The sequence below is a fragment of the Micromonospora sp. NPDC000121 genome, assembly GCF_042899165.1.
Taxonomy (GTDB): Bacteria; Actinomycetota; Actinomycetes; order Mycobacteriales; family Micromonosporaceae; genus Micromonospora.
The window spans coordinates 1-360,721 of sequence record NZ_JBIAZP010000007.1 but is presented as its reverse complement, the minus strand read 5'-3'; the positions used below and the strand labels follow the sequence as shown (position 1 = coordinate 360,721).

General features: G+C 73.1%; 313 protein-coding genes, 8 pseudogenes and 1 riboswitch. Of the genes and pseudogenes, 167 read left to right on the top strand and 154 right to left on the bottom strand.

Going from position 1 to position 360,721, the window contains the following annotated elements:
- Nucleotides 1–154: 154 nt before the first annotated feature.
- The 7 genes from ACFY23_RS21900 to dnaE form a co-directional block, all read right to left on the bottom strand.
- A complete protein-coding gene (locus ACFY23_RS21900) occupies nt 155–1,171 on the bottom strand; it encodes a branched-chain amino acid ABC transporter permease (protein ID WP_350685479.1) in 1,017 nt (338 codons plus the stop codon).
- Nucleotides 1,168–2,049: a branched-chain amino acid ABC transporter permease gene (locus ACFY23_RS21895; RefSeq protein ID WP_350685481.1), complete on the bottom strand. Its 882-nt coding sequence runs from the start codon at nt 2,047–2,049 to the stop codon at nt 1,168–1,170. The genes ACFY23_RS21900 and ACFY23_RS21895 overlap by 4 nt, the downstream gene beginning before the upstream one ends.
- A gap of 7 nt (nt 2,050–2,056) precedes the next feature.
- Nucleotides 2,057–3,316, bottom strand: a complete 1,260-nt coding sequence (locus ACFY23_RS21890; protein WP_350685483.1) for an ABC transporter substrate-binding protein — start codon at nt 3,314–3,316, stop codon at nt 2,057–2,059.
- A 39-nt stretch (nt 3,317–3,355) separates the two neighbouring features.
- On the bottom strand, nt 3,356–4,048 hold the full coding sequence (locus ACFY23_RS21885; protein ID WP_350685484.1) for an ABC transporter ATP-binding protein: 693 nt from the start codon (nt 4,046–4,048) through the stop codon (nt 3,356–3,358).
- Nucleotides 4,035–4,796: an ABC transporter ATP-binding protein gene (locus ACFY23_RS21880; protein WP_350685486.1), complete on the bottom strand. Its 762-nt coding sequence runs from the start codon at nt 4,794–4,796 to the stop codon at nt 4,035–4,037. Before ACFY23_RS21880 ends, ACFY23_RS21885 begins: the two co-directional genes overlap by 14 nt.
- Nucleotides 4,797–5,131: 335 nt before the next feature.
- Nucleotides 5,132–6,172 (bottom strand): aminotransferase class V-fold PLP-dependent enzyme, encoded by a 1,041-nt coding sequence (locus ACFY23_RS21875; protein ID WP_350685487.1) that lies wholly within the window; start codon nt 6,170–6,172, stop codon nt 5,132–5,134.
- A 182-nt stretch (nt 6,173–6,354) separates the two neighbouring features.
- Nucleotides 6,355–9,885 (bottom strand): DNA polymerase III subunit alpha, encoded by a 3,531-nt coding sequence (gene dnaE / locus ACFY23_RS21870; protein ID WP_350819751.1) that lies wholly within the window; start codon nt 9,883–9,885, stop codon nt 6,355–6,357.
- Nucleotides 9,886–10,121: 236 nt separating this feature from the next.
- On the opposite strand from dnaE, the gene ACFY23_RS21865 reads away from it, so the two are divergent.
- The 3 genes from ACFY23_RS21865 to ACFY23_RS21855 all read left to right on the top strand — a co-directional run bounded on the left by ACFY23_RS21865 (nt 10,122) and on the right by ACFY23_RS21855 (nt 12,363).
- Nucleotides 10,122–10,685 (top strand): RNA polymerase sigma factor, encoded by a 564-nt coding sequence (locus ACFY23_RS21865; protein WP_350685490.1) that lies wholly within the window; start codon nt 10,122–10,124, stop codon nt 10,683–10,685.
- A gap of 170 nt (nt 10,686–10,855) precedes the next feature.
- Nucleotides 10,856–11,380, top strand: a complete 525-nt coding sequence (locus tag ACFY23_RS21860) for a hypothetical protein (RefSeq protein ID WP_350819750.1) — start codon at nt 10,856–10,858, stop codon at nt 11,378–11,380.
- Nucleotides 11,381–11,469: 89 nt separating this feature from the next.
- Nucleotides 11,470–12,363 carry an NmrA/HSCARG family protein gene (locus ACFY23_RS21855; RefSeq protein ID WP_350685493.1) on the top strand — a complete coding sequence of 298 codons (894 nt, stop codon included), beginning with the start codon at nt 11,470–11,472 and terminating at the stop codon, nt 12,361–12,363.
- Here the strand turns inward: ACFY23_RS21855 and ACFY23_RS21850 are convergent.
- Nucleotides 12,360–13,820 carry a serine/threonine-protein kinase gene (locus ACFY23_RS21850; protein WP_350819749.1) on the bottom strand — a complete coding sequence of 487 codons (1,461 nt, stop codon included), beginning with the start codon at nt 13,818–13,820 and terminating at the stop codon, nt 12,360–12,362. The two genes, ACFY23_RS21855 and ACFY23_RS21850, sit on opposite strands and share 4 nt — an antisense overlap.
- Before the next feature lie 206 nt (nt 13,821–14,026).
- On the opposite strand from ACFY23_RS21850, the gene ACFY23_RS21845 reads away from it, so the two are divergent.
- From ACFY23_RS21845 to ACFY23_RS21815, 7 genes are all read left to right on the top strand, one after another.
- Nucleotides 14,027–14,671: a hypothetical protein gene (locus ACFY23_RS21845; RefSeq protein WP_350686589.1), complete on the top strand. Its 645-nt coding sequence runs from the start codon at nt 14,027–14,029 to the stop codon at nt 14,669–14,671.
- A 131-nt stretch (nt 14,672–14,802) separates the two neighbouring features.
- The gene (locus ACFY23_RS21840; protein ID WP_350686587.1) at nt 14,803–15,144 is read left to right on the top strand and encodes a PadR family transcriptional regulator; all 342 of its coding nucleotides are present in this window, start codon (nt 14,803–14,805) and stop codon (nt 15,142–15,144) included.
- Nucleotides 15,141–16,091 (top strand): permease prefix domain 1-containing protein, encoded by a 951-nt coding sequence (locus ACFY23_RS21835; protein WP_350686586.1) that lies wholly within the window; start codon nt 15,141–15,143, stop codon nt 16,089–16,091. The genes ACFY23_RS21840 and ACFY23_RS21835 overlap by 4 nt, the downstream gene beginning before the upstream one ends.
- Nucleotides 16,092–16,318: 227 nt before the next feature.
- Nucleotides 16,319–17,605, top strand: a complete 1,287-nt coding sequence (locus tag ACFY23_RS21830; protein WP_350686584.1) for a sensor histidine kinase — start codon at nt 16,319–16,321, stop codon at nt 17,603–17,605.
- A 71-nt stretch (nt 17,606–17,676) separates the two neighbouring features.
- Nucleotides 17,677–18,378 (top strand): response regulator transcription factor, encoded by a 702-nt coding sequence (locus ACFY23_RS21825; protein WP_350686591.1) that lies wholly within the window; start codon nt 17,677–17,679, stop codon nt 18,376–18,378.
- 82 nt (nt 18,379–18,460) lie between these two features.
- Nucleotides 18,461–19,354, top strand: a complete 894-nt coding sequence (locus tag ACFY23_RS21820) for an ATP-binding cassette domain-containing protein (protein ID WP_350686582.1) — start codon at nt 18,461–18,463, stop codon at nt 19,352–19,354.
- Nucleotides 19,351–20,412 carry an ABC transporter permease gene (locus tag ACFY23_RS21815; RefSeq protein WP_350686580.1) on the top strand — a complete coding sequence of 354 codons (1,062 nt, stop codon included), beginning with the start codon at nt 19,351–19,353 and terminating at the stop codon, nt 20,410–20,412. Before ACFY23_RS21820 ends, ACFY23_RS21815 begins: the two co-directional genes overlap by 4 nt.
- A 200-nt stretch (nt 20,413–20,612) precedes the next feature.
- On the opposite strand, the gene ACFY23_RS21810 is transcribed toward ACFY23_RS21815, so the two are convergent.
- Complete coding sequence (locus ACFY23_RS21810) at nt 20,613–21,416, bottom strand: SGNH/GDSL hydrolase family protein (protein WP_350682019.1); 804 nt, start codon at nt 21,414–21,416, stop codon at nt 20,613–20,615.
- A 348-nt stretch (nt 21,417–21,764) separates the two neighbouring features.
- On the opposite strand from ACFY23_RS21810, the gene ACFY23_RS21805 reads away from it, so the two are divergent.
- Both ACFY23_RS21805 and ACFY23_RS21800 read left to right on the top strand, forming a co-directional pair.
- Nucleotides 21,765–22,556 (top strand): shikimate dehydrogenase, encoded by a 792-nt coding sequence (locus ACFY23_RS21805; protein ID WP_350682021.1) that lies wholly within the window; start codon nt 21,765–21,767, stop codon nt 22,554–22,556.
- Between the two features lie 131 nt (nt 22,557–22,687).
- The gene (locus tag ACFY23_RS21800; protein ID WP_350682023.1) at nt 22,688–24,124 is read left to right on the top strand and encodes a nitroreductase family protein; all 1,437 of its coding nucleotides are present in this window, start codon (nt 22,688–22,690) and stop codon (nt 24,122–24,124) included.
- 26 nt (nt 24,125–24,150) lie between these two features.
- Here ACFY23_RS21800 and ACFY23_RS21795 read toward each other — a convergent pair whose 3' ends face one another.
- From ACFY23_RS21795 to ACFY23_RS21775, 5 genes are all read right to left on the bottom strand, one after another.
- Entirely contained in the window at nt 24,151–24,813 is a 663-nt protein-coding gene (locus ACFY23_RS21795) for a DUF402 domain-containing protein (RefSeq protein ID WP_350682025.1), read from the bottom strand.
- A 25-nt stretch (nt 24,814–24,838) separates the two neighbouring features.
- Nucleotides 24,839–26,089, bottom strand: coding sequence for a hypothetical protein (locus ACFY23_RS21790; RefSeq protein WP_350682027.1), 1,251 nt, complete (start codon nt 26,087–26,089; stop codon nt 24,839–24,841).
- Between the two features lie 246 nt (nt 26,090–26,335).
- Entirely contained in the window at nt 26,336–27,085 is a 750-nt protein-coding gene (locus tag ACFY23_RS21785) for a YebC/PmpR family DNA-binding transcriptional regulator (RefSeq protein WP_350682029.1), read from the bottom strand.
- A 232-nt stretch (nt 27,086–27,317) separates the two neighbouring features.
- Nucleotides 27,318–27,479 carry a hypothetical protein gene (locus ACFY23_RS21780; protein ID WP_350682031.1) on the bottom strand — a complete coding sequence of 54 codons (162 nt, stop codon included), beginning with the start codon at nt 27,477–27,479 and terminating at the stop codon, nt 27,318–27,320.
- Entirely contained in the window at nt 27,476–28,138 is a 663-nt protein-coding gene (locus ACFY23_RS21775; protein ID WP_350682033.1) for an NAD(P)H-dependent oxidoreductase, read from the bottom strand. The genes ACFY23_RS21780 and ACFY23_RS21775 overlap by 4 nt, the downstream gene beginning before the upstream one ends.
- A 104-nt stretch (nt 28,139–28,242) precedes the next feature.
- On the opposite strand from ACFY23_RS21775, the gene ACFY23_RS21770 reads away from it, so the two are divergent.
- Nucleotides 28,243–29,094, top strand: a complete 852-nt coding sequence (locus ACFY23_RS21770; RefSeq protein WP_350682076.1) for a helix-turn-helix transcriptional regulator — start codon at nt 28,243–28,245, stop codon at nt 29,092–29,094.
- Nucleotides 29,095–29,134: 40 nt separating this feature from the next.
- Here ACFY23_RS21770 and pdxT read toward each other — a convergent pair whose 3' ends face one another.
- From pdxT to pgsA, 6 genes are all read right to left on the bottom strand, one after another.
- Nucleotides 29,135–29,743: a pyridoxal 5'-phosphate synthase glutaminase subunit PdxT gene (gene pdxT, locus ACFY23_RS21765; protein WP_350682035.1), complete on the bottom strand. Its 609-nt coding sequence runs from the start codon at nt 29,741–29,743 to the stop codon at nt 29,135–29,137.
- Nucleotides 29,744–29,819: 76 nt separating this feature from the next.
- The gene (pdxS, locus tag ACFY23_RS21760; protein ID WP_350682037.1) at nt 29,820–30,737 is read right to left on the bottom strand and encodes a pyridoxal 5'-phosphate synthase lyase subunit PdxS; all 918 of its coding nucleotides are present in this window, start codon (nt 30,735–30,737) and stop codon (nt 29,820–29,822) included.
- A gap of 190 nt (nt 30,738–30,927) precedes the next feature.
- A complete protein-coding gene (locus ACFY23_RS21755) occupies nt 30,928–31,431 on the bottom strand; it encodes a hypothetical protein (RefSeq protein WP_350682078.1) in 504 nt (167 codons plus the stop codon).
- Nucleotides 31,432–31,433: 2 nt separating this feature from the next.
- Nucleotides 31,434–32,594: a glycosyltransferase family 4 protein gene (locus tag ACFY23_RS21750; RefSeq protein WP_350682039.1), complete on the bottom strand. Its 1,161-nt coding sequence runs from the start codon at nt 32,592–32,594 to the stop codon at nt 31,434–31,436.
- A 15-nt stretch (nt 32,595–32,609) separates the two neighbouring features.
- Nucleotides 32,610–33,542, bottom strand: coding sequence for a phosphatidylinositol mannoside acyltransferase (locus ACFY23_RS21745; protein ID WP_350682041.1), 933 nt, complete (start codon nt 33,540–33,542; stop codon nt 32,610–32,612).
- Nucleotides 33,543–33,585: 43 nt separating this feature from the next.
- A complete protein-coding gene (gene pgsA / locus ACFY23_RS21740) occupies nt 33,586–34,218 on the bottom strand; it encodes a phosphatidylinositol phosphate synthase (protein ID WP_350682043.1) in 633 nt (210 codons plus the stop codon).
- A 253-nt stretch (nt 34,219–34,471) separates the two neighbouring features.
- Here pgsA and ACFY23_RS21735 point away from each other — a divergent pair, with 253 nt between their 5' ends.
- Nucleotides 34,472–36,634, top strand: a complete 2,163-nt coding sequence (locus ACFY23_RS21735) for an elongation factor G-like protein EF-G2 (protein WP_350682045.1) — start codon at nt 34,472–34,474, stop codon at nt 36,632–36,634.
- Nucleotides 36,635–36,783: 149 nt separating this feature from the next.
- Here the strand turns inward: ACFY23_RS21735 and ACFY23_RS21730 are convergent.
- Both ACFY23_RS21730 and ACFY23_RS21725 read right to left on the bottom strand, forming a co-directional pair.
- Nucleotides 36,784–37,843, bottom strand: a pseudogene (locus ACFY23_RS21730) (aldo/keto reductase).
- 163 nt (nt 37,844–38,006) lie between these two features.
- Nucleotides 38,007–38,516 (bottom strand): HIT domain-containing protein, encoded by a 510-nt coding sequence (locus tag ACFY23_RS21725; RefSeq protein WP_350682080.1) that lies wholly within the window; start codon nt 38,514–38,516, stop codon nt 38,007–38,009.
- Nucleotides 38,517–38,674: 158 nt separating this feature from the next.
- Here ACFY23_RS21725 and ACFY23_RS21720 point away from each other — a divergent pair, with 158 nt between their 5' ends.
- On the top strand, nt 38,675–39,421 hold the full coding sequence (locus ACFY23_RS21720) for a D-Ala-D-Ala carboxypeptidase family metallohydrolase (protein ID WP_350682047.1): 747 nt from the start codon (nt 38,675–38,677) through the stop codon (nt 39,419–39,421).
- Between the two features lie 79 nt (nt 39,422–39,500).
- Here the strand turns inward: ACFY23_RS21720 and thrS are convergent, their stop codons facing one another.
- Nucleotides 39,501–41,501, bottom strand: a complete 2,001-nt coding sequence (thrS, locus tag ACFY23_RS21715; RefSeq protein WP_350682049.1) for a threonine--tRNA ligase — start codon at nt 41,499–41,501, stop codon at nt 39,501–39,503.
- Nucleotides 41,502–41,736: 235 nt separating this feature from the next.
- The gene (locus tag ACFY23_RS21710; protein WP_350682051.1) at nt 41,737–42,657 is read right to left on the bottom strand and encodes an ADP-ribosylglycohydrolase family protein; all 921 of its coding nucleotides are present in this window, start codon (nt 42,655–42,657) and stop codon (nt 41,737–41,739) included.
- A 73-nt stretch (nt 42,658–42,730) separates the two neighbouring features.
- Between ACFY23_RS21710 and ACFY23_RS21705 the strand changes: the two genes are divergently transcribed.
- Together ACFY23_RS21705 and ACFY23_RS21700 are read left to right on the top strand one after the other, a co-directional pair.
- Nucleotides 42,731–43,420, top strand: a complete 690-nt coding sequence (locus ACFY23_RS21705) for a response regulator transcription factor (RefSeq protein ID WP_350682053.1) — start codon at nt 42,731–42,733, stop codon at nt 43,418–43,420.
- A gap of 29 nt (nt 43,421–43,449) precedes the next feature.
- Nucleotides 43,450–44,820 carry a HAMP domain-containing sensor histidine kinase gene (locus tag ACFY23_RS21700; RefSeq protein ID WP_350682055.1) on the top strand — a complete coding sequence of 457 codons (1,371 nt, stop codon included), beginning with the start codon at nt 43,450–43,452 and terminating at the stop codon, nt 44,818–44,820.
- Between the two features lie 223 nt (nt 44,821–45,043).
- Here ACFY23_RS21700 and ACFY23_RS21695 read toward each other — a convergent pair whose 3' ends face one another.
- Nucleotides 45,044–46,069: an adenosine deaminase gene (locus ACFY23_RS21695; RefSeq protein WP_350682057.1), complete on the bottom strand. Its 1,026-nt coding sequence runs from the start codon at nt 46,067–46,069 to the stop codon at nt 45,044–45,046.
- A complete protein-coding gene (locus ACFY23_RS21690) occupies nt 46,066–46,860 on the bottom strand; it encodes a trans-aconitate 2-methyltransferase (RefSeq protein ID WP_350682059.1) in 795 nt (264 codons plus the stop codon). The genes ACFY23_RS21695 and ACFY23_RS21690 overlap by 4 nt, the downstream gene beginning before the upstream one ends.
- A gap of 189 nt (nt 46,861–47,049) precedes the next feature.
- Here ACFY23_RS21690 and ACFY23_RS21685 point away from each other — a divergent pair, with 189 nt between their 5' ends.
- Nucleotides 47,050–47,244: a hypothetical protein gene (locus ACFY23_RS21685; protein ID WP_350682061.1), complete on the top strand. Its 195-nt coding sequence runs from the start codon at nt 47,050–47,052 to the stop codon at nt 47,242–47,244.
- A 170-nt stretch (nt 47,245–47,414) separates the two neighbouring features.
- Here the strand turns inward: ACFY23_RS21685 and ACFY23_RS21680 are convergent, their stop codons facing one another.
- From ACFY23_RS21680 to ACFY23_RS21650, 7 genes are all read right to left on the bottom strand, one after another.
- Nucleotides 47,415–47,618 (bottom strand): cold-shock protein, encoded by a 204-nt coding sequence (locus ACFY23_RS21680; RefSeq protein WP_007075740.1) that lies wholly within the window; start codon nt 47,616–47,618, stop codon nt 47,415–47,417.
- A gap of 286 nt (nt 47,619–47,904) precedes the next feature.
- On the bottom strand, nt 47,905–48,165 hold the full coding sequence (locus ACFY23_RS21675; RefSeq protein ID WP_387038775.1) for a DUF4235 domain-containing protein: 261 nt from the start codon (nt 48,163–48,165) through the stop codon (nt 47,905–47,907).
- 8 nt (nt 48,166–48,173) lie between these two features.
- On the bottom strand, nt 48,174–48,524 hold the full coding sequence (locus ACFY23_RS21670; protein WP_350682065.1) for a DUF3618 domain-containing protein: 351 nt from the start codon (nt 48,522–48,524) through the stop codon (nt 48,174–48,176).
- On the bottom strand, nt 48,521–48,955 hold the full coding sequence (locus ACFY23_RS21665) for a phage holin family protein (protein ID WP_350682067.1): 435 nt from the start codon (nt 48,953–48,955) through the stop codon (nt 48,521–48,523). Before ACFY23_RS21665 ends, ACFY23_RS21670 begins: the two co-directional genes overlap by 4 nt.
- A 333-nt stretch (nt 48,956–49,288) precedes the next feature.
- Nucleotides 49,289–50,482, bottom strand: coding sequence for a mechanosensitive ion channel family protein (locus ACFY23_RS21660; RefSeq protein WP_350682069.1), 1,194 nt, complete (start codon nt 50,480–50,482; stop codon nt 49,289–49,291).
- An 83-nt stretch (nt 50,483–50,565) separates the two neighbouring features.
- The gene (locus ACFY23_RS21655; RefSeq protein ID WP_350682071.1) at nt 50,566–51,387 is read right to left on the bottom strand and encodes a DUF1206 domain-containing protein; all 822 of its coding nucleotides are present in this window, start codon (nt 51,385–51,387) and stop codon (nt 50,566–50,568) included.
- 60 nt (nt 51,388–51,447) lie between these two features.
- Nucleotides 51,448–51,810: a hypothetical protein gene (locus ACFY23_RS21650; RefSeq protein WP_350682072.1), complete on the bottom strand. Its 363-nt coding sequence runs from the start codon at nt 51,808–51,810 to the stop codon at nt 51,448–51,450.
- Between the two features lie 97 nt (nt 51,811–51,907).
- Here ACFY23_RS21650 and ACFY23_RS21645 point away from each other — a divergent pair, with 97 nt between their 5' ends.
- Both ACFY23_RS21645 and ACFY23_RS21640 read left to right on the top strand, forming a co-directional pair.
- Nucleotides 51,908–53,134 (top strand): cysteine desulfurase-like protein, encoded by a 1,227-nt coding sequence (locus tag ACFY23_RS21645; protein ID WP_350682073.1) that lies wholly within the window; start codon nt 51,908–51,910, stop codon nt 53,132–53,134.
- On the top strand, nt 53,131–53,418 hold the full coding sequence (locus ACFY23_RS21640) for a GNAT family N-acetyltransferase (protein WP_350682074.1): 288 nt from the start codon (nt 53,131–53,133) through the stop codon (nt 53,416–53,418). The genes ACFY23_RS21645 and ACFY23_RS21640 overlap by 4 nt, the downstream gene beginning before the upstream one ends.
- A gap of 46 nt (nt 53,419–53,464) precedes the next feature.
- Here ACFY23_RS21640 and ACFY23_RS21635 read toward each other — a convergent pair whose 3' ends face one another.
- Nucleotides 53,465–54,955 carry a glycoside hydrolase family 3 N-terminal domain-containing protein gene (locus ACFY23_RS21635; RefSeq protein ID WP_350819234.1) on the bottom strand — a complete coding sequence of 497 codons (1,491 nt, stop codon included), beginning with the start codon at nt 54,953–54,955 and terminating at the stop codon, nt 53,465–53,467.
- A 259-nt stretch (nt 54,956–55,214) separates the two neighbouring features.
- Between ACFY23_RS21635 and ACFY23_RS21630 the strand changes: the two genes are divergently transcribed.
- The 6 genes from ACFY23_RS21630 (at nt 55,215) to ACFY23_RS21605 (ending at nt 61,152) form a co-directional block, all read left to right on the top strand.
- Entirely contained in the window at nt 55,215–55,337 is a 123-nt protein-coding gene (locus ACFY23_RS21630; RefSeq protein ID WP_350686202.1) for a hypothetical protein, read from the top strand.
- Nucleotides 55,338–55,428: 91 nt separating this feature from the next.
- Entirely contained in the window at nt 55,429–56,379 is a 951-nt protein-coding gene (locus ACFY23_RS21625; RefSeq protein WP_350686203.1) for a TIGR03557 family F420-dependent LLM class oxidoreductase, read from the top strand.
- Between the two features lie 218 nt (nt 56,380–56,597).
- Nucleotides 56,598–58,229 (top strand): RecQ family ATP-dependent DNA helicase, encoded by a 1,632-nt coding sequence (locus ACFY23_RS21620; RefSeq protein WP_350686205.1) that lies wholly within the window; start codon nt 56,598–56,600, stop codon nt 58,227–58,229.
- Nucleotides 58,230–58,296: 67 nt separating this feature from the next.
- Nucleotides 58,297–58,800: a hypothetical protein gene (locus tag ACFY23_RS21615; RefSeq protein WP_350686206.1), complete on the top strand. Its 504-nt coding sequence runs from the start codon at nt 58,297–58,299 to the stop codon at nt 58,798–58,800.
- A gap of 259 nt (nt 58,801–59,059) precedes the next feature.
- Nucleotides 59,060–60,067 (top strand): helix-turn-helix domain-containing protein, encoded by a 1,008-nt coding sequence (locus ACFY23_RS21610; RefSeq protein ID WP_350686207.1) that lies wholly within the window; start codon nt 59,060–59,062, stop codon nt 60,065–60,067.
- Nucleotides 60,068–60,117: 50 nt separating this feature from the next.
- Nucleotides 60,118–61,152, top strand: a complete 1,035-nt coding sequence (locus tag ACFY23_RS21605) for a helix-turn-helix domain-containing protein (protein ID WP_350686209.1) — start codon at nt 60,118–60,120, stop codon at nt 61,150–61,152.
- A gap of 177 nt (nt 61,153–61,329) precedes the next feature.
- On the opposite strand, the gene ACFY23_RS21600 is transcribed toward ACFY23_RS21605, so the two are convergent.
- The 8 genes from ACFY23_RS21600 to ACFY23_RS21565 are packed head-to-tail and all read right to left on the bottom strand — an operon-like array spanning nt 61,330 to nt 70,152.
- Nucleotides 61,330–62,313: a DNA topoisomerase IB gene (locus ACFY23_RS21600; RefSeq protein WP_350686211.1), complete on the bottom strand. Its 984-nt coding sequence runs from the start codon at nt 62,311–62,313 to the stop codon at nt 61,330–61,332.
- Nucleotides 62,297–63,250, bottom strand: coding sequence for a glycosyltransferase family 9 protein (locus ACFY23_RS21595; RefSeq protein ID WP_350686213.1), 954 nt, complete (start codon nt 63,248–63,250; stop codon nt 62,297–62,299). Before ACFY23_RS21595 ends, ACFY23_RS21600 begins: the two co-directional genes overlap by 17 nt.
- Nucleotides 63,247–63,948: an SDR family oxidoreductase gene (locus ACFY23_RS21590; RefSeq protein WP_350819232.1), complete on the bottom strand. Its 702-nt coding sequence runs from the start codon at nt 63,946–63,948 to the stop codon at nt 63,247–63,249. The genes ACFY23_RS21595 and ACFY23_RS21590 overlap by 4 nt, the downstream gene beginning before the upstream one ends.
- Entirely contained in the window at nt 63,945–65,465 is a 1,521-nt protein-coding gene (locus tag ACFY23_RS21585; protein ID WP_350819231.1) for a PfkB family carbohydrate kinase, read from the bottom strand. Before ACFY23_RS21585 ends, ACFY23_RS21590 begins: the two co-directional genes overlap by 4 nt.
- Nucleotides 65,466–65,478: 13 nt before the next feature.
- Nucleotides 65,479–66,135, bottom strand: a complete 657-nt coding sequence (locus ACFY23_RS21580) for an SIS domain-containing protein (protein ID WP_350682917.1) — start codon at nt 66,133–66,135, stop codon at nt 65,479–65,481.
- Nucleotides 66,135–67,352, bottom strand: a complete 1,218-nt coding sequence (locus ACFY23_RS21575) for a glycosyltransferase (RefSeq protein WP_350682919.1) — start codon at nt 67,350–67,352, stop codon at nt 66,135–66,137. Before ACFY23_RS21575 ends, ACFY23_RS21580 begins: the two co-directional genes overlap by 1 nt.
- Nucleotides 67,337–68,314 (bottom strand): glycosyltransferase, encoded by a 978-nt coding sequence (locus ACFY23_RS21570; protein ID WP_350682920.1) that lies wholly within the window; start codon nt 68,312–68,314, stop codon nt 67,337–67,339. The genes ACFY23_RS21575 and ACFY23_RS21570 overlap by 16 nt, the downstream gene beginning before the upstream one ends.
- On the bottom strand, nt 68,311–70,152 hold the full coding sequence (locus ACFY23_RS21565; RefSeq protein WP_350819230.1) for an HAD-IIIA family hydrolase: 1,842 nt from the start codon (nt 70,150–70,152) through the stop codon (nt 68,311–68,313). Before ACFY23_RS21565 ends, ACFY23_RS21570 begins: the two co-directional genes overlap by 4 nt.
- A gap of 143 nt (nt 70,153–70,295) precedes the next feature.
- Here ACFY23_RS21565 and ACFY23_RS21560 point away from each other — a divergent pair, with 143 nt between their 5' ends.
- The 3 genes from ACFY23_RS21560 (at nt 70,296) to ACFY23_RS21550 (ending at nt 72,656) form a co-directional block, all read left to right on the top strand.
- The gene (locus ACFY23_RS21560) at nt 70,296–70,724 is read left to right on the top strand and encodes an SRPBCC family protein (protein WP_350682923.1); all 429 of its coding nucleotides are present in this window, start codon (nt 70,296–70,298) and stop codon (nt 70,722–70,724) included.
- Nucleotides 70,721–71,722: an SDR family oxidoreductase gene (locus ACFY23_RS21555; RefSeq protein WP_350682925.1), complete on the top strand. Its 1,002-nt coding sequence runs from the start codon at nt 70,721–70,723 to the stop codon at nt 71,720–71,722. Before ACFY23_RS21560 ends, ACFY23_RS21555 begins: the two co-directional genes overlap by 4 nt.
- A 166-nt stretch (nt 71,723–71,888) precedes the next feature.
- A complete protein-coding gene (locus tag ACFY23_RS21550) occupies nt 71,889–72,656 on the top strand; it encodes a polyprenol monophosphomannose synthase (protein WP_350682927.1) in 768 nt (255 codons plus the stop codon).
- 492 nt (nt 72,657–73,148) lie between these two features.
- On the opposite strand, the gene ACFY23_RS21545 is transcribed toward ACFY23_RS21550, so the two are convergent.
- A complete protein-coding gene (locus ACFY23_RS21545) occupies nt 73,149–74,753 on the bottom strand; it encodes an NAD(P)/FAD-dependent oxidoreductase (protein WP_350819228.1) in 1,605 nt (534 codons plus the stop codon).
- Between the two features lie 72 nt (nt 74,754–74,825).
- Here ACFY23_RS21545 and ACFY23_RS21540 point away from each other — a divergent pair, with 72 nt between their 5' ends.
- The gene (locus ACFY23_RS21540; RefSeq protein WP_350682931.1) at nt 74,826–76,259 is read left to right on the top strand and encodes an aldehyde dehydrogenase family protein; all 1,434 of its coding nucleotides are present in this window, start codon (nt 74,826–74,828) and stop codon (nt 76,257–76,259) included.
- A gap of 64 nt (nt 76,260–76,323) precedes the next feature.
- Here ACFY23_RS21540 and ACFY23_RS21535 read toward each other — a convergent pair whose 3' ends face one another.
- On the bottom strand, nt 76,324–76,725 hold the full coding sequence (locus ACFY23_RS21535; RefSeq protein WP_350682933.1) for a ChaB family protein: 402 nt from the start codon (nt 76,723–76,725) through the stop codon (nt 76,324–76,326).
- A 163-nt stretch (nt 76,726–76,888) separates the two neighbouring features.
- On the opposite strand from ACFY23_RS21535, the gene ACFY23_RS21530 reads away from it, so the two are divergent.
- From ACFY23_RS21530 to ACFY23_RS21515, 4 genes are all read left to right on the top strand, one after another.
- Entirely contained in the window at nt 76,889–77,869 is a 981-nt protein-coding gene (locus ACFY23_RS21530) for a YihY/virulence factor BrkB family protein (RefSeq protein WP_350682935.1), read from the top strand.
- Nucleotides 77,870–77,957: 88 nt separating this feature from the next.
- Nucleotides 77,958–78,374, top strand: coding sequence for a DUF2795 domain-containing protein (locus ACFY23_RS21525; RefSeq protein ID WP_350682937.1), 417 nt, complete (start codon nt 77,958–77,960; stop codon nt 78,372–78,374).
- Nucleotides 78,375–78,426: 52 nt separating this feature from the next.
- On the top strand, nt 78,427–78,888 hold the full coding sequence (locus tag ACFY23_RS21520) for an SRPBCC family protein (RefSeq protein WP_350682938.1): 462 nt from the start codon (nt 78,427–78,429) through the stop codon (nt 78,886–78,888).
- A gap of 93 nt (nt 78,889–78,981) precedes the next feature.
- Nucleotides 78,982–79,242, top strand: coding sequence for a hypothetical protein (locus ACFY23_RS21515; RefSeq protein WP_350682940.1), 261 nt, complete (start codon nt 78,982–78,984; stop codon nt 79,240–79,242).
- Between the two features lie 43 nt (nt 79,243–79,285).
- Here ACFY23_RS21515 and ACFY23_RS21510 read toward each other — a convergent pair whose 3' ends face one another.
- Nucleotides 79,286–80,518, bottom strand: a complete 1,233-nt coding sequence (locus ACFY23_RS21510; RefSeq protein ID WP_350819227.1) for an MFS transporter — start codon at nt 80,516–80,518, stop codon at nt 79,286–79,288.
- Between the two features lie 154 nt (nt 80,519–80,672).
- On the opposite strand from ACFY23_RS21510, the gene ACFY23_RS21505 reads away from it, so the two are divergent.
- Entirely contained in the window at nt 80,673–80,885 is a 213-nt protein-coding gene (locus ACFY23_RS21505; protein WP_350682944.1) for a hypothetical protein, read from the top strand.
- Between the two features lie 68 nt (nt 80,886–80,953).
- Here the strand turns inward: ACFY23_RS21505 and ACFY23_RS21500 are convergent, their stop codons facing one another.
- Nucleotides 80,954–81,403, bottom strand: a complete 450-nt coding sequence (locus ACFY23_RS21500; protein ID WP_350682946.1) for a hypothetical protein — start codon at nt 81,401–81,403, stop codon at nt 80,954–80,956.
- A 162-nt stretch (nt 81,404–81,565) separates the two neighbouring features.
- On the opposite strand from ACFY23_RS21500, the gene ACFY23_RS21495 reads away from it, so the two are divergent.
- A complete protein-coding gene (locus tag ACFY23_RS21495) occupies nt 81,566–81,943 on the top strand; it encodes a DUF6401 family natural product biosynthesis protein (protein ID WP_350682948.1) in 378 nt (125 codons plus the stop codon).
- Between the two features lie 84 nt (nt 81,944–82,027).
- Here the strand turns inward: ACFY23_RS21495 and ACFY23_RS21490 are convergent, their stop codons facing one another.
- Nucleotides 82,028–82,897, bottom strand: a complete 870-nt coding sequence (locus ACFY23_RS21490; protein WP_350682950.1) for a hypothetical protein — start codon at nt 82,895–82,897, stop codon at nt 82,028–82,030.
- Between the two features lie 189 nt (nt 82,898–83,086).
- Between ACFY23_RS21490 and ACFY23_RS21485 the strand changes: the two genes are divergently transcribed.
- The 3 genes from ACFY23_RS21485 to ACFY23_RS21475 all read left to right on the top strand — a co-directional run bounded on the left by ACFY23_RS21485 (nt 83,087) and on the right by ACFY23_RS21475 (nt 87,341).
- Nucleotides 83,087–85,213, top strand: coding sequence for a SpoIIE family protein phosphatase (locus ACFY23_RS21485; protein WP_350682952.1), 2,127 nt, complete (start codon nt 83,087–83,089; stop codon nt 85,211–85,213).
- 42 nt (nt 85,214–85,255) lie between these two features.
- Nucleotides 85,256–85,930 (top strand): HAD family hydrolase, encoded by a 675-nt coding sequence (locus tag ACFY23_RS21480; RefSeq protein ID WP_350682954.1) that lies wholly within the window; start codon nt 85,256–85,258, stop codon nt 85,928–85,930.
- 121 nt (nt 85,931–86,051) lie between these two features.
- Nucleotides 86,052–87,341, top strand: coding sequence for a cation:proton antiporter (locus ACFY23_RS21475; RefSeq protein ID WP_350682956.1), 1,290 nt, complete (start codon nt 86,052–86,054; stop codon nt 87,339–87,341).
- A gap of 35 nt (nt 87,342–87,376) precedes the next feature.
- On the opposite strand, the gene ACFY23_RS21470 is transcribed toward ACFY23_RS21475, so the two are convergent.
- Nucleotides 87,377–88,312, bottom strand: a complete 936-nt coding sequence (locus ACFY23_RS21470) for an FAD-dependent oxidoreductase (RefSeq protein WP_350682976.1) — start codon at nt 88,310–88,312, stop codon at nt 87,377–87,379.
- Between the two features lie 221 nt (nt 88,313–88,533).
- Between ACFY23_RS21470 and ACFY23_RS21465 the strand changes: the two genes are divergently transcribed.
- Nucleotides 88,534–88,749, top strand: coding sequence for a DUF3072 domain-containing protein (locus ACFY23_RS21465; protein WP_350682958.1), 216 nt, complete (start codon nt 88,534–88,536; stop codon nt 88,747–88,749).
- Here ACFY23_RS21465 and ACFY23_RS21460 read toward each other — a convergent pair.
- Complete coding sequence (locus ACFY23_RS21460; RefSeq protein ID WP_350682960.1) at nt 88,743–89,258, bottom strand: YfcE family phosphodiesterase; 516 nt, start codon at nt 89,256–89,258, stop codon at nt 88,743–88,745. The genes ACFY23_RS21465 and ACFY23_RS21460 overlap by 7 nt on opposite strands.
- A 60-nt stretch (nt 89,259–89,318) precedes the next feature.
- Here ACFY23_RS21460 and ACFY23_RS21455 point away from each other — a divergent pair, with 60 nt between their 5' ends.
- From ACFY23_RS21455 to ACFY23_RS21440, 4 genes are all read left to right on the top strand, one after another.
- A complete protein-coding gene (locus ACFY23_RS21455; protein WP_350682962.1) occupies nt 89,319–90,128 on the top strand; it encodes a helix-turn-helix transcriptional regulator in 810 nt (269 codons plus the stop codon).
- 275 nt (nt 90,129–90,403) lie between these two features.
- The gene (locus ACFY23_RS21450; RefSeq protein WP_387038722.1) at nt 90,404–90,871 is read left to right on the top strand and encodes a general stress protein; all 468 of its coding nucleotides are present in this window, start codon (nt 90,404–90,406) and stop codon (nt 90,869–90,871) included.
- A gap of 211 nt (nt 90,872–91,082) precedes the next feature.
- Nucleotides 91,083–91,565: a MarR family transcriptional regulator gene (locus ACFY23_RS21445; RefSeq protein ID WP_350682966.1), complete on the top strand. Its 483-nt coding sequence runs from the start codon at nt 91,083–91,085 to the stop codon at nt 91,563–91,565.
- 11 nt (nt 91,566–91,576) lie between these two features.
- On the top strand, nt 91,577–92,563 hold the full coding sequence (locus tag ACFY23_RS21440; protein WP_350682968.1) for a pirin family protein: 987 nt from the start codon (nt 91,577–91,579) through the stop codon (nt 92,561–92,563).
- Between the two features lie 88 nt (nt 92,564–92,651).
- Here the strand turns inward: ACFY23_RS21440 and ACFY23_RS21435 are convergent, their stop codons facing one another.
- Nucleotides 92,652–92,780, bottom strand: a complete 129-nt coding sequence (locus ACFY23_RS21435) for a hypothetical protein (RefSeq protein ID WP_350682970.1) — start codon at nt 92,778–92,780, stop codon at nt 92,652–92,654.
- Nucleotides 92,781–92,970: 190 nt separating this feature from the next.
- Here ACFY23_RS21435 and ACFY23_RS21430 point away from each other — a divergent pair, with 190 nt between their 5' ends.
- Nucleotides 92,971–94,512: a phospholipase D family protein gene (locus ACFY23_RS21430; RefSeq protein WP_387038717.1), complete on the top strand. Its 1,542-nt coding sequence runs from the start codon at nt 92,971–92,973 to the stop codon at nt 94,510–94,512.
- A gap of 5 nt (nt 94,513–94,517) precedes the next feature.
- Here the strand turns inward: ACFY23_RS21430 and ACFY23_RS21425 are convergent, their stop codons facing one another.
- Nucleotides 94,518–95,261: a hypothetical protein gene (locus ACFY23_RS21425; protein ID WP_350682858.1), complete on the bottom strand. Its 744-nt coding sequence runs from the start codon at nt 95,259–95,261 to the stop codon at nt 94,518–94,520.
- Nucleotides 95,262–95,632: 371 nt separating this feature from the next.
- On the opposite strand from ACFY23_RS21425, the gene ACFY23_RS21420 reads away from it, so the two are divergent.
- Nucleotides 95,633–96,460: a SigB/SigF/SigG family RNA polymerase sigma factor gene (locus ACFY23_RS21420; protein ID WP_350682860.1), complete on the top strand. Its 828-nt coding sequence runs from the start codon at nt 95,633–95,635 to the stop codon at nt 96,458–96,460.
- A gap of 74 nt (nt 96,461–96,534) precedes the next feature.
- Nucleotides 96,535–99,156: an ATP-dependent helicase C-terminal domain-containing protein gene (locus tag ACFY23_RS21415; protein ID WP_350682911.1), complete on the top strand. Its 2,622-nt coding sequence runs from the start codon at nt 96,535–96,537 to the stop codon at nt 99,154–99,156.
- 8 nt (nt 99,157–99,164) lie between these two features.
- Here the strand turns inward: ACFY23_RS21415 and ACFY23_RS21410 are convergent, their stop codons facing one another.
- The gene (locus ACFY23_RS21410; protein WP_350682862.1) at nt 99,165–99,890 is read right to left on the bottom strand and encodes a protein phosphatase 2C domain-containing protein; all 726 of its coding nucleotides are present in this window, start codon (nt 99,888–99,890) and stop codon (nt 99,165–99,167) included.
- A gap of 214 nt (nt 99,891–100,104) precedes the next feature.
- Between ACFY23_RS21410 and ACFY23_RS21405 the strand changes: the two genes are divergently transcribed.
- Entirely contained in the window at nt 100,105–101,103 is a 999-nt protein-coding gene (locus ACFY23_RS21405) for a hypothetical protein (RefSeq protein WP_350682864.1), read from the top strand.
- A gap of 13 nt (nt 101,104–101,116) precedes the next feature.
- Complete coding sequence (locus ACFY23_RS21400; protein WP_350682866.1) at nt 101,117–101,650, top strand: GNAT family N-acetyltransferase; 534 nt, start codon at nt 101,117–101,119, stop codon at nt 101,648–101,650.
- 30 nt (nt 101,651–101,680) lie between these two features.
- On the opposite strand, the gene ACFY23_RS21395 is transcribed toward ACFY23_RS21400, so the two are convergent.
- From ACFY23_RS21395 to ACFY23_RS21375, 5 genes are all read right to left on the bottom strand, one after another.
- Nucleotides 101,681–101,938 carry a UBP-type zinc finger domain-containing protein gene (locus ACFY23_RS21395; RefSeq protein ID WP_350682868.1) on the bottom strand — a complete coding sequence of 86 codons (258 nt, stop codon included), beginning with the start codon at nt 101,936–101,938 and terminating at the stop codon, nt 101,681–101,683.
- Nucleotides 101,935–103,509 carry a Na+/H+ antiporter gene (locus ACFY23_RS21390; RefSeq protein ID WP_350682870.1) on the bottom strand — a complete coding sequence of 525 codons (1,575 nt, stop codon included), beginning with the start codon at nt 103,507–103,509 and terminating at the stop codon, nt 101,935–101,937. Before ACFY23_RS21390 ends, ACFY23_RS21395 begins: the two co-directional genes overlap by 4 nt.
- Before the next feature lie 28 nt (nt 103,510–103,537).
- On the bottom strand, nt 103,538–104,503 hold the full coding sequence (locus tag ACFY23_RS21385; RefSeq protein WP_350682872.1) for a TIGR03885 family FMN-dependent LLM class oxidoreductase: 966 nt from the start codon (nt 104,501–104,503) through the stop codon (nt 103,538–103,540).
- Between the two features lie 66 nt (nt 104,504–104,569).
- Nucleotides 104,570–105,982, bottom strand: coding sequence for an NADP-dependent succinic semialdehyde dehydrogenase (locus tag ACFY23_RS21380; RefSeq protein ID WP_350682874.1), 1,413 nt, complete (start codon nt 105,980–105,982; stop codon nt 104,570–104,572).
- 12 nt (nt 105,983–105,994) lie between these two features.
- Nucleotides 105,995–106,258: a DUF6343 family protein gene (locus tag ACFY23_RS21375; RefSeq protein ID WP_350682876.1), complete on the bottom strand. Its 264-nt coding sequence runs from the start codon at nt 106,256–106,258 to the stop codon at nt 105,995–105,997.
- A gap of 304 nt (nt 106,259–106,562) precedes the next feature.
- On the opposite strand from ACFY23_RS21375, the gene ACFY23_RS21370 reads away from it, so the two are divergent.
- Both ACFY23_RS21370 and ACFY23_RS21365 read left to right on the top strand, forming a co-directional pair.
- Nucleotides 106,563–107,174 (top strand): antibiotic biosynthesis monooxygenase, encoded by a 612-nt coding sequence (locus ACFY23_RS21370; RefSeq protein ID WP_350682878.1) that lies wholly within the window; start codon nt 106,563–106,565, stop codon nt 107,172–107,174.
- 189 nt (nt 107,175–107,363) lie between these two features.
- Complete coding sequence (locus ACFY23_RS21365; protein WP_350819225.1) at nt 107,364–108,215, top strand: GDSL-type esterase/lipase family protein; 852 nt, start codon at nt 107,364–107,366, stop codon at nt 108,213–108,215.
- Between the two features lie 160 nt (nt 108,216–108,375).
- On the opposite strand, the gene ACFY23_RS21360 is transcribed toward ACFY23_RS21365, so the two are convergent.
- The 3 genes from ACFY23_RS21360 to ACFY23_RS21350 form a co-directional block, all read right to left on the bottom strand.
- Complete coding sequence (locus ACFY23_RS21360) at nt 108,376–109,143, bottom strand: EcsC family protein (RefSeq protein WP_350682882.1); 768 nt, start codon at nt 109,141–109,143, stop codon at nt 108,376–108,378.
- 31 nt (nt 109,144–109,174) lie between these two features.
- Nucleotides 109,175–109,318, bottom strand: coding sequence for a hypothetical protein (locus tag ACFY23_RS21355; protein WP_350682884.1), 144 nt, complete (start codon nt 109,316–109,318; stop codon nt 109,175–109,177).
- A 105-nt stretch (nt 109,319–109,423) separates the two neighbouring features.
- A complete protein-coding gene (locus tag ACFY23_RS21350) occupies nt 109,424–110,266 on the bottom strand; it encodes a peptidase M23 (protein WP_350682886.1) in 843 nt (280 codons plus the stop codon).
- 419 nt (nt 110,267–110,685) lie between these two features.
- Between ACFY23_RS21350 and ACFY23_RS21345 the strand changes: the two genes are divergently transcribed.
- The 3 genes from ACFY23_RS21345 (at nt 110,686) to ACFY23_RS21335 (ending at nt 112,816) form a co-directional block, all read left to right on the top strand.
- Nucleotides 110,686–111,606 (top strand): PAC2 family protein, encoded by a 921-nt coding sequence (locus ACFY23_RS21345; RefSeq protein ID WP_350682888.1) that lies wholly within the window; start codon nt 110,686–110,688, stop codon nt 111,604–111,606.
- Nucleotides 111,607–111,675: 69 nt separating this feature from the next.
- Nucleotides 111,676–112,473: an exodeoxyribonuclease III gene (locus ACFY23_RS21340; protein WP_350682890.1), complete on the top strand. Its 798-nt coding sequence runs from the start codon at nt 111,676–111,678 to the stop codon at nt 112,471–112,473.
- 28 nt (nt 112,474–112,501) lie between these two features.
- Nucleotides 112,502–112,816 (top strand): antibiotic biosynthesis monooxygenase, encoded by a 315-nt coding sequence (locus ACFY23_RS21335; protein ID WP_350682892.1) that lies wholly within the window; start codon nt 112,502–112,504, stop codon nt 112,814–112,816.
- 125 nt (nt 112,817–112,941) lie between these two features.
- On the opposite strand, the gene ACFY23_RS21330 is transcribed toward ACFY23_RS21335, so the two are convergent.
- The gene (locus ACFY23_RS21330) at nt 112,942–113,616 is read right to left on the bottom strand and encodes a class F sortase (protein WP_350682894.1); all 675 of its coding nucleotides are present in this window, start codon (nt 113,614–113,616) and stop codon (nt 112,942–112,944) included.
- A gap of 8 nt (nt 113,617–113,624) precedes the next feature.
- The gene (locus tag ACFY23_RS21325) at nt 113,625–114,239 is read right to left on the bottom strand and encodes a hypothetical protein (RefSeq protein ID WP_387038702.1); all 615 of its coding nucleotides are present in this window, start codon (nt 114,237–114,239) and stop codon (nt 113,625–113,627) included.
- Nucleotides 114,240–114,458: 219 nt separating this feature from the next.
- Between ACFY23_RS21325 and trmB the strand changes: the two genes are divergently transcribed.
- Nucleotides 114,459–115,088, top strand: coding sequence for a tRNA (guanosine(46)-N7)-methyltransferase TrmB (gene trmB / locus ACFY23_RS21320; RefSeq protein ID WP_350682915.1), 630 nt, complete (start codon nt 114,459–114,461; stop codon nt 115,086–115,088).
- Nucleotides 115,089–115,187: 99 nt separating this feature from the next.
- The gene (locus tag ACFY23_RS21315) at nt 115,188–117,692 is read left to right on the top strand and encodes a DUF3516 domain-containing protein (RefSeq protein WP_350682896.1); all 2,505 of its coding nucleotides are present in this window, start codon (nt 115,188–115,190) and stop codon (nt 117,690–117,692) included.
- Between the two features lie 86 nt (nt 117,693–117,778).
- Here the strand turns inward: ACFY23_RS21315 and ACFY23_RS21310 are convergent, their stop codons facing one another.
- Nucleotides 117,779–118,606, bottom strand: a complete 828-nt coding sequence (locus ACFY23_RS21310) for a class I SAM-dependent methyltransferase (protein WP_350819224.1) — start codon at nt 118,604–118,606, stop codon at nt 117,779–117,781.
- Nucleotides 118,607–118,677: 71 nt separating this feature from the next.
- On the opposite strand from ACFY23_RS21310, the gene ACFY23_RS21305 reads away from it, so the two are divergent.
- From ACFY23_RS21305 to ACFY23_RS21295, 3 genes are all read left to right on the top strand, one after another.
- Complete coding sequence (locus tag ACFY23_RS21305; RefSeq protein ID WP_350682899.1) at nt 118,678–119,292, top strand: TetR/AcrR family transcriptional regulator; 615 nt, start codon at nt 118,678–118,680, stop codon at nt 119,290–119,292.
- 117 nt (nt 119,293–119,409) lie between these two features.
- A complete protein-coding gene (locus ACFY23_RS21300) occupies nt 119,410–120,054 on the top strand; it encodes a hypothetical protein (protein WP_350682901.1) in 645 nt (214 codons plus the stop codon).
- Between the two features lie 401 nt (nt 120,055–120,455).
- On the top strand, nt 120,456–120,902 hold the full coding sequence (locus ACFY23_RS21295) for a DoxX family protein (RefSeq protein ID WP_350682903.1): 447 nt from the start codon (nt 120,456–120,458) through the stop codon (nt 120,900–120,902).
- A 300-nt stretch (nt 120,903–121,202) separates the two neighbouring features.
- Here ACFY23_RS21295 and ACFY23_RS21290 read toward each other — a convergent pair whose 3' ends face one another.
- The 4 genes from ACFY23_RS21290 to ACFY23_RS21275 form a co-directional block, all read right to left on the bottom strand.
- Nucleotides 121,203–122,147 (bottom strand): iron-siderophore ABC transporter substrate-binding protein, encoded by a 945-nt coding sequence (locus ACFY23_RS21290; protein ID WP_350682905.1) that lies wholly within the window; start codon nt 122,145–122,147, stop codon nt 121,203–121,205.
- Nucleotides 122,147–123,058 carry an ABC transporter ATP-binding protein gene (locus tag ACFY23_RS21285; RefSeq protein WP_350682907.1) on the bottom strand — a complete coding sequence of 304 codons (912 nt, stop codon included), beginning with the start codon at nt 123,056–123,058 and terminating at the stop codon, nt 122,147–122,149. The genes ACFY23_RS21290 and ACFY23_RS21285 overlap by 1 nt, the downstream gene beginning before the upstream one ends.
- 25 nt (nt 123,059–123,083) lie before the next feature.
- The gene (locus tag ACFY23_RS21280; protein ID WP_350819223.1) at nt 123,084–124,187 is read right to left on the bottom strand and encodes an iron ABC transporter permease; all 1,104 of its coding nucleotides are present in this window, start codon (nt 124,185–124,187) and stop codon (nt 123,084–123,086) included.
- Nucleotides 124,188–124,254: 67 nt separating this feature from the next.
- Complete coding sequence (locus ACFY23_RS21275; protein ID WP_350819222.1) at nt 124,255–125,301, bottom strand: iron ABC transporter permease; 1,047 nt, start codon at nt 125,299–125,301, stop codon at nt 124,255–124,257.
- Nucleotides 125,302–125,426: 125 nt separating this feature from the next.
- Between ACFY23_RS21275 and ACFY23_RS21270 the strand changes: the two genes are divergently transcribed.
- Nucleotides 125,427–125,786: a YciI family protein gene (locus ACFY23_RS21270; protein ID WP_350677960.1), complete on the top strand. Its 360-nt coding sequence runs from the start codon at nt 125,427–125,429 to the stop codon at nt 125,784–125,786.
- A 22-nt stretch (nt 125,787–125,808) separates the two neighbouring features.
- On the opposite strand, the gene ACFY23_RS21265 is transcribed toward ACFY23_RS21270, so the two are convergent.
- On the bottom strand, nt 125,809–126,249 hold the full coding sequence (locus tag ACFY23_RS21265) for a cytidine deaminase (RefSeq protein WP_350677958.1): 441 nt from the start codon (nt 126,247–126,249) through the stop codon (nt 125,809–125,811).
- A 126-nt stretch (nt 126,250–126,375) separates the two neighbouring features.
- On the opposite strand from ACFY23_RS21265, the gene hrpA reads away from it, so the two are divergent.
- Nucleotides 126,376–130,416 carry an ATP-dependent RNA helicase HrpA gene (gene hrpA, locus ACFY23_RS21260; RefSeq protein ID WP_350677956.1) on the top strand — a complete coding sequence of 1,347 codons (4,041 nt, stop codon included), beginning with the start codon at nt 126,376–126,378 and terminating at the stop codon, nt 130,414–130,416.
- Nucleotides 130,417–130,479: 63 nt separating this feature from the next.
- Here the strand turns inward: hrpA and ACFY23_RS21255 are convergent, their stop codons facing one another.
- The gene (locus tag ACFY23_RS21255; protein ID WP_350677954.1) at nt 130,480–131,802 is read right to left on the bottom strand and encodes an FAD-dependent monooxygenase; all 1,323 of its coding nucleotides are present in this window, start codon (nt 131,800–131,802) and stop codon (nt 130,480–130,482) included.
- A gap of 62 nt (nt 131,803–131,864) precedes the next feature.
- On the bottom strand, nt 131,865–132,794 hold the full coding sequence (locus ACFY23_RS21250) for a LysR family transcriptional regulator (protein ID WP_350677951.1): 930 nt from the start codon (nt 132,792–132,794) through the stop codon (nt 131,865–131,867).
- Nucleotides 132,795–132,871: 77 nt separating this feature from the next.
- On the opposite strand from ACFY23_RS21250, the gene ACFY23_RS21245 reads away from it, so the two are divergent.
- From ACFY23_RS21245 to ACFY23_RS21215, 7 genes are all read left to right on the top strand, one after another.
- The gene (locus ACFY23_RS21245; protein ID WP_350677949.1) at nt 132,872–133,561 is read left to right on the top strand and encodes a succinate dehydrogenase cytochrome b subunit; all 690 of its coding nucleotides are present in this window, start codon (nt 132,872–132,874) and stop codon (nt 133,559–133,561) included.
- A gap of 1 nt (nt 133,562) precedes the next feature.
- Nucleotides 133,563–135,500, top strand: a complete 1,938-nt coding sequence (locus tag ACFY23_RS21240; RefSeq protein WP_350677946.1) for a fumarate reductase/succinate dehydrogenase flavoprotein subunit — start codon at nt 133,563–133,565, stop codon at nt 135,498–135,500.
- Complete coding sequence (locus tag ACFY23_RS21235; protein WP_350677944.1) at nt 135,497–136,261, top strand: succinate dehydrogenase/fumarate reductase iron-sulfur subunit; 765 nt, start codon at nt 135,497–135,499, stop codon at nt 136,259–136,261. Before ACFY23_RS21240 ends, ACFY23_RS21235 begins: the two co-directional genes overlap by 4 nt.
- A 435-nt stretch (nt 136,262–136,696) precedes the next feature.
- Nucleotides 136,697–137,881, top strand: a complete 1,185-nt coding sequence (locus ACFY23_RS21230) for a zinc-dependent alcohol dehydrogenase (RefSeq protein WP_350677941.1) — start codon at nt 136,697–136,699, stop codon at nt 137,879–137,881.
- Nucleotides 137,878–138,228, top strand: coding sequence for a hypothetical protein (locus tag ACFY23_RS21225; RefSeq protein ID WP_350677938.1), 351 nt, complete (start codon nt 137,878–137,880; stop codon nt 138,226–138,228). Before ACFY23_RS21230 ends, ACFY23_RS21225 begins: the two co-directional genes overlap by 4 nt.
- Before the next feature lie 86 nt (nt 138,229–138,314).
- A complete protein-coding gene (locus ACFY23_RS21220) occupies nt 138,315–139,328 on the top strand; it encodes a serine hydrolase (protein ID WP_350677936.1) in 1,014 nt (337 codons plus the stop codon).
- A gap of 106 nt (nt 139,329–139,434) precedes the next feature.
- Entirely contained in the window at nt 139,435–140,580 is a 1,146-nt protein-coding gene (locus tag ACFY23_RS21215) for an MBL fold metallo-hydrolase (protein WP_350677934.1), read from the top strand.
- Between the two features lie 73 nt (nt 140,581–140,653).
- On the opposite strand, the gene ACFY23_RS21210 is transcribed toward ACFY23_RS21215, so the two are convergent.
- Complete coding sequence (locus tag ACFY23_RS21210; RefSeq protein ID WP_350677931.1) at nt 140,654–142,165, bottom strand: dGTP triphosphohydrolase; 1,512 nt, start codon at nt 142,163–142,165, stop codon at nt 140,654–140,656.
- Between the two features lie 147 nt (nt 142,166–142,312).
- Between ACFY23_RS21210 and ACFY23_RS21205 the strand changes: the two genes are divergently transcribed.
- Nucleotides 142,313–144,775: a Tex family protein gene (locus tag ACFY23_RS21205; protein ID WP_350677928.1), complete on the top strand. Its 2,463-nt coding sequence runs from the start codon at nt 142,313–142,315 to the stop codon at nt 144,773–144,775.
- A 685-nt stretch (nt 144,776–145,460) separates the two neighbouring features.
- Nucleotides 145,461–145,895, top strand: coding sequence for a hypothetical protein (locus tag ACFY23_RS21200; protein ID WP_350819221.1), 435 nt, complete (start codon nt 145,461–145,463; stop codon nt 145,893–145,895).
- A gap of 6 nt (nt 145,896–145,901) precedes the next feature.
- Here the strand turns inward: ACFY23_RS21200 and ACFY23_RS21195 are convergent, their stop codons facing one another.
- The gene (locus ACFY23_RS21195; protein WP_350677923.1) at nt 145,902–146,861 is read right to left on the bottom strand and encodes a DUF389 domain-containing protein; all 960 of its coding nucleotides are present in this window, start codon (nt 146,859–146,861) and stop codon (nt 145,902–145,904) included.
- Between the two features lie 228 nt (nt 146,862–147,089).
- Between ACFY23_RS21195 and ACFY23_RS21190 the strand changes: the two genes are divergently transcribed.
- From ACFY23_RS21190 to ACFY23_RS21175, 4 genes are all read left to right on the top strand, one after another.
- Nucleotides 147,090–147,788, top strand: coding sequence for a sugar transferase (locus ACFY23_RS21190; RefSeq protein WP_350819219.1), 699 nt, complete (start codon nt 147,090–147,092; stop codon nt 147,786–147,788).
- Nucleotides 147,785–148,933 (top strand): aminotransferase class I/II-fold pyridoxal phosphate-dependent enzyme, encoded by a 1,149-nt coding sequence (locus ACFY23_RS21185; RefSeq protein ID WP_350677919.1) that lies wholly within the window; start codon nt 147,785–147,787, stop codon nt 148,931–148,933. Before ACFY23_RS21190 ends, ACFY23_RS21185 begins: the two co-directional genes overlap by 4 nt.
- On the top strand, nt 148,930–149,574 hold the full coding sequence (locus ACFY23_RS21180) for an acetyltransferase (protein WP_350677917.1): 645 nt from the start codon (nt 148,930–148,932) through the stop codon (nt 149,572–149,574). Before ACFY23_RS21185 ends, ACFY23_RS21180 begins: the two co-directional genes overlap by 4 nt.
- A 145-nt stretch (nt 149,575–149,719) precedes the next feature.
- Nucleotides 149,720–151,591, top strand: a complete 1,872-nt coding sequence (locus tag ACFY23_RS21175; RefSeq protein ID WP_350677915.1) for a polysaccharide biosynthesis protein — start codon at nt 149,720–149,722, stop codon at nt 151,589–151,591.
- 120 nt (nt 151,592–151,711) lie between these two features.
- On the opposite strand, the gene wecB is transcribed toward ACFY23_RS21175, so the two are convergent.
- Genes wecB through ACFY23_RS21155 form a run of 4 tightly spaced genes read right to left on the bottom strand, consistent with a single transcriptional unit; the run spans nt 151,712 to nt 156,229 of the window.
- Complete coding sequence (gene wecB, locus ACFY23_RS21170; protein ID WP_350677912.1) at nt 151,712–152,836, bottom strand: non-hydrolyzing UDP-N-acetylglucosamine 2-epimerase; 1,125 nt, start codon at nt 152,834–152,836, stop codon at nt 151,712–151,714.
- On the bottom strand, nt 152,833–154,071 hold the full coding sequence (locus tag ACFY23_RS21165; RefSeq protein ID WP_350677909.1) for a glycosyltransferase family 4 protein: 1,239 nt from the start codon (nt 154,069–154,071) through the stop codon (nt 152,833–152,835). Before ACFY23_RS21165 ends, wecB begins: the two co-directional genes overlap by 4 nt.
- Complete coding sequence (locus ACFY23_RS21160; protein WP_350677907.1) at nt 154,068–155,195, bottom strand: NAD-dependent epimerase/dehydratase family protein; 1,128 nt, start codon at nt 155,193–155,195, stop codon at nt 154,068–154,070. The genes ACFY23_RS21165 and ACFY23_RS21160 overlap by 4 nt, the downstream gene beginning before the upstream one ends.
- Complete coding sequence (locus ACFY23_RS21155) at nt 155,189–156,229, bottom strand: polysaccharide biosynthesis protein (RefSeq protein WP_350677906.1); 1,041 nt, start codon at nt 156,227–156,229, stop codon at nt 155,189–155,191. Before ACFY23_RS21155 ends, ACFY23_RS21160 begins: the two co-directional genes overlap by 7 nt.
- A gap of 174 nt (nt 156,230–156,403) precedes the next feature.
- Between ACFY23_RS21155 and ACFY23_RS21150 the strand changes: the two genes are divergently transcribed.
- Nucleotides 156,404–157,915 carry a hypothetical protein gene (locus tag ACFY23_RS21150; RefSeq protein WP_350819218.1) on the top strand — a complete coding sequence of 504 codons (1,512 nt, stop codon included), beginning with the start codon at nt 156,404–156,406 and terminating at the stop codon, nt 157,913–157,915.
- 177 nt (nt 157,916–158,092) lie between these two features.
- Complete coding sequence (locus tag ACFY23_RS21145) at nt 158,093–159,385, top strand: O-antigen ligase family protein (protein ID WP_350819217.1); 1,293 nt, start codon at nt 158,093–158,095, stop codon at nt 159,383–159,385.
- Here the strand turns inward: ACFY23_RS21145 and ACFY23_RS21140 are convergent.
- The 5 genes from ACFY23_RS21140 to ACFY23_RS21120 form a co-directional block, all read right to left on the bottom strand.
- Nucleotides 159,334–160,482, bottom strand: a complete 1,149-nt coding sequence (locus ACFY23_RS21140) for a glycosyltransferase family 4 protein (protein ID WP_350677898.1) — start codon at nt 160,480–160,482, stop codon at nt 159,334–159,336. The genes ACFY23_RS21145 and ACFY23_RS21140 overlap by 52 nt on opposite strands.
- Entirely contained in the window at nt 160,479–161,798 is a 1,320-nt protein-coding gene (locus ACFY23_RS21135; RefSeq protein ID WP_350677896.1) for a glycosyltransferase, read from the bottom strand. The genes ACFY23_RS21140 and ACFY23_RS21135 overlap by 4 nt, the downstream gene beginning before the upstream one ends.
- Nucleotides 161,798–163,090, bottom strand: coding sequence for an oligosaccharide flippase family protein (locus ACFY23_RS21130; RefSeq protein ID WP_350677895.1), 1,293 nt, complete (start codon nt 163,088–163,090; stop codon nt 161,798–161,800). The genes ACFY23_RS21135 and ACFY23_RS21130 overlap by 1 nt, the downstream gene beginning before the upstream one ends.
- Nucleotides 163,091–163,259: 169 nt before the next feature.
- Nucleotides 163,260–164,378: an acyltransferase gene (locus ACFY23_RS21125; RefSeq protein WP_350677892.1), complete on the bottom strand. Its 1,119-nt coding sequence runs from the start codon at nt 164,376–164,378 to the stop codon at nt 163,260–163,262.
- A 572-nt stretch (nt 164,379–164,950) separates the two neighbouring features.
- Nucleotides 164,951–165,895, bottom strand: a complete 945-nt coding sequence (locus ACFY23_RS21120) for an NAD-dependent epimerase/dehydratase family protein (protein ID WP_350677890.1) — start codon at nt 165,893–165,895, stop codon at nt 164,951–164,953.
- Nucleotides 165,896–166,221: 326 nt separating this feature from the next.
- Here ACFY23_RS21120 and ACFY23_RS21115 point away from each other — a divergent pair, with 326 nt between their 5' ends.
- The 3 genes from ACFY23_RS21115 (at nt 166,222) to ACFY23_RS21105 (ending at nt 169,558) form a co-directional block, all read left to right on the top strand.
- Nucleotides 166,222–167,244 (top strand): hypothetical protein, encoded by a 1,023-nt coding sequence (locus ACFY23_RS21115; protein WP_350677888.1) that lies wholly within the window; start codon nt 166,222–166,224, stop codon nt 167,242–167,244.
- 13 nt (nt 167,245–167,257) lie between these two features.
- Nucleotides 167,258–168,532, top strand: coding sequence for a glycosyltransferase (locus tag ACFY23_RS21110; protein ID WP_350677886.1), 1,275 nt, complete (start codon nt 167,258–167,260; stop codon nt 168,530–168,532).
- 96 nt (nt 168,533–168,628) lie between these two features.
- On the top strand, nt 168,629–169,558 hold the full coding sequence (locus tag ACFY23_RS21105; RefSeq protein WP_350677883.1) for an NAD(+)/NADH kinase: 930 nt from the start codon (nt 168,629–168,631) through the stop codon (nt 169,556–169,558).
- A 403-nt stretch (nt 169,559–169,961) separates the two neighbouring features.
- On the opposite strand, the gene pgm is transcribed toward ACFY23_RS21105, so the two are convergent.
- Both pgm and glgC read right to left on the bottom strand, forming a co-directional pair.
- Nucleotides 169,962–171,608 carry a phosphoglucomutase (alpha-D-glucose-1,6-bisphosphate-dependent) gene (gene pgm / locus ACFY23_RS21100; RefSeq protein ID WP_350677880.1) on the bottom strand — a complete coding sequence of 549 codons (1,647 nt, stop codon included), beginning with the start codon at nt 171,606–171,608 and terminating at the stop codon, nt 169,962–169,964.
- Entirely contained in the window at nt 171,605–172,837 is a 1,233-nt protein-coding gene (gene glgC / locus ACFY23_RS21095) for a glucose-1-phosphate adenylyltransferase (RefSeq protein ID WP_350677877.1), read from the bottom strand. The genes pgm and glgC overlap by 4 nt, the downstream gene beginning before the upstream one ends.
- 71 nt (nt 172,838–172,908) lie before the next feature.
- Between glgC and glgA the strand changes: the two genes are divergently transcribed.
- From glgA to glgB, 3 genes are read left to right on the top strand one after another with little or no spacing between them, the layout of a single operon-like run.
- Entirely contained in the window at nt 172,909–174,117 is a 1,209-nt protein-coding gene (gene glgA, locus ACFY23_RS21090) for a glycogen synthase (protein ID WP_350677874.1), read from the top strand.
- A gap of 38 nt (nt 174,118–174,155) precedes the next feature.
- The gene (locus ACFY23_RS21085) at nt 174,156–176,252 is read left to right on the top strand and encodes an alpha-1,4-glucan--maltose-1-phosphate maltosyltransferase (protein WP_350677872.1); all 2,097 of its coding nucleotides are present in this window, start codon (nt 174,156–174,158) and stop codon (nt 176,250–176,252) included.
- Nucleotides 176,240–178,342: a 1,4-alpha-glucan branching protein GlgB gene (gene glgB / locus ACFY23_RS21080; protein WP_350677870.1), complete on the top strand. Its 2,103-nt coding sequence runs from the start codon at nt 176,240–176,242 to the stop codon at nt 178,340–178,342. Before ACFY23_RS21085 ends, glgB begins: the two co-directional genes overlap by 13 nt.
- An 85-nt stretch (nt 178,343–178,427) precedes the next feature.
- Here the strand turns inward: glgB and ACFY23_RS21075 are convergent, their stop codons facing one another.
- Nucleotides 178,428–179,468 (bottom strand): phosphatase domain-containing protein, encoded by a 1,041-nt coding sequence (locus tag ACFY23_RS21075; RefSeq protein ID WP_350677867.1) that lies wholly within the window; start codon nt 179,466–179,468, stop codon nt 178,428–178,430.
- A gap of 135 nt (nt 179,469–179,603) precedes the next feature.
- On the opposite strand from ACFY23_RS21075, the gene ACFY23_RS21070 reads away from it, so the two are divergent.
- The 4 genes from ACFY23_RS21070 to ACFY23_RS21055 all read left to right on the top strand — a co-directional run bounded on the left by ACFY23_RS21070 (nt 179,604) and on the right by ACFY23_RS21055 (nt 183,934).
- Complete coding sequence (locus ACFY23_RS21070) at nt 179,604–181,223, top strand: hypothetical protein (RefSeq protein WP_350677865.1); 1,620 nt, start codon at nt 179,604–179,606, stop codon at nt 181,221–181,223.
- A gap of 61 nt (nt 181,224–181,284) precedes the next feature.
- Nucleotides 181,285–182,079, top strand: a complete 795-nt coding sequence (gene yaaA / locus ACFY23_RS21065; protein WP_350677862.1) for a peroxide stress protein YaaA — start codon at nt 181,285–181,287, stop codon at nt 182,077–182,079.
- A gap of 101 nt (nt 182,080–182,180) precedes the next feature.
- Nucleotides 182,181–182,855 (top strand): hypothetical protein, encoded by a 675-nt coding sequence (locus ACFY23_RS21060; RefSeq protein WP_350677860.1) that lies wholly within the window; start codon nt 182,181–182,183, stop codon nt 182,853–182,855.
- A 104-nt stretch (nt 182,856–182,959) separates the two neighbouring features.
- Nucleotides 182,960–183,934, top strand: coding sequence for a TAXI family TRAP transporter solute-binding subunit (locus ACFY23_RS21055; protein ID WP_350677858.1), 975 nt, complete (start codon nt 182,960–182,962; stop codon nt 183,932–183,934).
- Nucleotides 183,935–184,035: 101 nt separating this feature from the next.
- On the opposite strand, the gene ACFY23_RS21050 is transcribed toward ACFY23_RS21055, so the two are convergent.
- Nucleotides 184,036–185,529: a HAMP domain-containing sensor histidine kinase gene (locus ACFY23_RS21050; protein WP_350677856.1), complete on the bottom strand. Its 1,494-nt coding sequence runs from the start codon at nt 185,527–185,529 to the stop codon at nt 184,036–184,038.
- Between the two features lie 9 nt (nt 185,530–185,538).
- A complete protein-coding gene (locus tag ACFY23_RS21045) occupies nt 185,539–186,195 on the bottom strand; it encodes a response regulator transcription factor (RefSeq protein ID WP_350677853.1) in 657 nt (218 codons plus the stop codon).
- A 231-nt stretch (nt 186,196–186,426) separates the two neighbouring features.
- Here ACFY23_RS21045 and ACFY23_RS21040 point away from each other — a divergent pair, with 231 nt between their 5' ends.
- Together ACFY23_RS21040 and ACFY23_RS21035 are read left to right on the top strand one after the other, a co-directional pair.
- Entirely contained in the window at nt 186,427–186,765 is a 339-nt protein-coding gene (locus ACFY23_RS21040) for a DUF952 domain-containing protein (RefSeq protein ID WP_350677851.1), read from the top strand.
- A 165-nt stretch (nt 186,766–186,930) separates the two neighbouring features.
- Nucleotides 186,931–187,476, top strand: a complete 546-nt coding sequence (locus tag ACFY23_RS21035) for an acyltransferase (RefSeq protein ID WP_350677848.1) — start codon at nt 186,931–186,933, stop codon at nt 187,474–187,476.
- Nucleotides 187,477–187,533: 57 nt separating this feature from the next.
- On the opposite strand, the gene ACFY23_RS21030 is transcribed toward ACFY23_RS21035, so the two are convergent.
- The 4 genes from ACFY23_RS21030 to ACFY23_RS21015 form a co-directional block, all read right to left on the bottom strand.
- Complete coding sequence (locus tag ACFY23_RS21030) at nt 187,534–189,291, bottom strand: CDP-glycerol glycerophosphotransferase family protein (RefSeq protein WP_350677845.1); 1,758 nt, start codon at nt 189,289–189,291, stop codon at nt 187,534–187,536.
- A gap of 265 nt (nt 189,292–189,556) precedes the next feature.
- Nucleotides 189,557–191,599 (bottom strand): DUF6077 domain-containing protein, encoded by a 2,043-nt coding sequence (locus ACFY23_RS21025; RefSeq protein ID WP_350677843.1) that lies wholly within the window; start codon nt 191,597–191,599, stop codon nt 189,557–189,559.
- Between the two features lie 195 nt (nt 191,600–191,794).
- Nucleotides 191,795–192,760 carry a Gfo/Idh/MocA family oxidoreductase gene (locus ACFY23_RS21020; RefSeq protein ID WP_350677840.1) on the bottom strand — a complete coding sequence of 322 codons (966 nt, stop codon included), beginning with the start codon at nt 192,758–192,760 and terminating at the stop codon, nt 191,795–191,797.
- The gene (locus ACFY23_RS21015; RefSeq protein ID WP_350677838.1) at nt 192,757–193,857 is read right to left on the bottom strand and encodes a DegT/DnrJ/EryC1/StrS family aminotransferase; all 1,101 of its coding nucleotides are present in this window, start codon (nt 193,855–193,857) and stop codon (nt 192,757–192,759) included. Before ACFY23_RS21015 ends, ACFY23_RS21020 begins: the two co-directional genes overlap by 4 nt.
- A gap of 216 nt (nt 193,858–194,073) precedes the next feature.
- Here ACFY23_RS21015 and ACFY23_RS21010 point away from each other — a divergent pair, with 216 nt between their 5' ends.
- Nucleotides 194,074–195,198 carry a lysylphosphatidylglycerol synthase domain-containing protein gene (locus ACFY23_RS21010; protein WP_350677835.1) on the top strand — a complete coding sequence of 375 codons (1,125 nt, stop codon included), beginning with the start codon at nt 194,074–194,076 and terminating at the stop codon, nt 195,196–195,198.
- Nucleotides 195,199–195,295: 97 nt separating this feature from the next.
- On the opposite strand, the gene ACFY23_RS21005 is transcribed toward ACFY23_RS21010, so the two are convergent.
- Genes ACFY23_RS21005 through ACFY23_RS20990 form a run of 4 tightly spaced genes read right to left on the bottom strand, consistent with a single transcriptional unit; the run spans nt 195,296 to nt 199,056 of the window.
- A complete protein-coding gene (locus ACFY23_RS21005; protein WP_350677833.1) occupies nt 195,296–196,483 on the bottom strand; it encodes a glycosyltransferase family 4 protein in 1,188 nt (395 codons plus the stop codon).
- Nucleotides 196,484–196,496: 13 nt separating this feature from the next.
- Entirely contained in the window at nt 196,497–196,964 is a 468-nt protein-coding gene (locus ACFY23_RS21000) for an acyltransferase (protein ID WP_387038175.1), read from the bottom strand.
- On the bottom strand, nt 196,961–197,893 hold the full coding sequence (locus ACFY23_RS20995; RefSeq protein ID WP_350677830.1) for an NAD-dependent epimerase/dehydratase family protein: 933 nt from the start codon (nt 197,891–197,893) through the stop codon (nt 196,961–196,963). Before ACFY23_RS20995 ends, ACFY23_RS21000 begins: the two co-directional genes overlap by 4 nt.
- A gap of 23 nt (nt 197,894–197,916) precedes the next feature.
- Complete coding sequence (locus ACFY23_RS20990) at nt 197,917–199,056, bottom strand: DegT/DnrJ/EryC1/StrS family aminotransferase (RefSeq protein ID WP_350677827.1); 1,140 nt, start codon at nt 199,054–199,056, stop codon at nt 197,917–197,919.
- Nucleotides 199,057–199,173: 117 nt separating this feature from the next.
- On the opposite strand from ACFY23_RS20990, the gene lhgO reads away from it, so the two are divergent.
- On the top strand, nt 199,174–200,370 hold the full coding sequence (gene lhgO / locus ACFY23_RS20985; protein ID WP_350677824.1) for an L-2-hydroxyglutarate oxidase: 1,197 nt from the start codon (nt 199,174–199,176) through the stop codon (nt 200,368–200,370).
- Nucleotides 200,371–200,386: 16 nt separating this feature from the next.
- Here lhgO and ACFY23_RS20980 read toward each other — a convergent pair whose 3' ends face one another.
- The gene (locus ACFY23_RS20980) at nt 200,387–200,995 is read right to left on the bottom strand and encodes a TetR/AcrR family transcriptional regulator (RefSeq protein WP_387038258.1); all 609 of its coding nucleotides are present in this window, start codon (nt 200,993–200,995) and stop codon (nt 200,387–200,389) included.
- A gap of 205 nt (nt 200,996–201,200) precedes the next feature.
- Here ACFY23_RS20980 and ACFY23_RS20975 point away from each other — a divergent pair, with 205 nt between their 5' ends.
- The 4 genes from ACFY23_RS20975 (at nt 201,201) to ACFY23_RS20960 (ending at nt 206,311) form a co-directional block, all read left to right on the top strand.
- Nucleotides 201,201–202,097, top strand: a complete 897-nt coding sequence (locus ACFY23_RS20975; protein WP_350677820.1) for an ABC transporter permease — start codon at nt 201,201–201,203, stop codon at nt 202,095–202,097.
- Nucleotides 202,090–202,908 carry an ABC transporter ATP-binding protein gene (locus ACFY23_RS20970; protein ID WP_350677817.1) on the top strand — a complete coding sequence of 273 codons (819 nt, stop codon included), beginning with the start codon at nt 202,090–202,092 and terminating at the stop codon, nt 202,906–202,908. The genes ACFY23_RS20975 and ACFY23_RS20970 overlap by 8 nt, the downstream gene beginning before the upstream one ends.
- A 139-nt stretch (nt 202,909–203,047) precedes the next feature.
- Nucleotides 203,048–204,550, top strand: coding sequence for a bifunctional cytidylyltransferase/SDR family oxidoreductase (locus tag ACFY23_RS20965; protein WP_350677815.1), 1,503 nt, complete (start codon nt 203,048–203,050; stop codon nt 204,548–204,550).
- A 36-nt stretch (nt 204,551–204,586) separates the two neighbouring features.
- Nucleotides 204,587–206,311: a CDP-glycerol glycerophosphotransferase family protein gene (locus ACFY23_RS20960; protein ID WP_350677813.1), complete on the top strand. Its 1,725-nt coding sequence runs from the start codon at nt 204,587–204,589 to the stop codon at nt 206,309–206,311.
- Nucleotides 206,312–206,333: 22 nt separating this feature from the next.
- On the opposite strand, the gene ACFY23_RS20955 is transcribed toward ACFY23_RS20960, so the two are convergent.
- From ACFY23_RS20955 to ACFY23_RS20935, 5 genes are all read right to left on the bottom strand, one after another.
- Nucleotides 206,334–207,077, bottom strand: a complete 744-nt coding sequence (locus ACFY23_RS20955) for an alpha/beta fold hydrolase (RefSeq protein WP_350677810.1) — start codon at nt 207,075–207,077, stop codon at nt 206,334–206,336.
- Nucleotides 207,078–207,183: 106 nt separating this feature from the next.
- Nucleotides 207,184–208,029 carry a C39 family peptidase gene (locus ACFY23_RS20950; RefSeq protein ID WP_350677808.1) on the bottom strand — a complete coding sequence of 282 codons (846 nt, stop codon included), beginning with the start codon at nt 208,027–208,029 and terminating at the stop codon, nt 207,184–207,186.
- Nucleotides 208,030–208,249: 220 nt separating this feature from the next.
- Nucleotides 208,250–208,391: riboswitch (cyclic di-AMP (ydaO/yuaA leader) on the bottom strand.
- A gap of 286 nt (nt 208,392–208,677) precedes the next feature.
- A complete protein-coding gene (locus ACFY23_RS20945; protein WP_350819213.1) occupies nt 208,678–209,436 on the bottom strand; it encodes a hypothetical protein in 759 nt (252 codons plus the stop codon).
- Between the two features lie 210 nt (nt 209,437–209,646).
- The gene (locus tag ACFY23_RS20940; protein ID WP_350685069.1) at nt 209,647–210,147 is read right to left on the bottom strand and encodes a hypothetical protein; all 501 of its coding nucleotides are present in this window, start codon (nt 210,145–210,147) and stop codon (nt 209,647–209,649) included.
- A gap of 188 nt (nt 210,148–210,335) precedes the next feature.
- Entirely contained in the window at nt 210,336–211,652 is a 1,317-nt protein-coding gene (locus ACFY23_RS20935) for an acyltransferase family protein (protein WP_350685070.1), read from the bottom strand.
- A gap of 215 nt (nt 211,653–211,867) precedes the next feature.
- Between ACFY23_RS20935 and ACFY23_RS20930 the strand changes: the two genes are divergently transcribed.
- From ACFY23_RS20930 to pseI, 4 genes are all read left to right on the top strand, one after another.
- On the top strand, nt 211,868–213,193 hold the full coding sequence (locus ACFY23_RS20930; RefSeq protein ID WP_350685071.1) for a polysaccharide pyruvyl transferase family protein: 1,326 nt from the start codon (nt 211,868–211,870) through the stop codon (nt 213,191–213,193).
- 89 nt (nt 213,194–213,282) lie between these two features.
- On the top strand, nt 213,283–214,494 hold the full coding sequence (locus ACFY23_RS20925; protein ID WP_350685072.1) for a glycosyltransferase: 1,212 nt from the start codon (nt 213,283–213,285) through the stop codon (nt 214,492–214,494).
- A 26-nt stretch (nt 214,495–214,520) separates the two neighbouring features.
- Nucleotides 214,521–215,024: a GNAT family N-acetyltransferase gene (locus ACFY23_RS20920; RefSeq protein ID WP_350685082.1), complete on the top strand. Its 504-nt coding sequence runs from the start codon at nt 214,521–214,523 to the stop codon at nt 215,022–215,024.
- Nucleotides 215,021–216,073 (top strand): pseudaminic acid synthase, encoded by a 1,053-nt coding sequence (gene pseI, locus ACFY23_RS20915; RefSeq protein WP_350685073.1) that lies wholly within the window; start codon nt 215,021–215,023, stop codon nt 216,071–216,073. The genes ACFY23_RS20920 and pseI overlap by 4 nt, the downstream gene beginning before the upstream one ends.
- Before the next feature lie 103 nt (nt 216,074–216,176).
- On the opposite strand, the gene ACFY23_RS20910 is transcribed toward pseI, so the two are convergent.
- The 5 genes from ACFY23_RS20910 to ACFY23_RS20890 are packed head-to-tail and all read right to left on the bottom strand — an operon-like array spanning nt 216,177 to nt 220,872.
- On the bottom strand, nt 216,177–217,400 hold the full coding sequence (locus ACFY23_RS20910; RefSeq protein WP_350685074.1) for an acyl-CoA reductase: 1,224 nt from the start codon (nt 217,398–217,400) through the stop codon (nt 216,177–216,179).
- Nucleotides 217,397–218,449: an acyl-protein synthetase gene (locus ACFY23_RS20905; protein ID WP_350685075.1), complete on the bottom strand. Its 1,053-nt coding sequence runs from the start codon at nt 218,447–218,449 to the stop codon at nt 217,397–217,399. Before ACFY23_RS20905 ends, ACFY23_RS20910 begins: the two co-directional genes overlap by 4 nt.
- Complete coding sequence (locus ACFY23_RS20900; protein WP_350819236.1) at nt 218,443–219,852, bottom strand: AMP-binding protein; 1,410 nt, start codon at nt 219,850–219,852, stop codon at nt 218,443–218,445. Before ACFY23_RS20900 ends, ACFY23_RS20905 begins: the two co-directional genes overlap by 7 nt.
- Before the next feature lie 5 nt (nt 219,853–219,857).
- Nucleotides 219,858–220,649, bottom strand: a complete 792-nt coding sequence (locus tag ACFY23_RS20895; RefSeq protein ID WP_350685076.1) for an SDR family NAD(P)-dependent oxidoreductase — start codon at nt 220,647–220,649, stop codon at nt 219,858–219,860.
- Nucleotides 220,630–220,872 carry a phosphopantetheine-binding protein gene (locus ACFY23_RS20890; RefSeq protein WP_350685077.1) on the bottom strand — a complete coding sequence of 81 codons (243 nt, stop codon included), beginning with the start codon at nt 220,870–220,872 and terminating at the stop codon, nt 220,630–220,632. Before ACFY23_RS20890 ends, ACFY23_RS20895 begins: the two co-directional genes overlap by 20 nt.
- Nucleotides 220,873–221,117: 245 nt before the next feature.
- Here ACFY23_RS20890 and pseB point away from each other — a divergent pair, with 245 nt between their 5' ends.
- From pseB to ACFY23_RS20860, 6 genes are all read left to right on the top strand, one after another.
- Nucleotides 221,118–222,101: a UDP-N-acetylglucosamine 4,6-dehydratase (inverting) gene (pseB, locus tag ACFY23_RS20885; RefSeq protein WP_350685078.1), complete on the top strand. Its 984-nt coding sequence runs from the start codon at nt 221,118–221,120 to the stop codon at nt 222,099–222,101.
- Complete coding sequence (locus ACFY23_RS20880; protein WP_350685079.1) at nt 222,098–223,255, top strand: aminotransferase class I/II-fold pyridoxal phosphate-dependent enzyme; 1,158 nt, start codon at nt 222,098–222,100, stop codon at nt 223,253–223,255. The genes pseB and ACFY23_RS20880 overlap by 4 nt, the downstream gene beginning before the upstream one ends.
- Before the next feature lie 9 nt (nt 223,256–223,264).
- Nucleotides 223,265–224,107 (top strand): hypothetical protein, encoded by an 843-nt coding sequence (locus ACFY23_RS20875; protein WP_350685080.1) that lies wholly within the window; start codon nt 223,265–223,267, stop codon nt 224,105–224,107.
- Nucleotides 224,097–225,959 carry a class I SAM-dependent methyltransferase gene (locus ACFY23_RS20870; RefSeq protein WP_350819212.1) on the top strand — a complete coding sequence of 621 codons (1,863 nt, stop codon included), beginning with the start codon at nt 224,097–224,099 and terminating at the stop codon, nt 225,957–225,959. Before ACFY23_RS20875 ends, ACFY23_RS20870 begins: the two co-directional genes overlap by 11 nt.
- 92 nt (nt 225,960–226,051) lie before the next feature.
- Nucleotides 226,052–226,774 carry a glycosyltransferase family protein gene (locus ACFY23_RS20865; RefSeq protein WP_350686116.1) on the top strand — a complete coding sequence of 241 codons (723 nt, stop codon included), beginning with the start codon at nt 226,052–226,054 and terminating at the stop codon, nt 226,772–226,774.
- Nucleotides 226,771–227,823, top strand: coding sequence for a spore coat protein (locus ACFY23_RS20860; RefSeq protein WP_350686118.1), 1,053 nt, complete (start codon nt 226,771–226,773; stop codon nt 227,821–227,823). Before ACFY23_RS20865 ends, ACFY23_RS20860 begins: the two co-directional genes overlap by 4 nt.
- A 30-nt stretch (nt 227,824–227,853) precedes the next feature.
- On the opposite strand, the gene ACFY23_RS20855 is transcribed toward ACFY23_RS20860, so the two are convergent.
- The 3 genes from ACFY23_RS20855 to ACFY23_RS20845 all read right to left on the bottom strand — a co-directional run bounded on the left by ACFY23_RS20855 (nt 227,854) and on the right by ACFY23_RS20845 (nt 229,790).
- On the bottom strand, nt 227,854–228,027 hold the full coding sequence (locus tag ACFY23_RS20855; protein ID WP_350686106.1) for a hypothetical protein: 174 nt from the start codon (nt 228,025–228,027) through the stop codon (nt 227,854–227,856).
- Nucleotides 228,024–228,242, bottom strand: coding sequence for a hypothetical protein (locus ACFY23_RS20850; RefSeq protein WP_350686108.1), 219 nt, complete (start codon nt 228,240–228,242; stop codon nt 228,024–228,026). The genes ACFY23_RS20855 and ACFY23_RS20850 overlap by 4 nt, the downstream gene beginning before the upstream one ends.
- Before the next feature lie 396 nt (nt 228,243–228,638).
- On the bottom strand, nt 228,639–229,790 hold the full coding sequence (locus ACFY23_RS20845) for a helix-turn-helix transcriptional regulator (protein ID WP_350686110.1): 1,152 nt from the start codon (nt 229,788–229,790) through the stop codon (nt 228,639–228,641).
- Between the two features lie 332 nt (nt 229,791–230,122).
- Here ACFY23_RS20845 and ACFY23_RS20840 point away from each other — a divergent pair.
- A pseudogene (locus ACFY23_RS20840) lies at nt 230,123–230,923 on the top strand (IS5 family transposase).
- 268 nt (nt 230,924–231,191) lie between these two features.
- On the opposite strand, the gene sigJ reads toward ACFY23_RS20840, so the two are convergent.
- Nucleotides 231,192–232,190, bottom strand: coding sequence for an RNA polymerase sigma factor SigJ (sigJ, locus tag ACFY23_RS20835; RefSeq protein ID WP_350686111.1), 999 nt, complete (start codon nt 232,188–232,190; stop codon nt 231,192–231,194).
- 98 nt (nt 232,191–232,288) lie between these two features.
- On the opposite strand from sigJ, the gene ACFY23_RS20830 reads away from it, so the two are divergent.
- The gene (locus ACFY23_RS20830; RefSeq protein ID WP_350686113.1) at nt 232,289–233,389 is read left to right on the top strand and encodes an LUD domain-containing protein; all 1,101 of its coding nucleotides are present in this window, start codon (nt 232,289–232,291) and stop codon (nt 233,387–233,389) included.
- Nucleotides 233,390–233,417: 28 nt separating this feature from the next.
- Here the strand turns inward: ACFY23_RS20830 and ACFY23_RS20825 are convergent.
- Both ACFY23_RS20825 and ACFY23_RS20820 read right to left on the bottom strand, forming a co-directional pair.
- Nucleotides 233,418–233,549: pseudogene (locus ACFY23_RS20825) on the bottom strand (IS5/IS1182 family transposase); the annotation flags it as partial.
- 96 nt (nt 233,550–233,645) lie between these two features.
- Nucleotides 233,646–234,563, bottom strand: a complete 918-nt coding sequence (locus tag ACFY23_RS20820) for a hypothetical protein (RefSeq protein ID WP_350819211.1) — start codon at nt 234,561–234,563, stop codon at nt 233,646–233,648.
- 168 nt (nt 234,564–234,731) lie between these two features.
- Here ACFY23_RS20820 and ACFY23_RS20815 point away from each other — a divergent pair, with 168 nt between their 5' ends.
- The 4 genes from ACFY23_RS20815 to ACFY23_RS20800 all read left to right on the top strand — a co-directional run bounded on the left by ACFY23_RS20815 (nt 234,732) and on the right by ACFY23_RS20800 (nt 240,070).
- Nucleotides 234,732–235,367 carry an alpha-ketoglutarate-dependent dioxygenase AlkB gene (locus ACFY23_RS20815; protein WP_350683552.1) on the top strand — a complete coding sequence of 212 codons (636 nt, stop codon included), beginning with the start codon at nt 234,732–234,734 and terminating at the stop codon, nt 235,365–235,367.
- A gap of 309 nt (nt 235,368–235,676) precedes the next feature.
- Nucleotides 235,677–237,287, top strand: coding sequence for a glycosyltransferase family 39 protein (locus ACFY23_RS20810; protein WP_350819210.1), 1,611 nt, complete (start codon nt 235,677–235,679; stop codon nt 237,285–237,287).
- Nucleotides 237,229–238,452: a glycosyltransferase family 2 protein gene (locus ACFY23_RS20805; RefSeq protein WP_350683548.1), complete on the top strand. Its 1,224-nt coding sequence runs from the start codon at nt 237,229–237,231 to the stop codon at nt 238,450–238,452. The genes ACFY23_RS20810 and ACFY23_RS20805 overlap by 59 nt, the downstream gene beginning before the upstream one ends.
- Before the next feature lie 271 nt (nt 238,453–238,723).
- Nucleotides 238,724–240,070 (top strand): solute carrier family 23 protein, encoded by a 1,347-nt coding sequence (locus tag ACFY23_RS20800; RefSeq protein WP_350683546.1) that lies wholly within the window; start codon nt 238,724–238,726, stop codon nt 240,068–240,070.
- Between the two features lie 152 nt (nt 240,071–240,222).
- Here the strand turns inward: ACFY23_RS20800 and ACFY23_RS20795 are convergent, their stop codons facing one another.
- Together ACFY23_RS20795 and ACFY23_RS20790 are read right to left on the bottom strand one after the other, a co-directional pair.
- A complete protein-coding gene (locus ACFY23_RS20795) occupies nt 240,223–242,712 on the bottom strand; it encodes a DNA topoisomerase IV subunit A (protein WP_350683544.1) in 2,490 nt (829 codons plus the stop codon).
- Nucleotides 242,713–242,750: 38 nt separating this feature from the next.
- On the bottom strand, nt 242,751–245,240 hold the full coding sequence (locus tag ACFY23_RS20790; RefSeq protein WP_350819209.1) for a DNA topoisomerase IV subunit B: 2,490 nt from the start codon (nt 245,238–245,240) through the stop codon (nt 242,751–242,753).
- A gap of 77 nt (nt 245,241–245,317) precedes the next feature.
- Here ACFY23_RS20790 and ACFY23_RS20785 point away from each other — a divergent pair, with 77 nt between their 5' ends.
- On the top strand, nt 245,318–246,577 hold the full coding sequence (locus ACFY23_RS20785; protein ID WP_350683540.1) for a hypothetical protein: 1,260 nt from the start codon (nt 245,318–245,320) through the stop codon (nt 246,575–246,577).
- A gap of 67 nt (nt 246,578–246,644) precedes the next feature.
- Here ACFY23_RS20785 and ACFY23_RS20780 read toward each other — a convergent pair whose 3' ends face one another.
- The gene (locus ACFY23_RS20780; RefSeq protein ID WP_350683538.1) at nt 246,645–247,094 is read right to left on the bottom strand and encodes an Rrf2 family transcriptional regulator; all 450 of its coding nucleotides are present in this window, start codon (nt 247,092–247,094) and stop codon (nt 246,645–246,647) included.
- 148 nt (nt 247,095–247,242) lie between these two features.
- On the opposite strand from ACFY23_RS20780, the pseudogene ACFY23_RS20775 reads away from it, so the two are divergent.
- Both ACFY23_RS20775 and ACFY23_RS20770 read left to right on the top strand, forming a co-directional pair.
- Nucleotides 247,243–248,475: pseudogene (locus tag ACFY23_RS20775) on the top strand (globin domain-containing protein); the annotation flags it as partial.
- A gap of 220 nt (nt 248,476–248,695) precedes the next feature.
- On the top strand, nt 248,696–249,907 hold the full coding sequence (locus ACFY23_RS20770; RefSeq protein ID WP_350683536.1) for a glycosyltransferase: 1,212 nt from the start codon (nt 248,696–248,698) through the stop codon (nt 249,905–249,907).
- A 78-nt stretch (nt 249,908–249,985) separates the two neighbouring features.
- Here the strand turns inward: ACFY23_RS20770 and ACFY23_RS20765 are convergent, their stop codons facing one another.
- The 3 genes from ACFY23_RS20765 to ACFY23_RS20755 all read right to left on the bottom strand — a co-directional run bounded on the left by ACFY23_RS20765 (nt 249,986) and on the right by ACFY23_RS20755 (nt 252,312).
- On the bottom strand, nt 249,986–250,915 hold the full coding sequence (locus ACFY23_RS20765; protein ID WP_350683534.1) for an NAD(P)-dependent oxidoreductase: 930 nt from the start codon (nt 250,913–250,915) through the stop codon (nt 249,986–249,988).
- On the bottom strand, nt 250,912–251,313 hold the full coding sequence (locus ACFY23_RS20760; protein ID WP_350683532.1) for a hypothetical protein: 402 nt from the start codon (nt 251,311–251,313) through the stop codon (nt 250,912–250,914). Before ACFY23_RS20760 ends, ACFY23_RS20765 begins: the two co-directional genes overlap by 4 nt.
- A 372-nt stretch (nt 251,314–251,685) precedes the next feature.
- Complete coding sequence (locus tag ACFY23_RS20755; RefSeq protein ID WP_350683528.1) at nt 251,686–252,312, bottom strand: TetR family transcriptional regulator; 627 nt, start codon at nt 252,310–252,312, stop codon at nt 251,686–251,688.
- A gap of 149 nt (nt 252,313–252,461) precedes the next feature.
- Between ACFY23_RS20755 and ACFY23_RS20750 the strand changes: the two genes are divergently transcribed.
- Nucleotides 252,462–254,576: an MMPL family transporter gene (locus ACFY23_RS20750; protein WP_350683526.1), complete on the top strand. Its 2,115-nt coding sequence runs from the start codon at nt 252,462–252,464 to the stop codon at nt 254,574–254,576.
- A gap of 287 nt (nt 254,577–254,863) precedes the next feature.
- Here ACFY23_RS20750 and ACFY23_RS20745 read toward each other — a convergent pair whose 3' ends face one another.
- Entirely contained in the window at nt 254,864–255,034 is a 171-nt protein-coding gene (locus ACFY23_RS20745) for a hypothetical protein (protein WP_350683524.1), read from the bottom strand.
- Between the two features lie 256 nt (nt 255,035–255,290).
- On the opposite strand from ACFY23_RS20745, the gene ACFY23_RS20740 reads away from it, so the two are divergent.
- Together ACFY23_RS20740 and ACFY23_RS20735 are read left to right on the top strand one after the other, a co-directional pair.
- A complete protein-coding gene (locus ACFY23_RS20740; RefSeq protein WP_350683522.1) occupies nt 255,291–255,914 on the top strand; it encodes a hypothetical protein in 624 nt (207 codons plus the stop codon).
- 179 nt (nt 255,915–256,093) lie between these two features.
- The gene (locus tag ACFY23_RS20735) at nt 256,094–256,459 is read left to right on the top strand and encodes a hypothetical protein (RefSeq protein WP_350683520.1); all 366 of its coding nucleotides are present in this window, start codon (nt 256,094–256,096) and stop codon (nt 256,457–256,459) included.
- Nucleotides 256,460–256,548: 89 nt separating this feature from the next.
- Here the strand turns inward: ACFY23_RS20735 and ACFY23_RS20730 are convergent, their stop codons facing one another.
- Both ACFY23_RS20730 and ACFY23_RS20725 read right to left on the bottom strand, forming a co-directional pair.
- Nucleotides 256,549–257,079 (bottom strand): DinB family protein, encoded by a 531-nt coding sequence (locus ACFY23_RS20730; protein WP_350683518.1) that lies wholly within the window; start codon nt 257,077–257,079, stop codon nt 256,549–256,551.
- An 81-nt stretch (nt 257,080–257,160) separates the two neighbouring features.
- Complete coding sequence (locus ACFY23_RS20725; protein ID WP_350683517.1) at nt 257,161–258,081, bottom strand: DUF72 domain-containing protein; 921 nt, start codon at nt 258,079–258,081, stop codon at nt 257,161–257,163.
- Nucleotides 258,082–258,213: 132 nt separating this feature from the next.
- Between ACFY23_RS20725 and ACFY23_RS20720 the strand changes: the two genes are divergently transcribed.
- The 5 genes from ACFY23_RS20720 to ACFY23_RS20700 all read left to right on the top strand — a co-directional run bounded on the left by ACFY23_RS20720 (nt 258,214) and on the right by ACFY23_RS20700 (nt 262,361).
- The gene (locus tag ACFY23_RS20720; protein WP_350683515.1) at nt 258,214–258,717 is read left to right on the top strand and encodes a DinB family protein; all 504 of its coding nucleotides are present in this window, start codon (nt 258,214–258,216) and stop codon (nt 258,715–258,717) included.
- 120 nt (nt 258,718–258,837) lie between these two features.
- Complete coding sequence (locus tag ACFY23_RS20715) at nt 258,838–259,647, top strand: hypothetical protein (protein ID WP_350683514.1); 810 nt, start codon at nt 258,838–258,840, stop codon at nt 259,645–259,647.
- A gap of 193 nt (nt 259,648–259,840) precedes the next feature.
- Nucleotides 259,841–260,599 (top strand): Pr6Pr family membrane protein, encoded by a 759-nt coding sequence (locus ACFY23_RS20710; RefSeq protein ID WP_350819207.1) that lies wholly within the window; start codon nt 259,841–259,843, stop codon nt 260,597–260,599.
- A 177-nt stretch (nt 260,600–260,776) separates the two neighbouring features.
- Nucleotides 260,777–261,823: an NAD(P)-dependent alcohol dehydrogenase gene (locus ACFY23_RS20705; RefSeq protein WP_350687420.1), complete on the top strand. Its 1,047-nt coding sequence runs from the start codon at nt 260,777–260,779 to the stop codon at nt 261,821–261,823.
- A gap of 22 nt (nt 261,824–261,845) precedes the next feature.
- Nucleotides 261,846–262,361: a 2'-5' RNA ligase family protein gene (locus ACFY23_RS20700; RefSeq protein WP_350687422.1), complete on the top strand. Its 516-nt coding sequence runs from the start codon at nt 261,846–261,848 to the stop codon at nt 262,359–262,361.
- A 106-nt stretch (nt 262,362–262,467) separates the two neighbouring features.
- Here ACFY23_RS20700 and ACFY23_RS20695 read toward each other — a convergent pair whose 3' ends face one another.
- A complete protein-coding gene (locus ACFY23_RS20695; RefSeq protein WP_350819206.1) occupies nt 262,468–263,409 on the bottom strand; it encodes a DMT family transporter in 942 nt (313 codons plus the stop codon).
- 101 nt (nt 263,410–263,510) lie between these two features.
- Here ACFY23_RS20695 and ACFY23_RS20690 point away from each other — a divergent pair, with 101 nt between their 5' ends.
- On the top strand, nt 263,511–264,407 hold the full coding sequence (locus tag ACFY23_RS20690; RefSeq protein WP_350819204.1) for a LysR substrate-binding domain-containing protein: 897 nt from the start codon (nt 263,511–263,513) through the stop codon (nt 264,405–264,407).
- Nucleotides 264,408–264,483: 76 nt separating this feature from the next.
- Here ACFY23_RS20690 and ACFY23_RS20685 read toward each other — a convergent pair whose 3' ends face one another.
- From ACFY23_RS20685 to ACFY23_RS20665, 5 genes are all read right to left on the bottom strand, one after another.
- Nucleotides 264,484–265,404, bottom strand: coding sequence for a carbohydrate ABC transporter permease (locus ACFY23_RS20685; RefSeq protein WP_350681412.1), 921 nt, complete (start codon nt 265,402–265,404; stop codon nt 264,484–264,486).
- A 55-nt stretch (nt 265,405–265,459) separates the two neighbouring features.
- Nucleotides 265,460–266,410 (bottom strand): sugar ABC transporter permease, encoded by a 951-nt coding sequence (locus tag ACFY23_RS20680; RefSeq protein ID WP_350681414.1) that lies wholly within the window; start codon nt 266,408–266,410, stop codon nt 265,460–265,462.
- A gap of 9 nt (nt 266,411–266,419) precedes the next feature.
- On the bottom strand, nt 266,420–267,772 hold the full coding sequence (locus ACFY23_RS20675) for an extracellular solute-binding protein (protein WP_350681416.1): 1,353 nt from the start codon (nt 267,770–267,772) through the stop codon (nt 266,420–266,422).
- Between the two features lie 174 nt (nt 267,773–267,946).
- On the bottom strand, nt 267,947–269,029 hold the full coding sequence (locus ACFY23_RS20670) for a PIN domain-containing protein (protein ID WP_350681418.1): 1,083 nt from the start codon (nt 269,027–269,029) through the stop codon (nt 267,947–267,949).
- A 282-nt stretch (nt 269,030–269,311) separates the two neighbouring features.
- Nucleotides 269,312–269,653 carry an MmcQ/YjbR family DNA-binding protein gene (locus ACFY23_RS20665; RefSeq protein ID WP_350681420.1) on the bottom strand — a complete coding sequence of 114 codons (342 nt, stop codon included), beginning with the start codon at nt 269,651–269,653 and terminating at the stop codon, nt 269,312–269,314.
- Between the two features lie 115 nt (nt 269,654–269,768).
- Here ACFY23_RS20665 and ACFY23_RS20660 point away from each other — a divergent pair, with 115 nt between their 5' ends.
- Entirely contained in the window at nt 269,769–270,965 is a 1,197-nt protein-coding gene (locus tag ACFY23_RS20660; RefSeq protein ID WP_350681422.1) for an endonuclease, read from the top strand.
- A gap of 29 nt (nt 270,966–270,994) precedes the next feature.
- Here ACFY23_RS20660 and ACFY23_RS20655 read toward each other — a convergent pair whose 3' ends face one another.
- The 6 genes from ACFY23_RS20655 to ACFY23_RS20630 form a co-directional block, all read right to left on the bottom strand.
- A complete protein-coding gene (locus ACFY23_RS20655; RefSeq protein WP_350681424.1) occupies nt 270,995–271,960 on the bottom strand; it encodes an ion transporter in 966 nt (321 codons plus the stop codon).
- Between the two features lie 153 nt (nt 271,961–272,113).
- Nucleotides 272,114–272,746 carry a hypothetical protein gene (locus ACFY23_RS20650; protein ID WP_350681426.1) on the bottom strand — a complete coding sequence of 211 codons (633 nt, stop codon included), beginning with the start codon at nt 272,744–272,746 and terminating at the stop codon, nt 272,114–272,116.
- A 109-nt stretch (nt 272,747–272,855) separates the two neighbouring features.
- Nucleotides 272,856–273,341, bottom strand: coding sequence for a molybdenum cofactor biosysynthesis protein (locus ACFY23_RS20645; protein ID WP_350681428.1), 486 nt, complete (start codon nt 273,339–273,341; stop codon nt 272,856–272,858).
- A 68-nt stretch (nt 273,342–273,409) separates the two neighbouring features.
- On the bottom strand, nt 273,410–273,877 hold the full coding sequence (locus tag ACFY23_RS20640; RefSeq protein ID WP_350681430.1) for a MerR family DNA-binding transcriptional regulator: 468 nt from the start codon (nt 273,875–273,877) through the stop codon (nt 273,410–273,412).
- A gap of 77 nt (nt 273,878–273,954) precedes the next feature.
- A complete protein-coding gene (locus ACFY23_RS20635) occupies nt 273,955–274,443 on the bottom strand; it encodes a macro domain-containing protein (protein WP_350681432.1) in 489 nt (162 codons plus the stop codon).
- A gap of 50 nt (nt 274,444–274,493) precedes the next feature.
- Complete coding sequence (locus ACFY23_RS20630; protein WP_350681479.1) at nt 274,494–275,186, bottom strand: M23 family metallopeptidase; 693 nt, start codon at nt 275,184–275,186, stop codon at nt 274,494–274,496.
- Nucleotides 275,187–275,512: 326 nt separating this feature from the next.
- Between ACFY23_RS20630 and ACFY23_RS20625 the strand changes: the two genes are divergently transcribed.
- The 3 genes from ACFY23_RS20625 to ACFY23_RS20615 all read left to right on the top strand — a co-directional run bounded on the left by ACFY23_RS20625 (nt 275,513) and on the right by ACFY23_RS20615 (nt 277,685).
- Nucleotides 275,513–276,172 carry an HNH endonuclease family protein gene (locus ACFY23_RS20625; RefSeq protein WP_350681434.1) on the top strand — a complete coding sequence of 220 codons (660 nt, stop codon included), beginning with the start codon at nt 275,513–275,515 and terminating at the stop codon, nt 276,170–276,172.
- A 215-nt stretch (nt 276,173–276,387) separates the two neighbouring features.
- Nucleotides 276,388–276,723, top strand: a complete 336-nt coding sequence (locus ACFY23_RS20620; protein ID WP_350681436.1) for a YnfA family protein — start codon at nt 276,388–276,390, stop codon at nt 276,721–276,723.
- Nucleotides 276,724–277,007: 284 nt separating this feature from the next.
- The gene (locus ACFY23_RS20615) at nt 277,008–277,685 is read left to right on the top strand and encodes a hypothetical protein (RefSeq protein ID WP_350819202.1); all 678 of its coding nucleotides are present in this window, start codon (nt 277,008–277,010) and stop codon (nt 277,683–277,685) included.
- Nucleotides 277,686–277,832: 147 nt separating this feature from the next.
- Here the strand turns inward: ACFY23_RS20615 and ACFY23_RS20610 are convergent, their stop codons facing one another.
- Together ACFY23_RS20610 and ACFY23_RS20605 are read right to left on the bottom strand one after the other, a co-directional pair.
- Nucleotides 277,833–278,582: a hypothetical protein gene (locus ACFY23_RS20610; protein WP_350681440.1), complete on the bottom strand. Its 750-nt coding sequence runs from the start codon at nt 278,580–278,582 to the stop codon at nt 277,833–277,835.
- A 154-nt stretch (nt 278,583–278,736) separates the two neighbouring features.
- On the bottom strand, nt 278,737–279,798 hold the full coding sequence (locus ACFY23_RS20605) for a saccharopine dehydrogenase NADP-binding domain-containing protein (RefSeq protein ID WP_350681442.1): 1,062 nt from the start codon (nt 279,796–279,798) through the stop codon (nt 278,737–278,739).
- 104 nt (nt 279,799–279,902) lie between these two features.
- Between ACFY23_RS20605 and ACFY23_RS20600 the strand changes: the two genes are divergently transcribed.
- Nucleotides 279,903–280,856, top strand: a complete 954-nt coding sequence (locus ACFY23_RS20600) for a helix-turn-helix domain-containing protein (RefSeq protein WP_350681444.1) — start codon at nt 279,903–279,905, stop codon at nt 280,854–280,856.
- Nucleotides 280,857–281,019: 163 nt separating this feature from the next.
- Here ACFY23_RS20600 and trxA read toward each other — a convergent pair whose 3' ends face one another.
- Nucleotides 281,020–281,346, bottom strand: a complete 327-nt coding sequence (gene trxA, locus ACFY23_RS20595; RefSeq protein ID WP_350681445.1) for a thioredoxin — start codon at nt 281,344–281,346, stop codon at nt 281,020–281,022.
- Between the two features lie 23 nt (nt 281,347–281,369).
- Nucleotides 281,370–282,353 carry a thioredoxin-disulfide reductase gene (gene trxB, locus ACFY23_RS20590; protein WP_350819200.1) on the bottom strand — a complete coding sequence of 328 codons (984 nt, stop codon included), beginning with the start codon at nt 282,351–282,353 and terminating at the stop codon, nt 281,370–281,372.
- Nucleotides 282,354–282,553: 200 nt separating this feature from the next.
- Here trxB and ACFY23_RS20585 point away from each other — a divergent pair, with 200 nt between their 5' ends.
- Genes ACFY23_RS20585 through ACFY23_RS20575 form a run of 3 tightly spaced genes read left to right on the top strand, consistent with a single transcriptional unit; the run spans nt 282,554 to nt 284,783 of the window.
- A complete protein-coding gene (locus tag ACFY23_RS20585; protein WP_387051260.1) occupies nt 282,554–283,240 on the top strand; it encodes a DsbA family protein in 687 nt (228 codons plus the stop codon).
- Nucleotides 283,237–284,088, top strand: a complete 852-nt coding sequence (locus tag ACFY23_RS20580; RefSeq protein WP_350681449.1) for a cytochrome c biogenesis CcdA family protein — start codon at nt 283,237–283,239, stop codon at nt 284,086–284,088. The genes ACFY23_RS20585 and ACFY23_RS20580 overlap by 4 nt, the downstream gene beginning before the upstream one ends.
- A 47-nt stretch (nt 284,089–284,135) precedes the next feature.
- Nucleotides 284,136–284,783 (top strand): GntR family transcriptional regulator, encoded by a 648-nt coding sequence (locus ACFY23_RS20575; protein ID WP_350681451.1) that lies wholly within the window; start codon nt 284,136–284,138, stop codon nt 284,781–284,783.
- A 185-nt stretch (nt 284,784–284,968) separates the two neighbouring features.
- On the opposite strand, the pseudogene ACFY23_RS20570 reads toward ACFY23_RS20575, so the two are convergent.
- Both ACFY23_RS20570 and ACFY23_RS20565 read right to left on the bottom strand, forming a co-directional pair.
- Nucleotides 284,969–285,210: pseudogene (locus tag ACFY23_RS20570) on the bottom strand (SDR family oxidoreductase); the annotation flags it as partial.
- A gap of 5 nt (nt 285,211–285,215) precedes the next feature.
- Nucleotides 285,216–285,500 (bottom strand): hypothetical protein, encoded by a 285-nt coding sequence (locus ACFY23_RS20565; RefSeq protein ID WP_350681483.1) that lies wholly within the window; start codon nt 285,498–285,500, stop codon nt 285,216–285,218.
- A gap of 411 nt (nt 285,501–285,911) precedes the next feature.
- Between ACFY23_RS20565 and ACFY23_RS20560 the strand changes: the two genes are divergently transcribed.
- From ACFY23_RS20560 to ACFY23_RS20530, 7 genes and pseudogenes are all read left to right on the top strand, one after another.
- Entirely contained in the window at nt 285,912–286,907 is a 996-nt protein-coding gene (locus tag ACFY23_RS20560; RefSeq protein WP_387051258.1) for an alcohol dehydrogenase catalytic domain-containing protein, read from the top strand.
- A 148-nt stretch (nt 286,908–287,055) separates the two neighbouring features.
- Nucleotides 287,056–288,159, top strand: a complete 1,104-nt coding sequence (locus ACFY23_RS20555) for an FAD-dependent oxidoreductase (protein WP_350681455.1) — start codon at nt 287,056–287,058, stop codon at nt 288,157–288,159.
- Between the two features lie 13 nt (nt 288,160–288,172).
- Nucleotides 288,173–288,706: a DinB family protein gene (locus tag ACFY23_RS20550; protein ID WP_350681457.1), complete on the top strand. Its 534-nt coding sequence runs from the start codon at nt 288,173–288,175 to the stop codon at nt 288,704–288,706.
- A 138-nt stretch (nt 288,707–288,844) separates the two neighbouring features.
- The gene (locus ACFY23_RS20545) at nt 288,845–289,135 is read left to right on the top strand and encodes a sulfurtransferase TusA family protein (RefSeq protein ID WP_350681459.1); all 291 of its coding nucleotides are present in this window, start codon (nt 288,845–288,847) and stop codon (nt 289,133–289,135) included.
- A gap of 398 nt (nt 289,136–289,533) precedes the next feature.
- Nucleotides 289,534–290,466, top strand: coding sequence for an ABC transporter ATP-binding protein (locus tag ACFY23_RS20540; protein WP_350681461.1), 933 nt, complete (start codon nt 289,534–289,536; stop codon nt 290,464–290,466).
- Entirely contained in the window at nt 290,463–291,293 is an 831-nt protein-coding gene (locus tag ACFY23_RS20535) for an ABC transporter permease (RefSeq protein WP_350681463.1), read from the top strand. Before ACFY23_RS20540 ends, ACFY23_RS20535 begins: the two co-directional genes overlap by 4 nt.
- A 157-nt stretch (nt 291,294–291,450) precedes the next feature.
- Nucleotides 291,451–291,564, top strand: a pseudogene (locus ACFY23_RS20530) (IS630 family transposase); the annotation flags it as partial.
- 25 nt (nt 291,565–291,589) lie between these two features.
- Here the strand turns inward: ACFY23_RS20530 and ACFY23_RS20525 are convergent.
- The 3 genes from ACFY23_RS20525 to ACFY23_RS20515 all read right to left on the bottom strand — a co-directional run bounded on the left by ACFY23_RS20525 (nt 291,590) and on the right by ACFY23_RS20515 (nt 295,537).
- Nucleotides 291,590–292,282 carry a hypothetical protein gene (locus ACFY23_RS20525; RefSeq protein ID WP_350681465.1) on the bottom strand — a complete coding sequence of 231 codons (693 nt, stop codon included), beginning with the start codon at nt 292,280–292,282 and terminating at the stop codon, nt 291,590–291,592.
- Nucleotides 292,279–293,703, bottom strand: coding sequence for a type VII secretion protein EccE (eccE, locus tag ACFY23_RS20520; protein WP_350819199.1), 1,425 nt, complete (start codon nt 293,701–293,703; stop codon nt 292,279–292,281). The genes ACFY23_RS20525 and eccE overlap by 4 nt, the downstream gene beginning before the upstream one ends.
- Nucleotides 293,704–293,857: 154 nt before the next feature.
- Complete coding sequence (locus tag ACFY23_RS20515; protein WP_350681469.1) at nt 293,858–295,537, bottom strand: right-handed parallel beta-helix repeat-containing protein; 1,680 nt, start codon at nt 295,535–295,537, stop codon at nt 293,858–293,860.
- A 307-nt stretch (nt 295,538–295,844) separates the two neighbouring features.
- Between ACFY23_RS20515 and ACFY23_RS20510 the strand changes: the two genes are divergently transcribed.
- Genes ACFY23_RS20510 through ACFY23_RS20500 form a run of 3 tightly spaced genes read left to right on the top strand, consistent with a single transcriptional unit; the run spans nt 295,845 to nt 297,951 of the window.
- Nucleotides 295,845–296,213, top strand: a complete 369-nt coding sequence (locus ACFY23_RS20510; protein WP_350681481.1) for a YwqJ-related putative deaminase — start codon at nt 295,845–295,847, stop codon at nt 296,211–296,213.
- Nucleotides 296,210–296,695, top strand: a complete 486-nt coding sequence (locus ACFY23_RS20505) for an SUKH-3 domain-containing protein (protein ID WP_350681471.1) — start codon at nt 296,210–296,212, stop codon at nt 296,693–296,695. Before ACFY23_RS20510 ends, ACFY23_RS20505 begins: the two co-directional genes overlap by 4 nt.
- A complete protein-coding gene (locus ACFY23_RS20500; RefSeq protein WP_350681473.1) occupies nt 296,689–297,951 on the top strand; it encodes an SseB family protein in 1,263 nt (420 codons plus the stop codon). The genes ACFY23_RS20505 and ACFY23_RS20500 overlap by 7 nt, the downstream gene beginning before the upstream one ends.
- A 69-nt stretch (nt 297,952–298,020) precedes the next feature.
- Here ACFY23_RS20500 and ACFY23_RS20495 read toward each other — a convergent pair whose 3' ends face one another.
- The 5 genes from ACFY23_RS20495 to eccCa form a co-directional block, all read right to left on the bottom strand.
- A complete protein-coding gene (locus tag ACFY23_RS20495; protein WP_350681475.1) occupies nt 298,021–298,536 on the bottom strand; it encodes a hypothetical protein in 516 nt (171 codons plus the stop codon).
- 15 nt (nt 298,537–298,551) lie between these two features.
- Nucleotides 298,552–299,904 carry a type VII secretion-associated serine protease mycosin gene (gene mycP, locus ACFY23_RS20490; RefSeq protein WP_350681477.1) on the bottom strand — a complete coding sequence of 451 codons (1,353 nt, stop codon included), beginning with the start codon at nt 299,902–299,904 and terminating at the stop codon, nt 298,552–298,554.
- Between the two features lie 101 nt (nt 299,905–300,005).
- The gene (locus ACFY23_RS20485; RefSeq protein WP_350819197.1) at nt 300,006–301,817 is read right to left on the bottom strand and encodes a hypothetical protein; all 1,812 of its coding nucleotides are present in this window, start codon (nt 301,815–301,817) and stop codon (nt 300,006–300,008) included.
- A 34-nt stretch (nt 301,818–301,851) separates the two neighbouring features.
- Nucleotides 301,852–302,469: a hypothetical protein gene (locus ACFY23_RS20480; protein ID WP_350684253.1), complete on the bottom strand. Its 618-nt coding sequence runs from the start codon at nt 302,467–302,469 to the stop codon at nt 301,852–301,854.
- Nucleotides 302,470–302,577: 108 nt separating this feature from the next.
- Nucleotides 302,578–306,531: a type VII secretion protein EccCa gene (eccCa, locus tag ACFY23_RS20475; protein WP_350684252.1), complete on the bottom strand. Its 3,954-nt coding sequence runs from the start codon at nt 306,529–306,531 to the stop codon at nt 302,578–302,580.
- A 141-nt stretch (nt 306,532–306,672) separates the two neighbouring features.
- Between eccCa and eccD the strand changes: the two genes are divergently transcribed.
- Entirely contained in the window at nt 306,673–308,061 is a 1,389-nt protein-coding gene (eccD, locus tag ACFY23_RS20470) for a type VII secretion integral membrane protein EccD (protein ID WP_387038237.1), read from the top strand.
- Nucleotides 308,062–308,109: 48 nt separating this feature from the next.
- On the opposite strand, the gene ACFY23_RS20465 is transcribed toward eccD, so the two are convergent.
- Entirely contained in the window at nt 308,110–308,856 is a 747-nt protein-coding gene (locus tag ACFY23_RS20465; protein ID WP_350684251.1) for an SUKH-3 domain-containing protein, read from the bottom strand.
- Between the two features lie 140 nt (nt 308,857–308,996).
- Here ACFY23_RS20465 and eccB point away from each other — a divergent pair, with 140 nt between their 5' ends.
- The 3 genes from eccB to ACFY23_RS20450 all read left to right on the top strand — a co-directional run bounded on the left by eccB (nt 308,997) and on the right by ACFY23_RS20450 (nt 311,212).
- Nucleotides 308,997–310,412 carry a type VII secretion protein EccB gene (gene eccB / locus ACFY23_RS20460; RefSeq protein WP_350684250.1) on the top strand — a complete coding sequence of 472 codons (1,416 nt, stop codon included), beginning with the start codon at nt 308,997–308,999 and terminating at the stop codon, nt 310,410–310,412.
- 165 nt (nt 310,413–310,577) lie between these two features.
- The gene (locus ACFY23_RS20455; protein ID WP_350684249.1) at nt 310,578–310,907 is read left to right on the top strand and encodes a WXG100 family type VII secretion target; all 330 of its coding nucleotides are present in this window, start codon (nt 310,578–310,580) and stop codon (nt 310,905–310,907) included.
- Nucleotides 310,908–310,924: 17 nt separating this feature from the next.
- Nucleotides 310,925–311,212, top strand: a complete 288-nt coding sequence (locus ACFY23_RS20450) for a WXG100 family type VII secretion target (protein ID WP_350684248.1) — start codon at nt 310,925–310,927, stop codon at nt 311,210–311,212.
- A 157-nt stretch (nt 311,213–311,369) separates the two neighbouring features.
- Here ACFY23_RS20450 and mycP (ACFY23_RS20445) read toward each other — a convergent pair whose 3' ends face one another.
- Nucleotides 311,370–312,665 carry a type VII secretion-associated serine protease mycosin gene (mycP, locus tag ACFY23_RS20445; protein ID WP_350684247.1) on the bottom strand — a complete coding sequence of 432 codons (1,296 nt, stop codon included), beginning with the start codon at nt 312,663–312,665 and terminating at the stop codon, nt 311,370–311,372.
- Nucleotides 312,666–312,818: 153 nt separating this feature from the next.
- Here mycP (ACFY23_RS20445) and ACFY23_RS20440 point away from each other — a divergent pair, with 153 nt between their 5' ends.
- The 5 genes and pseudogenes from ACFY23_RS20440 (at nt 312,819) to ACFY23_RS20420 (ending at nt 331,492) form a co-directional block, all read left to right on the top strand.
- Entirely contained in the window at nt 312,819–313,211 is a 393-nt protein-coding gene (locus ACFY23_RS20440; protein ID WP_350684254.1) for a YbaB/EbfC family nucleoid-associated protein, read from the top strand.
- Nucleotides 313,208–313,552: a hypothetical protein gene (locus tag ACFY23_RS20435; protein ID WP_350684246.1), complete on the top strand. Its 345-nt coding sequence runs from the start codon at nt 313,208–313,210 to the stop codon at nt 313,550–313,552. The genes ACFY23_RS20440 and ACFY23_RS20435 overlap by 4 nt, the downstream gene beginning before the upstream one ends.
- A 45-nt stretch (nt 313,553–313,597) precedes the next feature.
- Nucleotides 313,598–329,296: a toxin glutamine deamidase domain-containing protein gene (locus ACFY23_RS20430; RefSeq protein WP_350819195.1), complete on the top strand. Its 15,699-nt coding sequence runs from the start codon at nt 313,598–313,600 to the stop codon at nt 329,294–329,296.
- A 53-nt stretch (nt 329,297–329,349) separates the two neighbouring features.
- A pseudogene (locus ACFY23_RS20425) lies at nt 329,350–330,842 on the top strand (DUF6406 domain-containing protein).
- Nucleotides 330,843–330,865: 23 nt separating this feature from the next.
- Nucleotides 330,866–331,492, top strand: coding sequence for a hypothetical protein (locus ACFY23_RS20420; RefSeq protein ID WP_350685212.1), 627 nt, complete (start codon nt 330,866–330,868; stop codon nt 331,490–331,492).
- A 161-nt stretch (nt 331,493–331,653) separates the two neighbouring features.
- On the opposite strand, the gene ACFY23_RS20415 is transcribed toward ACFY23_RS20420, so the two are convergent.
- A complete protein-coding gene (locus ACFY23_RS20415) occupies nt 331,654–332,190 on the bottom strand; it encodes a hypothetical protein (RefSeq protein WP_350685213.1) in 537 nt (178 codons plus the stop codon).
- A 496-nt stretch (nt 332,191–332,686) separates the two neighbouring features.
- A complete protein-coding gene (locus ACFY23_RS20410) occupies nt 332,687–332,905 on the bottom strand; it encodes a hypothetical protein (protein WP_350685214.1) in 219 nt (72 codons plus the stop codon).
- Between the two features lie 581 nt (nt 332,906–333,486).
- Between ACFY23_RS20410 and ACFY23_RS20405 the strand changes: the two genes are divergently transcribed.
- The 14 genes and pseudogenes from ACFY23_RS20405 (at nt 333,487) to ACFY23_RS20340 (ending at nt 345,408) form a co-directional block, all read left to right on the top strand.
- Entirely contained in the window at nt 333,487–334,614 is a 1,128-nt protein-coding gene (locus tag ACFY23_RS20405) for a helix-turn-helix transcriptional regulator (protein ID WP_350685216.1), read from the top strand.
- Nucleotides 334,611–335,189 carry an HD domain-containing protein gene (locus tag ACFY23_RS20400; RefSeq protein ID WP_350685217.1) on the top strand — a complete coding sequence of 193 codons (579 nt, stop codon included), beginning with the start codon at nt 334,611–334,613 and terminating at the stop codon, nt 335,187–335,189. The genes ACFY23_RS20405 and ACFY23_RS20400 overlap by 4 nt, the downstream gene beginning before the upstream one ends.
- 446 nt (nt 335,190–335,635) lie before the next feature.
- The gene (locus ACFY23_RS20395; protein WP_350685221.1) at nt 335,636–337,099 is read left to right on the top strand and encodes a PIN-like domain-containing protein; all 1,464 of its coding nucleotides are present in this window, start codon (nt 335,636–335,638) and stop codon (nt 337,097–337,099) included.
- 606 nt (nt 337,100–337,705) lie between these two features.
- The gene (locus ACFY23_RS20390) at nt 337,706–338,074 is read left to right on the top strand and encodes a hypothetical protein (RefSeq protein WP_350685218.1); all 369 of its coding nucleotides are present in this window, start codon (nt 337,706–337,708) and stop codon (nt 338,072–338,074) included.
- Nucleotides 338,071–338,433: a type VII secretion target gene (locus ACFY23_RS20385; protein ID WP_350685219.1), complete on the top strand. Its 363-nt coding sequence runs from the start codon at nt 338,071–338,073 to the stop codon at nt 338,431–338,433. The genes ACFY23_RS20390 and ACFY23_RS20385 overlap by 4 nt, the downstream gene beginning before the upstream one ends.
- A complete protein-coding gene (locus ACFY23_RS20380; RefSeq protein WP_350685220.1) occupies nt 338,430–338,648 on the top strand; it encodes a hypothetical protein in 219 nt (72 codons plus the stop codon). Before ACFY23_RS20385 ends, ACFY23_RS20380 begins: the two co-directional genes overlap by 4 nt.
- A 106-nt stretch (nt 338,649–338,754) precedes the next feature.
- Nucleotides 338,755–339,537 carry a transposase family protein gene (locus ACFY23_RS20375; RefSeq protein ID WP_350687536.1) on the top strand — a complete coding sequence of 261 codons (783 nt, stop codon included), beginning with the start codon at nt 338,755–338,757 and terminating at the stop codon, nt 339,535–339,537.
- Between the two features lie 105 nt (nt 339,538–339,642).
- Nucleotides 339,643–340,116 carry a hypothetical protein gene (locus tag ACFY23_RS20370; protein ID WP_350687537.1) on the top strand — a complete coding sequence of 158 codons (474 nt, stop codon included), beginning with the start codon at nt 339,643–339,645 and terminating at the stop codon, nt 340,114–340,116.
- Nucleotides 340,117–340,250: 134 nt separating this feature from the next.
- A pseudogene (locus ACFY23_RS20365) lies at nt 340,251–341,031 on the top strand (transposase family protein).
- Nucleotides 341,032–341,085: 54 nt separating this feature from the next.
- Complete coding sequence (locus ACFY23_RS20360) at nt 341,086–341,898, top strand: hypothetical protein (protein ID WP_350684477.1); 813 nt, start codon at nt 341,086–341,088, stop codon at nt 341,896–341,898.
- A gap of 177 nt (nt 341,899–342,075) precedes the next feature.
- Nucleotides 342,076–342,564: a S1 RNA-binding domain-containing protein gene (locus tag ACFY23_RS20355; RefSeq protein ID WP_350819193.1), complete on the top strand. Its 489-nt coding sequence runs from the start codon at nt 342,076–342,078 to the stop codon at nt 342,562–342,564.
- A gap of 266 nt (nt 342,565–342,830) precedes the next feature.
- Nucleotides 342,831–343,181, top strand: a complete 351-nt coding sequence (locus tag ACFY23_RS20350) for a helix-turn-helix transcriptional regulator (protein ID WP_350684475.1) — start codon at nt 342,831–342,833, stop codon at nt 343,179–343,181.
- Nucleotides 343,182–343,237: 56 nt separating this feature from the next.
- Nucleotides 343,238–344,248, top strand: a complete 1,011-nt coding sequence (locus tag ACFY23_RS20345) for a hypothetical protein (protein ID WP_350684474.1) — start codon at nt 343,238–343,240, stop codon at nt 344,246–344,248.
- A gap of 977 nt (nt 344,249–345,225) precedes the next feature.
- Nucleotides 345,226–345,408 carry a hypothetical protein gene (locus ACFY23_RS20340; RefSeq protein ID WP_350684473.1) on the top strand — a complete coding sequence of 61 codons (183 nt, stop codon included), beginning with the start codon at nt 345,226–345,228 and terminating at the stop codon, nt 345,406–345,408.
- A gap of 205 nt (nt 345,409–345,613) precedes the next feature.
- Here ACFY23_RS20340 and ACFY23_RS20335 read toward each other — a convergent pair whose 3' ends face one another.
- The 4 genes from ACFY23_RS20335 to ACFY23_RS20320 form a co-directional block, all read right to left on the bottom strand.
- Nucleotides 345,614–348,718: a DEAD/DEAH box helicase gene (locus tag ACFY23_RS20335; RefSeq protein WP_350684472.1), complete on the bottom strand. Its 3,105-nt coding sequence runs from the start codon at nt 348,716–348,718 to the stop codon at nt 345,614–345,616.
- Nucleotides 348,715–350,469: a phospholipase D family protein gene (locus tag ACFY23_RS20330; RefSeq protein WP_350684471.1), complete on the bottom strand. Its 1,755-nt coding sequence runs from the start codon at nt 350,467–350,469 to the stop codon at nt 348,715–348,717. The genes ACFY23_RS20335 and ACFY23_RS20330 overlap by 4 nt, the downstream gene beginning before the upstream one ends.
- Nucleotides 350,453–351,640 (bottom strand): DUF6361 family protein, encoded by a 1,188-nt coding sequence (locus tag ACFY23_RS20325; protein ID WP_350684470.1) that lies wholly within the window; start codon nt 351,638–351,640, stop codon nt 350,453–350,455. The genes ACFY23_RS20330 and ACFY23_RS20325 overlap by 17 nt, the downstream gene beginning before the upstream one ends.
- 297 nt (nt 351,641–351,937) lie before the next feature.
- Complete coding sequence (locus tag ACFY23_RS20320) at nt 351,938–352,870, bottom strand: PIN domain-containing protein (protein WP_350684469.1); 933 nt, start codon at nt 352,868–352,870, stop codon at nt 351,938–351,940.
- A 588-nt stretch (nt 352,871–353,458) separates the two neighbouring features.
- Here ACFY23_RS20320 and ACFY23_RS20315 point away from each other — a divergent pair.
- From ACFY23_RS20315 to ACFY23_RS20300, 4 genes are all read left to right on the top strand, one after another.
- Nucleotides 353,459–358,330 carry a hypothetical protein gene (locus tag ACFY23_RS20315; protein ID WP_350684468.1) on the top strand — a complete coding sequence of 1,624 codons (4,872 nt, stop codon included), beginning with the start codon at nt 353,459–353,461 and terminating at the stop codon, nt 358,328–358,330.
- 161 nt (nt 358,331–358,491) lie between these two features.
- Nucleotides 358,492–359,556 carry an AAA family ATPase gene (locus ACFY23_RS20310; protein WP_350684467.1) on the top strand — a complete coding sequence of 355 codons (1,065 nt, stop codon included), beginning with the start codon at nt 358,492–358,494 and terminating at the stop codon, nt 359,554–359,556.
- A 60-nt stretch (nt 359,557–359,616) separates the two neighbouring features.
- On the top strand, nt 359,617–360,312 hold the full coding sequence (locus ACFY23_RS20305; protein ID WP_350684466.1) for a TOPRIM nucleotidyl transferase/hydrolase domain-containing protein: 696 nt from the start codon (nt 359,617–359,619) through the stop codon (nt 360,310–360,312).
- Complete coding sequence (locus tag ACFY23_RS20300; RefSeq protein WP_350684465.1) at nt 360,309–360,644, top strand: UvrD-helicase domain-containing protein; 336 nt, start codon at nt 360,309–360,311, stop codon at nt 360,642–360,644. Before ACFY23_RS20305 ends, ACFY23_RS20300 begins: the two co-directional genes overlap by 4 nt.
- The last annotated feature ends 77 nt before the right edge of the window (nt 360,645–360,721 follow it).

Sequence of the window (360,721 nt, the reverse complement as noted above, 5' to 3'; positions counted from 1 at the left end):
CAGACTTTCCACCACAAGGGGGATCGCTGGCCGGCACCCGACACGGGCGCCGGCCAGCGGCACATCGTGAACACCGACGACGGCCGGCACCCCGCGCGGGTGCCGGCCGTCGGCGTACCCGCCACGAATCCTGGACGGCTGCCGCTCCTGCGGGCTACCGGCGGCGGGACGCCAGCCAGCGCGTCGCCAGGGCGGCGGCGCTGCCCCAGATGCCGCGCCGGAACAGCAGCACGACGAGGACGAAGATGCCGCCGGTCACCAGGCCGATCGTCTCGAACCCGGAGAACGACAGCCAGTCCTCCAGGCGGACGACGATGCCCGCGCCGAGCACCCCGCCCCAGAGCGTGCCGATCCCGCCGAGCACCACCACGATGACGGCCTTGCCGGAGGTGGTCCAGTGCAGCACCTCCAGGGAGACGAAGCGGTGCCCGACGGCGAACAGCCCGCCACCGAGCCCGGCGATGAAGCCCGACAGCACGAACGCGGTCAGCTTGTAGCGGTGCACGGGGTAGCCGAGCGCGCGGGCCCGTGCCGGGTTGTCGCGGATGCCGACCAACACCCGGCCGAAGGGCGAGTGCACGATCCGCCAGGCGCCGGCCAGGCCGAGCAGCACGATCGGCAGGATCGCGTAGTAGAAGTAGTAGTCGTCGGTGAGGTCCAGCCCGAACAACTCGCGGGGCACGCCCTGCAGGCCGTTCTCACCCTGGGTCACCGAGCGCCACTCGTTGGCGATGTAGTAGACCATCTGCGCGAAGGCCAACGTAACCATGGCGAAGTAGATGCCGGTCCGCTTGACCGCCAGGTAGCCGATCGGCACCGCGAGCACGGCCGCGGCGAGCGCCCCGGCCAGCACGGCCACCGGGAACGGCAGGCCGGCGTGGATGGCCACCAACCCGGTGACGTACGCGGAGGCGCCCCAGAAGGCCGCGTGCCCGAAGGACATCAGCCCGGTGAAGCCGAGCAGCAGGTCCACGGCGACGGCAAACAGCGCCCAGCAGAGGATGTCCACCGCCACCGCCGGATAGAGCCCGTTGGGCAGCCAGAACGCCACCAGCAGCCCGACGGCGAGCAGCGCGTACCGGACCCAGCCGGGCGCCCGGGTCACGGCGACCAGCCCGGACTTCGGCGCCGGACGGCGGGCGTCGGTCGTGGTGTCGACGGTGCTCGTCATGCCGGTGCCTCCTCACGGCCGAACAGCCCGGCCGGGCGCCAGAGCAGCACGACGGCCATCACGATGAAGACGATCGTCTGCGACACGATCGGGAAGTCGGACAGGTACGCCTCACCCCACGCCTGGACCAGGCCGATGCCGAAGCCGGCGGCGACGGACCCGAAGATCGAGCCCAGACCGCCGATCACCACGACCGCGAAGACCACGATGACCAGGTCGGCGCCCATCAGCGGGTTCACCGCCCGCATCGGCGCGGCGAGCACGCCGGCCAGCCCGGCCAGCCCGATGCCGAAGCCGAAGACCGGGGTGACCCAGCGCCCGACGTTGATGCCGAACGCACGGGTCAACTCGGGCCGCTCGGTCGACGCCCGGACCACCATGCCGATCCGGGTGCGCGTCAGGACCCACCAGACGCCGACGCAGACGGCGACCGCGAAGCCGAGGATGAAGACCCGGTAGGTGGGGAAGTCGAAGAGCCCGAAGTCGACCGACCCGCTCAGCGCGGACGGGGTCTCGTACGGGCTGGACTGCACGCCGTAGCGGAGCTTCACCAGGTCCTGCAGGATCAGCGTCAACCCGAAGGTGAGCAGGAAGTTGTAGAGCGGGTCGAGCCGGGTGAGCCGGTGGATGAACGCCCGCTCCAGCGCCATGCCGACCAGGGCGAGGCCCACCGGTATGATCACCAGCGCCGCCCAGAACGGCACGCCCGCCTCGCTGAGCAGCACGTACGCGCCGAAGGCGCCGAGCATGTAGAACGCCCCGTGGGCGAAGTTGACCACTCGCAGCATGCCGAAGATGACCGCGAGCCCGAGGGCGAGCAGGGCGTAGAACGCCCCGCTCACCAACCCGTTGAACGTGTTCTGCAGGAAGCCGGTCATCGGCTCGTCACATCTTGCACGCCGACGACGGCGCGGCGAACGCCTCGGCGGCGGGGATGGTCTCGAGCACCTTGACGTAGTCCCACGGCTCGGTGACCTCGGACTGCGGCTTCACCTGGGCGAGGTACGCGTCGTGGATCACCCGGTGGTCCTCGGCGCGGAACTTGCCGTTGCGCAGGAAGACGTCGTTGACCTCCTTGCCCTCCAGTCCCTTGACGATCGCGTCGGCGTCGTCGGTGCCGGCGGCCTGGGCGGCCTCCAGGTACTGCATCGCGGCGGAGTAGTTGGCCGCGTGCGCGAAGGACGGCCGGGTACCGGTCTCCTTCTGGAACCGGTCGGCGAACTCGCGGTTCTGCTGGTCGAAGTTCCAGTACCAGGCGTCGGTGTAGGTGGTGCCGGCGAGCGCGGCCGGGGTGAGCGAGTGGATGTCGGTGATGAACATCAGGCCGACCGCCAGCCCGACGCCCTTGTCCCGCAGCTTGAACTCGTTGTACTGCTTGACCACGTTGACCAGCTCCGCGCCGGCCTGCATGGTCCCGAGCACCTGCGGCTTCGGGTTGAGCGTCGGCGCCTTCAGCAGGAAGGTGGAGAAGTCGCCGCTGGTGTTCGGGAACGGCGCCCCGTCCTTGCCGACGACCTGCCCGCCGGCGGCGGTGATGGCGGCGGAGAAGCTCTTCTCCATGTCCTGCCCGAAGGCGTAGTTCGGGTAGAGGATGTACCAGTTCTTGCCGACCTGCTGGGTGGTGACCTTGCCCGTGCCGTTGGCCAGCATGTACGTGTCGTACGCGTAGTGGAACGTGTACTTGTTGCAGCTCTTGCCGGTCAGGTCGGTGGTCGCCGCGCCGATGTTGAAGTAGAGCTTCTTCTTCGCCTTCGCCACGTCGGCCACCCGCAGCGCCGCCGACGAGGTGGGCACGTCGAGGATCAGGTCGACGCCCTGGCGGTCGTACATCTCCTGGGCCTTGCTGTTGGCGACGTCCGGCTTGTTCTGGTGGTCGGCGGTGACCACGGTGATGTCCTTCGTCACCGCCTGGTCGCCGTGCTTGGCCTTGAAGTCGGCGATCGCCAACTCCACGGCCTTGATCGAGTTCTTGCCGGACAGCTCGGAGTACGCACCCGACTGGTCGTTGAGCACGCCCAGCACGATCTTGCCCCCGGTCAGCTTCTGGTCCCCGCCCGACTGGGGACCGCCGCCGCCGCAGCCGGCGACCAGCACCATCGCCGCCGCCGACGCGGCGGCCACACCCACCGTCCTACGCATGCCCATCCCTCCACCCCGCGCGGCGCGCGGGTCGTCGAATCGAAATCAGATGCCGAGGTACGACAGCAGCTCGCGTTCCCGCGACTGCACCTCGGAGTTGTCCATCGCCTCCGCGATGCGTCCCTCGGCCAGCAGGTAGTGCCGGTCGGCGACGCCGGTGGCGAAGTGCAGGTTCTGCTCGACCAGCAGCACGGTCACCCCGTGCCGCTTGGCCTCGCGCAGGAGGTCGCCGACCTGCTGCACGAGCAGCGGCGAGAGCCCCTCGGTCGGTTCGTCGCAGAGCAGCAGCCGGGCGCCCATCCGCAGCACGCGGGCGAGGGCGAGCATCTGCTGCTCGCCGCCGGAGAGCATGGTGGCGGCCGAGTCCCGTCGCTGGTAGAGGGCGGGGAACGCCTCGTACACCCGCTCCAGCGGCCACGGGTCGGGGCCGACCGCCGGTGGCAGGGTGAGGTTCTCCGTGACGCTCAGCGTGGCGTAGCTGCCCCGGTCGTCGGGGACCCAACCGAGCCCCAGCCGCGCCCGCCGGTACGCGGGCAGCTTCCCGACGTCCCGACCGTCCAGCTCCACGGTGCCCCGCTGGCCGGTGTGCAGGCCCATCACGCAGCGCAGCAGGGTGGACTTGCCGGCCCCGTTGCGCCCGACGAGCGTGACCACCTCGCCGGCGGAGACGTCCAGGCTGACCTCCCGCAGCACCTGCGCCTCGCCGTACCAGGCGGACAGGTTCTCAATGCGCAGCATCAGCGGCTCCCAGGTATGCGGTGATCACGCGCTCGTCGGCGCGGACCTGCTCGTACGGGCCCTCGACCAGGACCTTGCCGGCCTGCAGGACGGTGACGGTGTCGGCGAGCCGCCCGACCACGCTCATGTTGTGCTCGACCATCACCACGGTCCGGCCCTGCCGGACGCGCGCGATCAGGTCGACGGTGCGATCGACGTCCTCCAGGCCCATGCCCGCGGTCGGCTCGTCGAGCAGCAGCACCTTCGGGTCCAGCGCGAGGGCGATGGCCAGCTCGAGTGCCCGCTTGCGCCCGTACGCCAACGCCTCGGCGGGGGCCTCGGACAGCTCGGCCAACCCGACCATGTCGAGCAGCTCGCCGGCCCGGTCGGTGTAGCGGCGCATCAGCTTGGCCGAGCGCCAGAACCGCCAGCCCAGCCCGCTCGGGCTCTGCAACGCCAGCTCGACGTGCTCCCGCGCGGACAGCTGCGGGAAGAGGCTGGTGATCTGGAACGACCGGGCCACGCCGAGCCGGGCGACCTGCTCGGGCGGCAGCCCGGTGACGTCGCGTCCGGCCAGCTCTATCCGGCCGCCGCTGGGCTGCAGGAACCCGGTCAGCAGGTTGAAGAGGGTGGTCTTCCCGGCGCCGTTCGGGCCGACGAGCGCGTGCACGCTGTCCGCCGCGATGTCGAGGTCGACGCCGTCGACCGCCCGGAAGCCCCGGAAGTCGCGGGTCAGCCCGCGAGCCGACAGGAGCGCTTGCCCGGCCATCGCCTACTCCTCCGTAGGTGTCGCGACGGTCGGGTCGGTGACCACGGTCACATGGCCGTCGCGTGCTGGAAACCTACGGCGGGTCGCGCGAGTCGAGCCATGTCGATGACCCACACATTCAAGGGCGTCGACCCGGCTCCGCACACCACCTGAGAACCACGCGACGCGCGATCCGCGCCATCGAGGTTGGTCAGTGGGATGCTCGGTCGGGTCCCGGCATGTGGCGACACCACGGCCGCCGCCCGGTGCCGGGCGACGGCCGGGTCACGGCGCGGGGCGGCAGCCGGGTCCGGGCGCGGGGCGGCCTACGCGGGCGGCACGGGTGGCGCGCACGCCTAGCGGCCGGTCAGGGCGTCCAGCGCGAGGTCCACGTCCTCCTCGGTGGAGTAGACGTGGAAGGAGGCCCTGACCCGGCCGGCGCGCACCGCCGCCCGGACGCCGGCCCGCTCCAGCCGCTCCCGCGCCCCGGGCACCTCCACGGTGACGATGGCGCTGTCCCCCGGCGGGCGACCCAGCCCGGCGAGGAACCGGTTGGCCAGCGCGACGTCGTGCGCGTGCACGGCGGGCACGCCGATCTCCAGGAGCAGTTCCAGGGCGGGGGCGGTGCCGACCCAGCTGAACCAGGCGGGCGAGACGTCGAACCGGCGGGCGTCGTCGGCGAGCCGCAGCGGCGGGCCGTAGTAGGAGGCGTGGGGGTCCTGGCCCGCGTACCAGCCGGCCGCGTCGGGGCGCAGCCGCTCCCGCAGCGCCGGGGCCAGGTAGGCCAGCGCCGAACCGCGCGGGGCCATCAGCCACTTGTACGCCCCGGCCACGACCACGTCCGCGAGGCCCGCGTCGAACGGCAGCCAGCCGCACGCCTGGGTGGCGTCCACCGCCACGAGCGCGCCGTGCGCCCGGGCCGCCGCGACCACCTCGTCGTACGGGGCCACCGCGCCGTCGGCGGACTGCACCAGGCTGAACGCGACCAGGTCGGTGCCGGTGTCGACCGCGTCCACCAGCCCGGCCAGCGGCACGGTGCGCACCTCGACGCCCCGCTCGGCCTGCACCAGCCAGGGGAAGAGGTTGGACGTGAACTCGACCTCGGGCACCACCACGGTCGCGCCGGCGGGCAGCGCGGCGGCGACCGGGGCCAGCAGCTGCGAGACGGTGGCCCCGATCGCGACGTCGGCGACCGGCACCCCGACCAGCCGGGCGAAGGCGACCCGCGACCGGTGCGTCGACTCGCCCCAGCCCTCCCACGACGTACGCCCGACCCGCCAGTCCGCCAGCGCCTCCTGCACCGCGTCCCACACCGGCTCGGGCGGCAGCCCGTAGCTGGCGGTGTTCAGCCAACCGGGCTGCGGCTGCCACAGCTTCTGCGCCTGCGCGATCTCCACCCCGCCGACGCTAGCCGCCCGCGCCCGCCCGCGGGACGGCCAATCCCGCGCGCGCGGCCTCGGCTCCCGCGCGGCCTCGGCGACGGCTCCGGACCGACCAGGTGCCACCTCGGTCGTGCCCTCGCCGGCAGAGCCCGGCATCGCCCCTGGATCAGCCCCGGCCGCCGGGCGACCGGCCCGGGTCAGCTCACGTTGGCGGGGCCGAGGACGCTCTTCAGGTCGCCCATCAGCGCGGTGGTGGCCGCCACCCGGAACGGGCCGAGCCGCAGCGTGGTGACCTTGCTGCCGTTGAGCAGCTTGACGTGCACCTCGGTGTCGCCCGGGTGCAGCACCAGGGTCTCCTTGAGCCGCTCCACCAGCGGGGGCGTGCACCGGGTCACCGGGATGGTCAGGGTGATCGGCTTGCTCGCCGGGTTGCTGCTGATGTCCGGCATGGACATGTCCATCGCCATGATGCGCGGGGTGTCGTCACGCCGGTCCACCCGCCCCTTGACCACCACGATGGCGTCCTCGGCGATGTACTGCCCGATCACCTCGTAGGTGTTGGGGAAGAAGAGCGTCTCCACGCCACCGGCCAGGTCCTCCAGGGTGGCCGAGGCCCAGGCCCGGCCCTGCTTGGTGACCCGGCGCTGCACCCCGGAGAGGATGCCGGCGAGGGTCACCACCGCCCCGTCCGGGACGGTGCCCTCCTCCGACAGCGCGGCGATCGTGCAGTCGGCCGCCGCGCCGAGGACGTGCTCCAGGCCGAAGAGCGGGTGGTCGGAGACATAGAGGCCGAGCATCTCGCGTTCGAAGGCGAGCTTGTCGCGCTTGTCCCACTCCCCCTCGCCGATCACCGGCATCACGGTGGTGCTGCTGGTGTCCGCGTCGCCGAAGCCGGCGCCGAAGAGGTCGTACTGGCCGACGGCCTCCTTGCGCTTGACGTCGGCGTACGCGTCGATGGCCTCCGCGTGCACCGCGAGCAGCGCCTTGCGGGAGTGCTTGAGCGAGTCGAACGCCCCGGCCTTGATCAGCGATTCGATGGTCTTCTTGTTGCAGACCACCGCGTCGACCTTCGAGAGGAAGTCGTAGAAGTCGGTGTAGTCACCCTTCTCCTCCCGGCAGCGCATGATCGCGGCGACCACGTTCGCCCCGACGTTGCGTACCGCGCCGAGACCGAAGCGGATCTCCTTGCCGACCGGGGTGAACGGCCCGGCGGAGGTGTTCACGTCCGGGGGCAGCACCTGGATGCGCATCCGGCGGCACTCCGAGAGGTAGAGCGCCATCTTGTCCTTGTCGTCGCCGACGGAGGTGAGCAGCGCCGCCATGTACTCGGCCGGGTAGTGCGCCTTCAGGTACGCGGTCCAGTACGACACCAGACCGTACGCCGCCGAGTGCGCCTTGTTGAAGGCGTAGCCGGCGAACGGGACCAGCACGTCCCAGACCTTCTGGATCGCCTCGTCCGAGTAGCCCCGTTCCCGGCAACCGTCCCGGAACGGGATGAACTCCTTGTCGAGGATCTCCTTCTTCTTCTTGCCCATCGCCCGCCGCAGCAGGTCGGCCTGGCCGAGGGTGTAGCCGGCGAGGATCTGCGCGGCGCGCTGCACCTGCTCCTGATACACGATCAGGCCGTAGGTGGGCGCGAGGATCTCCCGTAGCGGCTCCTCCAGCTCCGGATGGATCGGGGTGATCTCCTGGAGGCCGTTCTTGCGCAGCGCGTAGTTGGTGTGCGAGTCCACGCCCATCGGGCCGGGGCGGTACAGGGCGAGGACGGCGGAGATGTCCTCGAAGTTGTCCGGCTTCATCATCCGCAGCAGGGAGCGCATCGGCCCGCCGTCGAGCTGGAACACGCCCAGGGTGTCGCCCCGGGCCAGCAGCTCGTACGCGGCCTTGTCGTCCAGCGGCAACCCGAGCAGATCCAGCTCCTTGCCGTGGTTGAGCTGGATGTTCTTCACCGCGTCGTCGATGATGGTCAGGTTGCGCAGGCCGAGGAAGTCCATCTTCAACAGCCCGAGCGACTCGCACGTCGGGTAGTCGAACTGGGTGATGATGACCCCGTCGGAGTCCCGGCGCATCAGCGGGATGTGGTCGATGATCGGCTCGGCGGACATGATGACGCCGGCGGCGTGCACGCCGGTCTGCCGGATCAGCCCCTCGATGCCCCGGGCGGTGTCGATGACCTTCTTGACGTCCGGCTCGGCCTCGTACATGCCCCGGATCTCGCCGGCCTCGGCGTACCGGGGGTGCTTGGGGTCGAAGATGCCCTCGAGGGGGATGTCCTTGCCCATCACCGCCGGGGGCATCGCCTTGGTGATCCGGTCGCCGACCGCGTACGGGTAGCCGAGCACCCGGGCCGAGTCCTTGATCGCGGCCTTCGCCTTGATGGTGCCGAAGGTGGCGATCTGGGCGACCTTGTCCTCGCCCCACTTGTCGGTGACGTACTTGATGACCTCGCCGCGCCGACGCTCGTCGAAGTCGATGTCGACATCCGGCATCGAGACGCGCTCGGGGTTGAGGAAGCGCTCGAAGATCAGGCCGTGCGGGATCGGGTCGAGGTCGGTGATGCCCAGCGCGTACGCGACGAGGGAGCCGGCGGCCGATCCGCGGCCGGGGCCCACGGCGATGCCCTGGCTCTTGGCCCACTGGATGAAGTCGGCGACCACGAGGAAGTACGACGGGAAGCCCATCTGGATGATGACGCCCAGCTCGTACTCGGCCTGCGTGACGTGGCCCTCGGGGATGCCGCCGGGGTAGCGCCGGGCCAGCCCGGCGAAGGTCTCCTTGCGGAACCAGGACTCCTCGGTCTCCCCCTCCGGGACCGGGAAGCGCGGCATCAGGTTGTGGAACTCGAACATCCCGGCGGGGTCGACCTTCTCGGCCACCAGCAGGGTGTTGCGGCAGCCCTCCAACCAGAGGTCGGAGCTGTCGACGGCGCGCATCTCGTCGGCGGACTTGATGTAGTAGCCGCTGCCGTCGAACCGGAACCGGTTCGGATCGGCGACGTTCGCCGCCGTCTGCACGCAGAGCAGCACGTCGTGCGCCTCGGCCTGGGCCTCGTGGGTGTAGTGCGAGTCGTTGGTCACCACCGGCGGGATGTCCAGCTTGCGGGAGATGTCGTGCAGCTCCTGGCGGACCCGGCGTTCGATGCTGATGCCGTGGTCCATGACCTCCAGGAAGTAGTTCTCCTTGCCGAAGATCTCCTGGTACCTCGCGGCGGCCTTGAGCGCCTCGTCGTACTGGCCCAGGCGCAGCCGGGTCTGCACCTCCCCGGAGGGGCAGCCGGTGGTCGCCATCAACCCCTCGGCGTTCTCGGCGAGCAGCTCCGCGTCCATCCGCGGCCACTTGACGAAGAACCCCTCCGTGTACGACCGGCTGGTCAGCTTGAAGAGGTTGTGCAAACCGGTCTTGTTCCGCGCCCAGATGGTCATGTGCGTGTAGCCGCCACTGCCGGAGACGTCGTCGCTCTTCTGCTCCGGCCGGCCCCACCGCACCCGCTGCTTGTGGAAGCGTGACTCCGGCGCCACGTACGCCTCGATGCCGAGGATCGGCTTGACCCCGGCCGCCATCGCCTGCTTGTAGAAGTCGTTCGCGCCGTGCATGTTGCCGTGGTCGGTCATCGCCACCGCCGGCATGCCCTGCCGCTTGACCTCGGCGAAGAGGTCCTTCAGCCGGGCCGCCCCGTCGAGCATCGAGTACTCCGTGTGCACGTGCAGATGCGCGAACGAATCGCCCATGCGTGGCGCCCCCCGGGTCGGATCATGGGATGGTCGAGGTCGGTCGGCCTACCCTATCGCCGCCGGAAGAGGCCGTTCCAGACGCCGCGCTGGGCGGAGCGGGCGGGGGTGTTGTGGATCTCCCCGGCCGCCGCCCGGGGACGCCCCGACAGTCGGCTGCCGGACTCGGCGGCGGCGCCGGGGCGGCGGCGGCCGTAGCCTGGGCGGACGGTATCCGGCGAGCATTGGACGACCTGATGCCCCTCGCGGACGGTGTCGAGGACCTGGCCGTGTCGGCGTCGCGCGGCGATCCGGCAGCGCTCGACGCGCTGCTGACCGCGGTGCGTCCGGAGGTGCTGCGGCTGTGCGCCCGCCTGCTGCCCCACCGGGAGGACGCCGAGGAGGCGTGCCAGGACGCGCTGCTCGCGCTGGCCCGGGGCATCACGCGGTTCGAGGGCCGGTCGTCGTTCCACACCTGGCTCTACCGGCTGACGGCCAACCGGGCCCGCTCCACGTACCGGGCGCTGCGCCGGCGCTGGCTGGTGGAGGCCGGCGGCGTCCCGCTGCCCGAGCTGCCGGACCCGCGACGGACCAGCGTGGTCGCCGGCACCCGGCTGGACCTGCTCGACGCGCTCGACGCGGTGCGCCCCGAGCTGGCCGAGGCGGTGACCCTGCGGGACGTGCTCGGGCTGGGCTACCGGGAGATCGCCGACCTGCTCGACGTGCCGGAGGGGACCGTCAAGTCGCGGATCCACGAGGCCCGCCGGCAGCTCCGGCACCGGCTGTCCGGGGAGCCCGCCGGCGGCGAGGGGCGACGGTGACGACGGCGGCCCACCGCGGGGGCGGGACGACGGTGACGACGGCGGCCCACCGCGGGGGCGGGACGACGGTGACGACGGCGGCCCACCGCGGGGGCGGGACGGACGCGTCGCGCCGGTCCGGCGGCTTCCGGTTCCCCAGGTCGCGTCTCGCCACGGTCGCGGTGGTCGCCGTGACCGTGGCCCTCTCCGTCGCGGCGTGCGGCCGTGGGGGCGCGCCGGTCTCGCCGTTGCCCGTGCAGCCGCCGGCCGTGGCGACGAGCCAGTCCGCCGGCCTGGCGTCGGCCTCCCCGGCGTCCGCCTCCCCGCCCGCGCCGAGCACCCCCGGCCCGTCCGCCGTCGTCCCGCCGGCCCGACGGCCCCCGCCGGCCCCGCCACCGACGACCGCCGCCGGGCGTACGCCGACCGCGACGCCGTCGCCGAGCGGGCTGCCCGGCGCCTGCCTCGGGGCCGTGCGCTACGACCTGGTGCTGGCGGAGACCGAGCTGGCGCTGCTCACGTCGCTCTGCTTCGCCACCGGTGGGGTGCTGCGGATCATCGGCATCGGCCCCGGCGAGGTGACCGTGGACCGGGAGGACCTCGTCTCCCGCAGCTACGAGGCGGGGGTCGTGGACATCCGGTTCGTCCGCCCCGGCACCGTGGCCGTGCTGATCCCGCAGGGCGGCACGACGCACACGGTCACAGTGGTGGTGCGGTAGCACCGGCGCGAGGGGCGGCCGGGCGTGCGCCCGTCGACGGCCGGCCCCTCGACGTCGGCTGACCAGCCCTTTCCCTAGGCTGGACCGTCATGACAGAGCGGAAGACGATTCTCGTGACCGGTGCGACCGGCAACCAGGGCGGCGCCACGGCACGCCGGCTGCTCCGGGACGGCTGGCAGGTGCGGGCGCTCGTACGCGATCGGACCAAGCCGGCGGCGCGCCTCCTGCACGAGCAGGGTGCCACCCTGGTCGAGGGTGACATGGACGATGCCGACTCGCTCCGCGAGGCGATGCGCGGTGCGCACGGTGTCTTCAGCGTCCAGGCCCTGGCGCAGACGCCGGAAGCCCTCGCGGCCGAGGTCCGGCAGGGAAAGACCGTCGCCGACGTGGCCGGGAACACCGGCGTCGCGCACCTGGTCTACAGCTCGGTGGGCGGTGCGGACCGCCGGACGGGCATCGACCACTTCGAGACCAAGGCCGAGATCGAGCGGCACATCCAGGCGTTGAACCTGCCCGCGACCATCCTGCGCCCGGCGTTCTTCATGAACAACCTGCTCCACTACGCCGACGCCCAGGGAGAACGGGTCCTGAGGCTGCAGGTCGTTCCCGACCGACCGCTCCAGATGATCGCGTCGGACGACGTCGGCCGCATCGCCGCGCACGCCTTCGCGCACCCCGCCGAGCACCTCGGCACGCAGCTCGAGATCGCCGGTGACGAACTCACCTTCACCCGGGTCGCCGAGATCTTCGAGGCGCTCACCGGCACCCCCACCCGCCTGGAGCCGCAACCCGTCGAGCAGCGCATGTACGCGTGGTTCGCCGAGAGCGGATACCAGGCCGACATCGCCGGCCTGCGGAACCGGTTCCCCGGGCTGCTGACGTTCGAGGAGTTCCTGCGGGACCGCCTCGGCCCGGCGGCGTCCGCACCGCACGGCGACCGGGCCGGGAAGCCTGCGGAACGGGGCGGGCCCCAGGGCGGCTAACCCACCGCCACCCCGGCGAGCAGCGTGTCGACGAAGTCGGCCCGGCTGCCGGTTGGGGGCGTGATCTGCACGTAGACCAGCCCGGCGCGGTCGGGCGCGAGCCCGGCGGCCTCGACGACCTCGGGTCGGCCCTGGTCGCAGGTGAACCGGGCCACCACCCAGTCGACCCCCGCCTGCCGGGTACGGCGTACCGGGGCGGCGGCACACGCCGCGTGGGGACGCTCGGCGACGAAACCCGCCGGGGTCGTACGCGCGGCGATGCTGGCCGACAGTCCGACGAAGGCGCCCGGCACGGTCGGGTCGACCGCCCACCGGTGCGGGTCGGGCGACATCACCAGGGCCGGTTCGAGCCGGCCGTCGGGGCCGTACTGGCCGGCCCAGCCGGTGCCGGTGGCCCGCCATCCGGGCGGCAGCTGGACCGTCACCGGCCCGCTCGTCCAGGTCCCGGCGTTCCGTCCGGCGGTCGCGGCGTCGCCCGCCGTGGCCCCGACCGCGACCAGCGCCACGACGCCCAGACCCACGGCCCCGAACCGCCGTCGGCCCGGCCGCCGGTTCCCCACCCGCGTCGGTCCGCCCGCGAAGGACCTTGGGGACGGACCGGCGGCGGACCGGCCAGCCGGGTCGGCGGCGGACCGGCCAGCCGGGGAATCCGGCCGGGTGGGCGCGGTGGCGGCGCGCCGCAGGGCGGCACGGAAGGCGGTGGCGTCCGGGTACCGGTCCTCGGGTCGGGGCGCGGTGGCCCGGCGGAGCACGGCCGTCACCTGCGGCGACACGCCCTCCCGCAGCCGGATCGCCCCACCCGCGTGCGGCTGGCCGCCGGCCACGCGCTCCGCGTCCGCGCCGAGGAGCCGCACACCGAGCCGGCCCAGCCCGTACACGTCGGCGCGGGCGTCGACGACGGCGAGGGGGTCGTTCTGCTCCGGCGCCATGTAGCCGGGGGTGCCGGCCCGGGCGGTGAGACCGGAGGCGGCGGCGAGCTCCTTGGCCAGCCCGAGATCGGCGACCAGCACCCGTTCGCCGTCCGGGCCCGACCGGAACAGGACGTTGCCCGGGGCGAGGTCTCGGTGCACCACGCCGTGGCGGTGCAGGACGGCGACGCCGGCGGCGATCTCGGCCAGCAGATCCAGGGCGGCCGGCGCGGGCACGGGACCGGCGGCCAGCCGGTCGCGGAGGCTGCCGCCGTCGGCCCAGGCCAGGACCGCGTACGGCCGGCCGTCGGCCAGCTCACCGACCGCGTGGACCCGGACCAGCCGCTCGTCGTCGAGCCGCCGCAGCAGGCGGGCCTCGTCGAGGAACCGCTCCCGCACCCGCAGGTCGTGGTGCCAGTTCTCGGCCAGCACCTTGATCGCGACCCGGGAGTCGAGCACCGGGTCGTGACCCAGCCAGACCGTGGCGAACGACCCCACGCCGAGCAGCCGCTCGATCCGGTAGGGCCCGATCCGCGCCGGACTGGTCACCCGCACCACCTTCGCCACCGGCCCGCCGGTCGCTGCTTCGACTCGACAGTAGACGGCGTGCCGGGCCGGCGGCAGCCCTCGGATCCGCGTAACGGCGGAGCGCCGGCCGGACGAGGAGCCCGCGGGTCGGGAACCCGACGAACCGAACCGGCCGGCGGGGTGACCAACAGGGCAAGGACATCCGCACTCCGGAGGAGGAGATCCCCGTGCACCGTCTCTCGTACACCGTCGTCACCGCCCTGCTGGTCACGGCCGGGCTCGTGCCGATCACCGTGGCGGCCCCGGCCGCCGCCGCGCCCCGGCCGGACACCGCCGCCGGACCGCCGACCGACCGCTTCGGCGGTGACCCCGGCGCGGCTTCCGGCGGCGCCGCCCGGCCCGACGCCCGCCCGGCCGCCGACCGGGACGAGGTCCGGGTCATCAGCGTCCGGGGCGCGGGCCCGTTCCGGATCGGGGCCAGCCTGGCGCGCCTGTCGGCGGCCGGCCTCGTCGACTGGGTGGCGCCCGGCTGCGCCGGCGTGGTCCGCGCCGGCGTCACGGGGGCCTGGGCCGGGAAGATCCTGCTGGCCTTCCGGAACGGGCGGCTGGTGGAGGTGGGCACAGCCACCGCGCCGCCCCGCACGCCGGCCGGCGCGGGGGTGGGCATGTCCTTCGCGGAGCTGGAGGAGACCTACGGCCGGCGGGGCTCGCTGATCCGCAACGACGCGGGTGACGCGTCGGCGTACCTGGTGCGTGTCGGATCCCGCGTGGAGCTGTTCACCGGCCACCCGATCCGGCCCGGCGTCGGCTACCTCCAGGTCGGACCGGCGGCCTTCGTCGAGCGCGCGTTCCGGGAGGGCTCCCCCTGCTGAACGGCCGGCACCAACGGCGGCGGGCCCCGAGGGTCCCGCCGCCGTCCATTTGGCTCGGAACACAGTGATGGCGTCGCGCACGATGATGTAGGACTGGACGATAGTGTGTGCCACACAGTATGGTGTGACACATGGTGAGCGATGAGATCCTGCGGACGCACCTCCAGGAGTTGCGTCGGGGCACCGTCGTGGTGGCGAGCCTCGTCGCCCTGCGGCGCCCCGACTACGGCTACGCGCTCCTGCAACGCCTCTCCGACCACGGCTTCCCGGTCGACGCCAACACGCTCTATCCGCTGCTGCGGCGGCTGGAGGAGCAGGGGCTGCTGACCAGCGAGTGGAACACCGAGGAGCGCCGGCCGCGCAAGTTCTACCGGACCAGCGAGGAGGGCGAGTCGGTGCTGGGCCGGCTCCTCGCCGACCTCGCCGCAGTGCAGACCTCCCTGACCGGGCTGATCGAAGGAGCCGACCGATGACTTCCCTGACCGACCGCTACCTCGCCGCGACCCTGCCCTCGGTGCCGGTCGCGCGCCGCGAGGAGATCGCCACCGAGCTGCGGGCCTCGATCGAGGACATGGTCGAGGGCCGCACGACCGGCGGGCAGGACCCCGCCGCCGCCGAACGGGAGGTGCTCACCGAGCTGGGCGACCCGGCGCGGCTCGCCGCCCGCTACTCCGACCGCCGGTTGCAGCTCATCGGGCCGGCCTACTACCTGGCCTGGGAGCGGCTGCTGAAGCTGCTGCTCAGCTTCGTGCCGGCGACGGCCGGCGTGGTCGTCGGCCTGCTCGCGGCCACCGACGGCGTGAACGCCGGCGGAGCCGTCGGAGAGGGCATCGCCACCGCCCTCACGGTGGCCATCCAGATCGCCTTCTGGGTCACCCTGGTCTTCGCGGTGCTGGAGCGCACCAGGGTCCCCCTGCACCTGCCCGAGTGGAACGTCGACCAACTCCCGGAGGGCCCGGTCGACCGGCAGATCACTCTGACCGACACCGCCGTCTCCATCGGCTTCCTGGCGCTGTTCATCGCCTACCTGCCGATGCAGCACTTCCGCTCGTTCGTCCCCGCCGACGGAGACGGCAACCTGCCGGTCCTCGACCCGGCGCTGTGGAGCTTCTGGCTGCCGTTCCTGATCGCCGTACTGGTCGCCACGGTGGGCCTGGAGATCGCCAAGTACCGGGCCGGCCGCTGGACCTGGCCGCTGGTCGCGGCGAACGCGACGCTCGACCTGGCCTTCGCGGTGCCGGTGGTCTGGCTGATGTCGACCGACCGGCTGCTCAACCCCGACCTCGTGGCCCGCTTCGGGTGGCTCGGCGAGGGCGAGAACCTGGACACCGTCGCCACCATCGTGGTCGCCGGCACGGTGCTGATCGTGCTGTGGGACGTCGTCGAGAGCGTGGTCAAGGCGCTGCGCAACGGCCGCTGACCGACCGCGCCACGCGGCCCGGCACGCCCCGACGTGCCGGGCCGTCAGCCGTGACGAGCGGGCCGGAGGGAGTCGGTGGTGGCCGCGGCGGCCGGCTGGCCGGCTGCTCGACCGGACTGACCGCCGCCACCGGGCCCGCGGGCAACGCACGTCGCCGGGGCCGGGCCGGCTCACCCCCGGCCGGGTGCCCGACCGGCGCCGACCGGCGGGATGAGATCCTCACCAGGGTGAACAGCGTGGCGGACGACGACTGGCGGCGGCCGGGGCCCACCCCGGAACAGCGGCGGCTCGACGTCTACATCGGGCTGGCGACGGTCGTCCTGGCGCTGGTCAGCCTCACCCTGGCCCGCAGCACCGGGGCGTTCCTGCTCGGGCCGCCACCGTCCGGCCCGGAGCAGGTCTTCTGGACCGTCGCGGTGACGCTGCCGGTGATCTGGCGGCGCCGGTTCCCCGCCGCCACCCTGCTCGTCGTCTCGGCCGCGTTCATCGCCGCGCAGGCGCGCTCCGCGCCGGAGATGCAGCTCGCCTCGTGGGCCCTGTTCGCGGCCATCTACTCGCTCGGGGCGTGGGGACCGGACCGCCGGCTGGCCCGCCGGCTGCGCATCGGCGTGATCGTCACCATGTTCGCCTGGCTGGGCGTCTACTACGCGGTCACCATCGGCAAGGTTCCCGCGAACGCGTTCGACCAGGCGGTCGGGCCGGTTCCTCCGGTGCTCGCCGTGATGGTCGGCGGAGTGCTGGTCAACGGCATCTTCTTCGGGTTCGCGTACTTCTTCGGGGAGACCGCGTGGCTGGCCGCCCGCCGGCAGCACGAGGTGCAGGCACGGGCCGAGGAGCTGCGCCGCTCGCAGGCCGAGATCCGTGAGCACGCGGTGGTGGGCGAGCGGGTCCGCATCGCCCGGGAGCTGCACGACGTGGTCGCCCACCACGTGTCGGTGATGGGCGTGCAGGCGTCCGCCGCCCGGCGGGTCCTCGACAAGGACCCGGCGAAGGCCCGGACGGCGCTGGGCGCGATCGAGGAGACGGCCCGCACGGCGGTGGACGAGCTGCGCCGGATGCTGGGCGTGCTCCGCGCCCGCGACGAGGGCCCGGACCGCGCGGCCCAGCCGGGGCCCGCCGCGGTCGACCAGGTCACGGCCGTGGTCGACCGGGCCCGCGAGGCCGGCCTGCGGGCCACCCTCGGGGTGTACGGGGACGCGGTGCCGTTGCCGGAGTCGGTCTCCCAGGCCGTGTACCGGGTCGTCCAGGAGGCCGTGACGAACGCGCTCAAGCACGCCGCCGGGGCGACCGCACTCGACGTGCGGATCCGCTACCTGGCGCACGAGGTGGAGGTGGACGTGACCGACGACGGACGGGCCACCCGCCCGGCCAACGCCGACGGGCTGGGCCTGGTCGGGATGCGCGAGCGGGTCGCCACCCACGGCGGGGCGCTGGAGGTCGGCCCGCGGGCCGGCGGCGGCTGGCGGGTGCGGGCCCGGTTCCCGCTGCCCGTCGCGGCGGGGTGTCCGGCGTGAGCGTCGCCCGAGCGGTGTCCGGCGTGAGCGCCGCCGACCACGAGGTGCCCGGCCCGGGCGCCGACCGCGACGTGCCCGACGCCGACCGGCCGGTGCGGGTGCTGCTCGCCGACGACCAGCACCTGGTCCGCACCGGCTTCCGGGTCATCCTCGAGGTGGAGGACGACATCGAGGTCGTCGGGGAGGCCGCCGACGGGGAGCGCGCCGTCGGCATGGCCCGGGCGCTACGCCCGGACGTGGTGCTGATGGACGTGGAGATGCCCGGGGTGGACGGGCTGGAGGCCACCCGGCGGATCACGGCCGAGCAGGACGAGCCGGGCGGGCCGGCCGTGCTGATCCTCACCACCTTCGACCGGGACGACTACCTGTTCGCCGCGCTGCGCGCCGGGGCCAGCGGCTTCCTGCTCAAGAACGGCACCCCGGAGGCGCTGGTCGAGGCGATCCGGGTGCTCGCCCGGGGCGACGGCCTGCTCGCCCCGGAACTCACCCGGCGGGTGATCGCCACCTTCGCCCGCCCCGGCGATCCCGCCGGACCGGGCGGCGTACGGACGCCTCCCGAGGCGGCACTGCGCGACCTGACGCCCCGCGAGCGGGAGGTCCTGGTCCTGGTCGCCGGGGGCGCCAGTAACGCCGAGATCGCCGCGGAGCTGCACCTGGGCGAGGCCACGGTGAAGACGCACGTCAGCCGGGTGCTGGCCAAGCTCGGCCTGCGCGACCGGGTGCAGGCGGTGGTCTTCGCGTACGAGCACGGGGTGGTGCGACCCGGCGGCTGACCGGCCTCCGTCGCGCGGGGGACCCGTCCGCTCAGCCTCCGGGGGGACGGCGGCGGGCAGTCGACGATCTAGCGTGACCGCCGTGACCAGTGTGCTCCGTCTCGACGGCGTCGACCGCAGCTTCGGCGACCGTCGGGCGCTCCAGGACGTGTCCTTCGACGTGGCGGCCGGCCGGATGACCGGCTTCGTCGGCGGCAACGGCGCCGGCAAGACCACCGCCATGCGGATCATCCTCGGGGTGCTCGCCCCGGACGCCGGGGAGGTGAGCTGGCAGGGCGCCCCGGTCACCCGCGAGGTCCGCCGGCGCTTCGGGTACATGCCGGAGGAACGGGGCCTCTACCCGAAGATGAGCGTCCGGGAACAGGTGACCTACCTGGGCCGGCTGCACGGCATGACGGCCGCCGCGGCACGGCGCGGCACGGACGACCTGCTCGAGCGGGTCGGGCTCGCCGAGCGCGGCGACGACCTGCTGGAGACGCTGTCGCTGGGCAACCAGCAGCGCGCGCAGATCGCCGCCGCGCTGGTGCACGACCCGGAGGTGCTGGTGCTCGACGAGCCGTTCTCCGGCCTCGACCCGCTGGCCGTGGACACGGTCGTGGAGGTCCTGCGGGAGCGGGGCGCCGCGGGCGTGCCGGTGCTCTTCTCCAGCCACCAGTTGGACGTCGTGGAGCGGCTCTGCGACGACCTGGTGATCATCGCGGGCGGCGTGATCCGTGCCGCCGGTAGCCGGGAGCAGTTGCGCGCGACGTACACGGTGCCGCGGTTCGAGCTGGTGGTGGAGACCGACGCCGGCTGGCTGCGGGACCAGCCCGGGGTGGCCCTGGTCGACCTGGACGGCGCCCGCGCCGTCTTCGACCTCGCGCCCGGCGCGGACGAGCAGCCGGTGCTGCGCGCGGCGCTGGCCCGCGGCCCGGTGCGCGCGTTCCGCCCGGTCAGCCCGTCCCTCACCGAGATCTTCCGAGAGGTCGCCCAGTGAACACCACGCAGGCCACCCGGCTGGTCGCCGCCCGGGAGATCCGGGTCAAGCTGCGTGACCGCACCTTCCTGATCAGCACCTTGTTCTTCCTGCTGATCGCCGCCGCCGCGACCATCCTGCCGCCGCTGCTCTCCGGCGGCCCGTCGAGCGTGGCGGTGACCGAGGCGGCGGCCGGCCCGCTGCGCGAGGCGGGGCTGGAGGTGCGGGCGGTGACCGACGACCGCGCCGCCGAGCAGGCCGTCCGCGACGGTGACGTGGACGCCGCCGTGGTCTCCGGGCCGGCGGTGCTGGCCATGGACGAGGCTCCCGACGACGTGGTCGCGGCGCTGAGCACGCAACCCCCGGTGCGGTTGCTGGACCCCGACGCGGTGGACCCGGTGGTGGCCTTCCTGGTGCCGTTCGCCTTCGCGTTCGTCTTCTTCGTCACCTCGCAGACCTTCGGCGTGCAGATCGCGCAGAGCATCATCGAGGAGAAGCAGACCCGGATCGTGGAGATCCTGGTGGCCGCGGTGCCGGTCCGGGCGTTGCTGGCCGGCAAGATGATCGCCGGTACCCTGCTGGCCCTCGGGCAGATCGCCCTCGTCGCCCTGGTCGCCGTGGTGGGTGTGCGGTTCGGTGACGGCGGCGGGCTGCTCTCGCTGCTGGCCCCGGCGATCGGCTGGTTCGTGCCGTTCTTCCTGCTCGGCTTCGTGCTGGTGGCGGCGATGTGGGCGGCGGCCGGGGCGCTGGTCAACCGCCAGGAGGACATCGCCGGCGTGTCGATGCCGGTGCAGCTCGCGGTCATGCTGCCGTTCTTCGCGGTGATCTTCCTGAACGACAACGCGACCGCCATGCGGGTGCTGTCCTACCTGCCGTTCTCCGCGCCGACGGCGATGCCGTTGCGGCTGTTCACCGGGGACGCGGCCGGCTGGGAGCCGCTGCTGTCGCTGGCCCTGCTGCTGGTCGCGGCCGCCGCGCTCGTCGCTGCCGGGGCCCGGGTGTACGAGGGTTCGCTGCTGCGCACCAACGGCCGCACCTCGGTCCGCACGGCGTGGCGGTCCCGCGAGACGGTGGGCTGAGCGGTGTCGCGGGGCGCCGGCCGGGCGTACCACGTCCGGGGCTGACGCGGCGGAGCGGCCCGGCACGCCCACCGCGTGCCGGGCCGCCGCGGCCGTCGGTCCGCGCCCCGAAGGGGTCGGGCGGGGCCACCGGGGGCCGGGACGGACGCGCGCCACCGCCGGTGGCCGACGGGGTCAGCCGGCGGTGGCGCGCGGACGGGTCAGTCGGCGGCGTTGCGGAAGACCGGGTAGTAGCCGCCGGACTGGCCGGCCGCGGTCGGGTGGTAGGAGACGCCGAGGTTGAGGTAGTTGAGGGCGTGCAGCCACTTCTCGCCGTAGCTGCACAGCTGGTGCCCGACGAAGGCCGAACGCACGTCGGCGAAGGTGAAGCCGGCCGCGGTGGCCGCGCTGCGGGTGATGTCGTCCACCAGGTTGATGCCCTCGTTGATCTTGGCGCGCGAGGTGGCGCTCAGCCCGACGCAGACGGTGCCGAGCTGGTAGAAGACCGGGTACCCGACGACCACGACCCGGGCGTTCGGGGACCGGGTCTTGATGCCGTTGTAGACGTTGCGCAGCAGGCCGGGGAGCTGGGCGCGGGCCTTGTCCTCGGCAGCCTGCACGGCGGCGACGCACTCGGTGGTGCCCTTGAGCACGCAGGTGGTCATGATGTTGGAGAAGCCGACGTCGTTGCCGCCGACCGTGATGCTGACCAGGCTGGTGGTGGAGCTGAGCGCGGAGAGCTGGGTGTTGATCACGCTGGTCGTGGTGGCGCCGGAGCAGGCGACCGAGCGGTACGAGGCGGGCCTGACGTTGGCGGCGTACAGCGCGGGGTAGGCGTTGGTGCTGCGCTGGCAGGAGCCGCTCTCGCTGGTGTAGCTGCCGGCGCCCACGCCCGAGGCGTAGGAGTCGCCGAGGGCGACGTAGCGGTCGGTGGCGGCGGCCTGGGCGGGGACGCCCAGGGAGAGGCTGGCGCCGAGAGCCGTGGCGAGGCTCAGGGCGAAGGTCAGGAAGCGGGTTCTCCGCACGTCGCACTCCGGGGGTAGAGGGATCGGGTGCGAGATTGATATCACTAAATATTTCCCGGCGAAAGATCCTTGCGGCGATCTTAGGGGTGCCGACAACGGTTTCCGGGTCCGGCACCCCGTACCGCCGCGTCCGCCCACCCCGCGCCTCCGGGGTCGCACGCCCCCGGCGCACCCACCGTCCCCTACGGAACCGGCGGCGGCCGACGGGCGGGAGCGGCCGGCGCGGCGGACGGCGCGAACCCGGAGGGGCCCCGCGTCCGGGCCCGCGATAGCGTCGGCGCGGCGCGGCACCCGCGACCGGCGGGACGGGCGGCCCCTGGGCGCCGGCCATCGACACGGAGGCGCAGCATGGCGGAGATCGGCGGCACCACCCGGCTGTACGCGCTGCTCGGCGACCCGATCGCGCAGGTGCGCGCCCCCGGGCTGCTCAACCCGGTGCTGGCCCGCCGCGGCACCGACGCGGTGCTCGTCCCGGTCCACGTCGCACCGGCCGACCTCACCGCGGTCCTACGCGGCCTGCAACGGACGGGCAACCTGCACGGGATGCTGGTCACCGTGCCGCACAAGGCCGCCGCCCTGGCCCTCGCGGACCGGGCCAGCGACCGCGCCCGCCTGGCCGGCAGCGCCAACGCCCTGCGGCGCGAACCCGACGGCACCTGGACCGCGGACACTTTCGACGGCGACGGATTCGTCCGCGGGCTGGCCTCGGCCGGGCACCACCCCCGGGGCCGCCGGGTGTGCGTGGTGGGCGCCGGCGGGGCGGGCAGCGCCATCGCCGTCGCGCTGCTCGACGCCGGCGTGGCGGAGCTACGGCTGGCCGACACCGACCCGGGCCGGCTGGAGACGCTGCGGCGACGGCTGTCCGCCGCGCACCCGGACCGGGTCACCGCGGCGGCGCGACCGCGACTGGCCGACGCCGACCTCGCGGTCAACGCGACCCCCCTCGGGCTGCGCCCCGACGACCCGCTGCCGTTCCCGGTCGCCGAACTGCCGGCGGACGCCGTGGTCGCCGACATCATCATGACCCCGGCGGAGACGGCCCTGCTGGCGCAGGCCCGCGCGCGCGGCCTGCGGGCGCACCCCGGCGAGCCGATGCTCGCCCACCAGCTCGACTCCTACCTCGCGTTCTTCGGGCTGTGACGGGCAAGGTGGCTTCCTCGGCCATCGTCGTGGTGTCGGCGCCGACCGGCCGGGGCCCCTGCCGCCGCACGGTGAGGTGACCGCCGGCCGGTCGCGGCGCGGCGGTGCCGCGTACTGGCAGGATGGCCCCTGTGGACCTCGACTCCGGCGCCGGGTTGCTGCACCGGCTGACGTCGTACGCGCCGAACCGCGCCTGGGACGTGTCCGTGGACGACCCGCGGGTCCGCCAGGACCTCGTACCGAACGACCCCGCGACCCTGCCGCCACAGCTCAAGGGCTATCCGGACGGCCTGCCCGTCGTCGCCCTGCCGCCCGACCTGCCCGACCCGGGGATCGCCGCGACGGCGGTGCTCGCGGGCGTTGCGGGCGCGGCGCGGCCCCTCGACGCGGCGCAGCTCGGCCGGGTGCTCTTCCTCGGCGCCGGCGTCGTCCGCACCGCCGAGCGTCACGGGCGGCGGTTCCTCTACCGCGCCGCCGGTTCCGCCGGCGCACGGTTCCCGCTGGAGGTCTACGCGAGCACCCGCGGCGTCGCGGGCGTCCCCGACGGCGTGCACTGGTACGACCCGGCACGGCACGCGCTCGTCCAGGTCGCCCCCGCCGCCACCGGAGCGGCCACGACGCTCGTCGTCACGGGCGTGCCGTGGCGGACGGGGTGGCGGTACGCCGAGCGCGGATGGCGGCACCTCTACTGGGACGCCGGGACGCTGCTGTCCCAACTGTCGGCGGCGGCCGCGAGCGCCGGCCTCGCGCCGCGGCTGCGGACGCTGTTCCCGGACGCCACGGTGCGCCGGCTCGTCGGCGCGGACGGGGTGCACGAATATCCACTCGCCCTGCTGTCCCTCGGCGACGGCGAGCCCGCGATCGACCCCGCCGCGACGGCGGTGCCGGGCGAGCTGCCGCCGGTCGAGCTGCCGCTGTGCACGGCGGCGCAGCGCGCGGGCGAGCGGAACGCGCTCGGCGAGCCCTGGCCGGAGGCGCCGCCGCTGCCGGAGTACCCGCCGTCCGACCCGCTCGACGAGGTGGTGCTCCGGCGCGGGTCGCAGCGCCGCATGGACCGGTCCCGGACGCTGCCGCGCGCCCTGCTGGAGTGGCCCCTGGCCGCCGCGCTGCGCGGCGTGCCGGTCCCGCACTGGGTGGCCGTGCACGGGGTCGACGACGTGCCGCCCGGCCTCTACCGGTGGCCCGACCTGGCGACGCCGCTGCGGGCCGCGGACCTGCGCGCCGAGGTGCTGCGGGTCTGCCTGGACCAGTCGCTCGCCGGCGACGCGGCGTACGTCGTCGTCGGGGCCACCCCGCTGTCGGCGCTCGACGACCGCGGCTACCGCGACGCCCAGCTCGCCGCCGGGCTCGTCGAGGGCCGGCTGCACCTCGCGGCGTACGCCCTGGGCGCCGGCGCCTCCGGGATGACCTTCCTCGACTCGGAGGTCCCGGGCCTGCTCGGCGAGCCGGACGACCTCGCGGCGCTGCTGTTCACGTGCGTGGGCGTCCCGGAGTACGCGTCGCGCGCCGGCGGCGGGCCGGGCAGTCCGGTGGAGGTCCGGCCGGTCATGCCCCGCAGCGGCTCGTGACGGCGCAACCGGGGGCGGGCCGGTGGTCAGCGGGCCGGGGGGAGGCTCTCCCAGCCGGCCGGCAGGGCCGGCACCGGCCAGGCCGGGTCCGGCCGCCACGACGCCCACGCCTCGTCCCACCACCGTTCCCCGGCGTCGAGCAGGGCGGCGATCCGGTCGCCCTCGGCGCGGATCGCGTCGGCCATCCCCGGATAGCGCCCCTCCGCCAGGCGCTGGGCGAACATCTCCACGTCCTTCCAGACGTAGCGGTCGGCGTCGGCCGGCCACCAGAGATCCAGCTCGTGGTCGAGGGTGTCCACCCCGATCGGGGTACGCCGGAACGGCTCCTGGAGGTTGAAGTACCACCCCGCGAAGGCGCGCTCCGGGCCGGTCCAGAAGACGTCCACGGAGTGCGCCTCGCCCGGACGGTGCAGCATCAGCTTGCCGTGGCCGCTCCACGCCCGGTGCCCGGCGACCTGCCACGGGTGCCGCCCGCACGGGAACCGCCCGGCCTCGGGGAAGCCGAACTCCGCACCCGTGGGCAGGTAGAGCACGAGCAGGTCGGGCGAGTCCTCGACACAGACGGTCGGGCAGGCGAACCACACCTCGCCGTGCAGGACCTCGCGCCGGACGACCACGTCGCCCGGAGTGAAGCGGTGCGCCTCCCCGATCCGCCTACCGTCTCGCTCCACCCGACCCGGACGATCCACTCCCCCAACGTAGCGGGTGCAGGGGTCAGCGGGGTCGGGTGACCACCGCACGGGCTGCGGGCCGGCGCCCGGCGACCGTGGATCCGGCCACGGCGAAGGGGTTCGGCGTCGCTCCCGTCCAGTGCTGGAGGACCGCCGTGCCGGTCTGCCGCCGCACACCGTCCACCATGGTCGTCCCGCTGCTGACCACGTAGAACCGGCCGTCGCCGAGCGCCTCCAGACCGAAGCTGCCCGGCCCCTCCCAGCCGCGGATCCCGGTGGCCGGATCAGTCAGCCCGGCCGGGGCCAGCGGGACGATCCGCCCGGTCGCGCCGTCCGGCTGGCCGGTGAGCGCACCGGTCTGCGGCGCGACGGTGCCGTCGATCGCGTAGAGCGTCCAGTTCGGGAACTCCGGCTTGCTGCCCCGGTAGACCGCCATCAGCCACCGGCGGGTGTGCCGGTCGTACTCCAGGTTCTGCACGCCGAAGGTGGTGTTCCCGGTCCGGACGAAGACCTTGGTGTACGGCTGCCCGGGTCCGCTCCGGTGCGGCGCGCTCTGGCTGAGTGGGCGGGCGAAGAGGCTCCACCGCCGCACGTCGTAGGCGAGCAGCACCTGGTGGTCGTTGTCGGTACGCGTGGTGTTCGGGTAGATGCCGTAGGCGACCATCAGCACGTTCCGCCCGCCGGAGGTGCCCAGCGCCGGTCCGAACGAGACCCCGTCGATGCCGCTGGCGCCGTACCGGTGGTCGGCGGTCTGCGCGGTGTCGCCGTCGAAGACGCCGTCGCCGTCCAGGTCCGCCGTGAAGTCGTCGACGACCTCCTTCAGGTAGACGGTGGTCATCACCCCGTCCGTCTCGGCGTTCATTCCGATCCGGGTGATCCGGGAGACGTCGAAGATGGCGATGTAGAAGGCCCGCTGCGCCTTGTACTCCAGCGAGCCGTAGACGCGGCCGTCCTCCGGGTTGACGTCCAGGTCGCCGAGGTGGCCGGTCAGGCCGGTCACCGTGCCGACGACCCGACCGCCGAGATCCGTCTTGACCAGGAGGTTCGTGAAGGACCAGTAGACGTGACCGCGGCTCCAGTCGACCGCCACCCCCTGCACGTGGCCCGAGGGCCACGCACCGCCGTACACCGTCGCCGGCATGTTCGGGGGCGCCACCGCCGGGCGCGACGTCCCGACGGCCACGCCCCGGCCCGGAGTCGGCATCGGGCCCGCTGTCGCACCGGGCGGGGCGACGGCGCCGGCCAGGACGGGAATCGCCAGGGCGGCAGCCGCGGCGGCGAGGGTCCTTCGCATGTGTCTCCGTTGCTCAAGAAGATCGAACAGCGGAAGATCCTATGCGAGCTCTGGGAACGCGGGTGTCCGGATGATCCTCCGGAGATTCACGCCCGTCCGGGTCGTTACCGCCCCGGCGGACGGGGCAAGGGCACAACGATCACGACGGAGACGGGATTGATCCTGCCCACCGCACGGTCTCAGCCGTGCCCCCCGGACCTCGCCGGGTTGCTCCACGGCGAGGCCCGGCGGCGGGCGAACGGGGCGTCAGCCGACGGCCGCCATGATCTCGTCGCTGACGTCGAAGTTCGCGTAGACGTTCTGCACGTCGTCGCAGTCCTCCAGGACGTCGATCAGCTTGAAGATCTTGCGCGCGCCATCCTCGTCGAGGGGGACGTTGACGCTCGGGATCAGCGACGACTCGGCCGACTCGTACTCGATGCCGGCGTCCTGGAGCGCGGTGCGTACCGCGATCAGGTCGGTCGGCTCGGAGACCACCTCGAACGCCTCGCCCAGGTCGTTGACCTCCTCGGCGCCGGCGTCGAGGACGGCCATCATCACGTCGTCCTCGGTCGTCCCGGCCTTGGGGACGATCACCACGCCCTTGCGGGAGAACATGTACGACACCGAGCCCGCGTCGGCGAACGAACCGCCGTTGCGGGTCAGCGCGGTGCGCACCTCGGTCGCCGCGCGGTTGCGGTTGTCGGTCAGGCACTCGATGAGCAGCGCCACCCCGTTCGGGCCGTAGCCCTCGTACATGATGGTCTGGTAGTCGGCGCCGCCGGCCTCCAGGCCCGAGCCGCGCTTGACGGCGCGGTCGATGTTGTCGTTCGGGACCGAGTTCTTCTTCGCCTTCTGGATGGCGTCGTAGAGCGTGGGGTTACCGGCGGGATCGCCACCGCCGGTCCGCGCGGCGACCTCGACGTTCTTGATGAGCTTGGCGAACATCTTGCCGCGCTTGGCGTCGATGACCGCCTTCTTGTGCTTGGTCGTCGCCCACTTTGAGTGGCCGGACATCTGTTACCTCCGTTGCTACCCGCCGTCTGCATCGACCGCACCGCACACGCCCCGCTCCCGCCGGCGCACGCGGTGGTGCCGGTCAGCCCTGGTGGAAGCCGTGACGGGCAGATGGCCCTGCCGAATCTCGGCAATCCTACCGACGCCCGGGCCACGACTGTCACGCACGGCGCGTCGCCGGCCCGCCCCGCCCGCCCGGACCGGGACAGACGGAACGAGGGCGCCGGCGCGGTCAGGCCCCGAAGCCGTACGACCCCAGCACGGTGAACCCCGACGTGGACCGCTGTTCGCACCGGTCCTCCAAGCCGGGCCGGTAGCGCTGGAACGACTCCAGCCCCGGCAGCGGCCCCGGCAGCTCGGGTGCCACGGTGATCAGGATCGTCTCCATGTTCATGCCACCCGCTCTGAGCTGCCGCCCGCCGCCACCATGTCGCCGTCGGAGCGCGGCTCGCGCGCCCGGGTGACGATCTCCGTCAGCATCGCCGACAGTGCCTCCGCCCGCTCGGCGGCCGGCGCGATCCGTCCCGGCGCCGTCGGGTCGCCCGGATCCGCCCCGGCAAAGTCGAAGTCGGTGAAAACGGTCAGGGCGACCACGGTGGGCACGACCACCGCCCGCACCTCGGTCAAAATCTGCCGCAGGTGCGCGCCGGCCCGGGTGCCGCCCTGCACGCCGTAGCTGAGCACCCCGGCCGGCTTGCCGTTCCACTCGGCGAACAGGTAGTCGACGGCGTTCTTCAGCGCGGCCGGAACGGAGTGGTTGTACTCCGGCGTCACGAACACGAACGCGTCGCAGGCCCCGACCGCGGCGGACCAGCGACGGGTGTGCGGGTTCCGGTAGTCGCCGAACATCGCCGGCACCGGCTCGTCGAGCAGCGGCAGGGTCCGCTCCGCCAGGTCCAGCACCTCGACGACGGCGGCGCCCGAGCGCACCGCGTCGTGACCCGCCGCCACCTCCCCGGCCCATCCGGCGACCGCCGCGCCGCGCCGGCCGGGACGGGTGCTTCCCACGATCAGGCCGATCCGGACCGGCCCTGCTGTCTGTGCGTTTCCCATGCCGACGAGCCTGCGGCCGATCCGGCCGCGTGGGGAGGCCGCCGCGAGGGTGGCCCCGACGGGGCCACCCATCGTCCACAGGCCGCTGTCAGACTGGCCCGGTGATGGACGGAGAGTTGGGCGCGTTCCTGCGCAGCCGCCGGGAGGCCGTGCAGCCGGCCCAGGTCGGCCTCGCCACCGGCGCCCGGCGGCGCACGCCCGGGCTCCGCCGGGCCGAACTGGCGACGCTCGCCCAGGTCAGCGTCGAGTACCTGACCCGCCTGGAACAGGGCCGTGACACCCGCCCGTCGCCGGAGATCCTCGCCGCGCTGGCCGACGCCCTGCTGCTCGGCGACGCCGATCGCGAGCATCTGCGGCAGCTCGCGGCGGTCAACCACGGTCGCAGTCTGTGCCCCGGCGAGCGGCCGGCGGTGTCCCGCACGGTCCGCCCTACCGTCCGCGCGGTGCTCGACGCGCTGCGGGACTCCCCCGCGTACGTGCTCAACCGGCTCGGCGATGTGCTGGCCTGGAACGATCCCTTCGACCGGCTGGCCCGCCCCCTGGGCCTGCTCGACGGCCACCGCCCCAACCTGGTGTGGTTCGTGCTGACCGACGAGCGCGCCCGCGACCACTTCCCCGACTGGGCGCAGCTGGCCGACCAGCAGGTCGCCGAGCTGCACCGGCTGCGCCAGGGCGACCGGGCCACCGACGACTTCGCCGAACGGCTCGCCCGCACGGTCGGCGCGCCCTTCACGCAGCGGTGGCAGCGGCGGCCGGTGGCGGCGCCCGTCACCGGCGTGCGGGGGCTGCGGCACCCGGAGGTGGGGCTGCTGCGGCTGACCTACGAGACGCTGGAGTTCGCCGACAGCGACCACCAGCGCCTCGTCGTCCACCTGCCCGCCGACGCGGCGACGGCGGCCGGGTTGGACCGGCTGCAGGGCCGGCTGCCCGGGCACCTGCGGTCGGTGGCCGGCTGAGGAGACGGGCTCCTCCGGTCGGCGGAACCCGTCGCCCCGCTCAGCGGGCCGCCCGCACCAGCTCCACGAAGTACGCGTGCACGCGCGCGTCGCCGGTCAGCTCGGGGTGGAACGAGGTGGCCAGCAGGTTGCCCTGCCGGACCGCCACGATCCGCCCGGCGGCCGGACCCTCGGTCACCGTGCCGAGCACCTCCACGCCGTCGCCGACCCGTTCGACCCACGGCGCCCGGATGAACACCGCGTGGAACGGCCCACCCTCGACGCCGGTGATCCCCACCGGCGCCTCGAACGAGTCGACCTGCCGGCCGAACGCGTTGCGCCGCACGGTCATTTCGATGCCGGCGAAGCCGCGCTGGTCTGGCCGGCCGTCGAGGACCTCGGTGGCCAGCATGATCATGCCGGCGCACGAGCCGTAGACCGGCATCCCGCCGGCGATCCGCTTGTCGATCGGCTCGCGCATCTCGAAGATGTCGGCGAGCTTGCTGATCGTGGTGGACTCGCCGCCGGGGATCACGAGGCCGTCGACCGCGTCCAGCTCCTGCGGACGGCGGACCGGCCGGGCGTCCGCGCCCGCCGCGGCGAGGGCGGCGACGTGCTCGCGTACGTCGCCCTGGAGCGCGAGCACACCGATCACGGGTGCGTCGCCCATCTGCCGCTCCTCTCCTCGTTAGGAAGGGCCCCTTCCGCTACCTCAGGCGTCAGGAAGGTGCCCTTCCTTACACCACTCACCAGCCGCGCTCGGCCAGGCGGTGCGGCTGCGGGATGTCGTCGACGTTGATGCCGACCATCGCCTCGCCCAGGCCCCGGGAGACCTTGGCCAGCACGTCCGGGTCGTCGTGGAAGGTGGTGGCCTTGACGATCGCGGCGGCCCGCTGCGCCGGGTTGCCGGACTTGAAGATGCCGGAGCCGACGAACACGCCCTCGGCGCCGAGCTGCATCATCATCGCGGCGTCGGCCGGGGTGGCGATGCCACCGGCGGTGAACAGCACCACGGGCAGCTTGCCGCTCTCGGCGACCTCCTTGACCAGCTCGTACGGCGCCTGGAGTTCCTTGGCGGCCACGTACAGCTCGTCCTCCGGCAGCGAGCCCAGCCGGCGGATCTCCTGGCGGATCTTCCGCATGTGGGTGGTGGCGTTGCTGACGTCACCGGTGCCGGCCTCGCCCTTGGAGCGGATCATGGCCGCGCCCTCGGTGATCCGGCGCAGGGCCTCGCCGAGGTTGGTCGCCCCGCAGACGAAGGGGACGGTGAAGGCCCACTTGTCGATGTGGTTGGCGTAGTCGGCCGGGGTCAGCACCTCGGACTCGTCGACGTAGTCGACGCCGAGCGACTGGAGGATCTGTGCCTCCACGAAGTGGCCGATCCGGGCCTTCGCCATCACCGGGATGGAGACGGCGTTGATGATGCCGTCGATCATGTCCGGGTCGCTCATCCGGGAGACGCCGCCCTGGGCGCGGATGTCGGCGGGCACCCGCTCGAGCGCCATCACGGCGACCGCGCCGGCGTCCTCGGCGATCTTGGCCTGCTCGGCGTTGACCACGTCCATGATCACGCCGCCCTTGAGCATCTCGGCCATGCCGCGCTTGACGCGGGCGGTGCCGGTGACCGGGCTGGCGCTGGCGTTCTGGGCAGTCGTTTCGGGCACGGGTTATCGCTCCTCGACCTGCTCGGGGTGGGGGGTGGCTGCGAAAATGCTACGGCCGGCCCAACGCCCGTCCGACAGCCAATCAGACCCACGGTGGCCTGCACTGTGGCCGTCGTCACCGCCCCGCCGCCGCCCCTCGCCGGGGCGCCCGGCGTCCCGTCCGGGGCGTTCTGACGGGTTCGGTGCCCGGTCAGCCGGCGGGGACGTCGGCCGGGACGCTGAGGGTGGGGTCGTCGATGTCGAAGTAGCGCGGCCAGGGCCGGCGGCGCCCCATCCGCAACAGCCGCACCAGCGGGCGCCCGCGCGCCGCGCGGGCGTCGCGGACCAGGTCGGTGTGCACCTGACGGGCCAGGGCGAGCCGTCGGCTGGCGGCGATCACCGCCTCGCATTCCGGATCGGTCGGGTCCAGTTCCACGGCGCGCAACTGGCGGGTGAGGTCGTTCTCGGCGGCCTCCCGCTCGTCCGGCTGCGCGTCCAGCGCGATCCGCGCCGCCGCGTACAGCTCGACGCCGTAACGCCGCTCGGCCAGGACCGCGGCGGCCGCCGCGCGGCGCAGCAGGTGGGCGTCCAGGGCGCGGGCGGCCAGCTCGGCCCGGCCGTGCAGCCGGTCGACCCGGCCGGCGGTCCAGACCAGGTACGCGGCGACCAGCCCGACGGCCAGGGCCGCGACCACCCCCCACCACACGCCCGACATCGTCAGTCCAGCCCCACCCATTCGGTGTCCATGACCCGCCCGTCGGTGGCCTCGATCGCCGCCGCGTACACCTCCAGGACGCGGCGGGCGACCACCGGCCAGTCGAAGGTGGCCACCACCTGGTCGCCGCAGGCGGTCAGCGCGGCCCGGCCGTCGGGATCGTCGAGCAGGTCGGCCAGGGCGGTACGCAGCGCGGCCCCGTCCCCCGTCGGAAAGAGCCGGCCGGCCCGGCCGCCGTCGAGCACGCGGCGAAACGCGTCGAGGTCGCTGGCCACGACGGTGGTGCCCGCCGCGAGCGCCTCCGTGAGGATCATGCCGAAGGACTCCCCGCCGGTGTTCGGCGCCACGTAGAGGTGCACGCTGCGCAGCATCCGCGCCTTGTCCTCCTCGGAGACCAGCCCGAGGAAGGTCACCTGGTCGCGCAGCTCGACCGGAAAACGCCCGAACAGGTCGTCCGGGTCACCGGGGCCGGCCACCAGCAGCCGCAGCCCGGGACGCTGCCGGGCCAGCTCGACGAAGGCGTCGCGCAGGATGGGGAAGCCCTTGCGGGCCTCGGTGAACCGGCCGAGGAAGCCGATCGCGCCGCCCCGCCCCGGCGGGCACTCCCCCGGCCAGCCGGGCAGCGGCTGCGCGTGGTTGAACTTCGCGACGGCCACCCCGTTGGGGATCTCCACCGCGCCGCCGTCCATGTGCTCGACCTGCACCTTGCGCGCCAGCGCGCTGACCGCGATCCGGGCGGTGATCCGCTCCAGCACGATCTGGAGCACCCCCTGCGCGGCGGCGAGCGCCCGCGACCGGGTCATCGCCGTGTGGAAGGTGGCCACCACCGGCCCGCGGGCGGAGAGCACGGCCAGCAGCGACAGGCTCAGCGTCAGCGGCTCGTGCACGTGCAGCACGTCGAAGTCGCCCCGGGTGATCCAGCGCCGCACCCGCGCCGTGGAGACCGGGCCGAACGCGATCCGCGCCACCGAGCCGTTGTACGGCAGCGGCACGGCCCGCCCCGCCGGCACCACGTACGGCGGCAGCGGGGAGTCCTCGTCGGCCGGGGCGAGCACGCTCACCTCGTGCCCGAGGCCGATCAGCGCCTCGGCCAGGTCCATGACGTGGTTCTGCACTCCGCCGGGCACGTCGAAGGAGTACGGGCACACGATGCCGATGCGCACGCCTCAACGCCTCCCTTACGCCTGTCCGGCGGCCGGGGAGGGCAGGGTCGCGCCGCCACCCGTGCCGTGCTGGTCCAGCCACATCCGCTGCAACATGTGCCAGTCTTGCGGATGCCGGGCGATGCCCGCCGCCAGACCGTCGGCGATCCGCTGGGTCAGCGACCGGACCCGCCGGTCGAGCGGGCCCTCCTCGGGGCCGGGCAGCGGCAGCGGGCCCTCGATCGACGCGCACGCCGCGTCCGCCTCGTACCACATCGAGGCGACGTAGAGGGGCGCCCCGGTGCGCAGGGCGAGCAGGGCCGGGCCCGGCGGCATGCGGGTGCGGGCGCCGAAGAAGTCGACCTCCACCCCCCGCGCGGAGAGGTCCCGGTCGGCCAGCAGGGGCACCACCGCGCCGGTCCGGACCCGGTCGACCAGCACGTCGAACGCCGGCCGGTCGCCGCCGTGGGTGGGCAGGATCTCCATGCCCAGGCTCCGCCGGAAGGCGAGGAACCGCTGGTAGACGCCCTCGGGCTTGAGCCGCTCGGCGACCGTGGTGATCGGCCAGCCGGTCGCCGCGACCCAGGCGCCGGCGGCGTCCCAGTTGCCGGCGTGCGGCAGCGCCACCACCGCGCCCCGGCCGGCCGCCACGTCGGCCGCGAGCATCTCCTCGCCGTCGAGCCGGAAGCCGGCCAGGATCTCCGCCCGGCTGAGTGAGGGCAGCCGGAACGCCTCCATCCAGTAGCGGGCGTACGAGCGCAGGCCGCGGCGGACCAGCTCGTCGAGGTCGGCCTCGGGCAGGTCGGGGCCGACCACCCGGCGCAGGTTCGCGCGCAGTCGGTCCGTACCCCCGCCGCCGCGGCGGTGGGCGCGGTCGGCGCCCGCCCGGAACGCCGCGGCCACGACGGGCCGGGGCAGCACGCGGATCACGCGCCACCCGGCGACGTAGCCGAGCTCGGTGAGATTCACCGGCGCCGGCCCCCCGGCCGCGGCCGGCCGGCGCTGCCCGCGCTCACCCCTGTCCGCCCTGGGTGGGCACCTGCTGGGCCTGGCGGTAGACGTGAGCCATCCGCTGGCCGACGGTGAAGATCGACACCGCGGCGAGCAGCCAGAGCGCGATCTCCAGCGCGGGCCGCACGTTGAGGCCGGTGAGCAGCCCGCCGACGCCGACGATGAGCAGCCGCTCGGTGCGCTCGGCGATGCCCACGTTGCAGGTCATGCCGAGCCCCTCGGCCCGGGCCTTGACGTAGGAGACGAGGCCGCCCGCGGCCAGGCAGAGCAGCGCGGCGGCGACCCCGGAGTAGTTGTGCTCGGTGGCCAGCCAGTACGCCACCGCGCCGAAGACGGCGCTGTCGGCGATCCGGTCCATGCTCGAATCGAGGAACGCCCCGAATCTGGTGGAGCCGCCGCTCATCCGGGCCATCGTCCCGTCGAGCAGGTCGGTGAGCGCGAAAACGGTCACGATCAGGGCCCCGGCGACCAGATGACCGCGGGCACCGAAGCCGAGCGCACCGACGAGCACCCCGAGGGTGCCCGCCACGGTGACCGCGTTGGGGGTTACGCCCGCTCGGAGCAGGCCGCGTGCGACCGGCTCGACGACGCGGGTCATCCCCGCGCGGGCCGTCACTTGGAAGATCTTCGCCATGGCGGTCCCACGATAACGGTCCCGCCGCCACCGGCGGTACGGCCGGTCCGGCGACCCGCGCAGGGTGGAGGCTTGTGCCGGCCCGGCAACGGGTGTGAGATCGAGTCGGGAAGGTGAGCCAGCTCACCCACCCGCCCGTTGATTACCCGCAACCCTGCAGAGCACCGGAGGATATCGCCGCGGAACCCGCTCGGGCCGCTTCCCCGTCGCGCGCGGCGGTCGCCACCAACCACGGCTGAGGGAGGTGCGCCCCATGGCGCAGAAAAGTCAGGAGAAGGGGGCCGCCGGCGGCGCGCCGGTGGTGACCGAGCCGGGCCGGATCCGCAACGTCGTGCTCGTCGGGCACTCCGGAGCGGGCAAGACGACCCTGGTCGAGGCGCTGCTCGCGGCGACCGGCACGATCGGCCGGGCCGGCACCGTCGCCGACGGCAACACCGTCTGCGACCACGACCCGGCGGCCGTACGCCAGCAGCGCTCGGTGAGCCTGGCCTGCGCGCCGCTGCTGCACGACGGGATCAAGGTCAACCTGCTCGACACCCCCGGCTACGCCGACTTCGTGGGCGAGCTGCGCGCCGGGCTGCGGGCCGCCGACGCGGCGCTGTTCGTGGTCTCCGCCGTCGACGGGATGGACGCCGCCACCGCCGCCCTGTGGGAGGAGTGCGCGGCGGTCGACATGCCCCGGGCCGTCGCCGTCTCCCGGCTCGACCACCCGCGCGCCGATTTCGACGAGGCGGTGGCGCTCTGCCAGCGGGTCTTCGGCGACAACGTGCTCCCGCTCTACCTGCCGATGCTCGGCGACGACGGGGTCTCCACCGTCGGCCTGCTCGGCCTGATCACCCGCCGGGTCTTCGACTACACCGCCGGCCTGCCGGCCGACGTGCGCGAGCCGGACCCGGAGCACCTGCCGGCCATCGTCGAGTCCCGCAACGAGCTGATCGAGGGGATCATCGCCGAGAGCGAGGACGAGTCGCTGATGGACCGCTACCTCTCCGGCGAGGAGATCGGCACCGAGGTGCTGATCGAGGACCTGGAGAAGGCGGTCGCGCGGGGCCACTTCTACCCGGTCGTGCCGGTCTGCGCGGAGACCGGCGTCGGGTTGGACGCGCTGCTGGAGGTGCTCACCGCCGGTTTCCCGTCGCCGCTGGAGCACGAGTTGCCGGCGGTCGCCGGCGTCGACGGCTCGCCCCGCCCGCCGCTGGTCTGCGACCCGGACGGCCCGCTGGTCGCCGAGGTGGTCAAGACGACCGTCGACCGGCACGTCGGCCGGGTCTCCCTGGTCCGGGTCTTCTCCGGCACGCTGCGCCCGGAGCAGACCGTGCACGTCTCCGGGCACGGGATGGCCGAGCGCGGCCACCCCGACCACGACGCCGACGAGCGGGTCGGGCACATCTACACCCCGCTGGGCGCAAGCCTGCGCGAGGTCGGCTCGTGCGTGGCCGGCGACATCTGCGCGATCACCAAGTCGGGCAGCGCGGAGACCGGCGACACCATCTCCGCCAAGGACGACCCGCTGCTGATCGCCCCCTGGGAGATGCCCGAGCCGCTGCTGCCGGTCGCCGTCGTGGCCCACAGCCGCGCCGACGAGGACGCCCTCGCGCGCAACCTGGCCCGCCTGGTCGCCGGCGATCCGACCATGCGGCTGGAGCGCAACCCGGAGACCCACCAGTTGGTGCTCTGGTGCATGGGCGAGGCGCACGCCGACGTGGTGCTGGAGCGGCTGCGCGCGGGTGGGGTGGAGCTGGACACCGAGCCGGTCCGGGTCGCGCTGCGCGAGACGCTGACCGTCCCGGCCAAGGGGCACGGCCGGCACGTCAAGCAGTCCGGCGGCCACGGCCAGTACGCCGTCTGCGACATCGAGGTCGAGCCGCTGCCGCGCGGGGCCGGCTTCGAGTTCGTCGACCGGGTGGTCGGCGGCGCGGTGCCGCACAACTACATCCCCTCCGTCGAGAAGGGCGTACGCGCCCAGATGGAGCGGGGCCTGGTCGCCGGCCACCCCGTGGTGGACCTGCGGGTGACCCTCTTCGACGGCAAGGCGCACAGCGTGGACTCCTCCGACGCGGCCTTCCAGACCGCCGGCGCGCTGGCGCTGCGGGACGCCGCGGAGAAGGGCCAGCCGGCGCTGCTGGAGCCGGTGGACGAGGTGGTGATCCGGGTGCCCGACTCCTCCGTCGGCGCGGTGATGGGCGACCTGTCCGGGCGGCGCGGCCGGGTGCTCGGCACCGAGCCGGACGAGGACGCCGAGGGGCGCACCCTGGTCCGCGCCGAGGTGCCCGCCACGGAACTGCTCCGCTACGCGGTCGAGCTGCGCTCGATGACCTCGGGCACCGGCACCTTCCGCCGCCACTTCGTCCGCTACGACCCCATGCCCGCCCACCTGGCCGACCAGGTCCGCAAGGAACACGGCACCCACCCCTGACCGGGCTCCTCGCGGAGTCGATCACGCAGCCCTGCCCGCCCGGATCGTCGTAGGAACGGACCGCCCACCGCGCCCGACGGAACGGGCGGTCCTGGGCACGACGCCCGCCACGACTGCCGATCGGCCGTGTCCCCGGCGGGCGGGGCGCGTCAGGGGCGGGCGGTGGGGAGCATGGGGCTCGGGTGGTGGGGGCGGTCGGCCTCGCGGAGCGCGGCCGAGCGGAGCGCCGCCAACTGGCGTTCCACCTCGGCGAACTGGTCGGCCGGCAGCGGCCCCCGGTGCAGGGCGGCGGCGTTCTCCTCGACCTGCGCGACGGTGCGGCAGCCGGGGATCGGGACGGTGCGACCGCTGCGCGCCCAGATCCAGCCCAGCGCGCCCTGGGCAGGGGTGCGGCCGTCGGCGGTCAGCGCCGCCCGCACGGCGGCGGCCCGCCGCAGCCACTCCGGGGCCGGCCGGCCGCCCCGGAACCACTCCAGCCAGCCGGGCGCAACCCCCCGCACGTCGTCGCGGGGCAGCGTGGAGCCGGTCGTGTACTTGCCGGAGAGCAGACCCATCCCCAGGGGCCCCCGGTTGACGCTGGCCAGGTCGTACTTGTCGCAGACGGCGAGCAGCTCGGGGGCGTCCCGGAGCACCGAGAGGGTGTGCTGCACGGCGGTGGCGTGCCGGGCCCCCTGGCCGAAGGCGGCCGCCCGGTCGGGGCGGTCGGTGCTCCAGCCGTACGCGCGGACCAGCCCGTCGGCGACCAGGTCCTCCAGGGTGCCGACGAGCGCCTCGGCCCGGGGCACCGGCAGGTCGGCGAGGTGCAGCTGGTAGAGGTCGATCCGGTCGGTGCCGAGCCGGCGCAGCGACCCCTTCACCGCCCGCCGCAGGTACGCCGGGGAGGCTGTCCGCGCCGGTGGCCTGGCGGGTCGCCTCGTCGAAGGTGTGGCCCCACTTGGTGGCGATCACGGCCTCGTCGCGCCGGCCGGCGAGCGCCCGGCCCAGGACCCGCTCCGAGTGCCCCGCCCCGTAGGTGTCGGCGGTGTCGAAGAGGGTGACGCCGAGGTCGAGCGCGCGGCGTACCGCCCGGACGGACTCCTCGTCGTCGACGGCGCCCCAGCCCAGCGGCTGGGTGCCCTCGGCCCAGGGCCCGCCGATCGCCCAGCACCCCATGCCGAGCGCGCTGACCTCGATGCCGCTGCGGCCCAACGTCCGTGTCGTGACTGCCATCGACGCATCGTGCCACCTCCGGCGCCCGCCCCGGGGCGAAGTCCCCACCGCCGCGCGGGATCCCGGCCCCGGCGGCCTACCGGCCCCGCCCGGCCAGCCGGGCACGAGCGGGCCGCCGTCAGCCTGGTCCGGCGCGAGCGGGCCGCCGTCAGCCCGGCCGGGGTCAGGAGGGCCAGGCGCGGGCGAGCAACTCCCGGGTGTCCCCGAGCAACTGCGGCAGCACCTTGGTGCGCCCGATCACCGGCATGAAGTTGGCGTCTCCACCCCAGCGCGGCACGACGTGCTGGTGCAGGTGCGCGGCGATCCCGGCACCGGCCACCCCGCCCTGGTTCATCCCGAGGTTGAACCCGTGGGCGTTGCTGACCTTGCGGATCACCCGCATCGCGGTCTGGGTGAACGACGCCAGCTCGGCGGTCTCCGGCCCGTCGAGGTCGGTGTAGTCGGCGACGTGCCGGTAGGGGCAGACCAGCAGGTGACCCGGGTTGTACGGGTAGAGGTTGAGCACCACGTAGACGTGCGCGCCCCGCGCGACGACGAGGCTCTCCTCCGCCGGCAGGCCGGGGGCGAGACAGAACGGGCAGCCCTTCGGCTTCTCGTAGCCCTCCGGGCGGTCCTCGCCGGAGATGTAGGTCATCCGGTGCGGCGTCCAGAGCCGCTCCAGGCCGTCGGCCATGCCGCTGTCCGTGTGCCGTTCCACCCCTGTCACACGCCGATCCTACGGACCGACCCGACGACCGGCGAGGCCCGGCGTGGGGAACCGGCGCTGGAAGTTGTTGACGAATCGATGCCCACCATTGAAACTCCCATTCATCGATTTACTTCCATAGACCGATGGAGGTCTCCGTGATCCGACGGTTCGGCAAACTCCTCGCGGCGCTCGTGCTGACCGCCGCCACCACCGTGGTCGGCGTCACCTTCACCGCCGGCGCGGCCCACGCCGACGGCTGCTACACGTGGGGACGCACGCTGTCCCAGGGGATGTCCGGCGAGGACGTCCGGCAACTCCAGATCCGGGTCTCGGGCTACCCCGGCTACGGCGCCGTGCTCGCCCTCGACGGGGTGTACGGCCCGGGCACCCGGTCCGCCGTGATCCGCTTCCAGCAGGCGTACGGGCTGGGCGCCGACGGCGTCGCCGGGCCGCAGACCTTCAACCAGATCTACGCGCTCCAGGACGACGACTGCACCCCGGTCAGCTTCAGCTACGCGGAATGGAACAGGTGCAACAGCGACTGGTCCGGCGGCGCGGTGCCGGCCAGCACCGCCCGCTTCAACGCCCGCGTGTCGATGTGGAAGCTCCAGGCCATGCGGCGCGCACTCGGCAGCGTGCCGCTCTACATCAGCAGCGGGTTCCGCAGCTACGCCTGCAACAGCGCGGTCGGCGGCGCCGCCGGCAGCCGGCACCTCTACGGCGACGGGGTCGACCTGGTCGGCTCACCCTCGCTGTGCCGGCTCGCCCAGCAGGCCCGCTACCACGGCTTCAGCAACATCCTCGGCCCCGGCTACCCGGGGCACAACGACCACACCCACCTGGGCAACACGCCGAGCCGGTCCTGGTCCGCCCCGACCTGCGGGATCTGACGCCCGACGGCCCGTCGACGAAGGCCCCCCGCCGGTGGCGGGGGGCCTTCCGCGCGTCGTGATCCCGGTACGGGGTGGATCAGGCGGCCGAGGGGCCGACGTTGGTCCGCGAGGTGACCACGTCGAGCACGTGGGCCACCGCGTCGGCGATCGGCACCCCGTTGCGCTGCGAGCCGTCCCGGTAGCGGAACGAGACCGTGCCGGCCGCCACGTCGTCGTCGCCGGCGATCACCATGAACGGGATCTTCTGCTGCTGGGCGGTGCGGATCTTCTTCTGCATCCGGTCGTCGCCCGCGTCCACCTGGGCGCGGATGCCCTCGGCGCGCAACGCCGCGACGAAGCCGTGCAGGTAGTCGGTGTGGTCCTCACGGATCGGGATGCCCACCACCTGCACCGGGGCCAGCCAGGCCGGGAACGCGCCCGCGTAGTGCTCGGTGAGCACGCCGAAGAAGCGCTCGATCGAGCCGAACAGCGCCCGGTGGATCATCACCGGCCGCTGCCGGGTGCCGTCGGCGGCCTGGAACTCCAGCCCGAACCGCTCCGGCAGGTTGAAGTCGACCTGGATGGTGGACATCTGCCAGGTCCGGCCGATCGCGTCCTTCGCCTGCACCGAGATCTTCGGCCCGTAGAAGGCCGCGCCGCCCGGGTCCGGCACCAGGTCCAGGCCGGACTCCTCGGCGGCCGAGCGCAGCGCCTCGGTGGCCCGCTCCCAGTTCTCGTCGGTGCCGACGGACTTCTCCGGGTTGCGGGTGGACAGCTCCAGGTAGAAGTCGTCCAGGCCGTAGTCGCGCAGCAGGTCGAGCACGAACGACAGCAGCGACTTCAGCTCGCCGGCCATCTGCTCCTGCGTGCAGTAGATGTGCGCGTCGTCCTGGGTCATGCCGCGCACCCGGGTCAGGCCGTGCACCACACCGGACTTCTCGAACCGGTAGACCGAGCCGAACTCGAACAGCCGCAGCGGCAGCTCGCGGTAGGACCGCCCCCGGGACCGGAAGATCAGGTTGTGGAACGGGCAGTTCATCGGCTTGAGGTAGTAGTTCGCGCCCTCCATCTCCATGGGCGGGTACATGCCGTCGGCGTACCACTGCAGGTGCCCGGAGGTCTCGAACAGCTGCGCCTTGGTGATGTGCGGGGTGTTGACGAACTCGTACCCGGCCTCCTCGTGCCGGCGGCGCGAGTAGTTCTCCAGCTCGCGGCGGATGATGCCGCCCTTGGGGTGGAAGACCGCCAGGCCGGAGCCGATCTCGTCGGGGAAGCTGAACAGGTCCAGGTCCGCGCCGAGCTTGCGGTGGTCGCGCCGGGCGGCCTCCTCCAGCAGCTTCAGGTACGCCTTCAGCTCGTCCCGGGTCGGCCAGGCGGTGCCGTACACCCGCTGGAGCTGCGGGTTCTTCTCCGACCCCCGCCAGTACGCGGCGGCCGAACGCATCAGCTTGAACGCGCCGATCAGCCGGGTGTTCGGCAGGTGCGGGCCGCGGCACAGGTCAGACCAGCAGACCTTGTCCTCGGTCGCGGCGAGGTTGTCGTAGATGGTCAGCTCGCCGCCGCCCACCTCCATCACCTCGGAGGTGTCCAGGCCCTCACCCTTGACGTCGATGAGCTCCAGCTTGAACGGCTCGGCGGCCAGCTCGGCCTTCGCCTCGTCCAGGCTGCCGAAGCGGCGACGACGGAACCGCTGGCCCGACTTGATGATCTCCTGCATCCGCTTCTCGAGCTTGCCGAGGTCGTCCGGCTGGAACGGCTTGTCGACGGCGAAGTCGTAGTAGAAGCCGTTCTCGATGGGCGGGCCGATGCCGAGCTTGGCCTCGGGGAAGACGTCCTGCACGGCCTGGGCGAGCACGTGCGCGGTGGAGTGCCGCAGCACGTTGAGTCCGTCCGGGGAGTCGAGGCTGACCGGCTCGACCTCGGTGTCGACCTGCGGCGTCCAGTCCAGGTCGCGCAGCTGGCCCTGCGGGTCGCGGACCACGACGACCGCCTTCGGGCCGGCCGCGGGCAGCCCGGCCGCGGCCACCGCGTCGGCCGCCGTGGTCCCGGCGGCGACGACGACGGGGTCGGCCACGGCGGGGGTACGGGGTGCGGACACGGTCACTCCTCCAGCAGACGGTACGGATGACGCCGAGCGTTCGGCTCCTGCGATGCTATCGGTCGCCCCCGCCGGCACGGTCGGCGACGCCACCGCCCCCGCGACCCGTGGGACGTCGGCCCCGGCAACCGCCCGGCCGGCGGGCCTCCCCGCCGACGGACACCGGGGCATCGGGGGCGACGGGGGCAATGGCGGTGGGGGCGTCGGCGCCGAGGGATCGGGTGGGGGTCGAGGGTCAGGCGGACCAGTCGGGCAGCGGCTCGCGGGCGGCCAGCCAGTCGGTGGGCACCCCGCCGGGGGTGCCCACCCCGGTGTGCGCGGCCACCACCGAACCGACGATGGCGGCGGTGGTGTCCACGTCCCCGCCCGCCTCGACGCAGGCGCGGATCGCCGCCGGGTAGTCGTCCAGGTGCACGGCCGCCACCCAGCAGGTGAAGGCGACGGTGTCCTGGGCGGTGACCCGGGAGCCGTTGCCGAGCACGTCGACGGCCTCGCGCAGCGGCCGGTCGAGCAGGTCGGCCGCCCGGCGTACGCCCCGGTGCACCTCGGTGGCCGGGTCCAGCGCGGCGGCCACCCCGGCGAGCAGCCGGCGCGGGGGCGGCCGGTGGCCGTCCAGCCGGGCGCGGGCGGCCAGCGAGGCGGCCACCGCCACCGCGACGGCCCCGGCGATGCCCTCCGGGTGTGCGTGGGTCACCTCGGCCGACGCCCGGGCCTGCGCCACCGCCCGGGCGGTCGAGTCGGCGAACCAGGCGCCCAGCGGGCCGACCCGCATCGCCGCGCCGTTGCCGCACGAGCCCTGCCCGTCGAAGGCGGAGGCGGCCGCCACCGGCCACGGCGTGCCGGTGCGGATCAGCCGCAGGATCGTCACGGCGCCCGGCCCGTACCCCCGGTAGGGCTCGCATCGCTCGGCGAAGGCGACGGCGAGGGCGTCTCGGTCGATGGCACCCTCCGCGGCGAGGGCGGCGACGACCGAGCAGGCCATCTCGGTGTCGTCGGTCCATTCCCACGGCGGCGGGGGAAGCTTGCCGGCGGCCAGGTGGGCCGGGTGCCGGCCGGGGACGAAGAACTGCGAGCCGAGCGCGTCGCCGACCGACAGGCCGGCGAGCGAGTCCCGGGCGAGCGCGAGGCGGGTGTCGGCAAAGAGCGTGAAGGACATCGTTGTGCCAGCTTGCCCGGTTCGCGGATGCGCCGCAACGCGATCAACTTGCCACGCCGAGTACCGTCTTGGCGTGGCCACCGTCCTCCTGGTCGAAGACGATCACGTCGTACGCGGCGCGATGCTGCGGTCCCTCGCCGACCGGGGGCACGCCGTGCACGCCGTGGGCACCGCGCTGGACGCGCTGCGCCGCGTGGCGGCCGAGACCCCCGACCTGGTGGTGCTCGACCTCGGCCTGCCCGACCTCGACGGCTCGGACGCGCTGCGGATGCTGCGCGGCATCACCGATGTGCCGATCATCATCGCCACCGCGCGCGACGACGAGCAGTCGGTGGTCCGGCTGCTGCGCGCCGGGGCCGACGACTACATGGTCAAGCCGTTCACCGGCGCGCACCTCGACGCCCGGATCACCACCGTGCTGCGCCGGGCCGGGCGGGCCAGCCGGACGGCGCAGCCGGCCGTGCACAGCGTCGGCGGGCTGCGGGTGGACGTCGGGGAGCGCAGCGCCCACCTCGACGGCGAGCCCCTGGCGCTGACCCGCAAGGAATTCGACCTGCTGGCGTATCTCGCCGCACGTCCGGGCCGGGTAGTGTCCCGCCGGGAGCTTCTGGAGGAGGTATGGCGGCAGCCGTCGGTCGGAGAGGACCAGACCATCGACGTTCATCTGTACTGGCTGCGCCGCAAAATGGGCGAGTCCGCGGCGAAGCCGCGCTACCTGCGCACCGTGCGGGGGGTCGGCTTCCGGCTGGTGGCGCCAGACTGAGAGTCTCGCTGGCCCTCCTCACGGCCGGCATGTGCGCCCTGGTCGCGCTCGCCTTCCTCGTCCCGCTCGCCACCGTCCTCGGCGACCGGGCCCGCGAGGAGGCGATCGCGGACGCCGCCCGCCGCAGCGCGCTGGTGACCGGGGCGCTCGCGGTCAGCACCGATCCCGCCGTGGTGGGGCGCGCCGTGGCGGCCAGCGGCGGCGACCCGGCCACCCGGCCCGTCGTACACGGCCTGGGCGCGGACGAGTCCGCGGGCCGGGCCGGCGGCGCGGACCTGGAGCGGGCGCGGGCCGAGCGGCGCTCCGTGCTCGTCGACGTCGACGGCGGCGTGCTGCGGCTCGACCCGGTGGTGCTCGGCGACCGCACCGCCGTGGTGGAGGTCTTCGTGCCGGAGTCGGCGCTGGACGAGGGCGCCGGCAGCCGCTGGCTGCTCCTGCTCGGGGTGGCCGCCGCCCTGGTGGGCGCGGCGGTGCTGGTGGTCGACCGGGTCGCCGCCCGCGCGGTCGACTCGGCCCGGGGGCTGGTCAGGGCGGCGCTCGCGGTCGGCGACGGCGACCTGGCCGTACGCGTCGAGCCCAGCGGCCCGCGCGAGCTGGCCGAGGCCGGGTACGCCTTCAACCGGATGGCCGACCGGCTGGTCGCGGCGCGCACCGACGAGCGGGAGCTGGTCGCCGACCTGTCGCACCGGCTGCGCACCCCGCTGACCGTGCTGCGGCTGGACGCCGAGGCGCTGGAGTCCGACGACACCAGCGTGGGCTCGTTCAGCGCGGCGGAGCTGGACCGGCGGCGCGGCATCCGACGGATCCGGCAGGCGATCGTCACCCTCGAGGGCGAGATCGACGTGCTGATCAAGACCACCCGCAAGGCGGTGGCGCACGAGGCGGGGCCGGCGATGTGCGACGTCAGCGAGGTGGTCCGGGACCGGATGGTGTTCTGGGCCGCGCTGGCCGGCGACCAGAACCGCCCGCACCGGGTGACCGGCGCCCAACTGCGCATCCCGGCGCCGGTGCCGCGGGCCGAGCTGGCCGCCGCGCTCGACGCGGTGATCGGCAACGTCTTCCGCTACACCCCGCAGGGCACCGCGTTCGAGGTGGCGGTCTCCCGCCGCGACGGCTACGTGGCCATCCGGATCGACGACGCCGGGCCGGGGATCGCCAACCCCGACCGGGCGCTGCGCCGGGGCGCCAGCGACCAGGGCTCCACCGGGCTGGGGCTGGACATCGCGAAGCGGGTGGCGTTGCAGGCCAACGGCTCGGTGAGCATCGACCGGGCCCGGCTCGGCGGGGCGAGCGTGGTCATGCTGCTCGCCGACCCCGAGGCGACGCCCCGGCAGGTCAGCCGGTTCGGGCTGGTCGGTCGAGCTGTGGGCCGGCGCAAGTCTTCCTTAGATCCGGATTAACCACGGCGGCCGACCCGTCGCGGGCTGGCAGGATTTCTTCCGAACCCATCAGTTCCACCGGTCACTGCCCCGTGCACCCACCGGCCGGTGGAGCCGTGCGCGCGGCGGGAGCGACGGTCCCCCCACACCTGCTCCCGCCGCGCGCCACACTTCCTCCCGCCACGTCGCGCGCCGGCGCACGACGCTCTCCCGCCAGGCCGCGCGCCGGCTCCTCCCGTCCCGCTCAGCGGGTGGCTACCGCCACGTAGGCGTCGATCTCGGCGCCGATGCGCTGCTTGCCCGCCGGGTCCAGGAACGAGGCGGTCACCGCGTTGCGGGCCAGCGCGGCCAGCCCCTCCGGCCCCGCGTCGAGCAGCCGGGCCGCGACGGCGTACTCGTCGTTGAGGGTGGTGCCGAACATCGGCGGGTCGTCGGAGTTGATGGTGACCAGCAGGCCGGCGTCGACCAGCTGCCGCAACGGGTGCTCGTCGATGGTGGCGACCGCCCGGGTCCGCACGTTGGAGGTCGGGCAGACCTCCAGGCCGATCCGGTGCTCGGCGAGGTGGGCCAGCAGTTGCGGGTCCTGCGCGGCGGAGATGCCGTGCCCGATCCGCTCCGCGCCCAGGTCGCGCAGCGCGTCCCAGACCGTCTGCGGGCCGGTGGTCTCGCCGGCGTGCGGCACCGAGCGCAGGCCGGCCGCCCGAGCCTGGTCGAAGTACGGCTTGAACTGCGGCCGGGGCACGCCGATCTCCGGGCCGCCCAGGCCGAAGCTGATCAGCCCGTCCGGACGCTCCTCCAGCGAGATCCGCAGGGTCTCCTCGGCCGCCGGCAGGCCGGCCTCGCCGGGGATGTCGAAGCACCAGCGCAGCTGGATGCCGAAGTCCGCCTCGGCCCGCTTGCGGGCGTCCTCGATCGCCTCGCAGAACGCCGGGGCGGGGATCCCCCGGCGCACGTGCGAGTAGGGCGTGACGGTCAGCTCGGCGTAGCGGACCTGCTGGCGGGCCAGCTCGCGGGCCACCTCGTGGGTGAGGATCCAGACGTCCTCCTGGTCGCGGATGAGGTCCACGACGCTCAGGTAGACCTCGATGAAGTGCGCGAAGTCGCGGAAGGCGAAGTAATCGGCGAGCGCGGCCGGGTCCGCGGGCACGGGGCTGCGGCCCTCGTGGCGGGCGGCCAGCTCGGCGACGATCCGGGGTGAGGCGGAGCCGACGTGGTGCACGTGCAGCTCCACCTTGGGCAGCCCGGCGATGAAGGTTTGCAGGTCGGTCACGGGTTCTCCTCTGCACCGGCGCCGGTGCGGGCGACGAAGAAGACACGTCGGAACGGGAAGTACACCTGACCGTGCCGCACCGGGTACGCCTGCGCGAGGCGTACGCCGAGTTCGGCCCGGAAGTCGGCCCAGCCGGCGGCGTCCAGGGCCGCGCGGACCGGCCGGAGCGCGGTCCCCTCCATCCAGGTCAGTACGGGGTGGTCCGCGTCGGCGCGGGTCGGCAGCAGGTGCACGTAGGTAGTCTCCCAGGCGTCCACGGCGCAGCCGGCACCGGTCAGCAGCCCGGCGTAGCCGGCGGCGTCGTCGACCGGGGCCTCGCGCAGCAGCGGAGCGAGGTCGGCGCGCCAGACCGGGCGACCGGCGACCTCGCGTAGCGCCCGGTGCGAGGGCGCGTCGAAGTTGCCCGGCACCTGCACCGCCAGCCAGGCCCCGGCGGGCAGCTCACGCGCCCAGCGGGCGAGCAGCTCCCGGTGACCGGGCACCCACTGCAGCACCGCGTTGCTGACCACGACGTCCACATCGGATTCCGGCCGCCAGTCCCGGACGTCGCCCACCGCGAAGGTGACCGGGGACGCGGTGGCGTGTGCCCGCGCGATCATCTCCGCGGAGGAGTCGAGGCCGACGACGCGGCTGCCCGGCCAGCGTCCGGCGAGGGTCACGGTCAGGTTGCCGGGCCCGCAGCCGAGGTCGACCACCGCGCGCGGCCGCGCGGCCGGGACCCTTGCGAGCAGGTCGTGGAAGGGCCGGGAACGCTCGTCGCCGTAGCGCAGGTATGTCGCCGGGTCCCACATCGCGGCCCCCCAAACCGTACGTCCGTCTTGTTAAGAGTACGGCCCGTGGCGCGGCCCCACAAGCGGGATCACTAGGCTCGGTGGCATGGAGCAACGGACCTTCCCCCCGGTCGGGGCGGCACGTCGGGGTGGTCGGGTCGGGCGCCTGGCGGCTCGGCGCCGACCGGGGTCCGACGGAGGGGGATCGCGATGAAGGGCTGGCTGCCACTCACCCTCGGCCTGCTCGCCGTGGTCGGCGGGGCGGTCTGGACGGTGCAGGGCCTCGGCTACGTCGAGGGCAGCGTGATGACCGACCAGCGGATCTGGGCGATCCTCGGGCCGCTCGTCGTCCTGATCGGACTCGCCCTGCTCTGGTCCGGGCTGCGCGCCCGCCAACGCCGCTGAGCGGCCCCCCGCTCCCGGCCCCGGCCCCGGCCCCGGCCCCGGCCCCGGCCCCGGCGAGCCGACCACCCCCGGATACGCGGAAAGCCCCGCATCCCGGGCGGGATACGGGGCTTCACTGGTGATCCGGGCGTCGGATCATCCCCTGGTCGGCGACTGCCGACCGGCGGTGCTCAGATGGGGCGGACCTGCTCGGCCTGCGGACCCTTCTGACCCTGGGCGATCTCGAACTCCACCCGCTGGTTCTCCTCCAGCGTGCGGTAGCCGCTGGTCTGGATGGCCGAGAAGTGGACGAACACGTCAGCACCCCCGCCGTCGACGGTGATGAAGCCGAAGCCCTTGTCAGCGTTGAACCACTTCACGGTTCCCTGCGCCATGTGTATCTCCTTCTAAAACTGGCGGCCGAGCACGCCGTGCGGCCGATTGGCCGTTTTCGAGCAGCGGTGCCTGAGGCGGCCCCCATTGAAGGAGACTTCTCTCAACCCACGCCATCTCTCAACAGCGTGGAACAGCAAACCACGTACGCAAAAACTCTGCACAGCCTACCCGACGAAATTCTCCGACATGTGACCTGACGGATGCCGAAGATCCGCTGGGTGGGCGCTTACCGCCGTGCGAAAGGCCCCCTCACCGCCACGGAGAGGGGGCCTTCGCGAAAGCCGGTCAGTCCGGCCAGTGCCCGGTCAGCCGGCGTACGCCCACCGCGCCGCCCCGGTCGACGGCGGCCCGGACGACCGCGAAGATGGCGCCCTGCAACGCCGCCGCCGCCAGGATCTCGCCCCAACCGCGGTCCTCGTCGGTGGCGCTGGGCGCCTCGCCGTCGCCCGCCGTCACCTTCCAGACCTGCCGGAAGATCACGCCCGCGACCGTACCGGCGGCGATGCCCATCAGCACGCCGACCGGCTTGTACGCGGCCCTTCCGATGTTCCTGCTCACCTGCGCCTCCCCCGGACGATCACCAGCACGATCGCGGCGGCCACCGCGCCGGCCGCGAGGGCCACGAACGGCGTCGGGTTGCGCCGGACGACCGCGCCCTTCTCCTGCGCCTGCCCGCGCGCGAGCTGGGCCCCCTGCGCCGCCTGCCCGCGCACCCGGGCCACGGTGTGCGCGGCCTGCTCCCGCATCCGCGCCTTCGCCTGGTCGGCGGAGGACCTCAGACGCGCCTTGACGTCGGCCTTGGCCGCCAGCGCCTCCATGGTCTCGCCCAGCTCGACCCGGGTCCGCCGGATCTCCTCCCGGAGCGCCTCGGTGTCGCCGGTGCCCCGGCCGTTGCCCGTCGTCATGCCCGTCCCCTGTCCTTCACCGCGGCGGCGACCGTGTCCACGTCTGCCCGGACGCTGCGCACCGTGGCCGCCGGCACCGGCGGGACCGCCTGGCTGACCTGCTTCTTGCCCACCAGGGCGAGGATGCCGGCCACCACGAAGAGCGCCACCGCGACGATCAGGGCCGCCGCCCAGGCCGGCAGCACCAGATCGAGCAGCAGGATCACGGTGGCGACCAGGGCGCCCAGGCCGTAGAGCGCCAGCGCTCCGCCGCCGCCGAAGAGGCCGATGCCGATGCCGGCATGCTTGCCCTTCTGGGCCAGCTCCGCGCGGGCCAGGGCCAGCTCGTCGCGGACCAGGCGGGAGACCTGCTCCGTGGCCCGCTGCACCAGCTCGGCGGTGGACGGCTCGCTCCCGTCGCGGGATGTGCGGGCGTTCGCCACGTCAGCCATGCTGTCCTCCTTTCATCATCACCGCGCTGTATGCCCGGAGTCGCCGCCCGTCAATCCTTCGCGCGGCGGCCGGTGAGCCCGGGCCGCCGCGTCCCCCGTGCCGGTGACGGCGCGCGGGAGGAGGTGCAGAAGCGTCGCGCAGCAGGTCCCCACGAAACGCCCGGTCAAACTTCCCGAGCCAGCGCACTCCGCCCGGTCACCCCACGAGGCACAACCCCACCCACACCTCCAACCGTCCCCAGCCCCCACAGGTCACGACCCTCCCGCACACGGCGGAGCCCCCGGCGCGCGGGCGGCCGGGGGCTCCGGGGAACGGACGGGAGACGCGGCGGGTCAGCGGCGGGCTTCGGCGGGCTCGTCGGGGCCGACGAACGCCTCGCTGCGGGCGTCGCCGTCGTCGCTGCCGCCGAAGACCCGGGCGTCGTCGGGCACCTCGCCGTCGGCGGGGCGCACCGGCTGCCGGGGTCGTACCCACTGCCACGACAGGTTGCTCTCCGCGTCGCCGATCTCGGTACGCATCCGGGGCATCGCGATCGGCCGCTGGTCCCGGATCCAGGCGACCAGGTGCTCGCGAACCAGGCAGCGCAGGTCCCACAGGCTGCCGGCGTCGGCCGCGCTGACCAGGGCGCGAACCTTGATCATGCCGCCGGTCGCGTCGGTCACCTGGAGTACGCAGACCCGGCCGTCCCACAGCTCGCTGCTCTCCACCAGGCGGCGCAGCTCCTCCCGCATGGCCTGCACCGGGACCGCCCAGTCGACGTCGAACTCGGCGGTGCCCAGCACGGCCGCCTCCGTGCGGGTCCAGTTCTGGAACGGCTTGGTGGTGAAGTACGAGGTGGGCAGGATCAGCCGGCGGTCGTCCCAGATCTGCACCACCACGTAGCTGAGGGTCAGCTCCTCGATCCGGCCCCACTCCCCCTCGACCACCACCACGTCGTCGAGGCGTACCGCGTCACTGAAGGCGAGCTGGAGGCCGGCGAAGACGTTGCCGAGCAGGCTCTGCGCGGCGAGCGCGGCGACCACACCGACGACACCGGCGCTGGTCAGGACGCCGGCGCCGATGCCGCGTACGGCCGGGAAGGTCATCAGCATCACGCCGACCGCCAGCACGACGATCACCGCGATGGTCAGCCGGCGCAGCATCACCACCTGGGTCCGCACCCGCCGCGCGTGCCGGTTGTCCGGCACGTCCACCCGGAACCGGGCGAGCGCCGTGTCCTCCGCCACCACGAGCAGCGAGGCGACCAGCCAGGCGACGCTGGCGATCACGCCGAGCACCAGCGCGTGCAGCAGCACCCGCCGCCACTGCTCGCCGACGGCGTAGCCGGTGCTGAAGCGGACGGCGAACTGGACGGCGAGGACGGTGGCGGCGACCTGGATCGACCGGTGCGCGTGCTCGGTGAGCTCGGTCAGCAGCAGCGAGCGCCGGCCGAGCCGCCGGACCACGCGATGCACGACCTCGACGACGAACAGGGCGATCGCCGCCGCGGCGAGCGCGGCGACGATCGTCCCGAGGTAGCTCTGCACAGGTTCTCTCCTCCTCCGGACCGGGCGGCCTGCTTTCGGGGCAAAGGCCCAATAGTGCCCGGCGGACCCCGAATCGGCCAGGCTCAGACCTTGCGGTACCGGGACTGGAGGAAGCAGAACAGGCCGAAGGCGGCGATGCCGAGCGCCACGACGGTGAGCAGCACCTGGCCGTACGACTGGTCACGCAGCGTGCGCAGCGCCGCGTCCAGGCCCCGGGCCTTCTCCGGGTCGTAGTTGACGGCGGCCAGGATGATCAGCAGTCCGGCGATGCCGTACGCGACGCCCTTGGCGACGTAGCCGGCGATGCCGAGCCGGCGGGCGATCTGGCGGGTCCGGGGGCTCATCTCGAAGCTCTTCAGGTGCTTCTCGAAGCGCTTGACCAGCCCGTAGATCACCAGGCCGACGCCGATCGCGGCGAGTACGAGGCCGGCCAGGCCGATCAGCCAGCGACCGCCGGAGGACTCCATCGCCCGGCCGGTCAGCGCCTCCTGCTGGTCGGCGCTGTTCGAGCCGGCGTCCTTGAAGACCTTGAAGGCCGTCCAGGCGAAGTAGAGGTAGACGAGAGTCCGCCCGAGGGAGGCCAGCCGCTCCCAGACCCGCTCCTTGCCCCGCTCGGCGCGGTGCCCGACCGCCGCCTCCAGCGCCTGCCAGATCGCCATGGCGAACAGGCCGACCGCGATGGTGACGACGAGGAACTTGCCCAGCGGCTGGGCGGCGATGGTGCGCAGCGCACCGGACTGGTCGCCGTCGGCGGCGGGCTTCCCGAACGCGATCTGAAGCGCCAGCCAGGCGAACAGGAGGTGCACGATGCCGTAGCCGATGAAACCGGCCCGGGCCAACAGTTCGAGCCACCGGCTGTTCGCCGTGCGGGAGGCGGTGGCTTCGGCGTTACGGGTGAGTGACATGGCGCCACAATCTCCGAATGCGAAGATCCCCAAACGTCGGCCACCGCCGCCCCGGGCAGGTCAGTTGCCGGCGGTCGCCACCCGGATCTTGACCTCCTGGTCGGTGACGCTGTCCAGCGTCACCGAGAAGCCACCGACGTCGGCGGCCTGCTGGCCGGTGGTCAGCGTCAGCTGCTCGCCGGCGACCTCGACGGTCACCTGGTCGCCCTGCGCGCCGACCAGCTTGGCCTCCACCCCGAGGATGGTGGCGCTGGCGTCGACGCCACGGTCGAAGGTGACCGTGCAGGCGTTCAGGCCGCAGTCGGTGGAGGCGCCCTCGGAGCTGCAACCGGCCAGCAGGGCGACGCCGAGCGCCAGGCCGGCCAGCAGGCCGGCGGCCCGGCGGGTGGGGGTCAGCGGGAAGTCAACGCGTCGGTTCGTCACGCCGCAAGGGTACGAGACGGCCGCGACCCGGGCACTGTGATGATCATCCGCCCAGGTGGGCGGTGCCGGTGGCGGCCGACGCGGCTAGGGTCCGGGCATGCCGTTCGACATCGCCCTCACCCGCGCCGCCTACCCCGCCCTGGCCGAGGGCTTCGTCCACCTCGACGGTGCCGGGGGCACCCAGACCGCCGCGCCCGTGGTCGACGCGGTCGCCGACGCGATGCGCGCGGCGGTGGGCAACCGCAGCGCCGCGTTCCCGCCGGGCCGGCGGTCGCTGGAGATGGTGGCCGCCGCCCGCGCGGGGGTGGCCGACCTGCTCGGCGCGGAACCCGACGGGGTGGTGCTGGGCCCGAGCGCGACGGCGCTGACGTACACCCTGGCCAGGACCCTGGGCGCGGGCTGGCGGCCGGGCGACGAGGTGGTGGTCTCCCGGCTCGACCACGACGCGAACGTCCGCCCCTGGGTGCAGGCCGCCGAGGCGGCCGGCGCGACGGTGCGCTGGGCCGAGTTCGACCGGGACACCGGGGAGCTGCCGGCCGGGCAGTACGCCGACCTGGTCGGCGAGCGGACGCGGCTGGTCGCGGTGACCGCCGGCAGCAACGCGATCGGCACCGTCCCCGACGTGGCGGCGATCGCGAAGACCGCGCACGCGGCCGGCGCGCTGGTCTGCGTCGACGGGGTGCACTCCGTGCCGCACGGCCCCACCGACCTCGCCGCGCTGGGCGCCGACTTCCTGGTCACCAGCGCCTACAAGTGGTCGGGGCCGCACCTGGCCGCGATGGTGGCCGCGCCGGTCGTCTGGGAGCGGCTGCGCCCGGCGAAGCTGCGCCCCTCCTCCGACGCCGTGCCGGACCGCTTCGAGTACGGCACGCCGAGCTTCCCGCTGCTGGCCGGGGTCGCCGCCGCGGTGGACCACCTGGCCGGGCTGGACCCGGCGGCCACCGGCAGCCGCCGGGAGCGGCTGCGGGCGGGGCTGACCGCCGCGCAGGCGTACGAGGAGTCGCTGCTGGACCGGCTGCTCGGCGGGCTGGCGGGGCTGCCCGGCGTCCGGGTGCTCGGCTCCCCCGCCCGGCGCTGCCCGACGGTGTCGTTCCGGCTGGCCGGGCTCTCCCCGCAGCGCACCCAGGAGGAGCTGGGCGCGGCCGGGTTCTGCCTCTCCGCGGGCGACTACTACGCCTACGAGTACTTCCAGGCGATGGGGCTGCGGGACAGCGGCGGGGCGGTGCGCGCCAGCATCTACCACTACAACACGGCCGACGAGGTGGACCGGTTGCTCGCCGAACTGGACCGGCTCGCCGGTGGCGGGGGCAGAATGGCCGGGTGAGCACCCTGGTCGAGGACAACCCCGCCAAGCACCGGTTCGAGATCCTGGTCGACGACGCGCTGGCCGGGTTCACCGCGTACGTGCCGCGCAACGGGGTGCTGGTCTTCACCCACACCGAGGTGGACCCGAGGTTCCAGAACATGGGCGTCGGCGCGGCGTTGGTGCGGGACACCCTCGACCAGCTCCGCGAGCGGGGTGCGAGGGTGGTGCCGCGCTGCCCGTTCATGGCCGCCTTCATCGACCGCCACCCCGAGTACGCCGACCTGGTCGTCCCCGAGGCGTAGCGGGGCGACGCGGGGCGGGCGGCGACGGGCCGGCGGGGCGGGCGGGTCAGCGGCCGGTCAGCAGCTCGGCGGCGGCGTGGGCGGCGGCCCGGGTCGCGCCGTGGGTGGCGACGTGGACGGCACCGGTGACCGCCTCGGGCACGCCCAGCTCGACCACGACCGCGTCCGGGCGGGCGGCCAGCGCGCGGCCCACCGCCGCCCGCACCCAGTCGTGCCTGTGCAGGTCGCGCACCACCAGCACCACGCGCCGGCCGGCCGCGCCGGCGGTCGGGTCGGCGGGCACGTCGGCCTCGGCGTACCGGGCGGTGGTGGTGCCGGCGAGCAGGTCGGCCAGCGGGGCGGCCAGGCCCCACGGCGTCTCCGGGCCGATCGCGATGTTGCGCGGCGGCTCGAACTCCACCACGTGCGCGGGGCCGGCCAGCGGGAGCGCGCCGACGCCGGCGGGCGCGGTGGTGACCCGCAGCGCCCGGCGGGCGGCGGCCAGCCCGACGGCGGAGCCCTCGGCGGAGGGACGGGGCCGGGGCGGCCGGTCGGCGCGCGCGGCCACCGTCCAGGCGGCGAGCTGGCCGACCCGCTTGGCCGCCTCGGCGAGGCGTTCCTCCGGCAGGTCGCCGGCGACGACGGCGGCCACGACCGCGTCCCGCAGCAGCCGCGCCGACTCCTCGTCGGCCCGTTCGCCGCCGATGCAGATCGCGTCGGCCCCGGCCGCGAGGGCGCGCACCGTCGCGCTGGCGAAGCCGTACCGGTCGGCGACGGCCCGCATCTCCATCGCGTCGGTGACCACGACGCCGGAGAAGCCCAGCTCGTCGCGGAGCAGCCCGCCCAGGATCCGGCCGCTGAGGGTGGCCGGCAGCTCCGGGTCCAGCGCCGGCACCAGCAGGTGGCCGGTCATCACCGCCTGCACGCCGGCGGCCACGGCGGCCCGGAACGGGGCCAGCTCGACGGCGTCGAGGCGGGCCCGGTCGGCCGCGATCCGGGGCAGGTCGTGGTGGGAGTCGACCCGCGTGTCCCCGTGCCCGGGGAAGTGCTTGGCGCAGGCGGCGACCCCGCCGGTCTGGAGGCCGCGCACCCAGGCGGCGGTGTGCCGGGCGACCAGCGCCGGCTCGGCCCCGAAGGAGCGGACGCCGATCACGGGATTGGCCGGGTTGGAGTTGACGTCGGCGTCCGGCGCGTAGTTCAGGGTGATCCCGAGCGCGGCGAGGTCGGCGCCGAGGTCCTGGGCGACCTGCTCGGTCAGCGCCGGGTCGTCCACCGCGCCGAGGGCGAGGTTGCCGGGCCGGGAGCTGCCCCGGGCGGACTCGATCCGGGTCACGTCGCCGGCCTCCTCGTCGATGGCGACGACGACGTCGGGGCGCTCGGCGCGCAGGGTGGCGGTGAGCGCGGCCACCTGCTCCGGGTCGACCACGTTGCGGGCGAAGAGCACCACCGAGCCGAGCCCCTCGCCGAGCCAGCGGCAGACCCAGGGCGGCGGGGTGGTGCCGACGAAGCCGGGCTGCAGGACGGCGGCGGCCAGGGCCGCCAGGCTTGCGGCGCTCACGCCACCACCTCGGCCCGCCCGGCGGCGCCCCGCGCCACCACCGGCCGGTGTCCCGCCGTCCGGCCGGCGCACCCGCTCACGCCGGCCCGCCCGCGTGGTGGCTGATGGTTCGCTCGCTCATGCGGTCGTCGTACCCCCGTCTTCTCCGCGCCCCGGCGGCCCGCCACCTGCGGCGGTGCTGCCATGGTCACATCGCCCGAAGGAATAGTCAATAAACCTTACAGTTGCCGTCGGGCGCGGAGCTGGGGACAGTTCGGGGATGGATCCCCTGCTGCTGGCCGACGCGACGAGCCCGGCCGACGTCCCCGGCGTACGCCTGCTCGGCCTGGTGGTCGGCGGCCTGCTGCTACTCGCCGCGATCCGCGCGATGTTCCGGCGCTGATCCCCACCCGCGCCGCCCGGCCGGTTCCGACGGCGGCCACCGGGGTACGGCCTGCCTCGTTGGACCCGGTATGACACGGCGAGGGGGAAGCATGAGGATCGGCTACTTTCTGTCCACCGAGGAGTACGCGCCGGCGGAACTGCTCGAACAGGCGCGCGCCGCGGAGCGGGCCGGCTTCGAGGCGCTCTGGATCTCCGACCACTACCACCCGTGGACGGACGCGCAGGGGCAGAGCCCCTTCGTCTGGTCGGTGATCGGCGCGCTCAGCCAGGTCTGCCGACTCCCGGTCACCACCGCCGTCACCTGCCCCACGGTGCGCGTCCACCCGGCGATCGTCGCCCAGGCGGCGGCCACCAGCGCGGTCATGCACTCCGGCCGGTTCGTGCTCGGGGTCGGCAGCGGCGAGGCGCTCAACGAGCACATCCTCGGCGACGTCTGGCCGCAGACGGACGTCCGGCTGGAGATGCTGGAGGAGGCCGTCGCGGTGATCCGCGAACTCTGGCGGGGCGGCTTCGTCAACCACCACGGCCGGCACTACACCGTCGAGCACGCCCGGATCTACACGCTGCCGGACACTCCTCCGCCGATCTACGTCTCGGGCTTCGGCCCGAAGGCCGTCGACCTGGCGGCCCGGATCGGTGACGGCTTCGTCAACACGTCCCCCGACGCCGAACTGGTCCGGCGCTTCCGCGAGGGCGGTGGCGGCGACAAGCCGTGCCAGGCCGGCTTCAAGGCGGCGCACGCGCAGACCGAGGAGGAGGGGATGCGGATCGCGTACGAGCGCTGGCCGAACGCCGGGGTGCCGGGCGAGCTGTCCCAGGTGCTGCCCTCGCCGCGGCACTTCGAGCAGGCGGCGGAGCTGGTCCGGCCGGAGATGATGAAGGACGCGTTCGTCTGCGGGCGGGACGCCGACGCGCACCTGGCCAAGATCGAGGAGTACGCCAAGGCCGGCTTCGACGAGGTCTACGTCGCCAACACCGGCCCGAACTGGCAGGGCATGCTCGACCTCTACCAGCGCGAGGTGTTCCCGCGCCTGCGCTGAGCGGTGTTCCCCGCCCGCGCGTTCAGGAGGCCCGGCCCCCGACTCAGTCGGGGGCCGGGGCGATGCCGTGCAGCAGGGTGACGACCAGGTCGTCGACGGTCCGCGCGGGCAGCTCGGTCGAGGCCGGGCGCCTTCCTGGTGGTCCGCGAGGGGCCGGATCGCCCGCCGCACGGGGCGGCGGTTTCGCCGCTGATCACGGCGGGTACCTCCGGCCCTCGATGAAACTGTCCACGCACTCGACGACCCTGCGCCGCGCGGCCAAGAGCCTCTTCGGTTGGACGGCGCTGCGGCCCCACCAACTGGCCGCCATGCGGGCGGTGATGAAGCGCCGCGACGCCCTGGTGGTGCTGCCCACCGGCGCCGGCAAGTCGGCGATCTATCAGATCCCGGCCAGCCTGATCCCCGGCCCGACCGTGGTGATCTCCCCGCTGCTCGCCCTCCAGCAGGACCAGATCGCGGCCCTCAACGAGCGGCAGCGGCCCGAGCTGCGCGCGGTGCGGATCAGCTCGAACGAGTCGGCCGCCCAGCAGGCCGAGGCGATCGCCGAGGTCCGCGACGGGCGGGCCGAGTTCCTCTTCATCACCCCGGAGCAGCTCGCCAACCCCGACCGGACGGCCGAGGTGAAGTCGCTGAAGCCGGCGCTGGTGGCGATCGACGAGGCGCACTGCATCTCCGCGTGGGGGCACGACTTCCGCCCGGACTACCTGGCGCTCGGCCATCTCATCGAGGGCATCGGCCGGCCGCCGGTGGTGGCGCTGACGGCGACCGCCTCCCCGCCCGTACGCGACGACATCGTCGCCCGGCTCCGGCTGCGCGAGCCCGAGGTGGTGGTCTCCGGGCTGGACCGGCCGAACCTGTTCCTCGAGGTCGCCCACTGCCCTACGGAGGACTACCGGTGGCGGCGGCTGGTCGCCCTGCTGCGCGACGACACCCGGCCCGGCATCATCTACGTGCCCACCCGGCGCTCGGCCGAGGAGCTGGCGGCCCGCCTCACCGACGCCGGGTTCCCGGCGCAGTACTACCACGGCGGCATGCCGGCCGGCGCCCGCGCCGAGCTGCACGAGGCCTTCCTCGCCGACCAGGTGCCGATCATGGTGGCCACCTCGGCGTTCGGGATGGGCATCGACAAGCCCAACATCGCCTGGGTGGTCCACATGGCGCTGCCCGACTCGCCGGACAGCTACTTCCAGGAGATCGGGCGGGCCGGCCGGGACGGCGCCCCGGCCCGGGTGCTGCTGCTCTGGCAGGCCGAGGACGTCGGGTTGCAACGGTTCTTCAGCGGCGGGCTGCCGGACGAGACGGAGCTTCGCGACCTGTCCGCGCTGCTGCGCAAGCGGGCGCGCACCAAGAAGGAGCTGCGCGAGGTCACCGGCCTGGGCCCGCGCAAGCTCGGCCAGTACCTCGCCCTGCTGGAGCAGGTCGGCGCGGCCGAGCCGCGGGCGAAGCAGCGCGTCGGCGCGCCCCGTTACTCGCCCACGCCCGTGGACGCCGCCGCGGCAGCCCTGGCCGAGGCGGAGCGGCAGCAGAGCGTGACCCGGTCGCGCACCGACATGATGCGGGCCTTCGCCGAGACCACCGACTGCCGGGGGCAGGCGCTGCTGGCCTACTTCGGCGAGCAGATGACCAAGGTCTGCGGGCACTGCGACAACTGCCACGCCGGCACCAGCACCGCCGACGACGGCGCGGTCGGACCCTTCCCGGTGCACAGCCAGGTCCGGCACCCGGAGTGGGGCCCCGGCCTGGTGCTGAGCTACGAGGAGGATCGGATGACGGTTCTCTTCGACGAGGTGGGGTACAAGACGCTGTCCGTCAGCGTGGTGTCCGAACAGGGCCTGCTGACCCTCGACTAGCCTGAGCCGGGCACCGCTGGCGGGGCCCGTGGACGACGAGCGATTCAGTGCGGGAAGGGGCATTGCCGTGATCGAGCAGCCGGCGTACACCGGGTTCGGTTTCTCGGACGAGGAATGGGGGCTGCTGGTCGGCCTGCCGCAGTCGGTGCTGACCGCGGCGAGCGCCGCCGAGTCCGACGGCACCAAGCGCACCATGGCGGAGAACGCGGCCGGGCTGGAGACCATCTCCGCCGGCCGGGAGTCGGCCAGCCCGCTGGTCGCCGCCGTCGCCGGGGAGGTCGTCTCCCGGGTGGGCGACCCCGAGGCCGGCGAGGAACTGCCGGTCATCGCGCCGTCCGACCCGCGGGCCTATCTGGAGGACGTGCTGGGCCGGGCCAAGGAGGCGGCGGCGCTGCTGGCCGCCAAGGTGGACGAGGGCGAGGCCGGGGCGTACAAGCACTGGCTCGTGGACATCGCCGAGCAGGTGGTGGGCGCGGCGTCCAGCGGCGGCATCCTCGGCCTCGGTGGGGACGTGGTCAGCGACTCGGAGCGGCGCTTCCGCGACCGGCTCGCCCAGGTGCTCAACGACTGACCCGTTCGACGACGGCGGCCCGGACGAGGTCCGGCGCCGCCGTCGCGCGTTTCGCGTGGACCGGCGTCGCGCGTGCCGGCGTGGCGGGGGCGCCGGACCAGCCGCGCGGGACGGGCGCGCGGCGGGCCGGCGCGGGACGGGCTGACGGCATCGAGGGCTGGTCCGGAGCCGCGCGACGGCGTACCGAACGGGGAACCCTCCCTGGTGGCCGGCCGGTCCCTCGTCGACAATGGCCCGGAACAGCCGAGGAAGGCAAGACATGACGACGCTTCGGGTCGAGGCGATGGACACCACGTGGGTGCCCCCGGCCGACCGGTTTCCGCTGTGGCTCGACATGGCCGCCCGGGTCGCCGCCCCCATCGCCTGCACCAGCGACCACGCCGACGACTTCCAGGGGCGCGCCCGGATGGTCAGCCTGGGCGGCATCGAGCTGACCCGGCTCCGCTACCAGTCGCTCATCGGTCGCCGGACGGCGAGGATGATCCGCCAGGAGGACCCGGAGGTCTACCAGCTCGCCCTGACGCTGGCCGGAGACAGCGCGATCAACGCCCGGCGCCGCGAGTCCACCATCCCCGTCGGCGACCTCACGCTCATCGACTGGAGCCGGCCACACACCCTCACGCACGCCGGCGAGCAGGAGGGAAACCTCCCGGCCGCCGCGGTGACCGCGGTCATCCCCCGGACGTTGCTCCCGCTCGACACCGACCGGGTCGACCGCCTCGCCGGGGAGCTGATCTCCGGAACGGAGGGCCCGGGCGCCCTGCTGGCGCAGCACCTGCACCACATCTCCCGGCACCCGGAGCAGTTCCACGCCACCCAGGGGCCGAGGCTCGCGGAGATCGTGCTCAGCCTGATCTCGATGACGCTCGCCACCCGTCTCGACACGGAGCACCAACTCCCCGGCGAGGTCCGCCGGCAGGCGCTGGTCAGCCGGGTCCGGGACTTCGTCGAGCGGCACCTGGCCGACACGACGCTCGGCCCGCAGACGATCGCCGACGCCCACCACGTCTCCGTCCGCACGCTGCACCGGCTCTTCGCGGCCGAGGAGGAGACGGTGACCGGGCTGATCCGGCAGCGGCGGCTCGACCGGTGCCGACACGACCTCGGCAACCCCCTGCTGCGGCACCAGCCGGCGCACCGGATCGCGCGGCGCTGGGGCTTCACCGACCGGGCCCACTTCAGTCGGGCCTTCCGCGCCGCGTACGGGACGGGCCCGCAGGCGTACCGCGAACTGCACGCCCTGCCCTCGCAGGACCCTGGGGCCTGATCGGGCACCGTGGACAATGGCCGGGCGGGGAGCGACGGACGGGAGCGGGGATGCTGCGGCGGACCACCATCGACACGGAACAGGTTCCGGCGGCCGACCGCTTCGGGATGTGGCTGGACATGGTGGCCCGCACCGCGACGCCGCTGCGGATCCGGACGGAGCACGCGCACGACTTCGCCGCCCGAGCCGAGATCATCGAGCTCGGCCCGATCCAGGTGGTCAACTACCGGTACCCGTCGCTGGACTGCGTCCGGACGCCGAAGCTGGTGCGACAGTCGGATCCGGAGGTCTACATGCTGGCGCTGACCGTCAACGGCGACGGCGTGGTCAGCCAGGCCGGCCGGAGCAGCCTGCTGGGGCCCGACGAGTTCACCTTCTACCACGCCTCGCGCCCGCACGGCGTCCGGCACCTCGGCGACGACCGAGGTCAGGAGGCGGCCCGATCCGTGGTGGCGCTCATCCCGCACGACGCGCTGCCGCTGCCGCCGAATCGGCTGGCGCCCCTGCTCGGCGGCCGGATGTCGGGCACCGAGGGGATCGGCGCGCTGCTGGCGCAGTTCCTCGTCCAGGTCGCCACCCATCCCGAGCAGTACCATGCCGCCGACGCCGCCCGGCTCGGCACCGTCGCGCTGGACCTGGCGTCCACCATGCTCGGTCGGCACCTGGTGGCCGAGGACGCCGTACCCACCGAGGTGCGCCGGCGCGCGCTGGTCACCCAGGTCCAGGGCTACATCCAGCGGCACCTGGGCGACGCGACGCTGAGCCCCCAGGTGGTGGCGGACGCCCACCACATCTCGCTGCGCAGCCTGCACCGGCTCTTCGAGGCCGAGGAGTCGACGGTCGCGTCGTACATCCGCGACCTGCGCCTGGCGCGGTGCCGGCACGACCTGGCCGACCCGGGCCTGCGCAACCACCCGATCCAGGCGATCGCGGCACGGTGGGGGTTTCCCGACAAGGCGCACTTCAGCCGCGTCTTCCGAGCGACGCATGGCATGACGCCGCAATCCTGGCGCGCCACTCAGGCGGACCCGGCACGGAAAGTCAACTCGACGGCGTCCACGGTCAACCCGGTCGGGGCAGACTGACATCCGAGGCGGCCGATCCCACCGCGCCGGTGGCGACTGCGGGATCGGGCGCCAACGGGGGCCGTGGCGAGGCGCCCGCCGCCCGAGGAGGCGGCGGGCGGCCGCCCGGTGACCATCCGGACGAGTCCTGGACCCCGGCTCCGTCGCAACTCCCCCCAGGACCGACGGCGGGGCCGGTCAGGCCTCCGCCAGCAGTTCCAGGACGATCTGCTCGGCTTTCTCCCGGGGCGTCCGTTCGTCGACCGGGGCCACCACGCCGTCGTGGTAGAGGTCGACCACGCGCGGGTCGACGTAGGACGTGCGTGCCACGGTCGGGGTGTTGCCGAGCAGTTCCGCGACGTTCCGCATCACCCCCGCGACCGCCCGCTTCCGGGCGGTGGCCGAGCGCTGCGACCCGGCCGTCGCCAGCGCGCTGGCGGCCAGCACGGTGGCGTGCCAGGTCCGGAAGTCCTTCGCGGTCATCTCCCCGCCGCTGGCGTCGCGCAGGTACTCGTTGACCTCGTCGCTGCGCACGTCGCGCCAGTCCCGGCCGTCCCAGTAGCCGAACAGCCGGTCGGCCGCCCGCCGCCGGCGCCGCAGGTTGGTCAGCACCCGGCACAGCTCCGGATCCTCGATCCGGCGCACCTGCTCGATGCCGCCCTTGGCGGGGAACTCGAACACCACGCAGCCGCCCCGGGACCGGGCGTGCTCCGGGCGCAGCGTCGACACCCCGAAGGTCGGGTCGTCGCCAGCCGCGTACTGGTCGCTGCCCACCCGGAACATGCCCATGTCCAGCAACCGGGTGACCGTCGCCAGCACCCGGTAACGGTTGAGCCCCCGGCCGGACAGGTCCTGCGCGACCCGTTCGCGCAGCACCGGCAGCCGGCGGGCCACCTCCAGCACGTGGTCGAACTTCGCCTCGTCGCGCTTCTGCCGCCACGTCGGGTGGTAGAGGTACTGCTTGCGTCCCGCCGCGTCCACGCCGGTGGCCTGGATGTGCCCGTTCGCGTACGGGCAGATCCACACGTCCCGCCAGGCCGGCGGGATCACCAGCTCGCGCAGCCGGCCCAGCGCGTCGGGGTCGCGGACCGGCTCGCCGGACGGGTCGAGGAAGAGCCACCCCTTGCCGCGCCGGCGCCGCCGGTACCCCGGCCTGCCCGGATCGCTACGCCGCAACCGCACCGGAGACCCGCACCGCCTGTTCCGCCTCGTCCACGGCGGCCACCACCTCGTCGACACCCACGGCCGCCAACGTCGGATGCGTTCCTACCCCGTCCCACCTCGGCCAATCCCGCTCCCCGGCCCACAGCACCCGGTGCCGGGGGCGGTCCGGCGGCGGCCCCCACCGCGCCGGCGGGACCGGGCCGAAGAGCACCACGGAGGCGGTGCCGTAGCCGGTGGCCAGGTGCGCCACGCCGGTGTCCCCGCAGACCACCAGCCGGGCGTACGCGACCAGGGCCGCCAGCCCGGCCAGGCCCGTCCGGCCGGCCAACACCGCCGTGCCGGGCAACCCCGCGTCGTACGCGACCCGCTCGGCGAGCGCCCGCTCGTCGGCGCTGCCGGTCAGCACCACCCGGTGCCCCCGGCGGGTCAGCTCCCGGGCGAGCGCGGCGAACCGCTCCGCCGGCCAGCGCTTGGCCATGACCTTGGTGCCGGGGTGCAGCACGGTGGCCCCGGTCGGGGCGCCCCCCGCCGGCGGCCGGCGCAGCCCGAGGTCGGCCGGGTCCGCCGCCGTCCCGTACCAGCGCAGCAGCCGGCACCAGCGGTGCACCTCGTGCTCGTCGTCGTCCCAGTCGGGGCCGTCGTGGTGGCCGGCGGCGGCGTTGGCGAAGGCCAGCAGCCGGCCGGGTCGGGCGTCGGCGAGCATGCGGTGGGACTCGGGGCCGCGGCCGTGCAGGTTGACGGCGATGTGGGGCCCGCGCACGGCGGGGTCGAGGCGGCCGAGGCCGTCGGTCGGCACCAGCCGGTCGACACCGCCGACGAGGTCGACCAGCGGGGCCAGCCAGGCGGGCGCGGCGAGGGCGAGTTCCCGGTCGGGGTGGGCGGCGCGCAGGGCGCGCAGGGCGGGCGTGGCGGTGGCGAGGTCGCCGACGCCGAGGGCGCGCAGGGCGAGGATCACGGGTAGGAGGTTTCCTGTTCGGCGCAGACGATCATCTCGCGGACGGCGCAACCGGGGGGCTGGGTGAGGGCGAACATGACGGCGGCGGCGGTGTCGGCGGGGTCGTTGAGGTTGGCGTCGGGGCCGGGCCGGTACTGGGGGTCGCGGTCGTCGAAGAAGGCGGTGCGCATGCCGCCGGGAATGAGCAGGGTGACGTTGACGGTGCCGGCGAGTTCGGCGGCGAGGGCGCGGGTGAAGCCGACGACGCCGAACTTGGCGGCGCAGTAGGCGGTGGCGTCGCTGACCGCCTTGACCCCCAACGTCGAGGCGACCGTGACGATGCTGCCCCGGGAGCTCTCCAGGAACGGCAGGGCGGCCCGGACGACGGCCGCCGTGGCGAGCAGGTCCACGGTCACGACGCGGTCCCAGGTCTCGCCGGGGACGTCCGCCAGCCGGCCGGGCACGTCCACCCCCGCCGCGGTGACCACCGCGTCCAGCCCGCCGGACCGCTCGGCGAGCTGCCGGGTGGCGGCCTCGGCGGCCCGGGTGTCGGCCAGGTCGCACTCCACCCACGGCACCCCGTCCGCCGGCGCGTGCCGGTCCAGCACCACCGGCCGGCCGCCGGCCCGGGCCACGGCCGCGACCACGGCGGCGCCCAGGCCGCTGGACCCGCCGGTGACCAGCACCGTCTGCCCGGCCCCGGGCGGCGCGCCGCTCACCGGGTGCCCTCCGCCGCGCTCGGCCGCTGCGCCGACGCGGGGCCGGGAGGTGGACAGGTCGGCGGCACGGTGTCGGTGAGTGGCGGCGCGTCGGCCGGACCGGCGGAGGTCCCGGCCGAGCGGGCGGCGGCGATCAGCCCGGTGGTGGAGCGGCCGTCCAGGTACGGCACCACCACGGTGTGCCCGCCCCAGCGGCGCAGGACGTCCACCTCCGGCAGGGCGGGCTCGCCGCCGTCGCCGGCGTAGTCGCCGCCCTTGACCCAGACGTCCGGCCGCAGCCAGGACAGCGCCGCGTGCGGGGTCGACTCGTCGAAGATCATCACCGCGTCGACGCAGCTCAGCGCCGCGAGCAACCGGGCCCGGTCGCCCTGCGGGATCACCGGCCGGTCGGGGCCCTTCAGCCCGGCCACGCTCGCGTCCGAGTTGAGGCAGACGACCAGGCAGTCGCCGAGCTGCCGGGCGGCCTGCAACGTCGCCACGTGCCCGGCGTGCAACAGGTCGAAACAGCCGCCGGTGGCGACCACCGTGCCGCCGGCCGCGCGTACCGCCGACACCACGGCGGCGGCCGCGGCCACGCCGACCCGTTCCCCGCCGGGGCTGGACACCGCCGGCGGCAGCGGACGCGCCGGCGGCAGCGCCGTCGCCACTCCCCCGGCGGCCACGTACGCCGACGCCTCCGTGACCGCCTCCTGCACCGCCTCGGTGACCAGCGCGCCCCGCGCGAGGGCGAGGCTGGCGGTGGCGGCGAACCGGTCGCCGGCGCCGCAGGTGTCCCCCTCGGCGGTGGTCGGGGCGGAGACCACCAGCGGGGTCGAGCCGGCGTGGCAGAGCAGCGCGCCGTCCCCGCCCAGGGTCACCGCGACCGCGCCGGCCCGCCAGCTCTGCCGCAACCCCTGCGCGCCCCGGGAGGCGGTCGCCAGCCGGGTCGCGCCGGGCGGGGACTTGACCAGTTCCCGCACCTCGGACTCGTTCGGGGTGGCCAGGTGCACCCCCGGCACCGCCGCCGGTCCCCGCGGGTGGGGGTCCCAGACCACCGGCGCCCGGGTCGCGGCAAGGGCCGCCCGCAGCGCGGGCTGCCGGGCCACCCCCCGGCCGTAGTCGCTGACCAGTACGGCGGAGGCCCGGGCGATCACCCGCAGCACCGCCTCGGAGGGCTCACCCGGGGTGCCGGCGGCGCCGCCCCGGTCGTGGCGCAGCAGCACCCGGCCCCGGGCGCGCAGCCGGATCTTCTCCGGGGTGCCGCCGCGCAGGCCGAGGGCGTACACCTGCACCCCGGCGGCGTCGAGCAGCGAGCTCAGCCGGGCCCCGCCGGCGTCGTCCGCCAACGCGGTCACGAGCACCACCTCCGCGCCCTGCGCGGCGGCGAAGACGGCTGCCAGGCCAGCGCCGCCGGGCCGGTCGACGTGGGCGGTCTCGTCCAGCACCGGCACCGGCGAGTCCGGACAGAGCCGGTTCACCACCCCCTCGACGTCGCGGTCCAGCAGGGTGTCGCCGACCACCACCACGGGTCCCGTCACGCTTCCCTCCTCATCACGCGTCGACCTGCTGACCTGCCCCACCGTCGAGCACCACCTCGACCCCGGTCCGCACGGGCGCCCCCGGCCCGGCGGGCGCCGCCGGCAGCGCCCGCTCCACGTACTCGCAGAGCAGGTGGCTGGTGACGAGGTGGAGTTCCTGGACGACCTGGCTGTCGGGTGAGGGAACGGCGAGGGTGTCGTGGCAGAGGTCGGCGAGGGGATTGGGGACGGGCCCGGTGAGGGCCCAGCAGCGCAGCCCGGCGTCGCGGCCGGCCTGGGCGGCGGCCAGGAGGTTCGTGCTGGTGCCGCTGGTGGAGAGCAGCAGGAGGATGTCGTCCTCGCGGCCGTGGGCGCGCACCTGGCGGGCGAAGACCTCGTCGTAGCCGTAGTCGTTGCCGATGGCGGTGAGCGCGGAGGTCTCCGCGTGCAGGGCGATGGCGGACAGCGGTCGGCGGTCGTCGCGGAGTTTGCCGACGAGTTCGGCGGTGAGGTGTTGGGCCTCGGCGGCGCTGCCGCCGTTGCCGGCCACCAGCAGCCGGCCGCCGTCGACCAGCCGACGCGCCAGGGCCTCCCCCCACCCGGCCAGTAGCTCCTCGTACTGCCGGAAGGGCAGCAGCGCCGCGGCCAGGTTCGCGAGGTGCGCGTCGAGCGGCGTCGGAGCCGCCGCCATCAGGCCACCACCCGGGTGGGCCGGCGCACCGCCGCCACGTCGCCGTAGACCTCGACCAGCCGCTCGGCGGTGGCCGCCCACGAGTACCGCCGCCGGGCCCGTTCCCGCGCCGCGGCCGCGTACGCGAAACGGCGGATCCGGTCGTCGAGCAGCCGCTGGATCGCGGTGCCCAGCGCGCGCGGGTCCCGGGCTGGGACGAGGTCGCCGGTGACGCCCTCGACCACGGTGTCCTTGAGGCCGCCCACGGCGGTGCCCACCACGGGCACTCCGCACGCCATCGCCTCCAGCGGGGTGAGCCCGAACGGCTCGTACCAGGGGGCCGCCACGAGGACGTCCGCCGAGCGGTACCAGCGCCCCATCTCCTCCCTCGGCACCGCGCCGACCAGCTTCACCCGGTCGGCCACCCCGCAGGTGCCGGCGAGGGCGCGCAGCCGGCGGGCGTACGGGTCGGTCTCCAGCAGGCCGGCGGGCGGCCCGCCGACCACCACGCACTCGGCCCCGGGGACGTACGCCATCGCCCGGACGACCGTCTGGAAGCCCTTCCGCTCGACCAGCCGGCCGACGGTGAGGATCCGTGGCCGGCCGTCCTCCCTGTCGGCGGTCGGGCCGAGCGGGGCGAACGTGCCCAGGTTGACCCCGGACGGGACGACGGTCATCCGGGACCGGGGGACCCCCATCCGGACCAGCTCGCCCACCTCGTCCTGGCACTGCGCGATCACCCGGTCGACCGACCGGCCCAGCTCCCGCTCGTAGCCGATGCGGCGGGCGGGGCTGGTGTCCTGCACGCCCTGGTGCCGCCGCTTCACCACGCCCAGGGCGTGGTACGTCTGCACCACCGGCACCCCGGTCTGCCGGCTGGCGGCCAGCGCGGCGAGGCCGCTCATCCAGAAGTGCGCGTGGATCACCTCGGGCATCCACTCCCCGCTCCGCCACCGGTCGACCAGCCACCGGCTGAACTCCTTCATGTGCGGCAGCAGCGCGTCCTTGGCGACCGGCTCGGCCGGCCCGGCGGGGACGTGCACGACGTCGTAGCCGTCGGCGCTGCGTACGGTCACGGGCAGGTCCACGGCGTCGCGGCGCGTGTAGACCCGCACGTCGTGTCCGGCGGCCGCGAGCGCGGCGGAGAGCTCGGCGACATGCGTGTTCTGACCGCCGGCGTCCTCGCCGCCCAGGATGGCGAGCGGGCTGGCGTGCTCCGAGATCATCGCGATGCGCATACTTCCTCCTCCAGGAGCCGGTCCCAGTCGGCGAGGAAACGGTCGAGGCCGTAGCGCTCCCGGGCGGCGGCGCGGGCCTCGGCCCCCGCCCGGCGCGCCTCCGCCGGCTCCTCCACGAACCGGCGGGCGGCGTCCAGCAGCGTGTCGATCCGGGTGGACAGGGCTCCGGCGCCGGGCGGCACCGCCATCACCGCCTCGGTGACGGCCAGCGCGACGACCGGCATCCCGATCGACATCGCCTCGATCAGGCTCAGCCCGAGGGAGGTCCACCGGCACAGGTGCAGGTACGCCCGCCGCCGCCCCAGCTCGGCGTGCATCCGGTGCTGGGGCACGTCGTCGTGGCTGGCCAGCCGGTCGGCCGGCAGGCCCAGGTGGTCGGCCAGCCCGGTGACCTTCATCCCGAAGACGTCCAGCGGGGCGATCTCGGCGAACCGGGGCAGCAGGTCCGTGCCGGTGACCCGCCAGCGGCGTACCGGCTCGTTGATCACCACCGCCAGCCGCTCCAGCTCGCCGGTGTACTCGGCGGTGGGCGGGACGATGCCGTGGTCGACCACGGTGGTGCGGGTGGCGCCGGTGTCCCAGAACAGCTCGTTGAACGCGGTGACGTGGGCGATGAGCAGGTCGTCGCGGTCGGCCATGGGGTGGCGGCTGTGGGGGACGTCGCCGTCCTTGGGGGTGTTGTGTTCGACGTAGACGGCGGGGAGGTCCCGGCCGGGACGGCGGCCGAGCCACTCCGTGGCGAGGTCGAGTTCCTCGGGGCGTTGGAGGATGACGAGGTCCACGTCGGCGGTGCGCAGGTCGTCGGGGGTGACCTCGACGGCGGTGTCCGGCCAGGGGTAGGTGCGGGCGCGGCCGAGTCCGTAGGGGCCCCGGTCGGGAGTGACCGGCACGAGGTAGCGGTGCTTGCCGTGCACGAACGAGGTGGTCCAGGAGCCGTGCACGTGCCACAGCAGGACGTTCATCGGCCGCTCCCGCCGGTGCTGGCCGCCGCCGGCACGCGGGCCCCCGCGCCGCCGCCGTCGCGCGCCGGCAGTCCCGCCGGGGCCACCCCCAGCAGCCGCAGCGCGTCGAGCACCTCCCCGGCCCCGACACCGCTGAGGCAGGGATGCCCGGGCACGGGGCACCGGGCGGCCCGGGTGTCCCGGCAGGGGGCCTCGGCGTCGCCGAGCCGCACCGTCGGCACCCGCCACGGTCCCCACTGTCCGAACGGGACGGTCGGGGCGAAGAGGCTGACCACCGGGACGCCGTGGGCGGCGGCGAGGTGGGCGGGGCCGGTGTTGCCCACCACCACCGCGCCGGCCCCGGCGACGGTGGCGGCCAGCTCGGCGAGCCCGGTCCGCCCGCCGAGGTCGACGGCGACGTCGCCGGCCACCTGGGCGGTCAGCTCCCGCTCGCCGGGGCCGCCGGTGACCACCACCCGGTAACCGGCGGTGGTCAGGGTGCGGGCGATCCGGGCGGCCAGTTCCGGCGGGCACCCCCGGGCCTGCGCCGCCGAGCCGGGGTGCAGCACCACGTAGCCCGGCTCGCCGGCCTCCGGCGGAGGCTCCGGCGCGGCGCGCAGGCGCAGGGCCGGTTCGTCGTGGCGGGCCAGGGGGTAGCCGGCGGCGGCGGCGAGGGAGAGGGCGCGCTCGGGTTCGGGTACGCCGGGCGGGACGCGGTGGCGCACGTCGAGCAGGGCCCCGGGGTAGTCGTCGCTGATCGCGCTGATCCGGCCGACCCCGGCCAGGCGCAGCAGCAGGGCCAGCGGCAGGGCCGACTGGTGGAAGCTGGTGAAGATGACCGCCTCGTCGGCGCCGACGGCGGCCAGCCGGTCGGTCAGGGTCGTCATGTCGGCCGGGTCGACCGGCTCCGGGGCGGGGTCGATCCAGGGCAGCGGGTGTTCGACGATCTCGTCGACGCCGGGCAGCAGTTCCGCGGCGGCGCGCCCCCGGGGCCCGCACAGCATCACCACCCGGTCGGCGGTGGCGGCGACGGCGCGGATGCCGGGGCCGGTGACCAGCACGTCCCCCGCGGAGTCCGCGCGCACCACCAGCACCGTCCCGCCCCGCGCCCGCCCACCGGCCGGCGGAACGGTCCCGACCCGCCGGGTAGATCGGGTGTCGGCCCGGCCGGGGGTGGCCGGGTCGAGGGCCGGTCGACGGTACGTGGCCGGGTCGAGGGCCGCCTGGCGGCGCAGGATCTCCGCCACCGCCGCCGGCAGGTCCGCCGCGACCTGCGGGGCGGCGGCCACCTCCTGGGGGCGGGTCACCGGCGTGGGCACGAGGATCCCCGCCGCCCCCGCCGCCAGCGCCGCCGTCATGTCCCGGCCGATGTCACCCACCAGCACACACCGCGACGGCACCGTGCCCAACTCGCGGGCCGCGGCGTGCACCAGCCCCGGCGCCGGCTTGCGGCACCCACACCCGTCACCGTCGTCGTGCGGACACACCAACCACGCGTCGAACCGCCCCAGCAGTTCCTCGACCCGGGCGTGCACCGCCCGCATCTGCGCCTCGCCGAAGTAGCCCCGCGCCAGACCCGACTGGTTCGTCACCACCGCCAGCTTCAGGCCGGCGGCCCGCAACCGGTCCAGCGCCGCCCGCGCCCCCGGCATCGGCCGCACCTTCTCCGGATCACCGTTGTACGGCACGTCCTCCACCAACGTGCCGTCCCGGTCCAGCAGCACCGCGTCGAACAGGACGGGACCGGACGCGGTCCGGCCAGCGCCGGCAAAAACCCGGGCTGACCTGCGCTGATCCGGCTCCACCTGGTCCTGTCGCACAGCCGGCGGGTTCCCGGCGCCCCGGGGAGTAAACGTCATCTTCAACGCGCGTCGCCCACGCCGGCGGCGTCGACACGCCGGCCCGGGGTGGCGTTACCCGTCGCCCCGGAGAAGCTAACCCGCGGGCGCCGTTAGGCCGGGCCGCGTCAGGGTATGGGAGCGCAGTGGCGATTGTGGAGAAAGTGATCGAAGCTCCCCCGGAGCAGGTCTGGGCGGTGCTGGCCGACGGCTGGACCTACAGCGACTGGGTCGTCGGCACGGTGCACGTCCGCGACGTGGACGACGCCTGGCCCCGGGTGGGCGCCCAACTGCACCACAAGGCCGGGCCGTGGCCGCTCTCCCTCCAGGACTCCTCGACGGTGCTCGCCTGCGAGCCGCCGCGCCGGCTCGTGATCCGTGCCGGGCTGTGGCCGGCCGGTGAGGCGATCGTGGTCTTCACCCTCGAGCCGGTCGGCGACGGCACGACCCGGGTGCGCATCGGCGAGGACTTCGCCGCCGGCCCGCTGCGCTGGGTCCGCAACAAGATCAACGATCTCGTGCTGCACCAGCGCAACAAGGAGACGCTCACCCGGCTGGCGGACATCGCCAAGCGGCAGAAGGCGGACGGATGACGCAGACCGTGGTGGTGACCGGGGCGAGCGCCGGCGTGGGACGCGCCGTCGCCCGCCGGTACGCCGAGCGCGGCGCCCGGCTCGCGTTGCTCGCCCGGGGCGAGGCCGGCCTGGCCGCCGCCGAGCGGGACTGCCGGGAACGGGGCGCCTCCGAGGTGTGCGCATACCGGGTCGACGTGGCCGACGCCGACGCGGTGCAGTGGGCCGCCGACGACGTGGCGCACCGGTCCGGCGGGATCGACGTGTGGGTGAACAACGCGATGGTCTCGGTCTTCGCCCCGGCCTGGGAGATCCCGGCCCCCGAGTTCCGCCGGGTCACCGAGGTCAACTACCTCGGCACCGTGCACGGCACGCTCGCGGCGCTGCGCCACATGCGGGCGCGCGGGCGGGGCGCGATCGTGCAGGTCGGCTCCGCGCTGGCCTACCGGGGGATCCCGCTGCAGTCGGCGTACTGCGCGAGCAAGCACGCCATCCAGGGCTTCAACGACTCGCTGCGGGCGGAACTGCTGCACGACTGCCCGGGCGTGAAGCTGTCGATGGTGCAGCTCCCGGCGATCAACACCCCGCAGTTCTCCTGGGTGCGCACCCGGATGCCCCGGCATCCGCAGCCGGTCCCGCCGATCTTCGCGCCCGAGGTGGCCGCGAAGGCGATCGTCTGGGCGGCCGACCACGGGCCGCGCGAGCTGAACGTGGGCGGGCCGACCTGGCGGGCCCGGCTCGGCGACATCCTGGCGCCCGGCCTGCTGGACCGGAAGCTCGCCCGCGACGGCTACGACAGCCAGCAGACCGAGACGCCCGTCGACCCGGCCACCTGGCGGGACAACCTGGACCGGCCCGGCGACGACGAGCAGGACCGGGGCGCGGAGGGCGTCTTCACCTACCGGGCCCGCACCCGCTCGGCCGCCCTCTGGGTCGGTACGCACAAGCCGGCCGTCTCGGGCCTCGCGCTCGCCGGTCTGGCCCTGGCGCTCACCGCCCTGACCCGCCGTCTCCGCTGACCGGCAACCGCTCCCGCCGGCCCGGGCGGGCGGACGCCCGCGTCCGACCCGTCGTCGCCCTCCGCAGGGGCCGGGTCACCCGGCGGAAAGGGGTGCCTTTTCGACCCGGATGTGGCGACTGGCTACGCTCTCATGGAGCCCTGTCCGCCGACCGAGGATGTCCGACATGATCGAACCCGTGCAGTTGCCCGCGCCCTGGCGGGACGCACGCCTGACCGTCGTGGTTCCCACCTACAACGAGGCGGGCAACCTCCCGGTGCTGGTCGAGCGGCTCGTGGCCCTGCCGCTGCCGGGCCTGAAGATCCTCGTCGCCGACGACAACTCCCCCGACGGCACGGGCGAGGTGGCGGACAAGCTGGCCATCGAGCACCCCGACCGGATCGAGGTCGTGCACCGCGCCGGCAAGGAGGGCCTCGGCCGGGCGTACGTGGACGGGATCGGGCGCGCGCTGGACGGCGGCGCGGAGTACGTGGCGCAGATGGACGCCGACCTGTCGCACCCGCCGGAGGCGCTGCCGGGCATGCTCGGCGCGCTGCTCTCCACCCAGGCCGGCGTGGTCATCGGCTCCCGGTACGTCCCCGGCGGCGAACTCGACGAGAACTGGCCGCTCTACCGGCGGGCGCTCAGCGGCTGGGCCAACCTCTACGTGCACACCCTGCTGCGGGTCCGGATCCGCGACCTCACCGCCGGCTTCAAGATCTGGCGGGCGGACGCGCTGCGCGACATCGGCCTGGAGCGCGTGCAGTCCAACGGCTACAGCTTCCAGGTGGAGATGCACTACCTGGCCACCAAGCTGGGGCACACCATCCTGGAGGTGCCGATCCGCTTCGAGGAGCGGCGCGACGGCGCGTCCAAGATGACCACCGCCACCAAGATCGAGAGCGCGCTGATGCCGTTCAAGCTGCGCAGCAAGCACCGCAACGTCGAACGCTGAGGCACCGGAACGGCGGGCGCCGAGCGCGGGTACGGCACCGCGACGACGGCGTGGAGCGCTGGGCGGCCGACGCCACCTCGATGCGGCGCGTCAGCCGATCCGCTCCGCCGAATGCGGCCCCACTCACCCACCGCCGCCACGGAGCGTCACATCACGCTCCGTGAGGATCGCCCGTGAGTCAGTGGATTGCCGGCTGGACGCTTTGCTCTGCACCCACCCACGCACCACTGCCTTGACCTGCCCTGATCCGGCAGCGGTTCGGGAACCGCGGGTCGAATATCGTTACCGACGGTCACCGGTGCGCATAGGGGTGCAGAGCAAAGGCGGATCGGGGGTGGTCCGGTCGGCAGGCAGGCCGTCACGCGCGGTGAGTTCGAGCGCACGAGCCGCCGCGCCATCACCGCCGGAGCGCGCCCGTTGCCGCCGGCCGGCAACGGAGCCGGAGCAATCCTGGGTGCGGCCGACACCGGGCGCGGGTGGGTGGGGGTCGGGTCAGCGGTAGATCGTGCGGTGCGCCGCGTCGATCGTCGCCGCGTACAGCGGGCCGGTGAGGGCGCGGTCGCGGGCCAGGGCGGCCCGCGCGGCGTTCGCGCCGGGAGCGCCGTGCACCCCGCCGCCCGGATGCGCCGAGGCGCTCGCCAGGAACAACCGGTCCACCGGGGTGTCCGCGCGGCCCAGGCCGGGGATCGGGCGCAGGAAGAGCTGCTGGTACGCGGCGGCGGTGCCGCCGCCGACCGCCCCGCCGACCAGGTTCGGGTCGCCGGCCTCCAGGTCGGCCGGCCCGGCCACGTGCCGCCCCACGATCAGGCTGCGGAAGCCGGGCGCGGCCTCCTCCAGCACCCGCTCCATCCGATCGACGTGGTCGGCGACCTCCTCGGCCCGCCAGCGCCTACGGAACGGCAGGTGGGTGTACGACCAGAGCGACTCGGTGCCCGGCGGCGAGTGGCTGGGGTCGGCCACCGACATCTGCCCCACGAGCAGGAACGGATCGCGCGGGACCTCCGAGCGGGCCAGCGTGGCCGCGTAGCTGGTCAGCCCGTTCAGGTCCGCCCCGAGGTGCACGGTGCCGGCGGTGGCCACCGCGCGGTTGGTCCACGGCACGGGCGCGGACAGCGCCCAGTCCACCTTCAGCGTCGAGCCGTCCCACCGGAAGTGCGCCAGGTCCTCCACCAGCCGGGGCGGCAGCGCCGCCGCGCCGACCAGGTCCAGGTAGAGCGCGGGGGCGGGGACGTCGGCCAGCACGGCCCGGCGGGCCCGCCACAGGGCGCCGCCGGCGGTGCGCACGCCCATCGCCCGACCGCGGGCGGTCAGCACCCGGTCGACCCGGGCGCCGTAGACGATCCGGCCGCCGCGTTCGGTCAGCCGGGCCACCAGCGCGTCGGTGATCTTCTGCGCGCCGCCGTCGGGCACCGGCCAGCCGACCTGCTGGCCGAGCATGGCGAGCAGCCAGCCGTACACGCCCGAACCGGCCTCCTCCGGCGACAGGTCGGTGTGCAGGGCACAGCCGGCCAGCAGCGCCGGACCCCCTTCGCCGTCGAAGAGCTCGGTACCGAGCTTGCGCACCGGCACCACGAGCCGTCGGGCCAGCCGCAGCGCGCCGGAGACCCGCAGCCGGCGCAGCAGGGTCAGGCCGCCGCGCACCGGCGGGAACGGCCTGGTGATGGTGTCCAGCATCGGCTCGGCGACCTGCCGCCAGTCGTCGTACGCGTGCAGCCAGCGCTTGCCGTCGCCCGGCGCGAACGCCTCCAGCGAGGCCGCGGTGGCCTCCGGGTCGCGGTTGAGCACGGCCGCCCGACCGTCGGGCAGCAGGTGCGCCAGCACGTCCGGCGAGTGCCGCCAGCGCAGGCCGTACCGCTCGAGCCCCAGCCCGCGCAGCACCGGCGAGGCGTAGCCGAGGGGGTAGAAGGAGCTGTAGAGGTCGCTGAGGTAGCCGGGGGCGGTCACCTGCGCGGAGCGCACCGCCCCGCCGGGCGCGGCGGTGGCCTCCAGCACCAGGACGTCCCAGCCGGCGTCCGCCAGCAGGTTGGCGGCGACCAGACCGTTGTGGCCGGCTCCGACGACGACGGCGTCCGCGCTCTCCGCGCCGGGCGAACTCATCCGATCCGCCTACCCAGCCAGCAACCGGGCGAAACGCGTTTGCCTCGTCGGGGCACGGGGATCCACCGCCGCATGTACACGGTTGCGCAGCTCATAGGCGGAGTGTGGGGCGCGGGCGGCGAGGGGGGCGAGCTGGTCGTACACGATCCGGCCGACGGCTCCCCGGTCAGCTCCGTGCCGGTGGCGACGGCGGACGAGGTCGGCAAGGCGGTGGAGGCGGCGCGCGGCGCCGCGGCGGAGTGGGCGGCGACCTCGCCCGCCGACCGCGCGGCGGCCCTGCATTGGGCGGCGGACGCGGTGGCGGCGGTCGCCGACGACCTGGCCCGGGCGACGACGGCCGAGATGGGCAAGCCCCTCGAGGACGCGCGGGGCGGCGTGGCGGCGGGCATCGGCACGCTGCGACAGTACGCGGAGCTCGCCCCGGTGCGCGGCGGGCGGACCCTGCACGGCGGCACGCACGCCCTCGACTTCATGATGCCGCAGCCGCGCGGGGTGGTCGCCGCGATCACCCCGTGGAACGACCCGGTGGCGGTCTCCTGCGGGCTGCTCGGCGCCGCCCTCGTCACCGGCAACGTGGTGCTCTACAAGCCGAGCGAACGCACCCCGGCGACCGGCTGGCTGCTGGCGAAGGCGCTGGACTCCGCGCTGCCGCCAGGGGTGCTGTCGCTGCTGACCGGCGGCCCGGAGGTCGGGGCGGCGCTGGCCGCGCAGGAGGTCGACGTGGTCGCGCACGTCGGCTCCACCGCCACCGGGCGCGCCATCGCGGCCGCGGCGGCGCGGACCGGCGCCAAGGTGGTGCTGGAGAACGGCGGCAGCGACCCGCTGGTCGTGGACGGCGACGTCGACCCGGTGTGGGCGGCCGGGCAGGCGGCGACGGGCGCGTTCGCCAACGCGGGGCAGATCTGCGTGGCGGTGGAACGGATCTACGCGCACCGGGACGTCGCCGAGGACCTCACGGAGTCCCTCGTGGAACGGGCGGAGCGGCTGCGGGTGGGTCCGGGCACCGATCCGGCGACCGAGCTGGGGCCGCTGGTGGACCGGCGGCACCGCGACCACGTGCACGGGCAGGTGACCGCGGCGGTGGCGGAGGGGGCCCGGATCCGCACCGGCGGGACGTTGCCCGACGGCCCGGGGGCGTTCTACCCGGCGACGGTGGTCGCCGACTGCCGGCACGACATGACGCTGGTGCGCGAGGAGACATTCGGGCCGGTCGCCGCGATCGTCGTGGTCGACTCGTTCTCCGAGGCGCTGCGGTGCGCCGCCGACTCCCCGTACGGGCTGGCCGCCACGGTGCTGACCGGGTCGATGAGCCACGCCCAGCGCGCCTGGCGGGAACTGCCGGTGGGCACCGTGAAGATCAACGCGGTGTTCGGCGGGGCGCCGGGTGGTGCCGCGCATCCGCGACGGGGCAGCGGCCACGGCTTCGGGTACGGCCCGGAACTGCTGGACGAGTTCACCGCCACCAAGGCGGTGCACATCGAGGCGCCCGGCGGCGGCCACTGGTGAGCACGCGCACGCAGGGGCTGCCCGCGGTGGGCAGCCCCTGCGTGCGTCGTACGCGATGATGACCTCAGCGGCCGCGGGCCTTCGCGGTCTGCCGGTTGTTCGCCTTCTCGATGGCCTTGACCAGTTCGGGCTTGGTCATGCTCGACCGGCCGGGTACGTCCAGCTTGCGGGCCACCTTCATCAGGTGGTCCTTGGTGGCGTTGGCGTCCACCCCACCTGCGGTGGGCGCCCGGCGCTCCGGTCCGCCGCCGGCCGCCTGGCGGTCGCTCGGGCCCTTGCGGCCCTTGGGCTCCCAGTGGTCGCCCACCTTCTCGAACTCGTGCTTGACCGCGGCGAAGGCGGTGCGGTGCGCCCGCTCCCCCTCGCCGTACGTCTCCACGGCCGAGTCGTGCGTCTTCGCCCAGGTGCGCTGCGCCTTCTCCGGGGAGCGTCGCAGCGTGCTGGGCAGTACCTCACGCCCGGGCATCTCGTCCTCCTCCGCGTCGATGGGTTCTGGTTTGACCGTTCCCCCGCCGCCGGTCGGCAAACCGGGTGGCCGGGTTTGTCGTTTTCCGGCCGGGGGTACCGGCGGGGCCAGGCGAAGCCGGAGGCGCCCGGGCGTCCGGCGGCCGGGGCACAGGGAGCGGGCCATGACGACGACGGAGCCCGGCACGACGCGCGCCGGGGAGCAGCGGCTGCGGATCCCCCGCACCGTGCGGCAGTTGAGCTGGCGGACCTGGCGCGGGGTGCTGGTGCGCAGCGCGCGGAACTTCGTCAAGGACAACTGCGCGGACTGGGCCGCCGCGCTCACCTACTACGGGGTGCTCGCGCTCTTCCCGTCCACCATCGTGGTGGTCGCCCTGGTCGGGCTGGTGTCCAACGGCGAGCAGACCGTGGACACCGTGCTCGACCTGGCCCGGGACATGGGCGCCGGCTCGGTGGTGGCCAACGAGGGCTTCGTGTCGGTGGTCCGGGGCGTGGTCGACCAGAAGGACTCGGCCAGCGTGCTGCTGAGCTTCGGTCTGCTCGGCGCACTCTGGTCGGCGTCCGGCTTCATCGGGGCGTTCACCCGGGCCTCCAACGCGGTCTACGGGGTCGAGGAGGGGCGGCCGGTCTGGAAGCTGCGGCCCATGCAGATCGGCCTCGCGGCGGTCTCGCTGGTGCTGCTCGCCGTCGTCGCCACCGGCCTGATCGTCAGCGGCCCGGTCACCGACGCCGTGGGCGACCTGCTGCACGCCGGCGGGCTGGCCCGCACCGTGTGGAGCGTCGCCAAGTGGCCGGTGCTGGCCATGATCATGATGGTGCTGCTGAGCCTGCTGTTCTGGATCGCGCCGAACGTCCGGCAGCCGCGGTTCCGCTGGCTCACCCCGGGCGGGGCGGTCGCCCTGGTGTCCTGGGTCGTCGCCTCCTTCGGCTTCGGCCTCTACGTGGCCAACTTCGGCTCGTACGACGCCACCTACGGCAGCCTCGGCGCCGTGATCGCGTTCCTGGTCTGGCTCTACCTGTCCAACTCGGCGCTGATGCTCGGCGTGCAGATCAACGCCGAGTTGCAGCGGGGCCGGGTGCTCCAGGCCGGCGAGCCGGACCCGGACGAGCCGGTCCTGCCCCCGAAGGCGCCCGCCGGCGCGTGACCGCCGCCGGTTCACCGCGGTGCCGATTTACCGCCGGCGCCACCCGGGTGCCGGTTTACCGCCGGTGCCACCGGGTAGCGCAGAAGGCATGGAACGTGGCAGCAGCAAGCACGGACCGAGGGTCGACGAGCAGATGAGCCGGGAGGTCAGCGGCCTCGTCCAGGGGCCGGGGACCGGCGGCTCGCGGGTCGACGAGTCCCGTGTGCCGGAGCCGGCCGGTGAGGACCAGCCGGAGCCGACGACGGCCCCGGCCGGCGAGTTGCGTTCGGGCGCGCCCAAGGGGATGAGTTCCCAGGACGTCGAACGGCGCAGCCGGTTCGGACGGTTCATCACGATGGCCGCCCTGCCGGGCGACCGGGAGGCGCTGATCGCCAACGCGCGGGACAACGACGCGCCGGCGGACATCGTCGCCGAACTGGAGCGGCTGCCCGAAGGCATCCGTTACCAGACGGTCTCCGAGGTGTGGGCGGCGCTCGGCCACAAGAACGAGACGACCCGCTGGTGACCGGATCCCCGCAGGATCCGGCCCCACACCGGCGGACGAAGGAGGATGCCTGATGAGTGGCGTTACCGAGCACGTGGACGTCTCCGTCCCGGTGCGCACCGCGTACGACCAGTGGACCCAGTTCGAGGAGTTCCCCCACTTCATGGAGGGGGTGCGGGAGGTCCGGCAGCTGTCGGACACGATGACCCACTGGACCGTCGACATCGCCGGAGTGAAGCGCGAGTTCGACGCCGAGATCACCGAGCAGCTCCCGGACGAACGGGTCGCCTGGCGCTCGACCGGCGGCACGAAGCAGGCCGGAGTGGTGACCTTCCACCGACTCGACCCGGACACCACCCGGGTCACCCTGCAGCTCGAGTTCGAGCCGCACGGCGTGGTCGAGCAGGCCGGCGACAAGCTGGGCATCGTCGACCGGCGCGCCAAGGGCGACCTCGAGCGGTTCAAGCAGTTCATCGAGCGGCGCGGTCAGGAGACCGGCGCCTGGCGCGGCAAGGTCGACCGGCCGCAGCCCTGATCCCCCGCCCCCGGGCAACGAACTCCGACGGCCGCCGGCTCCTCCGGCGGCCGTCGCCGTTTGCCCGGAGTGGGCCCGGGTACCGCGATGGGTATGACGGACGAGAACAAGGTGTGGCGGGACGAGGAACGGATTCCGCTGCAGGAACTGGACAAGGCCGTCGCGCGGTCGACGCTGGACGGCCAGACCGACGACGCGACGGGCAACGACGCCGGCGGAGAGGCCGCGTTCGGGCACGGGCCGGAGGCGGCGGACCGCGGCGGGCAGGCCGCCGGGGCGGGCCGCGAGCCGACCGACCCGGAGCGCGCCTACCGCCCCTCGACGACCGGGCGGACCGGCCCCGACACGATGTGAGCCGCGGCCGGCACGGGCGCCCGGCCGCCCGTGCCGGTCCCGCTCAGCCGACCGCCGGCACCGGCCCGTCGATGTCCTCGGCCTGACGGCGGCCGTGCCGCCCGCGGGTGCCCGCCGCGTGCAGCGCGATCAGCGCCAGCGCGAGCACGACCAGCGCCGGCCCGAGCAGCTCGACCGAGGTGTTGCCGAGCAGCACCCCGATCCCCGTCGGGACGAGCGCCCCGCCCAGCCCGGCCGCGCCGATCTGGAGCCCGATGGTCCGGTCCGCGTGCGCGGCACCCACCCGGTCGACGGTGGTGAGGGTGAGCAGCGGGAAGACCGGGGCGGCGGCGAACCCGACGACGAGCAGCCCGGCCACGGCCAGCCAGGCCGGGGCCGGCACCGCGATCAGGGCCGCGCCGACGGCCATCCCGACCAGGCTGCCCCGCAGCACCGCCCCCGCGCCCAGCCGCTCGGCCACCACGCCCTGCACCACCCGCCCGACGAACAGGCTCCCCCAGTAGCCGGAGACGCAGACGCCGGCCACCGCCGCGCCGAGGCCGCGGCCCTCGGTGAGCAGCAGGAACGCCCAGAGCCCCGCGGCCACCTCGATCGACACGTAGACGGCGAAGGCCAGCCCGCCGACCCAGACCGCCGGCAGCCGCAGCGTCTCGCGTACCGGCGGGGCGACGGGCGCCGCGCCGACCGGGGGCCGCGCGGGCTCGCGGGCCGCCGCCCGGTCCCGCCAGGCCCGCACGGTCAGCGCGAACGCGGCGGCCAGGACGAGCTGCGCCGTCGCCACGAGGCCGTACCCCCAGCGCCAGGCCAGCCCCGCGCTGAGCGCCCCGGTCATGATCAGCGGCCCGAGCGCCACCCCGAGGCCGAAGAACGCGTGCATCCAGTTCATGTGGCGCGGACCGAAGGCGCCGGCGGCGTACGCGTTCAGCCCGGAGTCGATCGCGCCGGAGCCCAGACCGAGCACCAGGGCGCAGCCCACCATCAGGGCGAGGCCGGGCGTCAGCGCGTAGCCGGTGAGCGCGAGACTGGCCAGCAGGGTGCTGCCGGCGAGCAGCCAGCCGACCCCGAGCCGGGCCAGCGTGAAGCCCGCCAGCACGCTGGAGGTGAGGTAGCCGGTGGTCCCGGCGGTGAGCACCAGGCCGACGGCCTCGGTGGGCACGCCGAAGTCGGCCCGGATCGAGGGCCAGCCGACCCCGATCAGCCCGTCGGGCAGACCGAGGCTGACGAAGGCGAGGTAGGCCAGCAGGAGCAGCGAGGCGCGGGGCGGGGTGGTGGACACGGACAACCATCCTGCCTCGTGCCGCCGACGCCGCGATCGGGCGTCCCCCGCACGGACAAAAAGTGCTATCCGGACGGGCGGGGAAACGGACAGCTCATCCAGAATCGGCCGTTCGGCTGACGGCAACCCCCGAGACGCGCGCAAGACTTTCGGGATGCAACAGGGCTCCGGCTTCCTCTCGACGCGTCAGCGCCGCCTGGCTTGGCTCGGCTTTCTCCTCGCCGCGCTCCAGGCTCCCGTCTCCGCCAAGCTGGTCTCGGACGACTCCTGGTTGTTCAGCCTCTGCGTGGCGCTGATGGTGGCGACCGTGATCATCGCCGACGACGCGGCCCGGCGCCGCCCGGCCGACGCGCGCTCGACGGACTAGCGCGGCGGCCGCCGGGGGCCCGGGAGGTCGTCCCCCGCCTGCGCCTGGCGAGCGAGCGCTCGTCGGCGTCAGCCCGTACCGCCGGGGCGCGCCTCGTGACCGGAGCGGCCCCGGGTCCGCCGCCGCTCCTTCATCTCCGCCTCGTAGAGGTGCCGACGGCCGTCGACCAGCTCCTCCCGGGCCGCCCGGTCCAGGTCGCGGAAGAGGGCGTAGTACCCGTCGTCGAAGTCCTCGACGATCTGGAACGTCCAGCGGCCGGCGATCACGTTGCGACCCAGCAGCTCGGTGTCGATGCGCTCGGCGATGTGCCCGTGCCCGGCGGCACGGAACATCTCCACGGCGTCGTCGAGCATCAGGTCGGCGTGCCCGACCAGCTGGTGCAGCGAGTAGAGGTGGCCGCGCACCCGCTCGACGCACTCCAGCGCCTCGCTGAGCTTGCCGAGCGCGGCCACCGTCTCGTCGCTGACCCCGGCCGGCCGGCGGTGCCGTTCGTCCGGTTCGTCCACGTGCTGTCCCATCCGTTCCTCCACGGTGTCGGCTGCGCCCCTCCGGGCGGTTCTCCTCCTGCCCCGCCCGCGCCGGGTCAATCCCGTGGGCCGGGTTGACCGATCGGTGGAGGACCAAAAACCCGCCGAGTGGCCGAGGTCGACCCGGGAATCGGCCGGATAGCCTCGTTTCCCATGCGTGTGCCGTTCAACCGGGTCGAGGCCCGTTCCGCCGCCAGCTCGGCGCGAGCCACCCTGGCCCTCCTGTCCACCTCGGTCGGCGCCGAGGGCCTGGCCGCCGCCGCCGCGCGGCCGGGGCTGCTCGCCCTGGTCGACCAGCACGCCGCGGCGGTGCGGGAGAGCCTCGACGGCGACCGGCGGCCGCTGAGCGCCGCCGCGCTCGCCGGCTACGCGGAGGGCGTACGCGCGGCCGCGCTGGAGCACGGCTGGCAGCCGGCGGCGGCGCCGGTGGACTGGTCCGAGCCGGACTGGCTGCTCACCCGGCTGCTCGCGGTCTGCGCGCTGGCCCGCACGCTGGGCACCCCGGCGCCCGGCCCGCTCCCCCGCGTCTGACCGGGCCGACCGTTCCTCCGGCATGCCGGAGGGGCGCCCGCCACGTTCGCGGACACCCCTCCCGCCTCGCCGTCACCGGCCCGGTCAGCGGCGGAACTGCTGGGTCTCCTCGCCCACGTTCCCCGACTGGTAGGTGCCGCGTCCACCGGCCATCGTCGCGGACTCCTGACCGCGCGGCATGATCTCGGTGCGCTCGGCCGCCGCCCGGTCGGCCATCTGCCGGCCGACGTCGGTCTGGCCGGCCTCCCGGGCCCGGCGGTGCTCCTGCACCGCCCGTGACTCCTCGGCCATCCGGTCCAGCCAGCGGTCCCAGCGGCTCTGCATCGGCCGCACCAGACCACCACCGACGCCGACGACCAGGATGCCGACCACCGTGGCGAGCACCGCGATCAGCACCGGAGTGGTCACCGTGGTGGCGACGCCCACCTGGTTCAGCGCGGCGATCACACCCAGCGCGAGAATGAAGATCGCCGTCACGTCGGCCAGGATCTTGCCGTACGCGAGCCCGCCCAGCGCCCCGGTGACCAGATCCCGGACGGCGTTGGCGATCGCGGCGGCCACGACGACGATGATGATCGCCACGAAGGCGCGTGGCAGCCAGGCGACCACACCGCTGATCAGGTCACTGATCGCGTTGGGTCCCCAGACCCCGAAGGCGAACTGCAGGGTGAACAGCAGCACGGCGTAGTACGCGAGTTTCGCCAGGATGTCGCTGGCGTCGTACTTCGTGCGTTCCAGCGCGCGCTTGATGCCACCCCGTTCGACCGCCCGGTCGAAGTTCACCCGTTCCAGCGCCGCGTCGACGATTTTCAGCACGGCTCTGGCGATGAGCCATCCGACCACGAGGATCGCGATGAACGCGATGGCCCGCGGTATGAACAGCAGCACCGACCTCCACATGTCGGCCACGGCGTCGCCGATGTCGACCTGCCTGACCGCGAGGGTTTCCGGCATGACGTCCCTCCTGTCGCATGGACTGCGTCGCGCGCTTACCCGGTCACCGACGCGGCACGCCGTGCCGGTCCCCGACTTTTTCCCGACATGTCATCGCAGACCCGCCCTGACCTGGACGAGCCTTCGCCGCGGACGACGCGCGGGGCATGATCGGGAACGGGTGCCGGGTGGTCCGGTTAGGCTGCGGTCATGCCAGGAACGGTCGGACGGGTCCCCAACCCCCCAGCCCCGGTGTCGGGGGCGCCCGCCGCCTCGGGCGCGGCGGCCGCCGTCCTCGGTCACGACTGGGCCGGCACCCCGCTCGGCCCGTGGCGCTCGTGGGACCCGGCGGTCCGCGCGGCGATCGAGGTCGTCCTCGCCTCGCCCGTGCCGATGGCCCTCACCCTGGGCGACGACCACCTGCTGCTCTACAACGACGGGTACGCGGACCTGATCGGCGACCGGCACCCGGGGGCGGTGGGCCGGCCGGCCGCCGAGGTGTTCCCGGAGCTCTGGCCGATGCCCGGGATCGGCGAGGCCGTCGAGCGCACCTACCGCTCGGGCGAGCCGTTCCTGGAGAAGGAGTCCACGGTTCCCCTGCACCGGCGTCCCGGCCCGGTCGAGCAGCGGGTCTTCACCCGGGGCCATTCCCCCGTGCGGGACAGCGCGGGTCGGATCGTCGGCGTGCTGACCGTGGCCGCGGAGACCGCCCAGGTCACCCAGCAGTTGCAGAGCCTGAGCGACTTCGCCGCCGCGCTCGCCGGCACGCTCACCCTGGACGACGTGGCCCGGGTGACGCTGCGCTACGCGATCACCTCGTTCGACGCCGACCGGGTCTCGTTCGCCGTGGACGAGGGCGGGGGCGGCTGGCGGATGGTCCGGCGCGTACGCGGCGAGCTGATGGACGAGGCCGACGAGCGGCTCCCCCCGCTGTGGCGGCGCATCCCGCCGGATTGGGAGGGCCCGGTCGCGGCGGCCGCCCGCACCGGCGTGCCGCTCTTCGTCGACGACGGCCAGCCGCTGCGGGAGATCGCGGTGGACCGGCACGACCAGAAGATCCGGGCGCTGGCCGCGGTGCCGCTGCGGGCGTCGGTGGTCCGCGGCGGGCTGGCCGTCGGCTACCAGGTGCCGCGCGCCTGGTCGGCCGCCCAGCGGGCCCTGCTGGCCGCGTCCGCCGAGTTGGTCGGCCAGGCGGCCGAGCGGGCCCGCCGGTTCGAGACGCAGCACGGCACCGCCCAGCTCCTGCAGCGCAGCATGCTGCCCGAGCACCTGCCGGACCTGCCCCGGATGCGGATCGCCGCCCGCTACGACCCGGGCGTCGACGGCAACGCCGCCGGCGGGGACTTCTACGACGCGTTCCTGCTGCCGACGGGCGGCCTGGGCATCGTGCTCGGCGACGTCGCCGGCCACGACGTGCAGGCCGCCGCCCGGATGGGGCAGGTCCGGGCCGCGCTGCGCGCGCTGGCGCTGACCGACCCCCGCCCGGACGCCGTGCTGGCGGGGCTCGACCGGCTGGTCACCAGCCTGGGTGCCGAGGGCGACACACACGAACTCTTCGTGACGGTGGTCTTCGGGGTGGTCGACGCCGAGCGGCAGCAGCTCACCCTGGCCAGCGCCGGTCACCCTGCCCCGCTGATCCGCCGGTGCGCCCCGGACGGCGAGCCGGTCGCCGAGTACGTCGACGTACCCGCCGGCGCCCCGCTGGGCCTGGGCTGCCGGCCGCCCACCGCGACGGTCCGGTTCGCCCCCGGCGACACGCTGCTGCTGTTCAGCGACGGCGTGGTGGAGCGGCGCTGGCAGGGGCTGACGGCGGGCCTGGACGCCCTGGCCGAGGCGGTGGCCGGGGCGGGCAGCGGCGACCCCCGTGCGCTGTGCGCGGTGGCGACCGCGGCGGTGCCCGGCGCCACCGAGGACGACGTCGCGGTGCTGGCGGTGGAGCACGCGCTGCGGCCGAGCCGGTCGGCGAGCATGGAGGTGCCGGCCGAGCCGACCGCGCCGAGCCGGGTGCGGCACTGGATGACCGGGCAGCTCACGGAGTGGCGGGTCCCGGAGTCGATCGTCGGCGCGGCGGTGCTCTGCACCAGCGAGCTGACCACCAACGCGCTGCTGCACGCGGGCACCGCCGCCCGCGTGGAGATCGACCTGAGCCCGGAGCGGCTCCTGGTGTCGGTCGCCGACTCGGGCACCCGGGGCACGGTCACCCGGGCGCAGACCGACACGCTCAGCAGCCGGGGCCGGGGGCTCGGGCTGATCGAGGAGCTGAGCGACACGTGGGGAACGGACCCGACCGTACGCGGCTCGACGGTCTGGTTCGAGATGCTGATCCCGTCCGGCTGAACGGTGGCGTCAGCCGGCCCGGGACGGGGTAGTGAGGACGCCATGCCCATCGAACAGCCCGCCGGCGTCCTCTTCGACGTGGACGGCACCCTCGTCGACACCACGTACCTGCACACCGTGAGCTGGTGGGAGGCACTGCGCCAGGCCGACCGCCACGTCCCGATGGCGGAGATCCACCGCGCCATCGGGATGGGCTCGGACAAGCTGCTCGACCACCTGCTCGGGCCGGAGCGGGACCGCGGCGCGGACGGGAGGCTGCGGGACGCCCACGACGCGCTCTACGGGGAGTACTGGGAGCGGCTGGTCCCGCTGCCCCGCGCGGCCGACCTGCTGCGCGCCTGCGCTGAGCGCGGGCTGCGGGTGGTGCTGGCCACCTCCGCCGCCGAGCACGAGGTCGGCGCGCTGCGCCGGGCCCTGGCCGCCGACGACGTGATCGACACCGTGACCTGCGCGGCGGACGCGCAGGAGAGCAAGCCCGCACCCGACATCCTGGTGGCCGCGCTGGAGCAGTCCGGGCTGGCCGCCGAGCGGGTGGTCTTCGTCGGCGACTCGGTCTGGGACGTCGCGGCCGCCGGCAAGCTGGACATCCCCTGCGTCGGGCTGACCTGCGGCGGGACGAGCCGGGGCGAGCTGGCCGGGGCCGGGGCGGTGGCCGTCTACGACGATCCCGCGGCCCTGCTCGCCGCCCTCCCGGACTCGCCGATCGCCGCCGCGTGACGGCCGCGTCGCACCGGACGGGAACACGAGGTCGATCGGGACAGGAATACGAGAAGACCTCCGGGGGCAAGGACTCTCCCCGCCTGCCCGCACGCCGTGGGCGAGGCGGAAGGGTGGTGTCGTGGAGCCGGTAGACGTGGCGTTCGCGGTGGTCGGTCTGGGCGCGCTGCTGGCGGGGATCCTGCCCCGGGTGCTCGAGCGCCGGCCGCTGTCGATGCCGATCGCCTTCCTCGGGCTCGGCATGTTGGTCTTCGTCCTCCCCATCGGGCTGCCGAACCCCGATCCGCTCGCGTACCCACGGATCGCCACCCACCTCACCGAGATCGGCGTGATCGTCGCGCTGATGGGCGCCGGCCTCAAGATCGACCGCCCGTTGAGCTGGGCCCGCTGGTCGTCGACGTGGCGGCTGCTGGCCGTCGCCATGCCGGTGTGCATCGCCGCGGTGGCGCTGCTCGGCTGGTGGTGGGCGGGGCTCGTGCCGGCCGCCGCGCTGCTGCTGGGGGCGGCCCTCGCCCCCACCGACCCGGTGCTCGCCGCCGACGTGCAGGTCGGGGAGCCCACCGACGTCGAGGACTCCGAGGACGAGGTCCGCTTCGCCCTGACCTCGGAGGCCGGCCTGAACGACGGGTTGGCCTTCCCCTTCGTGTACGCGGCCATCGCCATCGCCACCACGAGCCTCGCCCCGGCGGACTGGCTGGGCCGCTGGCTCGCCGTGGACGTGCTCTGGAAGGTCGCCGCCGGGGTCGCGGGCGGCTGGCTGATCGGCTGGCTGCTCGGCAAGCTCTTCTTCCGGGCCCCGAGCGAACTGCGGCTGGCCCGGCACGCCGAGGGCTTCCTGGCGCTCGCGGCGACCTTCCTGGCGTACGGGCTGGTGGAGGTCGTCGGCGGGTACGGCTTCCTGGCGGTCTTCGTGGCCGCCCGGGCGATCCGGGCCGCCGAGCGGACCCACGAGTTCCACTCGGTGCTGCACGCCTTCGCCGAGCAGATCGAGCGGCTGCTGACCGTCCTGCTGCTGCTGCTCTTCGGCGGCGCGGTGGTGGGCGGGCTCCTGGCCCCGCTGACGTGGCCGGCCGCCGCGGTGGGGCTGACGCTGGTCTTCGTGGTCCGGCCGCTGGTCGGCCGCCTGTCCCTGCTCGGCGCGCCGGGCCGGCCCGCCGAGCACTGGGTGATCGCGCTGTTCGGTATCCGCGGCGTCGGTTCGTTCTTCTACCTCGCGTACGCGACGGCGAAGACCGACTTCCCGCAGGCGGACCTGCTCTGGGCGACCGTCGGCCTCGTGGTGATCGTCTCGGTGGTGGTGCACGGGGTCGCGGCGACCCCGGTGATGCAACTGCTGGACCGCAGGGGCGAGCGCACCGCCGACCCGTCCGAGCGGGGCCGCGCCGGCGAACCCGTGGCCGCCGCGAGCTGACCGCTCGACCCGGGCGCTCGGCCCGGGGCGGCCCGTCAGGTCAGGCGGGCGGCCAGGGCGCGGCCGAGGTCGCGGCCCGAGAGCCAGGCGCTCTGCACCCGGGGCTGGCCGAAGGCGTCGCCGGCCAGCCCGACGCCGTCGGCGTCCAGGTGGTACGTCCCGCCCCCGCCGGCCGTCGGCTTCGCGTACGTCCAGCGGTGCACGTGCACGTGCTCCGCCGGGTCGGGCAGCCCCAGCAGGTCCCGGACGGCCTCCTCGATCGCCGGTCCGGCGCCGGTGGGCTGGGCGAGGTGGCCGGCGGTGAACCCGGGCGTGGTGTGCGCGACCAGCACCGGCGCCTCGTCGCCACGCCGGTCGCCGTCGTCGCAGACCAGACTCAGCAGCGGGTGGTCGTTGACGAACGCGCCCCGGAAGGCGGCCCACCGGCGGCTGGGGAAGCGCAGCACCCCGGCCAGCGACGGCGACCACCGCTGCGCCTGCACGGCCCGGGTGGCGGCGTCCAGGGCCGGGTCGAGCAGCAGGGCCGCCTGCGGCCCCGGCATCGCCAGCGCCACCGCCGCGCAGGGCCGCCCGTCCACCACCGGCCCCGGCTCGACGCCCAGCACGAGCCGGTCGACGGTCACCGGCAGGTCCCGGGCCAGGTGCTCGACCAGCGACCGCAGCCCCCGGGGCGCCGCCCAGCGCATCGGGCCGGGCACCTCGCGGCGGCCGTCGGCGCCGTACGCGACGAAGGTGTCGGTCCACTCCCGGGCCAGCCCGGCCGCCCGCCACCCCTCGACCACCTCCGCGAAGTCGGGATCGCTGACGGTGAAGTAGGCGGCACCGGTGTCGGCGGGCCGGCCGTCGAAGCGGCGGCTGGCCATCCGGCCACCGGCCACCCGGGCGCGCTCCCGGATCTCCACCGGCACGCCGGCGCGGACCAGTTCCGTCGCGCACGCCACCCCGGCGATGCCCGCGCCGACCACCACCACACCCGCCCGGTCCGCACCCACCGGGCGATCGTATGCGCCCCGACGTCGGCACGGGCGGACGAGATCGGCCCGGGGCATGTCGGCGCGACGGCCGCCCCGGCAGGCCGGCGGGCGGGTGCCGCGGGCCGACCCGCCGGTTGACGGTACGACCCGCCCCGGAACCCGCATGGATCCGCCCGGGGCGGGGTATTGGCACGTCTGTTCGAAGGAAGGTGGAGATGATGACGGACCGCGACAGCACCCCGGTCGACCCGCGGGGCGCGATCAAGGACCCCGACGAGTGGGTCACCGGAGCGGAGCCGCCGACGGCGGCGCAGGAGTCGTACCTGGCCACGCTGGCCCGCGAGGCCGGCGAGGACCTGCCGGAGGGGCTGACGAAGGCGGAGGCCTCCAAGCGGATCGACGAACTCCAGGAGGAGACCGGCCGCGGTCAGTGACCCGGCGGGCGGCGCGGCGGGAGGCGGTGCAGCTCGACCTCGTCGAGCCGTCCCGCCGCCACCCGGGCGGTCAGGAAGGTGGCGTACGGCTGGGCACGCCGGTCGGTCGGCGAGCCCGGGTTGAGCAGGCGCAGCCCGCCCGGGGCGACGGTGTCCCAGGGGATGTGCGAGTGGCCGAAGACGAGCAGGTCGGTGTCGGGGAAGCGGGCCGCGCAGCGCTCCTCGCGCCGGGCCTTCGGCCCCGTCTCGTGCACGACCGCGATCCGCAGCCCGTCGAGTTCCACCCGGGCGACCTCCGGCAGCCGGGCGCGCAGCGCCGGCCCGTCGTTGTTGCCGTACACGCCGACGAGCCGGCGGGCCCGGGCGGCCAGGGCGTCGAGCAGCGCCTCGTCCACCCAGTCTCCCGCGTGCAGCACCACGTCGGCGGCGTCGACGGCCGCCCAGAGCGGCGCCGGCAGGTCCTTGGCCCGCGCCGGCACATGGGTGTCGGCGGTGATCACCAGACGCATCCCCCCATTCTCCGCGGCGGCGGCGTCCACCGCCCGTCCGTCCGCCCGTAGGATCGCCGCGTGGGTGCTGCCGCAGTGGTCGAGGGGCGGTCGGCGCCGGTGGGGGCGCTGCTGCGGCAGTGGCGGGAGCGGCGCGGGCTCAGCCAGCTCGCCCTCTCGGTCGAGGCGGAGATCTCCACCCGGCACCTCAGCTTTCTGGAAACCGGCCGCGCGACGCCGAGCCGCGCGATGGTGCTGCGGTTGGCCGAGCACCTCGACGTGCCGCTGCGGGACCGCAACCGGCTGCTGCTGGCCGCCGGGTACGCCCCGGTCTACTCCCACGCGCCGCTGGACTCCCCCGACCTGCGCCGGGTCCTCGACGCGGTACGCCGGGTCCTGCGCGCGCACGAGCCGTACCCGGCGGTCGCGGTGGACCGCCTCTGGAACCTGGTCGCCGGCAACGCCGCCCTGCCGCTGCTCACCGAGGGCGTGGCGGCGCACCTGCTCCGGCCGCCCGTCAACGCGCTGCGGCTGACGCTGCACCCCGAGGGCATGGCCCCCCGCATCGTCAACCTCGCCGAGTGGCGCGCCCACCTGCTCGGCCGGCTGCGCCGGCACGTGGGACTGACCGCCGACCCGGAGCTGACCGCGCTCCACGAGGAGCTGCGCCGCTACCCGGGCGGGGCGGCCGATCCGGACGCCGAGCTGCCCCGCGCGGGCGACGTCGTGGTGCCCCTGCGGCTGCGCGGTCCGGGCGGCGAGCTCTCGTTCCTCAGCACCGTCTCGACCTTCGGCACCCCCCTCGACGTGACGGTCGAGGAGCTGTCCGTCGAGTCGTTCTTCCCGGCCGACGAGGCCACCTCGGCGTACCTGCGCGACGCCGGCCGCTGACCCCGCCCCGGCCGCCGGCGGGGCGCCCCGGGGACGGACCGGCCGACGCGGGGTGCTTCCGGAGCGGCCGGCCGGACGCGGACCGGTCCACGCACCCGGCGGCGTTACCCGGGGACGGCGGCGGGAACGCGGGCGGTCGACGAAGGAGGAGGCTCATGAGCACACCGTCGAGTGGGACCTCGGGCTGGCGGCCCGGCATGCCTGGCGGCGACACCCTCCCGTCCGGTCCCGCCGGTCGGCCGGCCGCCCATGCCGGCGACGGGCGCGGACCGGAGATGGGACCGCCCACCGTGACGATCGGGTCGTACCCGGACTATCCGTCCGCCCAGCGGGTGGTGGACTACCTGGCGGACAACCGTTTCCCGGTGGAGCACACCGCCATCGTCGGGACGAACCTCACCCTGGTGGAGACGGTGCTCGGCCGGCTGACCACCGGCCGGGCGGCGCTGCTGGGCGCCGGCACGGGCGCCTGGTTCGGGCTCTTCATCGGGCTGCTGTTCGGCATCTTCACGGCGGGCAACAACTGGATCGCGGTCATCCTGGTCGCGCTGGTGGTCGGGGCGATCTGGGGGGCGGTGTTCGGCGCGGTCACGCACGCGATGACCGGCGGGCAGCGCGACTTCACCTCCGCCAGTTCGCTGCGCGCCGGCCAGTACGCGGTCATCGTCGACACGCAGTTCGCCGAGCAGGCCCGGCAGTTGGTCGGCCGGATGCACCTCACCGCGTCGCCGCAGACCCGGTGACCGCCACCCGGGCGGTGGCGAGGCGGGCGTGCAGGTGCTCGTCGTAGCAGCGGCTGTCGCCGTCCGCGACGCCGGGGCCTGGCACACCCGGTCACCCGGCGCCCGTGTTCACCGGGCCGTCCTTCAAAGCTGCACGATCCCGTCCGGACAGCGGGGGTAACCGCGCTCACATGCCACTAGTTAAATTTTGAAAGAGTGCTACTGTGACGGCGTGACCGAGAGCCTGGACGCCCCCCGACTCGCCGCCTGGCGGGCCTACATCGAGGCCAGCCAGCGGCTGTTCACGCGACTGGAGGAGGATCTGCGCGCCGACAGCGCGCTCAGCTTCGCCGACTACCACGTGCTCGTCCTGCTCTCCGAGGCGCCGGGGCAGCGGCTACGGATGGGCGAGCTGGCGGGGCGCCTGGTCTTCTCGCCGAGCCGCCTGACGTACCAGATCTCGTCCATGCAGCGGCGCGGCCTGGTCGCCCGGGAGTCCTGCCCCGAGGACCGCCGCGGCAGCGAGGCGGTGCTCACCGCCGCCGGGCTGCTGACCCTGCGCGAAGCCGCCCCGCACCACCTGAGGTCGGTGCGGGCCCACCTGATGGACGACCTCGACGACGCCGAGGTCGCCTGCCTCACCCGGATCTTCGAGCGGCTCGGCCGGCGCCTGCGCGCGGACGGCGACGCGTCGACCCCCCACCCCGACAACTGAGGAGCCTGAAGATGCCCGCCATCACCGTCGACAACGTGCTCGTCCTGCCGCGCCTGCCCCGGCTCGACGAGTCCACCGCGTTCCGGCCGGTCCGCCGGCTGACCACCGCGCCGAGCGGCTACGAGGGCGAGGGCTTCCCGGTCCGCCGGGCCTTCGCCGGCGTGCCGGTGAGCGAGCTGGACCCGTTCATCCACCTCGACCAGATGGGCGAGGTGGACTACGCCCCGGGCGAGCCGAAGGGCACCGCCTGGCACCCGCACCGCGGCTTCGAGACCGTGACCTACATGATCGACGGGATCATGGACCACCAGGACTCGCAGGGCGGCGGTGGCACCATCACCAACGGCGACACCCAGTGGATGACGGCCGGCAGCGGCCTGCTGCACATCGAGGCGCCGCCGGAGCACCTCGTGACGAGCGGAGGGCTGTTCCACGGCACGCAGCTCTGGGTCAACCTGCCCCGGGTCGCCAAGATGAACCCGCCCCGCTACCAGGACATCCGCGGCAAGGAGGCGGCGCTGCTCACCACGCCGGACGGCGGCGCGCTGATCCGGGTGATCGCCGGCGACGTCGCCGGGCACCAGGGGCCGGGTTCGACCCACACCCCGATCACCATCACCCACGTGACGGTGCAGCCCGGCGCGCGCGTCGACCTGCCGTGGCGGCCGGACTTCAACGCCCTGGTCTACGTGCTGGGCGGCCGCGGCACCGTCGGCACCGACGGGCGGCCGGTGCACACGGGTCAGCTCGCCGTGCACGGCCCGGGCGACGCGCTGACCTTCGCGGCGGACGCCCGCCAGGACAGCCACACCCCGGCGCTGGACCTCTACATCATGGGCGGCGAGCCGATCCGGGAGCCGGTGGCGCACTACGGCCCGTTCGTCATGAACACCCGCGACGAGCTGCTCAAGGCATTCGAGGACTTCCAGGCCGGCCGGCTCGGCGTCGTCCCGGCCGAGCGGCTGCCGCACACCGACGGCCAGGCGCCCCGGCCCTGAGCGCGGGCGGTGGCGCCTCCGGCGGACAGCCGGAGGTGCCACCGGCGCGTCGAGAACGGCGCCCGTCGCCGGACGGCGGCGCGGGGCGTCAGGAGACGGCGAAGATGCCGGCCACGCCCAGGATCACCATCAGCAACACCGCCACCAGCGCACCCCGCTCGCTCTCCACCGCCTGCTCGCGGTACTCGGGCACGGGGTTCGTCGTCTCGCCGGGCATGGTGTTGCCTCCTCGGTTGCTCGCGTCGTTTCGGGTGACGTCGGGGGTCGGTCGACCGGTCGCCGGGGGCGCCGGCCGGGATGCGGACCCGCGACGGGGGTCCTACCGTGAGGACGTTGCCGACCTCGGGGGGGCTGGAACGGTGGGACCGCACAACTGGTTCCTCAGCGCACGGGAACGCGCCAACCCGGTGTCAGAGTTACCCGTCTGGATCAGCGGAAACCTTGCGGAGCCGTTAATTCACGGTGCCGTTTACTTCGACCGGCTGGTCGATGAGGTGTCGGCCCTGGAGGCGGGCGACCACCTGTTCTTCACCGACTGGCGCGGCGACCCGGACCAGTTGCTGCGCCCCGACGGGCCGACCGTGGCCCAGCTCTTCGCACAGGCCGCCCAGCGCGGCGTCGTGGTCAAGGGCCTGATCTGGCGCTCCCACCTCGACGCCTTGGCCTACAGCGAGGCGGAGAACCGCAACCTCAGCGAGGCGATCTCCGCCGCCGGCGGCGAGGTGCTGCTCGACCAGCGGGTCCGCCGGGGCGGCTCGCACCACCAGAAGCTGGTGGTGCTGCGCCACCCGCGGGCGCCGGAGCGGGACGTCGCCTTCGCCGGCGGCATCGACCTGTGCCACAGCCGGCGGGACGACGCCGGGCACCGGGGTGACCGGCAGGTCGTGCGGATGTCCGCCCGCTACGGGGAGCGCCCGCCCTGGCACGACGTGCAGCTCGCGGTGCGGGGGCCGGTGGTGGGCGCGCTGGACACCACCTTCCGCGAACGGTGGACCGACCCGATGCCGCTGGACTCGGAGAACCCCCTGGCGTACCTGCGGGACCGGCTGCGCGGCTCGGACCTGCGCCCCGACCCGCTGCCGGACCAGCCGGCCGACCCGCCGCCCTGCGGCCCGCACCACGTCCAGGTGCTGCGCACCTATCCGGCGGTCCGACCGCGCTACTCCTTCGCCCCAAACGGCGAGCGCACGGTGGCCCGCGGCTACGCCAAGGCGGTCCGCCGGGCCCGCCGGCTGATCTACCTGGAGGACCAGTACCTGTGGTCCACGGAGGTGGCCGACCTGTTCGCCCGTGCGCTGCGGGACAACCCCGACCTGCACCTGGTCGCGGTGGTCCCCCGCTATCCGGACGTGGACGGGCGGCTGGCGTTGCCGCCCAACTCCGTCGGCCGAGAGCAGGCGCTGTCGCTGTGCGAGCGGGCGGCCCCGGACCGGGTGCACGTCTTCGACGTGGAGAACCACGCCGGCACGCCGGTGTACGTGCACGCCAAGGTGTGCGTGGTCGACGACGTCTGGGCCAGCGTCGGCAGCGACAATTTCAACCGTCGGTCCTGGACCCATGACAGCGAGCTGTCCTGCGCCGTGCTGGACGACACCCGGGACGGGCGGGCGCCGACGGACCCGGCCGGCCTGGGCGACGGGGCCCGGGTATTCGCCCGGGACCTGCGGCTGCGGCTGTGGCGCGAGCACCTGGACCGGGACCCCGACGGCGGCGAGGACGCCGGCCTGGTCGACCCGGCCGACGCCGTGGCGGCGATCACCGCCGCCGCCGACGCGCTGCGGCGGTGGCACGACTCCGGGCAGGTGGGCCCCCGGCCGCCGGGCCGGTTGCTGCCGCACCGGCCGGAGCGGCTGCCCTGGTACACCCGCGCGTGGGCGCTGCCGGCGTACCGGCTGGTCTACGACCCCGACGGCCGGCCGCTGCGGGCGCGCCGGTCCGGCACCTGGTGAGGCGGCTACGCCGGCACGGTGACGGCGGCGGCCCGGGGGCGTACCGGCCCGGCGGCCCGGGACGCGCCGTCGGGCTCCGGGGTGTACACGGTCAGGCCGCCGGGGTAGGCGAACGACGCGCGCGGGGAGTAGAAGCCGAAGCCGATCGTGAGCGGGTTCTCCGGGCGTAGCGCGTAGAGCGGGTGCCCCGGATCCAGGAACTCCACCGACTCGATCACGAACGGGTCGACCGGCTCGGCGACGAACGGGTACACGCCGCTGAGCAACTGCCCCTCCCGGCCGGTGAAGTACCGGTGATGGCCGCTCCTGATCGTCTGACCCGTCTCCCCGACCTGGCAGCGCGCGCGGATCAGCGGCGTGCCCCCGATCGCCGTCTCGGCGACCAGGCTCTCGCCCCGGTGCTCGATGCTCGTCCGGCCGATCACGGCGGGCGCGCCGCGCACGGCGGCGTAGTCGCGGACCCGCTCGCTGGAGGTCACGTAGTGCGTCCACCAGCCGGCGGGGCCGGCCCCGCCGGGGGCGTCGACCCCGGTCAGGCACACCCCGAGGTAGGTCAGCGAGTGGGCGCCGAAGCCGGAAGTCTGGCTCTCGTCGTCGACGACGTGCTGGTTGATGACGACCTGCCGGTCCGGGCACGGGGTCAACCCTGGGGGCACCAGTGCCGCGACCGCGTGCGGGTCCGCCGGCAGCCAGCTGAAGAACAGCGTGCGGCTGTTCACGACGAGCTGGGGAACGACGGGGTCGAGCACGGCACCTCCGGAGGATGTAACCGCACGTTACGGCCGGTCCCGCACACGGGACAACGACGGAAAGCCGACATTGCCGGCCGGACATCCGCGTCCGCAGGGCCGCACGGCCGGCCGGCGCGACCCGACGGATGCCGAGTCGTCGATGTCCGGCCGACGCCGGCTGGCCGTACGCACCGTGTAAGCCGACTCACACCTGATGGGCTTTTGCCCCCTTTCACGTCCTTGAACGCGGAAAATCACTTAAGCACATCGTACTTTCGGCTAGATTTCGTCAGGCCGATCGGGCTAAGGTAACTTCCGAACGGACATCTGAAGCTAAACCAAAGCGTCACGTCTTTCTATCCGCGGACGAGGTGCAGGGAGGACCACCCATGACCGCGCCAACGATCAGCGAGCAGGCGACCACAGCGGCCCCGAGCACCACCGAGAAGCTCGACCCGCGGGCGCTCACCGACAGCGCCGCCGAGCTGCTCAACGCGATGGCCGCGCTGCCGGCCAACCACCCGTCCCGCGCCGCCCTGCGCGACAAGGCGATCGAGGCCTGGCTGCCGCTAGCCAACCACCTCGCCCACCGCTACAGCGGTCGCGGCGAGCCCACCGACGACCTGGCCCAGACCGCCGCCGTCGGCCTGATCAAGGCGATCGACAAGTTCGACCCGTCGCGGGGCGTCGACTTCGCGGGCTACGCCATCCCGACCATCATCGGCGAGCTCAAGCGGCACTTCCGCGACCGCACCTGGGACATCCGGGTGCCGCGTCGCCTCCAGGAGCTGCGGCTGGCCATCTCCGACGCCAACAGCTCGCTGCTGCAGACCCTCGGCCGCTCGCCGACGGTCGCCGACATCGCCGCCCACCTCAAGCTCACCGAGGAAGAGGTCCTGGAGGGCCTGGAGGGTGCGCGGGCCTACAACGCGGTCTCGCTCTCCACGCCCACCGGCGACGGTGACCGCGCGACGGAGCTGGGCGACATGCTCGGCGGCGAGGACGGCGAGTTCGAGCTGGCCGAGCTGCGGGTCGCCCTCGGCCCGGCGCTGGCCACCCTCGACGAGCGGGAGCAGAAGATCCTCACGCTGCGGTTCTACGGCAATCTGACGCAGTCGCAGATCGCCGAGCAGATCGGCGTGTCGCAGATGCACGTCTCCCGGCTGCTGGCCCGCGCGCTGACCAAGCTGCGGGGGCAGCTCGACGGCACGTACTAGGGGTGGGGGGCGACGGCCGGGTCACCTCACGGGTGACCCGGCCGTCCGTCGTCCAGCGGGTGCGAGACTGGGCCGTGCTCTCGGACGTGCCCCTCGACCTGCCCGTACGGCCGGTGTTGCCGGAGCTGGTCGCGGCGCTGCGCGCGGCCGGCACCGGGGTGCTGGTGGCCCCGCCGGGCACCGGCAAGACCACCCTCGCCCCGCTGGCCGTGGCCGACGAGGTGGCGGGCCGGGTGCTGGTCGCCCAGCCGCGCCGGGTGGCCGCCCGGGCGGCGGCGCGCCGGATGGCCGCGCTGCTCGGTGAGCCCGTCGGCGAGCGGGTCGGGTACGCCGTGCGCGGCGAGCGCCGGTCCGGCCCGCGCACCCGGATCGAGGTGGTCACGACCGGCCTGCTGGTCCGCCGCCTGCACCGCGACCCCGAGCTGGCCGGGGTGGGCGCGGTGCTGCTCGACGAGTGCCACGAGCGGCAGCTCGACGCCGACCTGGCGCTCGCCTTCACGGTGGAGGCCCGGGCCGCGCTCCGCCCCGACCTGTGGCTGCTGGCGATGTCGGCGACCCCCGAGGCGGACCGGTTCGCCGCGCTGCTCGGCGGCGCGGGCGGTGCCGCGCCGGTGGTCCGGGCGTCCTCGGCCCTGCACCCGGTGACGCGGATCTGGGCGCCGCCGCCCCGGCCGGTGGCCGCGCCCGGCGCCGGTCCGGTCGACCGGGGCCTGCTCGACCACGTCGCGGCGACCGTGCGCCGGGCGCTGCGCGAGCACGACGGGGACGTGCTGGTCTTCCTGCCCGGGGCCGGCGAGATCGCCGCCGTCGCGGGCCGGCTGGCCGACCTGCGCGACACGGTCGCCGTGCTCCCCTTGCACGGCCGGCAGCGCGCCGCCGACCAGGACGCGGCGCTGCGGCCGGCCGACCGGCGGCGGGTGGTGCTGGCGACTTCGGTGGCGGAGAGCAGCCTGACGGTGCCGGGGGTCCGGGTGGTGGTGGACGCCGGGCTCTCCCGGGTGGCCCGGACGGACCTGGCCCGGGGCCTGGGCGCGCTGGTCACCGTGCCGGTGTCCCGGGCGGCGGCGACCCAGCGGGCCGGCCGGGCCGGCCGGGAGGCGCCCGGGCACGTCTACCGCTGCTGGTCGGCCGCCACACACGAGCGGCTCGCCGCGCAACCGGAGCCGGAGATCGCCACCGCCGACCTGACCGGCTTCGCCCTGGAACTCGCCGCCTGGGGGTCGCCCGACGGCGCCGGGCTGGCCCTGCCGGACCCGCCCCCGGCCGCGGGGATGACGGTGGCCCGGGACGCCCTCACCACCCTCGGCGCGGTCGACGCGCAGGGCCGGATCACCGACCGGGGCCGGGCGATCGCCGCCGTCGGGGCGCATCCCCGGCTGGCCCGGGCGCTGCTGGACGGGGCGGCCCGGGTGGGCGCCGACCGGGCGGCCGAGGTCGTGGCGCTGCTCGCGGAGGACACCGTCGCCGGGCCGGGAGACGACCTGACCGCCGCGTGGCGCCGGCTGCGCGCGGGCGCGGACCCTGGCGCCACGGCCCGCTGGCGAGCGGAGGTACGCCGCCTGCGCGCCGCCCTGCCCACCGTCGTGTCGGGACCGACGCGGGCGGCCGGCACCGGCCGGGCCCGCCCGACCCACGGCCGCGACGCGGCGACGCCCGGAGACACCGGCCGGCCGACCGACGACCTCGGCCCGGCCGCGAACCCCGGCCGGGACCACCTGACCGACGACCTCGCCGCCGGGCTGCTGGTCGGGCTGGCACACCCCGAGCGGCTGGCCCGGGCGCGGCGGCCGGGCGGCTCGGCGTACCTGATGAGCGGCGGGACCGCGGCGGAGCTGGCACCCGGGTCGGGGCTGGCGGGCGCCGGGTGGCTGGCGGTGGCGGTGGCGGACCGCTCCCCCGGCGCGCCGGCCGCCCGGGTGCGGCTGGCGACCCCGCTCGACGAGGCGACCGCCCGGGAGGCGGGCGGGCCGCTGCTGCGCGCCGAGCGGGAGGTCGGCTGGTCCGGCGAGGACGTGGTGGCGCGTGAGGTGGTGCGGCTGGGCGCGATCGAACTGGCCGAGCGGCCCGTCCGGCCCGGCGCGGAGGAGGTGGCGACGGCGCTGCTGACGGGCCTGCGCCGCACCGGTCTCGGGCTGCTGACCTGGACCCCGGCGGCGCGGGCGCTGCGGGAGCGGCTGGCGTTCTGCCGGCACGCGCTGGGCGGCGACTGGCCCGACGTCGGCGACGAGGCGCTGCTCGCCGACGCGCCGGCCTGGCTCGGCCCGGAGCTGGCCGCCGCCCGCCGCCGGGCGGACCTGGCCCGGGTCGACGTGGTGGGCGCGCTGCGCCGGTTGCTGCCGTGGGCGCTGGCGGCCCGGCTCGACGACGTGGCGCCGGAGCGGATCACCGTGCCGAGCGGTTCCCGCATCCGGCTCGACTACGCCGACCCGGCGGCACCGGTGCTCGCGGTGAAGCTCCAGGAGACGTTCGGCTGGCGGGACGCGCCGCGCATCGCCGACGGCCGGGTGCCCGTGCTGCTGCACCTGCTCTCCCCCGCGGGGCGGCCGGTGGCGGTCACCGCCGACCTGGCGTCGTTCTGGCGCACCGGCTACCCGCAGGTGCGGGCCGAGCTGCGCGGCCGCTACCCGCGCCACCCGTGGCCGGAGGACCCGACCACGGCCGCGCCCACCCGGCACGCCACCCCGCGCCGCCGCTGAGCCGGGCCCTACTCCTCCACCACGTCGGCGACGACGACGGTGACGTTGTCCGGCCCGCCGGCGCGCAGCGCCAGGTCGATCAGCCTGCGGGCGCACTCCGCGCGGTCCGGGTGCTCGGCGAGCACCTCGGCCAGCGTGTCCGGGCGGACGACGTTGGACAGGCCGTCGCTGCACAGCAGCCAGCGGTCGCCGGGCCAGGGCACCATCGTCGCGTACGACGGGGAGACCTCGTCGCCCTGCAGCGCCTGGGTGACCACGGCCCGGCGCGGGTGGCTGCTGGCCTGGTCGGGGGTGATCACCCCCTGGTCGACGAGCATCTGCACGAACGTGTCGTCCCGGGTGATCTGCTTGAGCACCCCTTCCCGGAACAGGTAGGCACGGGAGTCGCCGACGTGGGCGAGGGCCAGGCAGCTGCCCGTCCGGGCGAAGAGCAGGGCGGTCAGGGTGGTGCCCATGCCCTGCCGCTCCGGGTCCTCAACCACCGCCTGGCGGATCCGCGCGGTGGCCAGCTCGATGCCGCTCTGCAGCGCGGCCACCAGCGCGTCCTCCGGGGTCTCCACGTCCAGCGGAGCGACCGCCTCGATGGCGATCGCGCTGGCCAGGTCGCCGGCCGCCATCCCGCCCATGCCGTCGGCGACGGCAACGAGCCAGGGACCGGCGTGCAGGGCGTCCTGGTTCCCACTGCGGATCAGCCCACGGTCGCTCGTTCCCACGGAACGCAGCTTCAGGGTCATGGGTGGCAGCCTGCCAGGCCGAGGGCGCAGTTGTCTCTAGGAGATCAGCACCTCGGCGCGTCGCGCGGCGAATCTCACTGTCGCACGCCCCCGCGGAGGGCCGACGACCCGTCGCCCATATCGAACTGATCGAGCCCTTCGCGGCGGCCGGGGCCGGGACGGTCGGCACCGATTTCGGTGGACGGGGCTCCGGGCGTACGACATGGTGGCCGGCATGGACGACGCGGAGCGGCGGGTCTGGGGGCGGCTTCCCGACGGAGCCCGGGCCGCGCTGGCCGGCCTGCCTCCGGCCGACCTGCGTACGCTGCTGCTGGCGGTGGCCCGGGACCGGGCGGCGGCGGTACGCCCGGCGGATCTGGTCCGCCGCTGGCGGGCGGACCGGTTCACCCGACCGGCGTCGACGGCCGACCCACGCGCGCTGGCCCGCGTCGAGGCCCGCATGTGGGAGCTGCTGCCGGTCGGGTTCGCGGGTGTCGACCTCTCCCCCGTCGTGCCGCTGGGGACCTGCACGGCGGTCGCCCCGGTGAGCCAGAACCGGATCGTCACCACCTTCCGCGCCACCGAGGTGCTCAGCGACCCCACCAACGCTCTCGCCGTCGAGGCCGCGGTACGCCGCCGGGAACGGCCGGCCGACGGAGCTGTCCACCTGGCCGCCTGTCACCGGGTGCTGCGGGCGCAGGACTTCGGCCCGACGTGGTCGGCGCACTTCCGGCTGTTCGCGCTGGTCTCCAGCGCCCGGGACGGCGGCTCGGGCAGCACCCAGGCCCGGCTGCTCACCCTGCACCTGGCGTACTGGCAGCGCGTGCTCGCCGCCCTGGCGCCGCAGGCGCCCGCACGGCTGTCGCTGACCGTGTTCGACAGCCCGGTCGTCGCGGAGCGGATCGCGGACACCGTCCGGCCGGCGCTCGACACGTCGGCCGTGCCGGTGGTGGACGAGCCGGCGCGCCGGCGCGGCCGGGGCTACTACGTCGACGCCGCGCTGCGGATCGCCGTCGGGGACGGCCCGGACGAGGTCGAGCTCGGCGACGGCGGCTTCACGGACTGGACCGCCCGGCTGGCCGGCGACCGCAAGGAGCGCTGCCTCGTCTCCTGCCTGAACACCGAGCGACTCACGGCGCTGGCCGGGCGTGGCACCTTCCTGGTGCAGACCGAAGAACTCCGCCGGCGACTGTCGGCACACGACCGCGGCGGCGATCGATGCGCACCGCTGTAGCACGATGCCCACCGTGACCGAGCAGCGGAGCCTCACCCTGCGTCCCGGCGGCCCCGCCGACGCGCCCGCCGTGCTGCGGCTGCTCGACGACGCGACCGCCTGGCTGGTGGCGCGGGGCCGCACCGGCCAGTGGGGCACCGAGCCGGCCTCGACCGATCCGCGGCGAATCGCGCAGGCCGACGCCTGGGCGACCGGCGGCGGGCTGTGGCTGGCGACGCTCGGCGACCGGCCGGTCGGGGCGCTGGTGGTGGGCGCGGCGACGGACTACGTGCCGCCGGCCACCGAGCCCGAGTTGTACGTCAACCTGCTGGTCACCGATCGGGCGCACAGCGGTTCGGGGATCGGCGGCCGGCTTCTCGCCCATGCCGCCGAGCTGGCCCGTGGGCGCGGGCTCGGCCTGCTCCGGGTCGACTGCTACGCGGGCGGCGACGGCGCGCTGGTCCGCTGGTACGAGCGGCAGGGATTCACCCCCACCGAGCCGTTCACGGTCGAGCGCCCGGGCCGCGACCCGTGGCCCGGCCAGGTCCTCGCCCGCCGCCTGCCCTGATTCCGCACCCGACCTGACTCCGGGGCGGGCTCAGCCGATCTCCTCGTCCACGAAGCACCAGCGCCAGCTCTCCCCCGGCTGGATCGACCGCATGACCGGGTGTGCGGTTTCGGCGAAGTGCGCCGAGGCGTGCTGGTGCGGCGAGGAGTCGCAGCAGCCGACGTGCCCGCAGGTGAGGCAGGACCGCAGGTGCACCCAGTACTCGTTGCCGATGGCCACGCACTCCGGGCAGACGTCGGTGGTCTCCGGCACGGCGTCGCCCGCCCCGGTCAGGTGCTGACAACTCACTCCACGACCTCCCGCCGCAGCAACGACTCTTCCAGGTCCAGCTCCCGGTAGGCGCGCACAAGCACCTCCTCGGGAATGCGGCCGGAGTCCCGGGCGTCCCGGAACACCTCCCGCTCCGCGTCGATCATCTCCTGCCGCAGCCGACCGTACGCCTGGGAGGGCGTCTCCCGCGCGGTGCCGCCGAGACGCTCCCAGGCCAGGTTGGTGCGCTCGTCCAGCACCCGGCGCAGCCGCTCGACCACGGGCGCGGGGGCGGTGTCGGCGAGCGCGTCGAGGCGCTCCCGCGCCGCGCGGCTGGCCTGCTGCTGCACGCCCGCGGCGGAGAGCGCGTCCTGCACCGGGTCGTCGGGCGGCAACTGCATCCGGCGGGCCACCAGCGGCAGGGTGGCGCCCTGGCCGACCAGGGTCACCACGATCACCGCGAAGGCCAGCCAGATGAACAGCGCGCGCGGGTAGGACTCGCCGTCGGCGAGGGTGAGCGGCAGGGCGAGGGCGGCGGCCAGGGTGACCACGCCGCGCATACCGGCCCAGCCGAGCACGATCGGGTAGCGCGGCGACGGCGGGGGCTCCCGGCGACGGATCCCGGGCACCAGCCGGGCCAGGTAGGTGGCCGGGAAGAGCCAGACGAACCGGGTCAGGAAGACGGCGAGCAGCACCGCCGCGGTGATCGCGACCAGGAATCCGGCCGGCTCGTCGAGTTCCCGCAGCACCTCCGGCAGTTGGAGGCCGACCAGCAGGAAGACCAGGCCCTCCAGCAGGAACCGGGTCAGCCGCCAGAACGCCCCGACCTGGAGTCGGGACGCGGCCGACATCAGCCGGGGCAGCCGGTGCCCGAGCGCCAGTCCCGTGACCACCACCGCGACCACGGCGGAGGCGTGGATCTCCTCGGCGGCGAAGGCGACCGCGAACGGGATGATCAGCGACAGCGCGTTGTCCAGCAGCGGGTCGGTGATGTGCCGGTGCAGGAAGCCGAAGACGACCGCGCCGAGCACGCCGACCACGATGCCGCCGCCGGTGGCCGTGACGACCTCCACGGCCACCTCGGTGACGCCGACGGCGGCACCGATGCTGGCCAGGGTGGCGACGCGCAGCAGCACCAGCGCCGTCGCGTCGTTGAGCAGGCTCTCCCCCTCGAGGATCGTCACGACCCGCCGGGGCAGCCCGATGCGCCGGGCCACCGCGGTGGCGGCGACGGCGTCGGGCGGCGCGACCACCGCGCCGAGGGCCAGGCAGACCGCGAACGGCACCGCCGGCAGCATCAGATGTACGACGAGGCCGACCGCGAACGCGGTGAACAGCACCAGCCCGACGGCGAGCAGCAGGATCGGCCGCAGGTTGAGCCGGAACGCCGGCACCGAGGTCTCGAGCGCCGCGACGTAGAGCAGGGGCGGCAGGATGCCCACGAGCACCAGTTCGGGGTCGAGCCGCACCTGCGGGAAGCCCGGCACGAAGGCGAGGGCGAGGCCGAGCACCACGAGCAGGATCGGCGCGAGCAGCCCGAGCCTCCGGGCCAACGCCGCGCCCAGCGTCGCGATCGCGAGGAAGACGACGACGTCGAACAGAGGTTCCATGGGGTACGAGCCTAGGGGCCCGCTCCGCTCACCCGACGCTGCGCAGCTTCGGCAGCACCTCCGCTCCGAACGTGTCGATGAAGGCCCGCTGCTCCTGCCCGACGTGGTGCAGGGCGATCTGGTCGAAGCCGAGGTCCAGGTACTCCTCGAGCCAGCCGACGTGCCGACCCAGGTCGGCGGAGACGTTGACGACCTCGCGGACCCGCTCCATCGGCACCTGCTCCGATACCGCGTCGAAGTGCTCCGCGGTGTCCAGGTCCCAGCAGACCGGCGGCGCGAAGACGTTGCCGCGCCACTGGTCGTACGCGAGCCGCTCGGCCTCGGCCTGCTCCGGCGCCCAGCTCAGGTGCACCTGCAGGTGCAGCGGCCCGCGCCCGCCGGCGCCCCGGTACGCCTCGATCATCTGCCGCAGGTGCGCGGCCGGCGCGTTCACGGTGATCAGCCCGTCCGCCCACTCGGCGCACCAGCGGGCGGTGGCCACGCTGACCGCCGCGCCGATCAGCGCCGGCGGCTGCTCCGGCCGGGTCCACAGCCTGGCCCGGTCGACGCGGACCAAGCCGTCGTGGCTGACCTCCTCGCCGGCCAGCAGCGCGCGGATCACGTCCACGCACTCGCGCAGCCGGGCGTTGCGGACGTCCTTGCGCGGCCAGCCGTCGCCGGTGATGTGCTCGTTGCTCGCCTCGCCGGTGCCCAGCGCGGCCCAGAACCGGCCCGGGTACATCGCCGCGAGGGTGCCGATCGCCTGCGCGACGATCGCCGGGTGGTAACGCTGGCCGGGGGCGTTGACCACGCCGAACGGCAGGTTGGTGGCCTGGAGCGCGGCGCCCAGCCAGGACCAGGCGAAGCCGGACTGGCCCTGCCGCTCGCTCCAGGGGGAGAAATGGTCCGAGGACATGGCGGCGTCGAAGCCCGCCCGCTCGGCGTGGACCACCGCGTCCAGCAGGGCGCGGGGATGGATCTGCTCGTGGGACGCGTGGAAGCCGAACACCGTCATGGCGTCACTCCGTACCCATGACGGTGTCCGACTAAAGCTGTCCCCGCCCGACGCGCTCGGGCGCCGCTACTCGGCGTGCGCGCCCGCGCCGACCGTGGCGGCCCCCTCGCCAACCCAGACGGTCTTGGTGTTGCAGAACTCGCGCATGCCCAGCGCGGAGAGCTCCCGGCCGTAGCCGGAGTTCTTCACCCCGCCGAAGGGCAGTTCCGGGTGGGACGTGGTCATCCCGTTGAGGAAGACGTTGCCGGCGTCCAGGTCGGTGGCGAAGCGCTCCTGCTCCTCGGGGTCGCGGGTCCAGGCGTTCGACCCGAGCCCGAAGGCGGTGCCGTTGGCCACCTCGATCGCCTCGTCGTACGACGACACCCGGTAGAGGCCGGCGACGGGACCGAAGACCTCCTCGGACCACATCCGCATCTCCGGGCTCAGGTCGGTCACCACGGTCGGCGGGTAGAACCAGCCCGGGCCGGCGGGCGGCTCGCCGCCGCAGAGCACGGTGGCCCCCTTGTCGACCGCGTCCCGCACCTGGGCGTGGATCTCGTCGCGCCCGCTCTCGCTGGCCAGCGGGCCGACGTCGGTGTCGGCGTCCATCGGGTCGCCGACCCGCAGGGCCGACATGTGCGCGGCGAACTTCTCGGCGAAGGCGTCGAACACGTCGGCGTGCACGATGAACCGCTTGGCGGCGATGCAGGACTGGCCGTTGTTCTGGCAGCGGGCGGTGGTCGCCACCTCGGCGGCCCGATCGAGGTCCGCCGAGGGCATCACCACGAACGGGTCGCTGCCGCCCAACTCCAGCACCGTCTTCTTCAGCTCCCGGCCGGCGATCTGGGCGATCGAGCGGCCGGCGCCCTCGCTTCCGGTCAGCGTCGCCGCGCGTACGCGGGGGTCGCTGAGCACCCGGTCGACCTCGGCCGAGCCGACCAGCAGCGTGGTGAACGCCCCCTCCGGGAAGCCGGCGCGGCGGAAAAGGTCCTCCAGCAGCAGCGCGGTCTGCGGCACGTTGGAGGCGTGCTTGAGCAGGCCGGTGTTGCCGGCCATCAGCGCCGGTGCGGCGAAGCGCATCACCTGCCAGAGCGGGAAGTTCCACGGCATCACCGCGAGCACCGGCCCGATCGGCTGGTAACGGACGAACGCCCGGGTGGCCTTGACCGCCGCCGCGTCGGCGGGCTCGTCGGCGAGGAACTCGGCGCCCTTCGCCGCGTAGAAGCGGCAGGCCGTGGCGCACTTGGTGACCTCGGCCTTGGCCGCCGCGTACGTCTTGCCCATCTCGGTGGTCATCAGCCGGGCGGTCTCGTCGCGTTCCGCCTCCAGCAGGTCGGCCGCCGCGCTCAGCCACCGCTCGCGCTGCACGATCGTGGTGCCCCGCAGTTGGCGGTACGCCAGGTCGGCGCGCTCGATGGCGGCGTCGATCTGCTCGGCCGACATCGGGTCGTAGCTCTTGAGCACCTGTCCCGTGGCGGGGTTGATGGTCGCGATGGGCATCTCGTACTCCTGTCACTCGAAGAGTGAGTGGCGGGCGCCCGGCTCCTCCCGGCGGCGGGCGGCACGGCGGCGCTGGATGATGATCAGGTCGACCACGGCGACCACGGCGAAGACCACGCAGAGAACTCCCAGCCACACCAGGTCGGCACGGAACGCCAGCACCGCGAACACGGCCATGGTGACCAGCCCGAACCCGGCGAGCAGGAGCCGCATGTTGAGCGCGCTGTAGGCGTGGCCGACCGTGCCACGGGCGCGCCGGGGCTGCGATCTCGTCATTGCACGGACCTACCCCCGACGGGCCGGCTTAACCCGCTCCGCGGCAACCCCGCCCCGGCGGCCTGCGCGCGGGCGGGGCCGGGCCGGCGGTCCCCGGTCGGCCCCGTCGCGCGCCCCGCGCCGCCGCCTCCCCCGGCGAGGGCTGCGCACACGGGCGCGCCGACCACCGACCTCCGAAAAATTCCGTCGCCGGCCGTGAGGCGAGGTGCGGGCCGCGTGGGCCGCGTCACGCCGCCGGTAAGGTGCGTTACACCCGTGCGCCGAGAGCCGTCGGATCCCGCTCCGGCCGGGGAGGATGGTCGGCATGACGATGACCCACGCGCTGCCGGTGACCGTCGCCGTCGCGCGGCGCACCGACCCCGCCCGGACCAGCGAGATGGTGGCCTGGATGCGGGCCGGCACGGCGCTGGCCGAGGCGTTCCCGGGGTTCCTCGGGTCCGGCTGGGTACGCAGCGCGCCCGGCTCCGGCGAATGGCACATCATCTACCGCTTCGCCGACCACGAGACGCTGCGCCGGTGGGAGGAGTCGCCGCAGCGGCACTGGTGGCTGTCCTCGGCGCAGGGCATCGTCGAGCACACCCGGGTGGAGCGGCGCACCGGGATCGAGGGCTGGTTCGACCCGCCGCGGGAGCACGTCGTCGAGACGGTGCCGGTCGACGCCGATCCCACCGTGCCGCCGCCGTCCCCGCCGCGCTGGAAGCAGGCCGTGACGATCTGGTTGGCCTTCTTCCCGCTCAGCCTCACCGCGACGCTGCTGACCGGCCGGTTCCTCGCCGACGTGCCGGCGGCCGCCCGGGTGCTGCTGATGACCCTCACGCTGACCCCGCTGATGACCTACGTGGTGCTGCCCCGGATCACGAGAGCCCTGCACTGGTGGTTGCACGGGCAGCGCCCGCCGTGGCGCCCGGCCCGCTGACCACTCGCCGGGTCCGACGCCGGGCCCGTTGAGTGGCCCCGGCGCCCGACCGACGGACGGCGGCCGATAGCACGTCGAGGCGCGGCGGGACAGGGCTGTGCCGCATAGCCGACAGCAGCAGGTGACCGCACCCGGGCCAGCGCTTACAGTTACCGCGCTGTTGCTCTCCGCTGCGGGACTGGGGAAGAGATGCCTCGACGCTGGGTCGCCGCCGTCGCCTGTCTGCTGGCCCTGGTCGCCCTCGCCTGCGAGGGCGGCGGGGGCTCCGGCTCCCGCCCGCCACGCGAGACGCCGTCGCCGGGCGCGTCCGGCGGCATCGCGGCGCTCGGCGACTCGATCAGCACCGGCTTCGGCTCCTGCCTGGTGCTCACCTCGTGCCAGCGCAACTCCTGGTCCACCGGGGACGGGCTGCGCGTGGACAGCATCTACCGCCGGCTGCTCGACCGCACCCCCGCCATCCGCGGCCGGGCCTACAACCACGCCCGCCCGGGGGCGCGCGCCGAGGCGCTGGCGGGACAGGCCCGGCAGGCGGTACGCGACCGCGTCGACCACGTGACCGTGCTGATCGGCGCCAACGACGTGTGCCGGGGCGGCATCGAGGCCATGACGCCCGTGACGCGGTTCCGCGCCGAGGTGGACCGGGGGCTGCGGGTGCTGCGGCAGGGCCGGCCGAAGGCACGGGTGCTGGTGGTCAGCGTCCCGGACCTGTACCGGCTCTGGGAGGTCGGGCACACCGACAGCCGGGCGGTCCGGGCCTGGAAGCGGGGCGTCTGCCCGGCGTTGCTGGCCAACCCGGCCTCGACGGACCCGCTGGACAGGGCCCGCCGGGCGGCCGTCCGGGAGCGGATCGACGACTACAACGCCCAGCTCGCCGCCGCCTGCAAGGCGTACGGCTCACGCTGCCGATACGACGGCGGGGCGGTGCACCGGGTGCGGTTCGACCTGGACCTCGTCAACCCGCTGGACTGGTTCCACCCCAACGCCGCCGGCCAGGACCGCCTGGCCGAGGTGGCCTGGCGCGCCTTGGGCCTCGCCTCCTGAACCGGCGCAGACCGGTCAACCCCGGCACGGACCGCCTGAACCGGCCGAACCCGCGCATGGGCCGGTCGAACCGGTCAAACGACGGCGCGGACCGGCCGGACCGGTAGTGGCCGGCACGGACCGGCCGAAACCGTCACGGACGGCGGGCCGACCCGAGGGATCAGGGTCGGCGGGGCCCGGGGATGGCGGGCGCGCCGTGGTGGCGGTAGAGGGCGCGGGAACGCTCGGCCAGGTCCTTGGTGGCCGACGAGTTCGCCCAGGTGCCGAGGATGATCGCCGCCCCGGGCACCACCTTGGCGAAGAGCCGCTTCGCCGCGCGCACCCCGGCCATCTGGGCCAGCCGTACGCCCAGGCGCAGCATCACCCTGCCGAGCGGGTTCTGCCCGCCGCTGCCGAACAGGGCACCGGCGCGCTCCCGCCCGGCGGCCACCCCGAGCGCGAGCCGCGCGGTCTCGGCCACCTTGTGCACCTTCTGCAACACCAGCAGGTCGGTGGCCCGGTCGGAGTGCAGCGGGTCGACGCCGTACGCGGCGGCGATGTGCAGCACCATCCGGGCCTGGGTCCAGGCCAGCACGCCCACGTCGATCACGGCGCCGGGCAGCCCGGCCGCCCCGGACACGGCGCCGGAGAGCCGGGCGTGGTTGACGAACTTGCGTACGGCCTGCTCCGCCAGGGCCTCGACGGAGGCCCCGGGCTGCTCGGCCCGGGCCCGCGCGGCCCACTGCGCCGCCTCCGGCCCCAGCCGGCGCACGGCCTCCAGGGCGAGGTGTTCCGGGGCGTACTGCGGATCCTCCCGCATCCGGTCCCAGAGCTTGAGCGGCGGCGCCTCCGGGACGTCCTGCGGAGGCGTCGGCACCACCGTCGGCGGCTGGGGCGCTCCCGCGGCGGGCTGGGTGGGCTGGCCGTCGGCGGGCGCGGAATCGGTCACAGGTTCTCCCGAGGGGTCGGCGAGTCGTCGGTCAGCGGCGGTTCTGGAGCTTGGCCGCGAGGCCCCTCAGCTTCTGCTGGGTGCCGGGCTTGGCCAGCTCGCGCCGGCCGCGGTTGATCAGTTGCTGGCCCTTGGGCGAGCGCAGGAAGGTGCTGATCCGCTGCATCAGAGACATGTCGTCGTCCTCCTGTCGTGGTGCCTCTTCCATGTGTACCTCGGAGCGACAACATCTGTACCCGGGACGCCCGAACCGCAACCGTCCACTGTGGTCGCGGGAAGACTACTGCCCGGCCTCCAGGATCGCCTCGACGACCTCTGCGGCCCGCCACTCGTGCTTGGCGTAGTGCTCGGGGTAGGCCGAGATCTGCACCGCCTGGGCGGCGTCGGTCAGCCGCATGCGCTGCCAGCCGGGCACCTGCGCCAGCGCGGAGAGGAACTGCCGGGTGGCGAACTCCGGGTCCATGAGCTGCCCCACCTCGCCCCACCCGCTGCTGGAACGCTGCTGGAACAGCCCGACCGAGTCGTGGTCCCAGCCGATGCCCTGGTGTGGGTAGTTCTGGGACTCGGGCAGCACCCCGCTGGCGACGTTGTACAGGTTGCTCTCCTGCATCGCGGTGGCGACCGCGATGACGAACGCGCGCCGGGGCATGTCCATCTTCTGCCCCGTCCGCACGATCACCTCGGCGTTCTCCATCTGGGCGTTGTCGAGACCGGCCACGGGAGCGGGGTCGACGGGCTTGCGCTTGGTCTTCTTCGGGGCGGGGGTGGCGGTGTCCGGGTCGGCGGCGGGGGTCGGGCTGGCGGGAGTGGCGGAGGGGGCACGCTCCATGCCGCGCGAGGCGGGGTCACCCTCGGCGCGCTCCGCGAGCGCGGAGGGGGCGGCAACGGGGGCGGCGTCGACGGAGTCGTCCCGGGCGCCCTGGGCGACGGCGGTCAGGCCGAGGCAGCACAGCACGCCGACGGCGAGGGCGACCCGGGCACGGGCCGGCGCGGGCAGCAGCATCCGGGCGTACGTCCCGGCGGAGCGGAGGCCCGCCGGCCGATCGTGCGAGGGGGTATCGTCCGAACGGTCGATCGGGTCACCGGGGGTGATCTGGTGGTCGAGGGTGCGGTCGTCACGCATCAGCCGAGGCTAGGCAGACGCAAACACCGATCACCTGAGGTGATCTCGTGGCATTTTTCACGAAACCGCCCCCACCGACGGGACGCCGCGGCGGTTCTGGGGCGAACCGGGGCCGCACCTCGCAGACCGGGCAGACCTCGCGACGACGCCCGGGCACCCCTCGGGCGCACCGAAGGGGGACGAAGCGGGGGCGACGAGCGCATGATCCCCGAGTTCACCCTTTCGGCCGACAGGGCTGTCCACCTCTCGGCCATCGCTGGGCGTCCGACGGTGGAGTTGCGGGGATACGCCCCGATTGCTGATCACCCGGCGGCCCCTGGGGAGCCGCCGGCAGGAATGCACGAGGATGGCGGGTACGTTCCCCGAACGGGTGCCGCCCGCGCGGCGACCCGTACGCACGACCAGGGAGGTCCGCACCGGTGCTCGACCCACACGAGCTCTACGAACTCATCGACGAGCTGCCCGACCTCGGTCAGCCCGTCCTGATCCAGGCCCTCACCGGGTTCGTCGACGCCGGCAGCGCCACCCGACTGGCCAGGGAGCAGCTGCTCACCTCGCTGGACTCCCGCCCGATCGCCCGGTTCGACGTCGACCAGCTCTTCGACTACCGCTCGCGCCGGCCGGTGATGACCTTCGTCGAGGACCACTGGGAGGCGTACGACGCCCCGGCGCTGGAGCTGCACGTGCTGCGCGACGACGACGAGACGCCCTTCCTGCTGCTCACCGGCCCCGAGCCGGACCTGCAGTGGGAGCGCTTCGTGGCCGCCGTCGGCGCGCTCGCCGCGCGGCTGGACGTCCGGCTCACCGTGGGGCTGAACGCGATCCCGATGGCCGTGCCGCACACCCGCCCCGCCGGGGTGACCGCGCACGCGACCCGGCGCGAGCTGATCGCCGGCTACGAGCCGTGGTTGCAGCGGGTGCAGGTGCCGGGCAGCGTCGGGCACCTGTTGGAGTTCCGCCTCGGCGAGCTGGGCCGCGACGCCCTGGGCTTCGCCGCCCACGTGCCGCACTACGTGGCGCAGACCGAGTACCCGGCCGCCGCCGAGGTGCTGCTCGCCTCCGTGTCCCGCAGCACCGGGTTGCTGCTGCCGCGCGACGGGCTGCGCTCGGCCGCCGAGGTGGTCCGGCAGGAGATCGACCGGCAGGTCGCGCAGACCGACGAGGCCGCCCAACTGGTGCAGGCCCTCGAGGAGCAGTACGACGCGTTCGCGCGCGGCCGGGGCGAGCGGAGCCTGCTCGCCAGGGAGACGGGGCCGCTGCCCACCGCCGACGAGCTGGGCGCCGAGCTGGAGCGGTTCCTGGCCGAGCAGACCCGCCCGGGCGACACCCCGAACACCTGACCGGGCCGTCGGCGCGACACCCCGGGAGCTGACGCGGCGGCACGGGCGCGGATGGGGCAGGCTGGACCCATGCGCCTGGCGACCTGGAACGTGAACTCGGTGAAGGCCCGCCTGCCCCGGCTGCTGGATTGGCTGGCCGGCACCGGGCCGGACGTCGTCTGCCTGCAGGAGACGAAGTGCCCGGACGGGGCCTTCCCGGTGGCCGAGGTCGGCGAGCTGGGCTACCACGTGGCCAGCCACAGCGACGGCCGGTGGAACGGGGTGGCCATCCTGTCCCGGGTCGGCCTGGCCGACGTGGTGGTGGGGTTCCCGGGCGAGCCCGGGTTCCCCGAGCCGGAGGCCCGGGCCATCTCCGCGACCTGCGACGGGGTGCGGGTCTGGTCGGTGTACGTGCCGAACGGCCGCACGCCGGACGACCCGCACTACGCGTACAAGCTGGCCTGGTTCGCGGCGCTGCGGGACGCCCTGGAGACGGAGCTGGCGAGCGGGGTGCCGCTGGCCGTCTGCGGTGACTTCAACGTCGCCCCGACCGACGCCGACGTCTGGGACCCGGCGGTGTTCACCCACTCCACCCACGTCACCCCGGCGGAGCGGGCGGCCCTCGCCGAGCTGCGCGACCTCGGTCTCTCCGACGTGGTGCCCACCCCGATGAAGGGGCCGCACCCGTTCACCTACTGGGACTACCGCGCGGGCATGTTCCACCAGAACAAGGGCATGCGGATCGACCTGGTGTACGCCTCGGCGCCGTTCGCCCGGGCGGTCCGCTCGGCGTACGTGGACCGGGAGGCCCGCAAGGGCAAGGGCCCGTCCGACCACGCCCCGATCGTGGTCGACGCCGACCTGGTTCCGGCGGTCGAGTCGTTCTGAGCCCCGGCGGCGTGACTAGGGTGGAGCCATGGCAGTCGTGAAGATCAACGCGATCGACGTCCCACCCGGCGCGGGCGAGGAGCTGGAGAAGCGGTTCGCCGCCCGCGCCGGCGCCGTGGAGAACTCCCCCGGGTTCCTCGGCTTCGAGCTGCTCCGCCCGGTCGCCGGGGAGAACCGCTACTTCGTGTACACCCGGTGGGAGAGCGAGGAGGCCTACCAGGCGTGGGCCGCCGGCCCCGCCCGCGCCGCCCACGCCGGCACCGGCGAGCGGCGTCCCCCGGTCGCCTCGGGCGCCAGCCTCCTGGAGTTCGAGGTCGTCCAGCAGGTCCCGCCCCGCCCCTGACCCATCCTCCCTCCCGTCGCTTTCCCCGCCGATCACGGGGTTGGCGGCAGCCGAGGAGATCGACGCTGCCGCCGGTCTCGTGGTCGACGGGGCGGAGGTCCCGGGGCGAGGGGATGTGGCCGGGGTCAGGCGGGGCGGGAGGAGAGCAGGGTGGCGAAGGCGATGATGTTGTCGGCGTAGCCCGTCCGGCCGCCGAGCCAGTCGCCGCCGCAGGTGATGAGGCGCAGCCCCGGCGGGCCCTCGTCGCCGTAGACCCGCTCCGCCGGCAGCCGCTCCTTCGGGAAGTGCTCCACCGAGTCGACCCGGAACACCACGACCGAGCGGTCCGCCCGGGTCACCTCGACCGTGTCGCCCGGGCGCAGCTTGTGCAGGTCGTAGAAGACCGACGGGCCGCTCTTGGTGTCCACGTGCCCCACGATGACCGCCGGGCCCGGCTCGCCCGGGGTCGGGCCCCGGTCGTACCAGCCGGTCTCGTCGGCCCGGTCCAGCGGCGGAACGGCGATCGAGCCGTCCCGGGCCTGACCCACGGGGGCCACCGGCGCGGACACCTCGATCGAGGGAATCGACAGGCTCACGGGCCGGCTGGCCGACAGGGCGCCGCTCTCGCCGCGGGCCGGACGCGCATCCCCGGCGCCGGCGGCCCAGTCGAACGGCCCGACGGTCCGGCCCAGCCCCGCCCCCGTGGCGAAGACCCCGGCCAGCACCAGCACCACGGCCAGCGGCACCGACCAGGGACGGCGCCCGGGTGGCGGACGCCGGCGGGCCGCTGCGGGCGGCTGCGGGGCGGGCGAGGTGGCCATGAGCGGGCTCAGCGTCGGGTGCCGCGGACGGAGCGCGGGCGGCGCGCCGCGACCACCGCGAGGACGATGCCGGTGACGGTCAGCGCGAGGCCACCGGGGAGCAGCAGCCCGCCGGTGAACCCGCCATCGCCCCCGCCGAAGCCGGTCGCCGGGCCGCGACTGGGCTTCACCGCCTTGACCACCTGGAGCATGGTCGAGGCGGTCTCCCCGTCGGGGCACTCCAGCTTGATCCGGTAGTTGCCGGGCCGGGTGCGCTCGCGCACCATCGGCGCGGCGGTCAGCAGCCCGAACTGCGGCTGCACCTGCACCCGCCCGAAGGCGTCCGAGACCACCGTCGCGGGGATCGAGTTGTCCCGGCAACTGGCCCGGATGCCGACGAGGAAGCCCGGCTGCACGGTGCTCGGGCTGACCTCGACGAAGACGGTGGGCTCCGGCGGCTTCGGCTGCGGCGGGCCCACCGGCGCGGGCTCCGCCCGCCACCCGACGGCGGGGACGCCCACGGCAACGGGGAGGCCGGAGCCGGGGAAAGCGGTGGTCGGCGGCGCGGCCCCGGCCGGCGCGGCCGCGAGCAGCGGGCCGGCGAGCGCGATCGCCAGCGCCAGACCGCCGCGGTGCACTGACACGACGCCACCTCCCGGCGCGTTGAGGCAGTGCCGGGCAACACCAGGAGCCCGGTCTGCCGTACGGGATGGATCCTCTCATCCCCGGGCGAACATCACATCCGATACGGCGCGGTCGTCGCGTACGCTCGGGTCGTTGTGACCTCCATCGACTCTCCCGCCGCCGCGCCCGCGCCGCCCGCCGCCCGGACGATCCGCACCTTCCATCCGCGCCGCGGCCGGATGAGCAGCCGCCAGACGGAGGCGTTGGACCGGCTCTGGCCGGTCCACGGCCTGCTCGTCCCGGACGAGCCCGGCACGCCGGTGGACCTGGCCGGCCTGTTCGGCCGTCGGGCCCCGGTGGTGGTGGAGATCGGGTCCGGGATGGGCGACACCACCGCCGCGATGGCCGCCGCCGACCCGGATCGAGACTATCTGGCGGTCGAGGTGCACACGCCCGGAATCGCCAACCTACTGGACCTCGTGGACCGGCACGGCCTGCGCAACGTACGGGTGGCGCAGGGCGACGCGCTGGACCTGGTGGCGGGCCTGCCGGCGGGGGCGCTGGACGCGGTGCACGTCTTCTTCCCCGACCCGTGGCCGAAGTCGCGGCACCACAAGCGGCGGATCATCCAGCCGGCCCACGTCGCGCTGCTGCGCTCCCGGCTCGCGCCCGGCGGCACCCTGCACTGCGCCACCGACTGGGCCGAGTACGCCGAGGCGATGCGGGAGACCCTCGACGCCGACCCGGGCCTGGTCAACGCGCACGACGGCTTCGCGCCCCGCCCGCCGCACCGCCCGGTCACCAAGTTCGAGCGCCGGGCCCTGACGGCCGGCCGCCCGATCTTCGACCTGATCTACCGCCGGAGGTGAACGGGAGGCACCTCGCCGCACGCGAGGCGCCCGTCCTCACCCCCGGCCCGCCCGGCGGTTGGCGCGCAGGGGCATGATCCAGGCACCATGGGACCCGCTATGACGCTCACCGCCGCGCTGCCGACAAGCGCCGACCCCGACACCCTCTACGACGCGTTCGCCGGCTGGGCGAAGGAGCGCGGTCTCGACCTCTACCCCCACCAGGAGGAGGCGGTCATCGAGATCGTCTCCGGCGCCAACGTGATCATGAATACGCCGACCGGCTCCGGCAAGAGCCTGGTCGCGATCGCGGCGCACTTCGCGGCCCTGGCCGACGACCGGACCACCTTCTACACCGCCCCGATCAAGGCCCTGGTGTCGGAGAAGTTCTTCGCCCTCTGCGAGGTCTTCGGCGCCGACAACGTGGGCATGCTGACCGGCGACGCCAGCGTCAACGCGGACGCCCCGATCATCTGCTGCACCGCCGAGATCCTGGCCAACCTCGCGCTGCGCGAGGGCGACCGGGCCGACGTCGGCCAGGTGATCATGGACGAGTTCCACTTCTACGCCGAGCCGGACCGCGGCTGGGCGTGGCAGGTGCCGCTGATCGAGCTGCCGCAGGCCCAGTTCGTCCTCATGTCGGCCACGCTCGGCGACACCACCCGCTTCGTCGACGACCTGACCCGGCGCACCGGCCGGCCCACCGCCGTCGTCCGCTCGGCCGAGCGGCCGGTCCCGCTCCTCTTCTCGTACGCGATGACGCCGCTGCACGAGACCCTGGAGGAGCTGCTGGAGACCAAGCAGGCACCGGTCTACGTCGTGCACTTCACCCAGGCCGCCGCCCTGGAACGCGCCCAGGCCCTGATGAGCGTGAACGTCTGCACCCGGGCCGAGAAGGACATGATCGCCCAGGCCATCGGGAACTTCCGGTTCACCTCCGGCTTCGGAAAGACCCTGTCCCGGCTGGTCCGGCACGGCATCGGCGTGCACCACGCCGGCATGCTGCCCAAGTACCGCCGCCTCGTGGAGACCCTCGCCCAGGCCGGCCTGCTCAAGGTCATCTGCGGCACCGACACCCTCGGCGTCGGGATCAACGTGCCGATCCGCACCGTGCTGTTCACCGGCCTGTCGAAGTACGACGGCGTGCGTACGCGGCTGCTCAAGGCCCGCGAGTTCCACCAGATCGCCGGGCGGGCCGGCCGGGCCGGCTTCGACACCATCGGCCGGGTGGTGGTGCAGGCCCCGGAGCACGTCATCGACAACGAGAAGGCCCTGGCCAAGGCCGGCGACGACCCGAAGAAGCGGCGCAAGGTGGTGCGCAAGAAGCCGCCGGAGGGGTCGATCGGCTGGGGCAAGCCCACCTTCGAGCGCCTGGTCGAGGCCGAGCCCGAGCCACTGACGTCCAGCTTCCAGGTCAGCCACTCGATGCTGCTCAACGTGATCGGCCGCCCCGGCGACGCGTTCGCGGCGATGCGGCACCTGCTCACCGACAACCACGAGGACCGGGCCGCCCAGCGCCGGCACATCCGGCGCGCCATCGCGATCTACCGGGCGCTGCGCGCCGGCGGGGTGGTCGAGCAGCTCGACGAGCCGGACGAGACCGGCCGGCGGGTGCGCCTCACCGTCGACCTCCAGCTCGACTTCGCCCTCAACCAGCCGCTGTCGCCGCTGGCCCTCGCGGCGATCGAGCTGCTCGACGTCGAGTCCCCCTCGTACGCCCTCGACGTGCTCTCGGTGATCGAGTCGATCCTCGACGACCCGCGCCAGGTGCTCTCCGCGCAGCAGTTCAAGGCCCGCGGCGAGGCGGTCGCCGCGATGAAGGCCGAGGGCATCGAGTACGAGGCCCGGCTCGAACTGCTCGACGAGGTGACCTGGCCCAAGCCCCTCGCGGAGCTGCTGGAGTCGGCGTACGAGATGTACCGGCAGGGGCACCCGTGGGTGGCCGACCACCAGCTCTCCCCCAAGTCCGTCGTGCGGGACATGTACGAGCGGGCGATGACCTTCACGGAGTACGTCCAGTTCTACGGCCTGTCCCGTTCCGAGGGCCTCGTCCTGCGCTACCTCGCGGACGCGTACAAGACGCTGCGGCAGACCGTGCCCGAGGACGCGAAGACCGAGGAGCTGGTCGACCTCATCGAGTGGCTCGGCGAGCTGGTCCGCCAGGTCGACTCCAGCCTGATCGACGAGTGGGAGCGGCTGCGCAACCCCACCGACGCCGCAGAGGCGGCCGAGGCGCTGGACGACCGGGTCCCGGCGGTCACCCGCAACGCCCGCGCCTTCCGGGTGCTGGTGCGCAACGCCCTGTTCCGCCGGGTCGAGCTGGCCGCGCTGCGCCGCTGGTACGACCTCGGCGAGCTGGACGGCGCGTCGGGCTGGGACGCGGACGCCTGGGCCGACGCGCTGGAGCCGTACTTCGAGGCGTACGACTCGATCGGGGTGGGGCCGGACGCGCGCGGGCCGGCCCTGCTCATGATCGAGCAGGGCCGGGAGAAGTGGACGGTCCGGCAGATCCTGGACGACCCGGAGGGCGACCACGACTGGGGCATCAGCGCCGAGGTCGACCTCGCCGCCTCCGACGAGGCGGGCGCCGCCGTCGTCCGGGTCACTTCCGTGGGGCAGCTCTAGTTTCTTGCTCGGGAAAGACCGTCCACGATGCTGGGCAGTCCCTTCCGGGCGCGCGGGCCCGCCGTGGACGAACGGGCCCGGCCCGGTCAGGTGCCGCTGGTTCGTGCCGCCGTGACAGCCACCGTGGTGTACGACACGGTGACGCTGCCCCCCGACGCGTCGACAGCGGCCCCGACCCCGTCCAGCACCTCCGCCAGTTCCTTCGGCGGGAGCCGGGTGAGAAGACCCTGGGTGGGTATCAGGTCGAGCAACTCGTCGCGGGTGTAGGACTGTTCCCAGTCGAATCGCCACTGCTCGGGTTCGCCGAACCCGCCCACCGCGCGGATCCCGTCGGCGGCCCTGGTCACCAGCGGCTGGTACGCGTCCAAGCCCTGCTTGTCCGGTGCGAAGGTGAACGGCGAGTCGGGCACCACCCGCTGGTAGACCGCGGCGAGGGCCTGCGCCACATCGGGTGGGAGCTGGAACACGTGCCAGAACGGCGCGAGAAGGCCACCGGGCCGCAGCACCCGGGCGGCCTTGGCCGCGCCGGCGATCGGGTCGACCCAGTGCCAGGCCGTCCCGGCGATGGCCGCGTCGAACGTCCGACCGGCGGCGTCCCAGGCTTCGAACGTCGCCACCTCGACCTCGACCCCGCTGCGTCGGGCGAAGTCGGCCATCCGCGCGTCGGGTTCGACCCCGAGCACCGCGCAACCGGCCGCCTGGAACTGCCGGGCCTCGATGCCGGTGCCGCAGCCGACGTTCACAACTTCCGGTCCGGGACTGACGGCGACGATCCGCCGCACCATCGCGCTGGGGTAGCGGGGCCGGGCCCGGTCGTAGCGTGCCGCGTCGACGCCGAACGACTCCGCGATCTCTCGGGCCTGATGGGCCTCGCGCCGGGAGGCCCGGGAATGCTCTGGAGGTAGAGTGGGCATGCGCCCACCTTAAGTGGGCGCATGCCCACTTTGTCAACGGCCCACTTCGTCAACCGCATGACGAACCATCGATGGAGGAACGCACAGTGCCGACCGGGGTGGCCATCCGCGACGCCCGCGAGCAGTTGTTCGACGCCGCCGAACGCGTCCTGCTCCAGCACGGACCCAGCGGGCTGACCAGCCGCGCGGTCACCACGGAGGCGGGGGTCGCCAAGGGGGTCCTGCATCGCCACTTCGCCGACTTCGACGCCTTCCTCGTCGAGTTCGTGCTGGATCGGATGGCCCGGATAGACGCCCAGGCCGCCGCCCTGCAGGAGGCCGTCGGCACGGGCACCGTCGTCGACAACCTCACCGGGATACTGACGGAGCTGTTCGGGGCGGTCACCCTGGCGATCATTCGCCTCATCCTCGCCCGGGACGAGCTGCTCACCCGGCTGCGCCAGGCCAGACCTGCCCGCATGCCGATCCTGTCGGAGGCCACGGCCATGATCACGTCCTACCTCGCCACCGAGCGCGAGCTGGGCCGGGTCGCCGTCGACGCCGACATCGACACCCTCGCACCCATGCTCGTCGGCACGGGCCACCTGCTGCTCGCCGACCGGGAGGGCACCCCGCCGAGCACCGGAGCCGTCCACAAGGTCGTGACCACCGTCATCGGCGACGTCGAGCGCCAGCGCCGGCCCTGAACGACGCCTCGGCGCGATTACCCCGGCCACCGGGGCGACCCCTTTCGCACTGGGAGATGTCACACCCGTCGATTAGAATGTATGTACTAATCGAGGTCCTGACCTGGGAGGACGCCCGTGACCACGCCCGCCTCCGCCCCACTCACCCCCTACGCCACCCTGCTCGGCTTCACCCGCTACGTCGACCGCACCGGCCCGACCAAGGCCACCTTCGTCGGGGGCCTGCGCAAGCAGCGGGCCAGCCGCTCCGGGTTCAACCCGCACGGCCAGTTCGTCAAGGCACTCAAGGCCGACATCGCCTTCCACACCGGCGGCACGCACCTCGACCAGGTGGTCGACGTGGTCAAGCCCCGCTGGCGCCCGCTCTACGAGGCCCTCGTGCCCGGCGCGAAGGCCTGGCTGCACTCCCTCGGCGAGCCGAGGGCCGTCGACCTCACCCAGACCCGCGACGCGCTCGCCATGCTCGGCGACCTGCCCGTCAAGATCAACCCCCACTTCGGCGTACGCCACGCCGACGGCCGCGCCGAGGCCGTCCGCCTGCACTTCGACGAGACCCCGCCCAGCCCGGAGGCGGCGCTGGCCACCCTGCACCTGATGGCCCGACACATGGACGCGGTGCTCCCGCACGCCGAGCCGGTCCTGGTGGACGTCCGTCGGGGCGAGGCCCGCCGCATGCCCGCCGACGCCCGACCCGAGCAGATCGAGCGCTGGCTGGCCGGCGAGGCGGCCGCCTTCCAGGCGATCTGGGCCACCGCCGCCTGACCCGTCCACCATCACCCGCCCTCCCGACGGGTCCTCCGGGGCCACGACGCGCGCCACCTTCCGGAGCCGGCCGACACCGCGCCCGGAAGGTGGCGCGTTCGCCGTTCCGGCAAATCCACCGCGTCCGGCGACGACCCCGGACATCATTTCTTCGGGCGCGATTCGCCCAGGTCGGGGGCGGAACGGCAGCGCGGCGACAATCACTTTCACCGTCAACCATTGAGCCTTCAACCATCTGCCGGTACGGTGGTCCCCGGCGGCATCCGACAGGCCCGGCGGAGCGAGATCCGGGCCGCGAGGTGTTCCGCCCGCCGGTCGCGTCGCGGCCGGCCGTCCGCGACACGGCGCGCGTCGACCCCGACCGGCCGTTCGGCAGTCCACCCAGCATGAGGAGCAGAACCATGACCCTGCCCACTACCGTCCGTGACGTCGCGATGCTGCTCGCCCGGATCGGCGTCGGCATCGTCTTCTTCGCCCACGGCTGGCAGAAGCTGGTCACCAACGGCGTCGACGGCACCGCCGCCTTCTTCGACCAGGCCGGCGTGCCCCTGCCGACCGTGTCCGCGTGGTTCGCCACGGGCGTCGAGCTGCTCGGCGGCGCGGCGCTGATCCTCGGCGCGGTCGTCCCGATCGCCGGCGTCCTGCTCGCGCTGGACATGCTCGGCGCGTTCATCTTCGTGCACGCCGGCAAGGGCCTGTTCGTGGACAAGGGCGGCTACGAGCTGGTCCTCGCCCTCGGCGCGGCGAGCCTGCTGCTGGCGGCCGTCGGGGCCGGCCGGCTCAGCGTCGACCACCTGCTGACCGGCCGCCGCCGGGCCGCCGAACCGGCCCCCGCCGGCCGCGCCTGACCCGCAGCCGGATCCCGCTCGCCGGGGCCGCGCCGCGAGACGCAGTGGTGGGGGGCCCCGGGGCGGGGGGGGGCCCCCCCGGGGGTGGCCGGCGGGGGGGGGGGGCGGGGGGGGGGGGGGGGGGGGGTGGGGGCGGGGGGGGGGGGGCGCCGGGGGCGCCCCCGCCCCCCCCCCGCCCCCCGGGCCCCCCCCCCGGCGGCCCCCGCGGGGGGGGGGCCGCCCCGCCGGGGGGGGGGGGGCCCGCCGGGGGGGGGGGCCCCCCACCACTGGTGGTTGCCCGGCGGGCCGGGCGGACGTGGATCAGGCGGTGAGGTACTTCTCCAGGTCGTCGAGGATCCGGTTGGCGGCGCCGACGCCGATGCCGGTCATCCAGATCTCGTCGGAGACGACGTGCGACTTGCCCGCCTTGACCGCCGGCAGCGCCTTCCACAGCGTTCCGCCGGTGACCTTGGCCTGCTCGGCGGCGGCCTTCTCGCCGTACGCGGTCACGAAGATGACGTCACCGTCGACCTCGGCAATGCGCTCCGGGCTCACCCGGTCCATCCGCCGGTCCTCCTTGCCGGTCAGCAGCTGCCGCTCGGGGCGGCCCAGCCCGGTGTCGCCGATCACGATGCCGGAGAACGAGTCCGGCCCGTACACCCGGATCTCGGTCGGCATGAAGCGGACGATGGACACCTTGCGGTCGGCGGCGTTGCCGAGCTTGGCGCCGAACTCCTTGGCCCGGGTCTCGTACGCGGTGAGCAGGTCCTTGGCCTGCTGCTCCTTGCCGAGCGCCTTGCCGTCGAGGAGGAAGTTCTCCTTCCAGGTGACGCCGACCTTCTCGGTGAAGACGGTCGGCGCGATGGCCTTCAGCTCGTCGTAGAACTTCTCCTGGCGGAACTTGCTGCCCAGGATCAGGTCCGGCTTGAGGGCGTTGATGGCCTCCAGGTCGGGCTCGGTGAGCACCCCGACCTCCTTGATGCCGGCGAGCTTCTCCTCGCCGAAGTAGGTCGGCCAGCTCTTCGCCTCGCCGGCGGTGGCGGCGCCGACCGGCGTGACGCCGAGGGACAGCGCGGTGTCGATCTTGTCGGTGTCGAGCACGACGACCCGCTTCGGGTCGACCGGCACCTTGGTGGTGCCCATGGCGTGGGTGATCTCCCGGGTCTCCCCGGTGGTGGTGCCGGCGACCGGGTCGCTCTCACCGCAGGCGGTGAGGCCGACGCCGAGGGCCAGCGCCGCGGTGAGGGCGGCGGCGAGACGACGCATCAGATTCCTTTCGAAAGGTACGAGCCGGTGCGCGGGGTGAGCGCGTCCTCGGCCGGGGGGCGGGCTGCCGGGGCCGGCAACCCCTCCGGAGCTGAGCTGACCAGGTCGGCCGTGTCGGACGGCCGGGTCAGCGAGGGGCTGGTGAGCGCGGGCACCACGAGGGGCGCCCCGGTCACCGGGCAGGGCACGACCACGCAGTCGAGCCCGAAGACCTCCCGGACCAGGTCGGCGGTGAGGATCTCCCGGGGCGGCCCGGCGGCCACCACGGCGCCGGACCGCATCGCGATCAGGTGGTCGGCGTACCGGGCGGCCTGGTTGAGGTCGTGCAGCACGGCGACGACGGTGCGGCCCCGCTCGGCGCGCAGCCGGTGCAGCAGGTCCAGCACCTCCACCTGGTGGGCCAGGTCGAGGAAGGTGGTCGGCTCGTCGAGCAGCAGCGCCTCGGTGTCCTGGGCGAGGGTCATGGCGATCCAGACGCGCTGCCGCTGACCACCGGAGAGGGTGTCCACGGCCCGGCCCGCCAGCCCGGCCACGTCGGCGAGCGCCATGGCCCGGTCGACGGCGGCGCTGTCCTCCTCCGACCACTGCCGCCACCACCGCTGGTACGGCTGCCGGCCCCGGCCGACCAGGTCGGCGACGGTGACCCCCTCCGGCACCAGCGGGCTCTGCGGCAGCACGCCGAGCCGGCGGGCGACGTCGCGGGTCGGCAGGTCCCGGATGGCGGCGCCGTCGAGCAGCACCGCGCCCCGCCGGGGCGTGAGCAGGCGGGCCATGGTGCGCAGCAGGGTGGACTTGCCGCAGGCGTTGGGCCCGACGATCACGGTGAACGCGTCGGCGGGCAGGTCCAGGTCGAGCCCGTCCAGCACGGTCCGTTCGTCGTAGCCGGCGACCAGGTCGCGGGTGGAGAGCATCATGCCTCCTTGCCAGGGTGGGACATCACGAGGACCGCCGACGGCCGCGGACCAGCAGGAAGATCAGGTACGGGCCGCCGATGGCGGCGGTCAGCACCCCGGCGGGCAGTTGGGTGGGGGCGAAGAGCCGCCGGCCGGCCAGGTCGGCCAGCACCAGCAGCAGCGCCCCGAGCAGGGCGGCGCAGACCAGCGGCGGGCGCTCCGCGCGGACCAGCCGTCGGGCCAGTTGCGGGGCGACCAGGGCGACGAAGTCGACCGCGCCCACCTGGGCGGTGACCATCGCGGCGGCCAGCACCCCGGTGCCGGCGAGGCCGATCCGGCGGGCCGTCGGGCGCAGGCCGATCCCCCGGGCCGTGTCGTCGTCCAGCGCGGTGCTGTTCAGCGCCCAGCCGGCCCACGCCAGCACGGGCAGCAGCGCGACCAGGGTGGCGGCGATCCAGAGGGTCTCGGTCCAGCCCTTGCCGGCGAGCGTGCCGATCAGCCAGATCTGCGCGCGCAGCCCGTCGATCGGGTCGGCGGTCAGCATGACCACCTCGGTCAGGGCCCGCAGCGCGAAGGCGACCGCCACGCCGGCGAGCACGAACCGCTGGGCGGCCAGCCCGTGCCGGGCGCCGAGGGCGAACAGCAGCCCGGCGGCGAGCAGGCCGCCGGCCAGCGCCGCCGGCGCCACGATCACCGCCGCGGCCCCGCTGGTCAGGGCCACGGTGGCGGCGAGGCCCGCGCCCTGGGTGATGCCGACGACGTCCGGGCTGGCGAGCGGGTTGCGGGCCACGCTCTGGATCAGGGTGCCGGCGACCCCGAAGGCCGCGCCGGCCACCGCGGCCAGCACCAGGCGGGGCAGCCGCAGGTCGAAGACCACCAGGTCGTACGGGGTGCCGGAGCCGGAGAGGGCGCGCAGCACGTCGATCGGGGCGACGTACGGGGTGCCGAGGGAGAGGCTGAGCACCCCGGCGCCCAGCAGCAGCACGACCAGCGTGGCGGCGACCAGCACCGAGCGGCGGCGGATCTGCACGCTGACCGGGCCGACGCGCACCAGCGAGCGCCCGGGCAGCGCGACGACTCCGGCGCGGGGGCGGCCCGTCGGCCGGTCGGCCGGCTTCCGGGCGGCGGGGCGGGCGGGGGCGGTCACGCCGTCACCACCTTCGCGCGGGGAACGGGCAGGGCGGGCGGCAGGGCGCCGACCAGGGCGGGGCCGGTCACGCCGTCACCACCTTCGCGCGGCGGACCAACCAGGCCAGCAGCGGGGCGCCGACGAGGGCGGTGACGATGCCCGCCGGCACCTCCCCGGGCGGGGAGACCAGCCGGCCGACGACGTCGGCGCCGAGCAGCAGCGCAGGCCCGAGCAGCGCGGAGATCGCCAGGGTCCAGCGGTGGTCGGCGCCGACCAGGGCGCGGGCCAGGTGCGGGACGGCGAGCCCGACGAAGGCGATCGGGCCGGCGGCGGCGACGGCCGCCCCGGTGAGGAGCACGGCGGCGGCGCCGCCGCCGAGGCGGACCAGCCCGATCCGGTGGCCGAGGCCCCGGGCCACGTCGTCGCCGAGGGCGAGGGCGTCCAGGCCGCGGGCGACGAGGGCGGCCAGCACCAGCCCGGCGAGCACGAACGGCAGCACCTGGGCGGCCACCGAGAGGTCCCGGCCGGTGAGCCCGCCGACCACCCAGAACCGGTAGTCCTCGAAGGTGCGGGCGTCGATGCTGAGCAGCGCGTACACCACGGAGGCGAGACTGGCGTCGAGGGCCGCGCCGACCAGCGCGAGGGTGACCGGGCTGGCGCCCTCGCGGGCGCGGGTGGCGACGGCGAAGACCAGCAGGCCGGCGAGGAGCGCGCCGCCGATGCCGAACCAGACGTAGCCGGCGAGGGTGCCGACGCCGAAGACGGAGATGGCGAGCACCACGCCGAACGAGGCGCCGGCGCTGATCCCGAGGATGCGCGGCTCCGCGAGCGGGTTGCGCGTCAGCGCCTGGAAGAGCACCCCGGCGACGGCGAGCGCCAGCCCGACGGCGAGGCCGAGGGCGGTGCGCGGCATCCGCAGTTCCCGGACGATGGTGGTGGCCTCGCCGCCGTCCGGGGCGACCAGGGCGCGCCACACCTCGTCGACGGCGAGCGACCGGCTGCCGAGCGCGAAGCTCGCCAGCACGGCCAGCAGCAGCGCCAGCGCGGCGGCGACGGCGACCGCCGCCCGGCGGCCGCCGTGCGCGCGGCGCCGGGTGCCGGCCGGGGCCGGTGGGGTGGCGAGGGTGGTCACGAGTCTCCCGCAAGCTGTGCTTAGGTTCGCCTTACCTTAGACCACCCGGTTAGGGCCGCCTAACCAGCGGGGGTCGATCCGCCGCGCCGCCGCCCGGCGGCGGGTTCCGGCCCTACGCTGGAGGGATGCGATTCGACCAGCACACGGTGGTGCTCCTGGTGCGCCCGCCGGACGCCCCGGAGTTGCCGATGGAGGCGGCCGACCGGTTGCAGGACGCCCATCTGGCCCACCAGGCGGGGCTGGTGGACCAGGGTCTCGTCCTGGCGGCGGGGCCCTTCGTGGGGGCCGACGACGACCGACTGCGCGGGTTCGTCGTGCTCTCGATCAGCCCTGAGGAGGCCCGCGAGCTCTACCGCAACGACCCGGCCGTGCGGGCCGGGCGGCTGGCCGTGCAGGTGATGAGCTGGATGGTGCCGGAGGGCAATCTGCGGTTCGAGAGCGTGCCGGTCCCCCGGTCCATGCTGGAGGCGGCGGCCGGCGACTGAGCCGAACCCGCCACGCTCACGGTCAGCCCTCGCCGCCGCCGCGGGCCGCCGGCAGCGACGGGCCGTCGAGCTGATGGTCGGCCCAGACGTACGTCTCGGGCAGCAGCTCGGCGACCGGCACCACGCGCAGCGCGTCCATCGGCCCGACGATGACCCGGATGGTGGGGAAGTAGTCGCGCAGCACCTGCCGGCAGCGCCCGCAGGGCGCGATCACCCCGCGCCCCCGGTCGCCCACCGCGACGATCGTCTCCAGCTCGGTGACGCCCTGGGTGGCGGCGGCGCCGACCGCGACCACCTCCGCGCAGGGTCCGCCGGTGAAGTGGTAGACGTTCACCCCGGTGAAGACCCGACCGTCGGTGGTCCGCGCGGCGGCGGCGACCGTGTGGTTCTCGCTGCGGCAGCGCAGCTTGGCGACCGCCGTGGCGGCCTGCACCAGGGCCCGGTCGGTGTCCCGCATCGTCATCGCGCATCCCCGTGGGTTCGACGTCGGTCGGCGGTCAACTCTAGACCCGTCGGCGCCCGCCCGCGGGCGGGCGGACCGGTAACCCGGGGGCGTTCCGGCCGCCGGCTGCCTATCCTTGGCGACGACATGCAGAATCCAGCCGCACCCGCCGCGACCGATCCCGCCCGCGAGCTGCACCGCCGCCTCCGTCCCCTGATGTTCCGCGACCAGCGTCGCCTGCAACGGCGGCTGGACGGGGTGCGCAGGCTCCGGGACCCGCAGCGGCGCGACGAGGCGCTCGCCGAGATCGCCGCCGACGTCGCGCGGGCCGAGGCACGGCTGGAGAGCCGGCGCGCCGCCGTGCCGGTGGTCACCTACCCGGCCCAGCTGCCGGTGAGCGAGCGCAAGGACGACATCGCCGCCGCGATCCGCGACCACCAGGTGGTGATCGTGGCCGGCGAGACCGGCTCCGGCAAGACCACCCAGCTACCCAAGATCTGCCTGGAGTTGGGGCGCGGGATCAACGGGCTGATCGGGCACACCCAGCCCCGCCGGCTGGCCGCGCGTACGGTGGCGGACCGGATCGCCGAGGAGCTCGGCACCGAGCTGGGCGACGTGGTCGGCTACAAGGTGCGCTTCACCGACCAGGTGAGCGACCGGAGCCTGGTCAAGCTGATGACCGACGGCATCCTGCTCGCCGAGTTGCAGACCGACCGGATGCTGCGCCAGTACGACACCCTGATCATCGACGAGGCGCACGAGCGCAGCCTCAACATCGACTTCATCCTCGGCTACCTCAAGCAGCTCCTCCCCCGCCGGCCCGACCTGAAGGTGATCATCACCTCGGCGACCATCGAGACCGAGCGGTTCGCCCGGCACTTCGCCGGGCCGCCCACCGACGACGCGCCGGACGGCGTCCCCGCGCCGGTGGTCGAGGTGTCCGGGCGGACGTACCCGGTCGAGGTGCGCTACCGGCCGCTGGTCGAGATGGCGGAGGGCGAGGACGACGGGGAGGACGAGGAGAACGTCCGGGACCAGATCCAGGCCATCGGCGACGCCGTCGAGGAACTCGCCGCCGAGGGGCCCGGGGACGTCCTGGTCTTCCTCAGCGGTGAGCGGGAGATCCGGGACACCGCCGACGCGCTGGGCAAGCTGGTGGAGAAGAAGCCGGCGCTGCGCGGCACCGAGATCCTGCCGCTCTACGCCCGGCTCTCCACCGCCGAGCAGCACCGGGTCTTCGCCCCGCATCCCGGCCGTCGGGTGGTGCTCGCGACCAACGTCGCGGAGACCTCCCTCACCGTGCCCGGCATCAAGTACGTGGTGGACCCGGGCACGGCCCGCATCTCCCGCTACAGCAACCGGCTCAAGGTGCAGCGGCTGCCGATCGAGCCGGTCTCGCAGGCGTCGGCCAACCAGCGCAAGGGGCGCTGTGGACGCACCTCGGACGGCATCTGCATCCGGCTCTACGACGAGCAGGACTTCCTGTCCCGCCCGGAGTTCACCGACCCCGAGATCCTGCGCACCAACCTCGCCTCGGTCATCCTCCAGATGACCTCGATCGGGCTCGGCGACATCGCGGCGTTCCCGTTCATCGACCCGCCGGACCGGCGCAACATCGCCGACGGCGTCAACCTGCTGCACGAGCTGGGGGCGCTGGACCCGGCCGAGACCGACCCGGCGAAGCGGCTCACCCCGCTCGGCCGGCGGCTCGCGCAACTCCCCGTCGACCCGCGGCTGGCCCGGATGGTCGTCGAGGGTGAGCGCAACGGCTGCGCCACCGAGGTGATGGTGATCGCCGCCGCGCTGTCGATCCAGGATCCCCGCGAGCGGCCCGCCGACCGGCAGGCCCAGGCCGACCAGGCGCACGCCCGGTTCACCGACCGCGAGTCGGACTTCGTGACGCTGCTCAACCTGTGGCGACACCTGCGTGAGCAGCAGCGCGAGCTGTCCTCCAGCGCGTTCCGCCGGATGTGCAAGGCGGAGTTCCTCAACTACCTGCGGGTACGCGAGTGGCAGGACATCGTCAGCCAGTTGCGCCAGGTGCTGCGTACGCCCGAACAGGGTGGCGGGCGGCCGGCGCGGGAGGCCGGCGACGGCGGCCGGCGCCGGGGCGGCGCGGACCTGCCGGAGGAGATCGACACCCCGAAGGTGCACCAGTCGCTGCTGCCCGGCCTGCTCTCCCACGTCGGGCTCAAGGACGCGCAGAAGCACGAATACCTGGGCGCCCGGGGCGCGAAGTTCGCGCTCTTCCCCGGCTCGGCGCTGTTCAAGAAGCCGCCGCGCTGGGTGATGGCCGCCGAGCTGGTGGAGACCTCCCGGCTCTGGGGCCGGGTGAACGGCCGCATCGAGCCGGAGTGGGTCGAGCCCCTCGCCCAGCACCTGGTCAAGCGCAGCTACAGCGAGCCGCACTGGGAGAAGAAGCAGGCGGCCGTGATGGCGTACGAGAAGGTGACGCTCTACGGGATCCCGCTGGTCACCTCGCGCAAGGTCAACTTCGGCCGGATCGACCCGGCGCTGTCCCGGGAGCTGTTCATCCGGCACGCGCTGGTCGAGGGCGACTGGCAGACCCACCACCACTTCTGGCGGGACAACCAGCGGCTGCTGGCGGAGATCGAGGAGTTGGAGAACCGGGCCCGCCGCCGCGACATCCTCGTCGACGACCAGACCGTCTTCGACTTCTACGACGCCCGCGTCCCCGCCGACGTCGTCTCCGGGCGGCACTTCGACGCCTGGTGGAAGAAGACCCGTCGCGAGCAGCCGGACCTGCTCACCTTCACCCGGGAGCTGCTGGTCAACGCCGGTCGCGGCGGAGTGGACGAGGCCGACTACCCCGACGAGTGGTCCGCCGACGGGGTGACGCTCCCGCTGACCTACCGGTTCGAGCCGGGCACCGCGACCGACGGCGTGACCGTCGACATCCCGCTGCCGCTGCTCAACCAGGTGCCGGCGGAGAGCTTCGACTGGCAGGTCCCCGGACTGCGCGAGGAACTCGTGGTCGCGCTGATCCGCTCGCTGCCCAAGGCGGTGCGCCGCAACTTCGTCCCCGTGCCGGACTACGCCCGCGCGGCGCTCGCCGCGATGCCGGCCGGCGAGGAGCCACTGCTGGACGCGCTGACCCGGCAGTTGCGCCGCATGACCGGCGTCACCGTGCCCCGCGACGCCTGGGACCTCGACCGGCTGCCCGCGCACCTGCGGGTGACCTTCCGGGTGCTCGACGAGGAGGACAAACCGGTCGCCGAGGGCAAGGACCTGCCGGCCCTGCAACGCCAGCTCAAGGCGGAGGTACGCCAGGTGGTGGCCGCCGCCGCGCCGGACGTGGCCCGCACCGGGCTGACCGACTGGGGCATCGGCACGCTGCCGCGCACGATCGAGCAGGTCCGGGCCGGGTACGCGGTGACCGCGTACCCGGCGCTGGTGGACGAGGGCGCCACGGTCGGGGTGAAGGTGTTCGACTCGCCGGCCGAGCAGGAGGCCGCGCACTGGGCGGGCACCCGGCGGCTGCTCCGGCTGACCGTGCCGTCGCCGGCGAGGTTCCTCCAGGGACGGCTGTCGAACGAGGCGAAGCTGGCGCTGAGCCGCAACCCGCACGGGGGCGTGCAGCAGCTCATCGAGGACGCCGCCGGGGCGGCGATCGACAAGCTGATCGGCGACGCCGGCGGGCCGGCCTGGGACGCCGAGGGCTTCGCCGCCCTGCGCGAGAAGGTCCGCGCCGACCTGGTGGACACCGTGGTCGAGGTGATGGACCGGGTACGCCGGGTGCTCGCCGCCGCGCACGCGGTGGAGCAGCGGCTCGGCAAGACCCAGAACCTGGCCGTGGTGGCGGCGCTGGCCGACATCCGGGCCCAGCTCACCGGTCTGGTGCACGCCGGCTTCGTCACCGAGACCGGGTACGCGCGCCTGCCCGACCTGCTGCGCTACCTCACCGCGATCGAGCGGCGGCTGGACCGGCTGCCCGGCAACCCGCAGCGCGACAAGCAGCAGCAGGACCGGATCACGGTGGTGCAGAAGGAGTACCAGGACATGCTCGCCGCGCTGCCGCCGAGCCGCCGCCAGTCGGCGGCGGTCCGGCAGATCCGCTGGATGGTGGAGGAGCTGCGGGTGAACGTCTTCGCCCAAGCGCTGGGCACCCCGTACCCCGTGTCGGAGCAGCGGATCTACCGCGCGATGGACGACGCCGAGAGCAGGTAGTCGAGGTGCGGCCGGCCGACGCGGTGTTCGTCTCCGCGCCGGCCGCCGGGTGAGCCCGGCGGGTCAGCGGGCCGGTGCGGCGGCGCCGCGCAGCACCCGCAGCAGCACCGGTGGGAAGAGCAGCCGCGCCGGCGGGTCGACGAGGTTGAGCACCCGCAGGAACGCCGCGCCCAGGGTCGCGTCCCGGGTCGCCGCGACGTGCAGCCGGCCGACGTACGCGTTGACGAGGCGTACCCGCGGCGAGCGGCGGCCGGGCACCTCGGGGAAGCGCAGGTCGGTGCCGACCGCGATGGACCACGGCCCGTCGATCAGGCGACCCGCGCCCCGGAAGAAGTTCCGGGCGAGCCGGTCCAGCCCCCGCCGGAGCAGCCGGCGCAGCAACAGCGCCTCCAGCGCGGCCACCGTCATACCCTGCCCGTAGACCGGGTTGAAGCTGCACAGCGCGTCGGCCACCACCAGATAGCCGGCCGGGAAGCGGCGCAGCCGCTCGTAGCGGCGCCGCACACTGCCCGGGAACCTCATCGTCACCGGCGGGTCCGTGGGTCGCGCCGTGCGCAGCAGCTCGGCGATCTGCGGGGCGGCGAGGCGGTCGGCGAAGGCGGCCATCCCCTCGTCGTCGGCCGGCGGCTCCTCGCCGAACATGCCGCAGAGCGCCACCGCGAACCGGTCCTGTTCCTGCGCGGTGACGATGCCGCCCCACGGCTGGCCGGGCACAGCGTTGGTGAGCGCGCCGAGCAGACCCTCCAGGTGGTGCGGCTCCCGCCGGTAGGTGCGGGTGACGTAGGTGACCCCGATCCGGACCCGCTCCTCGGGCGCCGGCCGGTAGCCCAGCTCGGCCAGCCAGACCGGGCTGCGGGTGCCCCGGCCGCCGGCGTCCACCACCAGGTCGGCCTCGACGGTGTGCGGCTTCCCGTCGCGGGGGCGCAGCCGCACGCCCGTGACCCGGCGCCGGTCGCCGGTGGTGGTGAGCCCCTCCGCCTCGCAGCCGGGCAGGATCCGCACCCCGGGCAGGGCGGCGACCCGCTGCCGGACCACCTGTTCCAGCAGCGGCCGGCTCACCCCGAAGCCGAGCAGCGGCGACGGCGCGCGCCGCATCCGGTGGCCGTCGTTGTACCAGTGGACCTGCTCGTGCAGGTCGATCGTGGGCACGCCGTTCGCGGTCAGCTCGGCGGTGATGCCGGGCAGCAGCTCCTCGAACGCCTGCCGGCCCCGGTCCAGCAGGACGTGCAACTGCCGCCCCTGGGGTACGCCCCGGCGGCTGTCCGCCCGCTCGGGCAGCACGTCGCGATCGACGAGGGTGACCCGCTCGTACGCCTCGGTGAGCGCGCGGGCGACCAGCAGGCCGCCCACGCTGGCGCCGATCACCACGGCGCTGCCGGTTGCCATGCGGGCAGCGTAGGTCGACCGCCGGCCGGAACCCGCCTTCCGCCTTGCGCACCCGGAATCGGTCAGAGCGGCTCGACGCCGGGCGGCAGGTCGCCGTCGGTGGTGGCGTCGCGGACGTACTCCAGCAGTATCCGGCGCAGCTCCCGGCCGGCGTGGGTGGGCACGACGTCGCGGCGCCGGGCGACCGCGATGGTCCGCCGGACGCCGGGCGGCGCCAGCCGGGTGACCCGGACGCCCGCGCGGCGGGCCACCACGATGCCGGGCACCAGCGCGACGCCCAGCCCGGCCTCGACGAAGCTCAGCACGGCGTCCATCTCGCCGCCGTCGACCGCGATGGTGGGCTCGAAGCCCGCCTCCCGGCAGGCCTGGATGGTGGCGTCGCGCAGGTCGTAGCCCTCCCGGAACATCACCATCGGCTGGTCGCGCAGGTCGCCGACGCGCAACTGGCCGGTGCCGGGGGCGATCGGCAGCTCCTCCACCGAGGCGACCACCAGGCTCTCCCGCAGGATCGGGTCCACGCGCAGCCCGGGATCGATGCCCTGCGCCGGCATGATGATCAGCGCCAGGTCGAGGTCGCCGCGGAGCAGGTCGCGGACCAGGTCCTGCGAGCCGCTCTCCTCCACCCGCAGGTCGACGGTGGGGTGGGCGTCGCGGAACCGGCGCAGCACCGGCGGGGCGAGCGAGGTGGCCAGGCTGGGGGTGGCACCGAGCCGGACCCGGCCGCGCCGCAGGCCGACCAGTTCCTGCACCTCGCGGGTCGCGGTGTCCACGTCGGCGAGGATCCGCTTGGCCAGCGGAAGCAGCACCTCCCCCGCCGCGGTCAGCGCGATGTTGCCCCTTACCCGTTCGAAGAGGGGGGCACCGAGGGCGTCCTCCAGGGCGTGAATTTGCTTACTCAAGGAGGGCTGCGTGATGCCCACGAGATCGGCGGCTTGAGTGAAATGTCGGACTTCAGCGACCGCGACGAAGTACTTCAGCTGATGCAGCTGCATCTACATAGCCTATAGCTATCAAGACTGCGAGGTCGATGCATTGGACGACTGATCCAAGTGCTCCTAGCGTCGATCCCGTGGTAGTCACGCGAACTCGGTCGCCCATCCGCTCCAGCGTCGGCCTCAAGGCCGTCATGGCGGTGACGGGCATCATCCTGGTGCTGTTCCTCGTCGCGCACATGCTCGGCAACCTGAAGATCTTCACGGGGGCGACCTCGTTCGACCACTACGCGCACTGGCTGCGCGAGATCGGCGCCCCGCTGCTGCCGAACGTGTGGTTCCTGTGGATCCTGCGGACCGCCCTGCTGGTGTCGGTGCTCGGCCACATCTGGGCCGCCACCACCCTCGCCCTGCGCGCCCGCGCCGCCCGCCCGGTGCAGTACGCGCACCGCAAGAAGGTCCAGGGCAGCTACGCGGCCCGCACGATGCGCTGGGGTGGTGTGATCATCCTGCTCTTCGTGATCTACCACATCCTGGACCTCACCACCGGCACGCTGAACCCGGTCGGCGACCCCGGCCGCCCGTACGCCAACGTGGTCGCCGACTTCGCGCCGGAGCGCTGGTACGTCACGCTCTTCTACACCCTCGCGGTCGTCACCCTCGGCTTCCACCTGCGGCACGGCCTGTTCAGCGCGCTGCGCAGCCTCGGCCAGCAGACCCCGCGCGGCGAGCGGCGGGCCCGGGCCGTGGCGCTGGTCCTCGCCGTCGCGCTCTGCGTGGGCTACCTGGTGGTCCCGTTCGCCGTACTCACCGGATTGGTGTCCTGACATGGATCTCTACACCGAGGGCGACCCGATCGCCGACACCAAGGCTCCCGAGGGCCCGATCGAGACCCGCTGGGAACGCCGCCGCTTCGAGGCCAAGCTGGTCAACCCGGCCAACCGCCGGAAGATGACCGTGATCGTGGTCGGCACCGGCCTGGCCGGCGGCTCGGCCGCCGCCACGCTCGCCGAGCAGGGCTACCGGGTCAAGTCCTACTGCTACCAGGACAGCCCGCGCCGGGCGCACTCCATCGCCGCGCAGGGCGGCATCAACGCCGCCAAGAACTACCGCAACGACGGCGACTCGGTGCACCGGCTCTTCTACGACACCGTCAAGGGCGGCGACTTCCGCTCCCGGGAGTCGAACGTGCACCGGCTGGCCGAGGTCTCGGTCAACATCATCGACCAGTGCGTCGCCCAGGGCGTGCCGTTCGCCCGCGAGTACGGCGGCCTGCTGGACACCCGCTCCTTCGGCGGCGCCCAGGTGCAGCGCACCTTCTACGCGCGGGGCCAGACGGGCCAGCAGCTGCTGCTCGGCGCGTACCAGGCGCTGGAGCGGCAGATCGGCCTCGGCAACGTGGAGATGAACGCCCGGCACGAGATGCTGGAGCTGATCGTCGTCGACGGCAAGGCCCGGGGCATCGTCGTCCGGGACATGGTCACCGGCGAGATCACCACGGAGTTCGCGGACGCGGTCGTGCTCGCCTCCGGCGGCTACGGCAACGTCTTCTACCTCTCCACCAACGCCAAGGGCTGCAACGTCACCGCGACCTGGCGGGCGCACCGCAAGGGCGCGTACTTCGCCAACCCCTGCTACACGCAGATCCACCCGACCTGCATCCCGGTCTCCGGCGACCACCAGTCGAAGCTGACCCTGATGAGCGAGTCGCTGCGCAACGACGGCCGGGTCTGGGTGCCCAAGGCCAAGGGCGACGACCGCAGCCCGAGGGACATCCCCGAGGACGAGCGGGACTACTACCTGGAGCGGATCTACCCCTCCTTCGGCAACCTGGTCCCCCGGGACATCGCCTCCCGCGCCGCGAAGAACGTCTGCGACGAGGGGCGGGGCGTCGGCCCGGGCGGGCTGGGCGTCTACCTGGACTTCGCCGACGCGATCAACCGGCTCGGCCGCAAGGCCATCGAGGCCAAGTACGGCAACCTCTTCCAGATGTACGAGCGGATCACCGGCGAGGACCCGTACGAGGTCCCGATGCGGATCTACCCCGCCGTGCACTACACGATGGGCGGCCTCTGGGTCGACTACGACCTCCAGTCGACCATCCCGGGCCTGTTCGTGGTCGGCGAGGCGAACTTCTCCGACCACGGCGCGAACCGGCTCGGCGCCTCGGCGCTGATGCAGGGCCTGGCCGACGGCTACTTCGTGCTGCCGAACACCATCGCCAACTACCTGGCGGGTGGGCCGTTCGAGAAGGTCGACGCCAGCCACCCGGCGGCCGTGCAGGCGCGCGCCGACGTCGAGGACCGCATCCAGCGGCTGCTGGCGGTCAACGGCGACCGGACCGTCGACTCGTTCCACCGCGAGCTGGGCCAGATCATGTGGGAGCACTGCGGCATGGAGCGCAGCGCGACCGGGCTGCGCAAGGCGATCGACGAGATCCGCGCCCTGCGCGACCAGTTCTGGCAGCGGGTCCGGGTGCCGGGCAACGGCGAGGGGCTCAACCAGTCGCTGGAGAAGGCCGGCCGGGTGGCCGACTTCTTCGAGCTGGCGGAGCTGATGTGCATCGACGCCCTGCACCGCGAGGAGTCCTGCGGCGGCCACTTCCGGGCCGAGCACCAGACGCCCGACGGCGAGGCGGAGCGCGACGACGAGCGGTTCGCGTACGTCGCGGCCTGGGAGTTCACCGCCACCGGCGAGCCCTCGGTGCTGCACAAGGAAGACCTGAAGTTCGAATACGTCCACCCCACGCAGCGGAGCTACAAGTGAACCTGACCCTGCGCATCTGGCGCCAGTCCGGCCCCGAGGACAAGGGTCGGATGGTGACCTACAAGGTCGACGACGTCTCCCCGGACATGTCGTTCCTGGAGATGCTCGACGTGCTCAACGAGCGGCTGATCCTCGCCGGCGAGGAGCCGGTGGCGTTCGACCACGACTGCCGCGAGGGCATCTGCGGCATGTGCGGCCTGATGATCAACGGTAACGCGCACGGGCCGCAGCGCGGCACCACGGCCTGCCAGCTGCACATGCGGCAGTTCTCCGACGGCGACACGATCGACATCGAGCCGTGGCGGGCCCGGGCGTTCCCGGTCATCAAGGACCTGGTGGTGAACCGGAGCGCGTTCGACAAGATCATCGCGGCCGGCGGCTACATCACCGCGCCGACCGGCAGCGCCCCCGAGGCGCACTCCACCCCGGTCGCCAAGGCCAACGCCGACGCCGCCTTCGAGGCGGCGGAGTGCATCGGCTGCGGTGCCTGCGTGGCCGCCTGCCCCAACGGCTCCGGCATGCTCTTCACCGCCGCCAAGATCACCCAGCTCTCCCTGCTGCCGCAGGGCCAGCCGGAGCGCTACACCCGGGTGATCGGCATGGTCGACGCGCACGACGAGGCCGGCTTCGGCGGCTGCACCAACGCCGGTGAGTGCACGGTGGTCTGCCCGAAGGGCATCCCGCTGAACACCATCGGCCGGCTCAACCGCGACTACCTGATGGCCACCTCGAAGCGGGGCGACAACACCCCCGGCGCCTGAGCCTCCGCACGCCGGCGACGCCGGTGAAGGGCCGCCGTATCCTCCGGATACGGCGGCCCTTGCCGTATCGCCCCGCCGGTCGGGGCCCGTGCCACCCCGCCAGTCGCGGCCCGGCGGTCTCTGCTCCCTCCCTGCTCCCTCCGCGTCGGTCTGGCCGGTCGGACCCGCGGACCACGCCGGGCGTAACAACCGCCTGGTCGCGCCCTGTCGAGCTGAGTCGTTTGCGACATCGGCTGAATCGTCTGCGACATCAGCTCGACAGGGCGCGAGCGAGCTGACCGTGAAGGGCGACCTCGCGGACAACGACACGGCCGGCGCGACCGGTCCGGCCGCTCCGGTCCTTCCGCCCGCGCCCTCCCTGTGCGGCCGGAACCGGTTCAACTGGGCAGAGGCGGGTAGCCCTCCCAGGGACGGCACGAGGAGGGACGACGGGACATGAAGGCACTGACCTGGCAGGGCAAGCGGGACGTACGGGTCCAGGAGGTGCCGGATCCGCGGATCGAGGAGCCGACCGACGCGATCGTCCGGATCACCTCGACCGCCATCTGCGGCTCCGACCTGCACCTCTACGAGGTGCTCGGGCCGTACCTCAAGCCCGGCGACGTCCTCGGTCACGAGCCGATGGGCATCGTCGAGGAGGTCGGCCCGGGGGTGACCCGGCTCAAGCCGGGCGACCGGGTGGTGGTGCCGTTCAACATCGCCTGCGGCACCTGCTGGATGTGCCAGCGGCAGCTCTACGCCCAGTGCGAGACCACCCAGGTGACGTCCGAGGGCAAGGGCGCCGCGCTGTTCGGCTACACCTCGCTCTACGGCTCGGTGCCCGGCGGGCAGGCGGAGTACCTGCGGGTGCCGCACGCCCAGTTCGGCCCGATCAAGGTGCCGGAGACCGGGCCCGACGAGCGGTGGCTCTACCTGTCCGACATCCTGCCGACGGCGTGGCAGGCGGTGAAGTACGCCGACACCCCGCGCGGCGGGACCCTCGCCGTCTTCGGACTCGGCCCGGTCGGCCAGTTCTGCGCCCGCGTCGGCCGGCACCTCGGCGCCGACCGGGTGATCGGGCTGGACCTGGTCCCGGAGCGGCTGGCGATGGCGCGTCGGCACGGCATCGAGGTGCTCGACGTCAGCGAGCTGGACGACGTGTCGGGCGCGCTGATCGACCTGGTGGACGGGCGCGGCCCCGACGCGGTGATCGACGCCGTCGGCATGGAGGCGCACGGCGCCCCCGTCGGCAGGCTCGCCCAGGCCGCCGCCGGGCTGCTGCCCGACAAGCTCGCCGACCCCTTGATCGACAGGGTCGGCGTCGACCGGCTCGTCGTGCTCAAGGCGGCGCTCAAGGCCGTCCGGCGCGGTGGCACCGTCTCCGTCTCGGGGGTGTACGGCGGCGAGGTCGATCCGATGCCGCTGATGGAGATGTTCGACCGGGGCGTCCAGTTGCGGATGGGCCAGTGCCACGTACGTCGGTGGACCGACGAGATCATCCCGCTGCTCTCCGGCGACGACGACCCGCTGGACGTGGAGGACCTGCGCACCCACCGGGTGCCGCTGGCGCGGGCGCCGCAGGCGTACGAGATGTTCCAGAAGAAGCAGGACGGCTGCGTCAAGGTCGTGCTCGCGCCGTGAGCCGGACGGTGGTCGTCAGCGGCGCGACCAGCGGGATCGGCCGGGCGGCGGCCCGGGCGTTCGCCGCGCGCGGGGGCGCAGGTGCTGGACGTGCCTGCATCGTCAGCCCGGGCAGCGTGGACACCCCCGTCTACCAGCGGGCCGCGAACTACCTGGGGCGGCTCGGCCGGCCGCCGCTGCCGGTCACCACGCCGGAGCGGGTGGCGCGCGCCGTCGTGGACTGCGCCGACCGGCCCCGCCGGGAGGTGTCGGTGGGGCGGGCCAACGTCGTCATGCGCGTCGGATTCACCGTGCTGCCGGGCGTCTACGACGCCCTGGTCGGGCCGGTGATGAAACACCTGCGGTGAGCACCTCGTGGGATCACCGGCGTCGATCGTTTCGCCTAGGGTGGTGGGCCGGAGAGCACGCCCCACCACCACGACGGGAGAGACGATTGACCATCCGGGTGAACCGCAGGACCGCGCTGGGACTCGGCTCGGTGGCCACCGCCGGGACGGTGCTCGGCGCCGCCGCGCCGGCGTCCGCCGCCCCCGAGGTCACCGAACCGGCTCCGGCCACACCCCGGCAGGCCGCCCGTCGGGTCGCCGCGAGCTACGCGCGGGAGACCGAGGCCGCCGGCGGCAACTGGCAGGCGTACGTCAGCGTCGCCGACCCGGCCGGAGAGCCGGTGGTCGCGGTGGCGGCGGAGCCGGACCGGCGGATCGAGGCGTACAGCGTCAACAAGATCGCGGTGGCGGCGGCGGTGCTGGACAAGGTCGACCGGGGGCTGCTGACGCTCGACCAGCGGGTCGAGGTCACCGCCGCGATCGTGGTGCCCGGCGGCGACGGCATGTTCAGCCTGGACGGCGCCTACCCCAGCTCGGTGACGCTCGGCCACGCGCTGGCCAACCTGCTGACCGTCTCCGACGACACGGCGGTGCGGCTGTGCGGCCTGGTCTGCCCCGCCGCCGAACTCAACCAGATCCTGCGGGACAAGGGCTTCCCGAACACGCAGGTGCAGCCGGTGGCAAACCCGAACCGGTTCTTCCTCGGCACCAGCACCCCCCGGGAGACCCACGACCTGCTGCGCGCCCTGGTGGGCGGCACCCTGCTCTCGCCGGCCGCCACGGCGTTCGTGCTGCGGCTGCTGCGCGCCCCCGTCGCGTACACCGACGGGATCCGGCGCGTCATGTCCTCGGCCGAGCGGGCTCGGATCGCCACCAAGGCCGGCTGGTTCGCCGACGCCCGGCACGAGGCCGGGGTGATCTTCGACGCGGCCGGCGCGCCCCTGCTGACGTACGCCCTCTTCGCCGACGGGCAGGCCGGCGCCGACGACTACGGCGCCACCCACCCCGCCGTCGAGGCCCGGGCCCGGATGGGCCGGCGCTTCCTCGCCGCGGTCGACCGCCTCACCGGCACCGGCGTCACCCACCGCCCGGCCGTGCAGCGGCCGAGCAACGGCGGCTGAGCCGCCGCGGCGCGGGCGGGCCCCCGGCGGCCGTGCGGCCGGGGGCCACCCTGACCGCCCGCAGACCCGGCTACCGTGTACGACGGGACACGGCGGAGGGACGGCGATGGGCGCACCAGCGGAACGCACGGGACTCGATCGGGCGCTGGGGCGCGGGCTGCGCGGGGCGGCCGGCCTGGCCGCGCTGGCCGGGCTGGCGTGGGTGGCCCGGGACGTGCCGGCGGCGCTCGGCGGCCGGCTCACCGGCGCGCGGGCGGAACGGGCGGCGCGCTCGCCGCAGTTCCGCGACGGCACGTTCCACAACCCGGGCGGCACCCGCTCGATGGCCGGCGCGCCCGACCGGGACCTGATCCGTGAGTTGATCTTCGGCAAGCAGAAGCGCCGCCCGAGCGCCCCCGTGCCGCTGCTGCGCCCGGGCGCCGCACCGGCCACCGACGTCGCGCGCGAGCTGAACCTCGTCTGGTACGGCCACGCCTCCGCGCTGATCGAGATCGAGGGCCGCAAGGTGCTGCTCGACCCGGTGTGGAGCGAGCGGTGCTCGCCGTCGACCCTGGTCGGCCCCCGCCGCCTGCACGAGCCGCCGGTCCGCCTCGACGAGCTGCCCCCGGTCGACGCGATCCTGATCTCGCACGACCACTACGACCACCTGGACATGGCGACCGTCCGGGCGCTGACCGACCTCCAGTCGGCGCCGTTCCTGGTGCCGCTCGGGGTGGGCGCGCACCTGGACCGCTGGGGCATACCGGCGGCGCGGATCGTCGAGCTGGACTGGTCCGAGAGCCACCGGGTGGCCGGGCTGGAGATCATCGCCACCGCCGCCCAGCACTTCTCCGGGCGGGGGCTGCGCCGCGACGGCACGCTGTGGGGCTCCTGGGTGGTGGCCGGCGCGCACCGGAAGGTCTTCTACACCGGCGACTCCGGCTACTTCGACGGCTACGCGGCGATCGGCGCGGAGCACGGGCCGTTCGACGTCACGCTGATGCAGATCGGCGCGTACGACCGGGCCTGGCCGAGCATCCACATGTTCCCCGAGGAGGCCGTCGCCGCCCACCTCGACCTGCGCGGCGGGCTGCTCGTCCCCGTGCACTGGGCGACGTTCAACCTCGCCCTGCACGACTGGTCGGAGCCGGTGGACCGGATCTGGGCCGAGGCCAAGGCCCGGGACGTGCGGCTCGCCGTGCCCCGCCCCGGCGAGCGGGTGGTGGTGGACGACCCGCCGGCCGTCGACGGCTGGTGGCAGGCCGTCGCCTGACCGAGACGCGTCGCGCCTGCGGGGCGGGCGCGGTCGCCGCGCTCGGCGGCTCCGGTCGGCGAGGAGCCCGTCCTCAGAGGACGAACGCGTCGGTCCAGAGCGCGCCGGAGCGGCCCGACAGGGAGTCCAGCATGGCGACCGCCTGGCCGTCGGTGAGCTGGGCGACGAAGTCGACGATCGCCCGACCGCGGGCCTTGCCGAGCCGGTCCGGCGTACGCGGGTGCAGCTCCGCCTCGGCCAGCTCCACCAGGTCGTGCAGGCGGCGCGGCAGCCGGGACTCCTCCTCGGGGTCGAGCAGCCAGTCCAGCAGCGCCTCGACCAGCGTGCCCAGCAGCCGGGCCTGGCCGCGCTGGTGCAGGGCCAGGTCGGGCCGGGCCAGCACGAACCGGTGGTGGACGAACTTGAGCACCTGCACCTCGTGCCACTGGGCCGGGGCGAGCAGCACGTGTCCGGAGCGGACCGAGGGCTGCTCGACCACCGTGATCGCGTCGACGAAGCGGGTGATCCAGCGGGCGGAGAAGCGGGCCACGTACTGCTCCGCCTCGATGGAGCCGTCGAAGGGCATCGCCAGCAGCCCCTCCACCAGTTCCTCGCGGACGTGCTCGACGGCGGCGGCGAACGCCTCGTCGTCGGCGATCCAGGCGTCCTTGCGGTGCAGTTGCCGGCGCAGCCGCTCGATCGCCGAGCCGGGCCGGCGGGCCGCGGCGGCCAGGGCCGCGTCGGTGATGGCCCGGAAGTGCCCGCTCTCGCGCTGCCAGGCCATCAGCTCGGCGGACACCGCGCCCTGCTGGAGCACCCCGACGCGGTAGAAGTCCTCCACGTCGTGGATCGCGTACGCGATGTCGTCCGCCGTGTCCATCACCGACGCCTCGACGGTCTGCTGCCAGTCCGGGATCCGGCCGACGAACGGCTCCCGTGCCTGCCGCAGGTCGTCGACCTCGGTCCGGTAGGCGCCGAACTTGGAGGAGCCGCTGCCGGGGTCGTCGGGCGGCGGGGTGGCGCCGCGCGGCGGCGGGTCCAGCAGCCGGGGGTGCGGGTCCGGGTGGTCCAGGCGGGTCCACGGGTACTTCAGCATGGCTGCCCGTACCGCCGCCGTGAGGTCCAGGCCGGTGGTCGCCGCGCCGCGGATCTCGGTGCTGGTGACGATCCGGTACGACTGGGCGTTGCCCTCGAAGCCGTCGGTGAGCCCGAGCCGCTGCCGGGCCAGGCGGTCCAGCACCCGCTCCCCCAGGTGGCCGAACGGCGGGTGACCGAGGTCGTGCGCGAGGGCGGCGGCCTCCACCACGTCCGGGTCGCAGCCGCCCAGCTTCTCCAGCAGCTCGCGGTGCTCGCCGTCGGCCGTGAGCCGCTCGGCGATCGCGCGTGCCACCTGGGCGACCTTGAGGCTGTGGGTCAGCCGGTTGTGCACCAGCAGGCCGGAGCCGCCGGGGCTGACCACCTGCGTCACCCCGTTCAGCCGGGCGAAGAACGGCGAGGCCACGATCCGGTCCCGGTCGGCCCGGAAGGGGCTGGCGGCGAGGTCGCCCAGGGCCCGGGCGCTGCCGCCGAAGAGCCGCCGGGCCCGCGGGTCCGCGGGAGGTTCCATGATCGCCACGCTAGCGCAGCGGGGGCCGGGACGGCGCACGCCCGCCGGTTCGGTAGCCGGCGGCGCGCCGGGGCGGGGGCGGCGACGGTAGTCGGTGGGGGCCGGCAGAATGCTCAGCGGAACCCACACCGAAGGCGGATCGAGATCGTGACCCTCTCTGTTCATCAGCGGATCGCCGAGGAGCTCGGCGTCGCCGAGCGTCAGGTACGGGCGGCCGTGGAGCTGCTCGACGGCGGCGCCACCGTGCCGTTCATCGCCCGCTACCGCAAGGAGGCCACCGGCCTGCTCGACGACACCCAGCTGCGCACCCTGGAGGAGCGGCTGCGCTACCTGCGCGAGCTGGACGAGCGGCGCGCGGCGGTGCTGGAGTCGATCCGGGGCCAGGGCAAGCTCGACGAGGCCCTGGAAGCGCAGATCATGGCGGCCGACTCGAAGTCCCGCCTGGAGGACATCTACCTGCCCTACAAGCCCAAGCGGCGGACCCGGGCACAGATCGCCCGCGAGGCCGGGCTGGAGCCGCTGGCCGAGTCGCTGCTGGCCGACCCGTCCCGGGACCCCCGCGAGGCCGCCGGGGGCTACGTCGACGCGGACAAGGGCGTGGCCGATCCCGCCGCCGCCCTGGAGGGCGCCCGGGCCATCCTCATCGAACGCTTCGCCGAGGACGCCGACCTGATCGGCACGCTGCGCGAGCAGATGTGGTCGCGGGGCCGGCTCGTCTCCCGCGTACGCGACGGGCAGGAGTCGGCCGGCGCGAAGTTCGCCGACTACTTCGACTTCGCCGAGCCGTACCCGAAGCTGCCCTCGCACCGGATCCTCGCCATGTTCCGGGGCGAGAAGGAGGGCGTGCTCGACCTGACCATGGAGCCCGAGGAGGCCGGCGAGGCCGACGCGGTGCCCACCGGACCGAGCCGCTACGAGGCGGCGATCGCCGGCCGGTTCGGCATCACCGACAAGGGCCGGCCGGCCGACCGGTGGCTGGCCGACACGGTGCGCTGGGCCTGGCGCACCCGGATCCTCATCCACCTCGGCGCCGACCTGCGGATGCGGTTGTGGCAGGCGGCCGAGGAGGAGGCGGTGCGGGTCTTCGCCACCAACCTGCGTGACCTGCTGCTCGCCGCGCCCGCCGGCACCCGGCCCACGATGGGGCTGGACCCGGGCCTGCGCACCGGCGTGAAGGTCGCCGTCGTGGACGCCACCGGCAAGGTGGTCGCCACCGACACGATCTACCCGCACGAGCCGCGCCGGCAGTGGGACGCCTCGATCGAGACCCTGGCCCGGCTCGCCGGCGCGCACGGCGTCGAGCTGGTCGCCATCGGCAACGGCACCGCCAGCCGGGAGACCGACAAGCTGGCCGGGGAGCTGATCAAGCGGCACCCGCAGCTCAACCTCACCAAGGTGGTGGTCTCCGAGGCCGGGGCCTCGGTCTACTCCGCCTCCGCGTACGCCGCCCAGGAACTGCCCGGACTGGACGTCTCGCTGCGCGGCGCGGTCTCCATCGCGCGCCGCCTGCAGGACCCGCTGGCCGAGCTGGTCAAGATCGACCCGCGTTCGATCGGCGTCGGCCAGTACCAGCACGACCTGTCCGAGGTGAAGCTCTCCCGGTCGCTGGACGCGGTGGTCGAGGACTGCGTCAACGCGGTCGGGGTCGACGTGAACACCGCCTCCGCGCCGCTGCTGACCCGGGTGTCGGGCATCGGCGCCGGGCTGGCGGAGAACATCGTGCTGCACCGCGACGCCAACGGGCCGTTCCGCACCCGGGCCGAGCTGAAGAAGGTCCCCCGGCTCGGGCCGAAGGCGTTCGAGCAGTGCGCGGGCTTCCTGCGCATCCCGGGCGGCGACGACCCGCTGGACTCGTCCAGCGTGCACCCGGAGGCGTACCCGGTGGTGCGCCGGATCCTGGCCAGCACCGGGCGGGACGTGCGCTCCCTGATCGGCAGCAGCAGCATCCTGCGCGGGTTGCGGGCCACCGACTTCGTCGACGACACCTTCGGCCTGCCCACCGTCACCGACATCCTGGCCGAGCTGGAGAAGCCGGGCCGCGACCCCCGGCCGGAGTTCCGCACCGCCACCTTCGTCGAGGGCGTGGAGAAGATCAGCGACCTGACGCCGGGGATGGTGCTGGAGGGCGTGGTCACCAACGTGGCCGCGTTCGGCGCGTTCGTGGACGTCGGGGTGCACCAGGACGGCCTCGTGCACGTCTCGGCCATGTCCCGGACGTTCGTGAAGGACCCGCGCGAGGTGGTCAAGTCCGGCGACGTGGTGCGGGTCAAGGTGCTCGACGTCGACGTGCCCCGCAAGCGGATCTCGCTCACCCTCCGGCTTGAGGACGACGCCGAGGCCGGCGCCGGGCGCGGCGGGCCGGAGGGCGGGCGCCGCGGTGGACAGTCCGGGCAGGGTGGGTCGCGTGGCGACCGGGGCGCCTCCCGGGGCGGCCAGGGCGGCCGGGACGGCGGTCACGGCGGCGGGCAGGGCGGGCGCGGCGGCGGCGGGCAGGGCGGTCACGGCGGGCGCGGTGGATCGCCGCAGCGGCAGGGCGGCCGGGGCGGCGCCGCGCCGGCAGCGGCCAACAGCGCGATGGCCGACGCGCTACGCCGGGCCGGACTGGCCTGACGAACCCGGCTGTCTCGGCCTGACGAGCCCGGCCCAGGGCTGACCAGGGCCGGACCCCCGAGCCTGACGAGCCCGTCAGCCCGGATGGTCGTCGAGGGCGCGAGCGCAACGGCTGATGCCAGCCGGCCGCGCGGCAGAACCGACCGGGCCGGCGGGCGGCACGGCAGAAACGACCGGACCAGCGGGGCGGACCGGCCCATCTCGGGAGTCCGGCCCTGGTCAGCCCTGGGCCGGGTCGACGGGGAGTTGGGCGAGCCGCCGGCCGGGCCGGCGCCGGCGGCTGGCCGGGCTCGCGGAAACGCGCAGGGCGGCAGGGCGGCAGGGCGGCAGCACGGAAGGGCGGCAGCGCGGCAGCGCGGCAGCGCGGCAGCGCGGCAGCGCGGCAGGACACGTACCCGAACGCTGTCGAGCTGATGTCGCAAACGACTCAGGCATCAGCCTGATGTCGCAAACGATTCAGCTCGACAGCGTCTGCGGGGCGGCCGGTGCCCGGGAGAGCAGCCCGGGAGAGCAGCCCGACCGACGGACCCACCACGGCAGCAAACCAGCCCGACCGACCAAGCCGCCACGCCAGCAAACCAGCCCGACCGAGGGACTAACCGGGCCTGCTGTCGGTCGGTGCCGCTCGGTGGCGGTCCGGGACGGGCGCTTTCCGGGGCGGGCGTCGGGGCGTACCGTCGCGGTCGTGGACGAGGGCGACGGCCTGGAGTGGCGGGAGCGGCAGCGACGGGCGGTGCGGGCGCACGCGGCGGCCGACGAGCGCCGCCGGGCGGCCGAGCAGGCCGAGGCGGCGGAGCTCGTGGCCTGGTTCGTCGCCGAGGCGACCCGGCGCGGGCTGCCCACGGAACGCCTCACGGCCCGGGCGTACGACGGTCGCGGCCGTTACCGGACGCGGCTGCGCGGCTGGTACGTCGACCGGGCCCGGACCCGGGCGGTCGACGTGGACGGGCGGTTCCACCTGCTGACCGTGTCGGGCGGCATGCGCGCCCGGCTGCTCGGGGCCGAGCCGCAGCCCAGCCCGCCACCGCTGGTTGTCGGCGCGGGCGGCCGGGACGGCGAGTCCATCCCGCTGCGAACGTTGCTCGCCCGCCGGCTGGACGGCGGTGACGAGGGGCGCTGACGGGGGTCAGCGGGGGGCGCGGCCGGGCCGGCGCCCAGGCCCGCGCCGGGCCACGTGCCACCACCACGACTGCTGCACCACCAGCGTGACCAGGCCGGCGAGCACGATCGCGCAGAGGTTGATCACCAACTGGAGGGCCGAGCCGGCTGCCTCGTGCCAGACGCCGTACGCGGCGGCGACGGCCACGTTCGCGGCGGCCGGCACCGTGGTCACCGAGATCAGCACCCCGACCAGGCTGCCGGACTTCTTGGAGGTCAGCGAGAGCATGCCGGCCACGCCGGCGAGCAGGCCCACCACCCAGGAGAGCGCGTCCGGCCGCCAGATGAAGTCGGTGAGCGGGCGATCGGCCACCAGCATCCCCCGATCGACCAGACCGGCGGCGGTCAGCGCCCAGGTGCTGAGCACGGTGACCACCATGGCGACGAGGAAGCCGACCACCAGCGCCTGCACCGACCGGGCGATGACCGGCAGTCTGCGGCGCAGCAGCGCCACGCAGAGCGCGGCCAGAGGACCGAACTCGGGGCCGACGACCATCGCGCCGACGATGAGGATCGGCTGGTCGAGCAGGACGCCGATGCCGGCGAGCATGGTGGCGACGGTGATCAGCACGAGATAGGTGGCGGACAGTTCCGTCTGCTCGCCGGTCTTGGCGGCGATCTCGTCCCAGACCACCGCGTCCGCGCCGCTGCCGGGCGCCGTCCGGGCCGCCCGGTCCGCCGCCGAGGACATGGCCAGCTCCACGTCGTCGGCCGCGACAGCTCCGCGTGCCTCCACGCCGAGCTGACGCAGGCCGCGCAGCACGCTGTCGGCGCTCTCCCGGACCACGTCGCAGAGGATGAGGTCGCCCTCGGGCTGGCGGGCGGCGCCGGCGAGCACGGCCAGGTGGGTCACCCCGGGGTCAGCGGCGAGCAGGTCGGCCACCGCGGCGGACTGGTCCGGCGGAGCGATCACCCTCAGGTGCAGCACGGCCCTCCCCCTCGCTGCGTCGACGGTCGAGCACTCTACTGCCGGTCGGGCCGGGTGCAAGGTCACGTCTTGGTAGTCGGCCACGTCCTGACGGGTTGTTCCGCGGTTGACCTGTCGGGATCAGCGCTCCTCGTCCCGATTCCGCCCTGGCGATATGTTCCTGACTGATACAACCTGTTTGTCATATCGTGACCGGTTTCCCTGGAGGTTGACGCCGTGCCTGGTTCCATGAACGCTCGCGGAAGTTTGGCGAGGCGGGCCCGACCGGACGGCCTCAAGCGAGGAATCGACCTGGCGGCGGCCCTGGTGCTGCTGGTGCTGATCACGCCCCTGATCCTCCTGGTAGCGGCCCTGGTGGCGGTGGGGCTCGGCCGGCCGGTGTTGTTCCGGCAGCCCCGCGCCGGCCGGCACGGCCAGGTGTTCGAGCTGGTCAAGTTCCGCACCATGCTGCCGCCCGACCCGGGGCGGGGGCTGGTGCGGGACGCGGACCGACTGACGCCGCTGGGGCGCTTCCTGCGCTCCACCAGCCTGGACGAGCTGCCGACGCTCTGGAACGTCCTGCGCGGCGACATGAGCCTCGTCGGCCCCCGTCCCCTGCTCACCGCGTACCTGCCGCGCTACTCACCGACGCAGGCCCGGCGACACGAGGTCAGGCCGGGCGTCACCGGGCTGGCCCAGGTGCGGGGACGCAACAGCCTGAGCTGGGAGGAGAAGCTCGACCTCGACGTCTGGTACGTGGACAACCGCAGCCTGCGCCTGGACCTGTCCATCCTCGTTGCGACCGTGCGTACCGTGCTGCGCCGCGAGGGGATCTCCGCGACGGGCTCCGCCACCGCACCGGAGTTCCTCGGTACACCGTCGCTGGTCCCCGCCGCCGGGCTGCGGCCGGACGCGGGCGCGGCGGTCCCGACGGGGGGTGGCCGATGAGCCGGACCATCCACCTCTCCTCGCCCGACGTCGGGCCGCTGGAGGAGGCGTACGTGCTCGCGGCCCTGCGCTCGGGATGGGTTGCGCCCGTCGGGCCGGACCTGGACGCGTTCGAGCGCGAGGTCGCGGCACAGGTGGCCACCAGGGGGGCCGTAGCGGTCAGTTCCGGCACCGCTGGGCTCCACCTGGCGCTGCTGGGGGTGGGAGTCAGGCCCGGCGACGTCGTCATCGTGCCGACGCTGACCTTCGTGGCCACCGCGAACGCGGTGCGCTACACCGGCGCCCGGCCGATCTTCGTCGACTGCGATCCGCAGACAGGCAACATCGATGTCGCCCTCGTGGCGGACCTGGTCCACCGCCTGGCCTCCCGGAAGGAGCGCGTGGGAGCGGTCGTCCCGGTGGACCTCTTCGGCAGCTGCGTCGACTACACCGCGCTGCTGCCGGTCTGCGACGCGGCGGGCGTCCCGATCGTCGAAGACGCCGCCGAGGCCCTCGGCGCCACCCATCGCGGCCGGCCCGCCGGTTCCTTCGGCCAGGCGGGCATCCTCTCCTTCAACGGCAACAAGATCATGACCACGTCGGGCGGCGGCATGCTCGTCTCCGACGACATGGCCCTGCTGGCCCGGGCCCGTCACCTCGCGACCCAGGCCCGCGAACCGACGCCGCACTACGAGCACCGCGAGACGGGTTACAACTACCGGCTCAGCAACCTGCTCGCGGCGCTCGGCCGCGCCCAGCTCGTCAGGCTGGACGGGATGATCGCCCGGCGCCGGCAGCTGCGCGACCGGTACGCCAAGCTTTTCGCCCCGGTCCCCGGCGTACGCCTGCTCGGCATGGAGGACGCGGGCTCCAACTGCTGGCTGACGACCATCGTGGTCGATCCGGAGCGGTCCGGGTGGCGGGCCGCCGACCTGGCCGCCCACCTGGCCCGGCGGGACATCGAGACCCGACCGGTCTGGAAACCGATGCACCTGCAACCGGCGTACGCCGACGCCGAGCGTCTCGTCACCGGCGTGGCGGAGCGGTTGTTCGCCGACGGGCTGGCCCTGCCCAGCGGCAGCGTCCTCAACGAGGCGCAGATCGGCCACATCCTCGCCGCCGTGGACGAGTTCCTGACGGAGCGGGCGGGGGCGTCGACGGCGTGACGACTCCCCTGGTGGTCGTCGGCTGCGGCGGCCACGGCCGGGAGGTCCTGACGATCGCCCGGGCCACGGACGCCGCAGCCGGCCGGCCGCGCTGGCGCCTCCTCGGGTTCGTCGACGACCGCCCGTCGGAGGAGAACCTGAAGCGGGTGCAGCGGCTCGACGTCCCCTACCTCGGCGGAGTCGCCTGGCTGCGCGACGCGCCCCCGGACACGCACCACGTCATCGGCATCGGCGACCCGCGCGTCCGGCGGGCCGTCGCGGGGCGCGTCGACGCGTACGGCGTGCCAGCGGCGAGCCTCGTGCACCCGGCGGCGACGATCGGGCCGGACACCGTGCACGGTCCCGGCTTCGTCGCCTTCGCCGGGGCCCGCGTCACCACGAACGTCACCGTCGGCCGGCACGTGCACCTCAACCAGAACGCCACCGTCGGCCACGACTGCACCCTCGCCGACTTCGTGTCGGTCAACCCGCTCGCCGCCGTCTCCGGCGACTGCCACCTGGCGGAGGGGGTGCTCGTCGGCACGACCGCAGCCGTGCTGCAGGGCCTGCGGGTGGGCCGGGACAGCACCGTCGGAGCTGGCGCCTGCGTCGTCCGGGACGTGCCGGACGGTGTCGTCGTCAAGGGCGTACCCGCCCGTTGAACCGACACGGCCTCGACCCTCGGGCAAAATTCGGTCACTAAACCCGAAAACTCCCAAACATCGCATCCGGGCATGTATCAACTAGGAGAGCCCAAAGCTCCTTCCGCCCAGTGGCGGAAGCGGTCGGAGACGGACAGGAGCACAGATGCCGCCGGAGACAGAGACCACCCGACTCAGCGAGCAGGGGGCATACCGGGCCAGGGCGCGCCACCGCACCATCGGATTTCTCGCCACCGACAGCACCGCCTGGGTCGGCGGGTTCGTCGCCGCGGTCTGGTTCCGTTACGAGTTCGACCTGACGCCCGAGCAGCTAGCGCGCGCCGCCGCCTGCGGCGCCCTCGCCGCCGTCGTGCACGTGGCCGTCGCGGCGGTACGCCGGATCTACTCCGGACGCCACCCGCTGGGCAGCCTCCAAGAGGTGCAGGGGGTCGCCGGCACTGCGGCCACCACCGCCGCGATCCTGCTGGTCGGGCTGCTCCCGGCCGGCGTACGTCCGGTGCCGGCGAGCGCGCCGCTGGTCGGGGGCGCCCTGGCGCTGCTGTTCATGCTCGCCGCCCGGTTCACCTACCGGCACCGCCGCGACCTCGCCATGCGGCCGGACGCCCGGTCCTCGAACCCGGTGCTGCTGTTCGGGCTCGGCGACGCCGGGCAGGGGTTGCTGCGGGCCATGCTCAGCGACCCGCGCGGACGGTACCGGCCCGTGGGCGCCCTCGACGACGACCCCGACAAGCGGGACCTGCGCATCGGCGGGGTACGCGTGCTCGGCGGCCGCCGGGACGTCGCGGAGGCCGTCCGGCGTACCGGCGCGACGACGGTGATCTTCTCCGTCGCCAACGCCGACGCCGCGCTGATCCGGCAGATCCGGGAGGCCACGTTGCAGACCGGGGCGGCGTTCAAGGTGCTGCCCCCGGTCCGGGACCTCGTCGACCACCGGATCACCGTCACCGATGTCCGCGACGTGCAGATCGGCGACCTGCTCGGGCGCCGGCAGGTGGTGGCCGACATGCCGCTGAGCACCAACGGTCTCACCGGTCGGCGGATCCTCGTCACCGGCGCCGGCGGCTCCATCGGTTCGGAGCTGTGCCGGCAGGTGATGAAGGCGGACCCGGGCGAGCTGATGATGCTCGACCGCGACGAGTCGGCCCTGCACGCCCTCCAGATGTCGCTGGCCGGCCGGGCCCTGCTGGACGGTCCCGAGCTGATCCTCGCCGACCTCCGCGACGACGAGGCCATCCGCCGGATCATCCGCGAGCGCCGGCCGGAGGTCATCTTCCACGCGGCCGCGCTGAAGCACCTCACGCTACTCCAGCGCCACCCCGGCGAGGCGGTCAAGACGAACGTCTGGGGCACGCTCTCCGTGCTCGACGCCTGCCGCGACGTGGCCCGGTTCGTCAACATCTCCACCGACAAGGCGGCCGACCCGATCAGCGTCCTCGGCTACTCGAAGCGGATCACCGAACGGCTGACCGCGCACGCCGCCTCCCGCTTCCCCGGCACCTTCCTCAGCGTCCGCTTCGGCAACGTGCTGAGCAGCCGCGGTTCGGTGGTGACGGCGTTCCAACGGCAGATCGAGCTGGGCCGCCCGCTCACCGTCACCCACCCGGAGGTGACCCGCTACCTGATGACGGTGCAGGAGGCGGTGCACCTGGTGTTGCAGGCCGCCGAGATCGGCCGCGACGGGGAGGCGCTGGTGCTGGACATGGGCGAGCCGGTCCGCATCGCCGACCTGGCCCGGCAGTTGGCCGAGCAGGCGGACAGCAACGTGCCGATCGTCTACACGGGGCTGCGGCCCGGCGAGAAGCTGCACGAGGATCTCTTTGGTACCGGGGAGGCCGACACCCGGCCGCTGCACCCGCTGGTCTCGCACGTGACGGTGCCGGCGCTGGACCCGATGGAGGTCAGCAGCCTCGATCCGTACGACGACCCCGAGAAGGTCATCGCCCAGCTCGCCCAGCTCTGCACCCACCCGGTCGGACCTGTCCACGCCGCCTCGGTGCAGGTTCCGTCGTCCCGCTGAACTCTCCCCCGTGGACGCCGCCGACCCGCCGGGTCGGCGGCGTCCGCACGTCTGGTGTCTTTCGGCACCGGGCACGAGAAGGCCGGCGACCGGAGCTCCGGTCGCCGGCCATGTCGTACTTCAGCGGCGGATGCCCGCCCAGTCGTGGTGCCGTCGAACGGTGGAGAGGATGAAGTCGACCACCCGACGGGAGGTGTCCGGGACCTGGTAGTCGACCGGGCACGGCACCCCCTGGGCGGCGACCTGGTCCACGGTCACCTCGACCGCCTCGACCACGCCCTGCGGGTCCAGCCCCGTCATGATGATCCCGCCGGCGTCCAACGCCTCGGGCCGCTCGATCGACTCGCGCAGCGTCACGGCGGGAAAGCCGAGGATCGCCGCCTCCTCGCTGATCGTGCCGCTGTCCGAGAGCGTGCAGTGGGCCCTGGTCTGCAGGTGCACGTAGTCGAAGAGGCCGAACGGCTCGTGGAACGCGATCCCCTCGAGGGCGGTGGCGTCCGGCGCCAGCGCCTCCAACCGCTTGCGCGTGCGGGGGTGCGTCGAGACCAGCACCGGATGCCCCCACCGGTCACGGACCGCCCGGAGGCAGTCGAGCAGGCGCCGGAGACGAGACGGCTGGTCCACGTTCTCCTCGCGATGCGCGCTGACCATGAAGTACCGGCCGGGCACGAGGTCCAACTGCCGGAGGATCGCCGACGCGGCGATGTCCGACCGGTAGTGCTCCAGCACCTCCCGCATCGGGGAGCCGGTGTGCAGGATCCGGCGCGGGTGCAGGCCCTCGGCCAGCAGGTTGCGCCGGGCGTGCTCCGTGTAGACCAGGTTGAAGTCGGCGACATGGTCGACCAGCCGCCGGTTCGTCTCCTCCGGCACGTTCAGGTCGAAGCAGCGGTTGCCGGCTTCCATGTGGTAGACCGGCACCCGCATCCGCCGGGCCATCAGCGCGGCGATGCAGCTGTTGGTGTCGCCGAGCACGAGCAGCGCGTCCGGTCGTGTCTCGGCGATCGCCGCCTCCATGCCGACCAGCACGCCGCCCAGCACGCGACCGAGCGACGAGGTGTCCACCCGCAGGAACCGGTCCGGCTCGCGCAGCCGCAACTCCTTGAAGAAGATGTCGGAGAGCGTGCTGTCCCAGTTCTGCCCGGTGTGCACCAGCAGGTGATCCACCGTGTCGTCGAGCCGGGCGATCACCCGGGACAACCGGATGATCTCGGGTCGGGTGCCGACCACCGTCATGATCCGGGTCATGCCCGTCCTCTCTCTGCTGCCAGCTTGCTCATGATGTCCTCGAACTGGTCCACACCCACCCGCAGCGACATGCGCTCCTGATAGACGCGCCGGGCCCGCAGACCCAGCTCCGCAAGGGCCACCGGGGACTCGGCCGCCGCGACGGAGAACCGCGCGGCGAGCGCCCGCCAGTCCCCGGGCGGGGCGACCAGGCCGACGCCGGCCGAGCGGACCAGCGCGGCCGCGTCACCACCCACGGAGGCGATCACGGGGGCGCCACACGCCAGGGCGGCCTGCAGCTTCGACGGGATGCTGCCGCGCAGTGCGGGCAGGTCACGCAGGCAGACGAGCTGCCAGTCGGCGGCCGCGTACAGCTCGGCCATCTGCGCGGCGGGTCGCCGGCCGACGAAGCGGACGTTGTCGGCGCCGAGGTCGGCGGCGAGCCGCCGGGCGGCGTCCTCGCCGGCGCCGGAGCCGACCAGCACGAGGTCGACCCGGTCGCGGGCGGCGGCCGCGGCCCGGATCGCGGTCTCGATCCCCTGCAACAGTCCGATGTTGCCGGCGAACATGACGGTGCAGCGCCCCCGGTGCCCGAGCACCGCGCGGGCCTCGTCCGTCGCCGGCACCGGCCGGAACAGCGCGTCGTCGGTCCAGTTCCACACCACCCGGACCCGGGCGGGATCCGCGCCGCGGGCCACCACCAGGTCGGCCATCGCAGGTGAGATCACCACGACGGCACTGGCCAGGCGGTACGTCGCGCGCATCAGCGCGGCGATGCCCCGCTGCAACGCGCGGCCGGTCCGACCGGTGGGCGCCATGCCGGACCCGAGCACGGACTCCGGCCACAGGTCCTGCACGTGGAGCACGATCGGCGTACGCCGGGCCGCACGGGCGATCGCCGCCGCGGCGAACGACGTGGGTGGCGGATGGTACACGTAGGTCACGTCGGCGTCGGCCAACCAACGGGTGCCGCCCAGCGCGCTGCTGGCCCCGAAGGAGAGGTGGCTCAGCGCACGCCGGGCGGCGGACGTGTCGTGGCTGGGGTAGGTGGGCACGCGCCGGACGGCCACGGGGCCGTCGGCCTCGGTGTGCCGCCAGCGTTGCCGCCAGCCCGGGAAGATCCGGCCGTACGGATAGCTCGGGAAGGTGGTGAGCACCCGCACCTCGTGGCCCCGCTCCGCCAGCTGGCGCGCCAGGTTGCCGGGGATGAACACTCCTTCCGGCGGATACCACTGGCTGACCAGACCGATCCTCACGCGGCGACCACCGGCTGCTCCGGCCGGGGACCCTCCACCGGCTCGGGCCAGGTGTCCGGCCGGCCCGGGTCGAACACCTCGTTCGTCCAGAACAGGGTGACCAGTTCGTCCGATCCGGTGTTGACCAGCTTGTGCACCCACATGGTGGGCATGTCCACCAGCACCGGCTCGTCGCCGGAGACGGGGAACCGCACCACCTCGGTGTCGCCGACCCTGCGCAGACTGATCTCGGCCGTCCCGTGCAGCACGACGAAGCGCTCCATCTTGGCCAGGTGGAAGTGCTCGCCCCGGGTGACGCCGGGACGGGTCGTGGAGCAGAAGGTCTGCCCGCCTCCTCCGTGCGCCTTGACCGTCTCGACCAGCTCGCCCCGGGCGTCGGCCCGGCGCGGCAGCGCCAGCGGATAGTGCGCGGGGAAGCAGTGCGACCGGTACGTGTTGAACAGCCGCACGTCGTGCCGGTCCAGCAGCGCCGGGATCTCCCCCGTCCGGTAGGTGGCGGCGGCGTCGGCGAGCCGGTCGGCGAGGGCCCGCACGCCGATCCGCAGCGCCGGCATGGCCGGATCCCACGACCCGCCGGCCGGGGCGCCCACGAGCCGGGCCGCCGCGTCCGTCACGTGCACGAGGCTCAGCTCGCGGTCGCCGTGCACCTCCGGCTGCCCGCCCTCGGCGAGCAGCCGGCAGAACGTGGCCACCGCGGAGTTGTAGAACGGCCGTCCGTGTTCCCCGTACAGGTTCGGCAGCAGGACGTCGTCGACGGGCAGTCCCGTGTCCGCCAGGATGCCGGCGGCGGCGGCCTTGGCGTCGCCGTAGGGCGTGCCGTTGCCGGCCTGCACCGAGTTGGCGAAGACCACCGTCCCGGGCGGTGTCGGGCAGTGCTTGAGACCCTGCGCGAGCTGGGCGGCGAGCTGCACGTTGCCGGCGGACACGTCCGCCGGCTCGCCCCGGTTGACCCCGGCCAGGTGCAGCACCCGGTCGACCCCGCCGACCTTCGCCGCGACCCGCTGGGGGTCGGCCAGGTCTGCCCGGGTGACGACGACCGGCTCCGGCCAGCCGAGGACGCGCGCCAGTACCCGTACGTGCCAGCCCAGGAAGCCGCCGGCTCCGGTGACCGCGAGCCTCAGCATGCCAGCACCGGGTCCCGCAGGGCCAGTTCCGCGCGGACCTCCGGCAGCGTCTTCAACAGCTCGATGATCTCCGGTACGCCCATCCGCGGCGCGTTGGCGGAGTTGAAGTCCTCCGCCGGCCCCGCACCCAGCTCGCCCTCGTCCACGTAGAGCGCGTAGTTCAGGTCGCGCGCGTCCAGCGGCACCCGGAGGAAGTCGCCGAAGTCCTCGGCCTGGGCGAGTTCCTCCCGGCTCGCCAGCGTCTCGTCCTGCTTCTCGCCGTGCCGTACGCCGATCACGTCGAGCTTGGCGGGCACGTCGAAGAGCTCGCAGACCGCCTCGGCCAGGTCGCCGATGGTGCAGGCGGCGGCCTTGCGGATGAAGATGTCGCCGGGCCGGGCGTGCTGGAAGGCGTGCTCGACCAGCTCCACCGAGTCGGCCAGCGACATCAGGAAGCGAGTCATTCCCGGGTCCGTCACCGTGGGCGCCCGGCCCGCCTTGATCTGCTCGATGAAGAGCGGGATCACCGAGCCGCGCGAGTACATGACGTTGCCGTACCGGACGCAGGAGATCGTGGTCGCGCTGTGCGGGTTGTTCCGGGCGTGCGCCTGGGCCACCTTCTCCATCAGGGCCTTGCTCATGCCCATCGCGTTCACCGGGTAGACGGCCTTGTCGGTGCTCAGCACCACCACCGAGCCCACCCCGTTGCGCTCCGCCGCCTCGACGACGTTGGCGCTGCCCAGGATGTTGGTCCGCACCGCCTCCAGCGGGAAGAACTCGCACGAGGGCACCTGCTTCAGGGCCGCCGCGTGGAAGATGTAGTCGATGCCACGGCTGGCCCGCAGCACCGAGTCGTAGTCGCGCACGTCCCCGACGTGGTAGCGGACCCGGTCGTCGCCGAGCATGCGGCGCATGTCGTCCTGTTTGGCCTCGTCACGGCTGAACACCCGGACCTCACCGACGCCGCGGTCGAGGAGCCTCCGCACCATCGTCTTGCCGAAGGAACCCGTGCCGCCGGTGATGAGGACCCGGCGGCCGGTGGTCGAATACGTCACTGGTTGCTCCCCGTCTCGCTGCTGGCGGATCGCGACGGCCGCGCCGCAGGTCACGGGGCGGCGGCAGTCACATCCCCCGCAACGAGCCGGCCCGGGACCGGGAAACGGCCAAACGGGACGAACAGGCACCGACCGCGCAGCTCCGCCTCGTTGCGTGGCAGCTCTGGCCGCCGAATGACCCAAAGCTCAAACAGGACATTTGGGATTTGCTATAACATCCTGGTGCAATTGCCAACGAAGCCGGTCATCGGTCGGTGGCGCGCCATCGACGGCGGAGCCAGCCCGGACGCAACCGCCCCTCGCCGGGCGACCAGCGCCTGGGCGCCTCTCAAGCTCGCCTCCGCATATCTGCTGGGAACCTTCGCCCTCTTTCTCACCATCGGGCGAGCTGCGGAGAGTCCGGACCTGGTGCGGTTGACGCTCTTCGTCCTCGCTGCCGTCGCCGCGCTCTGCCTCGGCTACGCCGCCTGCGTCCTGCGGCAGGGCGGCATGCGGGCAGCCCCAGTTCAAGACCTCGCAGCCCAGCAGGCTCCCCGTCCGTTGGTGGCCGTCTGCGCCACCTACGTCCTCCTGCTGGGGATCGCCCAGCTCGGCTTGATCGGCGTGTCCAGCCCGATCGAGTTGGCGCACGCCGTGACCCACCCCGGCGAACGGTACTTCCACCAGCTGCAGCAGGAAGGACAGTTCTCCCGGCCGGTGCAGGTGCTGACCCTGCTCGCGGTGCTGTATCCCCTGCTCATTCCCCTCGCGGTCTGGTTCTGGGCCAGCCTCGGCAGGCCACTCCAGCTGTACGTGCTGGCGAGCATCGCCACGTACACGCTGTACTTCATGGCGATCGGGATCCTGAAGGGCCTGGGCGACATGCTGATCTGGTGGGGGGCGAGCTATCTCCTGCTGCTCGGCTACCGCTCCCTACGACCGATCCGGTCGCGACCCGCCGGCCGGACGAGCGGATGGCGACACGTGGTGGCCTGCACGGCCGTGCTGTTGGCCTTTGTCGGCTACATGTCGTTCAACCAGATCGACCGCGCCAGGACCTCGGGGCAGGGGCCCGCGATCGCGGGCAATCCCGTGGTCGCCCAGCTGGTCGGCGATGACCTCGCCGCGGGGCTGGCGGTGACCCTGTCCTATCCGACCCACGGCTACCTCGGGCTGAGCCACAACCTCAGCGTGCCCTTCGAATGGACCCGAGGCCTCGGCGCGTCACCGGCGCTCGGCAGCTACCTGGAGCAGTACACCGGCATCAACCCGCGGCACAGCGATCGGTACACCGCCCGTACGGAGGCGGCAACCGGCTGGCCGGACGGCATGTACTGGTCGACCATCTTCCCGTGGCTTGCATCGGACCTCACCTATCCGGGGTCCATCGCGTTCATGGCGCTCGTCGGATGGTTCCTGGCCAAGTTCTGGTGGGAGGCGATCCGGCAACGACGCCTGCTGTCCATGGCGCTGTTCTGCCAACTGGCGCTGCTGATCGCCTTCGTACCGGCCAACAACCAGCTCGGCCAGACCCGGCCGGCTCTGATCGCCTTCGTGTCCCTGTGCGCGCTGTCCGTGTCGGACCGCCTCCGGCGATGGGCGGCGCTCACCGCATCCTCTGGAGGGCCGCGGGTGAGGGACGGAACGCCGGTCGCCAGCCGGGCGGAGGAGGCGCCGCCACATCGCCTGGTCGCTGTCGGCGGGTGACGCCCGGCAGGTTGCGCGGACACCACGGAGGCGATCCATCAGGTCATCTTCCGGAATTGCCCACCTTGCACCGATCGCGCTGGTAGAACTGGTGCGCCAGCATCCGGTCCGCCGGATGCGCGACCCGCGAGTGACGGGACGGCAGCAAGCCGGCCTGCTCAGGGCAGAGGAGAGCGTGTGGCCAGTCCCCTCGCAGCCACGACAGCGGAGTCACGCAACACATGGAAACCTAACCCGCTCCGTCCCGTGCCTACGACCGGCAGAGGCACCGATCTGCCGGCGATCGCGCTGCTGTGCGCAGCCGCGTTCATGGCAGCCTGGTCGCAGGACCACCCGCTCGTCTGCGCCGCGTTGATAGTGGGCGTGATCGTGTTCAGCGGACGTCTCCCACACCTGCGCGCCCCCGATGCCATGGCCCTGGTCGTCGCCGCGTGGGCCGGCGCCACCACCATCTGGAGTCTGGACCACGGGGCATCCGCTCGGGCGACGCTCAACTACGCCTCGGCGGCTCTCCTCTTCGTCGCCACCCGGCATGTGGTCGTGCGTATGTCGTCGGTGCTCACGGTGGCCGCCTGCTACCTGACCGGCTGCCTCGTCCGCGCGCGGGACGTCATCACACAGGCGAGCACGGGCGACCTTCCTCAGCGCACCGACGCCTTGGACCTGACTGTTCGATTCGGGGTGGAAGGGATCAACTTCAATTTCACCGCGTACACCCTGGTGACCGGCGCGCTGATGGCGTCGCTGCTGCTCACCGTGGGTGGGCAGGCTCGTCTCACCAAGCTCCTGACGCTCGCCCCTCTGCCGGTTCTGGCCTGGGGCGTGCTACTCAACGGCACCAAGGGTGCCCTCGTCGCTCTCCTCCTGGTGCCCGTCTACCTGGCCGTCAGCAAGGTGCTGCCCCGGGTCGCTCTGGCCGTCGCGGCCGTCGGCGTTCCGGCGCTTCTCGTGCTCGTACCACTCGGTCTGGGCCAGGACATACTGCTCGGGTTCGACAGCGGATTCGGACAGCGGACGACAGGTGACCTGTCCGGTCGGTTGCTCATCTGGCCCGACGCGGCGGCGAGCTGGTCGGATTCACTGTTGCTGGGCATCGGCGTCGGCGCGTACCCGCTCGTCAATCCCCTCGGGGTGGGCGCGCACAGCCTGCTGCTGACTGTCGGCAACGACCTCGGACTGGTGGGCCTGCTCGGATACGTGGCGGTGTTCGCGCTCGCACTCGGGGCATATGCGAGGGGCTTCCCACCCGCCCGTCGGCGGGCGGGCCTGTTCGTCGTGACGCTCTCTCCGATCTGGCTGACAGGGCACTGGGAGGTCGCCCTGGGCGCCTGGCTGACCCTGGGGCTGCTGACCGCACTACCGACCGGCCGCAGCGCGACATCGACGGGGGCTGGCCGCCACCGGCGGCGCCGGGACGGTCAGCGGTGGCGGACCGCCGCCGTCTCGGTGGCCGGCAGGACGACCGCCTGACCCTCCTCGCGCCGCCCAGAGACCCGGCGCCACAGCGCCATGTACCGGTCGAGGACAGCGGGAAGCGCGTACTCCCGGGCCACCTTCGCCCTGGCCCGTCCGCCGAGTTCGCCACGGTGGATCGGGTCGCTCATCACCGCCATCAACGCGGCAGCGAGCCGATCCGGCTGGTGTGGCGGAACCACCACGCCACATCCTTCGCCCAGCATCTCAGCCACCGCCCCCACATCCGTGGCCACCACCGCACACCCGAGCGCCATCGCCTCGAGAATCGCGTTGGGGAAGCCCTCCGAATGGCTGGGCAGCACGAAGACCTCGCAGCCGGCCATGAGTTCCAACAGGTCCTGCCCGGCCAACTCACCGAGGAAGGTCACGCCGTGCTCGGGGGCGGACGGCCGGATCCGCTGCAGGTAACCGCTCTCGCAAGGGCCGGCGATCACCAGTTCCCAGCCGGTCGTCTCGATGTCGTGCCAGGCGGCCAACAGGTCCTCGACACCTTTCGCGGGGATGACCCAGCCCGCGAAGAGCACCTGCTTGCGCCGGGATTCCTCGGGCGCGCGCGACGGCAGCGCCGACAGGTCTATGCAATTGGGAATGCGAGTGAGCACCTGGTGGTCGGCGTGGGCGTGTATCGCCTGCTCGGTCTCCTCGTCCAGGACCACCACCGCTGACGCCCGTTCGATGACCCGCCGCATCAATCGCCACTCCCGTCGACCGCTGGCGGCGATCTCCGGCACCCTGCCGAACCGGATGTGGTAGACGAACGGCACCCGGAACGCCTGGCAGATCCGGACCAGTACGAGGTCGCGAAGCACACCGAGGTGCCCAGACGTGTTGGCGTGCACGACGTCGGGCCGCCGTCGCACCATTTCCCAGCCGAGCGCGCACGAACTTCGGGTCAACTGGACGGCTCCCGCTGCGATCCGGCGCGCCAGCGACGTCTGATGGATCGACCTGCCCCGGAGCGCGATGTCCACGACGACGACATCGGCGTCGGCGTGCCGCACGGCTCCCGCGATCATCGCGGTCCAGCGCGCGATACCTCCCAGCGGCGGCGGCAACGGCGAGACCAGGGCCAGCCGAAGTGGACGCTTCACCGCCGGGCCTCCCCCGCCGTGCCCGCCACCCGGGCGAGATGGGCCGCGAACTCCGAGGCCACCTCCTGTCGTGAGTGGTGCACCTTCGCGTATGAGTAGCCGTTGTCCCCGAGCCGCTGGCGGAGCAGAGGGTCGCCGCACAGTTGCGCGATCCGCCCCACCAGCGGCTCCACCTTCTCCTCGCCCACCACCAGTCCGGCGTCAGCCGCCAGGATGTGCCGCATCGATGCCAGCTCGGCCGGGCCGTGCCCAAGGACGGGCCGACCCGCGGCCAGGTACTGCGGCAGTTTCGTCGACAGCGACAAGCGCGTGTACCGCACGAGATCGGGCGCGAACGACTCGACGTGGACGAGGACGTCCGCGCTCCGCAGGATCGAAACCACCTCCGTGCTGCCGACGGATCGGGCGAGGTGGACTGCCGACAGGTCGGCGAAGGCCGGGGCGTACCGCTCCAGGTCGTGCTTGGGCGCGTACACCGTCAGCCTTGCCGGCGGGACCGACGGCGCGATGCGCTCCAGCGCAGATCCGATCCGTGCCAGTGCAGCCCAGCGTCCCAGATGCAGGCCTCCGGCGTAGACGAACTCCACCGTGCCCTCGGCCGACCTCGTGCCGGGCGGTCCGTCGCCTGCTCGGTACCCGTCGAAGGCGGTCCCGTCCACGCAGTTCATGAAGGCGGCGAAGGGGATGCGGTAGCGCCGGCGGTACTCGTCGGCCATGGGGGTGCTGATGCACAGCCCGGAGCGGGAAAGTCGCACCGCTTCACGGAGGTGCGCCTCCACCGCCCACCGGCCGAGGCCGAGCAGTTCGCCGTTCGCGTACAGCGTGGTCGGCCAGTCGTCCATGAAGTGGGGCACCAACGGCACGCCGCAGTGCCGAGCGATGCCGCAGGCCAACCGCATGACCCGGACGCTGCCCAGCACGGAGTAGACGACGTCCGGACGGTACCGGCGGGCCCAGCTACGCAGCTCTCGCGGAAGGAAGAGCGGGCTCAGATCCGCGACCGCCCGCATGTGCTGCCATGTCCGCCCCCGCAACGGGGTGGCAGTGCCGGCAACCGGCCCCTGGGGGCCGCCGGGGGAACTTCTCGTCATCAACCGGCGCGTCCAGTAGTCGACCGGCGCGCTGCGCGGGTCGAGCGCGAAGTAGCGCCGGCACACGTCGGTCGAGGGCGTCGTCGCGGTGATGTGGACCTGCGCCAGCCGGTCTGCTGGCCAGCCGCCGAAGAGGTTGGAGAGAGTTATCCCGGTCCCGGTCGTGTGCCCGAAGGGCTCGGCGCCCACCACGAGTACGCGCGGGTGCGGTGACACGTCCGTCATCAATTGGGTTCCTTTGCTCGTGCCGCGTGGGTCTTGAACACCGCGCGGTATCCGTACAGAGCCCCTGGAACCACCGTCAGCAGATAGACCAGGGTGCCGGCAATCGGTACGGCGGCCACGCCGTACCTGCCGGCCGCGTACCACTTGAGGGGAATCGAGACGACCAGGTAGAGCGTCCACCCCAACAGCTGCGGGCGGACGACGCCGGCGGCGTTCTGCACCATGAAGCACGGCGACATCGCGGCCAGCAGCACCCACCAGCCGGCCAGTCCGGCAAGCAGCAACCCGCCCTCGTCGAGGCGGACGCCGGCCCATGCCTCGATCAACGGGCCGCCGACGAGCACCAGTCCACCCCCGAGACCGACCGCCATGCTGGACGACAGGATCGTCATCCGGCGGCTGGTCCGCCGTACCCAGTCGATCTCGCCCCGTGCGAGTGCCTCACCGTTCGCCGCCCAGAGCGGGACGTTCACCAGCGAGACCAGGATTCCCAACTGGGCGAAGAGCCGCGCGGAGACAGCGAAGTCGGTGACGTCCCGCATCCGCAACACGTGCGCGATCACCAGCGCATCCGCGTTGCTCGCCACCGACATGACGATCGTCAGCAGGAGGAACAACCCGCCGAGAGCCAGCAACTCCCGCGCCTCGCCGCGATCGGCCGCACGTAGCCGAGGACGCAGTTGCGGCAGGGCTCGCCCGTACACCCAACAGCTGGTGAGCAGGTTCGTCAGGACCGGTCCCGCGACGCTGGCCGTCACGACACCCACCGGCGGCAGGTCGAGGTGCACGGCGAGCAACACGAGCGGCAGGGCGCACAGGCCGCCGAGCGCCTGCCACAGGTTGCTCTGCGCCACCTGCTGGTACGCGAACTGCACCCGGACGACCAGGGAGAGCGGCACGTTGACGACGAAGGCCGTGAGGCAGGCGAGCACGAAGGGCTCGGCCTCGGACCCGGCCGGGTCACCGTCCGCGCCGAACAGCCCCGCCCACGGCACCAGCGACGAGCTCGACCACAGGCACAGCAGGATCAGGACTGCGATCCCGGCGAGCAGGACGTAGGCGCTCGACACGTAGCGACGGGCCCGGGCCACGTCCCCCGTTGCGTAGCAGGGCGCGAGTTTGGTCATCAGGCCGTTGCCGAGGCCGAGGTCCGCGAAGGCCGCCATCGCGGTCAGGGCGCCGATCGCCGCCCACAGTCCATAGAGTTCCGGCCCGAGCTCCGTCAGCATCACCGGAATCAGCACGAGTGGAGTCACCACGCCGATGGCTCGGCAAACCACTGTGGCCGCCATGCCGGTGAGGAGACGCCGTTGGCGGTCACGGGCGGGCAGGACGTCCGCGTCCGCAATCGTCGGCGGTGCAGGCCGCACCGTGGGTACACCCACCTCCTCGCGAGACAGGGACACGGTTCACCCACCGGTCCGCGGCGTGAGTCCCAATGCGCCGGTCAAGGCCGCCCGCTCATGCTGCCCTGACGGAGTAGCGCTTGAGTCGCAGTGCTGGCTTCTCCACCAGGTGCCAGGAGGCAGCCGCGCAGCCGAGAGTCAGGGCGATCATCAGGGCGACCAGGGCGGTGCCTCGCACCGGCCAATGATCGCGGCCGACCCAGATGAGGAGGTTGACGAGGGGCATGTGCCAGATGTAAGCCCCAAAGCTCAGATCGCCGATGCGGGCCGTCAGCCCGTGGAGTGCGGCCGGCCCTCGATATCCCAGCCAGAACACCAGATAGGACAGGGGAACGCCTGCCAGTACACCGAGCACGACCCGTCCCGAGGAGCCGGTCAGATGCTGTGCCCAGTTGAGTGTCAGGTATCCGCAGAGCGCGACGAGCGCGACCAGACCCGACCGGGGCGCTTGACGCCACAGCCGCGACCACATGACACCGAGCATGAAGTAGCCGAGCCAGGGTAGGACCGAGACGCCGAGTAGCTGCTGAATTCGGTTCTCGCCTGTCAGGCTCGACGACCAGGCGTACAGGCCGCACCCTGCGACGGCGACAAGTGCCGCGCTGCCCATCATCGCACGGAACGAGCGACGAACGGCCAGCAGCACCAGTACCGGCACGATCAAGTAGAAGCCGATCTCGGCGGGGATCGTCCAGAGGCTGCCGTTGATCACACCCGTACCAAAGCCGCTGAAGAGCGACGGATGGTAGACCGGCGCCAGCAACAAGGTGCTTCCGAACCAGCCTGCGAACTGGATGTCGGCCAGTGACCGAACGCCTATGACGCCGACGAGCAGGAGGACCCCCGTCATCACCAGCAAATAGACGTAAATGGCCGGAGCGACCCGCAGAAACCGGTTGCGGAAGTAGTCCGCCCAACCAAGGCCACTCTGCTGGCACCTCAGTGCTGAGGAGAAGACCAGCCCGCCGCTGATGATGAAGAACACGGCAACGCCGTCGCCGAACCACCTGCCGCTGCCCGGTTCATACCAGAGGAAACGACTGCCCGTGTGCTCCACGATGTGCTGGACGACGACCGCGAGTGCCGCCAGCAGTCGGAGCAGATCGAAGCAGTTGCCCTCCTGCTGTCGTGCAGATCCGGTTCGGCGTGCCGCCGAGCGCACGATGGTCGTCATATGATGTGTCGTCTCCCTGCGATCGACATGTCCGTACAGTTGACGCAGCCGGCGCTCCAGCGCCTACCGCCGCCGGTAAAGGAATCGAGAAACGCGGCGAGCGGATCAGCGAACCGTCGGCAGTCGAAGGAGGACTCGGCGGTAACGCGCTCCGCCAGGCGCATCTCCTCTCGCTGAACGGTGGGGACGCATGACCGCCCGCCGCAACACCACTAGCAGGAAATGGCAGCCGCGTCGCGGGTAGCGGCGCTTTAAGAAGGAACTGATCGCGATGACGCCTTGGCGGCGGGGGTAGAAACCCTCCCCCGCGCCGATATGCCACACAACGCCCGACCCCGAAGTCTCGCTGACCGCGACCGGCGTCGTCGGGCCGCTCTCACCGCTGGTCACAAACGTGTCCGAGCGGGTCATGGCCATCGACCGCGCCGGGCCGAAGACGCATCGCGAGCCAGGCTCGCCCCAGGGGAACCGAAACGGGCCACGTAGGCGATCCATGTTCCCGCACCTGTCATCGTCGCCCCCATCCCGTCGGACCGGCCAGCCCGCGGATGCAGGGGCCGACGAGGAGGGCTTCACAGTTCGACGGGCACACGACCCGACATCCAGCCGACGGTCTCCGCCAAACCAGCGCGGAGCGGATACCGACGCACCGCGGGAAACAGCTCCAGCAGTCGTGAGCAGTCGGCCTGCGAATCGCGCACGTCGCCAGCGCGTGGTGGGCCGTGCACCACCTCGAGCCGCCGACCGAGCACCTCTTCCAGCTCCGCGATCAGCTCCAGCAGCGAGATCCGCGCGCCGAAGGCGAGGTTCACCACGTCCGGGGCGCAGACGCGACGCAGGATCGCGTCGACGATCACGTCCGTGACGCTGCCGACGTAGGTGAAGTCGCGGGTCTGGTTGCCGTCGCCGTGCACCTGAAGCGGCCGGCCCTCCAGCGCCGCCGAGACGAACCTCGGCACCACCGCGGCGTACGAGTGGTTGGCGGCCTGGCGCGGTCCGAAGACGTTGAAGAACCGGAACGGCAGCACGGCGGTGCCGTAGCAGGAGGCGTAGGCAAGGGCGTACGCCTCGGTAGCCAGCTTGGAGACCGCGTACGGGCTGACCGGCATCGGCCGCAGCGTCTCGGCCCGGGGTAGCAGCGGGTTGGCCCCGTACACCGAGGACGACGAAGCGAGGATCACCTGCGGCACTTGGTGGCGCCGCACCGCCTCGAGCACTGTCAGGGTGCCAGTGGCGTTGGCGTGGTGGCTGCCCAGCGGGTTGTCGATCGACCGGGGGACCGATCCCAGCGCGCCAAGGTGCACGACGGCGGACGCCCCCGCGACAGCCTCGTCGAGCAGGTCTGGATCGAGGACGCTGCCCTGTGCCAGGCGGACGGGCAGGTCGAGGAGGTTGTCCAGCGATCCGGTCGAGAGGTCGTCGACGGCGACGATGTCGCTGACCTCCGGAACCTCCGCGAGCGCCCGGGCCAGGTTCGAACCGATGAAGCCAGCTCCACCGGTCACCACGATTTTCACGGTCACTCCTGTTCACGCGCGATGCTGGTGACGGCCGACGGGTCCGCCGGGCCTATGACCGAATCAACGACGAACGGCGCACCGAGATGCGCGAATGCAGATGCTCCGCCCATGAAATGCCACGCCGACCGGCATCGTCGAGGGCCCCGCTTCTGGGGTGTTGGCGGGCAGAGGTTGGTCGAGCAGGACCGGATGGAGAACGCTCCCGCACAGCACGCACGTCGCCAGGCCGTGCAGGTTCTCAGATGCGCTGGAGAATGCGCGAATTACCGCATCTGGCCAGGTACGGTCAGACCACCTGACCGCCGATGAGCAGGAAGCTGATCATGAGCGAAATTCTGATTCTCACGGACTATCGAGGGGCCTTCCACTCCACCGTGGCGACTCAGCGGACTCTGTGCACGATGAACATTTCCCGGATAAGTGGGCTTCTCCGCGATTTCGGTCACGAAGTGGAGACCCGCCAATTCTCCGAGGTCGACTTTCGGCGCGACTACCGGAACGTCCACCTGCTCTACACGTCGTCCGAGGACATCGGCCTGGCTTACCGCAGTTACCTCGAGGACGTCATCCTCGCGCTGCAACTGTCCGGCGCAGAGCCGATCCCTCACTTCCCGTACCTCCGGGCGCACCATAACAAGTCGATGATGGAGATGCTCCGTTACCGGCTCTTTCCAAAGGATGCGGAGGCGTTCGGCACCCGCGTGTACGGGACCTACGAGGAACTGGTGGCACAGGAGCCCGAGGGCGGCTGGCCGAAGGTCGTGAAGTCCGCGTACGGGGCCGGCTCACGCCAGGTGGCCAGGGCGGACGACCGGCGGACACTGCTGAGTACGGCGCGCCGACTGAGCCGGACGTGGGATCCCGGGGACGTGCTCAGAGAGTTGCGCAGGCGCGTGTTGTGGCGGGACTACCCCCGATCTTCGCTGCACCGGGGAAAGTTCGTGGTGCAGCAGCTCGTCGACGGGCTGGACGGAGACTTCAAGGTCCTGCGTTACGGCCGGCGCTACTACGTCCTCTACCGCCGGAACAGACCGGCGGACTTCCGCGCCAGCGGGAGCGGAAGGTTCACCGGCCTGATCCCCGACGAAATCGAAACCGACCAGCTGCTGGACTATGCCCGTGGGGCGGCGGAGATCATTGGCACACCGTGCCTCTCCCTCGACATCGGGTACGACGGCCGCGACTTCCACCTCATAGAGTTCCAGTGCCTGCACTTCGGCACCCTCACGGCAGAGCGGTCCACCCGGCACTGGATGGACCGCGGCGGCCGGTGGGAGGAGCGGGTCGAGCCGTGCGACCTCGAACTGGTCTTCTCCGAAGCGATCCACGAGCACCTGACGAGTTGAGCGAGGGTCAAGCATGCGTCAGGTTCTACTCCTGGGGATGTACCGCTTCCCCCACGGCGACGCGCCGGCGAACCGGATCCTCTCCCTCGCCAAGACGTTCAGGGAGGCCGGATTCGCACCCTTCGTGATTGGCAACGGTGTCTACGACCCACGGTTCCTCACCCCCAGGGGCCGTCACGAGGTCGACGGCCTGCCGTTCACGTCGGTGCGCGACCGCGCGGGACGCCCGGCGGCCCGGATCCTGGCCCGGTTGTTCCAAGGCCTGACGCTGGCCCGCGCCGTCCGCCGGCACGGCGTGGATCGGGTTGAACTGTTCTACACCACGCAGGGAACGCTGACGCTCAGCCTCGTGCTGATGTGCCGGTTCGTCTGGCGTCGGCCGCTGATCGTCGACTGCATGGAGTGGCACGAGCCCTCCCAGTTCCGCTGGGGCCGGCTCTCCCCGCGGTATCTGCAATTCGTGTACAAGTTCCACCTGCTCTGTCGTCGAGGCGACATGGTCACGGTGACCCGCCTGGTCGCCATGGAAATGGCCCGGCGCCACTGCCGCGTCATCCGGATACCACCGCAGGTCGACGTCCGGGCGTTCCCCCCGCATCGGGCGCCAGCGACCGCATCCCGGATCGAGGTGTTCTACGCCGGCACCCCCCAGGGCAAGGACGATCTGGGGACGGTGCTAAGAGGTCTGGGCCTGCTCCAAGCGGACGAGCTGTCCCGGGTGCGGCTGACCGTCGCCGGCCCTTCACCGACGGAGGTCACCGCGATCGCTGGCGGCGAAGACGAAATGCGGCGCCTCGGCGGGGCCGTCCGTTGCCTTGGCAGGATCTCGCGCGCCGACGTGCTGGACCGGCTGGCCGAGTCCCACTTCACCGTGCTGCTCCGCCCGGTCACGACATACTCGGCGGCCGGCTTCCCGTCCAAGGTTCCGGAGAGCCTGGCGGCTGGCGCCTGCCCTATCGTCAACCTGACCAGCGATCTCGGCGAGTACCTCACCGACGGGGAGAACGCCGTGGTCGTTGAGGCGTGCTCCGCCGAGGCGTTCGCCACGGCCTTACGTCGGGTGATCTCCCTATCCCCCGGCGACCTGGTCCGGATGAGCCGCAACGCCCGGACATTGGCTGACACTCGTTTCGACTACCGTGCGTGGGCGGCTCCGCTCGGCCGGTTCGTCGACGAGCTGACGGCGCGGGGCCGGCGCGCGGGCGTGGGGTCCGGAAGATCGGTCGGTGAGCCCGCTGAGGGCAGCCAAGACCGACGCGGCCGGGAACCGACCCACCACCGGCGGTGATGGCAGATCCATCGAACCGTTGACAGCGGCCGAGACAGCCCGGCGCACCTTCCGGTACGCCCGTCCGGACGCCGTGAGATGTGGTGAGCTGTAGGCATGGACCGGAGCCGGCTCGGGCTGGTGCTGCACCCCAACCGGGACGTCTCGGCGGTGGTCGACACGATCGTGAACTGGGCCGCCCGACATCGGATGTCCCTGGCCGTACGCGCCGAGGACCGGCACCGGGTGCCGGCCACGGTCGAGCCGCTCCCGGTGGGCGAGGTGGCCGCCCGGTCGGACGCGCTGATCGCGATCGGCGGGGACGGGACCATGCTCGGCGCGTTGCGCTCGGCCGTCCACGACCCGAGGCCGGTGCTCGGCGTGCACGTCGGCAAGCTCGGTTTCCTGGTCGAGGTGGAGCCGCCGGAGCTGCCGACCGCGCTGGACCGGCTGGTGGCGCACGACTTCACGGTGGAGAGTCACAGCTGCCTGGCCTGCGACGTGTGCGGCGACGACCTCGTCGCGTTCAACGACGTGGCGCTGATCCGCCAGCCCGGCTCCGGCTTCGTCGAAGCCTCCCTCGCGGTCGACGGGCAGCAGTACGGGTACTACCGCTGCGACGCGCTGGTGGTCAGCACCCCCACCGGCTCGACCGCCTACAGCTACGCCGCCGGCGGCCCGCTGGTCTCGCCGGCGACCGACGCGGTGGTGGTGACCCCGTCCGCCCCGATGGCCGGCATCTCCCGCGCGGTGGTGCTCTCCCCCGACGAGACGATCCACCTGGAACTGCGCGACTGCTCCGGGCCGGTGGCGGTGGAGGTGGACGGCCTGGTGATCCGGGATGCCGCGACGGAGGGCGTCGTGCAGGTGCGCTACCGGCGCGACGCGGGCCTGGTCGTCCGCCTGGATCCGCAGCGCTACCAGGAGCGCAACCAGCTCAAGCTGAGCCTGCTGGACCTGCCGCTGCTCCCCGACCAGCTCCGCGAGCTGCTGCCGGAGGGCCTCCGCGAGAGGCTCAACCGCCGCGAGTTGCCCCCGCCGCGCTGACCGGCGTCACCTGCCTGTCCGGCCCGCCCCTCCGGCTGCCGCACGTCCCCGCACATCCCGCTCGTCTGCCCGGCTCGCCCCACTCGTCTTCGGCGGCCTGTCGAGCTGATGTCGTCAGCGATTCATGCCCCCGTCCTGGCCGATCGACACGGCCCGGGGTTCCTGACAGGAGCCCGGGAGGCCCTCCCTGCAGGAGCCCGGACGGCCGTCCTACAGGCGCCCGGGAGGCTTCTCTGCCCTGAACCGTGGCCTGATGTCACAAACGACTCAGCTCGAAAGGGCCGAGAGGGCAAGCCCGCCGACGGGGATCGGCATACGGCGAACAGCAGACGGCAGGCGGCAGACGGCAGGCGGCAGACGGCGAGACAGCCCCCGGGCGAGGCGGGCGGATGCGACCAGGGGCTCAGGCGCGCTTGAGCACCTCGGAGACCAGGTCCTTCGCCTCCTGCTGGATCCGGGCCAGGTGCTCGGGCCCCTGGAACGACTCGGCGTAGATCTTGTAGACGTCCTCGGTGCCGGACGGCCGGGCGGCGAACCAGCCGGAGTCGGTGGTCACCTTGAGCCCGCCGATCGGCGCGCCGTTGCCCGGGGCCGCGGTGAGGGTCGCGGTGATCGGCTCGCCGGCCAGTTCGGTGGCGGTCACCTGCTCGGGCGAGAGCTTGCCGAGCACGGCCTTCTGCTCCCGGTTCGCCGGCGCGTCGATCCGGGCGTACGCGGGCGCGCCGAAGCGCTCAGCCAGCTCCGCCCAGTGCTGGCTCGGCGTGCGGCCGGTGGTGGCGATGATCTCGGCGGCGAGCAGGCAGAGCAGGATGCCGTCCTTGTCGGTGGTCCAGGTGCCCCCGTCGCGGCGCAGGAACGACGCACCGGCGCTCTCCTCGCCGCCGAAGCCGACCGCGCCGTCGAGCAGCCCGGGGACGAACCACTTGAAGCCGACCGGCACCTCCAGCAGCGGGCGGCCCAGGTCGGCGGCGACCCGGTCGATCATCGAGGAGGAGACCAGGGTCTTGCCGACGGCGGCGGCCGGGCCCCAGTTCGTCCGGGTGCGGAACAGGTGGGCGATCGCCACCGTGAGGTAGTGGTTGGGGTTCATCAGGCCGCCGTCGGGGGTGACGATGCCGTGCCGGTCGGCGTCGGCGTCGTTGCCGGTGGAGACCTGGTAGTCGGCCCGGGCCGCGATCAGCGAGGCCATCGCGTTCGGCGACGAGCAGTCCATCCGGATCTTGCCGTCGCCGTCCAGGGTCATGAACCGCCAGGTGGGGTCGACGGTCGGGTTGACCACGGTCAGGTCCAGCCGGTGCCGCTCGGCGATCTCGCCCCAGTAGGCGACGCTCGCCCCGCCGAGCGGGTCGGCGCCGATGCGCACCCCGGCGTCGCGGATCGCGTCGACGTCGATCGCCGCCGGCAGGTCGTCGACGTAGCCGGCGAGGAAGTCGTACGACCCGGTGGTGTCGGCGGCGCGGGCCCGCGCGTAGGGAATCCGGCGGACCTCCTTCAGCCCGTCGGCCAGGATGGCGTTGGCCCGGTCCTGGATCCACTTCGTGACGTCGGTGTCCGCCGGCCCGCCGTGGGTGGGGTTGTACTTGAAGCCGCCGTCGTCGGGCGGGTTGTGCGACGGGGTGATCACGATGCCGTCGGCCAGCCCGCTGGTGCGCCCCCGGTTGTGGGTGAGAATGGCGTGCGACACCGCCGGGGTGGGCGTGTAGCCGTCCCGGCTGTCCAGCAGCACCGTGACCTCGTTGGCGGCGAGCACCTCCAGCGCGTCCACCGCCGCCGGGGTGGAGAGCGCGTGGGTGTCTCGGCCGACGAACAGCGGGCCGTCCAGGCCCCGCTCGCGGCGGTAGTCGCAGAGCGCCTGGGTGACGGCGAGGATGTGGTCGGAGTTGAACGCGTTGCGCAGGCTCGACCCGCGGTGCCCGGACGTGCCGAAGGAGACCTGCTGCGCCGGGTCCTGCGGATCGGGGTGCTCGGCGTAGTAGGCGGTCACCAGCCGCGGCACGTCGACCAGGTCGGCGGGCTGGGCGGGCTTGCCGGCCCGGGGATGACTGCTCACGGTTCCACCTTCTGTCCCTTGCCGATCACCACGATGCCGTTGTCGGAGACGGTGTAGCGCTGCCGGTCCTTCTCCAGGTCGACCCCGATCTCGGCCCCCTCGGGCACGACCACGTTCTTGTCGAGGATGGCCCGGCGGACCACGGCGTGCCGGCCGATGTCCACCCCCTCCATCAGCACCGCGCCGTCCACGTGCGCCCAGGAGTGCACCTTCACCTTCGGCGACACGACCGAGTTCTCCACGAGCGAGCCGGAGATCACCGCACCGGGCGAGACCATCGAGCCCACCGCCCGGCCGACCCGCTCGCCCCACTGGTGCACGAACTTCGCCGGCGGGTACGGCGGCTGCTCGGTGTAGATCGGCCACTCGAAGTTGTAGAGGTTGAACACGGGGTGCACGTTGATCAGATCCATGTGGGCGTCGTAGAAGGAGTCGAGCGTTCCCACGTCGCGCCAGTAGCCGCGGTCCCGGTCGGTGCTGCCCGGCACCTCGTTGTCGCGGAAGTCGTAGACGTTGGCCTCGCCCCGCTCGACCAGCATCGGGATGATGCTGCCGCCCATGTCGTGCTTGCTGGTCTTGTCCTCCGCGTCGCGCTCGACCGCCTCGCACAGCGCCTTCGTGCTGAACACGTAGTTGCCCATCGAGGCGTAGATCTGGTCGGGGGCGTCGGGCAGGCCGACCGCGTCCGTGGGCTTCTCGCGGAACGCCCGGATCCGCCGGCCGTCCTCGCCGACCTCGATCACGCCGAACTGGTCGGCCATTGACAGCGGCTGCCGGATGCCGGCCACGGTTACCCCGGCGCCGGAGGCGATGTGGTCCTCGACCATCTGCCGCGGGTCCATCCGGTAGATGTGGTCGGCGCCGAAGACGATCACGTAGTCCGGCTGCTCGTCGTTGATCAGGTTGAAGCTCTGGTAGATCGCGTCGGCGGAGCCGGCGAACCACCACGGCCCCCGCCGCTGCTGCGCCGGCACGGGGGTGACGTAGTTGCCGAGCAGCGTCGACATCCGCCACGTCTTGGTGATGTGCCGGTCCAGCGAGTGCGACTTGTACTGGGTCAGCACGACGATCTTCAGAAAGCCGGCGTTCGCCAGGTTGGAGAGGACGAAGTCGACCATGCGGTACATCCCGCCGAACGGGACGGCCGGCTTGGCACGGTCCGTGGTGAGCGGCATCAGGCGCTTGCCCTCTCCGCCGGCCAGGACGATCGCGAGCACCTTGGCAGCCATGGTCCGACGCTAACCATCCGCCGGAGACTTCACCACTCGTACGGGCACACTTCTGCACTAGGGTGCGGGGGATGACGGACTCCGCACACCTTCGCGTCGACCTGTTGACCCGGGAGTACCCCCCGGAGGTGTACGGCGGCGCCGGGGTGCACGTGGAGTACCTGGCCCGTGAGTTGCGCCGGCTCGCCGACGTACGGGTGCACTGCTTCGGCGCGCCGCGCACCGAGCCGGGCGTCACCGCGTACGCCGAACCGGCGGGCCTGGGCGGCGCGAACGCCGCGCTGCGGACGATGGGCGTGGACCTGGAGATGGCGGCGGCGTGCGCCGGCACCGACGTGGTGCACAGCCACACCTGGTACGCCAACCTGGCCGGGCACACCGCGAAGCTGCTGCACGGCGTGCCGCACGTGGTGACCGCGCACAGCCTGGAGCCGCTGCGGCCGTGGAAGGCCGAGCAGCTCGGCGGCGGCTACGCCCTCTCGTCCTGGTGCGAGCGCACGGCGTTCGAGGCCGCCGACGCGGTGATCGCGGTCAGCGAGGGGATGCGGCGCGACGTGCTCACCGCCTACCCGGCGGTGCACCCGGACCGGGTCCGGGTGGTCTACAACGGCATCGACACCGACGAGTACTCCCCGGACCACGGCACCGACGTGGTGGAGCGGCTCGGCATCGACCCGGCCCGCCCGAGCGTGGTGTACGTCGGGCGGATCACCCGGCAGAAGGGGCTGCCCTACCTGCTGCGGGCGGCGCGCGACCTGCCGGCGGACACCCAGCTGGTGCTGCTGGCCGGCGCGCCGGACACCCCGGAGATCGCCGCCGAGGTGGAGGGCCTGGTGGCCGAGCTGCGGGCGGGCCGATCGGGCGTGGTCTGGGTGGCCGAGATGCTGCCCAAGCACGAGGTGATCCAGGTGCTCACGCACGCCACGGTCTTCGTCTGCCCCTCGGTCTACGAGCCGATGGGCATCGTGAACCTGGAGGCGATGGCCTGCGAGACGGCGGTGGTGGCCACCGCGACCGGCGGCATCCCCGAGGTGGTCGCCGACGGCGAGACCGGGCTGCTGGTGCCGATCGAGCAGGCCGCCGACGGCTCGGGCCGGCCGCTGGACCCGGGCCGGTTCGTGGCCGACCTCGCGGCGCGGATCAACGAGGTGCTGGCCGCCCCGGAGCGCGCCACCGAGTTCGGGCTGGCCGGCCGGCGCCGGGCCGTCGAGCAGTTCTCCTGGGACGCCGTGGCGCGGCGGACGCTGGAGGTGTACCGGTCGGTGGGCGCGGCCGGCTGAGCCGCGCGCGAACTGATCTCGCGCAGTAGGTTGGCGGGGTGACTGGACGGTTTCCGATCGAAGACGTCTCCCCCGTCGTCTCCTGCGGTCGCTACCCGGCCAAGGCGGTGGTGGGCGAGCCCGTGCCGGTGTCGGCCCGCGCCTACCGCGAGGGGCACGACGCGTTGGGCTGCAACGTGGTGTGGCTGGGCCCCGACGGGCGGGCCCGGCCGTTCACCCGGATGCGCCCCGGCGAGCCCGGCCAGGACCGCTGGCACGCGGTCATCCGCCCGGACGCGGTCGGCGAGTGGGTGTTCACCGTCGAGGCGTTCCACGATCCCTACCTGACCTGGCAGAACGCGGTCACGAAGAAGCTGGCCGCCGGCCAGGGGCCGGAGGATCTGGCCAACGACCTCGCCGAGGGCGCCCGGGTGCTGACGGCCGCCGCCGCGCTGGTGCCGGCGGGCGACGTCGACCGGGTGTCGGCGGCGGTGGCGGCGCTGCGCGACGACCGGCTGCCGCTGCCCCGGCGGGCCGCCCCGGCGCTGGAGCTGGCCGGCCTGCTCTGGGAGCACCCGGTCCGGGAGCTGGTCACCACCGGCGAGGAGCGCCGGCTCTGGGTGGACCGCCCCCGCGCGCTCTTCTCCGCCTGGTACGAGTTCTTCCCCCGCTCGGAGGGGGCCGTCCCGGCCACCGTCGACGCGCCGGCCCGCTCCGGCACGTTCGCCACCGCCACCGAGCGTCTGCCGGGCGTCGCCGCGATGGGTTTCGACGTGCTCTACCTGCCGCCGATCCACCCGATCGGCCGGGTCAACCGCAAGGGCCGCAACAACTCGCTGACCGCGGGGCCGGACGACGTCGGCTCGCCGTGGGCGATCGGCGCCGCCGAGGGCGGCCACGACGCCATCCACCCCGACCTGGGTACGCCGGAGGACTTCCGGGACTTCGTCGCCGCCGCCGCCGAGCAGGGCCTGGAGGTGGCGATGGACCTGGCGTTGCAGTGCGCGCCGGACCACCCGTGGGTGACCGCGCACCCGGAGTGGTTCACCACCCGGGCCGACGGCAGCATCGCGTACGCGGAGAACCCGCCGAAGAAGTACCAGGACATCTACCCGCTGAACTTCGACAACGACCCGGAGGGCATCCGGGCGGAGATCCTGCGGGTGGTGCTGCACTGGGTGGGCGAGGGCATCCGGATCTTCCGGGTGGACAACCCGCACACGAAGCCGTTCGACTTCTGGCACTGGCTGATCGCCGAGGTGAAGAAGGTCGACCCGGACGTGCTCTTCCTCGCCGAGGCGTTCACCCGGCCGGCGATCATGCACGGGCTGGGCAAGATCGGTTTCACCCAGTCGTACACGTACTTCACGTGGCGCACCTCGGCGGCCGAGATGCGGGCGTACTGCGAGGAGCTGGTCGCGGCGGCCGACCACATGCGGCCGAACTTCTGGCCGAACACGCCGGACATCCTGCACGAGTCGTTGCAGCACGGCGGCCCGCCGATGTTCAAGATCCGGGCCGTGCTGGCGGCGCTGCTCTCCCCCTCCTGGGGCGTGTACGCCGGCTACGAGCTGTTCGAGCACGTGGCCCGCCCCGGCGCCGAGGAGTACCTCGACAACGAGAAGTACGAGCTGCGCCCCCGGGACTGGGCCGGCGCGCAGGCGCAGGGCCGCTCCCTGGCGCCGTTCATCGCCACCCTCAACCGGGTACGCCGGGAGAACCCGGCCCTGCACCGGCTGCGCAACCTGCGCTTCCACGAGATCGACAACCCGGCCCTGCTCTGCTGGTCCAAACACGACCCGGACACCGGCAACACGGTCATCGTGGTCTGCTCGTTCGACGCGCAGGGCGTGCAGTGGGGCAACACCACGCTGGACATGCCGGCGCTCGGCTTCGACTGGCACGACCGGTTCACGGTGCACGACGAGCTGACCGGCGCCAGCTACGACTGGGGGCAGCACAACGCGGTGCGCCTCGACCCGTACCTGCAACCCGCGCACGTGCTGGTCGTGCGGCGGCCCGCCGCCCCGGCCGGCCCGGCGGCGCAGGGGCCGGCGGCGCCGGACCTGACCGTCGAGAACGTTCCCGACGCCCTCTCGGGCGGCACCGCCCCCACCGCTGCAGCGCAGGAGGACGACCCCCGATGGACGAGCTGATCTCCGGCGCGACGCACGATCCGCACGCCGTCCTCGGCGCGCACCCGGCCGACGGTCGGACGGTGATCCGTACGCTGCGCCGGGGTGCCGCCGACGTCGCGGTTCTGGTCGACGGCGAGCGGCACCCGATGCGGCGGGTGCACGGCGTCGGGGTCTTCGAGGCGACCGTGCCCGGCGAGGTGCTCGACTACCGGGTCGAGGTCGACGGCCGGGTGCACGACGACCCGTACCGCTATCCGCCCACGGTGGGCGAGCTGGACCTGCACCTGATCGGCGAGGGCCGGCACGAGCGGCTCTGGGAGGCGCTCGGCGCCCGGGTCTTCGACGAGGGCGTCGCGTTCGCCGTGTGGGCGCCGAACGCGCGCGGCGTCCGGGTCGTCGGCGACTTCACCGGCTGGGCCCCGGACGACGGCTGGCCGATGCGCTCGCTCGGCGCCAGTGGGGTGTGGGAGGTCTTCGTCCCGGGTGCCTCGGCCGGCGCCCGCTACAAGTACCGGATCCTGGGCGCCGACGGGTACTGGCGGGACAAGGCCGACCCCATGGCGGCGTACGCCGAGGTGCCGCCGGCCACCGCGTCGGTGGTGCACCACTCCACGTACGAGTGGGGTGACGCCGCCTGGCTGGAGCGGCGGGCCCGGCGGCAGCCCCACCAGGAGCCGATGAGCGTCTACGAGGTGCACCTGGGCTCCTGGCGGCCCGGGCTGGGCTACCGGGAGCTGGCCGAGGAGCTGACTGCGTACGTCACCGGGCTGGGCTTCACGCACGTGGAGTTCCTGCCCGTGATGGAGCACCCGTTCGGCGGCTCCTGGGGCTACCAGGTGACCGGCTACTTCGCGCCGACGTCCCGGTTCGGCGACCCGGACGACTTCCGTCACCTGGTGGACCGGCTGCACGCCGCCGGCATCGGCGTGCTCCTGGACTGGGTGCCGGCGCACTTCCCCAAGGACGAGTGGGCCCTGGCCCGCTTCGACGGCACCCCCCTCTACGAGCATCCCGACCCGCGCCGGGGCGAGCACCCCGACTGGGGCACGTACGTCTTCGACTTCGGCCGTCGCGAGGTGCGCAACTTCCTGGTCGCCAACGCGCTCTACTGGTGCGAGCAGTTCCACGTCGACGGGCTCCGGGTCGACGCGGTGGCCTCGATGCTCTACCTGGACTACTCCCGGCAGGAGGGGCAGTGGGTCCCGAACCGGTACGGCGGGCGGGAGAACCTGGAGGCGATCGCGTTCATGCAGGAGGTGAACGCGACGGTCTACAAGCACCACGCCGGGGTGGTGATGATCGCCGAGGAGTCCACCGCCTGGCCGGGGGTCACCCGCCCCACCGACGCCGGCGGGCTCGGCTTCGGCTTCAAGTGGAACATGGGCTGGATGCACGACACCCTGCTCTACACCTCGAAGGACCCGATCTACCGGCAGCACCACCACCACCAGCTCACGTTCTCCCTGGCGTACGCCTGGAGCGAGAACTACGTGCTGCCGATCAGCCACGACGAGGTGGTGCACGGCAAGGGTTCCCTCGCGGGCAAGATGCCCGGCGACACCTGGCAGCGGCTGGCCACCGTCCGCGCCCTGCTGGCGTACATGTGGGCGCACCCGGGCAAGCAACTGCTCTTCATGGGCTGCGAGCTGGCCGACGACCGGGAGTGGAGCGAGGAGCGGGGGCTCGACTGGCACCTGCTGCACGACCCGGCCCGGGCCGGCGTGCAGCGCCTCGTCGGCGACCTGAACCGCGTCTACCGGGACACGCCGGCGCTGTGGGCGCAGGACACGGAGCCGGCCGGCTTCCGCTGGATCGCGGGCGACGACGTCGCCAACAACACCGTCTCGTTCGTCCGGATCGCCCCCGACGGCGCGACCCTGGTCTGCGTGGCGAACTTCTCCGCCCGGCCCCTGGAGGACTACCGCGTCGGGCTGCCGGCCGCCGGGACGTGGGCGGAGGTGCTCAACACCGACGCCCACCACTACGGCGGTTCCGGGGTGGGCAACCTGGGCGCCGTGCACGCACAGGACGTGCCCTGGCACGGGATGCCCGCCTCGGCGGCGCTGCGGGTGCCGCCGCTCGGCGTGCTCTGGCTCCGCCGGGGCTGACCCGGTCAGCGCCCGGGGTCGCGCCGGCACCCCGGCGCGGACCGGTCAGCACCCGGGGTCGCGCCGACACCCCGGCGCGGACCGGTCAGACCAGGCCGGCGTCGCGCAGCAGCTTCCACAGGCCGGCGCCGTCGGGCGCGGAGAGCCACTTCTGCCCCACCGGCCCGGCCGAGGAACTGCCGGCCGGGGCGGGCAGGCTACCGGCCAGCACCGCCTGGGTGGGCGAGAGCCGGCGGATCGCCACCCCCGCCACGTTCTGCGGGTGGGCGGCCGCGAACTCGCGGTAGATCTCCGGGTCGTGCTGCCCGTCGTCGCCGACCAGCAGCCACTTCACGTCCGGGAACTCCTTGGCCAGCCGGGCCAGGGTGACCCGCTTGTGCTCCCGCCCGCTTCGGAACCAGCGGTCCGCGGTCGGCCCCCAGTCGGTCAGCAGCAGCGGCCCGGCCGGGTAGAGGTGCCGGGACAGGAACCGGGTCAGCGTCGGCGCGACGTTCCAGGCGCCGGTGGACAGGTAGAAGACCGGCGCGCCGGGGTGGGCGGTGGCCAGCCGCTCGTAGAGCACCGCCATGCCGGGCACCGCCGCCCGGGCGTGCTCGTCGAGGACGAAGGTGTTCCAGGCCGCGAGCAGCGGGCGGGGCAGCGCGGTCACCATGACCGTGTCGTCGATGTCGGAGAGGATGCCGAAGCGCACCTCCGGGTCGAGGATGCGCACCGGCGCCTCGACCGGCTCGGCGTCCGGCAGGCTGATCCGCACCGCTCCCCAGCCCGGCGGCAGGTCCGCCTCGAGCACGGTGTCGACGAAGCCGCTGCGGTCGGCCTGCGCCTCGTGCCGCACCCCGCCGGCCTCGACGGTCACCGTCACGTGCTTGGCCGGCAGGGTGGTGAAGCTGCGCCAGCCGCGGACCTTCTCCAGCCGGCCCCGCTGGCGGGTGTCCAGCCGCCCCAGCAGCACCCGGCACATCACCCGCACCCAACCGGGCGCGCCGTAGCCGGCGTACGCGATGATGTTGGTCCGCCAGCCGGTGCGCCGCAGCCGACGCTCGACCATCGCGTGCACGGCGTCCTCGATCCGCGCGGCCCGGTGCAGGTTCGGTACGGCCAACTGGCCTGCGGGAGTGGGTGGCACGTGAGCAACCCTGCCACAACCCGGCGACCTCGGCCACGCGAGGCGATCTCCGTGGCCGCCAGCTGCGCCGATCCACCCCGCCCGGTCCCGCCGGCGTGAAACACTCCGGTCGGGACGACGACGGGGGCGTTGGTCGTGTCGCAACCAGTGCACAAGCGTGGGCGGTGGCGCCCGCAGCTCGACCGGCCGGCGCTCGTCGCGCTGCTGTTCGGGCTCGCCGGGGTCGGCTACCGGCTGGTGCTGACCCTGCACACGGTGCCCGTCTCCAACAGCGACGAGGCGACCTTCGGGCTGGCCGCGCTGCACATCGCGCAGGGCCGCGAGCTGCCCGTCTTCCTCTACGGCCAGCGCTACATGGGGGTGCTGGAGTCGTACCTGGCCGCGCCGCTGATCGCGGTCGCCGGGCCGAGCTGGCCGCTGCTGCGCCTGCCGCTGCTGGTGCTCTACGCCGTCTTCCTCTGGCTGATCCACCGGCTGACCCGGCGGATCTGCTCGCCCTGGTTCGCCGCCTTCGTCGTCGGGCTGCTCGCCCTCGGCGGGGAGCGGGTGGTCCGGGACCAACTGACCGTGGTCGGCGGCCGGCCGGAGGTCAAGGTGGCCGTGCTGCTGATGCTGCTGGTCGTGGTGGGACTCGCCCGGGGCACCGTGCGGCACCGCCGGCTGGCCGTCGGGCTCTTCGGCCTGCTCGCCGGGGTGGCCGCCTGGTCGGACTGGCTGATCCTGCCCTACCTGGGGGCGGCCGCGCTGGCACTGCTCTGGGTGGCCCGCCGGGAGCTGCTCGGCTGGGCCGGGGTGCTCCTGCTGGCCGGTTTCGCCGTCGGGATCGCGCCGATGATCCGGGACAACCTCGTCGCCCCGCCCGGCGAGGACTCGCTGTCGGTGCTGCGCGAGGTCAGCACCCGGGCCGGGCCGCCACCGCCGTGGACCCGGCGGCTCGACGGCGGGCTGCTGGAGGGGGTGCCGCTCGCCGCCGGACTCTGCCCGGTGGACGGCTGCTCCCGCTGGCAGGGATGGTTCGGCCTGCTCTACCCGCTGCTGCTGGTGGTCGCCGCCGCGCTCGCCGTGGTCGCGTACCGCCGGGCCGCGGGCGCCCCGACCGGCCGCCGGGTCGGCCCGGTGGTGCACCTCGCGCTGGTCGTGGGCGCGGCGCTGACCCTGCTGTCGTACGTGCGCAGCCCGCTGGCCGCCACCAGCCCGCTGGACAACGCCCGGTACCTCTCCGTCCTCCAGCTCTCCCTGCCGGCGGTGCTGTGGCCGCTCTGGCTGGCGGCGGTCGCCTGCTGGCGGGGCACGGTCGGGGCGCTCGGCCGGCTGGCCGGGGCGCTCGCCACCGCCGTGCTCGCCGCGCTGACCGCGACCACGCTGGTGGTCACCGTGCTGTTCGCCGCCACCGGCACCGAGGCGTCCCGGGTCGAGGAGCGGCAGGCCCGCGAGCTGGCCGACCGGCTCCGCGCGGGCGGCCCCCACGAGGTGTACGGCGACTACTGGACCTGCAACCGGCTGATCTTCAACACCGACGAGTCGGTGGTGTGCGCGGTGCTCGACGGCGGACTCACCCCCGGGCAGAACCGCTACCCCGCGTACTGGCGGCAGGTGGAGCGGGCCGACCGGCCCGGGTACGTGCTGGCGGCCGGCTCGGCGGCGGAGCGGCGGCTGCGCCGGCTGCTCGGCGACCGGGCCGACGCGGCGCTGCTCGCCGAGGTGGGTGGGTATCGCGTGTACCACCCGGAGACGCCGGTGCGGCCGTGGCGGTAGGGACGGGCCGTACGCTGGCCGGGCCGGCGCGCGGGCGCCGCGCCGAGGCGAGGAGTCACCGATGCTCATCCTGCTGCCGCCCTCCGAGGGGAAGGCCGACGCCGGCACCGGCCGGCGGCTGGACCTCGCCCGGCTCTCCCTGCCGGAGCTGACCGGCGCCCGGGAGGAGGTGCTGGCCGCGCTGGTGGCGCTCAGTGACGGCGACGAGGAGGCGGCCCGGACGGCGCTGGGGCTCAGCGAGGGCCAGCGCGGCGAGCTGCGGCGCAACGCCCGGCTGCGGGTGGCGGCCACCGCCCCCGCCGGCGGGCTCTACACCGGCGTGCTCTACGAGGCGCTCGACCTCGCCTCGCTCCCGCCGGCCGCGCAGCGGGCGGCCCGCCGGTCGGTGCTGATCAGCTCCGGCCTCTGGGGCGCGGTACGCCTCACCGACCGCATTCCGCCCTACCGCTGCCCGATCGGGGTGCGGCTGCCGGGGGTCGGCGCGCTGTCGGCGTACTGGCGGCGGGCCCTCGCGCCGGCGATGGACGCCGCGGCCGGCGCCGGGCCGGTGCTCGACCTGCGCTCCGGCGCGTACGCGGCCACCTGGGCGCCCCGCGGCGAGGTGGCCGCCCGCACCGTGACGGTCCGGGTGCTGCACGAGCGGGAGGTCGACGGCGTGCCCGTCCGGTCGGTGGTGAGCCACTTCAACAAGGCGACCAAGGGTCGGCTGGTGCGGGACCTGCTGACCGCGGGCGCCCGGCCGCGCTCGGCCGACGGGCTGGTGGCGGCGCTGCGCGACCTGAAGTACACGGTGCTGGAGCAGCCCGGACCATCCCACCGGCCACGCCAGGTCGACGTTGTCGTCACCGAGTTGTAGGGCTGCCGCAAGATTTCCTCAAGGCTGGGGCGGATCGGTTTCCCCGTCGGCGTCTTCGGGTCACGGTAGGGGGACCCCGACGCCGACAAGGAGTGCCTGAGTTGGCTCCCGAACCGATCCTGCTCGACCGGCCGAGCCTCCCGTCGACCCCGCCGCCGCTGGACTGGCTGACGCTGGCCGACGCGTTCGAGGCCGCCTGCCTGCTGCGCTGCATGCCCCCGCCGGCGGTCGCCGGCGCCCGCCGCCCGGTGCCGCACCACCGCCCGGCGACCGTCGAGTTCAACCGGGAGGAGGCCGCCCTGCGGTTCCGGCAGCTGCTCGGCCGGCTGGACGTCCCGATCGAGCACGAGGTGACCGTCGGCGGGCTGCGCCGCCGGTACGAGCTGCACCGCCTCTCGGTTCCCCTGGCGGACCGGCCGGCGTACGCGCGGACGCTGGAGGCCGGCTGGCGGCAGGGCCGGCGCGAGCTGCTGGGTGGCCCGGTCCCCGGCGCGTCGACGACGCGGCGGGTGTGGCGGCCCCGGCTGGCCGCGGCGGCCTGGCGGGCCGCCCTGCTCGCCGGGGGGCGGCACGTGCGCCGGCACATCCTCGGCGTCCGGCTCACCGACCGGGAGCTGGCCGCCGTCCTGGTGCGCGGGGCCGCCCTGCTGGACGTGCCGGCGCTGCTGCGCCCCGGCACCGGGTGCTTCCTGGTCTGCGTCGCCGACGGCCCGGACCGCGAGCGGATCCTGCACAGCGCCGCGCTGGAACCCGCCAGGGCGGCCGAGCCGGCATGACGGCCGGATGACCGAACTGACCCCCACCGTCCACCCGGCGCCGGAGCCCTAGTCCAGCCCGACGGGTGGGCGGCGGGTTGCGGTGCCGGCCCGCGCGGCGCAGAGTGCAGACCGTGAGTCGAACCCGGTCCCGCCGCGCCCGCCGGCGCCCCGGCCGCCCGGCGGCGCTGTTGTCGCTGCTGCTGGTGGTGACGCTGCCCGGCCTCGCCGGCTGCCGGGACTCCCCCGAGCCGCCGGTGCCCATCCGGATCGCGACCGGCAGCCCGACGGCGGTCTACCACGCCTTCGGCCGGTCGCTGGCCGACATCCTCAACCGGGAGATGCCGAACGTCCGGGCCAGTGTGGTGGTCACCGCCGCCTCGGCGGAGAACGTCCGGCTCGTCGGCTCGGGCGAGGCCGAACTGGGGTTCACCCAGGCCGACGTGCTGCCGGCCGCGCCGGCGACGCACCCGTCGGTCGTCGCGGTCGCCCGGGTCTACGACGACCTGCTGCACCTGGTCACCACCGCCGGCGGGCCGGTCCGCACGCTGGCCGACCTGGGTGGGCGGCGGGTCTCCGTGGGCGCCCCCGGGTCCGGCACCGAGATCACCGCCTCCCGGCTGCTGGAGGTGGCGCGCCTGGGCGGCGACCGGGTGCACCGGGAGCGGCTCGGCCTCGACGACTCGGTGGCGGCGCTGCGGGCCGGCAAGATCGACGCGTTCTTCTTCTCCGGCGGGCTTCCGGTCAGCGCGGTGAAGCAGCTCGCCGACGACAGCGCGACCCGGATCGTCGACCTGGGCGAGTGGACCGAGCCGCTGCGCGGCAGCAACCCCCAGGTCTACGTCTCCCGGGACATCCCCCGCTCGGTGTACGGCACCGACCCGGTCACCACCGTGGCCAACCCGAACTTTCTGATCGTCCGGGCCGACCTGCCGGAAGCGCTGGTCCGGGAGGTGACCCGGCTGCTGATGGAGCGCCGGCAGGAGTTGGCCGCCGCTCATCCGGCCGCCGGCCGGATGAGCCCCCGCTCGGCCATCGCCACCTCCCCGCTGCCGCTGCACCCCGGCGCCGCCAACTGGTACCGCGCCGCCAAGCCCTGAGCCCGGCGGCCGGTGACGGTGACGGGGCGCCCGGCCGCACGGCGACCGGGAGGACCCTCGGTCGGACTGCGAACCCGTCGCCCCGGCCGGGCGTCACCCGGTCACGGCGTGCCCGGTCCGGCGGGGACCGGGGCGGCGGGCCCGTCGACGGGCGGTGCGGGAGCACCGGCGGGAACCGGCTCGGCCGGGTCGGTCGGGTCCGTCGGGTCGGTCGGGTCCGTCGAGCGGGTCGGGGCGGGGAACCAGAGGCCGGCGACCAGGCCGCGCGGCTCGCCCCGGCGCATGGTGAGCCGCCCGTCCGAGGCGTCGACCAGCACGGCGACGATGGTGAGGCCCAGCCCGGCGCCGTCGATGTTCTGCACCTCCGGCGCCCGCCAGAACCGCTCGGTCGCCTGGCCGAGCTGGCTCTCCGTCATGCCCGGGCCGGTGTCCCGGACCTCCAGCGCGGTCCCGCCCTCGTGGTGCCGCACGGTCACCGTCACCGCCCCGCCGGCGCCGCTGAACTTCACCGCGTTGTCGATCAGCGCGTCCAGGGCCTGGTCGATGGCGGTCGGCACGGTCCGCGCGTACGCCGGGGAGTCCACCGCCGCGAGCCGGAGGGCGACCGACCGGTGCCGGGCGAGCGGCTCCCACGCGGCGACCCGGGACGCGGCCACGGCCGCCGCGTCGACGGTGACCCGCTGGTTCTCCCGCCGCTCGGCGCGGGCCAGGGTGAGCAGCGCGTCCAGCACCAGGGCGAGCCGGTCGGTCTCCTCCAGGGCCAGCCGGTGCTCGGCCTGCCCGGCCGGGTCGGTCAGGCTCAGCCCCAGCTCCTCCACCCGCAGGCGCAGCGCGGTCAGCGGGTTGCGCAGTTGGTGGCTGGCGTGCGCGACGAAGGCGCGCTGCCGGTCCATGACGTCGGAGACGGCGTCGGCCATGTGGTTGAAGCTGGCCGCCAGCCGGCGCAGCTCCGGCGGGCCGAGCCGATGCTGCACGCGGGCGCCGCGGTCCCCCTCGGCGATCTCGTGGGTGACCGCGTCCAGCTCGGTGACCGGGCGCAGCACCCAGCCGGCCAGCCCGAACGCGGTGAGCACGCAGGCCAGCACGGCGAGCAGCCCCGTCCCGGCCAGCACCAGCCACCAGACGGCGACCGCGCGCCGGACCGGGTCGGCCGGGGTGGCGGTGACCACCGCCCCGAGCACCTCGCCGCCGTCGTTGATCGGCACCGCCACCACGATCGGCCGGTCGACCCACGGCCAGACCGACTCCGGCCCGCTGGCCTGCTGGCCGGAGAGCGCGGTGTCCAGCGCCTCGCGGGTCCCCGCAGCCGGCCGCCAGCTCTCGGAGGACGCCACGGTCCGGCGGTCCCGGTCGACCACCGCCGCGCCGATCCCGTACAGGGCGTCGTAGCTGCGCAGCTCGTTGTCGAGCGGGCCGGGCGTCCCGCCGCGCAGCGCCGGGCCCGCCAGCGAGGCGAACCGGGTGGCGTCGGCGAGCCGGTCGGCGCGTACCCGGTCGGTCTCCCGGCTGGCCAGGGTGGCCGCCAGCGGGGTCTCCAGCGCGATCAGCACCAGCACCATCAGCAGCAGGTAGCTGATCACCAGCCGACGTCGCACGGCGCCGCCTCACTCGCCGCGCAGCCGGTAGCCGACCCCGCGGACGGTCTCCACGAGGCGGGGGTCGCCCAGCTTGCCGCGCAGCGAACCGACGTGCACCTCGACCGTGTGCCCGTCGCCCCACGTGGTGCCCCAGGCGTCGAGCAGGATCCGCTCGCGGGGCACCGCCACCCCGGGCTGCCGGGCCAGGGAGAGCAGGACGTCGAACTCCTTGCGGGTCAGCGCCACCGGCCGGCCGGCCACGGCGACCGTCCGCGCGGCCACGTCGATGCGGACCGTCCCGGCCTCGATCAGGTTGCGCTCGGGCACCGTGTGCGCCGCCCGGCGCAGCACCGCCTCGATGCGCGCCTGGAGCTCGGTCATGGAGAAGGGCTTGACCACGTAGTCGTCCGCGCCCAGCCGCAGGCCGAGCACCCGGTCCCGCTCCTCGCCCCGGGCGGTCACCGCGATGATGCCGAGCTGGCTGCTGCGCCGGCGCAGCTCGCGGCACAGGTCGGTGCCGTCCCCGTCCGGCAGGGTCAGGTCGAGCAGCACCAGGTCGCAGGGGGCGGCGGAGAGGGCGGCGGCGACGGTCGCCGCGTGCTCCACCTCGTACCCCCGGCGGGTGAGGGCGGAGGAGAGCGCGGCGGCCACCCGACGGTCGTCCTCGACCAGCAGGATGCGCACCCGGAGCCCCCATTCGTCGGTCTGTCGACCCCGAATGGTGACAGAAGCCGGCCGCAAACGGGAGGGTAGGCCCCTCGTCGCCCGCCGTGCGGACGGCGGCCCGGCCCGCTCCGGCGCACCGGAAGCGGGCGACGGGCCCGGGTGGGAGCCCGGAGGCCCCCACCCGGGAGCATGTCGGCGGCGCGGGCGGTAGCGCGGAAAACCGGGCCGGCCCCTGCGTAGGCTGCCGGGGTGATCTACAAGCTGCTGACCACCGTCGAGTGGGACGACGCGCTGGCCGCGGGCCACTTCGCCGGCACCGCCACGGACGCGCAGTCCGGGTTCATCCACCTCTCCGGGCCCGACCAGGTGGTCGAGACGGCCCGCCGGCACTTCACCGGCGCCACCGGGCTGACCATGCTCACCGTGGACCCGGCCCGGCTCGGCGACGCGCTGCGCTGGGAGCCGTCGCGCGGCGGCGCGCTCTTCCCCCACCTCTACGGGCCGCTGCCGGTGCCGGCGGTGATGGCCGCCGACGCCCTGCCGGCGGACGTGCCGGTCGCCGACGCGGTGGCGACGCTGCTGCGTTGAGCGGGTCGATATGCTACGCCGAGTCCGCGCGCCCCGGCCTCACTCTCCGTGCCCGGGGCCGGCGCGGCAGCCCGGACCCGCGCGGGTGGCCGCCGCTCCCGGCGTACGCCGAACGCGGGTCACCGACGGCGCCCGGCGCGCCCTGCGACCCATGCGAGTTGAAGGATGACTGACAGCAGTTCCCCGTCCCCCTCGGTCTTCGTCCACCCGACGGCCGACGTCGAGGAGGGTGCCCGGGTCGGCGACGGCACCAAGGTCTGGCACCTGGCCCACATCCGGTCCTCCGCCCAGGTGGGCGCCGGCTGCGTCATCGGCCGCAACGTGTACGTCGACGCCGGCGTCACGGTCGGCGACCTGGTCAAGATCCAGAACAACGTCTCCGTCTACCAGGGCGTGACCCTGGAGGACGAGGTGTTCGTCGGGCCGTGCGCGGTCTTCACCAACGACTTCCGGCCCCGCGCGCAGAACCCGGACTGGAAGATCACCCCGACGCTGGTCCGCCGGGGCGCCTCGATCGGCGCGAACGCGACCCTGGTCTGCGGCATCGAGGTCGGCGAGTACGCGATGATCGCGGCGGGTTCCGTGGTGACGAAGGACGTGGCGCCGTACCAGCTCGTGGCGGGCAACCCGGCGCGGCCGAAGGGCTGGGTCGACGAGCGGGGCGAGGTCGTCTCCCGGGACGTGGACACCCCGCCGCAGCGGCAGGGCTGACCCGGCGACGAAACGGCGGTGGACGGGCGCTCCCGTCCACCGCCGTCGCGCGGGTGTTCAGCGGCAGAGCCGCGCGATCTCCTCCTGGAACCGCTCCATGGGGTTCGCCTCGGCCGGGCCGAGCAGGTAGGTCTTCAGGTCCCGCCGGGCGTCGGTCATCGGGTCGTCGCCGGCCCGGGTGACGGACACGATCTTTTCCAGCTCGCCGCAGTCCCGGGAGAGCAGGTACGCCGCCCGCGACGTCGGGTATTCCCGGCGGAACTCGTCCTCCGGCAGGCCGCCCGGGTTCGCCACCACGTACGGCCGCTGGCTCTGTACGAAGTCCGAGACCACACTGGACACGTCGCTGATCAGCAGGTCGGTCTGGTTGAAGCAGTCGAACAGCGCCGGCGTCCGGCCGGTGACCACGAGGTGCCGCGTGCCGTCCAGCGAGGTCGCGTCCGCGTCGCCGCCCGCCGCGCGGATCCGCTCCACGATCCGCTCGTGCACCGCCTTGGCCTCCTTGGACCGGGAGCCGGTCAGCGGGTGCGGCTTGTAGATGAGCCGGACCGCCGGCGCGGTGGCGAGCAGCCCCTGGACGATCCGCTCCCCCATCAGCACCAGCGAGGTGTGGTACGGGTCGTCGTCCAGCCACCCCTCCCAGGTCGGGGCGTAGAGCACCGTGAACGGCCGGTCGACCGACTCCGCACCGAACGTGTGCACCCCGGCGAGCTGCGGCCGTCCGATCTCGACGATGTCGGAGTCGAGCACGCCCACCCCGGCCCGGGCGTACCGCTCGCGCCCGGCGAGGCCGGCGACCCACACCTCGTCGTACACCTTGCTGTACGGGTTGACGCTGGCCTGCTTGTCGCTGTCGCCGTGCCCGACGAAGACGTGCTTCATGCCGGGCTCGCGGAGCATGTGGATGTTCGCGCCGACGTTCGCGGCGTAGAGCGCGGCGCGCACGCTGCCCAGTTCGAGGTTCATGAAGTCCACGCCGGCCGGCACGCAGATCACCGGCAGCCGGGTGTCGGCCAGTTCGAGGAACGCCTCCTTGCTGCGCATCAGCACCACACCGCGCTGGTCGAGCGCCTCGGTCGGGGCGAGCCACATGTTGGCCTGGTAGACGTCCTTCGCCGGCCCGGCGAAGTAGAGGGCCACCTCCGGCCGGTAGCTGTCCAGCCAGCGCTGGACGGCGGGCAGCAGCGGGCTCTGGCCCATCCCGCGCCCGCGCAGCCAGGTCAGCGCGACGATCCCGCCCACCAGCGCGGCGGCGAGCACGGCCACCACTCCCGCACCGATCACCGGGGCGGCGTTGTCGAGCACCGCCGCGAACACGGCGGCCGGCGCCAGCACCACGTTGACCAGGGCCAGCCGGTCGCCGGCGAGCCAGGCCGCCCAGTGCGGCGGGCGGGGCGCGGCCCGCATCGGGCCGAGGTCGATGTTGCGCACCAACGCCGACGTGGGGTTGCGCCGGTCGATCATCGTGGCGAGCGCGCCGGCGAAGACCGAGATCAGCCAGACGGTCGACGGCAGCACCAGGACCAGGCTGAGTTCCCACGCGCTCGACCGGATCTCGGCCACCACCAGCAGGACGACCGCGAGGTCGCGCGCGAGCTGCCGGTAGTCACCCCGCAGGCCGACCTTCTCGAGCAGCGTGTGTGTGGCGGGCGACCAGCGGGCGAGCGCGTACTCGCCGGTGACCGCGGCCAGCCCGGCGACGGCGAAGACGCCGACCCAACCGAGCGCGCCGGCGGCGAGCATCACCAGATAGGCCAGCAGCACCAGCGCGCCGCGGGCCGCGACTCCCGACGGCCCCATCAACTTGCCGAACAAGGACGCTCCCTATCGAAGTCGACGACGAGCCGCACCCGGTGGGCGTCGTGTCTCCCGGAGACGCGAACGGAGGCCGCGTCGTTCGTCATATCGGTCCAACTCGCCCACGACCTTAACGCGAACGGGCCGGGACGCATCGCTCGGGTATCGAACGATCGACCGGAGGAAGAATCGAGCGGACGCTATCGTCCGCCCGCCCGGACCCGCCCCGCCGCCGCACGTCGCGGGCCGGGTGCCGGCCGCGCCGGCCGGCTCCCGGCCCCGGTCAGCCGGGCTGGCGGAAGCAGCGCATCGCCCCGGGGGCGGACCGCTTCGCGAACTCCTGGAACCCGAGCTCCACGGCGATCTCCCGGGCGGCCCGGTTGCCGGAGTAGACGCAGATGGTGGACACGTCGAGCCGGTCCACCGCCGCCTGGAGCTCCGGCAGCGGTGCCAGGTCCGGCCGGCCGTCGGCGAGCGCGGCCAGCTTGAGCCGGTCCTGGACGAAGTCGGAGCTCTGGTCGTACTCGATCAGGTAGCCGTCCCGGGGCATGACGACCCGCAGCCGGCTGCTGATGATCGGCGAGATCCGCATCAGCGTCGAGGGGGCGAGCAGCAGCCCCGGCGGACGGTCCAGGCCCTGCATCCAGAAGACGATCTTCTGGCGCTGCTGGGGCAGCTTCCAGATCGGGTGCGGACGCACCTCGACGAAGCTCTCGGTCGACCACATGGGCGCGCCCCAGACGGCGAACGACGCGACCAGCGCGGTGGCGGTCGCCGCACCGACCAGGCCGTCGACGACCCGCCGGGCCCCGGGCAGCCGCACGGTGCACAGGATGCCGACGAGCCCGGGCAGGGCGAGGATCCAGGGCACCCGCCAGAGCACCGCGGAGACCCCGCTCAGGTCGCCGAGCAGCTCGAGCACGCCGGGCACGAACAGCACGCTCATCGTCACCGCGGCGCCCGCCGCGAGCAGTTGCGGGGTGCGCCGCCGGACCAGCATCGGCGCGCACCAGAGGGCGAGGCCACCGATCACACCGAGCACCCCGATGAGCAGGGTCCGCCGGTAGGTGCCCTCGGCGTCGAAGAACTGCGTCTCCCCACCGGCCTCGGTGACCGGCCCGAGCACGATCCGCGACACCACCACCGAACCGACCGGGTACGCGACCGCGGCGACGAACGCGACGACCGCCTCCCGCCAGCGACCGACCAGCAGCATCGCCGCGGCGGCCGCACCGACCAGGATCGGCAGGATGATCGCCGAGGTGGAGGAGAGCCCGGTGGCCACGATCGAGAGCGCGAAGACGAGGAAGAGTCGCCACCGCGACCGCGACTCGAACCAGTCGGTGAGGTAGACCCACATCAGCGGGACCACCGCGGAGACGAACATGCCCTTGCCCTCGTAGAGCCGGGGCAGGTGGAAGGTGCCGAGCGCCGCGTCCGAGCCGGCCACCAGGTAGAGGTAGGCGATGCCGACGGCGAACGCGAGCACCGGCCGGCGCGGCGCCCAGCGGTGCACCAGCCGCCAGAGGGCGAGCACCGCGAGCACGGCCAGCACGGGCAGCAGCACGTACCAGGTGGCGGAGGCGGCGTGCATGCCGAGGAACCGCCCGAGCGCGCCGGCGAAGACCTCGATCGACGAGATGGGCGGCTGGGTCGTCAGGGCCGGGGCGACGCCCTCGGTGAAGAGGAAGTCGCGCAGGGGGACCTCGTCACGCTCGGCGACCCAGACGGACTTGCCGACGTAGAAGACGTCGTCCTTGGAGTTGCGGGCCATGAAGAACGACGAGATGGCGACCAGCACCGAGACGACCAGCGCGTAGCCGGCCTGCCAGGGGCTGGTGGCGGGGGCGTCCGCGCCGGCGCCCGTCAGCCAGCGCCGCCGGGCCAGCAACGCGACCACGACGGAGGCGACCAGGCCCAGCACGGCGGGCACCCACCAGGGCATGTCGCCGGCGACAGCGGCCGTGACCGCCGCGCCGACCCCGGTGGCGACCGCGACCAGCGGCCAGCGCCGCGAGCGGTCGGTGGCGGGGTCCGCCGGGGCGTCGGTGGCGGCCGGCGCCGTCGCGGGCCGGCGGCGGACCGCCCGCACCACGGCGACGCCCGCGAGCAGCACGCAGCCGACCAGCCAGATCAGGAAGATCACCGACGGGGCGAGGCGGAACAGGAACGCGACGTGGTAGATCACCGTGAAGAGCGCGAAGGCGATCACCGCCGCGTCGGTGAAGAGCCGGGGCGACGCCGCCACGAGCGCGCCCAGCCGACCGGCGGGGCCGTCGCGCCGCGGCGGGTCCGACCGCGTCACGTCCGGCTCAGTCTCTGCCACCGCGGAACTTCCGACCTTCGACACGGAACATCCTTGCTCTTGTCTCATCAGGGCAGGTGGTCCTCGCGACCGGCGGGTGCGCGCCCGCCCGCCGCAGACGACGGGAGCGTACCCGGGCGCCAGCGTCGGGGGCAGACCGCCGGGCGGAGGCTGGGCGATCCAGCCCCCACCCGGCGGGAATGCTCCGTCGAGGCCTCAGAGCTGCTTGTCCTCGATGACGGCGCCGACCGCCCGGTGAGCGGGCAGGATCCGCTCCCGCTCCACGTCCATGTCGGTCCGCCCGGCGAGGATGTCCAGGAAGTGGTCCAGCTGGGCGGCGAGCGGCTCCCGGTTGGTGAGCAGCTCCGGCACCTCGATGATGCTCTGCTGCCGGTAGCCGCGCCCGTCCGGCGTCGCCGCGTCGGAGGAGACGTGCCGGTAGATGGTCACGTCCTTGCGGATCAGGTCCGCCTCGATCAGCCGGTCGACCTCGCTGATCACCAGCGTCCGGACCTTGCGCTGCCCGATCCGGCTGGCCGAGACGTTGGCCAGCGCGCCGCTGCCGAAGGCCAGCACGGCCTCGGTCACGTCCTCCGCCCCCGGCACCGAATCCGGGTGGAAGTAGCCCATCGTGCCCCGCACCGAGGTGGGCTCCTGCCCACCGAACGCCTGGATGGCCAGGTCGACGTCGTGCACGAGCAGGTCCCAGGCCACCCCGGTGCGGATCCGCGGCGCGTACGGCGAGTGCCGGGTGGCGGTCAGGTGCACCGGGCGGTCGACCAGGGCGAGGGCGGTCAGCACCGCCGGGTTGAACCGCTCGAGCAGGCCGCACAGCAGCGGCACGCCGCGCTTGCCGGCGATGGCGACGATCTCCTCGGTCTCGGCGAGGTTGCCGCAGACCGGCTTCTCGATCAGCAGCGGCTTGTCCGCGGCGAGCACCTGCCCGGCGAGGGCGTGGTGGAACTCGGTCGGCGCGGCGATCACCACGGCGTCGACGTCGGAGAGGTCGTCGGCGTTCGGGGCCCAGCCGGCCCCGTACCGCTCGGCGATCTGCTGGCCGACGGAGCGCCGGGGCTCGATCACCCGGGCCAGCTCGGCCCGGTCGGACTGGGCGATCACCCGGGCGTGCAGCGAGCCCATCATCCCGGTGCCGACCAGGGCGAAACGCACCTTGGCGGTCATGCGCCCACCGCCGCCCGGACGGCCTCGACCACCTGGTCGACGTCGCTGTCGGAGAGGTGGTGGTGCACCGGCAGGGAGACGCACTGGCGCACGACCCGGTCGGTCACCGGCGCCGGGTCGGCGACGACCCGGGGGTGGTCCCGGTAGCAGTCGTAGTCGTAGACCGTCTTCGGGTAGTAGATGCCGCAGCCCACGCCGCGCTCGGTCAGCCGGGTGATCACCTCGTCGCGGCTCACCGGGGCCTCGTCGGTGACCAGCACCGTGTACTGGTGCCAGACGTGCGAGCGGCCGGGCAGCTCGGTCGGCAGACGCAGCCCGGGCACGTCGGCCAGGCCGGCCGAGAGCCGGGCGGCGTTGTCCTTGCGGCGCTTGACGTTCTCGCCGTACGCGGCGATCTGCGGGATGCCCAGCGCCGCCTGCAGGTCGGTGAGGCGGTAGTTGTGCCCGGCCACCTCGTACTGGTAGCGCTGCCGCATGCCCTGGTTGCGCAGCACCCGCAGCCGGTCGGCGAGGCCCGCGTCGTCGGTGGTGATCATGCCGCCCTCACCCGTGGTGAGGTTCTTGGTGGCGTACAGCGAGAAGGTGCCGAGCCCGAAGCTGCCGGCGCCGCGCCCGGAGATCGTCGCGCCCAGCGACTGGGCGGTGTCCTCGACGAGGCCGAGGCCGTGCTGCCGCGCCAGCGGGGCGATCGCGTCCATGTCGGCGGGCTGGCCGTACAGGTGGACCGGCATGAGCACCTTCGTACGCGGGCCGATGGCCGCGGCGAGGGCGTCCGGGTCGACGCAGAAGTCGTCCTCGCGGATGTCGGCGAACCGGGCGGTGGCGCCCGCCTCGAGGATCGCGTTGAGGGTCGCGACGAAGGTGAAGGGGCTGGTGACGACCTCGTCGCCCGGCTGGAGGTCGAGCACCTGGAGCGCGGCCACGAGCGCGGTGGTGCCGTTGTTGACGGCCACCGCGTGCTCGACGCCGACGAGGTCGGCGAACTCGCGCTCCAGACGGGCCACCATCGGTCCCTGCGCGATGACGCCCGAACGGATCACCTCGACCGCCAACCGTTCGGCCGCCTCGTCCAGCTTGACGACGGAAATCGGGATCACAGGAGCTCTCCTTGGGGTATGGGGCAGCGTGCAGACGGTAGCAGCGTGGGAGACCCCTGGCACATCTGGACCGGCTCGGGGAGAATCCGCGCACCGCCCGGCGAGGCCCCGGACTCGCCGTCGGCCTGGGTTCGTGGTACGCCCCGCGCTGCGCTAGTCTCGGCGAATTGTGCAGGCGACCCCCACGGGTCAGGGCGACGCGGAGGCAGGACGGCCGTGGCAGAGACCGCGACGCAGGTCGAAACGGTGACCGCACCGGCCGACGGGGCCGGTGGGGCGAAGGGTCCGTCCCGCTGGCTTTCGCTGGGCGTACGGATCGTGGTGATCGCGGCGATCGCGGCGGGCATGACCTGGAGCGTCGTCAGCCAGTGGCCGGACGTCCGGCAGACCTGGCTCGACCTGGCGTGGCCCTCGGTGGTGCTCGCCGTGCTGGCGGTGCTCGCCGGGATGTTCGCCAACTCGATGGCGTGGCGGGCCGCCGCGGAGGACCTGGAGCACCGGGTGTCCGTTCCCGCCGCCCTGCGGATCTGCATGGTCGGGCAGCTCGGCAAGTACATCCCGGGCAGCGTGTGGGCGTACGTCCTGCAGATGGAGCTGGGCCGGCGGGCCGGGCTGCCGCGCGCGCGGGCCTTCCTGGCCACGCTGGTCGCGCTGGGGCTCGGCGTGGTCGCCGCGCTCGGCGTCGGCCTGCTGAGCCTGCCCTCGCTGCTGGACGCGACCGCCGAGACCGGGGCCGAGTACGCCGAGCCCGTCCGGGTGGCGCTCTACATCGTCGCCGTGCTGTTCCCGATCGCCCTGATCTGCGCGATCCCGGCGGTGCTCACCCGGCTGATCCAGATCGTCCTCAAGGTGCTGCGCCGGCCGCCGCTGCAGCACCGGCTGACGCTGCCCGGCGTGCTGCGGGTGGTCGGCTGGAGCGCCCTCGGCTACACCCTGTTCGGCGTGCACCTGTGGCTGCTGGCCAACGCCCAGGCCGCTCCCGGCGTCGGCGGCCTGCTGCGCAGCATCGGCTCGTTCGCCATCGCGATGACCGTCGGGATGTTCGCCTTCCTCTCCCCCTCCGGGCTCGGCGTCCGGGAGGCCGTGCTGGTCGCCACCATGGCGCCCTTCCTCTCCGGCGCCGGGGGGATCGGGGCGGCGACGGGCATCGCGCTCGCCTCCCGGCTGATCTTCACGGTGGCGGACCTCCTCGCCGCCGGCATCGCCGCCCTGTCCGGGGTGCGGCAGCTCCGGCGGGGGACGCCCGACGGGGTGGCCGCCGACGAGGCGGTCGCCGTCGAGCAGGTTCCGGCGCCCCGCTCCGCCGCCGACCAGGCCGCCGATCCGGTCACCACCCGCTGACGCCCGCCCGCCGGCCCGTGCCCGGCGGACGCCGTCCCGCGAAACGCCAGGTGCCCCCGACCACGCTCGTGGTCGGGGGCACCTGCTCGTCGTACGGTCAGCGGCGGCGGGACGCCGCCATCTCGCCGAGCACCTCCAGGTGCCGGTGCAGCACCCGGTCGAGGCTGAAGCGCTCCCGGATCAGCGACTGGCCGTTGACCCCGATCTGCTTGGCCAGGGCCGGGTCGGTCAGCGCGGCGACCAGCCGCTCGGCCAGGCCCGGGACGTCGCCGGGCCGGCAGAGCAGGACGTTCTCGCCGTCCCGCAGCGAGATGCCGGGGAAGTTGTCCGCCCGCGCCGGCGCGACCACGGGCACGCCCGCCGCCATCGCCTCCAGGGTCGCCGTGCCGAGGCCGAGCCCCTGCTCGTGCGACTCCACCGTCGCGGCGGCCAGGTAGTCGGGGATCTCGCTCTTGGGCACCTTGCCGGCCGCGATGACGGCGTGCTCGACGCCGAGCGCGCGGGCCCGCTCCTCGAACACCCCGTAGTAGACCTGGCCGCAGATGAGCAGCTTCGCGTCCGGCACCTTGGCCAGCACCTCGGGCAGCGCCTCGACCAGCGCGACGCGGTCGCGCAGCGGGATCACGTGCCCCACCGACAGGATCACCGGTGAGGTGCCCAGGTCGTGCCGCTCGCGGACCCGCTGGGCGTTGCCGCCGACCACCCAGTCCGGGTCCACCCCGACCGGGATCGGCACCAGGCCCGAGTGCGCGCCCCGGTAGCGGGCCTCGATGTACTCCTGCATGAGCACGTCCATCACCACGAGCCGCGGCTTGGACCGCCGCATGAACGGCTTGACCATGGTCGCGTCGAGCCCGCGGAACACCTTCGCGTAGCGGGCCTGCGGGTTCTCCAGCCGGGTGTGGATGGACAGCAGCGCCGGCACCCCGCGCTTGCGCGCGTAGAGCGCGGTCGCCCAGGTCAGGTCGAAGAACTGACCGTGCTGGTGGATGACGTCCGGCCGGAACTCGTCGAGCAGCTTGCGGACCTGGCGCAGCAGGCTGGGCCGGGTGGTGAACGAGATGTCGAAGCTCACGGCCAGCCGGGTCTGCGGCAGCATCCACGCCGGCAGCCGGACGATCCGCAGCCCGTCGCGCTCCTCGACCGCCGGGGCGTCCTGGTAGGCGGCCGTGAGCACCAGCACGTCGTGCCCCTGGGCGGCGTAGCCCTTGGCGAGCGACTCGGACAGGTGCGAGCTTCCGCCCGCGCGCGGCGGGAAGAAGTTGTTGACCACTGCGATACGCACGGGAGGGGTGCTCCTAGCTCTCCGCTACAGGGACGAACCGGACATCGCCGCCGTCCAACTCGACTGTGGAGACCACCCGGGCGGGGACCCCCGTCACGACCGCCCCCGGTGGCACGTCTCTGGTGACCACGGCCCCCGCGCCGACGACCGCGCCGTCACCGATGGTGACGCCCATCATCACGGTCGCGTTCGCCCCGATGAACACCCGGTCGCCGATCACCACCGGCGCCCGATCCACCGAAGCATAGGCACGGCCCGATACGCAACGCCGGGCGGTGGAGTGGGTGTAGATCTGCGCGCCGCAACTGATGTCGCAGCCGGCGCCGATGGTCAGCCCGCCGGAGCCGTCGATGACGGTGAACGCGCCGATCCACGTGCCCGCGCCGATCACCGGCTCGCCGATCACCCAGGCGTGCGGGTTGTACGGATTCGCCGGGAGCCCGTGCGACGACGGGCCCCCGGCGGACGACTCCTGGGTCACGCGACCTCGGTCTTGATGAGGTCGGTCATCCCGTCCTCGACAGCGATGGTCGGCTCCCAGCCGAGCACCTCGCGGGCCCGGGTGATGTCGGCGGCGCGCCGGCTGACCAGCACCTCGCGCGGGTTGAACTGCGGCTGCACGTCGACGCCGACGGCCTTGATCAGGATCTCGGCCAGGGTGGCGATCGAGGTGTCGATGCCGGTGCCGATGTTGACCGGCACGTTGCCCTGCTCGGCCTCCATCGCGGCGACCACGGAGCGGGCGATGTCGTGGACGTGGATGAAGTCCATCGACTGCTCGCCCTTGCCGTCGATGACCGGCGGCTCACCGTTCTTGAGCCGCTTCACGAAGTGGTTGATCACCGAGGTGTAGTAGGCGGTCGGCTTCTGGCCCGGGCCGTAGACGTTGAAGAACCGCAGGGCGATCCAGTTCAGGCCCTTGCTGCGCTGGTAGAAGCCGAGCAGGTCCTCGCCGGCCCGCTTGGAGATGCAGTACGGGGTGAGCGGGTCGAGCCGGTCGTCCTCGTGCATCGGCAGCTTCTTCGGGTCGCCATAGACCGAGGCCGACGACGCGAAGACCAGCCGCTTGACGCCGTGGTCGGCGGCGGCGGCGAACACGTTGTGGTTGCCGACCATGTTGATGTCGATCGACTCGTACGGGTCGGCCTGGCTCTTGTTGATCGAGACCGCGGCCAGGTGGATCACGTAGTCGCAGCCCTTCATGGCCGCGTGCACGGCGCCGCCGTAGCGGACGTCCTGGTCGATCAGCTCGACGTCGCCGGTGGCCACCAGCTCCGCGACGCGGTCCCGGTCACCACGGAACATGTTGTCGAAGATGCGGACCTTGTAGCCCTTCTCCAACAGCATCGGCACCACGTGCAGGCCGATGAAACCCGCGCCTCCGGTGATGAAGACGGTCTGCTTCGACATGGCGGAGCGTGTCCTTCCTGGGGTCAGCGGCTGGTGGCCGCGGTGTTGACGACGTCTACCAGCGTGGCCGCGACGGTCTCGACCTGGGCGTCGGTGAGGTTGGCGTGCATCGGGATGGCCAGGTGCCGGGCGAACAGGTCCGCCGAGACCGGGCAGGGTGTGGTCTGGCCGTAGAGCGGCTGGACGTGCGAGGCGTACGTGCCGAAGGTGCACTGCACGCCGCGCTGCCGCAACGCGAGCGCCACCGCGCCCCGGTCGACCGAGGGCGCCAGCGTGACGACGTACGACTGCCAGGGGTGCTCGCGGTCGGGCGCCTCGTACGGGGTGGTGATCAGCTCGTGGTCCTTGAGCAGCTCGCCGTAGCGGGCCGCGGTGCGGCGCTTCGCGGCCAGCAGGTCCGGCAGCCGGTCGAGCTGGGCGAGCATGATCGCCGCCTGGATGTCGGAGAGCCGGTAGTTGTAGCCCAGCTCGGTGAAGGTCGGGATCGGCAGGTGCGACAGCTCGGCGCGGGTGAGCGCCCCCTCCACCCCGTACGTGTGCAGCTTCCGGGCGTGCGCGGCGAGGTCCTCGCGGTCGGTGACGAAGGCCCCGCCCTCGCCGGCGGTGATGCCCTTGCGGCCGTGGAAGCTGAAGGTGGCGACGTCGGCCAGGCTGCCGGCCGGCCGGCCCTTGTAGGTGGCGCCGGCGGAGCAGGCGGCGTCCTCGACCAGGAACAGGCCGTGCTTGTCGGCGATGGCGCGCAGCTCGTCGTAGTCGGCGGGCTGCCCGAACGCGTCGACGGCGATGATGCCGACGGTGCGCGGGGTGATCGCGGCCTCGACGGCGGCCGGGTCGACCGTCCAGGTGTCCGGCCGCACGTCGGCGAAGATCGGCGTGGCGCCGGTCCACATCACCGAGTGCCCGGTGGCCGGGAAGGTGTAGTCGCCGACGATCACCTCGTCGCCCGGCTTGACACCGAGAGTGAGCAGCGCCAGGTGCAGCGCCGAGCCGCAGTTGCTGGTGGCGAGGGCGTGCCGGGTGCCGACGGTGGTGGCGAAGCGCTCCTCGAATCGGCGGCAGGTGGGCCCGGAGCCGGCGAGCCAGCCGGAGGCGAAGACCTCGGCGATGGCCGCGAGTTCCGCCTCGCCGACCGTGGGCTGGCCGAGCGCGATGACCTCAGACATGTGACCCCCAGAGTGATGGACCCGGAGCAGTCTAGGCCAACCGGGCGGGTCGTCCGCGAGTCGGGCGCGCGGGAGGACTTGGCTACCATCGGTCGCGGCGCCGGCAGGGGAGATGAGATGACCAGGTTCGTGGTGGTGGGTGGCGGCATCGTCGGGCTCGCCGTGGCACACCGGCTGATGACCGACCGGCCCGGGGACACGGTCACCGTGCTGGAGAAGGAGGCCGGCTGGGCGGCCCACCAGACGGGGCACAACTCGGGCGTCATCCACGCCGGCGTCTACTACAAGCCGGGCAGCCTGAAGGCCACCATGTGCAAGGCCGGCAGCGCGTCGATGGTCGAGTTCTGCGAGCAGCACGGCCTCGCGTACGACATCTGCGGGAAGCTGATCGTCGCCACCGACGCCGCGGAGCTGCCGCGGCTGCACGACCTGCACCAGCGCGCCCTCGCCAACGGCCTGCCGGTGCGGCTGATCGAGGCCGCCGAGGCCGCCGAGTACGAGCCGCACGTCGCGGCCGTCGCCGCGCTGCACGTCGCCTCGACCGGCATCGTCGACTTCGGGGCGGTCTGCCGCAAGCTCGCCGAGCTGCTCGCGGCGGGCGGGGCGGAGCTGCGCACCGAGACCGAGGTCACCGGCGTGGCCACCCGACCCGAGGGCGTGGTCGTGAGCACCACCCGGGGCGAGGTCGTCGGGGACGTCCTGGTCAACTGCGCCGGCCTGCACGCGGACCGCATCTCCCGGCTGGCCGGGGTGCCCACGCCGGTGCGGATCGTGCCGTTCCGGGGCGAGTACTACGAGCTGGTGCCGCAGCGGCAGGGCCTGGTGCGGGGGCTGATCTACCCGGTGCCGGACCCGCAGTTCCCGTTCCTCGGGGTGCACCTGACCAAGATGATCGACGGCAGCGTGCACGCCGGCCCGAACGCCGTGCTGGCGACCGCCCGGGAGGGCTACTCCTGGGGCCGGATCAGCCCGCGCGACATCTGGGACGAGCTGACCTACCGGGGCCTGTGGGCGCTGGGCCGCCGGCACTACCGCTACGGGCTGACCGAGGTGGCCCGGTCGCTGTCGAAGAAGCGGTTCGCGGCGAGCCTGGCCCGGCTCGTGCCGGAGCTGACCCCGGCGGACATCGTCCGGGCCGGCGCCGGCGTCCGCGCCCAGGCGATCCGGCCCGACGGCGGGCTGGTGGACGACTTCCTGATCGTCGAGGCGGACCGGCAGGTGCACGTGCTCAACGCGCCCTCCCCCGCCGCGACCAGCTCGCTGGAGATCGCCCGGCACATCGTCTCCCGGCTGCCGGTCGACGCGCCGCGCTGATCCGCCGGGCGGGCGGTCAGGCGGGCGTGGCGTCCGTGGCCGCCGCGCGGGGCCGGGGCACGCCGGCGCCGGCGCCGAGCCCGGTGGCCACCGCCTCGACCAGCGTGTCCAGGTACGCGTCGGTGAGCGGGGTCCGGGCGATCGCCAGCCGCCAGTAGAGCGGGCCGACGATGAGGTCGACGGCCGCCTCCGGGTCGGTGTCGGGCGGCAGCTCGCCGCGCTGCACGGCGCGGCCGATCAGCCTGCCCCCGATCTCCTGCTGCCGCGCCCGCAGCACCTGCTGGAGGGTCTGGTCGATGGTCGGGTTGCGAGCCGCCTCGGCGAGCAGATCGGGGATGATCTGCGAGGCCAGCGGGTGCCGCAGCGCGTGGGCCACGACCTGGAAGAGCAACTGGAGGTCGCCGCGCAGGGTGCCGGTGTCCAGCGCCGGCAGCTTGCCGGTGGCCGCCGCGGCGACGATCTCGAGCACCAGTTCCAGCTTCGAGCTCCAGCGCCGGTAGATCGCGGTCTTGCTCACCCCGGCCCGGCGGGCCACCGCCTCGATGGAGAGCCGGCCGTAGCCGACGGCGGCCAGCTCCTGCATCAGCGCGCGGCGGATCGCCGTGGTGATGTCGTCCCGCAGCACGGCGGCGCCGGCCGGCGCCCGCCTCTTCTCGGTCGTCACCTGGAGCTCGTCTCGGCTGTCACGAGGAACAATGTAGCGCAACGACGGTACGGTTGCGTCCCGACGTGTTTCGGACTACTGTCCACGCAGCGGCGAGGCGGCGCTCCCCGCTTGGCTCCATCGTCGCGCCTCATCCGTCGTCACGAAAGATCGGAGCGCCCAACCCATGGCCAACACCGCGCTGGCCGACCCCGACTCCGGCCTCACCCAGGCGCAGCTGGCCGCCCGCCACGGGCTCCGGGTCGCAGGCGAGCGGCCGCCCCTGGGCGAGTACGCCCGGCGGCTCTGGCGCTACCGGCACTTCATCGCCTCGTACGCCAACGCGAAGCTCGTCGCGTCGTTCAGCAACGCCCGGCTCGGGCAGCTGTGGCAGGTGCTCACCCCGCTGACCAACGCGGCGGTCTACTACCTGATCTTCGGCGTGGTGCTGAAGCAGGACAGCATCCCGAACTTCATCGCGTACCTCTGCACCGGTCTGTTCATCTTCAACTTCACCCAGACCGCCGTGCAGAACGGCACCCAGTCGATCACCGGCAACCTGGGCCTGATCCGGGCGCTGCACTTCCCCCGGGCCTGCCTGCCGCTGGCCGTCACGGTCACCCAGTTCCAGCAGCTCCTCGGCTCGATGGTGGTGCTCGTCGCCATCGTGCTGGTGACCGGCGAGCCGATCACCCTCGCCTGGCTCCTGCTGGTCCCGGCGATCATGCTCCAGTCGGTCTTCAACGCCGGCCTCACCATGGCCGTGGCCCGGATGGGCGCGAAGCTGGCCGACCTCAAGCAGGTCATGCCCTTCGTCCTGCGCACCTGGATGTACGGCTCCGGCGTGCTCTACAGCGTCACGCTCTTCGAGAACGAGCTGCCCGGCTGGGCCTCCCGGCTGGTCGAGTTCAACCCGGCGCTGGTCTACATCGAGCTGGCCCGCGTCGCGCTGCTGGAGCAGGCGCCGCTGCTCAGCTCCTCCGTGCTCCAGCTCTGGCTGGCCGCGGCGGGCTGGGCGATCGTGATGGGCGTCGGGGGTTTCATCTACTTCTGGCGGGGCGAACAGGAGTACGGCCGTGGCTGAGCAGTTCGAGTCGTCCAACGACGTGACGGTGACGCTGCCCCGGATCGAGGACCGGGTGCCGACCGTGGTGGTCGACGACGCGCACGTGATCTACCGGGTGCACAAGGGCGGCGGCGGGGGCGGCGGCCCGGTCGGCGCGCTCAAGCGGATGGTCACCCGCACCTCGGCGCCGAACATCCGGGAGGTGCACGCGGTCAAGGGGGTCAGCTTCACCGCGTACCGGGGCGAGGCGATCGGGCTGATCGGCAGCAACGGCTCGGGCAAGTCGACCATGCTGCGGGCGATCGCCGGCCTGCTGCCGGTCAACCGCGGCGCGGTCTACACCCAGGGGCAGCCCTCGCTGCTCGGCGTGAACGCGGCCCTGCTCAACGACCTCTCCGGCGAGCGCAACGTGGTGCTGGGCTGCCTGGCCATGGGGATGTCGCCGGCGGAGGTGCAGCGGCAGACCCCGGAGATCATCGAGTTCTCCGGGATCAACCAGCGGGGCGACTTCGCCTCGCTGCCGATGCGCACCTACTCCTCCGGCATGGCGGCCCGGCTGCGCTTCTCCATCGCGGCGGCCAAGAAGCACGACGTGCTGCTCATCGACGAGGCGCTCGCCACCGGCGACAAGGGCTTCCGCAAGCGCAGCGAGCAGCGGGTGCGGGAGCTGCGGGAGAGCGCCGGCACGGTGTTCCTCGTCAGCCACCAGCTCTCCTCGATCCGGGACACCTGCGAGCGGACGATCTGGCTGGAATCGGGCGTCCTGCGCATGGACGGCCCGACCGACGAGGTCCTGCGGGCGTACGAGGCGTTCGCCAACGGCAAGTAGCGCGCCGGAGGGCATCGACGACGATGCCGTCGGACCGCGTCGTCCCGTTGGGGCGGCGCGGTCGGCGCGTTAAGGTTCATCCGGTCGCCGCGCGGGCGGAACCTTCTGTTCACGCACCCCTGAGAGTGAGGATTCGGCAATGACGCAGGACCACACCACCACCCCGGACGCCACACCGGAGACCCCGGCGCCGTGGCGGCCCTCGCGGACGGTGGCGGTGGTGCTGGCCGGCGGCACCGGGACCCGGCTGGGCCTCGGCATCCCGAAGCAGCTGCTGAAGATCGCCGGTAAGCCGATCATCGAGCACACCCTGGCGGTCTTCGAGGCCGCCCCCGAGATCGACGAGATCATCGTGCTGATGGCCGCCGGCCACGTCGCCGAGGCCCAGCAGATCGTCGACAAGGCCGGCTTCCGCAAGGTCACCAAGGTCATCGAGGGCGGCGACACCCGCAACGCCACCACCCGGATCGCGCTGGACGCGGTCGGCGAGGGTGACTGCAACATCCTCTTCCACGACGCGGTGCGGCCCCTGGTCAGCGGCCGGATCGTCCGGGAGTGCGTGAACGCGCTCTGGACGTACTCCGCGGTCGACGTGGCCATCCCTTCGGCCGACACGATCATCCAGGTCGACGAGGACGACTGCATCACCGACATCCCGGTGCGCTCGTCGCTGCGCCGCGGCCAGACCCCGCAGGCGTTCCGCTCGGGCACGATCCGCGAGGCGTACCGGATCGCCGAGGGTGACCCCCACTTCGCCGCCACCGACGACTGCGGCGTGGTGCTGCGTTACCTGCCGGGCACGCCGATCAAGGTCATCGACGGCTCCGACGAGAACATCAAGGTCACCCACCCGGTCGACGTGCACCTCGCGGACAAGCTGTTCCAGCTCGCCGCCGCGCAGGCCCCCCGGGTCACCGACGACCGCAGCTACACCGAGGAGCTGACCGGCCGGACCATCGTCATCTTCGGCGGCAGCTACGGCATCGGCCACGACCTGGCCGAGCTGGCCCGCCGCTACGGCGCGCAGGTCTTCCCGTTCAGCCGCTCCAGCACCGGCACGCACGTGGAGCGCGCCGCGGACGTCGAGGCGGCGCTGAAGACCGCCTTCGAGGCCACCGGCCGGATCGACCACGTGGTGGTCACCGCCGGCATCCTGGAGAAGGGCGCCCTCGCCGAGATGGACGAGGAGACCATGGACCGGGTGCTCCAGGTCAACTTCGTCGGGCCGGTCATCGCCGCCCGCCAGTCGCTGCCCTACCTCCAGCAGACCAAGGGCCAGCTGCTGCTCTACACGTCCAGCTCCTACACCCGGGGCCGCGCCCAGTACGCCCTCTACTCCTCCACCAAGGCGGCCCTGGTCAATTTGACCCAGGCGCTCTCCGACGAGTGGGCCGAGTTCGGCGTACGGGTCAACTGCATCAACCCCGAGCGCACCGCGACCCCGATGCGCACGAAGGCGTTCGGCGAGGAGCCGGAGCACACCCTGCTCGCCGCCGAGACCGTCGCCCAGGCATCGCTGGACGTGCTGATCTCGGACCTGACCGGTCAGGTCATCGACGTGCGCCGCGCGCCGGGCGAGGTGCCGGCCCAGCCGGTGCCGGGGCAGGCCGAGCGGGCCGCCAGCCCGGCGAGCGCCGGCTGACGCGGGTCTCGGGCCACGGCGGGGAACGGAGCCGACATGCGTGGTGACCTGGTCCGCAAGCTGATCGCCCGCGCCCTGGCCACCGGCCTGGCGGTGCTGGCGTTCCTCGTCGTCGCGCTGACCGGAGCGACCGGCTGGGGGCTGGGGCTGGCGGTGGCCGCCCTCGCGGCGGTCGCCTGGGAACGGCGGGTCCGCCCGGGTGCCGACAGCGTCGCCGAGACCGCCCTGGTCGCGGCGGCGGTCCTGGTCGGGTACGCCCGGCGCCTCGACGCCGGCTTCGACCCCGCGCTGGCCGCGACGGCGCTGGTCCTACTGGGGCTGGTGCTGCTCGTCGGGCCGCTGCGGGATGCCGGCGGCCTGGAGGTGCGCGCCGCGAACCTGCCGGTGCGCTCCTGGACGCCCCTGGTCGCCGCGCGTCTCGGCGACGCCCTGCTGGGGCTGCTCGCCGTGGTGGCGGCGGCCGCCGCGGCGACCCTGCCCGCCGGGGTGGCGCTGGCTGCCGTCGCGCTGGTCGCCGCCGGCGCCGGCGCGGTCGGGCTGGACCTGGCCCGGCGGCGGTTCCGGCCGGGGGCCGGCGGGTCGGCGGTCTCCCGCGCGCTGCGCCGGCACCAGCCCGAGTTCCTGCTCCACTTCTCCGCCCCGCCCGGCTCCGAGTACCAGGTCACCATGTGGCTGCCGTACCTGGAGCGGATCGGCCGGCCGTTCCTGGTCATGGTGCGGGAGCCGGAGTTCCTGCCCATCGTCGCCGCGGCCACCACGGCGCCGGTGGTCTACTGCCCGACGCTGAAGGCGATGGACGAGGCGCTCGTGCCGAGCCTGCGGGTGGCGTTCTACGTCAACCACGGCGCGAAGAACAGCCACTGCATCCGTTTCACCCAGCTCACCCACGTCCAGCTGCACCACGGCGACAGCGACAAGGCGCCCAGCGCCAACCCGGTCTCCGCCATCTTCGACCGGATCTTCGTCGCCGGTCAGGCCGCCATCGACCGGTACGCCCGCGCGGGCGTGGACATCCCGGCGGAGAAGTTCGTGGTGGTGGGTCGACCGCAGGTCGAGTCGATCGAGGTCCGCCCGGAGCCGGTGCGCGGCCTGCCGAACCCCACGGTGCTCTACACGCCGACCTGGACGGGCCACCACGCGGACGCCAACTACTGCTCGCTGCCGGTGGCCGAGGCGCTGCTGCGCGGGCTGCTGGCGCGGGGCGCGACGGTGATCCTGCGGGCCCACCCGTACACCTCGCAGAACCCGGCCTCGGCCCGGCAGTTGGGCCGGCTCACGGAACTGCTGGCCGCGGACCGGGCCCGCACCGGCCGGCCGCACGTCTTCGGCGCCGCCGCCCGCGAGCTGACCCTGACGGAGTGCGTGAACCGCTCGGACGCGCTCATCTCCGACGTGTCCGGGGTGATCTCCGACTACCTCTACTCCGGCAAGCCGTACGCGGTCACCGACATGGGCGGCGAGGGCGACCGGTTCGCCGAGCGGTTCCCCCTGGCCGGCTCGGGCTACGTGCTGCGCCGCGACATGTCCAACGTGGACGAGGTGCTGACCGCCCTGCTCGACACCGACCCGCTCGCCTCCGCCCGCTGGGCCACCCGGAGCCGCTACCTGGGCGACTTCCCGGCCGAGTCGTACGCCGAGGCGTTCCTGGACGCCGCGCGGCGGCAGCTCGACGCGGGCTGGAACCCGCCGACGCCGCGCGACGCCGCCGGGGCCGGCCTGCCGGTCGAGCCGGACGAGGCGTCCCTCTCCGCCGCCACCTGACCGGCCCGGCGCCTCGCGCGGGTCAGCGGTACGGGTCGACCAGCTCCAGGACGGCCTCGGGGGCCTCGACGTGGGCGTTGTGGCCCAGGCCGGGCAGGGTGACGACCGGCACGCCCAGCTCCTTGAGCTGGGCGTCGGTGACCATGGGGTCGTGCTCGCCACGGGCCAGCAGCACCGGCGCGTCCGTCGCCGCCAGCAGGGCCGGCAGGTCCGGCTCCCCCACCCCGAACGCGGCGGGGTCCATCGCCAGCCGCCAGCGGCCGTCGACCTGCCGCAGCCCGGCCTCGACCACGGGGTGGTCCGGCGCGAAGAGCCCGGTCAGGCCGGCCACCCGCAGGTACCGGCGGGCCGCCTCGTCCCGGCTGGCGAACCACGTCACCGGGCGGGCGGCCAACTCCTCGGCCTTCGCCAGCTCGGCCGGGGACCAGACGGCCTTGATGCCGAGCCCGACCACCGCGTCGACCGGCAGCCCGGCGCCGCGGGCGGCCAGCGCCAGCCCGACCACGCCGCCGAGGGAGTGCCCCAGCACGACGAGCCGGTCCCCCGCCGCGAGCCCCGCGGCGATCCGGTCGGCCAGCCCGGCGAACGAGTACGCCGGCAGCGGCGGCGACCAGCCGTGGCCGGCGAGGTCCGGCGCCAGCCACCGCCCCGCCCACCGGCGCTCCAGCAGCGGCGCCCAGGGCAGCCACACGTCCCCGGTCGCGCCCATGCCGTGCAGCAGCAGCAGGACGCGCCGGCCGTCCCGGTCACCCGATTCGTCGACCATAGGCCGCAGTGTGCCACCCGCCGTACGCCCCGGCGAGGGCCGTGACCCGGAGACGACATCGGGCGCCGGCTCCCGGTGGGGGAGCCGACGCCCGACGGGTGTCTTCTCAGGCGGAGTAGCCGCGGGTGGCGGCCCAGTTCGCCAGGTCGATGGTGGACATCCAGTAGGACGCGGTCGCCGGGTTCGCCGAGTCGGCGATCTTCACCAGCCGGCCCTCGTCCTGGTAGCCCACGACGGCGATGTAGTGGCCGCCGGGGAACGAGTGCCAGCCGCCGTCGGTGTCCGTGGCGCTGCCGGCGACGTTGACCACGACGCCCCGCCCGGCCGTGATGGCGGCGACCACGTCGGCCTGGAGCCGGTCCATCTGGGCCGGGGTCGCGGCGCCGCCCGGGATCATCCGGGTCCGGTACGGGTCGCCCTTCACCGTCGCGTTCAGCACCCGGGTGGTGTCCTCGGCGGAGTCGGTGCCCATCTCGTCGGTGCCCAGCGGGCCGGCGAGCTGGTCCTGGCTACGGTCGATGCCGGCGGCGCTGAGGGCGTGCCGGACGGCGGCCGGACCGCAGTTGTAGAAGGTGGTCTGGGCCTGGTAGTCGTAGTCCAGGGACTTCGCCTTCGGCGGCTTCGGCGGCTCCGGCTTGCGGGTCAGGTCCGGGTTCGGGGCGGCGCTGGTGGCGCTGGCCGAGGGGGCGGCGCTGGACGCGGCCGGGGCGCTGGCCGACGGGGTGTCCGCGACGCGGGCGTCGCCGCGCGAGGCGACGGTGCCGTCCCGCATCTCGCTCACGGCCACCGGGGCCTGTGCGGCGGCGGGTGCCTCGTCGGTGCCGGCCAGCAGCGCGCCGGTGCCCGACGCGAGCACGAGCGCCGCGGCCGACGCGGCGGCCACCTGGTACGGACGCTCGGACGTGAGGCGACGGAGCTGTCGCCTGAGGTGGTGCTTCACGGTTTCCTCCACGGGCTCGGGGGGTGAGCGGCCGCCGGTCCGGGCAGGGGGGACCGACCGCGCGGACGGCGTCCGGCGGTGGTGGACCACTCAGGGATGCGCCCGGAAATGCCGGGCGACGGGCGGTGACCGGTGGGTCAGCTCGCGGCGTGCGGCCGGGCTAGCCGGGGCACCGTGGCGCCGTGGAGGCGCCGGAACGACCGGGGGGCGGGTGGGTGCTGCACGAGGATGGAACTCCTTCCGACGCCGCCGACCGGGTTAGCTGACGGATTCGGGCGGGAAGAACGCCCTACCGCGGGCCGTGGCCCGCGGATTCACCCCGATGTTGCACTGGGTCCCCGGCTCGCCTGTGCACGATTAGGCGGGTCGGCGCGGCGTCGCCTCTTGCGATCGGGTACCGCACCGGACGGGCCGACATTACTGGCCCAGCCACGCCCTGCCAACCCGCTCCCACCTGCTTAAACCTTGATCGCGAGACTTTTTTTGCGGGCAGTTTGGCACTGACGTGACTCAATGGGATGACCGTTTCCCGGCGCACCTTTCGTCGATAACCGGACGAGTGGTGGACATCGACGCGGAATCGTCGGCGGGAATCGCCCGGGCCGCGCCGGATGACCGGTTCGGCGGCGCTGTGAGCGGCGTCACCGAAATGCCCGCGGCTCAGCCCGCCCGGGCGGGACGCCAGCGCGCGGCGAGCGTGGGCCGAAGCCCGGCGGGCTCCGGTCGGGCCGCCGGGAGCCGGCCCGGCCGGAGCCGGACCGCCGCGGCGTACGCCTCGGCGGCCAGGGCCCGCGCCGCCTCGGCGGCCAGGTCGGCGTCCCGCCACGCCGACCGTTCCCGCTCGGCGGCGGCCCGGTGGTCGGCCCGCCTCGCGTCGCGTACCGCCCGGGCCAGCGCGATCTCCTGCTCGACCGGGTGCCGGCGGGGATCCCAGCCCGCCCGGTGGCCGAACACCTCGCGGAGTTGGCGGGCGGAGAGATCACCGCGCCAGTGGGCCGCCACCGCCGCCTGGTGCAGCCAGCGCTCGCGGGCGGCGTACTCGGCGGGCGTGCGCGGGGTGCGCGGGGCGGGCAGGGCGGCGGCCCAGGTGAAGCGGCGGGCGGCGGTCTCCGCCTCGTCGTACGCCCGCCAGGCCCGGTCGGCCTCCTCCTGCGCGGCGAGCCAGTCGGCCCGCCGCCGCCGGGCGGTCCGGGCGGCCCGGTCCGCCGCGACGGCCACCTCCTCGGCGTAGCGGCGCAGGTCGGCCGCCTCCGCCGCCGGGTCGACCGCGGGCGGGGCGGCCGGCTCGTCGGCGGGCGCGACCCGCTCGGGACGGGCGACCAGCACGGCGAGCACGGTCAGGGCCAGCAGGAGCAGGGCGGACCAGATGGCGGCGGCCCGCGGCACCTCGATCAGGAACTGGTAGACGACGGTCTCCATGGTCGGCACCTCACGGGGAAGCGAGTGCGGCAGCGGGGCGCACGCGGCGCCCGGGTGGCGGGGCGCGGCAGCGCCACGTCCCGCCGGCGGACGGGTGCGTGTGGTGGACGGCGAAGGAAGGGCGCATCGCGCGACGCCGGTAGCGGTAGGGACCCTGCCTGACGCGTGCAGCGGGCGCGGTCGCGGGGCGCGGGCCCCGCGGGTGGCGGATCAGCCGCGCGGCGGGCCCCGGGGGCCGGCGGCGCCCGGGGTGCGCCCGGCCGGCGCGGGGGCCGGGCCGGGGGCGACGGCCCCGGCCGGGTCGGCCGGAGCGGCGGGGTGGCCGGGACCGGTGGCCGCCCGGTCGACGGCGCCGGCAGCCCGGTCGACGGCGCCGGCAGCCCGGTCGACGGGAGGCCGACCGACGACGACACAGGGGTCGGCGACGGCGCGGTGGTCGACGACGGCCACCGTGGCCACCGTGCCGCGCGGGTCGACGGGCGCCAGCGTGACGGGGAGCGCCGGCGCCGGGAGCGCCGGCGCCGGGGGCGCCAAGGCGTCAGCCGGGGGCACCCAGGTGTCGATCGAGGGCGCTCCGACCTGGGTCGGGGAGGCGGCGGGGAGGGCCCCGGCGCCGACGGCGAACGCGACCGCTACGGCGAGGCCGGCAAGCAGCCGCGCGGCCCACCGCGCCACCCACCACAAGGGACAGGTGAGCGCGACGGCAGGCACCCGACCACGCTACCGCCGACGCCGCCGGTCCGCATCGCCACCGGGCGTGTCCCGTGCGCAGCGGTCCTGGCGGCCGTCCGGTCGCCGCGCCGCGCGCCCGGCCGTCCACCCCGGACCGCACCGACCAGGGTGGACGACTTCTACCGTCGCCCACGCGGGTCAACCTGCGTCGATGGCCGGCGGTCGTCCTACGCCCGTGGGCGCGACCGGCCGGCCGCCGCGGGGGACTCGACGTACGCCGGTCGGTGGTCCGCCTCCGGCTCGGCGTGCCGGGGGCGCGGCGCGACGCGCCCCCGCTCCCCCGGCGCGGCCGGCGGGCGCTCACCCGGTCGCTGCGGCGCGGCGGCCGCACCTTCGACCGGCGGCGTCGACCGGGCCGGGCGGCGCGGGCCGAGCAGCCGCATCATCGGCGTCTCGACGAAGCGGTGCAACGCCGCGGCGAGGGCGAGGTTGACCAGCAGGAAACCGAGCACCGCGGCCAGCCCCCACCAACCGCGGAACCCGACGCCCCAGTCGCCGGTGAGCCGGAGGACGGTCACCATCACCAGCACGTGCACCAGGTAGAAGGCGAAGGAGACCTCGCCGAGCCAGACCATCGGCCGGGACCGCCACGGCGAGCGCCGCCCGCGCACGTCCGCGTCCGCCGCCGCGGTGATGACCAGGATGTACGCCACCGAGAGCAGCGCCGCCCACAGCTCGGCGCGCACCCACTGGGCGGCGACCACCCAGGTGGCCACGAAGACCAGGCTCGCCAGTGGCAGGCCCGGTCCCCGCCACCGGCCGCGCCGCATCAGCTCGGCGGCGGCCACGCCCATCCAGAACTCAAGGGACCGGACGGGCGGGAAGATCTGGGTGAACCACCAGCGGCTGTCCTCCGGCACCAGTGCCTGGGCCGGCCAGAGCGCCAGGATCAGCAGCGGCACCGCGACGACCACGGTCCACAGTGCCCACGGCCGGGCCCGGCGAAGCAGCGGCAGCACCAGCGGCAGGCAGAGGTAGAAGAAGAACTCGCAGGACAGCGACCAACTGACCGTGTTGATGCTGTAGAACGCGCCCGGCCGGGGATCCCACGCCTGGAGCAGGAAGAGGTTCTCCACCGCGACGACGCGGTCCACCGGGTCGGCGAACCAGGCCGCGACCAGCAGGGCGAGCGCCCACAGCGCCACGTGGCTGGGCCAGATCTTGGCGATCCGGCGGCGCCAGAACGCCCGGCGGGAGTCGCTCGGCCGGGCCGACCAGACGAGCACGAAACCGCTGAGGATGAAGAAGAACTGCACGCCGGACAGGCCCAGGGTGAAGATCCAGTTCACCACGGCCCGGTGGTCGGGCTCGGCGATGATCCCCATCGTGCCGGCGTGGAAGCCGAAGACGAGCAGGGCCGCGACCCAGCGCAGCCCGGTCAGCGACGGCAGCCGACCGGCCGGGGGCGCGGGTCGGGCGTCCGGCGCGACGGTCGCGGCCCCCGTCGTGCCGGGGGCCCGGCGGTCCGCAGGGTCACCCAGCACGTACGTCTCCTCCTCGGCCGTCGGCGGGCGGCGCAGGACGGCCCGCGGCGGCCTCCGGTCGGCACCGCCCGCCGGGCACCCTACCCGCCGCCCCGGGTCCCCACCCACCGCGTGACGGTTCCGTCCCTCCGCGTGGCGGTGTGACGCGTGTCTGTGCCGGGGTCGGCCGGTGGCCTAATATTCCGTGACCCGGAGGTGACGAGAGGCGGGGACGGATGCACCAGCGGATCCTGATGCGGGCGAAGAAGGGCCCGTTCGACGTCCACTCCCCCGAGGACGCCTTCGAGGGGAACTGGATCGGCGAGAACAACGGCAACCTCGTCTTCAGCCACGCCGCGCACAAGCTGCTGCAGACCAGCACCGCCGAGATCACCCCGACCGAGTTCAAGGTCAACCCGCGCGACGCCGACATGATCAACGAGCGGTACGACGTCTACGTCGTACCGCTCGCCAACGCCTTCCGGCGCAGCTACGCCCACCGCATCGAACTCATGACGAAACTCGTCGAGCGGCTGAAGATCCCGGTGGTGGTGCTCGGGGTGGGCGTGCAGACCGACGTCAAGGGCGACCGGGAGTACCTGCGCCCGATCGACGACGTCGTGACCCGCTTCGTCCGGGCCGTGCTCGACCGCTCGCACAGCATCGGCGTACGGGGGGAGATCACCGAGGGCTACCTGCGCACGCTGGGCTTCTCCGCCGTGGACGTGATCGGCTGCCCGTCGATGTTCCTGCACGGCGACAGCCTGCGGGTGGAGAAGCGGAAGGCGGCGCTGGCGCCGGACGACCGGCTCGCGCTCACCGTCTCGCCGTACGTGAAGTCGATGGCGAAGATCATCGCCCGGCATCACGAGCGGTACCCGAACCTGCGCTACCTGCCGCAGGACCTCAAGACGCTCGGCACCCTGCTCTACGGGGACGCCCCGGAGGACCGGGGCAAGTCCAGCGCGATCCCGATCCACACCTCGCATCCGCTGTTCACCGAGGACAAGGTGCGGATGTTCGTCGACCCGTGGACCTGGATGGACTACCTCTCCGGGTTCGAGTTCGCCTTCGGCACCCGGATCCACGGCACCATCACCGCGCTGGTCGCCGGCACGCCCGGCTACCTGTTCGCGCACGACTCGCGCACCCTGGAGCTGGCCCGGTACTTCGACATCCCGCACCGGGTGATGAAGGAGGTGCCGGCCGACGTCGACGCCGCCCAGCTCTACGACGAGGCGGACTACACGGCGCTCAACGACGGCCACAAGGCGCGCTACGCGACCATGCTCGCCTTCCTCGCCAAGCACGACCTGGGCAACGCCTTCGCCGACGGCGACAGCGCCACTCGCTTCGACGCGCGGGTGCGGGCCACCACGTTCCCGCCGGCCGTGCGGCCGGCCGCCGCGACCGCGCCGGACGTGCTGCTGGAGCGGATCCAGTGGCTGCGGGACCGCAACGCGGAGCTGCACCAGGACGCGGAGACGCTGCGGGAGCAGCGCCTGCGCAGCCGGGTCAAGCGGGTGGTGGGCGGTCCGGTGAAGCGGATCCTGAACCGTTAACCCTGCGCTGGGCGGCTGTTCAGGGACTCCACCTCCGCCGGCAACGTGAGGTTCCGGGGCCGTCCATCCGGGCGGTCGATGGTGTCGGCGTGGTCATTGAGCCGACGCAAGCACCGCTGCTGAGCATCGTCGTGCCCGTGTACGGCGTCGAGCCGTATCTCTACCAGTGCCTCGAGTCGATCCGCGCCGACATCCCGGCCGGCGAGGCGGGCGAGGTGGAGTTGATCGCGGTGGACGACGCCTCCCCGGACCGCTGCGGGGAGATGCTGCGGTCGTACGCGGCCGGGCGGGCCGGGATCCGCACCGTCCACCTGACCGACAACGTCGGCCTGGGCCTGGCCCGCAACGCCGGTCTCGACGTGGCCACCGGCGTGTACGTCTGGTTCGTCGACAGCGACGACTGGCTGCCGCCGGGCACGGTCCCGGCGGTGCTGGAGCGGTTGCGCCGGGACCGGCCGGACGTGCTGATGCTGGACCACCTGCGGGTGCACGAGGGCGGCCGGCGCGAGGTCGACGCGAGCAGCCACCTGCTGCGCGGGGTGCCGGGCGTCGTCCGCCTCGCCGACTGCCCGCAGTTGCTACGGGTGCAGCACACCGCCTGGAACAAGGTGGTCCGCCGCGGGTTCATGGCCGAGCTGGAGCTGCGCTTCTTCCCCGGCTGGTACGAGGACATCCCGTTCAGCCACCCGCTGCTCATCGGCGCGGAGCGGATCTCCGTGCTGGACCGGGTCTGCTACCTCTACCGGCAGGGCCGGCTCGGCGCGATCACCTCCACCCGCAGCGGGCGGCACTTCGACGCCTTCGACCAGTACGAGCGGCTCTTCGACTGGCTGGACCGGCACGCCCCGGACGACCGGCTGCGGGCCGAGCTGTTCACCCTGATGATCAGCCACTACCTGGTGGTGGCGGGCAACGAGGGCCGGCTGCACCCGCGGCTGCGCCGCGCGTTCTTCCGCCGGGTCGCCGAGCACTACCGCCGCTACCTGCCCGCCGCGGGCTACGCCCGCCCGGCGGGAGTCGCGGGGCTCAAGCACCGTCTGGTCGGGCGGAACAGCTACCTCGCGTACGCGGCGCTGCGCCAGGCCCACCGGGCGGCGGGCCGGGTGCGGGGCGGCCGGTCCGTTCCGCCGGCCCTCCCCTCGACGGAGGCCGGGCACGCCGAACAGGCGAGGCAGGTCACGGAGACCGGACAGGTCACGGAGGCCGGGCAGGTCGCGGAGGCCGGGCAGGTCACGGAGGCCGGGCGGCCCGTCACCGGGACGGCGACGGACCAGACCACGGCGATGGCGAGCCGCCGATGACCGCGCTTCCGATGACCGAGCCTCCGATGACCGAGCCGCTGCGGCCGGCAGACGACGGCGACCTGCACCGGATGCTGCTCTGGCGCAACCACCCGCAGGTGCGCGCGGTGAGCCTGACCAGCCACGAGATCGGCCTGGTCGAGCACACCGCCTGGTGGTCGAGGGTCCGGGTCGACCCGGACCGGCGGGTGCTGGTGCACCTGCACGACGAGGTGCCGTCCGGCATCGTCACGTTCTCCGGCGTCAACTCCCCGGACCGGGCCCTCACCTGGGGCTTCTACCTCGACATCGACGGCCTGGACGCCCGCGGGCAACTGCTGCCGGCGTGGCTGTCGCTGGAGCGGGCCGCCATCGCGTACGCCTTCGACACCCTCGGGGCGGAGACGCTGGGCGGCGAGACGCTGGCCACCAACAAGCCGGTGCTGGCCCTGCACCGGCGCTTCGGATTTCGCGAGGTCCGGCGCTACGAGCGGGACATCGACGGCACGCCGCACCAGGTGGTGTGGACGGAAAAAAGTAGAGGAACATGACGGCGACAGTCAAGATCGGGCCGCACGCGGTCGGCCCCGGCGAGCGGCCCCTCGTGGTCGCGGAGATGTCCGGCAACCACAACGGCAGCCTGGACCGGGCGCTCACCCTCGTCGACGCGGTCGCGGCCAGCGGGGCGCACGCGCTCAAGCTCCAGACGTACCGGCCGGACACGATCACCATCGACGTGGACGCCCCCGCGTTCCGCCTCTCCGACGGGCACGACCTGTGGGGCGGCGAGCGCCTCTGGCAGCTCTTCGAGCGCGCCCACACCCCGTACGAGTGGCACGCGCCGATCTTCGAGCGGGCCCGCCGGCACGGTCTGACGGTGTTCTCCTCGCCGTTCGACGCCACAGCGGTGGAGCTGCTGGAGGAGCTGGACGCGCCCGCGTACAAGATCGCGTCGTCGGAGCTGGTGGACCTGCCGCTGATCCGACTCGTCGCGGCCACCGGCAAGCCGATGGTCATCTCCACCGGGATGGCCACCGTCGGTGAGATCGACGCGGCTGTCCGCACCGCCCGGGAGGGCGGCGCCGCCGGCATCGTGCTGCTCGCCTGCACGGCGTCCTACCCGGCGCCGCCGCAGGACAGCAACCTGCGCCGGCTGCCCGTGCTGGCCGACACGTTCGGCCTGCCGGTGGGCCTGTCCGACCACACGCCGGGCATCGGCGTCCCGGTCGCCTCGGTGGCGTTCGGCGCCTGCCTGATCGAGAAGCACGTGACGCTGCGCCGCGCCGACGGGGGCGTCGACTCGGACTTCTCGCTGGAGCCGGAGGAGCTGACCGCACTGACCGTCGAGTCGGAGCGGGCGTGGGCGGCGCTGGGCGGCACCGCGATCGGCCCCACCCCGACCGAGCGGGAGGGACTGCGGTTCCGCCGGTCCCTCTGGGTGGTCGAGGACGTCCGGGCCGGCGACCCGGTCACCGCGGCGGTCGTGCGCTCGATCCGGCCGGCCGGCGGACTTCCCCCGGCCGACCTCGACCGGGTGCTCGGCCGCACCTTCACCCGGGACGTGCCGAAGGGGACGCCGCTGAGCTGGGACCTCGTCTGAGGCCACCCGCACGAGGAAGGGCCCGGTCCGCGCGGACCGGGCCCTTCCTCGTGCGGCCACCCGGGGCGGGCGCGCCTCTCTCGTGCGGCCGCCCCGGGGCGGATCAGTCAGCGACCGTGACCAGCCGGACGAACTCGCGGAGCAGGTCGTGGCCGTCCCAGACCGGCGCGAAGGTCAGCGCCGAGCCGAACGGCACGATCCGGTCGATGCCCCGGCCGCCGAGCCGCCGGGCGAAGTCGACCAGCTCGGCCCGGGTGAACCCGAAGTGGGTCAGCGTCTGGTCCCGTCGGCGCACGAACGGCGCCAGCTCCGCCAGCTCCCCGAGGGTGACGAAGCCGAACGTCCCCGCGCCGAGCCACTCCCGGGGCGCCGCCGACGGCCCGTCCAGCTCCAGCGTGGTGACGAGGTTGTCGTGGAACACCATCCGGGCCACTCCCCCGTCGGCCGCCAGCCCGTACGCGCCGACCCGCTTCTCCACGGCCATCGCCGCGTCCACGTCCCAGCCCCGCTCCCGCACGGCCACGCCGAGCAGGGCGACGAACTCGGCCCGGACGGCGTCGGCGCGGCGGGCGTCGCCGACCAGGAACACCGCCCGGGGCGACGCGCAGGCCGCCTGGTCGAACCAGTAGGCGTCGTTGGCGAACCGCGCCACGGCGTCCCGCCGGGCGGTGGGCGGGGCGGCCTCCCAGCCGGCCACCGAGAGCACCGCGAACGACGAGCGGTCGGGGAAGGTGAGGTCCCGCGCCGCGGGGGCCAGCGGGTGCCGGCGCACGGCGGTCACCGCCCGGTCGCCGCCCCAGATGACCCGGACGTCGCAGCCGGCGCTGAGTTGGCCGGTCACCGCGTCGTCGTGGCCGTACGTGACCATGCGCTGGGTGCGGCCCACGATCGGGTCGGCGGCGTCCAGGCTGTCGTTGAGCACCTCGAGGATCGCGTCGGCGGCCGCCGCCGAGCGGGGCGAGATCCGGACGACGTTGGTGTTGCCGGCCAGCGCGGACAGCGCCCAGGAGTAGACGAAGATGGTGTCCACGTTGGCGGGCGGAATGTGGAACACCACGCCGCGGGGGAAGGCGAGCACCCCGTCGTCGAGCCCGGCGTGCAGCCGCTCCACGCCGCGCAGCAGCTCCCGGCGGCGCAGGAAGAAGCCGAGCGAGCCCAGCTCCGGATGGCGGCGGGCCAGCGCCGGGGCCAGCAGCCGCCGGGAGACCGAGGTCAGGAAGTCCACGATCCGCTCGTCGCCGACGGTCAACGGCGGGTCGGCGGCCGGGGGCAGCAGGTCGTCCACCGGCACCTCGGGCCCGGCGGGGAAGCGCATCCGTACCGTCATGCCTGACCTCCGACGTAGGTGTCGCTGCAACCCCGGGCCTCGGCGCGCGGCAGCCGGCCCAGCACGCTGAACCGCTTGCCCGGCCAGTGCCCGTCGTCGACCCCGTGCACCACCCCGAGGTCCTCGGTGAGCAGCACGTTGCCCGGGTAGGAGGTGGGCAGGGTGCTGAGCACCTCGATCACGCCGGGCGTGCCGACCGGCGCCTCCCGCCAGGTGACCGGATCGCGGACGATGACGTCGGCGAAGTCCGGGCAGTAGAGGGAGCCGCCGTCGGGCCCCTCCAGGAAGACCGTGCCGATCTGCTCGACCATCCCGTAGAAGTTGTGGATCCGCTCCAGGCCGGTGTCCGCGCCGAGCCGGCGGCGGAACTCGGCGTTGTCCACCGCCTGGTCGGCGAGCTTCTTCCAGCCGCCGGAGTGCACCAGGATTCCGTTCGACAGGTCCAGGCCGTGGTCGCGGGCCACCTCGTACAGGTAGCGCCAGACCATGAAGGTGAAGCCGAAGACCAGGAACGGCGCGTCCCCGTGCCGGGCCAGGAAGTCCTTGAGCGCGGCCACGTCGGGCCGGTCGTCGGCGTCGAGCAGCCACAGGTGGTCGCGACCGAAGTTGACCATGCCGAGCGCCCCGGCGCCGCGCGCCGAGTAGGAGCGCCGGTCGCCGACGACGCCGGCCCGGTCCACCACCACCATCGGCAGCCGGCGCGGGCCGAGCACGGCGCCCAGCGTGCGGGCCAGCATCCGGGACTGGGTGGCCGCCGACTCCCGGTCCAGGTGGATCCGGCTGACCTCGCCGGTGGTGCCGCTGGAGGTGAGTACCCGGATCACCTGCTCGTCCGGCACGCTGGCCAGCTTGCGGGTCTTGAACAGCCGCACCGGCAGCCAGGGCAGGTCGGCCAGCGTCGCGACGTCGCCGTCCGCGCCGCCCAGGGCGTCCAGGATCCGGGCGTACGGCGGGCAGTGCCGCCGGTGGTGGGCCAGCAGCCCGACCAGTTCGTCGCGGAGCCGTTCCTCCTTCTCCGGCTGGGTGAGCGTGAACACGTCGGTCAGCACTGTGCCTCCAGCGCGCGGTAGTCGGGCTTGCCCGTCGGGGTCAGCGGGAGGGCGTCCACGCCGCGCACCTGGACGCCGGACGAGTGGGTGCCCAGCGCCTCCGCCACCTCGGCGCGGATCCGGGCGAGCCGGTCGGCGTCGGCGCCCTCGGCCACCACCACCAGCCGGTCCGCGCCCGCGATGGCGGCGACCGGCCCGTGGTGGCCGAGGGACCGTTCCACGTCGTCGAGGTTGACCCGGACCCCGAACACCTTGGCGATCCGCTTGATCCGGCCGGTGACGTGCAGGAACCCGTCGGCGTCGAGCCGGCCCAGGTCGCCGGTGGCGAGCACGCCGCCCAGCTCGTCGGGGCGGGCCAGATCGGCCGCCGTCTCGGCGTAGCCCATCATCACGTTGGGCCCCCGGTAGACGATCTCGCCGGTCCGGTCGGGCGCGGTCGTCTCCGTGCCGTCGTCGGCGCGGACCGACAGCGCCCCGCCGGGCACCGGCAGCCCCACCGAGCCGAGCTTCTCCGGCAGCCGGTCGGGCGGCAGCACCGTCATCCGGGCGGTCGCCTCGGTCTGCCCGTACATGACGAAGAGGCGGCCGGCGACCTCGGCCATCCGGCCGTGGAAGTCCGCCACCAGCTCGGGGTGCAGCCGACCGCCGGCCTGGGTGAGCGTCCGCAGCCGCTCGTGCCGCGCGGGCGCGAAGCGCAGCCGGCGCAGCATCTCGTACTGGTAGGGCACGGCGGCCAGGGAGGTGACCCGGTGCCGGTCGACGGCCGTCCAGAACTCGCGGGACGTGAGGCCGGAGCGCTCCAGCAGCACGGTGGCGCCGGCGTGCAGGTGGCTGGTGAGCACCGACAGCCCGTACGTGTAGTGCAGCGGCAGGGTGGTGGGTGCCACCTCGTCGCCGTCGATGCCCAGGGCGGTGGCGATGGCCGCCGCGTTGGCCCGCACCGCCGCGCGGGAGAGCCGCACGAGCTTCGGGTTGCCGGTCGAGCCGGAGGTGGTCAGCAGCAGCGCCAGGTCGGGGTGGGGCGCGGGTCCGGCGGGGCCAATGCGCCGCCAGGCCGGGCCGAGGCCGACCGGGGCCGGCTCGTAGCCGTCGACCGGCTCGGGGCCGGTGAGCAGCACGGCGGGGCGGAACCGGTCGACCAGCTCGCGCAGCGCGCCCGGCGCGACCTGCGGGTCGAGCAGCGCGACCGCGCGGCCGGCCTGCCAGGCCGCGAGGATCCGCAGCACCGCGTCGATCTCGGCGGGGGCGGCGGCGAACACCACGCCCGGCGGTTCCCGGTCGAGCAGCGCGGCGAGGTCGGCGACCCGGGCGGCGAGTTCGGCGCCTCCGACCTGCCGGCCGGTCGCCGCGTCCACCAGCCGCGCGTCGGGGTGCGGCAGACCGGCCGTGTCGGGGTGCGGCAGGCCGGTCACAGGGTCAGCCCGCCGTCCACGCCGACCACCTGGCCCGTGACGAAGGCGGCGGCCGGGGAGAGCAGGAACGCGACCACCTCGGCGACCTCCTCCGGCTCGCCGAGCCGGCGCAGCGGGGTGGCGTCCGCGCGGGCCCGCCGGCCCGGCTCGTCGAGGTCGGCCAGCAGGTCGGTGCGGATGAAGCCCGGCGCGACCGCGTTCACCCGGATCCCGGCCGGGCCGAGCTCCTTCGCGGCGGCCCGGGTGAGCCCCTCGACGGCGGCCTTGCTGGCCGCGTAGACGGCTTGGCCGGCGGCTCCCGCCGAGCCGACCAGCGAGGCGGTGAGCACCACCGCCGGCCGGTCGCCCCGGCGCAGCAGGCGGGACCCCTGTTGCAGGGTGTGCGCGGCGCCGGCCGCGTTGACCGCGAACAGCCGGCTCACCGTCTCGTCCGACACCGAGCCCAGCAGCCCCGCCTCGTGCACCCCGGCGTTGACGACCAGCGCGTCCAGCCCCCGCCACCGCGCGAAGACGGTACGCATCGCCGCCCGGACCTGCTCGGGCTCCGCCACGTCGGCGTGCACCGCGAGATGCGGCCCGCCGGGCAGCTCGGCGGCCACCTCGTCGGCGGAGCCGGGCAGCCGGCCGTGCACCGCGACCGCGCAGCCCTGCGCGGCGAGCCGCCAGGCGATGGCGCGGCCGATGCCCCGGGTCGACCCGGTGACGAGGACCCGGCGGGCGGGCGCGTCCCGGCCGGCGCCCGGCTCGGACGCGGCGGGCGCGCGGGTGTCAGTCGGTGAGGACGACACCGTGCTTCTCCAGGATCTGCCGCGCGCGGTCGAAGGAGCTGAGGTCGATCACTTCGTCGGTGTCCAGCATGACGCCGAACTCGTCCTCGATGGCGGCCACCAACGACATGTGCGCGAGCGAATCCCACTTCTCGATTCCGCGATATTCGAGACTGTCCACAACGGCGTCGTCGGAAAGCTCCAACGCCGCTCGGAAGACGACCCTCAGCCGCTGAAGTTCCACCGCGATTTCCTCCGTAACTGGTCCGCACGCCTCGACGTGCGGGCCGAGTGTAGCCGAGGCCGAAGGCCCCTCAACCTGGCCCTGAGCTGTGAAAAGTGTTTGCCTGCAAGGTGTTTCGCATTCACTCCAGGCGTGGCGACCGTTCACCGAGGGGCGTCGAGGTGTTAACCCGCCGGGTCTAGCGTCTCGATCCGGTCGACCGGGCAAGGTCGCCGCGGAAACAACCACGACCACGGGAGCACCAATTGAGCGAGTTGAATGGGTCCTCCATTCTGATCACCGGTGGAACCGGCTCCTTCGGGAAGACCTTCCTCCGGCACGTCCTCACCGAGGCCGACCCGGCCCGGGTGGTGGTGTTCTCCCGCGACGAACTCAAGCAGTACGAGCTGCGCCAGCAGCTCGGCGACGACCCGCGGCTGCGCTGGTTCATCGGTGACATCCGGGACCGGCACCGGCTGACCCGCGCGATGCACGGCGTGGACCACGTGGTGCACGCCGCCGCGCTCAAGCAGGTGGACACCGCCGAGTACAACCCGTCGGAGTTCATCGCCACCAACATCACCGGCTCCCAGCACGTCGTGGACGCGGCGATCGAGGCCGGCGTGAAGAAGGTCATCGCGCTCTCCACCGACAAGGCGTCCAGCCCGATCAACCTGTACGGGGCGACGAAGCTGGTCGGCGACAAGCTGTTCGTCTCGGCCAACCACTACGCCGCGCAGCACCCGACCCGGTTCGCGGTCGTCCGCTACGGCAACGTGGTCGGTAGCCGGGGCTCGGTCGTCCCGCTGTTCCGCCGGCTGGCCGCCGAGGGCAAGAGCCTGCCGGTCACCGACAAGCGGATGACCCGGTTCTGGATCACCCTCGACCAGGCGGTCCAGTTCGTCATGGACTCGTTCGACCAGATGCAGGGCGGCGAGCTGTTCGTCCCCCGGATTCCCAGCATGCGCATCCTCGACCTGGTCGAGGCGGTCGCCCCGGACGCCACCACGCACGAGGTCGGCATCCGCCCCGGCGAGAAGCTGCACGAGGAGATGATCGCGCCGGACGACAGCCGCCGGACCCTGCGCGCGAAGGACCGGTACATCGTGCAGCCGACGATCGCCACCTGGGGCTACCAGCCGCCGGTCGGCTGCGAGCCGGTGCCGGACGGGTTCGCGTACCAGTCCGACAGCAACGACGAGTGGCTCAGCGTGGAGCGGCTGCGCGACATGCTCGGCGTCGCCGCATGACGGGGCTGCTCCCGTACGGCCGGCAGTCGGTGACCGAGGACGACGTCGCCGCCGTCGTCGCCGCCCTGCGCAGCGACTGGCTCACCACCGGCCCGCAGGTCGACGGCTTCGAGGCCGACCTGGCGGGCTGGACCGGCGGCGCCGGCTGCGCGGCGGTCTCCAACGGCACCGCGGCGCTGCACGTGGCGTACGCGGCGGCCGGGGTCGGCCCCGGCGACGAGGTGATCGTCCCGCCCATGACGTTCGTGGCGACCGCCAGCAGCGCGGCCGCCCTCGGCGCGAAGATCGTCTTCGCCGACGTCGAGGACGAGACGTTCACCCTCGACCCGGCGGCGGTCGCCGCGGCGACGACCAGCCGGACCCGGGTGGTGTCCGCCGTCGACTACGCCGGCCACCCGGCCGACTACGACGCGCTGCGCGCCGCGACGGCCGGCACGGACGCCCTGCTGCTCGCCGACGCCGCGCACTCGATCGGCGCCACCTACCGGGGGCGGCCGGTCGGCTCGCTGGCCGACCTGACGACGTTCTCGTTCTTCCCGACGAAGAACCTCACCACCGCCGAGGGCGGCGCGGTCGCCACCACGGACCCGCACCTGCTGAAGCGGGCCCGCCGGTTCCGCAACATCGGCCTGGTCCGCGAGCGCGACGAGCAGCGCTGGCCGGACGAGGGCGGCTGGCACCAGGAGGTGCACGAGTTCGGGCTGAACTACCGGCTGCCCGACGTGCTGTGCGCGCTGGGCCGCAGCCAACTGCGCCGGCTCGGCGACTTCCTGGCCCGCCGGGCCCGCCTGGTCGCCCGCTACGACGAGGCGCTGGCCGACCTGCCCGGCGTGCTGACCCCCGGCCGGCGGTCCTGGGCGAGCCCGGCCTGGCACCTCTACCCGATCCGCGTGCTCGACGGGCGCCGCCGCGAGGTGTACGACCGGATGCGCGCCGCCGGCATCGGGGTGCAGGTCAACTACATCCCCGTGCACTGGCACCCGGCCTTCGCCGACCTGGGCTACCGGCGCGGGTCCTGCCCGGTGGCCGAGTCGTTCTACGAGCAGCAGCTGTCCCTGCCGCTGTTCCCGGACCTCACCGACGCCGACCAGGACCGCGTCATCGACGCCCTCGGCACGGCGCTGCGCACCGCCACGGCGCGTTCCGCCGCCTGAGGGGACCCGATGCACCACGCGAACCACTTCTACGGCCACGCCCACGTGCTGGCCCGCTACGCCGGACTGGGCGACGGCCATCCGCCCCGCATCAACGGGTACGTCCAGCACGGCTGGAACATCGGCGACGGCCTCGCCCCCGGTCACCCGTACGCCGAGCGGACCCCGAGCCTGCTCTGGTCGGAGCAGACCCGGCGGCGGGCCTGGTCGGTGGGGCGGCGCAACGTCACCGTCATCGGGGCGCCCTTCGCGTACCTGCTGGCCATGCGGCCGGAGGACCCGCCGGAGTCGGAACGGGAGGGGACCATCTGGTACCCGTTCCACGGCTGGGAGGGTCAGCACGTGCGGGGCGACCACCGGGAGCTGATCGCCCGCATCCGGGACACCGAGCCCGGCCCGGTGACCGTCTGCCTCTACTGGCACGAGTACGGCATGCGCCGGGTGCGCCGGCTCTACGAGAACGCCGGCTTCCGGGTGATCTGCCACGGCTACCGCGGCCACTGGTGGAAGGACACCGACCCGCTCTTCCTCGACAAGCAGCTCACCGAGCTGCGCCGACACCGCCGGGTGGCGTCGAACCGGCTGACCAGCGCCATCTTCTACGGCATCGCCGCCGGCTGCGAGCCGGCCGTGTACGGCGACCCGATGGTGCTCGCGGACGAGGACCCCACCTTCGGCGGGACCGCCCGGATCCGCCGCCAGTGGCCGGAGCTGCACGGCGAACAGGTGGACCTGCCCACCGCCGTCTCGATCGCCCGCGCCGAGCTGGGCACCGACCACCGCTGCACGCCCGCCGAGCTGCGCGAACTGCTCGGGTGGGCGAACCTCCAGGAGGAGAAGAGTGACGACTGAGACGGCGCCCCGCATCGCGCTGCCCGGCGGGGAGATGCTGGCCTGGTCCGACCTGCCGGAGGAGCGCCTGGCCGAGGGCGGGCCGCTGGCGGCGCTGGCCGCCCGCGTGGTGCCCGCCGGCGCGCGGGTGCTGCTGGCCGGGCCGCACGACCCCGCGCTGCTCGACCGGCTGGCGCACGCCGAGGTGACCTGTCTGCTGCGCAGCCATCCCGACGGGGTCGCCCTCGCCGAGCGGTCCGCGCACGTCGTGGTGGCGGGCCCGGCCGGGCTGCCGGCGGGCGAGCGGTTCGACGTGGTGATCGCCGGCGCCGGGCTGGACGCGGTCGAGTCGGTGGAGGGGACGCGGCTCGGCTGGGCCGGCGTGCTCGACCGGCTGACGGCGGCGCTGCGCCCCGGCGGCGCGCTGCTGCTGCGCCTGGACAACCCGCTCGGCCTGCACCGGCTCGTCGCCACCTCCCCCTGGTACGCCGGGCGCGACGACTCCGACTGGGTGATCGGCGGGGTGCTCGACGCGGACCGCCCGGCCAACCTGGAGCAGCTGCGCGGGCTCCTGGGGGCCCGGGGGATGCGCCCGGACGCCTGCTTCGCCGCGTACCCGCACCCGGCGGCGCCGACCGCGCTGGTCGACACGGGCGCGCTGGCGCGGCGGACCACGTCCGGGTTCCTCGACGCGGCGCTGCACGGTGCGTGTTCCCGCGCCGTCGCCCGGGGCACCGTGCTCCAGGACCCGGCCCGGCTCGCGGTCGACGCGCTGCACGCCGGCCGGGCCGGCGAGCTGGCGCCGGCCTGGCTGGTGCTCGCCCGCAAGTCCGACGACCCGGCCGCCCCGGACCCCGCGGCCCCGGCCGCCGCGGGTCCGGCCGCCGCGGGTCCGGCCGCCCAGGGGCGCGCCGACCTGCCCGTGGCGCTGGTGCAGACCGGGCCGCCCGGGGCCGGCGTGGTCGAGGTGGTCGACGGCCCGGACGGCTGGCGGTGGCGGGCCGCCGAGGCGGAGACCCGGGGCGGGCCGGCGGCGGCGCCGTTCGCCAGCCGGCTGGCCGCGTACCGGGACCCGGGGGCGCTCACCGGGCCGGTGCCGGACGGGCGCCTGCTGCGCACCCTGCTGCTCGACGGCTGCCTGCGGCGGGACACGGACGCGCTGCGCCGGCTCCTGCGCGGGTACGCGCGCTGGCTCGCCGGGCAGGTCGACGCCGACGGCCGGCTGGCCGGCCCGATCGGGCTGGCCAGTGTGGACAACGTCGTCGTGGCCGGGGACACCTACGCGGTGCTCGACCCGAGCTGGCGGGCCGCCGAGCCGCTGGCGGTCGACGTGGTGCTCGCCCGGGGCCTGTGGCGCTTCGCCGCCGAGCTGCTCACCGGCGGGTACGCCCACCCGTGGACCTCCACCCTGGACGTGGCGGGCCTGACCGTGGTGCTGGGCGGCGTCGCCGGCCAGGATCTGGACCGGCCGACCGTCGAGGCGGCCGTGGAGGCCGAGGCGGCGATCGCCGCCGCCCTGCACGGCCTGGAGGCCGACGGGCGGGTCGCCCTCGCCACCGAGCTGCGGGCCGTCGAGCCGACCGACCCGCCGGTGGGCAGTCGCAGCTACCAGCAGCTACGGGAGGCGTGGCTGCGCCAGCGCGAGGAGCTGACCCGGCTGGCCGCGCTGCTCAAGTGGACCGAGGAGCTGCTCACCTCGCGGGAGCGGGCGCTGCGCCGCGCCGACGCGACGATCAACCTGCTCAGCGGCTCGCTCAGCTACCGGGTGGGCCGGCTGGCCATCGCCCCGGCGCGGATCGCGAAGCGGGGTGCCCGGGCGGCCAAGCGCCGGGCCCGACAGGCCCTCGCTCCGAAGCCGGAGGAGAAGCAGTGACGAACACACCGGCCGCCGGCACCCCGGCGGCATCCGGCCCGACCGGAACCGCTTCCCCGTCGACGGCGGGCGAGACCGGGGCGGGCCCCCGGATCGTCGGTGTCGTGCAGGCCCGGATGGGCTCGTCCCGGCTGCCCGGCAAGGTGCTGCGGCCGCTCGCCGGGCGCAGCGTCCTCGGCCGGGTGGTGCGGGCGGCGCGGGAAAGCGACGTCCTCGCCGACCTGGTGGTCGCCACCAGCACCGAGCCCGCCGACGACGCGGTGGTGGCCGAGTGCGAGCGGCTGGGCGTGGCGTGGCACCGGGGTCCCGTGGACGACGTGCTCACCCGCTTCGTCGGCGCGCTGGACGCCCACCCCGGCGACGCGGTGATGCGCTTCACCGCCGACTGCCCGCTGCTCGACCCCGAGATCATCACGCTGGTCGCGGCGGTCTGGCGGGCGGTGCCCGGGCTCGACTACGCCAGCACGTCCATCGCCCGCACCCTCCCCCGTGGCCTGGACGTCGAGATCATCCGGGCGGACACGCTGCGGACGCTGGACCGGATCGCCACCGACCACCACCGGGTGCACGTGACCTCGTACGCGTACTCCCGCCCGGAGCTGTTCCGGGTGCTCGGGGTGACGCTCACCCCGGACCGGTCGGACCTGCGGCTGACCCTCGACACCGAGGCCGACTGGACCCTGGTGCGGGCGGTGACCGACCATTTCGGGGACGTCAGCGTGCCGCTGGCCAAGCTCGCCGACTGGCTCGACGGGCAACCGGCGCTGCGCGCCGTCAACGCCGACGTACGACAGAAGCGGTTGGAGGAGTCCTGAGCACCGTACGCGTCGGACTGCGCTGCGACGCCGGGCCCCGGCGCGGTGTCGGGCACCTGGTCCGCTGCCTCGCCCTCGGCGAGGAGTTCCTCGCCCGGGGCGCCCGGGTCGAGGTGTTCGGATCGGTCGAGCGGGTCGGCTGGGCGGGCGCGCAACTGGCCGCCCGCGGCATCCCGCTGCACCCCGGCCCGGAGACCCCGCAGGAGCTGGTGGAGACCGCGCGCCGGCACGAGCTGGACGTCATGGTGCTCGACTCCTACGAGCTGGACCCGGCGGGGGCGGGCGCGCTGCGCGCGGCGGGCGTGCTGACCCTGGCCGTGGTCGACGGCGACACCCGGGGGCAGGACGCCGACCTCTACCTGGACCAGAACTTCGGCGCGGCGACCGTCGCGCCGGCCGGCCGGCTGCTCGCCGGCACCGCGTACGCCCTGCTGCGGGACTCGGTGGTGGCCGCCCGGCCGGCGGCGCCCCGGCCCGCCACGGCGGTGGGCCGGCCCCGGGTGCTGGCGTTCTTCGGCGGCACCGACGCGGTCGGCGCGGCCCCGGTGCTGACCCGGGTGCTGCTGGCCACCGGGCACCCGATGGACCTCACCGTCGTGGTCGGCCGCCCCGAGGTGGAGGCGGAGCTGGAGGCGGTGTCGCCGGGACGGGGGCAGTCGCTGCGCCCGGTGCCGCCCACCGACGAGCTGCCCGCGCTGATCGGCGCGGCGGACCTGGTGGTCAGCGCGGCCGGCACGTCGACCTGGGAGCTGTGCTGCCTCGGCGCGCCGTCCGCGCTGGTCTGCGTCGTGGACAACCAGCGCGAGTCGTACCAGCGGGTGGTCGCGCACGGCCTCGTCGCCGGCCTCGGCGAGCTGCCCGAGCTGGCCGCCGCCGGGGTGCCGGGGCGGGCGGCGCGGGCCGCCGCCGCCCGGACCCTCACCGGGCTGCTCGCCTCCCCGGAGCGCCGCGCCGCCCTCTCCGCCCGCGCCTGGTCCACCGTGGACGGCCTGGGCCGGGGCCGGGTGGCCGACGCGGTGCTGGCCGCCCTCGCCGCCACCCCGGCCTGACCCGGGAGGGAACCGCCGGCACCGCTGGTGTCAGACGAGGCGTCGGATGCGCACCCTGGGCTGCTCGTTCCGCAGGTGGCCCAGCTTGTGCTGGCGGACCTGCTCGTCCCAGACCTCCTGGTCGTAGTCCGGGTCCGGCGGAATCCACCGGTGGGAGCCGTCGCTGTAGTGGAACTTCTCGTCGCCGGGCCGCAGGATGCTCACCGGACCCAGCCGAGGAAGCGTCGGTGCAGGGTGCCGGCCGGAGCCCAGGTCAGGTCCTCGGCGGCGCGGACGAACTGCGCTCCCATGTACAGCGCCAGTGACACCGGTGCGTCCGCGAACTCCGCCCGCAACTCCTGGCGACGGGTCCGGCAGGGCCAGGGTGCCCCGCACCCGCCGCAGCTCCAGATCGGCAGCACCGGGCCGTGGGTGGTCACGCTTCAACCTCCAGGAAACAGGCCATGATCGCCCGAGCCTGCCGGCTGGTCGCCTCGGTTGGCCCGCAGCCGCTCCGCCTGGTCGAGCAAACGCCGCCGCGCGGCTGCCTGTTCGGCGGCCTGGTGGCGCTGGCCGGCGCCGGACGATGGGGGCGAGTCAGGCCGTCGCAGTAGCCATCGCACGACGTCACGCAGCTCGGACCACATCGCCACCGGTTCCGCCTTCCTCTGTCCAGGGAGAAGGGTGGCGACGGCAGCGCAGACGTCAGGCGTCGCGCCAGAGCTGGCACCGCCGCCACCCGGCGGACGCGACCGGCAAAGCACGTGCTTCCTGCCGCCGCATCCTGATCGGGACGTTATGGACGGCACGGTGCGTGATGGAACACCTACGCACCACTATTGGCTGGAGACCCCCATGCGCTCGCACAGACCCCGCAGCTCGGTGGATACGAGCCCTCGACGCAGCAGTCCACGCGCGATCTCCCGCGCAGCCGTCGACGACCGAGCGTGCTGCGGGCCGACCCGTTCGGCGGCCAGCAGCATCCGCACCGCGTCTCGCTCCCGCCCAGCCGCCACCACCGCGCGGGACATGTCCAGCCAGAAGTACACCTGACGTACCGCCGGCAGCTCGGCCACGACCACTCCGGCGGCTGTCCGCAACGCCTCCTGCGGGCGCCCCGTGTCGAGCTGGTACGCCATCCGCCACAACGCCACGTTGCGCGGCCCCCACGCCAGATCCCAACTCGTCGTCTCGCCGGTGTGCGCAGCGATCCGGGCCGCCTCGCCGAGGTGGTCCTCGGCCGCGGCCTGGTCCTTCATGCCAGCCAGGTGGTGCGCGCGGGCCAGGTGCAGGAACCCGAGCACGTCCAACGCCGTGGCCGCGCCGCTGCCAGCCAGGTCCGCCCCGGCTCGGTCGCAGTACGCCCGGGCCGGACCGTACGCGCCGGTGTATGCCGAAACCCGGGCGCGGTTCGCCGCCGCCACCCCCACCGCAACCGGGTCGTCGAGCAGGTGCGCTGCCTCGGCACACCGCTCGGCGGCCAACCAGGCGTGGGCCGCGTAGCCGATGTTCAGCAACGAACCCATCGCCACGCCGTAGACCGGCACCATCAACCGGTACGCCGCCCGCTGGTCGGTCACACCGTGCAGGGCGGGCAGCAGGTCCACCAGCCGACGCAGGGCTCCGGCGTAGTCGCACCGGCCGTAGAGATCGCGCACCAGCGCCGACTCCCGAGCCACCTGCTCCACAGTGGCGGCCCCGACGACCGGCGGCGCGGCGAACGGATAGGCCATCATCATCCGCCACACCCGTTCGGCGTCGATACGCGCGCCATCAAGCTGCCGATCAGCAGGTGTGTACGACTGCCCTGTCAGGTCGAACACCGAGCACTCCAGGGCAGCCGCCAGGTCGACCACCATGTACCGATCCGTGCGCTGGACACCGCGCTCGATACGCGACCACGTCGTGTGCGAGATCCCCGCGCGACTCGCGGCGTACCGGATGCTCCAGCCACGCAACTCGCGACGGGCCCGGATGCGGTCACCCACGGACGGATCAGCGGGTATGGCTCGGCGGGGCACAGCCATCTCCTCGGACAGCGGTCAGTGCGGCGGGCAGCCGAGCACGACAACCGGCTACCGCGCCGCCACCGACGGTACCCCTGACTGATGGCGCTTCACAGACCGCCACCAGCGCCGCTGGCGGGATAGATCTGCAAAGATCGTCTTCCACGGCGAGAACGGCCTTTGAGCTGGACGGGCTGAGGGGATTTGAACCCCTGACCACCACTTAGAACTCCTAACTAAATGATGTTGGGCGTGTCCTCGGGACGTGAGGATCGTTCTGTCTGAACGTAAGGAGGGGTGAGCAGTCGCCGTGGATCGTCTCGGACGAACTGTGGGCCGAGATCGCACCGCTGCTGCCACCCCGTCCGCCCCGGCGGCATCGGTTCCCGGGCCGCAAGCCCCTCGACGATCGCAGGGTGTTGTGCGGGATCCTGTTCGTGCTCTACACCGCGATCCCGTGGGAGTACCTGCCCCAAGAGCTGGGCTTCGGGTCAGGCATGACCTGCTGGCGGCAGCTGCGAGACTGGAACGACGCCGGCGTCTGGCAACGACTCCACGAGGTCCTGCTCGGCAGACTGCGGGCCGCGGGGCAGCTGGACATGTCCCGGGCGGTGATCGACGGCTCCCACGTCCGGGCGCTCAAGGGCGGTCCAAAACCGGTCCGAGCCCGGTCGACCGCCGCAAGCCAGGCTCGAAACACCACGTCATCACCGACGCGGGCGGCATCCCCCTCGCCGCGACCCTGACCGGCGGCAACCGCCACGACGTCACCCAACTGCTGCCCCTGGTCGACAAGATCCCACGGATCAAGGGGCATCCGCGGCAGGCTCCGGCAGCGACCCGACCGGATCTACGCCGACCGTGGCTACGACTTCGACAAGTACCGCCGCGAGCTACGGACGCGCGGCATCACACCCGTCATCGCCCGACGCGGAGTCGGCCACGGCTCCGGCCTCGGCACCCGACGCTGGGTCGTCGAGCAGACCATCGCCCTGCTGCACTGGTTCCGCCGCCTGCGAGTGCGGTGGGAGATCCGCAACGACATCCACGAAGCCTTCCTCACCCTTGCCTGCGCCATCATCTGCTGGCGCCGACTCCAACACTCAAAGAGTTAGGAGTTGTTAGACGCGCCAAGCGAAGCCGTGCACGACGAGTCAAAGCAGCGTTAGCGCGGGACACGAAGGCCTCCTGGTCGCCGGAGCGGTTCCTAGACAGCTCCACTCCACAACTGGAGGCCTTCGTCATCCAGAAGATTCAAGCCGCGTCGTCACACGACCTCAACCAACCTCCCTGGGCAGTACAGCTAGGGCATCTTTGAGATATGGGCTCGGTGCGGGTTGGTACTGGCCACGATCCGGTCGCTGCGGTGTCTCGGCTCGCTCCTCAGCTGATCCGCCAGGGACGGAGCTTCTCGGGGTTTCTCACAGCCCAGATATGCCTGATCCGGTCGCCCGCGATCTCGAACGCGAACACGGTCGAGAGATTGCCGTCCTGCTGCGCCACCAAGCCGGGCAGGCCGTTGACCGTGCACTCCAGGAACGTGGTGCGGTCGCCCGACACACGGGCGATCTCGGCGTAGGCGCGTGCGATCCGCTCACTGCCCACGATCGGGTGCAGGTGGGTGACGGCCAGCCCGCCGCCGTCGGCGGTCGCGACGGCGTCGGGGTCGAGCAGGCTGATCAGGGCGTCGATGTCCTTGGCCTCCCACGCCGTTCTGAACTGCCTGACGATGCCGGCCTGCCCGGCACTCGGGCCCGCCGGGCTCTGCGCGGTGCGGATGCGCCGGCGGGCGGACGAAGCCAGTTGGCGGCACGCCGCCGGAGTGCGGCCGACGATCTCGGCGACCTCGCCGAAGGGGTAGCGGAAGACGTCGTGCAAAACGAACGCGACGCGCTCGGCCGGGGTCATCGTATCGAGGACGACCAGGAAGGCCATCGTCACCGACTCGTCGAGGGTGACCCGATCGGCCGGGTCGGTCCCACCGGCGCCGGAGCGCCCGGTGATCCACTCCGTGGGTTCGGGCAGCGGTTCCGGGATCCAGTCGCCCACGTACTTCTCCCGCCTGGCCCGCGCCGAGCCGAGCAGGTTCAGGCAGATGCGGCTGGCGACCGTCATCAGCCAGGCGCCGGGCGACTGGATGGCCTGCTGCTCCCGTACGGACATGGCGTACCAGCGGGCGTAGGTCTCCTGCACGACGTCCTCGGCGTCGGCAAGGGATCCGAGGAGTCGATAGCTGAGGTTGATCAGCTGGTGCCGCTCACTCATGATCGCGCTGAGGCCCGGATCGCTCTGATCGTCTCCGGGCTCGGCTCTGGTGGTCATGCTCTGGCCGTCTCCCTCGCTCGCTTCTGTGCCGCTACCCGTTACGACAAGACAGCGCACCGGAATGTGAGGCCGACGTGCCGCCTCACATTCCGAAGCGCTGCGTTGTCGTAGCGGTGTCGTACCGGTGGGGGCGACAGGACGGAGAGGGGACTTTGATGAACGACTTCCAGGCCATTGCGGACCGCGTCGCGATCGAGGCACTGCGCGGCGAGTTCACCGACGCGGTGATGATGCGCGACCGACCCCGCCTGGCGTCGCTGTTCACACCGGACGGTGCCCTGCGCATGCCCAACATCCCCGCCGAGCAGATCGGCCGAGAGGAGATCCGTGCCGGGGGCGAGCGGCTGCAGAGCCAGTGGGACTTCTTCGTACAGAACACGCACCCCGGCACGATCCTGATCGACGGCGACACCGCGACCGGCCGCGCCTACATCCAAGAACTCGCGCGCACCCTCGACGGGCGCCAGGGTCTGAACTACGCCGTTTACCACGACCGTTACCAGCGCACCGCGGAGGGCTGGAAGTTCGCCGAGCGGGTGTACGAGGTCAGGTACCTCGACACCTCCCCGCTGGCGGGCACGGTGCCCCACGCGGCGCAGGGCTCCGGGACCGACCCGGCACACGCCACGGCCACCCCGGCTCCGGCCGCGTCCTTCGCCGAACCGGCATCGGCCGAACAACTGGAGCGGGTGGCTGCCGCCCTGCGTGCCAACGGCTTTGCCGTCGAGATCCTCGATGACGCCGCAGAAGCGCGCACCCGCATCAAGGACCTGGTCCCCGAGGGCGCCGGCGTGCTCACCGGAGCCAGCGAGACGCTCCGACTGTCCGGCATCGACGAGGACATCAACGCCAGCGGCCAGTACGACGCCATCAGGCCGCGCATCCTGGCCATTGACCGCGCCACCGGCGCCCACGAAATCCGAAGGCTGGTCGCCAGCCCCGACTTCGTCGTCAACAGCGTCGCCGCGGTCACCGAGACCGGCTCGCTCGTCCTCGCCTCGGGCAGCGGCAGCCAACTCCCTGCCAACGCGGGCGGCGCCGCTCACGCGGTCTGGATCGTCGGCGCGCAGAAGGTGGTGCCCGACCTGAGCACAGCGCTGCGCCGCGTCGAGGAGCACGCCCTTCCGCTGGAGAACGCCCGCGCCCAGGCCGTGTACGGGATGCCCAGCGCCGTCAACCGCCTGCTCATCCTCAACGCGGAACCCCGCCCAGGGCGCGGCACCGTGCTGCTTCTCCGAGAGGCCATCGGATACTGATCCGGCCCAGGGGCCGTGACTCACGGGCTCAGAGCCAGTCATTGATGGCGGCGATCTGGACGGTGGCTTCGTAGCGGACTGCGAGCTTGTCGTACCGGGTCGCCATGGCCCTGTGCCGCTTGACGCGGTTAATTCCACATTCGACCGCTCGTCCGAGACGATCCACGGCGGCTGCTCACCCCTCCTCACGTTCAGACAGAACGATCCTCACATCCTGAGGACACGTCCAACATCATTTCGTTAGGAGTTCTTACTGTCAGTGCTGCCGTCGTCGACTCGGGGAACTCGGCAAGCGCTGTGACCAGGCGAGCAGCCGGCGGACGACAGCCAGGCTCAGCCCCTCGGCAGGGTCGATGTCGACAAGGAGGGTGGGTGCATGGCGGCCTTCTGCCCATGCCCGCGCCTCCGTCGTCAGCGCGTCATCAATCCAGGCCACCGGACGTGAGTTGACGTACGCGGCCACGGCGGGCACCTTCTCGCGCGGTTCGAACGGGCCCGACGGAAGACTGATGACCGGCAGTTGCGGAAGACGCAGTACCGGCGCGAGGAGCCGGTTCGCTTCCGCGCCCCACCCGGTGGCCCACACCATCTCGAATCGTTCGCCCAGCTCTCGGAGCCACTCCCCGTGAGCTGGGCACAGCCGTACCGACGCCTTTCCCGGGAAGAACTGGAACTCCTGGTAGCTGACCGGGCCGGCCAGGCCGTCGGCGCGCAGGTAGGGCCAGGCCAGGGCCAGGGTCGCCAGCGCCGCCGCGACAACCGGGGCCGCGTCGGCCAACGCCGGGCGGGGCAGCCGCGGCCGGACCCCGGTGACCAGGGCGAGGCCGAGCAGTGCGGTCAGCGCCGTGCCGGCCACCGGGACCGGGTGCAGGCCCCAGGGCCAGACCGAGAAGAGGAGGGCGGCGGCGCAGAGCGCCCCGAGCAGCAGCGCCGTCGCCAGCACCAGCCGGTCCAGCAGGGTGCGCCCGACCCGCAGCAGCGCGGCCGTCAGCACGAGCACGAGCGGCGGGAGCACGGCGGCCACGCCCAGCGCGTACGCCAGCACTGGGACCACCCAGGCGGCGGCGAGCCAACCGACGGCGACTGCGGCTCGGCGGGCCGGACGGACCGGGGTCGCCTGCGGCGGGGTCGCCGGGCGGGGCGCCACCGGCACGCGGGTGGAACTGCTCTGCACTGGTCGTCTCCTCGGCGCGCGGCTCCGCCCGGGCCCGGACGGAGCCGCCTCACGGTAGGGGCGGCCCGCCGACGCCGGGCGACGTCGACGTGTGCGCCAGGTGACGGGCGGGCGACGAGATTCCCCCGCGTCGTACACCTGTGCCAACCGGACCGGTAGGCTGGGCGGATGACCGGGGCCGCCTACCAGCCGTCGATGCTGGACCTCACCGACGCGGGGCCGTCGCTGGGGCCGCTGGCCGGCCGGCTGCGCCGGCACCCGCTCACCCGGGGCGCGTGGGTCGACCACCTCCCCGGCTGGGTCGCCGGCTCCGACCAGGTCTTCGACACGCTGCTGCGGGACGTGCCGTGGCGGGCCGAGCGCCGCACGATGTACGACGCCGAGGTCGACGTGCCGCGGCTGCTGTGCTGGTACGCCGGGAACCGCCCGCTGCCGCACCCGCTGCTCACGCAGGCGCGCGTCGCGCTCACCCGGCACTACGCGCCCGAGTTGGGCGAGCCCTTCGTCACCGCCGGCATGTGCCTCTACCGCTCCGGCCGGGACAGCGTCGCCTGGCACGGCGACACCCAGGGCCGCTCCGCGCACACCGACACGATGGTCGCCATCGTCTCGTTCGGCTCGCCGCGCACGCTGCTGCTGCGGCCCCGGGGCGGCGGCGACAGCCTGCGCTTCCCGCTCGGGCACGGCGACCTCGTCGTGATGGGGGGCTCCTGCCAGCGCACCTGGGAGCACGCGGTGCCCAAGACCGCCCGCCCCGTCGGGCCCCGGGTCAGCGTACAGTTCCGCCCCGCTGGCGTCGCCTGAGCCGCCCTCGGCCGCGACGGAGCGAAAGCGGCCGAGCGGACGGACGGCCGAACTGATCGGAATTTCGGTCGGGTAGCGGGGCGGTCCACCCCGTGGCCGCGCGGACCGGTCGGTGCCCGCGGCGCAGCCGTTCGGGCGAAGACTCGCAGGCCGGGTCGGGCGACATCGTTTCGGGCGCGTGAATGGCGTGTGAATGGTGCGCGATCGACATCCAATGTGGCCTTTCGGGCCGGGTCGGTGCACCCACGGTCGCCGATCGCCGTGCTAGCTTGACCGCGCCATCACTCTCCGCTGTTTCCTGGAGCTTCCGTGCTTGTTGGACGCCCGACCGCACGGCGGGCCGGCATTCGTTCCCTCCCCGCCCTGCTGCGTCGCCACATCGGGCTCGTCGTCGTGCTCGCCGCCGGCCTCGCGCTGCGGATCACGATGATGGCGGCATACCCGCCCGCGCTGTGGTTCCAGGGCGACTCCGGAGCGTATTTGCGGCTGTCCGAGGCGTGGCCGGCGATGCCGGCCCGGTGGACGTACCCGTGGCTGCTAAAGGGCTTCGAGTGGACCGGCACCGTCGCGTCGGTGGTGGCCCTGCAACACCTCGCCGGGCTCGCCCTGGGCGTCGCGACCTACCTGCTGCTGCGTCGCCTGGGCGTCGGCCCGTGGCCGGCCACGCTCGCCGCGACGCCGATCCTGCTCGACGCCACCCAGCTCACGCTGGAGCAGTACCTGCTCACCGAGACACTGTTCACCACCGCGCTGGCCGTCGCCGCGCTGCTGCTGGTCCGCCGGGAACGGCCCGGGACGCTCGCCGCCCTGGGCGCGGGCGTCGCCGTCGCGCTGGGCATGGCGACCCGACCCACCGGCGTCGTCGCTCTCGGCGCCCTGCTGCTGTTTCTCCTCGTGCCGTGGCGCGGCTGGCGGGCGCCGGCCGCGTACCTGCTCGGCATCGTCGTGTTCTTCGGCGCCGCCTTCGCCGGCATCGGCACCGTCAAGGGCGCGCTCGGGATGGAGGGCGGGAAGTTCCTCTACGGACGGACGGCGCAGATCGCCGACTGCGACCGGCTGGAGCTGCGGCCGGGGCTGCGCAAGCTCTGCCCGACGCAGCCGCTGGACCAGCGCCCCGCCCGGCCCGACTGGTTCCTCTGGAACCGGGACAGCCCCATCCACAACGCCGACCGCCCCGAGGACCTCGACGAGTTCGCCCGGGAGGTGCTGCGCCAGCAGCCCGGCGACTACCTGGCCGCCGTGGCGTCGGACACCGCACGCTACTTCTGGCCGACCCCGCTCGCCCCGACCGAGTCGTGCCTGGCCCAGTGGTGGCGACCGCAGCCCGCCCCGACCGACTGGGCCGCGAACTACGACTGCGTGCCGCGCACCGCCAGCCCCGGCTACCACTGGAAACCGGCGCCGTCGCAGGACGTCGAGCCGAACGCCGCCAGCCGGTTCCTGCACGGCTACGGCCGGTACGCGGTCACCCCGCCGCCGGTCCTGGCCGCCATGGTGCTGCTCGCGCTGGTCGGGGCGGTGTGGCCGCGCCGGGGCCGGCTGCGGCTGAGCCTGGTCGCGCTGCTGTACGCCGGCATCGGCCTCGGAATCATGGTCTTCTCGGTCGCCACGTCGATGTTCGAGCACCGCTACGGCCTGCCGGCGCTGGCCTTCCTCCCGATCGCCGCCGCGGTCGGCTGGCAGCGGCTGCGGTCGGCAGCACCACATCCGACGGACCGGCCCACGCCGGCCGGCGGCGAGTCGGCCGGGCTCACGCCGGCCGACGGCAGCCCGTCGGCACCACACTCGACGGACCGGCCCACGCCGGCCGACGGCGAGCCGGACCGGCCCGCGCCCACCATGACAGAAAGCAACGGGGAGCATGACGAAGGAACGGGAGATCGAGGTCACGGTGCTGCTGCCGTGCCTCAACGAGGCTGAGACGCTGGAGGTCTGCGTCCGCAAGGCGCTGCGCTCGCTGCAAGAGTGCGGGGTCGTCGGGGAGGTGCTGGTCTCCGACAACGGGTCCACCGACGGCTCGCAGGAGATCGCCGAGCGGGCCGGCGCCCGGGTGGTGCACGCCCCGATCCGCGGCTACGGCGGCGCTCTGCTCAACGGGATCGACCAGGCGCGCGGCCGGTACGTCATCATGGCCGACGCCGACGACTCGTACGCGCTGGCCGACCTGGGCCCGTTCGTCGAGGCGCTGCGCGCCGGGCACGACGTGGTGATGGGCAACCGGTTCCGGGGCGGCATCGCACCGGGCGCCATGCCGCCCCTGCACCGCTACCTGGGCAACCCGGTCCTGAGCTGGCTCGGCCGGCGGCTGTTCGGGCTGCGCGAGGTCCGGGACTTCCACTGCGGCATGCGCGGCTTCAACGCCGAGCGGATCCGCGCGCTCGGGCTGTGCATGCCGGGCATGGAGTTCGCCTCCGAGCTGGTGGTGCGCGCCGCGCTGGCCGGGTACGACATCGTCGAGGTGCCCACCACCCTGTCGCCCGACGGCCGGTCCCGCCCGCCGCACCTGCGGACCTGGCGGGACGGCTGGCGGCACCTGCGGTTCCTGCTGGTGTTCGCGCCGCGCAAGACCCTCGTCCGGCCGGGCGCCGCGCTGGCCGCGCTCGGTCTGGCCGGGGTGGGGGCGCTCACCCCGGGCCCGCTGGCCCTCGGCCCGGTCCGGCTCGACGTCAGCACGCTGGTGTACGCCTGCCTGATGGTGCTCGTCGGGGTGCAGCTCGTGCTCTTCGGCGGCCTCGCCGAGATCTACGGCCGGCAGGAGGCGCTCGTCCCGAAACGCGCGTCGGACCGCTGGATCCGCCTCCTGCGGCTGGAAACCAGCGTCACCGTCGGCCTGCTGCTGCTCGTCGCCGGCGTCGCCGGCACCGTCGGGGCGGTCGGCTACTGGGGGCTGGACGGGTTCGGCGACCTGAACCCGCACGACACGCTGCGGGTGGTGCTCCCCTCGGCGACCGCGATCGCGCTCGGCGTGGTCGTGCTCTTCTCCGGCCTGGTGGGCAGCCTGCTCACGCTCCGCCCGACGCATCCGGCACCGACGATCGTCCGCCAGTCCGGCCCCGAACACGACCGGATCCTCACCGGCGGTTAACCCCGCCGCGTCCACCCCCGCCCGCCCGCTCCGATCGACCGCCGGCTGCTCCGGCACCGGTCCGGCCGGCCCTTCCGGGCCGGTCCGGTCCGGCGATCCCGCACTCCCCGCCCGACAAAGAGGGCATCGTGTGCATGACAGGGGCATACGTGCGAGCCCGACCGTGCCTGGTGGTCGGGGTGGCGGGCGGGGCGGGGCGGCGCTCTGCTAGAAACGACTCCTGGGTTTCGTCAGCGCCCCCGTCACCTCTTGACGACGCGAAGGGCGACCCATGACCAAGTCCTCCACCGAGCCGCGCTCCCGCTGGTCCGCCTGGGCGGTCCACGGCGACGGCCGCTCCGTCCGCCCTGGCGACGTGGTCCATCCCCACGAACGGCTGTCCTGGCCGCGCACACTCGGCGTCGGCGTGCAGCACGTCGTCGCCATGTTCGGCGCCACCTTCACGGTGCCGCTGATCACCGGTTTCCCGCCGGCGACCACGCTCTTCTTCTCCGGGGTCGGCACGCTGCTGTTCCTGCTGATCACCGGCAACCGGCTGCCCTCGTACCTCGGCTCGTCGTTCGCCTTCATCGCGCCGGTGCTGGCCGCGAAGGCCGGCGGGGACATCGGCCCGGCGCTGGGCGGCATCGTCGTGGCCGGCGTCGCGCTGGCCGTCGTCGGGCTGGTCGTGCAGCTCGCCGGGTCGCGCTGGATCGACGCGCTGATGCCGCCGGTCGTCACCGGGGCGATCGTCGCGCTGATCGGCCTGAACCTCGCCCCGGTCGCGTGGGACGGCGGCGGCAGCGGCACCGGGGTGAAGGCGCAGCCGCTGATCGCGGTGGTGACCCTGGCCGCGATCCTGCTCGCCACGGTCGCCTTCCGGGGCTTCCTGGCCCGGCTGTCCATCCTGCTGGGTGTGATGGTCGGCTGGCTGCTCGCCGCCGCGCTCGGCGACCTGGACCCGAAGGCGGTCGACGGGCTGCGGAACGCCGCCTGGGTCGGCCTGCCGGAGTTCCACGCGCCGAGCTTCAGCCTGCGCGCGGTGGTGCTGGTGATCCCGGTGATCCTGGTGCTGATCGCCGAGAACGCCGGGCACGTGAAGGCGGTCGCCGCGATGACCGGCCGCAACCTGGACCGGGACATGGGCCGGGCGTTCCTGGGCGACGGGCTGGCCACGGTGCTCGCCGGCTCCGGCGGCGGCTCCGGCACCACCACGTACGCGGAGAACATCGGCGTGATGGCCGCGACCCGGGTCTACTCCACCGCCGCGTACTGGGTGGCCGGGGTGGCGGCGGTGCTGCTCGGGCTCAGCCCGAAGTTCGGCGCGCTGATCCTCACCGTGCCCGCCGGGGTGCTCGGCGGCGCCACCACCGCCCTCTACGGCCTGATCGCGATCCTGGGCGCCCGGATCTGGATCGAGAACCGGGTGGACTTCCACGACCCGGTGAACCTCATGACGGCGGCGGTCGCGGTGATCGTCGGTGCGGCCAACTACACCCTCACCGCCGGCGACCTCTCCTTCAACGGAATCGCCCTGGGCACCGCCGCCGCCCTGGTCGTCTACCACGGCATGCGCCTGGTGGCGCGCCTGCGCGGCACCACCCCCGAGTCCCGCCAGGCCCTCGAACCCGAACTCTGATCCCGGGCGGAACCCCGTTGATCATGAGGTTGTTGTCCTCGACACCGGCGTGTCGCGGCAACAACTTCATGATCAACGCGCCTGGTGGGTGGGTCGGACGGACGGACGAGGGCCGGCTGCGTGGCAGCCGGCCCTCGTTCGGTACCGGTGGGTCAGTCGCGTTCGACCTGGTGGCCGACGACGGTCGGGCCGAGCATGACGGCGAAGCCGGAGCCGTCGCGGCGCGGGTCCGCCGCCGGCAGCTCCACCGGCTCGCCCGTGGCGGTCGCACCCACCGGGCGCGACCCGACCCAGGCGACCACCACGTCGGTCTCACCCTTGAGGAAGCGATGGGCGCGCACCCCGCCGGTCGCCCGCCCCTTCGCCGGGTACGCCTGGAACGGCGTCACCTTCACCGTGGCGCCCGTGGAGGTGACCACCATCGGCTCGCCGTGACCCGGATCGTCGGTGCGGACCGCGCCGAAGAAGACCACCCGGGCGCCGGCCGGCAGGTTGATGCCCGCCATGCCGCCGCCCTTGAGGCCCTGCGGACGGACCAGCCCGGCGGAGAAGCGCAGCAGCGACGCCTCCGAGGTGACGAAGGTGAGCGTCTCCGCCCCGTCGGTGAGCCAGGTCGCCCCGGCCACCTCGTCGCCCTCGCGCAGGCCGATCACCTCGAACTCGTCGGAGCGGACGGGCCACTCCGGCGCGCAGACCTTGACCACGCCCTGCCGGGTGCCCAGCGCCAGCCCCGGGGAGCCCTCGGCCGTCGGCCCCAGCGGCGCCAGCCCGACCACCGTCTCCCCCGACTCCAGCGGCACCAACTCGGCGGCCGCCATCCCGCCGCGCAGCGACACCGTCCCGGCCTGCTCGGGCAGCACCGGCAGCGGCAGCACGTCGACCTTGAACGCGCGGCCGGCGCTGGTCACCAGCAGCACCCGGCCCCGGGCGGTGGAGTGGACGATGGCGCGTACGGCGTCGTGCTTGACGCGGCCGTGCCGCCGGCGCCCCTCGGACGCCTCCTCCGACTCCGCCGCCGTCCGGGCGACCAGCCCGGTCGCGGACAGGATCACCTGGCACGGGTCGTCGGCGACCTCCAGCGGGCCGGCCGGCGCGGACGCGGCCAGCACCTCCTTGAGGTCGCCGTCGACGAGCGTGGTGCGGCGCGGGGCGCCGAACTGCTTCACCACCGCCGCCAGCTCGTCCGAGACGACCTTCTTCAGCACCTTCGGGTCGTCGAGGATCTTGGAGAGCTCGGCGATCTCCGCGCGGAGCTTCTCCTGCTCGGCCTCCAGCTCGATCCGGTCGTACTTGGTCAGCCGGCGCAGCGGAGTGTCCAGGATGTAGGTGGCCTGGATCTCGGAGAGCTTGAACTTCTGCATCAGGCCGTCCTTGGCGGCCTGGGCGTCCTCGCTGGCCCGGATCAGCTTGACCACCTTGTCGATGTCGAGCAGGGCGATCAGCAGACCGTCGACCAGGTGCAGCCGCTCCTCGCGCTTGCGGCGGCGGTAGGAGCTGCGCCGGGTCACCACCTCGTAGCGGTGGGCCAGGAAGACCTCCAGCAGCGCCTTCAGCCCGAGGGTCTGCGGCTGCCCGTCGACCAGCACCAGGTTGTTGACGCCGAACGACTGCTCCAGCGGGGTGAGCCGGTAGAGGTCGGCGAGCAGTGCCTGCGGGTTGACCCCGACCTTGCACTCGATGACCAGACGGGTGCCGCTCTCGCGGTCGGTGAGGTCCTTGACATCGGCGATGCCGGTGAGCCGCTTGGTCTTGTTCACCTCGTTGGTGATCGCGGCGATGACCTTCTCCGCGCCGACGCCGTAGGGCAGCTCGACGACCGTGATCGCCTGCCGGCCCCGGCTGCCCTCCAGCGGGCCGATCTCCACCCGGCCCCGCATGCGGACCACGCCGCGCCCGGTCTCGTAGGCCCGGCGCACCTCGTCGAGCCCGAGCAGCAGGCCGCCGGTGGGCAGGTCGGGCCCGGGGACGAACTCCATGAGCCTGTCCAGCGTGGCGTCCGGGTGGTTGATGAGCCAGCGGGCGGCGGAGACGACCTCGCCGAGGTTGTGCGGGATCATGTTCGTCGCCATGCCGACCGCGATCCCGGACGCGCCGTTGACCAGCAGGTTGGGGAAGGCCGCCGGCAGCACGGTGGGCTGGGTCAGGGAGCCGTCGTAGTTGGGCTCCACGTCGACCGTGTCCTCGCCCAGCTCGCCGACGAGCAGCATCGCCTCCCGCGACATCCGGGCCTCGGTGTAGCGCGCCGCCGCCGGCCCGTCGTCCGGGCTGCCGAAGTTGCCGTGCCCGTCGATGAGCGGCGCGTTGAGCGAGAAGTCCTGGGCGAGCCGGACCATGGCGTCGTAGATCGCGGTGTCGCCGTGCGGGTGGTACTTACCCATCACGTCGCCGACGATGCGGGCGGACTTCACGTGCCCCCGGTCGGGGCGGTGCCCCTGCTCGTACATGGACCAGAGGATGCGCCGGTGCACCGGCTTGAGGCCGTCGCGGGCGTCGGGCAGCGCCCGCGAGTGGATCACCGAGAAGGCGTACTCCAGGTAGGAGTCGGACACCTCGGTGACCAGCGGGTTGTCGAAGACCCGCGCGCCGGCCTGGTCGAAGGCGGACAGGTCCACCTTGGCGCGGTCGTCCTTGCGGCGTGCCATCGGTCAGCTCTCTTCCGGACGGGTGGTGGCGGGCCTGGTCATGCGTCGATCGCCTCGCGGTCGACCCGGTCGGCGGAGTCGATCAGCCAGTTGCGGCGCGGCTCGACCTTCTCCCCCATCAGCAGTTCGAGGATCCGCTCGGCGGCGTCGACATCGTCGAGGGTGATCCGGCGGACGGCCCGGGTGGCCGGGTTCATCGTGGTCTCCCACAGCTCGTCGGCGTCCATCTCGCCGAGACCCTTGAACCGCGGGATCGGGGTGACGATCTGCTTGCCGGCCTTCTCCAGCTTGCGGACCGTCGCCTCCATCTCCGCCTGTGTGTAGGTGTAGATCGTCTGCGGGTTGCGCCCCTTGGTCGTGATCTTGTGCAGGGGCGGCATGGCCGCGTAGAGCCGGCCGGCCTCGATCAGCGGCCGCATGTAGCGGGCGAAGAGCGTGATCAGCAGGGTGCGGATGTGCGCGCCGTCCACGTCGGCGTCCGCCATGATCAGCACCCGGCCGTACCGCATCGCCGACAGGTCGAACGTACGCCCGGAGCCGGCCCCCAGCACCTGCACGATGGCGGCGCACTCGGCGTTGTCGAGCACCTGCTGGAGGTTGGCCTTCTGCACGTTGAGGATCTTTCCCCGGATCGGCAGCAGGGCCTGGTATTCGGCGGAGCGGGCGAGCCGGCCGGTGCCCAGCGCGCTGTCGCCCTCCACGATGAACAGCTCGCTGCGCTCGATCCCCGCCGCGCGGCAGTCCACCAGCTTGGCCGGCATCGACGCGCCCTCCAGGGCGGTCTTGCGTCGGGCGGCGTCCTTCTGCTGCTTCTGGGTCAGCCGCACCCGGGCCGCGTCGACGATCTTCTGCAGGACCGTGCGCGCCTCGGCCTTGGTCTTGCGGTCCTCCAGCCAGGACTTCAGGTGCTGCTCGACCAGCGACTGCATCACCTTGGTGATGCCGGCCGTGGAGAGCTCGTCCTTGGTCTGCGAGGTGAACTGCGGCTCCGGGATCCGGACGTGGACGACCGCCGTCATGCCCTCCAGGACGTCGTCCAGGGTGGGCGGATCCTCCTTGGCCTTCAGCAGGCCACGGGTGTTGCGGACCGCGTCGGCGAGGGTGCGCGCCAGGGCCCGCTCGAAGCCCTTGCGGTGGGTGCCGCCGTGGGCGTTGCGGATGGTGTTGGTGAAGCACTCGACGGTGCGCTCGTAGCCGGTGCCCCAGCGGAACGCCACCTCGACCTCGGCCCGCCGCTGCACGTTGGACTGCATGACCCCGTTGGCGTCGGCGGCGTTCTCCCGGTAGGTGCCCTCGCCGGTGACCAGCAGCGTGCCGGAGACCGGCCGGTCGCCGGCCGGGGCGAGGAACTCCACCATGTCGGTCAGGCCGTTGGGGTAGTGGAAGTGCTCCTCCGTCGCCTCCTCGCCGGTGTGGTCGCGCAGCGTGTAGCTCACGCCGGGGACCAGGAACGCCGTGTTGCGCAGCTTCATCCGGACGGCGTTCGCGTCCAGCGCGGCGCCGGTCTCGAAGTAGCGCGGGTCGTGCCACCAGCGGATCGAGGTGCCGGTGCGCTGGCCACGCTTCATCGCGCCGACGATCTGGAGCCCGGGGCCCGGGGTGAAGGCGGCCTCGGGGCCGTCGCCGTCGAAGATCCCCGGCACGCCGTGCCGGAACGACATCGCGTGGATCTTGCCACCCCGGCGGACCGTGACGTCGAACCGGCGGGAGAGGGCATTGACCGCGGAGGCGCCCACGCCGTGCAGGCCGCCCGAGGTCTTGTAGCCGGAGCCGCCGAACTTGCCGCCGGCGTGCAGCCGGGTCAGCACCAGCTCGACGCCGGAGATGCCGGACTTCGCGTGCACGTCGGTGGGGATGCCCCGCCCGTCGTCGTCGACCTGGACGGAGCCGTCGGCGTGCAGCGTCACCTCGACCTTCGAGGCGTGGCCGGCGACGCCCTCGTCCGTGGAGTTGTCGAGGATCTCGTTGACGAGGTGACCCACGCCACGGCTGTCGGTGGAGCCGATGTACATGCCGGGCCGCTTGCGGACGGCGTCCAGCCCCTCGAGGTGCGTGAGGTCGTCGGCCCCGTACAGGGTCTCAGGCTCTGCGGTCAACTGGTCGTACTCCCAGGTCTCGGCGGTGTGGTGCCGCGTCCGACAATCGGCGGTCGGCCGGCGCGCCGCAGCGAGCCTAACCGGCAGATGCGACAGGACGACGGCGCCCCGCAGCAAGGCCCGCACCACGTCGTGGCTGCGGGCCTCGGCGGCGGCGTCGCACGGTCTGTCCGGATCGGGCGCCTCTGCGCGCCGTGACCGGTTCGCGGGCCAGCCGGCCGCGGGCGGGTCCACCTGCACAACAAGCGACCCGTACCCGACGTTCCCGGCACCGTCGACGGCCGCGACGGACAGGGTGTTCGTGCCGTACGCCGGGGTGGTCAGCGTCACGGACACGGTCTTGCCGGGGCTCCGGTACTCCCCCAGGTCGTCCAGGTCGGGGCGGAACGCGAAGACACGCGTCCCGCATGGGGTCGTTCTGCGCCAAGCCATTGACGTCCATCATGCCGAGGTGATGTGATCGCGCCTGAGAGGATCTTTCACATTTCGATGGACAGATGGAGGACGTCATGTCCAGGTTCCGTCGTACGACTCTCGCGGCGGTGCTCGCCGTCGCCGCCGCCGCACTGTCGACCGCCGTCGGGCTGCCCGCCCCCGCCGCCGCGGCGCCGCCCACCGCCGCCGTGGCGCTGGGCGACAGCTTCATCAGCGGCGAGGGCGCCGGGGCGTACACCCCCGTCGTCGACGTCAACGGGGTCGCCCAGGGCTTCCCGGGCTGGACCGCACCGAACAGCAACGCCTTCTTCTGCCACCGCTCGGCGAACGCCTCGCTGCACCGGGCGAGCCTGCCGGGCATCCAGGACCGGTTCAACCTCGCCTGCTCCGGTGGCCAGCCGCACGACATCGCCACCGCCTCGTCGGCCCGGGCCAGCGGCCGGCAGGTGGCCGCCCAGCTCGACCAGCTCCGCGCGGTCGGCCAGAGCCACGACATCGACCTGGTGCTGCTCGGCCTCGGCTCCAACAACAGCTCGTTCACCTTCGGCGACGTCGCCGAGAAGTGCGCCAACCGGTTCATCGCCGACGCCTGGACGGGCTGGTGGGAGTTCTGGGCCTACCTGGGCGGGCCGGTCGAGCAGGAGCCCTGCACGGACGCCGACCTGGCCACCGCCGCCGAGTGGAGCGCCGCGACGGTGGAGACCACCTCGGCCGTACGCCAGCTTCTCACCACGCTGCGCGAGATCGACGCCGACGGCCAGCACCGGATCGTCTTCCAGGACTACACCAACCCGCTGCCGTTCGACCTGGAGCCGAGGTTCCACAGCGAGGACAGCCGGGACGACACCCGGGACAAGTTCCGCGCGCTGGGCGCCGAGCGGTACGCGGCCGGCTGCCCGATCCACCGGGCCAGCCTGCCGCCGGGGCACCGCTTCTCGCAGGGCCTGGGCACCCTGGTGAGGTCGACCCGGGACACCCTCGCCGCCGAGTTCCCCGGCGCGGACCTGGTCTACCTCAACGTGCAGCGGGCCTTCGACGGCGCCCGGCTCTGCGAGTCGGGGGCCAGCCCGACCGGGGCGCTGGCCACGCCGATCCGGCTCCAGGACAGCCCACCGAACGGCGTCTTCGTCACCAGCCTCGCCGGCATGGACAAGATCGCCATCCAGCGGATCGCGAACACCTGCGTGAGCTACTTCCAGACCTGCCAGGAGTCGTGGCACCCGAACGCCGCCGGCCACCAGGTGCTCGGGCAGTGCCTGACGGGTGCGGCGGCCACCGGCGCCCGCTCCGTGGCCTGCGTACGCGCCGCCGACGGCTCCGTCACCGTGTCCTGACCCCGATCGCGTCCCGGAACCCCGTGCCGCCCGGCGCGGGGTTCCGCCGCGTCCGCACCCGGATCGGTCAGGTCCCGGGGGCGGGGCGGGCGCGGGGCAGCCCGAGGGCGAGCAGCACCGGACCGGTCGGCCCGTCGACGAGGCCGCCGACGGTCACCCCGTCCAGCACGGCGAGGAAGGCGTCGCGGGCCCGGCGCAGCTCGCCCCGCAGCCGGCAGGCCGCGCGCAGCGAGCAGGCCGGCTCGTCGCAGGACACCACCTCGTCGTCGCCCTCGAACGCCCGGACCACCCGCCCGACCGTGATCTCGTGGCCGCCCTCGGCGAAGGCGACCCCGCCGGAGCGGCCCCGGATCGTGACCAGCACCCCGAGCCGCTGCAACCGCTGCACCACCTTCGCCACGTGGTTGCGGGGCAGCGACAGCTGGTCGGCCAACTCGTCCACGGTCATCCGCCGCGGGTTCGCGGCGGTGAGCATGGCGATCCGCAGCGCCATGTCGGTGGACCGGTTGAGCTTCACGTCCCGACCCTAGCCAGCGCGGACCCGCCCCACCACGGGCCGACGGACCGATCTGTGATCCACCCGACCCCCGACCCGGGACCTTCGGCCCTGAAGAGGTAACTGAAATACCTGTTTTGCTGGCAGGGCCCGAGCGGTTCAGCGCAGAAGGAGACAAGTCGTGCTCTCGGAGTCCTCAGCAGCAGTGGTGACGGCGACCCTGCCCGCCGTGCAGGCGCACGGCGAGGCGATCACCGGCCGGTTCTACCAGCGGATGTTCGACGCCCACCCGGAGCTGCTCGACATCTTCAACCGCGGCAACCAGGCGACCGGGGCGCAGAAGGCCGCGCTCGCCGCCGCCGTGGTCGCGTACGCGGAACACCTGACCGGCGGCAGCGACGTGCCGTGGGGCCCGATCCTGGACCGGATCGCGCACAAGCACGTCTCCCTCGGCATCACCCCCGGCCAGTACACGATCGTCGGCCGGCACCTGCTCGCCGCCGTCGGCGAGGTGCTCGGCGACGCGGTCACCCCGGAGGTCGCGGCGGCCTGGGACGAGGTGTACTGGCTGCTGGCCTGCGAGCTGATCGCCCGGGAGGCCCGCCTCTACGCCGGGGCGGGGCTCGCCGAGGGCGCGTCGGTCTGGCGGGACTGGCGGGTCACCGGCCGGGTCACGGAGGCCGTGGACGTCGTCTCGTTCACCCTGGTCCCGGCCGACGGCGGCCCGGTGCCCGCCTTCGTCCCGGGCCAGTACGCCTCGGTCGCCGTCGACCTCGACGGCGGCCGCGGGCAGCAGATCCGCCAGTACAGCCTGTCGGGCCGGCCGGGGGCCGACCACTGGCGGATCACCGTCAAGCGGGTACGCGCCACCGGCGACGCCCCCGAGGGCATGGTCTCCACCTTCCTGCACGAGCACGTGGCCGAGGGCGACACCCTCCGGCTCAGCCCGCCCTTCGGCGAGGTCAGCGCGGTGGCCGGGGAGGGCCCGCTGCTGCTGGTCAGCGCGGGCATCGGGCTGACCCCGGCGATGGCCGCGCTGGAGCACCTGGCGGCCACCGAGCCGCAGCGCCCGGTGGTGCTGGTGCACGCCGACCGGGGCGGCGCGGCGCACGCCTTCCGCGGCGAACTGCCGCGCCTGCACGCCGCGCTGCCCAACCTGCGCACCGCCCTGTGGTACGAGGACGTCACCGACGCCGAACTGGCCGGGGTGACCGGCAAGGTCGCCGGCGGCCGGGTGGACCCCGCGTTGATCCCGCTCTCCCCGGACGCCCACGTGCACCTCTGCGGGCCGCTGCCGTTCATGAACACCGTCCGGGGCGGCCTGCTGCGGCGGGGGGTGCCGGCGGAGCGGATCGCCTACGAGGTGTTCGGCCCGGGCATGCTCCACGACGACCGGCACTGACCCTCCGCGACGGATCGGCCACCGGCGGTGGGCGCCTGCCCCGCCGCCGGCCGGGTCCGCACCACCGGCCGGCCGACCCGCCGAGAACTCGGTGGGCCGGCGGTTAGGCGCGGAGGTCGGGGGTAGGGACTCCGCATGCGGGTGCGACGGGGCTCGCGGGACGGCACCGTCCGCGGCGCGACCCGTTCCCCGACGACCGGGCCGGCCGATGGAGGAAGACATGCGCATCGCGATGATCTCGGAGCACGCCAGCCCGCTCGCCGTCCTCGGGGAGGCCGGCGGGCGGCACACGCGGGTGGCGGAGCAGGCCGCCGCGCTGGTGCGCGAGGGGCACGACGTCCGCGTCTACACCCGCCGGGAGTCCACCGCCCAGCCCGACACGGTGTCCACTCCGGACGGCTACCAGGTGTGCCACGTGCCGGCCGGACCGGCGCTGCGGATGCCCGGTAGTGAGCTGCTGCCGCACCTGGGTGAGTTCGGGCGCTGGCTGGCCGGTCAGTGGCGCGACGGCGACTGGGTGCCGGACGTGGCGCACGCCCATCACTGGATGAGCGGCCTGGCCACCCTGCACGCCGGCCGGCGCACCGGGGTCCCGGTGGTGCTGACGTACCACTCGCTCGGCACCGTCGAGCGCCGGCACCAGGGCGCCCGGGACACGAGTCCACCAGGCCGGATCGGCTACGAGCGGGCCCTGGGTCGGGCCGCCGACCGGATCGTCGTGCAGTGCCAGGACGAGATCGGCGAACTGGTCCGCCTCGGCGTGCCCCGGTCCCGGATGGCGCTGGTCCCCTGCGGCGTCGACCAGGAGGTCTTCCGCCCCGACGGGCCCGCCGTCCCGCGCGACCCGGCCCGCCAGCGGATCATCACGGTCGGCCGGTTGGTGGAGCGCAAGGGCTTCCAGGACGTCGTCCGGGCCCTGCCGGCCGTGCCCGACACGGAGTGCGTGGTGGTCGGCGGTCCACCGGCGCGGTTGCTCCCCGCGGACGGCTTCGCCCGCCGGCTCCGGGCGCTCGCCGAGTCCTGCGGGGTGGCCGACCGGGTGAAGCTGGTCGGCGCGGTGCCCCGCGAGGAGTTGGCCAGGTGGTACCGCTCGGCGGACCTCCTGGTGGCCGCCCCCTGGTACGAGCCGTTCGGGCTCGCCCCGCTCGAGGGCATGGCCTGCGGCGTGCCCGTGGTCGGCTCGAACGTCGGCGGCATCGCCGACACGGTCGTCCACGGCCTCACCGGCGACCTCGTGCCGCCCCGGGACCCCCGGGCGCTGGGCACCGCGATCCGCCGGCTGCTCGCCGACAAGGTCCGCCGCTTCGCGTACGCCACGGCGGCGCTGGACCGGATCCGCAGCCGGTACTCGTGGAAGCGCTGCGCCGAGCAGTTGGGCGCCGTCTACGCCTCGGTCAGCACGGCCGCCCGAACCGCCCCGGCCCTGGCCTGACGGCCGGCGGCACCGGCAGCCCCGCACCGGCAACCGGCAGCTCGATGCCGCTCCACCGCATCGCCACGGTTCGAGGTGTCAGCCGTTGGCGACTGCCGCCAGGCCTGCTCGATGAGTAGGGAAGTCGGGCGTCCAGCCGAGTTCTCGTTTTGCTCGTTGATTGGACAGGCGGATGTGTGTTCGGACCATGAGGGCGTGAAGGTACGGCAGGACGGCCAGCAGGTGACCGGGGACCGTTCGGGGCGGGGACGCGCCGACGACGTCCGCGATCGCCCGGAAGTAGTCGGTGAAGGTGACCGGCTGGTCGTCGACGATGTTGTACGGCTGACCGGGCCGGCCGGAATCGAGCGCGGCCATGGTGGCCGCGGCGGCGTCGTGGATGTGGATGACCGAGGTGGTGCCGCTGGGACGGAGAGCGGGCAAGAGCCGCCGCTTCGCCAGGTGCATCAACCGTCTGGTGGCCGGTTCCGGGCCGTAGAACATGCCGTAGCGCAGGGCGATGCCTTCGATGCCGGGCGCATGGAGAACCTGATCCTCGTTCGACCGCATCGCGCGCATGTGTCGGTCGATTCCAGGATGCCCGGTGAGTTCGGCGAAGGGATGATCCTCGCCGAGTGGCTCCGCACCGTGGTCGCGGTAGCCGTACCCGAGGAAGAACGACTGGGTGACGAATCGACGTGCGCCGACTGCGGCTGCCGCGCGGAGGAGGTTGGCCGTGCCATGATCGCGTAGCGCGTCCGTGGCGTACAGACTGCGGTGGAAGAGCGGCACCCCGGTGATCGCGGTCGCCTGATGGATCACGGCGTCGACTTGCCGGCCATCGAGCGCGGTGAGCAGATCCTCGACGTCCATGACGTCGGCTTGCACCGGCAGCACGCCCATCGACGTCAGCCGGACGGCGCCTGCGGCCGTCCTGGTGACACCGAGCAGTTCGTGTCCAGCGGCCACCAGCATGGGCAGCAAAGCGGTGCCGAGGGTGCCGGTCGCCCCGGCGAGCAGGATCCTCATGCCGGAACCTCCAGCCGGTCGTCGGCGCACCGCCGGAGTTGCCGGACCCGCGCCGCCCACGCGGCCAGTCCCACCACCGACATCGCCAGCAGGAGCCACGGGTCGGAGGTATTGCCGCCCAGGTCCAGATCGACGGCATGGTTGACAGCGTGGAGGCCGCTGGTGAACGTGAATCCGGCCAGGACGACCGCCAGCGCGTCGCGCCACCTCAGGGCGCACAGCATCATCATCCCGATGCCGATCTGGAAGACACCCGCGTCATGCAGGAAGTGCACATGGTTGGGCCAGTTGGCGTATCGGGCGAAGCTTTCCGGATCCAGCCGGGCCCACGAGCCCGTGCCCAACATCGACGCCGCCGCCAGCACGACCGAGGCTTTGGCGAACACACCCTTCGGCATTCTCGTCACTCCTTCCAACGGTGTTCGCCCATAGAAGGAGCAACCAGGCCGCCCTGTGACGCGGCCACGGTGTGACGCGACGCACGTCACATCCGGGAGTCGAACTGCATTTCATGGAGGAGACCTGGCTGGCCTGGGCCGGTGTGGACGCTGAGCACCTGGAACACCCTCGGGCCCATCTGGTGCGCATCGCCGTGCGGCAGGCCCTGGCCCGGCTGCGTCGGAGGCGAAGTGCCAGAGAGGAGTACGTGGTGCCTTGGCTGCCCGAGCCGCTGCCTCCTTCCGCCGATCCGGTCAGCCTCTTCGCCACCGGCGGATGGCCATCGCCATCGGGGTGACGAGCCTCAGGTCTCGCGGGCCCCGTCCCCTCGCTTACTCCTGCGCGGGGCCGAGCGAGCGGATGCCGGCAAGTGCCACGTGGGTGGCGCGGAGCAGCGCTCGCAGCAGTTCCTCGGGTGCGGGGTCGTGGGGCAGCGTGGCAAAGGCGACGGTCACCATCGACCCGACGAGTGCGCCGACCGCCGCCGCCGCGTCGCCCTCCTCCAACTCGCCGGGGAACGCGTCGAGCAACGCAGCCGTGAGTTGTTGCTGGGCGGAGACGATCCGGCGCAGCGCGCCGGCCTGCAGAGCAGGCGTGGACAGCACCACGCGCACGCGCCGGGTCGCCAAGTCGCTGGTCAGGTCGCGGGCCGCCGCGCCGGATGTCACCGCCGACCGCACCGCACGGAGCAAGACGTCGGCGACGGTCTCCCCCGGGTGACGCGTGGCGACCATCGCGACGATCTCGTCGACCCGCGCCTGCGAGTCGGCGAAGAGAACGTCCTCCTTGCCGGGGAAGTAGGCGAAGAAGGTGCGTGGTGCGATATCGGCGGCCGCAGCGATCTCGGCGATCGTCGTCTCGTCGTAGCCCTTGGTGGTGATGAGTTCGATCGCAGCGGTGATCAGCGCCGCGCGGGTGCGTTGCTTCTTGCGCTCGCGCAGACCAATCGGATGTGTCATGCAGGTGATGCTACCGCTTGCGCACACACTGCATTCATGTACTCATTGCATAGTTGCACTGCATGCGGTTTACTGCGGCGATGGAACGTCCCCTGGACCGACTTGGCCGTCTCTGCGCACGACGGCCTTGGCGCACTCTCGTCCTCTGGTTGCTCGCCGCCGGCGTGCTCCTCGGCGTCGGGCAGGCGGCCGGGAGCACATTCGTCAACGACTTCCGGGTGCCCGGCACCGAATCCCAAGAGGCCACGGATGTGGCCCGTGACCACTTCCCCACGTTCGGCGTGGTCAGCGCGACAGTCGTCTGGAGCGCCGAAGAGGGGAGCCTCCAGGATCCGGCGCGGCAGGCCGCCGTCCGGCAGATGATCGAGGCGATGCGCGGGCAACCCGACGTCGCGGCGGTCGACGATCCGTTCCCAAGCCCGGACGGTCGGGCGGCGATGGTCAACGTCGACTACGAGAAGGAGTTGGGCGAACTCGACGGCACCCACTACGAACGGCTGCGTGAGGCGGCCGAGCCCGCTCAGGACGCCGGCCTGCGGGTGGAGTTCCGCGGTGCCGTCGTCGACCTGGGCACAGAGCCCACCACGTCCGCAGCGGAACTCGTCGGGGTCGGCGCCGCGCTACTGGTGCTGATCATCGCCTTCGGTTCACTGGCGGCCGCGGGCCTGCCGCTGCTCGTGGCCGGCGTCGGCATCGTGGTCGGCACCGCGATCGTCCTACTCATCGGCCTGATCGTGGACATTCCGACGTCGGCGCCGATCATCGCGGTCATGCTCGGCCTGGGCGCCGGCATCGACTATGCGCTGTTCGTCCTGAGTCGATTCAGATCGATTCTCGCGCACGGTGAGGACAAGGTGCGCGCCGCCGGGCACGCCACGGCGGCCGCTGGGCATGCGGTGGTCTTCGCGGGCGGCACGGTCGTCGTCGCCATCCTCGGCCTCAGCTTCGCGGGCATTCCGTTCGTGGGGGCGATGGGAGTCGCCGGCGCGGTGACGGTGGCGGTGATGGTCGTCGCCGCGATAACCCTGTTGCCCGCACTGCTCGGCCTGCTCGGGCACCGGGTGAACGCGCTGCCCGTTCCCAAGCTGACCAAGAGGGCGCGTGCCTCCGCCGGAAAGCCCGACGACGAGAGCGGCCCGACCTACCGCTGGGGCCGGCACGTCCAACGCCACCGCGTGCTCTATGCCCTGCTCTCGACGGCGCTCCTGCTCGCACTGACGGCACCGGTGCTCTCGCTGCGGCTCGGCACGCCCGACGACGGAATCCAGCCCACGAGGAACACGCAGCGCCAGGCCTACGACATGATCGCCGAGCACTACGGCCCGGGCTGGAACGCGCCACTCGTCATCACCGTTACCGACACGAGCGAGATGGGCGTCAACGCCTTTGCGGGCGCCCTCGCCACCGACCCGGACGTCGAACTGGTCACCCCGCCGACGACGAGCGAGGACGGCGAGATCACGCTGATCACTGCCATCCCCCGGTACGCGCCGCAGGACCAGGAAGTCTCCGACCTCGTCCATCGAATCCGCGACACGATCGGGCCGGATTCCCTGGCGTCCACTGGTGGCACCGCACTCGTCGGCGGCGCGACAGCCGTCGTCATCGACATGGCCGACGTCGTCGGCAAGCGGCTGCCGTGGGTGATCCTGGCCGTGGTCGGCGCCGGCATGGTCCTGCTGCTCTTCATGTTCCGGGCACCGGTGGTCGCACTCAAGGCGGCGGTGATGACGCTGCTGTCCATCGGCGTCTCCTTCGGCGTGATCATCGCGATGTTCCAGTGGGGCTGGGGTCTGGATTTGCTCGGCATCGACAAGTCCGTGCCGGTCATGTCGGCAGTCCCCATGATCCTTTTTGCGGTGCTGTTCGGCCTGTCGATGGACTACGAAGTCTTCCTGCTGTCCGCAGTCCGCGAGTCCTATGACAAGGATCGCGACCCGCACCGCGCCGTCGTTGTCGGCATCGGCACCACCGCACGTGTCATCTCCGCAGCCGCGATCATCATGGCGTGCGTCTTCCTGAGCTTCGTCTCGGTGCCGGAGACGCTCATCCAGATGATCGGCATCGGCCTTGCCACGGCGGTCATCATGGACGCCACCGTCATCCGGATGGTGCTGGTGCCTGCGGTCATGAGCCTGCTCGGCAACGCGGCCTGGTGGCGGCCCGGCCGCAAGCCGGCGCCACGACCGGCGGCGATCGACGGTCCGGCCGACACTCCAGGGACGGTCGGGGGCGAGCAGGACCCCGAGAGTCAGCGCGTGTAGCGCAAGTCCCGCTTCTCGCAAGCGACGAGACCGGGTGGCGCAGCGCACCACCCGGTCCAGTCGGCTCTTGAGCCGAGCCACCGCCGCCGCGGAGCGGCGGTCACCTCACCGCGCCCAGAGCACTTCACCTGGGTACGCGCCAGCGCGCACCGCTGGCAGCCCGGTGGCCCGCTTCGCCACGGCCTGCCGGCCCCGCTGAGGCACCTTCAGCTCACGGTCGTCCCGCTGACGCCACGCCGTCGCCCCTACACTCCCCCGGGCGGCGTACCCCGCCGCCCGGGGCCCGGTCACTCGTCGGTCTCGACGGGCACCATCTCGCCGTTCCGCTCGACGCGGGTCTCGCCGCGCTCGGGCGGCGGTGGCACCTGGGACGTCGTCTTGCGCGGATCGTTGCCCGGGTGCATCAGCACCGCGTCGGTGGAGGCGGTCTTCTCCCGGCTCTCGTCGGGCTGCGACATCCTCTTCCCCTCTCGCTCGGATCGTCCGTCCCGCGATCTACCCGCACCGGCCCCGCCGACTCCTCCCGGCCGCTCCCCGTCACCGGCGACCGCCGCCGCCCGGACGGGTCCGCGCCTCGGCGCGGGGTGGTGACGCCGCCGGTTCCCGGTCTTCCCCGGTATCCGCGTGACCGCGCCCTATCGGCAGACGACGGACGCGATTAGCCGACCGGGCGGCGGGTATGCCGCAGCGCCCGACACGGTGGAAGGGGATCAGATGTCCGAACGGCACACCGCACTGCGCTCGATGCACGATCTGGGCCTGGCGGCCTGGTTCGGGGGCTCCCTGATGGGAGCGTTCGGCGTCAACGGCGCGGCGGCACAGATGAACGACTCGACCCAGCGGTTGCCGATGGCCTCGGCCAGCTGGGCCCGGTGGACGCCGGTGAATGCGGCCGCCATCGGGGCCCACCTCGCGGGCGCGGTCGGCGAACTGGTGACGGAGAGCCCCCGGGTGGCGGCGCAGTCGGGAGTCGCCCGGGCCAGCACCCTGAAGACCGCGCTGACGGTCGGCGCGCTGGCGGTCACCGGCTACAGCCGGATGCTCGGCATGAGGCTGGAGAAGTCCGGCGGCCCGTCGGTCGAGGGGGTCACCGAACCGAACTCGCAGACGCCGTCGAACGTGGCGTCCTGCCAACGCCAGATGCGGATGCTCCAGTGGGCGGTGCCCGCGCTGACGGGGGCGCTCATCGTGGTGACCGCGTACATGGGCGAGCAGCAGAAGCCCGGCGAGGTGTTCCGGGGGATGCTCGGGCGCGCGGGCGGGCTGCCGAAGGGGATGGGTGCGCTGAAGACGATGGGCGCGGCCAAGAATCGGCGGATGGCGATGTCCGGTCGCTGACCGCGACGTGCCCACCGGCGTCCCGCCGACCGCTCGGCGGCGGGACGCCGTTCGGCGTCCCCGGTCGGGCGGGGCGTGTCCGCCTCGCCAGCCACCGCCGGGGGCGCCGGCGCAGGCATGACCGGCCCCGGGACGGGCAATCGGGGCCCGTAGCGGCGGACCCGACCAGCGAGGTGACCATGGCGGCAGGAGACGGACGCAGCGGGGGCAGGCGCACACCGGAGTCGGTCACCCCGTGGGTGACCAGGGACGGCTTCGACGCGGAACCACCCTGGGGCACCGGCGAGCACGACCCGATGGACGAGGGCAGCGAGGAGACCGCCGTGCCGGAGGGCCGGCGCGGGGACCGCCGCGCCGGCGAGCCGGCGGGGCCGTCCGGGAAGGGGGGCCGGCACGGATTCGGGCCGGTCGAGCCGACCCGTACGCTGCCGGCCGGACCCGGCGCGCCCCCGGACCCGGCGCCGTCCCGGCGGACCTTCCCCGACGCCGCCGACGTCGAGGAGCGTACGGAGGACGCGCTGCGGACCAGGGGCCGGCGCTCCTGAGCGGCGTGGGCGGCGGCGCGGCACGTCCCGGCCGCCCCCGACCTCGGGGGCGCGGCCCGGTCGAGCCCCGACCTCGGGGCGCGGCCCGGTCAGGCCCCGGGTCCCGCCGCATGCAGCAGCCGGAGCTGACCGATCTCGGCGGCGTTCTTCATCAACTCGGCGTTGACCCAACCCAGCATGTGCGTCACCGTGTGCCCGGCGTCGTCCTGCCACGGGAACGGCGCCGTGCGGTCGAGGTCGGCGTCGGTGAGGCGGTCGAGGACACCGAGCCACTCGGTACGCAGGCCGCGCAGCCAGGCGACGGTCGGCTCGCCGACGCCCGGCCATGCCACGTCGCCGCGCTGTCGTGGCGGCCGCCCCTGGAGGTGGTCCGTGGCGACCGTCCACCACCAGCCGATGTGCCAGGTCAGCCAGCCGATCGTCGGGACCGGAACCGGGTCGGGTTCGGTGTCGGCCCAGTCGGGCGTCCAGCCGCCGTCGGGGGCGCGACGCACCGCCCAGCAGTGCCCGGCCGGCTCCCACAGGAAGTCCACCGGGTCGAGGCGATCGAGGTGGTATGCGAACAACGACCACGTCAGGTCGAACTGCCAGCGCAGGAGCGCGCGAGAGGGTGCCGCCACACGGCGATCATGTCGGAGCCCACCCGGCCCGGTCGATGGAATTAGTTCCGCGGGCCTGCCGGCACGGCCGCGCGCCCGCCGTCAGGACGGCGACGCCGCCCCCGCCCGCGCCGGACGGCCCCGCCCCACCGGCTCCACGCCCAGCAGTTCGGCCAGCCGTTCCGCGTCGCGCTGGGCCTGGTCGCCGCAACAGTTGTTGAACAGCGCGTGCAGCTCGCCGGCCTGCCCGGCCAGCTCGGTCAGCAGCTCCGCCCAGCGGCGCAGTTCCTCGTCGCCGTACGCGTAGCGGAACTTCTCCTGCTTGTCCCCCGTCCCCCAGGCGCTGCTGTGCCCGTGGAAGCGGACGACCGCCAGCTCCGCCGTGGCGAACAGGATGGGCGGCACCGACGAGGGATGCCCCTGTGGCATGTCCACGCAGACGAACGACAGGTCGCGCTCGCGCAGGAAACCGAGCGTGTCCAGCGCCGCCGTGCCGTCGAACCAGGACCCGTGGCGCAGCTCGACGGCGACCCGCCACGGCCGGCAGCGCTCGGCCAGCTCGGCGATGCGCCGCTCGGCGGCGGCGCCGCGGGCCAGCCATGGCGGGAACTGGAGCAGGACCGCGCCGAGCCGGTCGGCCGCCGCGATCGGGTCGAGCGCCGCGCGGAACCGGTCCCACAACTCGTCGTACGCGGCCGCCGGCAGGTCCCGGCGGCGGATCCGGCTCGGGCCGCCGGCCGGACGCAGGTCGCGGGGCAGCGCCGCCACCGGGGTCGGGTGGCCGGTGAAGAGGCTGAACGCCTTGACGTCGAAGGTGAAGCCCTCCGGCGTGGCGTCGACCCAGCCCTGCGTCGTCTCGGGCACGGGCACGGCGTAGTAGGAGGTGTCGACCTCGACCAGGGGGAACCGCCCGGCGTAGAAGCCGAGCCGGCCGGCCGGGGTGTTCGCCGCGCGCGGGTACCACCCGGAGCGCAGCAGCATCTGGTCCGCCCAGGACGACGTGCCCACCTTGATGACACCCATGTAGTTCAGTGGATCGCGGATCGGACGAATCGGCAACCGCTGGCGGAAACCGGCCACGACAGGACGCGGTTTCTGTCGGTGGCCGGCCCTATCCTGAGCCCCGTTCTGACGTCCGTGAAGAGGGGTGGCGGTATGACCACGACAGAGCAGCTGACCGGGGAGCGGGCCGATCTGGTGGAGACGCTGCGCCGGCACCGCGGCTTCCTCCGGCAGACCGTCGCGGGGCTCACCGACGAGCAGGCCGCGACCCGCAGCACGGTCAGCGAGCTGTGCCCGGGGGGTCTGATCAAGCACGTGACGCAGGTCGAGCAGCGGTGGATGTGGTTCGCCGTGGGTGGCGCCGAGGCGATGAACAGCGAGCCCCTCGACTGGGCCGGCCAGTTCCGCATGCACGACGGCGAGACGCTCGCCGGGCTGCTCGCCGACTACGACCGGGTGGCCGCCGCGACGGACGAGCTGATCGCCACGCAGGACCTCGACGCCGCCCACCCGCTGCCGCAGGCTCCCTGGTTCGAGCCCGGCGCGAGCTGGACGGTCCGCCGCGTCCTGCTGCACCTGATCGCCGAGACCGCCCAGCACGCGGGGCACGCCGACATCCTCCGCGAGGCCATCGACGGCGCCAAGACCATGGGTTGACGCCGCCGGGCGCGGTCGCGCCCCGCTCCCCGGCCCGGTGGTTGTCGGAGGTCACACTCCCGCCCGTGTGACGTCCCGGCACCCGGCGGCGCTGAGGGACACGAGATGAAAGCACACCGGATGGACCAGGAGACCGTCGAGCGGCTGCTCGGCGGTCCCGTCGTCGACCCGCAGGACGCTCCGCAACCTGTCGCGTCGCTCCTGACGGCGGTCCGTGCCGCACCCCGCGCCGCTGAGCTCGCCGGGGAGGACGCCGCGGTACGCGCGTACCGGCTGGCGCGGGCCGGCACCCCCGTCGGCGGGTCCGAGCGGAGTCGCGGCCGTGCCCTCGCCGGCTTCGGCGTCCGCGCCGCGCTGGCCGGTGTCGCTCTCGCCGTCACCGGCGGGGTGGCCTTCGCCGCGGCCGGGGGCACCCTGCCCGGCCCGCTGCGTGGCCCCGCCCCCACCACCGCCGCACCCGCGCCGCCCGCACCGCCCCCGGTCGTCTCCCCCACTCCGGGCTCCGGCCGGCCATCCGCGCCGCCCACCACGGCGGAGGGTCGGCCCGACCCGAGCGCGTCGCTGGCGAGGCTGTGCCGGGCGTACCGGACGGACGGCGACGGCCCCGACCGCACCCTGGACAAGCCGGCCTTCGACGACCTCGTCCGGGCGGCCGGCGGGCGCGGCAAGGTGGCCGCCTACTGCGACCGCCTGCTGCCCGGCGAGTCGGCGCGCCCCGGGTCACCGGGCACACCGGCCGACCGGCCCGGCGGCACCCCGACCCTCCAGCAGTCCGGGCGACCGACGACATCGCCCTCCGTCCCGGCCGGCCGACCCTCGGCGCCCGGCTCCCTCCAGGACCCGCCCGGCGACGCCCAGGTCTCGCCCGGCGACGTCCAGGTCTCGCCCGGCGACGGTCGCCCCACACCGGGCAGCGGCGACGGGCGCTGACTCATCGCCCCATCCCTCCGCGGGGCACGGCCTCTGTCCGCGTGACGGGCCCCGGCGCGCGGTCAGGGAGGGGTGCCGGGTGGGCGGCGAACGCCGCGCGCGGGCGGCTCGATCGGTCGGTCGGTGGGAGGCGACAGGCACCGGCCGGTGCTCGACCGGTGACCTCGATCGCCCCGGCTGGTAGCTTGCCCCGATGAGTCTGCGGCGTCGACGCGTGGCGGTGGTCTTCCGCCTGGCGATCGTGATCAGCGTGCTGGCCGGGATCGTGCTCACCGCGCTGGGTCCCGCCACCGTCACCGGCCTGCTGCCGTACTTCACCATTCAGAGCAACGTCGCCGTCGGGCTCCTCGCCGGATACGCCGCCTGGCTGGCCTGGCGGGACCGTCCCGAGCCGCCGTCGCCGCTCAAGGGCGCGGTCACCCTCTACATCACCATCACCGGCGTGGTCTACCACCTGGTGCTCGCCAACCCCGCCAGCCCGTTCGCGATGCCGCAGCCCGACCGGGCGCTCGGCGAGGCGCTGGGCAACCAGTTCCTGCACACCGTCGTTCCGCTGCTCGCGGTGGCGGACTGGGCGCTGTTCGACCGGCGGGGCCGGCTCCGCCCGCGGTACGCGGCGTGGTGGCTGGCGTTCCCCCTGGGCTACCTCGGCTTCGCGCTGGTGCGAGGGCTGGTGGTCGAGCGGTACCCGTACCCGTTCCTCGACGCCGGGGAGCTGGGCTACGACGGGGTGGGCGTCACCGCGGTCGGCTTCGCCGTCGCGTTCTGGCTTCTCGGCCTGCTCTTCGTGGGCGTCGACCGGGGCCTGGCCCGCCGTGCCGGGGCACCGGCCGCCCGCGCCACGGCCCCGTCCGCGGTGGCCGCCCCGGCGCAGCGGTCGGCGGCCGTCGATTCCGCCCCGGCGTCGGGCGCCACCCGGGACGGCCGGCCCGACGCGCCGGCCGTGCGGTGACGAGCACCCTCGGGGTGAGCCCGACTCACCCGGACGGGGTGAGACACCGGAGCCGGCGGGCAGGGTGGCCCGCTTCGACGCCGCAGGGCTGCGGCCACCGGGAGGCGGGTCGTTTGGCCGTGTGTTGAGCGGGCAGGCGGCGGACGGAGCCGGAGACCGGAGGACAGGAGACGTTTCATGCGCGCGCTGCGGTTGCCGAACTGGAAGTCCGAACCCGAGCTGGTCGAGGTCGACCAGCCGACCCCGGGGCCGGGGCAGGTGGTGGTGAGGATCGGCGGCGCCGGCGCATGCCACTCCGACCTGCATGTCATGCACGAATTCGAGCCCGGCGTCGTGCCCTGGAACCCGCCGTTCACCCTCGGCCACGAGAACGCCGGCTGGGTGCACGCCCTCGGCGACGGGGTGACCGGGCTGACGGAGGGCCAGCCGGTGGCCGTCTACGGCCCGTGGGGCTGCGGCACCTGCGCCCGCTGCCGGGTGGGCATCGACCCGTACTGCGAGAACGTCGCCGAGGCGCCGGTGCCGGGCGGGGGCGGCGGCCTGGGCCTGGACGGCGGCATGGCCGAGTACATGCTGGTGCCGCACTCCCGGCACGTGGTGCCGCTGCCCGAGGGGCTCGACCCGGTGCTGGCGGCGCCCCTGACCGACGCGGGACTCACGCCGTACCACGCGATCCGCCGCTCCTGGCCGAAGCTCGGGCCGACCAGCACCGCCGTGGTGATCGGCGTCGGCGGGCTCGGCCACGTCGGCGTGCAGATCCTCAAGGCCACCACCGCGGCCCGGGTGATCGCCGTGGACACCCGCGAGGAGGCGCTGAAGCTCGGCGCGGAGTGCGGCGCGGACCTCACCATGCTCTCCGGCGCGGACACCGCCCAGGAGATCCGCCGGGCCACCGGCGGCCGGGGCGCCGACGTGGTGCTGGACTTCGTCGGCGCGGACCCCACCCTCGCGCTCGGCGCCGCCGCCGCCCGCACCGTCGGCGACCTCACCATCGTCGGCATCGGCGGCGGCACGCTGCCGGTCAGCTACTTCGGCGTGCCGTACGAGGTGAGCATCCAGACCACGTACTGGGGCAGCCGGCCGGAGCTCATCGAGGTGCTCGAACTGGGCGCCCGGGGCATGGTGAAGCCGAAGGCCAGTACCTTCCGGCTCGACGAGGCGGTGCTGGCGTACCGGAAGATGCGGGACGGCACGCTGGAGGGCCGGGCCGTCGTCGTGCCCTGACCCCCGCGGCTAAAGTGATCATGTGGTCGCGGCGCTGGAGCTCTACCTGGACACCGCCGCCACCCGACGGATCCGCGTGCTCTGGGACGCGCTGGAGGCCGAGGGTGTGCAGAGCATGCGATCGCTGCTGGAGCAGCGCCACCGGCCGCACGTCTCGCTCGCCGTCGCGCCCCGCTTCGACCCGGAGCGGGTCGCGGCGGCGCTGCGCGGCACGGTGGTGGCCGCGCCGCTGCGGCTGAACTTCCAGCACGCCGGTCAGTTCGTCGGGCGGGTGCTCTGGCTGGGCCCGACCCCCACCGCCGAACTGCTCGCGCACCACGCCGAGGTGCACGGCCGGCTGGCCGAAGCCGGCATCGGGCTGGTCGAGCACTACCAGCCGGGGCGCTGGGTGCCGCACTGCACGCTGTCGATGCGGGTGCCGAACGCGCTGATGGCCGCCGCCGTGCGCCGCTGCCTGGAGGTGCTGCCGCTGGAGGCGACCGTGGTCGGCGCGGCCCTCACCGACCACGCCCGGGGCATCTCGGTCCCGCTGCCCTAGCGGCTCGGACCGGGTGACCGGACGCGCCGCGTGGAGCCCGCCAGCGCGCTACCACGCCCGAGGCCCCCGCCGGAGTGCCGCCACGCCGCGGCCCGTCGGGTGCCCGTCATGACCGCACGGTGCCGGGTGCGGCGACGGGGTGCGGCGGCTCCCCGGCGGGCGGGGCGTCCCGGGCCGCCACGCGGCGCCGGGTCAGCGCCACGCCGGCGAGCACGACGACCATCCCGACGACCGTACGCGGCGTCAGGTCCTCGCCGAGGAACACGGCCCCCAGCGCCACCGACACCACCGGCAGCAGGTACCCGACGGCGGCGGCGTTCGTGGCGCCCTCCTCCGCGATGACCCGGAAGGTGAGGTGGAAGGTGACCGCCGTGCAGAGCACGCCGAGGGCGACGACGGCCACGGCGGTCGCCGGGGTGGGCCGGGGCACGGCCAGGCCGCCGGCGGGCAGGGCGAGGACGCTCCACCCGGTGGCGGCCACGAGCTGGGCGGCGGACAGCGCGATGGTGGGGCCGCCCCGGCCGGCCAGCTCGCGGCCCATCCAGGCGAAGCCGACCGCGTAACTCGCGGCGGCGCCGAGGATGGCGAGCGAGTCCACGCTGACGAGCCCCGCCCGGCCCCACGGCGCGAAGATCGTCAGTACGCCGACGAAGCCGAGCAGCAGCCCGGTCAGCCGGACCGGGCGGGGCGCCCGCTCCGTGCCGAGGGCCACCCCGAGCAGCACCGACCAGAGGGGCGTCGTGGCGTTCAGCACGCCGGCCACTCCGGAGTCGACGGTCCGCTGCCCCACGCTGAACAGCGCGAACGGCAGTGCGTTGCAGAAGAAGGCCGCCACCACCAGGCGGCCCCAGGTCGCCCGGTCGCGGGGCAGGCGGTGCCCCGCCCAACGGCAGGCGACCACCAGCGCGGCGGCGCCGAGGGCGCACCGGGCGACGGTGACCTGGGCGGGGGACAGCCCCTCCAGGGCCACCTTGATCCACAGGAAGGTCGAGCCCCACAGCAGGGCCAGTACGCCCAACCGCGGCACCGCCCACGGTCCCCCGCCCATCGCCACCTCCGTCGCGCCCGCTCCGCCGTCCCGGTCCACCGTGCCCGGGTCGACCCGACAGCACAAGTGAAGGTTTCTGCCGCACTGTTAAGGTCTGCTACATGCTCGACGTACGGCGGATGCAGGTCCTGCGGGCGGTGGTGACCAGCGGATCGGTGACGGCCGCCGCGGCGCACCTGGGCTACACGCCGTCCGCCGTCAGCCAGCAGATCGCCGCACTGGAGAAGCAGGCCGGCACGGCGCTGCTGGAGCGGTCCGGCCGGGGCGTGCGCCCGACGGCCGCAGGGCGGCTGCTCACCGAGCACGCCGCCGTCATCAGCCGGCACCTCGCCGAGGCGGAGACCGCCCTCGCCGAGTTGCGGGCCGGGCGCACCGGTCGGCTGGCGGTCCGCTACTTCGCCACCGCCGGAGCCGCCCTGGTGCCGCCGGCGTTGGCCCATTTCCGCCGCGAGCACCCCGACGTCCGCGTCGACCTCCGGCTGGTCGACCCGGACGATCCGCTGCCAGAGGTGGAGCGCGGCGAGGCCGACCTGGCCATCGTGGTCCACCGCCGGGGGCAGGCCCGCGACGGCGTGCGGCTCGTCCACCTGCTCGACGACCCCTACCTGGCCGTCCTGCCGCGGGGGCACCGGCTCGCCGGCACGCGGGTGCTCGACCTGACCGACCTCGCCGACGAACCCTGGGTGGGCAGCGAGCCCGCCGGCCCGTGCCGAGAGGCCGTGCTGGACGCCTGCGGCGCCGCCGGCTTCAGCCCGGCCGTCGCCGTCGAGAGCGAGGACTACCCGACCACGCAGGCGTTCGTGGCGGCCGGGCTCGGGGTCGGGGTGGTCCCGCGCACCGCGCTGGACAGCCCGCACCCCGACGTGGTGGTCCGCCCCCTACGCAGCCCCCGGCCGGTTCGGGCGATCCACGCGGCCGTCCGGGACACCGCGCCGGACCAGCCCGCCCTGCACGCGCTGCTCGACGCGCTCCGGCACGCCGCCGCGGCGCGTCGCTGACGCCTCCCCCGGCCTCCGCCGGGCGCGGCGGCGGGTGGCGGACCGGCCCCGTTTCCGCGCGGGACCGGTCCGGGCGTCAGCCCTTGCGGCCGGTGGTGGCGATGCCCTCCACGAAGTGGCGCTGGGCGAGGAAGAACAGCACCAGCATCGGCACGGTCGCGAGGACGCTGCCCGCGAGCACGATCTCCCACTGCTGCTCGCCGCCGTAGCCGAAGCGGTCCAGCACCACCTTCAGCCCGCGCGGCAGGGTGTACAGCTCCTCGTTGCGCAGGTAGATCAGCGGCTTCATCAGGTCCGTCCAGCTCGCCTTGAACTCGAAGACGAAGGCCACCAGCAGGGCGGGACGGATCAGCGGGAAGGCCAGCTTCCAGAACAACTGCGGGTAGCTCGCCCCGTCGACCCGGGCCGCCTCGAAGTACTCGCGGGGCAGCGAGAGCAGGAACTGCCGCAGCAGGAAGACGTAGAACGCCGAGCCGAACAGGTTGCCCGCCCACAGCGGCACCTGGGTGTCGGTCAGCCGCAGCTCCGACCAGATCAGGTACGTCGGGATCATGGTGACCGCGAACGGCAGCATCATCGTCGCGAGCACCAACCCGAACAGGAAGTTCCGCCCGGGGAACCGGAAGTACGCGAACCCGAACGCCACCCACGCGCTGGACAGCGTCACCGCGGCCGCCGCCGCGACGCCGACCACCAGGCTGTTGAGCAGCCAGGTGACCAGCGGCACGGCCTGCCACGCCTCGGCGTAGTTCCCCGGCGCGAACGGGGTGGGCAGGAACCCCGTGGCGAAGACGTACTCATGGGGCCGCAGCGAGGCGCTGACCAGCCAGACGAACGGCACCATGAACACCACGGCGGCGCCGACGAGCGCGAGCACGAACAGCACCCGCTGCCAGAGCGGCCGCCCGGCCTCCCCGGCCGCCGGCTGGCGGTCGGCGGCCGACGGCGCGGCGGCGGCCACCGGGGCGGCGACCGTCCGCTCGACCGCGGCCGTCACGGCCGGCCTCCCTCGGCCCGGCGCGCGCGGGCCACGCGCCGCCCCCGGTTCTCCGTCACGGCCGGTCTCCCTCGTAGTACACGAAGCGGTTGCTGAGCTTCACCTGCACGAGCGTGATGATCAGGATGATCACGAAGAGCAGCCAGGCCATCGCGGAGGCGAAGCCCATGTGCAGGAACTGGAACGCCTCCTGGAACAGGTGGATGACGTAGAACGACGCGGCGTCGCTGCTGAACGAGCCCTGCGTCTGCCGGTTGCCGAAGTACATGGTGTAGACCTCGGTGAACATCTGCAGGGACGCGATGGTGTTGACGATCAGGGTGAAGAAGAGCGCACCGGAGATCATCGGCAGCGTCACGTGCCGGAACCGGGCCCAGCCGCCGGCGCCGTCGATGCTCGCCGCCTCGTACAGGTCGCGTGGCACGTTCTGCAGGGCGGCCAGGTAGATGATCACGGTGGAGCCGAGGCTCCACAGGCTCATCAGGACGATGCCGGGCATCACCCAGTCGGGATCGGTGGTCCAGCTCGGACCCTCGATCCCGACCAGGGCGAGGCCACGGTTGATCAGGCCGTCCTGGGTGTTGAGCAGGAGCAGGAACAGGATGCCGACCGCCACCGCCGGGGTCATCACCGGCAGGTAGAAGACGGTACGGAAGAAGCCCTGCAACCGCCCCACCCGCTTGAGCAGCAGCGCCAGCCCCAGCGAGATGGCCATCACCAGCGGCACGTGCAGGACGGTGTAGTAGACGGTGTTGCCCAGGCTGCGGGCCACCATCGGGTCGGCCATCAGCTCCCGGTAGTTGTCCAGGCCGGTGTACCGGGGCGCGTTGATCACGTCGTACTCGGTGAAGCTGAGCCAGGCGCTGGCGATCATCGGGCCGGCGTTGAAGACCAGGAACCCGACGATCCAGGGCGCCAGGAAGACGTACGCCCAACGCGCCTCCCGCCGGGCCAGCGGCGTACGACGCCGCCGGCCGGCGGGGGCGGGGACGGTGGTGGTGGCCATCCCCCGGGCCTACTTCGTCGCCTTGTCCAGCGCGGCGGTCGCCTCCTGCTGGGCACGGGCCAGCGCCTCCGCCGGCTGCGCCTGGCCGGAGAGCACCCGGTTGACGGCGTCCGTCCAGGCCTTGTCGAACTCGGCGCCGGCGGGCGAGGCGGGCATGGCGAACGCGGCGTCCTGCACCGAGCGGATGGTGGCCACCGCGTCGTCGAACCGCTTGTTGCCGGTGGGCTGGTAGAGCTCGTCGAAGATCCGCTTGTCGGCCGCGACGTTGCCCGTGTAGACGCCGGTGAACGGCTGGCCCGCGGCCTTGCGCGCGTCGGCGCGGGCCTTGGCCGCGGCGACCCAGGTGTCGGTGGCGGTCACCGTCTTGGCGAAGGCGCACGCCGCGTCCGGGTTCTTGGCGCCCTTGGGGACCACCCATGCCTGCCCGGAGGAGAGGGTGACCGGCTGGCCCTGCCGGTCGACGAAGGGCTTGACGACCAGCTCGGCCTTCGGGCTGTTCTTGGCGGCCTGGTTGAGGAACCACTCCTCCATCGGCCAGGCGACGATCTGGTTCTTCGCGAGCGGGTTCTGCGCGCCGAAGAAGTCGAAGGTGTCCCGGAAGGACTTGAACTTGCCCCAGCCGCCCTGGTCCTGGATCAGCTTCAGGCCGGTGGCGAGCGCCTCGACCACCTTCGGGTCGTCGAGGTTCGCCTTCGTCCCGTCGGCGGAGAGGAGGTCGACCCCGTTGGCCTTGGCCCACATGGGCAGGAACTCGGGGATCTTCGGGTCGATGCCGATGCGGGAGAGCCGGCCCCCGGTGACGCTGGCCAGCTTGGCGTTGAGCGCCGGCAGCCCCGCCCAGTTCGCGAGATCGACGTCGTCGGGAGTCAGGCCGGCCTGCCGGAGCAGCGCCTCGTTGAGGTAGACCACCCGGACGCTGGAGAACTCGGGGATGCCGTAGACGGTGCCGTCGAGGGTGACCTGCTCCTTGGCGGCGGGCCGGTACTGCCCCATGTCGATGCCCTGCTTGTCGACGCAGTCCGTCAGCGGCTGGATGGAGCCGCGCTTGGCGTAGGTGCCGATCAGCTTGCGGTCCATGTAGACGAGGTCGGGCGGGTTACCGGAGGCGACCGCGGAGAGGAACTGCTGCTCGTCGAAGCTCCCCTCGGTGATCTTCAGATCGACGTCGGGGTGCTCGCTCGTGAACGCGTCGACGCGCGTCTTGGCGATCTCGTCGGACAGGCCGAAGCCCATCGTGCTCAGGGTGCCCTTGGTGGCCGTGCCACCGCCCCCGTCGTCGCCACCACCACCGACGCCTCCGCAGCCACTGAGCGCCAGGGCGAACACCCCGACGAGCGCAGCCGCCCGCATCATCCGTGTCATGACCGTTCCTCCCGAGAGCCGGCGGGCGGCAGTGCCCGCGCCAGCGCACCTTCTCCGGTCCTCGGGATCCTCAAACGTCGTCGGAGGAATTGGCGTCCGGGGGATGCGACCCACGCCGCCGGGATGTTCCCGCCGCCGGCGGCCGGCCCGTTCCCCGCCCGGCCGCCGGTGTGGTCAGGAGGACTGCGGGGTGAGCAGGTAGTCGTCGGCCTCCGGGCTCCACCGCAGGTCGACGATCCCGCTGGTGGCGGCCGCCTTACAGAACTGGAGGAAGCTGCGGTAGCCGAGCTTCTTCTCGCTGAAGTCGGGCCGCGCCCTGCGGAGCTGGTTCTTGAGGCCGGACAGCGCCACCGCCCCCTCATCGCCGGCCAGGTCCGAGACCACCGAGCGGAGCAGCCCGAACGCCACCTCCCGGTCGCCGTGCTCGGGCAGGGACACCTCGGGGTCGCCCTTGGCGGGGCCCTCCCCCAGCTCGACGACGGTGTGCCGGGCGAGGTGCCGCAGCAGTTCGCCGAAGGTGCGGAACCCGTAGTCGGACTCGCTGAACGTCGGGTCCTTCCTGAGCAGGGTGCGCTTCAGCGTCGAGGCGGTCACGGCACCGCTGGAGCTGCCCTGCAGGCCGGCCACGGTCTGCGCCACCAGCACGGCGAGCGTGTCGACGTCCCGGGCGGCCTCCTCCGCCGCCGGCTGCGGCTCGGGCTCCTGCTCCTGCTCCGGCTGCTGCACCTCCGGGCTGGGCAGCCGCGCCGGGCGGCCGCGCCGGCCCCGCGTCGGGGGGATGTCGACGCCCTCCAGACGGTCGTAGTAGAGGAACTCGTCGCACGCGGGCGGCAGCAGCGCCGACGTCGACTTCTCCACGCCGACCCCGATGACGCGCTTGTTCAGCTCGCGGAGCTTGTGCACGAGGGGCGTGAAGTCGCTGTCGCCGGTGCAGATCACGAACGTCGAGATGTACCCGCGCTCGAAGGCCAGCTCCACCGCGTCGACGGCCATCTTGATGTCGGCGGCGTTCTTGCGGGAGGCGCCCATGCGCTGGGGTATCTCGATGAGTTCGACGTGGGACCGGGTGAGCATCCGGCGGTCCTCGTCGAAGTACGACCAGTCGGCGTACGCCCGGCGCACCACCACCCGCCCGCGCTCGGCGAGGGCGTCGGCGATGGGGCGAAGGTCGAAGGCCGCGCCGCCGAGGTGGTCGCGCGCCCCCAGCGCGAGGTTCTCGTAGTCGAGGAACAGGGCGATGCGGTCCTCTTGATCCACGCGAACCACCCTACGCCGCCGGCCGGCGGACGGTCGGCGACGTGGCGGACCGCGCCGCCGCGAATCTCCTGCTGGACGGGCCGCCCGCGGCGGTCCGCCGGTGGTGCGGGGCATGCCCCGGGGGCACGGCCGGGTCGGCGTCCCGCCGCGATGGGCGGCGGCGCGCTGCCCGGCGTCGTTGAGGCGTTGCCGGCCGGCGCGCGGCCGTGCGGGGACGCGAGCCGGCGGCATGACGGCAGGCGGGCACCTCCCTCAGGCACCAGTCACAGCCGGGCGCCTCCCTCAGGCACACAGTCGCTGCCGCGCGAGGAACTTGGGCACGACCATCCGCCAGGCATCCGTCACCAGCTCCGTCATGTGGTCCCGGTCGAGCCGGTCGAGACGGCAGCACGCCCAGTGGAAGCGCAGATCGGCCGTGCCGGGCAGGAAGAACAGGTCCGGATCGCTGGCGACGAGCCCGGCGCGCTCCTCCTTCGGGTAGCCGAACCCCATCGTCGTCTCGTCCCGGGAGAACGCGACGTAGACGATGGCGCCGACGCGGAACTTCACGCGGTCCCGGACGAGGTGTTCGGTGGTCCGTGGCAGGGTCAGTGCCAGTGCGCGGACGTCGGCTACGGTGACCATGCCCCGACGGTAGCGGCCGGCCGGGCCGAGAAAGGCCGCGCCGGCGATCCGCGCGCCCGAATGTTGCCCTCCCGCTCTCCCGGCGTTCACGCCCATACCGCTAGCATCGCTGCTCATGAATACGAAGAGCAGTGCCCGCTCGCGGCCCCGAAGGCTCGCGACCGCCTTCGCGCTGGCCGCCGTGCTCGTGGCGCCCGTGGTGGTGACGACGGCGGTGGCGTCGGCCGCCACCACCCTGACCGTGGCCCAGGCGCTCGCCACGCAGGACGGCCGGACGGCGACCGTGACCGGCTACGTGATCGGCCAGCCGACCAGCAACACGACCGTGCTCAGGTCGGGTTTCACGTCCGACACCGCGATCGCGATCGCCGACACGGCGGCCGAGACCAGCCCGAGCAGGATGCTCTACGTCCAGGTCACCACCGCGTACCGGAGCACCTTCGGGCTGCTCACCAACCCGGGCCTGCGGGGCCAGCGCGTCACCGCCACCGGCACCCTGACCGCCTACTTCAGCCACGGTGGCCTGAAGAACCCGACGGCGATGACCCTCGGCGGCGGTGGCACGCCCTCGCCGACCCAGTCGCCGACGCCGAGCCCGACCACCACCGCGCCCGGCGGCGGGTACGACTCCACCTACTACGCCAGCGCGATCGGCAAGACCGGCCCGGCGCTGCGCAGCTCGCTGCACTCGATCATCAAGGTGCACACCAAGCTCTCCTACGACCAGGTGTGGGAGGCGCTACGGGACACCGACCAGGACCCGGCGAACACCAGCAACGTGATCCTGCTCTACAGCGGCCGGTCGCAGAGCAAGACCAGCAACGGCGGCGGCGTCGACGACTGGAACCGCGAGCACGTCTGGGCCAAGTCGCACGGCGACTTCGGCACCGCGACCGGCCCGGGAACCGACGTCCACCACCTGCGGCCGACCGACGTCACGGTCAACTCGACGCGGGGCAACAAGGACTTCGACAACGGCGGCAGCCCCGTCGCCGAGGCGCCCGGCTGCTACACCGACGCCGACTCGTGGGAGCCGCGCAACGCGGTGAAGGGCGACGTGGCCCGCATGATCATGTACATGGCGATCCGGTACGAGGGCACCGACGGCTGGCCCAACCTGGAGATGAACCAGTCGGTCAACAACGGCACCGCGCCGTACCACGGCCGGATGTCGGTGCTGCTGCAGTGGAACCAGCTCGACCCGCCGGACGCCTTCGAGAAGCGCCGCAACCAGCGGATCTACGAGCGCTGGCAGGGCAACCGCAACCCGTTCGTCGACCACCCGGAGTGGGCGACGGCCATCTGGGGCTGACCGCCGCACCGCCGCCGCGGCCGGTCCCCCTACCCGGGGGGCCGGCCGCCCGTGCGTTCGCCGTGGTGGTGGCGTGCCGGGCCGTGCCCGTCCTCCCGGTCGATGCGCAGCTCCCGTTCGAGTTCCGCGATGACCGCCCGCAGGTCGTCCAGCCGCTGGGTGAGCGCGATCCGGTCCACCTCGTCCGGCACGCCGTCGCCGTCCTCGTCGTAGTCGGGCGACAACCGCTCGGTCATCTCCAGCCGGCGGGCCTCCTCCATCGAGTTCACGATGACGGCGATCAGGATGTTAAGCAGCAGGTTCACCGTGATCATCACGTAGCTGACGTAGTAGAGCAGCGTCCACGGCGACACCGCCATGCCCTGCGCGATGAGGTCCGGCAGCGTCTCCAGCGACAACAACACGAACAGCGTCAGCAGGGAACGACCGATGTCGCCGTACTGCTCCGGGTAGCGCTCGCCGAAGATCAGCCAGCCGGCCATGCCGTAGACGTAGAGGGTCACGGCGGCCAGCGCGAGGAAACCGGCCACGCCGGGGATGCTGCGCCACAGCGCCGCCACGATCGTGCGCAGCCCCGGCGAGAACCGCACCAGCCGCAGCACCCGGGCGACCCGTACGAAGCGCAGCAGCGCCGAGTCGCCGTGCAGGCCGGGGATGAAGATCGCCGCTGTCACCAGGAAGTCGAAGACGTTCCAGCCGTGCCGGAAGAAGTCCTGCGGCCGGCGGCCGTACGCCAGCACCCGGATGGCGATCTCGACGACGAAGACCAGCCGGAACAGCCACTCGCACCAGTGCAGGGCCCGTCCCGCCGTGCCGAGGTCCGGGTACGTCTCGACGCCGAGCACCACCCCGTTCGCCATGATGATCACGACGATGAGCACCTCGAACGGCCGCGACCGGGCGATCCGGGCGCACCGTTCCGCCACGCCCGGCGGGCCCTCGGGCGCCGCCGCCGAGCCGCCGCCCCGCTGGGTGGGCAGGGACGGGCGGCTCACCGCCCCCACACCCCCGTGCCGCTGCGGGCGGCTAACAGGTCGTCGGGCAGGCGCGGGACAGGCATGCGGACAGCCTAAGGCGCGCCACGGACGCGGTTGTCCGCCGCGTTCAGGCGCTCGGGCCGGGGCCGGCCGGAGCTGTGCCGACGGGCCTCAGCGCGGCCGGGCGTACGCCAGCGGCAGCGGCGTCGGCTGGCCCTCCCAGGCGCCGGTCAGCGTGGCGCCCTCCGGCCGGCTCCCGCCGTCGAGGCGACGCACGACGGCCAGGTCGACGGCATCCGTGACGATGAGCGTCGGGTCGTCCGGCACCACCTGACGCAGCGCGCCCACGGCGGGGGCGTCGGCACCGGGGGCGCCGCCGCCGGTGATGGTCATGCTCGGCTCGCGGCGTTCCAGCCGGCCGTCGATCTCGATGAACTCCTCCGCCTGACCGGCGCCGGCGAGCACGGCGCCCGCGAGCGCCGCGACGTAGACGGGGTCGCCGCAGCCGTCGTACACCCAGCGCCGGCCGAGCACCGAGTGCTCCGTGGTGCCGACCAGCCACTCGTCGCCGCCCTCGAGCGGAGCGCCCCGGTACGTGAGCGGGACCTGGTGGACCGGCCCGTCGCCGGCCCGGACGAGCATCGTCTCGATGCCGACCTCGCCGGCCGGGTCGTCGAACCGGTAGGCCGCCACGCGGACGACGTCGGCGTCGTCGGGCCCCTGGTACCAGGGCCGGCCGGGCAGCCACGCCGCCAGGAGTTCCAGTTTCGACGGGTGCAGTTCCGCCCGGTGCAGCAGCGCCATGCGCCGAATCCTAGAGCCATCCTCGCGATCCGCGCGCCCCGGCGAGCCGCCACACCGGCGTGTCGGCCCGTCGCCGAGGCGCCGTGACGGTGGCGCGGCGTGCGGGCCGTCAGGGCCGGTCGAGGCCGCCGGTCACGACGTCGACGGGGCCGACGCGCAGGATGCCGTCGTCCAGGGGGGTGCAGCGTACGCCGCCCCGGCCTCGCAGCGCCTTCCACGCGCCGGGACCGACGGTGACGTCCATCCAGGCGCAGGGATGCGCCGGCCGGTTGACCCGAAGGCTGACCGGCCCCTCCCCCGAGTCCAGGGTCAACACCGACCCGACCAGCTCGTCCACGGCGATGCCGGCGGTGAGGACGTTCCGCCGGACCTGCACCAGGTCGACACCGGGCGGCAGCGACTCCTGCGCGATCACGGTGACGCTCGCCTCCCGGTGCGCCGGCTTGCCGAAGTACCGGTCGCCGACGATGCCCAGCCCCGCCCGGACCCGGACCTCCTCGACCAGCTCCCCGGGCGGCGCAGGCGCCGGGCCGTCCGCGGGCCGGCCCACGTAGCGGTGCACCGGCGAGGCCAGCAGCTGCACGATCCGCGGCATGACCGGAGTCTACGAAGCGGTCCCGGCCGGGACCGCCCGTTGTCCCGGCCAACTCTCCCCGGGATGCGTCAACGAACCGCCGGGCCCGGCAGCCGGGCACGCAGGGCCCGGACGGACCAGTCGAGCACCGACGCCAGGCTGTCGGCCGCCGGCCAGCCGTTGACCACGGAGAGAAGCCGCAGGTAACGCTCCCTGCGCGGGTCGCTCGCGGACTCCAGCCGAGCCAACATCCGGCGCCGGAGGTCGACGTCGTCAGGACGGCCGCACAGATCCCCGTACCGTGTCATGACCGTCGCCACGACCGTGTCCGCGCGGGGGTGAGACCGGGTCGACGCCCGCCCGTCGCGCCGGCTCGACCTCGTCGCCGACCAGCGCGACGGCGTCACGGCGCACGCCCCCGGCGCCGCCGCGGGCCCGGTCGGGCCGCGGCCGGTCGGCGGCACGATCCCACGGTCGGAGTAGAACCGGATGGCCTTCACCGTCAACCCGGTCCGCCGGGCCAGTTCCCCGATCGAGTAGAGCGTGTCACCGTTCATACCGCCCACCCTCGCGCCTCCCCCTACGGGAGACGCAAGCCACCCGCCCTCCGGCGGCCGTCCCCGGCGTGAGGCCGTCACCCGTGGTCGTACACCGTCACGGCGATGTCGCGCGCGCAGAGGCTGTGCTCGATGAGGGGCTCGATCCGGGTCCAGGTGCCGCCGGCGAGCCCGCAACCGATCCGCGGCATGTGCACCGACGCCCCCAACGCCTGCGCCTGGTCGGCGAGCGACGTCAGGCAGCGTTCGACGGCGTCGTAGCGGATGGGTGGCCCGCCGCTGCCGGTCCTGATCCCGCGCTGGCCGACCATGTTCGCCACCCACACGTCCGGCGCGACCCGCACCAGGCGGGTCGCGCCGAGGGCGAAGTCGTTGCTCGCGCGGTGCCGGTGCCAGTCGCGGTAGTCGCGTTCGGGCTGGGGCCAGCGACGGGAGATCGCCACCACGAAGCCCCTGCCCCAACCGCCGAGGTCGTTGCAGATGTGCGCGATCACCTTCGGGCCCTTGGCCTGGGGGCTGGTCGCATCTCCCTTGATGATCCGCAACGGGGTCACGCCGGCCAGCATGCCAGCCGCGTACGACGCTCAGGCAGCGAATTACCGCCCCCGCACAGCGGCTACTGCTGCTGCCCCGAAGCGCAGTTGCTGCTCGTACGCCTGACGGTGTATTCGGTGTCGTCGTGGGTGATGCCGGACGGCACGCCGTCGAAGTGGCTCTCGACCTTCTCCCAGCCCCGGCGCTGCTCGTAGTGCAGGTGCGGCGCGCCCGAGTTGCCGGTGCTGCCGATCCGCCCGATCTGCTCGCCCTGGGCGACCCGCTGCCCCTCCCGCACCAGGGGCGGTTCGAGCAGGTGCAGGTACTGCGTCTCCCACCTGCCGCCGTGGTCGATCTTCACCCAGTAACCGCCGCCGCGGCCGCGCGGGCCGTTCGGGTTGTCGGGGGTGCGGCCGCCCAGCGACCCGTTGATCCCCGCCACGGTGACCGTGCCGGCGTAGGACGCGAGCACCGGTCGCCCCCACGCCTCGCCCTCGGTGGGGAACAGGTCGACGTCGTAGTCGTCGTGGCCGGGGTAGGTGCCGAGCTGCCAGGTCTCGCCGCAGGCGACGGGGAGTTGGAAGAGCGGGCGGGGACCGGGCGGCCGCAGCAGCGGCACGACGACCACGGCGAGGACGACGACCGCGCCGGCGACGACGGCGGCGACCGCGCCGAGCAGGATGGCCCTGCGGGCGGTACGGCTCCGGGCGCGGCGGCGGCTGCCCTTGCGGTTGCGGGCACTGGTCGGGTGGCCGGTGGTCACCGTCCAGAGCATGGCAGACGCCGGCAAGTCGTCCACCACCGGACGGCGCGGGTGGCACCGAGGTGCGGTTGGCGCCGATCCCCGGCGAGAGCGCGCACTGGTGCAGCGTCGTCTACTGGGCGGTGACGGCACCGGAGTGGCCGCCGGCAAGACTCGGACCAGGCCGCCGCGCGCCCCGCGGGCGGTGTGCGCTGGTGGCAGGTGCGGATGCCTACAGGCGTCCGTCGCCCGGATCGAGCAACGGTCACCGGCTGTTCACGGAGATCGATCTAGACGATCACTTTTAACTCTGTCTATATGAGTGCAGCAACCACCTGCTCTCACCCGGACGGAGCACCATGACCCGCACCCTGCGCGCAACGGCCGCCAGTCTCGCCGCGATCCTGGCCGCCACCCTCGGCCTCGCCCAGCCCGCCTGGGCCGCCGGCTACTCCGCCTCCCTCGACACCGCCGTCGCCAGCCTTCCCGTCGCCACCGAGGTACGCACCGGCTACAGCCGCGACCTGTTCCCCCACTGGATCGACGCCGACGGGGACGGCTGCCACACCCGCAACGAGGTCCTCATCGCCGAAGCCACCACCAGGCCGAGTATCAGCGGCACCTGCACCCTGTCCGGTGGCCGCTGGTACTCCTACTACGACAACGCCTACTGGACCCTCACCAGCGACCTCGACATCGACCACATGGTCGCCCTCGCCGAAGCCTGGGACTCCGGCGCCCGCAACTGGACCATCAGCCGCCGCAAGGCCTTCGCCAACGACCTGGGCGACAGCCGGGCCCTGGTCGCCGTCACCGACAACGTCAACCAGGCCAAGGGGGACCAGGATCCCGCCACCTGGATGCCGCCCTACCCCGCCGCCCGCTGCCGTTACCTCAACGAGTGGGTCGCGGTGAAGATCCGCTGGCGGCTCACCGTCGACAGCGCCGAGAAGAGCGCCCTGACCAACTGGGCCAACAACTGCCCCAACGTCACCATCTCCGTCACCTACGCCTACTGACAGCGCCACCCGCCCGGCCGGTCCGCCCTCCGGGCCGGCCGGGCCCGCTCGCGCCGGTCGACACCAGCACCGCGGCCGATCCGACACCGGCCTCGGGCAGGGGGCCAAGGGGGCTGACGGTGGGCCACCGGACACCGCCGGTTGCGCCGACGGCACCTGCTCCTGCCGGAAGGGTGACCAGAGGGATCGCCAGGTGGTCACGTACGGTCCAACTCGTGACGGTTGCCCGCTCGATCCTGCTGTTCCTCCTCGCCGCTCTCGCCGAGATCGGCGGCGCCTGGCTGGTGTGGCAGGGCTGGCGGGAAAACCGAGGACTGCTCTGGATCGCGGCCGGAGTCGTCGCGCTCGGGTTCTACGGCTTCGTCGCCACCTTCCAACCCGACCCCAACTTCGGCCGCATCCTCGCTGCCTACGGCGGCGTCTTCGTCGCCGGGTCCCTCGCCTGGGGCATGCTCGTCGACAAGTTCCGCCCCGACCGCTACGACATCGTGGGCGCAGCCATCTGCCTCGTCGGCGTCGCCGTCATCATGTACGCCCCACGCGGCTCCTAGTCCTACTGGCGCTCCCGTCATCGTCGGACGCCGAAGCGGAGCCGTCGGCCCGCTGCCCCCGTCACAGCGGGAACGAGTGTCAGCGCCGGTTCACGCGCGCCTCAGGCCACGCCCACGAGCGTAGTCCGGGTTGGCCTTCCCACCCGCCGCCAGCGCGTCGGTCGCACGTTCCGGGGCGGATGCAGAAGTTCCCCGCTCCCTGCTCAGACGTCGTGATAGGCAGTATGGGCGGATTGCACCGCTTTGCCCTATTCATGACATCAAGTTCAGATCAGGATGGTCTTATGCGCACGCGTGCATCAGCCCGTTTCGCTTCGGCGGGCGCAAGCTCAGACACTCATCCCCGGCGGCGTACCGGCAACCGGCCGCGCGCGGGCGCCACCGCGCTCGCCGCGGCGGGCGCCCTCGGGTTCACGCTGCTGGCCAGCGGCGTGGCGAGCGCCGCCGCGGCGAGTGCCATCCCGGCACCACCGCCGCGGCTCGTCGGAGGCAACATCACGACCTGCGAAGAGGCCGGGCTTGACGGCGAGATCATTCTCCAGAGCACAACCGGCCAATCGGCGAGTAACGCGGCGGGCACCGGGACCGTTTCCGCCGACGGTCTGACCCTGGACGTCACGATCAACGCCGGTTTCACCGCCACCGGCATCGCGGTCAAGGGCGGCCCGAACGCGAACGTGTACACCGGGCCGTTCGTCGGACCGATCCTGGTGGAGGACATGGAGGCGCCAACGAACCCGGGCGAGCAGCAACCCCAGATCAGCCACTGGTTCGTGTGTGGCTTCGAGCGGCAGCCGACCACGCCACCCACGAAACCGCCGAAGACGGAACTGCCGAAGACCGGCCCCTCGCTCAACGACCCGTCAGTCATGCTGCCGGTCGCGTTCGGCAGCGGCCTGCTCCTGCTCGGGGCCACGCTGGTCGTTCTCCACCGCCGCCGGGACGGCGAGGCGCGCGGCTGAGTTGCCAGGTGGCGATCACCACCCGGGGGCCGGAGTTCCCACTCGGCCCCCGGGTGCCGCCGCCAGGGCCGGTACGACCGGCCCTGGCGGGGCCGTGCTGGCGGAAACGAAGACACGGGGACGCGCCACAACAGCGGCCCGTCTCGGCTACCGGGATGCGGTGTGCCGCCACTGGTCGACCAGGGCCTCGATTCGGCGGGCCTCGGCCGCGGTCCTGACGCCACCCAGCCAGAGCCAGGCCGGGTCGTCCGGCACGGAGCCGTCCTCCACGAGCCGCGCGACGGCGGGCAGCCCGGTCGGCTTGACGAACGCGCGCAGCCGCGCAGCGACCACCCCGCCGCCGTTGGCTGTCCGAAAGACTCGAAGGTCGGCGACGTCGGACCACGGCAGCAGCCGACCCACCTCGTCCGCGTGCTGTAGAGCGACGCCATGCGGACACAACTGCGCGGCGTAACCGGTCGGTCGGCGCACGGCGCGGCCCTGGGCCGGTAGCAGCCGCAGCGATCCCTGGGCGAGCCGACCACGTACGGCGCCGGTGATCACGGCCAGGGCGACAGGAGCCACGCAGATGGCGACGAGGCCGAGGGTGAGCCGGAACATCTCCGACGAGTCGAGCCGTTTCGAGAAGGCCCACAGGGTCCCCGCCCAGAAGGCCGCCACGATGCCCACGGGAATCAGCAGCGTCCACAGCCACCGGCGCAGCCGAGGATCGCGGAACTCCCGCAGTCCGACCGACCCGTCACACTCGTGCATGTCATGCCTCCGCTTCGCCGGCTCCGCCAGAAAGAGGTCACGCCAGTACCGGGCGGCCACGCTGCGCTGTTCGGGCACGGTGACGCCGATGGCCCGGTCCCCCTCGCCGTACCCGCCTGGGATCAGCTGCGGGAACCGGCCCACTCCCCCGGCCCGGCCCGGCCCGGCGCGGGTCCGCGGGGCTGGCGAGTCCGTGACGGACGTCCGCGACCGTGGCCATGACTGTGCAACCTACCGCGACCGCCGGGCGCCCATCGGATGCGCCAGGACCGGCCATGGTCGCCCTGCGGCTGGGCGATCAGACGAACTCCGGCGCGCGAGACTCGTGGCGCGGTTCGACCGAGATGTGCGCGGACAGCGCGCGCAGGAAGTCGGGCGCGTCGAAGATCTCGCCGGCGGAGGCGACGCCGCTCGTCCTCGTCCGACCGCCGAGAACGCGATCGACCGCTTCGACGGCCAGCGGTGCGCTGATGGCGTAGATGTCCTGGCCGCTGGCGACGACGCGTCGTTGCGTGTCGCCGGAGCGCACGACGACGTCGACGCAGAACGTCTGCGCGGAGCGCCCGCGCTCGTCGACCGCAGTCGGCGCGGGTGCGCCTGGAGCGGCCAGGTCCCTGGCCGCGTCGGTGGTCATGTACGTGCGCACCTCGGGAATCGACAGGTGGCTGGGGACGGTGACGACGTCGGCCATCGTGAACCCGCCGAGGACGGTCCGGGGGCCCACCGGAGCGGGAAAGTCCCAGTGCAGGGTCGGCAGGTCGCGCTCGTCGACGTAATACTCCAGCCGGCCACCGGTGTAGCGGACACGTTGGCCATCGCGCCGTTCGCGGGAGACGGTGCCGGAGGCGAGGGTCCCGGCCGTGGGGTGCCAGCTGCTCAGTCCGTACGCGACGTGCGCCTCGTCGGCCGCCGTCCAGTCGCCCATCGCCGTCGTGACCAGAAGATCGCCGAGTCCGCCGAAGAAGGCCATCGCCGGGACCACCGCGACGCCTGCGGCCTGAGCACGGTCGGTGAAGTGCGTGAACGTGTCGAGGTTGGCCTCGATCTCGGCCGCCACATCCACGTACGGGACCCCGGCGCGCAGGGCGGCCTCGATCACGGGGGCCGCGGTCGAGGCGAACGGGCCGGCGCAGTTGACGACCGCGGCCGCGCCACTCAATGCCCGGTCGAGCGAGGCCGGATCGTCGACCGACGCCACCCGGTGTTCGAGCGCCGGATGCGACGCCGCCAGCGCCTGGAGCCTGTCCGCGTCGCGACCGAGGAGAAGCGGGACGAACCCGCGATCGCGCAACTCCGTCACCACGAACCGCCCGGTGTGTCCGTACGCGCCGAACACCGCCACGGTCTGACCCGAACCCATCTGCAGTTCCTCCCTGCTCCTCGAAAGATCGACCAAGGAGACCTTCTCAGCAGCGGCCGACCCGTACCAGTGTCTGGAATGCCATGCCCCGTACAGTTTCGGACATGACCATCGTCGCGCTCGCCGCCACCGACGGGATGCTGCACTTCGAGCTCGCCATGGTCTGCGAGGTCTTCGTCCGCGACCCCTCCGGCCTGGCGGACCCGTGGTATGACCTGGTGGTCTGCGGCCCGGGCCCGGTCCAGATCGGCAGGTTCCGGATGGAACCCGACGGCGGGCTGGACCGGCTCGCCCGCGCCGACACCGTGATCATCCCTGCCGTGGAAGACATCGACGCGGACGTGCCACCCGACCTGCTCGACGCCGTCCGGGCGGCCCACGAGGCGGGCGCTCGGATGGTCTCGCTGTGCACCGGCGCGTTCGTGCTGGCCGCCGCCGGGGTGCTGGACGGGCTGCACGCCACCACGCACTGGGCCCACACCGATGCGCTGGCCGCCCGCTACCCCCGGGTGAAGGTCGACCCGGACGTGCTCTACGTCGACAACGGCAACGTGCTCGCCTCTGCCGGCAAGGCCGCCGCGGTCGACCTGTGCCTGCACCTGATCCGCCGCGACCACGGCTCGACGGTCGCCAACGCCGTCGCCCGCCGGCTGGTCGTGCCGCCGCACCGCGCCGGCGGCCAGGCCCAGTTCGTCACCACCCCGGTGCCCGCCCGCGACGACCATCCCCTGGCCAACCTGCTCCCCTGGGCGATGGAACGGCTGAACCGTCCGCTGACCGTGGAGGACCTGGCTCGCCAGGCGAACATGAGCTCGCGCAACCTGGCCCGCCACTTCAAGTCGGTGACCGGCACCACCCCGCTGCAGTGGCTGTCGACGCAGCGGATCCGCCGGGCCCAGGAGCTGCTGGAGAACACCGACGACAGCATCGACGCCATCGCGCAGGCGGCCGGGATGGGGACCGCCACGACGCTGCGCCGACACTTCAACCGCACCGTGGGCGTGCCGCCGGACGCCTACCGTCGCACCTTTCGCAGCGCCTGGCCCTCATCGGTGTGAGGCAGGAGCGAGTGGCGCGAGATGCCACCAGCCGCCTCAGCGAAACTCGGGCAGACCAAGCTGCCCGCATTGGAGATGCCCCCGTGCCGCCCTGCCCTGCGTGCCTCTGGTCTGGCTGCACGGCCGGTGAGGGCAGGGCGGACACGGGGAGGCGGAGGTGCGGTCAGGTGAGGTAGGGCGCCAGCTCGGTCTCAAGGACGGCCTTGGGCAGCGCGCCGATCACGGTCTTGACGGCCCTGCCGCCCTGGAAGACCTTCATCGTCGGGATGGAGGTGACCCCGTACCGCGCGGCCGTCTCCGGATTGGCGTCGATGTCCAGCTTGACGACCTCGATCTTGTCCGCGTGTTCGGTCGCGAGCTGGTCGAGGATCGGGGCGACGGCGCGGCACGGCGGGCACCAGGCCGCCCAGAAGTCGACGAGGACGGGCTTGTCGCTCATGAGGACGTCGTCGGCGAAGGTGGTGTCCGTCGTGCTGCGTACTGCTGACATTGCTCTTGGCCCTCTTCCCTGGGTCAGGCGGCGGTGGTGGAGAGATCGCTGGACGCGGCCACCACGGCGCGGTCCAGCAGGTTCTGGGGGAGGGTGGTCAGGTAGTGCTCGGCGTCGAGTGCGGCGACCGTGCCCGATGCGGCGGCAGTGACCGCCTGGCGGTAGGTGGGGTCGACCACGTCACCCGCGGCGAAGACGCCGGCGAGGTTCGTCTTGGAGCTGCGGCCGTCCACGGCGATCGTCCCGTCCTCGGTGAGATCGAGCTGCCCGTGTACGAGGTGGACGCGCGGGTCGTTGCCGATCGCGATGAACAAGCCCTGGAGCTCCAGGTCACGTCGCTCGCCGGTGAGGGTGTCGGCCAGCGTGACGCCGGTGACGTCGTCCTCGCCGTTGATGGAGACGACCTCGGCGTTCCAGACGAACTCGATCTTGTTGTTGGCGAACGCGCGGTCCCGCATGATCTTTGAGGCGCGCAGGCTGTCGCGGCGGTGGATGACGTAGACCTTGTCCGCGAAGCGGGTGAGGAAGTTCGCCTCTTCCATCGCCGAGTCACCGCCGCCGACGACGGCGATGGTGCGCTGCCGGAAGAAGAACCCGTCGCAGGTCGCGCACCAGGAGACGCCTCGCCCGGACAGCCGGCCCTCGTCCTTGAGGCCGAGCTTGCGGTAGGCGGACCCCGTCGCGAAGACCACGGCGAGGGCCTGGTGCTGCTCGCCCGAACCGAGGGTGACGGTCTTGACGTCGCCGGTCAGATCGACGGCAGCCACGTCCTCGAAGACGATTTCGGTGCCGAACCTCTCGGCCTGCTGCTGCATCTTGTCCATCAGCGCGGGGCCCATGACCCCCTCTGGGAAGCCGGGGAAGTTCTCGACCTCGGTGGTGTTCATCAGCTCGCCGCCCGCCTGGACGGAGGAGGCGATCACCAGCGGCCGCAGGCCGGCGCGTGCGGCGTAGATGGCCGCGGTGTAGCCGGCGGGGCCGGATCCGATGACGATGATCTGCCGCACGGGAGATCCCTTCTGCTAGGCGGAGAGCCGCCTGGGTTGGCCTTCTGACGTTCGCCAACGCCGCCCGCCCATGAAGTATTCCGCATGTGCACAGCATGTATTCTAGATGTGTGTCTGCTACCCGGTCTTCCTCGTCCTCTTCCTCGGCGTCGATGCAGGTCTTGAAGCGGCAGCTGCGCACCGCGCGCAGGCTCAACGTGGTGCTCGCCGTCGCCGCCGTGTTCCTCCTCGTCGTGGCCATCGCCGGGGCCGGCAACAGCAGGACGGGTGCCGAACGGCCGGTGCCGAACGGCGCCGCCGGAACCCCGTCCGACGGCGCGGACGCGACAGACCCCATCGCGTTACGCGATCCGAAGGACCCCCTCGCCGTCGGCGATGTCGACGCGCCGGTGGTCCTGGTCGAGTTCGCGGACCTGCGCTGCCCCTACTGCGCCCTGTTCGCCCAGCAGACCCTGCCCACGCTGCTCAAGGACTACGTCGACACCGGGAAGGTTCGCTACGAGTTCCGTGACGTGGCCTTCTTCGGCGACCAGTCGGTCGACGCCGCCGTCGCGCTGCGCGCCGCGGCCGAGCAGGGCCGCTTCATGCAGTACCTGACCGCGGTCTACGGCGCCGCCCCGGAGAACAAGCATCCTGACCTGTCCCGCAAGAAGCTGATCGCGTTCGCCCGATCTGCCGGTGTCCCCGACATGGCGGCATTCGAGAGCGACCTCGACCGCAAGGATCTGCGCGACGCGGTGAACGCCGCCACCAGCGAAGCCCATCAGCTGGGGATCACCAGTGTCCCGTTCTTCGTCGCCGGCGACCAGGCACTGTCCGGCGCCCAGCCCCTCGCGGCGTTCCGGCAGCTTCTCGACGCTCAGCTCGCGAAGGCTGGCCCGCGGTGAGCATCGGCCTGGCCGGAGCCCTCATCGGAGGCGTCCTCACCCTGCTGAGCCCGTGCTCGGTGATGCTGCTGCCGGCCTTCTTCGCCTACGCCTTCACCAACCCCACCCGGCTGGTTGCCCGCACCGCGGTGTTCTACCTGGGCCTGCTGACGACCCTCGTACCCATCGGCGTCCTCGCCGGGAGTCTGGGTGCGGTCATCAACGAGCACCGCACCCTTCTGGTGACCGTCGCCGCCGGCGTCGTGATCGTGCTGGGGCTGGTGCAGCTCGCAGGCGTCTCCCTGCCGGCCTTCGGCCACACCTCCGCCGGGGAGAGCACTTCGACCGCGTCGGTGTTCCTCCTCGGCACCGTCTACGGGATGGCCGGCGTGTGCGCGGGCCCTGTTCTGGGCTCCGTACTGGCCCTGGCCGCGCTCGGCGGCGACCCGCTCTACGGTGGGATCGTCCTGGCCGTGTTCGCCTTCGGCATGGCCGTCCCGCTGTTCGTTCTGGCGATCACCTGGTCGAGAATGCCGTGGGTGCGGCGTCTGGTGCGTCCCCGTCAGCTCCGTATCGGCCGGTGGACCAACACCTGGACGCAGATCGTGAGCGGGGCCCTGGGCATCGGCCTGGGCGTCCTGCTCGTCGTCACCGACGGCACCGCCTCGCTCAGCGGGCTCCTCGGCACGTCCCAGCAGTTCACCGTCGAGGCCCGCGCCCTGGACGGCGCCTCGCACGTTCCCGACCTGGCCGTCGTCCTGGCCGCCCTCCTCGTCCTTGCGGCCGCGTGGCTCGTCCACCGCCGCCGGTCAGCGGTCTGCGAACAGCAAGCGTCCCCCGACCAGCACGGGGGCGACCAACGCGAGTAGCCGCGGCGGTTACCGGCACCCACTCCGGTCCGGAGAAGATGGTTCCCATGTCGACGACAGAAAGCGCCTCCGAGCGCGCCTACGCGGCCATCCGCGCAGGCATCCTCAACGGAGCACACAAACCCGACACCATGCTCGGCGAGGCCAGTCTCGCCGCCGAGCTCGGCGTCAGCCGCACCCCTGTGCGGGCCGCCCTGGCCCGGCTCCAGGACGAGGGGTGGATCACCGTGTACCCCAAGCGCGGCGCTCTGGTACGCAGGATGAGCGAAAAGGCCGCGGAGGATCTCGTCGACGCCCGGCTCATCATCGAGGCCACGGCGGTGCAGCGCGCCACACCGGAGCGCCGGATGGCCCTCGCCGCGCGCCTTGAGCAGGACATCGACCAGCAGAAGGAAGCACTCGCCGACCGCGACCTGAACGGCTTCATCGAACTCACGATCGCCTTCCATCGCTCCTTCGTCGAGGTCGGCGGCAATCTGGTGATGCTCGAACTCAACGACCGGCTCGCCGACCGTCAGCGCTTCCTGCTCTTCAGCTACGGCGAGACCCTGCTGGCCCGCTGCGAAGCCATCATCGCCGAGCACGAGAATCTCGTCGCCCGTCTGCGCGCCGACGACGCCCAGGGCTTCGCCGAGGCCCTCCGCGCGCACGTCGGCGACACGTACGGTTCTGACCTGCGACAGCTGCGCATGTGACCATTCGCCCCACCTCCCAGCCTGCCTGATGCTCGTCGAAGGCGCTGCGGGTTCGCGCAGTGCCCCGAGTGGGGCGGCGGGGCACCACCGCAGGACGCCCGCTGTGCTGCTTGTGCCGCTGCGGCAGCCCGCCACGGCCCGACATTGGTACGCCAGGCGCGTGGCATGGTTTGTGGGGCCGAGGGTTAGTTGCGCCCGGCCATGACGCCGCCGTCGACGTCCCAGACCGCGCGGTGACCCAGCCGGTCTGGTCCGACAGCAGGAACGCCACCGTGGCGGCGACATCGTCGGGATCTCCAGTACGCCCGAGGGGGTGGAAGGAGTTGAACCCGTCGAGCGCGGTGGCGACGTCCGCCTTGGGGATGAACTCCTCGTAGATGGGGGTGCGGACGACGGCGGGCGCGACCGCGTTGACCCGGATGCCGTGCGGGGTCAGGCGGTTTCGTAGATCCTGACCTCGGGGTCGGCGGACAGTAGCGGGGTCAGACCACCGACGACGTCCTTGGTGAACAGGTCGCTGTCGAGGTAGGCCCGGGCCTGCGCGGCGGTGGAGAAGCCGTGCAGGACCTGGACGTCCTCGTCGCGCACGAGCAGTTCCTTGGAGTTGGCACCGGGGACCGTGTCGAGGAACGGCTGCTTGTACTGCTGGTAGACGCCGGCAGCCTCGGCGCGACGCGATTCCTCGACGGTGAGAGTGATTTCCAGGTAAGCCGTCACGTGCACATCCCTTACGAATCGTCACCCACGAGAAACCCCGCAGGCGAGTCCACCGTAGATTCGCGGGAATCCGTCCGGTAGAGCATCATCCGTGATCTGGCCATAACCGAAGCTAATGACCGCTCGGACGTGGGACCGCCGGCCTGCGAGTAGCGCAGTCCCTCGACTTTCACCCTGAGCCCCTCCCATTCATAGCCTCAGGTTATGCCCGTATTCGGTGTCGCCCCCTACCGCCCACCTTCCGGCCGCCCTACGGTAGGAAACCTGCTCCGCTGAATACGCGAAAGCAGCCGACATATTCCTCCGGCGTTCCGGAAGGGTCGGGGAATACCACCTCCGGAAACCGGACGTTCCTTTTCGTCAGGAGTGACTGTGCCCCAGGACTTACGCCGAGTTCACCAGGCCGCTCAGGTGACGGAGCCCGGCGGGCCCGTGCTCGTGACGCCGGTGCAGGCACGCAAGCCTGGAGCGGGCGAGGTGCGCGTGGACGTCCTTGCGTCGGGCATCTGCGGAGCCGATGCCGGCATGGCCGCAGACCCCTCCCCGGCGCACGGATTTCCCATCACCCCCGGCCACGAGGTGGCCGGCGTGATCGCGGAGCTGGGCCAGGGCGTGCACGGCTGGGAGATTGGCGAGCGGGTGGGAGTGGGTTGGTTCGGCGGCAGCTGCGGCACGTGCACGGCATGCCGGTCGGGCGACGTCGTCCACTGCCCACGGCGCCAGATTCCCGGCCTGTCCTACCCCGGCGGATGGGCGTCGAGCATCACCGTCCCCGCAAACGCTCTGGTCCGTATCCCGGAGGGGCTCTCCATGGCGGAGGCCGCGCCCTTCGGGTGCGCGGGGGTGACCACCTTCAACGCGCTGCGGCACAGCGGAGCCGAGCCGGGTGACCGTGTCGCCGTGCTGGGGATCGGCGGCCTGGGACACCTGGCAGTGCAGTTCGCCGCGGCCATGGGTTTTGAAACCGTAGGCATCGCACGCGGCGAGGACAAGCGGCAGACGGCCATAGAGCTCGGCGCACATCACTACATCGACGCCTCCCGAGAGGAGGCCGGACGAGCGCTGCGCGAGCTGGGCGGATGCCGGCTGATCCTGTCCACGGCCGCCAGCAGCGCGCCGCTGGCGGGACTCATCGACGGCCTGGTGCCGCACGGCCGTCTCACCGTCGTCGGTTTCGACGGCACCCCCCTGCAACTGCCGCTGGGCAAGCTGGTCATGTCTTCCCGCAGCGTCGCCGGCCACGTGACCGGTAACCCGACCGACACCGAACAGGCGATGCGCTTCGCCCTGGCCAGCGGTGTCCGGCCCCACGTGCAGACCGCGCCGCTGGAACAGGTGGGCGAGGCCCTGAAGGCCCAGCGGGCCGGACAGGCCCGCTTCCGCATGGTCCTCACCCCCGCCGCCTGACGCACACCTCGTCACGCACCACACCGACGGGCGACCGCCCCTGCCGCGCTGGGCCGCCCCGCCCTGGCTGCCGCCGCCGGAAGCAGGGCGGGCACGACTGCTGCCGTACGCCGGGACAGCTCGGCACGAGAGATGGAGGAGACCGCGCATGCCGCATCCTGACGGCCAGCCCGTCGTCGTGATCGGCGCGGGAGCTGCGGGACTGGCCGCGGCCACCGCCCTGACCGACGCCGGGTGCGACACCCTGTGTCTGGAGGCCCGCAACCGCCCCGGAGGCCGCCTCCTCAGCACCCCCGTGGACCGGGAGCGCGCCCTCGATCTGGGGGCCACCTGGTTCTGGGACGGGGAGCAGCGGGTGCAGGCCCTCGTCGCCCGGCTCGGTCTCGACACCTTCGCGCAGCACACCGCGGGCGATGTCCTCTTCCAGGACGTCACCGGCACCCACCGGCTGCCGGGCAACCCCGTCGACGTCCCCGCTCACCGCTACCCGGCTGGCGCCGACGCCCTGAGCGACCGGCTGGCTGCCGCCCTGCCCGCCGGCACGCTGCGCCTGAACACCCCCGTGACGGCGGTTCGCGCCACCGGCGGCGGCCTGGCCGTCCACACCCCCGACGCGGTCCACCGGACCGGCCACGTCGTTCTCGCCGTGCCGCCCGCCCTGGCCCTGGCGCGCATCGACTTCGGCGACGCACTACCCGCCGACCTCGTCAGCGTGGCTGGCGCCACCCCGGTGTGGATGGGCGCCGTCGTCAAGGCCGTCGCCGTCTACCCCGACGCGTTCTGGCGCAGGGACGGCCTGGCCGGCGCGGCCTTCAGCCGCACCGGCCCCCTCCAGGAACTCCACGACATGTCCGGTCCTCAGGGCCACCCGGCGGCGCTGTTCGGGTTCGCCCCCGCCACCGCCGCGGGGCCCGGCTTCCGGCAGGCCGTCACCGACCAACTCACCGAGCTGTTCGGTCCGGCAGCAGCCCGCCCCGACGCTCTGCACGTCCAGGACTGGAGCGCCGAACACTGGACCTCGCCGCCCGGCGTGCACCGTCTGCGTGACTACAGCCTCTTCGGACACCCGCTGTATCAGCAGCCGGCCCTGGACGGGCGACTCCACTGGGCGTCGACGGAAACCAGCACCGGCTACGCCGGACACGTCGAAGGCGCGCTGGCCGCCGGCCAACGCGCGGCCCGCACCATCCTGACCGCCCGCTCCGCCCCTGCCGGGAGCATCCCCGGCCGCGGGCGGACCCCGCTCCGATGACACAGGTGACCCCATGCACGAGGTAAGAGCACTGCTGCACGAGTACGACCGCGCCCGCGCCTACACCGACGAACTGTGGAAGGACCTCAGCCCGGACGAGGTGACCTGGCGGCCCAGTGAGAACTCCAGCGCCATCGGCTGGCACCTCGGCCACCAGGCCCACGTCGCCCACTTCATGATCCGCAACCTCACCGCGGCCGAGCCCAGCCCCGACCCCGAGTTGGACGCGCTCATGGACTCCGCGCAGCCCGAGCGGTTCCGCGGCGCGCTGCCCACCGTGAAGCGGCTCACCGAATTCCGCGACACCGTCGCCGAACGCGTGCACGGCCGGATGAACGACATCGCCGCCGGCCGCGTCGCCGCCCCGGCCCAGCTCACCGTCGTCGCCACCCATCTCCTGGTTGCCCTCATCAACCACGAGTACCAGCACGACCAGTGGATCGGCGAAGTCCGCGCCAACGACCTCGGTCACGCCCTTCCGCCTGATCCGGACACCGGCCAGGTCTCCCGCCTGGACGGATATCTCGTCCTCAATCCTCTCGCGTGAGCCTCACGTTCCGCGCGCCACCGGCGGCCTGACCTACGGCCTGGTCGTCTCCGCCGCCGGCTATCCGGTCCTGGCGCTCATCGGTGGCATCGTGTCCATCGCCACCCTGCCCGCCATCGCCGCCACCGCGAGGAGCCGATGAACCCGCCCACCGACCCCGCCGTCCGCACCGTCGACGGCACCGGTCTGCTCTGTGTCACCCTCCTGCTCCGGCTGCGGAAGGAAATCGACGGCGTCCCGCCGGGCACCATCGTGCACGTCATCGCCACCGACCCCGTCGCACCCATCGACCTACCCGCCTGGTGCCACCTGACCGGCCACACCTGGCTCGGCCGCCAACCATCCGAGTCCGGCACGGTCTACGCGATCCGCGTCGCGGCAGCAGCCGCACCGGTCGACCAGCAGCGGCCCTGGATCACCCGCCGCTGACCGGCCTGCGGGGCGTACACCGGCCCGCCGTGCCGCACCTGAGCCGCTCCGATCCGGCGGTCTCCAGCCCGGTCACGGTCAGCACGCGGCGCAGGCGAGGGCGGCAAGCCCGCCGGTGACCTTGCTTCTCGTGGGAGGGGCGTTGTCGACCGTCGTTCTCGTCGCGTTCGACGGCGTGGATGTCGGCATCGGTGACCCACAGCTGCTGAGACCTACTGACCAAGATCGACGGAAACACCGCTGGTTGAGATAGTCCAGGCCGGGGTTTGGCCACCAACGGCGGGTGCGCCATCGCGGGCTCGGTGTGGGATCGCACGGGTGAGGCGTGCATACCGCACGGTCGGAACATGACACGGCGGGGATCGGCTCTGTCGCCGGTCACCGGCAGCCTCGGAAGCATGGATGACGTCGTGATTGAAGTGGACAGCCTACGTCGCAACTACGGGGAGTTCGAGGCGGTCCGAGGGGTGTCGCTGCGGATCCACCGTGGTGAGCTGTTCGCCCTGCTCGGCACCAACGGTGCCGGCAAGACCACCACGATCGAGGTGCTGGAAGGGTTGCAGCCGGCCACCCATGGCCGGGTCCGGGTGCTCGGGCTGGACCCGGTGCGGGACCGGGCAGCGCTGCGCCCCCGGACGGGGGTGATGCTCCAACACGGTGGATTCACCGGCTCGCTGACGGTTCGGGAAACGGTGGAGATCTGGCGGTCACTCACCGTCCGGCCGTACACCTCTCACGAGGTGCTGGAACTGGTCGAGCTGACCCACCGGATGGACGTGGCGGTCGAGCAGCTTTCCGGGGGCGAGGGGCGGCGGCTGGAGCTGGCCCTGGCCGTGCTCGGCCGGCCGGAGGTGCTCTTCCTCGACGAGCCGACCACCGGCATGGACCCGGCCTCCCGGCGACGCACCTGGGACGTCGTGCGGGAACTCCAACAGAACGGCACGACGGTACTGCTCACCACGCACTATCTGGAGGAGGCGGAGGTGCTCGCCGACCAGGTGGCGATCATGCGGAGTGGGCACATCGTAGCGACCGGAGCCCCGCAGGACATCGTCCGCACCCTGCCTGCCCGGATCACCTTCCGGCTGCCGAAGACGGACGTGCTCCCCGGCCTGCCGCACGCCACCCGCTCGGTCGAGGGCGACCGGGTCACGTACGAGTCGCGTCAGCTCCAGACGGATCTCACCCGACTGCTCGACTGGGCCAACACGAGCGACGTCCAGCTGGCCGCGCTGTCAGCACGACCGGCCACTCTGGAGGATGTCTTCCTGGACATCGCCGCCGACCACGATCTCACCAACCAGCACGCGGAACCGGAGGCTGCCCGATGAGCGAGACGATGACGACGCAGACCCCGGCCACCGCGCCCGGCGACCGGGCCACGCGGCCGTTCTGGCAGATCGCCGCGCTGCTGAAGATGGAGCTGTTGGCGCTGCGCCGCAACTGGACGGCCACCGCCATGTCTGTGGTTTCCCCCCTGATAATCGCCGTCCTGCTCGTCAGCAGCTACGCGGGTCAGACAGTGCCCGGCGTCCGCAGGGTCGTCAGCGTCACCACCCTGATCATGGTCTTCCTGGTGCACCATCACCTGACCACCGTGTACGCCTCCCGCCGCCAGGAACTGGTGCTCAAACGCCTGCGCGCCGGGCTTGCCTCGGACCGCACCATCCTGCTCGGCACGGCCAGCAGCACCGTGCTGATGTTCCTCGCCCAGTTCGTCGTGCTGGCCTGCTACGCCGTCGGCGCGCTCGGTCTGCCGGCGCCGGCGAACCCGCTGGTCATGGCGATGGCACTGCTGCTGGGGTCCGCGATCATGGCGGCGTTCTCGGCCGCGCTTTCTGCGGTCACCCGCAGCTCCGAAGCGGCCATGCTGACCACCCTGCCGACCGTGGTGATCTTCCTGGCCACGCCAGGTGCGATGCTGCCGCTCGGCGCGCTGCCGGAGTCGCTGGAGCGGGTGCTCTGGTTCCTGCCCACCGGGCCGCTCACCGAGATGCTGCGGGTCGGCTGGCTCGCCCGCACCGACGAGGGCCAGGTACTGACTCTCGCCGGAACGTTCGTGGCGGTGCTGCCCTCCCTCGGTGTTCTGCTGGCCTGGCTGGTGGTGTCGCTTCTGGTGGCCCGCCGGTACTTCCGCTGGGAGCCCCGGCACAGATGATCGAGGACGCTGCGAGCGACTCCCCACCGGATGGTGGGGTGGGCCACCGCGGGCCATCTTGACCTCGCGCCGCCCGGGTGGGCGGGGGTCACGTCGGGACCGGCCGGCGCCAGATGGGTGCCGGCCGGCTCGGCGTGGACAAGGTCGTCGACGTGGTGGGCTGCACCGCCACCCGCCCGAGCGGGCGGTGGTTCTCTGCGTGGACGAGAAGAGTCAGGTCCGAGCCCTGGACTGGGCACAGCCGGTACTGCCGATGATGCCCGGCATGCCGCCGGGGCGGCCGACGGGCCGGACGATCAGCCGGCGCGGGCGACGGCGCCGATCAGCTGACGTTCGGTGGGGGTCATGCTGAGCATCACCCACTGCACCTTGCCCTTGGTGATCAGACCGACCATCTCGGGGTGCAGCTGGGTGAACCAGCTCTGCACGCTCATCAGGCCCAGCGCGCTCGCCGCCGTCGCCGCCTCCGTCTCCGCCAACCGCTGGAGCAGCACGATGTCGCTGCGTACCAGCGCGTCGACGTCCCAGCCGGCCAGGTCGTCGCGGACCACCAGGGTGGCCCGCCAGGGCGCGCTGAGGCCCGAGTCGGGGCCGGTGACCGGGCCGGTGTCGATCACGACGAGCTGCGGCTCGGTCGGGGTGGCCGCGGTCGGTGGCGCGACGCCCGGCGGCAGGAACGAGGCGACCTCCCGGCCGATGACGCAACGCCGCAGGAAGGAGTCCCACTCCTGCTCGCGGGCGGTCTGGATGAACAGCCGGGTACCGAGCGCGAGGGCCCGGAAGGCGAGCAGCTCGGCGCAGCGTACGCCGCCGGTCAGCAGCAGCCGCGTCGGTTCGGCCCGGAACAGGCGCAGCCCCACCGGCTCCTGCTGCCGGCTGCGCCCGACGACCAGGCCGCCGCCCCCGGCGACCAGGTGCAGACCGCCGACCGTGGCGGTGTCGGCGACGTGCAACCCCATCCGGCTGCCGGGGAAGGCGACGCTCTTCACCGCAGAAAACCTCCGAGCGGAAGCGTGGCGGCCACGCCGTGCGCGTGCTCGCCGTCGAGTCGTTGCAGCCGACCGCCGTGGCCGCGGATCGCCTCGTGCAGGGCCTGGTCGGCGGCGGCGAGTGCGGTCGGGTCGGTGCCCATCAGGCGGAACGCCACCTCCACGGCGACGTCGTCGCCGGCGGTGCGGCTGGCCGCGATCGACACCACGCTGGCGGCGGCGGGCAGCCCCCGCAGCAACGGGTCGACCTCCCACGGCCGGCGGGGCCAGGCCAGCATCCGGTGACAGCTCTGCGGGGCACCCTGGGTCGACCAGCCCCGCCAGGTCTCCCGGGCCAGCGGCCGCTCCCCCGCAGCGCCGGGCGCCCCGCCGGTCAGGTGGGTGAGGGCGGTGACGGCGGCGAGCACCTCGTCCCGGTTGAGCATCCGGGCGGTCACCCGCTCCTGCCGCAGCTGCCGCCGCATCCGCCGAATCGCCGCGGTGAGCGTCGGGCGCAGGTCACGGTCGGCGTGGAAGTCGGGGGTCCGCGCGACCTGGAGCACCACCCAGGCTTGCCGGCTGGCCGGCACGTCCCCGTTGGTCAGCTCCCGGTACGCCCGGTCCACCGCCGCCGCGCCGGAGCGGGCGCGCGGTGCCGGCGTCACCTGGATCAGCAGCTGCACCACCACCGGGGGCGCCTTCTCGTCGGCCGCCGGCAACAGCGAGGCCGGGGACGGCAGGGCCTGGGGCGCGCTCATCAGCAGGGCACCCTCGGTCGGGTCGACCTCGAAGACGGCGCTCAGTCCGCCCCGATGGGTCAGCAGGACGGCCGGCTGGTCGTCGACCTCGACGGTTTCCAGCTCGACGCCGCGCTCAAGTTGCGCCAGCAGCTGCGCGGCCGCGTCCCCACCGGTGGCGGTGAGCTGCCGGCGGCGGCCCCGAAAGCCCCACCAGACCGAAATCCACTGGTACAGCCACCGGTTGCGGAACCGGATCATCGTCGGGGTGAGCAGCAGCATCGCCCCGGTGGCCACCGTGGCGGTGAGCGGCACGCCGTGCGGGGAGGCGGCGAGCACCGCCGCTGCGCCGGCCTGCCATGCCACCAGTTGGGCGACGTTGACGCCGCCGATCCCGAGGGCGGCCTGGTGTGGTCGTACCGCTTTGGTGGCTGCGGCCGCGACCGCCACGTCGGCGGCGGCCGCGGCGGGCTGGGGGGCGGCGGCCTGCGGGGGCGGCGCGGCCTGCGCCGTGGCGGTGGCCTGTGCGGCCGTCGCGGCCTGCGCCGTGGCGGTGGCCTGCGCGGCCGTCGCGGCCCGTGCCGCACTGGCCGCCTGGCTGATGTACGCGGTGCCAACGGCCGCCCGGCCCTGCCCGCGCTGCGCCACCCCGTCCTGCCACGGGCCGGCGCCGGCCCGGCTCACCGTCGGCGCGGGCGCCGGCACGCTGGCCTGCTGCGGTGGTGCCACCCGTGGCGCGGGCGGCACCTGCCGAGCCGGTTGGGCGGCTGCACCCGGATGGTGCTGCCAACCCGGTTCACCCGGCCGTGCCGCACCCGGATGCGTCACCTCGCGTCCCTCCTCACCTGGGCCGGCCCGCTCAGCGACCGATCGCGGCGCGGATGTCGGCCACCGTCACGGTACGCAGTTCGTCGAGGCTGGGCCGCTGACCGGACTGGCGCAGCCGTTGCGCCTGGGCCTTGCGGACGCCCTCGAAGAGCTTGCGGGCCTCGCGGGCGTTGCCGAAGTTCTGGTCCCGCTCGATGGTGGCGAAGTGCGCCTGGAGCAGATCGGAGACCCCGTCGGCGAGCAGGTACTCGTCGCCGACGGCCATCCGCTCCACGATGACGACCAGTTGCTCGGGGCTGTAGTTGCCGAACTCGATGGTCTTTGCGAAGCGGGACGCCAGACCCGGGTTGGCGTCGAGGAACTGGAGCATCTCCCCGGTGTAGCCGGCGGCGATGACGGCCACCTCGTCGCGATGGTCCTCCATCAGCTTGACCAGCGTGTCGATGGCCTCCTGCCCGAAGTCGCCACCGCTACCGAAGGATCGGGAGAGGGTGTACGCCTCGTCGATGAAGAGCACCCCGCCCCGGGCCAGGTCGAAGGCCGCGGCCGTCTTCTCGGCCGTGTGGCCGAGGTACTGGCCCACGAGGTCCCGCCGGGACACCTCCCGGAACGCGCCGCCGGGCAGCGCGCCGAGCGCCGCCAGCAGCTCGCCGTAGATGCGGGCCACGGTGGTCTTACCGGTGCCGGGCGCGCCCGCGAAGATCAGGTGGTGGCTGACCGTGCCGACCGGCAGGCCGGCACTGCGCCGCCACTCGTTGACCTGAATCTCGTCGATGAGCGCGCGGACCTCCTCCTTCACCGACTCCAGGCCGACCATCGCCTCGAGTTCGGCGAGCAGCTTGTCGGTGCGTGCGGTGTCCTGCTGCTTCGCGGCCTGCGCCGCCTCGGCCCCGAAGGTGGCCCGCCGGCTGGCCGTGCCCTCCACGACGGTCGGTGTGGCACCCTCGGCGACCTCGATCGCCGGCAGTGCGGTGTTCTCGGTGGTGCACTCCTCGACCGTGCCCTGACACCCGCGGGCGAAGGAGACGGCCGGGCCGCGGGTGTCGCGGATCCGGCAGCGGCGCAGTACGGGCGCGCTCTGGTGCACCACGGCGACTCCGGCGTGACCGGTCTGGGAGATGTCGCAGGCCTCGATGGTTGGGCGGCCGTACTGGTAGACGTAGATGCCGCGGTTGCCGCAGCGGGTGACCGTGCTGGTCCGGATCGTCGGGGCGGCGCCGATCCGGACGATGATGCCGTCCTCGCTCAGGTCGCTGAACTCGCAGCCCTCGACGGTGCCGTCGGAGTCCTCGATCACCAGCCCGTAACGGGCGCCGGTGACGCGGCAGCGGGTCAGGGTGAACTCCGACCGGCTGGCCACCGAGATGGCCGGGCCGAAACCGGCGCTCAGCTCGCACCCGGTCATGGTGAGCGCCGCCCGGTCGGCCGCCACGACCGGCGCGTCCCCGGCCTTGAGGACCAGGTCGCGCAGCTCCAGCCGGCCCGAGTTGCAGGACACCGTCGGGTACGCCCCGGACGAGGCGTCGATGGTGACCGTGCCGGCCCCCTGCGCGGCGACGATGGTGACCCCACGGTCGTTGACGAACAACGCCTCGTAGTAGGTGCCGGGGCTGACCGAGACGACGGTGTCGTCGTCCGCCACCGCGAGCGCGTCACCGATGGACGGATAGGCGCCAGGCTGGTCCGGGGAGACGAGAAGGGTGCGCGTCATGGCTCCGGTCTTCATACGGCGGAAGGGGCACGCCGACGATATCCCAGGCGGTCGACACGGCGGGAGCCCCGTCGCCGCGAGCCGAACCGTGCCACCCGGGACCCGTCCGGCGGACGGCGGGACCGGGCGCGTCGGCTGCTGGCGGAGCCGATCGGCGGTGCCGGGGAAGGTTGGCGGCGGCCGGGTCAGGTCGACGACGGGTCGGGCAGCCCGGTGCCGGCCCGAGCGGCACGGCGACGGGCCGCTAGGCTCAGGCCGGACCGATGGCTGGTACGCGAGAGCGGGAGGACGGATGGCGGAACTCCGGATGTTGCCGCTCGCCGCGGGCGCGCTGCTGGTCGACGGGACCGTCCACACGCACACCTCGATCCGCGGCGACCTCGCGCCCGACCTGCACCCGGTTATCCGGCGCTTCCTGCACGAGCTGCCGAGCGGCCAGCGGGAGCGCTTCGCCGGCTGGTGCGCCGAGACGGTGCTGCTCTCCGACCGCCTGTACGCGGCCGAGGCCGACGGGGAGTCGCTCAGCCCGGCCCGGGCCCGGTCGCTGCTGTGGGGCGCGAAGGTGCGGGTGACCCGGGTCCGGGAAGAGGGCGACCCCCGCCACGGTGAGGTGCAGCCGCCCTGCCGCTCGTGCGCGGCCCTGCTCGACTGGTTCGGCGTGGAGGCGCTGGCATGACCGACCGCTTCCCACCCCTGGTGGCCGAGACGCTCCAGGTCGCCGGCTGGGTTCCGGGCCACCGCGACGACGACCGGGCCCGGCAGTGGGCGCTGCGGCTGGCCGCCGACGCCGCGCCGGACGGCCGGCAGCACACCGTCGTCCGCGCCGCCGTCGAGGCGTACGCCGAATTCGGCGGCCTGCTGGTCCGCCCGCAGGGCGACGGAGAACAGATCGCGCCCAGCACCTTCCACCTGGACCCGTTCCTGGTGAGCCACTCGGCGGCCACCCTCGCCGCGTTGGCCGGGGCCATCGGCGCGCCGCTCACGCCGCTCGGCGAGGAGGGCGACGGCACCGGCATCCTCGCGGTCGACGAGCCGGGGCGCGTGTTCGTGCTGGACCACGGCGGCGACTGGTATCTCGGCGAGCACCTCGACGAGGCGATCACCGCGTTGGTGCTCGGCCGGCAGCCCCGCCGGGTACTCCAGGACGGCAGGTGGTGACCGACTGGGGGCCCGCGACCCCGACCGAGGAGGCGCTGCTGGCCGCCGCCGAGGCCGGGGACCGGGACACGCTCCTGGCGACGCTGGCCACCGGACCGCTGCTGCTGCCGGTGTCCCCCGAGGCGGCAGCCGGCCGCGCGCCGGCGGCGTGGCCCACGGCCGGGCACGACGGGCGGACCCACGTCATCGCGTTCACCTCACCCGAGGCGATAGCCGCCTGCCTGCCCGGGCAGTCGGTCAGCTACCGCGTGCTCGCCCTTGCGGACCTGGCCGCCGACTGGCCGGACGACGACTGGCTGCTCGCGATCGACGCCGGGCTACCGATCGGCGTCCGGCTCACCGCCGGGGAGGTGCGTGCGATCGCCGCGCCCGCCCTCGAGGCTGAGCGGGAGCTACGCGACGCGATCGGCCGGCAGGAGCCGGACGCCCTGATGGCGGCCCTGCTCCGGGCGGAGCTGCTGCTGCCGCTGCGGCCGGGCGGGTCCGAGTCGCGGGACCTGTCCGATCCGGACTTTCCGTGGTGGTGCCTCCCGGATGAGCAGGGGCAGCCCTGCCTGCCGGTCTTCACCACCGAGGCCCGCCTGCGACAGGCCCTCGGCGACCACGACCTGGTCGCGGTCAGCAGCCTCCAGTTGGCCGAGCAGTGGCCGGACCCGTCGTGGCAGCTCCTGCTGAACCCCGGCACTCCGCTGGCGGCGGCGCTGCCCGGCGAGGCCGTGCGGACCCTGCGCGACTGGCTCGGTCAGCTACGGCAGGCGGTCACCGACGCCACCGACGAGGAGCGTCAGCGCCTGCAGACGGCCGCGTACGCCGAGCCGGCCACCGTGGGCGTACCGGCGCAACGGACGGCGCCGGACGAGGACGACGACGAGTACGAGCCGGACCCGGACCTGCCGGTGCGGCTGCAGCTGGTGATCCCGCACCGGTACCTGCCGTCGTATCTGGAGGACGGCTATCAGCGGGCCGCCGGGCTGGTGCACGCCTGGGCCGGGCCGGGCCGGGACACGCCCACCCGGCTCTACCGGCGCCTCGGCCTGCTCGGCGAGGGCTCGCCGTTCGCGGAGTCCGACGAGTGGGTGGCCGTGCTGCGGTGGGAACCCGACGAGGACACGCCCGAAGACTGGGGGCGCGGCCAGCCGCGGATGGAGTCGTTGGTAGTACCCGACGGGACGGGCCTGCACTGCCTGCACCACGACGGCCGCGACGAGCTGCTGGCCCGCTTCGACGCGGCCAGCGGGCGCTGGGTGCCGGCCTGACCGTCGGCCGGCTCGTGGCCCTGGCGCCGCCGCGGCCCGGGACGGCCGGGGCTGCGCCGGCAGCGCGCGTCAGCGTCGGTCGCCGCCGGACCAGTCCCTGGCCGACCGGCTCTTGAGCAGGGCGAGTGCCACCCCGGCGAGCCCGCCCACGGCCAGCGGCGTGACCATCGTCGGTTGGAAGCTGAGCTTGCCCTGCACGAGCAGGCCGACCAGGGCGACGACGAAGAGCCCGAAGGTGAACGTGGCCGGTGTCCGCAGCCCCGCGGTGCCCCCCGCCCGACGCCAGGCGAGGACCATCCCACCCACCGTCAGGGCCACCACCAGCAGGCAGAGCGCGAGGATCAGCACGGCGAGGACGATCAGGAAGATCTTGCCGTCTCCGTCGCTCCTCGCCATCGCCACGAAGAAGGCGACGCCCGCGACGAGCCAGGTGAGGGCCGTGGGCACCATCAGGAGGATCGCCGCGACCACCGTGACCGGCCGCCGGGCGGCCGTGGGCGGCACCGGCGCACCGGACGGTCCGGCATGCGGGGGTACGGCGCCGGGCGGTGACGGGGGTACGGCGCCGGGGAACTGGGTCGACATCTCGCCTCCTGTCCGTCAGGCGCCCGGCCGGCGCCAGCCGGCGTCGCCCGTCGGGTCGGTGGGGTGCGCCGGCGGCCCGCCCGCCGGGCCCGACGGCGGCACGCCCGGATGCGCTCCCGTCACCGGCGGGTACGGCTCGCCCGGTGCCGGCGGGTACGGCGGCGGGGAGGCGGCGGGTGCCCCGACCGCGATGAGTGCTTCCGTCGCGGGCGCCCCGGCCCGACGTCGACGGCGGCGCCGGAGCAGCACCACCGCCAATACGACACCGGTGACGACGACGAGCAGGAACGCCACCCAGATCAGCGTCACCAGGACGGTCTCGCCGGCGCCCGGTCCCTCGACCGCGCGTGCACGGGCGAGGGTCGGGTCGACCTCGGGCTCCTGAGCCGCCTGGCTCCGGTTGCCTCGGCCGTCCGGCTCCCCGGTCAACGCCCGGCGCAGATCGAGCTGGCCGTAGCCGTAGTCGAGGTCCTTACCCGGTTTGCCGGCGTCCCGCGTGGTCTCCAGCATCCGCTTGAACAGGTCGTACGAGTTGAGGTTCGGGTGCTTCGACTTCACCAGGGCGACCGCGCCGGAGACGAGCGCGGCGGAGCCGCTGCTCCCGGTGCTCATCGTGTACTGCCCGTTAGGCAGCGCGGCGAACAGGTCGTCGCCGGGTGCGGCGAGGTCGGTCTCCTCGGCGGGGATGGCGGCGATCTGGCTGGGGCGACCGTTGCGGTCGGTGCCGGTCACCGCGAGCGCGCCGGGGTGCCGGGCCGGGCTACCGATGATCGCGTCCTGCTTGTTGCCGACAGCGGCGACGACGATCACGTTCTTCTGGTAGGCCCGTTTCACCGCCCGGTCCAGATCGACGTCGGTCGAGCTGCCCAGGGAGACGTTGACGACGTCGGCGCCGTGGTCCACCGCCCAGTCGATCCCGGCCGCGAGCGCGTCCGGCGCGATGATCGCCTTGCCCTCGGCGCCCTGCACGGTCACGGGCAGGATCTTGGCCTTCGGGGCGACACCGAGCACGCCCTCGCGGCCGCCCGCGCCGTGCCCGTGCCCGGCGATCAGGGACGCCATCGCGGTGCCGTGCCCCTGCCGGTCCTGGTGCCCCTTGCTCCGGTCGTCGTAGAGATCCACGCCGGGGAGCACGTTGTTCTTCAGGTCCGGGTGCCGGGCGTCCACTCCGGTGTCGACGACCGCGACCGTGATGCCCTCACCCTGGCTGACCTTGTGCAGCTCGGTCAGTTCGAGGGCGTCGAGGTGCCAGGCGTCCTTGCGGCCGTCGGCGGCCTGGGCCGGCGTGCCCGCCAGGACCAGGGCCAGGGCCGCCAGGGCGCTCAGCGCGGCCGTGGCCGTGGCCGCCGGGCGGGGGACGAGACGCATCTGCTCGTACCTTCCTTTTTGGGCCGTCGATCGGCCGGATGCACGGTCACCGCATGGTACGGGCCGGCCACCCATGGTGGGGTGACCGGCCCGCTCGTGTGTCAGCCCTGACCGAGCGCCTTGCCCTGCTGCTGCGGTCGGTGCTCCGCCGGCGCCTCGATGGAGCCGGCCGCGGCCGGCTCGGTGGTCCAGAGCTCGTCGTCGCCCTCGCCGTACTCCCAGGTCTCCAGCTCGTCCTCAGCCCGGTGGGCGGCGCTGCGGGCGCCTGGGACGGCCGGGCCTCCCCGGCTACCACCCAGCGACGGCGCCGGCCCGGTGGCAGGGGCCGGACGCGCCGCGCCACGGCCCGTGAGATCCGGACGGGCGCCCGCGCCAGGGGTGAGCGGGCCACCCGCACGGGTGCCGCCGGTGCTCGGCGTGGCCGGGCGAGCGGTACTCGGCGGTGTGCCGGGACGGCCGGTGGTCGGGGAGCCGGCGCGCGGGCCGGGCGTGGCCGGGCCGGTGCCGCGCTGGCCGCCGAGGCTCGGCGGCGGCGACGCCGGCCGGGCCGGAGTGCCCCCCGCGTGCCTGGGGCCGGCGGTGCTGCCCGGCAGGCGCGGGCTGGACGGCGGGGTCGCCGGACCGGTCGGCCGAGTGCCGAGGCCCGGCGCGCCGGAGCGGGGGCCACCCGGCCGGCCGGTGCCGGTGTTGCCGGGCAGGGTGGGTCGGTTCGGCGCGGCGCCGCGATTCGCCGGGTTCCCGCCGGGGCCGGGGTTGCCGGTGCCCGGCAGGGTGGGCCGGTTCGGCGCCGCGCTGCGGGTGCCCGGGTTGGGTGCCCCGGCACCCGGCAGGGTGGGCCGGTTCGGCGCCGGGCCGCGGGTGCCCGGGTTGGGTGCCCCGGCGCCCGGCAGGTTGGTGCGCGGGGTGCCCGGCCGGCTGGTGTTCGGCGCGGTCGGACGCGGGTTGCCCTGGCTGCCGGCCAACGGCAGCACCGGGGTGGGCGGGGGCGGGGTTGCCGGCGTGCCGGTGACCGGCGGCGCGGCGGGCGGGGGCCCGGGCGGCGCGGGAGGCGTGGTCACGATGCCGGCGAGCCTGACGTCGTCGGGCAGGCCGGGCGGCGGCGGGGCGGTGGGCGTGGTGGTCGTGTCGGGGCGGCTGGGCATGTCCGGCCGGGTCGGCCGGTCACCGGACATGGTCGGGGCTACCGGCCTCGGCCCGGCCGGTGCGCCGGGTCGGGTGGGCCGCGGGGCCAGCGAGGGGGTGTGCACGACCGCGTTCGTCGGTCCCTTGTACATGCCGCCGCGCGTGATGTTCGAGATGTAGACGTCGATGTAGAGGTCCGCGAGCGGCTTGACGATGTTCTTCGCCCGCTCGTGGAATTCCTTCTGCACCTCCTCGAACGTCTTGCCGTCGTTGCTCTGGAACCAGATGTCGCCCCACTGGAGGCCGCCCTCGTCGTCCTCCTTGCGCTTCTGGGCCTGGTGCTCCTGCTCGGCCTTGTACTCCAGCCAGAGCTCACGCATGTCCCGCTGGGTCTGCTCGATCTTGCCGGCGAGCTGCTCCAGACCGCTGGCCGTCTTGTCGGCGACCTCCTTCCACTCGTCCAGCGAGTAGAGGGCCGCGCCCACCTTGCTCATGAAGACCCGGCCCGCCGGCGACCGCCACTTGGCGTCCAGCGCGTCGGCGTGCCGCTTGAGGTTCTCCCGCGTGGTCTGCAGCAGGCTGCTGGTCCGCCGCCAGGTTTCGGCGAGAGCGACGGTGCGCTCGTCGCTCTCCTTGCGGGCGTACTCCCACATCTCCTCGATGGTGACCCCGTCCCACTGTGTGGGCTCGTAGGGTGCGGCCTGGGCAGACCGTTCGGCGGCGTAGTCGTCATAGTTGCCGGAGAAACCCGGGTCGTACGGCTTCGTCCATCCGTAGTAGTTGTCGCTCATCCCCGCTCCTCAGGTTCCCGTCCCCTGCCCACCGTCAGGACCGCACGTCCGGGCGTGCCACCTCGTCGCCGTACATCCGCTCGTTGTCGCCCTGGACCTGGTAGGAGCCGGAGCCCTCGCCGATGGTCTCCGACTTGTCCACCTCCGGCGTCTCCTCCGAGTCGTCGTCCGCGGTGCAGACGTCCGGGCCGTAGTAGGTCGCCGGGTCCATGGCTTCCTGCGGGACCGTGCTGGACGGATCCTTGTGCTCGTCCCCGCCCTGCTGCCAGTAGTCGTTGAGCGTCTTCTGCCCGTCGACACCCATGAAGGCGTTGTAGACGTCGTCGTTGGTGGCCTGGGCCAGCGCGTCCCCGGTGAGGTACTCGGCGGAGATCGACGCCGCGGCCGTGCTGAGCGAGACCAGGCCCTTCATCGCGTCGCCGAGCATGTGCGACACCGCCGCGCGGCTGTCGTCGTGCCGGCCCCGGAAGAACTTGCCCTCCTTGAGCCCACCTCCGCCGAACGGCGCCTGCACGGTGAGCATGGGGCGTACGCCGTTCTCGAAGCTGGGCCGGAAATTGGTCTCCAGCTCGTCCTGGATGGCCTTCGCAAAGTCCTTCAGCTGCTGGATGTCGACGTCGATGTTCTCGTCGACGAGCCACTCGTCGCCCATCTGCCTCCCCGTTCGCTCACACGCCAGCGGCGCGGCTGTGCCCCCAGCCGCGACCCCATACTTCCACTCTGGTGGACGATAGCCTCATCGGGCAACCCCGCATGGTGCTCACGTCCGTGGCGGCAGGTTCACCAACTGCACGAGGCGGGTGCCCTCCCGCCGCGTGACCAGCCAGCCCCGGCCGGGCGGCAGCGGCCCGGGGCGGACGGTGCCGAGCAGCACACCCTCGTCGCGGTTGCCGGACATCACGATGCCCGGCGTGCTGATCTCCCGCAGCCGCATCAGCACCGGCTCGTACAGCGCCCGGCTCGCGCCGCCGGTGCGGCGGGCGATGACCAGGTGCAGACCGATGTCCCGGGCCTGCGGCAGGAACTCCAGCAGCGGGGTCAGCGGGTTGCTGCCCGCGCCCGCCACCAGGTCGTAGTCGTCGACCAGGACGTACAGGTCCGGCCCCTTCCACCAACTGCGGGCGCGCAGTTGGTCGGGCGTCACGTCGTTGGGTGGCAGCCGGTCCCGCATCACCCCGGCGACCTCGGCGATGATGCCCTCGGTGAGCTGGGCCGACGAGCCGTACCCGATCAGGTGCGGGGTGGTGATGTCGCCGAGCATGCTGCGGCGGTAGTCGACGATGACCAGCCGGGCCTCGGTCAACTCGTTGCGGTCGACGATCGTCTGCGCCAGCGCCCGCAGGAACGTGCTCTTGCCCGACTCACCGTCGCCGAAGAGCAGGAAGTGCGGGTCGGCGGAGAAGTCCAGGTGCACCGGCTGGAGGTCCACCTCGGCGATGCCGATCGGCACCCCGGGCCGCCCGGTGGCCGGCAGGCTGTTGTACGGGACCACCGGCGGAAGCAGCCGGATCGGCGGAGCGCCCGGCCCCTGCCAGGCGCCGGCCAGGTCGTTGACCAGCTTGCGGGCCCCCTCGGGCAGGGTGTCCGTCTCCTGCGCGCCGTCGGTGCGGGGCAGGGCGGCGAGAAACTGCTGCCCGTCGGCGGTGATGCCCCGGCCGGGTGACTTCTCCGGCACGTTCATCGCGGCCCGACGGTCCAGGAGGGAGTCCCCCGCGTCGGCCAGCCAGAGCTCCAGCCGCGTACCGAAGACGTCCCGCACGGCAGGGCGCAGGTCCATCCAGCGGCCGGCGGTGACGACCAGGTGGATGCCGAAGGAGAGACCCCGGTTGGCGATGTCGTTGATGGTCGGCTCGAGGTCCTCGAACTCGGCGCGGATGGTGGACCAGCCGTCGATGACCAGGAAGACGTCGCCGAACGGATCGTCGGTGTGCTGGCCGTGCCGGCGGGCCCGCCGGTACTCGGTCATCGAGTCGATCCCGCGCTCGGCGAACCGCCGCTCCCGCTCGCCCATCAGCAGTTGCATCTCGGCGACGGTCCGGCGGACCAGACCGCCGTCGAGCCGGGTGGCGACCGCGCCGACGTGCGGCAGGTCGCGCAGCGAGGAGAGCGCGCTGCTACCCAGGTCGAGGCAGTAGACCTGAGCCTCCCGGGGAGTGTGGGTCAGCGCCAGCGAGGCGACCATCGTACGCAGCAGGGTGCTCTTGCCGCTCTGCGGGCCGCCGACGATCACCGTGTGGCCGGCGGCGCCGGCCAGGTCGAACCAGAGCACGTCCCGGCGCTGGTCGAACGGCTTGTCGACGACGCCGACGGCCACCTGCAGCTCGCCCACCAGGCCGGCGTGCGCCACCGTCACGCCCCGGGCCGGGTCCGCGGTCAGCGGCGGCAGCAACTGGTCCAGCGTCGGCGGCTCCGCCAGCGGGGGCAGCCATACCTGGTGGGCCGGCGCGCCCCGGCCGGCGAGCCGGCCGACCAGGATGTCCAGCACGCTTTCGCCGCCCGTGTCGGCCGGCTCCGGTGCCGTCTCCTGGACCGTACGGGTCACCGGCGGCGCGACGTAGGCGGTGCTGTACTCCCGCACGCGCTCCTCGCCGTCACCGGCGGCGACCGCCTCGGCCGTCTTGCTGCGATAGGTGCCGGAGACGTACGCGGCCTTGAAGCGGACCAGTGGTTCGGTGCCGAAGCGCAGGTAGCCGTGGCCCGGCGAACGGGGCAGCTCGTACGCGTCGGTGGCGCCGAGCACCACCCGGCTCTCCATCGCCGAGAACGTCCGCAGACCGATCCGGTACGACAGGTGGGTGTCCAGGCCGCGCAGCCGGCCCTCCTCCAGCCGCTGCGAGGCGAGCAGCAGATGCACGCCGAGCGACCGGCCGACCCGGCCGATCTGCACGAACATGTCGATGAAGTCCGGCTTGGCGGTGAGCAGCTCGGAGAACTCGTCGCAGATGATGAGCAGGCTCGGCAGCGGCGCCAACGGGGCGCCCGCCGCCCGGGCCTTCTCGTAGTCGCGTTGCGAGGCGTAGTTGCCGGCCGAGCGCAGCAACTCCTGCCGGCGCACCAGCTCACCGTTGATCGCGTCGGTCATCCGGTCGACCAGCGGCAGCTCGTCGGACAGGTTGGTGATCACCGCGCTGGTGTGCGGCAGGGCGTCGAGCCGGGTGAAGGTCGCGCCACCCTTGAAGTCGACCAGGACGAAGTTCAGGCTCTCCGAGCTGTGCGTGGCGGCGAGCGCCAGCACCAGCGTGCGCAGCAGCTCGGACTTGCCGGAGCCGGTGGCGCCGATCAGCAGGCCGTGCGGGCCCATGCCGTCCTGCGCGGACTCCTTGAGGTCCAGCTCGACCGGAGCGCCGTCGGTGCCCACACCGATCGGCACCCGCAGCCGGTCCCGGTTCGGCCGGGGCTGCCAGGCCCGATCCACCTCGAAGTCGTACGGGTCGCCGAGGTTGAGCAGTTCGGCCAGGCCCAGCTCGGTGGTGAGCGGGGCATCGCCCCCTCGGGACGCGGCCGAGAGGCGCAGCGGGGCCAGCTGCATGGCCAGCGTCTCGATCTCCGCGATCCGGCAGTGGTCGGCCCGCCCGATCTCCGCCGAACCGTCCACGGTGGTGCTCTGCAGCCGCCGGTCGGCGGACACGTCGAGCACCAGCCGGGCCCGGTCCAGCACCCGCGGCGCCGGGTGGGAGAGGTCAAGCAGCGTGACCCCCTCCACACCACCCTCGGTCATCAGGTGGTCCGATCCGGCGGTGTCGCCGCCGTCGATGATGACCAGGACGTGCGGCCCGCCCACCTGAGCCCCACCGGAGGAGTTGAACCGCGGTCGGCTCGCCAGCACGTCGTCGAGCATCGCCTCGAGCCCGGTGACCGACGGTGCGACCAGCCGGAGCTGACCGAGCGCGTCGGTGCGGGTCGGGTGCAGCGCGTGCGGCAGCCACTTCGTCCACTCCCACGCGGCCCGCCGGTCGGCGGCCACGCAGACCGCGACGAGCATGTCGTCCGGCGCGTGGAACGCGGTGGCCTGGGCGAGCACCGACGTGACCAGCCCCCGCACCGCATCGTCGTCGCCACGCAGGTGAACCCGGGCGAAGCCGTTGAGCGCCATCGTCACCGGCAGGTCCGGCACCTCGCCGTAGGTGGTCAGGAAGCGACGCAGCGCCAGCGCGCACATCGGCTCCAGCTTCTCCAGCGACGTCGCGGGCGGCGGGACCAACGGCGTGGCCAGCTCCTGCGGGCCGAGACCGATGCGTACGGTCGCGAAGTCCACGTCGCCGCGCCGGCGCTCCCACAGCCGCGGCCCGAGCGGGACGGACCAGAGCGCGTCCGGATCCGGGTGCCGGTAGAACGCCGCTTCCTGCTGCTTGCGGATCGTCTTGAGCACCCGGCGGCGCTGCCGCGACAGGTGCGTCATGTACTCGCGCCGCTTCTGCAGCATCTCCTGCTTGCTCGGGCCGCCGGAGTTGTTGGTGAGCTGGGACGCGAGCATGCCGATCGCGGAAAGGCCGAAGAGGCCGCCGGTGACGTAACCGAGGGTGCTGCCGCCCCGGCCGGCGAACATCAGCGCCATGGCGAACGAGCCGGCCAGCATCGGCAGCAGCATCAGCATCTGGCCCCAGGCGCGTCCACTGGGCGCGGGCACCTCGGGTGGCGCCTCCAGCAGGACCTCACCGGACGGGTACTCCGGCTCCGGCTGCCGGGCCGGACGTTTCACGACGACCGTGCTCACCTATCAGACCTCCCCGCTGGCGCGCCCGGATGCGATCGGACCGAACCGGCGCCCACGCCACCGGCACATGGTAGGTAGCCTCTCTTCGTCATGACAGCCGCGGGCCCTATCCGGTCCGCTCCTCGTCCCGAGGGGTCATCAGTGGTCACCCAGGCCGGAACCGGACTCGTGCGCATCGCCGTCGTCGCCCCGAACCGACGGCTCGATCTCGCCCTGCCCGAGCATCTGCCGCTCGTCGGGCTGCTCCCCGCCGTGCTGCGGCAGGCGGAAGAACACCCGTCGGACGGGACGTCACACGGTGGCTGGATGCTGCGCCGCACCGACGGCACCGCCGTCGACCTGAACCGTACGCTCGCCGCGCAGAAGGTCCGGGACGGCGAGACGCTGCACCTGGTGCCGCGCCGCACCGAGTGGCCCGAGCTGGCGTACGACGATCTGATGGAGGCTGTCGCGGACGGTGCCCGCCGGCGTGGTGTGGCATGGAACCCGCTCGCGACCCGGCTGACCGGTCTGATCGTCGCCGGTGCGCTGCTGCTGCTCGGCCTGGCCGTCATCGTCGCGTCCGACGAGCCCGGCTGGCTCGGTGGCGTGATCGCCCTCGGCACCGCCGGGGTGCTGCTGCTGGTCGGGATCGTGCTGTCCCGGGCGATGGCCGACTCCCTCGCCGGGGCCGTGGTCGCCGCCGCCGGTCTGCCGTACGCCTTCGTCGGCGGCACCCTGGTGATCGGCACCGGAGAGTCCGTCTGGGCGCTCGGCGCGCCACACGTGCTGCTCGGTTCCGCCGTCCTGCTCCTCACCGGCCTGCTCGGCTTCCTCGGTGTGGGCGACGCGACCCGGGTCTTCGTGGCGGCGGTCTTCGCCGGGTTCTGGGGCATGCTCGGCGGCCTCTTCGCCCTCGGCTCGATGGACGCGGCGCAGGGCGCGGCGATCGTGGTCAGCGCGGTGACCCTGCTGCTGCCGGCGATGCCGCTGCTCGCCGTGCGGCTCGGCAAGATGCCGATGCCGGCGCTGCCCCGCACCGCCGAGGACCTGCTGCGCGACGAGCCCCAGCCCCGGCGCGAGGTGGTCTACCAGGCCACTGCCCGGGCCGACGAGGTGCTCACCGGCATGATCTTCGGCTCGTTCGTGGTCACCGTCGGCTGCCTGATCGTGCTCACCGCACACGGCTCGGTCGCCGCCCTGCTGCTGACCGGAGTGGTCGCACTCGGTCACCTGCTGCGGGCCCGGCTGGTGCCGACCGTCCGGCACCGCGTGCCGCTGCTCGCCGTGGGCCTGGTCGGGCTGGCCCTGCTGCCCCTGGTCGGCGCGGCGGACGCCGGAACGGTGCTGCGGGTGCTGACCGTGCTGCCGGTGGCGGTGGTCGCGGCCGGGTTCTCGGTCAGCGCCGGGCTCGCCTACAGCCGGCGTGCCCCGTCGCCCCGGCTGGCCCGCCTCGGGGACGTTCTCGACATCCTGCTGCAACTGGCCGTGGTGCCGGTGGCCTGCAGCGTCCTGGGCCTGTACGCGTTCATGCGCGCGCTGAACGGCTGACGCCGGACGCCAGCCCTCGTCCGTCGAGGTGTCCGGGCCGCCGAAAGATCACAATGTGACGTCGCTCACGGCCGGCGCCTTGCCGCCGCGGACGAGCGCGATGATCGCGGTGTCGATGTCGGGGCCGATGAGGAAGTCGTCGGCCCAGTGCAGCTGGAAGACCCGCCCCTGGGCGTCGATGACGAGTTCGGAGGGCCCGTCGGCGTTGTTGCCGAGCGGGAAGACCCGGTTGCCGTACTCCTCGGCGAAGGTCTCGGAGCCCTCCGCCAACACACCGCCCCGGGTGGGGTGGAGGGCGCTCCCGAAGCCGCCTCCCGGCTCGCCGTGCCCGCCGAACTGGGGCAACTGTAGGCCGCCGAATTCGACCAGGGCGGCCCGGGCCGCCGGGAAGAACTCCAGCCCGGCCAGTTCGTCGGCGAAGCGGGTCAGCCACAGGTCGACGGCGGCGGTCATGTCGCGGCCGGGGAACCAACCGGCCTTCTCCAGCACCTCGCGGACGTCCGGCGGGAAGCGACCCTCGGCGGCGCGGTGCTTCGCGTACCGTTCCGCGATCGCCGGGGCGGGCAGCGACGGCCACTGGGACAGTTCCCCGGTCTCCCGGTCGATGACCGCTGTGGGTTGCCCGGTCGCCGCCGGCGGCCGGGGCGGCCCGTTCGCCGCCTCCGGCTCGGGTTCACGGCGAGAGGCGATGAAGCCCAGATCGAACTCGTAAAGGTCGACCTCCGGCGTCGGGCCGGGGTGGTTGGCGGCGGCCCACTCCCGGGCGCGGGCCAGCGCCTCGTCACGACTGATCATCGGAACTCCCTCGGGCCGTGGTCGTCCTGGTCGCCGGCTGCGACCGGGTGCCGGCACCACCGTGTTCGGCGCGGTGCCTATGGTAGGCACCGCGGTCCGGCGCTTCTGTCCGTGCCGACCGTACGCCAGGGGAGGATGCCATGCCGTCGCGGCGGGACCAGGTCCAGTCGTACCAGTTCTTCATCCAACGGATGACGTCCGCGCTCGTGGCGCGCGAACCTGATCCGGAGGCCGCGCCGTTCCGGCGGCTCGGTGGCGCCGGCTTCGCGGGCGTCATGGTCGCGGTGCTCTGCCTCGCCGCGGTGGGCGTCTACGGCCTGCTGCGCCCCGGCGGCGCCACCAAGTGGAAGGCGGGCGGGGCGGTCGTCCTCGAGAAGGAGACCGGCACCCGGTACGTCTACCGGGAGGGCCGACTGCACCCGGTGGTCAACTACTCGTCCGCGCTGCTGGCGATGGGGTCGGCGGTGCCCACCGTCTCCGTCTCCCGGAACTCGCTGGTCGGCACGCCGCGCGGCCCCCGGATCGGCATTCCGGACGCACCGGACGCCCTGCCCGACCCGAAGCGGATCCTCTCCGGACCGTGGACGCTCTGCACCCAACCGGCCCGGAACCAGGCCGGTGGGACCGTGGCCACCACCGTGCTCACCGTCGGCAGGGCGCCCAGCGGCGGACGTGAGATGGGCGACACCGCACTGTTGGTCCGGGACACCAAGACGAGCCGGTTGCACCTGATCTGGCACGACCACCGGTACGAGATCCGCAACGAGAAGATCGTCCTCGAAGGGCTCATCATGACCGCGGAGCCGGTGGTCGAGGTGGGCGGGGCGTGGCTCAACGCGCTGCCCGCCGGCGAGCCGATCGACACCCGGACGGTGGCCGGCCGGGGTGAGCCGTCGGACGCGCTGCGGGATGCCCGAGTCGGCCAGATCTTCGTCGTGGAGAGTCAGAACGGCAGCCGCCAGTACTACCTCGCCGAGCGGAAGCGGCTGGTTCCGCTGACTCCGCTGCAGGCCGAGGTGTTGATGGCCGACCGGTCGTATTCGGACGGGTCGACGCCCCGGCCGATACCGCTCGCGGCCGGCACCGCCGCAGCCGCTCCCAAGGCGCCGGTCCCTGCGCCGGGGCGTCACCGCGCGCCCGAACAACGCCCCGAGGTCGCCCGGCTGACCGGCGACCAGCCGGCCGTCTGCGCCGGCTACCAACCGGGGCAGGACGAGCCGACCCTGCTGTTGGACGCCCAGGTGCAGCCGGTGAAGGAGCCGGTACGCACCGGCGAGCAGACCGGCGACGGCATCCCGCTCGCCGACCGGGTGGTCATCGAGCCCGGGTACGGCGTGCTGGTCGCCGCCATGCCGTCGCCGGACGCCCCGACCGGCACCCTGAATCTGGTCACCGACCTCGGTTACCGGTATCCGTTGGCCTCCGAGGATGTGCCGGCGATGCTCGGCTACCAGGGTGTGCGGCCCGTCGAACTGCCGGCGAGCCTGGTCGTCCGGCTACCGGCCGGCCCCGCGCTCGACCCGGCGAACGCGAAACGGGCGCTGGACCCGGAGTGACCGCACCTGCCACAGTGGCGCACGTTGCGGGTGCGAATGCCGACCGGCCTAGCGTCGGCTGGACGCCACCCGTTACGGTTCGTACGAGAAATGGTGCATGAGCGCCGTAACAATGGCTGCCCCCGGCGACGCGGGGCGATCGACGAGGACGGGGGTGACTCCACCATGACGATGCGTACCGACACCGGCTTGATGGTGAAGACCGAGGGTGACGTAGATGCCGTCGCCGACCGGCTCACCAGCAACCTGAACGGGCTGATGGACCAGCTCACGCCGCTGTACGACCAGTGGAAGGGTGCTGGTGCGGGCTCGTTCCAGCAGGTTCGGGAGCGGTTCGACCAGGACATGGCCCGGTTGAACGTGGCGCTGCGGGCCATCGCCGAGGCCGTCGGGTCCGCCGGTAAGGACTACGACGTCAGCGACGAGGAGATCCGGTCCGACATGGACTCTGCCGGTGCCACCGCCGGCCAGATCACCGCGGCGCTCAAGCTCTGACGGGGAGGGGTTCCGAGATGGAGATTCGCTACAACTTCGGTGCGTTGAACGCCGCGGCGGACAGCTGCGGCGGTGCCGTGAGAAACCTGACCGGCGAGCTCGACGGGCTCAAGTCCGGCATCGCGCCGCTGCTCGCTACCTGGGACGGTGACGCCCGCGAGGCGTACTTCCGTCGGCAGAGCGACTGGGAGGCGGCCGCCAACGACCTGCGTGACCTGCTCGGCCGGATCGAGAAGGCGCTGCGCGAGTCGGCGGTCAAGATGCAGGCCCGCGAGGCCGCGAACCGGGCGAAGTTCGGCGACTGAGCCCAACCGTTACGCGTCGATGGCCCGGCCCCGTGCCGGGCCATCGTCGTTCCCGCCATCGTCTGACGACGCGGGCCCGGCCTCGGGCGCGCCCTGACTACGCGGGCTCGGCTTCGGGCGTGCTTCGACGACGCAGGCCCGGCCTTCGGGTGCCTGTTCAGCCTCGCGGCAGCGAGGTGGGCACCCGGAAGAACGCCTCCTCGGGCTCGTCGACCTCCCGGACCGGGGGTGGCGGCGCCGCCGGCCGGGTCGGCCGCCACCGCAGGCGACGTCCGCGCGGCAGCAACGAGGCCGCCGCGCCGATGGCGAGCGCGATCGCCGCCACCACCAGCCCGACCCAGAGCGCCACCCGACCGAAGACGCTCCACCGCTGCGCGCGCTCCTGCGCCACCGGGTCGTACGACGGGTCGGGCAGCGGGGGCTGGGCCACCGGAGCCCCCTTGGTCAGCCGCTCGGTGACCGCCCGGTACGGGTTCAGCACGCCCTGCCCGTAGCCCTGCTCCGGATTCCCGCGCGCCGGGTCCACCGTCGCAACCAGCCGGCGGGTGACCTCCTCCGCCGACAGGCCCGGCTCGGCGGAACGGATCAGGGCGGCCGTCGCGCTCACCAGCGGGGCCGCGAAGCTGGTGCCGCTCCAGACCGCATGGCCGGAAAGACGGGTCGCCGCCACCACCGCGCCGCCGGGCGCCACGAGATCGACGTACGGCCCGACCTGCGACTGCTTCACCCGCGCGCCCTGCTGGTCGATCGCGCCGACCCCGATCACACCCTCGTAGGCGGCGGGATAGGGCACCGGGTCGGGACGCTCGCCGTCCTGGTGCAGGTTGCCGGCGGCGGCGACCAGCACCACGTCCTTCTCCCGCGCGTAGCGGATCGCGCTCTCGACGGCGGCGTCGGGGCGGTAGAGCGTCACGGACATGTTCACCACGTCCGCGCCGTCGTCAACCGCCCGGCGGATGGCCTGCGCGAAGACCGCTGTGGAGACGCTTCCGCCCTGGTCCTCCCCGCCCTCGTTGCCGGCCCGTTCGCTGACCCGGATCGGGACGATCGTGGCGTCCGGGGCCAGGCCGTGGAAGCCGACGCCGTCCTGCGGACGGGCGGCGATGAGGCTGGCGACCGCCGTGCCGTGCGAGACGCAGTCGACGTCGCCGCCGGCGGTGCCGCGCAGCGCGTCGAAGCCTGTGGCCACCCGGCCGCTCAACTGGGCGTGGTCGCCGTCGGAGCCGGAGTCGATGACCGCCACCCGCACCCTCGCGCCCGTGCTGAACGGCCACACCCGTTGCGGCGAGAGCCACTGCTGGTGCCACGGGGTTTCGCTGATGACCTGACCCGGATCGCTCGGGTTGTCACAGACCGCCGGGGCCGCCACGGCCCGCGCCGGCGAGCCGAGGATGGTCGTGCCCGTCAGCGCCACCACCAGGGCAACAGCGGACGTACGACGGCCGAGGGCCATTCCGCGCTCACCTCCCGTCTCACGGCGTCGGTGCATCGTAGCGATCCTCGGACCTGGACCGGATACCCCGATGTCGCGCCGGTTCAGTATGGTCGACCTGTCACGCCGTCGGTCGGGTCGCGGCGGCACATGGACGTGCAGGGGGAGGACGCCATGGACATGCAGGCGATGCGCGCCCGGGCCGACGAGCTGATGGCCCAGTTCGAGCGGATGCGTTCGGGCGTGGGTGATCTCCAGCAACGGCTCAAGGCCGTGAACGCCACCGTCACCTCCGACGACGGGTTCGTCACCGTCACCGTTGGCCCCCGGGGCCAGGTGGTCAAGGTGGAGTTCGACCCACGCATCTACCGGCGGCCGAACTCGAAGGAACTCTCCGCCACCGTCACCGACACGATCCGGCGGGCAACCGAGAAGGCGATGGCCGACGTCGAGGAGCTGATGCGGCCCTTCGTGCCGGACAGCCAGTTCCAGGCGTACATGGACCACGACCTGGACGGCATCTTCCGTCAGCTGGACAGCGAACTTCCGCGGGAGGACGAACGATGACCAACCCGAACGAGACCTTCGTCAACCCCGACGGCGCGCGGGACGGCGCCCGTCGGCTCGGCGCCGCCGGCGCGACGCTGGCCAGCCGCTGGGCGCAGCACGCGGCCACCATCTCCTCGCTCAACGCCTCGGCCCCCTGGGGCACCGACGAGCCGGGCAAGGGGTTCAACAAGCACTACCTGGAGGGTGGCGACGACGCTCCCGCCACCAACGTCCTCACCGGCGGCAAGACCATCGTCGACCTGGTCAAGGTGCTGGGTCCCGACGTGACCAGCGCCGTCGACGGCACCGTCGAGGTCGACGACATGGTCGACACGTGGTTCGGCGGCGAGGACAAGTAACCTCCCACTTTCGGGCGGTCAGGTCAGGGCGGAGAGGCACAACAGGTGGCGGTACCGAATCCTAGGAACTCGCTCGGTGAGTACGCGTGGGTCTGGGACGCCGTCTGCTGGGTCAGCGCCGGTGAGGCGTGGCCCACCGGCGACGAGGACCGGATGCGCGAGCTCGCCGACGCGTGGAACGGCCTCGCCGAGACGATCAACGACGCCCTCGCCGACGCCGACCCGGCCGCCATGAAGATCCTCCAGAACTGGGGCGGCGGCGCCGGCGAGGCGTTCGGCCAGCTCTGGAACCAGATCGGTGTCGATCCGGGCACCGGCCTGCCGCTGATCCAGGAGGCAGCGTCCGCCTTCGCCAGCGGCTGCGACAACGCGGCCATGGAGATCGAGTACGCGAAGCTGACCGTCCTCATCGCCGTGATAATCACCGTCATCGCGGTCTTCGTGGCGCTGCTGATGGCCTGGCTGGGTGGGGTGTCGGCCGGAGCGATCCCGGGCATCCTCGCCGCCGGCCGGCAGGCCGTGACGGTCGCGTTCCGGCGGCTGGTCGCGCAGATGGGCCGGCAACTCCTCACCCGCGCCGGGCTGCAGGCGGCCCTGCGCACTGTCGGCACCCAGATCAGTCGACGGGTCACCAGCGAGGCGCTGCGCAACGCCGGGCGGCGGTTCGCCCTCGAACTCGCCGAGGAGGTCGGCGAGGAACTCATCATCGACATCGGTGCCCAGGCGTACCAGATGAACGCCGGCACGCGGACGGAGTGGGACGTCAAGCGCACCGTCACCGCGGGCATCGGCGGCGCCTACGGCGCGCTCCTCGGCACCGGCCTGAACGCCGGCACCCGCTTCGCCCGCAACAACGTGGCGCCCCGGATGCCGGTATCGTTCAGCCCCCCCGCGATGAACTTCCGGGGCGCCGGGGTCGTCCGCTGGGGCGGCAACACGCTCGCCGCCGGCCTGCAGAACGCGGTCATCTCGCCAGCCGCCAGCGTTCTGGCCAACGCCACCATGACCGGGCAGTGGAACATGCCCGGGGCTGACGCGTTCCTCGGCGGCTTCGCCAGCGGCGCCGGTCGCGGCGGGGCCACGATGGCGGCCAGCAGCGCCGGTAGCGGCTTGGCGAACCTGCACAACCGGCTCGCCGGCTTCGATCCCGGCACCCCGACGGGCACCGGCACTGGCAACGGCATCGGTACCGGTACCGGGAACCCGACGGTCGGCGGGGCGAACCTCGGTAACCTCGGCAACGGCAACGGCGCGGGGACCGGCACGGGAACGGGCAGCGGGGCCGGCAGCGGCGGCGCGGGCTCGACCTCGGGTTCCGGTTCGGGCAGCGGTTCGGGTTCGGGTTCGGGCAGCAGCTCAGGCTCAGGGTCGGGTAGCGGCTCGGGGTCGGGCTCCGGTTCCGGTTCGGGCAGTGGGTCCGGCTCGGGTTCGGGTTCCGGTAGCAGCTCAGGCTCCGGTTCGGGGAGCAGCTCGGGGTCGGGCAGTGGCTCGGGGTCGGGCTCCGGTTCGGGGTCGGGCTCCGGTTCGGGTTCGGGGTCGGGCACTGGGTCCGGCTCGGGTTCCGGCAGCGGTTCGAGCGGCAGCGGCCAGGGCGACGGGAGCGCCGACGCCGGCCCGAGCAACGCGCCGACCACCGGGTCCGGATCGATCTCGCTCGCCCCACCGACGGCCGACGCCGGCGCCCCGCCGGCCGTGGACACGTCCGACACGTCGGCCACGAGCACCAGCCAGGGCACCGATCCGGGCACGAGCGGCGGTACGCCGGCCGCCGGTACCCCGGTCACCGCCGATGCGCCGGGCACTGGCCTGGTCACCGACCAGGGCTCCGCCGACGCCGGCACGGGCACGGGCTCCGACTCGGCCTCCTCGACCACCGGCGGCACCCAGGACGGGTCGTCCACGACCAACGACGGCAACTCCGTGCGGCCGTCCTCCGAGTCCACCGTGGATGGTCCGCCGTCGCAAACCACCGACCACTCCGGGACGAGCGACCACTCCGGGACGAGCGACACCACGTCGAACTCCGCGGCTGATCCGCTCGCCGGCGACCAGGCGCCCGCGGTCGTACCTGGCACGACGGTGGGCACCTCCGTAGCCGGTGGACCTCCCGGCACCGTGCCGGCGGCGCCGAGCAGCGGCGGCACGACCACGAACCCGGCCGTGGTCGGGTCGACGGCAACGACGACCGCACAGCCCACTGCCGCCACGAACGCGCCCACCACGAACGCGCCCACCGCAAACGCGCCCACCACGAACGCGCCAGGCACGGGCACGAGCAGCCAGACCGGGACGGGCACCCAGACCGCGCCGGCGACCAACACCGGTACGAACACGCAGCCGACCACCGGTCGCCCGACACCCACCGTCAACCCGACCACGGCGAACTCGGCCGGCTCCATCTCGCTGGGGCCCGCCACCACGCCGTCGACCAGCGCCCCGACGACGAGCACCGCGCCGGCCAGCGACACCAACCAGGGCACCCCGAACCAGCAGGGCACGCCGGCTCAGCAGGGCACGACGAGTCAGCCCGGCACCGACCAGGCCAGCCCGTCCGGACGGCCCGAGGGGCGTACCCCGCTGGTCGGTGTCGGGCCCACGGACGTCGCCGCGGCGCCGGACGGCTCGACCCGCCCGGACGTCACGCCGGCCGTCCCCGACGCGACCGGGAGCAACCCGTCGAACACGCCTGACCCCTCGGCAGGCCCGGACGCCGACACCGACGCGACGACGGACCCGGCGGATGCCGTTCCGGCCCAGCGGAACTCCGCCGACGGCCTGGTGGTCGTCCCGGTGTCGACCAGCAACGGCCCGAACAGCGGCACTCCGACCGCGCCGAACGCCAACAACGGGACGGTCGACCCGACCACGCTGACCCGCTCCACCAGCCCGACCGGTCGTGGCACCTACAGCTGGCACCTCGACCCGACCACCGTCCCCGGCGACCCGAGCGGCCCGGACGCCGAGCGGATGCTCATCGAGGCGTCCCGGACGCTGGCCGAGACCGTCCGGACGGCGGTCAAGGCCAAGACGATTTCCAAGGGCAAGATGCCGGGCATGGCGGGCGCGCTGATGATGCCGAACGGCGACATCACCACCCACACCAGCATGAGGCCCGACAAGGGCACCACGCCGCCGACCCAGCCGGCGGTGCACCCGCTCGCTCAGGCTGCCCTCGGCCGGACCGCAGCCGCCTTGGGCAACAGAACTGGCGCCGGCCACGGCCAGTGCGCCGAGGTCGCGCTGGTATCGGATCAGCTCTACCGGCTTGAGCAGCAGTGGCGGGCGGCTGGCGAGCCAGGGACCTTCGAGCAGTACGCCCTGGACGCCTTCCAAGGGTCGAAGATCGTCACACACCAGGTCGCCACCGGCTTCGATGAGAATGGGGTTCGGTACGACCTGGGCCACTACCGGGCCCCGTGCCGTTCCTGCACGCACTTCCTGCCACAGTTCAACGTCGATCCGATCGTGGATACGGAGCGTTTGCCGGCGAACTACCAGCCGCCGGTGCCCGGGGTGGTGGGCAACGGGCGACCGCTGAGCGACGCCCGTCCGTACGGGGATCCGCAGGGCCTGGTGCCGCCGGACCAGGCCGACCAGCAGGCACTGGACGATGCCGTGCCGCGCGACCCGGACACCGGCCGGCCGGAGGTGCACCCGGACCCCCGCGTGGGCAACTGGGCGGGCCTGGTCAACGACGGAGGCCCGACGGTCCCCGGCCGGGACCGGAACTGTGCCGACGCCGGTCTCTCCTTCCTGTCCACCTGGTTCGGCCGGCCCGAGGTGGCAGCGGCCACGGCGGACGCGACGACCGTCGAGCGCGACAGCACTGCCCGGCAGGAACAGGCGTTGCGCACCACCTTCAGCCACCGCGGCACCGGCACGTCCGGACTGGCCAAGGTCGCCGCCGCTCTTCGGGACGCCGGCCACGGCTCGGCTGCCCTCATCATCACCACCTCCACGGACGCCAGCGGCCGGGCGCACACCTGGAACGCGGTGAACCACAACGGGACGATCGTGTGGGTCGACGTCCAGGCGCGAACGGTCTCCGACACCGGCCCGATCTACAACGCCGGCGTCGACAACGTCTGGTCCATCACGCTCGATGCCCAAGGTGACCCGATCACGCCGGGCGTCACCCGGACCGACACGAACGCCCCGACCGCCGGGCCGGACCCGGTGCCGCCGCACTCCACCGCACCGGCGGACCAGAACTCCGAGTCGAGCGCCGGCGACCCCACAGCCGCCCAGGACCAGTCGGGCGCCGCAGAGAGCGACTACCTGAGCGAGCTGTCGGGCGCCGAACGGACGACGCTGCTCGACGCCGTCGCCGCGGCCCAGCAGGACGCCGACCAGATCCTCGCCGAACTGCAGGGCGTCGCCGCCGACGTCAACGCGCAGCTCGGGCTGACCGGCGAGGACGCGCTGCGGACGCTGGGCGAGGAGCACCGGGTCAAGGGTGCGGAATCGCTGGCTCGCAAGTTCCGCACCGAGCTGGCGCCGATGGGCTACGACCTGGACAGCGCGCTGCAAACCGTCAACGACATCGTGCGTTTCTCGGTTCGCGGCCCGGAGTCCGAGGCGTACGGACCGGCCGTCGACCAACTGCTCAGCACGCTGGAAGCCAACGGCTATCAGGTCACCGACCTGAAGAACTTCTGGCATTCCGGTAACCGGTTCTTCGGGCTGAACTGCACGCTGGTGTCCCCGAACGGCCGCACCTTCGAACTGCAGTTCCCGACAGCGACCAGCTACGCCATCGGTAAGCAGACCCACGTCCCGTACGAGGTGATGCGGGATCCCGCCTCGCCTGTCGTCGCGCAGGTCCACGCGTACCTCGACATCTTGGCGATCAACAAAGCGAACGGTGCGGCGACGGCCATGCCCGGGGGCATGGACAGTCGGCCGGAGCGATTCGGTACGCCGAAGGACACCAGCTTCGCGGCCTGGGCTGCCAAGCCGGCCCAGGCGGATCTCTTGCACGAGTACGCCGCCGAGTTGGCCGCGCAGGGCCGTACGTTCCAGGAAGCCCTCGCCGAGCGTGGGTTGGACGCCTCCGACCTGCCCGGCTTCGATCCCGCCTCTCTGGGGAGCACAGATGGCCGAACCCAACTTCCGATACCACCTGTTGTTCCGCCCGGACAATCCGGAAGTGCCGGTCAACGTGATCGCGCTGCTCCGGAGCAGCGGACCGACCCAGGCCGTCATCTGGGATCGGCCGACCAAGGCGTGGAACTTCCGGCCGGACGTGGCGACGGCGATCCTGTACGCGAATCCGGAGCGCCATCTGACCCGAGCGGTCGACCGGGCCACGGCGGAACAGGAGACGGCCCACTTCACGACGGTTCCGCTGCCGACGGAAGCGGAGTTGACGGAGATCTGCCGCCAGGCGACCTGACCGTCGACGACCCAGCGGCCGACACGTCGAACACCGCTGGCCCGGACGCCTCGCAAAGCGGCGGCGCGATCCGCCCGCGTAACGTGCTCGATGTAACAGCTCAGGATCGCTGGGCGGCCCGCGCGTACGAGGTGTTCCGGTCCGATCCGACCGACGTCGCGCAGATGGCGGAGAACCTGGCGCAGGTGCCGCGCGACGATGGCTCGGTCGGCTTCAGCGCGGCCGAGATCCAACAGATCAAACAGCACCTGTTCGTCGACGAGCATCTGTTGAACGTCTACGACGACAACGGGGACGTGGTCGGCCACCAGCTCGGCCGCTTCGAGCCGGACGCGGACATCGCCGAGGCGTGGATCCGCCTCCGCGGCGGTGAGCCGCTACCCCAGGACGTGGTGCTGCTCGAGCATGAACTGCGCGAGTTGCGCTACGCGCGCGAACAGCCGAATGCGACGTACGCTGAGGCGCACGCGTATGCAAACGAGCGGTTCAACTGGGAACAGAACGTCCCCGAGCGCACCGGGGAGGATCTTGATAGTTGGGGACACCGGGATGGCGATTCTGCAACGCTTCCGCAAGGCCGAGGAGACCGACCAGGAGGTGCACTACCTCTTCGGACATCCGATGATGGACCGGCAGTTGACCATCAACAAGCTGGACCGGACCTACCGGGTGGCGGACCAGCGGGAGGACATGGCCTTCCGGGCGGTGGTACGACGGATCATGGCACGCGAGGCGGACGAGAAGGCCTGGCCAGCGGGGGGCGGGATCCAGTCCTAGACGGCGATCTGCCGCCGGATGACCTGACCGTCGGTGCCCCGTCGGCCGGGGGGACGGCCGGCGAGCAGACCGTCGAAGAGCCGCCCGGGGACGACGACCAGGCCCAGGGCTACCCGGACATGCAGGGCTGGCCGATGCCGGACACCCGGCGTTTCGGGCCGGACGAGCTGGCGCCGCTGGAGGATCCCCAGTTCCAGGACGATGTCGCCGACAGCCTCCGGACCCACGACGGATACGCCGTCTTCGCGGATCCGTCCACCCACCCGTACGGCCAGCTGATCAACGACGGCGGGCCGGGCCAGCCCGGCCGGAGCAACAACTGCATCGACTGCTCCCTGGCGGCGCTGGCCAGCTTCTTCGGCGATCCGCAGGTGGCCCTACCGCGCTGGCCGGACCAGCGCGAGGACGGCTCCATCGACACTGAAATTGGCGAGCTGGACGGCTTCGGCCGGGTGCAGAGCTGGATCGGCGGCGAGTGGATCGGCGACAGCGACGCGCTGCCGTCCACTCCTGTCGAACGCGCTGCGGCGGTCGCCGATCAGTATGCGCAGCTGCATGACCTGGTTGTGCAGGCAGGGCCAGGAAGTGCAGCGCTCGTGGTGGCCGATTGGCTCGGCGCTGACGACGTGACCGGTGAGCTCATCCTCGACGAGGATGGGAATGTCACCTTCGACGGCGCTCATGCTTTCGTACTCGTTTATCCGGACGGCGCCGACGGACCGGTCTGGTGGGATCCGCAGCACGGAATCACCTCGACCGAACCGCCGCCCGTCTATGTGGCCGGGACCTACGCGCTCTGGTCGATGATGGTGCCCAGTGGAGGTGTAACGAATGACGGAGGACGAGGCGCGAGCCCTGATCACTCGTCTGTTGGGGACGCGCAATCCGATCCGGCTGGGCGAGTTCGAGTTCGGCTGGGTGGCCCGGGAGGAACTCTCGGAGGAGGAACGAGCCCGGGGGAGGCACCTGGGTCAGGGACGGTTCATCATCGACCGGACGGGCGTGATAACGGCCCATTCGAGCGGGCCACCCCGGCTGCTCCTTCAGCGGTACGTGGAGGCTCGCCGACAGGGCCGCTTCACGGGCCGGCAGGTGTGGCCGAAGGTCGACCAGCCGGACTGACCTCAACCGACGCCGACACCGATGCCGACACGACGGCACCGGGCGTCGACACCGACCACGCCGCCCAGCCGGCGACCCCGGGCAACAGCGACACGTCCACCGACGGCAGCGTGGCGACGAGCGAACCGATCACCGCGAGCGCGCTGCCCGGCACGGCCTTCCACGGCGAGGGACGGGCGCAGGCCGATCCTGACGCCGTCCTCGACCGGGCGCGGGCCGCGCTGACCGGTGTGGCCGCCCACGCCGGCGTGCAGGCCGTGACCGCCCTGACCGACGGGACGTACCAGGTCACCCGCGCCGACGGCAGTCAGTTCAACCTCCGGGTGACCAGCGCCCCGGTCCCCGACCGTGCGGTCGCGGCCAGCGCGTTCGACACCGACGGTACGGCCGTGGTGACGGTCTCCGACCGGGCCGCCGACGCGGTGATCGGGCGTGCGCTCGCCCACGAGGTTGCCGAGCTGGCCGCCCTCGGGCAGCCGCTGGCGGAGGGCGCGTCGGTCGTCACGCCGCTCACCCGCGCCGACGTGGCCGAGCTGGTGACGGCCGCGCACCAGGTCCGGACCGCGGACAAGTGGTCCCGGTCGGCGGCGCGACGCGAGCTGGCCGCCATCGTGGACCGGCTGGGCCTGCGTGACGGCATGCTCGGCGCCGAGCAGCGAGTCGCGGCCCTGCCCGCCGAGGCGCGGGCCGCGCTGGCCGACGCGACCAGCCAGCGTTCGGCCCGGACGAGCGAGCGCTCCCGGCTGCGCGCCGACCGCCGCGCCGCCGAGGCGGAGTCGAACGCCCGCCCCCTCGGTCTCCCCCGGATGCGGACGTACCTCGTCACGCATTTCACCGTGAACTCGCTCCTGGCGGCGCTGGCGGCGAAGCTCACCCTGGACGCCGGCGGCCGGCCGGAGGTCGCCCTGATGCTGGGTGCCGGCGCGCTCGTCGGGGCGCTCGCCACCGGACCGGCGAAGTGGCTGGCCAAGCGGGCCGGCCTGGTAGCCGAGGACCGGCGGGCGCGGTACGACGCCCGTCAGGACGCCCGCAGCGCCGCGGAGACGGACACCACCACCGGGGAGGCGCTCGCCGCCCGCACCGGCGACGCGACCTCGGCGCTCCAGGAGCTGGGCGAGGCGGTGACCGGGCTCGGCGAGCAGACCGCGGCCGTCCAGGAGCAGCTGCGCCAGAACGAGCGCCGGCACCGGCTGATGGGCCGGCCCCGCCGGTTCCCGCCGGGCGGCGGGGACCCTTCGGCGGCGACCGGCCGCGACCCCGGCAGCGGTACGCCGACGTCGACCAACGGCCAGAGTGCTCCGCCCGTCGTCGGGTTGACCCCGCACGAGCACGGGCGGCTCGCCGAGTTGCGCAGTCTCGTCGCCCGTCACGACGGGGCACGGCCGTGGTCCCGGCTCGGCACGGGCCGGGAGATCCGGGCGCTGCTCGACAACCTCGGGCTGCGGCAGGGGACGCCGGGTGCGAACCAGCGCCGGGACCTGCTGCCGGCCGACGTGCGGCCGCTCGTCGACCGGTTCGGCGACTCGCGGACGACCGCGGTCCGGGAGCGGGCCCGCGTCGTCATCGGCCGCCAACCCGCCGACGGGCAGCGGCCGGGCAAGGTCGCGCCCTGGTGGATCTCGGTGGCGGAGACCGCGCCGAACCTGCTGACGGCCGCCACCATCGCCGGGGTCGGTGACCTCCTCGGCCAGCTGAAGCTCGGCTGGTTCGGCATCGCGGGCGCGCTGGCCGCGGCGGCGACCGGCATGGCGGTCGACCCGGTGATCACCCGCAAGGAGGCCGCCGCCAAGGACGCCCGGGACACCTGGGACGCGGAACACCCGGCGCTACCGGCGGAGGCGCTGCTGTCCCAGGCGGCCGAGGCGCTCGCCGACCCGATCGGCGCAGTGGCCGACCGCGCCGCGACCGCCGCCCGACGGACGGCCGACCTGGAGCAGCGCCTGGCCGACCTGGAGCGCCGGCTCGCCGACTCGCAGCGCCGCAACGGCCTCGCCGACTCGTTCCGCCGCCTGCTCTTCGGCGACCCGGCCTGGGCGGGGCTGGCCGCGCCGGACGCCACGACGACCCCCGAGCCCCGCGCGTCGACCGACCCGACGACGTCGACCGACCCGACGACGTCGACCGACCCGACGACGTCGACCGACCCGGCCGCTGCCGGGTCCCGCGACCCGCGCGACACGGCATCGCTGCAACGGCTTGCCGAGCTTGCCGCGCGGCACGAGGCCGCGGGCCTGCTGGCCCGCCCGTCGGTGGCCCGGCAGCTGCGGGTCCTGGTCGACCAGCTCGGTCTGCGAGAGGGCACGCCGGGCGCGGATCAGCGCCGTGAGCTGCTGCCGGCGGAGCTGCGGCCGGTGGTCGAGCGGCACGGGCGTCCGGGCCTGGCCGACCGGGCGGCACGGCTGCTCACCCGCCCACCGGCACAGGCGACGGACAGCGCCCAACGGCCGAGCAACGTGCCAAGCATCGGGGTCTACGCGGTCGAGCAGACGCCCGGCCCGTTGGTTCAGGCCGGGGCGACGGTCGGGCTGGCCAAGGCCCTCCAGGTCGCCGCCGGGACCGGGCCGGTCGGCATGCTGGCCGGTGGGCTCGTCGGTCCGCTCCGCGACCTGCTGCTCAAGCGCGTCGAGGCCCGGATCAAGGACGCGCGCCGGACCTGGGACCTGGCCAACCCCAACCCGGCGACGGACCCGACGTCACGGGTGGAGGGGCTCGCCGGCCCGTCGGCGACGGCCGTGACCGACGCCGCCCAGCAGCTCGACGCCGCTTCGCGGCGCCTCGACGACATCAACGCGACCATGGACCGGCTGGCGCAGAGGCACACCGCCTCGCCCGGGTCGACCGAGACCTCGACCACGCCCGGTAGCACGACCACACCCGACCCGGCCGCCGGCACGCCGGATCCGGCAGCCACGCCGGATCCGCTAGCCACACCGGACCCGGGCGGGACGCCCGACACGACCGGTCCGGAGCGGCTGAGCAGGGCCGACGCCTGGGAGCTGCAGACGGCCGCGCACCAGGTGCGTACCGCTGATCCCGTCTCGCTGAAGCCGGCCCTGCGCGAGCTGCACGCGGTGATCGACCGGCTGGGTCTGCGGGATGGCATGCTCGGGGCGCCGGACCGGATCGCGCAGCTGCCCCCCGAGGCCCAGCAGGTGGTCGCGGAGTTCGGCGGCGACCGCGCCGGCCGGACGCGGCAGCTCCGCACGCTCCGGGCCGAACGGCGGGCCGCCGAGGACGCCCGTCCACCGGGCATTCCCCGCCTGCGCACCTACCTCGTGTCGAGCGTGCTGACCACCGGGGCGACCGCCGCCGCGGCGACCGCGGTCGCCGTCGCGGTGGCCAGTCCGCTGGCGCCGGTGATCCCCATCGCCGCGGTGGCCGCCGCGCCGGTGATCGGACTGGCGAAGTGGCACGCCAAGCGGCAGGGCCTCGCCGCCGACGACGTGCGCAGCCGGTTCGACGCGCGCAGCGACGCCCGGTCCGCCGCCGACCGGGTGGACCAGGTCATCGACCGGCTGAACGAGCCGATCGCCGAGCTGGAGCGGGCCGCCGACCGGCTCGAGGGCCGCCTGAGCGCCGCCGAGTCGACCACCGGCCGGCTGGCTGAGGGGCTGGCGGAGACGCACCGCCGCACCGGCCTGCTCTCCCGCCTCTTCAGCACGCTCGGCAGCGGCCGGACGGACCCGGCCGCGACCGGTCCGGAGAACGGCACCGGCCCAGGGGCCGGCCCGAACCCGGAGGGCAACGGCGACCCCGACAACGGCACCGGCCCTGGGCGGATCACGGCGGCGGCGGTACCGAACTCGGGTTTCCACGGTCTGGGGCGGCCGGCGGCCGACCCGGCCGCGGTGCTGGACCTCGCCCGGGCCGCGTTGCCGCAGGTGGCCCCGTACGCCGGGGTGGACGAGGTCGCCGCGGTCGCGCCGGACCGCTTCGAGGTGCGCGCGGCCGGCCTGTTCCCGCTGCGGGTGGAGCTGACTGTCGGCCCGCTGACCGACGGGGTGGTGGCCCAGTCGACGCGCAACCCGGACGGGTCGTTCACGGTGACCGTCTCGGACCGGGCCGTGGACGGCGTCATCGCCCGGGCGCTCGCGCACGAGGTCGCCGAGCTGGTGGCGCTGCACGAGTCCGGGCAGGCCCTGGTCGGACCGCTCGACCCGGGCAACGTCGACGGGCTGATCGACCCGGCCGGACTCACCGCGCACGACCGCGGCCGGATGGCCGAGATCCGCCTGCTCGCCGCCGAGTACGAGACCGGCGACCAGGCCACCCGGCTCGCCGTACGCGCCGAGATCGACGCCCTCGTCGACCACCTCGGCCTGCGGGTGGGCGATTTCGCCGCACCTGCGCGGTGGGCCGCCATCCCGCGGGATGTGTTCACGCACCTGGTGCGCCTGAGCGTGCCATCGGTGACGCCCGAGTCGGTGACCCAGGTGCTGCAGGGCGGCCCGGCGCTCACCGACGTCGAGCGGTTCCGGATGTTCGACTATCGGGCCCGACTCGCCCCGGACTTCCAGGTGCCGTCGACCACCGAACTCGACGCGCGGCTGCGCGAGCTGGCGGTGCAGGGCGAGCAGGCCCAGAGCAGCCTGCCGCGGATGCCGGCGTACGCCGGGCAGATCATCGCCATGCCGCCGGCTCAGCTGGACCTGATCCGGCAGGTGGATCCGCAGCTCGCCGACCGGATCGCCGCCGAGGGCGTGTACGTCGACCTGACCGGCCAGTTCGACCTGCGACCGTACGCGGTGGACAACCAGCCCGAGATCGACCTGGGTGACGCGCGGCCGGCGTTCGACCTGGGTACGCCAGCCGGCCGGCAGGCCCTGCTGGTCGAGGACCGGGCCCGGGCACGCGCCGCCCTACGTGGTCTCGCCGGTGGCCAGCCGGTCCCCCTGCTCGCCACCCACGACTTCCACTACCTGGGCGCGGGCCGGGTGATGGGCCTGGTGCCGGACACGCTGACCCAGGTGCTGCGCCGGTTCAGCCCGATCGCCGAGGCGACGACCGGGGAGACCACCGCCACCGCCACCGGCCCGGCGGAGACCGCCGCGGTCGCCGACCGGGTCACCCTGCCCGCCGCCGAGGCGGGCACCCCGACCGTGGCGTACGGGCAGGCGCTCGACAGCCAGAACGGCCAGCCGCCGCCGCTGTTCGACGGGCCGCCCAAGCGCGAGGACGTGCAGCAGGGCATGCTCGGCGACTGCGGCATGCTCGCGGTCATCGGCTCGGTGGCCGGCCACCTGCCCGCCGCGCTCGCCGACCTGTTCCAGGTCAATCCGGACGGGACGGTGGACGTGCTGCTGCACGAGAGCAGCCTGCCCGGCCGGTCGGTGACGCCGACCGGGCGGCGGCTGCGGATCACCGTGCAGCCGGACGTGCCGCTGCGACCCGGCCCGGACGGCCGGACGGCCTACGCGGACCAGTCGTCGGTAGGCGTGGCCTGGGCCTCGCTGCTGGAGAAGGCGATCGCCGCGATCGACCGGACCTGGACGCAGGAACGCCACGACCAGTGGCAGCAGCAGTGGACCAACCGACCCGGCGTGGCCGACACCCAGGCCGCTCCGCTCGGCTACGCGCGGCTGAACAACGGCAGCTCGCGACTGATGCAGGCGGAGCTGCTCACCCAGCTGACCGGCCTGCCGACGTCGGTGGACCAGCTGGACACCACGCCCGGTCAGGAAGCCGTCGCCGAGGCCCGGCTGGCGGAACTGCTGGCCGCCGGCAGTCCGGTGATCACCGGCACCCGGGCGGCGTCGGCGTACCAGACCGCGAAGCTTCCGCACGGCCTGTACGCCGGGCACGCCTACGAGGTGGTCGGCGTCGCCAACGGTCAGGTGCAGTTGCGTAACCCGTGGAACAAGAGCCACCCCACGCCGATGTCGGTGCGCGCCTTCCTCGACCTGATGAACCCCTGGTACGCGCACGTCGAGCTGGCCCGTACCACTACCACGGCGGTGCCGAACTCGTCGTTCGACGGGCTCGGTCGGCCGACGGCTGACGCCGCGGCGGTGGTGGACGCGGCCCGGGCCGCGCTGCCCACGGTGGCTGGCGCTGCGCGGGCGGACCAGATCGTCGCGGTCGCCCCGGACCGGTTCGAGGTGCGGGTGGCCGGCCTGGACCCGCTGTCGCTGGGCGTGGCGGCCGGCCCGCTCGCCGACGGCGTGGTGGCCCAGACGGTGCGGAACCTGGACGGCTCGTTCACGCTCACCGTGTCGGACCGGGCGACTGACGCCGCGGTCACCCGGGCGCTGGCGCACGAGGTGGCGGAGCTGGTGGCGCTGCACGGGTCCGGCCAGGCGCTGGTCGGTCAGCTGGACGCCGACCACCACGACGGGCCGATCGACCCGGCCGGTCTGACCGCGCAGGACCACGGCCGGCTGGCCGAGCTGCGGATCCTCGCCGCGTCGTACGCCGGCGCGGATCCGGCGACCCGGCTCACCCTCCGGACCGAGATCGACGCCCTGGTCGACCATCTTGGGCTGCGCCTGGGCACCCCGGACGCGCCCGCCCGCTGGGGCGTCCTCCCCGGCGACGTGGCCACCCACCTGATGCAGTTGAGCGTGCCGCTGGTGACGCCGGAGTCGATCACCGATGTGCTCGGCGGCATCCCGACGAGCACCGTCGAGCGCTTCCGCGCGATCGACTACGGGGCCCGGCTGGCTGCGGGCTCCCAGATGCCTTCGGCCGCCGAGGTGGATGCCCGGCTGCGTGAGCTGGCCGTCCAGGGTGAGCAGGCGCAGTCCAGCCTGCCCCGGATTCCGGCCTGCGCCGGGCAGATCATCGCCATGCCGCCGGCTCAGCTGGACCTGATCCGGCAGGTGGATCCGCAGCTCGCCGACCGGATCGCCGCCGAGGGCGTGTACGTCGACCTGACCGGCCGGTTCGACCTGCGCCCGTACGTGCTCGAGCGCTCGCCGGAGGTCTGGCTGGCGGAGTCGCGGTCCGCCTTTGACCTGGGCACGGAGGCGGGGCGGCAGTCGCTGCTGGCCGAGGACCGGGTTCGCGCCCGGGTCGCGTACGGGGCCGAGTACGGCGCGAACCCCGCCGCCATGGCGGTGCTGAACACGCACGACTTCCACTACCTGACCAACGCGCGGGTGCTGGCCCTGGTGCCGGACGCACTCACCCGCGCGCTGCACGGGCTGGTGCCCGGTGCGCCGCCACTGGACGTGGAGGTCGACGCGACCGTCACGGCCGGTGAGACCGTGGTGGTCGCCGACCGGGTCACGCTGCCGGCCGCGGAGCCGGGCCAACCCGGCCCCGAGTACGGCCAGGCACGCGACATGCAGACCGGGCACCGGGCCCCGCTCTTCGACGGGCCGCCGCGCCGGGAGCAGGTGCAGCAGGGCACGCTCGGCGACTGCGGAATGCTGGCCAGCATGGCCGCCGTCGCCGGCCACCGCCCCGGCGCGATCGCCCAGCTCTTCCAGCCCAACCCGGACGGCACCGTCGACGTGCTGCTGCACGAGAGCACCCTGCTCGGCGACGCGATCAACCCGACGGGCCGGCGACTACGGATCACCGTGCACCCGGACGTGCCAATTCGCCCCGGCCACGACGGCATGACCGCATACGCTGATCAGTCGGCGAACGGCAGCTCCTGGGCGTCGCTGTTGGAGAAGGCGCTCGCGGCGGTGGATCGGACCTGGAGCACCGAACGCCATCAGCAGTGGCAGCGCGACTGGTCCTCCTGGTACAGCCCAAACGATCCGCACGTCGCCGCGCCCACCGGATATGCCCGGCTGGGCGTCGGCAGCACCCCGCGAATGCAGGCTGAGCTCCTTACCCAGCTCACCGGGCTGCCGAGTCGTTCTGAACTGTTCGATCAGACACCCGGGCGGGAGGCCGCCGTCGAGGCCCGGCTGGCCGCACTGCTGGCCGCCGGCAGCCCGGTGATCACCGGCACCAAGCCGAAGGAGCACTACCCGGTAGCGATCCGTGACACGCTTCCGCACAAGCTCTATCCCGGACACGCCTACGAGGTGGTGGCGGTCAGCAACGGCCAGGTGCAGCTGCGCAACCCGTGGAACATGAGGCATCCGACCCCGATGTCGGTGCGGGAGTTCCTCGATCTGATGGACCGGGGCTTTGCCCACCTGGAGCCGCAGCCGACTCCGCCGGTCGCGCCGCAAGCGGCGCCGCCGGCCGTCCCCACGCCGCCGATCGCCACGTCCGACCCGCACAGCTTGGGCCGCACCGATCTGGAGGACGAGCGCTACACCCTCGTCTACTACGCCCTGCTGGCCACCGACGGTACGGTGAGTGGCCTGGGGGTGGTCGAGCCGTCTGAGCGGGGACAACGCTCGGCCCACTGGACGGCGGGCGGGGCACCGCCCGGTCCGGGGGGCTCGCTGCCGGTCGGCCGGGCGGAGGCCGAGCGGATCGCCCGGGAGGTGCTCGGCTTCGCGCTGCCCGACGAGGCGACGCTGCACGACATGCTGAACGGGTGACTGTGCCGAGAAGAGAGCTGGGAGGAGAGCCGTTGCGCTCCTACACGGACGTCATGTCCATCCGCAACAACGTGCCGTCGGACATCGGGCCGGCCCGGCTCGGCGTTCGGTGGATCAACGAGGGTCCCCCGGTCCGGGCAGAGATCAACGTCATGCCCTGGCGCGACGGGGACGGGGACGACTACGAGGTCGTCCTCGGCGAGACCTTCCCGGTGGGCGACGAGACCTGGCGCTTCGCGGACGTCGACATGAAGAACGCGGACGAGTGGCGGGTGATCGTCCGACGGGTCGACGAGAACGAGGTGATGACGCCACCAACCGGCCACGTCTGGAAGTCCGCCCGGCTGCGGCCCTACGGTCAGCTCGACGAAGCGCAGCTACAAGCAGTGGAGGCCGAACTCGGCATTTCGTTGCCGCCGAGCTACCGCGACTGGCTGCGTGACAACAACGGGGCACAGCCCGAGGTCGAGCACCACGTCCCCGGCCTGCCCTTCACCATGTTGCCGGAGCGTCCCCTGCTCGGCGTTCATCCCCAGTACCCGCCGTTCGACCTGGTGCACGCTCAGCGCATACACCGAGATCCCTGGCTGTCGCCGGCCTGGCTGGTCATCGCGAACCTCTCCGGCGGTCTGCTGGTGCTCTCGCTGCGGCCGCGCGACATGGCGGAGGAGGGCGTGTACTTCCTGCCGGATGCCGGCCTGGGCGGGGCGATCGGTCCTGAGGGTGCCGCAGAGCGCGAGCGGCATCTGGTTCCGGTGGCCCGCTCGTTCGGGTACTTCCTCGGCAAGCTGACTCCGTTTGACCTGTCCGACCTGCCGCCGGCGCAGATCATCCGGCCCGGCGAGCCCGGCCACTCCCAGCATGACGACCAGCCGTGGTGGGCCACACGACCTGAGGATCAGCAGCGATGACGACGACACACACCGCGCAGGCCCTGCTGCTGCCGGTCGGGCAGTTCTTCGGCACCTTCCACCCGGTGGCCGGTTCGACCGAGCGCTACCACCGGGTCCGCCTCGGCGACGAGGTGTGGGAGCTCGACGACCAGCGCTTCACCCTGTGGGCGCTGGCGCACGGCGCCGGCGAGCAGCCGGCCGAGCAGCCCTGGACCCTGCCCGCGGTACGTGACGCGGCCGCCGCGCAGCTGCCCGGCGTCGACAGCGCCCCGCTGCTGCACGGGCTGCTGGCCGAAGGGCTCGCCGTCGAGGTCGTCCCCGATGCCGGCGAGGCGGTGGAGTTCGCTCGTCGGCACCGGGTCGGCGCCCGGATGCTCGGGCTGGGCAACAGCGCCGAAAAGCCCTGGCTCTGGTCGATCGGCTTCTACGAGCATCCGGTGGTGAGCGTCACCCGCACCGTCTACGACCTCTGGGAACGGTGCCCGTCCGGGGAGAGCCTCTGGACGATGTGCCGGGCCCTCGCCGACGAGGAGCGGGAGGCCGGCGGCAACGACCCGGACCTGGTCGACCCGGAACGGCTGCTCACCGCGTTCCTCCGTACCGCCCACCTGCTGCTCGCGGCCAGCGTCATCTACCTGGAGCCGCTGCCGTGACCGATACGACGAGGAACCCCGCGATGGCCGATCCGCTGATCCTGCCGGTAGGGCGCTACACCGGGGAGTTCCACCCGGCCGTGGGTGCCCCGGTGAAGTACTACTCGCTGGGCATCGGCCGTCTCTCGGTGACCCTGGAGGACCCGCAGGCCTTCGCGGTCTGGGCCGCGGCGCACCGCCCGGTGGACCGGCCCGACGCCACCTGGGACCGAACCGCCGTGACCGATGCCGCCAGGCAGCTCGGCGTGGCCGACCCGGACCGCATCGTCGCGGAGTTCCTGGAGGACGGCCTGCTGGTGGAGATCACGCCGGACGCGCCGGACGTGGTGGACTTCGCCCGCGCGCACCGGGTGCTCCCACTCATGGTGTCGCTGGGCAACACCCCCGACGACCCGCTGCGCTACGGCATCGGCCTCTTCGGCACCGCGCCGGTGTTGCGGCTGCCGGCGTTGGCGCACGACGTGTGGCAGTGGAGCAGCGTGGGCGCCAGCCTCTGGGACGTCTGTCAGGTCTTCGCCGACGCGGGCGCGCGGGCCGAGGTGGCGGATGCCCGCGAGCACGACCCGCGGCACGTGCTGCGCGAGTTCCTGGCCGCGCTGCCCCTGCTGGTCGGCGCGAACGCCGCCTGTCTGGACGAGGCCCGCCGCTGAGGATCGCCGCTTCCGGGACCTGGCGGGCCTGAGAAACCGACCGCGCCGGACGGCATCGCTGCCGGAAGGGCTCGGCGACCCGCGGCCGGCATCCCGGCCGCGGGTCACGCCGGTGCCGTGGGGAGTGTCGAGGACGGCGGCCAGGACGACGCGGGGTTCGCTCAGACGGCCTGCGGCAGCATCCCGGCGTACGTGTCGCGGACCGCGGCCAGCCGGTCGCGCCGGAAGCGGCCCGGCTCCCGCCGGCGCAGGTCGCGTCCCCACTCGCTGGTGCAGGCTGCGGCGGGCACCACGTCCTCGCCGGGCGGGATGAACTTGAGCACCTCGTCCAGCGCCGCGACGGCCCGGATCAGCGTGGCCTGGGCCCGCTGCCCCGCGTCCCCGTCCGCCGGCACCGACCTGGCGTACGTGTCGGCCACCCGGAGCCACTCGCCGGGGTCGAGCAGCTGCGACGGCTCGTCCCCGCCGTAGCGGAAGCCACCGGCAGGGGCCACGGCAGGCTCGGCCGGCAGCCGGAAGGTGAATTCGCGCGGCTGGCCGCAGGTGGGGCAGGAGCCGGTGTAGCGGGCGGCCAGGTCGCCGTCCTCGAGCGCCACGACCGCGCTCTGCCGGGCGAACCGCGTCTCCCCGCAGGAGCAGGGCCGCAGGTCCATGTAGAGGTGCGCCTCCGCGCTCGTACGGCTGGGGGGCAGGATCATGCGCTCCACCGTACCGATCCTCCGCCCTCCCCTGCGCCCCGGTGCCACCGACGCGAGCCGACGCGGCGGATCGGCCGTACCGTCGCTCAGGCCGGCGCGGCCACGGCCCGGCGGCACCGCTCCGCTCTCCGTCGCACCTGGTTGTACGCGCTGGTCAGGCGGCAGCAGGCCGCCACCGCGACCGGGTCGAACCAGTGACCTCTTCGGTGTGAACTCTCGGCGAGCGGGCCGGGTCGGGCTCGGTGCGAGGTCAAACGGCCTGCTGAGGCGCTTCTCGGCTCGGTTCGGCTGGCACCGCTGCTGTACTTCACTGCTGTACTGCTGGCATCAGACGAGGCGCTGGATGCGGACCTTGGGTTGCTCGTTCCTGAGGTGTCCCTGCTTGTGCTGGCGGACCTGCTCGTCCCAGACCTCCTGGTCGTAGTCGGGGTCGGGCGGGATCCATTTGTGGAGCCGTCGCTGTAGTGGAACTTCTCGTCGCCGGGCCGCAGGATGCTCACCTCAGCCAGCCGAGGAAGCGTTGGTGCAGCGCCCCCGCCGGCACCCAGGTCAGGTCTTCGGAAGCACGCACCAGTTGGGCACCCAGGTAGAGGGCCAGGGAAATCGGAGCGCCGTCGAACTCTGCGCGCAACTCGCGCTGCCGGGTGCGGCAGGGCCAGGGCGCGTCGCAGCCGCCACAGATCCAGATCGGCAGCACCGGGCCGTGCGTGGTCATGCGCGGCCTCCGAGCAGCGCCGCCGTCAGGGACCGCGCCTGCCGGCTGGTCGCCCAATCCACCTGCCAGCACGGGTACGGCGTGAGCCGCGCCCACCACGCCCGACAACCGGTACACATGCCGTCCATCCCCGGTAGATGTACGACCAAGATCCGCTGTTCCGCCTCGTTGCTCACTGCTCCTCCTTGGCGGGCCAGTGCCCCCGATTGATCGGGATGCGGTGTCGGCTGCGGCAGGGCAGGTCGATCCCACAGCGGCAGATCCACCTCCACTTCCGCCACGACCATGCCGGGCGGTGTCGCCGGGCCAGGGTCATCGCGACAGCAATCAGGTACTGGTCGTAGGAGACTCGTCGCCACGGTGGTGTCCTGTCCCGCATCGCTGACTCCCTCCGCCGGGCAGCGCTCTACCGCCGACCCCGCATCACGGGACCGGATCTGCAACGTTCGGTAACTGCGACGCTACGATCACGACGACGGCGGATGGACTCACCCGTAGTACGAGTGAGCAGGCCATATGTCCGACCGCAGTATCGGTTTCACGGCGGGAACGTCGACCACCGGTCAACGTAGGGATGACGGATGTCAGGTCGCGGACGATCAGCACTACAGCGCGGCGAGGTGACCGGCTACCTGTTCAAGCTGATCCGGGAGTCCATCCCGTTGACGCAGGAACAGCTCGCCGCCGACCTGAGCGTCGACCGCGTGACCGTGCAGAGCTGGGAATCCGGGCGCCGGCCATTTACCGCAGTGCCGCTCGGGCAAGCGATCACCGTCCGGCACCGGCTCAGACGGCTCGGCGCGAACCCAGTCCTGCTCGCCGCACTCGACGACGCCGCCGAGGCAGACTTCATCCTCGCCGCAGTCCTCGACGAACAGGTGGACCGCAGCGACGTTGCCGAACACCCGCTCGGTTGGTCCGTACTCACCCATCGCCTGACCGATCTGATCCTCTGGGCCGTCCTCGGGCAGACACCGGCCTTCGCCAAAGGGCTACCCATCGCCCACCCCCGACGGGGTCCGGTCGCGTCCGGGCCGACCCTGCCCGTTGACGAACAGCGCACGTTCTTCGCGAACCTCCATGTGCTCGCCGAACGCGCAGCCGCCGGACGGGATCCGAGCGTCCTGCTGCACCGGCAAGCCTGCTTCCTCGCCGGCATGGACCCCACCAGGGCGGCAGCAGGATGGCTCACCAAGAGCACCACCCGCGCCCTCCCGGTGACCGCCTTCCGCACCTGGTCACCGCTGTGGCCGGACGCCCGCTCCGTCGTCACGTCCCTGGCCAACCAGGGCGACCCGGAACCTTTGCGGGACTTCATCGCCCACGCGCACCCAGACGACGCCTGCGAACGAGCAGCCCTCAACTACTCGGCCTACTGGGTGGGCGAGATCCCGTACCGCCACCGCGACGACTCCTTCATGCCCGGGCCGCTCGCGGACTGGCACGGCTCGATCCTTCTTCGGCACCTGATCCAGCGCCTGGAACCCGGGCACCCCTTCGTCGACCTCAACATCCACAACGTCTGGGCTCTACTGGCCGCACGGCGCGGTCTCGCTCTCGACAACCCCGCCGCGACTCGCGCACTCCTGGATCGCTGTATCCCGCTCCTGGACAGTGACCGGACCTCCGCACAGTCGCGGCAGGAACTAACCTCAATCGTCTACAGCCTGCGGGCGGACGGACTCACCGGCACAGGGACGGGCAGATGACCGACGACCACGACGCCACCGGAGCAATGAGCTTCATCTTCGAAGCCGGCGTCCTCAAACGCGCTGCCCGCACCGGCTGGTGGTTCGCCGGCGTCAACCACCCCGAGTCCATCGCCGACCACTCCTTCCGCACGGCGCTCATCGGAATGATGCTCGCCGCCATGGAAGGCGCCGACCCGGCCCGCGTGTCAATGCTCTGCGTCCTGCACGACACCCAGGAAACCCGGATCACCGACATCCCGCACATAGCCAAGCGCTACCTCACCCCCGTACCCAACACCACCGTCACCGCCGACCAGGTCGCCGACTGCCCACCAGCCGTCGCCGACGCCATCACCGCAGCCGTCGCCGAATACGAGGCGGGTGAGACACCAGAAGCCGTCGTCGCTCGCGACGCTGACAAGCTGGAATGCCTCGTCCAAGCGGTTGAATACCGCCATCAGGGCGTCGACAACGTCCAGCGCTGGATCGACAGCTCACGAGCGGCACTCAAGACCGCCAGCGCCCACCGCCTCGCCGACGCCGCTCTCAGCGGACAACCCCTCGCCTGGCTCACTCCCCCGCCGCCGAGGTGAGCCCATAGCATTCGCTCAGTCAGTCATCAGGAATGAAAGAGGCCCTGATCATCAATGTGATCGGGGCCTCTAGCTGTGTAGGCGATCCTGGGATCGAACCAGTGACCTCTTCGGTGTGAATGTTGATCTAGCCCTCCAGCGCAAAGCAAGCAACACCGACCGATGTCGGAGCGTGCGCCCCGGCGACCATCAAAGGCCGCCTAACGACAGCCAGCATCGGCCCTCTTGCTGATTTCTCGCTGACGTCGCGCCCAGTCCCGGCTAGGCGCTGGCTGGCCGGCACAACCAGCTCAAGCCCATAGTGGCCCCTGAGGTCAGTGCCACCACCGCAGAGACCTGCCGACCAAGTCATGGTCTCCCAGCGCCACCAGCCACCATCGGGCAATCGCACGTCGTCCGCCGGCAGGATGCAACAACCTCGACCGAGCCTGTACGTTCGCCAGGTGATGCGGCGGCAGTCAGAAGACCCCGGAGTCGGATTCGGCTTGGCAGGGAGGTTCGAAGCATGGTGGACGCAAGGCAACGACACCTCGGAGTTCCTGCGCGACGGCCTCATTGCTCTTGATGCAAACACGCTTTTGCATCTGTACCGCGTAACCCCAGCCACACGGGAGCAGGTTCTTTCAGTATTCACGGATCTCGCGGATCGAATCTGGGTTCCACACCATGCGGCGCTTGAGTTCCACCGCCACCGGGTCGGCGTTGTTACGACTAGGACCAGCCAGTTTAGCCAGCTGAGGGGAGTCCTTCAGCGAGCTGCCGAGAATGCGGCGACGGAACTGCAGAAGGCAGTTGATAGACTCGTCGCATTTCGTCAGGCAAACATGACCCGAAGGACCTGGGACGCCAAATCAAATGGCCTCACCAGAGATGACTTCCTGGCAAGACTCGAAGGAGCGATGGATCCTGCGATAGCAGAACTCGCCGCCTTAGAGTTCGAGTACGACCTCGGTCCTGAAGATATGCAGGGACGAGATCCAGTCCTAGAGCGGTTAGATCAATTGACCATCGGCAAGATCGGGCCAAGCTTTAGCCAGGGCCGCATCGCCGAACTCGTCAGGGAGGCAAGCGAATTTCGGTATCCGAACAAGGTTCCTCCGGGTTACGAGGACGCTAAGAGCAAATCTACGGCATACCTTGCGGCCGGCGATTATATTCTCTGGCGCCAGCTGATAGAACAGGCGGCAAGCTCTACCTGGGAGCGGGTCACCCTAGTCACAATCGACGTCAAAGAAGATTGGTGGGATATTGACAAACGGGGCCACCCGAAGCGCGCCCGCCCGGATCTCCAGCAGGAGTTTTACGAAAGTACGGGGTCGAAGCTAAACATCATGACGCTATCGGAATTCCTGACAGCCGTAGCCCCCTACACCCCAGCAGGAGTATCCGAGGAGACCGTCAAGGAAGTCCGGTCATTTGAGCTGGAAGTAGAGCTCGCAAATGCCATGGCTGAACTATTTGGGAGCGATGACGACCCGGAGGTTCCAGAAAACCCCGATCTATTCGATCTAACACTCAGCGAGTTCGAAAGACTCATCGCCCTACTCCTTAGTGCGATGAAATTCGATGACGTTACCCGCCTACACGAACCCGATTCGGGGTTCGACATTGTCGCCTTCGATACGTTCAATGGAGCACGCGAGACGACGCTCATTGAAGCAAAGCGCTACAGGCATGCCGTGAGCCTGGAGCCGGTGATGGCACTTTACGGGGCAATTAAGAGCACCGGAGCCGACAAGGGAGTACTCTTTACAACTAGCCACTTTGGAGAGAAGTCACACGCGTTCGTATCAGACAAACCGATCAGACTTGTCGACGGACCCGAGCTACTGGAACTGCTGCAAATCCACCTAGGAATCGACGCTACTATTTCTGTGCACCGGCACCCTCGTGACGGGAAGCAGTCCTAGAAGGCGGCCCTTCCTCTCTTGAGCCAAGCAAGCCGAGGCTTCCGCGTTCCCCTGCCTTGCAAAGATCGGACCTGCTGCCTGCCTGCGTCGGTGACTGCCGCTGACCTGCTCGCTGTGTCGCCCGCCGTCGACCCGGGACCGTGTCCATCGGCGGGCTTGGCTGTACGGATGGTTGTACAGCCACCTTCTGATCCGTAGCTCCAGGCGATGCGATCTCCTACGGCTGTTCCCGACGTCGGACAGCTTCTGGTCGCCGCCTGGTAGCTCTTGCGGCTCGGTCGGTTGCTGTACATCGCTGCTGTACTGCTGGGCCCCGCTCCTGGCGACAGGGCCGGCCGGAGCCTGCGGACCACTCCGTCCCGAACGCGGCTGCGGCGCATCGCCTGCTGCCATCGGTTGTCATCTCGTACCTGTCAGCTCGGCTATGACCCCGCCTACTACCGCGAATTGTCGTCCGCGGGCGTCACGTTCGCTGCCTCCTTGCTGCTTCGGGAGTTGTCGAGGCGGTTCTTTGCTGTGGATCGCCAACGATCCGCTGCGGTGCTGTGGCTCGTTTGAGTGAGAGCGGGGTCGCGGTACGTGGTTGCGCTGTGGCATGGTGCCGTCGTGGGTGACACGGGGCAAACTAGTCGAGCGACCGGGGTGCCGGAGAAGTTGGATCAGTGGCATGACTTCCGCAAGAGCGTGGCACTGGTGTCGATGGTGCTGTTCTTCTTCTGCGTGGTCGGCCTGGGCTTCCTGGTGTACCAGCTGGCCATCGTCGGTGACGACCGCGGCGTTTTCGACCCGTGGTCGTTCCTTCGCGCCATGTCGGTGACGGTGCCGCTTGGTGTGGCTGTAGTGGCGGGCATCGGTGTCTACCGGGCGGGCAACAACGCCGAGTCGAAGCGGCGCGGCCGGATCATGGCCCTTGCGCTGCTGGTCGCCGCGATCCTGCTCGTCGTGACCGGGATCGTCAAGGACGATCTGTCATGAGCTTCTTCGTCGAACCCAGCGCGCTGGAGCGCGCCGCGTCCCGTCTCAACGACACGAGCCTGGACGCCCAGGCCGCCAAGGCATACATCCTCAAGCACACCGACATGCCTGTGCAGAGCCAAGGGCTCCTCAGCGAGTTCTGGCCCGCGCATCAGTCGCTCGTTGACGCGATGGACAAGCGGCTCACCCACCTGGTCAAGCTGCTGGAAGAGTCACGGGACGCCCTCCACGGCACCGCGAACCACTACCGGCGCACCGACTCCCGCAGCGCGGCCAGGCTGGACGCCACTCATCCGACCGTTGACCGCAGCGGCTACGAGCTTCCCGGCGGGCGCCCGCTGAGTGGAAACCTGCCGTGAGAGAGCCAGCGGACTTCCTCGTCGAGCCCGGCCAACCAGATGCCTCGGTGACCAAGGGCTTCGCCAACCCGATCGGCATCCTGGACGCCATCTCCATCTCCCACTGGGTCAACCAGATCATCAAGGACATCGCCGGCTACGACGTCATCGGGACGATCACCAGCTTCTTCGTCGGCGACTGGGAAAGCTTCTACAAGGAGCCCTTTCCAAGCTGATCTTGCAGCTCGGAGCGGGTGCGCTAGGCCCGGTGATCGATGGGTGCGAGGCTCCAGGTAGGACAGCTGTCGACCAAGACTCGAAGCCCCGACCGGGAGCCTCGCCATGCTGTCCTACCCCGCCACGATTCCGTTGTCCAGCCGCACCCTGAACCACCTCGCCGAACGTATCCGCGGCCACCGTCGGCAGCGCCGATCCCGGTGGCGGCGCCTCGAACCCGGCCGGCAGGCGCTGCTCGCCCTGGCCCATCTACGCAACGGCGACACCTACACCCGGCTCGCGGCCGGCTTCGAGATCGGCGTCGCCACCGCCTGGCGCTACGTCCAGGAGGCGATAGCCCTGCTCAGCTTGGCAGCCGACGACCTGGACACTGCGATGCGACGCATCCGGCTGCTGGCGTACGCGATCCTGGACGGCACGCTGATCCCGATCGACCGGGTCGCCGAGCAGAGGCCCTACTACTGCGGCAAGCACAAACGCCACGGCGTGAACGTGCAGGTCATCGCGGACGCCGCCGGCCGGCTCGTGTGGGCATCACCGGCACTGCCCGGTTCGGCACACGATCTGACCGCCGCCCGCAGTCACGGCATCATCGATGCCCTGACCAGCGCGGACGTGATGACCTTCGCCGATAAGGGCTACCAGGGCGCCCGTGGCAGCGTGCGCACGCCGTTCAAGCGGCGCCGCTTCCGGCCGAAGCTGTCACGCAGGCAGAAGGCCGTGAACCGGGCCCACGCGAAGATCCGCGCCCGCGGAGAACGAGCGATCGCCACGCTCAAGACATGGAAGATCCTGGTCAAGCTGCGCTGCTGCCCACGCCGATCCACCGCGATCGTCCAAGCCATCCTCGTCCTGCACCACGTCGAAACCAACCGCTACGCAGGATGAAAATGGCTGAATTACGACGGCGCTCGGGAATGGCCGCGATATACAATCGCGGTAAGGCGGAGCGCCAGGCCGAGATTCCGGCACCGGTGTGAGGGAGGGGTCAGGATGTTCGGCAGGATGTTTGGCGCGATGATCGGCAGGATGATCGATTCGACGAACAACCTCAGCGATCTGATGGACCAGCTCAGACCCGACCTGAGTCGGGAATCGCTCGGCGTCGGGCCCGACTTCCCCGGGGTCGCCCCGAACCCGCTCCTGAGCAGTGATGCACGGAAGCGCAATGCGGAACTGCGTACGGGGGCGCTTGCGCTCGGCGTTCTCGTCGACTGGCGGGAGGTGAACAGCAACCCCCGCGTGGTCCTGATGTTCGACGTGGAGACCGCCGACGGCATCTCGTTCCGCGGTATCGCAGACGAAAGCCTCACGATCACCGAGCTCACCCGACTCGCCCCAGGGCAGACGTTGCCCGTGCGCTACCGGCCGGCCGTCATGGACCACTACGTCGCCCTTGCCCGGGACGCGGACCCCGCCCATGTGCAGCAGCTCTCTGACGAGATCGCGAGCCGCAAGCGGACCTGATCCGAAGCCATTGAGCGTTTTTCAACTGGCTTTGTGCTGGTGGGGATGGGCTCGGGTGCCCCGGTAGCGGGTTGAGGTGAGGCTCCCGGTAGGACAGCGATCGACCAAGAAAGATGCCCCCACCGGGAGCCTCGTTGCTGTCTTACCCTGCCTCGATTCCGTTGTCCAACCGATCGTTGAACCACCTCGCTGACCTGATCCGCGCCCGCCGCCACCAGCAGCGATCCCACTGGCGTCGACTCAGCCCCGGCCGGCAGGCCCTACTCGCACTGGCTCATCTACGAACGGCGACACCTTCACCCGTCTGGCCGCGGGCTTCGGCGTCAGGGTGGCCACCGCCTGGCGCTACGTCCGCGAGCCGTGGCGCTGCTGGCCGAGACAGCCGACGACTTGACCACGGCCATGACCCGGATCCGCCTGTTGGCGTACGCGATCTTGGACGGCACGTTGATACCGATCGACCGGGTCGCCGATCAGAGGCCCTACTACTCCGGGAAGCACAAGCGGCACGGTGTGAACGTGCAGGTTGTTGCCGACGCTGCCGGCCGGCTGGTCTGGGCATCGGCGTCGCTGCCAGGCGCCGTGCACGACCTGACTGCCGCCCGCACCCACCGAATCATCAACGCGTTGACCAGCAACGATGTGATGACATTCGCCGATAAGGGCTACCAGGGCGCCGGCGGCAGCGTCCGCACGCCGTTCAAACGCCACCGCTACCGCCCACGGATGTCTCGGCGGCAGAAAGCCGTGAATCGTTCCCACGCCCGCATCCGCGCCCGTGGCGAACGCGCCATCGCCACGCTGAAGACCTGGAAGACCCTCGTCAGACTGCGCTGTTGCCCACGCCGCGCAACCGGGATCGTGCAGGCCATCCTCGTCCTACACCACGTCGAGAACCCGATCTACCGCAGTTGAAAACCGCTCAGTAATCGCGATGCGCGGGTTTGGCTCTGCGCCTAGGGTCTAGGAGTGCTCATCGAGCTTCGACGAAGCGTGCACCTGGGTGTACCGGAGAACGCCACAGTGGCGGTGCCGACACCCAAGCCAGCTCCCGGCACCGCCTTTCCGCCGAGGCGACTGCCCCTGCGGGGAATGTCTGCCTTCGAGCTCAACCTCTGGTGCGGAACCTGCCCGGCGCTGTTCAAGAAGTTGGCGGAGCCGGAGGATGCCGACCTGGGGCTTGCGAACCAGCTCCTCAATGCGGGTCTGCAGGGCATCGACGATGAGGTGCTGCGGGTGTACGAGAAGGTGCTGCCCAAGTCGGAGTACACGGTTCTCCTGCTGGAGGCCACGCCGCAGCTTGTGCAGCCACGGAGCCCGTCGGACTACTTCAGCCAGGAGCAGGTGACCACTTGGGGCGTAGATCCCGCAGTTGGTTCGCCAGACGACCCGGGCACGGCTTACTACCGAACGTTCGAAGCGCCGGTCGGGAAGGACCGGCACCTGTACGAGTTCGTGGTACCGATGGTTCCACCGGCTTGGAACAACAGCGAAAGAGTTGCTGAGTATTCAGCTCGTGCGGCGGCCGATCCCGCCACCGCAGTTGCGTATGCGCTTTTGGACGTGCTCCAACCGGCAATGGACGAAGGCGAGGACTACTACGAGCATTGGGTCCTCACCCACTTCTTGTTGGACGGTCACCACAAGATCGAGGCGGCCGCGAGTACCAGCCGACCGATCCGCCTCCTTAGCCTCGTTGACGAGCGCATTAGCATTTCGGCGCCCGAAGATTTCACGACGATGGCCGAGACTCGTTCTCGGCCCCGGAAGGCAAGGCGCTGAGGCCATTTGGCCGAGGCTCACACAACGCGCGCTCATCGGCATATCCGCAACGGAGCAGCACCGAGGGTGGCCGAACGCAGCGTGACCGGTGCGCCGGCCCCAGCGCGCACGATCGGCGGCAGAAGCGTGCACTGGTCAGGAGCCGCAAGTTGCTACCTCGGCTCTACAGTCTCTGCCATGTCTGCGGGTCAGCCGAAGCGCGGCACGGTGGTGCGTGGAATCATCTCAGAGATCCACAACTTCGGCGTCTTCGTGCGTCTCGAAGGGGACCCGGCCGGCTCGCCCGGCACTGGGTTCATTCGGATTCCGGAGCTGACCTGGGAGTACTTCTGCGACCCTGCCGACGTGGTGCACGCTGGCCAGCAGGTCTCCGCCGAGGTGCTCGACTTCGACGCGATCCGTGGACATGTGCAGCTTTCGCTGAAGGCGTTGCAGGAGGATCCACTGGTCCCGTTCGCGGACCGGGTCGGTGAGGTGTTGTCCGGGCCGGTCGTCAAGGTGGTGCCGTTCGGTGTCTTCGTCCGCGTCGCGCCGGGCATCGCGGGACTGCTCCACGAGTCAGTTCTGACCCGGAGGCCAGTGATGGGAGAGATGATCACCGTCACGATCGCCGAGGTGGACCGGCCGCGGCGCCGAGTGCGGCTGGAGCTCGCGCCGACGCGTTGATCGGCCGCCCATTACGAGCCGCCCGAATCAACACCGTCGACAACGGTTTCAACGTCCACGAAACTTACGCCACGCGCGGATCGCGGCATGTGCGGACATCACTGGCTGGGCGGCCCGGGTGAACTGCGCTTCGAGGCCGGCCTGCCCAATGCGCGGCGCCGGTACCGCGTCACTGAGCCCAGGGGTGGCAGCCGCGTGGAGTGCTCCCGCGGCCGGCTGTGATTGCGATCTTTCGGCATACCTTCGCAGCCGTTATATTGCCGTGTGTGGAGACTCCGTTGCGCGAACCCACGTTCCTGATTCTCGCCGCCCTGGCCGGTGAGCCGATGCATGGGTATGGCTTGATCGCTGCGGTGGCCCGGCTTTCCGACGGCCGTATCTCGCTGCGCCCCGGCACGCTGTACGGCGCACTCGACCGGCTGGTCGACGCTGGCCTGGTGGCTGTCGAACGGGAGGAGATCGTTGACGGCCGGTTGCGCCGCTACTACCGACTCGCCGAGCCGGGTGGTGAGGTACTGGCCGTCGAGACCGAACGCATGCGCCGCAACGTCGAGGCGGCGACTGCCCGGCTGCGCGCCACTATGCCGTCGCCTCGCCTAAGTGGTGGACTCGCATGATCCCGGTGGAGAGCTGGCATAACTGCACTGGAGAACAGGATGGAGGCAGCTCTGCCGTGACCGGGCTGGAACGCCGCTATGCGCGGTGGACGGTGCTGTTCTATCCGGTCGGCTATCGGCGGGAGCGCGGTTCGGAGCTGGTGGACACTTACCTGTCCCTGGCGGCGCCCGGACGCAGGAGACCCTCAGTCAGCGACGTCGCGGACCTTGCGGTCGGTGGACTGCGGCAGCATCTGAGGATCGCGCAGGGACTCGGTCCCGGTTTCCGCCTCGCTGGCTTGCTCGCGTTGATGACGGCGACCGCGATCGCGACCTGGTGGGCCGGTTTTGAAGTGCTTGCCGCCATACCGCCCTGGTCTTCGCGGGTCGGGCCGTTTCTCTCACTCGCTGTTGCGGCGTGGGGGGCCTGGTTGCTCGCCGCCGTGGTACATGTCGCGGCGAGCAGCCAATGGTTGCGCTGGGCGGTTGGCCTGGCCGTACTGTTAACTGTCGGCATCGTGCCGGCCGCGGCGCTGACCGGATTGCCCCGCCCGCCGCTGGCGGTGCTGCTGCCCCAGATCGTGCTCGGTGTCGTCGCGCTCGGTGCGGCGGGCCAGCGCCAATGGCGGGTCCGGCTCATGCCGATCGCCGCTGCGGCGGCGGTCCTGCCGATCACCATCGGTACCGCGCCCAGCCTAGATTTTATGACCGGCTACTTCGATCTCACCATGACGGCCTTGCCCGCCGCTGCGGTCGCGCTGCTGATCGGCACGCTGCTGATCGCGCTCGGCTTGGCCGCCCGGCGCGACTTTCGCGGTGCTTGGGCGATGCTGATTCTGCTCGCCCCGATCGGGATGCTCGCGGTGAACCCGCTTGGCGCGGTGCTCGACTCCGGCTCCGGCCCTGGCCGGGCCGTGATTCCGGAGTGGTCATCCATGGTCGTCGCGTCGATGCTGGCGGCCACGATTGGACCGATGCTGGTGTCGCTCGCCCTTGTGGCACGGGGGCGTTGGTCGCCGGGCCGCCGTTCGCGCGGCACGGGCCGGCGCCATTGCCCTACCTGCGGCGCACTCTCGACGCCCGCGTAGTCCACAGCACGACCGAAGCGCAGCCTGCGAGCCGGACACCAGCCTTCCACCCCATCCATCCCATAGAAGGTCTGGGCGCACGGTGGACCGCAGCACCTCATCGCCTTGATCAGGTGCACTGTTCTCGGCATAACCGCGCGATCAGCGGCAGATGGGGAAGGACGCTTTACCTGAATTCGTTGTCAGGCACTGCTGTGCGCACGGCCTGCCGATACGGAACTGCCGCGCGAGGTCAGCGCGGCACGGGGCCGCAGCGCGGCCGGCGGGGTGGGGCGAGAATCTATAACCTCAGTCGACGCGCGGGGGATACATGACGGTTTTCGGCTGCCGGATCTGTGACACCGCTCTGACGGTTATGGGTACACCGGCCTGCCGCGCACGGTGACAATTATGTATGCAGTGCGCTTAACCCCTTGGAAACCGAAGCCGTACGCCCCGTTCCGCCCCAGATCGGCCCAGGCTTTACTGACCGGTCGCCAGGGCATCGGCGCCGCAGTCTCCGCCGACCGCTTCCACCGCCCTGGCCGGTGCGGGACCGGTCCGCAGCGAAGGATCTGCCGTTGCGCCTCCCGTCCGGGCTGCTGCCCGGGCCACCACCGACCCCCGGGAAGTCACCCGCCGTCGAGGGTCGTACCGCCGGGCCGCGTTCGCGTCTCAGGGGCCACCTGAGAGAGCCCTTCGCGCTGGCATCGTGTCGCGCGGCTCGGGTACGCTGCCACATGTTGGCCCCTTGGACAGGGTTGACATCGAGACGTAACCCACCGACTCATGGGAAGAACCCCAGAGTCACCCCGCTCCGTCGCCGGTTGACGGAGGCCAGGGGGTGGAGGCACCGCCAGCAAGGAAACTGAGTTCCGCCCCGTTCCACCCTGAGATCTTGCTCAACCGGCGCAGGACCTCAGCTTTACCAGTCATTGCGTACTGGTCGAGCTGAGCCCTGCGTGCCTCACTCGACCAGAGGGAGGAGAAGCAAGACAGTGGGTGTCACCAGCATCGAGCCAATCGCTGCCGCAAGTCCGCTGATCGCTGCGGTCCTGGTTGGGCTTCCGGTGGCCGGCAAAGTGATCGTGGCCGGCATCGCTCTTCGCGGCTCTGAGTCCAAAGATCGTGCTGCGATCGTCAAGGCGGTGTCGGAGCTGTTCCGGTGGTGGCGTCGCTAACCAGGTGACGGGTGGCCGGGCAGGCTACGTTCCTGCCCGGTCAGCCCGGAAAGTCTTCGTCCGTTGGGCGGGACTGGCGGTACTCCTTGATCCACGCCTTGACGTACTCGGCCAGCCACACCTCCATGCCGCGCAGCTCCTGGTACGGCTTCGGGAAGGTGGGGTACCAGGCGAGCTGCTGGAGCCGCTGCCGCGAGAGGACCGGTCATCTCACCCTGTTCCTTCGCGCCGAGCGCGTCGGAGGCCGAAGGTCAATAGCGTCCCGCTCTGCCTGCTGATCGGCGAGGCCTGCGCTGGTGAGCAACGCGAGCATGTCCTCCTGGCGCGGCTGCCCGAATGTCAGTCGGTACAGCGCCAAGTCCCGTTTCAACTGCTCGTAGCGGGCGAGGTCCTGACTCAGTGGCAGCGGCAGCACGTGGCGCTCGATGCGAGCCGGTCCCGGATACACCCAGTATGGCGCCATGTCACCGAGCTGCGACTGCTGCCGCGCCGCGTCGTACGCCGCCTTCCATACGTCGGGGTGGGCGGACCGGAGCGCGTCGGCGCGATGGCGAGTGGCGATGTTGCGGCGTACTGCGTGGCCGCCGAAGCGGTGCACCCGGCCCTCCCGCTGTTCAAAGTCCACCGGGTTGGCGGGGACGTTCCAGTGCACGACCGCTGAGCAGTATGTGTGGAAGTCGATGCCCTCCTGGCCGGCGCTTGTGGTGGTGACGACGAAGGGCCAGAACGGGCTGTTGAACGCGTGCCGAACGCCGGTCATACGTTTCGTGTTGGTCTCGTCGTCGCCGCGGCCGCCGTACCGCAGCGCGAATCGACCGGTCATCGAAATCCGGCTGCTGGGGTTGAGCGGGTCCAGAGCGGAGTACGGCGCCGAGTGCACCGTCACCGCCCGGTTCACGTCACGGGCGATCGCCAGCAGGGCTTCGTCGTCCAGCGGTGTCTCCGCTGCCGAGCTGCGCAGCGTGTGCACGTACTCGTCGAGGACGGCCTGGAGCCCGCCGGCGGCGCAGTAGCGCAGGACGGCCCGCCAATACGGATCGCCCAGGCCAAGCTGGTCCAGCAAGAGCATCGTCTCGGGACGGTTGAACAGGCTCCGCAGGCCGGCGGCGACGATGGTCGCGGCCCGCCACAGCCCCTGAGGCGTGACGCGGCTCTCGTCGTCCACGAGCCGGCCGAGCGCCCGCCAGGAGATGTTGCCGGGGCCGTGCAGCCCGATAGCGACGAGATCGTCAACGACAGCGTCCGGGCTGGCGCTGATCGGCTCGCCGCCAGCGGAGGCTGCGGCGAGCGCCTCCTGGAAATGCCGGACCAGCCCGCTGTAGCTGTCCTTGTCCGCGTCATTCCCCGAGTCGGCTCCCGTGGTGGCTGCCTCGACGGCCGTATCGAGGAAAACACCAGGGTTGGCACCGGGCCAGCCCAGAACAGCACGCCAGGGCTGCGGCTCCCCGGCGTGTCCTGCGGCACGGAAGGTCTTTGGTGCCTCGGCGAGCAGCCGCTGGCGGCATTCTGACTCGATCGCTGCCAGGTCCGGAGGCCGATCCGGGTCGCGGCGGGCGGCGGTCAACGGATCAGAGGCCGCCGCGAGCACTGGGTGTGGCCAGAACAGTGCCACGGTGCTCATGGACGCCACCCGTCCGTCGCTCATCCGGTAGTCCAACCTGCTGCGGGGCGCCTCGATGTGCCGGTCTCGGACCCGGCGCTCCGCCTCGTAGCTGAGCAGTGCCGAAACTGCCGTTGGCGTGGCGTTCCAGGAGGAGAAGAGCAGTCGCTTGGTGATCTGCTGGCGGGCCGCATCAGCGAAGGGCGGTCCGAGCCTGTAGTGCGGCATGGACGGTGGCAGCCAGAGCAGCCGCCACCAGCCGCGGTCAACGGTCTGGGCGGCGAGGCTGCGCAACTTGCCGTTGCCCAGGTCGATTGGGGCGTACTTGTGGACGGCTGCGGCGTCGAGCAGGTGCGCCCGGTCGAGCAGTTGCCGGACCTCTGCGCCGAGCCCGCGCTTTATAGCCTCCCGCAGCCGGTCGCCGAGCTGGTAGCCCTCGAGGAAGTTGAGGAAGTATGGCGCCGATTTCCAGTAGTCGAGCAGGACTGGGGCGTCGAGTGCCGCGCCGAGCCGCTTCATGGCGACGAACGAGCGGATTTCCGTCGGATCGACGCCAGCGGCGGGGGTGATGTGCTCGGCCAGCATCGCGTGGCGGCCGAGGGCCGGGCGTTCTGTGCGGCACATGACCCGTAGCAGCAGCCGCCGGACATCGTCGCCCGCGGCGCCGGTCGGGGCCCCGGCGAGGACGGCCTCGCGGTGGGCGCGCAGCGCCGCGTGCACAGCGTCGTGCCACCCGGGGTCTGGGCAGAGGAAGTTGAGCACGCGCTTGAGGTCGGCGTGGTGGTCGTCGGTGGCGGCTTCCTCGGCGTAGGTGAACGGTTTGTATGGGGTGGCGGACAGCAGCAGGACGCGCGCGTCCTGGTGGTTAAACAGGTGGTGCGCCAACTCGGCGGCCTCGCCACCCAGCTCGGGATCGAGCAGGTTCCGGAAGCGTTGGAACTCGTCGAGGATCACCAGATCGGGCTCGAGCGCGTGGGCGCCGGCCTCAGCGAGCACCCCACGCAGCCGGCCGACGAGAGTCTTGCATCGGCCGTTTTCGGAGTCGGTCAACGCCGACCGCCGCCCGATGTCGGCGATCAGCTCGTCGAACTGGTCGAGAAGTCCTTTTGCGCGGGCGCGATCCAGGAACCGGTTCCGAACGCGTGGGTCGATGCCGTGAGTGAGGGTGCGGGGAAAGTTGGCGCAGCGGTTCTGAAACCGTTCGAACGATCGGGTCGTGCATTGCATGATCCGCAGGGCGGCTTTGCGCTGCCAGCCATCCCAACCCTCGTTGCGCAGCAGGTGGTGGAGCATGGCGCGCTCCGCTGCCGTGCCGGTCTGCCAGCCGAGAGCGAAGGAGGTGCCAGGTGTGAAGGATACGAGGTTGACCGGCTTCCCGCCGCGGGCCTGCGGTGTAAATCGGGGCAACTCGCGGCCGAGGAGGGTGAGCCGGCTGGACATCGGGTGCGTGGCGTGGTGCGGCCCGGCCAGCCGTGCCAGGTTCTGTGCGGCGACGTCTTGGTTCGAGCAGATATAGATGATGTCGATGCGCGTCACCGCATCATCGCGCTGGAGCCGATCGATCATTGCCGCCACGACACCGCCTGCGACGACGCTCTTGCCCAGGCCGGTCTCATCGGCGACCAGGAACCGACGGGTCGGATCCGTGCCGAAGTACCGGTTTAGCAGGTACGCGACGGTGTCCCGCTGGAAGTCCTTGAGCCCTCTCATGCGCCTACCCCGGTTTGTGCGAGTTCACGACGGACCTGGTCCACGTGCTGCCACAGTTCCAGGAAGCCCTCCGGCAGGACCGCCCTACCCCGCTCAGTGGCCGTCAGCTGCCGGACTAGGCCGGCAAGCTCGTCAAGCTGAGCGGGTCGGTCCGCCAGCGCGGCGAGCAGAAGCTCCAAGACGCCGACGCCGCCTCGGCGCCATAGCCCGGTGTCTCCTCCCGCGCCCGTAGGACCGATCACCTCGCCGGACGATCCGAGGCCAAGCAGCAGCATCAGGAACTGCAGGAACTTGTCCGGTGTGTTGATCTGCTCGGCGAGCACCCGGTCAAGGCGGTCAGCCGGGTCGCCGGTCAGGCTGGCGATCGTCACCGCTCGTCTGGTCGTGCCGTCCGCAGCCACTGCGGTGAGCACGAGGAAGCGGGTGATCTCCGTGGTGGCCAAGCCACCGAAGTGGGCGTCGCCCGGCAGCTCCGCCACCAGGTCCGGTCGGGTGAGCAGGGCGACCGTCAGCCGCCCACCGGGCGGCGGCGACAGCGTCCCGGCGGCGCGTACGTGCAGCTCGTGCGGCTCCTCGTCGGTGCCGACGCTGGCGTGGAACGGGACGGCGGCGATATTGCGTAGATAGGCCTCAAGTTCCCGTCCGGTGTCCTCGTCGGGCTCGACGACGTCGCGCCGCTCGTACTCCTCAAGGATCGCCCGCAGATCCGCGCCCTCGCCGGCCAGCGCGTCGATGCCAAGCCGCTCCCGCGATCCGACCAGCTCCACCAGCAGCTCGACATTGCCCGTGAACGCCGCGCCGGTCGCGTTGGCCGACCCGACGATCACCCGGGCACGCCGCCCATACTCGACGACATACGTCTTGGCGTGCAGCCCCGCGAGCCGTGCCGGCCCGGTCTCGTCATCCAGGTCGAGCGCCGCGAGGTCATTGAGCACCAGCACGCTGCATCCGTCCAGCGTCCCCTCGGGCAACCGGTCCAGCTCCTCCTGCCTCCCGATGACGGTCAACTCACCATTGCCCGGGGCACAGACGTCGAGGCCGTCAGCGCCCACGAAGGGCGACATCACCAGATGTCGAGTACCGGCGAAGTTCGGCGATCGAGTGCCCGGCACGCCGAGCGCATAGAAGTACAACTCGTCTCGAAAGAAGCCCTCAGGGAGTTCCCAGTCGGCCCGCCGAAGATGCTCCAGCAGCTCCTCAATCGCTGCCCGCCGTGATTCGGGCACTGGCTGCGTGGCCAGGTCGATCGCATGCCGAAGCAGCTTGACCACCGGAGTGTTCCGCGCGTCCGGCCGCGAGCCGATCACGCCATCCAGGGTCAAGCAGACATCCCAGCTGCGGTCGTTGGTCAGGTTCCGGCTCAACACGACGAGCCGCAGCAACCGATCGCCATCGCGGACGTATCGGACCAGCCACATCTTGGGATGAAAGAGCCGCCCGGGCCGAGGACTTCGCACCGGGTGAACGGCCTGTTCGAGCAGGAGCAGCAGACTGGAGTTGCCCGGCGGCGCCGCGATCTGCCCTGCCTGGCAGAACACATCGATCCGGTCAGCGCAGCGCCGCACGCCCTCCAGAATCGAGATCGGATCATCCCGATCCCGCAGGGCGTGCGCGGCGAACGCCAGCGGGGCGGTGAGCACGCTATCCAACTCCAGCGTGAACGTGGTACCGACGGCGCGGTCCAGCCGAAACCCCGGCGGCGGACGCAGTACATCGGTCAGCAGTGCGCGTCCGTCAGGCGGCAACAGCACTGATCGCCTCCATGCCGTCGTGGATGTCGGCCAGCATGCGTCGCACCTGCGGCCACCGATACACCAGCTGCCGGCTGCCTGACGCGCCCGTCCAGCCACGCAGCAGCTTGCTGTTGACCAGCCGCGACTGGGTCTTCTTCACCGTCTTCTCCCGGCGGGCGACCAGGTCCCGCAACTCGACGTCATCGGCCGCGCCCTCGGCCTGACCGGCGAGGACGAGGTCGATCCAGGCCTCGATAAACGCCCGCGCGCGCAGGTTGGTGTTGATGCGCGGGTTGATTGCGATGAGGCGGCTCCACATGTCCGCTCGGTCCCACGGCGCGACCGTCGCCATCCGCTCAGCCCAGCGGGCAAGTTCCTCCCGGTAGTCCGGCGGCTCGATCCGGTCATGGCCCGCCTTCTCGTACTCCTCGGCGAGAATCAGGTTGTAGAGCAGCGCCGCTCCGTGCATACAGGTCGAGAACGCCCGGGCGTACTCCAGGTCGGTCCGCACCCGCTCCGGCGCCGAGCCGGCCGCCGAGGCCCGCCAGGGCGCCGCCGCGTCGTCCTCCGGCCGGTTGCCCGGCTGAAGCAGATGAGCGAGCAGGGTGCCGGCGGTGCTGGTCATGATGTGCTCCCGCAGCCAGTCCGCCTCCGGCAGCGTCAGGTCCAAGCCGGTGCCGACGGCTTCGGGAAAGCCGGCCGGCGGTGGCGGCAGCGTGGACGGCCATCGGCTCGTCCGCAGCTCGGTCAGCTCCGCCGCCTCCGGATCACCGACTCCGGCGAGGAACTCGCCACCTTTGTCGATGCCAAAGCAACGCAACGCGGATGCATAGATTGTGGACGGTAGCGTCTTGACGCCCGTCGACGCGCGCCGCCCGATAAGGCCATCGATTGCACCCGCCGACCGCAGCGCCGAAATGACAACACGCTCCACCCGGTCCAGCTCCACCGCCTGATCGCGGTCCGACCGGCGGCCGGCTTGCCGGATGCACCACGGCACGATCAGCAGGTACCGAGCACGCGTGTGCAACGTCGACGTTCCGGGGAACAGCAGATCACCGAATGCATCACGCACCTGCCCGATGCCCAATTCGTCCCGGCTCTCCTGCTCGCTGAACATGTTCAGCAGCTCGCGCATTCTCTGCTGCTCCACCCGGGAGCTGTCTAGCCACGACAACTGCGATGCCACCTTCCACCTCCCGCTCTCGGCCAGCAAGCACTTCCGACTGACTGGTCACGCGCTCCCAGACCGGCTCGACATTCGCGACTAATGCATCTTCTGTGATCGTGACCCACCGCGGTAGGGCGTGCGGTCGGGGGCTGTGTTCGACGAGAATCATGCCGCCCGACTCCGACAACTCCTGGCCGGTCCGAGGATGGGGCCCTTCGCCGTCACCTACTACCAAGATCCGCCGGAAGAAGGGCGCCGGTAGGAAGCGCCTCACCAGGTCCAGACCACAGGTCTACCGGTCCCAACGCCGGCGGATCATTGCGTTGTCTTCTCAGCGGCCGCGGCCGCCGCCCGGCGACGTGCCCGTGTCGACTGCCCCTCGGCCGGAGGCGTCTCGATTTCCCTCGCCGGCTTCGTGGCCAGCAACCCGGCCCGGCGCGCGTTGAGCCCCATTCCGGTATCCATCGTCACCAGCCGGACCGGTTTGCCTGCGAGGGTCTGCACCGCGACGGCGCGATCGATAATCTCCGCGTCCGGGTCGGAAAGCGGACGGTGCGCAAGATCGTCGTAGAACATCCGCAGCTGCACCGCGCCGCGCGGCATCTCACCGCGCTCGGCCACTTCACCCCAGTCGTTGTCCTTGAGACGGATCGTCACCGTGCCGTAGGGGTGCGGCAGCAGCTTGTCGACAACGGCCAGCGTCACCCGATGCCGGGACCTCTGGTTCCCTGACTCCTTGAGCCGGTCGAACTCCCGGATCACCACCTCCGGAAGTACGAGCAGGACATCGTCACATCCAACGCCGAGTTCTTCTGCCCAAGGGATGCTCGCGATGACCGCCGTCGGGTCGTCGTCTTGAGTCCATGCGGGGTGGGACAGGAACACGCTGCTGTCCACAACTGCGAGAACGTTGCCCGCCGTGGCCGTCCATGTCCCAATCTGCTCCTGGAGCGTCTCAAAGGCCGAGGTGAGCGCGGCCCGGCGTTCGGAGATCTCGGCTTCGAGCAGCTGGAAGCCCTGCGGCGTACCCATCAGCACCGGATCGACAAGCCGGTAGAAGGCTGGCGTGAACAGGAGCTGGTCTAGGTCGGAGCGGGCGATCTGGCCACGGAGCATCCGGCCGACGTCCAGTGCCCACCGTACGTAGCCATCCTGCTTGCCGTAGTTGTTGCTGATCTCGATGGAGGCGGACCGGAGCAGTTCAAGGACGCGATCGCGGTCGACGCCAGGGGTCAGGGTGACGAGCATGCCGGAATCCTGGCAGGGCGGGCCTGTCACCGACATCTGTTTAGGGCTGCGGTCCGCCGGGCGGAGTCCGCCGTCCGGAGTCCGCCGTAGGTGCGACAACCCGCTCATCACGGGCATCCTCGGCGATCTTTCCAAACAAAAGGCACCGAGTTGCGAGACATCGCTTCACCAGATACACGCCGCGGACCGCGCTGGTGCTGCAAGCCGCAGCGGCGATCCTCAGTCGGTACATGTCCGGGCCAGCACTGTCTCGGATCGGCGGTGAATCGGCCAGGCGTCATAGCCCGGACGCTGTGCGCCACCGCCTGCCGACGCAGGCTGGACTGGGAAAACGTCGACCGGGGCCGTTCAAGATGTCAACGACGGCTGAAGTCGGATCCCCTGGCGACGCGTGGGTTCCAGGCCGCCTGGGGGTCGCTCTTCACGCCTCGCCGACACAAGATCCCATCCGGCTGTATTGCGCGAGCTGGGCTCTGCCGGTACATGCCATTCCGCATAGGACGGCCGCGGAAACCAGATCGGCTGACACGGGGTACTCGATGCGGTTGCAGCTTTCCGCTCTTTGGGTCTACGGGCTAACCTCGTGGCGTGAACGATGGCCGACTCGCGGTAGCTGAAGATGTCACCGCACGCCGTGAGGAGGCGGCGTTCGCGCTATTGCAGAGCAGACATCCGGCGATCACCGGGATCGTGCGGATCGGGATGCTCGGCGGCGGATTCACTGACGCGTTGGTGCTGGTCTGCGACATCTCCGATGGTCGCCCTTCAGGCACCCGGGACCGGATCGACGGCCACTACATCCTGAAGGTTTCCGACGCGAGCACTCCCGACCAGGCCTCGGCACACCGCGACTTCCATGAGGCGCTCGCCGAGTTCGCCGACCGGCGGGTACCACGACTGGTCACCGTAGTCGCGGACGACGCGGTACGGGCTGAGCTGTACGAGATCGCCGGGCCCGGGCTACGCAGCATACGCACCGCCGACGCGGTGGATTACCGGGACCAGCGCAGCGTCTGCGGCAAAGTAGCCAGCGAACTGCTCGCCGCTCAGCTGAACGCCGCCGACCTGCCCGACTACCGGGCCAACATCGGCGAGGTGCTCGAGGAGTGGGTACCGGGAATGTTCGGCGAGACCTCGCGGCGAGAGGCCCTGCAGCGTGCGGCTGCAGGGGCCGACGCCCGGGATGGTTTGCTGTTCGTGCACGGCGGCGAGCACCTGCCCAACCCGCACCGCGTGTGGGCCCCAGACCGACCTCTGTACGGCGAAATGGCCGCGGTCTTCCGCGGCCGCTGCCATGGAGACCTGCACCTTAAGAACATCGTGGTCACCGGTTCTGAGCAAACCCGGAACTTGGCCTATTGGCTGATCGATCTGAGCTGGGACCGTGACGCCCCGCTCCTGTACGACCAGGCATACCTTGAGGTCTCCGCCTATCTGAACGGCATCCGGCAGTCCAGCTCCCCGTCGCCACTGCCCGTGTTCTCCGCGGTCGACGATGTGAGCCTGGCATCGCGGGTGCTCCTGCTTCCGGCAGACCAGGGCACCCTGGAGCTGATTCAGCAGATCCGCGACAGCACCAACGGCGTGCTCGAGACGCTGGAGGGCCGGCGTCTGGACGTCTGGGACCTGCAGTATCCGCTGGCCCGGGTGGCCGCCGGGCTCAACTGGGCGGCCAAGCCCACCGACCACCCGGGCGACGATCGGCTGCGCTCCTCAGCCTTCCTCTATGCGGCCTGGGCGAGCAAAGTTCTGCTGCTCCGGCACTTCCCACAGGAGTGGGCCGAGCTTGTCCAGGAGCATGAGCGCGGGCGCAGGGTGGAGGCGGCCCACCCGCCGGCGACCCCAGCGGTACCCGTGGCCGAGGCGCAGAAGCTGTTCGAGCCGTTCCTCAGCGCCGAGGAGAGCGGACTTGACCTGTTTCTGGTCGCCGACGAGGGGATACACCGGCCCGAGCTGGGCAACCTCGCGTCCAGTCGGTGGGGCGTTGTGATAGACCTCGACCCGGGCAGCGACGCGGACGGGCTATCGGCAATTCTCCGGCCCGGGCTTCACACCCGGCGTGCGGTGACCGAAGCCGGTCGTACGCTGCCCCCCGAGCGGCCCCGGGACGCGACGGTCTGGCTGTACGCCAACGGCTGGGCGTCCCGGTTCGAGCCGCGCCCACAGGAGCTGGCCGAGTGGCGGCGCACATATCTGCCGCTGCTCCGGAAGGTCGTGGACCGCACCGTGCGGCAGACCGCCAACCGGGCGGCCGCGGTGTTGGTCCTGCGCTCCGGCCAAAATGATCCCAAGATCGACCGGATCGTCGAATACATCGACGAGCGGTACGAGGGCAACGTCCACTGGTTGGATGTAGGGCTCGCCGGAGACGGCGGCAGACCGGACATAGCTGGCTTGCTAGAGGCGCTGGCCCCGGTGCTCCCGGTGGGCGGGGTGATGCCCGAGGCCACCGTTCCTGGTGCTGATGGGCGAGTACTGCTCAGCCCGCAGGATCTACTCTGGCTCGGCGTCGACGTGGAGGTTCTGCACTCGGCGGCGCTAACGGAGGCGACGCACCGCCGTCGGGACAGCGACGACTTCTGGCGCGGACGACCGCCGACCTGGGCGGACCTTGCCGCAGGCCTGGACGTGCCCCGTGAGCTGTACCGGGAGTTACGCCGTGACGTCGAGAAGGTGTTGGTTGATACCCACCGCCCGGTCGTGGTGGAGCTGGCCCACTCGCCTGGGGCTGGAGGTACCACCCTGGCTCGCCGGCTCGCCTGGGATCTGAGCGCCACCCACCCGACCATGGTGCTAAAGCAGTACAGCGGCAGCACTGTGGAACGGATCGAGGAGCTCTACCGTCGGGTTTCCCGGCCGCTGCTGCTGCTGGTCGAGGCCGCCGAGCTGTCCGACGCCGAGCGCAATGACCTGCGCGCCGGCTTGGAGGGCCGCAACATCCCCGTCGTCGAGCTTTGGGTAACCCGGACTAACGCGGGTACCCACCACGCCGGCCGCGGCGAGCGACACCTGCACCGGCTACTCGATCCAATGCCGACCGGAGAACGGCGGGATTTCGCCCGCACGTACGCCCCCCAGGCCGAAACACAGGCCGGTCGGGACCTAATCTCCCGGCTCGGCTCGGTGGACGCCACCGTCACACCGATTCATCCGCAACAACTGTCCCCGTTCTTCTTCGGGCTGTGCGCGTACGAGCGGAACTTCATCGGGATCGAAACGTTCGTCCGGCACCACGTGGACCGGCTCACCCCCGAGCAGCGCAGGGTTTCGCTGTTCCTGGCGCTGGTCACCCGGTACGCGCAAATCGGCATCTCGGTCCACCTCGTCCGATTCTGGATAAGCGGCCGGTGGGCGCACGAGGCGAGCTACCAGGGCAAAGACGAGGACCTGCGCCAGCTGCTCGGCGATGACCTGCGGCACATCACGGTGTATTACCGGGGCGAACTGCGGCTCATGCACCCGCAGATCGCCGAGCAGGTGTTGCAGGAGCTGCTCGGCGGGGACGATCCGAAGACTTGGCGGCGCAACCTGTCGCAATTGTCTGTGGACCTGATCGGCCAGGTTGCCGGCCACCTCGGCCCGGAGAATCACCTGGCCCAACGGCTGCTGGAGAACCTGTTCGTCCGGCGGATCCGGGCCGACGATACGAGCCGCGGTGGCTCCAACTTCTCTGAGCTGATCAGAACCATGTCGAAGCCGTCACCAGCACCTGCTCACTACGTCCTGCAGCAGCTCACCGAGCACTGCCCCAACGAGCCGCACTTCTGGAACCATCTCGGACGACACCAGATTTACGAGATGAAGTCCAGCTTCGAGATCGCGGAGCGCTACCTGCTGCGAGCGGTCGAGCTATCCGAGGGCCGGGACCCACTACATTTGCACACGCTGGGGCAGGTACGCCGGTTGTGGATCGAGCACTCGGTCGAGGCCATCCTGACCCAGAAGCAGCCGATCAGTGTCCAAGCGCTGCTGGACCAGGTGCTATCCCGGTTCCAGGGCGCGATGAATGCGTTCCAAGAGGCCCGCAAAGCGGCGCCAGACAGCGAGCATGCATACATCACCCCCGTACAGCTCGTCCTGTACGTGCTGGAGCGGCTGGTGCAGGTATCTGGACACGCAAGCCTGCCCGACCTCATCAACGCGGAGGGCAGCACTAGCGTCTGGGTCGCCGAGCAGTTGGCCGCCGCCGAGGACCTGCTTGACCAGTACCGGACCATGCGGGCCGGCCCATGGGGCCCGCCGGACAGCTGGTACTTCCGCAGCTGCGAGGAGGGAATCGAGACGCTCTACAGCAACATCGACTACCTAATCCAGCAGTGGCGGGAACAGCTCGACGACCCGACGGAGAAAGCGACCATCGGGCGGGCGCTGGCTCGGGCCTACGTGCGGCGGGGCAACCGGGATTGGTCGCGGATGGACGAGGGCACCCTGCGCACCATCGCCGAGTGCCTGGACCACGCCATGCGGGTGAACCGGCCGTCGGAGGCTGACCTACGCACCTGGTTTCAGGCGTACCGTCGGCTCCCTGAGTACAACGAGATGCGAGCGCTGGAGCGGTTCAGCTCTATCGCCGAGGTGTCCGACAGCCTCGAAGCCAACTACTACCTCTACATCCTGCACTTCCTGCGCTGGCGCAGAGGCGAGGAACACCGGCAGGACAGGATCCGTCACTACTTGGAGGCGACCCGGCCACTGTCCCGGTTCGCCAACCGTCAGTGGAGCTATGAATGGTTCGGCCGTGAACCGGAGTGGTGCCCGCTGACCCACTTTAGCGAACTGGGCACTTGGAGCGGAGGATTCTGGAGTCGGCCCGATCCGCTTAGCCGCGTACCGGGGGTAATCGAGGAAATCAGTGGGCCCACGTCCGGCCGGATCCGCATCGCCGAGGGCAGGCTGACGGCGTTCTTCCTGCCCGGCGAAAAGTTCCGGCATGGCCGCGACGAGAATGTCTACGTCGACTTCTTCCTAGGCTTCAGCTATGACGGCCTGCGGGCCTGGGAAGTCGATCTTAGCGGCAAGTGGACGGCCCCGGCCCGCCAGCGCGCCTCGGCCGGCCGGGTCCCGGCAGCCCGTCCGGCGGTCGTCCGGTCACACGAGGTGCCCGAGTCCCCCCCAGTGGCGTCGGTACCGACCGCAGCGGAGAGTCGTCCGCCGGCAACACGAACCGCAACGAACGGTCCATCACCCGCAAGGGCCCGAACAGTTCCCGGCCGCCCGCCCCCGCCGGGTTCGGTACCCGGGTCGGCAGCGGCCGATCCCGCCGCCCTGATCGAGGAGCTAGTCGATGGCGCCGGCGAGATCTCGCTGATCGACCTCGGCGAGGTGCTCATCGCCCGGTTCGGCCAGCGCCGATACGACGAGTTCCGGGCCGGACGGAGACTCCGACCCACCCTGGAGAGCCTGGGGTACCGGACAGAGCAGGTGGACAACGTGTGGGTAGTGCGCCGGCCGGTCGTGTAGGCGATCGTCTCCGGCGGCCCTGGGCCAATTCGACGATCTGGCGCACGTCGAGACACGTAGATGCACCTCGCTGCGGCCATGGCCCTACCGTCATAGGTGCTGCGCCGGGTGACGACTCAAAGCTGCCAGCCTGCGTACACTGCGCGGCAAGGGAGGTCGCGGTGCACCTGGCCGAGCTGGAGATGTTCGGGTTCCGCGCGTTTGCTAACGTCCGGATCCCGCTACGGTGCGGGGTGACGGTGCTGTTGGGCGAAAACAGTGCCGGCAAGTCGGGGACGACCGACGCGTTGCGCGTGCTCACCGAGCCCCTGGATGGCCGGCGGTCGTTGTGGGCTGACGGCGATGACGTCTGCCGCACTGGCGACCACTCGAGCTTCACGTTGCGGATGACCCTGCGTGGCACGGCCTCCGAACTCGCGCCGTACAGCGACGCCTCCATTCCGTCGGCGCAGCACGAGGCGTCAGCACGCTATGCGCTGACCTATGAACCCCCTGGCGTGGCGGAGACCCGTGGTCGGATGAGCTGGACCGCCGGTAGCGGCGCGGTCGCCGACGACCCCGACCCGGGGGCCCGTAGTCGGCTCCGGCACGTGTACCTTCCTCCACTGCGCGACGCTTCACGGGAACTGGGCCTGGCCGGCAGCTCCCGGATCCGGGCGATCGTCGAGCGGCTGCCCGCCGACGACGCCTTCGTCGACGAGGCCGGCGACCGTCACGACGGGGCGCGTTTCCAGAGTAAGGTCGGTGAGCACCTGCGCCGCATCGAGCTCAATCCTGTGCTGCTGCGCGCGTCGCAGAAGGTCAACGAGCCCTTGACCGAGCTGACCAGCGGCGCGCACGAACACATCACCGACCTGGGCTATGGTCGCGCCGACCTCACCAGCTTAGTCCGTGGGTTGCGGATGCGGATGGCGGACGCGGGGGTGGAGCCGCGCGACCTCGCTGAATCCGGCATGGGCTACGCCAACCTCGCCTACATCGCGACCGTCCTGACCCACCTGCACGCCGCTGCCCAGGCTGATCTCACGCTCCTGCTGGTGGAGGAGCCCGAGGCGCACCTGCATCCCCAGCTACAGGCCGTGCTGCTGGACAATCTCGCCCGCACCGCGCGAGACTCCCAGGGCGCAAGTGACAACGGATGGCTGGGTCGCATCCAAGTCGTGGTGACCACGCACGCGCCGCTGCTGGCCGCCCACACGGACGTCGATGACATTGTCGTGCTCTAGCGTCGTCCCGTCACCGCGCCGCCGAAGCTCACCAGCGACCCACCCGGCCCTGCGGCGCCCATGAAGTTCACCGCATGCGCGGTGGCGGTCGCCGAGCTCGGCCTGGTCGCCGCCGATCGGGCACGGGTCAACCGCTACCTCGATGCCACCCGCAGCAGCATGCTGTTCGGCCCGCGCACCATCCTGGTCGAGGGAATCGCCGAAGCGATCCTGCTGCCCGCGATGGCTCGCACCCTGTTCACCGGCCGGGAATGGACCAGCTTCGTCGGCTCGACCATCGTCGCGATCGACGGGGTTGACTTCGGCCCCTACCTGCGCATGCTGCTGACCATGACACCGTCGGGTCGCATCGCAAACCGGGTCGCGGTGCTGACCGACACTGACCCCGGCAAGCGTCACGGCCCCGTCGGTGCCCTTCGCCGGCTGATCCATAGTCTCGGCGCCACCGATACCGCAGCCGTGTTCGCTTCGCCCAGCACTCTAGAACCGGAGCTGCTCGAGGCAAGCAACGCCGCCTTCTGGCCGGCGTGGTCGGCGCAGCGCCCCACTGCGGGACCCCGGCTGAAGGCACGCATCGAGGCCGCCGACGCCGACGAGCGGGCCCGCATCCTCATCTCCGCTATGAAGAAGACACGCCTGCGCAAGGGCGACTTCGCGCAGGACTTCCTCGATCACACCAGCGCCGGCGGCCACCGGCTGCATGTACCGGCCTACATCCGCGAGGCCCTGACCTGGCTGGTGGCACCACTGGCATGACAACACCCTCGACCGCCCTCTCCAGAATCGCCGACCTGCACCGGCAGCGGGAGATAGCCGCGGCCCAGCAGGACGCGGTCGTGGCCGCCACCGCTCCCCGCGCAGTCGTGGCCTGCCCCGGCGCGGGAAAGACCCGAACCATCGTCAACCGGCACTGCGCAACACCACGCAACCAGCCGATCGGACGCGCCATTACCTCCTTCACCAAGGTCGCTGCGGCGCAGCTCCGGAGCCGCGCTCACGAGCTCGGCCGTCCCGACCTCCTGCAGCACCCCCACGCGATCATGACCTTGGACGGGTTCTTCTGGCGGTTCCTAAGGGACGTCTCGTAACTCGGTGACCGGTCCATGGTGGATCATGGCGGGGTGCAGGTGATCTCGGCGGCCCGCCAGGAGTGGATCTTTCCGTT

Excerpts from the sequence above, each read along its gene's own strand:
- wecB (WP_350677912.1), bottom strand. The coding sequence starts at position 152,836 with ATGACCCGGATCATGACGGTGGTCGGCACCCGACCCGAGATCATCCGG.
- ACFY23_RS21370 (WP_350682878.1), top strand. The coding sequence starts at position 106,563 with ATGACGATGACCCACGCGCTGCCGGTGACCGTCGCCGTCGCGCGGCGC.
- ACFY23_RS20745 (WP_350683524.1), bottom strand. The coding sequence starts at position 255,034 with ATGTCGCAGCCCGACGAGAGCCGGGAGAAGACCGCCTCCACCGACGCG.
- ACFY23_RS21670 (WP_350682065.1), bottom strand. The coding sequence starts at position 48,524 with ATGACGACGGGCAACGGCCGGGGCACCGGCGACACCGAGGCGCTCCGG.
- ACFY23_RS20450 (WP_350684248.1), top strand. The coding sequence starts at position 310,925 with ATGGAGATTCGCTACAACTTCGGTGCGTTGAACGCCGCGGCGGACAGC.
- ACFY23_RS21295 (WP_350682903.1), top strand. The coding sequence starts at position 120,456 with ATGACCCTGCCCACTACCGTCCGTGACGTCGCGATGCTGCTCGCCCGG.
- ACFY23_RS20690 (WP_350819204.1), top strand. The coding sequence starts at position 263,511 with ATGCTCGACGTACGGCGGATGCAGGTCCTGCGGGCGGTGGTGACCAGC.
- ACFY23_RS20830 (WP_350686113.1), top strand. The coding sequence starts at position 232,289 with ATGAACGACTTCCAGGCCATTGCGGACCGCGTCGCGATCGAGGCACTG.
- ACFY23_RS20675 (WP_350681416.1), bottom strand. The coding sequence starts at position 267,772 with ATGACACGGATGATGCGGGCGGCTGCGCTCGTCGGGGTGTTCGCCCTG.
- ACFY23_RS21160 (WP_350677907.1), bottom strand. The coding sequence starts at position 155,195 with ATGCTGAGGCTCGCGGTCACCGGAGCCGGCGGCTTCCTGGGCTGGCAC.
- ACFY23_RS21435 (WP_350682970.1), bottom strand. The coding sequence starts at position 92,780 with ATGCCCGGCGAGACGACGAACCCCGTGCCCGAGTACCGCGAGCAGGCG.
- ACFY23_RS21605 (WP_350686209.1), top strand. The coding sequence starts at position 60,118 with ATGCTGCGGCGGACCACCATCGACACGGAACAGGTTCCGGCGGCCGAC.
- ACFY23_RS21355 (WP_350682884.1), bottom strand. The coding sequence starts at position 109,318 with ATGTCTCTGATGCAGCGGATCAGCACCTTCCTGCGCTCGCCCAAGGGC.
- ACFY23_RS20805 (WP_350683548.1), top strand. The coding sequence starts at position 237,229 with ATGACGAAGGAACGGGAGATCGAGGTCACGGTGCTGCTGCCGTGCCTC.
- ACFY23_RS20795 (WP_350683544.1), bottom strand. The coding sequence starts at position 242,712 with ATGGCACGCCGCAAGGACGACCGCGCCAAGGTGGACCTGTCCGCCTTC.
- pseI (WP_350685073.1), top strand. The coding sequence starts at position 215,021 with ATGACGGCGACAGTCAAGATCGGGCCGCACGCGGTCGGCCCCGGCGAG.
- ACFY23_RS20440 (WP_350684254.1), top strand. The coding sequence starts at position 312,819 with ATGGACATGCAGGCGATGCGCGCCCGGGCCGACGAGCTGATGGCCCAG.
- ACFY23_RS21335 (WP_350682892.1), top strand. The coding sequence starts at position 112,502 with ATGGCAGTCGTGAAGATCAACGCGATCGACGTCCCACCCGGCGCGGGC.
- ACFY23_RS20600 (WP_350681444.1), top strand. The coding sequence starts at position 279,903 with ATGACCATCGTCGCGCTCGCCGCCACCGACGGGATGCTGCACTTCGAG.
- ACFY23_RS20785 (WP_350683540.1), top strand. The coding sequence starts at position 245,318 with ATGTCCAGGTTCCGTCGTACGACTCTCGCGGCGGTGCTCGCCGTCGCC.
- ACFY23_RS20615 (WP_350819202.1), top strand. The coding sequence starts at position 277,008 with ATGCGCACGCGTGCATCAGCCCGTTTCGCTTCGGCGGGCGCAAGCTCA.
- ACFY23_RS21440 (WP_350682968.1), top strand. The coding sequence starts at position 91,577 with ATGCCCGCCATCACCGTCGACAACGTGCTCGTCCTGCCGCGCCTGCCC.
- glgB (WP_350677870.1), top strand. The coding sequence starts at position 176,240 with ATGGACGAGCTGATCTCCGGCGCGACGCACGATCCGCACGCCGTCCTC.
- ACFY23_RS20945 (WP_350819213.1), bottom strand. The coding sequence starts at position 209,436 with ATGGAGACCGTCGTCTACCAGTTCCTGATCGAGGTGCCGCGGGCCGCC.
- ACFY23_RS21710 (WP_350682051.1), bottom strand. The coding sequence starts at position 42,657 with ATGTCCTTCACGCTCTTTGCCGACACCCGCCTCGCGCTCGCCCGGGAC.
- ACFY23_RS21770 (WP_350682076.1), top strand. The coding sequence starts at position 28,243 with ATGGACGGAGAGTTGGGCGCGTTCCTGCGCAGCCGCCGGGAGGCCGTG.
- ACFY23_RS20815 (WP_350683552.1), top strand. The coding sequence starts at position 234,732 with ATGACCGGGGCCGCCTACCAGCCGTCGATGCTGGACCTCACCGACGCG.
- ACFY23_RS21490 (WP_350682950.1), bottom strand. The coding sequence starts at position 82,897 with ATGCCGGAAACCCTCGCGGTCAGGCAGGTCGACATCGGCGACGCCGTG.
- ACFY23_RS21035 (WP_350677848.1), top strand. The coding sequence starts at position 186,931 with ATGACTGACAGCAGTTCCCCGTCCCCCTCGGTCTTCGTCCACCCGACG.
- ACFY23_RS21655 (WP_350682071.1), bottom strand. The coding sequence starts at position 51,387 with ATGTCACTCACCCGTAACGCCGAAGCCACCGCCTCCCGCACGGCGAAC.
- ACFY23_RS20505 (WP_350681471.1), top strand. The coding sequence starts at position 296,210 with ATGACCGACCGCTTCCCACCCCTGGTGGCCGAGACGCTCCAGGTCGCC.
- ACFY23_RS21190 (WP_350819219.1), top strand. The coding sequence starts at position 147,090 with ATGAACGCTCGCGGAAGTTTGGCGAGGCGGGCCCGACCGGACGGCCTC.
- ACFY23_RS20735 (WP_350683520.1), top strand. The coding sequence starts at position 256,094 with ATGGCGGCAGGAGACGGACGCAGCGGGGGCAGGCGCACACCGGAGTCG.
- ACFY23_RS21125 (WP_350677892.1), bottom strand. The coding sequence starts at position 164,378 with ATGACGACCATCGTGCGCTCGGCGGCACGCCGAACCGGATCTGCACGA.
- ACFY23_RS21215 (WP_350677934.1), top strand. The coding sequence starts at position 139,435 with ATGGGCGCACCAGCGGAACGCACGGGACTCGATCGGGCGCTGGGGCGC.
- ACFY23_RS20770 (WP_350683536.1), top strand. The coding sequence starts at position 248,696 with ATGCGCATCGCGATGATCTCGGAGCACGCCAGCCCGCTCGCCGTCCTC.
- trxA (WP_350681445.1), bottom strand. The coding sequence starts at position 281,346 with ATGTCAGCAGTACGCAGCACGACGGACACCACCTTCGCCGACGACGTC.
- ACFY23_RS20495 (WP_350681475.1), bottom strand. The coding sequence starts at position 298,536 with ATGTCGACCCAGTTCCCCGGCGCCGTACCCCCGTCACCGCCCGGCGCC.
- ACFY23_RS20355 (WP_350819193.1), top strand. The coding sequence starts at position 342,076 with ATGTCTGCGGGTCAGCCGAAGCGCGGCACGGTGGTGCGTGGAATCATC.
- ACFY23_RS21515 (WP_350682940.1), top strand. The coding sequence starts at position 78,982 with ATGACGGACGAGAACAAGGTGTGGCGGGACGAGGAACGGATTCCGCTG.
- ACFY23_RS20920 (WP_350685082.1), top strand. The coding sequence starts at position 214,521 with ATGACCGAGCCGCTGCGGCCGGCAGACGACGGCGACCTGCACCGGATG.
- ACFY23_RS21775 (WP_350682033.1), bottom strand. The coding sequence starts at position 28,138 with ATGGGAAACGCACAGACAGCAGGGCCGGTCCGGATCGGCCTGATCGTG.
- ACFY23_RS21880 (WP_350685486.1), bottom strand. The coding sequence starts at position 4,796 with ATGGCCGGGCAAGCGCTCCTGTCGGCTCGCGGGCTGACCCGCGACTTC.
- ACFY23_RS20405 (WP_350685216.1), top strand. The coding sequence starts at position 333,487 with ATGTCAGGTCGCGGACGATCAGCACTACAGCGCGGCGAGGTGACCGGC.
- ACFY23_RS20550 (WP_350681457.1), top strand. The coding sequence starts at position 288,173 with ATGCACGAGGTAAGAGCACTGCTGCACGAGTACGACCGCGCCCGCGCC.
- ACFY23_RS21480 (WP_350682954.1), top strand. The coding sequence starts at position 85,256 with ATGCCCATCGAACAGCCCGCCGGCGTCCTCTTCGACGTGGACGGCACC.
- ACFY23_RS21420 (WP_350682860.1), top strand. The coding sequence starts at position 95,633 with ATGACCGCGCCAACGATCAGCGAGCAGGCGACCACAGCGGCCCCGAGC.
- pdxT (WP_350682035.1), bottom strand. The coding sequence starts at position 29,743 with ATGGGCGACGCACCCGTGATCGGTGTGCTCGCGCTCCAGGGCGACGTA.
- ACFY23_RS21735 (WP_350682045.1), top strand. The coding sequence starts at position 34,472 with ATGGCGCAGAAAAGTCAGGAGAAGGGGGCCGCCGGCGGCGCGCCGGTG.
- ACFY23_RS21340 (WP_350682890.1), top strand. The coding sequence starts at position 111,676 with ATGCGCCTGGCGACCTGGAACGTGAACTCGGTGAAGGCCCGCCTGCCC.
- ACFY23_RS21115 (WP_350677888.1), top strand. The coding sequence starts at position 166,222 with ATGAGCGAAATTCTGATTCTCACGGACTATCGAGGGGCCTTCCACTCC.
- ACFY23_RS20710 (WP_350819207.1), top strand. The coding sequence starts at position 259,841 with ATGAGTCTGCGGCGTCGACGCGTGGCGGTGGTCTTCCGCCTGGCGATC.
- ACFY23_RS20375 (WP_350687536.1), top strand. The coding sequence starts at position 338,755 with ATGCTGTCCTACCCCGCCACGATTCCGTTGTCCAGCCGCACCCTGAAC.
- ACFY23_RS20335 (WP_350684472.1), bottom strand. The coding sequence starts at position 348,718 with ATGAGAGGGCTCAAGGACTTCCAGCGGGACACCGTCGCGTACCTGCTA.
- ACFY23_RS20705 (WP_350687420.1), top strand. The coding sequence starts at position 260,777 with ATGCGCGCGCTGCGGTTGCCGAACTGGAAGTCCGAACCCGAGCTGGTC.
- ACFY23_RS20765 (WP_350683534.1), bottom strand. The coding sequence starts at position 250,915 with ATGAGGATCCTGCTCGCCGGGGCGACCGGCACCCTCGGCACCGCTTTG.
- ACFY23_RS21485 (WP_350682952.1), top strand. The coding sequence starts at position 83,087 with ATGCCAGGAACGGTCGGACGGGTCCCCAACCCCCCAGCCCCGGTGTCG.
- ACFY23_RS21270 (WP_350677960.1), top strand. The coding sequence starts at position 125,427 with ATGCGATTCGACCAGCACACGGTGGTGCTCCTGGTGCGCCCGCCGGAC.
- ACFY23_RS21570 (WP_350682920.1), bottom strand. The coding sequence starts at position 68,314 with ATGAACGTCCTGCTGTGGCACGTGCACGGCTCCTGGACCACCTCGTTC.
- ACFY23_RS21790 (WP_350682027.1), bottom strand. The coding sequence starts at position 26,089 with ATGCGAAGGACCCTCGCCGCCGCGGCTGCCGCCCTGGCGATTCCCGTC.
- ACFY23_RS21105 (WP_350677883.1), top strand. The coding sequence starts at position 168,629 with ATGGACCGGAGCCGGCTCGGGCTGGTGCTGCACCCCAACCGGGACGTC.
- ACFY23_RS20660 (WP_350681422.1), top strand. The coding sequence starts at position 269,769 with ATGAATACGAAGAGCAGTGCCCGCTCGCGGCCCCGAAGGCTCGCGACC.
- ACFY23_RS20400 (WP_350685217.1), top strand. The coding sequence starts at position 334,611 with ATGACCGACGACCACGACGCCACCGGAGCAATGAGCTTCATCTTCGAA.
- glgC (WP_350677877.1), bottom strand. The coding sequence starts at position 172,837 with ATGGCTGCCAAGGTGCTCGCGATCGTCCTGGCCGGCGGAGAGGGCAAG.
- ACFY23_RS20755 (WP_350683528.1), bottom strand. The coding sequence starts at position 252,312 with ATGACACATCCGATTGGTCTGCGCGAGCGCAAGAAGCAACGCACCCGC.
- ACFY23_RS20535 (WP_350681463.1), top strand. The coding sequence starts at position 290,463 with ATGAGCGAGACGATGACGACGCAGACCCCGGCCACCGCGCCCGGCGAC.
- ACFY23_RS21330 (WP_350682894.1), bottom strand. The coding sequence starts at position 113,616 with ATGGCCACCTCGCCCGCCCCGCAGCCGCCCGCAGCGGCCCGCCGGCGT.
- ACFY23_RS21285 (WP_350682907.1), bottom strand. The coding sequence starts at position 123,058 with ATGCTCTCCACCCGCGACCTGGTCGCCGGCTACGACGAACGGACCGTG.
- ACFY23_RS20665 (WP_350681420.1), bottom strand. The coding sequence starts at position 269,653 with ATGGTCACCGTAGCCGACGTCCGCGCACTGGCACTGACCCTGCCACGG.
- ACFY23_RS21545 (WP_350819228.1), bottom strand. The coding sequence starts at position 74,753 with ATGAGTTCGCCCGGCGCGGAGAGCGCGGACGCCGTCGTCGTCGGAGCC.
- ACFY23_RS21290 (WP_350682905.1), bottom strand. The coding sequence starts at position 122,147 with ATGCGTCGTCTCGCCGCCGCCCTCACCGCGGCGCTGGCCCTCGGCGTC.
- mycP (WP_350684247.1), bottom strand. The coding sequence starts at position 312,665 with ATGGCCCTCGGCCGTCGTACGTCCGCTGTTGCCCTGGTGGTGGCGCTG.
- ACFY23_RS21020 (WP_350677840.1), bottom strand. The coding sequence starts at position 192,760 with ATGACCGCCAAGGTGCGTTTCGCCCTGGTCGGCACCGGGATGATGGGC.
- ACFY23_RS20990 (WP_350677827.1), bottom strand. The coding sequence starts at position 199,056 with ATGTCTGAGGTCATCGCGCTCGGCCAGCCCACGGTCGGCGAGGCGGAA.
- glgA (WP_350677874.1), top strand. The coding sequence starts at position 172,909 with ATGACGGACTCCGCACACCTTCGCGTCGACCTGTTGACCCGGGAGTAC.
- ACFY23_RS21150 (WP_350819218.1), top strand. The coding sequence starts at position 156,404 with ATGACCCAAAGCTCAAACAGGACATTTGGGATTTGCTATAACATCCTG.
- ACFY23_RS21405 (WP_350682864.1), top strand. The coding sequence starts at position 100,105 with ATGGACGACGCGGAGCGGCGGGTCTGGGGGCGGCTTCCCGACGGAGCC.
- ACFY23_RS20385 (WP_350685219.1), top strand. The coding sequence starts at position 338,071 with ATGAGCTTCTTCGTCGAACCCAGCGCGCTGGAGCGCGCCGCGTCCCGT.
- ACFY23_RS21310 (WP_350819224.1), bottom strand. The coding sequence starts at position 118,606 with ATGCCCACTCTACCTCCAGAGCATTCCCGGGCCTCCCGGCGCGAGGCC.
- ACFY23_RS21840 (WP_350686587.1), top strand. The coding sequence starts at position 14,803 with ATGGTGAGCGATGAGATCCTGCGGACGCACCTCCAGGAGTTGCGTCGG.
- ACFY23_RS21665 (WP_350682067.1), bottom strand. The coding sequence starts at position 48,955 with ATGGCTGACGTGGCGAACGCCCGCACATCCCGCGACGGGAGCGAGCCG.
- ACFY23_RS21385 (WP_350682872.1), bottom strand. The coding sequence starts at position 104,503 with ATGACGGTGTTCGGCTTCCACGCGTCCCACGAGCAGATCCATCCCCGC.
- ACFY23_RS20760 (WP_350683532.1), bottom strand. The coding sequence starts at position 251,313 with ATGCCGAAGGGTGTGTTCGCCAAAGCCTCGGTCGTGCTGGCGGCGGCG.
- ACFY23_RS21390 (WP_350682870.1), bottom strand. The coding sequence starts at position 103,509 with ATGGAACCTCTGTTCGACGTCGTCGTCTTCCTCGCGATCGCGACGCTG.
- ACFY23_RS20975 (WP_350677820.1), top strand. The coding sequence starts at position 201,201 with ATGGCCAACACCGCGCTGGCCGACCCCGACTCCGGCCTCACCCAGGCG.
- ACFY23_RS21785 (WP_350682029.1), bottom strand. The coding sequence starts at position 27,085 with ATGTCCGGCCACTCAAAGTGGGCGACGACCAAGCACAAGAAGGCGGTC.
- ACFY23_RS21645 (WP_350682073.1), top strand. The coding sequence starts at position 51,908 with ATGCCGTTCGACATCGCCCTCACCCGCGCCGCCTACCCCGCCCTGGCC.
- ACFY23_RS21315 (WP_350682896.1), top strand. The coding sequence starts at position 115,188 with ATGACGCTCACCGCCGCGCTGCCGACAAGCGCCGACCCCGACACCCTC.
- ACFY23_RS21185 (WP_350677919.1), top strand. The coding sequence starts at position 147,785 with ATGAGCCGGACCATCCACCTCTCCTCGCCCGACGTCGGGCCGCTGGAG.
- ACFY23_RS20480 (WP_350684253.1), bottom strand. The coding sequence starts at position 302,469 with ATGGGCGACGAGTGGCTCGTCGACGAGAACATCGACGTCGACATCCAG.
- ACFY23_RS20715 (WP_350683514.1), top strand. The coding sequence starts at position 258,838 with ATGGACCAGGAGACCGTCGAGCGGCTGCTCGGCGGTCCCGTCGTCGAC.
- ACFY23_RS21685 (WP_350682061.1), top strand. The coding sequence starts at position 47,050 with ATGAAGGGCTGGCTGCCACTCACCCTCGGCCTGCTCGCCGTGGTCGGC.
- ACFY23_RS21255 (WP_350677954.1), bottom strand. The coding sequence starts at position 131,802 with ATGGCAACCGGCAGCGCCGTGGTGATCGGCGCCAGCGTGGGCGGCCTG.
- ACFY23_RS21175 (WP_350677915.1), top strand. The coding sequence starts at position 149,720 with ATGCCGCCGGAGACAGAGACCACCCGACTCAGCGAGCAGGGGGCATAC.
- ACFY23_RS21375 (WP_350682876.1), bottom strand. The coding sequence starts at position 106,258 with ATGACGAGATCGCAGCCCCGGCGCGCCCGTGGCACGGTCGGCCACGCC.
- ACFY23_RS20415 (WP_350685213.1), bottom strand. The coding sequence starts at position 332,190 with ATGATCCTGCCCCCCAGCCGTACGAGCGCGGAGGCGCACCTCTACATG.
- ACFY23_RS20540 (WP_350681461.1), top strand. The coding sequence starts at position 289,534 with ATGGATGACGTCGTGATTGAAGTGGACAGCCTACGTCGCAACTACGGG.
- ACFY23_RS21135 (WP_350677896.1), bottom strand. The coding sequence starts at position 161,798 with ATGACGGACGTGTCACCGCACCCGCGCGTACTCGTGGTGGGCGCCGAG.
- ACFY23_RS21450 (WP_387038722.1), top strand. The coding sequence starts at position 90,404 with ATGGGACCGCCCACCGTGACGATCGGGTCGTACCCGGACTATCCGTCC.
- ACFY23_RS20630 (WP_350681479.1), bottom strand. The coding sequence starts at position 275,186 with ATGCTCTGGACGGTGACCACCGGCCACCCGACCAGTGCCCGCAACCGC.
- ACFY23_RS20300 (WP_350684465.1), top strand. The coding sequence starts at position 360,309 with ATGACAACACCCTCGACCGCCCTCTCCAGAATCGCCGACCTGCACCGG.
- ACFY23_RS21565 (WP_350819230.1), bottom strand. The coding sequence starts at position 70,152 with ATGACGTTTACTCCCCGGGGCGCCGGGAACCCGCCGGCTGTGCGACAG.
- ACFY23_RS21885 (WP_350685484.1), bottom strand. The coding sequence starts at position 4,048 with ATGCTGCGCATTGAGAACCTGTCCGCCTGGTACGGCGAGGCGCAGGTG.
- ACFY23_RS21700 (WP_350682055.1), top strand. The coding sequence starts at position 43,450 with ATGTGCGCCCTGGTCGCGCTCGCCTTCCTCGTCCCGCTCGCCACCGTC.
- ACFY23_RS21110 (WP_350677886.1), top strand. The coding sequence starts at position 167,258 with ATGCGTCAGGTTCTACTCCTGGGGATGTACCGCTTCCCCCACGGCGAC.
- ACFY23_RS21540 (WP_350682931.1), top strand. The coding sequence starts at position 74,826 with ATGTACACGGTTGCGCAGCTCATAGGCGGAGTGTGGGGCGCGGGCGGC.
- ACFY23_RS21265 (WP_350677958.1), bottom strand. The coding sequence starts at position 126,249 with ATGACGATGCGGGACACCGACCGGGCCCTGGTGCAGGCCGCCACGGCG.
- ACFY23_RS20370 (WP_350687537.1), top strand. The coding sequence starts at position 339,643 with ATGTTCGGCAGGATGTTTGGCGCGATGATCGGCAGGATGATCGATTCG.
- ACFY23_RS20645 (WP_350681428.1), bottom strand. The coding sequence starts at position 273,341 with ATGCCGCGGATCGTGCAGCTGCTGGCCTCGCCGGTGCACCGCTACGTG.
- ACFY23_RS20680 (WP_350681414.1), bottom strand. The coding sequence starts at position 266,410 with ATGGCCACCACCACCGTCCCCGCCCCCGCCGGCCGGCGGCGTCGTACG.
- hrpA (WP_350677956.1), top strand. The coding sequence starts at position 126,376 with ATGCAGAATCCAGCCGCACCCGCCGCGACCGATCCCGCCCGCGAGCTG.
- ACFY23_RS21240 (WP_350677946.1), top strand. The coding sequence starts at position 133,563 with ATGGATCTCTACACCGAGGGCGACCCGATCGCCGACACCAAGGCTCCC.
- ACFY23_RS20800 (WP_350683546.1), top strand. The coding sequence starts at position 238,724 with ATGACCAAGTCCTCCACCGAGCCGCGCTCCCGCTGGTCCGCCTGGGCG.
- ACFY23_RS21460 (WP_350682960.1), bottom strand. The coding sequence starts at position 89,258 with ATGCGTCTGGTGATCACCGCCGACACCCATGTGCCGGCGCGGGCCAAG.
- ACFY23_RS21535 (WP_350682933.1), bottom strand. The coding sequence starts at position 76,725 with ATGCCCGGGCGTGAGGTACTGCCCAGCACGCTGCGACGCTCCCCGGAG.
- ACFY23_RS20790 (WP_350819209.1), bottom strand. The coding sequence starts at position 245,240 with ATGGCTTGGCGCAGAACGACCCCATGCGGGACGCGTGTCTTCGCGTTC.
- ACFY23_RS21365 (WP_350819225.1), top strand. The coding sequence starts at position 107,364 with ATGCCTCGACGCTGGGTCGCCGCCGTCGCCTGTCTGCTGGCCCTGGTC.
- ACFY23_RS20960 (WP_350677813.1), top strand. The coding sequence starts at position 204,587 with ATGCGTGGTGACCTGGTCCGCAAGCTGATCGCCCGCGCCCTGGCCACC.
- ACFY23_RS21350 (WP_350682886.1), bottom strand. The coding sequence starts at position 110,266 with ATGCGTGACGACCGCACCCTCGACCACCAGATCACCCCCGGTGACCCG.
- ACFY23_RS20635 (WP_350681432.1), bottom strand. The coding sequence starts at position 274,443 with ATGCTGGCCGGCGTGACCCCGTTGCGGATCATCAAGGGAGATGCGACC.
- ACFY23_RS20995 (WP_350677830.1), bottom strand. The coding sequence starts at position 197,893 with ATGTCGAAGCAGACCGTCTTCATCACCGGAGGCGCGGGTTTCATCGGC.
- ACFY23_RS21555 (WP_350682925.1), top strand. The coding sequence starts at position 70,721 with ATGACGCAGACCGTGGTGGTGACCGGGGCGAGCGCCGGCGTGGGACGC.
- ACFY23_RS21525 (WP_350682937.1), top strand. The coding sequence starts at position 77,958 with ATGGAACGTGGCAGCAGCAAGCACGGACCGAGGGTCGACGAGCAGATG.
- ACFY23_RS20880 (WP_350685079.1), top strand. The coding sequence starts at position 222,098 with ATGACGGGGCTGCTCCCGTACGGCCGGCAGTCGGTGACCGAGGACGAC.
- ACFY23_RS20605 (WP_350681442.1), bottom strand. The coding sequence starts at position 279,798 with ATGGGTTCGGGTCAGACCGTGGCGGTGTTCGGCGCGTACGGACACACC.
- ACFY23_RS21620 (WP_350686205.1), top strand. The coding sequence starts at position 56,598 with ATGAAACTGTCCACGCACTCGACGACCCTGCGCCGCGCGGCCAAGAGC.
- ACFY23_RS20625 (WP_350681434.1), top strand. The coding sequence starts at position 275,513 with ATGACCCGCACCCTGCGCGCAACGGCCGCCAGTCTCGCCGCGATCCTG.
- ACFY23_RS20410 (WP_350685214.1), bottom strand. The coding sequence starts at position 332,905 with ATGACCACGCACGGCCCGGTGCTGCCGATCTGGATCTGTGGCGGCTGC.
- ACFY23_RS20720 (WP_350683515.1), top strand. The coding sequence starts at position 258,214 with ATGACCACGACAGAGCAGCTGACCGGGGAGCGGGCCGATCTGGTGGAG.
- ACFY23_RS21890 (WP_350685483.1), bottom strand. The coding sequence starts at position 3,316 with ATGGGCATGCGTAGGACGGTGGGTGTGGCCGCCGCGTCGGCGGCGGCG.
- ACFY23_RS21805 (WP_350682021.1), top strand. The coding sequence starts at position 21,765 with ATGGCGGAGATCGGCGGCACCACCCGGCTGTACGCGCTGCTCGGCGAC.
- yaaA (WP_350677862.1), top strand. The coding sequence starts at position 181,285 with ATGCTCATCCTGCTGCCGCCCTCCGAGGGGAAGGCCGACGCCGGCACC.
- ACFY23_RS20305 (WP_350684466.1), top strand. The coding sequence starts at position 359,617 with ATGAAGTTCACCGCATGCGCGGTGGCGGTCGCCGAGCTCGGCCTGGTC.
- ACFY23_RS21520 (WP_350682938.1), top strand. The coding sequence starts at position 78,427 with ATGAGTGGCGTTACCGAGCACGTGGACGTCTCCGTCCCGGTGCGCACC.
- ACFY23_RS21630 (WP_350686202.1), top strand. The coding sequence starts at position 55,215 with ATGGATCCCCTGCTGCTGGCCGACGCGACGAGCCCGGCCGACGTCCCC.
- ACFY23_RS20875 (WP_350685080.1), top strand. The coding sequence starts at position 223,265 with ATGCACCACGCGAACCACTTCTACGGCCACGCCCACGTGCTGGCCCGC.
- ACFY23_RS20575 (WP_350681451.1), top strand. The coding sequence starts at position 284,136 with ATGTCGACGACAGAAAGCGCCTCCGAGCGCGCCTACGCGGCCATCCGC.
- ACFY23_RS21610 (WP_350686207.1), top strand. The coding sequence starts at position 59,060 with ATGACGACGCTTCGGGTCGAGGCGATGGACACCACGTGGGTGCCCCCG.
- dnaE (WP_350819751.1), bottom strand. The coding sequence starts at position 9,885 with ATGGGCGATTCGTTCGCGCATCTGCACGTGCACACGGAGTACTCGATG.
- ACFY23_RS21895 (WP_350685481.1), bottom strand. The coding sequence starts at position 2,049 with ATGACCGGCTTCCTGCAGAACACGTTCAACGGGTTGGTGAGCGGGGCG.
- ACFY23_RS21410 (WP_350682862.1), bottom strand. The coding sequence starts at position 99,890 with ATGACCCTGAAGCTGCGTTCCGTGGGAACGAGCGACCGTGGGCTGATC.
- ACFY23_RS21575 (WP_350682919.1), bottom strand. The coding sequence starts at position 67,352 with ATGCGCATCGCGATGATCTCGGAGCACGCCAGCCCGCTCGCCATCCTG.
- ACFY23_RS21130 (WP_350677895.1), bottom strand. The coding sequence starts at position 163,090 with ATGGCGGCCACAGTGGTTTGCCGAGCCATCGGCGTGGTGACTCCACTC.
- ACFY23_RS21250 (WP_350677951.1), bottom strand. The coding sequence starts at position 132,794 with ATGCAGCTGCATCAGCTGAAGTACTTCGTCGCGGTCGCTGAAGTCCGA.
- ACFY23_RS20555 (WP_350681455.1), top strand. The coding sequence starts at position 287,056 with ATGCCGCATCCTGACGGCCAGCCCGTCGTCGTGATCGGCGCGGGAGCT.
- ACFY23_RS21380 (WP_350682874.1), bottom strand. The coding sequence starts at position 105,982 with ATGCCCATCGCGACCATCAACCCCGCCACGGGACAGGTGCTCAAGAGC.
- ACFY23_RS21530 (WP_350682935.1), top strand. The coding sequence starts at position 76,889 with ATGACGACGACGGAGCCCGGCACGACGCGCGCCGGGGAGCAGCGGCTG.
- ACFY23_RS20320 (WP_350684469.1), bottom strand. The coding sequence starts at position 352,870 with ATGCTCGTCACCCTGACCCCTGGCGTCGACCGCGATCGCGTCCTTGAA.
- ACFY23_RS21900 (WP_350685479.1), bottom strand. The coding sequence starts at position 1,171 with ATGACGAGCACCGTCGACACCACGACCGACGCCCGCCGTCCGGCGCCG.
- ACFY23_RS20965 (WP_350677815.1), top strand. The coding sequence starts at position 203,048 with ATGACGCAGGACCACACCACCACCCCGGACGCCACACCGGAGACCCCG.
- ACFY23_RS21690 (WP_350682059.1), bottom strand. The coding sequence starts at position 46,860 with ATGTGGGACCCGGCGACATACCTGCGCTACGGCGACGAGCGTTCCCGG.
- ACFY23_RS20930 (WP_350685071.1), top strand. The coding sequence starts at position 211,868 with ATGCACCAGCGGATCCTGATGCGGGCGAAGAAGGGCCCGTTCGACGTC.
- ACFY23_RS20515 (WP_350681469.1), bottom strand. The coding sequence starts at position 295,537 with ATGACGCGCACCCTTCTCGTCTCCCCGGACCAGCCTGGCGCCTATCCG.
- ACFY23_RS21505 (WP_350682944.1), top strand. The coding sequence starts at position 80,673 with ATGCAACAGGGCTCCGGCTTCCTCTCGACGCGTCAGCGCCGCCTGGCT.
- ACFY23_RS21625 (WP_350686203.1), top strand. The coding sequence starts at position 55,429 with ATGAGGATCGGCTACTTTCTGTCCACCGAGGAGTACGCGCCGGCGGAA.
- ACFY23_RS21865 (WP_350685490.1), top strand. The coding sequence starts at position 10,122 with ATGCCCCTCGCGGACGGTGTCGAGGACCTGGCCGTGTCGGCGTCGCGC.
- ACFY23_RS20485 (WP_350819197.1), bottom strand. The coding sequence starts at position 301,817 with ATGAGCGACAACTACTACGGATGGACGAAGCCGTACGACCCGGGTTTC.
- ACFY23_RS21210 (WP_350677931.1), bottom strand. The coding sequence starts at position 142,165 with ATGGAACCTCCCGCGGACCCGCGGGCCCGGCGGCTCTTCGGCGGCAGC.
- ACFY23_RS20545 (WP_350681459.1), top strand. The coding sequence starts at position 288,845 with ATGAACCCGCCCACCGACCCCGCCGTCCGCACCGTCGACGGCACCGGT.
- ACFY23_RS21720 (WP_350682047.1), top strand. The coding sequence starts at position 38,675 with ATGGAGGTCTCCGTGATCCGACGGTTCGGCAAACTCCTCGCGGCGCTC.
- ACFY23_RS21500 (WP_350682946.1), bottom strand. The coding sequence starts at position 81,403 with ATGGGACAGCACGTGGACGAACCGGACGAACGGCACCGCCGGCCGGCC.
- ACFY23_RS20395 (WP_350685221.1), top strand. The coding sequence starts at position 335,636 with ATGCGGCGGCAGTCAGAAGACCCCGGAGTCGGATTCGGCTTGGCAGGG.
- mycP (WP_350681477.1), bottom strand. The coding sequence starts at position 299,904 with ATGCGTCTCGTCCCCCGCCCGGCGGCCACGGCCACGGCCGCGCTGAGC.
- ACFY23_RS21465 (WP_350682958.1), top strand. The coding sequence starts at position 88,534 with ATGACGGACCGCGACAGCACCCCGGTCGACCCGCGGGGCGCGATCAAG.
- ACFY23_RS21725 (WP_350682080.1), bottom strand. The coding sequence starts at position 38,516 with ATGGCCGACGGCCTGGAGCGGCTCTGGACGCCGCACCGGATGACCTAC.
- lhgO (WP_350677824.1), top strand. The coding sequence starts at position 199,174 with ATGACCAGGTTCGTGGTGGTGGGTGGCGGCATCGTCGGGCTCGCCGTG.
- ACFY23_RS20510 (WP_350681481.1), top strand. The coding sequence starts at position 295,845 with ATGTTGCCGCTCGCCGCGGGCGCGCTGCTGGTCGACGGGACCGTCCAC.
- ACFY23_RS20640 (WP_350681430.1), bottom strand. The coding sequence starts at position 273,877 with ATGAACGGTGACACGCTCTACTCGATCGGGGAACTGGCCCGGCGGACC.
- ACFY23_RS21755 (WP_350682078.1), bottom strand. The coding sequence starts at position 31,431 with ATGTCGGGCGTGTGGTGGGGGGTGGTCGCGGCCCTGGCCGTCGGGCTG.
- ACFY23_RS21580 (WP_350682917.1), bottom strand. The coding sequence starts at position 66,135 with ATGGCGGCGGCTCCGACGCCGCTCGACGCGCACCTCGCGAACCTGGCC.
- ACFY23_RS21780 (WP_350682031.1), bottom strand. The coding sequence starts at position 27,479 with ATGAACATGGAGACGATCCTGATCACCGTGGCACCCGAGCTGCCGGGG.
- ACFY23_RS20420 (WP_350685212.1), top strand. The coding sequence starts at position 330,866 with ATGGCCGATCCGCTGATCCTGCCGGTAGGGCGCTACACCGGGGAGTTC.
- ACFY23_RS21835 (WP_350686586.1), top strand. The coding sequence starts at position 15,141 with ATGACTTCCCTGACCGACCGCTACCTCGCCGCGACCCTGCCCTCGGTG.
- ACFY23_RS21230 (WP_350677941.1), top strand. The coding sequence starts at position 136,697 with ATGAAGGCACTGACCTGGCAGGGCAAGCGGGACGTACGGGTCCAGGAG.
- ACFY23_RS20435 (WP_350684246.1), top strand. The coding sequence starts at position 313,208 with ATGACCAACCCGAACGAGACCTTCGTCAACCCCGACGGCGCGCGGGAC.
- ACFY23_RS20695 (WP_350819206.1), bottom strand. The coding sequence starts at position 263,409 with ATGGGCGGGGGACCGTGGGCGGTGCCGCGGTTGGGCGTACTGGCCCTG.
- ACFY23_RS21305 (WP_350682899.1), top strand. The coding sequence starts at position 118,678 with ATGGAGGAACGCACAGTGCCGACCGGGGTGGCCATCCGCGACGCCCGC.
- ACFY23_RS20910 (WP_350685074.1), bottom strand. The coding sequence starts at position 217,400 with ATGACGGTACGGATGCGCTTCCCCGCCGGGCCCGAGGTGCCGGTGGAC.
- pgsA (WP_350682043.1), bottom strand. The coding sequence starts at position 34,218 with ATGGCGAAGATCTTCCAAGTGACGGCCCGCGCGGGGATGACCCGCGTC.
- ACFY23_RS21680 (WP_007075740.1), bottom strand. The coding sequence starts at position 47,618 with ATGGCGCAGGGAACCGTGAAGTGGTTCAACGCTGACAAGGGCTTCGGC.
- ACFY23_RS21855 (WP_350685493.1), top strand. The coding sequence starts at position 11,470 with ATGACAGAGCGGAAGACGATTCTCGTGACCGGTGCGACCGGCAACCAG.
- ACFY23_RS20455 (WP_350684249.1), top strand. The coding sequence starts at position 310,578 with ATGACGATGCGTACCGACACCGGCTTGATGGTGAAGACCGAGGGTGAC.
- ACFY23_RS20650 (WP_350681426.1), bottom strand. The coding sequence starts at position 272,746 with ATGGCGCTGCTGCACCGGGCGGAACTGCACCCGTCGAAACTGGAACTC.
- ACFY23_RS20740 (WP_350683522.1), top strand. The coding sequence starts at position 255,291 with ATGTCCGAACGGCACACCGCACTGCGCTCGATGCACGATCTGGGCCTG.
- ACFY23_RS20955 (WP_350677810.1), bottom strand. The coding sequence starts at position 207,077 with ATGGTCGACGAATCGGGTGACCGGGACGGCCGGCGCGTCCTGCTGCTG.
- ACFY23_RS20725 (WP_350683517.1), bottom strand. The coding sequence starts at position 258,081 with ATGGGTGTCATCAAGGTGGGCACGTCGTCCTGGGCGGACCAGATGCTG.
- eccB (WP_350684250.1), top strand. The coding sequence starts at position 308,997 with ATGCCGTCGCGGCGGGACCAGGTCCAGTCGTACCAGTTCTTCATCCAA.
- trmB (WP_350682915.1), top strand. The coding sequence starts at position 114,459 with ATGAGCAGCCGCCAGACGGAGGCGTTGGACCGGCTCTGGCCGGTCCAC.
- ACFY23_RS21495 (WP_350682948.1), top strand. The coding sequence starts at position 81,566 with ATGCGTGTGCCGTTCAACCGGGTCGAGGCCCGTTCCGCCGCCAGCTCG.
- ACFY23_RS20465 (WP_350684251.1), bottom strand. The coding sequence starts at position 308,856 with ATGATCAGTCGTGACGAGGCGCTGGCCCGCGCCCGGGAGTGGGCCGCC.
- ACFY23_RS21550 (WP_350682927.1), top strand. The coding sequence starts at position 71,889 with ATGATCGAACCCGTGCAGTTGCCCGCGCCCTGGCGGGACGCACGCCTG.